The sequence below is a fragment of the Pseudomonas sp. ICBG1301 genome, assembly GCF_016918385.1.
Classification (GTDB): domain Bacteria; phylum Pseudomonadota; class Gammaproteobacteria; order Pseudomonadales; family Pseudomonadaceae; genus Aquipseudomonas; species Aquipseudomonas palleroniana.
Genome location: NZ_JAEKGB010000001.1, coordinates 1 through 460270, shown reverse-complemented (window position 1 = coordinate 460270; position 460270 = coordinate 1). Strand labels below are relative to the sequence as shown.

Below are 460270 nucleotides of genomic sequence, written 5' to 3'. Positions count from 1 at the left end.
TATTGTCGAAATTCAAGACATTGGTGAAGCCGATGTTGCCATCACTGGCGGCATAGAGTTCACAGACATGCTCAACCCCGTAGCGTTGCTTGAACTGCGCCCACACCCCCGGACGCAGGCCATTGCCAACCATCTTGGTCACCCGATTGTCGCGGTCTTGCGCGCTGGGCGGCTGGTCGAGCAGGTAACGGCACAGCTCACCGACATAGCCCAGGGTGGTTGCGTTGAATTTGCGTGCATCGTCCCAGAACTGGCTGGCGCTGAATTTGCGGCGAATGGCGAACCCCGACGCCCCGACGATCGCCGAACCCCAGCACACACACAAGCCGGTGCCGTGATACAGCGGCAAGGTGCAATACAGGACGTCGTCCGTGCCCATGTCCAGGGCAATGCTGCCGAAGCTGACGGCGGTTTTGGTCCAGCGCCCGTGTTTCATGATCCCGGCCTTGGGCAAACCGGTGGTCCCGGAGGTGTAGATATAGAAGCAGGGATCGTTGCAGAAGATGTGCCCGGTGCTGTCGGGGTTGTCCACCGAACAGCCGACGCTGGCGGCCATCAGGTCAACATAACCATCCGGTACCGCGCTCGTGGCTTGATCCGCGACAAACCAGGTCCTGGCCGCTTCGATCGCTACCTGATTACGCACCGCCGTGTGAGCGGCCACCAACTCTGCGCCCACCACGATCGCCACCGGGTTTACCAGGTTCAGGCTGTGCACCAGCGTCGCCTGGGTTTGGGACGTATTGAGCATGGCGCAAACCCCGCCCAGCTTGGCCACGGCCAGCACGGTCAGGAGCAATTCGGGACGGTTTTCGATAAACACGGCAACCACATCCCCCTTGGCGACGCCCTGGGCGCGCAGGTGGTGCGCAATACGGTTGGCGCGCTGGTTGGTTTCGCTGTAACTGAGCACACTGTCGCCGTACAACAGTGCGGCGCCGTGTGGATTGCGCAGCACCGCCTGTTCGAAATGCCAACCGAGCCCGCAAGGCTGTCGGGGGTCAGTGACATTCGCCGCACGCATGCCCCGCACCACCCGTGGCAGGGCTCGAACGATGGCAGGCACCTTACGCAGCATCATGCTCCAGGTGATCATGTCGTCTTGCTGATGGCTCATGGCGGACGTCCTTTTTCTTATTCTTGGTCTGACCCACAACAACGCTGCTCCTGTAGGCAGGAGCCCAAACGTCTTGCAGGAAAATACGCCAGCGATTCTGTGGGTGTACACGCAGGATTTGAAAAGTTTTGTATCCCGGCCAGGCAAGACACAAAAACGGAATTTTGCGGCGAGCCAGCAGTCATTAACCGCAAGCGCAGTACGAAATGTTCGGCCTCGATAACGCAAAATGCAGGATGCACGATGGCCATTCATGCAAATTGCACGAAACCGAAAATCTAGAAATTTTATAACTTATTGATTTATAAAGGCTTTTTAAGCATTTCAATACTGGCACAATCACTGCACCTATCACTCCATGCTTGCCCACTTGAGCCAACGGAGCTGATAGATATGAGCCTGATCCAAGACAAATTCGCCTCTGTATTCTCCCAATACGAAGTCACCACTCAGCCGCGTCCCGATGGCGGTATCCTGTTGACCCTGCGCAACAGCGAAGGCAAACAGGTCAAGCGTTCGATTTCCTATCAGCAACTGCACACCGCCGATCAACTGACTTGGGTGATCAGCGCTATTCGCCGTGACCTGGCCGAACAAGCCAGTGAGCTACCGCAGATTTCGATGCTGCAAAGCCAGAACCGCTTTGCCCTGCCGACTTACCATTCGGCATAAACCCCACGTATACAAAAGGGCCGCGACGCCATCCAGCGTCGCGGCCCTTTTTGCTGTGCGTCAGCATAAGCCCTGGCGGGCGGCTTCGTTCATCGCCTGTACCCGGTTGGTCACGTCCAACTTGCCATAGATGTTGCGCAGGTGGAATTTCACCGTCGCTTCGGAAGTGGCGCGGATCTGGCTGATCTCCCACACCGTCTTGCCCTCCGAGGCCCAGCGCAGGATCTCCAGTTCCGCTGGGGTCAAAGGTTTGCCGGACAAACTCATGCGCTTTCTGATCGCCGTCGGCAGGCTGACCAGCGGGTGACCTGACTTGACGGGGCCACTCATTGCTCTCTCCTTTGGTTTACAGAATCCTTGTCACCCTTCGGATTCCTCCTATTGACAGGCGACATAAACATCGAATCTGGAGAGAGTTACATAACGAATGGAATGAAAGCGCAGAACACAAAATAAACAGTCAAACCTTACAAGCAATTAAGCTTGTTCCCACAGCAATTTCAAACTTACCGGGGTTGAACATTCAAATACTGGTGGTTAGTCATCCAACCCTGGAAAAAGACGTGCAAGGGTGTCACCGGTAAAATCAGGCACTTGCCCTTCAACCGTGTTGAACAAGCGCAGCGTCACACAGTGCGGGTTGTCCCCCATGTCGAACCAATGGGGCAGGCCGGCGGGGATCACCAGCAGGTCATTTTTTTCACAGCGCACGCCGTACACGTAGTCGCCAATGTGCAGGCTGAACAGGCCTTGGCCCGCGATGAAGAAACGCGCTTCATCTTCGCTGTAACGGCGCTCGTCAAGGAACTGGGCGCGCAACTCATCCTTCTGTGGGTGGTCACGGGTCACGCTGGCCACCTCTGCGGCCGCATAGCCCAGGGTGTCGATCTGCGGCTGATAGGCCGCGATCATGGCCGTGTCGCTGGCGCCCTTTTCAATGACGACAGGCTGCCAGCGCTCAAACCGCACGCCGTGTTCAGCCAGGGTCGAGCGGATATCGTCAAAGTGGGTCAACACCTTGTTCGGGGTATCGGGTGTGGCGACGGGGTAGACGGCTACATAACTCATTGCACGGTTCCTTGGTTCGGCTCTTGCAATCGAAGGCCCATGATAACGGCAGCGGCCAGGGCTGCGACGCTGGCAATACTAAAGGTGAAGGTCGGCCCCAACAGGTTCCAGCTGTAACCGGAGTACAGGGCGCCGACCGCCCCGCCCGTGCCGGCCAAGGCTGCGTACAATGCCTGGCCCTGGCCTTGCTGGCGGTCGCCGAAGCTGCGTTGCACAAAGGCAATCGCCGCGGCATGAAAACTGCCGAACGTGGCGGCGTGCATCACTTGCGCCAGCAACAGCACCCAGAAAAACTCAGCCAGTGTCCCCAGCAGCAACCAGCGCAGCGCTGCCAACAGGAAACTGGCCAGCAGCACCCGGCGTACCGAAAAGCGCGCGAGGATGCGGCTCATGGCCAGGAACATCAGTACTTCGGCGACCACCCCCATCGCCCACAGCAGGCCGATCACACCTCGGCTGTAGCCCAAGTGTTCAAGGTGCAGCGTGAGGAAGGTGTAATACGGCCCGTGGCTCATTTGCATCAAGGCCACGCAGAGATAAAACGCCAGCACCCTGGGACTGCGCAATTGCCTGAGAAACCCGTCACCGGCCAGGCGGTTGCCCTGGGCGGCTGGCTGCGCGTTGGGCACCCACAGGCTGGCGCCGATGATGCCGGCCATGATCACCACGACCACTACCGGGTAAATATCCAGGCTCAGCCAGTCGAACAGGCGCCCCATGATGACCACGGTCAAGATGAAGCCGATGGAGCCCCACAGGCGGATCTGACTGTAACGCGAGGTCTGTTTTTGCAGGTGGGCCAGGGTGATCACTTCAAACTGCGGCAGTACCGCGTGCCAGAAGAACGCATGCAGCGCCATCACCATGGCCAGCCAGGCGTAGGTCTTGCTGACGAATATCAGTGAAAAGCTCGCCAGGGTGCACACCGCGCCAAACCGCACGATGGCCAGCCGCCGGCCACTGTAGTCGCCGAGCCAGCCCCACAGGTTCGGCGCCACGCAGCGCATCAACATGGGGATGGCCACCAATTCGCCGATCCGTGCGCTGGGGAACCCCAGGTGATCGAAGTACAACGCCAGGAATGGCGCCGTCGCCCCAAGCAGGGCGAAATAGAACAGGTAGAAGCTGGAGAGGCGCCAGTATGGGAGGACGGGACTCATGCGTAGGGCTGCTTCGCGGCCCAGCGCGAGCAAGCTCGCTCGCCACAGGAAGCTCGCTCAACAGCATTGGACGTCACAGCTGGCCCAGCACCGGGGTACTCACCTGTACATCGGCGTTCTGCCCACGATTGCGCAGCAGGTGGTCCATCAGCACGATGGCCATCATCGCCTCGGCGATCGGTGTGGCGCGGATGCCCACGCACGGGTCATGACGGCCCTTGGTGATCACGTCCACCGGGTTGCCGTGCACGTCGATCGAACGGCCAGGCGTGGTGATGCTCGATGTGGCCTTGAGCGCCAGATGCGCAACAATCGGCTGGCCGGAAGAAATACCGCCGAGGATGCCGCCTGCGTTGTTGCTCAGGAAACCTTGCGGCGTCAGTTCATCACGATGCTCGGTGCCGCGCTGGGATACGCAGGCGAAACCGGCGCCGATTTCCACGCCCTTCACCGCGTTGATGCTCATCAGGGCGTGGGCCAGCTCAGCGTCCAGGCGGTCGAAGATCGGCTCGCCCAGGCCTGGCTTGACGCCCTCGGCGACCACGGTGATCCGGGCGCCGACGGAGTCCTGATCGCGGCGCAACTGGTCCATGTAGGCTTCCAGTTCCGGCACCTTGTCCGGGTCGGGGCTGAAGAAGGCGTTGTCTTCAACGCTGTCCCAGGTCTTGAACGGGATTTCGATCGGGCCCAGTTGGCTCATGTAGCCACGGATGACGATGCCCTGGGTGGCCAGGTATTTCTTGGCGATGGCACCGGCCGCCACGCGCATTGCGGTTTCGCGGGCCGAGCTGCGGCCACCGCCGCGGTAGTCGCGTTCGCCGTATTTGTGATGGTAGGTGTAGTCGGCGTGGGCCGGGCGGAACAGATCCTTGATCGCCGAGTAGTCCTTGGACTTCTGGTCGGTGTTGCGGATCAACAGGCCGATGGCGCAACCGGTGGTGCGGCCTTCGAAGACGCCGGAAAGGATTTCGACTTCGTCGGGCTCTTGACGCTGGGTGGTGTGACGGCTGGTGCCGGGCTTGCGGCGGTCCAGGTCACGCTGCAAGTCCTCCAGGGACAGCTCGAGGCCAGGCGGGCAGCCGTCGACAATGGCGACCAACGCCGGGCCATGGCTTTCGCCCGCGGTGGTGACAGTGAACAGCTTGCCGAAGGTATTGCCGGACATGCAGGGCGCTCCGTGAAATCAGTTGAATCAAGTCAACCGTAATAACTTAAGGCGGCCAGTATACGCAGGCTATCGGACTAGTTCATCCTCGAAACCTTACCGGTAGACATTGGTCCAACCGGCACCTTCCTGATAATGGCGCGATGATGCTACGAGTTTTGCTTTTGACCCTCACCCTGTTTTCCAGCCTTGGCTTCGCCGCCTCCCCTGTCGTGCTGCAACGGCCTATCAGCCTGGACACCGGCAGCGGCGAGTTATTCGGTTCGCTCCTGCTGCCCAAATCCGACAAGCCGGTGCCGGTGGTACTGATCATCGCCGGCTCCGGCCCCACTGACCGCAACGGCAACAGCGCCGACGGCGCACGCAACGACAGCCTCAAGCGCCTGGCCTGGGTGCTGGCCCGCAATAACATTGCCAGCGTGCGCTACGACAAGCGCGGGGTGGCCGCCAGCCTCGCCGCAACCCCGGACGAGCGCAACCTGACCCTCGACGCCTATGTGGCCGACGCCGTGGCCTGGGGCAAGCTGCTCAAGCACGACACCCGCCTGGGCCCGCTGATCGTGCTGGGCCATAGCGAAGGTGCACTGGTAGCCGCCCTCGCCGCGCCGCAACTTGACCCGGCGGGCGTCATTTCCCTCTCCGGCAGCGCCCGGCCGGTAGACCAGGTGATTCGCCAGCAACTGGCCAACCATCTACCTCCGGCCCTGCTGCTGCGCAGTAATGAGATCCTCGATCACCTCAAGGCCGGTCAAGTGGATGCCGATGTGCCTCGCCCGCTGGAAGGTATTTTCCGACCCAGCGTGCAGCCTTACCTGATCAGCCTGTTCCGCGCCGATCCTTCGGCCGCGTTCGCCAGATTGAAGATGCCGGCGCTGATCATCCAGGGCACCCACGACATTCAGGTCGGCGTCGCCGATGCCCAACTGTTGAAAAAAGCCAAGCCGGACGCGCAACTCACGGTAATCGAGGGGATGAACCACGTGATGCGCATCATCCCCAAGGATGTAAAGGAACAACTGGAGTCCTACAACGACCCGCAACTGCCCCTCGCGGCCGAGCTGGGCCAGCGCATCGTGCGCTTTATCGACGGACTTGGGCCCCGTTAAGCGACTATTTGCCTCCAGTCCTGAAGAACGCGGCCGATAAGCCCAGAGTCGACAGTAAAAAGACTGCCGACTCGCAAGGCTTGGACAGGATCGCGCCGCATGACAACCACCGAAGCTACACCAGAACCTACCGCCGACACCCCGGCTGAAAAAACCGAGGCCGTCGAGGCGGCGGCGCTGCCGTGGGCGGACGTACAGGCCGAACATTTCAAGATGCTGCGCCTGGCGCCGCTGACCACGGACCGCGCGACCGGCGCACGGCCCTTGCGCTTTGTGCAGTTCGGTTATGCCGAGCGCCACGACAAACATCGCAGCCTGTTGCGCATGGTCATCCAGTTGCCGGCGCAACGCGTGCGCCGTGAGCAGAACCACCTGGATATCTGGGTCGATCACGATACCCACCGCGTGCACTTCGGCCCGGGCAACAGCCTGGAAATCGAACCGGCCAACCGTGGCCTCGGCCGTTTCCTGGTCGCCCAGGGCGCGGCATGGGCCAAAAAGAAGTGGTCACACTACCGCGTCGACGGCGTGGACCTGGCCAACAAAGACGCCCTGAATGAAGCCACGCGCCTGCGCCGTGATCATTTCCTGCGCATCCAGGGTTTTGACGTGGCCTACGCCGACGTACAGCACCTCAAAGGCAACGTGCAGCCGAGCAAAGTCAGCGAAGTACTCGACAGCTGGAACACCGAGAAGGTGCAGTTCGTGGAGATTCTCGAGGCCGCACAGATGCTGCAACAGGCCGAGCACAACCTGGCCGAGCATGAAGTGAAGTTGCGCAAGGAAGAGGAGAAGGTCACCAAGTTCAAGCGTGAGGACAGCGGGTTGCGCTTCACCATCACTTGCCTGGTTGCGTTTACCGTGTTTCAGGCAGGCTTGCTGATCTGGATTGCCACGCACCGCTGACAGCGGGATGAAATGCAATAAACAGTGGGAGGGGACTTTCCCCCTCCCACATTGATCGGGTTCACACTGACCGGCTTAGACCCTGGCAGCAAACACTGCCTGATGCGCCCGGCACTGTTCTGCCGTGAGCATGAATACGCCGTGGCCACCGCGCTGGAACTCCAGCCAGGCGAAGTCCACTTCCGGGTACAACGCCTCGACGTGCACCTGGCTGTTGCCGACCTCGACGATCAGCAAGCCCTTCTCGGTCAAGTGGTCCGCCGCCTCGGCCAGCATGCGCCGCACCAGGTTCAAGCCATCATCACCGCAAGCCAGGCCCAGCTCCGGCTCGTGCTGGTATTCCTCCGGCATGTCGGCAAAATCTTCAGCATCCACATACGGTGGGTTGGACACGATCAGGTCGAACCGCTGACCCGGCAGGCCGTCAAAACCATCCCCTTGCACGGTGTAGACACGCTCATCGACGCCATGGCGCTCGATGTTCTGGTTGGCGACTTCCAATGCCTCAAAAGACAAGTCGGCCAACACCACCTCGGCCTCCTGGAATTCATAAGCACAAGCAATACCAATGCAGCCGGAGCCCGTACACAGGTCGAGAATGCGCGCCGGTGGCTGGGCTAACCAGGGTTCGAAGCGGTTTTCGATCAGTTCGCCGATCGGCGAGCGCGGGATCAACACGCGCTCGTCGACGATAAACGACAGGCCACAGAACCAAGCCTCTTTCAGCAGGTAAGCCGTGGGTAGACGCTCGTGGATGCGGCGATGCAACAAACGCTGCACATGGGAGATTTCCTCTTCTTCGAGGTTGCAGTCCAGGTAGCTGTCGGCAATTTCCCAGGGCAGGTGCAAGGCGCCGAGCACCAATTGCCGGGCTTCGTCCCAGGCATTGTCGGTGCCATGACCGAAAAACAGATCTTCCCCATGGAAACGGCTGACAGCCCAACGGATATGGTCGCGCAAAGTGCGCAGGCGGGATGTAATCACGGGGCAGACTCCTGGAAAAAACGACTGGCGATTCTAACAGCCTTCGCCTGTCCCTTCGATGTACGAAAACACCTCACCACCCGTCGGATTTCATCCCATTTGCCATCATTGGACTCAACAAGCCACCCTCTTGACATCGCTGCACGTCAACAACGGCGTACCTTACGATGGTAGCGATTCACAGAACCGCTCAGCCAGTGGACAATGTCACAAAAGCCCCCCTCACAGGAGCCCCAGAATGTCCGTTCCAAAGACGATGTTTCAACTCAGCGGTCGTGGTTATGCAGCAGCCAACCTGAATCATGCGACCCTCGTGATCATCGACGCCCAAAAGGAATACCTCAGCGGTCCGCTTGCCCTCTCCGGCATGGATGCAGCCGTCAGTCATATCAAGCAACTGGTGTCATCAGCCCGCAACGCCGGGCGCCCGATCGTGCATGTGCGCCACCTGGGTACAGTCGGCGGCCTCTTTGACCCGCAAGGCGAGCGCGGCGAATTCATTCCGGGCCTGGAACCGCTCGGTGACGAAACCGTTATCGGCAAGCTGTTGCCCAGCGCCTTCCACGGGACCGGCCTGGAAAAACACCTGCAGGACCTCGGCTCCCTGGACTTGATCGTCTGCGGTTTCATGAGCCACTCCAGCGTCAGCACCACCGTGCGCGCCGCCAAGAACCTGGGCTTTCGCTGCACCCTGGTGGAAGACGCCTGCGCCACCCGCGACCTGCCTTACAAAGGTGGCGTCCTGAGTGCCGAGCACGTGCAACAGACCGAAATGGCCATCATGGCCGACAACTTTGCGACCTTGGCGTTGACCAAAGATCTGATCTGATCGACATCTGATGAGCGGCGTGGCGTATTAATCGCCCCGCTCATCCGCAATGCCCTCTCATTTGGCGCATTTACCTCTCTCCCAGGAACAAGTTGTGTATCTTCCGGTCGAAGGGCCGATACCCTGGAGGAAAGGTCGGAATGAAGATATCCGATGGTTTTGATGCTCGTCGCTTGCGCCCCAAGGGCCCGAGCAACTGGCGTCTGCGCCTGGTCGCCGGCTTTGCCGCGCTGGTGGCGATAGTAGGTCTGCTGTTGGCCGGCGCTGGTGGTGCCGGTTTGTCGGGGCACTCACCCGCCCTGGGTGAGCTGAATACCAGCCCTGGCGGTTCGGCCATTTTGTTGGTGGCCGGCCTGTTGGTACTGTGGTTGGGCGTGTGGTTGTGGCGTCGCAGCCGTCGACGGATGCGCCAACCCTTGTCTCTGAACATCGCTGCACACCTGATGAAAAAGCACGACTGATGGCGCTTGGATAGCGTTTCCTGCGCCCTGGCCGCCGCGATTTAGGTAAACTGCCCGCCCTTCGCGGAGGCCGACATGCAAGACGACGATTTTTCCCTGTTCCAAAACGAGCTGCGCGGCGTCAAGCCGATCAAGCACGACCGCGCCGACACCGGCAAACCCAAGGCCGACCGGGCGCAGATTGCCAAGTTGCGCCAGGCCGCGACTGTGCGCACCGATGCCACTACCGTCGACGGTCTGTCTGACCAGTTCGTGATCGATGTCGGCCCCGAAGACGAGTTGATGTGGGCCCGCGACGGCGTGCAGGAAAGCCAGATGCGCAAGCTCAAGGTCGGGCAGATCCCGTTCGAAGGCAGCCTTGACCTGCACGGCATGAACGTCGAAAAAGCCCGCGAAACCCTCTGGGCCTTCCTGGCCGAAGCGACTAAATTCGAAATCCGTTGCGTGCGCGTCACCCACGGCAAGGCGGTGCGGCTCGACGGCAAGCGTCCGATGATCAAGAGCCACGTCAACACCTGGCTGCGCCAGCACCCCCAAGTACTCGGTTTTACCTCATGCCAGGCCCGCCATGGCGGCGCCGGCGCGGTGTATGTGATGCTCAAGCGCACCATGATGGAAGGGCGCGACGAGTAACCGGATACGGCGAAAACCCTGAGTTGTTCGTTTTTCGTAGCGGCCGGATAACGTGAAAGGCCGCACATTTACGAAAATCGAATGTTGAAGCTCAAAAATTGACCAAATAGTATTTCGCTCCAACCGAGCGCTCACCTTATGGATATCGTCCTGCACCCGCTCGGTGCCCAGGCTTGTGCGGACGATTAAACATTGAGGTTTGCCATGCGTCTTTCCAAGCTCGCTCCATCCGCAGCACTGCTGAGTCTGATCTGCCTCCCCATCCATGCCGCTGACTTGACCGCACTGACGGGCGCGCTCTCTTCTGCTCTGGGTGGAGCAAACACCAACAACAACACCAACAACGCCAGTATCGCCTCCTGCCAGCAACAGATCCGCGACCTGCAGGCGAACCTCAACGCGGCGAATGCCAAGGGCGATACGTTGCGCGCCAGCGCGTTTCAAGCCGCGCTGACACAGACAAACAAAACCTGCAGCAATACCGGCTATAACGCCCAAGCCCAAGTGAACACCGACCCACAGCGACAGCAAAACGTGAATAAGGCCGCCGATGCGATCAATGCCATCGGCGGCCTTTTCAAATAAGCCCTGAGTCATCTGAAAAGCCCGCGATTGCGGGCTTTTTTTCAACTGCAAACTGGCTGGTCACGAGCAGCAGGTGCGTCACGCTACCGCACCGAAAAACGGGCATCCGGACGCATGCAGAAGGGGTTTTCGGACCGACAAACCCTGCACGCGGCGCTCGTCGCATTGAAGGGCAATACAACTGCCGCCACACTTACGCTACCATGTGCCCAATGGCAGGTATGAACCAACGCTTGATTGGTAAACATTTTTGGTACAGGCAGAAACCGTACCCTTCTAGAACCCATACGGAATAAAGCTCTGTGACACTGGAACAGAATTACACCGCGATCCTCGGCCAGCTCGGCGAGGACGTTTCCCGCGAGGGCCTGCTCGACACGCCAAAGCGTGCCGCCAAGGCGATGCAGTACCTTTGCCGCGGCTATGAACAGACCCTGGAAGAAGTCACCAACGGTGCCTTGTTCAGCTCTGACAACAGCGAAATGGTGCTGGTCAAGGACATCGAGTTGTACTCGCTGTGCGAACACCACCTGTTGCCGTTTATCGGCAAGGCCCATGTTGCCTACATCCCGAGCGGCAAAGTGCTGGGCCTGTCGAAGGTCGCGCGGATTGTCGACATGTATGCGCGTCGCCTGCAGATCCAGGAAAACCTCAGCCGCCAGATCGCCGATGCCGTGTTGCAAGTCACAGGCGCCCTGGGCGTGGCGGTGGTGATCGAGGCCAAGCACATGTGCATGATGATGCGCGGTGTGGAGAAACAGAATTCATCGATGATCACTTCGGTGATGCTCGGTGAATTCCGCGAAAACGCGGCCACCCGCAGCGAATTCCTCAGCCTGATCAAATAACAGGTTGGGTAAGAAAAAACCGGCATTCATCGCCGGTTTTTTTTCGCCCGCAAAATTCAGGTAAGCTGCGGCCCCTTCTGTATCGGGCAAGAGGTTTCAGTCATGTTCGTCAAAGCACTTCGAGTGGGCCTCGGCCACGTCATCATCGCGGGTGACTTGCTTACCCGTCCGCGCAAAAAGCAGCGCCCTGCCGAACAACAGGCCAAGGTCAACGCCGCCGCCAAGGACCTGACCCTGTATCAGTTCCATGCCTGCCCGTTCTGCGTGAAGACCCGTCGCACCCTGCACCGCCTGAATGTGCCGGTGGCGTTGAAGGACGCGAAGAATAACGAGCACGACCGCCAGACCCTGCTGGAACAAGGGGGCAAGATCAAAGTGCCGTGCCTGCGCATTGAAGAAAACGGCGAGACCACCTGGATGTATGACTCCAAGGTGATCATCGATTACCTGGACAAGCGTTTCGCCGCGATCTGACTGATTGATACCGATCAAATAGTGGGAGAGGGCTTGCCCTAACACCAGTCAGTTAAGGCTTAACGCTGTCACTGTGGGAGGGGGCTTGCTCCCGATAGCGGTGTGTCAGTCACGGTTTCTGAACCTGACACACCGCTATCGGGAGCAAGCCCCCTCCCACAGGTTATCCATCGCCCGCTCTATCGCTTACTTGCCCCCTCCTACAGTCAGCGTGTCGCCAAATCCAGATCCAATAACGCCGAACCCAGGCACTTGCCATGCGCATCCAGCGCCAGCGAACGGGTGACGCCACCGCGCAGAATCCCGGGCAACACGAAGTTCAGCGCCTGCACGTTCGGCAATTCATAACGGCGTACCGGCGCTGCACTCGGCTCCCGCAGACCGGCAAAATACTCGGCCACGCGTTCGGCTGTCAGCTGTTCACATAGCCATGGGTAGTCTTCGGCGCGGTAGGCAATGATCGAGATATTCGACGTATCGCCTTTATCCCCGGTGCGGGAATGGGCCAAGTTATGCAACTTCATGCCTGGATCCTCGGGTTGACCACACTACGCGGCACCATCAACGATGCCACCGCCACTACCTGGCGTACGCTCTTGCTCGCACCGCCGCCGCCTGACGGGCCGTTGGTGTAGAGGGTTTCCACCTCATTGCCGACCCGCACCGCCTCGTCGCGATCTTCGCAACGGGCAGCGACGCGCAGGCGGACTTCCCAGGGTTCGACGCTGCTGCGCGGGCCGTGCAGTGAATCCATGCCGATCAGTTCGGCGCGCACGTCCTGCATCTTCACGCCCGTCCACTCAAGGCGCTTGAGCACGATATCCCGCGCCAACTGCGCCCGTGCGACGGCACCCGGCCCGCCGTAGGACATCTGCCCCTCGCCGATCCAACCGTCGAGGTAACCGACGCTGACCTTCAACTGCTCGGGCCGTGCATGCCCAGCGGCACCCTGGGCGCGAACGCGATCAATCCCCTCCTCCACGAACGACACTCGAGAGAAGTCCGCCGTCACGTCCGGGGTCAAGTACGCCGCCGGGTCATGCACTTCGTAGATCAATTGTTCGGTGCAGGTGGCGCGGCTGACCCGCCCGCCGGAACCTGAGACTTTGGTAATCACCGCCTCCCCCTCGGCATCCACCTCGGCCAAGGGAAACCCCAGACGGGCAAGGTCTGCCACATCCTTGACACCGGGGTCGGCAAAATACCCACCACTGACCTGCCCCGCGCACTCCAGCAAATGCCCCACCAGCGTGCCGCGCCCCAGGCGCTGCCAATCATCCGCCGCCCAGCCGAACTCAAACATCTGCGGCGCCAGAAACAACGAAGGGTCAGCCACCCGCCCGGTAATCACCACGTCGGCATCCGCGTGCAGCGCCTGCAAAATAGCGTCGACCCCCAAGTAGGCATTTGCCGAAATCAGCCGCTTGCCCAAGGAGCCCAGGGTCTGGCCGTTATCCAGCCGTTGTTCGGGCCGCAGGGCCGCCAAGACATCGTCGCCGATTGCAGCCACTACCCTGAGGTTCAACCCCAGCTCATCGGCAATTCGCCGCACTTCAATCACCGCCGCGACCGGGTTGGCTGCGCCCATGTTGGTGATCACCCGCAGGCGACGACGCCCCGCGTGCCGCCCCACAAATGGCAACACACGGCGCATGCGCTCACTCAACAACGGGTCATAACCGCCCTGCGGGTCGCTGATGCGTGCCTGCTGCGCCAGCGCAATGGTGCGTTCAGCCAGGCATTCGAACACCAGGTAGTCCAGGTCACCCTGTTCGGCCAGTTCCACGGCAGGTTCGATACGGTCACCGGAATAGCCGGCGCCGGAACCGATGCGCAAGGTTTTCATCTCAAATCACTCCCAGGAGCAACGCGGTCAGGGTCATCAACACCGACGCGGCAAACAGAAAAGGGATAGTAAAGCGCTGGTGATCGGCCAGTTCGATCTTGCACAAGCCCACCAGCAGGAAGGTCGCCGGGGTCAGCGGGCTGACCGGGAAGCCGGTGGTGTGTACCCCCAGCAACGAAGCCTGGGCCACTTGCAGTGGGTCGACACCCAGCGCCTTGCCGACTTCGGCGATCACTGGCATTACGCCGAAATAGTAGGAATCGGGGTCGAACAGCAGGCTCAACGGCATGGAGATAAAACCCACCACCGCCGGGATCAGCTTGCCGTGGCCCGCAGGAATCTGCGCCACCGCCACCTCGGCCATCGCCTTGAGCATGCCGGTGCCCTGCATGATGCCGGTGAACACGCCGGCGGCGAGCAGGATGCTGGCCATGGTCAGCGCGGTCTTGGCGTGGGCGTCGATGCGCGCACGCTGGGCGTCCACGTTCGGGTAGTTGATGCACAGCGCCACCACGGTGCCGAGCATGAACATCACCACCGGGTCGACCCAGCCGGCAATCATCACCACCATCACCAGCACGGTGAGAATCAGGTTGGCCCAGAACAGCCGCGGGCGGCGCAGCTGGATATCCGCGTCACTGAGCACCCGCTGCGGCACCGCATCCACCGTCGAGCCGGCGCCCAGGCCCAGGCGTTTTTCCTCACGCCGGCCCAGCCACCAGGCACACGCGAAGACAAATACCAGACCGACGACCTGCACCGGAATCAGCGGCTGGAACAGATCCGCCACCGGCACATGCAGCGCGGCTGACGAGCGCAGTACCGGCCCGGTCCACGGCAGGAAGTTGACCCCGGCCGCCATGGCACATACACAGGCCAGGATGCGCTTGTCGATGCCCAGCCGCGTATACAGCGGCAGCATCGCCGGCACCGTGACGAGAAAGGTCACCGCGCCGGAGCCATCCAGATGCACGAGCAGCGCCAGGGTAGCGGTGCCTACAACAATTCGTGTAGGACGCGTCCCTACCGTACGCAGGATGCGATCAATGATGGGGTCGAGCATGCCGGCATCGGTCATGATCCCGAAAAACAGGATGGCAAAGACAAACATGCCCACCACCGGGGCGACGTTCTTGATACCAGTGATGATGAAGGCGCTGGTTTGCAGGCCGAACCCGCCGAGCAGCGCGGCGATGATCGGCAAGGCGATCAGGGCCACCAGCGGTGAGAGGCGTTTGCTCATGACGGCAGCGAGCAGGCACAGGATGGTAATGACACCCAGGGTAGCGAGCATGGGGGACTCCAGAGCGGCCTGGTTGGCCGGTTATTGTTTTCCCTGGAGTATTGGAAGCGGGTTAGTCTTTGTAAATTGGAATATTCACCGACCAGCGTTCGGAAAAACAAAACGAAGCAATCCCAATGAAGAATTCAATCCAACACATCCAGGCTTTCCTTGCCGTGGCCCGCACCGGCAGTTTCACCAAGGCGGCCAACGAGCTGCACCTGTCACCTTCGGCCCTGACCGTGCAGGTGCAACAACTGGAGGACTGGCTCGGCGTCGCCCTGCTCGACCGCAGCCCGCGCCACGTCAGCATCACCGCCGCCGGCCGGGACGCGCGCGGCCCCATGGAAAAACTGCTGCTGGACCTGGACAACATCGTCACCGGCTCGCGCGATCTGGCGGCCCTGCGCCGAGGCGTGGTCACCATCGCCGCCCTGCCTTCGGTGTGTGCCGGTGCCCTGCCGCCGGCGTTGCGGCTGTTTCGCGAGCGTTTTGCCGGGATTGAAGTACGCCTGCAGGACTTGGTGGCCCATCGCATTCACGCGCAGGTGCGTGCAGGTGAAGTGGACTTCGGGATTGGCGTACGCGCAAGGCTCAGCCATGGCCTGGACTTCGTACCGGTGCTCAATGACCGCCTGTGTGCCTTCGTGCCGGTGGATCATCCCCTCACCCGCCATCGCCAACTGACCCTGGAGCAACTGGCGGACCAGCCGATCATCCTGACCGGCCGAGACAGCAGCGTGCGCGAGCAAGTGGATGAGCTATTCGATCAAACACGTTTGACGATGAATGCCGGCATGGAAGCCAACTACATGTCGACAGTGCTGGCACTGGTACGCCAAGGGCTGGGGATCAGCGTACTGCCGGAGTCGGCGGCGGACAGCCTGGAAGGCCTGAGCCGTATCCGTATCGATCATCCCGGGGTGAGCCGGGAGATCGGCTTGATCAGACGTAGCGGCCTGGGCTTGAGCCCGGCTGCGCAACGCTGTTTTGACCTGCTGGGCGAACAACTCGCTCCCTAGCGCCACGCCCGGCAACGCGATGCTGGTGAGTCACTGCCCGCACGCCGCAATCGCGCACCTCAGCCCAGCATCGGCACATGCCTGGGATGGCTGGCAACGCGAGCCAACCAGGCCTGCACCCCCGGATAAGCGCCCAGGTCAAACCCACCTTCATGGGCCACATGGGTGTAGGCATACAAGGCTACGTCGGCAATCGAGAACTGCTCTCCCACCAGATACGGCGTGAGTTGCAGTTGACGCTCCATGACTCTGAGCGCCTTGTAGCCGCCCTTGTGCAGCTTCTGGTATTCCTCCAGGCGCTCTTGCGGCAGGCCCAGGTAAAACTGGATAAACCGCGCCACGGCAATGTACGGCTCATGGCTGTACTGCTCGAAGAACTGCCATTGCAGCACCTGGGTGCGCAGGCGCGGTTCGGAGGGCAGGAACTCGCTGCCATCGGCCAGGAAATTGAGGATCGCATTGGATTCCCACAGGCAGGTGCCGTCTTCCAGTTCCAACACCGGAATCTTGCCATTCGGGTTCTTGGCCAGGAATTCGGCGGTCTGGGTGTCGCCGTTGAGGATGTCGATATCGACCCATTGGTACGCAATGCCCAGCAGATTGAGCATCAACTTGATCTTGTAGCAGTTGCCCGACTTGTAATCGCCATAAACCTTGTACATGGGGCTCCCCTTATGCCGCTTGCGCGTGCTGTGCTTGACGGACCACCGCGGCCAGGCGCTTGAGACCTTCGTCCAGGCGGGCCGGGTCAATATGGCTGAAATTGAGTCGCAACGAGCCCAGATGCTGGTCCGGCTCGGAAAAGAACGGCTCACCGGGCATGAACGCGACGCCCTGCGCCAATGCCTGCGCCAACAAAGTGCGGGTATCGAGGGGTTGTTTCAAGGTCAGCCAGAAGAATAATCCGCCCTGGGGCACTTGCCAGTCGGCCAGTTCGTTGAAATGACGCACCAACGCGGCCTGGAATGCGTCGCGGCGCTCACGGTAAAAACTGCGCAATTGCACCAGGTGCTGCTGGTATTTTTCGGTGCCGATCCATTGCATCGCCTGCCACTGGCCGACGCGATTGGTATGCAGGTCCGCTGACTGCTTGAGCTTGAGCAGGTGTGGGAACAAATCCTGGCTGGCGATCAGATAACCCACGCGCAGGCCGGGCAACAGTGTCTTGGAAACCGTGCCGGTGTAGATCCAGCTGGCTTTTTTCAGGCGCCCGACGATGGGCTGTGCGCTGCCGCCATCAAAGGTCAGTTCGCGGTAGGGCTCGTCTTCGATCAGGGTCACGCCGAACTCATCGAGCAAGGCGGCTACGGCTTCGCGCTTGGCCTCGCTGTAACGCACGGCCGACGGGTTTTGAAAGGTCGGAATCAGGTAGATGAACGCCGGTTGATGGCGTTCAAGGCTGGCACGCAATTGCGCCAGGTTGGGGCCGTCGGCTTCCAGTGGCACGGTGAGGCAGTCGGCGCCGAACAGTTGGAAGATCTGCAGCGCGGCCAGGTAGGTCGGGCCTTCCAGCATAATCGGCGTGCCCTTGTCGATATACAGCTTGGCCGCCAGGTCCAGGGTTTGCTGGGACCCGCTGACCACCAGCACCTGGCTGGCCTGGCACGCCACGCCCAACGCACGGGCCTCGGCCGCCAGCAATTCGCGCAGCGCAGGCTCGCCTTCGCTCATGCCGTATTGGCCCATGTTCAGCGGCATATCGTCCCAATTCAGCGCGGGCAACATCGCTTCGGCAGGCAGGCCACCGGCGAAGGACATCACCTCCGGGCGCTGGGCCGCCGCGAGGATTTCACGGATCAAGGAGCTTTTGAGGCGCGTAACACGTTCAGAGAAGGCCATAAGGTCACCGCTAGCGAAGCCTGTGGGAAATACGTCAAACTGGTTGACCGAAATTACGACGACTTGCACGGATACGTCAATATGCTTGACCTTAAAAACCCCACCGCCCAACAAGCGGCCATGGAAGCGTTCTTCTTCGGCTACCAGGCCTTTACCGCCAAGGCCGACGAGATGCTCGGACGCCGTGGCCTGAGCCGTGTGCATCAGCGCATCGTGTTTTTTATCGCACGCTACCCGGCAATAAGCGTGAAGCAACTGCTGGAATTGCTCGGCGTGAGCAAACAGGCGCTGAACATGCCCCTGCGCCAATTGCAGGAAATGCACCTGGTCAATAGCGTCGCGTCCGAGACCGACAAGCGCAAACGCCTGCTGGAACTGACCGAAGAAGGCCAGCGTTTCGAGCAGTCATTGCGCCGTGAGCAAGTGAAGTTGTTGCAACGCGCCTTCAACGAAGCCGGGGAAGAGGCTGTGACGGGCTGGCTGGCGGTGAATCAGGCGCTGAGTGCGGCGAATTAGCCTTTCATCATCTTTTGTGCAGCTGATCGAAAACATTATTTGCTTTATTTGTATACAAAAGCATAATCCTCTGCGTGCGAGTTCCTGACCTATTGGTCAACAAAACCCGCCAGTACCTCAAAGCGCTGTTGCCCACATTCGTGACCGGCGCGGGAAATAACAATAAAACTCTTGAGGAGTACTCGCTGTGGATAGCCGCAAATCCGAAGCCCCAACGCTGGAAATCGCCCCGCCTGGCAACAGTTGGCTGGAACGCCTGTTCAAACTCAGCTTGCATGGCACCACAGTGAAGACCGAACTGATCGCCGGCCTCACCACCTTCATCACCATGGCGTACATCATCTTCGTCAACCCCAACATCATGGCCGACGCTGGTATCGATCACGGTGCGGCATTCGTCGCCACCTGCATCGCCGCCGCGTTGGGCTGCCTGTTGATGGGCCTGTACGCCAACTGGCCCGTGGGCCTGGCCCCGGGCATGGGCTTGAATGCGTTTTTCACCTACACCGTGGTCGGCACCATGGGCTACCACTGGGAAACCGCGTTGGGTGCCGTGTTTATTTCCGGCGTGCTGTTCATGGGCCTGACATTGTCCCGCGTGCGCGAATGGCTGCTCAACAGCATCCCGGTCAGCCTGCGCCATGCCATGGGCGCGGGCGTGGGCCTGTTCCTCGGGGTGATTGGCTTGAAAACCGCCGGCATCATCGTCGACAGCCCCGCCACGCTGATCAAGCTCGGCTCGCTGCACGAACCGGCACCGCTGCTGGCGGCCGTGTGTTTCCTGCTGATTGCCATCCTCAGCTACCACCGCGTGTTCGGTGCGATCCTGATCAGCATCATCGCCGTGACCCTGGCCGGTTGGGGCCTGGGCCTGGTGCACTACAACGGCATTCTCTCCACGCCGCCGAGCCTGGCACCGACCTGGATGGCCATGGATGTGAAGGGTGTATTCAATGTCAGCATGATCAGCGTGGTATTCGCCTTTCTTTTTGTACACATGTTCGACACCGCAGGTACACTGATGGGCGTCGCGCAGCGCGCCGGGCTGGTCAATGCCGACGGCAAGATCGATAACCTGTCCCGCGCGTTGAAGGCCGACAGTGCTTCCAGCGTGTTCGGTGCCATGGTCGGCGTGCCGCCAGTGACGAGCTACGTGGAAAGCGCTGCCGGTGTCGCCGCCGGCGGCCGCACGGGGTTGACGGCCGTGACCGTGGGCGTGCTGTTTGTGGCGGCGATGTTTTTTGCGCCGCTGGCCGGGATGATTCCGGCCTACGCCACGGCCGGTGCGCTGATCTACGTGGCAATGCTGATGATGGCGAGCATGGCGCATATCCATTGGGATGAAGCCACCGACAGCATCCCAGCGATTGTCACCGCGATCATGATGCCCCTGACTTTTTCGGTCGCCGACGGTATCGCCCTGGGCTTCATCACCTATGTGGCGCTCAAGGCAGGCACCGGCAAGTACCGCGAAATTTCCGTGAGCCTGTGGGTGCTGTGCGCGATCTTTATCGCCAAATTCATATTTCTATAAAAAGGGAGTGACTGATGAACCTGGAAACCTGGCTACTGTTCAGCGGCGCAGCGTTGGTGGTGATCCTGATCCCGGGGCCACTGTCATTGTTGATGATCAGCAACAGTCTCAACTACGGCCTGCGCCGTTCGTATCCAGCGTTTCTCGGTGGGGTGTTTGCCTCGATCTGCCTGTTAAGTGCCTCGGCCCTGGGCCTGGGCGCCCTGTTGCTGGCATCGGAGCAGTTGTTCAGCGCTTTGAAGATCCTCGGCGCGGCCTACCTGTTCTACCTCGCCTGGCAGAGCTGGCAGCAATCTCGCCAGCCAAGCCAGGCGGCCGTGGTGCCGCAGGCGGTAGCGACGCCGCGCTTTCGTGCGCTGTTTGGCCGAGCGTTTGTGCTCGGCGCCAGCAACCCCAAGGACATCCTGTTCTTCGCCGCCTTCCTGCCGCAATTTCTCAGCAGCCAGCAGCCGTTCCTGCCGCAACTGCTGATCATGATCGCCACCTGGACCCTGCTCGACCTGCTGTGCAAACTGGCCTACGGGCTCAGTGCCCATGGCGCTGCGCGTTACTTGCGCAGCGGCAAAGGCCAGAGCTGGTTCAACCGCGTCAGCGCCGGGCTGTTCGGCGGCGCCGGGATGGTGTCGTTGGTCAAGGCGACGGGGCCACTTTGACGAAATAAACGCTGGGTGGGATCTTGCCTGAAACAGGCCATTGAATGCCCGCCACGATCCGCACCAGGCGCCCCTCTTCCAGAGCACGCTTGACTCGCGCGAATATCATCGAGCTCGGATGACGGTTGATGGCTTTATTGAACCAATCATCCGTCAGCCCGCCACGCAATATGATGGACGCTCGCTCAACCCAATGAATGGCGATGTAGTACAGCTTGTTTGAAAGAGGATGGGTGGCGACCAATTCACTCGTGGGCTTTCTGCCATGCCTGACGCTCATCTCCTCTACATCGAAACCCTGCTGTTGCAGCACGCGCCGGACCGCCGGAAGCTGCGCATTGTTTCGTTCGAGTGCCAGCTTACTGCGGGCGGGCCGTAATGCGGGGTCTAACCCAGTCACGCGAAAATCGATACGAGTAAAGCCCGGGGTCTTGTCGTTGTAACCGACAAACAGAGACACCCCGCGCCTTTCGGTGGGCCGCAACATTCTCAGCAAATCATCCGTCTGACCGGGCCTTGCAGGGGCAGCAGGCAACCACTTGTCCAAGGTCGCACGGATATTGAGCAGGTGAGTGGCCGTTGCAGGGCGCCGTGGGCCTGACAACTCAATCATTCTTGCAACCGTGAAGTCTTGGCTTTTACGGGTCAGGGTGGGAAACGCCTCCCCCACGTACTGCGTCAGCGGCTTATCGAACAGCGGCAGATGAAGCTGCCACCCCTGGGCTGAAGTGCGTGAGGCCGGAAGAGGCTGCTCACTCGGCGCCGTGCCGGTCCAACGCTCGATGTCGGCACTGGCCAAGGACACCAGCGGTTCATCCCTTGTAATAAACACGATGCGGTTCAACGGTGCCTGATCGCCTTGGGGAAGCAGCCGGTAATAACCGCTCAAAGGATCCACCAGGCTGGTATTGGCGGGTGCCACTCGCAGGGCGTTGTAGGAAATGCCTGGGCTGGCCAGAGGTACATGAAACACCCCGGGCGCCGGGGAACTCAATTGCTCGGTAACTGGAATCTGCATGCGCCAATCCAGCCAATGGGTCGCCGGGTTGGATGACTGCAGGATGGCGTCCTCCGTCGCGGTGCGTAAAACCGGTGGCCACCAGTCAGGCGGTGCTGACGCGGGCGCACGCCAGGGGTTGAGCACGCCTGAACTCGTCCCGGCCACCGGTTGGGGGGCGTCTGCGCCGAGTAACCGCTCGCTCTGTCGAGGACTGTTCAAGATCAATTCATTCTGGCCGGCGACCCGGGGGTTCTTCAAGCGAAACGCCGGCTCGTTGCCGCGTCGGTAGACCGGATAATGGTGCGTGTCGTCAGCCACAAATGACGCGCCGTCCTTCACGTGGATGCCGAACCGATCCGGCCCCTTCAACGCCACGGCCCCTTTGGGCACGCCCTTGATTTTGAAATGTTCCAAGGCTTTGAGCTGCATCACGGGGGGCGGCGCAAGCCGGGTTGAGCCACCCTGCGCGGACATGCGCAGGCGATGAATACGCCCCAACGCAGCTCTTGCGATGGGGCGAGCGACACGCGATGTGCCCTGCCCTGCCGGCTTCGGGCCGGGCATGACATTCACTAGCAGGTCGACGATCAAAAAACTGCTCATGAAGCCCACATCGACAGCATCGTGCGCATCGCCAAAGCGATGGTAGTGGCGCGCCGCAAGCAGCAGCTCATAAACATCATTGAGCACGCCGAACAAGGGAAAGAAAAACTGCGAGAGAAACGCGACGATCCGGCGAATGCGAGTCTGGCCCTGCTCACCCAGCCGCTGCGCTCGGTACTGTTCCAGCTCTTTGCCGGAACGGCTGGATGCCTGAGCCTGGCGCTGCAGCTCGAGCACGTTGGCTTGATACAGCAAGGCCTGGGCATCGCTGTGGGAGGTGGCGACAATCGCCAGCCAGTCCTGCGGATCACTGGCGATCTGTTCATGGATGATGCTTTCTATCTCACTCAGTTGCGCCGTGGGCTCCAGGTGCTTGATGTTGAATGAGCGAATGAACTCGATCCCCCGCAGGATCCCCTTGACCATGGAAACGCCCGGCAAGGGATAGGGGATATCGAACACCCCAGCAGGCGTAGCGGCCCGAGCCGGATGATGAGTGAGCGCCTCAAACGCCCAGCCGGGTGCGACCTGCCGCGCCAGCAGCCTGACGTTACCAGGCAGTGCGCCGACTCGATTCAGCTGCGCTCGGGCCTGTTCCAGGCTGCCGTACTCAGTGAGTACCCACCCTTGCGGAGCTTCGGGCCAATAGACCACACACTGATCAGTGAGCAGGTCTTGCACCACCACCAGCCCTGCGATGTAGCGATCATGCTGCATGGTGTGCCCCACCAGGTGCACCACATGCAATTGCAGCGCAGGCTGGAGCGTTCGCGTCGCCATGGCGCTGCGCAACAACGCCTGCGCACTCGCCGTCAGCCCCTGCTGAGCCGCCGAGTAGAGATGCTGTGCAGCACCCGCTTGCAACGTGCGATTCAATAACGCGGGAATACGCCCCTCAGTCGCTGTGGGGGCAGCACCAGCAGGCGGATAAAACACTGATTGGATCAACCTGTCGTACTCGCCACCGATATCCAGTGAAGCCACCATGGGGATCAGGTAGGCGGCGTTCAGGCGTTCTTGCCACTGGGGTTGCAGATAGCGGGCGCGGTTGAATCGCCAGTGTGTCCAGGGCGCCAACGGGTCCAGGTTATGCAGCGCCAATTGCAGCAGGCTGAACGTCGTGCGCTCAAGGGTAGCGGTCAATATGGGTTTGCGGTCCCCGACTGAGCAGCGGCTTTCCCACCCGCAAAAGCTGTCCTGCACATCATCGGGCAGATCAATCAACGGTTGCTCGATATCCAGCTGCGCCGGCATGCCATCCTGGCGCAGGCGGTCCGTCAGCGCACGGCGGGCAAACGAGCCGAGGTCAGGCAGGCAGTCTTGCAGGTGACGGGCGAAGGCGAAGGCGCTGCTCAACTGCAAACGCCACAAGCGCCTGAAATGCTTGCGCTGGGCACGGGATGCAGCGGCCAACCAGGCCGGTATTTTCTTCGACTCAGACGCGACCTTGCGCATCAGTTCAACATGGGTATGCGCCTGGTTCAGCGCGCTGTTCGCCGGGACCATCAATTGGCCTTGCAGCTCGAACATCAACAGCGAGCGGCTCAACCCGGCATCCGTCACTTCACTGAAAATACGCGTGATGTCCTCAGTGCTGCTGTGCAAGCGGTCGTAGGTCCCAAGCAGTTTCTTGAGGCCGGTGAGGGCAGGCTTGCCGGGGATGTCGAGGTAACGCACGTTCAGGGTTTCACGCGCAGCGTGGGCGCGCAGGTCGCGGCGCTTATCGTGCTCCACGCAACCCCATAGCACCGAATCGTCACGGCTGCTCAAACTCACCTTGAGGCTCTGAGTCAGGGCATCCAGCCCGGAAAATGCAAGCAGGCCACCGGCTGCACCGAACGCGTACAACACCACAGGTCGCTGGCGGGTCGGGACCCTCACGGCGGCGGCGGTCGTGATGACCCAGACGTTGTGCAGGGGGTAATAGGCATCAGGCTCGTTGCCGATGGCGATGGACATCACCCGGGTCTGACTGCCCGGACGTCGGGAGGCCAGAGGCTGGTCTATGACTTCAATCATCAGCGCCCGATGCGCGCTACCCAGCAACTTGAGCCGGTGCTGCAGCTCAACCTCAGAGCGCAGCGCCTCGGCTTGAGCATTCAGGAACAACGAAACACGCCTGGGCGTGCCTGCCCCGCCGGGCCGCTCGGCCCAAAAAACCAGGTCAAGTGCACGTTGCTGTGCATCCTGCATCAACGCTTTCAACACTTGTGCATGGACTTCGCGCTGGCTCATCAGCGACAGCAACGCCTGATAGGCTGGTGTCTGTGCACTGGGATCATCCGCAGCCAACAGCGTAACCAGGCCTTTTTCGTAGCGTTTGACCTGCCGCTCCACCGACAGCATCGCCAACGTGGGCGCCGTGCTGGCAAACACAATTTCTGCCTGCCGGCGTTGGCGGTCCCAGCGCAGTAATTGATCACGCAGCAGACCCAGCCGAGCGCCGCCGACCTGTTGTTTGCGCGCGCCTTCCACATAGGCAAGAAAAGCCCCGGCCTGCAGCGGTTGGGGCCGAGGCCGAGCGGTTGAAAACACCTGCGCGAGATTGACCTGCATCGCACAGGCCAACTCATTGGCCCATTGCCCACTCAATAACGCCTCGGCCCCTTGCGCCAGGGCGTCGCCGGTCACTGCGTGGCCACGCACGAAGCGGGTTGTCGGGGACAAGTCCGCCGGCGGGCAGGCGCCATTGCGCTGATCCAGAGGTAAACACTGCCACAGTTCGTGAAAGCGCTCGCGACCCAACTCCAGCAAGCCGCATTGAAGGACGTCGAAGCTGGGGTATTCATGAAAATTGCGCCCTCCACCCGGCAGGTAGAGGACATGGGGCGCATCAACGGGCTCGCCTTCACGGTATAGATGCAAGGCACCGGGAATCGCCAGCGCAGGTGAGCCGGGCCACAGCAACCGACCCACTTGCACACTGGCCCAGCTACCGCCGGCACGCTGCCGGGCTTCGGCGCTCGGGGCGTCGATGACCGCCTGGACCATCAGCATTCCCGCGCTCGATAACTCGTCGAGTTGGCGCGCGATGAAGGCGCGATCGGCGAAGAGCTGTGTGTGCAACGCAGCCCAACGTTCCCGCCGCGTCAGCCAGGAACCCTGCACCAGCGTGTCCCAGTAGGCTTTTTGCGCGCCGGCCAAGACCTCGAGCAGCCCCATCGCACACAGTCGTTGCAAGGCTTGCAATGGGGTGTAGGGCAAGCGCCGGCGCGGGCGGCCCTTGATGCTCAACGCGGTAAACGCGTTGACGTTGACCGCCACCGACGGCTGCACCAGCGAGAACAAGGCCCGATCAGTCAAGGTATCGACCTTTTGCGCTGCCCGGGGTGGCTTCGGTTCGGTAAAAATCAGGCTGTCCGGGTCCATCTCGAACGCTTTGCGCAGCTCGGTTCGCAACACATTCAGCACTTTGGGTGAACGACCGAGCAGATGAACCAGCGCTTGGGTCGATTCGCTGCACCGCAGGTCGGCAAGGGCGATCTGATTGATCAGGCGGCTGGGGTGTGGATGGGTGTTGATTCGCCAGCGCAATTGATCGCGGATGCCCTGGAGTGCGGCTTCGGCGGCCACTGCTGAATCATCGGTGTCGAGGAGCGGACCCATGGTGCTTTCTTCTCAATGAGGAAAGCACCCAGCCTAGGCAACGCCGTCGGCCCAAGGGCGCTAGATAATTGATCCCATGCCCCATAAAAAAGCCCGCAGTGTGGGCGGGCGAAAACCAACGAAGAGCTTTGGGGGTGTGAAGCGAGGTGACGCTAGCTACCGCGATAGGTGGAGTAGCTGTAAGGCGAAATCAGTAGCGGCACATGGTAATGCTCCTGTTCGGCGTTGATCCCGAAGCGCAACACCACCACATCCAGGAAAGCCGGCTCCGGCAGTTGCACGCCACGGGCGCGGTAGTAGTCACCGGCGCTGAATTGCAGTTGGTACACGCCGCTGCGGTAGGCATCGCCTTGCAGCAGGGGCGCATCGCAGCGGCCATCGCTGTTGGTGTGTGCGGTGGCGACGCGTTCAAGCTGCGCGCCTTCGACGCGATACAGCTCTATCTTGATCGCGCTGCCGGGGCAGCCGTGTGCGGCATCCAAAACGTGTGTAGTCAAACGTCCCATGGCGTCGGCGCGCCTCCCGTGGTCAGTTAAAGAGTGAGCCGCACTTTTTCAGGGCAGCGAAAAAGCCGGCGATGGCTGATTAAGACACTTTTTAAAAAAATTGTACACAATAAAAATCACAAACCTTTGCATCAGTCCGCGCCTGGTACTCAAACAGGCGATTCATACGTAATCCTTGCTTTTAAACGACCTTTTGTCCATTAGCTGACCAACCAGGCAAGTTTCTTGCTACACCATTCACACAGCGTCCCGCAGAAAAAATGCAGAAATGCGGGCTTACAAAGTGGCTGATAAGTTGTATACAATCACTCATCGCCAACACGACGAACAAGAAGGAAGACTGCAGTGAGCGCTGACTACCCACGCGACCTGATCGGTTACGGCAGTAACCCTCCTCACCCCCATTGGCCGGGCAAGGCGCGCATTGCGCTGTCTTTCGTACTCAACTACGAAGAAGGTGGCGAGCGCAATATCTTGCACGGTGACAAAGAGTCCGAAGCCTTCCTCTCGGAAATGGTCTCGGCCCAGCCGCTGCAGGGCGCACGCAACATGAGCATGGAGTCGCTGTACGAATACGGCAGCCGGGCCGGTGTGTGGCGCATTCTCAAGCTGTTCAAGGCATTCGATATTCCGCTGACTATCTTCGCCGTAGCCATGGCCGCCCAACGCCATCCGGATGTGATCCGCGCCATGGTCGATGCCGGCCATGAGATCTGCAGCCATGGCTATCGCTGGATCGACTACCAGTACATGGACGAGGCCCAGGAACGCGAGCACATGCTCGAAGCTATCCGCATCCTTACCGAATTGACCGGCGAGCGCCCATTGGGGTGGTACACCGGGCGCACCGGCCCCAACACGCGGCGTCTGGTGATGGAGGAAGGCGGTTTCCTCTACGACAGCGACACCTACGACGATGACCTGCCCTACTGGGAACCCAACAACCCCACCGGCAAGCCGCACCTGGTGATCCCCTACACCCTGGACACCAACGACATGCGCTTTACCCAGGTGCAGGGCTTCAACAAGGGCGATGACTTTTTCGAGTACCTCAAAGATGCGTTCGACGTGCTTTACGCCGAAGGCGCCGAGGCCCCGAAGATGCTTTCGATCGGCCTGCATTGCCGCCTGATCGGCCGTCCTGCGCGCCTGGCTTCGTTGAAGCGGTTCATTGAATACGTCAAGGGTCACGAGCACGTCTGGTTCACTCGCCGGGTGGACATTGCGCGTCACTGGCAAGCGACCCATCCCTATGCGGGAGCGGCGAAATGACTGCATTCCAGAGCCTGAAACCCTCGACCCTGGGCCGCGACGAATTCGTCAACGCCTTCGCCGACATCTACGAACATTCGCCATGGGTGGCCGAAAAGGCCTTCGACCTGGGCCAGGATGCGTCGATCGACCAGATCGAGACCCTGCACCAACGCATGAGCGATATCCTGTTGAGCGCCGATCACGCCAGCCAGCTGGCCCTGATCAACGCTCACCCGGACCTGGCCGGCAAAGCCGCCGTCCAGGGCCAACTGACCGCAGCCAGCACTGATGAACAGGCCGGCGCGGGGATTCACCAGTGCACGGCCGAAGAGTTTTCTCGCTTCACCGAGCTGAACGAAGCCTATAAGGCCAAGTTCAAGTTTCCCTTCATCATGGCGGTAAAAGGCAGCAACCGGCACCAGATCCTGGCCGCGTTCGAAACGCGCATTCACAACCCGGTGGACACCGAGTTCAAATGCGCCCTGGCCGAGATCAACAAGATCGCGTTGTTCCGATTACTGACCCTCTAAACGACCATCCCCAGCCACTCAATCCAAGGCAGACAAGAAGAATGAAAGCGCAACCCGTACCTTTCGAAAAGTTCGTCAACCTGGCCGATGCCCGCCTGGGCACCAAGATCCTCTCGGTGACCGATGACTGGTTCGCCGACGCCAACCGCCTGTTCCAGCCGACCCCGGCCGTGTGGAAGGAGGGCGTTTTCGATGACAACGGCAAGTGGATGGACGGCTGGGAATCACGCCGCAAGCGCTTCGAAGGCTACGACAGTGCCGTGATCCGCCTGGGCGTACCGGGCTCGATCAAGGGCGTGGACATCGACACTTCATTCTTCACCGGCAACTACCCGCCGTCGGCGTCCCTGGAAGCCTGCTTCCTGGCCTCGGGCGACCCTGACGAAAACACCCAGTGGGTGGAAGTGCTGTCAGCCGTCGAGCTGCAAGGCAACAGCCACCACCACCATGAAATCAACAACGACCAGGCGTTCAGCCACCTGCGCTTCAACATCTACCCGGACGGCGGCGTGGCCCGTCTGCGTGTGTACGGTGTGCCGTTCCGCGACTGGTCGTCGGTGGGTGACAACGAACAGGTCGACCTGGCTGCCGCACTGAACGGCGGTCGCGCCCTGGCCTGCTCCGATGAACACTTCGGCCGCATGAGCAACATTCTGAACCCGGGCCGTGGCATCAACATGGGCGACGGCTGGGAAACCGCGCGTCGTCGTACACCGGGCAATGACTGGGTGATCGTCGCCCTGGGCCATCCGGGCGAGATCGAGAAGATCATCGTCGACACCCTGCACTTCAAGGGCAACTACCCGGACACCTGCTCGATCCAGGGCGCATTCGTGAAAGGCGGCACCGACAGCCAGATCGAAACCCAGTCGCTGTTCTGGCGCGAACTGCTGCCGGCGCAGAAGCTGGAAATGCATGCCGAACACACCTTCGCCGAACAGATCAAGGCACTCGGGCCGATTACCCACATCCGCCTGAACGTGTTCCCGGATGGCGGTGTGAGTCGCCTGCGTGTCCTCGGCAAAGTCGCCAAGTAACGCCTGAGCGGACGCGGAGCGTCCAGGGCAACGTTCCCACGCAGAGCGTGGGAGCGATCAATAGACAAGATTAAGAAGACAGCCATGCGCACACTGATGATCGAACCCCTGACCAAAGAAGCCTTTGCCCCTTTCGGAGACGTTATCGAAACCGATGGCAGCGATCACTTCATGATCAACAACGGGTCGACCATGCGCTTTCACAAGCTGGCGACGGTAGAAACCGCCACGCCAGAAGACAACGCGATCATCAGCATCTTCCGCGCCGACGCGCTGCCGATGCCGCTGACCGTGTGCATGCTGGAGAGACACCCGCTGGGCAGCCAGGCTTTCATTCCGCTGCTCGGCAACCCCTTTCTGATCGTGGTCGCGCCACTTGGCGATGCACCTGTATCAGGCTTGGTCCGCGCCTTCGTCACCAACGGCAGGCAGGGCATCAATTACCATCGCGGCGTCTGGCACCACCCGGTGCTGACGATCGAAAAGCGGGATGACTTCCTGGTGGTTGATCGCAGTGGCACAGGCAATAACTGCGATGAGCATTTTTTCAAAGAGGATGAGCGTTTGATCCTCGCCCCCCACCAATAAGAGAAGGTCTGATCACCCGACAACAAGGGTGACAGGCGAGAGGTAAAGACTGTGGAAGCACATCTGTTGGAATGGCTGAACCTGAGCGTGCGCTGGGTTCACATGATCACCGGCGTCGCCTGGATCGGCGCATCCTTCTATTTCGTCTGGCTGGAAAACAACCTCAACCGCGTCAACCCCAAGGACGGCCTGGCCGGTGACTTGTGGGCGATCCACGGAGGCGGTATCTACCACCTGGAAAAATACAAACTGGCCCCACCGACCATGCCGGACAACCTGCACTGGTTCAAATGGGAAGCCTATTTCACCTGGATGTCGGGCATCGCGCTGCTGTGCGTGGTGTTCTATTCCAACCCGACCTTGTACCTGCTCGCCCCCGGCAGCAGCCTCAGCGGCCCGGAAGGTGTACTGCTGGGCATCGGTTCGCTGTTCGTCGGCTGGTTCGTCTACTCCTTCCTCTGCGACTCGGCCCTGGGCAAGCGCCCTGCCCTGCTCGGCTTGATCCTGTTCGTGCTGTTGATTGCCGCCGCGTACGGTTTCAGCAAGGTGTTCAGCGGCCGCGGCGCCTACCTGCACGTGGGTGCCGTGATCGGCACCATCATGGTCGGTAACGTGTTCCGCATCATCATGCCCGCCCAGCGCGCATTGGTGGCGGCCATCGCGCAAAACCGCACGCCTGACCCGGCCTTGCCGGCCAAGGGGCTGCTGCGTTCGCGACACAACAACTACTTCACCTTGCCGGTGCTGTTCATCATGATCAGCAACCACTTCCCGAGCACCTACGGCAGCCAATACAACTGGCTGATCCTGGCCGGTATCGCCGTGGCGGCGGTGTTGGTACGGCACTACTTCAACACCCGGCACAACAGCCAGAAGTACGCGTGGACCTTACCGGTCGGTGCGCTGGCGATGATTTGCCTGGCCTACGTGACCGGCCCGAAACCGCTGGCCATCACCCCGGACGTAGCCAAGGCCCCCGCCGCCATCGAGTACCAGCCGTTGCCGGAAACGGCGTTGGGTGGCGGCCTGAAACCTGCTGCGCCGACGGCACCCGCAGCTGAACCGGCGGCTGCACCCGCCCAGGCCACGATTGATTTCGACAAGGTGCACGGGGTGATCCAGGAACGCTGCGCCGTGTGCCATTCGGCCAAGCCCACCAGCCCCCTGTTCAGCACGGCCCCGGCCGGCGTGATGTTCGACACCCCGGCGCAGATCCAGCAGCAGGCGGCGCGCATTCAAGCGCAGGCCGTGGCGAGCCAGATCATGCCGCTGGGCAACATCACCCAGATGACCCAGCAGGAGCGGGATCTGATTGGCACCTGGATCAACCAGGGGGCCCGCACCAACTGATTGGTTCACACAGTTCCAATGTGGGAGGGGGCAAGCCCCCTCCCACAGATTGCGCTCCAAACAACACAACAATAAAAAGATTCGAGGTGTTGCATGTCCCAGTTAGAAACGCAGCCCCCTGCCGCGCCCGCGATGGTGCGCCTGCCCCTCTTGCAACTGCTGCTGGTCGGCCTGCAACACGTCTTGCTCATGTACGGCGGCGCCGTCGCCGTGCCCCTGATCATTGGCCAGGCCGCAGGCCTCAGCCGTGAAGAAATCGCCTTCCTGATCAACGCGGACCTGCTGGTGGCCGGTATCGCCACCCTGGTGCAGTCGTTCGGCATCGGCCCGGTGGGCATTCGTATGCCGGTGATGATGGGCGCCAGTTTCGCGGCGGTCGGCAGCATGGTCGCCATGGCCGGCATGCCCGGGATCGGCTTGCAAGGGATCTTCGGTGCAACCATTGCCGCTGGGTTCTTCGGCATGCTGATCGCACCGTTCATGTCCAAGGTGGTACGCTTTTTCCCGCCGCTGGTGACCGGTACGGTCATTACCGCCATCGGCCTGTCGTTGTTTCCGGTGGCCGTGAACTGGGCCGGTGGCGGCAGCGCCGCCGCCACGTTCGGCTCGCCGATTTACCTGGCGATTGCCGCGCTGGTACTTGCCACCATCCTGCTGATCAACCGCTTCATGCGCGGTTTCTGGGTGAACATCTCAGTGCTGATCGGCATGGCGCTCGGCTATGGCTTGTGCGGCATGCTCGGCATGGTCGACCTCAGCGGCCTGGCGCTGGCACCGTGGGTGCAAGTGGTGACGCCGCTGCATTTCGGCATGCCCAAGTTCGAATTGGCGCCGATCCTGTCGATGTGCCTGGTGGTGGTGATCATCTTCGTCGAGTCCACCGGGATGTTCCTCGCCCTGGGCAAGATCACCGGCCAGGAAGTCACGCCAAAAATGCTGCGCCGTGGTTTGCTGTGTGATGCCGGCGCATCATTCTTTGCCGGCTTCTTCAACACCTTCACGCATTCCTCCTTCGCCCAGAACATCGGCCTGGTACAGATGACCGGCGTGCGCTGCCGCTCGGTGACGATCATGGCCGGGGTCTTTCTGCTGGTGCTGAGCCTGCTGCCCAAAGCGGCCTTTCTGGTGGCATCGATTCCACCGGCAGTGTTGGGCGGTGCAGCGATTGCAATGTTCGGGATGGTGGCGGCGACCGGCATCAAGATCCTGCAGGAAACCGACATCGCCGATCGTCGCAACCAACTGCTAGTGGCGGTGAGCATCGGCATGGGCCTGATCCCGGTGGTGCGCCCGGAGTTCTTCGCCCAGCTGCCGCTGTGGATGAGCCCGATTACCCACAGTGGGATTGCCATGGCCACTCTCAGCGCATTGTCGCTGAACATACTGTTCAACATCCTCGGGGGGGCCGAACGACCCTCTGTCGCCCCTACCCACTGATTCCTTCGTTAACAATAAAAACAATAACGAACAGGGAACCTCCCATGCACGCCATTCACCTGGGGCCGGCCACAAGCCGCGCCCCATTCTCGCCCCACGCGCTCTGTTACGGCGCACTTGAGCCAAGGCCAGAGAGCCAGTATTCTCCGCGCCCGCTCGAATCGACTCAAAAAAAAACAGCGAATGTAAAAGCTGACTGCAAGGCCAACTTATCCGGGCCTAATGTCTGCGGCCAACGTGCACTGAAAACCACTGGACTCGACTGCATCAACTGCAGCCGAAGGCGTTTTATTGGTTTTTTAAACAGCTTGGCGCAGCTCTTGCTAAAAGCATTAAAGCTGACCAAACAGACGATTTTTGCAGCGAACCAAAGGCGCCACACCAGAGCGCCTGCGTAGAACAAAAAACCTAAAACTTTGACTCGGGAGCACCGAATGAAACCTATGTTGAAAGGCCTGATGCTGGCAGGTTCCCTGCTGGCCGGCGGCCAAGCCGTAGCCGGCGATTTGTTGCAGTGGCAGAACAACAGCCTGACCTACCTGTGGGGCAAGAACTTCACCATCAACCCGCAGATCCAGCAAACCGTCACGTTCGAACATGCCGATGCCTGGAAGTACGGCGATAACTTCCTGTTCGTCGACCGCATCTTTTACAACGGCAAGGAAGACGGCAACGTCGGCCCGGACACTTATTACGGCGAGTTCAGCCCACGGCTGTCATTCGGCAAGATCTTCGACAAAGACCTGTCTTTCGGCCCGATCAAAGATGTATTGCTGGCTTTCACTTATGAGTTCGGCGAAGGCGATAACGAGTCATACCTGTTCGGCCCGGGCTTTGACCTGAACATCCCGGGTTTCGACTACTTCCAGTTGAACTTCTACCAGCGCCAGACCGAAGGCAATCGCCCGGGCGACAACATCTGGCAGATCACACCGGTCTGGTCGTACACCATCCCGGTTGGCGACTCGAATGTGCTGATCGATGGTTTCATGGATTGGGTGGTGGATAACGACAAGACCTCCCGTGGCACCTACCACGCCAACCTGCACTTCAACCCACAGATCAAATATGACTTGGGCAAGGCGCTGCACTGGGGTGAAAAGCAGCTGTATGTCGGTATCGAATACGACTACTGGAAGAACAAGTACGGGGTTGAAGACAGCGGCGCATTCAAGACCAACCAGGACACGGCGAGCCTGCTGGTCAAGTATCACTTCTGATTGAGCACTGCACACCCCTGTGGGAGGGGCTTGCCCCCTCCCACACTTAATTTTGTATCAGGCCGAGGAACCGAGTGATTTCCGCGCGCTTGGCCAACGCATCGCGCCGCCCCAGCTCGATCAACTCGCTGCAATAACCCGCCTCGAACAGCAAGTAACTCAATACCCCCGCCCCGCTCGTCCTGGTCGCCCCCGGCCCACGCAGGAACAGGCGCAACGCCGCCGGCAATTCCTGGCGATGCCGCGCCGCGATTTCATCGATCGGCTGGCTGGGTGCAATCACCAACACTTCCACCGGCGCCACTCCGGGGGCGACCTGGCTGAATTGGTTCAAGCGCTCCAGCAGCTCGATATCACTCTCCAGGCTGTCGATGAAGGTGCTGTTGAGCATGTGCCCCCCAATCTGCGCCAGCGTCGGCTGTTGACCGGTGTAGGTGCGTTGCGTGGCAGGCTCATTGCCGCGTGGGTTGCCGCTCACGCCCACCACCAGCACCCGGCTCGCGCCCAGGTGCAAGGCCGGACTGATCGGCGCCGACTGGCGCACTGCGCCATCACCGAAATATTCTTCGTCGAGCTTGACCGGCGCGAACAGCAAGGGGATCGCCGAACTGGCCAACAGGTGCTCCACCGTCAACCGAGCGGGCACACCGATACGCCGATGGCGCAACCAGGCGTCGATGGTACGACCGCCCTGGTAGAACGTCGTCGCCTGCCCGGACTCGTAGCCGAAAGCCGTCACCGCCACGGCATGCAAATGCTGTTTGCGGATGGCCTCGTCAATACCGTGCAGGTGCAGTTTGTCGTTAAGCAGCTCGCGCAGTGGCGTGCTGTTGAGCAGCGCCACCGGCACCTGCGCTCCCAGGCCCAGCAGGCTGTGAATGAAAAAGCGACTGGCCTGGCGGATCACTCCCGGCCAGTCGCTGCGCAACACCAGATGGCTGCGAAAACCCTGCCAGAAGGCGGTAAGGCGTTGGATCGCGGCGGTAAAGTCCGTAGCGCCGCTGGCCAGGCTCACCGCGTTGATCGCCCCGGCGGAGGTGCCGACAATCACCGGAAAAGGGTTCGGCGCTCCCGGCGGCAACAGCTCGGCAATCGCCGCCAACACCCCCACCTGATACGCCGCTCGCGCCCCGCCGCCGGAAAGAATCAAGCCTGTGACCGGTTCAGCTGGGCGCATTGCGTCACTCCATGGGGGAAGTCAGGGTTTACCGACGGCGTTTTTCGTAGAGCTTGGGTTCACCCGGCGGCCGGCTCTTGAAGCGGCGATGCGTCCACAGGTACTGCTCGGGGCATTCGCGTACCGAGGCTTCGACCCACTGGTTGATGCGCAGGCAGTCGATTTCATCGGTTTCGCCGGGGAAGTCCGTCAACGGTGGGTGGATCACCAGGCGATAGCCACTGCCATCGGCCAGGCGCTCCTGGGTGAACGGCACCACCAATGCCTTGCCCAGGCGCGCGAATTTGCTGGTGGCGGTGACGGTGGCGGCCTGGATGCCGAACAGCGGCACGAAGATGCTCTGCTTGGCGCCGTAGTCCTGATCCGGTGCGTACCAGATCGCGCGGCCGGCGCGCAGCAACTTGAGCATGCCGCGCACGTCGTCACGCTCGACGGCCAAGGAGTCGAGGTTGTGCCGCTCGCGCCCCCGCCGCTGGATAAAATCGAACAGCGGGTTCCCGTGCTCGCGGTACATGCCATCAATGGTGTGCTTCTGCCCGAGCAGGGCGGCGCCGATTTCCAGGGTAGTAAAGTGCAGGGCCATCAGGATCACGCCCTTGCCTTCCAGTTGCGCCTGCTTGAGATGCTGCAACCCTTCGACATGGGCCAGCCGTGCCAGGCGCGACTTGGGCCACCACCAGCTCATGGCCATTTCAAAGAAGGCGATACCGGTGGACGCAAAGTTTTCCTTGAGCAGTCGCTGGCGTTCCTTGGCGGACTTTTCCGGGAAGCACAGTTCCAGATTGCGCTCGGCAATACGGCGACGATCGCCGGCCACGCGATACATGCCGGCGCCGAGTAAACGACCAATGGTCAACAACGCCCGATACGGCAACTGAGTGATCAGCCATAGCAGGCCGAGTCCCAGCCATAACAGCCAAAAACGCGGGTGAAAAAATGCAGCTCGAAAACGCGGGCGATCCATTACAGATTCCGGTAAAGACATGGGCCGCGCATTCTACAACGGTTCGACCCGGCTTGCGGCCCGCGGATGTTCTCGTTATAAGTCTCGACACTTTTCGTGACAAGCCGCTTTTGCCGACCATGAGCCAAACCGAACCGCTAGACCAAGATCCCGTGTTCCAGCTGAAAGGCAGCATGCTCGCCATCACCGTACTGGAACTCGCCCGCAACGACCTCGACGCCCTGGACCGCCAACTGGCCGCCAAGGTCGCCCTGGCACCGAACTTTTTCAATAATGCCCCATTGGTACTGGCCCTCGACAAACTGCCGGCCGGCCAGGGTGCCATCGACCTGCCCGGGCTGATGCGCGTGTGCCGCTCCCATGGTTTGCGGACCCTGGCCATTCGTGCCAGCCGTATCGAAGACATTGCCGCAGCCATCGCCATTGAACTGCCAGTACTGCCGCCGTCCGGTGCCCGCGAGCGTCCGCTTGACCCAACCGAAGGCGAAGTGAAGAAAAAACCGGAAAAACCACCTGAGCCGACGATCAAGCCTACTAAGATCATCACCTCACCCGTACGCGGTGGGCAGCAGATTTACGCCCAGGGCGGCGACCTGGTAGTGGTCGCCTCGGTCAGCCCGGGGGCGGAACTTCTGGCCGATGGCAACATCCATGTATACGGCCCAATGCGCGGACGTGCCCTCGCCGGCATCAAGGGTGATACCAAGGCCCGTATTTTTTGCCAGCAGTTGACCGCTGAGCTAGTTTCCATCGCAGGCCAGTACAAGGTTTCAGAAGATTTGCGCCGTGATCCGCTGTGGGGGGCCGGGGTGCAGGTCAGCCTGTCGGGCGACGTGTTGAACATCATCCGGCTTTAACGGATACTGCCGCATTTTCCAAGCATCTCTAGACTCTGATAGCACAGCGAAACCGGCAAGATTTGCGTAGGAATAAGTTAAGACTGGCGCTTCCCCTGCGGAAACAACGGTTTTTTCCTACAAAGGCTGTCCGCCTGCGGCGAGTTTCAAGAGATGTTTTTCAGGGGCTGAAAAGTCCTTTTTCCTTAGGGGTGAAACACCTTGGCCAAGATTCTCGTGGTTACATCCGGCAAGGGTGGTGTGGGTAAGACCACCACCAGCGCCGCTATCGGTACCGGCCTCGCTCTGCGCGGCCATAAAACAGTTATCGTCGACTTCGACGTCGGCCTGCGTAACCTTGACCTGATCATGGGCTGCGAACGCCGCGTGGTGTACGACTTCGTCAACGTCGTCAACGGCGAAGCCAACCTGCAACAGGCCCTGATCAAGGACAAGCGCCTTGAAAACCTGTACGTGCTGGCCGCCAGCCAGACCCGTGACAAAGACGCGCTGACCAAAGAAGGCGTAGGCAAAGTCCTGGCCGAGTTGAAGGAAACCTTCGAATACGTGGTATGCGACTCCCCGGCGGGTATCGAAACCGGTGCTCACCTGGCGATGTACTTTGCCGACGAAGCCATCGTGGTGACCAACCCCGAAGTGTCTTCCGTACGTGACTCGGACCGCATGCTGGGCCTGTTGGCCAGCAAGTCGCAGCGTGCCGAAAAAGGCGAAGACCCGATCAGGGAGCACTTGCTGCTCACCCGCTACAACCCTGAGCGCGTCAGCAATGGCGAAATGCTCGGCGTTGAAGACGTGAAGGAAATCCTCGCAGTGACCCTGCTGGGCGTGATCCCGGAATCCCAGGCCGTGCTGAAGGCTTCCAACCAGGGTGTCCCGGTGATTCTCGACGACCAGAGCGACGCCGGCCAGGCGTACAGCGATGCCGTCGATCGCCTGCTGGGCAAATCCGTGGAACATCGCTTCCTCGATGTCAAGAAGAAGGGATTCTTCGAGCGTATCTTTGGAGGCAACTAAACAATGAAATTTCTCGACTTCTTTCGCGCCAACAAGAAGCCAACGACCGCGTCGGTCGCGAAAGAGCGTCTACAGATCATCGTGGCGCACGAACGCGGCCAACGCAGTACACCGGACTACCTGCCAGCCTTGCAGAAGGAACTGGTCGAGGTGATCCGCAAGTACGTCAATATCGGCAACGATGACGTGCATGTCGCCCTGGAAAATGACGGCAGCTGCTCGATTCTGGAACTCAATATCACCCTGCCCGATCGTTGATCGAAAGGGCGGTCGCCACGGCGGCTCGGTCACCTTGATCCCTGTTGGGGAACGGGGTGGGCGAGCCGCCGTTGGCGTTTGTTACGAGGCTGTTTGATGCCGCTGTCCAATATTCACATCCTGCATCAGGACGACGCCGTCCTGGTGGTGAACAAGCCGACCCTGTTGCTCTCCGTGCCCGGCCGGGCCGATGACAACAAGGACTGCCTGATCACCCGCCTGCAGGAAAACGGCTACCCCGAAGCCCGCATTGTCCATCGCCTGGATTGGGAAACCTCCGGGATCATCCTGCTGGCTCGGGACGCCGACACCCACCGCGAATTGTCTCGTCAGTTTCACGACCGCGAAACCGAAAAAGCCTACACCGCATTGGCTTGGGGCCAGCCTGAGCTGGACAGCGGCAGCATCGACCTGCCCTTGCGCTACGACCCGCCGACCAAACCCCGGCATGTCGTGGACCACGAGTTCGGCAAGCATGCGCTGACGTTCTGGAAGGTGCTGGAGCGCTGCGGCGACTGGTGCCGTGTGGAACTGACGCCAATCACCGGACGCTCGCACCAGCTGCGCGTGCACATGCTGTCGATCGGCCACCCGCTGCTCGGTGACGGCCTATACGCCCATGAACAGGCCCTGGCTGCCTGGCCGCGGTTGTGTCTGCACGCAAGCATGCTCAGCTTCACGCATCCGCAAAGCGGCGAGCGGTTGCGCTTTGAGTGCCCTGCCCCGTTCTAAGCCGGCAATGCGATCAAAATGTGGGAGGGGGCTTGCTCCCGATGGCGGTGTGCCAGTCCATGGATTCAGTGACTGACACTCTGTTATCGGGAGCAAGTCGAATCGTCGCACCGCCCCTCCCACATTTGTTCTGTGCACTTTTCGCCACCAACGGTAAACTCCGCGCATTGCTGTCTGGAGCTATTTATGCGCGAAGCGTTGAATCAAGGCCTGATCGACTTCCTCAAGGCCTCCCCTACTCCTTTTCATGCCACTGCCGCCCTCGCCCAGCGTCTGGAAGCGGCCGGCTATCAGCGTCTCGACGAGCGCGAAACCTGGGCTACCGAAGCCAACGGCCGCTATTACGTCACCCGTAACGATTCCTCGATCATTGCCTTCAAGCTCGGCCGTCATTCGCCGCTGCAGGGCGGGATCCGCCTGGTCGGCGCCCACACCGACAGCCCGTGCCTGCGGGTCAAGCCCCAGCCGGAGCTGCAGCGCCAGGGCTTCTGGCAGCTGGGCGTGGAAGTCTATGGCGGCGCCCTTCTCGCACCGTGGTTCGACCGCGACCTGTCCCTGGCCGGCCGCGTCACCTTCCGCCGTGACGGCAAAGTCGAAAGCCAGCTGATCGACTTCAAGCTGCCCATCGCCATCATTCCCAACCTGGCCATTCACCTGAACCGTGAAGCCAACCAGGGCTGGGCGATCAATGCCCAGACCGAGCTGCCGCCGATCCTCGCGCAATTCGCCGGTGACGAGCGCGTGGACTTCCGCGCCGTGCTCACCGAGCAACTGGCACGGGAACATGGGTTGAATGCCGATGTGGTGCTCGACTACGAGCTGAGTTTCTACGACACGCAAAGTGCAGCGGTGATCGGCCTCAATGGCGACTTCATCGCCGGCGCACGCCTCGACAACCTGCTGTCGTGCTACGCCGGCCTGCAAGCCTTGCTCACCAGTGACAGCGACGAAACCTGCGTGCTGGTGTGCAACGACCACGAAGAAGTCGGTTCCTGCTCCGCGTGCGGCGCCGATGGCCCGATGCTGGAACAGACCTTGCGCCGCCTGTTGCCCGAAGGTGATGAATTCGTACGCACCATTCAGAAATCACTGTTGGTGTCGGCAGACAACGCCCACGGCGTGCACCCGAACTACGCCGAGAAACACGACGCCAACCATGGCCCGAAACTCAACGCCGGCCCGGTAATCAAGGTCAACAGCAACCAGCGCTACGCCACCAACAGCGAAACCGCCGGCTTCTTCCGCCATCTGTGCATGGCCCAGGAAGTCCCGGTGCAAAGCTTTGTGGTGCGCAGCGACATGGGCTGCGGCTCGACCATCGGCCCGATCACCGCCAGCCACCTGGGTGTGCGTACCGTGGACATCGGCCTGCCGACGTTTGCCATGCATTCCATTCGCGAGCTGTGCGGCAGCCACGACCTGGCGCATCTGGTGAAAGTGCTGGGTGCGTTCTATGCGAGCCACGACTTGCCCTGATGCCTGATACTGGGGAAATGTGGGAGGGGGCGCGGTCACTGTGGGAGGGGGCTTGCTCCCGATAGGCCGCGCAGCGGCCTCAAAAATGGGCCTGCTATGCAGGCCATCGGGAGCAAGCCCCCTCCCACATTTTGATTTGGGTGAACCTGACCTGCATCATCTGCACTTTCTGCAATCCGACCTAGACTTGTCAGTATTCCCACTCCGACAAGGCCGTCGCCCCATGATCTCCATGTCCTCTTTCCACGCCATGCTTATCCCGATTCTGATCGGCATGATCATGCTGGCCGTGGGTTTCAACTTTCGTGACAAGCCCCTCGGCGTATTCGGCATGTGGATCGGCATGCTGCTGATCCTGGGTACCGTGGTGTACAAGATCCTCGCCAAACTGGCGGAATGACAAATGCACTCGCATTGGGCATAGCGGCCTCGTACACTCGGTCAATTCGTCGTTTCCAAGGTTGACCGCCTCGTGTTCTCCCGTCTGTTCGCCCTGCCCTGCTCTATCCTGATCGCCCTGCTCACGCTGTTGCCGCTGGCGCCTGCCCAAGCCGTGAGCTTGCCCGGCCTGCTGGGCAGCACCACCAAACCGCAACCCCAGGCCGAAGTGCCCCTGGGGCAGTCGCTGGATGAGGTGATCAAGACCCTGGAAAACGACCAGCAGCGCACTCAGCTGCTGAGCGACCTGAAGAAGCTGCGCGAAGCCACCCAAAAGGCTCAACCCGCCGCCGAACAAGGCGTACTCGGGCTGATCGGCGGCACCCTGGCGGGCCTTGAATCGCAGTTTTCCGGGGCCGACAGCCCGTTGGGGCGCTGGTCCAATGAAGTCGACCAGGCCAAGGATGAACTCAGCGCCCTGATGCTGCCGGCCAGCGAGTGGCTGCCGATCATTTTCGGCTTTGCCGTGATCCTGGCGGTCTGGAGCCTGCTGGCGGCGGCGCTCATCTGGCTCAGCCACCGCGTACGCGAACGTTTCGGCCTGCCGGAAGAACTGCCGCAACACCCGCGCACCTGGGACATGGTGCGTTTCGCCCTGCGCAAGCTGGGCCCCTGGATGATCGCCTTGATCATCACGGTTTACCTCAGCTACGCCCTGCCCTCGTCCCTGGGCAAATCCCTGGCGATGGTGCTGGCCTATGCGCTGGTGGTTGGCACCTGTTTCTCGGCGATCTGTGTGATTGCGTTCTCCGTGCTCGATGGTCCGCACCGCCACCGCGCCCTGTATATCCTGCGTCACCAGGCTTTCCGCCCGCTGTGGTGGATCGGCAGCTTTGCCGCGTTCGGCGAAGCCTTGAGCGACCCACGGCTGGTCCAGGCCCTGGGGCAGCACCTGGCTCATACCGCCGCGACCGTCGCCAATGTGATGGCGGCGCTCTCCACTGGCGTGTTTATCCTGCGTTTCCGTCGCCCCATCGCGCACCTGATTCGCAACCAACCGCTCTCGCGCCGCCTCACCCGCCGCGCCCTCACCGATACCCTGTCCATCATCGGCACCTTCTGGTATTTGCCGGCGCTGCTGCTGGTGGGCATTTCGCTGTTCGCCACGTTCCTGTCGGCGGGCGACACCAGCACGGCGCTGCGCCAGTCACTGTTGTGCACGGTGTTGCTGGTGCTGTGCATGGTGATCAACGGCCTGGTACGCCGCCACGCCCTCAAGCCGCAACGCGGGCACAAGCGTCATGCCTTGTACTCCGAACGCCTGAAAAGCTTCGTCTACACCCTGGCCCACCTGCTGGTGTGGCTGGTGTTCATTGAACTGGGCCTTCGTGTGTGGGGCCTGTCGCTGATCCGCTTTACCGAAGGCGACGGCCATGAGATCAGCGTCAAGCTGTTCGGCCTGGGCGGCACATTGCTGTTTGCCTGGCTGATCTGGATCCTCAGCGACACGGCCATTCACCACGCCCTGACCCGCTCGCGCAAAGGCCTGGCCAACGCCCGCGCGCAAACCATGATGCCGTTGATCCGCAACGTGCTGTTCGTGACCATCTTCATCATCGCCGCTATCGTCGCCTTGGCGAACATGGGCATGAACGTCACGCCACTGTTGGCAGGTGCCGGTGTGATCGGTCTGGCCATCGGTTTTGGTGCTCAGTCGCTGGTGGCGGACTTGATCACCGGCCTGTTCATCATCATCGAAGACTCCCTGGCCATCGATGACTACGTGGACGTCGGCGGCCACCTCGGCACCGTCGAGGGCCTGACTATTCGTACCGTGCGCCTGCGCGACATCGACGGCATCGTGCACACCATCCCGTTCAGTGAAATCAAGAGCATCAAGAACTACTCGCGGGAGTTCGGCTACGCGATTTTCCGGGTGGCGATCCCCTACAACATGGAAATCGACGACGCGATCAAGCTGATGCGCGACGTCGGCCAGAAAATGCGCAACGACCCGCTGCAACGCCGCAATATCTGGTCACCGCTGGAGATTCAAGGGGTAGAAAGCTTCGAATCCGGCAGCGCCATCCTGCGGGCACGCTTCAAAACCGCGCCAATCAAGCAGTGGGAAGTGTCGCGGGCGTTCAACCTGTCGCTCAAGCGTCATCTGGATGAAGCCGGGCTCGATCTGGCGACACCGCGCCTGAGCGTGCAGGTGGTCACGGCCGGCAGCGTGCAGGAGAAAGATCAACAACAATAAAGAGGGAGAGGTCCTTATGCGTTTAACCGGTCTGACACACCCATGGGTTTTCGGCGTGTTGTGCGGGGTCGCCAGCAGCGCGGTGATTGCCGCCAGCGGCGGCCAGGAAAGTGCCCGGGAAGAAATCGCCGCCCAAGCCAAAATGCTCGAACCGGTGTTGCTGGAAACCCGCCGCGATCTCCACGCCCATCCCGAGCTGGGCAATACTGAACAGCGCACCGCCGAACTCGTCGCCAGGCAATTGCGCGACTTGGGCCTTGAGGTCAAGACCGGCGTGGCGCGCACCGGTGTCGTCGGCATCTTGAAAGGCGCCCTGCCCGGCCCGACCGTGGCGTTGCGCGCCGACATGGATGCGTTGCCGGTCAAGGAAGTCGCCGACCTGCCGTTCGCCTCCAAGGCCAAGGGCACTTACCTGGGCAAGGAAGTCGACGTGATGCACGCCTGCGGCCACGACGCCCACACCGCCATCTTGCTGAGCACGGCGAAAATCCTCAGCGGTATGCGCGACCGCCTGCCCGGCACCGTTGTGTTCTATTTCCAACCCGCTGAAGAAGGCCCAAGCGACTTCATCCCCGACGGCAAAAACACCTGGGGCGCGAAGATGATGGTGCAGGAAGGCGTGATGAAGGCCCCCAAGCCGGACGCAGTGTTCGGCCTGCACGTGTGGGCCGGCGTGCCCGCCGGGCAGATCGCTTACCGTCCTGGTCCGACCCTGGCCAGTTCCGATGACCTGCGCATCAAGATCCTCGGCAAACAGACCCACGCCGGCCGCCCGTGGGACGGCATCGACCCGATCACCGTCGGCGCGCAGACCATCGTCGGCCTGCAAACCGTGGTCAGCCGCCGTACCGACATCTCGTCATTCCCGTCGGTGGTCAGCATCGGCACCATCAATGGGGGGACGCGCTATAACATCATTCCCGAATCGGTGGACATGAGCGGCACGATTCGCTCCTACGACTACGGCATTCGCCAGAAGCTGCACGCGGATGTGCGTCAGACGGTGGAGAAAATCGCTGAAAGCGGGGGCGCCAAGGCCGAAGTCACGATCATCGAGAAATACGACCCCACCATCAACAACCCGGCCCTGACCGAAAAGATGCTGCCAAGCCTGCGCTGGGCGGCCAAGGATGATGTGGTGCAAGGCCCGTTGGTGGGCGGTGCCGAAGACTTCTCGTTTTATGCCAAGGAGGCACCGGGGCTGTTTGTGTTCCTGGGAGTGACGCCACGCGATCAGGACATGAGCAAGGCTGCGCCGAACCATAACCCGGGGTTCTTTGTGGATGAATCAGCGTTGGTGGTGGGCGTGAGGACGCTGGCGTCGTTGGCAACAGACTACCTGTACACCCGCTGAAACACCGCTGTGGCAAGGGAGCTTGCTCCCTTGCCACAAAACTGGATCAGCCGGCCAGCGCCGCAGCGTCCATCTTCTGGCGCAGGCTCAGCGGGCGCATGTCGGTCCAGACCTCCTCGATGTAGGCCAGGCACTCTTTCTTCATGCCGCTCTTGCCCACGGTGCGCCAGCCTTCCGGCACGGCCTTGTAGTCGGGCCAGATGGAATACTGCTCTTCATGGTTGACCACAACCTGGAAGAGGATGTCGTCGCGGTCGAATACTGAGGTCATTGCTGTTCTCCATCGCTCAAAGGCTGGCTGCGCACCACGCGCAGCGCTGATATCTGTAGAAACGTACCAGGCGTACGAAAAATTAGACGTCGGCGAGCGCTGCCACCACGGCGCGCCCGAAGATCTCGGCCACACGGTCGATCTCGGCAGCGGTGATCACCAGGGGCGGCAGAAAACGCACCACGCCGCCATGACGGCCACCCAGCTCCAGGATCAGACCGCGCTTGAGGCACTCGCGTTGTACCAGCGGTGCCAATTGACGGTGTACCGGTGGATGGCCCTGGATATCGAGTGTGCCGTCCGGGTCCACCAGCTCCACCCCGAGCATCAGCCCTCGCCCACGAATGTCACCCAATTGCGGCACATCCCGTTGCAGGATGCGCAGGTGTTCAGCCAGGCGTTCGCCCATGGCGGCGGCGTGGCCGGCCAGGTCGTGTTGCTTGAGATGGCGCATCACTGCCGAACCTGCCGCCATCGCCATCTGGTTGCCACGGAAGGTTCCGGCATGGGCGCCCGGCAGCCACGTGTCGAGCCAGTCGCGATACACCACCACCGCCAACGGCAGGCTGCCGCCGATGGCCTTGGACATCACCACCACGTCCGGGATGATGCCGGCGTGCTCGAAGGCGAACATCTTGCCGGTACGGCCGAAGCCGCTCTGGATCTCATCGACGATCAGGGCCACCCCGGCCCGTTCGGTGATGCGCCGCAGGCCGCGCAGCCAGTCGAGATCGGCGGGAATCACCCCGCCTTCACCCTGCACCACTTCGACAATCACCGCGGCCGGCAGCGTTACGCCGGCTTCCGGGTCATTGAGCAGGTTTTCCAGGTAATGCAGGTTGACCCGCACGCCTTGCGCACCGCCCAGGCCGAACGGGCAGCGGTAATCGTAGGGGTACGGCAGAAATTGCACGCCATTGGCCAACAGGGCGCTCAACGGTTTCTTCGGCCCCAGGCTGCCCATCAGGCTCAGTGCGCCCTGGCTCATGCCGTGATAACCGCCCTGGAATGACAACACCGTACTGCGGCCGGTGGCGGTGCGTACCAGTTTCAGCGCGGCTTCCACCGCATCCGTGCCGGTCGGCCCGCAGAACTGGATTTTCGCTTCCCGCGCCAGCGCCGGCGGCAGCAGGCCGAACAGGTCCTGCACGAATTGGTCTTTGACCGGGGTGGTCAGGTCGAGGGTGTGCAGCGGCAGTTCATCGCTGAGTACCTGTTGAATGGCCTCGATCACCACCGGGTGGTTATGGCCCAGTGCCAGGGTGCCGGCACCGGCCAGGCAATCGATGAAACGCCGCCCCTCCACGTCCTCCACATAGATGCCCTTGGCGCGCTTGAGTGCCAGCGGGATACGGCGTGGGTAACTGCGGGCGTTGGATTCCTGTTGGCGTTGGCGGGCCAGCAGTGGCGTTTCCTCGAAGTGGTAGAGGGTTTCGTGCAGTTGGGTGTCTTCGGTGCGAATGGTGGCGACGGACATTTCTCGATCCCTCAATACGCGGGTGGGGTGAGCAGACGGGTGATCCGTGGGTCTACGGATGGCATGTTCTGAAGACGCACCAGCGGCGGGGGGATTTAGGGGAACGCAGTGCTTATCCGTTTTTCGGTAACGCCCGTCCCGACCATCAGATCCCCCGGTACCGCTCATTCAACGCATACAGAACCGCACACGTTTCCCCATCCAGCTCCCCGCAATAATCCCGCGACCGAAAGTGCATCTGAAATGCCCGGGTGCGCTGTTCAAATGCCTGGCGATTCTTCGCCGGCGCATAGCCATAGCGCTGGAAAGCCCGTTCCACCTCGACCTCCGGCGGCAGCCCGAGGCAAAACCGGCGTTGGTACATGGCCCGCGTCGCCTCATCGAACCAGGCGCCGATCCCCGCTTCATACAAGCACCGCCAAGGCAGTTGCGGCCCCGGGTCACGCTTGCGCCAATACGCCACATCCGAATGGCCCAGCACGTCGGCCGGCCCGATCTGTGGGTAGCGCCCCAGAATGTCACCCAACAAGGCAATCAACATATCGACCTGCGCCGCCGGGTATGCCGGAAAAGTAAACACGCCGCCGTCATCGCGCGCCAGGTTGACGATCTCGATGCCAATCGCCCGGCTGTTGAGATTATCCCGCCCTCCCCAGTGGCTTGCACCGGCATGCCAGGCGCGCTTGTCTTCGGGTACCAGGCGAAATACGCGCAACTCGTCATAACCGCTGGCGCGATAGCCGGGCTCATTCGGGTCGGGCAACAAATAGTGCGCGCTGACACCGCCCTGGGTCAGCGTATTCAGGGATGAGCCGAACGGCGCCGCGGTGTAATGCAGCACCACCTGCCGCACGGGCTCGCCGTGACGTTCATTGAAATCCTTGGAAGGGAAACTGCTATCGATGATCAACATAAGGACCGTCCTTTTTCACTACAGGCCGAATCATTCAGCCCGTTCGAGCACAAAAAAATTACCGCCATCCTGAAGCGCTCAGGTTCAGGCAGGCGGTAACTATTTGGCACTTGAAAAAGAACGGCTCAGCGCCGCAATGGCATCCCCAAATCCACGCGCAGGCCGTCCGGCCGGCTGTCGAACTTCAACGAGCAGGAACAACGCTGGACGATGGCCTGCACAATTGCCAGGCCCAGGCCGCAGCCCTCGCTGTTGCCGTTGCGCCAGAAACGTTGCGTCAGGTATTGCAGGTCCTCGCTGGAGATCTGTTTGCCATGGTCACGCACCCGGAAGATCACGTTATCGGTCGCGGTCAGCACGCTCAGCTCCACCCGCGTATCCGCAGGCGTGTGACGCAGGGCGTTGTCCAGCAGGTTGCGCAGCGCCGCGACCGCCAGGCCCACCGGCATTTCAACCGGGGTGGCCGAGAGGTTGTCGGGCAGGATCAGGTCGATACGCCGGTTGTCACCCGCATTGGCGTCCTGGATCGCCAGGCGTGCGACTTCCTCGGCACTGGAGTGCATGCCGTCATCGAACGACAGGTTGCCCTCCACCCGCGCCAACAGCAGCAGTTGCTCCAGGGTACGGTGCAGGCGGTCAGCGCCTTCCTCGGCATGGGCCAGGGACTGGTCGCGGGCCGCGCCTTCGGTCATGCGCGCCACCTGCAGGTGGGTCTTGATCGCCGTGAGCGGGCTGCGCAGCTCATGGGCGGCGTCGCCGGTCAGGCGACGTTCGCGCTCGATGGTCTTGGCGATGCGTTGCAGCAGTTGGTTCTGGGTGTCGAGCAGCGGCTTGAGTTCGCTGGGCAACGGGTGGATCTGCAGCGGTTCAAGGGAGTCGACACTGCGGCGCATCAAGGCATCACGCATGCGATTGAGCGGCACCAGGCTCTGGCCGATGCCCAGCCACAGCAGGCACAGGCAACCCAGCAAGGCCACACCGACCGGCACGGACGCCGCCAGCAGGATCGACAGGTTCAACGCCTCGCGCTCCACCTGGCGGTCGGCGGTGGTGATCAGCAAGTCGCCACGGGACAGGGTGAAACTGCGCCAGCTCACACCGTCGATGACCTGGTCGCGAAAGCCGCTCTGGCGCGACTCCAGCCCTTCATCCGGGGTGGTATGGCTGCGTGCGAGGATCTCGCCCCGCAATGAGCTGACCTGGCAGGCCATGCCGCCCGGTACATTCAGTTGCTCGGTGCGCAAATGCGCACCGCCACTCACACTGGCCAGGCCCGGCATCTGCTCGGTCAGCCCCGCCACCATGCGGGCCGATGCCACCAGGCGTTGGTCGAGGGAGAACATCATCTGGTTGCGCAGATCGTTGAGCATCCAGGCGGCCGCCAAGGCCCAGATCAACACAAAAGCGGCGCCCAGCTTGAATGTCAGGCGCAGGCGCAGGCTCATCACGAAGCGTTGTCTCCCGCCGCCGGGCCGTCATCCGCCGTGCCCAGGCGATAGCCCAGGCCGCGCACGGTCTCGACGATACCGTTACCCAATTTGCGCCGCAGGTGATGGATGTGCACGTTCAACGCGTTGCTTTCCAGTTCATCGTTGAAGCCGTAGACGCTGTCCTTGAGCTGTTCGCTGGAGAGCACGCGGCCCTTGTTGTGCAACAAGGCTTGCAACAGCGCCTGTTCGCGACGGGACAGGTCCACCGGCTGGCCACCCAGGAAGGTCTCGCGACTGCTCGGGTCATAGGCCAGCCGGCCATGTTCGATCAGGTTGACGCTGCGCCCCGCCACACGCCGCAGCAGGGTTTGCAGGCGGGCGGCGAGTTCGCGCAGGTCGAAGGGCTTGAGCAGGTAGTCATCGGCGCCGGCTTGCAGGCCGTCGACGCGGTTGGTCACCGAATCGCGCGCGGTGAGGATCAGCACCGGGATTTCCAGGCCCTGGCTGCGCTGTTGCTGCAACAGCTTGAGGCCGTCTTCATCGGGCAGGCCGAGGTCGAGCACCATGATGTCGAACGTCGCCGCCTTGAGCATCGCCCGCGCCGCCGCGGCCGAAGCGACGCGCTCGACGGTGAAACCCTGGGCGGTCAGGCCGGCCACGATACCGCTGGCGATCAGTTCGTCGTCTTCACAGACCAGTACGTGCATGCTGAACCCTTCATAAAAGATGGGGAGATTAAAGTCTGGGCGGATTAAGCGCAGATTATGCCGTGAAAAGAGGCGCGCTCAGACTTTCCCTACACTCTAGAATAGCGCCGGTTAATCATCGGTTAATCAACGCCACACATTGTGTGCTCACTTGCATCGAACTAAGGCTTGACCATGCGGCATCTGTTTACCTTTTTGCTGGTGTTGTTCGCGGGGTTCGCCCAGGCTGCGCCGGGCAGTAATCCTTTCGAGACCAAACCCGACTTCCTCCCGGTGGGCAAAGCCTTCACGTTTACCTCCGAGCGCCTGGAAAGTGGCGAGACCCAGCTATATTGGCAGATTGCCGACGGTTATTACCTGTACAAGCAGCGCATGAAGTTCGACGGCCTGGCCGACAAGCCCGCGCTGCCGCAGGGTGAAGCCCATAGCGATGAGTTTTTTGGCGAGCAGGAAGTGTATCGCCAGGGCCTGGAAGTGAAGATCCCGGCGGGTGTCACCGGCCAGGTCAAACTCGGTTGGCAGGGCTGTGCCGATGCCGGCCTGTGCTATCCGCCGCAGTCGATCACCGTGGACCTGGGCGGTAACCCTGCCGTTGCCGCCACCACCCAGGCCCAGGACCAGAGCCTGGCCAGCGGCCTGCAACAACGCAGCCTGGGCTGGAGCCTGCTGGTGTTCTTTGGCTTGGGCCTGCTGCTGGCGTTTGCGCCGTGTTCGTTGCCGATGTTGCCGATCCTCGCCGGCCTGGTTGTCGGCAGCGGCGCCAGCCCGCGCCGTGGTTTCGCCCTGGCCAGCAGTTATGTGGTGTGCATGGCCCTGGTGTATGCAGCGCTCGGCGTGTTGGCTGCGCTGCTTGGCGGCAACCTTGCCGCGCTGCTGCAAACCCCGTGGATCCTGGGCAGTTTTGCCGCGCTGTTTGTGATCCTCGCCCTGCCGATGTTCGGTTTCTTCGAGCTGCAACTGCCGGCCTTCCTGCGTGACCGCCTGGACAACGTCAGCCGCCAGCAAAGCGGTGGCAGCCTGGTGGGCGCGGGCATGCTCGGTGCGCTGTCCGGCCTGCTGGTGGGGCCGTGCATGACCGCGCCGCTGGCCGGCGCCCTGCTGTATATCGCCCAGAGCGGCAATGCGCTGCACGGTGGCCTGATTCTGTTCGCCATGGGCATCGGCATCGGCGTGCCGCTGTTGCTGCTGGTGACGGTGGGCAACCGCTTCCTGCCCAAGCCAGGCACCTGGATGAATGTGCTCAAGGGCATCTTCGGCTTCCTGTTCCTGGGCACCGCCGTGCTGATGATCCGCCCGGTCATCAACGAAAGCCTGTGGCTCGGCCTGTGGGGCGCACTGGCGCTGGTCATGGCCTACTGCGGCTGGATATTGGCCCGCGAATACGGGCTGGCCGCCAAGGTATTGGGTGCAGGCTCGCTGGTGCTGGGCCTGTGGGGCGCGGTGCTGGTGGTCGGCGCGGCCGGTGGCAGCGATGACCTGTGGCAACCGCTGAAGGTCTATAGCGGCTCGCGTGCCGCCGCCGCAACGACTGGCCATGATGCGTTCATGACCATTAACGACCCGGCCGTGCTGCAAAGCCAGCTCGACGCCGCCAAGGCTCAAGGCCAATGGGTGCTGGTGGACTACTACGCCGACTGGTGCGTGTCGTGCAAGATCATGGAAAAACAGGTGTTCGGCAAATCCGAAGTCATGGATGCCCTGAAAGACGTACGCCTGCTGCGCCTGGACGTCACTGCCGATAACGCGGCCAGCCGCGCCCTGCTCGGCCGCTACCAGGTGCCGGGGCCACCCAGCTTCGTGTGGATCGGCCCGGACGGTGAAGAACGCCGCGCCCAACGCATCACAGGCGAAGTGGATGCCGCCGGCTTCCTGCAACGTTGGACACACACCCGGGACGCGCTCTGATGCTGACCCTGACCATCGGCACCTTCGCCATTGCCCTGAATCACATCCTGTTGATCAGCGCGCTGATTCTCGCCACTTTGGTGGGTTGGCGCGTGGCCAAGCGTGGCGGGGAAAACCCGGAATCCGTGCTGTTCAGCCTGTTCCTGCTGGGCATGCTGGTGGCACGCGCCAGCTTTGTGCTGATGTACTGGAACGAGTACCGCAACGACTGGTTGCAGATGGTCGACCTGCGCGATGGCGGCTTTCTCGCCTGGCCCGGCGTGATCGCGCTGGTGCTCGGCGCGCTGGCCTACGGTTGGCGTCGCCCGCCCCTGCGTAAACCACTGAGCGCCGGGGTTATCACCGGGCTGGTGTTCTGGGGCATGGGCAGTATGTCCTTGAGCCTCTACGACAAAGGCGCGCAGTTGCCGGACATCACCTTGCGCAATGCCAATGGCGATGTGGTGCAACTGGCTGATTACAAAGGCGGCCCGCTGGTGATCAACCTATGGGCCACCTGGTGCCCACCGTGTCGCCGCGAAATGCCGGTGCTGGAACGCGCCCAACACCAACGGCCCGACGTGACCTTCCTGTTCGTCAACCAGGCCGAAAGCATGCAAAGCGTCAGCACCTTCCTCGCCACCCAGGGCCTGACCCTCGACAACGTGTTGTTTGACGCCAGTGGCCGCCTCGGCCAAGCCGTAGGCTCCATGGCGTTGCCGACCACCCTGTTTTATCAAGCCGATGGGCGGCTGATCAACAGCCACCTGGGCGAGCTGTCCCAGGCCAGCCTGGCCCGCGCCATGGAACCCTTCGACTCAGCCCCTGCCGCCACAAGGAAACCGACATGCCAAGCCTCCGCCACCTGCTGACCCTGCTGCCATTGACCCTGGCCGCCGCCATGGCCCAGGCCGAAGACTGGCCGGCGCCGATCAAACAGATCGAAGCCAAGGGCGCCAAGATCCTCGGCAAGTTCGAAGCCCCCAGCGGGCTCACCGGCTACGCCGCGCAATACCAGAACCGCGGCATGGCGCTGTACCTGACCGCCGACGGCAAAAGCGTGCTCGCCGGCAACCTGTACGACGCCCAAGGCAACGACCTGAGCAGCGCGCCCCTGGAAAAACTCGTATACGCGCCGATGGCCAAGGAAGTCTGGGCCAAGATGGAACACAGCAACTGGATTCAGGACGGCGATAAAAACGCGCCGCGTATTGTCTACCTGTTCAGCGACCCCAACTGCCCCTACTGCAACATGTTCTGGGAACAGGCCCGCCCGTGGGTAAAAGCCGGCAAGGTGCAGCTGCGCCACATCATGGTCGGCATCATCCGCGAAGACAGCCCCGGCAAGTCGGCCGCCCTGTTCGCCGCCCAGGACCCGCAAAAAGCCCTGGCCGAACACGAAGCCGCCGGCAAGGGCAGCAAGTTGCAGGCGCTGGACAAGATCCCGGCGGCGATCGAGGCCAAGCTGGATGCCAATATGAAATTGATGGATGAGTTGGAGTTGTCGGCCACTCCGGCGATTTTTTATCTGGATGACAAGGGTGGGTTGCAGCAACAGCAAGGGGCACCTTCGCCGGAGAAGTTGGTGAAGATCATGGGGCCCAAATAGGCGGCGCCTGGACTGACGCCATCGGGGGCAAGCCCCCTCCCACACTTTGAGTTGTGAATACCTTCAAAATGTGGGAGGGGGCTTGCCCCCGATGGCGTCAGTCCAGGCGATGAAGATTAAAGCCCCTCCAACTCTGCCATCAGATCACTCAACCGATCCACCTTCTCGGCACTGATCTCATTGGCCGCCAACCCGTCGATATACTCAGCCAACTCCGCCACCGTGCTGCACTCGAACATCGCCCGCAGCGGCACATCGCGCTGCAAGGTCTTCTGCACCCGCGAGGCAATCTGCGTGGCCAGCAATGAATGCCCGCCCAGTTCGAAGAAGTTGTCCTGCACCCCCACCCGCTCAACCTTGAGGACCTCGGCCCAAATCCCGGCCAGGGTCGTTTCCAGTGCGTTGCGCGGTGCCAGGTAGTCCTGGCTGTGCAACTGGCCGATGTCCAGCGCCGGCAGGGCCTTGCGGTCGAGTTTACCGTTGGCGTTGAGCGGCAGGCGGTCGAGCCAGAGCCAGTGCAGCGGCACCATGTATTCCGGCAGTTCGGCGCGCAGGCGCTGCTTGATGCGGTCCAAGCGCTCGCTGGGGTTGAGGCTTTCGTCAGCCGCCACCAGATAGCCGACCAGATGCTTGCCGTTGACGCCCTCCTGCACGCCGACGGCCGCGTCGCGCACTTCGGGTTGCTCATGCAGGCGGGCTTCGATTTCACCCAGTTCGATGCGGTAGCCGCGAATTTTCACTTGATGGTCGATACGCCCGACGTACTCCAGCACGCCGTCACTGCGACGGCGCGCCAGGTCGCCGGTGCGGTACAGCCGCTCGCCCGGTGCGCCGAACGGGTTCGGCACAAATACCGGGGCCGTACGCAGCGGATCGCTGACATAACCGCGCCCGACCCCCGTACCCGCCACGCACAACTCACCGACCGCGCCCTGCGGCACCAACTCCAGTGCACCATCCAGCAGGTACAAACGATTGTTGTCGGTCGGCGTGCCTATCGGTAGATAGGTGCCACGGGTCGACGCCAGGTCGACGCGGAAAAACGCTACGTCATCCGAACACTCCGCCGGGCCATAGGCGTTCACCAGCGCAATCTCGGGATAACGCTGCAACCACTGGTGCGCGAGCTCCGGTGGCATCGCTTCGCCGGTCGGCAGCATCCAGCGCAGGCCGTCGAGGCTGATGCGATCCTGGGCGAGCATGCCCTGGATCAGTGACGGCACGCTCTCCAACACCGTGATGCCTTGCGCCTGGACATGCTCCAGCAAACCTTGCGGATCATGGGCCAGCGCGTTCGGCACGATGTCCACCCGTGCGCCAAAAAGCGGCGCGGTGAGGAACTGCCACACGGAAATATCAAAGCTTTGCGAGGCAGTCTGGGCGATCACGTCCGCCTCACTCAGTTGCAGGTACGGCACCTTGCTCAACTGGTTATTGAGCATGCCGCGCTGTTCGACCATCACGCCTTTGGGCAGGCCTGTGGAACCTGAGGTGTAGATCACATACGCGAGGTTGTCCGGGCCGCTGTAGACGCCTGGGTTTTCTCCACGGCCCGGTACGTCCTCCCATACCAGCAACGCGCAATCGGTGCCCTCCAGCAGTTCGATGGCCAGTTCGCGACACGCCTCGGTGCACACCAGCAGCGGTGTGCGGCTCAAGTCGATAATGCTGCGCAGACGCTGGCCCGGCAGCCCGGGGTCCAGCGGCAGGTAACCGGCACCGGCCTTGAAGCTGCCGATGATCATGCCCAGCAGGTCGAGGCTGCGTTCGGCCAGCAACGCCACCGGTTGATCCAGGCCGACACCCGCCGCGATCAGCGCGTGCCCCAAGCCATTGCCGCGACGGTTCAACTCGGCATAGGTCCAGCGCTGCGCCAGGCAACTGGCGACAATGCGTTGGGGATAAGCAGCCACCTGTTCTTCAAACAGTTCGATATAGCTGCGCTCCAGCGGGTAAGCCTGCTCGCTCTGGTTGCAGCCTTCCACCAGGAACTCGCGCTCTTGCGCGCCGATCAGGGGCAACTCGGCCATGTCGCCATGGAAGCCCTGCACCAGCGCCAGCAGCAGGCGCTTGAACTCGCCGAGCATGCCTTGCACGGTGGTTTCATCGAAATAACGCTGGTCATAGGACAGGTGCAAACCGAGGTCATCGCCGGGGTAGCACACAGCGGTCAGCGGGAAGTTGGTGTGGGTGCGACCGGAGTCCGACGTGGCGTTCAGGCTTTGCGCATGATCGAGCACCGAGACTTCCACCGGGGCGTTTTCGAACACGAACAGGCTGTCGAACAGCGGCTGGCCCTTGGGCAGCTCGCTGTATTCCTGGATCGTCACCAGCGGCAAGTACTCGTACTCACGCAGTTGCATGTTGCTGTCGAGCAGGCCGCTCAACCACTGGCGCACGCTGCAAGGCTGGTCGTCCTCGGGCAGTTTCACGCGCAACGCGATGCTGTTGATGAACAGGCCGACGGTGCGTTGCATCTGCGGCATATCCACCGGGCGGCCGGCCACGGTGACGCCGAACAGCACGTCACGCTCGCCGCTCAGGCGCCGCAACACCAAGGCCCATGCCGCCTGGGCGAAGGTATTGACGGTGAGTTGGTGGGCCTGGGCCAGTTCGCGCAATTGCGCGCCGTCGCGAGTCTCCAGGCGGGTGTAGCAATCGCCGACCACCATGCCGCCGCTGTGGCCCGCGTGTTCACGCAGGAAGGGGCGGTCGCTGGGGATCGGCGTGGTGCGTTCGAACCCCTGCAGATTCTGTTGCCACCACTGGCGCGCCTCATTGAGATTCTGGCGTTGCAGCCAGGCAATGTAGTCGCGGTAGCGCGGTGGCGTCGCCAGTTGCGCGTCGCGGTGCTCGCCCAAGGCCGTATAGATCTCGAAGAAGTCATTCATCAACAGCGAACGGCACCAGGCATCGATGAGGATGTGATGGTTGCTCATCATGAACCAGTAGCGCGCCTCACCCACGCGGATCAGGCGCAGGTGGAACGGCGCCTGGTTGAGCAGATCGAAACCGGCTTCGCGTTCGGCCTTGAGCAAGGCTTGCAGGCGCGGCTCCTGTTGCTCTTCGGCATCGTGGCTCCAGTCCAGGTATTCAATCGGTGTGCTGCCCGGCTTGTGGATCACTTGCAGCATGTCTTCGCCGACATTCCAGCAGAACGACGCACGCAAGGCTTCGTGACGGGCGATCACCGCCTGCCAGGCCTGGGCAAAACGCTGCGGGTCCAGCGCGCTGTTGATACGGTAGCGGTCCTGCATGTAGTAGAGACCGGTGCCCGGCTCCAGCAGGGTGTGCAGCAACAGGCCCTCCTGCATCGGCGTCAGCGGGTAGACATCCTCGATGGCGTTGGCCGGCACCGGCAAGCCATCCAGTTGCGCCTGGGTCAGGTGTGCCAGGGGGAAGTCGGACGGCGTGAGGCCGCCGGCATCGTCCTTGAGGCAGTGCGCGATCAGGCTTTGCAATTCGGCCAGGTAGCCTTCGGCCAATTCGCGGATGGTCTGGCGGTCGTGACGCTCGCGGCTGAAGGTCCAGCGCAGCACCAGTTCCCCACCATACACCTGGCTGTCGACGCTCAACAGGTTGGGCAGCGGCGCGTCCGGGTCATGGGCAACACCTGCCGACTCGTCCAGCGGGTGGAACAGTGCATCGGCACCAAAGCTCTGGTCGAACTGGCCGAGGTAGTTGAAGGTGATCTCGGCGCTCGGCAGCGCAGCCATGGCCTGCTTGCACAGGTCGTCCGCCAGGTAGCGCAGCACGCCGTAACCCAGACCTTTGTGCGGCACACCGCGCAGTTGCTCTTTGATGGCCTTGATTGAAGCACCCGGCTCCTCAAGTGGCGTCAGGCGCAACGGATAGGCACTGGTGAACCAACCGACACTGCGGGTCAGGTCGATCTCATCGAACAGGCTTTCGCGGCCGTGGCCCTCCAGCTGGATCAGCGCCGAGGCGTGGCCGCTCCAGCGGCACAGCACGCGGGCCAGGGCGGTCAGCAACAGGTCGTTGACCTGGGTGCGGTAGGCGCTCGGGGCCTGTTGCAGCAATTGAAGCGTGTGCTCGGCATCCAGGCGCACACTGACGGTCTCGGCATCGCGATTACGCAGCGAGCCGTGTGCACGATCCACCGGCAACGCCACCTCCGGGCCTGCCAGCCGGGCCTGCCAGGTGCCCAGTTCTTCACGCAACGATTCGCTGCCGGCATACGCTTGCAGGCGTGCCGCCCAATCCCTTAGCGCACTGGTCTTGGCCGGCAGGCTGACGGACTGGCCATCGCTCAGTTGGCGATAGACCGTTTGCAGGTCTTCAAGCACGACGCGCCACGACACGCCATCCACCACCAGGTGGTGAATCGCGATCAGCAGGCGCTGTTGACCTTGCGGACCATCCACCAGCAAGGCACGCAGCAGCGGCCCATGGGCCAGGTCGAGGCTGCGCTGGGTGTCGGTGAACAGCGCCGTGCATTGGTCCCTATCACGCACGTGCGCCTGCATCAGTACGCCGCCTTCGGGCACCGCCAAGTGCTCGGCGTGCCATTGGGCATCGCGCTCGGTGAAGCTCAGGCGCAGGGCATCGTGGTGTTCCAGTACCGCCAACAGCGCTTGCTCCAGGCGGTGCGGATCGAGCAATTGCTGCGGCGCAAGCAACAACGCCTGGTTCCAGTGCTGGCGATTGGGGATATCGGTATCGAAGAACCAGTGCTGGATCGGCGTGAGCCCGGAACTGCCGGTCAAGACGCCCTGCTCCGCCTTGACCTGCTGCGAACGCGTGGCGATGGCGGCCAGGGTGCGGACCGTCTGATGCTGGAACAGGTCGCGAGGGCTGAAATGAATGCCCGCCTGCCGCGCACGGCTCACCACCTGGATCGACAGGATCGAATCGCCGCCCAGCTCGAAGAAGTTATCGTCCAGCCCGACCTGTTGCACGTTCAATACCGCGCACCAGATCGCCGCCAGGGTTTGCTCCAGCTCGCTGCGCGGCGCGACATACTGTTGGCGGTTGGCCTCCGGGTCCGGTTGCGGCAAGGCCCGACGGTCGAGCTTGCCATTGGCGGTCAACGGCATGCTGTCGAGCACGATCAGGTGCGCGGGCACCATGTAGTCCGGCAATTGCGCCTTGAGGTGAGCCTTGAGCGCGTCACGCAAGCTGGCGTGCTCGGCGTCACTGGCCAGATACGCCACCAGTTGCTTGCCGCTCGGCGAATCCAGCGCCAGCACCACGGCTTCGCGCACGGCCTCGTGCTCCAGCAGGCGGGTTTCGATCTCGCCCAGCTCGATGCGAAAGCCGCGCACCTTGACCTGATGGTCGATACGCCCCAGATACTCCACCTCGCCATCGGCGCGTTGGCGTACCAGGTCACCCGTGCGATACAGGCGGCCACCACGGCCAGCAAACGGATCGGCCACAAACCGCTCCGCCGTCATGCCCGCGCGCTGGTGGTACCCCAGGGCCAGGCCGGCACCGCCGACGTACAACTCGCCCGTCGCACCTTGCGGCACCAGGGCCAGGTCGGCGTCGAGAATGTACGCCAGGCGGTCACCGATGATGCTGCCGATCGGCACACTGCCGGCGCCCGCCTCCAACTGCTGCGGCGCCAGGCTGGCCAGCGGCATCACCACGGTTTCGGTCGGGCCATAGGCGTTGAAGAACACCTGCGGCTGGAACGCCGCCCGAATGCGCTGCAAGTGCTCGCCAGTGAGCGCCTCGCCGCCGGTGATGCACATGCGCACCGGCAAGGTCTGCTGCTGGGTGGCCAGCCATTGCGCCAACTGGCTGCCGTAACTCGGCGTGAAGCCCAGGATGTTGATGCGATGGGTGCGGATCAGCGCGCAGATTTCCTCGGCGTCCCACTGGCCCTGGGCGCGCAACACCACCTGTGCACCGCTGAGCAGCGGCACCAGCAGACGCTCGGTGGCGGCGTCGAAGTTGATCGAATAGAAGTGCAGCTCACAATCATCCGCACGCATCCCGAAACGCTCGATCACCGCCTGGCAATGCATGGCGATTTCACCATGGCACACCACCACGCCTTTGGGCTTGCCGGTGGAGCCGGAGGTGTAGATCAGGTACGCCTGATGCTGTGGCAGGTTGAGCAATGGCGGCTCGGTCGCCGGATAGTTGGCCAGTACCGGCAGGTCCTCTTCCAGGCACCAGCACGCCAGCGTGGCCGGCAACTCGCCAAGGGCTTCGAACATCGCCGCATCACTGAGCAACAGGCCAATGCCGCTGTCTTCGATCATGTAGTGCAAACGGTCGAGCGGGTATTCCGGGTCCAGCGGCACATAGGCGCCGCCGGCCTTGAGAATCGCCAGCAGGCCGATGACCATTTCCAGCGAGCGCGGCAGCGCCAGGCCCACGCGCACCTGCGGGCCGACACCGCGCTCGCGCAGCATCCAGGCCAGGCGATTGGCGCGTTCGTCCAGTTCGCGGTAGCTGAGGGTCACCCCGGCAAAGGTCAACGCGGGCGCATCGCCCCGCTTCGCCGCTTGCTGGCTGAACAGCGTGTGGAGGCACTGGTCGAGACGATGTTCACCCGCCGCAACGCCCAGGCTGTGCTGCAATGCACGTTGCTCAGCAGCGCTGAGCAGCGGCAGTTCGCTGAGGCGTTGTTGCGGATCGCCGATCAAGGCTTCCAGCAGGTTGCGCCAATGCTCGGCCATGCGCGCGATACGCGGCTCGTCGAACAGGTCGGTGCTGTAGGTCAGGCAGCAACCCAGGCGCTGGTCGAGGTCGGTGACTTCCAGGTTCAAGTCAAACTTGGTGGCGCGGGCATCGTTGGCCAGGTACTCGACGGTCATGCCGGCCAGTTGGCGGCTTTGCTGGAACTCCCAGCGCTGCACGTTGCACATCACCTGGAACAACGGGTTGTACGCCGCGCTACGCGTAGGTTGCAGGGCTTCCACCAGATGGTCGAACGGCAGGTCCTGGTGAGACTGGCCCTCGATCACCGTATGGCGAACCTGCTCGAACAACTCGCCGACACGCATCTGCCCGTCGAGTTGGCAACGCAAGACTTGGGTGTTGAGGAACGCACCGATCAGCCCTTCGCTTTCCGGGCGGATACGGTTGGCCACCGGCGCGCCGATGCGCAGGTCGGTCTGGCCGCTGTAGCGGTAAAGCAACACGGCCAGGGTGGCGGTCATGGTCATGAACAGGGTCAGGCCGCGCTCGGCATTGAAGGCACGCACGCGAGCGGCCAACGCATCGCTCAGGTCGAAGCGGTACAACTCGCCCTGGTGGCTTTGCACCGGTGGCCGTGGACGGTCGGCGGGCAGTTCGAGCAAGGGGTGCTCATGGCCCAGTTGCGCCGTCCAGTAATCCAGTTGACGCTGGCGCTCACCGGACTCCAGCCACTGGCGCTGCCAGACGCTGTAGTCCAGGTATTGCACCGGCAACGGCGCCAGCGGCGAATCGCGCTCGTCGATGAAAGCTTCATAGAGCGCGCTGAGTTCACGGGCGAAGATGTCCATGGCCCAGCCTTCGGTGACGATGTGGTGCAGGGTCAGCACCAGGTAGTGTTCCTGCTCACCGGCCTTGACCAGGCAGGCACGCAGCAACGGCCCGGTTTCCAGGTTGAAGGGCGTGTGGGCTTCATGCTCGGCCAGCTGTTGCAGGCGTTGCTGGCAATCGGCTGGAGCGAGTGCCGAGAAATCCCGCCAGTCCATGCGCAGGCCGGTCTGGCGCGAGACCTTCTGATACGCCACGCCATCGACACTCGGGAAGGTGGTGCGCAGGGTTTCATGGCGCATGATCAGGGCTTGCAACGCCGCCTCGAAACGCCCCACATCCAGCACACCGCGCAGGCGCGCCATGCCGCCGACGTTGTAGGCCGGGCTGTCCGGTTCCATCTGCCAGAGGAACCACATGCGTTGCTGGGAATAGGACAACGGCACCGGCACGCTGCGGTCGACCCGGGCGATGGGGGCTTGCTGGTTGCGATGGCCCGCCGCCTGGATCAGCCCGACCTGCTCGGCGAAAGCACCCAACTCGCTGGCTTCGAACAAGGTGCGCAGCGGCAGTTCGACGTCACACGCCTGGCGGGTGCGGGAAATGATTTGCGTGGCCAGCAACGAATGCCCGCCGAGGGCGAAAAAGTCATCGCGCAGGCCGACACGGGGCAGGCCCAGCACCTCGCGCCAGATCGCTGCAATCTGCTGCTGCAACGGGGTCTCGGGCTCGATGTGTTCACGCAGCTGCCACACCGGCTCCGGCAGCGCACGCCGGTCGACTTTACCGCTGGGGCTCAGCGGCAGGGCATCCAGGCGCATCAGCAGCGCAGGCACCATGTATTCCGGCAGCTCGGCGGCCAGGGCGGTTTTCACGGCCTGCTCGTCCAGCCCGGCCGGCGCGGTGTAGTAACCGATCAGCTTGGCCTCACGCACCAGCACCACGGCCTGGGCAATGCCCTCTTGGGCCAGCAGGCGCGCTTCGATTTCTTCAGGCTCCACACGGAAGCCGCGCAGTTTGACCTGTTGATCAAGACGCCCCAGGTATTCCAGCACACCGTCGGCGCTCCAGCGGGCGCGGTCACCGGTGCGATACAGGCGCGTGCCGTGCTGGTCTGCGACAAAACGCTCAGCCGTCAACCCGGCGCGGCCGAGGTAACCCCGCGCCAGGCCGATACCACCGATGCACAACTCACCCGGCACACCCAATGGCACCGGGTTGAATTGCTCGTCCAACACGCGGCAGATCACGTTGCCCAAGGGTCGGCCAATCGGCGAGCGCTCGCCGTCTGCCACATGGCAGTGCCAATGGGTGACGTTGATCGCGGTTTCGGTCGGGCCATAACGGTTGTGCAATTGCACGGCCGCCCATTGCGCCAGCACCCGGTTGCGCAGTTCGGCAGGCAACGCCTCTCCCCCGGAAAACACGCGACGCAGGCTGGTGCATTCACGCGCCAGGGGCTCGTCGATAAACAGCTGCAACAGCGCCGGCACAAAGTGCAGCGTGGTCACGCCGTGCGCTTGCACCAATTTTGCGATGCGCTGCGGGTCGCGATGTTCGCCGGGGCCGGCCAACACCAGCCGGCAACCGGTGATCAACGGCCAGAAGCATTCCCACACCGACACGTCGAAACTGATCGGCGCCTTTTGCATCAGCACGTCGGTTTCATCCAGGCAATAGGTGGCCTGCATCCACTGCAAGCGCTCGGCCAGGGCCGCATGGGTATTGCCCACGCCTTTGGGCTGGCCGGTGGAGCCGGAGGTGTAGATCACATAGGCGAGGTTGTCGCCGTTGAGGTGCAAGCCCGGCGCCTGGCTCGGCCAGCTGTCGAGGTGCAGGCTGTCCATGGCGATCACGCACACGCCGTCGGCCGCCGGGAGTTGCTCGAGCAAGGCGGTCTGGGTCAGCAGCAGTTCGACGCCGCTGTCGTTGAGCATGTAGGCCAGGCGCTCGGCGGGGTAATCCGGGTCCAGCGGCACATAGGCGCCGCCGGCCTTGATGATCGCCAACAGGCCGATCAGCAACTGCGGCGAACGCTCGGCGGCGATGGCCACGCACACATCCGGGCCAACGCCTTTGTCACGCAGGTAATGCGCCAGGCGGTTGGCCTGGTTGTGCAGTTGGGCGAAGCTCAGGCTGCCGTCCTGCCAGACCAGCGCGGTGTTGTCCGAAGCCTGCTGGCTGAACAACTCGGGCAGCCAGCGGGTGGCCGGCGCGCACGGCGCCTCACTCCAGGGAGCCTGCTCGTTGGTCTGCATCAGCGTCAGCTCACCAATGGCCCGCTGCGGCTGCTCGCACACCGCGTGCAGCAGGTTGATGAAGTGCTCGGCCAAGCGCTGGACGGTGCGGCTTTCGAACAGCTCATCGGCATAGTCGAACGACAGGCTCAGGCGCCCGTTGCGGTCTTCTTCGCTATGCAGTTGCAGGTCGAACTTGGCTTCGCGACTGTGCCACGGCAACTCATCGGCCAACATCCCCGGCAAGCGGCGCAAAGCGCCCAGGTCACGTTGCTGATGGTTGAACATCACTTGAAACAGCCCTTGCTCACGGGCTTGCGGGAAGGCTTCGAGCAACTGCTCGAAGGGCAGATCCTGATGGGCCTGGGCCCCCAGCACGGTGTCGCGAGTGGCGGCTAATAGCTGGTCGAACGGCAGGCGCCCCTCCAGCTCGGCGCGCAGCACCAGGGTGTTGATGAAAAAACCGATCAAGCCCTGGGTTTCCTGGCGCGGGCGGTTGGCATTCGGCACACCGATACGGATATCGCGCTGGCCGCTGTAGCGGTGCAGCAGGCTTTGGAACGCCGCCAGCAACAGCATGAACGGCGTCGACTCGTGGGCCTGGGCGGTCTGGCGAATCGCTTCGCTGAGGCCCGCGCTCAGGCGCACGCTATGGCGCGAGGCGCTGTGACGCTGCTGCGCGGAGCGCGGATGGTCGGTGGCCAGGCTCAGGGCCGGGTGCTCCTCGCCCAACTGCGCCCGCCAGTACGCCAGTTGCCGCTGGCCTTCGCCCTCGGCCAACCATTGGCGCTGCCAACTGCCGTAGTCGGCGTATTGCAGGGCCAGCGGCGGTAGCTCAAGGGGTTGGCCCTGAGTGGCGGCGGCATACAAGCGGGAGAATTCGTCGATCAGGATGTTCAGTGACCAACCGTCGGCGATGATGTGGTGCAAGGTCACCAGCAAATGGTGATCTTCATCGTCCAGGCGCACCAGGGTCACCCGCAGCAGCGGGCCTTTCTCCAGGTCGAACGGCGCGCGCGCCTGGTCTTCACGAATCTGTTGGGCACGGGATTCACGCTCGGCAACCGGCAGGTCGCTGAGGTCGATCCGTTGCAGGTCGAACTCGGGGCTTTTGTCGACACGCTGGAACGCCTGGCCGTCACGCTCGTAAAAGCGTGTACGCAGGGCTTCGTGGCGCTGGACCAGTTGCGCAAAACTGCTGCGCACCGCGTCTTCATCCAGCTCGCCACGCAAGCGCAGCCCACCGGGAATGGTGTAGGCGCTGCTGTGGGGGTCCAACTGCCAGGTGATCCACAGGCGGTTTTGCGCCAGGGATTGGGGCAACTCGTCCTGACGTGACAGGGCGTGAATCGCGCCTTGGGCAACGCCACCGTCCTGTTGCAATTGCGCGACGGCGATGGCAAACGCCGACAGGGTCGGCGCTTCGAACAGCAGGCGCAGGCTCAGTTCCAGGCCCAGGGCTTCACGCAAGCGCGCCACCACCTGGGTAGCGGTAATGGAGTTGCCGCCGAGTAGAAAGAAATGATCATCCGCCGCGACCGTGTCGACCTGCAACTGCTCGCACCAGATCGCTGCGATCTGCTGTTGCAACGGCGACTCCAGCGCCGCATCACTGGTCTGGGCTTGCACCTCGGGGAACTGCGCATAGCGGTCGAGGCTGCCATCGGCGTGGCGAAGCGCGCACGCCGCACGCTGCAACTTGCCGCTGGAGGTCTTCGGCAAGGCGCCGGGGTTGAGCAGCAGCACCACGCTCGGGGCTTCCTGGCAGGCTTCGGCCACGGCTTGGCGGATGGCCTTGATCAGCGCCTCGGGCGCCAGGATTTTCTGCACGCTGCGGCTGATTTCAGCGGCGATGCCGATGCCCTCCAGGCCCTGATGCTGCACCGCAAATGCAGCGACCCGGCCCTTGCGTATGCCTTGCACTTCGCGCTCGAGGGTTTGCTCGATGTCCTGGGGATACAGGTTGTGGCCGCGCACGATCAGCAGATCCTTGAGCCGGCCGGTGATGTACACCTCACCGTCGCGAATAAAGCCCAGGTCGCCGGTGCGCAGCCAGGTACGGCCGGCCTGTTGCACAAACGTCTTGGCGGTGGCTTCGGGGTTGCGCCAGTAACCGTGGGCGATGCTCGGCCCGGTGGCCCAAAGTTCGCCGACGTGGTTATCGGCTAACGCCTTGAGCGTGTGCGGGTCAGCGATCTGCACCGCATGTTCCGGTTGGCTGGTGCCGCAACTCATGATCGCACTGCCCTGCCCTGGCTCAGCGCGGTTGGCGGCCAGGGCCTGTTCGTCCATGCGCATGGCCGGGATGCCCTGCCCTCGCGTGCCGCCGGCGACAAACAAGGTCGCCTCGGCCAAGCCGTAAGAAGCAAAGAAATGGTTTGAAGAGAAACCGCACGCCGCGAACTTCTCAGCAAAGCGCTCCAAGGTGTCGAGGCGGATCGGCTCGGAACCCGAGTACGCCACGCGCCAGCGGCTCAAATCCAGGCGCTCCAGGGCTGACTCGCTGACTCGCTCGCTGCACAGTCGATAGGCGAAATCCGGCCCGCCACTGATGGTGCCGCCGTATTCGCTGATCGCTTCCAGCCAGCGCAATGGCCGCGCGAGGAAATAGGCCGGCGCCATCAATACACAGGGCACGCCGCTGAAAATCGGTTGCAGCAGCCCACCGATCAGGCCCATGTCGTGGTACAGCGGCAGCCAGCTGACAATCACGTCATCCGGGTTCAGGTCGATACCAAACCCGCGCCGGATCAGCACTTCGTTGGCCACCAGGTTTCCGTGGCTGACTTGCACGCCCTTGGGCAACGCCGTGGAGCCGGAGGTGTATTGCAGGAAAGCGATGTCGTCAGCCTGCAATTCAGGCTCGATCCAGCCGTCGGCGACCGCGCTATCCAGGTTGTCGACGCTCAACACCGGCGGCGCATTCTCGATCCGGGCCAGGCCGTCGGCGAGGCTGGCGATGGTCAGCAGCAGGCGCGGCTCGGCATCCTTGATGATCGACAGCAAGCGTTCCTGGTGATGCCGGCGCGTGGACTCCGGCGGGTAGGCCGGCACCGCGATCACCCCGGCGTACAGGCAACCGAAGAACGCCGCGACGTAATCCGGGCCGCTGGGGAACAACAGCACCGCACGCTCACCCAGTGCCGCATTGGCTTGCAAGGCGGCGGCGATGGTGCGGGCACGTTGGTCCAGGTCACGGTAACTGAGCACTACGTTGTGCTCGGCGGATTCGGCGAGGAAGCGCAGGGCGACCTGGTCCGGGGTCTGCGCGGCGCGACGTTGAAGGGACTGGACCAGGGTGCGGGGAAGTTCGAAGGCGTCCATCATGGGGTTCCTGCCTGAAATCGGCTTACGGGAAAATCGAAAATTGGAAAGCGTTCAGCCGGCGATCCGCTGCCGCGTCGTGCCAGTGCGCCAACGGCTCAGGTGCTCATCGGCATAACGACGCAGGCAGCGCAGCACGGCGCTTTCGTGCTGCACGAGAAAGAAGTGATGGCCGTCGAACATGTCCAGGGAGAAGCCACTGGCGGCATCGATCTGCCAGTCCAGCAACTGGTCGGCACGCACGCTGTCTTGCTTGCCGCCGAACACATGGATGGGCATGCCCAGCGGCTCGCGCTCGCCATACTGGAAGCTGCCGCACAGCAGGAAATCGGCGCGCAGGATCGGCAGCATCAACTGCATCAATTCAGGGTTGGCCAGGGCTTCTTCGGCGGTGCCCTGTAGCTCACGCAGGCGGGCGAGCAATTGTTCGTCGGTCTTTTCGATAGCGTATTCACTGACATCGCGACGGGCCGGGCCAGCCGTGCCCGAGGCGAACAACGCCAGTGGCGCGGGCACATCGCGCAGGCTTAGCGCATGGGCCAACTCAAAGGCCAGCAGGCCACCGAGGCTATGACCGAACAGCGCGTAGGGGCCATCCAGGTGGCGGCTGATTTCATTGGCAAGCTGGGCCGCCAATGCCTTGATATCACGCTGCAAGGGCTCGTCCATGCGCATGCCGCGCCCCGGCAACTCCAGCGGGCACACTTGCAACCAGTCCGGCAAGGCACGGCGCCAGCGCGTGTAAACCGAGGCGCTGGCGCCCGAATGGGGCAGGCAGAACAGGCGCAGTCGGGCGGGCGTGCTCATGGCTTGAGGACTCCCCACTGAAACACGCTGCTTGCACGGTAAAAACCCATTTCGCCCTCCTGCGGGTGCTGATCCTTGGCCGTTTCGCTAACGGACCTGTCACCCATGAGAACGGACGGAGCCGGTAAATAATTAGTCGCCCGGGACGCGCGAGACACGGTTCACACCTTGCAGAAAGGCATAGGATTAGTTCTTTCTCTCATTTGACAATAATTATCATTAAGCATAATTTGTTGCCCGATGTGTAGGAGGCTTCAGCACGGACGCCCTCCCCTAACCTCTTTTGCGACAAGGTGAATTTCCATGACGGAACCAGTATCCACAGGCAGGTGCGACTCACCGCTTCTCCAGGCATTCGTCGACAATCGACTGATCCTGGTGAAGATTGCGGCCAGAATTACCGGCTGTCGCTCCCGCGCTGAAGACGTCGTGCAAGACGCCTTCTTCCGCTTGCAGTCAGCGCCGACGATCACTTCATCGTTCAAGGCCCAACTGAGTTATCTGTTCCAGATCGTGCGCAACCTGGCGATCGACCACTACCGCAAGCAGGCGCTGGAACTCAAGTATTCGGGACCGGAAGAGGAAGGTCTGAATGTGGTGATTCACGGTGCATCACCGGAAACCTCGCACATTAATTTCAACACCCTGGAAAACATCGCCGACGCCCTGACGGAGTTGCCCCAGCGCACCCGCTATGCGTTCGAGATGTACCGCCTGCACGGCGTGCCGCAAAAGGACATCGCCAAGGAGCTGGGCGTATCGCCGACCCTGGTGAACTTCATGATCCGGGATGCGCTGGTGCATTGCCGCAAGGTGTCGGGCAGCCACAGCGATACGTTTGCGCGGCGGGTGTAGGTTCAGGGCACCGGCATCACATCGATGCGATACGGCTCGAAAATCTTCAGCATCTGGCCGTTATCGCGCAAATGCTTGAGCAACGCGGCGAACGCCTCCCCGGTGATCGGCGCTTTCGGCCGCAGCAAGGCGTAGTGGTGATACACCTGGTCGATACGTTCCGAGACCAGGAATTTCCCCGCCATGTCTGCATTGCGCACCATGAAGTCACTCAGGTACGAACGCGTCACCAGCGCGATATCGGCACGCCCGCGCACGACCATCAGCAGGTTGCTGTCATGGGAATAGGTCAGCGTGGCGTTGAAGTGTTCGGCCAGGTATTTGGGGTCGGCGTTGAAGTTGGCGAAGGCGTAGTGATAACCGCTGAACACCGCGAGGCGCTTGCCGGTCAGGTCGGCGAAATAACGCTGGTCGCGCTCGGGCTCACGCTGGGCGACGAAAATTTCCGCATCCTCCAGGCCCATGTCGACACTGGTGTGAGGAATATCCTGCCAGCCCCATTTGGGGTTTTCGAAGATCGCCATATCGACCCGGCCCTGCTCGAAGTCCCTGAAACGCCGGGGGATCGAGGTCGGCACCAGGACAAACTGGTAGTCGCTTTGCAACGTGTTCAGGGCTTCGACCAATTGCGGCAGTATCCCGGTGTCGGCCCCTTGTTCGGGACGCACGGTGTAGGGCGGAAAATGCGCGGCACCGATCCTCACCAACTGCGCGGCAGAAGCCGGCATCCAGCCTCCGGTGCCCACGGCCCATAAGGTAAGTCCTGCAGCCAGCCGCCATGGCGATAACATCAAGGCACACACCGTTTAAACTCTGATATCAGTAAGCTAGGCGTTTTTCTCAGGCGAGACAACTTTCGTCGCCAAATTAACAGCTTGCGCCTCAATCGGACTTCAGCACCATCAGCAGGGCTTCGTCAGCCAATTGCTCAAGTGTCAGGCTGCCCTGGGCACGAAACCAGGTGGTGGTCCAGGACAAGGCACCGGTCAGGAAGCGCCGCGTAATAAACACATCCCCCTTGATGTACCCGGCGGCCTTCGCCTCCTCCAGCACTTGCAGCCAGATATTTTCGTACACATCGCGCAGCGCCAATACCCGCGCCTGGCCTTCGGCCGACAGCGAGCGCCATTCGTAGACCAGCACCGCCATTGCCTCGCCACTGCCGCCCATGATCGACTGCAATTCGCAGCGGATCAGCGCCAGCACCCGTTCGCGCACGTTGCTCGCCTCCTCGAGGGAAGCACGCATCATCGCGGTGTTGTAGTGGATGGTTTCCTCCATCACCGCACGCAGGATCTCGTCCTTGCTTTTGAAGTGATGAAAGATGCTGCCGGACTGAATGCCCACGGCGCCGGCCAGATCGCGCACCGTGGTGCGTTCAAAGCCCTTGTTGCGAAACAGGTGAGCCGCGGTTTGCAGCAATTTGCCCCGGGCGCTGTCGGGGTCGGTCAATTGGCCGCCATCGACCATGGTGCGCATCACCCGCTGGGCTTTGTGCTCATCCATGCTGCTCTCCTTTATTTCTACTAACGTCTTGGGCGGCAATTTAGGCTGTGACCGCCACCCAAGCAAGCGCTTGGGCAGAACTTGTGCCGGGAGTTTACAAACCAAGCGCTTGCTTGGTAGTCTCGACCCAGCCATTCGAGGAAGGATTTCTCATGAGCAAGACGGTTCGTATCGGCTGCGCCAGCGCTTTCTGGGGCGATACCAGCACGGCTGCCGCCCAGTTGGTGCAGGGCGGCGCGCTGGACTACCTGGTGTTCGACTACCTGGCGGAAGTCACAATGTCGATCCTCGCCGGGGCGCGCTTGAAAGATCCCCAGGCCGGCTACGCCACCGACTTCGTCGAGGTGCTCACGCCACTGTTGGCCGAGATCCAGCGCCAGGGCATCCGCGTGATCAGCAACGCCGGCGGCATCCATCCACAAGCCTGCGCTGCGGCGCTCCAGGCGGCCTGCGATGAAGCCCGGCTGCCGCTGAAAATCGCCGTGCTGCTGGGCGACGACCTGCAACCCCGGCTCAAGCAACTGCACGGCGTCACCGACCTGTTCAACGGCGCGCCGCTGCCGCCGGCCTGCGTGTCCGCCAACGCTTATCTAGGCGCTCCCGGCATCGTCCAGGCGCTGGCGCTGGGTGCCGATATCGTCATCACCGGCCGGGTGGTCGACAGCGCCGTGGTCAGTGCCGCACTGGTGCATGAGTTCGGCTGGTCCTGGCAGGACTATGACCGCCTGGCCCAAGCCGCCCTGGCCGGGCACATTATCGAATGCGGCGCACAGTGCACCGGCGGCAACTTCACCGATTGGCGCGACGTGCCGGACTACGAACACATCGGCTTCCCCATCGTCGAGGTGAGCGCCGACGGCCAGTTCACCGTGAACAAAGTCGAGGGTACGGGCGGGTTGATCAGTGAACTCAGCGTGGCCGAGCAACTGCTGTATGAAATCGGCGACCCGCGTGCGTACCTGTTGCCCGATGTGATCTGCGATTTCAGCCAGGTGCGCTTGCAGCAACAGGGCAAAAACTGCGTACGCCTGCACGGCGCCAAGGGCTTGCCGCCCACTGCGCAGTACAAAGTCAGCGCCACTTACCTGGATGGCTTTCGCTGTACCGCCAGTTGCCTGCTGGCCGGGATCGATGCGGTGGCCAAGGCCGAGCGCGTCAGCCAGGCGATCATCAACAAGACGTCGGAGCTTTTCAGCCAGCGCGGTTGGGGGCCCTACACCGAAGTGAATATCGAACTGCTGGGCAGCGAAGCCACCTACGGCGCCCACGCCCAACGCCACGACAGCCGCGAAGTGGTGGTGAAGCTCGCCGTGCGCCACCCGAACAAGCAGGCATTGCTGCTGTTCGCCCGTGAAATCGCCCAGGCGGCGACCGGCATGGCACCGGGCCTGACCGGCATCGTCGGTGGGCGACCTTCGGTCTACCCGTTGATCCGACTGTTTTCGTTCCTGGTCGACAAAACCGCGTGTGAGCCACTGGTCGAATGCCAAGGCCAACGCCACGCCTGCGCGTTACCGCCCGTGCATGCGCTCGCCACGCCGGCCGCACCGCTTGATCCACCCAAGCCTCAAGGCCGCGCAGATGCCAGCGTACCGCTGGTGAAACTGGCCGTGGCGCGCTCCGGGGACAAGGGCAACCACAGCAACATCGGTGTGATCGCCCGCGACCCCGAGTACCTGCCGTGGATCGCCGAAGCGCTGACCCCGGAAGTGATCGTCGATTGGATGAGCCATGTGCTCGACCCCCTGCATGGCCGCGTCGAGCGCTGGTATTTGCCCGGCAGCCACAGCCTGAATTTCCTGCTGGAAAACGCCCTGGGCGGCGGTGGTATCGCCAGCCTGCGCATCGACCCGCAAGGCAAGGCGTTTGCCCAGCAACTGCTGGAAATCCCCATTGCCGTGCCGCAGCACATTGCCGATCAACTTCGCTAAAGGACCGTTGCCGTGGCCTTCGACTCGATCTTCAAAGCCAACCTGTTCCAAGGGCAAACCCTGATTGTCACGGGAGGCGGCAGCGGTATTGGCCGCTGCACCGCCCATGAACTGGCGGCCCTGGGCGCCCAGGTAATACTCGTGGGGCGCAAACCGGAAAAACTCCAGGCAGTAGCGGCGGAGATAGCCCAGGACGGTGGCAACGCCCACTGGCAGGCTTGCGATATTCGCGATGAAGCGGCGGTCAAAGCACTCGTCAGCCAGCTCATCGGCGAGCACGGGCCGATCCACGGGCTGGTGAATAACGCCGGCGGCCAGTACCCATCGCCACTCGCCTCGATCAATCAGAAAGGTTTTGAAACCGTACTGCGTACCAACCTGGTCGGCGGCTTCCTGATGGCCCGTGAAGTGTTCAACCAATCCATGAGCCAGCACGGCGGCGCCATCGTCAACATGCTCGCCGACATGTGGGGCGGCATGCCCGGCATGGGTCACTCCGGAGCGGCCCGCTCGGGCATGGACAACTTCACCAAGACCGCCGCGTTCGAATGGGGTTACGCCGGTGTGCGGGTCAATGCCGTGGCGCCGGGCTGGATTGCCTCCAGCGGCATGGACACTTACGAAGGCGCCTTCAAGGCGGTGATCCCGACGTTGCGCGAACAGGTGCCGCTCAAGCGCATCGGCACAGAGTCGGAGGTCAGCGCCGCCATTGTGTTCCTGCTCAGCCCCGCCGCGGCCTTCATTAGCGGCAGCACCCTGCGCATCGACGGCGCCGCCAGCCTGGGCAGCCGCGCCTGGCCGCTGCACAAGGCGCAGCCACCCAGCGCGTCGTTCAATGGTTTCCATCGTGCGTCTGTGCCCGATGTGCTCAAGGCGGAGCAATAACACCATGCCGGTGATCGAAACCCGGATCGACATCCATAGCCCGCAATTCGCGCAAAACCGCGAAGCCCTGTTGACCAGCCTTCAACAACTGCACCAACTGCAACAGCAGCTGCTGAGCAAAGCGCAGGAGGCCAGACCCAAGTTCGAGCGGCGCAACCAACTGCTGCCCCGCGAACGCCTCAACCTGCTGTTGGACCCCGGCGCACCGTTTCTTGAACTGGCGAGCCTGGCCGGCTACAAACTCCACGATGACAAGGACGGCAGCGCCGCCGGCGGTGGCTTGATCGCCGGCATCGGCTACGTCAGTGGCGTGCGCATGCTGGTGGTGGCCAATAACAGTGCGATCAAGGGCGGGACCATTTCCCCCACGGGCCTGAAGAAATCCCTGCGCCTGCAACAGATCGCCATGGAGAACAAACTGCCGGTGGTGACCCTGGCGGAAAGTGGCGGCGCGAACCTCAACTATGCCGCCGAGATTTTTGTCGAAGGCGCCCGCAGCTTTGCCAATCAGGCACGCATGTCGGCCATGGGCTTGCCGCAGATCACCGTGGTGCATGGCTCCGCCACGGCGGGTGGGGCCTATCAGCCCGGGCTGTCGGATTACGTGGTGGTCGTGCGCGGCAACGCCAAGCTGTTCCTCGCCGGGCCGCCTCTGCTCAAGGCCGCCACCGGCGAAGTGGCGACCGATGAAGCCTTGGGCGGCGCTGAAATGCATGCGCAAACCGCCGGCACGGCGGAGTACCTGGCGGAAAATGATGCGGACGGCGTGCGTATCGTGCGCGAAATCGTCGCCCTGCTGCCCTGGAATGACCGACTGCCGCCCGCCCCGAAGCGGTCTTACACAGAACCGTTGTACCCCATCGACGAACTGCTGGGGTTGATCCCCGATGACCCGAAAAAGCCCTACGACGTGCGTGAAATCCTCGCGCGCCTGGCGGACGGCTCCGCCTTCCTCGAATTCAAGGGCGAGTTCGACGCCCACACCGTGTGCGGCCACTTGCACATCCAGGGCCGTGCGCTGGGCGTGATCGGCAACAACGGCCCGATCACGCCCAAGGGGGCCAGCAAAGCCGCGCAGTTTATCCAGCTATGCGACCAGAGCCGCACGCCGCTGCTGTTCCTGCACAACACCACCGGTTTCATGGTCGGCACCGAATCGGAGCAGCAAGGCGTGATCAAGCATGGCGCGAAGATGATCCAGGCCGTGGCGACGGCGCGGGTGCCTAAACTCACGATTGTGGTCGGCGGCTCCTACGGTGCCGGCAACTACGCGATGTGCGGTCGCGGCCTGGACCCACGGTTCATCTTCGCCTGGCCCAACAGCCGCACGGCGGTGATGGGCGGCGCGCAGGCCGGCAAGGTGTTGCGCATCGTCACCGAAGCCAAACAACTGAAAGACGGCCTGGTGCCCGACCCCAAGGTGCTGGACATGCTGGAACAGGTCACCGCACAGAAACTCGACAGCCAGTCCACTGCGCTGTATGGCAGTGCCAACCTGTGGGATGACGGGCTGATAGACCCCCGCGATACGCGCACGTTGCTGGGGTTGCTGCTGGATATCTGCCACGAAGCCGAGGTCAGGCAGTTGCAGCCCAACAGTTTTGGCGTGGCGCGTTTCTAACAGGAGAACAACAACAATGATCTTCACCCAGGAACACCAGGAACTGCGCCGCACCGTCCGTGCCTTTGTCGACCGCGAGATCAACCCGTATGTGGATGAATGGGAAAAAGCCGGGCGCTTTCCCATCCACCACATCTTTCGCAAAGCCGGCGAGCTGGGCCTGCTGGGCATTTCCAAGCCTGAGGCATTCGGCGGCATGGGCCTGGACTACAGCTATTCGATTGTCGCCGCCGAAGAATTCGGCACCATTCGTTGCGGCGGTATTCCCATGTCCATTGGCGTGCAAACCGATATGTGCACCCCGGCCCTCGCCCGCTTCGGCTCCGATGAATTGCGCGACGAGTTCCTCCGGCCAGCCATCAGCGGCGAACAAGTGGGCTGTATCGGCGTCTCGGAAACCGGCGCCGGCTCCGATGTGGCCGGGTTGAAAACCCATGCGCGCAAGGACGACGGCGACTATGTGATCAACGGCAGCAAAATGTGGATCACCAACTCCCCCAGCGCCGACTTTATCTGCCTGCTGGCCAACACCTCCGACGACAAACCGCACATCAACAAGTCGCTGATCATGGTGCCGATGAACACGCCCGGCATCCGTGTCAGCCCGCCCCTGGAAAAACTCGGCATGCACAGTTCCGAGACCGCGCAGGTGTTCTTCGATGACGTGCGCGTGCCCCAGCGTAACCGTATCGGCCACGAAGGCGCGGGCTTCATGATGCAGATGCTGCAATTCCAGGAAGAACGCCTGTTTGGCGCGGCCAATATGATCAAGGGCCTGGAGTACTGCATCGACAGCACGATCGACTACTGCAAGGAGCGCCAGACGTTCGGCAAGGCGCTGATCGACAACCAGGTGATCCACTTTCGCCTGGCTGAATTGGCCACCGAAATCGAATGCCTGCGCGCCCTGGTGTACCAGGCCACCGAGCAATACATCAAAGGCCAGGACGTCACGCGCCTGGCCTCCATGGCCAAGCTCAAGGCCGGGCGCCTGGGGCGCGAGGTCAGCGACAGTTGCCTGCAATACTGGGGCGGCATGGGCTACATGTGGGACAACCCGGTGGCCCGCGCCTACCGCGACGTGCGGCTGGTGTCGATCGGCGGCGGGGCCGATGAAATCATGCTGGGCATCCTCTGCAAACTGATGGGCACCTTACCCGGTAAAAAGTCATGAACACCCTGTTGCTCGAAGCACATCACGGCGTGCTGCACATCACCCTCAACCGACCCGAATGCCGCAATGCGATGAGCCTGGAAATGGTCAATGAACTGCGCACGGTGCTGGCAGGGCTGGACAGCCAGATACGGGCGTTGGTGATCACAGGCGTCGGCGGGCATTTCTGTGCCGGCGCGGATGTGAAGGATATGCTCCACGCCGGCGATCAGTTACAGGCATTGAATCGGGCGTTCGGCACGCTGTTGCAGCAAGTTGAAGCGCTGCCGCAGGTGGTGATCGTGGTGTTGCAAGGCGCGGTGCTGGGTGGCGGGTTTGGCTTGGCGTGTGTGAGTGATATCGCGATTGCCGATCATCAGGCGCAGTTCGGCTTGCCGGAGACCCGCCTGGGCCTGCTGCCGGCGCAGATAGCGCCGTTTGTGGTCAAGCGAATCGGGCTGACCCAGGCACGCCGATTGGCGCTGACGGCGGCGCGGTTTGATGGGATGCAAGCTGAGCGGTTGGGCGTGGTGCATTTTGTCGAGACGGATCCGCAGGCCCTGGCGCAGCGCCTGGATGAGGTGTTGGGCGAGGTGCTCAAGTGCGCACCCGGGGCGAATGGACGGACCAAGGCGCTGTTGCTGGCCAGCGTGGATGAGCCGCTCGAGAACGTATTGGATCGGGGGGCACAGTGGTTTGCCGAGGCCGTCAGGGGGGAGGAAGGGATCGAGGGGACACAGGCCTTTGTGCAAAAGCGTCAGCCTGAGTGGTGCAAATGATGCCATCGGGAGCAAGCCCCCTCCCACCGTTGGAATGCACTTCAACAATGTGGAAGGGGCTTGCTCCCGATGAGGCCCGAGCCGCCCCCCCCATCAACCAAGGGACAACTCAATGCCCGCATTCAGCAAAATCCTGATCGCCAACCGCGGTGAGATCGCCTGCCGTATCCAGCGCACCGCCCAAGCCCTGGGCTACCGCACCGTGGCCGTCTACAGCGACGCCGACGCCGAGGCACTGCACGTCCAGATGGCCGACGAAGCCGTCAACATCGGCCCCGCGCCCGTACAACAGTCTTACCTGGACATCCCGGCCATTCTCGATGCCGCCAGGAAAACCGGCGCCGACGCCGTCCACCCCGGCTACGGCTTCCTCTCGGAAAACGCCCGATTCGCCAAAGCCTGCCTGGAGGCCGGCTTGACCTTCATCGGCCCCAGCGTCGAGGCCATCGAACTGATGGGCAGCAAACGCCTGTCCAAACTCGCCATGCTCGACGCCGGTGTGCCCTGTGTTGCGGGCTACCAAGGCGAGCAACAAGACAACGCCACGCTACAACAGCAAGCCAACCGCATCGGCTACCCGCTGATGATCAAAGCCAGCGCCGGCGGCGGCGGGCGTGGCATGCGCCTTGTGCAGGATGCCGACGCCCTGCTGGAGAGTCTGCACACCGCCCGCTCCGAAGCCAAAAACGCGTTTGGCAGCGACGAACTGATCCTCGAACAAGCGTTGATCGACCCGCGCCACGTCGAGATCCAACTGTTCGGCGACCAACACGGCAACCTCATCTACCTGGGCGAGCGCGACTGCTCGATCCAACGCCGTCACCAGAAAGTCATCGAAGAAGCCCCCTGCCCCATCATGACGCCCGCGTTGCGCCAGGCCATGGGCGAAGCCGCCCTCAAGGCTGGGCGCGCGGTGAATTACGTGGGTGCGGGCACCGTGGAGTTCTTGCTCGACCGCGACGGCCGGTTCTACTTCCTCGAAATGAACACCCGCCTGCAGGTGGAACACCCGGTCACTGAACTGATCACAGGCCTGGATCTGGTGGACTGGCAGCTGAAAATCGCCGCCGGCGACCCGCTGCCGCTGGAACAGGCCGATGTGCGCCTGAGCGGCCACGCCATGGAAGTGCGCCTGTATGCCGAAGACCCGGCCCAGGGCTTTGTGCCGCAAACCGGCGAGGTGCTGCGCTGGGAGCCGGCCGCCGGTGCGCGGACTGACCACGGCGTACTGCAAGGCCAGCGCATCAGCCCGTTCTATGACGCGATGCTCGGCAAGATCATCGCCCACGGCACTACCCGTGAAGAGGCCCGACGCAAGCTGCTGCGCGCAGTGCAAGACACCCTGCTGCTGGGCGTGATCACCAACCAACGATTGCTGGCCGACCTGCTCAAGCATCCGGATTTTATCGCAGGCGATTTCAGTACCGGCTTTATCGCCGAGCACTTCAGCGAAGTCCCGCCTCAGGCCGCGACAAAAGAACAACTCGCGCTGGCCGCCGCGCTGTTTTATCAACACAGCGCCAGTGCGCATGCACCGGCTCTGGCGGGCTGGAGCAACAATCCCAGCGCCAGTGCGCCTTGGGCCTGCCGCCTGGAGGTCAACGGTGAAATCCACAACGTCAGTGCCGCCCCCCTGCAACTCAGCTCCGATGGCGGGTATGCCACCCTGGAACTCGACGGTATTCGCCGACGTGTCGCCTACCACCTTGAGGGCACCCGGTTATGGCTGCCGGGTCTCAGCATTACCCACTGCACCCAGCCAGTCGCCGGCCGCCAGACGAGCGCCGGCAGCGGCACGGTCAAAGCGCCGATGGACGGTGCCATTGTCGACATCCGCGTGAGCGCCGGGCAAACCGTCACCAAAGGCCAACTGCTGCTGGTGCTCGAAGCGATGAAAATGGAGCATCCGCTCACCGCCGGCATCGATGGGGTCATCAAAGGCGTGCAGGTGATGACCGGCGATCAGGTGCGCAATCGCCAGGTGCTGCTGGAGATCGAATAGCGGCGGCCTCGGGCCTCGATGAAAAAACAGCGCGGAACTACAAGGTCACGCTACGCTCTATCCCCATCAGGAAACAAAGAGTACGGGAACCTGCGCGATGCCTCATTGGCTGATTATTGACCTTGAAGCCACAACGGATGAAGGCGGCTGGCCCGTGACGGAGATGGAAGTCATCGAGATCGGCGCCAGCCTGGTCAACCGCCAGGGCCGTGAACTGGATCATTTCCAGCGCTTTGTGCGGCCGCTGCGTCGCCCCTTGCTGACGCCCTTCTGCCGCCAACTGACCCATATCACCCAGGCCAATATCGATGCTGCCGCCCCGCTCAGCGAGGTGTGGCCACTGTTCGAGCGCTGGCTGGGCCAGCATCAGACACGCCTGGAAGGCTGGGCCAGCTGGGGCGACTACGATCGTGTGCAACTGGAACTGGAATGGCAGCGCAATGACCTGACCAGCGTCCTGGCGCAAACGACCCACGTCAATCTCAAGCAGCGCTTCGCCAAGGCCCGGCGCCTGGACAAGCCGCTGGGGCTCAATGGCGCCCTGCAATTGGCGGGGATGCAGTTCCATGGCCAGCAACATCGCGCGCTGGAAGATGCACGCAACACCGCGCGCCTGCTGCCGTTGATTTTGCCGGTCTAGGCAGCTCCTCCGGGCTTGGGCATACTGGCCGACCTTTCCAGACCCTTTTCCGAGGATTCACCCATGTTTAAAGTCAATGAGTACTTCGACGGCACCGTCAAGTCGATCGCTTTCGGCACCGCAGAGGGTCCGGCGACTATCGGCGTGATGGCCCCGGGTGAATACGAGTTCGGCACCGCCCAGCGTGAAATCATGCACGTGGTATCCGGCGCACTGACCGTCAAACTGCCGGAAGCCAGCGAGTGGGAAACCTTCGCCGCCGGCAGCCAGTTCAACGTACCGGCCAACAGCAAGTTCCAGCTGAAGGTCGCGGTGGACACCGCTTACCTGTGCGAATACCGCGGCTGAGTTTCAGCCCGACAAAAAAATGCCCGTCTCGCAGGAGACGGGCATTTTTTATTCCAGGATCGTGACCGGCATGCCGACTTCGAGATAGCCGATGCCATCGTTGACCAGGTTCTGGCCGAACATCGCGCCACTTTCCGTCTTGCGATAGCTATCGAGCGTGGCGAAAGGTTCGCGGTCGGCGCTACGCTCGCCGGTGGCGGGGTCGATCGTGGTGAGAATGCAGCGTGAGCACGGTTTGACCACGCGCAACTCGACGTCGCCAATGCGCAGGCGCTTCCAGCCGTCTTCGGCAAAGGCTTCCCCCCCTTCGATCACCAGGTTTGGACGAAAACGCAGCATCTCCATCGGGCGGCCAACGTGCCGCGAAAGATCGTCCAGAGAGCCCTGGCCGATCAGCAACAGCGGGTAGCCGTCGGCAAACGCCACTTGATCGTCGTCGTTGCCGAACCCCGCCTCGGTGGTACGGGCGCGGGCCAGCGGCATCTGCACCAGCCGCGTGGGCTTGCCGATAAACTCACTGACCCAGGCGGCGGCCGCATCCCCGGCATCCGGCACGCGCACGGTGTCGCGCCAGATGGTCACGCCGCGCAACTCGGCGTCACTGCCGGGCAAGGCCACTTCCAGCGACGCAACGCCTGGGGTGCTGAGGGTCAAGCCACCGGCTGCGTTCCACAGCGCCGATAGCTGGCTCATCTTCGCCACCGCCCGTTGCGTCAGGAAACGCCCACTGGCCTCGTCCACCAGCATCCAGCGTCGGTCCCCTTCCAGCCCCAGTTTATCCAGGCCGATCCGCTGCAAGACCTCGGCCTTGCCGGACTTCAAAGGGTAACGGTACAACGCGCTGAGACGAAGCATGAGCCTGCTTTCCTGGAGGATAAAGCGCCACCCTATACGAGCAGGCCCCCAGAATCAAAACCACCTTGTAGTGAGCGGGCTCGCCCCGCGCTGGGGGGCGCAGCCGCCCCAACAGGGACGCCGCGGTGTATCAGAAAAACCGAGGTGCCTGGATTTGGGGCGGCTGCGCCCCCCAGCGCGGGGCAAGCCCGCTCACTACAGATCCAGCGTCAGGCGTTGGCGGACTACGTCCACCAGTTTGTCCGGCTGGAACTTGGACAGGAAGTTGTCGCAGCCGACCTTCTTGACCATCGACTCGTTGAAGCTGCCCGACAGCGAGGTGTGCAGCACCACATAGAGCCCGCGCAAGCGTGGATCGTTGCGGATCTCGGTGGTCAGGCGATAGCCGTCCATCTCGGGCATTTCGGCGTCGGTGAAGATCATCAGCAGTTTGTCGGTCATCACCTGGCCGCTGTCGGCCCAGGTCTTGAGCATATTCAGGGCCTTGAGGCCGTCGCTGGCGATGTGCATCTTCACGCCGAGCTGCCCGAGGGTGTCGCGCAGTTGCGCCAGGGCGACATTGGAGTCATCCACCAGCAGTACTTCGCGGCCACGGGCACGTTCCAGCACCGGGTCTTCGAGTTTTTCCCGGGAGACCTTGGCGTTATACGGCACGATCTCGGCGAGGACTTTTTCCACGTCGATGATTTCCACCAACTGATCATCGACCTTGCTGATGGCGGTCAGGTAATGCTGACGCCCGGCGCTGGTCGGGGGTGGCAAGATGGCTTCCCAGTTCATGTTGACGATACGGTCCACGCCCCCCACCAGGAACGCCTGTACCGAGCGGTTGTACTCGGTGACGATAATGGTGCTGTCGGGCCCCGGCACCAGCGGGCGCATGCCGATGGCCTGGGACAGGTCGATCACCGGCAGGGTCTGGCCACGCAGGTTGACCACGCCACACACGAATGGATGGCGCTGGGGCATCAGGGTCAGCTTGGGCAGTTGCAGGACTTCCTGCACCTTGAACACATTGATCGCGAACAACTGCCGCCCGGCCAGGCGAAACATGAGAATCTCCAGGCGATTCTCACCCACCAGCTGCGTGCGTTGATCTACGGTGTCGAGAATGCCGGCCATTAAAAGCTCCTGATGTGCGCGTTGAATTCACGCTGAGAAATTGTGCAACTCAGTTAAGACTAGTTATCGGCGGCAATCGCCAGACCTTGACCCCAGTAAAATGCCACGTAAATCAGTTGATGTCACACTGACATCATGGTTTACTGAATTGCGCCTTCATCCAGCATTGCCGCAACGTCGCGCGACACCCGAATCGACGTAGGGTTCCATCGTATAAGGGATTCCCCTATACACAATCAGGTCCAACCTGATATTCGCGATATCTAATAGCCATTAATGTGACGCCATTCTCATTGCATGAATGGAGTCAGGCTTTTGTTTGCCACACCAAGCCCACATCCCACGGGTCTTCCAGGCACTCTGTCGGCGGCAACTAAAGTTGTGCAATCGCCCCGGACAGCGAGGGCCACGCGCGGCGTTTGTGGTCAATTCAATAACGTTCCTACTGCAATCTCAGAACCGACCTACAGATTCCAGTCATATTTCAGCAGTAGTTTTACGCCATTCACCCGGTGCGACATCTCATCACCCGACCTTATGTTGCGGAGACTTACATGATGAATAGCGCAAACGAATGGCAAACCACACTTCCCGAGTTCCTGCTGGAAGCCGAAATGCTGCTGGCCAAATCGGAAGAGTGCTTGAGCCACCTGCATTTGATTCGCAACGACAGCGATGCCATCGACTGCATGAAAGCCAGCCTCGCCAAGCTGGCGGAAAAAGCCGAAGGCCTGGCATTGCAGGCGATCAGTGAATTCTCCAGGCATCTGCAATGCCTGATTGCCAACGCCGTGAACCCCATGCAATTGCATGATCAGGCACTGGACGCCCTGCACGACTGCCTGACGCTGCTGGCCTGGCAACTGGAGTTGATCGACACGCGCACCGGCGAACTGGCGCTGGATGAAAGCGAACAAACAACGCTGATTGCGACGGTCACCTTGCAAATCCCACAAAAAGACTTCGGCAATAAGCCACAATCACGTTTGCACCACACGATTTGAGCAATGACCAGGTCGTATTTAATCGGTTAGTTATCTAAAAACGACCTTGGGTTAGTCGGTCGAGGCGATCTTGCGCGGCCGATATATCAATTAGCCATGTATGCAACCCAGTTCATTAATACAACTACTCACTCACTTTGAACTCTGGGATTACCACTCAGGGTATTGGCTTGGTTAATAAGCCAATCGAGCAAGGCGCCAGGCGACCGACGGTAATAGTGGTGGTACTATGCCCCGCTCGAAGTGACTCAACTTCATCATGTCCAAAAACGATTCGGCACCGTATTCCAAACAAAGGCCCGTCACCCCCCATGACCGGCTTTCCCGCAGCGAACCTTCATTGGCTCCATCCGCTATGTACGCCAGCCTCAAGTCACTCATCACAAGGTCCGTGTCCCGCAGCAATGCCCGCCGCCTGGTCCTCGCCTTGTGCCTGTGCTCGTTGCTGGTCAGCCTGTGGGCCTATAGCCACAACGCCCCCCTGCCGGTCTCGATCCTTCTGCTCAACCTCATCACCTTGATCGTGGTGGGCGTGCAGCAATGGCACTCGCGCAAATCCATCAAGTTCCAGCCCCAGGAACTGGCCGACCGCCTGCTGCAAGTCCAGGAAAACGAACGCCACCGGCTCAGCCGCGACCTGCACGATGACATCGGCCAGTTGCTGACCGCCGCCAAACTGCAAAGCGAATGGCTCAAGCGCCGACTGCCGGACGACCTGCAAAGTCAATGCACGGTGCTGTGCAATACCCTGAATGAGACCCTGGCCAAAGTGCGTGACGTCTCGGCGATTCTCAACCCGCGCCAGCTGGCCAGCCTGGGTCTGGAAGCCAGCCTGCGCGCGCACCTGCTCAAGACCCTGGAAAACACCCCGATCCACTGGAGCCTGGAATGCCAGCAACGGTTGACCGGCATCCCCGAAGAAATGGCCGTGGCCGCCTTTCGCATCACCCAGGAAGCGGTGACCAACATGCTCCGCCACGCCCAGGCGCAGAACCTGCGGGTGCGCCTGCAGCGCCTGCCCGAAGGCTTGTCGCTGATGATCTGCGATGACGGCCGTGGCTTTTCACCCTCACCCAACCCGGGCCTGATGGGCCAGCGGGGCATGGCCGGCATGGTCGAACGGATCGACCAACTGGGAGGCTCTTTGTCCGTCAACAGCCAACCCGGCCAGGGCACGCGGATCGACGCACTTTTACCCTGGGCGCCCCGCGCCCTCGAACGGGCCAGCGCCCCTAAGGCTCTTGAGTGACTTGCACACTATTCCTGGTGGATGACCACGCTCTGATCCGGGCCGGCGTGCGCGCGCTGATCCAGGATATCCCCGGCTACACCGTGATTGGCGAAGCCGATGATGGCGCGCAAGTGCTGGAGGCCTTCAGCACCTTGCAGCCGGACATCGTGCTGCTGGACCTGTCGATGAAACGTACCGGTGGCCTGGATGCCTTGCAGCAGCTCAAGGCGGCCTACCCCAAGAGCAAGGTACTGATCCTGTCGATGCACACCGACCCCGAGTTGATCATGCGCGCGCTGGAGTCCGGTGCCCACGGCTACCTGCTCAAGGACACCACGGCCAACGAGCTGGAACACGCCTTGCTGGCCCTGCGCAACAATGAGCGCTACCTGAGCCCCGCCATTGCCCACACCGTGATCAACCAGGCGTTGATCCGCAGCCAGGGGCCGGCCTCTCCCGTCGCCCACAACCACACCCTCACGGCACGCCAGCTGGAGATCCTGCGCTTGATCGTGCGCGGTAAATCCACCCGGGAAATCGCCCAGGGGCTGGGCTTGAGCATCAAGACGGTGGAGGCACATCGCTCGCAGATCATGAAGCGCCTGCAGATCTACGACGTCGCCGGCCTGGTGTTATTCGCCGTTCGCGAGCAGATCATCAGCCTGGACGACTAGGGGCGAGCCCAGCGGCAAGTGCACGCGCAAGGCCTTGGGCAACGCACTGAAACGCAAATCGTCGCCCTGCAGCGGTTCGCCATCCAGGTTGATATACAACCCTTCGGCCACCTTGATTTCGACCCAGGGCAAGCGTGCCCGCACAAACATATTGTCCAGGCCCCAGCCGTCACTCATCAGGGTCAGCAAAGTGCCGACCACTTCCTGGGGCGCCGGCAGAATGCTGATATCCAGCAAGCCATCATCGGCCAACGCGCCCGGGCACAACACATGCCCACCGCCCGCTTGGCGACCGTTGCCGATACCGAGCGCGAGCAGATCACCTTTCCAGTGAAAGCCGGGACCTTCCAGCTCACCATAGGCCGCCTTCAATTCGCTGAATCGGGTCAGACCGGTGAACAGGTAGGCGGCGCCGCCCAGGACCTTTTTCAGGTCTTCCGAGGTATTGGCGGTGACCTGGCTGCCGAAGCCGCCAGTGGCCATGTTGAGGAAGATTTGCCCGCCGGCCTGGCCGAGGTCGATTGCCCGAGGTGGCACGTCCAGCAGTGCCAGTGCCTGTGCAGGCTCCAGCGGCACGCCGGCGGCGCGGGCAAAGTCGTTGGCGGTGCCCAGGGGCATCAGGACCAGGCTGGCGTCGGTCTTGGCCCGGGCCATGGCTTCGGCGACGTCACGCAGCGTACCGTCGCCGCCGCCGGCGATGATGTGGGTGTAGCCGTCAGCCAGGGCTTCATTGACCAGGCGTTGGGCGTCGCCGCCTTCCCATGTGACCCGCACGGCCAACTCATCACCCTGCTCGCGCCGAGCCTGTACGGCCGCGCGCACGTCCTCGTTCAAGGCTTGTTTGCCGTGAAGGATCAATAGAGCTTTGGGGGTGGTCATGAGTGGCTGACTCCAGGGGTTGAGGGTTCCTGAAGGATGTGGACATTCGGTGAGGGGGAAAAAGTCATTGGGTGAGGGAAATTAATTCGTTGGGGCCCGAACAGCGACACTGTACGAGGGGGGCTGCCGATGAGGGTGGGCCAGTGGATGAGTCTGGTGCCTGACCCACTGCAATCGGGAGCAAGCCCCCTCCCACAGGCTTCAGCTCTTGTGAAGCTTGCTCATCAACTGCGCCTCCGCCTGGGTCAACCCACACGACTGCGTCAGCTCATCCACCGTAGCGCCCATGCCGACCAACTTCGCCGCCTGGGCGAACGACAAGCTCGTCGGGTCGCGCTGTTCAATCTGCGCCAGCTTGTCCGGCAATGGCCCGAGGATGGCGCGCAGTTCATGCACCTCATCCCCCACCTTCACCGTCGTTTGCTGGAAGTGATCAACACGCTTGACCAGATCGATGATGCGTCGGTCACGCAAGGCATCGCGCTCAGCCTGCTGCTGGGCCAATTCCCGTTGCTGGCGCAGGTAGCGCAGCAGGAAAGCCAAAGTCCCGGCCCACAACAGGGCCAGGACGATCACCGCCGCCTCGAAGAACAATCAGATGCTCTCCAGTTCCGACCATTCTTCTTCGCTCATCATCTTATCCAGCTCAACCAGAATCAGCAGCTCGTTGTTCTTGTTGCATACGCCCTGGATAAACTTGGCGGATTCTTCATTGCCCACGTTCGGCGCGGTTTCCACTTCCGACTGGCGCAGGTAAACCACTTCCGCCACGCTGTCGACCATGATCCCGACCACTTGCTTGTCGGCTTCGATGATCACGATACGCGTGTTGTCGCTGACTTCGACCGTGTCCAGGCCAAAACGCTGGCGGGTGTCGATCACCGTCACCACGTTGCCGCGCAGGTTGATGATGCCCAGCACATAGCTTGGCGCCCCCGGAACCGGAGCGATCTCGGTGTAGCGCAGCACTTCCTGCACGCGCATCACGTTGATACCGTAGGTTTCGTTGTCCAGTTTGAAGGTAACCCATTGCAGGATTGGATCATCCAAACCTTGTGCGGACGCTGATTTGTTCATGCTTAGAACCCCTTCAATGCCGGCTCAACCGGCGTGTGTGCTTCGCTAACCGCATTCGCATGCGGGCCTTATTGTTCAATCAACTGCGTGGGTGCGGTGCCATCGACTTGACGGCACCGCTGGCGATCAACTCGGCCAGTTCGGCGACGTCGAGCAACGCGCACATATGTTCGATCACGGTGCCTGCCAGCCAGGGTCGTTGGCCACGGTGGCTGCGCCATTTGATTTCGTTCGGGTCCAGGCGCAACGAGCGGCTGACTTGATGCACCGCCAACCCCCATTCGTAGCCCTGCACCGAGATCACGTATTGCAAGCCCTGGCGAAAATCGTCGCGGTAGCGATCGGGCATCACCCAACGGGCGGTATCCAGCACTTTAAGATTACCGGCCTGGCTGGGCAGGATGCCGAGGAACCAATCCGGTTGCCCGAACAACGGTGTCAGTTCCTGGCCGTCCAAAGAATAGATCGAACCCAGGCACACCAACGGCACCGCCAGGGTCAGCCCGGCGACATCGAATAACAGGCATTCGAAGGGCTCGGCGGCCCAGTATGGGCGGCCGTCACCGGTGTCCGGCGGCGGTGTGATGCTAGGTGGCAGGTGCACGTCTGCAACGGGCTCAACCACGACCGGCTCGACCGGCGCCACAACCGGCACTGCCGCCACGACCGGCGCCACCACAGGGGCGACCACGACATGGGCGTCACGCGCCTGCTCTTCCAATACGGCCAGCTGGAATTCATCCAGCATAGTGTCTGCGGCGATGGCCGGTTCAAGTTCCAGCACCGGCTCCGGCAAGGGTTCCTCGGTCGCATCCTGCAGCAAGGCGTCCAGGTAGGACTCCAGTGCCAATTGCGGCCGGGTCTTGAGTTTGACAGGACGGTTCATCAAGCCACCTGCGCTACAAGCTGCTGGGCCAGCAGGTGCTTGAGCAACGCACGATAAGCCAGCACGCCACGGCTTTTGCCATCGAACTGCGAGGGCGTCAGGCCCGCGCGGCTGGCGTCACGCAGGCGCGTGTCGACCGGGATGTAGCCATTCCAGATGGTGTCCGGGTAGGCATCGCGTAATACCCGCAAGGTGCCGAGGGACGCTTGGGTACGGCGGTCGAACAAGGTCGGCACAATGCAGAACGGCAGCGCCTGTTTACGCGAGCGGTTGATCATCGCCAGGGTGCTGACCATGCGCTCCAGGCCTTTGACGGCCAAGTGCTCGGTCTGCACCGGGATCACCAGTTGCTGGCTGGCCGCCAAGGCGTTGACCATCAGCACGCCGAGCAACGGCGGGCTGTCGATAATAGCGTAGTCGAAGTCCTGCCACAGCTGCGCCAGGGTCTTGGCGATCACCAGGCCCAGCCCGCTCTGCCCCGGCGACTGGCGCTCAAGGGTCGCCAGCGCGGTGCTGGAGGGCAGCAGGGAAATGCTTTCGTTACTGGTGGGCAGCAGCAATTGCCCCGGCAAGTCGCTGGGTACGCTGCCCTTGTGCAGGAACAGGTCGTAGCAACTGTGCTCCAGCGCATCCGGGTCGTAGCCGAAATAGCTGGTCATGGAGCCATGGGGGTCGAGGTCGACCACGACCACACGCTTGCCCGCTTCGGCCAGCAAGCCGGCTAAGGCGATGGAGGTGGTGGTCTTGCCGACTCCACCTTTTTGATTGGCAACTGCCCAGACTCTCATTCGGTTGGTTCCTCCCGGTGGGCAAAAGCGCGACCGAGACATTGCATCAGTTATTGAGCCAGTGACGGGGAATTGACGCTCCCCTGCCGAACCGGCGGCTTGACCACAGGCGGTGCAGTTTGTGTGCCAGCCCGCCTCAATGCCGCATCCGGTGTTGCATTAGCCGTTCCCGTACCCGTCAGGCTACGGCGTACATCGAGGTTGCGCGACACCACCAATACCACACGGCGGTTACGTGCGCGGCCTTCGGCGGTCGCATTATTGGCCACCGGCTGGAATTCACCATAGCCCACCGACGCCAGGCGCTCAGGGTTCACACCCTGCATCGCCAGCATGCGCACGATACTGGCGGCGCGGGCCGATGAGAGCTCCCAGTTGGTCGGGTACTGCGCGGTGTTGATGGGGAAATTGTCGGTAAAGCCTTCGACATGGATCGGGTTTTCAAACGGTTTGAGAATCGCCGCCACCTTGTCGATGATGGTGAACGCCTGATCGCTGGGCATGGCATCGGCGCTGGCGAACAGCAGACTGGAATTAAGCTCGATCTCCACCCACAGCTCATTGCCGCGCACGGTCATCTGGTTGGACTTGATCAGGTCACCGAACGCGGCGCTGATATCGTCGGCGATGCTTTTGAGCGGGTCGCTGGTGCCGCCGATACCGGCGGCGACTTCATCGCTGTCGTTGACCAGCGGCTTGGCCGGGGTCACGGTCTTGGGTCGTTCATCACCGATGGGGATCGGCTTGATCGAACGGTCGGTGTCGTTGAACACCCCGATCAGCGCCTGGGAAATGACCTTGTACTTGCCTTCGTTGATCGACGAGATGGAATACATCACCACGAAAAACGCGAACAGCAAGGTGATGAAGTCCGCGTAGGACACCAGCCAGCGCTCATGATTGACGTGTTCTTCAGGCTCGCGACGGCGACGGCTCACAGGCAATCCCTCCCATCAATCCATGAAGCCCTGGAGCTTCAATTCGATGGAGCGCGGGTTCTCGCCCTCGGCAATCGACAGCAAACCTTCCAGCAGCATCTCCCGGTAACGTGACTGACGCATGGCGATCGACTTGAGCTTGCTGGCCACCGGCAACAGCACCAGGTTGGCACTGGCCACGCCATAGATGGTAGCGACAAATGCCACGGCAATGCCGCTGCCCAATTGCGATGGATCGGCCAGGTTGCCCATGACGTGAATCAGGCCCATCACCGCACCGATGATGCCAATGGTCGGCGCGTAGCCGCCCATGCTTTCAAAAACTTTGGCCGCGTTGATGTCACGGCTTTCCTGAGTGTAGAAATCCACTTCGAGGATGCTGCGGATCGCTTCCGGCTCGGCGCCGTCTACCAGCAGCTGCAAGCCTTTGCGTGCGTAGCTGTCGGGCTCGGCATCGGCCACGCCTTCCAGGCCCAGCAGGCCCTCCTTGCGCGCGGTGAGGCTCCAGTTGACCACACGATCGATGCCACCGAGCAGGTCGATACGCGGTGGAAAAATGATCCACACCAGAATCTGCATGGCACGCTTGAACGAGCTCAGGGGCGATTGCAGCAAGGCTGCGCCTACGGTGCCGCCGATCACGATCAACGCCGCCGGGCCGTTGGCCAAGGCGCCGAGGTGGCCGCCTTCGAGGAAGTTGCCGCCGATGATCGCGACAAACGCCAGGGTGATACCGATCAAGCTCAACACATCCATCAGAGGCAGGCCTCCGCCAGATGCTTGCCGATGTCGTCCAGGCTGTAAACGGCGTCGGCCAGGTCGGCCTTGACGATGGCCATGGGCATGCCATAGATCACGCAGCTGGCCTCATCCTGGGCCCAGACCGTGCTGCCCCCCTGCTTGAGCAGGCGTGCGCCTTCACGACCGTCGGCGCCCATGCCGGTGAGCACCACCGCCAGAACTTTGTCGCCGTAGGACTTGGCCGCCGAACCGAAGGTGATATCCACGCACGGCTTGTAGTTCAGGCGTTCATCGCCCGGCAGGATTTTCACCGCGCCACGGCCATCCACCATCATCTGCTTGCCACCCGGCGCCAGCAACGCCAGGCCAGGACGCAGGATGTCGCCGTCTTCGGCTTCCTTGACGCTGATGCGGCACAGCTTGTCCAGGCGTTCGGCGAAGGCTTTGGTAAACGCGGCGGGCATATGCTGCACCAGCACGATCGGCGCCGGGAAGTTGGCCGGCAGTTGGGTCAATACGCGTTGCAGGGCGACCGGGCCGCCGGTTGAGGTACCGATAGCTACTAGCTTGTAGGCTTTGCGCTTGGGCGCGGGCGAATGAGCGCTCGGCGCCGAAGCACGGACGGGAGCCACGGCGGGCCGCGCCACTGGCGCAGGCGCAGGACGCGCGAAGGAGGAACTGGTCGGCGCAGGTGCCGCCACTGGTGCAGGTGCAGGTGCAGGCGTGCTGAACAGGCTGCGGCGGTTGCTGCGGGAAATGCTGTGCACCTTCTCGCACAGCATCTGCTTGACCTTCTCGGGGTTGCGCGAGATGTCTTCGAAATTCTTCGGCAGGAAGTCCACCGCACCCGCGTCCAGCGCATCCAGGGTTACCCGGGCACCTTCATGGGTCAGCGACGAGAACATCAATACCGGAGTCGGGCAGCGTTGCATGATGTGGCGAACTGCCGTGATGCCATCCATCATCGGCATCTCGTAGTCCATGGTGATCACGTCCGGCTTCAACGCAATGGCCTGATCAATCGCCTCTTTACCGTTGGTGGCCGTGCCGACCACCTGAATGGTTGGATCGGCGGAAAGAATTTCCGAGACGCGGCGGCGGAAGAAACCCGAATCGTCCACCACCAGGACCTTGACTGCCATAAACACTCCGTTAGGTGGGGCGGGCACGATTGCCCAACCCCCACCAGAATCAAATACGCCGAGCGGCGTAACGCTTGAGCATGCTCGGAACATCGAGAATCAGCGCGATCCGACCGTCACCGGTGATGGTCGCACCCGACATGCCCGGGGTTCCCTGCAGCATTTTGCCCAAAGGCTTGATGACCACTTCTTCCTGGCCCACCAGTTGATCGACCACAAAGCCGATACGCTGGGTGCCCACGGACAGGATCACCACGTGGCCTTCGCGCTGCTCTTCATGGGCAGCAGACGCAACCAGCCAGCGCTTGAGGTAGAACAGCGGCAGCGCCTTGTCACGCACGATCACCACTTCCTGGCCATCCACCACATTGGTGCGCGACAGGTCGAGGTGGAAGATCTCGTTGACGTTGACCAGCGGGAACGCGAACGCCTGGTTGCCCAGCATCACCATCAGGGTCGGCATGATCGCCAAGGTCAACGGCACCTTGATCACGATCTTTGAGCCCTGGCCCTTGGTCGAGTAGATATTGATCGAGCCGTTGAGCTGGCTGATCTTGGTCTTCACCACGTCCATGCCGACGCCACGACCAGACACGTCGGAAATCTCGGTCTTGGTCGAGAAGCCTGGGGCGAAGATCAGGTTGTAGCACTCGGTGTCGGTCAGGCGGTCGGCGGCATCCTTGTCCATCACACCGCGCTTGACTGCAATGTTGCGCAGGATGGTCGGGTCCATGCCCTTGCCGTCATCGGTGATCGACAACAGGATATGGTCGCCTTCTTGCTCGGCCGCCAGAATCACCTTGCCGCCGCGGGACTTGCCCGAGGCTTCACGTTCTTCAGGGGTTTCGACGCCGTGGTCGACTGCGTTGCGCACCAAGTGGACCAGCGGATCGGCCAGGGCCTCGACCAGGTTTTTGTCGAGGTCGGTTTCTTCCCCCACCAGCTCCAGGTTGATCTCTTTCTTGAGCTGGCGCGCCAGGTCACGAACCAGGCGCGGGAAGCGGCCGAAGACTTTCTTGATCGGCTGCATCCGCGTTTTCATCACAGCGGTCTGCAGGTCGGCGGTGACCACGTCGAGGTTCGACACGGCCTTCTGCATCGACTCGTCGCCACTGCTCAGGCCCAGGCGTACCAGGCGGTTACGCACCAACACCAGTTCGCCGACCATGTTCATGATGTCGTCCAGCCGCGCCGTGTCCACGCGCACCGTGGTTTCAGCTTCGCTGGCCGGCTTTTCGGCCACTGGTGCAGCGGCGGCACGCGCCGGTGCAGCGGCCGGCGCAGCAGCAGGAGCCGGCTTGGCGGCAGCAGGTGCAGCAGCAGGAGCCGGCTTGGCGGCAGCAGGTGCAGCAGCAGGAGCCGGCTTGGCGGCAGCAGGTGCAGCAGCAGGTGCAGGTGCAGGTTTCGCCGCTACCGGGGTAGCGGTCGCAGCCGCCGCCGGGGGTACTTCACTGAACTTGCCCTTGCCGTGCAATTCGTCGAGCAAGGCTTCGAATTCGTGCTCGGAAATCAGCCCGTCGCCGGCTGGCTGCGCACTGGCAGGCGGCGTAACAGGCGGCTTGGCAGCCGTCGGCGCAGCCGCTGTCGCGGCAACTTCCGGCAGGGCTTCGGCCGCGAACGTGCCTTTGCCGTGCAGTTGGTCGAGCAACGCTTCGAATTCGTCGTCGGTAATGTCGGTGCTGGCCGGGGCCGCAGGCGCTTCGGAAGCTGCAGCAGGCGCCACGGCATCGGCGGCGAACTGGCCCTTGCCATGCAACTGGTCGAGCAAGGATTCAAATTCGGCGTCGGTGATGTCTTCGCTGGTCGGCACGGCAGCAGGTGCCGCCGGAGCTTCGGCTTCGGCCTTCGCCGCGCTGAGGGAGTTGAGCAGTTGCTCGAACTCGCTATCGGTCACATCCGGCTCAGGTTCGGCAACCGGTTCCGGTTCCGGGGCGGCTTCCACCGCCGGCGCGGCCGAAGTGTCGGCAGGCTCTGCGTAGCGCGCCAGGGCGGCCAGCAGCTCGGGCGTGGCGGCCGTGATCGGCGCGCGTTCACGGACCTGGCTGAACATGCCATTGACCGCATCCAGGGCTTCGAGAATCACGTCCATCAATTCCGAATCAACGTGACGCTCACCCTTGCGCAGGATGTCGAACACGTTCTCGGCGATGTGGCAGCACTCCACCAGCTCATGGAGCTGGAGGAAGCCGGCGCCCCCTTTTACAGTGTGAAAACCGCGAAAAATTGCATTGAGCAGGTTCGCATCATCCGGGCGGCTTTCCAGCTCGACCAGTTGCTCGGACAGTTGCTCTAAAATTTCGCCGGCCTCTACAAGGAAATCCTGAAGGATCTCTTCATCGGCGCCGAAGCTCATGTGGGTGCTCCTTAGAAGCCTAAACTGGATAACAGGTCATCTACGTCATCCTGACCTGACACAACGTCTTCACGTTTATCGGCATGAATCTGCGGACCTTCACCCTTGGCGAGATGTTTTTGTGGATCTTTTTCCGAAAGGATCGCTGCGCGGTCATGTTCGATACCGGCAAAGCGGTCGACCTGGCCGGCCATCAGCACCAATTTGAGCAGGTTGCTTTCCACTTCGGTGACCAACTGGGTCACACGCTTGATCACTTGACCGGTGAGGTCCTGGTAATCCTGGGCCAGCAAAATGTCGTTGAGGTTGCTGGAAACCGTACGGTTGTCCTGCTCACTGCGCGACAGGAAACCTTCAACCCGACGGGCCAATTCACGAAACTCTTCGGCGCCCACTTCGCGGCGCATGAAGCGGCCCCAGTCAACGCTGAGGGCCTGGGCTTCGTTGGCCATGCCGTTGACCAGCGGCGTGGCGTTTTCCACCAGGTCCATGGTGCGGTTGGCCGCCGCCTCAGTCAGCCTGACCACATAGGACAAGCGTTCGGTGGCATCGGTGATTTGCGAAATTTCTTCGGCCTGGGGCATGTGCGGGTCAATCTGAAAATTGACGATCGCACTGTGCAGCTCACGTGTCAGCTTGCCCACTTCCTGATACAGGCCGCGGTCACGCGTCTGATTGAGCTCATGGATCAACTGCACCGCGTCGCCGAACTGGCCTTTTTCCAGGCTTTCGACCAACTGGTGGGCATGTTTTTTCAGAGTCGACTCAAAGTCTTTCTGTGATGATTCTGTATGCTCCATAGCTCCCCCTGCGATGGCGTTAGCCGTGGATGCGTTCGAAGATTTTTTCGATCTTCTCTTTCAACGCCTGTGCAGTGAATGGCTTGACCACGTAACCGTTGACCCCGGCCTGGGCGGCTTCGATGATCTGTTCACGCTTGGCTTCGGCGGTCACCATCAACACGGGAAGGCTGCGCAATTTTTCGTCGGCGCGCACGTGGCGCAACAAGTCGATACCGGTCATGCCCGGCATGTTCCAGTCTGTTACCAGGAAGTCGATGCTCCCACTGTTGAGGATCGGGATCGCCGTAAGGCCGTCATCCGCCTCGACCGTGTTGGTGAACCCAAGGTCACGCAACAGATTTTTTATGATCCGCCGCATCGTTGAGAAGTCATCAACGATGAGGATTTTCATGTTCTTGTCCAATTCGACCTCCAAGCAGTCTTAAACGCGCCCAGCACCTGGACGCGCCATTTCAATCAACAGGCGTTACACAACAAAGGACTGCCCAGGGCACCACGGCACGACCCCGCAAAAGCCTTCGACTTTCGCGGCGCGTCTACAGTGTCCCCACACTGCCTGTCAGCGCGCGCGCCACTCCCCCAACCGCCCCCGCAAGCGGGCTGCGCACTGGCTATGCAGCTGGCTGACACGCGATTCGCTGACCCCCAGGACCTCACCGATTTCCTTGAGGTTCAGCTCTTCGTCGTAGTACAGCGCCAACACCAGTCGCTCACGCTCCGGCAAATTGGCAATCGCGTCCGCCAACGCCCTCTGGAAACGCTCATCTTCCAAGTCACGCGACGGTTCGAGATGTGCACTCGCGCCGTCCTCGTGCAGCCCTTCGTGTTCGCCGTCCTGCAACAGGTCGTCGAAACTGAACAGGCGGCTGCCCAAGGTATCGTTCAAAATCCCGTAATAATCATCGAGACTCAATTGGAGTTCGGCCGCAACTTCATGATCTTTAGCGTCACGACCGGTTTTTGCTTCAATTGCGCGAATGGCATCACTGACCATTCGCGTGTTGCGGTGTACCGAACGCGGCGCCCAATCCCCTTTACGGACCTCATCGAGCATCGCGCCACGGATACGGATACCCGCATACGTCTCGAAACTCGCACCCTTGCTCGCGTCATATTTGGTCGACACTTCGAGCAAGCCGATCATGCCGGCCTGGATCAGGTCTTCCACCTGCACACTGGCCGGCAGGCGCGCCAGCAAGTGGTAGGCAATGCGCTTGACCAAGGGCGCATAACGCTCGATCAATTCGCCCTGGCTGTCACGTGCCGATTTCTTGTAAAGGTTATAGCCGCTGGCTGTCATAGCACCGGTCCTGCGCTCGTCTGATGCACCAATCGCTCGACGAAAAACTCCAGATGCCCCCGCGGGTTGGCAGGCAACGGCCAGGTATCGACCTTCTGGGCAATAGCCTTGAACGCCAACGCGCATTTGGAACGAGGGAACGCTTCATAGACCGCACGCTGCTTTTGCACGGCCTTGCGCACACACTCGTCATAGGGAACTGCGCCAACGTATTGTAAGGCGACATCGAGAAAACGGTCCGTGACCTTGGTCAACTTGGCGAACAGATTCCGGCCTTCCTGCGGGCTTTGGGCCATGTTGGCCAGCACGCGGAAGCGGTTCATGCCGTAGTCACGGTTAAGCAGTTTGATCAGAGCATAGGCGTCGGTGATCGAGGTGGGTTCGTCGCAGACCACCAGCAATACTTCCTGCGCGGCGCGCACGAAGCTGACCACGGATTCGCCGATCCCGGCGGCGGTGTCGATCACCAGCACATCGAGGTTGTCGCCGATATCGCTGAACGCCTGGATCAGGCCGGCGTGCTGCGCCGGGCTCAGGTGCACCATGCTCTGGGTGCCCGAGGCGGCAGGCACGATACGAATGCCTCCGGGGCCTTGCAGCAACACATCGCGCAGCTCGCAACGGCCCTCGATCACATCGGCGAGGGTGTGTTTGGGTGTCAGCCCCAGCAGAACGTCCACGTTCGCCAGGCCCAGGTCAGCATCCAGCAGCATGACGCGACGGCCAAGTTCTGCCAGGGCCAGGGACAAATTCACCGACACGTTAGTTTTCCCGACGCCACCTTTGCCGCCGGTCACCGCGATCACCTGTACAGGATGCATGCTGCCCATTTTATTTCTTTACCTTGTCTTGCTTAGACGCAGGCTACACGGCTTGGTCGCGTGAATCGCTTGCAGACCATCAATGTAGATACATTTCACAGTGCTCATCCTGCCTCACCCCACCCGTTTTGCCGGGTTGTGGTAAAGGTCGGCGAACATATCAGCCATCGCTTCCTCGCTAGGCTCTTCTTGCATTTGCACGCTGACAGCACGGCTGACCAACTGATGACGACGCGGCAGATGCAAATCATCTGGAATCCGCGGGCCATCGGTCAGGTAGGCAACCGGTAATTCATGACCGATAGCCAGGCTCAACACCTCACCCAAGTTTGCAGTTTCGTCTAGTTTGGTGAGGATGCAACCCGCCAGGCCGCAACGTTTGTAGCTGTGGTACGCAGCGGTAAGAACCTGTTTCTGGCTGGTGGTTGCAAGCACCAGGTAATTTTTCGCCTTGATGCCACGCCCGGCCAGGCTTTCCAGCTGCATGCGCAGCGCCGGATCGCTGGCTTGCAGGCCGGCGGTGTCGATCAACACCACGCGCTTGCGCAACAGCGGGTCAAGGGCATTGGCCAGGGACTGGCCCGGGTCGACGTGGGTCACCGGCACATTGAGGATGCGCCCCAGGGTCTTGAGCTGTTCCTGGGCGCCGATACGATAACTGTCCATGCTCACCAGCGCGATACTCGACGCGCCGTACTTGAGCACATACCGGGCGGCCAGCTTGGCCAGGGTGGTGGTCTTGCCCATGCCGGCCGGGCCGACCATGGCGATCACGCCACCCTCTTCCAGCGGTTCGAGCTCCGGGGTGACGATCATGCGGGCCAAGTGGGCCAGCAACATGCGCCACGCCTGGCGGGGCTCTTCGACCTCGGTGGTCAGCGCCAGCAGGTCGCGGGACAGCGGGCCGGACAGGCCGATACGCTGCAAGCGACGCCACAGGTTGGCCTGGTGCGGCTTGCTGCCTTGCAACTGTGTCCAGGCCAACGAACCCAACTGCACTTCGAGCAGTTCACGCAGGCCATTGAGTTCAGAGCGCATCGAGTCGAACACGCGCTGGTCGACCGCAGCCGTCGGAGCCGGCGCTGCGGGACGTGGCGGTTCAACGAAGGTCGGCTCGACCAGCGGCTCGGCGGCCGTCAGCGGCAGGCCGGCGAACAATTGGCGATTGGTGCTAGCGTCGCTGTCGCCACGCATGCTCAGCTCGGCCTGGGCCGACACAATGCGCGAGGCGGTCTTGCGCAACTCGTCTTCGAGTTCCATGTTCGGCACGCGCGGCGCCAACGCCTGGGGGGTGTAATCCAGGGCAGCCGTCAGCTCGACACCGCCGGCAATGCGACGGTTACCGATAATCGCGGCATCGGCGCCCAGCTCATCACGGACCAGTTTCATGGCCTGACGCATATCGGCGGCGAAAAAACGCTTAACTTGCATAACCCACTACCCTCAGCCGTTGGGCCCTACTGTCGCGACGATAGTCACTTGCTTGTTGTCAGGAATTTCCTGATAAGCCAAAACGTGCAAATTCGGTACTGCCAGGCGTCCGAACCGCGACAACATCGCTCGAACCGGCCCCGCCACCAGCAGAATCACCGGATGGCCCGCCATTTCCTGGCGCTGCGCCGCTTCGATCAACGAACGCTGGAGCTTTTCAGCCATGCTCGGTTCCAGCAGAACGCCCTCTTCCTGGCCTTGTCCGGCCTTCTGGATACTATTGAGCAATATTTGTTCCAACCTGGGCTCCAAGGTGATCACAGGCAGCTCAGACTCAATGCCTACAATGCTTTGCACGATGGCACGGGACAAGCCGACGCGCACGGCGGCCACCAGAGCGGCAGTATCTTGACTCTTGGCGGCATTGTTGGCGATGGCTTCCGCGATGCTGCGAATGTCGCGCACCGGCACTTGCTCGGCGAGCAACGCCTGCAGCACTTTGAGCAACTGCGACAGCGACAGCACCCCCGGCACCAGCTCTTCGGCCAGTTTTGGCGAGGCTTTGGCCAGCAACCCCATCAATTGCTGGACTTCCTCATGGCCGATCAGTTCATGGGAGTGCTTGTACAGAATCTGGTTAAGGTGGGTGGCGACCACCGTGCTGGCGTCCACCACCGTATATCCGAGGGATTGCGCCTGGCTGCGCTGACTGACTTCGACCCACACCGCATCCAGGCCGAAAGCCGGATCTTTGGCGGTAATGCCATTGAGCGTACCGAACACCTGGCCGGGGTTGATCGCCAGTTCGCGGTCCGGGTAGATCTCGGCTTCGGCCAGGATCACACCCATCAGGGTCAGGCGGTAGGCACTGGGGGCCAGGTCGAGGTTGTCGCGGATGTGTACGGTCGGCATCAGGAAGCCCAGGTCCTGGGACAGCTTCTTGCGGACCCCCTTGATGCGTGCAAGCAACTGGCCGCCCTGGTTACGGTCCACCAGAGGGATCAGGCGGTAGCCCACTTCCAGGCCGATCATGTCGATCGGGGTCACGTCGTCCCAGCCAAGCTCCTTGGTTTCCTGGGCGCGGGCCGGCGATGGCAACAGTTCCTGCTGACGGGCGATTTCCTGCTGAGCCAGGACCTTCACCTGGTTCTGCTTGCGCCAGAACAGGTAGGCAGCGCCGGCCGCCATGGCCGCCATGCTGAGGAACGACACATGCGGCATACCCGGCACAATGCCCATGATCGCCATAATCGCTGCCGCCACCGCCAGCGCCTTCGGCGAGGCGAACATCTGGCGGCTGATCTGCTTGCCCATGTCTTCGGAACCCGAAGCACGGGTCACCATGATGGCTGCGGCTGTGGATAACAACAGTGATGGCAATTGCGCCACTAAACCGTCACCAATGGTCAGCAAGGCGTAGACCTTGCCCGCATCACCGAACGTCATGCCGTGCTGGAAGATACCGACCGCCATGCCGCCGATCAGGTTGATGAACAGAATCAGCAAGCCGGCAATGGCGTCACCGCGCACGAATTTGCTGGCACCGTCCATGGAACCGTAAAACTCGGCTTCCTGGGCGACTTCCGCACGCCGCGCCTTGGCCTGGCCCTGGTCGATCAGACCGGCGTTGAGGTCGGCGTCGATAGCCATCTGTTTGCCAGGCATTGCATCGAGGGTAAACCGCGCGCTTACCTCGGAAATTCGTCCGGCACCCTTGGTCACCACCACGAAGTTGATGATCATCAGGATCGCGAACACGACGATACCGACCACGTAGTTACCGCCGATCACCACCTCACCGAAGGCCTGAATCACCTTACCGGCGGCGGCGTGACCGTCCTGGCCGTGCAGCATCACCACCCGGGTAGACGCCACGTTCAGTGCCAGGCGCAACAGCGTGGCAACCAGCAGGATGGTGGGGAAAACCGCGAAGTCCAGGGGCCGCAGGGCGTAGACGCACACCAGCAGCACCACGACCGACAGGGCAATGTTGAAAGTGAAGAACACGTCCAGCAAGAACGGCGGCATCGGCAACATCATCATTGCCAGCATCACCAGCAACAACAATGGCACACCCAGATTGCCCCGCGAGAGGTCAGTCAGGGTGCCACGGGCCGTGCTGAGCATTTGAGAGCGATCCACCGGTATTCCTCGTGTCCCTTGAAGCAAAGTTTTGACGCCGGGAGGCGTCCTGCAGGCCGGGTTGCAAGAAGCCTTCCAACTTTTGCTTCAAGGGACAGATCGCCCTCAGCGAGGGCATGTTGCCGGATTTACGCGGGGCGCACGTCTTCCGCCTGGGGGCCTTTTTGCCCCTGGGTTATTTCAAATTCCACTTTTTCACCTTCGCCAACGGTTTTAAATCCTTCACCTCGAATCGCGGAATAGTGAACAAAAACGTCAGCCCCGCCACCGTCCGGGGTGATAAACCCAAAGCCTTTTTCCGCGTTGAACCATTTCACAGTGCCTGTTGCCATCGCCGTTCTCCTGACTTATCACTCAAGAACTCGCGGGATAACCCTGACGCCGACTGCATAAATACCGTCGGGTCGGTGTATCCCCTGAAACTCCACGTGCTGGCCCACCGCGAGCCGAATGCAGCGCGAACCGATGAGATCCACTTTCACGTCGTCCTCACCTTTCAGGGCAATCAAACCTTTTCCGGAGTGCGGGTCATAAGATTTGACCTTGCCTCTGAGTAGTTTCAAAACCATTCTCCCTGCATCTCGTTTACAGCCTGCGCGCAGTGCTTGAGGCAATAGAACCGCGAGGGGGCTTTGCTGACTACTGTCAAAGTTGACAGGTGGCGGGCATTCACGACGAGTGGTATGAGCCCGCTCTCTCTGTAGGAGCAAGCTTGCTCGCGAAGGACGTCAACGAAGACGCGGGAAAGCTGGAAATACGAGGGGTCTTTGAGTTTTTCGCGAGCAAGCTCGCTCCTACATGATTTGGCGCATTAGCGTGGCTTTCAGGAATCCCGACGCAATTCCGGCGGAATCGGCAAGTCCTTGAGCGGGTCCGGACGCTTGCCCTTGCCCGCTCGGTATTGGCGGATCTGATAGACATACGCCAGTACCTGGGCCACGGCCAGGTACAACCCGGCGGGAATCTCTTGATCGAGATCGGTGGAATAGAAGATCGACCGCGCAAGCGCCGGCGACTCCAGCAGCAGAATGTCGTTGGCCACGGCGATTTCGCGGATTTTCAGGGCCGTGAAGTCGCTGCCCTTGGCCAGCAGCATCGGCGCGCCGCCCTTCTCCGGGTCGTACTTGAGCGCCACGGCGTAGTGAGTCGGGTTGGTGATGACCACATCGGCATCGGGCACCGCCGCCATCATCTTGCGCTGGGACATTTCGCGCTGCAGTTGCCGGATACGCTGTTTGACCTCGGGTCGCCCTTCCTGGTCCTTGTGCTCGTCGCGCACTTCCTGCTTGGTCATCAGCAGCTTCTTGTGGCTTTCCCACAGCTGGATCGGCGCATCCACCGCCGCGATGATGATCAGCCCGCAAGCCATCCACAGCGCACTCCAGCCCACCACTTGTACGCTGTGGATGATGGCTGACTCCAACGGCTCGTGGGCGATGCGCAGCAAGTCGTCGATATCGGACGACAACACCGTCAGCGCCACGAACAGAATCAGGATGAATTTGGCCAGCGCCTTGAGCAACTCAACCAGTGCCTTGCCGGAAAACATACGCTTGAGCCCCGGCCCCGGGTTCATCCGGCTGAACTTGGGCGCCATGCTGCCGGCGGCAAACAACCAGCCCCCCAAGGACACCGGACCGATCAACGCCGCCAGCAGCAGCGTGATCAGCACCGGCTGCACCGCCAGCAGGGCGATCTTGCCCGAGTGCAGCAGGTACAGGCCCATGGCGCCGGGGCTCAGCAACACCTCACGCGGCAAGGCGAAGTTGAGCTTCATCAGCTCCATCAGGTCCAGCGCCAGGCCGCCGCCGTAGATCAACAGGCCACCGGCGCCGGCCAGCATCACGGCGAGTGTATTGAGCTCTTTGGAGCGGGCAATCTCGCCCTTCTCCCGGGATTCCTTCTTACGTTTCTCCGTGGGGTCTTCTGTTTTGTCCTGACCACTCTCGCTCTCGGCCATGGCTCAGCGCGCCCGTGCCAGATCACGTAAGAACTGCAAGGCGTCGGTCGCCAGCGGTTGATACTGATTGAGAATGTCAGCCATGCCGACCCAGAAAATCCCCATGCCCAGCACCAGGGTCAGGGGGAAACCGATCGAGAAGATATTCAACTGCGGCGCCGCACGGGTCATCACCCCAAACGCGATGTTGACCACCAGCAGCGCGGTGATTGCCGGCAGCACCAGCAACAGCGAAGCGCCCAGCACCCAAGTCAGGCGACCGACCAACTCCCAGAAATGGTTGACCACCAACCCCGAGCCCACCGGCAAGGTAGTGAAGCTCTCAGTCATGACCTCGAACACCACCAGATGGCCATTCATCGACAGGAACAGCAACGTCACCAGCATGGTCAGGAACTGCCCGATCACCGCTGCCGACACGCCGTTGGTGGGGTCGACCATGGACGCGAAGCCCATGCCCATCTGGATCGAGATAATTTGCCCGGCGATCACAAACGCCTGGAAGAACAGGGTCAGCGAAAAACCCAGCAATGCACCGATCAGGATCTGCTCGGCAATCAGCAACAACGCGCTGAGGTCCAGGGCATTCACCGGCGGCATCGGCGGCAGCCCGGGGACAATCACCACGGTAATGGCAACGGCGAAATACAGGCGGATACGTCGCGGGACCAAGGTGGTGCCGAACACCGGCATGGTCATCAGCACCGCCGTCACGCGAAACATCGGCAAGATGAAAGACGCCACCCAGGTACTGATCTGGGTGTCGGTCAATGCCAACACGGATTGCATGGGCAGGTCAGCCGATCAACTGCGGAATACTGCCGTACAACTGCAGGATGTATTCCATGAAAGTGCGCACCAGCCACGGGCCGGCGACAATCAGGGTGACCAGCATCACCAGCAGGCGCGGCAGGAAGCTCAAGGTCTGTTCGTTGATCTGGGTCGCGGCCTGGAACATCGCCACCAGCAGGCCGACCAACAGGCTCGGTACCACCAGCACGGCGACCATCATGGTGGTCAGCCACAGCGCTTCACGGAACAGGTCGACCGCAACTTCTGGAGTCATGCGCTATACCCCTCCGAAACTGCCGGCCAAGGTGCCGATAATCAGCGCCCAGCCGTCCACCAGCACAAACAGCATGATCTTGAACGGCAACGAGATGATCAGCGGCGACAGCATCATCATCCCCATGGCCATCAACACACTCGCTACCACCAGGTCGATGATCAGGAACGGGATGAAGATCATGAAGCCGATCTGGAACGCGGTCTTCAATTCGGACGTGACGAACGCCGGCACCAGGATGGTCAACGGGGCCTGATCCGGGGTGGCGATGTCGGTACGCTTGGACAAACGCATGAACAGCTCAAGGTCGCTGGAGCGGGTCTGCGAGAGCATGAAGTCCTTGATCGGCCCCTGGGCCTTGTCGATCGCGTCCTGGGCGGTGAGCTTTTCCGCCAGGTACGGTTGCAGGGCTTGCTGGTTCACCTTGTCGAACACCGGTGCCATGATGAACAGCGTCAGGAACAAGGCCATGCCGGTGAGGATCTGGTTCGACGGCGTCTGCTGCAGGCCCAGGGCCTGGCGCAGGATCGAGAAGACAATGATGATCCGCGTGAAGCTGGTCATCAGCATGACAAACGCCGGGATAAAACTCAGCGCGGTCATGATCAGCAGGATCTGCAGGCTGACCGAATATTCCTGCGCCCCGGCGGCGTTGGTGCCCAGCGTGATTGCCGGGATCGACAACGGGTCGGCGGCCCACGCCAATGGCGCAGCCAGCAACAGCATGAGCGTCAATAAAACGCGCATTACTTCTTATCCTTCTGATCCTTGCCCAGCAACTCCATCAGGCGCTGGGCGAATTCTGGCGTGGAGGCCTCGGTCTTGGCCGCTTCCACCGGCTTCTTGAGCACATGCAGCGCAGCGATGCGGCCCGGTGTGATACCCAGCAGAATCTGCTCCTCGCCGACCTGCACCAGCACCAGGCGATCACGCGGGCCGAGGGCCCGCGAGCCGATCATCTCGATGACCTGACCATTGCCCGGGCCGATGCGCTGCACACGACGCATCAACCAGGCCAGCACGAAAATCAAGCCGACCACCAGCAACAACCCCAGCACCAGCTGGGTCAACTGGCCGCCGATGCCACTGCTGACCACGGGAGCCGCCGCCACTTGCGCGACCGGCTCCGCCGCCAGGGCGCTCAATGGCAGCGCCAGTAACAGTCCCGCCATCGAAGACTTCATATCAGCGCAACTTCTTGATGCGTTCGCTCGGGCTGATCACGTCGGTCAGGCGGATACCGAACTTCTCGTTGACCACCACCACTTCGCCGTGGGCAATCAATGTCCCGTTGACCAGCACGTCCAGCGGCTCACCGGCCAGGCGGTCGAGCTCGATCACCGAACCCTGGTTGAGTTGCAGCAGGTTGCGGATGTTGATTTCGGTACTGCCCACTTCCATGGAAATCGACACCGGGATGTCGAGGATCACGTCCAGGTTCGGCCCGTCGAGGCTCACCGGGTTGTTGTTTTTCGGCATGCTGCCGAATTCTTCCATGGGCAGGCGAGTGCCGGCGGATGAGCTGGCGGCGTCGGCGGCCAGCAGCGCGTCGATATCGTCCTGGCCTACATCGCCGGTCTCTTCCAGGGCTGCCGCCCATTCGTCAGCCAGAGCCTGGTCTTCGGCGGAAGTGTTTTCGTGTTCGGTAGCCATTACATGTCCTCGGCGAAGCAAACATTCATCAATAAATTAGGGCGGGTCAGCGGCGGTTGATCGGTTCGATCACTTGCAACGCCAGGTTGCCCTTGTGGGAACCGAGCTTGACCTTGAACGATGGCACACCATTGGCCCGCATGATCATTTCTTCGGGCAAGTCCACCGGAATGACGTCCCCCGGCTGCATGTGCAAAATGTCGCGCAGACGCAACTGGCGACGGGCGACGGTGGCGTTCAGCGGCACGTCGACATCCAGCAGGTCTTCGCGCAGGGCCTTGACCCAACGCTCGTCCTGATCGTCCAGGTCGGACTGGAAACCGGCGTCGAGCATTTCACGCACCGGCTCGATCATCGAATACGGCATGGTCACGTGCAGGTCGCCGCCACCGCCATCGAGTTCGATGTGGAAAGTGGAGACCACAATGGCCTCGCTGGGGCCAACGATGTTGGCCATGGCCGGGTTCACTTCCGAGTTGATGTACTCGAAATTGACTTCCATGATCGCCTGCCAGGCTTCCTTCAAGTCGATAAAGGCTTGCTCCAGCACCATGCGCACCACACGCAATTCAGTCGGTGTGAATTCACGGCCTTCGATCTTGGCGTGACGGCCGTCGCCACCGAAGAAGTTATCCACCAGCTTGAACACTAATTTAGCGTCAAGGATGAACAACGCGGTGCCGCGCAACGGCTTGATCTTGACCAGGTTGAGGCTGGTGGGCACGTACAGCGAGTGCACGTACTCGCCGAACTTCATCACCTGCACGCCGCCCACCGCCACATCCGCCGAGCGGCGCAGCATGTTGAACATGCTGATACGAGTGTAGCGGGCAAAACGCTCATTGATCATTTCCAGGGTCGGCATGCGTCCACGGACGATGCGATCCTGGCTGGTCAGGTCGTAGCTTTTGATGCTGCCGGGCTCGGCAGCCATGTCGGTCTGTACCAGACCATCGTCGACGCCATGCAACAGCGCATCGATTTCATCCTGGGACAGCAGGTCTTGCACGGCCATGTCGTGATCCTACTGCAATACGAAGTTAGTGAAGAGCGCCTGCTCGACCACGACTTTGCCGAGCTCTTTCTGGGCCACTTCCTGCACACTGGCAGTGACCTTCTGACGCAGCATTTCCTGGCCCACAGGGGTGGCCAGGGTGTCGAAGCTCTGCCCGGAGAACAGCATCACCAGGTTGTTGCGGATCACCGGCATATGCACCTTGAGGGCGTCCAGATCTGCCTGGTTACGCGCCAGCAAGGTTATGCTCACCTGCAGGTAGCGTTGATGACCGTTCTGATTGAAGTTGGCGACAAAGGCCGGAAGCATCGGCTCGAAGATTGCCGGTTGCTTGACGTTAGTGGCGGTTTCGGCGGCGGGGGCCGGTTTGCTGGCACTGCTGTGCATGATGTACCACGTGCCGCCAACAGAGGCGCCAATGGCCAGGAGCAGGCCCAGCACAATCACCAGGATCAGCTTGAGCTTGCCTTTGCCTGCGGGTGGAGTTGCTGCGTCGTCGCTCTTCGCCATGCCAATAATCCGTCACTATTCGGGGATTCATAGATCTACGGAAAGGCAAGAGCAAGTGTTATGCCAGAGTTGTCTGCCATGCAGGCCCAGCACATCAAAGTGGGAGCAAGCCCCTCCCACAGTTGGTTACGAATCAGGCGTAGTAATCAACCGCGCTGGACCCGATCACGCTGGAAATGACGGGCGCCGCTGTTTCAGCCACGTCGATGTGCCCACTACTCTCGCCGCTGTCCCCGCGCCTGCCACTGCCACTCAAGCCGGCCTGGGCCTGAGCCTGAGCTTGTTGCTGCTGCTCCTGGCCACGGGACTGGTCGGAAACGTTGACGTCCACCTGCCCCATGCCCTGCTGGGCAAACATCTCCCGCAAACGTCCGGACTGGCTTTCCAGGGCCTCGCGCACCACTGCATGGCCGCTCATGAACTGGACCTGAGCCTGTTGGTCCGGCGTCATGTTGACCTTGATATCCAGGCGCCCCAGCTCTGCCGGCTGCAATTGGATCTCGGCCGACTTGAGGCCGGCGCTGGACAGGTACATCACGCGATTGACCACTTCTTCGGTCCAGCCGCTCTGGTGCATGGCCAGCGGCGCATTGGCCACCGGCGGCAAGGCGTTAGCCGTTTTCGGCGTGGCGGCCTGGGTCAGCGCAGCCAGGCGGTTTGCGAAGTCATCGACGCGGGTATCGCTGCTGGCCTCTTTCAAATCCTTGAGGCCACTGTCGATCAGCCCGCTGAAGGCTTTGTCACCGCCATCGGTGCTGTCCTTGGTGGCCTGTTGATCGACCATTGTCGCCAGGCCGGCCGCGAAACTCTGCGCAGCGGTCGGTTGGTCCTGGGTCGGCGCCGATGGGGTTTTCTGCGGCGCCTGGCTGCCGGCCGACACGTGCCCGCCCTGCTCCATTGCCAAACGCACGGTCGGCATCGAGTCCAGTGGGTCGGCCGACGGATCGAACGCCGGCTGCGGGGTGTCATCCGTCGCCGCGACGGGTGCGGCAACCACCGGCTGGGCCTTGTCATCCTTGGCCGCGGCAGCAGGGGCCGGGGTTTCCACAGGAACAGGCACAGCTACCACCGGTGTGACGGCGGCAATCACCGCCGGGTCGACCACGGGGTCAACAGGAGGTTGCTGGACCAGGGACGGGTCGGTGGGCTTGGCGTCGTCACTGCCGGCGCTGTCATCGGACTTGGCCGGCGGGTTGGCAGGCAAGAGATTGCCGCTATCGGCAACCGCTGGCTTGCTGGCGGCAGGCTTGTCGTTGCTATCCACCGACGAGGCGCTGCTCACCGAAGGCTTGTCACGGGTGGATTGGGTCGGGGTGTCACCGCTCTTCACCGACGGCTTCGAACCTTGGCTGGCGAACACTTGAGCAAAGCCAGGGCCCTTGTCCTGCGGGGCCGCAGCAGCTGCCACAGGTGTAGCGGCGGGCGCTTGAGGCTTGGCTGCGGGGGCAGCCTGGAGGAGCGAGTTGGGGGCGACTGGCATAGGTAAAGGTCTCCACTGCACAGGGGTCGGGGATGCTGTGCTAGGAGGTAGAGCAAGAGTCGGGCCAGGTTTGTGTCTGTGCCTGCGCAGGACGTCGACTTACGCTTCTTTAACAGCTAAAGCCCAAACCGCTGCTTCTCCGACTCATACATAGGCCGAACCAGAGCAAACTCACGGTCAATCTGATCCACCAGCGCCCCCAGGTCCGCCGTCGCCCCAACCGACTCCACTTCCAGCCGCTGGCACAGCTGCGCCAACCGTACCGCCCCGAGGTTGCCGCTGCTGCCCTTGAAACTATGGGCGATTCGCCCCAGCGCCTTGGCGTCATCGCGCGCCTTGCGCAGGGCTTCGACGCGCTTCTGCGAGTCGTCAAGGAAGGTGTCGAGCAACTTGGGGTACTCGCTCTCCATGACGTCCTGCAAACCCGACAGCACTTCAGGGTCCAGATGAATCTCAGCCACTTGCTCGCTCCTTGATCAAGAATCGGCGGATTATGCCAGAGCCTTCCAGCAAAACTCCACGCAGACACTGCGCCCGCCGTCCGTCCAGCGTACATCGCTGCTCAGCTGGCGCACCAGGCTCAAGCCTCGACCAGACAGACGGTCCAAATCCAGGGGCCGCTTCAGCACCTGATCCACGTCGAAGCCTGGGCCACTGTCTTCGACGCGCAGGATCAGCTTGCCGCCCGTGGCGGTCGGCATCACTTGCATATGTACCCGCACATGACCGCTGTCCAGTTGCGCCAGGCGCTCATTGCGCTGACGGTAGTAGTCGGCGAATCCCTGGGCGTCGCGCTTGAGCTGCGAGTCCAGGCCCAGCACGCCGTGCTCCAACGCGTTGGAATACAGCTCGGCCATCACGCTGTAGAGCGCCCCGCTCTGCTCACGCAGCCCCTGAATCTCCAGCAGCAGCTGCAACAGGTAAGGCAAGGGGTTGTAGCATTTGAGGGCCTGGGCGCGAAATTCGAAGCTCACCGACCAATCCAGGGGGCATGGCTGGTTGCTGTCGGCGTATATGGGCTCGGCCGCACGCAACGGCTGGCCGGGCTGCAAGGTGATTTCCACCATGCTGACATCATCGCGCGCTTCGCCACGAAAGGCCGCCAGGGCCTGTTCAATCTCTTCGAACAGGCGGTCGGGCTCGCGGTTGGCGGCGAATACCTGCTGCAGGCGCTCCGCGCCGAACAGTTGGTCGTTGGCGTCGGCAGTATCCAATACGCCATCGGAGAGCAAAAACACCCGGTCGCCGAGGGCCATGGGCAAGACCTCAACGCGATCATCAAACGCCTCCACCGACAGCACACCCAACGGCAGGTGGCGTGACATCAACGGCGTGCGCCTGCCCGTCGCGACCTCATGCACATAACCTTCCGGCATGCCGCCATTCCACACCTCGACCACGCGCCGCTGTGCGCTCAGGCACAACAGGGTGGCGCAGCAGAACATGTCCACCGGCAGGATGCGTTTGAGCTTGGCATTCATCTCCCGCAGGATCTGCACCAGCTCGTACCCCTTGGCAGTCATGCCGTAGAACACTTCCGCCAGGGGCATGGCACCCACGGCGGCAGGCAGGCCATGCCCGGTAAAATCGCCGAGCAGCACGTGCATGTCGCCAGACGGCGTGTACGCCGCCAGCAACAGGTCGCCATTGAACAGCGCATAGGGTGATTGCAGATAGCGAATGTTCGGCGCGGCGTTGATGCATCCCGAATGGGCGACCTTGTCGAACACCGCCTTGGCCACCCGCTGCTCTTGCAGCAGGTACTCATGATGCCGGGCGATCTGATCGCGCTGCTGAAGAACCGTGGCCTGCAGGCGCCGCAAACGGTCCATGGCATTGATCTTGGCGGCCAGGATCAGTGGGTTGTAGGGTTTGGGCAGAAAATCATCCCCGCCGGCATCCAGGCACTCGGCCAGGTCGGCGCTTTCGCTGAGGGACGTAAGAAAGATCACGGGGACCAGCGCTTCCCCCGCCAATTGCTTGATCCACCGCGCAGCCAGGAAACCGTCCATCACCGGCATCATCGCGTCCATCAACACCAGTTGAGGTCGCTCACGCGCAAACACCTCAACGGCTTCCTCGCCGTTGGCTGCGGTGAGCACGTGATGCCCCTGGCGCCGCAAGATAGTCGCCAGCAGCAGCCGGTCGGTATCGCTGTCCTCGGCGATCAGGACAGTCAGCGGCTCGGACATCGGGGCCAGGACTCTCAATTGATGTCGAACAGCTTGTCGAAGTTAGAGATGGCGAGGATCTTGCGCACGTCGGGACTGCAGTTGATCAGTGTGACCTGCGAGTCGTCACCGCCTGCGTGATCACGCAACAACAGCAGCATGCCCAAGGCCGAACTGTCCAGGTAGGTGGCTTCTTTCAGATCGACGGTGTAGGCGTCGGGGACCTTGTAGAAACGCTCGTAAGCCTCACGAAAATGCTGGTGGCTGCCGAAATCGAATCGGCCCTTGATTGCGATCGTCAACTGCTTCCCATCCAGGGATACTTCTGATGTCACCGACATACGACTGCTTCCTTGTCATTGGCCATGTGTAACAAGGTTTAGCAGGCGAACCCGATCTCGGCAAATGCAGGAGCAGCCCCACACCTAATACTGCGACTGACGGGGCAGACGTTGTGACAGCTCATCCAGCAACTTTTGCTCGCGCTTGTCCTCAATCGCCCGTGCTTCGTCGATATAGCGCTGCACCAGCTTGCGCAGGCCCTCGACCCGGGCAAACGCCTGCTGCCAGCTTTCGCGGGCCTTCTCAAGGTTGTTCTGGTGCCAGGCCAGGCTCTGGCGCTGCTGGGCGACCGCCGTCTCCAGCTGGTTGAGAAAGCCCTGATAGCCCATCAACCACTGGCCGGACACCCCCTGGCTGCCGCGCTCGATCCACTGTTGCTGGTATTCGCCGCGAAAGCGCTCCAGGTCGCCCAGCTTGCTTTCCGCCAGGCGGACCTGGCCTTGAAAATAGCCCAGGCGCTGGGCGGCGGTCTTTTCGGCCTTTTCGGCCATGTCCACCACCGGCGCCAGGCGTGAAGAGCGGGTGCTGGCCATGGCTTAGCCGCCTGGCGCCGGGGCGAAGATCGAGCCGAGGTGCGCTTCGCTTTCACCCATGCTGATTTTGTCGTTGAGCCCCTGGCGCAGGTAGGTCACCAACTGCGGTTGCAGGGCGATCGCCAGGTCGGTCTCGCGATCCCCGCCGGCCACATAGGCGCCGACGCTGATCAGGTCGCGGCTCTGTTGATAGCGCGACCACAACTGCTTGAAATGCTGCGCGCGGGCCATGTGCTCCGGCGTGACCACCGCCGGCATCACCCGGCTGATCGAGGCTTCGATGTCGATGGCCGGGTAGTGCCCCTCCTCCGCCAGGCGCCGCGACAGCACGATGTGGCCGTCGAGCACGCCTCGCGCCGAGTCGGCGATCGGGTCCTGCTGGTCATCGCCTTCGGACAACACGGTATAGAACGCGGTGATCGAACCACCGCCCGCCTCGGCGTTACCGGCACGCTCGACCAGCTTGGGCAGCTTGGCGAACACCGACGGCGGATAACCCTTGGTGGCTGGCGGCTCGCCGATGGCCAGGGCGATTTCCCGCTGGGCCTGGGCGAAACGAGTGAGCGAATCCATCAGCAACAGGACGTTCTTGCCCTTGTCGCGAAAATACTCGGCGATGCGTGTGCAATACATGGCGGCACGCAGACGCATCAAGGGCGCATCATCCGCTGGAGACGCCACGACCACCGAGCGCTTGAGGCCCTCTTCACCCAGGCTGTGCTCGATGAACTCCTTCACCTCGCGGCCCCGCTCGCCGATCAACCCGACCACGATAATGTCGGCCTCGGTAAAGCGCGTCATCATGCCCAGCAGGACCGACTTACCCACCCCCGTACCGGCGAACAGGCCCAGACGCTGGCCGCGGCCGACCGTCAATAAACCGTTGATGCTGCGAATGCCCACGTCCAGCGGCACGCTGATGGGGTTGCGATTGAGCGGGTTGATGGTGGGGCCATCCATCGGCACCCAGTCTTCGGCCTTCATGCCGCCCTTGCCGTCCAGGGCGCGTCCGGCGCCATCGAGCACGCGACCGAGCATGCCCATGCCCATCGGCAAGCGCCCGGTGTCAGCCAGCGGCACCACGCGGGCGCCCGGGGCAATGCCCGCCAGGCTGCCGACCGGCATCAGGAAAATCTTGCTGCCGGAGAACCCCATGACTTCCGCTTCGACTTGCACCGGGTGGTAGCTGTCGTCGTTGATCACCATGCAGCGGCTGCCCATGGCGGCGCGCAGGCCCTCGGCTTCGAGGGTCAGGCCCACCATGCGCAACAGGCGCCCTTCGAGGATCGGCTGACCGGGCAACTCGGTGGCCTCGGCGTAGCTGCCCAGGCGCTTGGCGAAGCTGGTGCGATCAAGGCGCATCAGGGGTGTCCAGGTCTACGCTCAGGTCAGGTTCGGCCGGATGCAGGGCCTGCTCATGGAGTTGATCGAAGAGCTTGGCCATGATCTGGGTGATACGGGTTTCCACCGTCGCGTCGATGCGGCTGTGCTCAGTCTCGACCCGGCAACCGCCAGGCTGCAACGTCGCGTCTTCAACGATGCGCCAGGTTTCTTCATGGCGCTCGCGCAAGGCTTTGACCTGCTCGAAATCCTGCGGGTTGATGTACAGCCGCACATTGCCGACGCCCAACGGCAGCAGCTTGAGGGCTTCGCGCATTACGCTTTCGATATGGCTGGAGTCGAGCACCAGTTCGCGCTGGATCACTTGGCGGGTCATGTGCTCCACCAGGCGGACCATGGCTTTTTCAAGCTGGGAATCCTGCTCGGCGATCGGGTCGAACAGGCTGCTCATCAAGCGCTCCAGGCTGGCGAGCTGGACACTCAGCGCCGCCTCGGCTTCCTGGCGAACTTTGAGAGTGGTACTGCGAAAACCGTCTTTTTCCCCCGCCGCGAAGCCCTCGTTGTAGGCTTCCTGGCGGATGGCCTCCAACTCTTCGAGCGTCAGTGGCTGGACTTCCTCCAGCGGCACTTCTTCCATTTGCACGGGGGGCTCTTCGACCGGCTCAGGCTCGGGTTCCGGTACATGCGGATCGAAACTGGGCAACGACCAGATATCGAACCCGCCGACGTCCCGCGCGCGAATCAGATCGCTGGGCGCCTCATCTTTGCTCGACATGGGACGCGCCTTAGATCATTTCTTCGCCGCCCTTCCCGCCGAGAACGATTTCTCCGGCTTCGGCCATACGGCGGGCAATGGTGAGGACTTCCTTCTGCGCGGTTTCCACGTCGCTGACGCGTACCGGGCCTTTGGCTTCCAGGTCGTCGCGCAACAGTTCGGACGCACGCTTGGACATGTTCTTGAAGATCTTCTCTTTGACGTTGTCGTCGGAGCCCTTGAGCGCCAGCACCAGAACGTCCGAGGACACTTCGCGCAGCAACGCCTGGATGCCACGGTCGTCGACATCGGAGAGGTTGTTGAACACGAACATGAGGTCTTCGATCTGGCCGGACAGGGTGTCGTCGATCTCGCGGATCGAGTCCATCAACTGGCCTTCCATCGAGCTGTCGAGGAAGTTCATGATGTCGGCCGCACGCTTGATACCGCCCAAGGTGGTGCGCGAGGCGTTGGAGTTGCCCGAGAACTGCTTCTCCAGAATCGTGTTGAGTTCTTTCAATGCCGCCGGCTGCACGGTGTTCAGCGACGACACGCGCAGGATGATGTCCAGGCGCACTTTATGGTCGAAGTGGCCGAGGACTTCACCAGCCTGGTCCGGGTCGAGGTAAGCCACGACGATCGCCTGGATCTGCGGGTGTTCGTAGCGGATCACGTCGGCAACGGCACGCGGCTCCATCCATTTCAGGCTGTCGAGGCCGCTGGTGTTGCCGCCGAGCAGGATGCGGTCGATCAGGCCGTTGGCCTTGTCTTCGCCCAGCGCCGAGGTCAGCATCTTGCGGATGTAGCTGTCGGAGCCGACGCCCAGGCTGGTCTGGTCGCCGACGATCTCGACGAACTCGCTCATCACCTGCTCGACTTGCTCGCGGTGCACGTTACGCATCTGCGCCATGGCCACGCCGACGCGCTGAACCTCTTTGGGCCCCATATGGCGCAGCACTTGGGCGGCGTCGGTTTCACCCAGGGACAGCAGCAATACCGCCGCTTTATCGACCCGGGTGAGCTTGGCAACAGCGGCTCGATTATCACTCATCTGCGTTGATCCAATCTTTCACGACCTGGGCCACACGACCCGGATCTTCTGCCACCAGACTTTTGATTGCGTTCAACTGAGCGTCATAGCCTTCGCTCGGGCTTGGCAACAGGATGCTTTGCGGGCCGCCCAGGCTGACGCGGTCGTTGGCCAGTTCGCCATCCAGGCCGCCCATGCCACCCAACTCGACGTCGCTGCCACCGAAGGCCGCCAGTTGTTTCTTGCCGTTGCCGGTAATGTTGTTGAGCACCGGACGCAGCACGCCAAACACCAGCACCAGGATGAACAACACGCCCAGCACTTGCTTGACGATGTCCCAGAACCACGGCTGAGTATAGAACGCAGGATCGGCGATCACCTCTCCCCGTTCGGCGGAGAACGGCATATTGATCACGCTGACGCTGTCACCGCGGCTGGCGTCGAAACCGACAGCGTCCTGCACCAGGCGGGTAAAGCGCGCCAATTCGTCGGCGCTCCAGGGCGCACGGGTCACCGCGCCGTCAGCCGGGTTGACCTTGACCTGATCATCGACCACCACCGACACCGACAGGCGGTTGATTTTGCCCTGTTGCTGCTTGGTGTGGCTGATGGAACGGTCGAGCTCGAAGTTCTTGGTGGACTGGTTACGCTTGTCCGCCGGGTACGGGGCAAGCATCGGCTGGCCGGTGGCCGGGTCCATGATCTGCTGACCATTGGCGTCCAGCAGCGGCTGGCCAGGCTGAATCGCGCCGGCAGTCGCGGCAGCGCCACCGGTGGTTTGCGGTGCCGACGCCGGGGCCGGAGGCTGGTTGCTCAAGGCGCCCGGCACCCCTTGCGGACCATTGCTGGCGGTGCGTTGTTCGCTGGTGGACTGCTCGCTGCGCAGGGCGGGCTGGTCGGGGTTGAACTGTTCGGAGGTCGACTCGACGGCACTGAAGTCCACATCGGCGGACACTTCAGCCTTGTAGCGGTCATTGCCCAGCACCGGTTGCAGGATATTGTGCACACGCTGGGTGAGCATGCTTTCCATGCGGCGGCTGTAGTCGAACTGCTTGCCGGCCTGGGTCAACGCCGAGTTCTCGGCCTGGTCGGACAGCAGGTTGCCCTTCTGGTCCACCACGGTAATTTGCGACTTGCTCAATTCTGGAACGCTGGTGGCCACCAGGTTGATGATCGCCAGGACCTGACCCGGCTCCAGGGAACGACCGGCAAACAGTTCGACCAGTACCGAGGCGCTTGGCTTGCGTTCGTCACGCACGAACACCGAGCTTTTTGGGATCGCCAGGTGCACGCGGGCGCCCTTGACGTTGTTCAGGCTGGAGATGGTACGCGCCAGTTCGCCTTCCAGGCCACGACGGTAGCGAGTGGCTTCCATGAACTGGCTGGTGCCCAGGCCCTGGTCCTTGTCGAGGATCTCAAAGCCGATGTTGGCGTCGGACGGCGTCACGCCGGCGGCAGCCAGCTTCATGCGCGCACGGGCGACGTCGTCAGCCTTGACCAGCAAGGCGCCGGAGTTGGGTTCCACGGTGTAGGCGATGTCGGCGGCGGCGAGGGTTTCCATGATCTGCTTGGAATCCATGCCCGCCAGGCTGCCGTACAGCGGCCGGTAATCGGGTTGCTGCGACCACAACACCACGGCAAAACCAATCGCCACGCTGGCTGCCAGGCCGACCAACAGGCCCACCTGACGCAACATGGTCATTTCGGAAAGGTTTTCCAGGAACGACAGGCCAAACAGCGGCGGCTTGCCGTCTGCCTTGGCGGGTGCGTTGTCCACGACTGCTTCTGCCATGACTTAAATCTCGTCCTTAAACCGGCATCTGCATGATGTCTTGATAAGCCTGAACCAGCTTGTTACGCACTTGGGTCAAGGCCTGGAAGGAAACACTGGCCTTTTGCGAGGCGACCATCACATCGGTGAGGTCCACGCCGCTTTTACCGATTTCAAAGGCGGTGGCCAACTGGTTCGACGCTTGCTGGGTATCACTGACTTTGTTGATTGCCTGACCGAGCATGTCGGCAAAACTGCTTTGGCCCAATTCCGGCGCGGGCGCGACGGATTTCGGTTGAGCCATGGCATCCATTTGCATGGAGCGCATATCCAACATCAACCGATTGAACTCAATACCCTGGCTCATGACCTTCTCTCTCTGACGACCCGCAATTTTTTGACACTACGCAGCGGTTACTACAGGTGGTAGCAACAAGGGTGCCAGATCCGTGGCGACTCGTAAGAAAAGGCGACAAGCCATGTCAGCCCAAGTATTTGTCAGGTAGCGAAAAGATACGCTTCCACATCCATACCGGCGTCACGCATCTGCGCCAGCTTGTAGCGCAAGGTGCGCGGGCTGATGCCCAAGCGCTCGGCGGCCTCTTTGCGACGGCCACGCTCGGTACGCAAGGTGTCGATGATCATCTGGAATTCGCGGCGCCGCAGATCATCCCCCAGGGCACCGCCAGTTTCGGCCTCGGCGACTACCGGCGCGGGCGCCAGGGTGGGCAACGGTGCCGCCGCACTGCCCATGGCCAGGCAGAAGTCTTGCGGCTGGATCAGCCCGCCCTGCTGCAAAATCAGCGCACGCTGGATCGCGTTGTCCAACTCCCGCACATTACCGGGCCATGGATAGCCGATCAGGCAAGCCTGGGCTTCAGCCGACAGCCGCGCCTGGGCGTGCTTCATTTTTTTGACGTGGTTGTTCAGCAGGCGCTCGGCCAGCGGGATGATATCGGCCGGACGCTCACGCAACGGGCGCCAGGCCAGCGGAAAGACCGAGAGCCGATAGAACAAGTCTTCCCGGAACCGCCCCGCCGCCACTTCGCCCGCCAGGTCGCGGTTGGTCGTGGCCACCACGCGGATATCCAGCTGGATCGGCTTGCGCGCACCGACCCGCTCCACCTCACGCTCCTGCAACACCCGCAGCAGTTTGGCTTGCAGGCCCAGAGGCATTTCGGAAATCTCGTCGAGCAAAATAGTGCCGCCATCGGCCTGTTCGAACTTGCCGGCCTGGGCCGCGATGGCGCCGGTGAACGAGCCCTTTTCATGACCGAACAGGGTGGCTTCGAGCATGTTGTCGGGGATGGCCGCGCAGTTGATCGCAATAAAGGGTTGCTTGGCGCGACTGGACTGTTGGTGGATATAACGCGCCAACACCTCCTTGCCGGTGCCGGACTCGCCGGAAATCAACACGGTGGAGTCGCTGCGCGCCACCCGTGCGGCCAGCTCCAGCAATTGAGCACTGGCCGGTTCAAAGGCAATCGGGCCTTCGCTCTCGACGGCAGGCATCACCCCCAGGGCATGCCGGGCAACCAGTTCCATCAAGGCTTTGGGCTCGAAGGGTTTGACCAGGTAATCAGCCGCGCCCTGACGCATGGCGTCCACCGCGCGCTCCACCGCGCCATGAGCAGTCATCAGCAATACCGGCAACTGCGGCTGACGCGCGCGCAGCAGGCCGAGCAACTGATGACCGTCCATGCCCGGCATGTTGACGTCGCTGACCACCAGGCTGAACGCCTCTTGCTCGACCGCCTCCAAGGCCTCCTCGGCAGAACCGACCGCCCGGTAGTCATGGCCCGCCAACAGCAGCGTGTCAGCCAATGCTTCACGCAGGGCGCGATCGTCTTCCACCAATAAAACCCTGATAGCCATAGCTTCGTTACTCCGCGCTTGCCGGGCTGAAAAACAGCGGCAAGGTCATCAATGCACAGGTGCCACGCCCCAATCGGGAGTGCAGCTGCAATTCTCCCTGATGGGCACGTGCCACCGCCTTGACTACGGTCAGGCCGAGGCCGGTACCGTTGGTCTTGGTGGTAAAAAACGGTTCGCCCATCCGTTGCAGCACCACAGGGTCGATGCCGCTGCCGCTGTCGCTGATGCACAACCGCAGGTTTTGCTCGCGACGGTAGAGATGCACCTTGAGCCGCGCATCCGCGCCGCTGGCCTGGATGGCGTTTTCAATCAGGTTGAGCAAGGCCCCCACCAAGGTGTCGCGATTGCACAGCAATTCGCCGAGATGGCTATCGCACTGCCAGCGCACATTGACGCCCTGGATATGGGTGGCGGCCGCCGATTGCAGCGATTGCATCAGCTCTGCCGGCGTGACGCGGTCGGTCAGCGGCAATTCGCCACGGGCAAACACCAGCATGTCGCGCACTTGATGCTCCAACTCGTGCAGGCGCTCCTTGAGGCGCCCGGCAAATCGCTGGTGGGTGGCAGCCGGCAACTGCTCATCAGTCAAATGACTGGCGTAGATCAGCGCCGCCGACAAGGGCGTGCGGATCTGATGCGCCAAAGAAGCGACCATCCTGCCCAGTGACGACAAGCGTTCATGACGGGCCAGCTGGTCTTGCAGGTGACGGGTTTCCGTCAGGTCGTTGAGCAGCACCAACTGTCCGGGCTCGGCGTCCAGGGAGCGGGTGGCAATGGACAGGCGGCGCCCGTCTTTCAGGGAAATTTCGTGGCCGTCATCTTCACGCGGGGCAAAGCAGCGGGTGATGACTTCTCGCCACAACTCGCCTTCCAGCGGCAGGCCGAGCATGTCGCAGGCGGCCGGGTTGGCTTCGCGCACACGCCCTTGGTCGTCGATGACGATCACGCCACCGGGCAACAGGTCGAGGAGGTTTTGCAGACGGTTGGCCAGGCGCTCTTTTTCCGCCAGCTCTTCCATGCGCTGGGCGCTGACCACCGCCAGCTCGCCCTTAAGCTCGGAAACCCGGGCTTCCAGCAGGCTGTAGGAGTCGGTCAGTTGGCTGGACATCTGGCTGAACAGCGAAAACGCCTGCTCAAGGCCCTGCCGGCTCTGCTGCTCTACAGATGGGGCGCCCCCCGCAAGATCGGGGGACGAAGATAGTTGGGCGGCGTGGGGCATCATGCTCTCTCGCTGGCTGACCGTCAGTTAAACGGAACGTTGCGAGGGCTGTAGCAATACCCGTGCCGAAAAAAAACTACCGAAATTTCAGTAACTTAAAAAACAGGCGTCAATCATCCGCCTGTTCGTCACCTTCTTTGCGACTCATACCGTACTTGCGCATCTTCTCCACCAGGGTGGTACGACGAATGCGCAGGCGCTCGGCGGCCCGCGCGACGATGCCATTGGCGTCGTCCAAGGCTTGCTGGATCAAGCCTTGCTCGAGGTTGCCGAGGTAATCCTTCAGGTCCAGGCCTTCCGGCGGCAGCATGGCTGTGGCGCCGAAGTCCGGGGTATGGCCATTGATGGCCACGCGCTCTTCCATGTCGCTGCGCAGGCTGTCCACCAACTGCTCGTCTTCGTCGTCGACGTAGCGGAATTTTTTCGGCAACTCGACCACGCCGATCACACCGTAGGGGTGCATGATCGCCATGCGCTCGACCAGGTTGGCCAGTTCACGCACGTTGCCCGGCCAGCCGTGGCGGCACAGGGACATGATCGCAGCAGAGTTAAAGCGAATCGAACCGCGCTTTTCGTGCTCCATGCGCGAGATCAGTTCGTTCATCAGCAGCGGGATGTCCTCGACGCGCTCACGCAGCGGGGCCATCTCGATCGGGAAAACATTGAGGCGGTAGTACAGGTCTTCGCGGAAGCTGCCCACCTCGATCATGCTTTCGAGGTTCTTGTGGGTGGCCGCGATGATGCGTACATCGACGCTCTGGGTCTTGTTGCTGCCCACGCGCTCGAAGGTGCGCTCCTGCAATACGCGCAGCAATTTGACCTGCATCGGCAGCGGCATATCGCCGATTTCGTCGAGGAACAGAGTGCCGCCATTGGCCAGTTCGAAACGCCCGGCACGGCTGGTGATTGCGCCGGTGAAAGCGCCCTTCTCGTGGCCGAACAATTCGCTTTCAAGCAGCTCCGCCGGGATCGCCCCGCAGTTGACCGGCACGAAGGGCCCGTCGCGGCGCTTGGAATGGTAGTGCAGGTTGCGTGCGACCACTTCCTTGCCGGTGCCGGACTCACCGAGGATCAGCACGCTGGCATCGGTGTCTGCCACTTGCTGCATCATCTGGCGTACGTGCTGGATCGCACGGCTGGTGCCCACCAGGCTGCGGAACAGGTTGGGTTCGCGGTGACGGCCACGCTCACGGGCCTGGTCGTACATCTCGCGATAGACCTGGGCGCGGTGCAGGGAATCGAGCAATTTGCTGTAGCTGGGCGGCATTTCCAGGTTGGAAAGCACACGACGGCGCTGGTCTTCCGGCAGGTCCACGGAAGAAATCTCGCCCATCAGCAACACGGGAAGGAACTCATCCCAGGTTGACAGTGTCTTTAACAAGCCCAAAACAGCGCCAGGAGCGTTTACCGTCCCGATCAGCACACAAATGACTTCACGGCTCGACGACAGCGAGCTGACCACCTGCTGCCAATCATGGCTGCCGCAGGGCAAATTTTCTTCACCAAGAAAATTTAAAATCACCGCTAAATCGCGGCGACGGACGCTATCGTCATCAATCAGCAGAATTTTGGTTTCACGCCACATGCAATAGCAACTTCCCTAGTAAAACTTCCTGCCCCAAAGTCAGGGCAATCTAGACGGCTGTAAGACTTCTTACCTTATAGACGTCTGAAATCTGAAAACAGCACTAGTTAAGTCAAAAATGCTGGCACAGTCAAATATATGACGCACCGTTCGGACCAACCGAGCCCGTTCAGCCGAACAGATGGTAAACCTTCGACGCACTTTCCGCTCGATTGATCTGCGACATCTCTTCGAAAATCGCCTGGCGTTCGCCAGTCGTCACCTCAAGCAACTGCTGATAAACCGCCAGCAGGCTTTCCAGTTTTTCCCGCAAGGCGTCCTCGTCAACCGGCGCATTATTGAGCGCCTCATCGATCACCGCACGGCAACCCAGATCCAGCTCACCAATGGCGTCCCAGTTGCGCTCGGCCAGGGCATCGACCAAAGCGTCGCGGGTCTCGTCAATCCGTTGCAGGGCGTGGCTCATGACATCATCCTCAGGCCCAAGGGCCTACAGTGTTGCAATACCGTCCCAGCCTTCCTTGAGCGTAATCATCAGGCCGGCTACTTCGTCGATCATGGTGACATCGCTCTTGCTGTTGGCTTCCAGCAGGCGCGTAGTCATATAGGCGTACAGATTATCAAGTTGCTGCAACGCGGCCGGATCGTCGGTTTTCTCCGGGTTCAGGCCGTCACGCAAACCGATCAGAATGTCGATCGCCTTGCCCAACAGCAGGCCTTTTTGCGCGATATCACCACGAGCCATGGCGCCTTTGGCCTGAGCCATGCGATCCAACGCGCCTTCCATCAGCATCTGCACCAAGCGATGCGGGCTGGCTTCGGAGATTTGGGCATGGGAATTGACCTTCTGGTATTGGCGAAGGGCTCTCATGGGATTCATGTTTCTACCTCGTGACAGGCAACAGCTAAAAAGAATGGGCTCTGATTATTATGTCGACGGCGTTGCAAAAAACTTTAAGCCGACGGTCTGGCGAAGGGCACGCCCGAACAAGGTGATCACCTTGCCGGGCGACCTCAGTGAGGATCAACTGGTCTTCGGATTATTCAGTGCGTTAAGTGTGGTCATGACACTGGAGCGCTGACTGGTAAGCTGAGCCACCAGGTTGTTCATGGTGGTGTATTTGTCGGTCAGCGTCTTTTTCAGAGCAGCCATACGCGCGGTCAAAGTATCCTGCTGGGTCTGCAGATCCTTGATGTTGCTCGACAACGTCGTCGAACGCGTAGCCAGAATCCCGGTACCACTCAGCGCATAGCTGTCGGTTGCGGTCTTCATGCGCGCAAGCAAACCCTTGTCACCGTTGAAGATACCGCCGATGTCGGTAGGGTTGGTCAGCACTGCCGCGTTGAAGATCTTGTCATCAATACTCAGCTTGCCGGTTTTCTGATCCGTGTTCACACCGAACTGGGCCAGGGATTTCAACGCCCCTGTCCCGCCCATTGCGTTCAGCTCAGTACGGATGGCCGACTGCAAAGTGCGCATGGTGGCATCGCCCGTCAACGCAGAAGACGTTGTGGATCCGTCGGCGTTGGTGGTCACGGCGGTTTCAGTGTTGATTGCCGTCATCAACGCGTTGTAGGTGTCGACAAAGCCCTTGACCGAACTCTTGAGGGTATCGTTGCTTCTTGCCACTGTGATGGTCGAAGCGACGCGTTGAGCCGTTGGATCGGTAACCCCGGTCGGCAACGGCGACACTGCCGTCAACTTGATGCTCACACCACTGATCGCATCGGTCAGAGTATTACTCTTTGACTCCTGAGCCGTACCGTCAATGGTGTACTTCGCGTTCTGTGGAGCGCTACCGACGACAGACGTACCGGCTTCCAGGCCAGAGTTGCCCCCCACTGTAATGTCAGTACCGACGCCAGTATTGGTCGACGTCAGCACCATACGAGAGCCGGTGGAGTCAGTCAGGATGTTGGCACTCAAGCCCGAACTGCTCAGTTGTGCGTTGATCGAGTCCCGCACCTGCTGCAATGTAGCGCCCGGTGGCACGCTGACAGCGTAGTTCTGGCCCGACTGCGAAATCGTCAGCGACGTGGCTGTGGTGCCTTTATTGACGACCGTCTTCGCACCGCCAGCGTAAGTCTGGGTCGCAATCTTCGAGGCCGTCGCCAATTGGTTGACCACCAACTGATAGCTACCCGCAGAGGCCCCCGCACCCAAGGTAACGCTGGAAACAGTGGCATCCGATGTGGTTGCCGTCAGGCCGCCAATACTGGCGTCCTTGGCCATGTTGTCCATGGCACCACGAAAAGCGTCGAGCGCCGCTTGAATTTTGCCGATCGAGGACAACTGGGCAGTCGACGTCTGCGTCTGCTTATTGATCTGCGACTGCTTGGGTGCCTGTTCCGCGTTCACCAATGCCGTCACGATAGCTTGGGTATCGATGTTCGTAACTGGGCCGCTAACCGATATATCACCCATGACTGTTCTCCTGATTCGGGGGCTGGCGCTTTCTTGACGGACGACGCCTCAAGCAACGACAGCAACAAAATTCATGCCAGTTCAGACTTTCGCGTCAAACAGCACGCTACTGGCGTCGTGAAGGCTTTGCGCGAGCTTCAATGCGGCTTCCGAAGGGATCTGTCGGATCACTTCACCGCTGTCGGTCGCAATGACTTTGACCACCACTTGATGGGTAGAGTCGTCGATTGAAAATTCCAGGTTGCGCTGGGCATCCTGAACAAATTTGCGAATATCCGCCACCGCCTGTTTAAGGTCGGACGGCTTCGTGTCCTGCTGGGGTTCGACCGCGGCAACCGCAGGCTTGACCTTGGTTGTCTGCGAGTCGTTGCTCACAGGGGCAGGCGCGCTCTGCGGCGTCGCCGCAGGATAAGACAGGTTCAACTTGACGCTCATGTCCATGTCCAGTCACCTCATCACGCAAAAGACAAAAGGGCACGTAAACGCGCCCTTCCGTCAGTCATCTACCCATGGCTATTACTGAAGCAGCTTCAGTACAGCGGAAGGCAGTTGGTTGGCCTGCGACAGGATCGCAGTGGAAGCCTGTTGCAGGGTTTGTTGCTTGGTCAGCTGAGCGGTTTCAGCAGCGTAGTCAACGTCCTGGATCTGACCGCGAGCGGCAGTGGAGTTGTCGGCGATACTGGTCAGGTTGGCCACGGTATTGTCGAAACGGTTTTGTACAGCACCGAGACCTGCACGCTGGGAGTCGATGTCGGAGATCGCCTGGGTGATCACGTCAATCGCGTTTTGCGCGTTGGTAGAGGTGGTTACGTCAGTGTTGTTGACGGTGGTTTTCGCGGAGTTGGCAGCAGTACCGGCTGCGGCGAACACGCCCGTTACACCAGCGCCGTTCAGGGCGTAGCTGTTGGAGGAGTTCAGCGAAACCTGGCCAGTTGCGATGATCGCGGTAGCGGCCAAGGCAGTAGCAGTACCGAATGTGCCGTTACCACCTTTGGTAGCGACCGAGATACCAGCAGCACCGCCGTCACCAGCGTTGAAGGTCAGGTTCTCACCGGTGTCGGACTTGACCGACAGAGCGTTGGTCGACGAATCGTAGTTAACGCTGATGCCCAGCTTGGCAGCGTTGGACTTCAGTTGGTCAGCCAGGTCGGAAGTGCTGGTCACGCCAGTGAACTGAACTGCGGTACCGCTGCCCACTTGCAGAGTGAAGTTGGCGTTCGGAGGAGTAGCAGCAGCAATGGTAGCCGCGTTCACAGTGAACTGGGCTTCAGTGCTGGCGGTAGCGCTCAGGCCGCCGACAGCGCCGTTCATTTGAGCAGCGATCTGCTTGGCGGAAGCACCGGCAGCGATGGTCACGTTAGCAGTCTGGCCACCACCGGTAACGGTGATAGCACCACCAGCGACGCCGGTTGCGGATGGCGTCAGGGCCTGGGTTTTCAGCTGTTGCGAGCCGATGTTGTTGGCCGCTACGTTACCGATGGTCATGTCGATGGTCTGGTTGGCGTTGGCGCCGACCTGGAACGAAGTGGTACCGAAAGAACCGTCCAGCAGGTTCTTGCCACCGAAGGTGGTGGTGGTTGCAATACGGGTCAATTCAGCAGTCAGAGCCGCGTATTGAGCCTGGTTCGACTTACGGTCTTCAGCGCTTGGCGAGCCGTTGGCGGATTGCAGAGCCAGGGTACGCATGCTTTGCAGGATGTTGGTGGACTGCTGCATCGCGCCTTCAGCGGTCTGGGCAATCGAGCTACCATCGTTGGCGTTCTTGATCGCAACGCCCAGGCCGTTGATCTGGCTGGTCAGACGGTTGGAGATCTGCAGGCCGGCCGCATCGTCTTTGGCGCTGTTGATACGCAGGCCGGAGGACAGGCGCTGCATGGAGGTTTGCAGAGAATTGGAGGCGTTGTTCAGGTTCTTCTGAACAGTCAGCGACGCAAGGTTGGTGTTTACTGTTAATGCCATGACGAAATCCTCGTGGGTGGTGTACTGCGGCTTCCGGCCCTGGCAACCGCCGGGTGTGCCTAGAGAACCTTCGTAATAGTTATCGTCGTGAAGTCAGGTTGCTTGAGGACTTTTTTGATTTTTTTTACTAGCACGATGCCACCCCTTGTAATTCAAGCATTTACGCTAGCTCAATCGCCCGTAATTGCCAGGTTTTCTGACGTCAAATAAAAAACGCCCAGGCTTTTTTCAAGCCTGGGCGTTTTTGTGTGCGGTGCTATCAGGGCATCACGAGCGATAGAGAATCGCCGAACCCCACGACAACCCCACTCCAAAGCCGCTGATGGCCACACGTTTCCAGCTACCGTCCAGCATGTGCTTTTCCAGCAACAGCGGAATACTCGACGACACGGTGTTACCGGTCTCGACCATGTCCTTGATGAACTTCTCAACCGGTGCATCTTCGAAACGCCGGGCCACCGCGTCGACAATCGCCGCACTGCCCTGGTGAATGCAGAAGGCATCGATCTGGTCAGGCGCAAGGTTCGACTCGTCGAGCAACTCGTGCAAATGCGCCGGCACTTTGAGCAAGGCGAAGTTGAACACCTGGCGACCATTCATGAAGAACACGCCGTCGCTGACCTTCAGATGTGGCGCACCGGAGCCATCGGTGCCGAACTTCGACTTGCCCAGTAACCACGGTGCGTCCTCGCCCATCCAGGTGGCGGTGGCAGCATCGCCAAAGAGCATGGTGGTGTTGCGGTCTTCCGGGTCGACGATCTTCGAATACGGGTCGGCGGTGATCAGCAGGCCGTTTTTCAGGCCAGTGGCTTCCATGAAGCCCTTCATCGCATAGATGCCGTAGACGTAGCCGGAGCAGCCCAGGGAGATATCGAACGCGGCCACATGGGTAGGCAGGCCCAATTTGTCCTGGACGATGGCAGCCGTGTGCGGCAAGCCTTCCTCGTCGCCGTTCTGGGTCACGACGATCAGCGCGTCGATGGATTCGCGCTTCAACTGCGGGTTGTTGGCAAACAGAGCGTTGACCGCCTCGACGCACAGGTCGGAGGTTTCCTGCGCAGCATCCTTGCGTGGCAGGAACGCCGAACCGATCTTGCCAATGATGAAATCTTCATCCTTGGCGAATTTGGCGCCCTGGGCGTAGTTATCCACCCCGTCTGCCGGCACGTAACTGGCGATGCTTTTTATGCCAATCATTGTGGCTTCCCAATACTAAATAGCTGGAGAACACCCCAGGGACTGCGCCCGGAGTGCTGACAATAAAGGGGAAAACCCCGTAAAAAACTCGCTGAAAGCCGCCCCGCAAGGACCCTGTGACGACTTATCCTTTTCACACGATACAGTGAAGATGCGCTTAATGACTCACAGGTCACTCAATTTTGTTCGCTTTGTGCAAAACCGCGCAACGTTCCTGACACCCGAAACGACAACGGCCCACCCTGTTGCCAGGGTGGGCCGTTGGTCTGGACGCCGATTACATGCGGCTGAACAGGCTCAACTGGGAGATTTTCACGAAGGCCAGCTGCGAGGCTTGCAACATGGTCTGCTGCAAGGTCAGGTCAATGGCCGCCTGCCCCATGTCCACGTTCGCCAGTGACGACATGGTGGTGGTGTTGGCCAGGCCCAGGCTAGTGTTTTCCTGGCTCTGGATATCCAGGGCATTGTTACGCGCACCGATGGAGCCACGGACCTGGTCGATCTGCGCGGTCGCATTCGCCAGGTTGGCGATGCTGGTATTGACCACGTCCTTGAGCTGATTCATCGCCACCTGGCTGCCATCCGACGGCGTTTCCAGGGCCTTGCGTAACTGGCCCAGGGTATCCAAGGCATTCATGTTCTTGTTACTGGTAGCGCCGACCGAAAACTGGTCGCCGGCACCCGGCGTGCCACTGATGCCGAAGGTCACCCCGGCCGTGGTGACCGAAGTGGCACCGGCGGCGATGGTGCCACTGGCAATCGCCTTGCTGTCAGTGCTGTAAGGCTGGGCGAACACCTGGTAATCGGTACCACTGGTGAACTTGATCACCGCACCCGAGTTGGGAAAGGTGCTGGCATACGCCGCCTGGTCCGTCACACTGCCGCCGGTCAACTGCGCCGTGGACGGGTTGCTGGCCGTGCGCGAGACACTGAACGTATCCGGCTTGCTTTCCAGGGTGAACACCTTGCCCGCTACCAGCGCATCCGAAGCGGCACCGGGCGCGACACTCGCCCCCAGGTTCAGCGAGATGTCGAACTTGACCCCACGCAGGTTGACGCTGGAAGCGCCCTCCTTGGTCGCGTCAAACGTGCCGTTACCGGGGATCTCGGACGTCACGTCGTTACCGTCCTTGTCGGTCACGCTGTATTGAGTGCTGCTGGCGAAGGTCAGCTTATACGGCTGGCCGTCGGCAAAGTTCTTGATGTAATTGGTGCTGGAGGTGACCAGGCCTGCCGAAATCGCCACCTTGCCGTCATTGACCGCCGGCGGCAACAACGTGGTCTGAGTACGACCGGTGTTGGACGAACTTTCGAGCAGGGCCTTGCCGGTATCGCCCATGGCGATCGACAGGTTGCTCGATACCTGCAGGCTCAGCGGCGTCTCATCACCCTGATAGGTGTAGGTGCCGTCGTTGTTGCGTATATAGGGCGGCGTGTCGGTCTTGGACCCGGAGAACATGTAGTTGCCACTGGAGTCCTTGCTGTTGAGCAGGCCCAGCACATGGTCTTCAAGCGCGCCGACCTTACTGGCCAGCGCCTTGCGGTCGTCATCGCTGAGGCGCTGGTTACCAGCCTGCAGCGCCAGCTCACTGGCCGACTGCAACGCAAGGTTGATGCTCTGCAGTACCGTTTCTTCGTTACCGAGCGAGTTCTGCAAGGTGGTGATGTTGCCGTTGAACTGGCCCAGCATGTCCTTTTGCTGCTGCAGCATCAGCAATTGGGCGGCCGCCACCGGATCATCCGAGGCAGTTTGCACCCGAATACCGGAACTGGCCTGGTCCTGAGCCTTCACCACACCCGAATAGTTATCCTGGTACTTGCTGGAGCTGGTGTCGAAATACTGCTGTGTAGAGATACGCATCGTTCCAGACTCCTTTAAAGGGCGTTGATCAGCGTGCTGAAGGTTTCTTGCGCGGCCTTGATGATCTGCGACGACGCGGTGTAGTACTGCTGGAACTTGATCATGTCGCCCGCCTCCTCGTCCAGGTTGACCTGGGACACCGAGTTGCTGGCCGCCTTGTTCGCCGCCAGCAAGGCGCCGGTGGCGGTGGTGTCGGTGTTGGCCTGGGCGGCCTTGGAGCCCACCTGGGACACCAGCCGGCTATTGGCGCTGACCAGGCTCACACCCGCATTGCCATCCACCGCACCCACCGTCGCCTTGGTCTGCAAACCCAACAACTGCTGGGCGTTGCGACCATCGGAGGTGGCGCCGCTGTTGAAAGAAAAGGTCGTGCTGTCGCCATTGGCCGGCGTGCCGGCCACCGTGGTATCGAAGTTGAAGCTCTTGCCCGGAATCAGCGCCCCGGTGGCATCGCGCATGGGCACATTGATGCTGATCTTGTTGCCCTGGCCCGGGATGATGCTGCCGGTACCGATCGGGTTGCCTTGTGCATCGCTGACGGTATATGGCTGGGTACCGTCCGCCGCCGGCTTGCCGAAGACCATCTTCACCGGCATCGAGTTTTCGATCCCGGTGCGCAATTGCGCGGTCGCGGCACCACCGTTGATATCAATGGGCACGGTCAAGGTAGGCGGTGTGAACGTGCCGGCGCCAGTGTTGGTCTTGCTGGCATTACCAGCCAAGGGTGCCGCAAATGCGAGCTTGTTCGGATCCTTGAGTTGGACGCCGATATTACTGGCACCCGTGGCCGTCGGGCTGACTTTGAAACTGTCACCGGCCGCTACGGGACCGGCGCCGTTCAACGCCAGGGTAAAACCATCAATCACCGGCGGCGGCGTGGTCGTGGTGTCGAACGAGCCCATCGCCTTGCCGTCCGAACGCACCACGTTGTACAGGTTGCCGCTGGTGAAGGTGACCTTGTAGTCGAAGGTCGACAGCTTGCTGGTGTCGGTAATCGTCACATTCAGATTGCCGGAGCCTGCACTGTTACCCGCAGCCGCCTGGCTGCGCTGGGCAATGGTGGCCGCAGTGTTGATATCACTGAACAGCGAGGAGCCGAAATCACTGTTCAGGTCCAGGCCCTGCCCCAACTGGGTGTTGACGCTGTCGGCGGTAGCAATGGCGATGCGCCCCAAATCGTTGATGGCCGGCATCAGCACATCACTGCGATAGCGCAACAGGCCGCCGATACTGCCGCCGGAAATCACCGAGCCGATGTCCATCTTCGTATCGCCCATGTTGAGCTGGATGGTGTACTGGCTGTTATCGGTCTTGCTCGGTACCGCTGAAATGGTATTGGCAATATTGCCCTCCACCAGCGACTGCCCGGTGCCGGTGGTGATACTGAACTGGCCGTTCTTCTCGGTAGCAGTGACGCCAATCAGCTCATTGAGCGAACGCACCGCCTCGTTACGCGCATCCAGCAGGTTGGCCGGCGCACTGGTCGATGATCCCTGGGCGGTTGTGATCTGGTTGTTGAGCGAGGCGATCGACGACGTCAGCTTGTTGACCTGATCACTCAGCGTACCCAGTTGGCTGTTGATGCCTTCTTTCTGCTGGGTCAACTGTGTGGAAATCGAGTTGAAGCGGTTGCTCAAGGTCTGCGCGCTGGTCATCAGCAATTGCCGCGCGGAAACATCGCTCGGCGTGGCGGCGGCGGTTTGCAGGGATGAAAAGAATGCGCTGAGCGCGGCGGACATACCCGTGGATTTGTCCGACAGGGTTTTGTCGATCGCCGCGGCCTGGCCCGCGTATGCGGTGGCATCGCTGTTGAGCGCGGTACTGCTCTGGTAGGCGGCTCCCAGAAAATCGTTATAAATGCGGCGCACGTCCGCCAAGGTCGTACCGCTGCCGATGAACACCCCACCGTACTGGTTGTTGGCGCTGGCGTTCTGGGTGGTCTGCTGGCGCGAGTATCCCGGAGTATTGACGTTGGCAATGTTGTTACTCAGGACCGACAACGATCCTTGAGAGGCGTTAAGCCCTGACATCCCGATACTGAGCAAACTCATGATTCAGACCTTATAAATGTGTGGTCGCGCCCGCGGCAGCGTAATTCTGGTAACTGTTCATCGTTTTAGCGATCTGCGAAATCTTGCTGGCGTAGTCCGGGTCGGTTGCATATCCGGCTTTTTGCAACTCGCGTACAAACCGCTCCGGGTTGTCGGCTGATTTCACAACTTCTTTATAGCGATCATTGCTTTGCAGCAATGTCACGAGGTCATGGAAGCTGTCCTGGTAGGAGTTATAGGAACGGAACTGCGCCGTTTCCTTGACCATCGCGCCATTGCGAAACTCGCTGGTGATCGCGCGTGCCTGGCCGCCCTGCCAACTCTGGCCGGCCTTGATACCGAACAGGTTATGGCTGCTGCTGCCGTCTTCGGCGCGCATCACCGATTTACCCCAACCGGTTTCCAGGGCGGCCTGCGCCACCAGGTACTTCGGATCGATACCGATTCGCGCCGCCGCCGCCTTGGCCATCGGCAACATAGTGGCGACGAACTCATCCTGCGAACTGAAGGCTTTCTTCGCCGGCGCCAGTGGCGGCTGGGCGATGGCACGGCCATACACCTGCATGCGCCCGCTCGGTACGGCGAAGCTGTGGGCGGCACTGTTGACCACGTTGTCATCGGCAGCGCTGTTGCGCAGCGGCGCAGTCTTGGCGACGGCGGCGACCTCCGTACTCGGCACGATGCCCGCCAGCAAGCGATCGGTCAGCTTGCTCGGCAAGGCAATACGGCGCTGGTTCATCAGCTCCATATCATTGGCGTGGGCATTGCTGCCTTCCGGCACCGCCACACGGTAAGCCCACAAAGGACGCTGGCCATTGGAACGCCCCAATGGGCCTTCGGCTTGCGTGCCTGCGGCAATTTCAGTCGGCACATCGACTTTCTTGACCGGCGCATCCGCTGCCGGGCCTTGCAAGGTGGCCGCCTGGGCGTCCACCGGTTTGTTCTTCTGCATCTGGCGCATGAGCACGTCGGCCAGGCCGATACCGCCCCCCTCGCGCGACAGCGAGACCGCCAGTTGCTGGTCGTACATTTCCTGATACTGCTTGGCGGCCGGGGTGTTCATCGGGTTGTCCTTGCCCAGGGCGTCGGTGGCCGAGCGCATGGACTTGAGCATCTCGTTCAAGAACAGCGACTCGAACTCCTGCGCGACTTTGCGCATGTTGCCGTCGCTGTTCTTATCACCCACCTTGAGCTGGTTAAGCCGGTTCAGGTCGGAGTAAGCCCCCGAATCCGCCGTGCTGCTGATCCCACTCTTGCGCATATCCATGGCCATGGCCTCAGATCACGATCAGGTCGGCTTGCAAGGCGCCGGCCTGTTTCAGAGCTTCAAGGATTGCCATCAAGTCGCCGGGCGCTGCGCCCACCTGGTTCACCGCACGGACAATCTCGTCCAGGGTGGTGCCGGGGCCGAATTTGAACATCGGCTTGGCTTCTTGCTGGGCATTGACCCGAGAACGGGGCACCACCGCCGTCTGGCCATTGGACAGCGCCCCAGGCTGGCTGACGATCGGGTCTTCGGTGATGGTCACGGTCAGGCTGCCATGGGTCACCGCCGCCGGCGACACCTTGACGTTCTGACCGATCACAATGGTGCCGGTACGCGAGTTGATGATGACTTTGGCCACCGCCTGGCCCGGGTCGACTTCCAGGTTTTCCAGGATCGACAGGTAATCCACGCGCTGGCTCGGGTCCAGCGGCGCGGTCACACGGATCGAACCACCGTCGATGGCCTGGGCCACGCCAGGGCCGAGCATGTCGTTGATCTTGTCGACCACGCGCTTGGCCGTGGTGAAGTCGGAGCGGTTGAGGTTCAGGGTCAGGCTGTTGCCCTGGTTGAAGCCGCTCGGCACGGTACGTTCCACCGTGGCGCCGCCAGGGATGCGCCCGGCCGACGGCACGTTGACGGTGATCTTGGAGCCGTCGCGGCCCTCGGCGTCAAAGCCGCCCACCACCAGGTTGCCCTGGGCGATGGCGTAGACGTTGCCATCGATACCCTTGAGCGGCGTCATCAGCAAAGTGCCGCCGCGCAGGCTTTTCGAGTTACCGATGGACGATACGGTAATGTCGACCACCTGCCCCGGCTTGGAAAACGCCGGCAGGTCGGCACTGATGGACACCGCCGCCACGTTCTTCAATTGCACGTTGCCCGAGCCCGGCGGCACCTTGATGCCGAACTGCGAGAGCATGTTGTTGAAGGTCTGCAGGGTGAACGGCGTCTGGGTGGTCTGGTCACCCGTGCCATTAAGCCCGACCACCAGACCGTAACCGATCAACTGGTTGGAGCGCACGCCGGAGATACTGGCGATGTCTTTCAGGCGCTCGGCCTGGGCGACTGCGCTCAGGGACAGCAACAGTGCTGCCGCCATCAGCTGTTTGAGTTTCACAATGACCACCTAGAAAGGGAACAGCGGGCTAAGGAAGAAACGGTCGAACCAGCCCGGCTGACTCGCATCGGCAAACGAACCCGTGCCCGAGTAGGTAATGCGCGCATCGGCAATCCGCGTCGACGACACGGTGTTGTCGGTGGAAATATCATCGGCCCGCACCATGCCCGCAATACGCACCAGCTCGTCACCGGTGTTGAGGGTCATCCATTTCTCGCCGCGTATGGCGATGATGCCGTTGGGCAATACGTCGGCCACGGTCACAGTGATCGAACCGGTCAAGCTGTTGCCCTGCCCCGCCGCACTCTTGCCGTTGGTGGCGCGGTCACCGGAATAACCGGCGTTCAGGCTCAGGTCACCGCTGCCCAGTGGGTTGTTGGTATTGGGCACACCCCCGAACAACGAGGTCAGGCCGATGCTGGTCTTGCTGGTCTTGCCGACCTGCGAGTTGGCGTTCTTGCTGGCCTGGGTCTTCTCGTTCAGGGTGATGGTGATGATGTCCCCCACCCGGAATGCCTTGCGGTCGCTGTACAGGTTCTGTTCAAAACCGGCCTGGTAGATCGAGCCATTGTTGGCCGCCGCCGGCAACGGTGTACGAGGCAACACCGGCGCGTAGTACGGGTCATTGGGTTTCGGCGTCGGGGCGACACAGCCCGCGAGCACGGCGATCCCACTCAATGCCAGAACAGAAACATAGCGATTCATGACCCTTACCTCACGGTGTTGCAGGCGCCTTCAAGAGCGCCCCATAGACTTGATTACAGATTCTGCGTGACGAACGAGAGCATCTGGTCGGCAGTGGAAATCACTTTGGAGTTCATCTCGTAGGCGCGCTGGGTGGTGATCATGTTGACCATCTCCTCAACCGTGCTGACGTTGGAGGTTTCCAGAGTGCTTTGCAGGGTGGTACCGAAACCGTTCAGGCCCGGGGTACCGATTTGCGGCGCGCCGCTGGAAGCGGTTTCCAGGAACAGGTTGTTACCCATGGCTTGCAAGCCGGCGGGGTTGATGAAGTCCGCGGTTTGCAGGTTGCCGATCACTTGCGACGCCGGGTTACCGGCCACGGTGATGGATACGGTGCCGTCGTTGCCCACGGTGAAGGTCTTGGCGTTGGCAGGAACCACCACGGCCGGCTCCAGCGCGAAACCGTTGGCCGTGACGATCTGGCCGTTGGAATCGAGGTGGAACGTACCATCACGGGTGTACGACGTAGTGCCGTCCGGCTGCAGGATCTGGAAGAACCCACGGCCATTGATGGCCATATCCAGTGGCTGACCGGTTTGTTGCAGGTTACCGGCATTGAAGTTCTTCTGGGTGCCGACGATCTGCACACCGGTACCCAATTGCAGGCCCGACGGCAGCTCGCTGTCCTGGGTCGATTGAGCACCTGGCTGGCGCTTGATCTGGTAGAGCAAGTCCTGGAACTCGGCGCGATCACGCTTGAAACCCGTGGTCGACACGTTGGCCAGGTTGTTGGAAATGGTGGTCAGGTTGGTGTCCTGGGCGGACAGGCCTGTTTTGGCAACCCATAGAGCCGGAAGCATGTTGTTCTCCTTCGTGCGCCTGTTTGTTGGCGCCGCGTTGCAAAATTAGTCGTCAGTCGTCGCCGGCTTCAGCTCATCGATAGAACGCGAGTCATGGCCTGGTCGTCTTCCTTGGCGCTGTTCATCATCTTGATGTGCAGCTCGAATTGTTTGGAAAGCGCCAGCACCGAGGTCATCTCTTCCACCGCATTGACGTTGCTCGCCTGCAGGAAACCCGAGGTCAGCCTGACGTTCGCGTCGGCCTGCGCCGGCTTGCCGTCCTTGGTGTGGATGGTGCCATCGAGGGCCTTGGTCATGTTCTTGAGGTCGGGCTGAACCATCTTGATACGGTCTACTTCCGCCATCACCCGTGGGCCTTCACCCATGGCGCGGATACTGATGGTGCCATCGGCGCCCACTTCGATTTTCTGCTGGGGCGGCACGGCAATCGGGCCACCGTTGCCCATGATCGGCATACCGTTGCCGGCCCGCAGCACGCCCAGCGCATCCACATTCATGCTGGCGCTGCGCACGTAGGCTTCGCCGCCATCCGGGGTTTGCACGGCCATCCAGCCGTCGCCGCTGACGGCCACGTCCAGGTCGCGGCCGGTTTCGATCATGGCGCCCGGGGAAAAGTCGGTGGCAGGCCGCTCGGTCATCGCAAATGCCCGTGCGGGAAAGCTGTCACCGAACACCGGCATCGAACGCGCCTGCTCCAGGTCACGTTGGAAACCATTGGTGGAAATGTTCGCCAGGTTGTTGGCATGGGCCTTCTGCGCCAGTGCATTCTGGCTGGCGCCGGTCATTGCCACATAAAGGTACTTGTCCACGCTCTTTCCTCTTTCTGACGGACGCTTGCCGCCCACCGCTGTACTGACGAGGCTTAAGCAATTTGCGAACCAACTTTTAAAAAGAACCTGAAGTCCAGGCGGGGCGGGGGTTTTCGGGGGTGTCTTTAAAATTCAGGATCAGGGAGTAGTCGGAAAAACGGCGGACTTATGCCGCCTGCGGCAAGCGCCGGTCTTATCGGCGATAGAGATCAAATGTGGGAGCGGGCTTGCTCGCGAATGCGGAGTGTCAGTCAGCACATGTGTAACTGGTCCACCGCATTCGCGAGCAAGCCCGCTCCCACAGTTTTAACCGCGCTGAGTCAGGCAGGTTATTTATCTGTCTTCAGGATTTCGTAATCACGCAGCTTATTGGCGATGGTGGTGTGAGACACCCCCAGACGCTTGCCTAATTGCCGGCTGCTGGGGTGCTCGGCGTACAGGCTTTCCAGCACCGCCTTCTCGAACCGCCCGACGATCTCTTCCAGGCCGCCGTCCAGGGAAAAATCGCCAAGCGGCTGACGCACGCCGTAGTCCGGCAAACGAATGTGCTCGGCCTTGACCGTGCCGCCATCACACAACGACACCGCCTGGAACAACACGTTTTCCAGCTGCCGCACGTTACCCGGCCAATGGTAGTGACTGAGGCGATCCATGGCAGCCGGCGCCAACTTAGGCAATGCACAGCCGATTTGCCGGCTGGCCTGATCGAGGAAGTGCTCGACCAACGGCGCCAAGCCATCAAGGCATTCGCGCAAGGGGGGGATGTGCAGGGACAGCACGTTGAGACGGTGGTAAAGGTCCTGGCGGAACTCGCCGCGCGCGCACAACTCGGACAAGTCCACCTGGGTGGCGCAGATCACGCGCACATCCAGGTACACCTCCTCATCACTGCCTACACGGCGGAAGCAACCGTCCTGCAAAAACCGCAGCAACTTCACCTGCAAGCGCGCACTCATTTCTCCCACCCCGTCGAGAAACAGCGTACCGCCGGCCGTCAACTCCAACAGCCCCAACTTACCTTCGGCCCGTGCGCCTTCAAACGCACCAGGCCCGTAGCCGAACAGCTCGGTCTCGGCCATCGACTCCGGCAGGCCTGCGCAATTAAGCGCCATCAACGGCGACTGCCCACGCGGGCTCGCCAGGTGGCAAGCACGGGCCAGCAGTTCTTTACCGGTGCCGGTTTCCCCTTCTATTAATAGCGGTGCATCCAACGGCGCCATGCGCCGGGCTTCACGCACCACCGCAGCCATGACCTTGGAGCTCTGGAAAATACTGTCGAAGCCGCGCAGTTCCTGCTTGCGCACGTTGTAGATGCGTTCACCAACGCGGTCGGCGCGGTGCAAAGTCAGCACCGCACCGGCCATGGCCTCGCTGTCATCGTGTTCGGACGATTGGAGCGGTGCGATGTCCGCCAGAAACACGTCACCCTTGACCTTGACCCGCAGGCCGTTGATCCGCGACTTGCTGGCGCGCACCAACTCCGGCAGATCGAAGTCTTCGGCATAACGCGACAACGGAATCCCCGGCACCTCGTCCACCCGCACCCCGAGCAACTGCGCGGCGGCACGGTTGGCGGCAACGATGGAACCGCCCATGTCGATCGACAACACCGGAAACTCCAGGGCGCCGAGCAGCGCGTTGAGTTCCATGTGCCGCCGCTCACTGGGCATCAGCCCGACGCGCTTGACCCCGAACACCCCGGCAATCGCCTCGAATTGCGGGCGCAGCGCCTGGAATTGCATGTTCACAAGGTTAGGGCAAAACAGATAGATCGCGTTGCCATGCTCACCGCCGACTTCGCCCTTGGCGACGTTGACGCCGTACTCTACCAGCAGGTTGAGAATGTCCCGCAGGATGCCGATACGGTTCTGGCAGTGCACTTTGATACGCATGAAAGGGCTCGAAAAGTGGGAAGGCGCCGCGTCTTTTTGTCACTGGGCGCAGATAGTCGTCAAGATTATGTGACACCTTGCGCACGTTTCACAGCCCAGCGCAAAGATTAGCCCTACAGCTGTAACGAATACTTTACGAAAACCGGTATATTTTCCTACGCATCACCGCTGGAGGTAGGTGGAATCCAACGCCCAGCGGGTTATCAATAGCTCATCGCAGGACATAACAAGAACGAATGCCTAGCAGGAGAGCCGTATGAAGCAGACGCAATACGTGGCCCGCGAGCCCGATGCGCAAGGTTTTATCCACTACCCGCCGGAAGAACACGCGGTGTGGAACACCCTGATCACGCGCCAGTTGAAAGTGATCGAGGGCCGTGCCTGCCAGGAATACCTGGACGGCATCGACAAGCTCGGTCTACCGCTGGATCGCATCCCGCAACTGGGTGAGATCAACCAAGTGCTGGCCGCAACCACAGGCTGGCAAGTCGCCCGCGTTCCGGCATTGATCCCCTTCCAGACCTTCTTCGAACTGCTCGCCAGCAAGCAGTTTCCAGTGGCGACCTTTATTCGTACCCGTGAAGAACTGGACTACCTGCAAGAGCCGGATATTTTCCACGAGATCTTCGGCCACTGCCCGCTGTTGACCAACCCCTGGTTCGCCGAATTCACCCACACCTACGGCAAGCTCGGCCTGGCGGCCACCAAAGAGCAACGGGTATACCTGGCGCGCCTGTACTGGATGACCATCGAGTTCGGCCTGGTAGACACGCCGCAAGGCCGACGTATCTACGGGGGTGGCATTCTGTCTTCGCCCAAGGAGACGGTGTACAGCCTGTCGGACGAGCCCGAGCATCAAGCCTTCGACCCGCTGGAGGCCATGCGCACCCCCTACCGTATCGACATCCTGCAACCGCTGTATTTCGTACTGCCTGAGCTCAAGCGCCTGTTCGAAGTGGCGCAGGAAGACATCATGGCCATGGTCGAGCGCGGGATGCAGTTGGGCCTGCATGCGCCGAAATTCCCGCCCAAGCCCAAGGCTGCGTGAACCTCATCGATTAAGGCCAGGTGAGTCTGTTCCCTGGCCCCGCGTTGCTTTAGGGTGACGCTACTGACCTTCAAACATTCGAATTCAGGACACCCCCATGACCAACTTGAACCAAGCCCACTGCGAAGCCTGCCGCGCCGACGCCCCGCAAGTCAGCGATGAAGAGCTGCCGGTACTGATCAAGCAGATCCCCGACTGGAACATCGAAGTCCGCGACGGTGTGATGCAGCTGGAAAAGGTTTTCCTGTTCAAGAACTTCAAGTTCGCCCTCGCCTTCACCAATGCCATGGGTGAAATCTCCGAAGCCGAAGGCCATCACCCAGGCTTGCTCACCGAGTGGGGCAAAGTCACCGTGACCTGGTGGAGCCACTCCATCAAGGGCCTGCACCGCAACGACTTCATCATGGCCGCACGCACTGACGAAGTGGCCAAGACTGCCGAGGGCCGCAAGTAATGCACTTCGATGCCATTGGCCGCGTGCCCGGCGACCCGATCCTCGGACTGATGGACCTGTACGCCCAGGACACCCACCCGAACAAGTTCGACCTGGGCGTGGGCGTCTATAAGGACGACCAGGGCCTGACGCCGATCCCTCATTCGGTCAAGCTGGCCGAGCAACGCCTGGTGGACACGCAGACCACCAAGACCTACATCGGCGGGCACGGCAACCCTGCGTTCGGCAGCCTGATCAGCGAGCTGGTGCTGGGCGCCGATTCCCCGCTGATCCGCGAACGCCGCGCCGGCGCCACCCAGACCCCAGGTGGCACCGGTGCCCTGCGCTTGAGCGCCGACTTTATCGCCCACAGCCTGCCCGGTCGCGGCGTATGGCTGAGCAACCCGACCTGGCCGATCCACGAAACGATCTTCGCCAAGGCCGGGATCAAGGTCAGCCATTACCCCTATGTGGGCACTGACAATCGCCTGGATGTGCAGGCGATGCTCGCCACCCTGTCGACTGTGCCCAAGGGCGACGTCGTGCTGCTGCACGCCTGCTGCCATAACCCGACCGGGTTCGACCTGTCCCAGGAGGATTGGCGCCAGGTGCTGCAGATCGTGCGCGAGCGCCACTTGCTGCCACTGATCGACTTCGCCTACCAGGGCTTCGGCGACGGCCTGGAGCAGGACGCCTGGGCAGTGCGGCTGTTTACCGCCGAGCTGCCTGAGGTACTGATCACCAGTTCCTGCTCGAAGAACTTCGGCCTGTATCGCGACCGTGTCGGCGCCTTGATCGTGTGCACGGCAGACGCCGAGAAACTCACGGATGTGCGCAGCCAACTGGCGAATATCGCACGCAACCTATGGTCGACGCCGCCGGATCATGGTGCGGCAGTGGTCGCGACCATCCTGGGTGACGCTGAACTTAAAAAGGTGTGGAGCGACGAAGTCGAAGCCATGCGCTCGCGGATTGCCCATTTGCGCGCGGGCTTGGTCGAGGCATTGGCGCCCCATGGCTTGGCCGAGCGGTTTGCGCATATCGGCGCGCAGCGCGGGATGTTTTCCTATACCGGTTTGAATGCCGAACAGGTGAAACAACTGCGCGAGAAGCACAGCGTGTACATGGTGAGTTCAGGGCGTGCCAGCGTTGCAGGGATTGATGCCAAGCGGCTGACCCTGTTGGCCCTGGCCATCGCCGACGTTTCCAACTGAAGAAACCTGGACTGAAAATGTGGGAGGGGGCTTGCTCCCGATGGCGGTCTTTCAGCAACTGAAGTGCTGACTGACACAGAGCTATCGGGGGCAAGCCCCCTCCCACATTCGGACTGGGTCGAACACTAGCCGGCAACCATCTCGGCTTTGAGCTGCGCCTCTTTCGCCTGCGCATCCGCCAAGCGGTACAACTCGATACTCCCATCCCAGTGCTCGATCAACGCCGTACACGACTCTACCCAGTCCCCGCAGTTGAGGTAGTCCACCTCGCCCACCTTGCGAATTTCGGCATGATGAATATGCCCGCACACCACGCCATGCAGCTCGCGCCGGGTCACTTCGTGGGCAATCGCTTCTTCGAAATCGCTGATAAAACTCACCGCCGTCTTGACCTTATGCTTGAGGTACGCCGACAGCGACCAGTAGCCATAGCCATACCGCGCGCGCCAGTGGTTGAGCCAGCGGTTCAGGGTCAGGGTAAATTCGTAGGCCGAGTCGCCGAGGAACGCCAGCCAGCGGTGGTAACGGGTGATCACGTCAAACTGATCGCCGTGGATCACCAGCAGATGGCGGCCATCAGCGGTGACATGCACCGCTTCATCCACCAGTTGGATATTGCCCAGGATCAGCTTGGAATAGCGGCGCAGGAATTCGTCGTGGTTGCCGGTGACGTAAATCACCTCGGTGCCGCGCTTGGCCATGGTCAGCAGGCGCCGGATCACATTGGTATGGGCCTGGGGCCAATACATGCCGCCGCGCATCTTCCAGCCGTCGATGATGTCGCCGACCAGGTACACCTTATCGGCGTGGTACCCCTTGAGGAACTGCGACAGGTGTTCGGCCTGGCAATCCCGGGTGCCCAGATGCACGTCGGAAATCCATAGGGTACGAACCCGTTGTTTGCGGCTGGGTCTGGCGAACTCGGCACTGGTCATGGGCATCCCTCGACGGTGTTTTCGCGAGCTTGCGCCCTCGCGATTAATAGCCCATGACAGCTTTGCGTCAGTGCGATGACAGCGCCGGGCACCTGCGAAGCGTTGTAGACTGCGCACTTGTTGCTCTGGAGACCGCGATGAGACCGTCCCTCACGCTGCGCCACTACGTCGAAGCCCCCCTCGCCCACAGCCATGGCCATGCGCAATTGGTGTTCGGTCTGTCCGGGCATTTGGACCTGGAGGTGGATGGCCGTGGCAGCCAGGTGCACGAAAGCAGCGTGATGGTGCTGCCCTTCAACGCCCATCATGCCTGCGGCAGTCGCGACGGCAGCCGCTGCCTGGTGCTGGATGTGCCGACTGAGCACTGGCTGCTGCAATCTCTGGGCGAACACGCCGATGCCAGTCGCCGCCTGCTGGATCAGCCGACGCGCCTGGCGCTGGATGCCCGGCAAAACCAGTTGGTGCAATGGCTGGCCCACAGCCCGGTGGACGACCCGTTGATTGTCCAGCAAGGCGCCGTGTTGCTGCTCGCCAGCCTCAATCATCCGCAGGCCCAGCCCTTGCCTGGCCGGCGCCTGCCGTATGCAGCGTTCAATGCGCATATCGAGCGGCACGTCGCGCATCCCCTGCAAGTGGCGGACCTTGCGCGAATTGCCGAGCTGTCGGTGGCGCGCCTGCATGCGCGCTTCATGGCCGAATGCGGGCAGACGCCGATGGACTACATTCGCACCCGCCGCCTGCAGAAGGCGTTGAAGCTGCTGCGCGAGACCGTGCTGCCTATCGGAGAAATCGCTGATTGCGTCGGCTACAGCTCACAAAGTGCGTTTGCCGCCGCGATGCTGCGGGAGTTCGGCGCATCGCCCGGCAGGTTGCGTCGCTCATCCTAGGGAAGAGCCTTGCGATAAAAATCGCGAGCCGCACGACAGACGCCCCCCTGGGCAACCCTCTAGACTGCGTTTCTGTTACCCGTCGGTTCAAAGGATCGCAATGACTCCCCGCTCAGCCCTTGGCGCCCTGCATATTGGCGCATTGATGTTTGGCCTCACCGGTGTTTTCGGCAAACTGGCGGCCGCCTCGCCGGCCATCATCGTGTTTGGCCGTGCCGTGTTTGCCGTGATCGCCCTGGCCCTCTTCGCGCGGCTTGCCAGCAACACGGCCTGGAAAAGCCTGGAGCTGCGCGACTGGCGTCGCTTGCTGGTCAGCGGCGTGCTGCTGGCGGCGCATTGGGTGACCTTTTTCATGGCGGTCAAGGTGGCGGGGGTCGCCGTGGCGACCCTGGGGTTTACCGCATTCCCGGCGTTTACAGTGATCCTCGAAGGGTTGATCTTCCGCGAGCGCATTCGCCCCAGTGAATGGCTGCTGGTCGCGCTGGTCAGCGTTGGCCTGGTGCTGGTGACGCCGGACTTCAACCTCGCCAGCGAAGCCACCGGCGGGTTGCTGTGGGGCATTGCCTCCGGCCTGCTGTTTTCCCTGTTGTCACTGAACAACCGCGCCAGTTCCGGGCGGATTCCTGCGGTACAGGCGGCGCTGTGCCAAAACATGGTGGTAGCCGCCTGCCTGTTGCCCGTGGCCGCGCCAGGGCTGGCGGATGTGCGAGCCATCGACTGGCTCTGGATCGGACTGCTGGGCGTGTTCTGTACCGGCCTGGCCCACAGCCTGTTCGTCGCCAGCCTCGCCGTCATCAAGGCGCGCACCGCCTCGGTGGTATTCGCCATGGAGCCGGTCTACGGCATCACCGTGGCCTGGTTGCTGTTTGCCGAGACCCCAACGCTGCGCATGCTGCTGGGCGGTGCGCTGATCATCGCCGCCATCGTGCTCTCCGGCTTGATGGGCAGCGCCAGCCAGGCCAAGCAGCCCGCGGCTACGGCCTGATCTATACTTCAAACATCCGCAACAGTCGGTAGTCGTTCAACGGATAAAAGACACCTCGACGACAGCCATGGCCGTTTCTGAAGTTGCTGCACGCGAGTGGTCACTCCCTTTACGCGATGCAGGGGTTTCACCATGGAAATGTTCATCAGTTTATTGGTTCAGATCATCAGCGGTGCCATCGGCGGCAACCTGGCCGGCATGACCCACCAGAGCCTCGGCAGTACCGGGCTCAACTCAATGGTTGGCGGCTTGGGCGGGCTGGTACTCGGCCAGTTGCTCTCCTGGCTGCTTGGCGCACCGGCGGGCGACGCGCTGAACGTTGCGGCGCTCGGCAGCAACATCGTCGGGAGTGGCTTCGGCGGCCTGGTGCTGACGTTTATCATCGGTTTCATCAAGAACAAAATGGCTGCCAAATAGCAGCGCCACGCCGGGTCACCGTTCGTAGGTGGCGGTGACCTCGTTATTCAGGATGCCCGATCGTTATGGCCCAGGTCGCGCTGTGGGTCGATCTGGTCGCGTACGCGCTGCTTGAGTACCTTGGCCTCCGGGAAGCCGCCATCCACCTTGCGCTCCCAGATCTGCACGCCCTCACAGGTGATGCGAAAAACGCCGCCGGTGGCCGGCTCCAGCACCACGCGCCCCAGGTCGTCGGCAAAGGTGCTCAACAACTCCTGGGCCAGCCATGCCGCGCGCAACAGCCACTGACACTGGGTGCAATAGGTGATGACGATCTCGGGTTTGCTTGCAGACATAATTTGAGAGGTTCCTGACGTAACGGGCTCGGAAGATCGAGTGGCTATAATACCGACCTTTATCGCCCAGCCTTGAGATTCATGATGCGCCGCCTGCTGTCTTGTCTGTTTCTGTGCTTGCTCCCCCTCCTCGCCAACGCCGTTGAGACGCCCCGCCCCAAGATCGGCCTGGTGTTGTCCGGCGGTGCCGCCCGTGGTCTGGCGCATATCGGCGTGCTCAAGGCACTGGAGGAACAAGGGATCCAGATCGATGCGATTGCCGGCACCAGCATGGGCGCAGTGATTGGTGGGCTTTACGCATCAGGCTATAAAATCGATGAGCTGGAAAAGCTCGCGCTCGATATCGATTGGCAACAGGCACTGTCCGATGCACCCCCACGGGAAGATGTGCCGTTTCGCCGTAAACAGGATGATCGCGACTTCCTGGTCAAGCAGAAGCTCAGTTTTCGCGACGACGGCAGCCTTGGCCTGCCACTGGGCGTGATCCAGGGCCAGAACCTGGCGTTGTTGCTGGAAAGCATGTTTGCCCACACCAGCAACATCCGCAACTTCGACAAACTGCCCATCCCTTTCCGCGCCGTGGCCACCGACATCACCACTGGCGAGAAAGTGGTGTTCAACAAAGGCCACCTGCCTCAGGTGATACGCGCCAGCATGTCGATCCCTGCGGTGTTCGCCCCCGTGGAACTGGACGGCCGGCTGCTGGTGGACGGCGGCATGACCGACAACATCCCGCTGGATGTGGCGCGAGAAATGGGCGTCGACATTGCCATCGTGGTGGACATTGGCACCCCGCTACGCTCACGCAAGCAACTGGCGACGGTGGTAGATGTACTCAACCAATCCATCACCCTGATGACTCGGCGAAACTCCGAAGAGCAACTCAAGGCCCTGCATCCCAAGGATGTACTGATCCAGCCGCCGCTGGCGGCCTACGGGGTGACGGATTTCGGTCGTGCCAGGGACATGATCGATGCCGGCTACCGCGCCACTCGTGCCCTCGACGTCCGCCTGGCCCACCTGCGCCCCGCAGCCCCCGTGGACCCGCAACTGGTGAGTGCCCGCACACCGGGCGAACGCACGCCGATCATCACCGCGATCCAAGTGGAGAACGACTCGAAAATCAGCGATGACGTGATTCGCTACTACATCCGCCAAGCCTTGGGTGAACCGCTGAACCTGGGTCGCCTGCAAGCGGACATGGGCACTTTGTACGGCCTGGACTACTTCGAGCAGGTGCAGTACCGCGTGGTCAAGAAAGGTCACGACAACACCCTGGTGATCAGCGCACGGGGCAAGCGCAGCGGCACCGACTACCTGCGCCTGGGCTTGAACCTGTCGGATGACCTGCGCGGTGACAGTGCCTTCAACCTCGGCGCCAGCTACCGCATGAATGGCATCAACCGGCTTGGCGCCGAATGGCTGACACGGGTACAAATCGGCGATCGCCAAGAGCTGTACAGCGAGTTCTACCAGCCAATGGACACCGGCTCACGCTATTTCATCGCGCCTTATGTCAGGGCCCAGGCGCAGAACGTTGAACTGATTCTGGACAACGACCCCATCTCCGAATATCGCCTGGAGCGTTACGGTTTCGGCCTGAACGTAGGGCGGCAGATCGGCAACAGCGGCGAGATCCGCTTCGGCGTCGGGGAAGCCTGGGGCAAGGCGGATGTGCGCATCGGTGACCGGGACCTGCCGAGCGTAAGTTTCAGTGAAGGCTTCTATGAACTGAAGTACTCGTTCGACTCCCTGGATAACGTGTACTTCCCCCACTCCGGCGAAGACATCGGCCTGGCCATCCGCGAATTCGAGCCCGGCCTGGGCTCGGACCAACGCTACCGCCAATGGGAATTCAAGCTGGACAAAGCCATGAGCCATGGCCCGGACACGCTGATACTGGGTGGGCGTTATGGACGCACCCTGGATAAATCCGATGTAGTGATTTCCAGCTTCCTGCTCGGTGGCGCACGACAACTGTCGGGCTTTCGCGAGGACGCTATCTCGGGCCAGAACATCGCCCTGATGCGGGCAGTGTACTTCCGCCGCCTGACGCCGCGTTCGTACCTGCCGCTGGACTTCCCGCTGTACCTCGGCGCGTCAGTGGAACGCGGGCGGGCGTGGAACAACGACAACCAGTTCGACAGCGGATACATCAACGCCGCGAGCGTTTTCCTCGGGTTTGATACACCGCTGGGGCCGCTGAATTTCAGCTATGGGTTCAATGATGACAAGCAGCAGGCGGTATACCTGAACCTTGGGCAGACCTTCTAGCTGTGTAGTGAGCGGGCTTACACCCTAAGCCAGTCAGTTAAGGCTTAACGCTGTCACTGTGGGAGGGGGCTTGCTCCCGATAGCGGTGGGTCAGTCGATAAACTGCTGACTGGCACACCCTCATCGGGAGCAAGCCCCCTCCCACAAGTTATTCATCGTCCGTTCTATCGCTTAACTGACTGGCATAGAGCAAGCCCGCTCACTACAGCCGGGTCAGGACTTTTCCAGGTTCGCCAGGATGTGCCCATGTACACGCATGCACACGCGCATGTCCTCTTCATCCACGCCCACAAACAGTTCATGGCGCAAGGCCGTGGCGATGGTTTCGATCTGATCGATCAGCGGCCGGGCGCTATCGCACAACAAGATGCGCTTGGCGCGGCGGTCTTCCAGCACCGCCTGGCGCTGGACCAGACCCTGGCTTTCCAGGCTGTCGAGCAGGCGCGCCAGGGTCGGTCCTTCTACCCCGACGCTCTGTGCCAGCTCACGCTGGGTGGGAGCTTCTTCAAAACGGGCCAGGTGCAACAGCACCAGCCAACGCGCCTGGGACAAGCCCAGCCCCGCCAGGCGACGGTCCAGTTCGGCGCGCCAACCTCGGGACATTTGCGCCAACTGCATGCCAAAACGGTGTTGATCGGTTAACGGCATAAAAAACTCATGATTTAGACTGAAAATAAAGTGTGGCTAATTATTAGTCAGCTAAGCATGAGCCATGCCAGTAGGCAAGCCTCGCTATGTACTGATTCGTTACATTGTCGCAATTGGCACACTAAATCTCGAATTCAGACTGCAAAGCGGCACGCACACAGTACAGAACACCGTCCGGTACACGCCCGATAAACAGCGGCGCAATTTCAGCAACCGATGGCAACTCGCCTTCACCGTCCAGGAACGCATCCTGGATTTCACCGAGCAAATCTTCCGGCAAATCAAGGGCCTGCTCCAACGACAATTGCTGCTTGCCAATGGACTCGGCGAGCAAGGTATAGACGTTCTTTTCCGAACACTGCAACTGCCCGGCGATCTGAATCGGGGTCATCCCGGCACGGGCAAGGCTGATCAGCTCATGGCGAATATCGGTGACTTCCTTCGGCGCTTCGGCCTCGCCACCGAGCACTTCCAGGAAAGCCTGGCCATAACGTTCCAGCTTGCGCGCACCGACGCCGCTGACCCTGGCCATTTCGGCCAGGGTGGTGGGTTGCTCACGCAGCATTTCCAGCAACGTGGAGTCGGGGAAAATGACATAAGGCGGCACGCTGTGTTCCTGCGCCAGTTTGCGGCGCAGGGTACGCAAGGCTTCCCATTGCTCGCGCTCCTCGCCACGCACCAGTTGGCTGGCCTGGCTGGTACTGCTCTTGGCGGTGGCCTGCGGCTTGAGGTCGCGGCGGAGCTCCAGGCTCACTTCGCCCTTGAGCAAAGGCCGGCAACTGTCGTTCAAACGCAGGCCGCCGAAACCCTCAATGTCGATATCCACCAGCCCACGCGCAACCATCTGACGAAACAACGAACGCCACTCGCCTTCGGCACGCGCCTTGCCGACACCGTAGACCGAGAGTTTCTCGTGCCCGAAGCTGCGTATCTTTTCGTTGTCCTTACCCAGCAATACATCCACCAGATGGCCCACGCCATAACGCTGGCCGGTACGGTAGATGGCGGACAGACCCTGACGCGCCGGCTCGGTGGCATCCCAGGTCTGCACCCCATCCACGCAATTGTCGCAATGGCCGCACGGCTGCGGCATGTCTTCGTCGAAATAGGCGAGCAGCGTCTGGCGGCGGCAGCGGGTCTCTTCACACAGCGACAGCATGGCGTCGAGCTTGTGCTGCTCCAGGCGCTTGTGGCGCTCATCGCCTTCGGAGTTCTGCAGCATCTGCTTGAGCATCACCACATCTTGCAGACCGTAGGCCATCCAGGCATCCGCCGGCAGGCCATCACGGCCGGCACGACCGGTTTCCTGGTAATACGCCTCGAGGGATTTGGGCAGGTCCATATGAGCCACGAAACGCACGTTGGATTTGTCGATGCCCATGCCGAACGCGATGGTTGCCACCATGATCAGGCCTTCCTCGTTGAGGAAGCGCTTCTGGTGGTAGGCCCGCAAATCGTTGGGCAGGCCGGCGTGGTACGGCAGCGCCGGGTAGCCTTGCTCACACAGGAACGCCGCCACCTCATCGACTTTTTTGCGCGACAGGCAGTAGACAATGCCCGCATCGCTGCGCCGTTCGGACAGGAATGCCAGCAGTTGCTTGCGCGGCTGCTCCTTGGGCACGATGCGGTAGAAAATATTCGGCCGATCGAAACTCGACAGGAAACGCTCGGCGTTCTGCAGGTGCAGACGCTCGACGATTTCTTCGCGGGTACGTTTGTCGGCGGTGGCGGTCAGGGCGATACGCGGCACGTCGGGGAACAGCTCGGCCAATTGGCCCAGCTGCAAATATTCACGGCGAAAATCATGACCCCATTGCGACACGCAGTGAGCTTCATCGATGGCGAACAGGGCAATTTCCAGGCTCTGCAGGAAGGCCAGCATGCGCGGCTGCACCAGCCGCTCGGGAGCCAGGTAGAGCATCTTCACTTCGCCACGCCGGATACGAGCCGCCAGGTCGCGCTGCTGTTCGGCGCTGAGGGTGGAGTTCAAGGACGCGGCGGCGACGCCGAGTTCTTCGAGCGTGGCGACCTGGTCATCCATCAAGGCGATCAACGGCGACACCACCACCGCCAGGCCGTTGCGCAACAAGGCAGGCACCTGGAAGCACAATGATTTGCCGCCACCGGTAGGCATCAGCACCAGGGCGTCGCCGCCACTGGCCACGCGCTCAATGATCGCACCCTGGCGGCCACGAAAACTTTCGTAGCCGAAGATGTCCTTGAGGACGCGTTGAGCCTGCTCGAGCATGTAAAACTCCAAAATAGTGCCGAAATCCCTCTGTACAGGCTGGCCGAGAAAAGACGATTTCACGGAAAATAATCCGTAAGCGAAGTTTTCTCGGAGGGGCGCTTGGCCTGCGGGGCATCACAAAACGCGGCAGTATACCCGAGCGTTATCCGGCAAAGGGGGCGTCTGACGAATAGTCCCGTCGCTCTACCCCGGCAGCCAAACCCGGTAAATGTGGCGTTGCGGCTGGCCTGGGCGCTCAAGAAGGCCTAGAATTCAGCATCGTTTATTCCCAAGGTAGTCCTTCAATGTCCTTCGCTGAGCAACTAACCCGCCTGCAAGCCTTCCTCGACGCCGATGAGCTGCATGACGAGGCGCTGGACTACGTGGCCGCCCACGGTTACCTGACCGCCCTGTCGATCTGCGCCGATGTCGTGCCTGACCGTGAATGGATCGACGCGCTGTTCGCCGAAGAGCCGCACTACAAGGATGCCGCACAACGCGAGGAAATCGAATCCACGCTGATCGCCCTCAAGGCCCACATCAGCCGCCAACTGGCCTCCGACGAAGAGTTCGAGCTGCCATGCGACCTCGACCTGGGCGATGAGCCGGATGACTCCGACCTGCGCGGCTGGTGCATCGGGTTCATGGAAGGCGTGTTCCTGCGCGAAGCCGCATGGTTCGAGACCGCCGAGGAAGAAGTCAGCGAAATGCTGCTGCCGATCATGGTCGGTTCCGGGCTGTTTGAAGAAGAAGCCGAGTTTTCCGATATCGCCGCCGACGCCAACCTGATGGACGACATGATCGTACAGATCCCGGAAGCCCTGACCGCCCTGTACCTGCTGTGCAACGCGCCTGACGAAAAACCGGCGATCCTCAAGCCACGTCACCACTGAGTCATTTGCCCATGCCCCCCATGGGCAATCGCTCGCTGCTCCTGCGCTACGCACTGCTGGCCATCGGCTGGCTCAGCGTAGCGCTGGGAGTGATCGGTATCTTCCTGCCGGTGTTGCCGACCACCCCCTTCCTGCTCCTCGCCGCCGCCTGCTTCGCCCGAAGCTCCCCGCGTTTCTATCAGTGGCTGGTGGAACACCCGCGCCTGGGCCCATGGATTCGTGACTACCTGGACGGCAATGGCATTCCGCTCAAGGGCAAGGTCTACGCCATCGGCTTGATGTGGCTGAGCATCGGTTTTTCCTGCTACCTCGTCCCTTTGCCCTGGGCACGTGGCTTCATGCTGACCAGCGCGGTGCTGGTAACGATCTATATTCTGCGCCAGAAGACCCTGCCACCCCGCGACACCAAGTCGCGCTCAGACCTTGGTCGACACTGACTAACCCCAAACATCATGCGAGACTGTCCAGCCGGGCCTGGAATGCCCGGGTGTTCTCAGTTTCGGAGTTACCATGACGCTGTCCAGCGGGCTGATCGCCGCCGTTGCCCTGGCCTATATGGCCATTATGTTTGCCATCGCTTTTTACGGGGATCGCCGCCACGCGCCTTTGCCGCCGCGCATGCGTGCCTGGGTGTACAGCCTGTCGCTGGCCGTTTACTGCACCAGCTGGACCTTCTTCGGCGCCGTAGGCCAGGCCGCCGAACAATTGTGGGCGTTTTTACCGATTTATCTGGGGCCAGTGATATTGCTGGTGCTGGCACCCTGGGTGCTGCAGAAGATGATTCTGATCAGCAAGCAGGAAAACATCACCTCCATTGCCGACTTTATCGCCGCGCGCTACGGCAAGTCCCAATCCCTGGCCGTGGTTGTCGCGCTGATTTGCCTGGTCGGTGTACTGCCCTACATCGCCCTCCAACTCAAAGGCATTGTACTGGGTGTGAACCTGCTGATCGGCTCCGGCCCTGACACCACAGGCACTCGCGCCCAGGACACGGCCTTGGTCGTATCGTTGGTGCTGGCGCTGTTTACCATTGTGTTTGGTACGCGCAACCTCGATGCCACCGAGCACCACCGTGGCATGGTGCTGGCGATTGCCTTTGAATCCCTGGTCAAGCTCTTCGCGTTTCTCGCGGTTGGCGCGTTTGTAACCTACGGCCTGTACGACGGTTTCGGCGACCTGTTCAGCCAGGCGCTACTCGCCCCGCGCCTGGAGGAGTACTGGAAAGAGACGATCAACTGGCCGTCGATGGTGGTGCAGACCGGCGTAGCCATGATGGCGATTATCTGCCTGCCACGGCAGTTCCATGTGACGGTGGTAGAAAACATCGACCCCCAGGATTTGCGCCTGGCCAAGTGGGTGTTTCCGGCTTACTTGATCCTCGCCGCACTGTTCGTGATTCCCATCGCCCTGGGCGGCAAAATGCTGTTGCCCGGCTCGGTATTGCCAGACTCCTACGTGATCAGCCTGCCCATGGCCGAAGCCCATCCGGCCCTTGCGGTGCTGGCGTTTATCGGCGGTGCATCGGCCGCCACCGGCATGGTGATCGTCGCCAGCATCGCCTTGTCGACGATGGTCTCCAACGACATGCTGCTGCCATGGCTGCTGCGACGTTCCAGCGCCGAACGGCCATTCGAAGTGTTCCGTCATTGGATGCTGTCGGTACGTCGGGTGAGTATTGTGCTGATCCTGTTGCTGGCCTATGTGAGTTATCGCCTGCTCGGCTCCACCGCGAGCCTGGCCACCATCGGCCAGATCGCTTTTGCGGCCGTCACCCAACTGGCCCCGGCGATGCTCGGCGCGCTGTACTGGAAGCAGGCCAACCGTCGGGGCGTGTTTGCCGGGTTGGCAGCGGGCACATTCCTGTGGTTTTACACCTTGGTCCTACCGGTTACCGCGAAGAGCCTGGGGTGGTCGCTCAGCCTTTTCCCAGGGCTGACGTGGATGCATTCCCACCCGCTCGGTTTGTCCGTCACGTCGCTGACCCTGGGCACCGTGTTTTCCCTGGCGGGTAACTTCACCTTGTTCGTGTGGGTCTCGATGCTGTCGCGCACACGTGTCTCCGAGCATTGGCAGGCCGGGCGATTTATTGGTCAGGAAATCCACCAGCGCGCCAGCGCTCGCTCCATGTTGTCGGTGCAAATCAGCGACCTGCTTAGCCTCGCTGCGCGTTTTGTCGGTGAAGAACGCGCCCAGCAAAGTTTTATTCGCTTCGCCTATCGCCAGGGCAAAGGCTTCAACCCTAACCAGAACGCCGACAATGACTGGATCGCTCATACCGAACGCCTGTTGGCGGGTGTGCTCGGCGCCTCTTCGACGCGCGCCGTGGTAAAGGCTGCGATTGAAGGCCGCGAAATGCAGCTGGAAGACGTCGTACGCATCGCTGACGAAGCCTCCGAGGTCTTGCAATTCAACCGGGCATTGCTGCAAGGCGCGATTGAAAATATCACCCAGGGCATCAGCGTGGTCGACCAGTCGCTGAAGCTGGTGGCCTGGAACCGCCGTTACCTGGAGCTGTTCAATTACCCCGAGGGCTTGATCAGCGTCGGCCGGCCCATTGCCGACATCATTCGCTACAACGCCGAACGTGGCCTGTGCGGCCCCGGCGAAGCGGAAGTGCATGTGGCGCGACGCCTGCACTGGATGCGCCAGGGCCGTGCGCATACGTCCGAACGCCTGTTCCCCAATGGTCGGGTGATCGAGCTGATCGGCAACCCGATGCCCGGCGGCGGGTTTGTCATGAGTTTCACCGACATCACTGCATTCCGCGAAGCCGAACAAGCCTTGACCGAAGCCAACGAGGGCCTGGAGCAACGGGTGACCGAACGCACCCATGAGTTATCGCAGCTCAATGTCGCGCTTACGGACGCCAAGGGTGTGGCGGAATCCGCCAGCCAGTCGAAGACCCGCTTCCTGGCTGCGGTGAGCCATGACCTGATGCAGCCGCTGAACGCGGCACGACTGTTCTCCGCCGCCCTCTCCCACCAGCACGAGGGCCTGTCCACCGAAGCCCGGCAATTGGTGCAACACCTGGACAGTTCGCTACGTTCCGCCGAGGACTTGATCAGCGACCTGCTGGATATCTCACGCCTGGAAAACGGCAAGATCAATCCGCAGCGCCAGCCCTTTGTCCTCAACGAACTCTTCGACACCCTGGGCGCTGAATTCAAGGCGCTGGCCCAGGAACAAGGCCTGCGTTTCCGGCTGCGCGGCAGCCGGTTGCGGGTCGACAGCGACATCAAGCTGCTACGGCGGATTCTGCAGAATTTTCTCACCAACGCGTTCCGCTACGCCGACGGCCCAGTGCTGCTGGGCGTACGCAGACGCCAGGGCGAGCTGTGCCTGGAAGTCTGGGACCGCGGCCCCGGCATTCCACAGGACAAGCAAAAGGTGATCTTCGAAGAGTTCAAGCGCCTCGACAGCCATCAGACACGTGCCGAAAAGGGCCTGGGCCTGGGCCTGGCGATTGCCGATGGCTTGTGCCGTGTGTTGGGCCATACCCTGAGTGTGCGGTCGTGGCCGGGCAAGGGCAGCGTATTCAGCGTGCGCGTGCCGCTGGCGCGCACCCAGGCCAGCCCGCAGCTCAAGGCCACGCAAGACAATGGGCAACCGTTAAGCGGCGCGCAGGTCCTGTGTGTGGACAACGAAGAAAGCATCCTGATCGGCATGCGCAGCTTGCTGACACGATGGGGTTGCGAAGTGTGGACCGCCACCGACCAGGCGCAATGCGCGGCCCTTCTGGCGGACGGTGTACGCCCGCAACTGGCGCTGGTGGATTACCACCTGGACCGCGGCGAAACCGGTACCGAACTGATGAGATGGCTGCGCGCGCAAATGGCAGAGCCCATCCCCGGAGTCGTGATCAGCGCCGACGGGCGGCCAGAAACGGTGGCCGAGGTGCATGCAGCAGGCTTGGATTACCTGGCCAAGCCGGTCAAGCCGGCGGCATTGCGGGCGCTGCTGAGCCGGCATCTGCCGCTGTAATCAGGCGGCAGAGGCCGTGCGCTTACTCAGGTAAATGCACCACACCATCGGCATCGGTCATCGCCCTCTCGAGCAAATCCGCCGGCAGGCTTTTACTCGCTCGCGCGCCGAGCAGTTTTAATTGCTCGGTACGGCTGACCAGATTTCCTCGTCCATCCGTCAGCTTGTTTCGTGCCGCACTGTACGCTTTATCCAACTGTTGCAGACGGTTGCCCACTTCATCCAGGTCCTGGATAAACAGCACGAACTTGTCGTAGAGCCAACCGGCACGCTCGGCAATCTCCCGTGCGTTCTGGCTTTGGCGCTCCTGCTTCCAGAGGCTGTCGATCACGCGCAAGGTGGCCAAGAGCGTCGTTGGGCTGACAATTACGATATGACGGTCGAAGGCCTCTTGGAACAGGTTCGGTTCGGCCTGCAATGCGGCGGAAAATGCCGCCTCGATGGGCACGAACAGCAACACGAAATCCAGGCTGTGCAAGCCTTCCAGGCGCTTGTAGTCCTTGTCGGCCAAGCCTTTTACGTGATTGCGCAGGGACAGTACATGCTGCTTCAACGCCGCTTGGCGGATCACCTCGTCATCTGCCGCCACATACTGTTGATAGGCGGTCAGGCTGACCTTGGAATCCACCACCACCTGTTTGTCGCCAGGCAACATGATCAGCACGTCCGGCTGGAAACGCTCGCCATCCGGGCCTTTGAGGCTGACCTGGGTCTGGTATTCGCGGCCCTTCTCCAGCCCTGCATGTTCCAGTACGCGCTCCAGGATCAGTTCGCCCCAGTTGCCCTGGGTTTTCTGGCCCTTGAGGGCACGGGTCAGGTTGGTGGCTTCGTCCGACAGGCGCAGGTTCAGTTGCTGCAGGCGCTCCAGCTCTTTAGCCAGGGAAAAGCGTTCGCGGGCTTCGTTCTGGTAGCTTTCTTCCACGCGCTTTTCAAAGGATTGGATGCGCTCCTTGAGTGGGTCGAGTAATTGGCCAAGGCGTTCCTGGCTGGTTTCGGCAAAGCGCTGTTCACGCTCGTCGAAAATCTTGCCGGCTAGTTCAGCGAATTGCGCGCGCAGTTCATCGCGCGAACCTTGCAGATCCGCGAGGCGTTGTTGATGGCTGTCTTGTTGCTCACGCAGCTCGGCACGCAGCGCCGCCGAAAGTGCGTCGAGACGGCGCAGTTCGGTGTCCTTGGCATTGCGGTCGAGGTTCCAGGCGTGAGCGGCGTCGCGGGCATTATCACGGTCGATCTGCAACAGCTCGACTTCGCGGCGCACGGCGGCCAGCTCCGCTTGCTTGGCGGCATTTGCCTGGCTCAGGTCACTGACCTCATCACGGCTGGCATCCAGCTGGGCGGCAAGTCCTTCCTGGGCCAATTGTGCGTTCGCCAAGCGCTCTTCGAGCAATTCCCAGCCGGCCATGCGCGCCGTCAGCCGCCGCTGAATCTGCCAGCACAGTGCCAATAACGGTACTGCTGCACCAGCAAGACCCAAGGCAATACTGGTCCAGTCAAAAACCATAGCCATTTCTGCCTTCACCGAAATAGAGCAAGGTTAACCAAGCACAGGGCAGGAAGACAGCTCAGTCTTCGACTTGACCCAGTTCGCGTTGAGCACGCCGGTCACCGGCACGAGCCGCCAGGCGCAACAGGTCGTGGCCGATGCGGCGGTCGCGGGCGTTGCCGCATTCACGGCACATCAATTGCCCCAGGCGGCTTTGTGCGGCGACCACGCCTTCACGGGCCGGCTGCTTGAGCAAGCGCCCAGCGAAGTGCTTGATGTTGGTGCTCTGCCCCAGGCGCGGGCTATCGAGCAGCCACAAAGCGACCTTCAAGGAGAAGCGCTTGGGTGCGGTAACAGTTTGAGGGGTATCGGTAACAGTGGGTGATACTGAGCGAAACTTCATAAAGCACTGTGGGACAGAACGGAGGGCGCGCCACTCTACTCTTTTTTTCGTACAGGTAAAGCTGAAAAAAACCTGCCGGCCCGTTCTAGAGCAAGCGCTTGGGACAATCCACAGAAGCTGTGGATAACTCAGTGGACAACCTCTCTTTAACTCTCCCAAAGGCCCATGGAATGGGGGCCGCAGTCAAACTGACGATTTTTTCACCAATAAAAAAAAGCGAGATTTTTCATTGACTTAAATTTCCAATACAGGCTAACGAAGCCCCTTGCGGACGGTTGACAAACCGGTTACACACTCCGCAACTAATGTGCACAAGTCCCCTTCCAATGGTTATATCAAGGGAGCTTTTTGGTCCCACACCGCCTGAAAATGTTACCGACAAGGCAGGGCCAGGGACTTTTCAAATCCGTCCCGCCTCGCCACACTGCCCACCGACAACGCAACCGTGAAAGCATCCATGAAAGGCATTCTGTTATTCGCCGTGCTGTTGCTGGCGGTATGCGCGACCTCTTTGGGAATCAATGCAGTGTTGCCTTCACCCGACGGCGCGCTGTTTGCCGGCGCCATCCTGCTATCGGCCGCCTTTACCGCGACCAGCCTGTGCATCGAACTGGGCGAAGGCAGGATCAGTGACATGCGCGACGTGATGAAGGTGATCGAAGCCGGCCAGTCCCTACGCCTGACAATCGCGGCTTACGGCCTGGGCTGTGCGCTGGCCGCATCCCTGACCGTACTGGTCTATCGTGGCCTGCTCGGTGCCTGATTGAAGTTTTTCAGCTAGCACACTTCCCTTCCTTGTTTCAATCCGTTACTATCCGCGGCGTTAGTACCAAGCTGAAAGTCAATTCTGGTCGAACAAGTCCCCTTAAAAACACGGGATCGACCACCTCGATGGTTTCCAGGTATCACTTGCGACGACACTGCCTTTGAACAAGCAAAGGGTGCCGCCAAGTCTCAATACTCTGACCGAACCAACCTGCAAATTGATCAGGATCTTCACCCCGGGCCCAGAACCTTTGCCCTTGTTGTGTCGCCTGCCCTCCTAAGTACCTACCTGCCAGCCCAAGCGCGCCAAACTTATCAGCGCTTCAACTGGCTGCTTTGTTCCAGTCGGGTTCTTCGCTTGATCAATGGTGATCAGCGTTACTGGAACGTTTTAACGTTGCACGGTTCTTATCCGTGTCATTTGTAGGAACACCAATAATATGCACGCTCAAATCCACACTCAGGATGCCATTCGCACCCTCACTAACGCTTTTGCCCCAATGAACTGCCTGATCATGGCTGCTCGCAAAGGCTGCTTCAGCTTCACTCTGGTCAACGAACACGGCATCGCGCGTCACAGCGAACGCCTGTACCCCGATCAATACTCCAGCGCCGAACCGCTGCAGGCTGTGATCGATCGCACCCGTCAGGCATTGACTGCCTGATCGACCCAGGTCGCTGAAATACAAAAACCCTGTCTGACGGCAGGGTTTTTTATTGCCTGAAATTCGGTAGTTGAGCTTTTGTACTAAGTTCAAATAGATATAAACGTTATAACTAAATGAAGGAAATATTTTAAAAACAGTCCTTTACATCGCAAATATGACACTACACTTCAACTCAGGCGGCATGATCCGCTTCCGACGGGGCCTGAGATCCAATTCACCGCTGCCAAGCCCTCCTCTCTCAGGCCTCGTCATCCACTTTCATGGATTGAGGCTTGTATGGGTATCGCCGCCAGCGAATTGTGTCGTTATGTGATCCGGCCGACGTTGATGTACCTCGGCCGCCATGATCCGACAGCCGAATCTCTGCTGCTGGGCATCGCCGCCAGCCAATCGGAACTGGGTTCCGCCCTGCATGATCGACGCGGCCATGGCCTATACAGCATCACCGAACCTCGGCACCGCGCCCTCTGGGACGACTACCTGGCGCTCGACCCCGAACGTGCCAGCCTCGTGCGTGGGCTGGCCAGCCAACATGCATTCCTGAGCGCCCCGCAGCTGGAGCTGACGGTGAACTTGCGCTACGCCACGGCAATCGCCTGGTTACTGGTGGAACAACACAGCCCTGCCCTACCCCCGCCAGGTGATGTATTGGCGATGGCGCGTATCTGGAAAGAAATATTTCACCCTCAAGGCCGCCTGCGGGATTTCACCCGTGCGTGGCAAACCTGTGTTTCACCCATGAATCAGGTGACTTGTTGATCAGGCGTTTTGCAAGATTCGGCTAAAAACGGCGAATCTGGTCGGATTGTCCTACAAAACCGCTCTATCTCCTGATTTACGGCCTATAGCGCTAACTCAAATTTATTGCTACTTTCCGCAGCGGTGATCACCACGGAGTTCTAATAATGAAAAAAGTAATGCTCAAGACCACACTTAGCCTCGCCGTTACCATGGCATCTTCCCAACTGTTCGCAAGCGGCTTTGCCTTGAACGAGCAAGACGTTGCCGGGATGGGTACGGGTTTCGCAGGCCGCTCTTCTTCTGCGGATAACGCAAGCACTGTCTACGGTAACCCTGCTGGTATGGCTCGCCTGCAAGGTCAGCAAATCACCGGTGGTGTTGCTGCCATCGATGCCTCCACCGATATCAAAGATGCCGGCGGCCGTTCTTTCGGCAGCAACAAAGGCGACATGGTGCCGTTCACAGGCGTCCCATTCGGCTTTTACACTAATAAACTCAATGATCAGTGGGCCATCGGCTTCGGTGTGTATGCACCGTTCGGCCTGGTGACTGATTATGAAAGAGGGTTCCAGGGTCGCTCGTTCGGCAGCTACAGCAAAGTGTCTGTCATCACCCTGCAGCCGACCGTCAGCTACGCCTTCAACGACCGGGTTTCCATCGGCTTTGGCCCGACCATCAACCGGATTTCCGGCAAACTGGAATCCGAGCTGGCCCTGACGCCAAACCCAGCCGTCCCGAACACCAACGTCACGATCAAAGGCGACGATACTGCTGTCGGCTTCAACGTTGGTGTGCTGGTACAAGCCACCGACACCACGCGCGTGGGCCTGACTTACCACTCCAAAGTCAGCTACAAGCTGGAAGGCCACACCGAAGTGAGCGCGCCGACCCCTACCGCTGCGCTGTTGGCCAGCGGTAAATACGACGCCTCGTTGAAAATCGACACGCCCGAGTCCTACGACCTGTCCGTCACCCAGGACATCAACGATGCCTGGAAAGTCTATGCCGGTAGCACCTGGACTCGCTGGAGCCGTCTGAAAGACATCACCGTCAACAACGAAGGCGTCACCCGCGCCGGTGGCCTTGCAGCACCGCAAATCGTGGGCTCTATCTCCGAGCCGCAGAACTGGCATGACACCTGGGCATACGCCGTGGGTACTTCGTACCAGGTTACCAAACAAGTGGTACTGCGTACCGGCCTGACCTTCGACCAGTCGCCAACCAACAACACTGACCGTTCGCCACGTATTCCTACCGGCGACCGTACGATCTTCAGTGTGGGCCTGGGCTATGAAGTCATGCCAAACATGATGGTCGACCTGGCTTATTCCTACCTCAAGGAAGAGCCGGTCAAGGTCAACAAGACCAACGCTCTGGGTTCGTCCTATAGCGCCAAGTACGAAAACAGCGCCAACGGCTTCGGCTTGGGCGTGACGTACAAGTTCTGATTCACGCTGTATAAAAAAGCCCCGCTCTCCCGTAAAGGAGGCGGGGCTTTTTCGTGGCCGAAGATCAGGGTTTGGACGCCAGCGCCTGCTCAACCGCCTTGATCAGATCCGGGTTGTCCGGCTTGGTCAAACTGGAAAAATTGCCGATCACCTTGCCTTGTCGGTCGACTACGTACTTATAGAAATTCCACTTCGGCGCGCTGCTCTGTTGCGCCAGGATCTTGAACAGGTGCACCGCATCCGGGCCTTTGACTGTCTGCGGTTCGGTCATGGTAAAGGTCACGCCGTAGTTCACGTAGCAGACCTTGGCGGTCTCTTCGCCGGTCTTGGCTTCCTGCTTGAAATCGTCGGAGGGCACGCCAATCACTTCCAGCCCTTGGCCCTTATAGCGTTGGTACAAGGCTTCGAGCCCTTTGAATTGCGGGGCGAACCCGCAGAAGCTGGCGGTATTGACGATCACCAGAGGTTTACCAGCAAAGCGCTGGCACAAATCGATGGACTCCTTGGCCCGCAACTTGGGCAATTGCCCCTCAAGCAGCGCCGGGCAATCGGCAGCCATGGCCACACTGCCAACAGCCATCAGGACGGGTATAGCGAGCCAGCGCATCAACATGTCGAAGGTCCTTGTTCAGTTCAGACACCGAACTTAACAGATCGCCATGCCTAACTGCATCAACGCCAAGCCGCCGTTCTGCCAGCCCCACCAGGCCAGCAACAGCAGGAATACACCTGCCGCCACTGCCAAACACCGCGCCGTTACACTCATGCTGTCTCCATCTGCGCTTCTAGCCGAGCCACCGGCCGTTCACGGACCGGCCAGTTCAGGGCCGCAGCGAGCAGGCTCAACAGGATAGCCACCTGCCAGATCAAATCGTAGTTGCCCGTCCGATCATAGACCACGCCGCCCAACCAGCCACCGAGGAACGAACCGAGCTGATGGAACAGGAACACAATCCCGCCGAGCATCGACAGATTTCGCACACCAAATAGCGTCGCTACCGTGCCATTGGTCAGCGGCACGGTCGACAACCACAGGAAGCCCATGGCCATGCCAAACAGGTAAGCCGTGACTTGGGTCACCGGCGCCCACAGGAACAGCACGATGACCACCGCACGCAGCAAATACAACCCAGTGAGCAAGCGCGGCTTGGACATGCGCCCACCGAGCCAACCGGCGGTGTAGGTGCCAAACACGTTGAACAGGCCAATCAGCGCCAGCACCGTGGTGCCTACGGTTGCTGGCAAGTGCTGATCCACCAGATAGGCCGGCAGGTGCACGCCGATAAAGACCACCTGGAACCCACAGACAAAGAAGCCGAAGGCCAGCAGCCAGAAGCCGGAATGGGAGCAGGCTTCACTCAAGGCTTCGCGCATCGTTTGCTGGCCGGCCAGGGTGGGCAGCGGTTTGTCCTTGAGCATCGCGACCAGCGGCAGGATCAACGCCACCATCATGCCCAGCGTCAGCAAGGCGGCCGACCAGCCCAGCCAGCCGATCAAACCCAAGGTGCCCGGCACCATAGCGAATTGGCCAAAGGAACCTGCGGCGCTCGCAATGCCCATGGCCATACTGCGTTTTTCCGGTGGCACGGCGCGTCCCACCACCCCCAGAATCACCGAGAACGAAGTACCCGACAGCCCGATACCGATCAACAACCCCGCACTCAGGGACAACGACCACGCCGAATCGGACATGCCCATCAGCACCAGGCCGACGGCGTATAACACGCCACCGACAAACACCGCCTTCGTCGCGCCAAAACGGTCGGCCAAGGCTCCGGTAAAGGGTTGCGCAATGCCCCAGATCAGGTTTTGCAGGGCGATAGCGAAGGCGAACGTCTCACGCCCCCAGCCGAATTCGGTGCTCATCGGCCCCAGGAACAGGCCGAAGCCATGCCGTACGCCCAGGGACAACGCCAGGATCAGCGCACTCCCCAACAAAACCCAGCCACTGGTGCGCCACATCGTGGTCATTTCTTATTCTCCGCTCGCGGGTATATACCCGCTTGTATTCGAACAAACTCGCTTTCAAGCGAGTTCGTCCAGCAAGGCCAACAAGGTTTCGCGTTTTTGCGCACCCAGTCGATCGATCAGTTTCTGCTGCGCCGCCTCCCAGGCCGGCAAGGCGGCGGCCAGTCGTTCCTCACCCGCCGCAGTCAGCAGCACCAGGCGGTTGCGCAGGTCATCGCCCTCGACCAACTGCACCAGCCCCTCCCCTTCCAGCACACGGAGATTGCGCCCCAAGGTGCTGCGATCCAGCCCCATGGCCTCGGCCAGGCTGGAAATACTCGGCTGGTCGAGACGTTGCAGGTTACACAGCAGAGAATACTGGGCGACGTTGATCCCGAAGCCGTCGAGAGCGCCGTCGTAATGCCTGCTGACGCCACGGGCGGCACGTCGCAGGTTGGTGCATAAACACTGGGAGGCAAGCATAGAGCGTGTATATACCCGGGATTAAGAAAATGCAAGAAAGTGTTACAGCACCAGCGCGATCAGAACGGTCATTTCCAGTAGCTCCAGCAGCGCCCCGGCGGTGTCGCCAGTGGTGCCGCCCAGCCGGTTGACCATCAATTGGCGCAAGCCGAAAAAGCTCAGCGCAGCGATTAAAACGGCTACGCCGCCGCTGAAGCCGCCGATCAGCAGGCAGGCCAAGCCACTCAGGATAAGCACCTGCTGGCCGACGATCCGCGGTAAATGATCCGCCAGCGCCTGCCCCAGACCGCCGGCACGCACATAACGCGTGGTCAGGAACAACGCCAGCATCGAAGCCCGCCCGATCAACGGCGCGAGAATCAGCGCCACGCCATTGCGCTGCTCAATCAAGGCCACCAAGGCGGTGAACTTGAGCAGCAGCACCAGGCCCAGCGTCACCACGGCAATCGGGCCGCTGCGCGGGTCCTTCATGATGGTCAGCGTGCGCTCGCGGTCGCCGAAGCCACCGAGCCAGGCATCTGCGCTGTCGGCCAGGCCGTCCAAGTGCAAGCCGCCACTGAGCAACACCCAGGCCGTCAGCAAAAGCGCGGCGTGCAGTAACAGCGGCGCGCCCATCAGCGCGATATTCAGGCCCCACAACAGCAACCCGAACAGTAAGCCCACCAATGGATAAAACAGCAGCGAACGCCCCAGCTCCTGAGGCTGCGGCATGCCTGGCAAACGAATCGGCAGGCTGCTCAGAAATTGCAGGGCGATCCAGAACGGCAGCATCGTCAGGGTCCTTCCGTCAACACGCCATCGGCCGCCACGTGCAGGCTGAACAATCCAGCGTGGCCGACTTCGACGTTCAGCAACTGTTCCCGAGGCAAACCGCGCGCCTGCGCCAGCAGCAGGCGCATCACACCACCATGGCTGATCAGCAATACGCGCTCGCCGGCATACGCCTGATGCAAGCGTGAGACGGCGCCGAGCACCCGCTTGGAAAAGTCGCTGACCGGCTCGCCCTCAGGCGGCGTGAAGCGGTACGGGTCGGCCCAGAACAGGCCCAGCCCTTCGGCATCGGTTTGCATCAGCGCCGCCGCGCTCTGCCCTTCCCAGGCGCCGAAGTGCAACTCTTGCAGATCCTTTTCCAGACTCACCGGCAGAGTGAGGCGTGCGCCCAGCTCCTGAGCGAACAGCGCGCAACGCTGCAATGGGGAACTGATCAACCGATCCCATGGGCCCCGCTCCACCACGGCGCTGCGCATCTGCTCCCAGCCCTTGGCGGTCAGCGCGTCGTCCAGGCTACCGCGCAGGCCACCGCCCAACTCGGTTTCGCCGTGGCGCAGCAGGTCCAGGTACAAGGTCATGCCGGACGGTCTGCCACAGCCGCTTCGGCGAAGGTCGCCATCTGCCCATGCAGCGCGCAAGCCAGGCGCAACAACGGCACCGCCAGCGCCGCGCCGCTGCCTTCGCCCAGGCGCAGACCCAGCGCCAGCAACGGTTGTGCCGCGAGGCTTTGCAGCACCGGCCGATGGCCCGGCTCCGCTCCCCCATGGCCGAACACCAGCCACTCCCGGCACGCCGGGTTCAGGCGCGTAGCGACCAATGCGGCAACCGTGCAGATAAACCCATCCACCAGCACCGCCACGCCCTCCTGGGCACAGGCCAGATAGGCACCGACCAACGCTGCAATTTCAAACCCGCCGAGGTTGAACAGGGTCTGCAATGCATCGTCACGCTGATCGGCATGCAATGCGAGTGCACGCTCGATGACGGCGACTTTATGGCTGACCCCCTGGGCATTCAGACCGGTGCCCGGGCCTGTCAGGTCACTCACCCGGCAATCGAGCAAGGCGCACGCCAAAGCGCTGGCGGCGGTGGTATTGCCGATGCCCATTTCGCCACCGATAAACAGTTGTGCACCGCCTTCCAAGGCACGCCGGGCGCTGTCACGACCCGCTTGCAGGGCCAGGCGCCCTTGCGCTTGAGTCATCGCCGGGCCGCTGACGAAATTGGCCGTGCCCGCACCAATGTTCAGGTGGCGCACGCCGGGCAAATTCAGCGAGGGCGTCACGGTGCCGAGGTCGATCACTTCCAGCTGCGCATCCAACTGCCGCGCCAGCACGCTGATTGCCGCGCCGCCGGTGACGAAGTTATGCAACATCTGCCCGGTCACTGCCTGCGGGAACGCCGACACGCCTTCGGCTACCACGCCATGGTCACCGGCGAAGATGGCGATCCACACGTGATCCACCGAGGGTTTGAGCTGGCCTTGCAGGCCGGCCAACTGCACCGCCACAGCCTCCAATTGACCGAGGGAACCGGCCGGCTTGGTCAATTGCTGCTGGCGTGCCAGCGCTTGTTCATGCGCAGAGGCATCGACGGCCTTGCAGGGGTTGAGCCACCAGGTGTCAGTCATAACGCAGTACCTTTCAACGTCAGGGGCAAGCCGGCAACCGTCAGGACAACGCGCTGACACCGCTCGGCCAAGGCTTGATGCAGCCAACCGGCTTCATCCACATAGCGGCGAGTCAATTCGCCCAGCGGCACGACACCCAGACCGGTCTCGTTGCTGACAAAAATGATTTCCCCCGGCAAAGACGCCAGGGTTTCCAGCAACTGTTCGCGCTCATGCAGCAAGCGCTCGGCATCTTCGAGCATCAACAGGTTGGTGAGCCACAGCGTCAGGCAATCCACCAGCAGGCAACGCCCGGGCGCGGCGTTTTCGCGCAACACCCGCGCCAGCTCGACAGGCTCCTCGATCAAGTCCCAGTGCACGGGCCGCCGCTGGCGATGCTGGGCGACGCGCTCGCTCATTTCGCCGTCCAGCGGCTGGCTGGTGGCGATATAGATGACGGGCAATCGACTGTCGGTGGCGAGCTTTTCAGCAAGGCGGCTTTTGCCGGAACGGGCACCGCCGATAATCAGTTGGTGCATGCTGCCACTCCACACAAAGTGCGCAATAAATCGGTATCCAGATGCTGCTCCACCAGATCCGCCAGACGCTCGATATCGCGCTCGCGCAGGGCGTGGTAATCCACGGCTTGCACGTCGACCAGACCGGCCCAGCGCAGCAAGGCACTGCACGCGGCGGGCGTCTCGAACAGGCCATGCAGATAGGTGCCGAGAATCTGCCCGTCCGCACTCTGGGCACCGTCATGACGACCATCGTCCAGCAACACGGCCGCTTTCGACAGCGCATCGCCGGACGTCACCCCCGCATGAATTTCATAACCACTGACCTCGGCGTCTTCCAGCAACAAGCGCCCGCGCACGTTGCGCAATTGCTTCTCGGCTGCCAGCGTCGTGCTGAACGCCAACAGCCCCAAGCCCTCGCTGGACCCGGACGGCCCTTCCAGCCCGAGCGGGTCATGCACCTGCTCGCCGAGCATCTGCAGACCGCCGCAAATCCCCAACACCTTGCCGCCGTAGCGCAGATGCCGGGCCACGGCAGTGTCCCACCCATTGGCGCGCAGATACGCCAGGTCGCTACGCACGCTTTTGGAGCCCGGCAGGATGATCAGGTCGGCCGCCGGGATCGGCTGGCCCGGCCCGACAAATTGCAAGTCCACCTGAGGGTGCAGGCGCAGGGGGTCGAAATCCGTATGGTTGCTGATGCGCGGCAATACCGGCACCACCACCTTGAGCACTTGGGCCGCCTTGTCGATCTGGCGCGAATCAATGCCATCCTCGGCTTCCAGGTGCAGGTCCAGCACGTAGGGCAGCACGCCCACGACCGGCTTGCCGGTGCGCGCTTCCAGCCAATCCAGCCCGGGCTGCAACAACGCGATGTCGCCGCGAAAACGGTTGATGACAAAACCCTTGACCCGGGCCTGCTCGGTTGGCGATAGCAGTTCCAGGGTGCCGACCAGATGGGCGAACACACCGCCGCGGTTGATGTCGGCGATCAACAGCACCGGGCAATCCACCGCTTCGGCAAAGCCCATGTTGGCGATGTCATTCGCCCGCAGGTTGATCTCCGCCGGGGAGCCGGCACCTTCCACCATCACCACCGGGTAGGCGGCGTTCAACCGTGCGTGAGAGGCCAGCACCGCTTGCAACGCGATGGCTTTGTAGTCGTGATAGGCCACTGCATTCATGCTGGTCACGGCGCGACCCTGGATGATCACTTGGGAACCGGTGTCGCTATTGGGTTTGAGCAGCACCGGGTTCATGTCCGTGTGCGGTGCCAGGTGGGCAGCCTGGGCCTGCACTGCCTGGGCACGACCGATCTCGCCGCCTTCGGCCGTCACCGCGCTGTTGAGCGCCATGTTCTGCGGCTTGAAGGGTGCCACCGCCACGCCCTGGCGTACCAGCCAGCGGCATAGCGCGGTCACCAGCGTACTTTTCCCGGCATCGGAAGTGGTGCCTTGCACCATCAGCGTACTCATGCTGCTTCCTTGTAGGCCGTCAGGGCTTCATCGAGTCGCAGCCAATCCGCCTCGGTGTCAGGCAGGCCGAAACGCAGGCTGCTGTCGTGGACAAACAGGCGTAACAAGATGCCGCGATGAGCCATGAACGCATGCAGGCGTTCTGCGTGCGGTGTGATCAACCACTGGAACAACGCGCAGCCGCCGTGCGGCTGAAAACCATGACGCTCAAGTAGCTCATACAAACGTCGGCCGGCGTCGATGCACCGTTGACGCTGACGCGCGTGCCCGGCGCTGTCACGCAGGCACACCTGGCCCAGCACGCGTGTCGGCCCGCTGACCGTCCAGGGGCCAAGTTGCTCGGCCAATAACTTGAGCAATTTGCGTTCGGCCAGTACGAAGCCCAGGCGCACACCGGCCAAACCAAAGAACTTGCCGAACGAGCGCAACACAATCAGGCCAACCTGATCGGCCTGCCCCGCCAGGCTCAGTTGCGGGGTAACGTCCATGAACGCTTCGTCCACCACCAGCCAACCGCCGCGCTGGGCCAGGCGTGAATGCCACTCCAGCAGGCGTTGCGGGGCCAGGCTCAGGCCGGTGGGATTGTTCGGATTGACCACCACCAGCACGTCGAGGGCATCCAGGAAAAAGTCGACTTCCTGCTCCTGCACCTCGCGCACCACATACCCGGCGCGGCGCCAGGCTTCGGCGTGCTCGGCATAACACGGCGACAGCACGCCGACCTTACCGGTGCGACGCAGGCGCGGCAGCAATTGGATCGCCGCCTGGGAACCCGCCACCGGCAGGACATGCGTGGTGCCGTAGTACTCACTGGCCGCCGCTTCCAGGCCATCATCGGTTTCCGGCAACCGCGCCCAGGCCCGCAACGGGATCTCCGGGATCGGCCACGGCCAGGGCGCCAGGCCACTGGACAGGTCGAGCCAATCGGCTTCGGCAATTCCGTACTGAATCGCTGCCTTACGCAGCCGACCACCGTGCTCAAGCATAGAATTGCGCCCCCGCGCAGAGAATCAGCAGCCATAACCATACGCCGCGCTGCACCAGTTGCCAGCCACGCTCGATGGAATCGGCATCGGCTGCCGGGCCTTCGCCCAACGGTGGACGCTGATGCAACTCGCCGTGATAAATCGCCGCGCCGCCTAGTTCGACACCCAATGCCCCCGCACCGGCCGCCATCACGGGCCCCGCATTGGGGCTGTCCCAGGTTCGGCCCTGGGTGCGCCAGCATTTCAGCGCCAGGCGGGTGTTGCCCAGCACGGCGTAAGTCAACGCCACCAGGCGTGCAGGAATATAGTTGAGTAGATCATCGATCTTGGCGGCCGCCCAGCCGAAGCGCTCGAAGCGTTCGTTGCGATAGCCCCACATGGCATCCAGGGTGTTGCTCAAACGGTAGAGCACCACGCCCGGCACACCGGCCACCACGAACCAGAACAACGCGGCGAACACCGCGTCACTGCCGTTTTCCAGCACCGACTCGGTGGCGGCGCGGGCGACTGCGGTGGAGTCCAGCTCACTGGTCTGACGGCTCACCAGGTAACTCACACGTGTACGCGCCTGTTCCAGGTCATCACTGCGCAACGCCTGGGCCACCGGCATCACGTGTTCGCCAAGGCTGCGCATGCCCAGTGCACAGTACAACGCGAGAATCTCCAGCACCCAACCGATGTAGGGCGCCCAGGACAACGCCGTGGCCAGCACGGTCAGCGGCACCACTGCGATACACCACGCGGTCACGCCATGGCTGCGCCAGCCACGGCCACCGGTATTGAAGCGCTGCTCGATGCGCCCGGCGAAATTGCCGAACGCCACCAGCGGATGCCAACGCCTGGGCTCGCCCAGCAACGCATCCAGCGCCACCGCGGCGACACACAGCAAGGCCACACTCATTGACTCACTCCCCACACATTTTCATACAGCATGTCACTCAGCGGCCGTGGTTCGGTCCAGCCTTCGAGCTGCAACATAGGCGCCGGGTAGAACTCGGTCACCGGCCCCAGGCACAGCACCGCCAAGGGTTTCGCGCCGGGCGGCAGGCCCAGCAGCTCGGCCAGGGCCTGGGGCTCGAACAGCGAGACCCAGCCCATGCCCAACCCTTCGACGCGGGCCGCCAGCCACAGGTTCTGGATTGCGCAGGACAGCGACGCCATGTCCATTTCCGGCAAGGTGCGCCGCCCGAAAATATGCCGCTCGCGATCATCCATCAACGCTGCCACCAAGACTTCGGCGCAGTCGTGGATGCCTTCGACCTTGAGCTTCATGAATTCGTCGGAGCGCTCACCGAGGGCTTCGGCGGTGCGCACGCGTTCGTCCTCCACCAGTTGTTGAATCTGCCCACGCAGGGAGCGGTCGCTGATGCGGATAAACCGCCAAGGCTGCATCAGCCCGACACTGGGCGCCTGGTGCGCGGCCTGGAGCAAGCGGTGCAACAACTCAGGGGCGACCGTGCCGCCGCTGAAGTGACGCATATCGCGGCGTTCGGCGATAACGCGGTAGACCGCGTCGCGATCGGCCTGGGGGAAAGCGTTGTCACTCATGGTGTGGTTGCGACCTCGACATCGGGCGCAAACAGCGCGGCAACGGCTTGGGGGTTGGACGGAAAGTAGAAGTGTACGTACGAAGCGGTCATCCGCCCCTGACGATAAACAGCTTCGGCGCCGCGCCCACCATTGGGGCTCAAGCCTCGGGCAATCGGCTGCCACTGGGTGCTGGTCAGGGAATGGTGATAGGTGTGGCCGCGCAGCACCCCCTCCGGCAAGTCGACACTTTGCAGGGCCAGGGCGGCGAGTTTCTTTTGCATCACTGCGTCACCCTGCAGCAGGCCGACCAGTTCGACGCGGGTGCCCTCAACGTCCGTGAGCGAGTCCAGCAGGTAGAGCATCCCGCCGCATTCGGCGAGCAAAGGCTTGCCGGCAGCGTGGTGGGCGCGGATGGCGTCGAGCATCGGTGTGTTGTCCGACAGCGCGCGGTGGTGCAGCTCCGGGTAACCACCGGGCAGGTAGAGGCTGTCGGCGTCAGGCAATTCACAATCGTGAATCGGCGAAAAGAAGCGTAGCTCGGCGCCCATCGCCCGCAGCACGTCAAGGCTGGCGCCATAGGTGAAAGCGAACGCTTCGTCGCGGGCCACGGCAATACGTACGCCGGCGAGCAACGGCTCGGCCTCGATCAACTCCGGGGCGGCAAAGCTCACCGGCGGCGGCAGAGCCACCTCGCAGCTGCTGCCCAGGGCCTGGGCGGCAGCATCCAGGCGTACATCCAGGTCATTCAATTCGCTGGCTTGCACCAGCCCCAGGTGACGGCTGGGCAACTCGATCCCGGTTTCCCGGGAGAGTGCGCCGTACCAGCGCAGGCCCTCAGTGAGACTTCCTTCAAGCAGTTGCGCATGGCGCAGGGTTCCCACGCGGTTGGCCAGCACGCCGGCGAACGGCAAGTCCGGCTGGTAACGCGCCAGGCCCAGGGCCAGGGCACCAAAGGTCTGAGCCATGGCGGTGCCGTCGATCACGCCCAGGACAGGCACGCCGAAGTGACGGGCCAGATCGGCGCTGGACGGGGTGCCGTCGAACAGGCCCATCACGCCTTCGATCAGGATCAGGTCGGCCTCCCCCGCAGCTTCCCACAGTAGACGACGACTTTCCTGCTCGCCGACCATCCACATGTCCAACTGATAGACCGGCGCACCGCTGGCACGCTCGTGGATCATCGGGTCGAGAAAGTCCGGCCCGCACTTGAACACGCGTACCTTGCGCCCCAGGTTGCGGTGCAAACGAGCGAGCGCGGCGGTGACGGTGGTTTTGCCCTGGCCGGACGCCGGTGCGGCAATCAACACGGCCGGGCAATGACGGGGCTGATTCAAAGTTCGACGCCCTTCTGTGCCTTGATACCGGCCTGGAACGCGTGCTTGAGCATGCCCATTTCGGTGACGGTATCGCCCATTTCGATCAGTTCAGGCTTGGCACCGCGCCCCGTCACGACCACGTGCTGCATCGGCGGGCGGGCTTGCAGGTCGCTCAGTACCTGATCCAGGTCGAGGTAGCCGTGCTTGAGGGCAATGTTCAACTCATCCAGCACCACCAGGCCAATGCGCGGGTCTTGCAGCATTGCGCGGGAAACCGCCCAGGCAGCCTCGGCAGCGGCGATGTCGCGCTGACGGTCCTGGGTTTCCCAGGTAAAGCCTTCGCCCATCACATGAAAACGCACTTGTTCGGGGAAGCGGCGGAAGAACGATTCCTCACCGGTGCTGTTACGCCCCTTGATGAACTGCACCACACCGCATTGCATGCCGTGGCCCATGGCGCGAGCGAGCATGCCGAACGCCGAACTGCTTTTGCCTTTGCCGTTGCCGGTCAGCACCAGCAGCAATCCGCATTCGTTGGGGGAGTTGGCAATCCGCTCATCGATGACGGCTTTTTTGCGCAACATGCGCGCCAGGTGGCGTTCATCGCGGTCAGGGGAATCAGTCATGGCAGCTCTCCGTTGGGGCTGAACAAAAACGGCGGGCAGAAAAAGACCAAACAGACAGCCAAGCATCGCCCACCGTGATGCTGTTGGATGTTTCAGGCCGGTCTCCGGGCTCATGAGTGGCGCTCTACAAAAGAGCAAGCCGACGTTGCGCCTTCCCATATCGCGAGGCGATACAGTGGCAAAAGGCAGCGTCTTGACTCATTTACCGTTGCGGGGGCAGCGCCGGGATCGCGGCAGCACTGTGTACAAGTGCGCTCACTCACCGGCTTCCCTGTTTCACCCTGTCGACCCCTAGGTCACAGAGCACCTGGAACAAGCCGCGAAGGTTAGTGGGTTGGGGGTGGAGCGTCAATTAAAGCTGGCCGGACAAGCCAAAGCGGCAAGCGGGCATTGCACCCGCTTGTTGCAGCGTTAGGCGGTGTTTATGGATTACGAGCCAGGTTTGCCGGCAGCACGCGCTTGGCACTCAAGTAGGCATTCTGCCAATACGCTTTGGCCAACGTATCCAGCTTCACCGTACCGCCAGTCTGTGGGGCGTGTACAAAACGCCCCTCACCCACATAGATACCGGCATGGCTGACCTGCGAACCGCCACCCGTGGCGAAAAACAGCAGGTCACCGGTTTGCAGGTTTTCCTCACTGACATTCTGCGCACGCATCACGATCAATTCGCGGGTGGTACGCGGCAACGAGATGCCCGCCGCATCACGGTAGACGAAACCGATCAGGCCACTGCAATCAAACCCGGAATCCGGCGTGTTGCCGCCCCAACGATAAGGCGTGCCGACCAGGCCCAGCGCACGGAAGAGCACGTCTTCGGCAGCTGGCGAGAAACTCTGTGTGGAGTAATTGAACACCGGCTTGGGCTTGACGGCCACTGGAGCGGGTGGTGGGCGGCTTGCGCAGGCGCTGAGGAGCGCGGCACAAACAAGCAGAATGAGGCGGGCTGAGGTCGACATGGGCAGAACAATCCTGGTCTGGATGCGGCTTTTCGCTGCCGAACGCTGAAAACCAGAACGCGCAAGCAAAGCTTGCGCGAACGGATTCCAACAATATCCAGGGATTCTAGCGCTTACACATCAAACTTCAAGTATCACTTTAACTTTACTTGCTAGCGGTAACCGTAGTCGGGGCCATGGCGAGTGCGCGCTTGGCTTCGATGAAAGTTTTGCTCCAGTAGCTGTCACCCAGGCTGTCGACGCGAACACCACCGCTGCGACGGCTGCTGGAGTGAATAAACTGGTTATCGCCCAAGTAGATACCGGCGTGGCTGACACGACCACGACCCGCTGTGCTAAAGAAAAGCAGATCACCCGGCTTGAGGTTGTTGCGTGCGACCAACGGTGCATTCACGTTGATCATTTCGCGCGTCGAGCGTGGCAGGTTCATGCCGGCTTCTTCACGAAACAGATAGCCGATGAAGCCGCTGCAATCGAAACCGGCTTCAGAGGTACCGCCGAAACGGTAACGCGTACCGATCAGGGACATGCCGCGTTCAAGAATGCTGTCGGCCAGAACTGGGAGCTGGTAAGGCTTGTTGCCGGCGAAGTCGGCCAGTTCCTTTTCGGTTGCCACTTCTTCTTCATAGACAGTCGAAGACTGGGAAGCAACGAATTTTGCCTGGGACTGCTGTTGGGTTTTGTGCTGCTCAGCCACTTGTTGAGGGTGGGAGGCGCAACCAAACAACAGGGTAACAAGTGCGAGGGGCACGAGGGGTGCGAAGCGATTTAGCATGGGCACGACCGTGGCTGATGTGTAAAGAAGTCGAGACTATGCCTTCTATCACATCGATTTGCAAATTCAATCGTGCTCTATGTGACTTCTTGTTTTGACCATGACATCTAAGCCCTTAACACCCCATACCTGCCTTTTGCGCGGCCAAAGTGGCCAAGACGCAGGTTTTCTGGCGCCTGAAATATGCCGAAAGCACCGAAATGACTGGGCTGGCTACCAGCCAAGGGTTTCTTTGAGGAAGGGGATGGTCAGCTTGCGCTGGGCTTGCAAAGAGGCTTGATCGAGCTGTTCGAGCAAATCGAACAACGCGCTCATGCTGCGGGTGCCACGAGTGAGGATGAAGTGCCCGACTTCGTCGGTGAGGTGCAGGCCGCGACGGGATGCACGCAGCTGCAAGGCCCGCAGCTTGTCTTCGTCGGACAAGGGGCGCATCTGGAAAATCAGCGCAAGGGTCAGGCGTGATTTAAGGTCGGCCAACTTGACCGGCAACTCACGCGGCGATGTAGAGGCGGCAATCAACAAGCGCCGGCCACTGTCGCGCAAGCGGTTGAACAGGTGAAACAACGCCTCTTCCCAGTCCGCCTTGCCGGCGATCACTTGCAGATCATCCAGACACACCAGCTCGTACTGCTCAAGATGGTCGAAGATCCCGATACCACGGTCCATCAACTCAGCCAACGGCAGGTACACCGCCGGCTCCCCCATCTGCTCGAAACGCAGGCACGCGGCCTGCAACAGGTGAGTACGCCCCACGCCGTGCTTGCCCCACAGATAGATCAGGCTTTCAGTCCACCCGGCGTCGGCTTCGCAGAGCCGCTCGACATAGCCGAGTGCAGCGGCATTGGCGCCTGGGTAGTAGTTGATAAAGGTGGCGTCATCACGCAGACGCACCCCTAGGGGCAGCTGAATCGGTTTCATGCTGACTGAACGGCTCCAAACGAACCGTGAGTGGCCTCTGTGTAAAGTTTGCAAAGTTTATACCCGTGACGCCAGGCGCACAATGCAGCAGACAACAAGCAAAATCAAAGGTTTGCGTCAGCCTGGGGCTGTTTGCGCAAATTGTTTGACACCTTGCGGCCCAGAAACAACAAACCCGGCCGAGGCCGGGTTTGTCATGTAGAGGTTACAGCTCAGGATCTTCGACCCCCGTGTACACATCGGAATCCTTGTATAGATCGTGCACATGACGCACCAGCACCATGATCACCGCCGCCACCGGCAGCGCCAGCAAGATGCCAGTGAAGCCGAACAGCTCACCGCCCGCCAGGATCGCAAAGATCACCGCCACCGGATGCAGGCCGATCCGGTCGCCTACCAGCAATGGCGTCAACACCATGCCTTCCAACGCCTGACCCACCATGAACACCGCGACAATCCCCAGCATCGGGTACAAGTCACCGCCAAACTGGAACAGCCCTGCCACCAGCGCCGAACCAATCCCGATCACAAACCCCATGTACGGCACGATAGCCGCCAACCCGGCGATCAAACCGATCAACAGGCCGAGCTCCAGACCAATCGCCATCAAACCTGCCGCGTAGATGATTCCGAGCGCGAGCATCACCAACAACTGACCGCGCACGAACGCGCCAAGCACCTCATGGCACTCGTTCGCCAGGGACACAATGCGTTCCTCACGATCACGCGGCAGCAGGCTGCGGATCTTGGCCATCATGATGTCCCAGTCGCGCAGCAAGTAAAACGCCACCACCGGGATCAGCACCAGGTTGGTCAGCCAACCAATCAGAGCAAGGCTGGAGGCCGTGGCCTGGCTGAGCACCGCACCGACAATATCGGTGGTCTGCCCCATATGTTCACTGATTGCCGCCTTGACCTTGTCGAACTTCCAGAAGCCATCCGCCAGCCCCAACTTGGCCTGGGCCCACGGCATCGCCGTGTGCTGCAACCAGTCGAGCATTTGCGGCGCCAGTTCATACAAGCGAAACAACTGCTTGGCCAGCATCGGCACCAGCACCAGCACCAATGTGGTGATGATCAAGGTAAACAGGACAAACACCGTCACCACACCCCAGGTGCGTGACATGCCGACTTTCTCCAGGCGATCCACCACGGGATCGAACAGGTAAGCGAGCAGCAACGCGACCAGGAACGGCGTCAGGATCGAATGCAGCAGGAATACAAAAACGCATAGCAGGACAATCCCGCCAAGCCACACCCAACGACGCGTATCCGCCATACACCACTCCATCTGTCAGTGACTGCCTTCCTCTATATAGAAGAAGGACGATTATTTACCAATGAAAACGTAGTTGCGCCTGCGGCTCGGGAGTTGCGGGCGCCTGGGAGCCATCTGCCACCGGCTGCTGGGCCGGCGCCTGACCGGCAGGCACTTCCTGCAACTTGGCCAGGCTCAACTGAGTACGCAACTGATCGGCACTGCCATTGACTCGATACACAATACGGCTGCCATCCACGAGCAGCGGCTGGCCCCCAAAGGGCTCCAGAAGATGGCCCAGGGCTGCGTAGCGCTCCAGGTTCATGCCCTGCACTTCCAGCAACTGCTCGGTACTGACACCGGGCTTGACGGCAAACCGTGGCGCCAGCTTTTCGCTGACGGCCAACATGACGGCATCGGCGACCGCTCCGGTATCGGCCCCCTGGGCGGTGCCCTGCTCGCTTTTGTCACCCAGCCACAGGCGCCATTTGGCCTGCCACTGATTGCCATCCTGGCGGGCGTGCACCGCCAGCAATGCATCGGCACCGTAACGCTCGGAGGCTGCGCGCAGTGGCGTGGCATCCGCGCTTTCAAGATTGGGAGCGGTGGCGACCACCTGCTCATCCAGGTCGCCCAGCGGCAGACGCAACGGCAAGCCACGATGCTGCGCGGCCCGGCGCAGGGCCTGGGCAACGGCTTGACCATCGCCGACCAGGCTGCTGCCGTCCGTGGAATCGTTGAGCCACCAGCCGAGAATCGACGGTCGGTTGCTGCCCCAGATTGCCAGGCCCGCCTGTCGCAACGCGCGATCGGTGCTGACCGGGTCGAAATCCACCTGCAGGCTTTCCGGCGGGCCGGCGTCGTAGCCGTACTGGGTAATGATCTGCTGCGGGTCTTTGCGAATCGCCGCCAGGCCCGGGCCATCGGCGGCCTTGGCGTCGCCGGTCAGGCGGATCACCAGGGTCTGCACGGCGCGCTGGGTCGCCTGGTCGCGCTCTTGGGGCGACTGGCTGCTGACAGGTTCAAGTACTTGGTAGAGGCCATTGAGGGTTTCGGCATGACTCGCCAGGCTGACCAACGACAAACAGCCTGCAAAAAAGAATTTACACAAACGCATGGAAGATTCCCGAACGACAAAATTAACGGGTAGAACAGGCCGCCTGAACTCGGCTCGGCAAGGCTGTGACCACACCGACCGACAAAACATTCACAGGAGCCCGGCAAGTTTTCGTACTGTCATAACGATAGCGGGTTAAGGCTATACCTTAATACACACGACGAGAGCGGCGATTAGCATTTTTAACCGCGTTTTTTAACCTTTATAGCCCTGCCCGTCGGCGCGAGGATGGCCGCTGCCCCTCAAGCCTGATAAAATCGCGCGCCTTCGCAGACCGTCAATGGCTGGGCCTTTTACCAAAAGCCCCTGGCCGCTCGGTCGTTACCCCTGAATCCCCCCTAAAGGCCTGGATCATGAGCAAGCAACCCTCCCTGAGCTACAAGGACGCCGGTGTAGACATCGACGCCGGTGAAGCATTGGTCGAACGCATCAAGAGCGTCGCCAAGCGCACTGCGCGCCCTGAAGTCATGGGCGGCCTGGGCGGTTTTGGTGCCCTCTGCGAAATCCCGGCCGGCTACAAGCAGCCTGTGCTGGTCTCCGGCACCGACGGCGTGGGCACCAAGCTGCGCCTGGCACTGAACCTGAACAAGCACGACAGCATCGGCATCGACCTGGTTGCCATGTGCGTCAACGACCTGGTGGTCTGCGGTGCCGAGCCCCTGTTCTTCCTCGACTACTACGCCACCGGCAAGCTGAACGTGGACACCGCTGCGCAAGTGGTCACCGGTATCGGCGCCGGTTGCGAACTGTCGGGTTGCTCCCTGGTCGGCGGCGAAACCGCTGAAATGCCAGGCATGTACGAAGGCGAAGACTACGACCTGGCCGGCTTCTGCGTTGGCGTCGTGGAAAAAGCCGAGATCATCGACGGCTCCAAAGTCGCCGCCGGTGACGCCCTGCTGGCACTGCCATCGTCCGGCCCGCACTCCAACGGTTACTCGCTGATCCGCAAGATCATCGAAGTGTCCGGCGCCGACATCGAAAACACCCAGCTCGACGGCAAGCCATTGACCGATCTGCTGATGGCCCCGACGCGCATCTACGTCAAGCCACTGCTCAAACTGATCAAGGACACCGGCGCCGTCAAGGCCATGGCGCATATCACCGGCGGCGGCCTGCTGGACAACATTCCACGCGTTCTGCCAAAAGGCGCCCAGGCGATCGTCGACGTGGCCAGCTGGCAGCGTCCTGCGGTATTCGACTGGCTGCAAGAAAAAGGCAACGTCGACGAAACCGAGATGCACCGCGTGCTGAACTGCGGCGTCGGCATGGTCATCTGCGTGGCGCAGGACCAGGTTGAAACCGCGCTGAACGTACTGCGCGAAGCCGGCGAGCAGCCTTGGGTCATCGGCCAGATCGCAACCGCCCCGGAAGGCGCGGCTCAGGTTGAACTGAAGAACCTCAAGGCCCATTGATGTCTCAGACCTGTGATGTCGTGGTGCTGCTTTCCGGCACCGGCAGTAACTTGCAGGCCCTGATCGACAGCACGCGCACCGGCGACAGCCCGGTGCGCATCGCTGCGGTGATTTCCAACCGCAGCGACGCCTACGGCCTGCAACGCGCCAGGGACGCGGGCATTGAAACCCGAGACCTGGATCACAAGGCTTTCGACGGCCGCGAAGCCTTCGACAACGCCTTGATCGAACTCATCGACGCCTTCAACCCCAAACTCGTGGTCCTTGCCGGCTTCATGCGCATTCTCAGCGCTGGCTTCGTGCGCCACTATGAAGGGCGCCTGCTCAATATCCACCCTTCCCTGCTGCCCAAGTACAAAGGCATGCACACCCATCAGCGTGCGCTCGACGCCGGCGACACCGAGCATGGCTGCAGCGTGCACTTCGTTACCGAGGAACTCGATGGCGGACCTCTGGTCGTACAGGCAGTGGTTCCGGTAGAGTCGACAGACTCAGCGCAGACGCTTGCGCAACGGGTTCACGCCCAGGAACACAAGATTTACCCGCTGGCAGTTCGCTGGTTTGCCGAGGGTCGGTTGATTCTTGGTGCGCAGGGTGCATTATTGGACGGCCAGTTACTCGCGGCCAGCGGCCACTTGATTCGAACCTAGGAGATTTTATGCGTCGCGCCTTGCTCTTCGCTTTTGCGCTGTTTGCTTTGCCAGCCGTGCAAGCAGCAGATTTACACCCTTTCTCCGCCAGCTACACCGCCGACTGGAAACAGTTGCCCATGAGTGGTTCGGCTGAACGCAGCCTGACCCACAACAGCGATGGCACCTGGACCTTGAACTTCAAGGCGTCCATGATGATCGCCAGCCTCACCGAAACCAGCGTGATCAAGGTTGAGAAGGACGCTCTGCAACCCAAGAGCTACACCTTCGAACGCGGCGGCCTGGGCAAGGCGAAGAAGATCAACCTGGACTTCGACTACTCGACCAACAAAATCACCGGCTTCGAAAACAAAGACCCGGTCAACGTCACCCTCGAAAGCGGCATGCTCGACAAGTCGACCTATCAGTTGGCCTTGCAACGCGATGTGGCTGCCGGCAAAAAAAGCATGAGCTACCGCGTGGCTGAGGGCACCGACACCGACACCTACGACTTCCGCGTGATTGGCCCGGAAAAAGTCCAGACCAAGGCCGGCTCGATTGATGCAATCAAGGTTGAGCGCGTGCGCGATCCGTCGCAGACCAAACGCATCACCCAAATGTGGTTCGCCAAGGACTGGGGCGGCATCCTGGTTGCCCTGCGCCAGGTCGAAACCGACGGCAAGGAATACAACATCATGCTGTTGGACGGCACCGTTGACGGCAAGCCTGTCAAAGGCAACTGACCGAACGACACGACGAAGAGCCTCGCGAATGCGGGGCTTTTTTTCGCCTGTCGATTAGCCAATCGGCGGATGCCAACATGAAACTTCTGTCATAAAACTCCAGTCTCTGCGACGCAATGTCGCTATTTGCGCGGCCTGCAGGACTGTTGCAGTTTCTGCAATTAATTGTTGCGCGCAAAATCAGTTTACTTAGCAAGCTAACAAAACATATAACAAAGGCCTGCGACGACTTGCCGCAGATCAACCAGAGATTGGAGCAAGCAGATGACTGTAAAAGTAACTGAACGCGACGACGAACATATGTCCCACGAAGCGGTAGCTCACGGGATTCACATCTGGGATGTCCATCAGCAAGACGTATTGGTCGGTATGTTTCACAACGAGAGCGATGCCAACAATTATAAAAACGAGCTCGAAATTCTCGAAATGAAACGCCAGGCACAAAGCTCCTGAAACTCTGAAATTCGAGTAGGCCCCCAGCCCACGCAGCTGAGTCCCCTACCGCCCAAAAACCCCGCCCTCGAGCGGGGTTTTTCGTTTTGGTCATCGGCATCGCGCGTAAACGATTCAGTTGTATGCAGCAACAAATAGACAACTGGTAATGATTCTCGATAATATTCGCGCACTTTTCAGCCGCCTCATGACCAAAGGGAGTTCATCATGTCGAATGAATATGCCAGTACACCGGAGCAATCATTGCTTAAACGCTGGGGGGAAGCCCTGGCTACTCCGCAATTTCTGGCTCATCGTATAACTCTCGACACACTGATCAACACCCTCGTACCCGCAGCACAACGCAGCTTTCAACGCCTGATCCAGGCCCTGTTTCGTGAAGGGCTGCTGGACTCCAACGCACTCACCTATGACCCGCAAGGTCACTGCCGGCTACCACTGTCCGATCACGCCCATCTGCATTTCGAGCACTTGCGCCCAGGTCGCATGGCCAGTTGGGAGCTGCGTGGCCCAATCATGCTTTGCCAGGTCAACCTGGCGGAACAGAAGATCCAATTCCCCTCGCAGTTGCTGACGCTGCTTAACGACGCCCTCGAGACGCCTGCCGACCCGCAGGTTCTGAACCGCCTCAATACCGAGATCGACGACAGTTTCGTCAACGACACGCTGTGCCTGGCGTTTCACGAGCAATGGAGCTTCAAGCTGCACGCCGCGATGAGCCCGGCCCATCAGGACAACCTGCTGCGCTACCTCAAGGACGAACCCAGCGTTACCAACCCGACTTCCGTGCTTGAACAGTGGGGCACGCTGGGTCACCCCTGGCACCCCAACTACAAAACCAAACTGGGCCTGGGCACCGATCAAGTGATTGATTTCTCACCCGAGTTCGAAGCGCGTTTCCCGGTCATCCTCTGTGCGTTGCACCGCCAGTACGCCCACGTCGAAACGCTGGCGGGTACCGCGGATTACTGGCAGTGGTGGCAAACCCAGTTTCCCCACGCGGCGCAACAACTGGTGACCGAACTCACCGCCCAGGGCCTTGAAGCCAGCGACTATCTGCCGCTGCCCGCCCACCCTTGGCAAGCTCGCCAGGAGCTTCCCCAGTTATTCGCCAACGAGATAGGTGACCGTCTGCTGGTGCTGACCGATATCGTCGCGTTCACCGCACACCCCACCATGTCATTCCGGACGGTCTTGCCTGAAGGTCGGGCTGACGCCCCCATGGTCAAGCTCCCTGTTTCGCTGCGCCTGACCAGCGTACAGCGCACGGTGTCGCCGCGTTCGGCGCGCATGGGCCCGCGCATCAGCCAGTTGCTGCTGACGATCCTGGCACGCGAGCCCGCGATTCAAAAAGTGCTGAGCATCGTGCCCGAGCGGATCGGTGTGCATTTCAAGCCTCAACCAGCCAATGACGAACATTCCCGCCATCTAGCCGTGCTCTACCGTGACAACCCCCTGAGTCAGCTTCAACCGGGGGAGCTGGCCATTCCGGTAGGCAGCCTGTTTGCCATCGACCAACACGGGCAGCCACTGCTGAGGCAGTGGGTACGCCTGAGCAAAGGCCGGGACGATGCCGACGCCATGCTCGGGTTCTTTCGCGACTACGCCTCAATCGCCGTGCCAGCCCTGCTCGGCATGTACCTGCGATATGGCGTCGCATTCGAGGCCCACCAGCAGAACTCCTTCATGGTCATGGCTGCGGACGGGCAGTTGAGCCGCCTGCTGCTACGTGATTTCGGCGATATCCGCATCGACCGCCAGACCTTGCACGCCCAAGGCCTGGACATCGAGCTGCATGATCCCAAGATGACCCTGTACGACGATGCCGGCTTTGTACGCGACAAACTGTTGCATACCGTCTTCATGTGCCACTTGGGCGAACTGGTGCTGCTCAGTGCACGTTTATTCGATATGCCCCAGGCGCTGCTTTGGAACGAACTGGCGAGCCAGGTCAGCCAGTGCTTTGACCAATTGCGCGACGTCGTCGCCCCTCAACGCTGGGAAACCGAACGCAAAGCGCTGCTGGAGCAGGCATGGCCGGCCAAGTCCTTCATGCGCATGCGTTTGCTGGAGAGCCACGCGGATATCGTCGGTCGCCTGCCGAACCCGCTGAGTGCCGACACACATGCCCACTAACAGCACTGCGCTGCGGCTGCTGGTAGTGATCCAGCTGGTATCGATGGGGGCGATGGAAATGAGTGGCCCCTTCTGGCCCCTGCAGATTCAGAAGTTGCTCGGCGACGCCAATGCCCACTACACCGGACTGCTTTCGTCGCTGGTGTATGCCGGGCCGATGATGGCGGCGATGATCCTGACGCCCCTGTGGGGGCGCCTGGGTGACCGTACCGGCCACAAGCCCATGATCATTCGGGCCCTGCTCGCACTGGCGGCCTGCCAGGCGCTGGCCGCCATCACCTTCGATCCCTGGCTGTTGGTGGCCATCCGCGTGGCGCAGGGCGCGCTGGCCGGCTTTATCGCGGCGGCTCAAGCCTACGCATTGGCCTGCTGTGGCGACAGCGGGCGCGGTCACATCATGGCGCGCCTGCAGTCGGCGACCGCCGTGGGTTCATTGGCCGGTCCTGTATTGGGCGGCTGGCTGATGGATGTCTCGGGGTTCGCCCTGCTCTGCTACAGCGCCACGGCCGTCTGCCTGTCGTGTGCGGTGGTCAGCCTGTTCTTGCCCGGCGATACCCGGCGCGTGCGGTCGAAACACAAGTCCACGCCCACCGCCCTGCCCAAAGGCTGGCTTGGGGCGATGCTGGGGATCATCGTGCTGATCCAGGCCGCCAAGATGATGCCCCAGCCGTTTTATGCCTTGTACGTCGCCGATGTTTTGCACGCACCGGCCTGGTTGATTGGTGCCAGCTATGCCGCCAGCGCATTGACCCTGGCGCTGTCGGCGCCCCTGTGGGGCCGCCTGTTTGACCGGCACCCACCGGCATACACGCTGCGCATCATCGAATGGGTCACATGGGCCTGTGCCTTGACCCTGGCGTGCACCGCAATCGCCAGCGAATGGTTCGGCTTCCTCGCCAGCCGGTTGCTCTGGGGCCTGTGGCAAGGCGCGCTGTTGCCGGTTGCCTACACATTGATCGCCAACACCGTCGCGCCCGCGCAACAAGGTTTTGCCCTGGGCCTGGGTAACAGTGCCGCCAAGGCGGGTGCCCTGTGCGGCGCCTTGCTGGGCGGCGTCGGCATGGGAATGGTCGGCCTGGCCTACAGCTTCTGGCTGGTCGCGCTCACCTACGCGCTGGCCGCCCTGGGTATCCGCGCCATCCGCTCGTACACCCGCACACCCGTGATATCCGTTTTTTCTGTCAATACTTCTAATAATTGAAAGGCATGGTAATGAAAAAATCGCAATGGGCAGCACTGTTGCCTCTGATCGGCTCCATCAGTACACCCGCTTGGGCCGACTCATCCGAAGCTGAGCCCACTAACCTGCAATTACAGGCCACCGTCGTCTCGGCTACGCGCAGTGAAACCAGCATTGCCGCGATCCCAGGCTCGGTGCAGGTGATCGATGAAGCCCAGATCCGCCAGCAAGCGGGCGCAGGGCGACGGGTTGCGGATATCCTCGGGCAATTGGTACCCGGCATTTCGCCGTCCAGCGGCGGCATGAGCAACTTCGGCCAGACCCTGCGCGGGCGTAACACGCTGATCTTGATCGACGGCGTATCCCAGAACGCGACGCGCGACAACTTCCGCCAACTCAACAGCGTGGCACCGGAAAGCATCGAGCGCATCGAAGTGATCTCCGGCGCGAGCAGCGTCTACGGGGCCGGAGCTTCGGGCGGCATCATCAACATCATCACCAAGCGCAACCAAGGTGAAGACCTCGCGTTCAGCAGCAAGATCGGCATGACCGCCGGCAACAATCTAAGCCACAAGGGGTTCGCCTACGAGGCCTTCCAAAGTGCCACGGGGCGCAAGGGCCCGGTGGATTGGTACGTGTCGGCCAACGGCGTACAACGCAACGACCAGTTCGATGGCAACGGCAAGCGCATCCCCCAGGACACGTCCCAGGGCAGCAACATGGACACCGATACCTACGACCTTCAAGGCCGCTTCGGCTACGAGCTGGATGACGACAAGAAGATCAACCTGTCGCTGCAAGACTATAAAGATGAACAGGACACCCGTTACACCAAGGACCCACGCAACACCAACACCGCCGTTGCCGTAAAGGGCCTGGACCTGGACGACCAACCGTTCACCCACAACCAAGCGGTCAACCTCAATTACACCGACAGGGATTTCTACGGCCAGGGCCTGCAAGTCGAAAGTTACTGGCGCCGTGCCGACGCGCTGTTCTTCCCGGACCTGTCGCGGGGCCGCGCCGGTGTTTCCGATAACAACAGCGTGCAGGACGTCTACGGCCTGCGTGCAGCCATCGACACGCAGATGCCCGACATCGGCCCGGCGACCGGCAACCTGGTCTGGGGCGCCGACTATGACCACGAAACCTCACGCCAGCGTGGCGATCAATACCGGGTCAATGGCCTGACCTACACCAAGACCGGCACCACATTCGAACTGGGGCCGGACATCACAACCACCACCAAGGCGATTTTTGGTCAGCTGTCCTACGACATCGACGACTGGACCCTGCGTGGCGGCGTGCGGCGCGAGTGGATCGAAAGCAACGTTGCCGACAGCATCGCCTACGGAGAAATCGTTCAGACCGGCAACCGGGCAACCCTGCCGGGCGGCACCCTGAAATACGACGACACCCTCTACAACCTCGGTGCGGTGTACCACCTGAGCGAAAACCAGGATGTGTTCGTCAACTTCAGCCAGGGCTTTTCCCTGCCGGATATCCAGCGTTTCCTGCGGGACGTCAACAGCCAGTACGACATCCAGAAACTCAATGCCCAAGCGCTCAAGGTCGACAGCTATGAGCTGGGCTGGCGTGGCAACTGGGACAAGTGGCTGGCCAACGTCACGGCGTACGAAAACACCTCGGACGTCACCCAGTTCTATGATGCCAATGACCGCGTATTGCGCCTGATCAACCAGAAAGAACGTGTACGCGGTATCGAAACCAGCCTGACCTACAACGTCACTGATCAGTGGTCCGTCGGCGGCACGTACGCCTATGCAAAAGGCGAGACCCAGCAGAACGGTAAATGGATCGACCTGCCTGCCACGCGTATCTCCCCGGCCAAGACCACCGCCTTTGTCGGCTATAACCACGACGATTACAGCCTGCGCCTGCAAGCCATGCGCCTGGACGACTATGATGCCGCGTTCAAGGACAACAACGGTCGCGATATCCAGGGTTACACCCTGGTCGACCTGCTGGGTTCGGTCAGGCTGCCGGTGGGTCGCCTGGAAGGGGCCATCTATAACCTCAGCAACCGCAATTACCAGAACATGTTCGCCCAGGCCAACGCGCGTGCGCCGTACCCGAATGCCGAGGGTCGTACCTTCAGCGTGAGTTACGCCGTGGATTGGTAATACGCTTGGCTGAAAGCACAAACCCCGCCTTTTGAGCGGGGTTTGTGGTTTCTACAGCCTTACCACATCAGATCATCCGGGATCTGGTAGGCGGCGTACGGGTCATCCTCATCCGGCACCTGGCTTTCAGTCAGGATGTTGAGCTGCACGATACGCTCCGGTGCACGCTCCTGGATCTTCAGCGCCGCTTCACGCGGGATCACCTCATAACCGCCGCCGTGGTGGACGATCGCCAGGGAACCATTGCTCAGCTTGTTGCGCATCAAGGTGTTGACCGACAGGCGCTTGACCTTCTTGTCATCCACGAAGTTGTAGTAATCCTCGGTGGTCAGCTTCGGCAGGCGCGACGTCTCGATCAACTGCTTGACCTGCGCGGTGCGGGCCTTGGCCTCGGCTTTTTCCTGCTGCTGGCGGTTCAATTCCTGGTCGCGCTTGACCTTCTCGGCTTTCGCCTCGGCAGCCAGGCGGGCCTGGGTGTCATCGGCCTCGGCCTGGCCTTTGTGGACCAGGCGCTGCTGCTTCTGTTTCTCTTTGCCGACCTGCTTGGCCTGCTTTTGGTTGACCAGACCTGCTTTGAGCAACTGGTCGCGAAGGGAAAGGCTCATGGTGCTTACTCACTTAGGCAACTGCTCAACCGCAGTTGGACACGTTCTTTTCCTGACGTTTGGCTTCGCCCCACAGGGCGTCCAACTCTTCGAGGGTGCAATCTTCTATGGGACGCTGGGTATCGCGCAATGCCTGTTCGATAAATCGGAAACGTCGTTCAAACTTGGCATTGGCGCTGCGCAGCGCGGTTTCCGGGTCAACCTTGAGATGCCGGGCGAGGTTGACCGCTGCAAACAGCAGGTCACCGACTTCATCCGCAATGGCAGCCGGGTCGTTATCGGCCATGGCTTCGAGCACTTCAGCCAGCTCTTCGCGCACGTTATCCACCACCGGCAAAGCGGCGGGCCAGTCGAAGCCGACCTGGCTGGCGCGCTTTTGCAATTTGGCGGCACGGGACAACGAAGGCAGTGCCGTGGGCACATCGTCCAGCAGGGAAAGCTGCAGCGGTGTATCGGACTTTTCTGCGCGCTCCTCGGCCTTGATCTGCTCCCAACGCTCCTTGACCTGCTCTTCGCTCAACCGCGGAACATCCAGCGGCGCATACAGATCGCCCGTCGGGAACACATGAGGATGGCGACGAATCAATTTGCGCGTGATGCCGTCGATCACGCCGGCAAATTCGAAACGCCCCTCCTCCCGTGCCAACTGGCTGTAATACACCACCTGGAACAACAGGTCGCCCAGCTCACCTTGCAGATGGTCGAAGTCGCCGCGCTCGATGGCGTCGGCGACTTCATAAGCCTCCTCCAGGGTGTGCGGGACGATGGTCGCGTAGGTTTGCCTGATGTCCCACGGGCACCCGTATTGCGGGTCCCGCAGGCGGTTCATCAGGTACAGCAGGTCGTCGAGTGAATACATTGATCTCTATCCGCTGAAGATCAAATGTGGGAGGGGGCTTGCCCCCGATAGCGGTGGGTCAGCCAACATAGATGCCGACTGACCTGTCCTCATCGGGGGCAAGCCCCCTCCCACATTTCAGATGGTGCTGATCCATTCATGGTGTGCGGTTGCGCCGGGTCTCGATGATGTTCGGCAACTGGGAAATACGCCCCAACAACCGCCCCAGCGCATCCAGGCCCGGGATCTCGATCGTCAGGGACATCAACGCAGTGTTGTCCTCCTTGTTCGAACGGGTGTTGACCGCCAACACGTTGATCCGCTCGTTGAGCAGCACCTGGGATACGTCACGCAGCAGGCCGGAACGGTCGTACGCACGAATCACGATGTCCACCGGATAGGTGAGCACCGGTACCGGCCCCCAACTGACCTGGATGATCCGTTCAGGCTCGCGCCCGCCCAATTGCAGCACCGAGGCGCAGTCCTGACGGTGAATGCTGACACCACGGCCCTGGGTGATGTAGCCGACGATGGCGTCCCCCGGCAACGGCTGGCAGCAGCCGGCCATTTGCGTCATCAGGTTGCCCACGCCCTGGATCTGGATATCGCCACGCTTGCCGGGCTTGTAGCCGGCGGCTTTGCGTGGAATGAGTTCCAGCTGTTCGCTGCCGCGTTCCGGCTCGACCAGCTGCTGGGCCAGGTTGACCAGTTGCGCCAGGCGCAGGTCGCCAGCCCCCAGGGCGGCGAACATGTCTTCGGCAATCTTCATGTTGGCCTTTTCGGCCAGCTTGTCGAAGTCCACCTGCGGCAAGCCCAGGCGCGCCAGCTCGCGTTCAAGCAAGGTTTTACCGGCCGCGACGTTCTGGTCGCGCGCCTGCAATTTGAACCAGTGCACGATCTTCGCCCGCGCCCGCGACGTGGTGATGTAGCCCAGGTTCGGGTTCAGCCAGTCGCGGCTCGGCGTACCGTGCTTGCTGGTGATGATCTCGACCTGTTCACCGGTCTGCAGGGTGTAGTTGAGCGGCACGATCCGCCCGTTGATCTTGGCGCCGCGGCAGTTGTGGCCGATTTCAGTGTGTACGCGGTAGGCGAAGTCCAACGGCGTGGCGCCCTTGGGCAAGTCGATGGCATGGCCGTCGGGGGTGAAGATATAGACCCGGTCCGGTTCGATATCCACGCGCAGCTGTTCGGCCAGGCCGCCGATGTCGCCCAGTTCTTCGTGCCACTCCAGCACTTGGCGCAGCCAGGAGATCTTCTCTTCGTACTGGTTGGACCCGGCCTTGACGTCGGTGCCCTTGTAGCGCCAGTGCGCGCACACGCCCAGCTCCGCCTCTTCGTGCATGGCGTGGGTGCGGATCTGCACTTCCAGCACCTTGCCCTCGGGGCCGATCACCGCGGTGTGCAGCGAGCGATAGCCGTTTTCCTTGGGGTTGGCGATGTAGTCGTCGAACTCCTTGGGAATGTGCCGCCACAAGGTGTGGACAATGCCCAGCGCGGTGTAGCAGTCGCGCATTTCCGGCACCAGCACGCGCACGGCGCGCACATCGTAGATCTGGCTGAAGGCCAGGCCCTTGCGTTGCATTTTGCGCCAGATCGAATAGATGTGCTTGGCGCGGCCACTGATATCGGCTTCGACGCCGGTGGCCTGCAACTCCGAACGCAGCTGGTTCATCACGTCGGAGATAAAGCGCTCGCGGTCGAGCCGCCGCTCATGCAGCAGCGTGGCGATCTGCTTGTATTGTTCGGGTTCGAGGTAGCGGAAGGACAAGTCCTCCAGCTCCCACTTGATATGGCCGATACCCAGGCGATGCGCCAGCGGCGCATAGATATCAAAGACTTCACGCGCAACGCGGTTGCGCTTTTCATCATCGGCCGTCTTCACCGCCCGGATCGCGCAGGTACGCTCGGCCAGCTTGATCAGGGCAACGCGCACGTCGTCGACCATCGCCACCAGCATCTTGCGCAGGTTTTCCACCTGGCCCTGGGTGCCCATCACCATCGATTGGCGCGGGCTGAGGCTGGCACTGATGGCGGCCATGCGGGCCACGCCGTCGATGAGCTTGGCGACCAAGGCGCCAAAGCGCTGGCTGACGGTGGCCAGTTGGATATGCCCTTCACGCACGCCGCGATAGAGCACGGCGGCGATCAGCGAATCCTGGTCGAGCTTGAGATCGGCGAGGATCTCGGCGATCTCAAGCCCGGTACGAAAGCTCGAAGTGCCCTCGGCCCACAGGTTCTTGGCCGCATTGTTTTGCTGCTCGGACTCACGAGCGAACTCGCAAGCGGCCTTCAAGGCTTCACGGTCCAGTGCCGGGTCGACACTGACGGCATGATCCAGCCATGCCTCGAGATTGATACTGCCGTCGGTGTTGATCGGCTGGTGTGCTCTCACCTGTACCATCTTGCTTACCTTCCCTACGACGCACCTTCGATGCGTCAAAAATCATCGCCGACCTTGTACTGCACTCTCCCCGGCAGGTCACAGGCCCTGGAGACTACAAGGCCGGTCGGATTAAACGGGCATCCTAGCCCGCTTCAAATAACGCCATGGCCTCGACATGCGCGGTTTGCGGAAACATGTCGAGGATCCCGGCACGCTTTAGCCGGTAGCCTTGCTTGACCAACTCAACGGTGTCCCGCGCCAGCGTGGCCGGGTTGCAGGACACATACACCAGACGCCTGGCCTTGAAGGTCGCAAGCTTGCGCACAACTTCCAGGGCACCGTCACGGGGTGGGTCCAAGAGTACCGCAGAAAAGCCTTGTTTGGCCCATTCTGTGTCAGTCAAAGGCTGGGACAAATCGGCCTGAAAAAACTGTGCGTTATGCAAATTATTGCTGACGGCATTGGCGGCCGCCCGGTCCACCATGGCCTGCACACCTTCCACCGCCACCACTTCACGCACCTGACGCGCCAGTGGCAGGGCGAAGTTGCCAAGCCCGCAAAACAAGTCCAGCACCCGCTCGTCGGGTTGTGGCGCCAGCCATTCCAGGGCCTGGGCGACCATCGCCGCGTTGACGGCGGCGTTGACCTGGACGAAATCGCCAGGCCGGTAAGCCAGCTCCAGATCCCACTGCTCCAATCGAAACCCCAAGACGGCATCGGCTTCGACCGGCTCCGGCTGTCCTTCGCCATGCAGCCACAGTTGGGCTTCATGGAAGGCACAAAATTCTTTCAAGAGCTGCAGGTCCGCTTCCGACAACGGGGCCATATGCCGTAGCAACACGGCGATGGAGGTACCACTGAACAGCTCGACATGCCCCAGGGCCTGCGGTTTGCTCAGCCGGCGCAACAGGTTCGGCAAGCGCTGCATGATCGGCTGCAAGGCCTGTACCAGCACCGGGCAATCATCGATGGCGACGATGTCCTGGCTGGCCACGGCACGAAAACCCACTTCAAGTTTTTTCGCCTTGGCATCCCAGCGCACGGCCACGCGGGCGCGGCGACGGTAGCCAAATTCCGGGCCGCTCAAGGGCGCCGCCCATTCCTGCGGCTCAACACCGGCCACACGCGACAATTGCTCGGCGAGCATGCGCTGTTTCAGGGCAAGTTGTTCGGCATGGGGCAAGTGCTGCACGCTGCAGCCACCACAACGCCCCACGTGGGCACAGGGTGCCGGGCGCCGCAGTTCGCTGGCGGTGAATACGCGCTCGGTGCGCGCCTCGACGATCTTGCCATGAGCGCCCAACACCCGCGCTTCCACGTCCTCACCGGCCAGGGCGCCATTGACGAACCAGGTACGGCCTTCAAAGTACACAATGCCACGGCCGTCATTGGCCAGGCGCTCGATGGTCAGGCGTTGTTTCTTGCCCACCGGAATCTGCGGGGCCCGACTACCGCCCGTCGGTTGGAAGCGCAGGCCTCTTTCGTGCTTGGCCATCAGTTGGGTTCGTCGAAAATGCCGGTCGACAGGTAACGGTCGCCTCGGTCACAGATGATCGCGACGATCACCGCGTTTTCCACTTCCCTGGACAAGCGCAGCATGCCCGCCACCGCGCCACCGGAGGACACGCCGCAGAAGATGCCTTCTTCACGGGCCAGACGGCGGGTGGTGTCTTCGGCTTCACGCTGGGCCATGTCGATGATGCGGTCTACGCGCGTCGCGCTGTAGATCTTCGGCAAGTACTCTTCGGGCCAACGGCGGATACCCGGGATCGACGCGCCCTCCATCGGTTGCAGGCCGACGATCTGGATCGCCGGGTTCTGCTCCTTGAGATAACGCGAGTTGCCCATGATGGTGCCGGTGGTGCCCATGGAGCTGACGAAATGAGTGATGGTGCCCTGGGTCTGGCGCCAGATTTCCGGGCCGGTGCTGGTGTAGTGCGCCTCAGGGTTATCGCCATTGGCGAACTGGTCCAGTACCAGGCCACGACCTTCGGCGGCCATGCGCTCGGCGAGGTCACGCGCGCCTTCCATGCCTTCTTCCTGGGTGACCAGGATCAACTGGGCGCCATAGGCGGTCATCGCCGCCTTGCGTTCGGCGCTGCCGTTGTCGGGCATGATCAGGATCATCTTGTAGCCCTTGATCGCGGCAGCCATGGCCAGGGCGATCCCGGTGTTGCCGGAGGTGGCTTCGATCAGGGTGTCGCCAGGCTTGATCTGCCCGCGCAACTCGGCGCGGGTGATCATCGACAGCGCCGGGCGGTCTTTGACCGAGCCGGCCGGGTTGTTCCCTTCGAGCTTGAGCAACAGGGTATTGCTGGTTTCACCCGCCATGCGTTGCAAGCGGACCAGGGGCGTGTTGCCGACGCAATCGGCGATTGTTGGGTACTGCAAGGTCATGGCGTATTCGCAATCCAGACTGCGGGGGCGAACATCATACCGGGAAAGGTCGGCGGGCCATATCACGCAAAGTGTGGTGTTTATTACTTATTGGAATATGTGGATTAATGGGCGCCTGTACTACCGCTATCGGGAGCAAGCCCCCTCCCACAGATGACCGCATTCCAATGGTGTCACTCGATTCTCTGTGGGAGGGGGCTTGCTCCCGATAGCCGCACCTCGATCTCCGGGCTAACCCGACTGCCCATCACCATGATTTCTCTGAAACACCTCCTCACCCATCGCCGCAATCTGCCCCTCGATCAGCGCTTCAAAGGGTTTGAGCAACGGTTCGAACGATACCGGTGCTTCCAGCACCTGCAGCGCTTGCACAATCGCCTCCAGCGTCGACAGCGCTCCCGGCCCCGGTGCCTTGCGCAGCCGGTAACGCGAAACACCGCCCTCGGCCAGGGTCACCCTCGGCAACGCCGCCAACAACGGATTGAGGTGCAACAGTTTACGCGCCTTGCGCCAGGTGCCATCGGGCACCACCAACAACAAGGGCTGCTCGTCCGGCGCATAGGCCTGCAAAGGCTGGGCATCGTCAGCCGGAAACAACAACCGCGCCTGATAACCGGGCGGGTTCAGTAAAGTCGGCAGATCTGCAAACACCTCGCCGACCACCAACTGCGCATTGTTCAACCCCAACGCCGCCAAGCGTGCGGTATTCAGCGCATGGTTGACCTCACTCGGGTGCTGCAACAGCAACACCCGGGTGCGACTGTCGAGGCAGGGGATCAACGGGCACAGGCAATGGGTGACGGGCCTGAGGCAACGGGAACATTGGGGTCTGGACATGATTTTTCAGGCCTGGTTGAGCTGGGCTTTGAGCAAGTCGCGGAACGTCTGGATCAACGGCTCGCGGCTGCGGCCCCGGCGCATGATCATGGAGAACGGCGCCTGGTAGCCGAAGGTCGCCGGCAGCAACACGCGCAGGTCGCCCTTATCGGCCCACGCCTGGGCATAGTGCTCGGGCAGGTAGCCGATGTAAGCACCGGACAGCACCAGGATCAGCTGCGCCTCCATACTTTCCACCGTGGCGGCGCTGTGCTTGAAGCCATGGCGCGCCAGTTCCGCCTGGCTCCAGTAGCCGCGGCCGACCATGCGCTGCTGGGTAATCACTTGTTCGGGGATGCGCCGCTCGTTGAACAGCGGGTGCCGCGAGCTGCAATACAACCAGTGCTGCTCGCGATACAGCGGCATGTAGATCAACCCGCTCATGCGGTTGGAAAAAGCGCCGATGGCCAGGTCCAGGCGATTGTCCTGCACCCCCAATTGCAATTCGTACGGGCTCATCACCGACAGATGCAAATGCACCGCCGGGTGTTCCAGGCTGTAGGCGCCGATCGCTTCGGCAAACGGCAACGCCTTGTCGCTGACAGTGGAGTCGAGCACGCCCAGCTTGAGGGTGCCGCGCAACTCGCCTTTCAACGCGGCGGCGTATTGCTCGAAACCTTCGAGTTCACCGAGCAGGCGCAGGGTTTCCTGATGGAACAACTCGCCCTTGCTGGTCAGGCTGAACCCGCCCCGCCCGCGATGGCACAGCACCAGGCCCAACGCCGACTCCAGTTGGCTCATATAGGTGCTGATGGCTGACGTCGACAGGTTGAGTTCGTGCTGCGCATTGGCGAAGCCCTGATGGCGCACCACGCTGACGAAGATGCGCAGCAGTTTCAAGTCGGGCAAGGCGTTGGCCATGAGCTCTCCACAATGTTCAGTTGGCTGTAGTGAGCGGGCTTGCCCCGCGCTGGGGGGCGCAGCCGCCCTAAACCCCGACACTTCGGTCTTTCTGACACACCGCGGCGTCCTTTTTGGGGCGGCTTCGCCCCCCAGCGCGGGGCAAGCCCGCTCACTACAACCCAGAGAGTTTAACCGCTGGGGATTAGTTTAGAAAAACCTGAACTAAGTATTTGCCCCTGCCGATTCTTCCCGCCACGGGCTTTTCGCAGAATCGACCGCTAATAAACAAAACAACGATGAGGCACTCCCGTGGACAAGATTTTCCACCAACCACTGGGCGGCAACGAAATGCCGCGCTTCGCCGGCATCGCCACCATGATGCGCCTGCCCCACCTGCAAACGGCCCAGGGCCTGGACGCCGCCTTTATCGGCGTGCCCCTGGATATCGGCACCTCACTGCGTGCCGGCACACGCTTCGGGCCGCGTGAAATCCGCGCCGAATCAGTGATGATCCGCCCCTACAACATGGCCACCGGTGCCGCCCCATTCGACTCGCTGTCGGTGGCCGATATCGGCGACGTGGCGATCAACACGTTCAACCTGCTCGACGCCGTGCGCATCATCGAAGCAGCCTACGACGAGATTCTTGACCACGACGTGATCCCGCTGACCCTGGGCGGTGACCACACCATCACCTTGCCGATCCTGCGCGCGATCCACAAAAAACACGGCAAGGTCGGCCTGGTGCACATCGATGCGCATGCTGACGTCAACGACCACATGTTCGGTGAGAAAATCGCCCACGGCACCACCTTCCGCCGCGCCGTGGAAGAAGGTTTGCTCGATTGCGACCGTGTGGTGCAGATCGGCCTGCGCGCCCAGGGCTACACCGCCGAAGACTTTAACTGGAGCCGCAAACAGGGCTTTCGCGTGGTCCAGGCCGAAGAATGCTGGCACCACTCCCTCGCCCCCTTGATGGCCGAAGTACGTGAAAAAGTCGGCGGTGGCCCGGTGTACCTGAGCTTTGATATCGACGGCATCGACCCGGCCTGGGCGCCCGGTACCGGCACCCCGGAAATCGGCGGGCTGACCACCATCCAGGCGATCGAGATCATCCGCGGCTGCCAGGGCCTGGACCTGATTGGTTGCGACCTGGTGGAAGTTTCGCCACCGTACGACACCACCGGCAACACCTCGCTGCTGGGCGCCAACTTGCTGTACGAGATGCTCTGCGTACTGCCTGGCGTGGCGCATCGCTGATGAGCACGCAAGCCGTGCTGAAAGCTGCCGCCGACCTGGTGTCGGCGTTTGCCCGCAATGACCGCGCCGCTTATTTCGACGCGTTCACGGCCGATGCCACCTTTGTGTTCTACACCCTCCCCGAGCCACTGCTCAGCCGCGACGCCTACCAGGCGTTGTGGGACAGCTGGCGCCAGGACGAGGGGTTTGAGGTGCTGTCCTGCACCTCAAGCAACGCCACCGTCAGCCTGCAGGGTGACGTGGCGATATTGATTCATGACGTGGCCACCGAGCTGCGCATGAACGGGGAGCAATTCAATAGCCAGGAACGCGAAACCATTGTCTTCAGACGGCAACGGTTGCGCGCAGAACAACAAGAGGGCCTGTGGCTGGCCTGTCACGAACATTTATCCGCTATGCCGGAAGGGCTGCCGCCCCATTAGCCAATGTGATCGGAGCTGATCATGAATAATAAAAACAACGATAAAAGTATTCGAAAAATAGAAACCAACGGGGTCGAACAGATCCCGGACCACGAACGTACCGCCAGCCCCAAGGATCTGTTCCGCCTGATCTTCGGCGGTGCCAACACCTTTGCCACCGCCGTGCTGGGCTCATTTCCCGTGCTGTTCGGCCTGTCGTTCCAGGCCGGCGTCTGGGCGATCGTACTGGGCGTGCTGGTGGGCGCGCTGATCCTGGCCCCCATGGGCCTGTTCGGGCCGATCAATGGCACCAACAACGCGGTGTCTTCCGGTGCGCACTTCGGCGTGCACGGGCGGATTGTCGGCTCATTTCTGTCGCTGCTGACCGCGATTGCCTTCTTCTCACTCTCGGTGTGGAGTTCAGGTGATGCCTTGGTCGGTGGTGCGAAACGTCTGATTGGCCTGCCGGAAACCGATCTGACCCTGGGTCTGGCCTATGGCCTGTTCGCCCTCCTGGTGCTCACGGTGTGCATCTACGGCTTTCGCTTCATGCTGTGGGTCAACCGTATCGCCGTATGGGCGGCGAGCCTGTTGTTCCTGCTGGGGATCTTCGCGTTTGCGCCGGCCTTCGACAGCCAGTTCGCCGGCACTGTAGCGCTGGGTCAGCCGGGTTTCTGGGCAGCGTTTATCGGCGCCGCACTGGTGGCCATGAGCAATCCGATTTCCTTCGGGGCGTTCCTGGGTGACTGGTCGCGCTATATCCCGCGTGAAACACCGAAAGGTCGAATCATGCTGGCGGTGGTCCTCGCGCAAATCGCCACTTTGATCCCGTTCCTGTTCGGCCTGGCCACCGCGACCATCGTGGCGATCAAGGCGCCGGACTACATCGCGGCCAACAATTATGTCGGCGGCCTGCTGACGGTGGCGCCGAGCTGGTTCTTCCTGCCGGTGTGCCTGATCGCGGTGATCGGCGGCATGTCCACCGGCACCACCTCGCTGTATGGCACCGGGCTGGACATGTCCAGCGTGTTCCCACGCCTGCTGTCGCGAGTCAAGGCCACATTGCTGATCGGGGTGATGTCGATAGCATTCATCTTTATCGGACGTTTCGCCGCCAACCTGGTGCAAAGCGTCTCGACCTTCGCCGTGCTGATCATCACCTGCACCACGCCGTGGATGGTGATGATGATCATCGGCCTGATCGTACGCCGGGGCTTCTACTGCCCGGACGATCTGCAAGTGTTCACCCGTGGTGAGACCGGCGGTCGCTACTGGTTCAACCATGGCTGGAACTGGCGCGGGCTCGGGGCCTGGATCCCGAGTGCACTGGTGGGCCTGTGCTTCGTCAACCTGCCGGGGCAGTTTGTCGGACCGCTGGGCAACCTGGCGGATGGCATCGACATCAGCCTGCCGGTGACGTTGGGGCTGGCCTCGGTGGTGTACCTGACTTTGCTGCGGCTGTTTCCCGAACCGGCCTCGGTTTATGGACCGGCTGTCGTGGCGAGAGAGCGTGCCCCCTCACCACCGCATGTTCCCTCGCCACAGCAAGCGCCTTCAGCACAATAAAAAATAATCGGAGAACCGCCGTCATGGCTTTGGATTTATTCGTCGTACTCATCTACGCCGCCGGCATGCTCGTGCTCGGCTATTACGGTATGCGCCGCGCCAAGACCCACGAGGACTATCTGGTGGCCGGCCGCAACCTGGGGCCGTCGCTGTACATGGGCACCATGGCGGCCACCGTACTGGGCGGTGCATCCACCGTCGGCACCGTGCGCCTGGGTTATGTGCATGGTATTTCCGGTTTCTGGCTGTGCGCCGCGCTGGGCGCCGGGATCATCGCGCTGAACCTGTTCCTGGCCAAGCCGCTGCTGAAGCTGAAAATCTTCACCGTCACCCAGGTTCTGGAAAAGCGCTACAACCCCATGGCTCGTCAAGCGAGTGCGGTGATCATGCTGGCCTATGCCTTGATGATCGGCGTGACCTCGATCCTGGCCATTGGCACCGTACTGCAAGTGCTGTTCGGCCTGCCGTTCTGGGTCTCGGTGCTGCTGGGCGGTGGCGTGGTGGTGGTGTACTCGACCATCGGCGGCATGTGGTCGCTGACCCTCACCGATATCGTGCAGTTCGTGATCAAGACCGTCGGCCTGATGTTCATCCTGCTTCCCATCTGCCTGTACCGCGTCGGCGGTTGGGATGAGCTGGTCGCCAAACTGCCGGCATCGAACTTCAGCTTCACCGAAATCGGCTGGGACACGATCATCACCTACTTCATGATCTACTTTTTCGGCATCCTGATTGGCCAGGACATCTGGCAGCGAGTGTTCACCGCCCGCGATGAAAAGGTCGCCAAGTACGCAGGCACTTTCGCCGGTTTCTACTGCATCCTCTACGGCCTGGCCTGCGCGCTGATTGGCATGGCGGCGCATGTACTGCTCCCCAACCTGGACAACGTCAACAACGCCTTCGCCGCCATCGTCAAAGCCTCGCTGCCGGATGGCATCCGCGGCCTGGTAATTGCTGCGGCCCTGGCCGCGATGATGTCCACCGCCAGCGCCGGCTTACTGGCGGCCTCCACGGTATTGACCGAAGACCTGCTGCCGCGCTTGCGTGGCGGCAAACCGTCGAGCCTGGCGGTCAACCGCCTGTTCACCATGCTCACCGGCATTGCCGTGCTGGGGATCGCACTGGTGGTCAACGATGTGATCAGCGCGCTCACCCTGGCCTACAACCTGTTGGTAGGTGGCATGCTGATCCCACTGATCGGCGCGATCTTCTGGAAGCGGGCAACCACCTCAGGCGCGATCACCTCCATGACCCTGGGCTTTGTGACGGCGCTGGTATTCATGATCAAGGATGGGTTGGACGCGAATACGCCGATCTACTACAGCCTGGCGATTGGGCTGGTGAGCTTCGTGGTGGTGAGTATGTTGTCGCGCAGCCCCCAGGCATCGGTAGCCCGGGCGGTTTGAGGCGCAACAGGATTTAAAGCGGTTGCTTCAGCGGGTGCGACGTCGGATGTCGCGCCCGTTTTTTTGGGGGCTACTGCCAAGCCTTCTCAAACAGATCGCCGCAGGTCTTGCATCCGAAATACTGTTCCAGCGCGGGGCACTCGATTTCTCCCGTCCCCCCTGCCCTGATGCGCCAAATGCACGCCATTCCCTGGTAGTTCAACCTGCCCTCAAGGTAACAAGGCGCCCAGTCATACTGGTCATGCAGCGTACGGCCATCAATCCGCCTGGCCCGCTGAAAAAAAGATGCTACTTGTCGCTCATCCAAGGCTACGTCAGAAGGTCGACAGCGTTCTGGCTCGTCGGATTGAAAGCGCACAATCGAAACACCCTCGATGCTCTGATGTTGGGATGCACATCCCACGAGCAATACCCAGACACTTAACGGCCAATGCCGGAACCTCATTGCCATACCGCGCTGCTGGCTTCGCCAGGATGTTTATATGAGATCTGCGGATGGGTGTAGACGTCTTCCGCCGTCAGGTTGAAATGGCTATACAGGACAGAGACCAACCACTGAAGAGATTGATTCTGCATCGTAGTAATCGCCTCGTAACGAACCGCATCAAGATGCTTGCCCACTAACTCAATGCCTATTGAATCAGAGTTCATCGGATAACGATCAGGATAACTCTTCGTACGCTCGTATTGATCCAACGCTCTGATCTGCAGGGTCCAGGTTAACGCCTGAATTCTGTTGACTTGAACGGTGTCACAGGTGGATTTGTCGTTTACCAGGCATTTTGACCGAATGAAGCGTCCCACATGAAAACAGCGCTTTCTCAAACTGGCTGTTTGGTAGATCACGCCGTTCTTCTCAATCAGAAAATGAGCGCCACTTCCTTTGGAACGGTATCCGTTGAAGGTGTGCTGTGCAGTCGATGCGTCCGTTTGATGGATGACCAGCGCCTGTACGCTGCGCAAATCGCCATGCTCGATGGACTGAAACCTGCGAGGCACGACCTTATCCGAAACCATCATTCCTTCGTTATCAATACTCGACATCTCAATGCCTTTTCGTCCCTGTGAAGGCAAAAATATAGAAGGCTAAATAAGGAAAAAGGCAGGATTACTAGAGATGAGGAAAGATCCGACGTCAGTACTCGCCTAGTTAATTAAGGTTTAACACATGGAAAGCGGCAGTAAAAAACGGCGGCCGCGTAAGGCATACGGAGCACGGAAGGCGCTCCGAAGAGGAACCACGCCCTCAACGCCCGCATGATCACGGCCACGATCACATGAGCGCCTCAGGGTCTACCTGCGACGGGGACGGCGTTGCTCATCATCCGTACGAATAGGCACCGGTTGCAGCGGAGGCTCGATCAAGCCGAGTGCCACGCCGAGGTCATGGAGCCAGTTCTGAATTTTCTCTTTCATGGTGGTGCCCCCCTTTGAGGGTAATGCGGGTCGGCGCTAATTCTGTCGCCGCTTCCTACAGATAGTAGCGTTAAGTCTTACGTATTGCTTGTACGAAAACACAACGAACTATTACTGAATTCATCTAAATCCTGACGGATCGCTCAAGCGATCGCGCGCGTGTCTTGCAGGATCTCGGCTCTGCCTGCCTGCTGCAGGTCAATCCATGCATTGAGGTTAGCGCCGAGCATCCCCTTTCGCCACATGAGCCAGGTAGTCGCAGTGGCAAAAGGCCCGGTCAGGGGATGAACGGACACACCGTCCTTGCCCGGCAGGCTGTCGAGCATGGATTCAGACATCAATGCCACACCGGAACCGGCAATCACGCAGGCGAGCATGCCTTGATAAGACTCGATCTCGATCGCCCGGCCCATGGCCACACGGTCGTGGGAAAACCAGGTTTCAAGGCGTGCGCGGTAAGCACAACTGCGGCGGAAGGTGAATACCGAGCGGCCCGCCACATCCTGGGGGCCGCGCACGGGTGGGTGATCGGCTTCGCAGATCAACACCAGCCGTTCTTCGCACAAGGGCACACCATCAAGGGTAGCGATGGTGATGGGGCCGTCCACCAGCGCCGCGTCCAGGCGACCGGCGATCAGGCCCTCCAAAAGCTCGCCGCTGGGCGCCGATTGCACCTGCAGGTTCACCATCGGGTAGGCCTTGTGGTAACGCGCCAACAACTTCGGCAAATGAATCGCCGCAGTGCTGTACATACTGCCCAGCACAAAATCGCCGGCCGGTTGCCCGCCTTGCACAGCGCCGTGGGCTTCGTCGTGCAGCGCCAGCAGACGGGTGCTGTAGTCCAGTAACACTTTGCCCGCTGGAGAAAGCTGCAAACGCTGGCGCTCGCGCACGAACAACTCAACACCGAGCTGTTCTTCCATCTGCTTGAGCCGTGTCGACAGGTTCGACGGCACTCGGTGCAAGCGTTCAGCTGCACGGGTGATGGAACCCTCCTCCGCCACGGCCTGGAAAATACGCAATTGACTGAACTCCACGCCTTTCTCCAAAACTGAACAAGTTACTCAATATTATTCATTTTTACAGAAAGTAAACTCGATTTAGCCTGAAGGTCAATCGCTGCCTTGCAGGAAACCTGAACATGTCCCCCCTGATCCGCTTACTCGCCAGCTTTATCGCCTTGATGATGGCCATGGGCATTGGCCGCTTCGCGCTGACCCCGCAGATGCCCCACCTGCTCAGTGAAGGCCAGGTCGACCTGACCGGCGCAGGGCTGATCGCGGCGGCCAATTACCTGGGCTACTTCGTGGGTGCAGTGGATTCGATCTTCGCCCGCAGCCATCACCACGTACGAGGTCGGATGTACGGCGGGCTGTGGCTTTGCGTGCTGCTGACCCTGGCGTCGTATTGGGCGCAGGGGTTCTGGCCGCACCTGTTGCTGCGCTTTGGCACCGGCGTCGCCAGTGCCTGGGCGTTGGTGATGATCACCAGCTTGAGCCAGCCCCTGGCGATTGCCGCCGGGCGAGCACGCCTGGGCGCCTTGGTGTTTGCCGGACCGGGGCTGGGCATTCTGCTGACCGGGTTGCTGGCATTGGGCTCGAACCGTCTGGGGCAAAGCTCGGCAACGCTGTGGTTGGTGTATGGCGTCGTGGCGCTGGTAATGCTGCTGGCGACCCTGCCGTTCCTGCCTCAACCGATCGCGCCAGTTGCCCACGTCCATCACGCGGGTGGCAACGCCAGCATCGCGCATTTGTGCTGGATTTACTTCCTGTATGGCCTGGGCTACATCATTCCGGCGACCTTCCTGTCACAAATGGCCAGCGCGCAATTCAACGGCGCCTGGCAAGCCGATCTGTTCTGGCCATGCTTTGGCCTGGCTGCCGCGATGGGCGTGGTGATCGCCAGCCTGCGCCGCAAAGACCCGCACACCACCCGCCGCTGGCTGATGAGCACGTTATGGCTACAAGCAGCCGGGGTGTTCGCCTGCTTGCTGGGCAATGGCTGGGGCTTGGCGCTGGGCGTATTGCTGTGCGGTGCACCGTTCCTGGCTTGCATGCAGTTGGTGATGGCCCGCTTGCGGGAAGTCGCCCCCCACGGCTACCAGCGCAGCACCGGGCTGTTGACCGCCAGCTTTGCCGTCGGGCAATTGAGCGGCCCGTTGCTGGCGTCGCTGAGCAGTCACTGGAGCGGCGGCCTGCAACCGGCCTTGGTGATTGCCGGCGGCGGCCTGATATTAGCGGGCGTAATACTGATCAACCGGCAACCAGCGGCGTCGGCGAGCGAACCTGCTCGCGCCGGGCAAGCACCAGGAAAAACAGCCCTCCCAGGAAACAGCCGGTAAACCAGGCAAAGTTGGCCATGCCCTGCAGCGCCGGCGTGAAGGTGATTGCAACCCCCACCAGCGTCGCGGGCACCAGGGCTTTGACCGCCGTCCAATTCACCCCGCCGTCGAAGTAGTAGCGCCCGCTCGGGCTGTCATCGAACAGCGCATCCACATCGATCTTCTGCTTTTTGACCAGGTAGAAGTCCACCAGCAGAATCCCGAACAACGGGCCAATGAACGCTGCAAGGATGTCCAGGGTGTAGTGGATCATCAGTGGGTTATTGAACAGGTTCCACGGGGTGATGAAGATCGATGCCACGGCGGCGATCATCCCCCCGGCCCGCCAGCTGATTTTGCTCGGTGCCACATTGGCAAAATCAAACGCCGGCGACACGAAATTGGCCACGATATTGATGCCGATGGTCGCGGTGACGAAAGCAAAGGCTCCCAGCAACACAGCCAGGCTGTTGTCGATGCGCGAGACGGTGGCGATCGGGTCGTGAAGCATTTCGCCAAATACCGGCAGCGTGCCCGAAACGATCACCACGGTGACCAGGGAAAATGCCAGGAAATTCACCGGCAGCCCCCAGAAGTTACCGCGCCGTACGTCGCGCATGCTGCGGCAATAGCGGCTGAAATCACCAAAATTCAGTGTGGGGCCGGAGAAGTACGACACCACCAGCGCCGTCGCCACGATCACCTGACCGAAGGCTTGCCAGCCCGACAGGGATTTTTCCGCCAGGGTGAAACTGATATTCGCCCAGCCGGCCTTCCATACGATCCAACCGGCCAAGGCAAACATCACCGCGTACACCACCGGCCCAGCCCAGTCGATAAAGCGGCGGATCGACTCCATGCCGGCCCAGAACACCGCGGCCTGCAACCCCCATAAACAGAGAAAACCAAACCAGCCCAGATAAGACAACCCTGCAAAATGCGGCTCTGCGTAAACCGCCATCTGTGGGAAAAAGCGCAGCACCACGATGATTAAGGCACTCGACGCCAAGTACGTCTGAATGCCGTACCACGCTACAGCGATCAACCCACGAATCACCGCCGGAATATTCGCCCCGAATACGCCAAACGCCAGTCGACAGATCACCGGATACGGCACGGCGGCCTGCTGGCTCGGCTTGGCCACCAGATTGGCGATCAACTGCACGATGCAGATCCCGGCAAGCAAGGCGATCAACACCTGCCAACTGGCCAGGCCGAGCGCGAACAGGCTGGCGGCGAATACATAGCCGCCCACGCTGTGCACATCACTCATCCAGAAGGCGAAGATGTTGTACCAGGTCCATTTTTGCGGCAAAGGCCCCAGGTCCTGGTTGTACAGGCGCGGGCTGTAGCCTTTGGGGTGTTGTTCGGTCATCGCTGGGCTCCTCGAAATACCGGCCGGCGCTGTCGTCGCAGCGTGCATACGTTAGGCGGCGCGGTTTGTATACGAGGCATTCAGCAGAATACGTGCCAATGGCACACAATCCCTCTGAATCAGCGTTCCACAGGGACTACAAAGGCTTTACAAGCAGGATGGGCGCTCAGCAACGGTGCATTAAAATCCTGTACACAATCAGTGTTGCACCCGATGTGCACACAGGTAGCCGGCAGCACAACAGACCGCCGTCAGAAAGGTGCCCCAGGCCATGTCCATCACCGCCAAACCGGCAGACCAGCCTTGCAGCGTGGCCCAGTTGCTCAAGTCATAAGTGCCGTAGGCCACCAGGCCGAGCAGCGCCCCCAGGCGTGCGGCGCGTTGCCAGCTGGCGCTCGGCAGCACCACTAACACCACACAACCGGCGGCATACAGGAGATAGAACAGCACCGCCGGCAATAGGCGGGGTTGATCGAGCATCAACGAGCCGAGCAGGGACTTGTAGGTAGGGCCCATCAGGACGCCGAGCCAGAGGCCGTCGAGCAGCAGAAAGGCGAGCAAGGTGCCGAGGTAAGCGAAGAGTGTTTTGCGCATCATTTATATAGCCTCTGTAGGCGCCGATGGGCGCCTACAGAAGAGCAAGCCGGGCTCAGCTTAGTTCAATGCGATCGGCATGAATCACAATCTGGCCTTGCTTGTAGAGCGCACCAATGGCCTTCTTGAAGTTGCCCTTGCTGACGCCGAACAAGTTGCTGATCAGCGCCGGGTCGCTTTTGTCGCTGACCGGCAAGGTGCCGTTGTTTTCGCGCAACTTGGCGAGGATCTTCGAGTTGAGGCTGGACGCCGCTTCCTGGCCAACCGGCTGCAGGCTCAGGCTGATGTTGCCATCGGCACGGATCTCTTTGATAAAGCCTTTTTCCTGCTTGCCGGGGCGCAGGAACTTGAACACTTCGTTCTTGTGGATCAGGCCCCAGTGCTTGTTGTTGATGATCGCCTTGAAACCCATGTCGGTGGCTTCGGCCACCAGCAGGTCGACTTCCTGGCCTACCTGGTAGTTGGCCGGCGTTTTGTCCAGGTAACGATCCAGGCGTGCAGTGGCGGTGATGCGTTTGGTGTGCTTGTCGAGGTAGACATGCACCACGCAGTAATCACCGGCACTCAATTGGCGTTTTTCTTCCGAATACGGGAGCAACAGATCCTTAGGTAAGCCCCAGTCAAGGAATACACCAATGCTGTTGACTTCCACCACTTTCAAACTGGCAAATTCGCCCACTTGAACTTTCGGTTTTTCAGTCGTGGCAATAAGTTTGTCATCGCTGTCCAGATAAATGAAAACGTTAAGCCAGTCTTCATCTTCGCTGGGAATATCTTTGGGGATATACCGATTCGGCAAGAGGATTTCACCATCTTGCGCGCCATCCAGGTACAAACCGAAGTTAGTATGTTTAACCACTTGCAAACTGTTGTAGCGCCCGACTAAAGCCATGTCCAATACCCTCATTACGTCGGCGGCATTCTACCCGAGTTGCGCCTACCACGCGCGTGCGCCTGAAAAATCGCGGGCTGGCACGGGCTTCCAGCGGCGACGCCCCGCTCGTCTGATCAAACGCCTGAGTTTTTCCAGGGATGCGAAGCGCCGTATACCCCGTGGTTTCGAGTTAAAACAGTAAGTTAGGCGATTATTTGATAGATAGACTTCGGCTATTTTCCGCCGCGCCAGTTATTCCCAGGGGATATTTGCCAAGCAATTGTCAAGTATTTCCTGTACGATGCCTGGCCAAGTTAATTTTCTACAGGTTAGTGGCCGCCATGCGCGTAAAAGCATCCAACAGCAAAGCAAAGCCAGCTCCCGCCGTTGAAACCAGCGAATCGATCAACAGCCAGATTGCAGCGTTTCTCAAGTCCGGTGGCGAAATCCAGCAAATTGCCAAGGGCGTAAGCGGCCAGACTTTCGGCCCGTCCAAGCAGATCAGCCTGGGCAAGAAATAACACCTGTCTACCCATCTGGTCCCTAAGCGTCTTGCCTTCAAGGCGCTAGGACTGGAGCCCGAAACACCTTCTCCATATTTGTGCCAATCGACGAACGGGGCTCACCGCCTGGCATTCGCCGGTATGCTTGCACACGTCTAGCACGGGCACTTGCCCGATTTTTCCGTTACGGCTCCTCGCTTTTTATGGAGTGAAGCGTGCTCAAACCCTGCATTGTATTGATCAGCATCCTGGTGGCGAGCCCACTGGCCGAGGCGCAGATTTTCCAGCGCGAACTGGGCGACTTCGATCTCAAATTAGGCACCACCCCCAGCCGCAGCATGGCCCAAGGCCTGGTCAAACCCACCTCGCCAGGCAGTGACTCGTTCCACGGTGGCCTGGACCTGAGCCATGACAGCGGCCTGTATTTCGGCCAGTTCTCCCCCAGCATGGGCTTGTCCTCCAGCAAAAACTTCGAAGTCGATTCCTACATGGGCTTCAAACGCCCCTTCGACCAGACCCTGGGCTACGAAGTCGGATTGATCCACTACAGCCATCCCAAGCTCAGCCCGCTCGACAGCCAGGAGTTGTATGGCGGCCTGAACCTGCTGGGCAACCGCTTCGGCGTGTCCTTGAGCAACGACCCGGACCGACAGGACAGCACCCTGTTCGCCGACCTCGGCGGCACGCAGCCCTTCGGCATCGGCGTCAGCATGAAGTACACCACGCATCAGTTGGGCAGCCCGGTCTCAGTGGAGGGAGGCTCGATCAGCAGCTTCAACGATTGGTCGGTACAGTTCTCGCGCGAATGGAAAGGCATCGACCTGGACCTGATCTACAGCGGCTCCAGCCTCAGCGGCAGCGACTGCTCGGCATATTCCGGACACAACTCACAATGCGATGGCCTGTTGACCTTGAAGGCTGCGCGGTCGTTTTATTAATCGGCTGAACTGTCGCGCCCGGCGTGGGTTCACATGCATGAACCCCACTGCGCAAGGACCTGCCCATGCTGCGTCGGCTCAAACTTCTGGTGATACTGCTGAGCCTGAGCCTGAGCCTGATACTGGCCGGCTGCAATCGCGTAGGCCTGGCCTACCGCAATCTCGATGTGATCATCCCCTGGACCCTCAGTGACTACCTGGAAATGAACGCCGGGCAGAAGAGTTGGTTCAACGACACACTCAAGCAACACCTGGCCTGGCACTGCACCACGCAATTGCCCGGCTACCTGGATTGGCTCGACCGCCTGCAACAGATGGTCGACGAAAACAAGGTCAGCGACGCCGCTCTGCAATCGCGTACCCTGGAGGCCAAGCAGGCGATCGCCGAGATTGCCCGGCAAATCACCCCGTCAGCGGTCGAGCTGTTACAAGGCCTGGATGATCAGCAAGTCAAGGACATGCAGGACGCCTTTGCCAAGGACCTGAAAAAACGCCAGGACGAATACCTCAAGCCACCGCTGGAGCGGCAGATCAAGGAGCGCGCCGAGCGTATGAGCAAACGCCTGGACGCCTGGATCGGCCCGTTGAGCACCAGCCAGCAGAACCGCGTGACAGCCTGGTCCATCGCATTGGGCCCGCAGAACCAAGCCTGGATCGACAACCGCGCGCGCTGGCAGGCGCAATTTATCGAGGCCCTGCAACAACGCCGCAACGCCGACTTCCCGCAGAAGATCGAGCAATTGCTGGTGAACCGCGAAAGCCTTTGGACCCCGCAGTACCGCACCGCCTATACACAAACAGAAGCGGCAGCGCGCAGCCTGATCGTCGACCTGATGGCCGAAAGCAGCGTGCAACAACGTCAGAAGCTCACCCAGAAAATCGACAAGGTGCGCGCCGATTTCCAAGCGCTCAAATGCCTGAAGAGCACGCAGCCCTAGGTCGGCGCCAGCGTCCCGAGCCAAGCCACCAACGCCAGGATCGCCAGCACCGCCGCAAATTCCAGGGCGATGCTGCGGCGTAAGGCTGTACACGCGGCGGCGTGGTCGCCCTGCGCCAGCGAACGCTGGAGCAACGGCGCCAGATGGGAACGATTGAGCGCCGCCAGCCCCAGCATCAGGCCGAACAATCCCAACTTGAAACACAACAGGATCGCGTAGACGCCACCCGTGATGCCATCCAGGTTCGGCCCGACCACAAACAGATAGTTCGCCACGCCCGTGGCAATCAGCACCGCGACGAATGCCACACCCACGCGCTCGAAGCCCGCCAAGGTGCGTGCCAATACCTGCACCGCCGGCGCGGACCTGCGCATCAGCAATAAACCGAACGCCGCCAATGCCCCGACCCAGCCCGCCGCCGCCAACAGGTGAGCACTGTCACTGAGCAGATGCCACACCCCAAGCGCGCCCTCATGCATCACGCCATGCCCGGTCCACGCCAGCGTCACCAATGCCAGGCCACCGAACCAAGTGGCCAAGCGGGTGCTGAGCACCAACCAGAACAGCGCAACAATCCGTAGCCACCAGCTCCAGCCCAGTTCGGTCTGCCAGAGCATCATCTGCAGGTGTGGCCACAGTGTCGACCAATCCTCGGCACCGCTCATGGCCTGGGTCATCGACAACAGCGACGCCACCGAAAGCAGCACCCCCAGGCTTGCCAACACCCGCAGCAACCACTTCAGATCCAGCGGCCGGCTATCGGCATACAGGCCAAACAGCCCCAGGCCAAACACCAGCATCAAGTCCAGATAAAGAGCAAAGCGCAGAACAACCGGAAGCAGTTCACTCATGGCTGGACGCTGAACACCACGTTGCCGAGGATCGGGTGGGTGTCGGACGACACGGCACGCCAGTCGACCCTATAGGTACCGGTCACCAGCGTAGAGGCGGGCTTGATCAGCATCACCTTGGGGTCGGCACTGGCCGCGACACTGGCTTTTACCGGCATCGGCGAATTCGGCATACCGGGCATATCGGTCATGGTCAGCTTGGCGCCGGAAAACTGCGTCAGCAGGTTCTCCGAAAAACGCAGCTCGATCACGGCCGGTGGCGCCCCCTTGGCCCCCTCAACCGGGGTCGACGACAACAGTTTCGGATGGGCCGAGGCCGCCAGGCTGGCGATCAGTCCCGCCCACAGCACAGCGCCCGCCAGGGTGGTTTTCAACATTGACATGCAAGGCTCCAGGCCGCTCGTGGCGGCGAGTTATAGAAAGAGTAAAGCGTCAGAACCACAGGCGTACGCCCACCACCCAGCGCACCTGACGGGTGTCTGCGCCTTCATCCCGTGCGTATTGCGCAGTCTGGCCGTAGCTGCGGCTCCAGGTGACACCCACGTAGGGCGCCCATTCGCGGCGGACTTCATAACGCAGCCTCAAGCCCAGCTCACTCTGCGCAAGGCCAGAACCGATGCCGCGCTGCGGATCGTTACGGCCATAGAAATTGAGTTCGGCGGTGGGCTGCAGGATCAGCCGGTTGGTCAGCAGGAGGTCGTAGTCGCCTTCCAATCGGGCTGCGGTACGCCCCGCCTCGCCGACAAACACCGTGGCTTCAGCTTCAAAGTTGTACAGCGCCATGCCCTGTGTACCAAACGCTGCCCAGGTTTGCCCGTCCCCCGGCTTGAAGTCCTGGCGCACACCGCCCACCAGATCCCACCATGGGCTGATGGCATGCCCCCACAGCACCTGGGCTTCGGCGCTTTCAGTACGACCGGCACTGCGCTCGCCTTCACTGCGCAACCACAGGCGGTCGATGTCGCCACCGACCCAACCCTTGATATCCCAGTTCAGCGCACCCTCGCCGTCGCCGTCTTGCCATTCCAACTGGTTGATCAGCAACAGTGAGTTGATCGCACTGTCGTGAACCTTGTGCCCACCGGGAGCGTTGTACACCGCGGCGCGATCAGCGTCGGTCAAGGTCGGGATCGGCGTGCGGCTCTCGCTGAGCGCGGGTATCGCCGGGCTCATGCCTTGAAACTCATCCGCCAGGGCCAGCGGGCTGAACGCCAACCCGATGAACGCCCATAAAACATGCCGGCTTATGCTCGCTTGCTCATTCATGTACGCGCACCTCGCGGAACATGCCCATCTCCATGTGGTACAGCAGATGGCAGTGATAGGCCCATCGCCCCAGCGCATCAGCGGTTACGCGGTAGCTGCGCCGGGAGCCCGGCGGCATGTCGACGGTATGTTTGCGTACCTGGAACTGGCCGTTTTCGTCTTCCAGGTCACTCCACAGGCCATGCAGGTGAATGGGATGGCTCATCATGGTGTCGTTGACCAACACCAATCGGACCCGCTCGCCATAAGTCAATTGCAAAGGCTCGGCATCGGAAAACTTCACCCCATTGAACGACCAGGCGAACTTCTCCATATGCCCGGTGAGGTGCAATTCAAGGGTGCGGCTGGGGTCGCGGCCGTCAGGATCCTCGAAGGTACTGCGCAGGTCAGCGTAAGTCAGAACACGCCGGCCGTCGTTGCGCAGGCCGATGCCGGGGTCATCGAGCTTGGGGACCGGGTTCATGGCTTGCATATCCACCAACGGGTTGTCCTGCTCGCTGGCGGGGTGGGCCTGCATCGGCATCGCACTGTGGTCCATGCCTTCCATACCCGGCATATCCGCCATGGCACCGTGATCCATACCGCCCATGCCCATATCACCCATGGTGATCCAGGGGCGCGGATCCAACTCCGGGACTGAGGCAATCGCCCCAGGCTGACAAGCCAGGGTGCCGCGGGCGTAGCCGCTGCGGTCCATCGATTGGGCAAACAGCGTATAGGCTGGCGCCGTCGGCTCGACCAGCACGTCGAAAGTCTCCGCCACGGCAATGCGGAACTCGTCGACACTCACCGGCTGCACCGGCTGGCCATCAGCGGCAATCACGGTCATCTTCAGCCCCGGGATGCGCACATCGAAATAGCTCATCGCCGAGCCGTTGATAAAACGCAGCCGAATCGTTTCCCCCGCCTGAAACACGCCAGTCCAATTGCGTCCGGGAGGCTGGCCGTTGAGCAGATAGGTGTAGGTCTGGCCACTGACGTCGGCCAGGTCCGTAGGGTTCATCTTCATCTGTGCCCACATCAAGCGATCGTCGACGGTCGCTGACCAGCCCTGCTTGCCCACATCCCGCACAAAATCGCCCACGGTCGGCTTGTGCCGGTTGTAGTAATCCGACTGTTTCTTGAGGGTTTTCATCAGCGCAACGGGGTCTTCATCGGTCCAGTCCGACAGCATCACCACGTAATCGCGCTGGTAGCTGAACGTCTCGGGCACCTTGGGATCGATCACCAGCGGGCCATACACCCCCCTTTGCTCCTGGAACCCGGAATGACTGTGGTACCAGTACGTGCCGTGCTGCCTGACCGTGAACCGATAGACAAACACGCCACCCGGCTCGATGCCCTGGAAGCTCAGGCCCGGCACACCATCCATGTTCGACGGCAGGAGAATGCCGTGCCAGTGGATCGACGTCGGCTCAGCCAGGCGGTTTTTCACGCGCAGGGTCACGGTGTCGCCCTCGCGCCAGCGCAACAGCGGGCCGGGCAGGCTGCCGTTGATCGTCAGCGCGGTGCGGTCGCGGCCTGTGAGGTTGACCGGGGACTGGTCGATAAACAGATCAAATTGCGTGCCCGCGAGCACGCTAGGCTGGCCGGGGCTGGCCAACGCCCAGACCGGGGTGCGCCAGAGCCCGAGGCCGCCCAGCAAGCCGCCGGCGGCCAGGCCTTTGACGAATGTTCGTCGGGTGGTTTTGGAGTGCATGCCAATTCAATTCCATACGTTGAATGGCAGCAGATTAGGCACGCACGGCTGTCAGCCACCTTAGCGGCAGATTACCGATCTGACAGTTTCGCCCGCCCCCCCACAGCGGCGCGGGCGTTGGGCATCAGGCGATCTGGGCCTTGGACGCAACGCTGGCAAAGGTTGCCGGGTCCAGTGCATCAGGCTGCTCGTCGAGTACCTGGCGCGGGTGGTCATTGCCCGGGATCGAACTGTCGATCAACGCCAGCAACTGCGCACCGAGCGCAGTCAGGATGAAGTTCTCGCCATTGCCGCCCTCTTCCTCCGGACGCGACTCAATAAAACCACGCTTGAACAGCAGTGCCTCGTAGTCCGCGGCGGTCTTTTTCAGCGCATCCAGATTGCCGGTAGGCTCACCCGCCGTAGCCTTCTCGGCCGCCTCCTGCTCGGCGTATTTGCGTGGGGCGAAGCTACCTTCGCCGTTCTGTACTTCATGCAGCAGACGTTCGATCAGATCCCAGTTGTAAGTCGTCATCCTGATTCCTCCCGCAGGCCGATGGAAAGTAGCCCGTCAAAAGGTGTGACAGGCCACGTCAGCGGCCGTTCAGCTGAATAGACAGGCGTCATTTCTATGAACTTTCCACGCCCCCGTCACCTCCACTGAACATCACTGCCAAGGAGGTCCGACCATGAATGCCCTGATAAAACTGGCGATTGCCGCCACGCTGCTGTCCGCCCTGCCCGCCTGGGCCTGCACTCCCGAAGAGGCCACCGCCAAGCGCGAACAACTGGCCCGGGAAGTCACCCAGCTGACACAGCAAAACCCGGCCAAGGCCGAGCAAATCAACGCCGAGCTGAAGAAAATGGACGTGGACACCACCGCGGCCGACTTGCCCGACAAGTGCCAACTGATCGATCAACGCCTCAAGGATCTGGAAGAGGCCGCCGCCAAGAGCAAAAACTGAGGCCATAAAAAAACCGGACAATGTCCGGTTTTTTCATTTCACCCCTGCCTTACTCGGCAGCTGGTGCTTCTGGCTTGCGGCGCTTGAGCGGGGCCATGCCGTCCTTGCTGACGAGCGACAGGTTGTCGGTCTTCGGCCGGTTGGCGATCCTGCGCTTGGTCGGCGACTTGGCGCCGGTCTTCTTCTTGTCGCCCTTGGCGTCGGTTTTTTTCTTCTTCACACCGACAGCCTTGCCCGACGCCTTGACCTTCTTCGGACCGGTGTAGGTGCCTTTGACTTCCTTGATGGTACGACGCTCGAACGACTGCTTCAGGTAGCGTTCAATGCTCGACATCAGGTTCCAGTCGCCGTGGCAGATCAGCGAGATCGCCAAGCCATCGTTACCGGCACGCCCGGTACGGCCGATACGGTGCACGTATTCGTCGCCGCTGCGGGGCATGTCGAAGTTGATCACCAGGTCCAGGCCGTCGACATCCAGGCCACGGGCGGCAACGTCGGTGGCCACGAGGATTTTCACGCCGCCGGCCTTGAGACGGTCGATGGCCAGTTTGCGGTCCTTCTGGTCTTTCTCGCCGTGCAGCACGAACGCCTTGTATTCCTGGGCCACCAGGCGGCCATAGATACGGTCGGCGGCAGCACGGGTGTTGGTGAACACGATGGCCTTCTGATAGGTCTCGTTGGCCAGCAGCCAGTTGAGGATCTGCTCTTTGTGCACATTGTGGTCGGCGGTGACGATCTGCTGACGCGTGGTCGCGTTCAGGTCGCTGACGTTGTTGACCTGCAGGTGCTCAGGGTTTTTCAACACCTGGGCGACCATGTCGCGCAGGGTCGAGCCACCGGTGGTGGCGGAGAACAGCATGGTCTGCTGGCGATTGACGCACTCGCCCACCAGGCGCTGCACATCATCGGCAAAGCCCATGTCGAGCATGCGGTCGGCTTCGTCGAGCACCAGCACTTCGACTTCCTTGAGGTCGAGGTTGCCGGCGTTGAGTTGTTCGATCATGCGGCCTGGGGTGCCGATAAGGATGTCCGGCACCTTGCGCAGCATGGCGGCCTGGACCTTGAAGTCTTCGCCGCCGGTAATGATGCCGGACTTGATGAAGGTGAATTGCGAGAAACGTTCCACTTCCTTCAAGGTCTGCTGGGCCAGCTCACGGGTCGGCAGCAGGATCAGGGTCTTGATACTGACGCGAACTTTGGCCGGGCCGATCAGGCGGTTCAGTACCGGCAGGACGAAAGCGGCGGTCTTGCCGCTGCCGGTTTGAGCCGTCACCCGCAGGTCACGCCCTTCGAGCGCGAGCGGGATGGCCGCTGCTTGCACCGGCGTAGGCTCGACAAATTTAAGCTCGGCCACGGCTTTGAGCAGGCGTTCGTGCAGGGCGAATTGGGAAAACACGGGTGCTACCTCGAAGAAATACAAAATATCAGCTGCATAGGGTAACGGTTTCGGGCGCCCAAACCGAGTTTCTTTACGCGAACGGTGCTAATCAGCTGCTTTTTTGTTAGAGCTTTTGTCCATAAAGCCAACATTGTCGCCGTTAAATGCTCTAATCGGCCCCGTCTTGCATTTAGAGGAATCGGTTTTACCCATGGATATCAAACAGCTCTGGCTCAACGTCCAAGGCCTCTGGGGCACCCTCGACGAACATCCGATGCTGCACGCCGGCCTCGGTCTGCTGGTGTTGCTGGTAGCCGCCTTGCTGGTCGGGCGGGTTGCGCGCTACCTCATCCTGCATGCGGTCAAAATGCTCGGGCGCCAGCCGGCACTGCATTGGCTCAACGACTTTCGCCATAACAAAGTCTTCCACCGCCTGGCACAGATGACGCCGTCACTGGTGGTCCAGTTCGGCCTGTACCTGGTGCCGGACCTGAGCAAGACCGCCGCCCTGTTTATCGGCAACGTGGCGCTGGCGTTCACCATCCTGTTCATGACGCTGGCCGTGAGCGCCCTGCTCAACGCCCTGCTGGACATCTACGCCCGTACCGAACATGCGCGCACCCGCTCGATCAAGGGTTATGTGCAATTGGCGAAGATGGTGCTGTTCGTATTTGCCGCGATCATCATCGTCGCCACACTGATCGACCGTTCACCGCTGTTACTGCTGTCCGGGCTTGGCGCCATGTCGGCGGTGATTCTGTTGGTGTACAAGGACACCCTGCTGTCGTTCGTCGCCAGCGTGCAACTGACCAGCAACGACATGCTGAGGGTCGGCGACTGGATCGAAATGCCTCAAGTAGGCGCCGATGGTGATGTGGTGGATATCACCCTGCACACGGTCAAGGTGCAGAATTTCGACAAGACCATCGTCTCGATCCCCACCTGGCGATTGATGTCCGAGTCGTTCAAGAACTGGCGTGGCATGCAGGCCTCCGGTGGCCGTCGCATCAAGCGCAGCCTGTACATCGACGCCAGCGGTGTGCGCTTCCTGCGTGACGATGAAGAAGTGCGCATGACCCAGGTGCATCTGCTCACCGACTACATCAGCCGCAAGCAGGCCGAACTCAAAGCCTGGAACGAAGCCCAGGGGCACAGTGCGCAGCTGTCGGCCAACCGCCGCCGCATGACCAACCTCGGCACCTTCCGTGCCTATGCGCTGGCGTACCTGAAAAGCCATCCGGAGATCCAGCCGAACATGACCTGCATGGTGCGCCAGATGCAAACCACCGCCCAGGGCGTGCCGCTGGAGATCTACTGCTTCACGCGCACCACGGCGTGGGCGGATTACGAGCGCATCCAGGGCGATATCTTCGATTACTTGCTGGCGGTATTGCCGGAGTTCGGCCTGAGCCTGTATCAGCAGCCGAGTGGTAATGATCTACGGGCGGGGGTGTTGCCGGCGGTGTTGGGGGCCAGCCATTTACCAGCCCCTGAGAGTCGCGCCGGCTAAGCCACGCGACGATGGGGGGCCTTGGCGCCCAACCGGCTGATCCACACCGCCCCCAGAATCACCAAGCCGCCCAGCGCCAGACGGCCCAGCGGTTCGTGCTGGTTCCAGATCAGCAGGTTGAGCAGCAGGCCCACCGGCACATGCAGGTTATTCACCACCGCCAGGGTGCCGCCATTGACCAGGCAGGCGCCCTTGTTCCACCAGTACATGCCCAGCGCGGTGCTGATCAAGCCGAGAAATAACAGCACGCCCCACTGCAGCGGCGCTTCGGGCAGGAAGTTGGCCTTGCCGAACAGCAAGAACGCCGGCAATACCACCAGCAGCGCACCCAGGTAGAAATAACCGAAGCGCCGATAATGCGGCTGATCACTCGGGTAGCGAGCCACCAGATGCTTGTACATCACCTGCCCGGCGGCATAGGTGAAATTGGCCAGTTGGAGCAGCAAAAAGCCCATGAAGAAATTCGGCGTGATCTGATCGAAGCGGATCACCGCTGCGCCGCCCACCGCCACCAATGCGGCAATCAGCGCCCAGGGGTTGAAGCGCCGGTTGAGGGCGTCTTCGATCAGGGTCACGTGCAACGGCGTGAGGATGGTGAACAGCAGCACCTCGGGCACCGTAAGCACGCGAAAGCTCAGGTACAGGCACACGTACGTGACGCCGAACTGCAATGCGCCGATGACCAGCATGCTGCGCATGAACGCGGGCTCCACCGAGCGCCAGCGGGTCAGCGGGATGAAGACCAGCCCGGCCAACAGCACGCGCACCAGCACGGCGAAGTAACTGTCGACGTGGCCGGCGAGGTATTCGCCGATCAAGCTGAAGGAAAATGCCTGAATCAGAGTGACAACCAGTAGATAACCCATGCGCGCCTCGTTTCGAATGGGCGGGACATTAAAGGTTTTCGGCGCGGCACGAAACTCGACGCAAAAAAAAGCCCGACCTCGCTATAGCGGCAGTCGGGCAGGAGCACTCAGGAGCAAAAAGTGCAAAGGGAGGTTCGATACGCGTACTTGAAGGGTTGGCGTGGAGCTAGATAAACACCGCGCGATTATCTGACGATTAACGGATCAAGCAACTTGGGCCAGCAACGCCTTGGCGTGGTTGATGCCTTTTTCCTGGAAGTCACCGCTCAGGTTCACCCCTTCAGCGTGAATGAACGTCACGTCGTGAATCCCGATGAAGGCCATGACCTGGCGCAAATACGGTTCCTGGTGATCAGATGTCGCGCCGGTATGAATGCCGCCCCGCGCAGTGAGCACGATGGCACGTTTACCCGTCAGCAAGCCCTGGGGCCCGGTGGCGGTGTACTTGAAGGTCACACCGGCGCGCAACACGTGGTCCAGCCAGGCTTTGAGCGTACTGGGGATGGCGAAGTTGTACATCGGCGCAGCCATCACCAGCACATCGGCGGCGAGCAATTCGTCGGTCAATTCGTTGGAGCGGTCCAGGGACGCCTGTTCAATGGCGCTGCGTTGCTCGACCGGTTTCATCCAGCCGCCCAGCAGATTGGCGTCCAGGTGCGGAACCGGGTTGAGCGCCACGTCTCGCACGCTGATCTGATCCGCCGGATGCGCGGCTTGCCATTGGCTGATGAATTGCTGAGTCAGTTGGCGGGAAATCGAATCCTGCTGGCGGGCACTGCTTTCGATGATCAGAACATTGGACATGGCTATGTAGGCTCCATCTGTACTTGCTGTAAGTCGATGGAGAAAAGATTAAACAACGCCCATTCGATAAAAAAGCGCAAAAAACTGCTATAACCCATCTAGAAATTTGTTAATAAGCGGAGTATTGCTAAGCGCAGGCTCCGCTGTCGCCTCATTTGGGAGCGCAGGCCAGGGCGATACGCATTTTGATAATGGCGCGGTTGAACTTGACCGTCGTGTTGGTGCTTTTACCCGCCGGCACCGTAACCGTACGACGACGTGGAGATTCCGGGCCGTTGGTAAAGGTTACCGAACAGACGGCGTCATTCGTGCCGTAGTTATTCAACTGGATCGAACTGATGTCGCCGTCCACATCGGACGCGGTGTAATCCACGCTCACACCGTCGATCTTCTTAGTCACGTCGATCGGGTAGGCAAACGCGCTCATCGGCAACAGCGCCAGCCACACACAACAGAATTTTCTCATTCGGCAGTCTCCATAAAGGCTGCCAGCTTAGGACAAGAGGAGCTCATCTTGAAAGCGCCCCGCGTTACCCTCGATCAATGGCGCACGCTGCAAGCCGTGGTCGACCATGGCGGCTTCGCCCAGGCGGCTGAAGCGCTGCACCGTTCGCAGTCCTCGGTGAGCTACACCGTGGCGCGTATGCAAGATCAACTCGGGGTGCCATTGCTGCGCATCGACGGGCGCAAGGCAGTGCTTACCGACGCCGGTGAGGTGCTGTTGCGCCGCTCGCGGCAACTGGTGAAAAACGCCAGCCAGCTGGAAGACCTCGCCCACCATATGGAACAAGGCTGGGAAGCGGAAGTGCGCTTGGTGGTCGATGCGGCTTACCCCAATGCGCGCCTGGTGCGCGCCCTCTCCGCCTTTATGCCGCAAAGCCGCGGTTGCCGCGTACGCCTACGCGAAGAGGTGCTGTCGGGTGTTGAAGAACTGCTGATTGAAGGCGTGGCCGACCTGGCGATTTGCGGCTTCAGCATCCCCGGTTACCTGGGCACGGAAATGAGCGATGTGGAGTTTGTGGCCGTGGCCCATCCCGAGCACACGCTGCACCGCATGAACCGCGAACTGAGCTTCCAGGACCTCGAAAGCCAGATGCAGGTGGTGATCCGCGATTCCGGACGGCAGCAGCCGCGGGATGTCGGCTGGCTCGGCGCCGAACAGCGCTGGACCGTCGGCAGCCTGTCCACTGCCGCCACATTCGTCAGCAGCGGCCTGGGCTTCGCCTGGCTGCCCCGACACCTGATCGAACGTGAACTCAGGGACGGCCTGCTCAAGCAGCTACCCTTGGAAAAAGGCGGCAGCCGCAACCCCACGTTCTACCTTTACTCAAACAAGGACAAACCCCTGGGGCCGGCCACGCAGATCCTCGTGGAACTGCTGCGCACCTTTGACACCGCCCCTCTGGATGCGCCTTTCGCCGCCCCACGACAAGCCTGAAACGGAGTTTATGCATGCCCTGGTTCGACCACGAAGGCTGCAGCCTGCACTACGAGGAATATGGTCACGGCGCACCGCTGATCCTGATCCACGGCCTGGGCTCCAGCAGCCAGGACTGGGAATTGCAGGTCCCGGTGCTGGCCAGGCATTACCGCCTGATCGTGGTGGATGTACGCGGTCACGGGCGCTCCGACAAACCCCGTGAGCGCTATAGCATCGCAGGCTTCACCCTTGACCTGATCGCCCTGATCGAACACCTGGACCTGCCACCCGCTCATGTGGTCGGCTTGTCCATGGGCGGTATGATTGCCTTCCAGCTGGCAGTGGACGAACCCGGCCGGGTCAGGAGCCTGTGCATCGTCAACAGCGCACCCGAGGTCAAGGTGCGCAGTGTCGATGACTACTGGCAATGGGCCAAACGCTGGAGCCTGGCGCGCCTGCTCAGCCTCGCGACCATCGGCAAGGCGCTCGGCGACCGGCTGTTTCCCAAACCGCACCAGGCCGACCTGCGCCGCAAGATGGCCGAGCGCTGGGCAAAAAATGACAAACGTGCTTATCTCGCCAGCTTCGACGCGATTGTGGGCTGGGGCGTACAGGAACAACTTTCCAGGATTACCTGTCCAACCCTGGTCATCAGCGCCGACCACGACTACACCCCCGTGGCGCATAAAGAAAACTATGTAAAACTGCTGCCCGATGCGCGTCTGGTGGTGATCGAGGATTCCCGCCATGCCACGCCGTTGGACCAACCCGAAGTCTTTAACGCGACCTTGCTCGATTTTCTGAAGACAGTCGAAACCACTACCCAGGATCACTGACCCATGTTGAAAAAAATCGCCTTCTTTACCGGCTCCGTTCTGTTCGCAGCCAACCTGATGGCCGCCGAACCCGCCAAGGCGCCTCACGTGCTGATCGATACCACCAACGGCCAGATCGAGATCGAACTGGACCCGGTCAAGGCGCCGATCAGCACCAAGAATTTCCTGGCCTACGTCGATAAAGGTTTCTACACCAACACGATTTTCCACCGTGTGATCCCGGGCTTCATGGTCCAGGGCGGCGGGTTCACCGCGCAGATGTCGCAGAAGCCCACCGACGCACCGATCAAGAACGAAGCCAGCAATGGCCTGCATAACGTACGCGGCACCTTGTCCATGGCGCGTACCAATGACCCGAACTCGGCCACCAGCCAATTCTTCATCAACGTGGCCGACAATGCCTTCCTCGACCCGGGTCGTGATGCCGGTTATGCCGTGTTCGCCAAAGTCGTCAAGGGCATGGACGTCGTCGACATCATCGTCAACTCCCAGACCACCACCAAGCAAGGCATGCAGAACGTGCCAATCGATCCTGTCGTGATCAAGTCGGCCAAGCGCATCGACTGAGGCCGGCAGGCCGCTTCGCGCGTGGCCCACAAGGCTGCGCGCACATTTGAAAGGAGAGCCCGCACGGCGGGCGTCAAACTTAATGCTCTATCGTCGCTTTGAACAACTGATCGATATCTTCCGCGACGCACCCAGCGCGGCCCCTCCCGATAAAGTCCTGCCCTTCTACCTCTACTACCTGCGCCAGGTGTGGCCGCATTTCGTCGCCTTGCTGGTGGTGGGCCTGATCGGTGCGCTGATTGAAGTGGCGCTGTTCAGCTACCTGAGCCGCATCATCGACCTGGCCCAAGGCACCCCGCCCGCCGACTTCTTCCAGGTTCACAGCGGCGAGCTGATCTGGATGGCCGTGGTCGCGCTGCTGCTGCGCCCAATTTTCGGCGCCTTGCATGACCTGCTGGTACACCAGACCATCAGCCCGGGCATGACCAGCCTGATCCGCTGGCAGAACCACAGCTACGTGCTCAAGCAGAGCTTGAACTTCTTTCAGAACGACTTCGCGGGGCGCATCGCCCAGCGCATCATGCAAACCGGCAACTCCCTGCGCGACTCCGCCGTGGCGGCGGTGGATGCGATCTGGCACGTAGCGATCTATGCCATCAGCTCCCTGGTGCTGTTTGCCGAGGCTGATTGGCGCCTGATGATCCCGCTCGTGACCTGGATCGTCTGCTACAGCCTGGCACTGCGCTATTTCGTGCCGCGGGTGAAGGAACGTTCGGTGATTTCCTCCGAGGCGCGCTCCAAACTGATGGGCCGTATCGTCGACGGCTACACCAACATCACCACCTTGAAGCTGTTTGCGCACACCCATTTCGAACAGGAATACGCCAAGGAAGCGATCATCGAGCAGACCGAAAAGACCCAGCTGGCCAGCCGCGTGGTGACCAGCATGGACGTGGTGATCACCACCATGAACGGCCTGTTGATCGTCACCACCACCGGCCTGGCCCTGTGGTTGTGGACCCAGTCGTTGATTTCCGTGGGTGCAATTGCGTTGGCGACCGGCCTGGTGATTCGCATCGTCAACATGTCCGGCTGGATCATGTGGGTGGTCAATGGCATTTTCGAAAACATCGGCATGGTGCAGGACGGCCTGAAAACCATCGCCCAACCGCTGGCGGTGACCGACCGCGACAACGCTCCACGCCTGAGCGTGCCCCGTGGTGAAGTGCGCTTTGAGCAGGTGGATTTTCACTACGGCAAAAAGAGCGGGATCATTGGCGGCCTGGACCTGAACATCCAGGCCGGGGAAAAAATCGGCCTGATCGGCCCCTCGGGCGCCGGCAAGTCGACCCTGGTCAACTTGCTGCTGCGCCTTTACGACCTGCAAGGCGGGCGCATCCTGATCGATGGCCAGAACATAGCCGAGGTGGCTCAGGAAACCCTGCGCGAACAGATCGGCATGATCACCCAGGACACCTCGCTGCTGCACCGCTCGATCCGCGACAACCTGCTGTATGGCAAGCCGGATGCTACCGATGAAGAGCTCTGGGCCGCCGTGCACAAGGCGCGTGCCGATGAGTTCATCCCATTGCTGTCGGATGCCGAAGGCCGCACCGGGCTGGACGCGCATGTGGGTGAACGCGGCGTGAAGCTGTCCGGCGGGCAGCGTCAACGCATTGCAATTGCTCGCGTGCTGCTTAAAGACGCGCCGATTCTGATCATGGATGAAGCGACTTCGGCACTGGACTCGGAAGTCGAGGCGGCGATTCAGGAAAGCCTGGAAACCCTGATGCAAGGCAAGACGGTGATTGCGATTGCGCACCGGCTGTCGACTATTGCGCGAATGGACAGGTTGGTGGTGCTGGAGAAAGGCCGGATTGCTGAAAGTGGCAGCCATGCCCAATTGCTGGCCCATGGCGGATTGTATGCACGTTTGTGGCAGCACCAGACAGGGGGTTTTGTAGGCATCGACTGACCCCGACGGGTCATGGCTGCGCCACCAAATCCGAACAATTCTGACAGTTTTCTCTATCGAACGGGTGATGGGCCACAATCCTGCTGTACTACAAGCAGGAACCAGGATGGCCCTGACGTAACACTGCAAGGAGCATCACCTACCCGTTAACTAGATAGAGCAATCTACTAAGGAAGTGTTCATGTCTACTTTGTTGAAACGTTCCGTTACGGAAGGATTGGGCACGTTTTGGCTGGTACTGGGTGGCTGCGGGAGTGCGGTGTTGGCCGCAGCGTTCCCCAACGTCGGGATCGGTCTGCTCGGTGTGGCCCTGGCATTCGGGCTCACGGTGCTGACCATGGCCTTTGCTATCGGTCATATCAGCGGTTGTCACCTCAACCCGGCAGTATCGGTGGGGCTGGTCGTGGGCGGAAGGTTTCCGGCCAGGGAATTACCGTCGTACATCGTGGCCCAAGTCATCGGCGGCATCGTCGCCGCGGCACTGCTGTACTTCATTGCCAGTGGCAAACCGGGTTTTGAACTGGCCGGCGGCCTGGCTTCCAATGGTTATGGCGAGCATTCACCCGGTGGATACTCGATGGCGGCAGGCTTTGTCACCGAACTGGTGATGACGGCGATGTTTGTGCTGATCATCCTCGGCGCCACCGACCGCCGTGCCCCTGCGGGCCTGGCCCCCATAGCCATTGGCCTGGCCTTGACCCTGATCCACCTGATCTCGATCCCCGTCACCAACACCTCGGTCAACCCGGCCCGCAGTACCGGCCCGGCATTGATTGTCGGCGGGTGGGCGATCCAGCAGCTGTGGATGTTCTGGCTCGCGCCGATCCTCGGTGCAATCGTCGGCGGTGTGGTTTATCGCTGGCTGGGCAAAGAAGAGACGGCCTGAAGCAAAGGAGTTCAGCCCTGCCGATAAGGCAGGGCTGCCGTGAATCACATCATCCTTGGTGGGCCTGCATGTACTGACGCAAGAGCTGATTGATTCGCGTCTGATACCCGGTACCCTGGCCTTTAAACCACTCCAGTACATCAGCATCAAGTCGAATCGTGACCGTCTGTTTCACCGGGACACGCAATTCGGCACGCCGGAAAAAGTCGGCGTCGAGCTCCGGAATATCGCTGGTGTCAATTTCGTCATCATTCATCTTGGCCAAGCGCTCCCAATCAGTTTTCGATGTTTGCGTCATAGTATTTGGCCTCCTTCTTGGTTGCTTTTCGGGCGGAGATGATACGGATCACATCACCACACCGTTCGGTGTATACGACTACACCCATTAACAATTTGATCCAGCCAATACTGACCCAACGCTCCTCACCATAATCCGCTCGATCATCGCGCAAGGCCAGCATTGGATGCCTGAAGATATCCGGAACGTCATTAAAATCGATGCCGTGCTTCAATATATTGGCTTTATTCTTGGATTCATCCCACTCAAAAAGCATGGCACGCCCTGTATTTACTTTTGTACATACAGAATAGCGACGTACCAGCGTCTTGGAAGTATTGCCTGACCGATGGTTCAGCCCTGCCGATAAGGCAAAGCTGCCCTCGCCTCTTCGGCATACGCCAGCACTCCCACCCGCTCACGCGCCAGGAAATCCTCAACGGCGTGCTTCAAACCCGGATGGCGCAGGTAGTGCCATGAACGAGTTATCACCGGTTCGAACCCGCGTATCAACTTGTGCTCGCCCTGGGCACCGGCGTCGAAACGCTGCAAGCCGTTGGCGATCGCGTAGTCCATGCTCTGGTAGAAACATGTCTCGAAATGCAGGCGATCGAACTCCGCCAGGCAACCCCAATAGCGACCATAGAAGCTATCGCCACCGATCAAGCTGAAAGCCATGGCCACCGGACGCGCCCCTTGCCTGGCCAACACCACGCGGATCGCCTCGGGCATGCGCTCGGCCAGCAGGCTGAAAAAGGCGCGGGTCAAATAGGGGGATTGGCGGCGCACGGCGTAGGTATTGGCGTAGCAGGCGTAGACAAAGTCCCATTGGGCCTCGCTCAGTTCGTGGCCTTGCAGCCATTCGAAATCGATCCCCTGCCCCGCCACTTGCTCACGCTCTTTTCGCATCTGTTTGCGCTTGCGTGAACTGAGAGCATCGAGGAAGTCCTGAAAGTCGCGATAACCCCGGTTCTGCCAATGGAACTGACAGCCCAGGCGCTGCAACCAGCCCTCTTGCCGGGCCAGTGCGCTGTCGGCCAGTGGGTCGGTGAAGTTGATATGCGCACTGGAAAGCCCTTCAACTTCCAGGTAGCCCGGCAGGCTTTTGAGCAATTCAAAACCGTCCTCGGCATTCGCTGCCAACAACCTTGGCCCGCTCACCGGGCTGAACGGCACCGCCGTCAACAGCTTGGGGTAATAGTCGATACCGGCGCGCTCACAGGCATCCGCCCAGCCATGATCGAACACGTACTCGCCGTAGGAGTGCCACTTGCGGTAAATGGGCAAGGCCGCCATCAATCGATCACCGTCCCAATGCAGCAAGTGCTCAGGCTGCCAACCCGACTGCGCGCCCAGACTGGCGCTGTCCTCCAACGCACTTAGAAATGCATGCCGCACAAAGGGCTGAGCATGCGGCACCAAGGCGTCCCAGGCACTTGGGGCAATTTCGGACAAGCTGTCCAGACGTTGCAGCGGCATCGGCGTCCTCACGGGTGTTGGGCGTAAAAGCCTGGCGAGTATCGCCTATCACAGCGCGGGGCACACCTCGAAACCGCAAGGACAAACCTCGAAACAATTAGTTCCATTCTTAAATAATTTGTCATGCAGATGAAATCACTTCGCCACTACCTCGTCATAAACGATCGCAATACTGACGCCTGTTTTTTAGAGCGCCTGGTTCTATAAGGCGGCTATTTTCCGTCCGTCATCGGTCGGTTGTGTCCTGGATGGTTTGCCATCCCTCCTCACTTTCGGAGATTGATATGCGTCTTGCTTCCACTAAAACTGCGGCGGTCCTGTGCGGCGGCCTGCTGATGGCCCTGAGCATTCCAGCCAGCGCTGCAGTCGACGCTAAATTGCTCGACATGCTCAAGGCCAACGGCCAGATCACTGCAGCGCAGTACACTGAACTGCAAGCGGAATTGGCCAAAGACCAGAAAGAAAAGCAGATCGCACAGCAAGCTCAACAAGAGACCAACGAGCAGATCGCGGCCACCGCGAAAAAAACCAACGACCTCAGCGTTTTCGACCAGAAGCTGGCCTGGGCCGCGCGCACCCAACTCAAGGGTGACGTGCGTTTCCGTCAGGAAACCGTGAAGATCCAAGGCGAATCCAACAACGGCGGCCGTGACAAAGACCGCCAACGTATTCGCGCACGCCTGGGCGCCTACACCGAAATCAACTCGCAAGTGGACACCGGCATCCGAATCGCCACCGGCAGCAACGACGATGCCCGCTCCACCAACCAGGACCAGGACAACTACTTCGACAAGAAGTCGATCTGGCTGGACCTCGGCTACATCGACTACCACCCGGACCAGATCAAGAACTTGCACGTGATCGGCGGCAAGATGCTCCAACCCTGGGTGAACATGGGCGACGTGATCTGGGATAGCGACATCAACCCGGAAGGTCTGGCCCTGACCTACAAGTACCCACTGGGTAGCAGCGCCGAACTGTTCGGCAGCATCGGCAACTACAACCTCAAGGACAACGTTGACGGCGACGGCGTGCAGTTCCGCCACGACCTGCGCCTGACATCCGGCCAGCTGGGCACGCGCTTCTCAGTCACGGACAACCTGAAAATGACCCTGGGCGGCAGCGTTTACGCCTACCAGAACGATAAAGACAGCCGCTGCACCACAACCACCACGCCTTGCGCACTGGCGGTCAACGGCAACTCGCCCGACAACCAGTTCCGCCTGTACGAAGGCTTTGCCCAAGCCGATATCGGCGGCCTGGCCGTGCCTCTGGCGTTTTATGGTCAGTACGTGAAAAACAACGATGCCGTGACCGATCAGGACACCGCCTGGTTGCTGGGTGCCAAGTCCAAAGTGTTCGGTTTCAACCTGGACTACAACTACCGCGATACCCAACGTGATGCGGTCGTTGGCGCTTTCACCGACTCGGACTTCGCCAACGGCACCACCGGTTCGCGCGGTCACAAGTTCAAGGTCAGCTACGACATCGACAAGAACTTCGCCCTCGGCGCTACGTATTTCCTGACCAAGGCCGACTACGCCAGCCGCACCCAGCGTGATGCCAACACCAACACCCTGCAGTTGGATGCTGAAGCCAAGTTCTAGAAAAGCAGCGGTAAGTTTCAAGCTATAAGCTTCAAGGACGAGCGCTTTATCTGCCGCTTCAAGTTTGCCGCTTGAAGCGGCTTCTACAACAGCCTTGCGTGGGTGAGTCGCCCCCTCATCCGTTCGACGCCCCACGCAAGCCTGTCTTTACCCGCCTTTAATGATCTGGCGCCGCTCGGCAGCCAGTCGCTCAGCCAACGCATCGGCATCCTTGACCGGGGCTTGCGGCATGATCTTCAACGTCGCCTGCAACAAGCGCATCTGACGGATAAATCGCCGGCAGTTGGGGCAGAACATCAGGTGATGACGCACCAGCAAACGCTCGCGAAAGGTCAATTGCCCATCGAGGTAGTCACTGGACCGCGCCACTTGTTCTTTACACGTCAACATTCGCCCGTTTCCTCAAAATGCTCCACCGTGGCGAAGACTTTAAGCCGCGCTCGATGCAACAGCACACGGACATTGGAGAGCGAGAGCGTCAGAAGATTACAGATTTCTTCCAATTCCAGGCCCTGGCGTTCACGCAGCACCAGCACGCTACTTTGTAACTCCGACAGACTCAGAATCGTATGCTCCAGGCATTCACGCAGCTCGTCCTCGGTCAGCAAGGCTTCCGGGGTGTCCTGATGCCAGGCGTAGGGGGCGACGGCCCAGTGGCCGTCGTCGGGTACGAAGCGGTCATCCCCGATGGTGCCGTGGGGCGAAGGCAAATCGTCGAGCAAGACTTCACGACGGTTCTGTTTATAACGGCCTTTGGCAGCGTTGGCGGTGATGGTCAGCAACCAGGTCTTGAGGCTGGAGCGCCCTTCGAACTTGGCCAGGTTGCGCACCACCGACAACCAGGCGTCCTGCACCACTTCGTCGGCGTGGCGCTGGCCGACGATGGCATAGGCCACCGCCCGCATCGCGCTCTGGTAGGTGGTGACCATGTCCTTGTAGGCCCGCTGCTCGCCCTTGAGCAGTCGTTCAAGCAGGTGCGCGTCGTCCGCTGCCGCCATTCAAGACCTCGATGTTTATCGCTTGCGCAGGATCACGCTGCCGATGGAATACCCAGCGCCAAACGAGCTGAGCACCGCCACGGAGCCCTTGGGCAGGTCGTCCTGGTAAGTATGGAACGCAATCACCGAACCCGCCGAACTGGTGTTGGCGTAGGTATCGAGAATGACCGGGGCCTCTTCCACCGTGGCTTCGCGGCCCAACAGTTTCTTCACGATCAGGTGGTTCATGCTCAGGTTGGCCTGATGCAGCCAGAAGCGCTTCACGTCGGTGACATTCAACTGGTTCTGCGCCAGGTGGGTGCTGATCAATTCGGCAACCATCGGGCAGACATCGCGGAACACCTTGCGACCTTCCTGCACGAAAAGCTTGTCGGGCGCGCCGATGCCCTCTTCCGCCGCGCGGTTGAGAAAGCCGAAGTTGTTGCGAATATTATTGGAGAACTGGGTCAACAGCTTGGTGCTCACCACCTCGAACTGATGCTCGGAGGTCGCAAGGTCAGCGCGCTCAAGCACGACGGCAGTGGCCGCATCACCAAAAATGAAGTGGCTGTCACGGTCACGGAAGTTCAGATGGCCGGTGCACACTTCCGGGTTGACCATCAGGATCGCCCGCGCCTGGCCCAACTGGATGCTGTTGGCGGCGTTCTGGATGCCGAAGGTGGCCGAGGAACACGCCACGTTCATGTCGAAACCGAAACCTTCGATGCCCAGTGCGCTCTGGACTTCGATGGCGATGGCCGGGTAGGCACGCTGCAGATTGGAACAGGCAACGATCACACCGTCGATGTCGGCGGCAGTCTTGCCTGCTCGCTTGAGAGCCTGTTCGGCGGCGCCGACCGCCATCTGGCAGAGCACCGACCACTCGTCATTGCTGCGCTCGGGCAGGCGCGGGGCCATGCGCTGCGGATCAAGGATGCCCTCCTTGTCCATCACGAAGCGGCTCTTGATGCCCGACGCCTTTTCAATGAACGCCGCGCTGGACTCGGTCAACGCCTGCACTTCACCGCGCTCGATAGCAGCGGCATTGTCGCTGTTGAACTGTTGCACGTAGGCATTGAAAGACTGCACCAGCTCTTCGTTGGAGATGCTGTTGGCCGGGGTGTACAGGCCAGTGCCGCTGATGACGACGTTATGCACGGTCGTTCCTCTAAATCTGTCAGGCAGAAGATATTGGTACCGTCGTACCAAACTGTAAGTAGTCCGATTCCGCGCGGCGGACATCAGACTGGCAACGCTTTATTCCATCGCGCCGCAGCTCTGTGCGACGACCCCGGCATTTATAGCGGCGAAGTTTGCCACAAATGCCGGGATTTGGCGCCACGTCCCAGACAAGCACCGTTTTAATGTGCAAGTGAGCCAGCCCGACCCACGTCAGAATCAGGGCTCCACCTGGCTCCACTGCTTGCTCAGGCGCTTGTCGGAAATTGGCACTTTAGTGCCCAACTGCTGGGCAAACAACGACACCCTGTACTCTTCCAACCACCAACGATAAAGCTCCAGTTGCGGGTCGCGCTTACCTTCCTGGGCGTGTTTTTTCAGGCGGTTTTCGTACTGGGTCCACAAGCCTGCCAACTCGCCGCTCCACACCCGGTCCTTTTGTACCTGGCTCGGCAATTTCTCCAGGCGCAACTCGATGGCCTTGAGAAAACGCGGCAATTCCTTGAACCACTGCGCCGGGATTTCCCGTACAAAACCGGGGTACACCAGCTGGCTCAGTTGCTGCTTGATATCGTTCAACGCCACGGCCTGGGCCAGGTCGATCTTGCCTTTGAAGCGTTTCTGCAAACCGTGCCAGAGCTTGAGCACTTCCAGGGTCAGGCGCGCCAGGCGTTCGGCGTGTTCGGTCCAATGGCCGCGCTTGCGCTCGGCCAAGGCGGCCAAACCCGCGCCATCACGGGGCAGGCTGGCTTCACCTTCCAGCACGCAGGTATCGAGGCTGGCCAGCAGAATGTCTTCCACCAACGCGTCAACGCGCCCCAATTCGCGGTACATCAAACCCAGCTCGGTCAGCCCGGGTAATTTTGCGCGCAGGAATTTCGCCGGCTCCGCCAATTGCTGCATCAGCAGGCGCTGCAAAGCACGGCGGTGCTGGAACTCGGCCTCGGCAGCGGTGGAGAAACGCCCTTCCTTGACGGTGCCATTGTCCTCCACCAGCGCCGGGTAAACGGTCATCGACAGGCCGGCGATGTTTTGCTGGGTTTTCTCGGCCACCGCCGCAAACACCTTGGCCTGCACCGGTTGCTGGCTTTTTGCAGTTTGCGGCACGGCCAAGGCGGCTTGGCTGGCTTGTGCAAAGCGGGCGGTCAACTCCGCCAGATCGCGGCCTTCACCCAGGAACTTGCCCTGGCCATCGACCACTTCGAGGTTCATCTTCAAGTGGTTTTCCACCTGCTGAGCCGCCTCCGCCCAAGCCTCATCGCTGACCCGTGCGCCGGTCATGCGCAGCAATTCGTGCCCCAGCGCCTGGGGCAACGAACCCTGGCCAAATTCGATGCGCTGCAACGCCGCCTTGACGAAGTCCGGCACCGGCACGAAGTTCTTGCGCAGTGCCTTGGGCAAATTACGCACCAGGGCAACGCATTTGGCTTCGATCAGCCCCGGCACCAGCCACTCCAGACGCTCCGGCGGCAGGGCCGGCAGCAGCGGTGCCGGCACGCGCAGGGTCACACCGTCACGCGGATGGTTGGGCTCGAAGTGGTAACTCAACGTCAGGGCCAGGTCGCCCAGGTGCAGGGTATCCGGGTAATGCGCGGCGGTGACTTCACTGGCTTCGCGTGCCAGCACGTCTTCTTCGCGCATGATCAGCAGTTGCGGGTTTTTCTGGCTGTTGACCTTGTACCAGCTGTCGAAGGTCGCGGTCTGGTGGATCTCCGCCGGCAGGCGTGCGTCATAGAAGGCGTAGAGGGTTTCTTCATCGGCCAGGATATCGCGGCGGCGGGCCTTGGCTTCCAGTTCGTCGAGCTGCTCCAGCAACTGCTGGTTGGCCGCCAGGCACTTGGCACGGGACTGGATTTCCCCACGCACCAGGCCTTCGCGGATAAACAGCTCGCGCGACACCACGGGGTCGATCGGCCCGTAATGCACCGGCCGACGTCCGACCACGATCAACCCGAACAGGGTGATCTGCTCAAATGCCACCACCTGGCCACGCTTCTTCTCCCAATGCGGCTCAAAGTGGTTTTTCTTGATCAAATGCCCGGCCAGCGGCTCGATCCAGTCGGCGTCGATCTTCGCCACCATGCGTGCATACAGCTTGGTGGTTTCCACCAGTTCGGCGGTCATCAACCATTGCGGGCGCTTTTTGCCGATACCCGAGGACGGGTGAATCCAGAAACGCCGCTGACGCGCACCGAGGTAGTCGCCGTCTTCGGTCTTCTGGCCAATCTGGCTGAGCAGGCCGGACAGCACCGCCTTGTGCAGCTTCGGGTAGTCCGCCGGATCCTGGTTGATGGCCAGCTGCATGTCGCGGCAGATCAGGCTCAACTGGCGATGGGAATCGCGCCATTCACGCAGGCGCAGGTAATTGAGGAAGTTCTTGCGACACCAGTTGCGCAGCGGGCTGGCGGTCAGCGCCTGGCGCTGCTCTTCAAAGCCGCGCCACAGATTGACCAAGCCGGCGAAGTCGGAATCGGCATCCTTCCACTGTGCGTGCGCCTGGTCGGCCGCCTGTTGGCGCTCCGGTGGGCGTTCGCGCGGGTCCTGGATCGACATTGCGCTGGCGACGATCAGCACTTCCTGCAAGCTGCCAAGCTTGGCGGCTTCAAGCAGCATGCGCCCCATGCGTGGGTCCACCGGCAAACGCGCCAACTGGCGGCCCAACGGCGTGAGCTGGCTATTGCGGTCCACCGCCGAAAGCTCTTGCAGCAGATTGAAACCGTCGCTGATGGCCTTGCCGTCCGGCGGTTCGATAAACGGGAAGTCGGTGATCTCGCCCAGGCGCAGGTGCAGCATCTGCAGGATCACGGCGGCGAGGTTCGTGCGCAGGATTTCCGGGTCGGTAAATTCCGGACGCCCCATAAAGTCTTCTTCACTGTACAAGCGTACGCAAATGCCCGGCTCGACCCGGCCGCAACGGCCTTTACGCTGGTTGGCGCTGGCTTGGGAAATCGCTTCGATCGGCAGGCGCTGTACCTTGGCGCGGTAGCTGTAACGGCTGATGCGCGCAGTGCCGCTGTCGATCACATAACGAATGCCCGGCACCGTCAGCGAGGTTTCCGCAACGTTGGTCGCCAGCACCACGCGCCGCCCTGGGTGCGACTGGAAAATCCGCTGCTGCTCGGCCGGTGACAGGCGCGCATACAACGGCAGGATTTCGGTGTGCTTGAGCTGGGCCTTGCGCAGCATCTCGGCGGCATCGCGAATCTCGCGTTCACCCGGCAGGAACACCAGGACGTCGCCTGGGCTGCGCCGCTCGCTGCGTTCATAGGCGGCGATTTCATCGAGGGTGGCGAGGATCGCCTGGTCGACGGTCAAGTCGTCCTCGACACGGTTGCCCTCCTCGTCCTGTTCCAGGGTCAGCGGGCGATACCAGGTTTCCACCGGGAAGGTACGGCCCGAAACCTCGACAATCGGCGCATCGTCGAAGTGCTTGGAAAAGCGCTCCAGGTCGATGGTCGCCGAGGTGATGATCACCTTGAGGTCGGGGCGGCGCGGCAGCAGGGTTTTCAGGTAGCCGAGCAGGAAGTCGATGTTCAGGCTGCGCTCGTGGGCTTCGTCGACGATGATCGTGTCGTAGCGTTCGAGGTAGCGGTCGTTCTGGGTTTCCGCCAGCAGGATGCCGTCGGTCATCAGTTTGATCAGGGTGTTGGAATCGCTCTGGTCTTCAAAGCGCACCTGATAGCCGACCAATGCCCCCAATGGCGTGCCCAACTCTTCGGCGACGCGGGTGGCCACGCTGCGCGCGGCGATGCGACGCGGCTGGGTATGACCGATCAGGCCGAATTGGCCACGACCGATTTCCAGGCAGATCTTCGGTAGCTGGGTGGTTTTACCCGAGCCGGTTTCACCGGCAATGATCAGCACCTGATGCTTGTTCAGTGCAGCTTTGATCTCATCGCGCTTGGCGGCAATCGGCAGGCTGTCGTCATAGCGAATCACCGGCAGGCTGGCCCGCCGCGCCGTGACCTGGGCACAGGACGCCTGCATCCGCGCCACCCACTGCGCCAGCTTTTCCTCGTCAGGCTTCTTGCGCAATTCAAGCAACTGCCGCCGCAAGCGGTGGCGGTCGGCGAGCATGGCGTGGTCGAGGGTCTTGAGCAGTTGATCGATCGTGGGTGCTTGGTCAGTCATCAGGTGCGTTTGGGTCATCTATTTATGCAGGGGGCGGATTGTCGCAGAAAAGCAGCTGCGAGCGGCAAGCTTCAAGCGGCAAGTCAGGAAAGATCTGCTTTTACTTGCCGCTTGCAGCTTATGGCTGCTCTTTTCTCTTATAAGGGAATACATCAATGACCTTGCCGGCTCGAATCGCTTCCTGCAGCCCCTTCCAGTAATCGGCGTTGTACAGCTCGCCGTGCAACTCATCGAACAGCTTGCGCTGGGCGGTGTCGGCAAACAGGAACGGCGGAAACTCTTCGGGGAAGACATCCAGCGGGCCGATCGAATACCAGGGCTCCGAGGCCATTTCATCCTCGGGGGTACGCGGCGGCGGGATGTGGCGGAAGTTGGCTTCGGTGAGAAAACAGATTTCATCGTAGTCGTAGAACACCACGCGACCGTGGCGGGTGACGCCGAAGTTTTTCAGCAGCATGTCGCCGGGAAAGATATTCGCCGCCGCCAGTTGCTTGATCGCCAGGCCGTAGTCTTCCAGGGCTTCACGCACCTGCGCCGGGTTGGCATTGTCGAGGTAGAGGTTGAGCGGGGTCATGCGTCGCTCGGTCCAGCAGTGGCGGATGAGCACCGTGTCGCCTTCCACTTCGACAGTGCCGGCCGCGACTTCCAGCAGCTCGGCCAGGCAGTCGGGCTCGAACTTGCTCAGGGGGAACCGGAAGTCGGCAAACTCCTGGGTATCGGCCATGCGCCCGACCCGGTCGACGCTTTTGACCAGGCGGTACTTCTCGATCACCGTGGCGCGGTTGACGTTTTTCGAGGGCGAAAAACGGTCCTTGATAATCTTGAACACGGTGTTGAAGCCCGGCAGGGTAAACACACTCATGACCATGCCGCGCACGCCGGGAGCCATGATGAAGCGGTCATCGGTGCTGGCCAGATGGTTGATCAGCGCACGATAGAACTCCGACTTGCCGTGTTTGTAGAAGCCGATCGACGTGTACAGCTCGGCAATATGTTTGCCGGGCAGGATACGCTTGAGAAAGCCGATGAACTCGGCGGGCACCGGCACATCAACCATGAAGTAGGAACGGGTGAACGAGAAGATGATCGAGACTTCGGCCTCGTCGGTGATCAGCGCGTCGATCTGAATACCGCGCCCTTCGCGGTGCAGCAATGGAATCACCAGCGGCCACTGCTCGTCGTGCGTGTAGAGACGCCCGACCAGATAAGCGCCTTTATTGCGGTAGAGCACCGAGGAAAACAGCTCGACGGCCAGGTCCGGGTCTTTGCACACCCAGTCCGGCAGGTTTTCCCGCAGTTGGGCTTCCAGGCGGCGCAGGTCGGCGGGCAGGTCGGCGTAAGGTTCGCTGAAGCTGTAGTCGGCAAAGATCTGCGCCAGCATCTCGGCCACCTTGCCATCCGGCGTGTACAACCGCGTTTGCGCCGCACGCGCCCGGCGCAGGCTCGGCCGCGTGGTGTGAATGAACATACAGCCGTCGCTGATCAGGTCATGGCTGAACAGGCCGCAGAAGATCGAGTTGTACCAGGTCTCCGACAGCTCATCATCGAAGCGCAGGTCGATCAGGCCGATATACGCGCTCTTGACCAAGGGCCACTGATCGACCTCTAGCAGCACCGCTGCCGGGAAACCGGCCCGCAGGCGCGCAGTGACTTCGCCGACTTTCTCTTCATACAGGTTGATACGCGCCGCGGACGCCGCCTGGCCTTGCTGCCATTGAGCCTTTTCGAAACGCTCGCGGGCACCATCGGTGATACGGCGGAAGTGCTCACGGTAATCGTCGAAGCCATCCAGGATCATCCGGGCAATTGCGAGGGCGTGCTGCGACATGCGGAAAACCTCAAGCGGCGTCAGGGAAACCTGAGCTTAGCCAGTGAACCGTGGCAGGAGAAGGATGATTTTTCCAGCCTCGCTGTACATCCTTAGTGGTTTTGTACATTTATTTTCAATTTTTATAACTCGACCAAGCAGTCAATAAATGCACTTGGCGCAGCCGCGCCCTCCGCGCTGTGAGCCAGCAACGGCGGTGCCTGAGGTTTGTGCGCTGCAAAAACAACCCGGCTTCGCAGATGAAAGTCTCGGCAAGGGTGGTGATACAGCGTAAGGGAAACCCTGATTACTACATTGATGGCACTTTGATATACAGCGCCCCCTTCTCCCACCCTAACAAGGTCAGAAGACCGATCCGGGAACAGGTACTAATCACCCAAGGAGCGTTGAGATGTCATTGAGGAATATGCGGATCGGTCTACGTGCCAGTCTGAGTTTTGGGGTGCTGGCCGGTTTGCTGGTGATTGTCGGGATGTTCGGCCTGGGTCAGATGGCCAAGTTGCGACAAAGCGCGCAGGTCATCGAAGCGTCGTGGATGCCCAGTATCGAGAACATTCACGACAGCGCGGCCCTGGTGGCCAGTATTCGCCTGGAGGCCCTGCGCCTGGCGACCACCGACGAATCACGCATCCGCGACAACAGCAAAGCCCTGATCACGCGCCAGCGCGCCGAGCTGCAAACCCTGCTGGACCATCACAAGGCCCTGCTCAGCGACGACGAAGAGCGCGGCATGCTCAAGCAGCTCGAAGACAACGTGAACACTTATCTGGCGCTCGTCGCGCAGATCGTCGCCCTGGTCGACAAGGATCAGCAACAGGATGCCATTGACCTGCTCAACAGCCGCCTCGCACCACAGGGCCTGATCCTCGGCAAGAGCCTGGAGGACATGATCACCTTCAACCAGAACGGCGTGGAAACCGCAGTGAACGCCTCCGCGCAGACCTATTTCAGCGCGCAGTGGATTGTCGGCCTGATCATCCTGTGCGCATTGATCGCCACCTTGCTGCTGGCGTGGCTGCTGACCCGTAGCATCACCGCCCCGCTCGCCCAGGCGCTGACCGTGGCACGCAGCATCGCCGGCGGCAACTTGAGCCAACCGATCAGCGTCAGCGGCAAGGACGAGCCCGCCCAACTGCTGGCGGCCCTGGCCACCATGCAGGCGCAGTTGCAGGGCACTATCCGTGGCATCAGCGAATCGGCGCAACAGCTGGCTTCGGCGGCCGAAGAGATGAGTTCGGTGATGGAACAGAGCACGCGTGGCCTGCAGGCGCAGAACGACGAGATCGAACAGGCCGCCACCGCCGTCACTGAAATGAGCACTGCCGTGGACGAAGTGGCCGGCAATGCGGTGTCCAGCGCCGAGGCCTCCAAGGCGTCGGACGAAGACAGCAAACACGGTCATTACCAGATCAGCGAAACCATCAGCTCGATCCAGAACCTGGTCGACGAAGTGCTCGGTGCCTCGACCAAAGCCGAGGGCCTCGCGGTACAGGCTCAAGACATCAGCAAGGTGCTGGAAGTCATCCGCGGTATCGCCGCGCAGACCAACCTGCTGGCGCTCAATGCCGCCATCGAAGCGGCGCGTGCCGGTGAGGCCGGGCGCGGGTTCGCCGTGGTGGCCGATGAAGTACGCTCCCTGGCGCAACGCACCCAGGACTCCACCGAAGAAATCGAACAGATGATCAACGGCATCCAGCAAGGTACTCAGAACACCGTCGACGCCCTCAACAGCAGCGCCGAACATGCGGGCCAGACCTTGCAGCGAGCCAACAGTGCCGGCAGCGCGCTGGAGAAAATCACCGCCGCCATTTCACAGATCAGCCAGCGCAACCTGGTGATCGCCAGTGCCGCCGAGCAGCAGGCGCTGGTTGCCCGCGATGTGGACCGCAGCCTGGTCAACATTCGCGACCTGTCCACCCAGACCGCCGCCGGTGCCACCCAGACCTCGGCGGCCAGCCATGAGCTGTCTCGCCTGGCTGTGGACCTCAATGGTCTGGTCACGCGGTTTGTCCTGTAATCCGTCACGGGGTCATGCAACACTCGCCGCCTTATTGATGTAGGAGTGTTCCGTGAGACCCCTCGACACCTTGTACCTGTTGGGGCTGGCTGCCATCTGGGGGGCCAGCTTCCTGTTCATGCGCATCATCGCGCCGGAAATCGGCACCGTGCCGACCGCGTTCTTTCGCGTGTCGATCGCCGCCGCCGGCTTGCTGGTAATCCTGACGATCATGCGCGTCAACTGGGACTTCCAGGGCAAGTTCAAAACCGTGCTGCTGCTGGGTGTGATCAACTCGGGGATTCCCGCGACGATGTACTCGGTGGCGGCCCAGGTCTTGCCGGCGGGCTACTCGGCGATCTTCAATGCCACCACGCCGCTGATGGGCGTACTGATCGGCGGGCTGTTCTTCAGCGAACGGCTGACGTCGGCAAAAATCGCCGGTGTCAGCCTGGGTCTGCTGGGCGTGGGCGTGCTGACACGCGCCGGGCCGGTGGCGTTTGACCTGCAATTGTTGATGGGCGCGCTGGCCTGCCTGCTGGCGACGACTTGCTATGGTTTTGCCGGCTTCCTGGCGCGGCGCTGGCTGGATCAGCGTGGCGGGTTGGACAGCCGGCTCGCCGCATTGGGCAGCATGCTGGGGGCTACGCTGTTTCTCCTGCCCCTGTTCGCCTACAGCGCAATCAGCCATCCGCCGGCCAGTTGGGGTGGTTGGCAGGTGTGGTGGTCGCTGCTCGGGTTGGGGTTGGTGTGTACGGCGTTCGCCTACATCCTGTACTTCCGCCTGCTGTCGTCCATTGGGCCGGTGAAGTCGATGACCGTGACCTTCATGATTCCGCCGTTCGGGGTTTTGTGGGGCGCATTGTTGCTGGATGAGCCGCTGTCGATGGCGCATCTGTATGGTGGAATATTGATCGCCGGGGCGTTGTGGCTGGTACTGCGCCCGAAAAAACCTTGAACACCTCTGTAGTGAGCGGGCTTGCCCCGCGCTGGGTGGCGCAGCCGCCCCAAAACCAGGCGCCTGAGTTCTGCCTGGAAGAACGCGGTGACCGGATTAGGGCGGCTTCGCCCCCCAGCGCGGGGCAAGCCCGCTCACTACATGCGTCAGTTTTTACGGAAGACGAAGACCAGGCCGATGATGATCAAGCCCATGCCCGACAGGCTCAACGCTGCGAGCTTGTTGCCGAAGATCAGGTAGTCCATGACCGCCGTCACCGCCGGCACCAGATAGAACAGGCTGGTGACGTTCACCAGGTTGCCCCGGGCGATCAGGCGATACAGCAACAGCGTCGCCAACAACGACACCACCAGCCCCATCCAAAGCACCGGCAGGTAAAAGCCGGCGCTGTGTTCATAGTGGAATGGCTGGAATGGTACAAACACCGCACACAACAACAAGCCCGCCAGATATTGCACCGGCAGCGTGCCCAAAGGGTTGTCGGTGATGCGCTTTTGCATGATCGAGCCAAAGGTCATGCTCGCCAGCGCCAGCAGCCCGAACAGCATCCCCGCCAGGGACATCCCGGACAAGCCGATGCCTTGATAGACCACCATGATCAGCCCCGCCAACCCCAGGCCCAGGCCGAACATCCGGCGCAATGAACGCTGACGTTCCATCAGCACCACGGTGAGGATCGGTTGCACCCCCATGATGGTTGCCATCACCCCCGGGGTGACTTTGAGGTCCAGGGCCAGCAGATAGAAAATCTGGTACGCGCCCAACAACACCAGCCCGGTTGCCACCGCATACCACAGCGGCTTGCCGGGACGCGGCAGTTTCAGTTTGAAGAGCGGTATCAGCAGCACCAGCCCGACCAGGGCGATAGCAAAACGGATCAACAGAAAAGCGAAGGGCGATGAATGGGCCAGGCCCAACTTGGAGAAAATCGCCCCGCTGCTCCACAGCAGCACAAACAGGCTCGTCGAGGCCGCCGCGGCCACGGATTGTTTCGAAAGAACAGACATGTTTACCACCTGTAATCAGGCAAAAAAAGCCGACTCAGCAAAGGCTGAAGTTCAATGGTTTTTTTTCAGGCGGGCAGAGGGGAACAGCGATCAGCTGATCAGCCCGCGATGCCAACACCCGGCGGTGATACGACTGCGTACACCGGCGTGCTGCTGACAGGTGGGGGGTAGTGACCGAACTGCACAAGCTGTTGGTTCCCGCACGGCACGACCACAGCGTTGACCGCTGAATCGACTACCGCTGTGCGTGGGGAAGCTGGCATGTGCTGATCTTTTTGAAGGGATAAAGACGCGACGACTATAACCAGCCGCAAACACATTTTGCAATCACCTGATCGCAACTATTGCGTGGAGGAGTTTTCATGCCTGGCTGGACGTGCGGCCGTTATAATGCCGCCCGGTTTTTTCCAAGGATGTCCCATGATCACTCTGCCCTGGCTGTACCTGGCGCTTCTTTCCATCGGCTACGTACTGGCCCTGACCTACGGGCAACTGGGCCTGCTGGCGGTCGTCTCGGTCGCCCTGCTGCTGATCGCCGGGTACGCCGTACGTCAGCAACGCACCCCTTGGGCGCGCTACCTCGGCCACGGTCTGTTCATAGTGTTGGCCCTGGGCCTGGCCATGCATTGGCTGCCGGGTTTCTACAATGGGCGCGGCATTGCCCCGCAGCGCTTCACCGCCGATGCAGTGCCTTTCTCGATGTACCTGAATCAGGACAAACCCCTGATCGGTTTCTGGCTACTGCTGGCCTGCCCGTGGATCGTGGCACGCCGTTCGCTGCGCCTGTCGATCTGTGTCGCCGCCCTGGCGCTGGTGCTGACAGCGGTTGCCGCGCTGGGTGGAGCGGCGTTGCTGGGCATCGTCAGTTGGGCGCCGAAATGGCCTGAACAGGCCTGGCTGTGGGTACTCAACAACCTGCTGCTGGTGACCCTGGTGGAAGAGGCGCTGTTCCGCGGCTACATCCAGGGCGGCCTGAGCCAACGCTTGAAGCACCTGCCCTATGGCGAAAACCTCGCGCTGCTGCTGGCCTCGCTCCTGTTCGGCCTGGTGCACCTGGGCGCAGGCTGGCAGTGGGTGCTGCTGGCGACCATTGCGGGCGCCGGGTATGGCCTGGCTTATCGCTTTGGTGGCTTGGGCGCCGCAATCGCCACGCATTTTGGCTTGAATCTGCTTCACTTCGGGTTGTTTACCTACCCGATGCTGGCCGGCTGATTGTTACAAAATTAAGTTAAATAAAAGCCTGCCGCGACCGATAACCCCTGAAAGCCTTGCGGATTGAACAATCATGCGTAATAACCAACCCGTTACACAGCGCGAACGTACCTTCCCCGCTCAGCAACGGTTGATCTCCACCACAGATGCCAAAGGGGTCATCACCTACTGCAACGACGCTTTCGTCGAAATCAGTGGGTTCTCCCGCGACGAACTGCTCCGCGCTCCGCACAACCTGGTGCGCCACCCGGATGTGCCGGCTGCGGTGTTCGGGCATATGTGGTCAACGCTCAAACAAGGCTTGCCATGGATGGGCATTGTCAAGAACCGCTGCAAGACCGGCGATCACTACTGGGTTAACGCCTATGTGACGCCCGTCTTCGAGGGCAACCAGGTGGTCGGCTACGAATCGGTGCGCGTCAAACCCACCGCCGAGCAGATCCGCCGGGCCGAAGCGCTCTATCAACGCATCAACCAAGGCAAGTCGGCGATTCCCCAGCGTGACAAGTGGCTGCCGGTGCTACAGGACTGGCTGCCGTTTATCCTGGTGAGCCAGTTGAGCTTCATGATCGGTGCGTCACTCAACTCCCACTGGGGCTTTGCCCTCGCGGCGGGGTTGTCGGTGCCACTCGGCCTGCTGGGCCTGAGCTGGCAACAGCGCGGCCTCAAGCGCCTGATGCGCCTGGCCGAGCAGACCACTTCCGACCCGTTGATCGCGCAGATGTACACCGACAGCCGCGGCTCACAGGCGCGCCTGGAGATGTCGATCCTCAGCCAGGAGGCACGCCTGAAGACTTGCCTTACGCGCTTGCAGGACACGGCCGAACACCTCAACGACCAGGCCGCACAGTCCAACACCCTGGCGCATAACAGCTCCAGCGGCCTGGAACGCCAGCGCGTGGAAACCGAACAGGTAGCGACCGCCGTCAACCAGATGGCGGCGACGACCCAGGAAGTGGCCAGCCACGTACAACGCACCGCCGACGCCACCCAGGAAGCCAATCGCCTGACCGGTCGTGGCCGCGACATCGCCGGGGAAACCCGCGAGGCGATTCAGCGCCTGTCCGTTGCCGTGGGTGAAACCGGCGTGACCGTCACCCAACTGGCCAAGGACAGCGATGAAATCGGCGGCGTGGTCGATGTGATCAAAGGCATCGCCGACCAGACCAACCTGCTGGCACTCAACGCCGCCATCGAAGCGGCCCGCGCCGGCGAAATGGGGCGTGGTTTTGCGGTAGTGGCCGACGAAGTACGCCAGTTGGCGCAACGTACGGCTGAGTCCACCGGGCAGATCCACACGTTGATCGCCAAGTTGCAGCAGACCGCCAGCGCCGCAGTACAAACCATGGACGCCGGGCATCGCCAGGCCGAAGAGGGTGTGGCACGGGTGATGGAAGCGGACCAGGCGTTGGTGGGCATCAGCGAAGCGGTCGCCCATATCACCGACATGACCACCCAGATCGCCGCCGCCACCGAGGAGCAAAGCTCGGTCGCCGAAGAGATCAGCCGCAACATCAGCACCATTGCGCTGTTGGCGGACCAGACCTCGGAACAGGCACTGAACTCGGCGCAATTGAGTGAAGAGCTGACGCATACCGCCAATACCCAGTACTCGCTGGTAGAGCGTTTCAACCGGTAGATCGCGATCGGGGGCGAGCCCCCTCCCACATTGGATCGGGTTCACAGATTGCTATGTGTGAATACAGTCCAGTGGGAGGGGGCTTGCCCCCGATTGGGCCCTATCAGGCACCGAGAAACTCAGCCACCTGCACCGCCGCAGCCTCCAGATGCTGCTCATGGCTGAACCCCGACGCCTTCAACGGCTTCAAATCATGATCACCCGCCACCAGCCACATCACCTCGATGCTCGGCGATAACGCATACCCCTCGACCGCCTCCCGATTACCCAGGGCATCGCGCTCGCCCTGCACAATCAACGTCGCGGTGTTCAACCCGGCCAGGTGCTCGACCCGTGGCTTTTGCGGCTTGCCCACGGCATAGAACGGATACCCCAGGCACACCAGCCCATCGGCAGCCAATTCATCGGCCAACAAACTGGCCATGCGCCCGCCCATGGACTTGCCGCCAATCGCCAGTTTCCCAGCGACATGACGTCGCACCTCGACATACACCTCACGCCACGCCTGCAGCAGTTTCGGTGCCGGGTTCGGTGGGCGCTTGCCGCCGTCCAGCCGGCGCTGGGCCATGTAGGGAAATTCAAAGCGCAACACGTTCACGCCATGTCCGGCAAGGCGTGCAGCCATGTCGTTCATGAACGAGGAGTCCATCGGCGCACCGGCACCGTGGGCCAGGATCAGGGTCACTGGCTCACGCGCGCCCGCCCCTTGCGCGACATCCCACAACCAGCCGCGTTCCTGCACGCAGTGCGCCCATTGATCCCCGTCAATACTGGCCTTGTGCTCTTTGCCCATGCTTGCCTCGCTTTTTAGTCTGCCTATAACTCCAGCCCAAGTGCCGCATTGGCTTGGGTTGAACCGTGGATGGGGAACCATGAACACTACTTTAAGTACCGCCTATAACTACAAGGTGGTCCGCCAATTCGCCATTATGACGGTGGTTTGGGGCATCGTCGGCATGGGGCTCGGGGTTTTTCTCGCCGCCCAATTGGTCTGGCCTGCACTCAACTTCGATTTGCCCTGGACCAGCTTCGGCCGCTTGCGCCCGCTGCACACCAACGCGGTGATCTTCGCCTTCGGTGGCTGCGCGCTGTTCGCCAGCTCTTTTTACTCGGTACAACGCACCTGCCAGACGCAGTTGTTCGCGCCGAAAATCGCCGCATTCTGCTTCTGGGGCTGGCAACTGGTGATTGTGCTGGCGGCCATCAGCCTGCCGTTGGGCTACACCACCTCCAAGGAATACGCCGAGCTGGAATGGCCGATCGCCATTTTGATCGCCATCGTCTGGGTCGCCTACGGCGTGGTGTTCTTCGGCACGGTGATGAAGCGCAAGACCAAGCACATCTACGTCGGCAACTGGTTCTTCGGGGCGTTCATCATCACCGTGGCCATCCTGCACATCGTCAACCATGCCTCGCTGCCGGTGAGCTGGACCAAGTCCTACTCGGCCTACGGCGGTGCAACGGATGCCATGGTGCAATGGTGGTACGGGCATAACGCGGTCGGCTTTTTCCTGACGGCGGGCTTCCTCGGCATGATGTACTACTTCGTGCCCAAACAGGCCGAACGCCCGGTGTATTCCTACCGTTTGTCCATCGTGCACTTCTGGGCGCTGATCACCCTGTACATCTGGGCCGGCCCTCACCACCTGCACTACACCGCGCTGCCGGACTGGGCGCAGTCCCTGGGCATGGTGATGTCCCTGGTGCTGCTGGCACCGAGCTGGGGCGGCATGATCAACGGCATGATGACCCTGTCGGGCGCCTGGCATAAATTGCGCAGCGACCCGATCCTGCGCTTCCTCGTGGTGTCCCTGGCGTTCTACGGCATGTCGACCTTCGAAGGCCCGATGATGGCGATCAAGACCGTCAACGCCCTCTCCCACTACACCGACTGGACCATCGGCCACGTACACGCCGGCGCACTCGGTTGGGTGGCGATGATATCCATCGGCGCGCTGTACCACATGATCCCGAAAGTCTTCGGCCGCGAGCAGATGTACAGCCTCGGCCTGATCAACGCGCACTTCTGGCTGGCCACCATCGGCACCGTGCTCTACATCGCCTCGATGTGGGTCAACGGCATCGCCCAGGGCCTGATGTGGCGTGCAGTCAACGAAGACGGCACCTTGACCTACTCCTTCGTCGAGACCCTGGTGGCCAGCCATCCGGGCTTCATCGTGCGCTTGGTGGGCGGTGCGGTGTTCCTCACCGGCATGTTGCTGATGGCTTACAACACATGGCGCACCGTGCGTTCGGCACAACCTGTCGAAGTCGCCGCTGCTGCGCAGATGGCCTGAGGAGTCCGTGATGAAACACGAAACGATTGAAAAGAACGTCGGCCTGCTGATGCTGTTGATGGTGTTCGCCGTGAGCATCGGCGGCCTGACCCAGATCGTCCCGCTGTTCTTCCAGGACGTGACCAACAAGCCGGTCGAAGGCATGAAGCCCTACACCGCGCTGCAACTGGAAGGCCGCGACATCTACATCCGCGAAGGCTGCGTACAGTGCCACTCGCAGATGATCCGCCCGTTCCGCGCCGAGACCGAGCGTTACGGTCACTACTCGGTAGCCGGCGAGAGCGTGTGGGACCACCCGTTCCTGTGGGGCTCCAAACGCACCGGGCCGGACCTGGCGCGCGTCGGCGCACGCTACTCGGACGATTGGCACCGCGCGCACTTGTACAACCCGCGCAACGTGGTGCCGGAGTCGAAAATGCCGGCCTACCCGTGGCTGGTCACCGCCCCCGTGGACAGCAGCCACACCGAAACCAAGTTGAAAGTGATGCGCACCCTCGGTGTGCCGTACACCGACGACGACATCAGTGGCGCCGTCGCCAGCCTCAAGGGCAAGACCGAGATGGATGCGCTGGTTGCGTACCTGCAAGTACTCGGCACTGCCATCAAGAGCAAGAGGTGAGCCATGGGATTTGAATTCGATGCGGGCACCATCCGCGGCCTCGGCACCCTGGTGGTCGCCATCGCCTTTATCGGCCTGTCGCTGTGGGTGTTCAACAACCGGCGCAATGCGGAATTCGAGCAGGCACGCCTGCTGCCGTTCGCCGATGAACCCTCTCCATCCGACGCTCACGAAGAGCCTGTAACAAGGAGCACTCGGCCATGACTACCTTTTGGAGTACATGGATCTGCGTACTGACCCTCGGCAGCCTGATCGGCCTGACCTGGCTATTGATCGGCACCCGCAAGGGCGAGACCAAGGGCAGTGTCGACCAGACCATGGGCCATGCCTTCGATGGCATCGAGGAATACGACAACCCGCTGCCCCAGTGGTGGTTCATGCTGTTCGCCGGCACCCTGGTGTTCGCCGTCGGCTATCTGATCCTCTACCCGGGCCTGGGCAACTGGAAAGGCGTATTGCCGGGCTATGAAGACGGTTGGACCCAGAACAAGGAATGGGACAAGGAAATGGCCAAGGCCGACGCCAAGTTCGGGCCGATCTTCGCCAAATTCTCAGCCATGCCCGTGGAAGAAGTCGCGAAAGATCCGCAAGCGCTGAAAATGGGCGGCCGCTTGTTCGCCTCCAACTGCGCGGTGTGCCACGGCTCGGATGCCAAGGGCGCCTATGGCTTCCCGAACCTGGCGGACAATATCTGGCGCTGGGGCGGTTCACCTGAAGCGATCAAGGCCACCATCTTGAACGGTCGTCACGCGGCAATGCCAGCCTGGGGTGAAATACTCGGCGAAGACGGGGTAAAAAACGTCGCCGCCTATGTGCGTCATGACCTGGCCAAGCTGCCATTGCCGGCCGGCAGCACTGCCGACCTGGCCGCAGGCCAAGCGGCGTTCAACACCACGTGCGTGGCCTGCCACGGTCCGCAAGGCCACGGCATGGAAGCCATGGGCGCGCCGAACCTGACCGAGCCTGCCGGGTTTATCTACGGCACCAGCCTGGCGCAGCTGCAGCAGACCATCCGCCACGGCCGCCAAGGCCAGATGCCGGCGCAGGACGTGCTGCAAGGTAATGACAAGGTGCACCTGCTCGCCGCCTACGTTTATAGCCTGTCGCATAACGCTGATGGCGCAATGCCAGAAAGCCAGTCGCAATAACCCCTGAACGCCGCTCCACTACGGGGCGGCAACTTACCAGTGGCGAGGGAGCTTGCTCCCTCGCCACAGGGGGACTTTTAACGCGACCAAGTGTCACACCCTTCCAAAGCACAACTTTCCCCTCTCGCCATTCGGGTCTACGCTTGCTTGCACAGCGGACTGATCCTGGCGTACGCACGGCTATTGTTGCGGCCCCCAAATTTTCTTGTCCACTCGATCAGCTTTTGATTTCGGATTTTGTCCTTACACCAAACATGGAAAGGGCGCAGAATCTGGCGTGGAACGCATTGATACAGGTCAGTCATTGCGTTGCAATGACCCATCGCTTTCTACATACTTGCGGCCGATTTTACCTATAAAAAAACCTAAACCGTGGAACCTTAGAATGAGCACAGCAATCAGTCCGACTGCTTATAACTATAAGGTAGTCCGCCAGTTCGCCATCATGACGGTGGTCTGGGGGATCCTTGGCATGGGGCTCGGGGTGTTCATCGCCTCGCAACTGGTCTGGCCGCAATTGAATTTCGGCTTGCCATGGACGACCTTCGGCCGCCTGCGCCCGCTGCACACCAACCTGGTGATTTTCGCCTTCGGCGGATGTGCATTGTTTGCCACCTCCTACTATGTCGTGCAGCGAACCTGCCAGACGCGACTGATCTCCGACGGCCTCGCCGCATTCACCTTCTGGGGCTGGCAAGCCGTGATCCTCGGCGCCATCATCACCCTGCCGCTGGGCTACACCACCACCAAGGAATACGCCGAGCTGGAATGGCCGATCGCCATTTTGCTCGCCATCGTGTGGGTGACCTACGCCGTGGTGTTCTTCGGCACCATCGTCAAGCGCAAGACCAAGCATATCTATGTGGGTAACTGGTTCTACGGCGCGTTCATCCTGGTGACGGCGATGCTGCACATCGTCAACCACGCCTCCTTGCCGGTGAGCTGGTTCAAATCCTACTCGGCCTACGCCGGGGCAACGGATGCGATGATCCAGTGGTGGTATGGCCACAACGCCGTGGGCTTCTTCCTCACCACTGGCTTCCTGGGGATGATGTACTACTTCGTGCCCAAGCAGGCCGAACGGCCGATCTACTCGTATCGCCTGTCCATCGTGCACTTCTGGGCACTGATCACCCTGTACATCTGGGCCGGCCCGCACCACCTGCACTACACCGCGCTGCCGGATTGGGCGCAGTCCCTGGGCATGGCGATGTCGATCATCCTGCTGGCCCCGAGCTGGGGCGGCATGATCAACGGCATGATGACCCTGTCGGGCGCCTGGCATAAATTGCGTACCGACCCGATCCTGCGCTTCCTCGTGGTGTCCCTGGCGTTCTATGGCATGTCGACCTTCGAAGGCCCGATGATGGCGATCAAGACCGTCAACTCGCTGTCGCACTACACCGACTGGACCATTGGCCACGTACACGCCGGCGCCCTCGGTTGGGTGGCGATGATCTCCATCGGCGCGCTGTACCACATGATCCCCAAACTGTTCGGCCGTGCGCAGATGCACAGCGTCGGGCTGATCAACACGCACTTCTGGCTGGCCACCATCGGCACCGTGCTCTACATCGCCTCGATGTGGGTCAACGGCATCACCCAGGGCCTGATGTGGCGTGCGATCAACGATGACGGCACCCTCACCTACTCCTTCGTCGAAGCGCTGCAAGCCAGCCATCCGGGCTACATCGTCCGTGCCCTGGGCGGTGCGTTCTTTGCCGCCGGCATGCTGTTCATGGCCTACAACGTCTGGCGCACCGTGCGTGCCTCGGACCCTGCAGAAGCCGAAGCCGCCGCCAAGATCGCCGTTGTGGGAGCCCACTGATGAAGCATGAAGTAGTCGAGAAGAATATCGGCCTGCTGGCCTTCTTCATGGTCATCGCCGTGAGTATCGGCGGCCTGACCCAGATCGTCCCGCTGTTCTTCCAGGACGTGACCAACAAACCGGTCGAAGGCATGAAGCCGCGCACCGCCCTTGAACTGGAAGGCCGCGACGTCTACATCGCTAACGGCTGTGTCGGCTGCCACTCGCAGATGATCCGCCCGTTCCGCGCCGAAACCGAACGCTACGGCCACTATTCGGTTGCCGGTGAAAGCGTGTGGGACCACCCGTTCCTGTGGGGTTCCAAGCGTACCGGCCCGGACCTGGCCCGTGTCGGCGGGCGTTACTCCGATGACTGGCAGCGTGCGCACTTGTACAACCCGCGCAACGTTGTGCCGGAGTCGAAAATGCCGGCGTATCCGTTCCTCGTGGAAAACAAGCTCGACGGCAAGGACACCGCGAAGAAGATGGAAGTCTTGCGCACCCTGGGCGTGCCCTACACCGATGAAGACATCGCCGGTGCAGCCGCCGCCGTGAAGGGCAAGACCGAAATGGACGCATTGGTGGCCTACCTGCAGGGCCTTGGCACCCTCATCAAAAGCAAACGGTGACCTACATGGATATCGGGATGATTCGAGGCCTGGGCACCGTTGTGGTGATGGTGGCCTTTATCGGCCTGGCGTTGTGGGTATTCAGCCCCAAGCGCAAGTCGGAGTTTGACGACGCGACCATGCTGCCCTTTGCGGATGATCCCGAAGCCATCAAGCACGTCGAGCAAGCTTCTAGGAGTAACAAAGAATGACTACGTTCTGGAGTCTGTACGTCACAGTCCTCAGTCTGGGTACCATCTTCGCCCTGACCTGGCTGCTGCTGTCCACCCGCCGGGGCCAGCGCGCCGAGCAGACCGACGAAACCGTCGGCCACTCGTTCGACGGCATCGAGGAGTACGACAACCCGCTGCCCAAATGGTGGTTCATGCTGTTCGTCGGCACCATCATCTTCGCCCTCGGCTACCTGGCGCTGTATCCCGGCCTCGGCAATTGGAAGGGCTTGCTGCCCGGCTACAACTACCTCGACACCGACAAGCAAACCCCATTCGCCAACGGCCAGACCGGCTGGACCGGTGTGCACGAATGGGAAAAGGAAATGGCCAAGTCAGACGCCAAGTTCGGCCCGATCTTCGCCAAGTTCGCAGCAATGCCGATTGAAGAAGTCGCCAAAGACCCGCAAGCCCTGAAGATGGGAGGTCGCCTGTTCGCCTCCAACTGTTCGGTGTGCCACGGTTCCGACGCCAAGGGCGCCTACGGTTTCCCCAACTTGACCGATGCCGATTGGCGCTGGGGTGGCGAACCGGCCACCATCAAGGAAACCATCATGAAAGGCCGCCACGCAGTGATGCCGGCGTGGGCCGAGGTGATCGGCGAACAAGGCGTGGCCGACGTGGCAGCCTTTGTGGTGACCAACCTCGACGGCCGCAAGTTGCCGGAAGGGGCCAAAGCCGACGCGGCCAACGGCGCGAAACTCTTCGCCGCCAACTGCGTGGCCTGCCACGGTCCCGCCGGTAAAGGCACCCCGGCGATGGGCGCCCCCGACCTGACTCACCCGGGTGCATTCATCTACGGCTCCAGCTTCGCCCAACTGCAGCAGACCATCCGTTACGGCCGCCAGGGCCAGATGCCTGCCCAGGAGCAACTGCAAGGCAATGACAAGGTGCATCTGCTGGCGGCATATGTCTACAGCCTGTCCCATGGGGATAAGCAGACCGAAGAGCAGTAAACCTGACTATCAACAAAGCCCTGCGCAGCGACAGCTACGCAGGGCTTTGTTGTTTGTTCCCCCACAGAATGACCACTCGTAGCCTCGGACTTGCTCCTGCTCGAACCTAAGTAGTAACGTGCCTACATAAAATCTGACGAAGGGGGACACCCCATGACCATCACCACCATTTCCAGCCGGGAATTCAATCAAGACACAAGTGGTGCCAAAAAAGCCGCTCGCCAAGGGCCGGTTTTTATCACCGACCGCGGCAAGCCTGCCCATGTCCTGCTAAGCATTGAGGACTACCAGAAACTGACAGGCCTCGATGCTGACATCGTTGACCTGCTGGTGATGTCGGAAGCGGCCGATATCGAGTTCGAAACCGAACGTGCCGTGATCATTCATCGACCTGTGGACCTCTCTTGATGTACCTGCTCGACACCAACGTAATCTCTGAACTTCGTAAACCCCAGGCTGACGCCAAAGTCGTCGCCTGGGCAAAAAGTGTCATTGCTCCACGCATGTTCATCTCGGCTATCACCCTCAAGGAACTGGAGACCGGCGTCTTGCGCATTGAACGTCGAGACCCGGTGCAAGGGAAGGTGTTACGAACCTGGCTGAAAAAGCACGTAATGCCCGCCTTTGATGCCAGGATCCTGCCTGTCGATGCCACAGTTGCGCTGCGTTGTGCGCAATTGCATGTACCCGACCAGGCTAATGAGAGTGATGCACTGATCGCCGCGACGGCTCTGGTGCATGGGCTGACCGTCGTGACGCGCAATGTCTGCGACTTTCAGTCCAGCGGCGTTCCGTTGCTCAATCCATGGAACGAATGACCCGCCTTGAGGCAAAAACCGTCCATACTTCCCAAGTCAATTGATCCAGATCACATATACCATCAATTGAATTCCCCCAACGCGACCAAAGGTCGCACCCTTAGCGCACCACCGGGGGCGTATCATTAGGCCACTGCCACACCCCTATTTGACCCCGGCCGGCACGTACTGGCCGAGGCAAGTCTCCACCGCCGTGGGATGCAATGATGAGCAACCAGATACCGGTACATGACGTTACCCCGCCTGCCAAAAACGCCAGCAACACGGTCGATCTCTACGCCTCGCGAGAGAAGATCTACACCCGCGCCTTCACCGGCCTGTTCCGTAATTTGCGCATGCTCGGCGGCGCCGGTCTGTTCCTGCTCTATTTCGGCACGGTGTGGCTGAACTGGGGAGGCCACCAGGCGGTGTGGTGGAACCTGCCGGAACGTAAATTCTTCATTTTTGGCGCGACCTTCTGGCCCCAGGATTTCATCCTGCTGTCGGGCCTGTTGATCATTGCCGCATTCGGCCTGTTCTTTATCACGGTGTACGCCGGTCGCGTGTGGTGTGGTTATACCTGCCCGCAAAGCGTGTGGACCTGGATCTTCATGTGGTGCGAAAAGGTCACTGAAGGCGATCGCAACCAGCGCATCAAGCTCGACAAAGCGCCGATGGGCATCAACAAGTTCCTGCGAAAATTGAGCAAGCACAGCCTGTGGCTGTTGATCGGTTTTGTCACCGGCATGACCTTTGTCGGCTACTTCTCGCCGATCCGCGAGCTGGTGTTCGACTTCTTCACCGGCCAGGCCGATGGCTGGTCCTATTTCTGGGTGGGTTTCTTCACCCTCGCCACCTATGGCAACGCCGGCTGGCTACGCGAACAGGTGTGCATCTACATGTGCCCGTACGCACGCTTCCAGAGCGTGATGTTCGACAAAGACACCTTGATAGTCTCCTACGACCCGCGTCGCGGTGAAGTGCGTGGCCCGCGCAAAAAAGGCGTCGACTACAAGGCTCAGGGCCTGGGCGATTGCATCGATTGCACGATGTGCGTGCAGGTCTGCCCGACCGGGATCGACATCCGCGACGGCCTGCAAATCGAATGCATCGGTTGCGCCGCCTGTATCGACGCGTGCGACAACATCATGGACAAGATGGACTACCCACGTGGCCTGATCAGCTACACCACCGAGCACAACCTGTCCGGGCAGAAGACTCACAAGCTGCGCCCACGATTGATCGGCTACGCCCTGGTCCTGCTGGCGATGATCAGCCTGCTGGTCACGGCATTTTTCATGCGCTCGCTGGTGGGCTTCGACGTCAGCAAAGACCGCGTGCTCTACCGCGAAAACGCCGAAGGCCGCATCGAAAACGTCTACAGCCTGAAGATCATGAACAAAGACCAGCGCGACCACACCTACGTGCTCGACGCAGTGGGCCTGCCGGACCTCAAGCTGCAAGGCCGCCGCGAGATCAAAGTCGCCGCCGGGGATATCTTCAGCATGCCGGTGGAACTGTCCAGCGCCCCCGAGCAACTGCCGTCGAGCACCAACGAGGTGAAATTCATCCTCAAGGATGCCGATGACGACAGCGTCCACGTTGAAGCCAAGAGCCGATTCATCGGCCCCCAGGTCCGATAAACAAAAAGCCCGTTAAAAGAGAGCGCCACAATGCCCGCAGCAACTGCCGCAAGCCCTTGGTACAAGCACCTTTGGCCCTGGATCATCATTGGCATCCTGGCCTGCTCGGTGACCTTGACCCTGTCCATGGTGACTATCGCGGTGAAAAACCCCGACAACCTGGTCAACGACAACTATTACGAGGCCGGCAAAGGCATCAACCGCTCCCTGGATCGCGAACAACTGGCGCAGACCCTGCAACTGCGTGCATCGGTGCACCTGGACGAGCTGACTGGCGAAGTCGACCTGCGCCTGACCGGCAACAGCAACCCGAATACGCTGGAGTTGAACCTGATTTCGCCAACCCAACCGCAGAAGGACCGCAAGATCATCCTGACCCGTAGCGACAGCGAACCGGGGCGCTACATCGGCCAGGTCACCGACAAGGTCGACGGCCGACGCTTCGTGGAACTGCTCGGCGTAGAAGGTGACAAGACCTGGCGCCTGTTCGAAGAAGAGCAGGTCAGCCACGACAAGGACCTGCTGCTGGGTGACGAACCGCTGCAAGGTGCTGAAGACCAGTAACCCGACCATGACCAGCCCCGTCCCCTGCTACCACTGCGCCCTGCCCGTCCCGGCGGGCAGCCGGTTTACCGCGCAGATCCTGGGTGAACCCCGTGAGTTGTGTTGCCCAGGCTGCCAGGCGGTGGCCGAAGCCATCGTTGCCGGTGGGCTGGAAAGCTACTACCAGCACCGCAGCGAAGCCTCGGCCAACCCCGAGGCGTTGCCGGTGCAACTCGTCGACGAATTGGCGCTGTACGACCGCGCCGACGTGCAAAAGCCCTTTGTACGCCACGAAGGCGAACTGGCGGAAGCCACCCTGTTGATGGAAGGCATCAGTTGCGCCGCGTGTGGCTGGCTGATCGAAAAACACCTGCGCAGCCTGCCCGCTGTGGCGGAGGCGCGGCTGAACCTTTCCAACCATCGCTTGCAGGTCCGCTGGGCCGACGCTCAATTGCCGTTGAGCCGGTTGCTCGGTGAACTGCGTCATATCGGCTATGCCGCCCACCCCTATCAGGCCGACCGCGCAGCCGAGCAATTGGCCGGCGAGAACCGCCTGGCCCTGCGTCAGCTGGGGGTGGCCGGTTTGTTGTGGTTCCAGGCGATGATGGCAACCATGGCGACCTGGCCTGAATTCAACATCGATCTGAGCCCGGAACTGCATGTGATCCTGCGCTGGGTGGCGATGTTTCTCACAACCCCCATCGTGTTCTACAGCTGCGCGCCGTTTTTCAAGGGCGCCCTGCGTGACTTGCGTACACGTCACCTGACCATGGATGTGTCGGTATCCCTGGCGATTGGCGGCGCGTACCTGGCGGGCATCTGGACCGCGATTACCGGCTCCGGCGAACTGTATTTCGACGCGGTGGGCATGTTCGCGCTGTTCCTGCTGGCCGGCCGCTATCTGGAACGCCGCGCTCGCGAGCGCACCGCCGCCGCCACCGCGCAGTTGGTCAACCTGTTGCCCGCCTCGTGCCTGCGCCTGAACAGCGATGGGCAGAGCGAGCGCATCCTGCTCAGTGAGTTGGTGTTGGGTGATCGGGTATTGGTACATCCGGGCGCCGTCCTGCCGGCCGACGGGGTGATTCTCGAGGGTCAGTCGAGCATCGACGAGTCGCTGCTGACCGGCGAATACCTGCCGCAATCGCGCTTTACCGGTGACACCGTCACCGCCGGTACGCTTAACGTCGAAGGCGCGCTGACCGTCGAGGTGCGCGCCTTGGGCCATGACACCCGCCTGTCGGCCATCGTGCGCCTGCTGGAGCGCGCCCAGGCCGAGAAACCGCGCCTGGCGCAAATCGCCGACCGCGCGGCGCAGTGGTTCCTGTTGTGCTCACTGGTCGCCGCGCTGCTGATCGGCCTGGCGTGGTGGCAACTGGACCCGACGCGGGCGTTCTGGATCGTCCTGGCAATGCTGGTGGCGACCTGCCCTTGTGCGCTGTCGCTGGCCACCCCGACGGCCCTCACCGCCGCCACCGGCACCCTGCACAAACTCGGGCTGCTTTTGACCCGCGGCCATGTACTGGAAGGTTTGAACCAGATCGATACGGTGATTTTCGACAAGACCGGCACCCTGACCGAAGGTCGCCTGGCGTTACGTGCCATACGTCCCGTGGGCGCGTTGAACAGCGATGACTGCCTGAGCCTCGCCGCCGCCCTCGAAAACCGCTCCGAACACCCCATCGCCCGAGCCTTCGGACGCGCGCCGTTGGCCGCTGAAGAGGTCATCAGTGCCCCAGGGCTGGGACTGGAGGGGCGCGTGGGCAAACGCCGCCTGCGCATCGGCCAGGCCGCCTTTGTCTGCGAACTGAGTGGGTGCCCGCTGCCTGAGGCACCGGACGCAGCCGGCCAATGGCTGCTGCTGGGCGACAGCCATGGCGCCCTGGCCTGGTTCGTGCTGGATGACCGCTTGCGCAGCGATGCACCGTCACTGCTGGCTGCGTGCAAGGCCCGTGGCTGGCACACGCTGTTGCTGTCCGGTGACAGCTCGCCAATGGTCGCCAGCGTCGCCGCCGACCTGGGCATCGACGAAGCCCACGGCGGCCTGCGCCCGGATGACAAGCTGCGGGTGCTGCAACGCTTGCACCAGGAAGGCCGCACCGTGCTGATGCTGGGTGATGGCGTCAACGATGTACCGGTGCTGGCCGCCGCCGATATCAGCGTGGCCATGGGGTCGGCCACGGACCTGGCGAAAACCAGCGCCGACGCCGTGCTGCTGTCCAACCGCCTCGATGCCCTGGTGCAAGCCTTTAGCCTGGCGCGGCGTACCCGACGGGTCATCATCGAGAATCTGCTGTGGGCCGGGCTGTACAATGGCCTTATGCTGCCGTTTGCCGCCCTGGGTTGGATCACCCCGATCTGGGCCGCGATCGGCATGTCCCTCAGTTCCTTGACTGTGGTGCTCAATGCGCTGCGCCTGGCTCGCCTGCCGAATGTGCAGCCAGCCGGCGCCCCCTTGGTAACCCGCCCGCTGCCGGTTTGAGGCCTGCGGGCATGGAGTGCAGATGCCAGCTCTATACGTGATGATCCCGGCGGCGCTGCTCTTAGTGGGCGTGGCCATTTACATCTTCTTCTGGGCCGTGGACAGCGGCCAGTACGAAGACCTCGACGGCCCGGCCCACAGCGTGCTGTTCGACGATCAGGACCCGAACCACCTGGCCGCCATCGACGAAGCGAACGGCCCGGAACAACCGCCCAAAGACCCTCCCCATGCTTGAGCTGGCCCCCCTGCTGGTCTCGGCGCTGATCCTCGGTTTGCTCGGTGGCGGCCATTGCCTGGGCATGTGTGGCGGGCTGATGGGTGCGCTGACCCTGGCGATTCCCAAGCACCAACGCGGCCGCAGGTTCCGCCTGCTGCTGGCCTACAACCTGGGGCGCATCCTCAGCTACGCGACGGCCGGGTTGTTGATCGGCCTGGCCGGCTGGGCGCTGACCAACAGCCCCGCCGCGATGTTCATGCGCGTGCTTGCCGGGCTACTGCTGATCAGCATGGGCCTGTACCTGGCCGGCTGGTGGAGCGGCCTGACCCGCATCGAAAGCCTCGGACGCGGCCTGTGGCGCTATATCCAGCCCGTCGCCAGCCGTTTGCTGCCGGTGTCCAGCCTGCCCCGTGCCCTGCTGCTGGGCGCGCTCTGGGGCTGGTTGCCGTGTGGCTTGGTCTACAGCTCCCTGCTGTGGGCGGCGAGCCAGGGCAATGCGCTGGACAGTGCACTGCTGATGCTGGCGTTTGGCTTGGGCACTTGGCCGGTGTTGCTGGCGACCGGCCTGGCAGCCGAACGCGTCACCGCCTGGCTGCGCAAACGCAGCGTGCGTGTGGCCGGTGGCGTATGGGTGATTGTGTTTGGCTTATGGACCCTGCCCGGCCCGCATCAGCACTGGTTGATGGGCCATTAACGGCCATGTGGCATAGCGCCGCTCCCCGTTGATGCAAATCAACATGCCACCTGCGGCTCGCCCCTAGACTCGGCCCACTAGCCTATCCGGGGGACCGCCCGCATGCTCGACGCCATTCGTTGGGACACACATCTGATTCACCGCTACGACTTGGCGGGGCCGCGTTACACGTCCTACCCCACCGCCGTACAATTCGACAGCCAGGTTGGCACCTTCGACCTGCTGCATGCCCTGCGCGAAAGCCGCAAAGCCGCCCGCCCCTTGTCGCTGTATATCCACGTGCCGTTCTGCGCGAACATTTGCTATTACTGCGCTTGCAACAAGGTGATCACCAAGGACCGTGGCCGCGCCCAGGCCTACCTGCAACGCCTGGAGCAGGAAATCCAGTTGGTGGCCTGTCACCTGGACCCGAAACAGCCCGTGGAGCAGCTGCATTTCGGCGGCGGCACCCCGACCTTTCTCAGCCATGACGAACTGCGCCAGGTGATGACCCACCTGCGACAGCACTTCAATTTGCTCGACGATGACTCGGGGGACTACGGCATCGAGATCGACCCTCGCGAAGCCGACTGGGCCACCATGGGCCTGTTGCGTGAACTGGGTTTCAACCGCGTGAGCATTGGCCTGCAGGACCTTGACCCGGAGGTGCAACGAGCGGTCAACCGCCTGCAAAGCCTGGAAGAAACCCGCGCAGTGATCGACGCCGCGCGCACCTTGCAGTTTCGTTCGATCAACATTGATCTGATCTACGGCTTACCCAAGCAAACGCCGTTGAACTTCGCGCGCACCGTGGAAGAAGTGATCAGCCTGCAACCGGATCGCCTGTCGGTGTTCAACTACGCGCACCTGCCCGAGCGCTTTATGCCGCAGCGGCGCATCAACACCGACGACTTGCCGTCGCCTGCGGCAAAACTGCTGATGCTGCAAACCACCATCGAGCAATTGACCCAGGCCGGTTACCGCTACATCGGCATGGACCACTTCGCCCTGCCGGATGATGAATTGGCTGTTGCCCAGGAGGAAGGCAGGTTGCAGCGCAATTTCCAGGGCTACACCACCCACGGCCATTGCGACTTGATCGGGCTGGGGGTATCGGCGATCAGCCAGATCGGCGACTTGTATTGCCAGAACAGCAGCGATTTGAACCAGTACCAGAACGCCCTGGCCGGCGCGCAACTGGCAACCAGCCGTGGCTTGGTCTGCACCACCGACGACCGCTTGCGACGCGAGGTGATTCAGCAGTTGATCTGCAACTTCAGCCTGGACTTCGAGCAGATCGAACTCGCCTTCAACATTGATTTTCGCGGCTATTTCCTTGAGCTGTGGCCACAGCTGGAGACCATGGCGGCAGACGGCCTGATCGAACTGGATGCACATCGCATTCGCGTGCTGCCGGCCGGACGCTTGCTGGTGCGCTCGGTGTGCATGGTGTTCGATGCCTATCTGGAGCACCAGAACAGGCAGCGATTCTCGCGGGTCATCTGAGCCCGGTTAGCGCGAGGCCAGGCTCATGGCTTCCAATTGAGCCGACGGTGGCTGGTCTTTCATGGCCTTGGCCAAAGCGGTCTGGGCCAAGGTCAAGCCAGCCTGTAATGCCGACACGCCAGCCTGCAGGTTGCCCACCTTCACCAGGCGCGCCTCAGGCGTCATGGAATTATCGGCCATGACCGCTGCCATTTCGGCCATTTTTTCGGCAAGCTGCTTTTTGAGTTCACGGATCATTTTCAGCAACTGCTTGACGCTATCGCTCAGGCTGCTGTTGTCGATATCACTATTGTCCGATTGCTCGGCCTTCGATGCGCCCATCGCCTCTCCGGAGATGACCACCTTTACCCCCTCGGTGGTCTTGGGTTCGGCGGTTTCTGGCGCGGTGGGTGCCTTGGAGGCGGCGTCTTTGTCCTTGGAGGCATCGGCGGCCTTCCAGACCGACACTGCAGCCACATTAATCTGTGGGTTCTGGACACTGCTGACGGACATGATCTGAGCTCCTGCTCGTTGAGAGACAACAATGTATCGGCAGCGATACAAAAACCTGTATACCGCTGCCGCTTTTTTGTACACGCTGGCCTCAGCTACCCTCGGTGCGTTACCCTTACGTCTTATGTGTGATTTCCCACAAGGATTTAAGAAATGTCCGAGCCAGTTAAACTGCGCGCTCACAGCCAGGCCCATTGCAAGGATTGCAGCCTGGCTCCCCTGTGCCTGCCACTTTCGTTGAATCTGGAAGACATGGATGCGCTGGACGACATCGTTAAACGCGGTCGCCCGCTGAAAAAGGGCGAGTTTCTGTTTCGCCAGGGCGACAAGTTTGACTCCGTCTATGCAGTACGTTCGGGGGCGTTGAAGACGTTCAGCCTGAGCGACAGCGGCGAAGAACAAATCACCGGTTTCCACCTGCCCAGCGAATTGGTGGGGTTGTCCGGCATGGACACGGAGATTCACCCGGTATCGGCCCAGGCTCTGGAGACGACGTCGGTATGCGAAATCCCCTTCGAGCGTCTGGATGAATTGGCCTTGCAACTGCCGCAACTGCGCCGCCAGTTGATGCGCGTGATGAGCCGCGAGATTCGCGACGATCAACAAATGATGCTGCTGTTGTCGAAAAAAACCGCCGACGAGCGCATCGCTACCTTCCTGGTCAACCTGTCGGCACGCTTCCGCGCCCGTGGCTTCTCGGCCAACCAGTTCCGCCTGAGCATGTCGCGCAATGAAATCGGCAACTACCTGGGCCTGGCGGTGGAAACCGTGTCCCGGGTGTTTACCCGCTTCCAGCAGAACGAGCTGATCGCCGCAGAGGGCAAGGAAGTGCACATCCTTGACCCGATCCAGCTGTGTTCGCTGGCCGGGGGGGCGCTGGAGAGTTGATCCAGCCACCTGCGGCCGCGCCAATCGGCGGGGCCGCAGGTATACTTCGAGTCCGTTTTCCGCTCCCAGGACTCTTCGACGATGACCTTCGATTCGTTCGACATCAAATCCCTGATCCGCCCTGTCATCGACTTCCCCAAGCCTGGGGTGATCTTTCGTGACATCACGCCGCTGTTCCAATCACCCCGCGCCCTGCGCCTGGTGGCCGACAGCTTTGCCCATCGCTATGTAGAAGCCGACTTCACGCATATCGGCGCGATGGATGCGCGGGGCTTTCTGATCGGCTCGATCATCGCCTACCAGTTGAACAAACCGCTGATCCTGTTCCGCAAGCAAGGCAAGCTGCCCGCCGATGTGTTGGCCGAGGGTTACCAGACCGAGTACGGCGAAGCTTTCCTGGAAGTGCACGCCGACAGTCTGTGCGAAGGCGACTCGGTCTTGATGTTCGATGATTTGATCGCCACCGGCGGCACCCTGATCGCTGCCGCCAACCTGGTGCGTCGCATGGGCGCGAAGATCTTCGAAGCCGCGGCGATCATCGACCTGCCGGAGCTGGGCGGCTCACAGCGCCTGGAAGACATGGGCATTCCGACGTTCTGCCTGACCCAGTTCGCATTGACCGAGCGCTGATCAAAGCCCCATCTGCTTGCTGATGATTTCATTCATCACTTCGCGAGTGCCACCCCCGATGGACAGGATGCGGTTGTCGCGGTACAGCCGCTCCACCAGGTTGCCACGCATGTAACCCTGGCCACCGAGGATCTGCACCGCGTCATAAGTGACGCGGTCGGCCGTGTCGGTGGCGAGGTTCTTGGCCATGGAAATCTCCTTGATCACACTCTTGCCGGCGGCCATCTTGGCCGCCTGGCGATAGGTGAATTCGCGGGACACTTCCACGGCGGTGGCCATTTCCGCCAACCGATGCTTGAGCACCTGAAACTTGCCGATGGGCTTGCCGAATGCTTCGCGCTGGGCAGCCCACTCAAGGCTTTGCTCCAGTGCCAGTTGCGCGGTCATATTGGCCATCAACGCCAGGGCCAGGCGTTCGCTCTGGAAGTTGCCCATGATGCAGGCAAACCCCATATTCTCGGCGCCGATCAGGTTGCTCACCGGCACCCGGCAATCGTCGAAGAACAGTTCAGCCGTGTCCGACGCCCACCAGCCCATCTTCTTCAGGGGCTGACCGACCGTGAAGCCTGGGGTGCCTTTTCCAATGAGCAGCAGGCTGATACCGCCAAAGCCCGGCCCGCCGGTACGTACGGCGACGGTGTAGAAGTCGGCGCGGCTGCCACTGGTAATAAAGGTTTTGCTGCCGCTGACGCGGTAATGCTCGCCCTCACGGACCGCACGGGTTCGCAGGTTGGCCACATCAGAACCGCCGCTCGGCTCGGTTACGGCCAGGGCGATGATCTTCTCGCCGGACAACACCTGCGGTACGACACGCTCCCGCAACGCGGGCCTGGCCCATTTGACGACGGGTGGCAAGCCGATATCCAGCGAACCCAAGCCGGCCACTACCCCGCCAGAGCCGCAGCGCATCAACTCTTCACTGGCGGCCACCTTGGCGAACAGGTCACCTTCATGGCTGCCGCCAAGCGCTTCGGGATAACCGATGCCCAGAATCCCCGCAGCACCTGCCTTGCGGTACAACTCGCGGGGAAAGCTTGCGGCCTCCTCCCATTGCTCGATGCCCGGCAACATCTCGCGCTCGACAAAACGGCGCACGCTGTCGCGGACCAAGAGGTGGCTAGGGTCGAAATAGTCCTGATAGGCAGACATCGGCAAACTCCACGCAGAGGTAGAGCGAACTTACCAAGCGCTTGCTTGGTTATCAAGCCGAACGCAAATACTGCCAGCAATGCAAAACCAATGTGGGAGGGGGCTTGCTCCCGATAGCGGTAGTTCAGTCAATCATCTATCGACTGTAAGATCGCCATCGGGAGCAAGCCCCCTCCCACAGATTTTGCTGCGTTGTTCTTTAGAGGGCGATGGGCTTGCGACCGGCAAAGGAGTGCGCCAAGGTGCCGCCATCCACCAGTTCCAACTCGCCACCCAACGGTACGCCATGGGCAATACGCGAGGTGACCAGGCCTTTATTGGTCAGCAGCTGCGCGATGTAGTGCGCCGTGGCCTCACCTTCCACCGTCGGGTTGGTGGCCAGGATCACTTCGGTGAAAGTGCCCTGCTCTTCAATGCGCGCCACCAGTTGCGGAATGCCGATGGCTTCCGGCCCCAGGCCATCCAGGGGAGACAAGTGCCCCTTGAGCACGAAGTAGCGCCCGCGGTAACCGGTCTGCTCCACCGCGTACACGTCCATCGGCCCTTCCACCACACACAACAGCGTGTCGTCACGGCGTGGATCGGCGCATTGCGGGCAGAGTTCTTCCTCGGTGAGGGTGCGGCACTGGCGACAGTGCCCCACACCCGTCATGGCCTGGCTCAGGGCCTGGGCCAACCGGGTACCGCCGCTGCGATCACGCTCCAGCAATTGCAGCGCCATGCGTTGGGCGGTTTTCTGACCCACGCCCGGCAAGGTACGCAAGGCGTCGATCAGTTGGCGAATCAGGGGGCTGAAGCTCATGGGCAATGGGTCCGACAAAACAACGAGACGCGGTTTATACCCGCGCCCCGGATTAGCGTCAAATGGTCAATCCTGCGCGAGGCGCACCACCAACTTGCCGAAGTTGCGCCCTTCCAGCAAACCAATAAAGGCTTCGGGCGCCTGCTCCAGCCCGTCGACCACGTCCTCGCGGAACTTGATCTTGCCGTCGCGCACCCACGGCGCCATCGCACTGAGGAATTCGGGCTGGCGGTCGCCATAGTCGTCGAACACGATAAAGCCCTGGATACGTACGCGCTTGGTGAGCAAGGTCCGTTGCAACGCTGGCAGGCGATCCGGCCCACTCGGCGCCTCATGGGCGTTATAGCCGGCGATCAGGCCGCACAGCGGAATACGTGCCTTGGGGTTGAGCAGCGGCACCACCGCATCGAAAACCTTGCCACCGACGTTTTCAAAGTAGATGTCCACGCCCTTGAAGCACGCCTGGGCCAGTTCATCGGCAAAGTGCTCGCTTTTGTGGTCGATACAGGCATCAAAGCCCAACTCGTCCACCACATAGCGACATTTATCCGCGCCACCGGCAATCCCCACCACACGCAAGCCTTTGAGCTTGGCCACCTGCCCCACCACCGAACCCACCGCGCCGGACGCCGCCGCCACGACCAGGGTCTCGCCAGGCTTGGGCTGGCCGATATCCATCAACCCCATGTAAGCGGTCATGCCCGGCATCCCCAGCACGCCCAACGCCATCGATGGGCTCGCCAGGCCCTTGGGCACCGGTATCAGGTTGCGACCGTCAGAAATGCTGTGGCTCTGCCAGCCGGTAGAGCCGACCACCAGATCGCCCACCTCGAATTTGGGATTACGCGATTGCTCAATACGACTGACGGCGCCACCGGTCATTACCTCGTCGATTTCTACCGGTGCTGCGTAGGACGGTGCGTCGCTCATGCGTCCACGCATGTAAGGATCGAGGGACAGGTACAGCGTCTTCAACAGCACCTGGCCGTCCGCCAAGTCCGGCAGGGTCACGCGTTCCAGACGGAAGTTTTCCGGCGTCGGCGCGCCTTGGGGGCGAGAAACCAGGACAATGCGCTGGTTCAGGACCGGTTCTTGAGGCATGAGGGGGCTCCTTTATCGAGTGCGTCGGTATAGGGTGCAGACCTTGCGCACCCCGCCAGGGTTCGATCGGATCACACAAACAAAAATGCCAGGCACGCGGCCTGGCATTGGAGTCTAGCTAACGCCGCCCGATCAGAACGGCAGCTTCATGCCCGGCGGCAGTTGCATGCCGGCGGTCACGCCGGACATTTTGTCCTGGCTGTTGGCTTCGATCTTGCGCACCGCGTCATTGACGGCGGCGGCGAACAAGGCTTCGAGCATTTCCAGGTCATCTTCGCCGACACCTGGCAATACGCTTGGGTCGATGCTCACGCGCTTGATATCGTGACGACCGGTCATCACCACGCTGACCATATCGCCACCGGCTTTACCGGTGACTTCGGCGTTGGCCAGTTCTTCCTGCATCTTGGCCATCTTTTCCTGCATCTGCTGTGCCTGCTTCATCAGGCCGGCCATGCCACCTTTCATCATGGGAATCACCTCAAAGTACGTGGATCAATTTAGTAGCCCGGTGTCAGGATGCCTGGGGCACCGGGGCTTCGACAGGTTCAATTGTATCTTGGCGAATGACTGCGCCGAACTGTTGCATCATTTGCTGGATAAGCGGATCACCATGGATCGAGTCTTCCGCTTCGCGCTGGCGGTTGATACGCCGACGCGTGGCGGCCTGCGCCGGCGTTTCCTGCTCGGGCTTGATCAACTCGATGCTGATCGTCAGCGTGCGCTCATGGTACTGGTTCAGGGCATCGTTGAGACGACGCTGCTGTGTGGCGTTGAACAGCGCGCTATGGGCCGGGTCCAGGTGCAGCAGCCAGTGATCGCCTTCGATGGAGATCAGCGTGCAGTTGGCGGCGATACTGCCGGTCATGCCGGAAATCGGCAATTTCGGGAACAACTCCAGCCATTGCAACGCCAGGCCGGTGGCCGGTGCCGCAGCGGGCTCGGCTTCGGGCTCCGGGGCCGGCTCGGCAGTGTGTTCGCTGGCCAGGTCATCCAGGTAGCTGTAGGCCGAATCCATATCCGGCTCAATGTAGTCTTCATCCAGCGGCGGTTCGTCGTCGAGGTCCATGCCTGGCGTGGCGGCATCTACCTGGGCCACGGTCGGCTCGGGAACCGGCGCGCTGACCCACTCAGGGGCGTCGGGCACCACGCTGTCCGGGGTCGGCGTGGGCATCGGCGTCAGTTCCGGCTGTTCGCCGGTGGTTTCCAGCACGGGCTCCACGGCCGGCGCCATCTCGGCTTCCACCGGATCATTCCAGGGCAGGTCGACGACCGGCTCGGGCTCGACGACAGGTTCCGGCTCAGGTTCAGCTACCGAAGCGGGCACAGGTTCAGGCTCAGGTTCATGAACCGGCACAACCGGCGCGGGCGCAGCAACCACTGGCGCGACCACCGCCGCGCCAGCCACTGGTTTGGCGGAATCAACTGTGGCCTGGCTGATCCCCACTGGCTTTAGCGGCTGTCTCGGCGCGTCTGCCGAGTCCGCGGGCCGGAAGGCCAGCATCCGCAGCAGGACCATCTCAAAACCGCCACGCGGGTCCGGTGCCAGGGGCAGGTCCCGACGGCCGATCAGGCCCATCTGGTAGTAGAACTGCACATCTTCGGCCGGCAATGCCTGGGCCAGGGCCAGCACGCGGTCGCGGTCGCCATGGCCGTTGTCGACGCCTTCAGGCAGCGCCTGGGCAATGGCGACCCGGTGCAGCACATTGAGGATTTCCGAGAGCACGCCGTTCCAGTCCGGGCCTTGCTCCGACAGGTGGCGCACGGCTTCGAGCAACGCCTTGGCGTCGCCGTCGATCAGCGCGTGCAGCACATCGAAGACCTGGCCGTGGTCGAGGGTGCCGAGCATGGCGCGCACATCGGCGGCCATGACCTTGCCTTCACCAAAGGCGATGGCCTGGTCGGTAAGGCTCATGGCATCGCGCATCGAACCATCGGCAGCACGACCGAGCAGCCACAACGCGTCGTCTTCGAACGGCACGTTCTCGACGCCCAGCACGTGGGTCAAATGCTCGACCACCCGCTCGGGGGTCATGTTTTTCAGGGAGAACTGCAGGCACCGCGACAAAATCGTTGCAGGAAGCTTCTGCGGGTCGGTGGTGGCCAGGATGAACTTGACGTAGGGCGGCGGCTCTTCCAGGGTTTTCAACAGGGCGTTGAAGGAATGGCTGGAAAGCATGTGCACTTCGTCGATCAGGTAGACCTTGAAGCGGCCACGGCTCGGTGCGTACTGCACGTTGTCGAGCAGCTCGCGGGTGTCTTCGACCTTGGTACGGCTCGCAGCGTCGATCTCGATCAGGTCGACGAAACGCCCTTCATCGATTTCCCGGCACACCGAGCAGGTGCCGCAGGGTGTCGAGGTGATGCCGGTTTCACAGTTCAGGCATTTGGCGATGATGCGCGCAATGGTGGTCTTGCCCACCCCACGGGTGCCGGTGAACAGGTAGGCGTGGTGCAGCCGCTGGCTGTCCAAGGCATTGATCAGAGCCTTGAGCACATGGGTCTGGCCGACCATTTCGCGGAACGAGCGCGGACGCCATTTACGTGCAAGAACCTGATAACTCATCGAAAACCGTCGCAACTGGAGAGCAGAGGCCGGTAATGCTAGCGGAGCAAGGGGGAAATTGCATCCGGCACGCTCGCCTAATCTGATTTGGCAGGCCTGGCAGGCCCTGCAACAGGCTCGCCACGCTCCTGACAAGAACTGACAGCACGGTCTTATAGACTCGTTTTCACTTATCCCCCCGTGCTCAAGGAGCCTGCATGAACACCGTCGGTCACTATTTCCTGCTGTACGTCGACAGTCCCGCCACCAGCGCCAACTTTTACAGCCGCTTGCTGGACAAGCCGCCGGTAGAGCTGGGCCCGACGTTCGCCCTATTCATCCTCGACAACGGCGTAAAGTTGGGCCTGTGGTCGCGGCACACCGTAGAGCCGGCCGCCCAGCTCACCGGGGGCGGTGGCGAAGTAGGCTTCTCGCTGCCTGACAAAGCAGCCGTCGATACCCTGCACGAGCATTGGCTGGAACGCGGCGCGACGATCATCCAGTCACCGACCGCCATGGATTTCGGCTACACCTTTGTCGCCCAGGACCTCGATGGCCATCGGCTGCGGGCGTTCTGCCTGAGTGACTGAGCCCCAGCGCCCTTCCAGGCTGATGGCAGCCACGCTGGCCAATACGACCACCCCGCCGAGCATCACCTGCAACGCAATGTGCTCGCCCAGCAGCGTCGCCGCCATCACCATCGCCACTGGCGGGATGAGGTACATCGCCACCGCTGCGCGACTGACGTCGACATGCTTCAACACATAGCCCCAGGCCAGGTACGCCAGGGCGCTGGGGAAAATACCCAGCACCAGCACCGAGAGGTTCTCGGGCAACGGCGCCTGCATCACCGCGGCCGGCAGGCCCGGCAGGTTCACGCCCAGCATCAACGTGCCGAACCACACCATGTAGCACGCCATGGTCAGCGGGCTGTAGTGGTGCGCATAGTGTTTCTGGATAGCGAAATAGACACTCCACGAAACGGCCGCCAGCAAGAGCAGCAAGCCACGCGGATCAATCTCCCCCACCCCCGCATCGCCCCAGATCACCATCAACACGCCGACCAACCCGAGCAACACACAGCCCCAACGCCAGGCACTGACGCGCTCCTTCAAGCAGAACGCTGCGATCAACACACTGAACAAAGGCGCCGACTGAGCCAGCACACTGGACGCCGCCGCCGTCACCCACTGCTGCCCGTTGTTGAGGCTGGTGTGATGCAGGAACACGCCAAAAAAGCCCAGCACCAGCAACCACGGCAGGTCGCGCAGGCGCGGCCGATCAATACCCACTGCCAGCGCAACGCCGCCCATGAAGACCGACGCGATCAGAAACCGCAGCAATGCCAATTGGCCAGGGCTGTAGCTGCGCAGCCCCATATGTATGCCGATCGGCGAGTAGGCCCAGCAAAGGATGACGCTGGCGATGACTAGCGTAAGCTTGAAAGGTGACGGGGTATTCATTGACGGCATCCGCAAACTGAGTAGGAATGCACTCAGTCTTGGCTGGCACGGGACGCAGGACAATTAACCGTTTCTGACTTCTGAAATCACTGGAACTGAGCAATGGAACTGGCCCAACTGAAAATGGTGCAAGCCGTGGCGCAAACCGGCAGCGTGGCCCAGGCCGCCCTGCAACTGCACTGTGTGCCGTCCAACATCACCACGCGCATCAAGCAACTGGAAAGCGAGTTGGGCACGCCGCTGTTCATCCGCGCCGGACGTGGCCTGGCGATCAGCGCCGCCGGTGAAATCTTCCTGGAGTACTGCGAGCGCATCCTGGCGTTGGTGGAAGAATCCAAACGCGCGGTGGACGTCAACGCGATTCCCCGTGGCACCTTGCGCATCGGTGCCGTGGAATCCAGCGCCAGCGGGCGCCTGCCGCCCTTGCTGGCGGAATACCACCGGCGCTATCCCGAGGTCAGCCTGGAACTGGTCACCGGCGCCTGGGCGCAACTGCTGGACGACCTGCAACACCACCGCCTCGATGTGGCGCTGGTGGCCAGCGGCAACAAGCGCGCCAAGCTCGAACACAGCGTGGTCTACAGCGAACGCCTGGTGCTGATCGCCAGCGCCTCCAGCGAACCGATCAGCAGCGCCAAGGACCTGGCCGGACGCACCTTGCTGGTGTGGCCACCCGGCTGCCCCTACCGCGCCGCACTGGAAAACTGGGTCAAACCCCACGACTTCAAGCCGAGCATCGCCAGCTATGCCAGTTGGGGCACCATCATCGGTTGCGTGAGTGCGGGGATTGGCGTGGCGTTGGCGCCGGAGGGCATCCTGGCCCGCTATGAGCAGGCCAATCAGCTGGCGTCGTACCGGTTCGAGGAACTGCAGGCGGTGGACAACCTGCTGTTCTGGCACAAGGACACCCAGCGGCATCTGGCGCGAGATGCCTTCGCCGGGTTACTGCGGGAAACCTTTGGCTGACGCCATTGGGTCTGTGTCAGCTCTTCGGGGCGGCCAGGCGTGCGTACTGGTCCTGGCTGATCCAGCCGGTGAACGAACGATCGTCGGCATTGATGAACTCGACTTGCGCCCAACCATCCTTGAACGCCAGCACGCCGACCACGTCATTCTTGACGATGTAAGGGCGCTTGGCTGCCTTGGCGCTGGGGGTCTTGAGCAGGTAAGCCTTGTCGGCGGACACCTTCACCAGGCCGATCCATTTCGTGTTGGCGGTCTGGGTCAGGTCCAGGCCGGTGGCGATCTCCGGCATCAGCACATTGAGGCAGCCAGGGTGCTGGCGGCCTTCTGCCACGGTCAGGGTCACACCGTCCGACGAAGGTGCCACGCTGCCAGGGTAGGCGTTGTCGAGCCAGGTCGTCAGCGCAGCGGGCTTGCCTTGCAGGTAGAACGCACAGCTGCGGGTCACGCCTTCGCCCATGGCTTCGGAGTAGTAGCCTTCAACCTGGTGTTCAGGCGTTACTGCCAGCATCAGCCCTTCGTACTTGCCTGAATGCAATGCGGGCGAACCGGCAAAGGCCGGTACCACCGCGCACAACGACAACACACCCACCGCTAGAAAACGCATCATCTTATTTTTTCCCTTCCAGTTTCTCGTAGGCTTTTTGCATCAGCACATCGTAGTTGCCGTAGTCCTCGCCGTTATAGTTGCGCGCCATGCCGGTAAAATCCTTGGCCTTCATGGCTTTCATCAACGCCGGGCTCTTGCTGCAAAAACCGAGGAAAGCTTTTAGTTGGTTACCGGCATTCACTTTCAATGCCGCGGCGAATTCAAACACCGTCTTGTAACCGCAAGACGCGTAGTTGAAGCCCATGATCTGAAACATACCCCAGGACGCCGACATCAACGCCGCTTCCTGATCCAGCGCGAAGGCGGTGGCCATGGTTTCCCAAGCCTTGGTCTGGTCCTTGTTATTGGCCTGCCACTGCGGCCCGGCCTTTTTCTTGTAGGGGTAAGACAGCAGCGGGTGCGCCTGGTCGTAGATGTGCTTGGTGTACTTGCGAAACAGGTGCCCTTCGAAGGCGATCACCGGCAACTTGGCCGGACCGAACCCCGAACGGCCGCCGGATTCCACCGTGGCAAAGGCCTTGATGATATTCACCGAAATGCCGCCACCCAACTGCGTGGCGGCGTTCTGGAAGTCGGTATCACTGAGGGTCATGCCCCCGTCGCACGTGGCCTGGAGCATCAACTGGCGGTTACGCCGCTCGGCCTCGACCATCGCGCGCATGCGGTCCAGGTAGACGTTGACCGTGGCCTGCACGGCGTCCCCCTGGTTGTTGCCGAACACATTGAGAAAGCTCGGAATGCGCACGCCCGGAAAGGCTTTGACCGGCACCTTCACCGCTTCTTCGATGAGGCTGTTGAAGGTACGACCGGTGGGGTCGATCACCCCATCGGGGTGGGCATATTTGAGATGACGGAACTGGTACTGGCTGATGCACTGCACCAACTGGCCATCGCACTTGCCGTTTTCGGCCAGCGGAGAACCCATTTTGGGAATGATCAGATTGAATAAATACTGGACGCACTGCACATCGGCGGGCAAGTTGCGGGCTTTACCGGGAGCACCTACCGAAGCACTGATAAGTGGAGGCAAACCTTGCAGGCTTTTCATGACAGACATCCTTGTTAGTTAAAGAAGTGATAGCACTTCAATATCAAGTCCATACCCTTGTCATATTCTGAAACAAGCGGCTGGCGAAAACTAACAAGGCGGTTTTAGGTTGTCCAGAGGCGGATTGGAAAGTTGTGAATCAGCCACACTTAATCCGTCAGCAACCATGGCTCTCGCGAAACTTCTGGCCGCTGTGGTAATCGATCCATTCGACTACATCGTAGGGCAGGTAAAGCTGCGACCTGGCCCGGGAAATCGCTATATAGACCTCGCAGAGTCGCTGGTCGAACGCGTAGGCATCCTTGAACGGGACGTTGGTCAGCAATTCGGGAGTCAGCAGCACGCGTTCGAATTCCATCCCGCCCGCTTCGAGCGCCCGCATCAACAGGCAACGTGTGCCGGGACCGCCGCCAAGACGATTCAAACGCGTGACATCCGCGACATTGAAGCCTTTTTCCAGCTGGCCCTCGACCCAGCGGAACGACTCATCGAACTGGCTGGCCTCACACACCTGCTGCCAGTCGTCCATATCGGCGAAATAAGCGTGCGCGCCTTTTTCGTTGTGTTCGTCGCTGTAGAAGTCCGGTTTGAACAAACCGATGACACTGATCATGAAGCGTTCCAGATCCTGCTGCGCCGCGTTGCTCGGCAAACCGAAGGGGCAGTTGGCCTGGTGCAGCTGGATCGCCCACTTCATGGTGTCCCAATAGGATGCGGTCAACACCACACAGCCTTCCGGCGGCACGAAGCCTAGCGGGTAGTGCTCGATGCCGACGTCGGCATCGCGTGCGCCCTCGAAAGGCGTCTTGCACTTTTGCGAGTGCACGCTGATCAACGGGTTGACCAGACGCTCGACATTGCGCCCCGAACGCACGGAGTAGCTGATGTCGCTTTGCCGGACCTCGCGCTTTCGCCTCACCATCACGCCACTGGCCGATTGGTATTCATCGCCGAGGGTAATCAGCACCTGACGACCACGCTCGATGATCTGCAGCAACGACGCCGGTATGTCCTGGCTTTCATCGATCAGTACATGGGTGTAACGCGGCGGCACCACACAACCGGCGAGGCTGGCGCGCTTGATCAGCAACAAGGTGGCGAAGCCGGTCTGGCTGGCCCATTGCGGGTTGCTTTCCAGGTAGGTCCACACACGGCTTGAATATTCCAGCAGCACCTGTGCATCCATGCCGCTCAGCGCTTGCTTGAAATGCGGGAAGTGCCGGGCCGACAGGCTGTGATGAGCGGTGTGGCAATAGTTTTCCAGCACCTTGAGGCAGACATCCAAGGTCGCCTGGCCGTCATGCCCGCGCCAACCGTAGATATCCAGTGCCTGGGCCACCGCCTGCCGGGTGGGTAACCTGGTCGATGTATTCGCCACGGGCGGTCGTGGGCCGTGCAGCAACGCCTTGGCGAAAGCGGCAAAAGTGGAACCGGCCTTGCTGTCGCGGGGCAGCCCCATGCGCTCGCGCAGCGTTGCCAGTTTTGCCCCCGTGCGCGCCAGTATCAACGTCTGTGCAGGGCGCAGACACTCGATCAGGGCACCCAGCAGATGGCTCTTGCCGACGCCGGCATAACCTTGAACGTGCAGGTCTTCATTGAGATTGGCGCGAAACGTGCGCACCAGCTTGTCCTGGGCCGGGCTGAGCCAACGTTCACGATGCCGGGGCGTAATCATCTGCTGGCTGAACGGATCATTGCCGCGCAGGTGACGGACCTTGTAGTCCATATCCCATTGGCCGCTGGGCAGCAGGTAATCTCGCGCCTGGACTTCTTCAGCCGATAAAAGGCGCAGGTTGATGCTCTTGAGCGCGTTGCAGCCAAAGTACAGTTTGCGCGGGTCGAACAACCGCTGTGCTTCGGACAGCAATGTGGCTGCGCCCTCTGCCTGTGTGTCCACCGCCCAGCCGATCAACTTGGCCAGGATGCGCTCGGCGCCCGTACAGGTCAGGTCTTTTTGCGTGGCCTGGGCCAGGTTCTGGATGACCAGCACCGCCGCCAGCTCCGGGTCCGTCAGGCCGACCAGCGCCTTGGCGCCCTCGGCCCCCAGCAAGGCGGCGCAGGTTTCGTCAGTGACCGGCAGGAACACCGGGCTGGATAAATCAAAATGTTCCGGTTGCATACTTCCTCACAGCGTCGCTGGCGTCAGGCTTCGCCGGGTTCAACCTGAACACCCAGCTCAAAGCGATACTCGCCCAGAGATCCCGCCATGCCTCCGGGATACCGCCCCGCTGCACCGGCTGTATTGATCTGCTGCTGCAGTTCGAAAACCGCCATCTCGAACAACCTGCGCAAATCCTCGGTGCTCTGCGCGGCCACATTCAATTGCAGGGTGTACGCGCCGCTCAGTGCGGGCGGCGTCGGCTCGGCGGCGGGAGTCGCCTGCGCGACCTGGATCATCTCGGCCTGGCTCAGGATTTCAGCGTGCTCGTCATCCATGAGGTCCAGCACCTTGGATAATTCCAGGGTCTGTTCCGGATGCGATTGAATACGGTCCTTGATTTCCAGGCGCCGCATCTGCCACTCGCGCAATTTTTCGCGAGTGAGGTCGTCGACTTTTTCCACGGGTACTGTCTCCAAATGCCAGGCACTGGAGTATGCCGCCATGGACTGCTCGATGGCAGATGGCGTGAAAGCATTTTTTGAATTGAATTTGATGCGGTGCTGCCCGAAGGCATTGGGAGAAAGAGCGTTATGGAGGCAACCCCACCAGCCACACCCCGGCACACAATGTTCCCGCTGTGGCTGCTCCCTTCCGGGCCTGACCAGGTTAACGGGTAATCGTTGCGGGGGGACCGATGGGGTCACCATAACGACGCCTGCCTCTCGGCAAGCCGCGCCATTGTACCGATCTCATCGGAAGTTACAACTGTTGGTTCCCGATTAAAAATATTAAGGGCTTCAAGTACTTGCCCTAGCCACCAGCCCCCTCCCCTATTGGCTGATCATTGTGCCTGCAACACCTCATCCGCCCGGCCGCCCTCCTCCTGAATCACCAGATGGATAAAGTGCAGCTTGGCGATCACCGCCGGCGGCAACACAAAGGGATAGAAATCCGGCTGGCCCATGCTGCGCGACAGCTCGTTGAGCATGCCGGCCAGTTCGATCCAGGCGTTGACGAACGCCAGGAACGCCGGGCCGCCAGGGTGCTCGGAGTCGTAGAGGGTGGTGAGCGGGAATGGCTGGTAATCCAGTTCCATCTCACGCGCGCGCATGCCGAAGCCGAGGGCGGTGTCGACGGCGTCCATCATGTGCAGATAGTGCGCCCAGGTTTCCGCCCAATCTTCCCAGGGGTGCATGGTGGCGTAGGCGCTGACACAGGTGAGCTGCCAGTCCGGGCGCGGCCCGTTCTGATAGTGCTGGTCGAGGGCTTCGACATAACTGGCGCGTTCGTCACCGAACAGTTGGCGAAAAGCAGGCAACCAATGGGAATTGGCAATCAGGCGCTCCCAGTAGTAATGGCCGACTTCATGGCGAAAATGGCCCAGCAGGGTGCGATAAGGCTCGCGCATCTGTACCCGGACTTGTTCGCGGTGGGCATCGTCGGCCTCCTTGATGTCGAGGGTGATCAAGCCGTTGGCGTGGCCGGTCATGGGCGCGTTGCCTTCCAGGTCGATGCCGATGAAATCGAAGGCCAGGCCGGTGTCTTCATCGACGCTTTTGGGCACGACTTGCAGGCCCAGGCTGATCAGTTGCGCCACCAGGCGCCGCTTGGCGGTTTCCACTTTGCGCCAGCGCTCGGGGTTTTCCGCAACCGAAAGATCGGGGATGGTGCGGTTCAGGCTGCAAGCCACGCACAGCGGCGCGGTGCTGTGGGCCGGGATCAACCAGTTGCAGGCGGCGGGGGTATCGAGGTTGGCACAGCGGCGGAAGGCGCCAGCGTCGGGATGGCCATCCTGTAGCCACGTGCCCTCCACGGGGCCGGGGTGTAGCGAGGCCAGGCGACTTTGCCGGGGTTCATAACCCAGCAGCGCCTGGCAGGCCAGGCATTGGCTGTTGCGAAAGAACAATGACTGACCGCAACGGCACTGCCACACCTTGCTATCGCGAGATGTATTGGCCACGAAGGGCGCCGCAATGCGTGAACTGAGTTGCTCGAAGTAGCGGAACATGGCGATCTCTCCCTGGGTGACTGAGACTAGATCATTTGCGGGTTGAGATCGTTCCACTTTCCTACATTGTCGCCTGTAGTGAGCGGGCTTGCCCCGCGCCGGGTGGCGCAGCCGCCCCAACAGGGACGCCGCGGTGTTTCAGGAGGACCGAGGTGCCTGGGTTTGGGGCGGCTGCGCCGCCCAGCGCGGGGCAAGCCCGCTCACTACAAGCCACGTTTTCAGACTGAGATGTTGTGCTTGGCCAGGAAGGCAACGAAGGCTGCCTCATCCAGCACTTTCAAACCCAATTCACTGGCTTTGGCCAATTTCGAACCGGCGCCTGGCCCCGCGACCACGCAGTGGGTTTTCGCCGAAACGGACCCTGCAACCTTGGCGCCAAGGCTTTCGAGCTTGTCCTTGGCCACATCGCGGCTCATCAGCTCCAGAGAGCCCGTCAGCACCCAGGTATGGCCAGCTTCCGGCAAGCCTTCGATGACCTTCTTCTCACTCTCCCAGTGCATGCCGAAATCCTTGAGCTGCTGCTCAATGGCCAGGGCATGCGTGGCGTTGCCTGCGTTATCGAAGAAATCGCGCACCGCCTTGGCTTGCTTCTCGGGCAGTGCCTGGCGCATATCCAGCCAGTCGGCCTTGATCACGCCCTCAAGGGTGCCGAATTTGTCCGCCAGTTTCTGCGCCGCCCCCGGGCCGACGCTCGGCACGTGAAGCTTGTCGAGCAGACCGCCCAAGGTCGTGCTGGCCGCGAATTCAGCGCTCAGCTCGCCCTGATCCTGCAATTGCAGGCCGCACTCCTGCGGTGACAGCAGCGCGCCGATCACGTCCTGGTTGTGGCTGTCTTCAAAGAAACTATGGATTTCATGCGCCACCTCCAGGCCGACATCCGGCAGGTACGTCAACACCTCCGGCAAGGCTTTCTGCACCCGCTCCAGGGACGCCAGGGAGCGCGCCAGTACCTTGGCGGTCTCCTCGCCCACGTCGGGAATGCCCAGGGCGTAGATGAAGCGCGCCAAGGTCGGCGTCTTGCTGTTTTCAATGGCCGTGATCAGCTTCTTGCTGGAGATGTCGGCAAAGCCTTCCAGGTCGATGATCTGCTCGTACTTGAGTTTGTAGAGGTCGGCGGGCGAGCCGATGAGTTTTTCATCCACCAGTTGCTCGATGGTCTTGTCGCCCAGGCCATCGATATCCATGGCACGCCGCGAAACAAAATGAATGATCGCCTGCTTGAGCTGCGCCCCACAGGCCAGGCGGCCGACGCAGCGGTACACCGCGCCTTCGCTGACGGTCTCCTTGCCTTTGCTGCGCTTGACCAACTGCGTGCGCTCCACATGGGAGCCACACACCGGGCAGCTCTCGGGCACCTGCACGGCGCGGGCATTTTCCGGGCGGCGCTCAAGTACCACCGAAACCACCTGCGGGATCACATCCCCGGCACGACGGATAATCACCGTATCGCCGATCATCAGGCCCAGCCGCGCCACCTCATCCATATTGTGCAAGGTCGCATTGGACACGGTCACACCGGCCACCTTCACCGGTTTCAGGCGCGCCACCGGTGTCACCGCACCGGTGCGGCCGACCTGGAATTCCACGTCGAGCAGCTCGGTCAACTCTTCCATGGCCGGGAATTTATGAGCGATGGCCCAGCGCGGTTCGCGGGCGCGGAAGCCCAGTTCACGCTGGGAGGCAATGCTGTTGACCTTGAACACCACACCGTCGATTTCATAGGGCAGGCTGTTACGCCGCTCGCCAATATCGCGGTAGTAATCCAGGCAATCCTGAATGCCCTTGGCCAACTTCAACTCGCGGCTGATCGGCATGCCCCACTTCTGCAGTTGCTGCAGGTTGCCGATATGGGTGTCGCTGATATCGGTGGTCACGCCGTAGCAGCAGAACTCCAGCGGACGGCTGGCGGTGATCTTCGAGTCCAGCTGGCGCAGGCTGCCGGCGGCGGCGTTGCGCGGGTTGGCGAAGGTCTTGCCGCCCACTTCCAGTTGCGATGCGTTGAGACGCTCGAAACCGGCCTTGGACATGAACACTTCGCCGCGCACTTCCAGGGTCGCCGGCCAGCCGCTGCCGTGCAGCTTCAGCGGGATATTGCGCACGGTGCGCACGTTGACGCTGATATCTTCACCAGTGGTGCCATCGCCACGGGTCGCGCCGCGCACCAATTCGCCGTCTTGATAAAGCAGGCTGACCGCCAGGCCATCCAGTTTCGGTTCGCAGCTGTACTCCACCGCCGCGCCGTCCCCAAACAGATCGCCCACCGGCAGATCGAGGCCCTCGGTGACCCGGCGATCGAATTCAAGCATGGTGGATTCATCGAACGCGTTGCCCAGGCTGAGCATCGGGATCTCATGCCTGACCTGGGTGAACGCCGACAACGCCGCACTGCCGACCCGCTGCGTCGGTGAATCACGCGTCACCAGTTCCGGATGCTCGGCCTCCAGGGCCTTGAGCTCATGGAACAAGCGGTCGTACTCGGCGTCCGGAATACTCGGCTCGTCGAGGACGTGGTAGCGGTAGTTGTGCTGATCCAGTTCAGCGCGCAATTCGAGGATACGGGTATGGGCGGCGGTCATGGGTGTTCTCTCATAAAGCAAAAGAGCAGCCGAAGCTGCTCAATATGTTAGTGCACGGATTCTACAGGCAACGCTTAAGATCGGACCTCAGCGCTTCTGTGTCAGGGCGCGACGCTCGAACTCGACGATGCGCTGACGGTAGTGCTCGATGGTCTGGGCCGTCAGGACGCTGCGCTGGTCATCCTTGAGCTCGCCGTTGAGTTCCTGGGACAGCTTGCGCGCCGCAGCCACCATCACGTCGAACGCTTGTTTCGGATGACGCGGGCCTGGCAAACCGAGGAAGAAACTCACCGCCGGAGTGCTGAACAGGTCGATGTCATCCAGATCAAAGGTCCCTGGCTTGACCGCATTGGCCATGGAAAACAGTACTTCGCCATTACCGGCCATGCTTTCGTGACGATGGAAAATATCCATCTCGCCAAAACGCAGGCCGCTTTCCAGGATGTTCTGCAACAGTGCCGGGCCTTTGAAGCCGGCAGCGTCACGACAGATCACGCTGATCACCAAGACTTCTTCAGCGGCCGGCTGATCGTTGACCGACTGGCGCGGCGCAGTGCTTTTGGTCGCAGTCTCATCCGGGAAATCGCCGTCACGGCTGCTGAAGCTCGGGCCATCGTCGACATCGAGGTTCAGGTCGCCCTGATGCGGCTCGGCGACCGCGGCGGCGTTGCGCTTGCCGCGCTTGGAAGATGGCTCGCGGGCTTCACGCACCGGCGCACTCATCGACGGCAGGTCGTGCTCGTCCAGCTGCGGCTCTTTATGGGTATCCAGCACACGGGGCGGCCCCAGCAGCTCGGCGTTGCCGTCATCGTCAGGCAAATTGGACAGATTGCGGTCCAGACGGAACTTGAGCTTGCCCTTGCCACCGCGCATGCGGCGCCAGCCATCAAAAAGAATACCGGCAATGACAATAATGCCGATGACGATCAGCCACTCGCGCAGACCGATTTCCATGTAATCCCGTGCCTCTAATAAAAAATGCTGAAAAATAAGGGGCTTAGCAACGTGCAAACCGCTTTAAAACGTGGCGCCAACTCTATGTTCTGACTGACGTTTTGCCCACGCATACGAAAAATTGACATTAAACTAGCACGACCAAAGATAACTTTACACCGTCTGTCAAAATGCCTTGAACAAATATGTCCATTTGCCACTTTCGCCAGACCGGTAAATCATCCCACGCAGCGCTAAGAATTATCCCTCATGACGAGGTTTAAGATTCCACCATCGCCATCGCTTCTTCCACATCCACGGCCACCAAGCGAGAACACCCGGGTTCGTGCATCGTCACCCCCATCAATTGATCCGCCATTTCCATGGCGATCTTGTTGTGGGTGATATAGATGAACTGCACCGTCTGCGACATCTCTTTAACCAGTCGGGCGTAACGTCCCACGTTAGCGTCATCCAGCGGGGCATCAACCTCATCGAGCATGCAGAACGGCGCCGGATTCAACTTGAAGATGGCAAACACCAGGGCCAATGCCGTCAGGGCCTTTTCGCCACCGGACAACAAATGGATGGTGCTGTTCTTCTTGCCCGGAGGCCGCGCCATGATCGTCACCCCTGTATCGAGTAGATCTTCGCCCGTCAGTTCCAAGTAAGCGCTGCCACCACCGAAAACTTTCGGGAATAAGGCCTGTAAACCGCCATTAATCTGATCAAAGGTATCTTTGAAGCGGTTGCGGGTTTCCTTGTCGATCTTGCGGATCACGTTTTCCAGCGTGTCCAGGGCCTCGACCAGATCGGCATCCTGGGCATCCAGATAACGTTTACGCTCGGACTGCTGCTGATACTCATCGATGGCCGCGAGGTTGATCGCACCGAGCCTTTGAATACGTGCGGCAATGCGCTCGAGCTCTTCTTCGGCGTCTTTTTCGTTGGCCTGGGCGTCCAGGGTGTTGAGCACGCCGTGCAGGTCGTAGCCATCTTCCAATAGTTGATCTTGCAGGGCCTTGCGGCGCACGGTCAGGGCTTGCCATTCCATGCGCTGCTGTTCGAGCTGGCTGCGGATCAGCTGGGATTGCTGCTCGGCCTGGGTCCGACGTTTTTCCGCATCGCGCAGCTCGCGGTCGGCGTCCTCCAGGGCGATCTGGGCGGTCTTGAGTTCTTCGTCAACGCTCATGCGTTTGTCGAGCAACTCTTCGAGCTTGAGCCGCAACTCTTCCAGCGGGGCTTCGCCCTCCTCCAGGTTGAGGCTCAGTTGCTCGCGTTTTTCGGTGAGCCGTTCGGACTGCATCTCCAGGCGCTCAAGGGCCTGGCGCGTGGCATCGTGCTGGGTGCGCAAGGAGCCGAGGCGAACCGCCAGTTGGTGCGCGTGGTCCTTGTGCTGCCGCGCTTCCTGGCGCACGCGGTCGAGGCGTTCGCGCAGGCTGTCGCGCTGGGCCAGCAGCAGTTCGCGCTGCTCGGTGTCGAGTGCCATGCTGTCGAGCGCCTCCTGCAATTGCAGGCGCGCTTCGCCGATCTGCTCGTGCTCCAGGGCACGCTGCTCGCCAATCTCGGCCACTTCTTCATCAAGGCGGGTGCGGCGCAGGGTCAGTTGCTCCGCCTTGGCTTTGCTCGCCGAGAGCTGGGCTTTCAACTCGCCTTGCTGGCGCGCTTCATCCTGCAACAGACGGCGTAAATGCTCGCGGCCGGTCTCCTGTTGGCGCTGGGTGGCGCGCAGGGTTTGCAATTCGGTTTCAAGGCTTTCCAGGGTGGCTTCGCGCTCTTCACGCTCGGCGATCAGGTTGACGATCTCCTGACCACGGGCCAGAACGCCGCTCTGCGCTTCACTGGCGCGGCGCACGCGCAGGAAGTGGCGACCGACCCAGTAACCGTCGCGACTGATCAGGCTTTCGCCGGCCGCCAACTGACCACGCAAGGCAAGGGCCTGCTCCAGGGAGCCCACCGGTTTGACCTGGCCCAGCCAGGGCGCCAGATCAATCGCCGCCTCAACCTTATCCAACAAACTGCCCGGCACACGCACGCCATCGGCTGCCGGGCTGAGCAAACGCAGATCGCCCTGGGCGAAACCGGCCAGGTCGAAGCCGCCGAAATCATCGACCAGTACGGCTTGCAGGTCGGCGCCGAGCACGGTTTCCACCGCCAGCTCCCAACCCGCTTCAACCTTCAAGCCTTCAGCCAGGCGCGGGCGCTCGGCCAGATGTTGCTCGCGCAGCCACTCGGCAGTACCGGTGCCCGGATCCAGCGCGGCTTGCTGCAGGGCTTCAAGGGACGCCAGACGACCGTTGAGCCGCTGTAGATCGCCCTGTGCCTGCTGCTGGGCCTGGGTCGCCTGTTGCAGTTGCTGGCGCAGTTGCTCCAGGCGCTCCACCTGTTGTTCTTCGCTGGCCTCCAGCTCTTCCAGGGTCATTTCGCTTTCAGCCAGTTGCTCGCTGAGCTCCATGATCGCCGCGTCTTCCGGGTCGGCGGCAAGCAAGGCGCGCTCTTCCTGCATCCGGCGCTGGCGCTCGGCCAGGCGCTCCATACTGGCTTCCAGTTGCTGGATGCGTGACTGCTGGACCTCGGCCTGGCGGCGCGGCTCGGCGGACTTCAGGTTGAACGCATCCCACTGTTCCTGCCAGCCATGCATGGTGGTTTCGGACTCTTCCAGGGCCGCGGCGGCTTCTTCGGCGGCGGCGCTGGTGATTTCCTGCTCGGGGGTGAGCATGTCCAGCTCTTCGCCGAGGGTCAGCAGCAAGGTACGGTCATGTCCCAGGTGCGATTCGGTCTCCAGGCGCGCCCGTTCGGCTTCCTTCAGGTCGTCCTGCAATTGGCGCAGACGCTGCTGGCCATGCTGGATGCTCTGCTCGACGCGGGCGATATCACCGCCCACCGAATAAAACCGGCCTTGCACCAGATTGAAGCGCTCGGACAGGTCATGGTGCCCGTCACGCAGGCGTTCGATGCTGGCGTCGGCGTTACGCTGTTCGGCCACCAGGGCTTCGAAGCTGATCTCCTGGGTGCCGATGATCGCTTCGCGCTGGCCGACCTGGTCATTCAACGCCTGCCAACGCAGGGCCGAGAGTTGCGCCTTGAGCTGGCGCTCCTCGCCCTTGTATTCCTGATACTTCTCGGCGGCCTGGGCCTGGCGGTGCAGGCGCTCCAACTGGCGCTCCAGCTCTTCGCGCAGGTCGGTCAGGCGGGCGAGGTTTTCATGGGTGCGGCGGATACGGTTTTCGGTCTCGCGGCGGCGCTCCTTGTACTTGGAGATGCCGGCCGCTTCCTCGATAAAGTTACGCAAGTCTTCAGGCTTGGCTTCGATCAGCTTGGAGATCATGCCCTGTTCGATGATCGAGTAGCTGCGCGGGCCCAGGCCCGTGCCGAGGAAGATATCGGTAATGTCGCGGCGCCGGCATTTGGTGCCGTTGAGGAAGTAACTGTTCTGGCTGTCGCGGGTCACTTTGCGGCGGATGGAGATTTCCGCATAGGCCGCATACTCGCCGATCAGGGTGCCGTCGGAGTTGTCGAACACCAGCTCGATACTGGCCTGGCTCACCGGCTTGCGGCTGGTGGAGCCATTGAAGATGACGTCGGTCATCGACTCGCCGCGCAAGTTCTTCGCGGAGCTCTCGCCCATCACCCAACGGACGGCGTCGATGATGTTCGACTTGCCGCAACCATTGGGCCCGACCACCGCCGCCATATTACTGGGGAAGTTCACCGTGGTCGGGTCGACGAAGGATTTGAACCCCGCCAACTTGATGCACTTGAGCCGCACGCTTAGGCGTCCGCCAACGCAGCGATCACCAGCGAGCTGCTGCGCTGGCAGTAGGCCGACAACACCAGGCGAATCTGTACCAGATCACGCGCCAGCACTGCGGCGAGCAATTGCTCGAACAGCGCCAGGTATTCACTCATGGACGCCTTGCGCTGATCCAGGGCCAGGTAATACGCACGGTTCATCGCCGGTTGCAGGTTTTCGACGGTTTCCTGCAGGTACGGGTTGTTCGCAAACGGGTACGCGGCACGCATCACATTGAAGCTTTCTTCGACGAAGGCGCGGATGTCCCCCCGCGCATAACTGCCCTCCAGGCGTTGCTGGATTTGCAGGAATGGCGCCATGTCGGCCTGGGTCTGCCAGCCTTCGGCGACCGCATTGCCGAGCAGGATGTACATTTCGCCCATCAGCGTGCACAGGCTCTGCACCTTGTGCGCGGTGAGTTCGGTGACGTGTGCGCCACGGCGCGGCAGGATCGCGATGAGATGACGGCGTTCGAGGATCAGCAAGGCTTCGCGCACGGAACCACGGCTGACATTGAGCGCCAGCGTGACTTTCTGTTCCTGGATTCGCTCCCCAGGCTTGAGATCGCCGCGAATGATACGTTCGGCGAGGTGGTGAGCAATTTGCTCGGCGAGACTGTCCGGCGCCTTGAACGTCATGTTTTCCCTTCAGAATCTTCTGTCAATACAAGCGCGGCAGTGTAGCGCATTGGCCCATTGATGGCGCTATGTCCACCAAGGCGAATTTGGCATGAAACACGCAAGCCTCAAAGCCCACAAGCCCCGAAAAACACCGGTCCCAGAAGATTGGACCATAATTGAAAGTGTTGTGACCGAAGTTTCTTGACCTTCTGGTCAGAAAATCATTGACCGAAAAGTCAGACATGACTAGATTCGGCGCAAAGCGGTTAACAACAATAATGAGTCTGCGAGGCCTTCCGTGATCCAGTTTTTACTCAACCAGGAACTCCGTAGCGAGCACGCCCTGGACCCCAACCTGACCGTGCTCAACTATTTGCGTGAGCATTTGGGCAAATCCGGTACTAAGGAAGGCTGCGCCAGTGGCGACTGCGGTGCCTGCACCGTGGTGGTCGGCGAACTGCATACCGATGCTCAAGGTGCCGAGCAGATCCGTTATCGCAGCCTCAACTCATGCCTGACCTTTGTTTCGTCACTGCACGGCAAGCAACTGATCAGCGTAGAAGACCTCAAGCACCAAGGCCAACTGCACAGCGTGCAACAGGCCATGGTCGAGTGCCATGGCTCGCAATGCGGCTTTTGCACCCCAGGTTTTGTGATGTCGTTGTTCGCGCTGCAAAAGAACAGCGATGCGCCCGACAGCCAGAAAGCCCATGAAGCCCTGGCCGGCAACCTGTGCCGGTGCACCGGCTACCGCCCGATCCTGGCCGCCGCCGAGCAGGCGTGCTGCAACAAACCCGCGGATCAGTTCGACAGCCGCCAAGCCGAGACCATCGCCCGCCTCAAAGCCATCGCGCCTACGCAAACCGCTGAACTCAACAGCGGCGACAAACGCTGCCTGGTGCCGCTGACCGTGGCTGACCTGGCCGACCTCTACGACGCGTATCCGCAAGCCCGCCTGCTGGCCGGCGGTACCGACCTGGCGCTGGAAGTCACCCAGTTCCACCGCACCCTGCCGGTGATGATTTATGTCGGCAACATTGAAGAGATGAAGCGTATCGAGTCGTTCGACGATCGCCTGGAAATCGGCGCGGCCACCGCGTTGTCCGATTGTTATAGCGCGCTGCACCATGAGTACCCGGACTTCGGTGAGCTGCTGCACCGCTTCGCGTCCTTGCAGATCCGCAACCAGGGCACCCTGGGCGGCAATATCGGCAATGCCTCGCCAATCGGCGATTCACCCCCGCTGCTGATCGCACTGGGCGCGCAGATCGTGTTGTGCAAGGGTGAAACCCGTCGCACCCTGGCCCTGGAAGATTACTTCATCGACTATCGCGTCACTGCCCGCCAGGACAGCGAATTCATCGAGAAAATCATCGTGCCCAAGGGCCACACGCTGTTTCGTGCCTACAAGGTGTCCAAGCGCCTGGACGATGATATTTCCGCCGTCTGCGCCGCCTTCAATCTCAAGCTCGACAACGGAGTGATCAGCCAGGCCCGCATCGCGTTCGGCGGCATGGCCGCCACGCCCAAGCGGGCGAAAAGCTGCGAAGCGATGTTGGTCGGCGCCACCTGGAATGCCGCCACCGTGGAAAAAGCCTGTGCCGCCCTGGCCGAGGATTTCACCCCGCTCTCGGACTTCCGCGCCAGTAAGGAATACCGCCTGCTCAGCGCCCAGAACCTGCTGCGCAAATACTTCATCGAACTGCAAACGCCGCACATCGAGACTCGGGTGACCGCATATGTCTAACCATCACGCCGTCGTTAAAACCCAGGCCGAACTCGCCGAGCTGTTTGCCCAGGACCTCACCTCCGGAGTTGGCCGCAGCGTCAAGCACGACAGCGCCGCCAAACACGTCAGCGGCGAGGCGCAGTACATCGATGACCGCCTGGAATTCCCCAACCAGTTGCACCTGTACGCGCGCATGTCCGACCGTGCCCACGCCAGGATTCTGAGCATCGACACCGCCCCCTGCTACGCCTTTGACGGTGTGCGTATCGTCATCACTCACGAAGACGTACCGGGCCTCAAAGACATCGGCCCGCTGATGCCCGGCGACCCCCTGCTGGCGATCGATACGGTGCAGTTCGTCGGCCAGGTGGTCCTGGCCGTCGCCGCCCGCGATCTGGAGACCGCCCGCAAGGCGGCGATGGCGGCAGTCATCGAATACGAAGACCTGGAGCCGGTGCTGGACGTGGTCGAAGCGTTTCGCAAACAGCATTTCGTGCTCGACAGCCACACCCATCAACGGGGTGATTCGGCAGGCGCGCTGGCCACTGCGAAAAACCGCCTGCAGGGCACGTTGCATATCGGCGGCCAGGAACACTTCTACCTCGAAACCCAGATCTCATCGGTCATGCCCACCGAAGACGGCGGCATGATCGTCTACTGTTCCACGCAAAACCCCACCGAAGTGCAAAAGCTGGTGGCGGAGGTGTTGGACGTGTCGATGAACAAAATCGTCGTCGACATGCGCCGCATGGGCGGTGGTTTCGGTGGCAAGGAAACCCAGGCCGCCAGCCCGGCGTGCCTGTGCGCGGTGGTCGCGCGCCTGACCGGCCAGCCGACCAAGATGCGCCTGCAGCGTGTGGAAGACATGCTGATGACCGGCAAGCGTCACCCCTTCTACATCGAATACGACGTGGGCTTTGATGACAGTGGCCGCTTGCAGGGGATCAACTTGGAACTGGCGGGGAACTGCGGCTGTTCGCCGGACCTGTCCAACTCGATTGTCGATCGCGCCATGTTCCACGCCGACAACGCCTATTACCTGGGCGATGCCACGGTCAACGGCCACCGCTGCAAGACCAACACCGCCTCCAACACCGCCTATCGCGGCTTCGGCGGCCCGCAAGGCATGGTCGCCATCGAGGAGGTGATGGACGCCATCGCCCGCCACCTGGCGCTGGACCCGCTGGCCGTGCGCAAGGCCAACTACTACGGCAAGACCGAGCGCAACGTCACCCATTACTACCAGACGGTCGAGCACAACATGCTCGAAGAAATGACCGCCGAACTCGAGGCCAGCAGCCAATACGCCGAACGCCGCGAAGCGATCCGGCTGTACAACGCCCACAGCCCGATCCTGAAAAAAGGCCTGGCGCTGACACCGGTGAAATTCGGCATTTCGTTCACCGCCAGCTTTCTCAACCAGGCCGGTGCGCTGATCCACATCTACACCGACGGCAGCATCCACTTGAACCATGGCGGCACCGAGATGGGCCAGGGCTTGAACACCAAGGTCGCGCAAGTGGTGGCCGAAGTGTTCCAAGTGGATATCGGCCGTGTGCAGATCACTGCCACCAACACCGACAAGGTGCCCAATACCTCACCGACGGCGGCTTCCAGCGGTGCCGACCTGAACGGCAAGGCCGCGCAGAACGCGGCCGAAACCATCAAGCAACGCCTGGTGGAATTTGCGGCGCGCAAATACGACGTCAGCGAAGCGGATGTGGCCTTCCACAACGGCCATGTGCGGGTGCGCGATCAGATCCTGACCTTCGAGGCGCTGATCCAGCAGGCGTACTTCGCCCAGGTGTCGCTGTCGAGCACCGGGTTCTACAAGACCCCGAAAATCTTCTACGACCGCAGCCAGGCGCGCGGCCGGCCGTTCTACTACTTCGCATTCGGCGCGGCCTGCTGTGAGGTGATCGTCGACACCCTGACCGGCGAATACAAGATGCTGCGCACCGACATCCTTCACGACGTGGGGGCCTCGTTGAACCCCGCTATCGACATCGGCCAGGTGGAAGGCGGCTTTATCCAGGGCATGGGCTGGCTGACCATGGAGGAGCTGGTGTGGAACAACAAGGGCAAATTGATGACCAACGGCCCGGCGAGCTACAAGATCCCGGCGGTGGCCGACATGCCCCTGGACCTGCGGGTGAAGCTGGTGGAAAACCGCAAGAACCCGGAGGACACGGTGTTCCACTCCAAGGCCGTGGGTGAGCCGCCATTTATGCTCGGGATTGCCTCGTGGTGTGCGATCAAGGATGCCGTGGCGAGCCTGGGTGATTATCGCCATCAGCCGCAGATCGATGCGCCGGCGACACCGGAGCGGGTGTTGTGGGGGTGTGAGCAGATGCGGCAGTTGACCACTGCGAAGACGCAGGAGACTGAACTGGCCTGATCGTTCCCACGCTCTGCGTGGGAATGCCACCCTGGACGCTTGGCGTCCGCTCTTGTGACGCCGAGCGTCACGGTATGCATTCCCACGCAGAGCGTGGGAACGATCTGACTGGAGGTGACTATGAACAACTGGATCAGCGCCCTCGCCGACCTGCAGAACCAGGGTGAACCCTGCGTGCTGGTGACCATCATCGAAGAGCTCGGCTCCACGCCGCGCAATGCCGGCTCCAAGATGGTGATCAGCGCCGCGCAGAGCTTCGACACCATCGGCGGCGGGCACCTGGAATACAAGGCCATGCAGATCGCCCGCGACATGCTCGTGCGGGGTCAGCAGAACACTCATCTGGAACGCTTCAGCCTGGGCGCGAGCCTGGGCCAGTGCTGCGGCGGCGTGACGGTGCTGCTGTTCGAACCCATGGGCCAGGTGCAGGCGCAGATCGCGGTGTTCGGCGCCGGCCATGTCGGCCGTGCGCTGGTGCCGTTGCTGGCGAGCCTGCCGTGCCGGGTGCGCTGGATCGATTCGCGTGATCAGGAGTTTCCGCAGCACATCCCCGAGGGCGTGCGTAAAATCGTCAGCGAAGAGCCGGTGGACGAAATTGCCGACCTGCCGGTGGGTAGTTACTGCATCGTCATGACCCATAACCATGCGCTGGACCTGGAACTGACCGCCGCCCTGCTCAAGCGTAATGACTTTGCGTATTTCGGCCTGATCGGTTCGAAGACCAAACGCGTCAAGTTCGAACACCGCCTGCGTGATCGGGGCTTCGACACCGCACAACTGCAACGCATGCGCTGCCCCATGGGCCTCACCGAGGTCAAGGGCAAGCTGCCGGCAGAGATCGCCATCTCCATCGCCGGTGAAATCATCGCCACCTATAACGCCCATTTCGGCCAGCACACCGCGAGCGCCGAACCCATTGCCAAGCTGCTGCCGGCGTCCCGTCGCAGCCAAGCTTCGACTCCTTTTGCCAAGCATTGAGATGACCATGCCTTTGACTCGCAAAGCCTACCGTGCCGCCCTCCTGCACAGCATCGCCGACCCCGCTGAAGTCGGGATCGAAGCCTCCTATGAGTATTTCGAAGACGGCCTGCTGGTGATCGAAAACGGCAAGATCAGCGCGCTCGGCCATGCCGGGGACCTGCTGCCGACCCTGCCCGCCGATATCGACATCACCCATTACCAGGATGCGCTGATCACTCCCGGCCTGATCGACACTCATATTCACCTGCCGCAAACCGGCATGGTCGGCGCCTATGGCGAGCAGCTGCTGGACTGGCTCAACACCTACACTTTCCCGTGCGAAAGCCAGTTCGCCGACAAGGCGCACGCCGAGGAAGTCGCCGATATTTTCATCAAGGAACTGCTGCGCAACGGCACCACCACCGCATTGGTGTTCGGCAGCGTGCACCCGCAGTCGGTGAATGCGTTCTTTGAAGCAGCGGAAAAGCTCGACCTGCGCATGATCGCCGGCAAAGTGATGATGGACCGCAATGCGCCGGACTACCTCACCGACACCGCCGAATCCGGCTACCAGGAAAGCAAGGCGTTGATCGAACGCTGGCATGGCAAAGGCCGCCTGCACTATGCCGTCACGCCGCGCTTCGCGCCGACCAGCACACCGGAACAATTGGCGCTGGCCGGCCAACTGCTCGGCGAATACCCGGACCTGTACATGCAGACTCACATCAGTGAGAACAAGCAGGAAGTCGAATGGGTGAAAGCGCTGTTCCCGGAGCGCAACGGCTACCTGGACGTGTACGACCACTACAAGCTGCTGGGTGAGCGTTCGGTGTTCGCCCATGGCGTGCATCTGTGCGATGAAGAGTGCGCACGGTTGGCCGAGACCGGCTCGGCGGTGGCGTTCTGCCCGACGTCGAACTTCTTCCTCGGCAGCGGCTTGTTCAACCTGCCGATGGCCGAGAAACACAAGTTGAATGTGGGGCTGGGCACGGACGTCGGCGGCGGCACCAGCTTCTCACTCCTGCAAACCCTGAACGAAGCCTACAAGGTCATGCAACTGCAGGGGGCGCGGTTGAGCCCGTTCAAATCGCTGTACCTGGCGACCCTGGGCGGCGCGCGCGCACTGCGCCTGGAAGACAAGATCGGCACCTTGCAACCGGGTACCGATGCGGACTTCCTGGTACTGGACTACAACGCCACGCCACTGCTGAGCTATCGCCTGAAGCAGGCCAATAACATTGCCGAGACGTTGTTTGTGTTGATGACGCTAGGGGATGACCGCACGGTGTTGCAGACGTATGCAGCTGGTCAATTGGTGCACCAACGCTGACTCAACCAACACCCCACAGCATTGTGGGAGGGGGCTTGCCCCTTCCACAATTGATTGGGTTTACAACTTTATGGACGAGCGCCCCGGCTTCTTGGTCTGCAGCAAATGCGAGAACACCGCATGCAGGTCATCCGATGCGCTCTCTTCATCGAGGTTGAGCTTGCTGTCGATGTGATCCATGTGGTGCATCATCAGGTTCACCGCCAGCGTCGCGTCGCGTGCTTCGATCGCGTCGATCAACTGGGTGTGCTCATCATAGGAACAGTGCGAGCGGTTACCGCTTTCGTACTGGGCGATGATCAATGAGGTCTGGGACACCAGGCTGCGCTGGAAGCTGATCAGCGGCGCATTCTTCGCCGCTTCGGCCAGCTTCAGATGGAATTCACCGGAGAGGCGGATGCCCGCGCCACGGTCGCCACGGGAGAAACTGTCGCGCTCGTCATTGACCATCTGACGCAACTCGGCCAACTGATCGGCGGTAGCATGCTGCACCGCCAACTCGGTGATCGCACGCTCCACCAGACGCCGGGCCAGGAATACCTGGCGTGCCTCTTCCACACTCGGGCTGGCCACCACCGCACCGCGATTGGGCCGCAACAGCACCACGCCTTCATGGGCCAGGCGCGAAAGTGCACGACGAATGATGGTGCGGCTCACGCCGAAGATCTCGCCCAGTGCTTCTTCACTCAATTTGGTTCCGGGCGCCAGGCGTTGTTCGAGGATCGCCTCGAAGATATGCGCGTAGACGATATCGTCCTGGGTTCCGCTGCGACCGGCCTTGCCGGCACGCGGTTGTTTCTTGAGAGGTTGCAACTGTTCGTTCATGGGCACTCGGGTTTGGAGAACGGCGGCGAATTAACGGTGATACGGCAGCTTCAGGGTAATACGGCAACAACGGGTCGCTGGCAAGTATCACCTAAAAACAACGCATATTGTACACAACCCAGTACGCCAACACACTGTACGGCTGTTTGCGGTGTCGGCTGTATTGCAATGCCTTGTCACGTTTGAGTTTAGGCTTGAATCCGCTATTTCTCCGGTAAAAGGAACACCCCCCACATGTCCAACGCCACCCACGCGCCTTTGCGCCCGCTGGCCGACACTTGCGCGTCCGCCGTCGTCGCCGGCTTTATCGCCATGATGACCGGCTACACCAGCTCCCTGGTGCTGATGTTCCAGGCCGGACAAGCCGCCGGTCTGACCAGCGCACAAATTTCTTCGTGGATCTGGGCGATCTCCATCGGCATGGCGGTGTGCAGCATTGGCCTGTCGCTGCGCTACCGCACACCGATCACCATCGCCTGGTCCACACCCGGCGCGGCGCTGTTGATTACAAGCCTGGGTGGCGTGAGTTACGGCGAGGCCATCGGCGCCTTCATCACGTGCGCCGTGCTGGTGACGATCTGCGGGATGACCGGCAGCTTTGAAAAGCTGGTCAAACGCATCCCCGCATCGTTGGCGGCGGCATTGCTGGCCGGGATTCTGTTCAAGATCGGCAGCGAGATTTTTGTCGCCGCACAGCATCGCACCGGCCTGGTACTGGGGATGTTTTTCACTTATCTGATCATCAAGCGCCTGTCACCGCGCTATGCGGTGCTGGCCGCGCTGATCATCGGCACGCTGCTGTCGGGGTTGATGGGCCTGCTGGACTTCAGCGGCTTTCATCTGGAGGTGGCGACACCGGTGTGGACCACGCCGCACTTCTCGCTGGCGGCGACCATCAGCATCGGTATCCCGCTGTTCGTGGTGGCAATGACTTCACAAAATATGCCCGGCGTTGCCGTGTTGCGAGCCGACGGCTACAACGTGCCCGCCTCGCCGCTGATCACTGCCACCGGCCTGGCCTCGCTGGTGCTGGCGCCCTTCGGCTCCCACGGCATCAACCTGGCGGCGATCAGCGCGGCGATCTGCACGGGCCCCCACGCCCATGAAGACCGCAACAAGCGCTATACCGCCGCGGTCTGGTGCGGTGTGTTCTATGGCATAGCGGGGGTATTCGGCGCCACGTTGGCGGCGTTGTTTGCGGCCTTGCCCAAGGAGTTGGTGCTGTCGATTGCCGCCTTGGCGTTGTTTGGCTCGATTATCAATGGCCTGAGCATCGCCATGAATGAACCGAAGGAACGCGAAGCGGCGCTGATCACCTTTATGGTCACCGCGTCAGGCTTTACCTTGTTTTCCATCGGTTCGGCGTTCTGGGGGATTGTGGCAGGGGTATTGACGCTGCTGATTCTGAACTGGCGCACACGCACTTGAGGGCATGGACGGCTTCAAGCACGCCGGCCATGTCTTGCGCGGGACGGTGTCAGTGGCGCAGAAGCTTGCGCAACGGCACACCGTCCTTCAACACCGGTGACTTGATCACGATGTAGCTGAAGTACTTGGAGATGCCGATGTTCTTGTCCAGCAAGCCCTCCACCACTTCCTGATAGTGCTGGATGCTGCGGGTCATGAAGCGCACCAGGTAGTCGTAGCCGCCACTGATCAAGTGGCATTCGAGCACTTCGTCCACCAGGCGGATGTTGGATTCGAACTTGGCGAAATCTTCACGCTTGTGGTCGCTGAGGGTGATTTCGGTGAATACCGTGACCGAATCGGTGATCTTGGCCAGGTTCAAATGCGCTTTGTAGCTGGAGATATACCCGGCTGACTCCAACCGCTTGACCCTTTGCAGGCACGGGCTTGCAGACAACCCCACGGCATCGGCCAGGCTGACGTTGGTCATCCGGCCGTCTTTTTGCAATTCCACCAGAATACTGATGTCGATCCGGTCCAGCTTGACGAGCCCTTCCATTGCGTACCTCTTGACTGCCGTTTGTAAGACAATCTTCTAGCAAGATCAGCGCCGTAACGACAACTGATGCTGAGCCACCAAGTCAGCCATGCTGTTGATGCAATAGTCGGCCGCGCACGGCACGGGCTGTCGAGCCCGCTGACGGCCGATCAGGCAGCGATCCAGTGCCAGGTCGGCGTCCACTGAAGGTTGGGTTACATGCAATACAGGCTGGACCTGCGGGCCTTGCTGGTCAAGCCATTGCTGGGCATCGACCAGTGAGATGAAATCGTCGGTTTCTATACCCAGGCGCTCGCACAACAGCCCACGGTCTTCGAAATTGCGGTCGCCACGCACCAGCAGGCGATAGAACTTGCGCAAGTACAGCATTGCCCCGGGCGCATCTTCGAACAGCGACCAGTTGCCTGCCGAACGAGCAAAGCTCATCCCCTCCTCCCAATTGGCCGCCAGCCCCCAGCGCTCAGCCAGTTGCCGATGGGCGAAACACAACATGCCGCTGACGCCAAGCTCGGCAAAACGTGGGTACAGGCCCGCGATCACCGCGTGGAATTCGGCCAGTACCGCTTCCCGAGGCGGCGGCTTGCCACCCCGGCTGTCGAGCAGCGGCTGCAACGCCGCCAGCACGCCCGAGTCGCGATCCACCAGGACGCCATCACAATCGATCAGCAACGCGCGGTAATCGGTCAGTCCCATGCGGTTCAAGCCTCCAATGATGCAGTGTGGTCGTCCGTGCGCCATAACGGTTCACGGACGGTGCCGCCATCAGGTCCCGAGGCGGGCCCTGGCTCAGTTCAAGACCCGTGCCAAGGCTGCATCGAGAATCTGCACGGCCTCGTCGACCTGCGCCTCGGTCACCACCAGCGGCGCGAGGAAGCGCAGCACGTTGCGGTGCACGCCGCATTTGATCACCAACAAACCACCGGCGCGGGCTTCATCGATCACCCGCTGATTCAGCTCGGCATCCGGGGTGCGCGCCGAATCATCTTTGATCAGCTCGATCGCCAGCATAAAACCGGTGCCGCGCACATCACCAATCCGCGGGTAGCGCGCCTGCAAGCCCAGCAGGCCCTGACGCAGGCGTTCGCCCAGCACTTGGCTGCGCGCCAGCAATTGCTCCTGTTCGAACGCCGTGATCACCGCCAGCGCCGCCGCGCACGCCAAGGCGTTGCCGCCGTAGGTGCCGCCCAGGCCACCGGGCAGCGGTGCATCCATGATGTGGGCCTTGCCCACCACGCCGGACAACGGCAAACCGCCGGCCAGGCTTTTGGCCACGGTCACCAGGTCAGGCTGGATCCCGGCGTGCTGGAAACCAAACCAGGTGCCGGTGCGGCCGAAACCGGTCTGGATCTCATCCAGGATCAGCACAATGCCGTGCTTGTCGGCCAACGCACGCAACGCCTGGAGAAACTCGGCCGGCGCCGAGAGGAAGCCGCCATCGCCCTGCACCGGTTCGATGATGATCGCCGCCACGCGCTCCGGGGCAACCTGGGTGGCCAGCAATTCATCCAGCGCCTGGAGCGCCAGTGCACTGGTCACGCCGCGATAAGCATTGGGATAAGGGGTATGGAAAACCTCCGGCGCAAATGGCCCGAAGTTCTGTTTGTACGGCTGGCTCATGCCGGTGAGCGTGGTCCCCAGCAACGTACGGCCATGGAAACCGCCGCGGAAGGCGATGACCGCCGAACGATTGGTATGGGCGCGAGCGATCTTCACCGCATTCTCCACCGCCTCGGCGCCGGAGGTGAAAAACGCCGCCTTGTAATCGTCCTCCCCACCGACCAGTTCACACAGGCGCTGGGCCAGGTCGAGATAAGGCTGGTACGCCACCACCTGGAAGCAGGCGTGGGAGACTTTCTGCAACTGGGCCTGCACCGCCGCCACCACTTGCGGATGGTTATGGCCGATGTTCAACACGCCGATACCGCCGACGAAGTCCAGATAGCGCTTGCCTTCCACGTCCCACAACTCGGCGCCCTGGGCGCGATCGATCACCAGCGGATGCGCGGTGATCAGGCCGCGAGGTACGAATTGATCGCGCTGGCGGAGCAAATGTGGGGTTTCGTCGACTCTGCTGTTCATGGCATTTCCCATTGTGAGACCGGCAACCTGAGACGGTTGCGATGCCACTCAGAGTACGACCTGGCGGAAACGAACTGCACCGAACTTGCCCCGTGAGAAATTCGGATCAACTGTTTTGCCCCTGTGTTTCAACAGATCCTGCGCCGTGCCTGGAGGATGATGAGGGCTACTTTCAACCCTGCGGAGATGCCCATGGCTCTGCTTTACAAATCCGACCCGGTACGCGGCGAGCGCTGGCAGGCACTGTTTGCCGAGCATGCACCGGACATCGAATGGCGCGCCTGGCCCGACATCGGCGATCCCGCCGAGATCGACTACCTGGCCGCCTGGCTGGCACCCGACGATCTCGAGCAACGGCTGCCCAATCTGAAAGTGCTGTTTGCGGTGTCGGCCGGGGTGGATCAACTCGACCTCGCCCGTTTGCCGGCGCAGCTGCCCGTGGTGCGCTTGCTCGACCCCGGCATCACCCGTGGCATGTGCGAATACGCCAGTTGGGCCGTGCTCAGCCTGCACCGTGACATGCTGCGCTACCGCCAGCAACAGCTGGCGCACTGCTGGCAGGCGCACCTGTTGCAACCGGCGGCGAACCGCCGCGTCGGTGTGATGGGCCTGGGCGCCCAGGCCCAACAGATCCTCGCGACGCTGGCGCCGTTGGGGTTTGCCTTGTCGGGCTGGGCACGCAGCCCTCATCAGTTGCCGGGTGTGGAGTGTTTTGCCGGTGAGGCGCAATTGCCGGCGTTCCTCAACCAGTGCGATATCCTGCTGTGCGTGCTGCCGCTGACCGAGCAGACCCAAGGCATTCTCAATCGGCGCCTGTTCGCCCAACTGCCCAAGGGCGCCGCGTTGATCAACATGGGGCGTGGCGGGCACCTGGTGGAAGAGGATTTGCTGCAAGCCCTGGCCAGCGGGCAACTCAGCGGCGCCGTGCTGGATGTAGTGCAAGAGGAACCGGCACCGGCGGACCACCCGTTCTGGGGCCACCCACAGATCCTGCTCACGCCCCATATTGCCGCGATGACCCAACCGGACAGCGCTTTTGCGGTGCTATTGGAAAATATTCGGCGGCACCAGCGTGGCGAGCCGATGCTGGGTGAGGTGGATCGCAGCAAAGGTTATTGATTGCCCCCCTATCCGTTACCACGGCAACGGGTAGGGGCCTCGGGTGTCGTCAGCGCACCAGCCTTTGGGTAATCGCCGCGCCCACTTCCTGCGTTGACGCCTTGCCGCCCAGGTCTGGCGTGATCACCCCCTCGGCAATCACCGCTTCGATCGCCTGCAGGATGGCGTCATGGGCCGCCCGATAGCGCGCATCGCCATTGCCGAGGAAATCCAGCATCAGCGCCCCCGACCAGATCATCGCAATCGGGTTGGCGATGTTCTGCCCGTAGATATCCGGCGCCGAACCGTGCACCGGTTCGAACAGCGAAGGAAAGCGGCGCTCGGGATCGAGGTTGGCCGACGGCGCAATGCCGATAGTGCCTGCACACGCCGGCCCCAGGTCCGACAAAATGTCGCCAAACAGGTTGGACGCCACGACCACGTCGAAGCGATCCGGCTGCAGCACGAAGCGTGCGCACAGGATGTCGATGTGCTGTTTGTCCCACGTCACCTCTGGGTAGTCAGCCGCCATCAGCGCGGTACGTTCATCCCAGTAAGGCATGCTGATGGAGATGCCATTGGACTTGGTCGCCGCCGTGAGCTTCTTGCGCGGCCGGCTCTGGGCCAGATCGAAAGCGAACTTGAGGATGCGATCGACGCCGCGCCGGGTGAATACCGACTCCTGCAACACGAACTCATGTTCGGTGCCTTCGAACATCTTGCCACCCACCGATGAGTATTCACCCTCGGTGTTTTCACGAATGACCACGAAATCGATATCACCCGGCTCGCGCCCGGCCAGTGGGCATGGCACGCCAGGAAACAGCCGGACCGGGCGGATATTCACGTACTGGTCGAAGTCGCGGCGGAACTTGAGCAGCGAGCCCCACAGCGAAATGTGATCCGCGACCTTGGCCGGCCAGCCCACGGCGCCGAAGTAAATGGCGTCGAAGTCCTTGAGCTGCTCGAACCAGTCGTCGGGCATCATCTGCCCGTGTTGCAGGTAGTAATCACAGTGGGCCCAATCGAACACTTCGATGCTCAGGTTCAGGTCCCAAACCCTGGCGGCCTGCTCCACTACCCGCAGCCCTTCGGGCAACACTTCCTTACCGATGCCGTCGCCGGCAATGGCGGCGATTCTGAATGCCTTGCTCATGGATCCTGCCTCACTCGTTCAACCCGCCAATGTGAAAAGCTTTGACTTCAAGGTACTCGTCCAGCCCGTACTTGCTGCCTTCGCGCCCCAGCCCCGATTGCTTGATGCCGCCGAACGGCGCGACTTCCATCGAGATAATCCCGGTATTGAGGCCCACCATGCCGAACTCGAGGGCCTCCCCAAAGCGCCACGAGCGCGCCAGGTTCTGGGTGAAATAGTAGGCGCCCAGGCCGTACGGAGTGGCGTTGGCCAGGGCCAGTGCCTGTGCCTCGTGGGTAAAGCGCATCAGCGGCGCCACCGGGCCGAACGTTTCTTCGTTGGCCAGCAGCATTCCTGCATGAGCGTCGCCCAGCACCGTGGGTTGCACGAACGGGCTGTCGTCAGTCGGGATTGCGCCGCACAATAACGTCGCGCCCTGGCTCAAGGCATCCTCGATATGCCGCGTCACTTTGGTGACCGCCGCCGGGTTGATCAACGGGCCAATGCTCACGCCCTCCTCCAGGCCGTGGCCGACCTTGAGTTTGTTCACCTCTTGCACCAGGCGCGCGGCGAAGCGCTCGTAAATACCGTCCTGCACCAGGATGCGGTTGGCGCACACACAGGTTTGCCCGGCATTACGAAACTTGCTGAGCATGACCCCCGCGACCGCCTGCTCGAGGTCGGCATCGTCGAACACCACAAACGGCGCATTGCCGCCCAGCTCCAGGCTCAAGCGCTTGATGTGCTCGGCGCTTTGGCGCATCAGCAGGCGGCCGACGGCGGTGGAACCCGTGAAGGAAATCTTGCGCACGCTCGGGTTGCCGGTCAGTTCCGTGCCAATACCGGCAGGCAGCCCGGTGATCACGTTGAACACGCCGGCCGGGATGCCGACGCGCTCGGCCAGTACCGCCAGGGCCAGGGCCGACAACGGGGTGAGGTCCGATGGCTTGACGATGATCGGGCAGCCGGCGGCCAAGGCCGGCGCGCATTTACGGGTGATCATCGCATTGGGGAAATTCCACGGCGTGATAGCGGCACATACGCCCACCGGCTGCTTGAGCGTCAGCAGACGCCGGTCGCCGCTGGGTGCCGGCATGGTTTCGCCGTAGACCCTGCGCGCCTCTTCGGCGAACCACTTGACGAAGCCCGCGCCGTAGCGGATCTCACCCTTGGCTTCATTGAGCGGCTTGCCCTGCTCGCGAGTCATGATCAGCGCCAGGTCATCGAGGTTATCGAGCATGGCCTGGTACCAGCGCTCCAGCAGCGCGGCGCGTTCGGCGGCCGGGCGTGCACGCCAGGCGGGCCAGGCACGCTCGGCGGCTTCGATGGCGCGGCGGGTGTCGACCGCGTCCATGGCCGGTACCCTGGCGAGCACCTGGCCGGTGGCAGGGTCGAGGACGTCCAGAGTGGCGCCGCTGTCGGCGGCGATCCATTGGCCATCGACATAGGCGAGTTCAGTAAGGAGGCTGGGGTCTTGCAGGCGAGTAGTGAGCATGGTCGGGTCCTGGTTCGAGACACGCTCCAGTCTAGGGAGGTGCCACGAACAAGGATGCCGAAAGCGTCGCGTGGGCAGCGTGGCCTGCTGAAATTGCGCCCAGGACGGCAGGCTCTGCTAGGCCTTCAATGAACCGAGCAGGCCGTGCAGGAACACCTCTCCAGCCTCCATCTGGCTGATCTCGATAAACTCATCGGGCTTGTGCGCCTGTTCGATCGAGCCCGGCCCGCACACCACCACCGGAACATCCAGGCGCTGCTTGAACAGGCCGCCCTCGGTGCCGAAAGACACCTTGGCAGTGCCCGTGTCCGGCGCGGCAAACTGTTTGAGAAAGCGCACCGCTTCGACGCTGGGATGGGTATCCAGGCCCGGGTAGACGTTGAGGGTCTCGATCTCGATAGCCGCGACGCTCGACAGTTTCTTCGCCTCCTGCACGATCACTTCGGCCCGCTCGCGCAGTTGCTCCAGGAAGTGCTCGAGGTCGTCGGCCGGCAAGTTGCGCACCTCGAAATCCAGGGTGCACAGGTTCGGCACGATATTCAGCGCCTTGCCCCCGACAATCTGCCCGACATGCACGGTGCTGTAGGGCACGTCGTAATCGGTGTCCTGGGCGCCATGGTGCTGCAACTGCTGCTGGCTCTCACGCAGCGCGGCGATAAAGTCGCAAGCCACATGGATGGCGTTCACCGAACGCGGCGCCAGCGACGAGTGCGCCTCCAGGCCACGGCAATAGGTGCGGTAGGAACCCTTGCCCTTGTGGCCCAGCACAAATTGCATGTTGGTCGGCTCGCCCACCACGCACAGAAACGGCCGTACCGGCGCCAGATGCAGCACATCCAGCAAACGTCGCACGCCGACGCAGCCAATCTCTTCATCATGGGACAGGGCCAGTTGCAACGGGCGACTCAACGGGTGATCGGCCGCCTCGAGCATCGCGTCAATGGCCAGGGCGATAAAGCCCTTCATGTCGCAACTGCCACGCCCATAGATCCGCCCGTCCTGGACGGTGGCGGCGAACGCCGGAAAGGTCCAGGCCTGCCCTGCCGCCGGTACCACGTCGGTGTGCCCGGAGAGCAACACGCCAGGCTGGCCCTCAGGGCCGGTACTGGCGAACAGGTTGGCCTTGCGCCCGCTGGCGTCCTTGACGATCAGCGACTCGATGCCACGGGTCAGCAGCAGGTCACGCACATATTCGATCAAGGCCATGTTCGACTCCGATGAAACGGTGTCGAACGCCAGCAGTTTTTTCAGGATATCCAGTACGCGAGGTTTCATCAGACCTGGCTCCGTTGCAGGGCAAAAAGGGCAAGGCGCCGACTCATGCGCAGGCTCCCGAAGTTTCAATCACCCGGCCTTGCTGGGTCTTGAGCAGTTGGGCAGCGTCATGGTGGCAGAGAATTTCACTGCCATTGTCCAAGACGCGCCGGCTGGGCGGCACGCTGTTGCACAGGCCGTCGACGCGCATCGGGCAGCGATTGAGGAAGCTGCACAGTTGCAGCCCGCCGGCGTTTGCACCCACCGGCGGCAACGTGCCGCTGGTCGCGCCGCACGTTTCCAGCCAGCCCTGGCGCAATTCCGGCACCGAGTGAATCAACAGGTCGGTGTAGGGATGGAACGGTGGCTCGGCAAACGTCTGGCGGCTGCCGGCCTGGACCTTCCGGCCGCTGTACATCACCACAATGTCATCGCACAGCGCGCGCACGGTGGAGATGTCGTGGCTGATAAACAGGTAGGACACACCCAGTTCCTGGCGCAGATCGCGCAACAGTTCCAGGATCGCCGCCCCCACCACGGTATCCAGGGCCGAGGTGACTTCATCGCACAGGATCAGGTCCGGCTCGGCGGCCAGCGCCCGGGCCAGGTTGACCCGCTGCTTCTGCCCACCGGACAACTCGCTGGGGCGCCGGCCGGCCAAGGTGCGTGGCAGGCGCACCAGGTCAAGCAATTGCTCGGTGCGCTCGCGCAACGCCTTGCCCTTGAGGCCGAAGTACATTTTCAACGGCCGGCCGATGATGGCCTCCACGCTGTGCATCGGGTTGAGCGCGGTGTCGGCGTTCTGGAACACCATCTGGATGCGTCGGAACTGTTCCGGCGTGCGCTCGGAAAGGCAGCCTCCGAGCGGCTGGCCGTCGAACCTGAGGCCACCCAGGGCGGGCGGCAACAACCCCGCGACCACCCGCGCCAGGGTCGACTTACCCGAGCCGGATTCGCCGATCACACCGATCGCCTGGCCCCTGCGCACGGTGAGGTCGATGCCTTCGAGCACACGGATCAGCGGCAGGCCCTGCGCATTTTTGTTGCCGTAGCCGGCCGTCAGGCCGCTGATGGTCAGCAGTGGCGTGTCTTCGGCGATGCCGGACGGCGGACGGATCGTCGCGTCCGGCTGCGCGGCCGCCAGCAGGCTGCGCGTGTAGTCATGCGCCGGGGCTTCGAGCAGCGGCGCGGTGGCGCTCTGTTCGAGAATCTGGCCATTGTTGAGCACCACGATACGGTCGGCCATTTGCGCCACGACCGCCAGGTCATGGGACACATACACCGCCGTCGCGCCGCGTTCGCGTACCACGCGCTTGAATGCCCGCAGCACGTCGATCTGCGTGGTCACATCCAGCGCCGTGGTCGGCTCGTCGAGCACCACCAGCAAGGGGTCGCTGATCAGCGCCATCGCCGCCATCACCCGTTGCAACTGCCCGCCGGAGACCTGGTGCGGGTAGCGTTGGCCGATGCGCTCCGGGTTGGGCAAGGCCAGGTCACGGAACAGACCGATCGCCTTGGCCTCCAACTCGACGCGGCTACCCAGCCCGTGGATCAGTGCGCCTTCTACCACCTGGTCGATGAGCTTTTTCGCCGGGTTGAACGCGGCGGCCGCACTCTGCGCGATATACGACACGCGGTTGCCGCGCAGCTTCTGCAACTGGCTTTCGCTCGCGGCCAGCATGTCGTGCTCACCGACACGCACCACCCCGCCGGACAACCGACACCCACGTCGCGCGTAGCCGAGCAGCGACAGGGCAATGGTGGTCTTGCCGGAGCCGGACTCGCCGATCAACGCCAGCACCTGGCCCTGCTCCAGCGCGAAGCTCACGCCTTTGACGATTTCCACTTCGCCGTGCTCGCCACAGGCGACGACACGCAAGTCTTCGACACGAATCAATTCCGTCATTTCAATGGCCTCCCGCACGTCGACTGCGTCGGGAAGACAGATAGTCGATCAACAGATTCACGCCGATGGTCAAGGTGCCAATGGCCAGCGCCGGAATGACGATAGCCAACGCACCCTGGCTGAGGCCGCCGATGTTTTCGCGCACCAGCGAGCCGAGGTCGGCGTCCGGTGGCTGCACGCCCAGGCCCAGGAAGCTCATGCCGGCAAGCAATAGCACGATGTAGCCGAAACGCAGCCCCAGGTCGGTCAATACCGGGTTGAGCATGTTCGGCAGAATCTCCCGGCACGCCACATACAGGCGGCCCTCGCCGCGGGTGCGCGCAACCTGCACGTATTCCAGGGTCTCGATATTCACCGCCATGCTGCGCGCCACGCGGAACGAGCCGGGGATGTAACTGATCACCGCCGTGCAGATCAGCAGCGTCACCGACGAGCCGAATGCCGAGACCATGATCAGTGCGAACATTTTGCTCGGGATGGAAATGAAGGCATCCATGATGCGGCTGAGGATTTCGTCCAGCCACTTGGGCGACACCACCGACACCAGCGCACACAAGGTGCCCAAGGTACTGGCCAGCACCGCCGCTACCAGCGCCAGGCCGACGGTGAAGCGGGCGCCGACCATCACGCGGCTGAGCATGTCGCGGCCCAGGTAGTCGGTGCCGAACGGATGAGCCAGGCTGAAGCCGTCGAAGACGTTATCAGACACCACTTCACCCACCGGGTGCGGCGCCAGCCAGGGGCCGACCAGCGCCAGCAGTAACCAGGCCAGGCACACCACGCCACCCACCAGCCCCAGCCAGGACGGGCCGCTGGATGCTTTGGCCAACGCCAGGGCCGAGGACGCAGGCTTGCCTTTCGCAATGAGCATATTCATTGGTTTCTCAGCCTCGGATTGGACAGGATGGCGCACAGGTCGGCGATCAACACCAGGCCCAGATAGGCCGCGCAGAACAGCATGCTGCACGCCTGCACCAACGCCATGTCGCGGTTGGTCACGGCATCGACCATCAAGCTGGCGATGCCGGGATAGTTGAAGATGGTTTCGACGATCACCACGCCGCCCAGCAGATACGAGAGGCTCAGGGCGATGGCATTGGCAATCGGGCCGATCGCATTGGGCAGCGCATGGCGCAGCACAATACGGATCGGGCCGACGCCTTTGAGACGCGCCATTTCCACATAAGGGCTGTCGAGCTGATCGATCACTGCCGCGCGGGTCATGCGCGCCATTTGCGCGACGATCACGCAGCACAGCGTCATCACCGGCAAGGCATAGGTGCGCATGAACTGCCAGGGGGAGCTGATATCACTCGCATAAGACAGCGACGACAGCCACCCCAGGTTCACCGCAAAAATCAGCACCGCCAGGGTCGCCACCAGAAACTCCGGCACCGCGACCATGGCCAGGGTGATAAAGCTCAGGATGTTGTCGATGCGCCCGCCCCGCGCCATGGCCGAACCGATACCCAGCACCATGGCCACCGGCACCGACACCAAAGCCGTGGCACTCGCCAGCATCAAGGTGTTGGGCGCCCGGCCGCCCATCAATTCGCTGACGGGCATGGCACTGGAGGTCGACATGCCCAAGTCACCGCTGAGCAGGCTGATCAACCAGTGCAGGTAGCGCAGCACACCGGGCTGGTCGAGCCCCAGTTTCAGGCGCAATGCCGCCACCTGTTCCGGGGTGGCGAACTGGCCCAGGGACTGTTGCGCTGCATCCCCCGGCAGTACCGCCGTGATCGCGAACACGACCATGGACACGATCAACAACGTCACGGCCCCGGCGCCGATGCGCCGCCCGATCAACCACAGTGTAGTGCTATTCATCGTCCTGCCCTCGCGGTGCTCAAGCGTCCAGCCAGACTTGCTCGGCAAACATGTAGCCCATGAAACCACCGAGCGGATTGGCCACGTAGCCCTTCACACGCTTGTCCACGCCATCGATGTTGCTGATGAACACGGGCACCCCGATACCGCAATGGTCGTGCACCAGTGCCTGCATGTCGTGGTACATCTGGGTGCGCTTGGTGTCATCGGTTTCGGCACGGGCCAGCAACAGCAACTGGTCGAACTGATCGCTCTGCCAGCCCGACTCGTTCCAGGGCGCCTTGGACTGGAAGAACTGCGAGAACATCACGTCGGCGTTCGGCCGTGGGTTGATGTTGCCGAAACTCAACGGGTGCTTCATCCAGTGGTTGGACCAGTAGCCATCGGTGGGCAGGCGGTTGACGTCAAGCTTGAGCCCGGCCTGTTTGGCCGATTGTTGCAACAACACGGCGATGTCCACCGAACCGGTCGCGGCCGGCGAAGCCACCAGCGGCATGGTGATGCTCTCCATGCCGGCTTTCTTGAGCAGGAACTTGGCCTTTTCCGGGTCGTATACGGTTTGCGGCAGGTCGCTGTTGTAGTAGCGCGCGCCGGGCGAAATCGGGTGGTCGTTGCCGACAACCGCATAGCCGCGGAACACGGCGGACTTGACCTGTTCGCGGTCCAGCAGCAGCTTCATGGCCTGGGTGAATTCCGGGCTTTTGCCGGGCATCTGGTCCTGACGGATGATCAAGTCGGTGTAGTTGCCCGACGGCGCATCGACGACCCGGTGCTTGGGGCTGGCGCTGATGCGCGTGGTCGAACGCGGGTTGACTTCGTTGATCATGTGCACGTCACCCGACAGCAGCGCGTTGATCCGCGATGGCTCATCGGCGATGGCAATGAACTCGATCTCATCGAGGTAAGGCAGGCCCGGCTTCCAGTAGTTCTTGTTACGCACGGCAATCGAACGCACACCGGGCTTGAATTCGCCGACGGTGAACGGCCCGGTGCCAATGCCTTTGTTGAAATCGGTGGTGCCCTCCGGGACGATCAAGAGGTGCGACACCGCGAGGATCGACGGCAGCTCGGCGTTGGGCGCGCTGAGGCGGATCTGCACTTCATTCGGCCCGGTGGCCTTGATCTCGGTGAACTGCTCCACCAGCGCCATGACTTTGGAACCCGTCAACGGGTCCTTATGCCGGCTCAGGGAGAACACCACGTCGGCGGCAGTCAGCGGTTTGCCGTTGTGAAAGGTCACGTCCTTGCGCAGCGTGATGGTCCACAGCGTGGCGTCGACATTGTCGATGCGTTCGGCCAGCTCCAGGTGCGGGGTCATGTGGCTATCGAAGCGCGTCAGGCCGTTGTAGAACATGTATTGGCGCGCGTAGTCGGTAGACAACGCGCCCTTGGCCGGGTCGAGGGTGTCGGCGGTAGACGTGGACATACCGGCCACGCGGATCTTGCCGCCCGGCTTGCCCTTGCCTTCGGCCGGTGCTTCATCGGCCCACAATTTGCCGGCCGTACCGAACAAGCTGCCCGCACCGGCCGCCGCTACACCGGCGAGGCCGAGCATTTGCAGGGCATTGCGCCGCGACATGCCGCGATTGAGGCTTTCGAATACCCGCAGGCTCTCTTCACCGGAGATGAGCGAGGGCGTGGTCTTGTTGTCTGTCATGGCAAGGCTACCTGTCGAAAATTAAAAGGTTCGAGTGCTCACGGTTATCCGGAGCGTTCTGGAAACACACACGACGGTGAGGCAACAGCGGCAACTCAGTGTAAGTAGTCCTGAAAGCGGTAATAGGCGCCCACGAACGGCAGGAACCAGGGTTTGCCGAAATGCCCGGGGATCGCCGGCCACTCGAGTTCACGCCACGGGTTCGCCGCGGCATTGCCGGCCATCACCTCGGCCATCACCTGGCCCATGTGCACCGACATCTGCACCCCATGGCCGCTATAGCCCATGGAATGAAACACGCCGCCATGTTGCCCGGCACGTGGCAGGCGGTCGGAGGTCATGTCCACCAGGCCGCCCCAGCAGTAATCGATCTTCACCTGGGCCAACTGCGGAAACATGTTCAGCATCGCGGCCTGCAGTACCTTGCCGCTCTTGGCATCCGACACGCTGTTGGACATCGCAAAGCGTGCACGCCCGCCGAACAGCAGACGGTTATCCGGGGTCAGGCGAAAGTAATTGCCGATCATGCGGCTGGTCACATAGGCGCGGTGCTGCGGCAATAGCTGATCGATGAGCGCCTGGGGCAACACTTCGGTAACGATGACAAAACTGCCCACCGGTACGATGCGTCGGCGATACCAGCCAAGCCCACCGTGCTGGCAGGCACCGCTGGCCAGCAACACTTGACCGGCGTGCAGCGAGCCGCGCGCGGTGTTGACTTGATAACCACCGGCCTGCGCTTTCCAGTCATTGACCAGCGTGTGCTCATGGATCATCGCGCCGCGTCGCGCCGCCGCCTCGGCCAGGCCCACACCAAAACGCCCGATGTGCATTTGCACGCCATTGCGTTGCAGCAAGCCGCCGTGAAACTGCGCCGAATGGACTTCGGCTCGGGTCTGGCCGGCATCGAGCAACTCGACATCAGCGTCGACTTCACGGCGGATCAACTCGCAGGTGCGCGCCAACCCTTCGTAATGCAGGGGCTTGGCCGCCAGCTTGAGCTTGCCGTTACGCACCATGTCGCAGGCGATCTGCTCCTGGTCCACCAACGACACCACGGTCTGCACTGCGCTTTCATAAGCCTGGTAATAGTCCCGCGCCTTGGCGGCTCCGAGGCTGGCATGCAGCCCGGCATAATCCTGGGCCACCCCGGTGTTGCATTGCCCACCGTTGCGCCCCGAGGCTTCGCCGACCACCCGCCCGGCATCCAGCACCACCACACTGGCGCCGCGCATGGCCAACGCCCTGGCCGCCGACAGGCCGGTAAACCCGCCACCGACCACCGCCACGTCGACCTGCCTGGGCAGGTCACCCAACTGCGCGCCGGTGAAGGCGGGTGCGGTGTCGAGCCAATAGGATTCACTGCCCATGTTTAACCTCGTACGCCGATGACGTTGGTGTTTACAGACCGACCAGGCCCGGCAAGCCACCGATATCGGTGATCTGCTGGTAGCCATAGGCGGCATTGCCTGCGGCTTCATGTCCGCGGGCAACAAACGCCTTGTGCTTGATCTTCATGTCGTGGGCCGACATCAGGTCGTAACGGAAGCTGGACGACACATGCAAGATGTCTTCCGGCCCGCAGCCGAGGTTGTCGAACATGAATTCGAACGCTTGCAAGCGTGGCTTGTAGGCTTGGGCCTGCTGGGCGGTGTACACCTTGTGAAACGGCGCACCGAGCTTTTCGACGTTGGACATGATCTGACTGTCCATGGCGTTGGAGAGAATCACCAGGGGAATCTTGTCGGCGATCTTCGACAGGCCGGCCGGCACGTCCGCATGGGGACCCCAAGTCGGCACGGCGTCGTAATACAGCTGACCTTCTTCACGATAGTCGATGCCCCAGCGCTTGCAGGTACGTGCCAGGGCGGTCTTGAGAATTTCGTCGTACGGCCGCCAGTCGCCCATCACCTGATCCAGGCGGTAGGCGGCAAAATCCTTGACGAACTGATCCATCTGCTCAGGCGCGATGCGGTCCGCGAACAGCTCGCGGGTCAGCGGGCCCATCTGGAAGTTGGTCAGCGTACCGTAGCAGTCAAACGTAATGAATTTGGGACGAAGAAAGCTCATGGGGGGGCGGTCCTGGAGTCAGTGGAAGGTGGCAAGCATTCGCGGCTCTGACGGCGCGTCGGCCTCGTTGCAGCACAGCTTCATTACACCACTGTGAAATCAGCAGATGGCGTCAAAAAAGCGCCCGCCTCAATACAAAGCACCGTTTTTGCCGCCGGCGCCAGCAGAGTTTGCGGCGCGCTCCAGGCTTGGGCGAAGCCCGTATTCATGCGCTTTAATGGGCCTTTTTGGGCACGAAGGCTCAAGGCTGGGGGCGATCAGCGGCAGAATGTGTGGTGGACACCCTTTCTATAAAGAAGCGCTGCGTGCACAGCGCTGGACAGGTCCATCAGCCGTGAGGCATTTGCTGCTGAGCACCCCCTCCGATTTGGTAGTAACTATGGTGGCGTTACCCTCCCGCACGGCAAATCTACCGAATGCTGCGCGCCCTCTTGCCAGCCCGCAAAGCAGGTGGGATACAGGCGTTTCAACGACCCTCAACCCGTGCTCAACGGAGGCCCGCCATGGCTGCCCTGCCACACCCTGATTACCTCTATCGCTCAATGACGGTCGCCGACCTCCCAGCCGCCCATGACCTGTCGGTGCAACTCAAATGGCCACACCGCCTGGAAGATTGGGCGATGTTGCAACGGGTCAGCGATGGTTTTGTGGTACTCGACGGTGAGCGCCTGATCGGCTCGGCGTTCGCCTGCCCCCAGGGTGATTACACAACGATCGGCCTGGTGATCGTCAGCGACGACTATCAGGGCAAGGGCATCGGCCGACGCTTGATGGAAATGGCCCTGAAGGCCTGCCGAACCAGCACGCCACTGCTCAACGCGACCCTGGCCGGTGCACCGCTTTATGCCAGCCAGGGGTTTGTCGAATTTGGCTATGTGCAACAGCATCAAGGTCAGGTGCAGGTTCCCGAACTGACCGCTCTGGCCGCAGGCGAAACCTGCCGCACGCTGAATGCCGATGATCATGCCGCCCTGATCGACCTGGCCAGCGCCGGTAGCGGCCTGGACCGCCGCGAGATCCTGCGCGATCTGCAAGTGGAGCACGCGGTAGGCATCGAACGCGACGGCCAATTGCGCGCGATTGCATTGCTGTGCCCCTTTGGTCGCGGGCGCTGCATCGGCCCGGTAGTCGCCGAGACGCTCGAACAGGCCAAGCACCTGATCGGCACGCTGCTGGCCGAGGTACCGGACGCTTTTGTGCGCATCGATATCCCGGCCGAATGCGGCCTCAACGACTGGCTCGAGCAGGCCGGTTTGAAGTGCGTCGACAAGGTTGCACGCATGGCCAAGGGTGAACCGCCCAAAGCCCGCGCAGGCATACATGCATTTGCCCTGATCACCCAAGCCGTCGGCTGATTTCTCCTGGAGTATTGCCCATGTTCCCCCCCCGTATCCTCATGCTCGCTCGCGCTGACGGCAGCCCTGTCGACACGCCCTTGCGCAACGCGGCCCTGAGCACGCTCGACCCCTTCGGCAACACCCGCCGGCTGGCCTGGCTGAGCGACGACGGCGTGTCTGCCGGCCTGGTCGCGTTCAGCGGCGAAGCGGTGATCGAAGACTTCCCCCACAGCGAAACGCTGGTGGTTCACGCAGGCTCAGTCCTGCTGCACAGCGCCGAGCAGACTTTGGAACTGGGCGTCGGCGACAGCGCGGTCATCGGCCGTGGCACCCGCCTCACCCTGCAGGCGACTCCAGGCACCTGCTGGGCCTTCTGCGCCGTGGACCTTGCCGACGCCCCGTTGCGCCCCGGCCTGACCTGGCTCGATCCGCGTGCCCAGCTCAACCCGTCAGCCGCACCCGACGCACACATCCTGATCGGCCCTGCGCCGCAATGCCGCGCCAACAACCTGTTCGACGACGCCAGCACCGAACTGCGCGTCGGCATCTGGGACTCGACGCCCTATGCCCGCCACGGCCGCCCGCACAAGCTGCACGAATTGATGTACCTGATCGAAGGCAACATGACGCTTCAGGACGCTGAGGGTGTCGATCTGACGGTCAACACCGGAGACACCGTGTTCGTCGCCAAAGGCGCGCCCTGTGCCTGGCGCGGCTCGGTGTATGTGCGCAAGGTTTACGCGGTGAAATAAGTTTGCAACGCCCGTTATCGCTCCAGGGAGCCCGTTGAACATGACTACACACTCTTCGAACCACCCCAGCGTCGATGCCCACGTATTGGCCAGGTTCTACATCAATGGCCAGTGGGTTTCGCCGGCTGTTCCGGCCAGCCTCGGGGTGATCAACCCGGCCACCGAACAGGAGGTGGCGCAGGTGGCGCGCGGCACCGCCGAAGATGTCGATCGCGCCGTTGCAGCGGCGCGTGAGGCGTTTCCCGGTTGGGCGGCTTGCGCCCCTGCGGAGCGCGCCCGCGTACTGGGCAAGATCCATACGCTGATCCTGGAACGCAAGGAAGAGCTGGCCCAGGCACTGTGCCTGGAGATGGGCGCGGCGATAGGTTTCGCACGGGCCATGCAGGTGCCACTGGCGGCCGAACACGTGCGCGTCGCACGTGATCTGCTGGCCGACTATCGCTTCCAGACGCTGGAAGGCAGCACCGCGATCGAGCGCGAACCCATCGGCGTATGCGGGCTCATCACCCCGTGGAACTGGCCGCTGTACCAGATCACCGCCAAGGTTGCCCCGGCGATTGCCGCCGGCTGCACCGTGGTGCTCAAACCCAGCGAGCTGTCGCCGCTGAGCGCGTTGCTGTTCGCCCAGTTGGTGCACGATGCCGGCCTGCCGCCTGGGGTGTTCAACCTGGTCAATGGCAGTGGCCACGAGGTAGGTGCTGCCATGGCGGCGCACGCTGACATCGATATGATTTCCATCACCGGCTCCAACCGCGCCGGCGCGCTGGTGGCGCAAGCGGCCGCGCCGACGGTGAAACGCGTGACCCAGGAGTTGGGCGGTAAATCGCCGAATGTGCTGCTGCCCGACGCGGACTTTGCCAAGGCTGTGCCGCTGGGTGTGATGTCGGCATTTCGCAACGTGGGGCAATCCTGCAGCGCCCCGACGCGGATGATCGTGCCCCGGAGCAGGCTGGCGGAAGTCGAAGCGCTGGCAGCGGCCACCGCCAATGGCATCGTCGTCGGTGACCCGCAGTCGGAGGACACCGTACTCGGCCCGATTGCCAACCAGGCACAGTTCGAGCGTGTCCAGAGCATGATCGAAGCCGGCATCGCCGAAGGCGCGAAACGGGTCTGCGGTGGCCCCGGACGCGTGCCGGGCTTTGACAAAGGCTTCTATGCCCGCCCGACCGTGTTTTCCGAAGTCGCGAGCAGCATGCGCATTGCCCAGGAAGAAATTTTCGGCCCGGTGCTCTGCATCATCGCGTATGACAGCCTCGATGAAGCCGTCGCCATCGCCAATGACACGGTGTACGGGCTGGGCGCGCATGTGCAGGGGCAGGATATCCAGCTTGCGCGTGCCGTGGCGTCGCGCATTCGCGCCGGGCAGGTGCACCTGAACCATCCGGCCTGGGACCCGATGGCGCCCTTTGGCGGTTATAAACGTTCGGGGAATGGCCGGGAGTATGGCGTGCAAGGTTTTGAGGAGTACCTGGAAACCAAGGCCATTGTCGGATTCGGTGCCTGATATCCACCGTAAACAAGAGGGGGCTTGCTCCCGATAGCAGAGAGGTCAACTGACCTACCGCTATCGGGAGCAAGCCCCCCTTTTCAGATATTCACTTCAGATATCCACGATTTCAGAAATCCGCGACTTTGCCCCACGCCGATGATTTGAACCGGTCCGGATGATAAGGCGTAGGATCCACGATAGGCTGCGCGCCACTGACAATGTCCGCGATCAGATGCCCCGCTCCCGGCCCGATTCCAAACCCATGCCCACTGAACCCTGCCGCCAATATCAGCCCGGGCAGGTTGGCCATTTCACCGATGCCGGGGACGCCGTCGGGCGTGCTGTCCACATACCCCGCCCAGGCGGCAGTCACCGTTGAGTCTTTAAGCGCCGGTATCAATTGCGTGCCGCGTTGGTAGGTCAGTTTGACCGCCGAGGCGTCCGGAGTCGGATCCAGAATCCGCATCTTCTCCATCGGCGTCGGCGCATCCAGGCGCCAACGCTTCCAGCCCTCATGGCCCGCCTTCGCGCCCTCGAAGCCACCCACGGCGAGGTTGCGCCAGCGGCGTTGAAACATCGGCAGGAACTGCGGTGCAAAGCTGAGCAACTGCGGGGTGGGGTCGACACGCCCGCGCCCACTGATCGCCAGGGTGTAGCTGCCATCGAAACGGCGCGTCATCGAGGCAAAGGTGGTGTGCAGCGCGCTCGGCAGTTCCAGGCTTGGAGGCGACACGCGAAGCACGGTCTGGCGAATAGTCGCCTGGGGAAAACGAATGCCGTATTGGCGGCAGAACGAAGAGGCCCAGGCGCCTGCGGCGAGCACGGCAAGCCGGGTGCGGATGGTGCCTTTTTCGGTGACCACCGCAGACAGTCGACCGCCTTCGGTTTCCACGCCCCGTACCGCGCAGTCCTGATGCACCGTGCTGCCCAGCGCCATGATCGCGCGGGCGACCGCCGGGGCGGCGCGGGAGGGATCGGCGATGCCGTCGGTGGGTGAGTAGACCCCGCCTTTCCACGGTTTGCCGGTCACCCGCCCGCGGTCAGCGGCTTGCTGTGCCGTCAGCATATAGGTCTCGACGTTGACCGAACGGGCGAACTCGCCCCAACGTGCCCAAGTATCGAGCTCCTTTTCGTCGTTGCTCAGGTAAAGCAGGCCACAACGGTTAAAGCCGGTTTGCTCGCCGGTCTCGGCGGCGAACTGCTCCCACAGCTCCAGGCTCTTGGTAGACATCGGCAGCTCGCGCGCATCGCGATTTTGCTGACGGCACCAGCCCCAGTTACGGCTCGATTGCTCGGCGCCTATGCGGCCCTTTTCAACCAGGGCGACCTTCATGCCGCGCTTGGCCAGGTAATAAGCAGTAAAGGAACCGATGATTCCACCGCCAATCACCACGACATCAGCATCCGTCGGCAAGTCGGGAGAAGTTTCTACAGCAATCAAGGGAGCTGGCATAAGTGGGTATCCGTCAAGGGTCAGTCATGGCATCGCGGCAGCATGGATTTATTACACCACCATGAAGCCATGCATAAACGGTTAAAAAGACCCGCCGAGTGGTACAAACCACTGTTTATCAAGCCTACCCCGGCAGACTTTACCGCCCCGGCAAACATCGGTTTTCTGCCCGGCGGCAGACGGTGATAGCACGCAAATGGGGCAGTCAGGCCTATTAACTGGTAGAGTGCGCACCGATATTTATTAAGAGGAATGTTTTCATGGCCACTAACCGCTCCCAGCGTCTGCGCAAAAAACTGTGTGTGGACGAGTTCCAGGAATTGGGGTTCGAGCTGAACCTGGAATTCAAGGAAAATCTGGCTGACGATAAAATCGATGCATTTCTCGACGCGTTCCTGAAAGAAGCCATGGAAGCCAACGGCCTGGGCTACGTCGGCGGTGACGACTACGGTCTGGTCTGCCTGCAGAAGCGTGGCTCGGTCAGCGAAGAGCAGCGTGCCAAGGTTGAAGCCTGGCTCAAGTCCCGCGATGAACTGACCAAAGCCGAAGTCAGCCCATTGCTGGACGTGTGGTACCCGGAAAAGCCGATCAACCCTGTTGCTTGATCGCCATCAGGGCCATCCTTCGTGATGGCCCTGTTTGTTTAAGCCTCACCCCTCGCTACAAGCCGCACGCCGCAGGGCTGCCCTTCCAAAGCCTTCAATCCTTGATATCCAAAGCGCTCACCAGCCGAATTCGCCGGCAGAGCGGTCCCGTGCCTGAAAAAAACGCCAATTACCCGCTATCGTTCAGCTACAACGGCATGCACCTTGGGGCATAATGCCGACACTTTCATGACCATTGAGGGATTTTTCTTATTTACCCCTCACCTTTTCACCCTCCTCAGCAGCAGGGTTTTATTCCTTATGATCAAATCTTTACGTTCAGTGCTCATTGCCGGTTTTTTCCTCCCACTGGCCTTTTCCGTCTCCGCTGCCCCCGTCAATAACACCCTGCCCCCGAATGTTCAGCAGGCCCTCCAGAAAGCCAAAATCCAGAACACCTCGCTGTCTCTGGTGATGCTGCCGTTGAACGGTCCAGGCACGCCGACCATTTTCAACGCTGACGTCTCGGTGAACCCGGCCTCGACCATGAAGCTGATCACCACCTATGCGGCCCTGGAAATGCTCGGCCCCAATCATCAGTGGAAGACCGAGTTCTACACCGACGGCACCCTCAACGGTGGCGTGTTGCGTGGCAACCTGTATCTCAAGGGGGGTGGCGACCCCAAGCTGAACATGGAAAAACTCTGGCTGCTGATGCGCGATCTGCGTGCCAACGGCGTACAGCAAGTGACCGGCGACCTGGTGCTGGACCGCAGTTTCTTCAACCAGCCACAACTGCCGGAATTCAATGACGACGGCAACGACGAAAACAAACCGTTCCTGGTCAAGCCCGATGCCTTGCTGGTCAACCTCAAGGCGCTGCGTTTTGTCACCCGCAATGATTCAGGCCGGGTGATCGTGTCGGTCGAACCACCGATCGCGAGCATCCGCATCGACAATCAGGTCAAGGCGAACAACGCCAAGCAATGCACCGGCGACGTACGCTACAACCCCACGACTGCGGCCGATGGCAGCGTGACCGTTACGGTCAGTGGCCAGTTGGGTGATGGCTGCAGTTCGCAGACTTACCTGTCGCTGTTGGACCACGCCACCTACACTGCCGGTGCCGTACGTGCGATCTGGCAGGAGTTGGGCGGCACGATCCAAGGCCGCGATATCCAGGCACCGGTGCCCAAGGATGCGAAGGTGCTGGCCCGTGCGTTCTCGCCGGACCTGGCGGAAATCATCCGCGACATCAACAAATACAGTAACAACACCATGGCCCAGCAGTTGTTCCTGAGCCTGGGTGCACAGTTTCGCAACGATGCCGATGGCGACGATGCCAAGGCGGCGCAACGCGTAGTACGCCAATGGCTGGCGAAGAAAGGCATCACCGCCCCTCACCTGGTGATGGAAAACGGCTCCGGCCTGTCCCGCGCCGAACGGGTCAGTGCCCGCGAAATGGCGGCCATGCTGCAAGCCGCCTGGAAAAGCCCTTACGCGGCCGAATACATCAGCTCACTGCCGATTGCCGGTACCGACGGCACCATGCGTAAACGCCTGAAGACCACGGCTTTGCGCGGCGAAGCCCATGTCAAAACCGGCACCTTGAACACCGTGCGCGCTATCGCCGGGTTCAGCCGCGACAACAATGGCAATACCTGGGTCGTGGTGGCCATTCTCAACGACTCGAAGCCGTGGGGCGCTTCGTCGGTGCTGGATCAGGTATTGCTGGACCTGTATCGCCAGCCGAAACTGAGCGCTGCAGCGCCGGTGCTCTGACCCGGCAGGAGACTCGCGAACTCGGGCGGTCAGTCACCCCAGGTTTTGACTGACTCACCGGATTCGCGAGTCAATCGACTCGGCGCACCGCCCCTGCCACACATTTCCACCCGGTCCCTGCCCGCCTGCTTGGCCACATACACCGCCGAGTCCGCACGCAGCAACAACCCATCAACCCCTTCGTCGACCCGCCAGTTGGCCACACCAAAGCTGGCGGTCACGATGCCCACCGTCTCCATCGGCGCACTGCGCAGCGACTCCCACAGCGCCATCGCAAGGCTGTAGGCCTGGTCGCCATCGGTATTGGGGCACAACACCACGAACTCTTCGCCACCCACGCGGCAGAACACATCGCTGCGACGCAGACGCTGAAGAACACGTTTGCACAGTTCCTGCAGAACCCCGTCGCCCACGCCATGCCCATACTGATCATTGATCCGCTTGAAATGGTCGATATCGAACATGATCAATGACAATGCGCCGCAGGTCCGGTTAAGCCGGATCATCTCCGCCTTGACGCGATCCTGGAAATAGCGCCGGTTATGGATACCCGTCAGCGCGTCGGTAATCGACAGCGTGCGCAGCTCTTCCTCGACCCGCTTCAGATCGGAAATATCCGACACATAGCCATGCCACAACGTACCGCCTCCCGGTAACTCTTCCGGCGTGGCCTCGCCGCGAATCCAGCGCAGGCCCCGGTGCGGCAGTTGCACCCGATACTCTTCGCGCCAATGGCTCAACTGCAATGCCGACAGACGAATCGAGTTGCGCACCCGCTCCACGTCCAACGGATGGATACGCTCGAGAACGCTGCTCGCATCCTGCTGCAACACGCCCGGTTCGATTTCATAGATATCGCGCATGCCGTCACTGGCATAGATGAAGCGCCAGCGGTCCTGAGGCTCCACGGTGAACTGGAAGATTCCACCGGGCACATGGGCGCTGAGTTTTTTCAGCAAACGGTCGCGTGCCGCCAGGGCCTCGTAGGCACGTTTTTGCTCAGTGACATCGCGGTAGATCGCCAGGTGCCCGATCCACAGACCGTGCTCATCGAGCAACACCGTCGGCAGCATATTGGCCGTCAAGTGGCTGCCGTCCTCGCGCCTCAAGGTCCACTCACGGGCTTCATGCTGGCTGTCCGGGCTTTCCACCAGCATCGCCTGGCAGGGTGCGATACGCTTGCCCAACGCCGCGCTCAAGTGCACGGCCCGGGCTTCCAGTTCCGAAGGCAGGTGCAGGCTGTCCAGGCTCAGTTGCCCCAACACCTGTTCGGCCTTGAACCCCAGCATTTGCTCGGCACCAGCATTGAAGGTGTTGATCACGCCACGCAAGTCGGTGGCGATGATCGCGACCTGGGTCGCCGCATTCAGCACACTGCGCAATTGGCCATGGGCGCCGCGCAATTCTTGCTCGCGCAGGCGCAACTGCACGGTGCGCTGCTCCACCAGTTTCAAGGCGCGCTGGCGTTGGCTGACCAGTACGTAAAGCAAGGCACTGAGCAAGAGACTGAGCAGCACGCCCATGGTCAGGATCATGCTCATCGAAGAGTGGTTGGCCTGGTCGAATACCTTACTGGCACGCAGGCTCAGGATGTAGACATGGTCGCCCAGGGTGATCCGGCGCGCAGCGGCCAGGCCGCTGTCGCCCACCGAATTACTGGAGGCATACAGCACACGCTCCTGATCGTCGGAGGTGTCGACGATCTGCATCACCAGGTTGTCGCGTGTCGACTTGGGCAGCCCCTCGGCCACCAGCTGACGCATGCTGATCACCGCCATCACAAACCCGTAGGGCTCGGCGTCCGGGGTTTTGCTCACCGGCGACACCAACAACACGCCGGCTGCGTAGGCGGGCTCCACCCCGACCAGTTGCATCGGCTGGGACACTGCCGGTTTGCGACTTTTTTGCGCACGCTCAAGGACCGATCGGCGCAGGGGCTGGGCCAGCAGGTCAAACCCCAGGGGTGAGCCCAGCAGGCTCTGGGTCTGGCTGTACAGCACCGGGACGTACTCATCGCGCTCGGGTGCCGCGGCCAAATTGCCCGCCGCATTGAGTTCACGGATCACAAAAGGGCTGCCGCGCTGTCGGGAGATCTCTTGCTCAAACGGAGCGCGTTGCTCGCGAAATATCCGGGGCGCCCACGCATAGGCGCGGGTATGCAACAGCAAGGGCTGGGCGAAGCCGTCGAACTCTTCGCGAGAGACATCAGCGGAGTTGATGAAGAAACGCCGCAGGCTGCCCAGGCGTTGCTCCTGGTCCTCGAAACGTTCCTGAATGCGTGTAGAACGTTCATTGACCAGCAACTGGAAACGCTGGCGCACCTGTTGCTGATAAAGGTCGGCAGCCGCCCACGCGACAACCGCCGTCAGCGCGCAGCCTGCCAGTAATACCACCAATGCCACCAGCCAAGCCGACGCCTGCTCACTGATAAAGCCTAGGATTTTCGGGCGGGCAGCGGGTAAAGGCATAGGCAACACTCACAACGCCAGCGTGCGGGGGTGTCACTTTGGCTAGGGATTAAGTTATAGCCATCGGTCCGGAATTTGACCAGCGTAAAAAAGCCGCAAACCTGGAAAATTCAGGTTTGCGGCTTTCAGGTGCACTGCGCTGCGGCAATCAGCGCGCGGTGATTTTCCAGGCCCGGTGGATCTTCGCGTTACGTGCGAAATCCGGGTCGATGGTCTTGTCGCTGATTTCCTCGACCGCATAGCGTTCGCTGAGGTTGTCCTCCAACTGGAACTTGCGGAAGTTGTTGGAGAAGTACAGCACGCCGCCCGGTGCCAGGCGGGCCATGGCCAGGTCAAGCAGCTGCACGTGGTCACGCTGCACGTCGAAGATGCCTTCCATGCGCTTGGAGTTGGAAAAGGTCGGCGGGTCGATGAAGATCAGGTCGAACTCATCGCGGCTGGCTTCCAGCCAGGCCATCACATCACCCTGCTCCAGGCGGTTCTTGTCGGAGAAACCGTTGAGGGAGAAGTTGCGACGCGCCCAGTCCAGGTAGGTCTTGGACAGGTCGACGCTGGTGGTACTGCGCGCGCCGCCCTTGGCCGCGTGCACACTGGCGGTGGCGGTGTAGCAATACAGGTTGAGGAAGCGCTTGCCGGCGGCCTCTTTCTGGATGCGCAGGCGCATCGGACGGTGGTCGAGGAACAGACCGGTGTCCAGGTAATCCGTGAGGTTGACCAGCAACTTCACGCCGCCTTCGCTGACTTCGGTGAACTTGCCCTGGGCGCTCTGACGCTCGTACTGCTTGGTGCCGCTCTGACGCTCGCGACGCTTGACCACGACGCGGCTCTTGTCGATGTTCAGCGCCTGGGGAATGGCCGCCAGCGCATCGAACATGCGCGCGGAGGCTTTTTCCGGGTCGATGGATTTCGGCGCGGCGTATTCCTGCACGTGCACCCAGTCGTGGTACAGGTCGATGGCCATGGAGTATTCCGGCATATCGGCGTCGTACACGCGGTAGCAATCCACGCCTTCGCGCTTTGCCCACTTGCCCAGCAGCTTGAGGTTTTTCTGCAGGCGGTTGGCGAACATCTGCCCGCCTTCACTCAAGCGTGCCTGCTCGACCACAGGAGCCGGGGCCGGCTTGATCGGGTTACCGTTCTTATTGTACTGGCGCTCTTGCGGCTCGGCCGGGGCTTGATCGTAGGCGGCTTGCTCACGTTCGGCCTGACGCTGCTCGGGCGTGCGGCGCTCGCCCGTGACGAATTGATCCGGGTTGACCTTGATCAGCAGCAATTTGCACGGCAAGGCACCGTTCCAGAACGAATACTGCTTGTGGCTGCGGATCCCCATGCGCTTGCCCAGGTCCGGCGCGCCGGTAAACACCGCCGCTTCCCAACCCATGCAGGCCTGGCGCAGGCGCTCGCCAAGGTTCTGGTAGAGGTACAACAGGCTGGCTTCATCACCCAGACGCTCACCGTAGGGTGGGTTGCAGATCACCAGGCCTTTCTGGTTCTGGTCCGGGCGCGGCTCGAAGGTGCCGACTTCGCCCTGGTACACCTTGATCCAATGGCTGAGGCCTGCGCGTTCGATGTTATTGCGTGCCGGCTGGATAAGACGCGGATCAGCCTCGTAGCCCCGAATCCACAGCGGGGTTTTGTTCATGCCGACGGCGGCACGTTCAGCGGCCTCGGCATGCAGTTTCTTCCACAACGCCGGGACGTGACCCAGCCAGGTGGTGAAGCCCCACAGTTCACGATTGAGGTTGGGCGCCATGTCGGCAGCGATCATCGCGCCTTCCACCAGGAAGGTGCCCACACCGCACATCGGGTCGGTCAGCGCGCCGCCCTCGGCGGCAATGCGCGGCCAGCCGGCACGGATCAGGATCGCGGCCGCCAGGTTTTCCTTCAACGGTGCGGCGCCCTGCTGCAGGCGGTAACCGCGCTGGTGCAGGCTGTGGCCGGACAGGTCGAGGGACAGGATCGCCTCGCCACGGTCCAGGCGCAGGTGAATACGCAGGTCCGGGTTGATCTTGTCGATGGACGGGCGTTCGCCGGCCGGAGTGCGCAGTTTGTCGACGATCGCATCCTTGACCTTCAGCGCCCCGAAGTGGGTGTTGTCGATACCGGAACCATGGCCACTGAATTCCACCGCCAGGGTGCCATCCGGGACCATGTGGTCAGCCCAATCGATATCCAGCACGCCGTGGTAGAGGTCTTCGGCGTCCTTCATCGGGAAGCGCTTGAGTACCAGCAGCACACGATTGGCCAGGCGCGACCAGAGACACAGGCGGTAGGCGGTTTCCATATCGGCCATGCCGCGCACGGCCGAGGTGTGCTCGCGGGCGTCCTCAAGGCCAAGCCCGACGGCTTCCTCGATCAGCAGGCCTTCAAGGCCCTTGGGGCAGGTGAGGAAGAGTTCAAAACGGTCCGACATGGGCATTCCAGGCTTTTCAGCAATCAGTGAACGGGCGACGCATCGCCGGCTCGGTTTTCAATCAAGCACTTTTCTCGAAGAGTGCTCGCGTGGCACGAATGTGCCGTTCCACCCCGGCTGCCGGGCTTTTGGGCCTTGAATTGACGGGGCAGATAAACAATTGGCTGTAACAGAAAGTAATATTCCGACCCTTCGTCGAATAATAACCGACTGCAACGGGCGGACATTCTCACTAAAGGATTAAACCTATCCGCTTCACAAGGCACATCATAGCTGGCTTTGCCCGATAAATGGGGCGAAAAGCCATCCCAGCTTATGGCTATAGCATCGTTATCGTTACGTGCTTATGACAAAACGATCATTGAATCCATGTGACCTATTGGTTAGAACTCAACACAGGTTGGCGCCGTAACGACGCCGACACATTGGCTCGCCACGCCGGCAGCGAGCCCACCAACGGCAGAAAAACTCTGCCCGGCCTCGGATGAGGCTGAAGGATATCAAGACAGTCAACAAGTGAGGGAAACACCCTATGAGAAGACTTAAGCGTGATCCGTTGGAAAGAGCATTTTTACGCGGATATCAATATGGCGTTCATGGAAAATCCCGTGAGCTTTGCCCTTTTACTCTACCGTCGGTACGCCAAGCCTGGATCAACGGCTGGCGAGAAGGACGCGGCGACAACTGGGACGGTATGACTGGCACTGCGGGCATCCACAGACTCAACGAACTTCACGCCGTCGGCTAATCAGGGCACTTAACTCCGACACGACACTTTTGAAGCTGTAATGAATTAACCACGCACGCCCCATTCGGGCGGCGGGCTTCGGCCCAGGGGCTCCTTATGGAGCCCTTTTTATTGCTGCTCTTGTAGTGAGCGGGCTTGCCCGCGCTGCGGTGTGTCAGGTAAGTTTGGGCCGCCTGACACACCGCCGCGCAGGGCAAGCCCTAATGCCAGTCAGTTAAGCAATAGAACGGACGATGAATAACTTGTGGGAGGGGGCTTGCTCCCGATGAGGGTGTGCCAGCCAGCAGTTTATCGACTGACCCACCGCTATCGGGAGCAAGCCCCCTCCCACAGTGACAGCGTTAAGCCTTAACTGACTGGCATTAGGGCGAGCCCGCTCACGACAAAGAGCGCGGTGAGCTCAGCGCGACGCAAGCCCGCTCGCCGCGATCGCATCCACCGCCTCGCGAATCAGTGCCGGCCCTTTGTAGATGAAACCGGAGTACAACTGCACCAGACTGGCGCCGGCCGCGATCTTCTCGGCAGCATGCTTGCCTTCGGTGATACCGCCCACGGCAATGATCGGCAAACGCCCGGCCAGCTCAGCCGCCAGCACCTTGACGATATGCGTGCTCTTGTCCCGTACCGGCGCACCCGACAGGCCACCCGCCTCATCCCCATGCGCCAGACCTTCAACACCGACGCGGCTGAGGGTCGTGTTGGTCGCGATCACCGCGTCCATGCCCGAATCCATCAGGGCCTGAGCCACCAGCACGGTTTCTTCATCACTCATGTCCGGGGCAATCTTGATTGCCAAAGGCACGCGCTTGCCATGACGCACCGCCAGGTCTTCCTGGCGCTGGCGCAAGGCTTCGAGCAATTGCTTGAGGGAGTCACCGAACTGCAGGCTGCGCAGGCCCGGGGTATTCGGCGAACTGACGTTGACGGTGACATAGCTGGCATGGGCGTAGACCTTGTCCAGGCAGATCAGGTAGTCATCCACCGCACGCTCCACGGGCGTGTCGAAGTTCTTGCCGATATTGATCCCCAGGACGCCCTTGTACTTCGCCGCCTGCACCCGCGACAGCAGGTGATCGACCCCCAGGTTATTGAAGCCCATGCGGTTGATGATCGCCTCGGCTTCCGGCAGGCGGAAGATGCGTGGCTTGGGGTTACCCGGCTGCGGGCGCGGGGTCACGGTGCCGATTTCGACAAAGCCGAAACCCAACTGCGCGAAACCGTCGATGGCCGCGCCGTTCTTGTCCAGGCCCGCAGCCAAGCCGACCGGGTTAGGGAACTCGAGCCCCATCACCGACACCGGCACTTTCGCCGCAGCCTTGCATACCAGGCCATTGAGACCCAGGCGGCCACCGGCACCGATCAAGTCCAGGGACAGATCATGGGAGGTTTCCGGGGAAAGTTTGAACAACAGCTGGCGGGCCAGGGTATACATGGGCGGGCTAGACTCGGATGGCGGCGAAAGGTGGCGGCGATTATAGCCGGGGTCATAGGCCGCATGCGAGGCGTGCGGCCCAATCGTCAGTAGCGATTGGCGACCAACGCCTCATAGCGCGCCCAGATCTTCTGCGCGTATTGCAGGCGCAATGCATCGCGCTTGGGCCCTGCCCCCGCGCCCACGTTGTAGGAGCCGACGGCCGTCCAGTTGTAGCCGAAGCGTTGGATAAACTCGGCGAGTATCGAGGCGCCGACCTCGACAGACAGGCAAGGCTCATTCAGCAGCCGCTCTTCGGTGATGCCCAGCTTGCGCAAGCGCGGCAAATGAATGCTGTTGATCTGCATCAAGCCGATATCACGCGTGCCATTACGGTTGGCGTAGTTCATCGCCCCGGCACGATAACCCGACTCGACGGCAGCAATGGCCTGCAGCAACTCCGGTTCGAGGTCATAGCGACCGGCAACCTCCTCCCAGCAATAAGCCAACGCCGTCTGGCTGCCCATCAACAGGCTCAACAACACGGCTTGGCCCCACCGCTTATACATGGCTCAACTGCCCACAGCCCGGACACACGTGAGTCAACCGCCCACGCTCAGACCCTTCAACCTGCACCGGACAGGTAAAACGATAGCCTCGGCCGTAGATCGTCTTGATAAACGCCTTGTCGCCGCGCAAATGCTTGCGCAAGGCATAGATGCAGCGCGTCAGTGACTCCTCAGCCACTTCCCCCCGGGGCCACACCCGCTCCAGCAAACGGTCCTTGGTCACCAGCGTGCCGGCCGAGGCCAGCAGCAATCGCAGCACCTGCCCCTCCTTGGGAGGCAACTGAATATCCGCCTCCCCGCCAGTCAACCGGCCATCAGGGTGCAGGGTCCAGTGAGCAAAGACGAGGGTCTGCGTCGCGTGCTCAATCATCACGGGCATGCGTACCTCTGCATCCGACTACTGACATTCCAATCCTTATTTCCTGTACCGGCTCGCCGCCAACCTCACGACTATAAAAACCTGTCTTACAGCCCGCGTTAGGAAAAAACCCATTCGAACGGCGCTTTTTGGCCACTACCGGTAAGACAATTCGCTGCCGAGCGAATAAACCACGCAGGTTCACGGAGGCTGCTCGCGCCCGGGTCGGACAAACGCACGCTGCACGCGCTCATACTGCGCCGCAGTCAGGGGCGGCGGCCCGGACGCCGGCGTGGGCTCTTCTTGAGCCATGCCCACTCGCCAGACCGAAATCTCATTCGGCCGCTTGGGGACATCCAGTTCGGCAACCAGCTTTTCGATCAGCCGCACCTGGGCAGGCGTGCCCTTGATCAACAGGCTGTTGGTATCCGGGTAGGCGGTCAGGGCAAGGCTCCCGTCGGCCAGTAATCTTTTCTGTTCGCTGGACAACAGCGACAGAATCATTGATGCCATCCCCGGCGAACGCACCGGGTTGGCGCCGGCCCCGTATTGGCGATCCTCCACATGCGTGTTGAACACCTGCACCACTGCCAATGAGAACTTACCCAGGCGCACATCTCGGCGTGGCCGGTCCATCAATTGGGCCAGCCGCAAGACTTGCTCGACATAGTTCGGCGGCCCCGACACATAAAACGTGCGCGCCCCGTTCTCACGCAGGGGATAGCGCGACTCATCCAACCCCGTACGCCGCATTGCCCGACGCATCGCGTCGACAGCAATATGGCGCAGCCCTACCGCCAGGCTTCTCGCCTCTGCGGCAGCGTAGACGTACAGCCCTTGCCCATCGCTATGCCAGATCAAGTCTTCCTGCCGGGCCAGCGCCTCCAGGGCCTGTTGCGGCGCGCTGAAATCGAACGTCCCGCTCACCCGTCTGCCAGCCGCTTCCCGGCTGGTCACGACAGGCATGCCCAGTGCCACCGACAGCTCGCCCAACAGCGCGTGGAGGCTTTCATCCCTGGCCTGATAAGCCTCGGCCCAGGCCGCGAAACTGCCCAGCAACAGCACCGCGCACAACAGCCCGTTGCGCAACCGGAGGCGGAGCCTCGTTGCAGGGGAATCAGCATGCACCTTGGGTTTTCCTCGGCAGTGCGACGTTAAGAGGTGGCCATACTGAAAGGCAGGCAGCGCTCAATCTTGATGAAAAACTGACGGCAGCCCGTGGCATGTGCCTTGCTATGCACTCTGTATCTGAGCGCGCACCAACGACGGAGCGGGCTTACGGACAAAGGCGTCGTTACCCTGCAATGGCCTGCGCGGCCATCTGTAGGAACGGCGCTTTTTTGTGAGAGAAAAAGGTAGGTGTTGATGAAGAGTTCAGATCCGCTGGCCTGGGTCAACGGCAGCGACGCTCCGGAAAAAAGCAGCCTCGACCTGGGCTTCATGGCCTTGACCGATTGCGCCTCCCTGGTGGTCGCGGCCACTCAGGGGTTTGCCCAGCCGTATGGGCTCACACTCAACCTCAAGCGCCAGGCATCCTGGGCCACTCTGCGCGACAAACTGGTCAGCGGCGAGCTGGACGCCGCCCATAGCCTGTACGGGCTGATCTATGCGGTACACCTGGGCATCGGCGGCGTAACGCCTACCGAGATGGCCGTGCTGATGGGGCTCAACCAGAACGGTCAGAGCATCAACCTGTCCCACGGTTTGCAGCAGCAAGGCGTGGTCACTCCTGAGGCATTGGAACGCCACGTGCACCAAAGCCGAACAAAATTGACCTTCGCCCAGACCTTTCCCACAGGCACCCACGCCATGTGGCTGTATTACTGGCTGGCGAGCCAGGGCATTCATCCCCTTAAGGATGTCGACAGCGTGGTCGTACCGCCGCCGCAGATGGTCGCGCACCTGCAAGCCGGGCGAATCGATGGTTTTTGTGTCGGCGAACCCTGGTGCGCCAGCGCGGTACAACAGCGCCAGGGCTTTACGCTGGCTACGACCCAGGCGATCTGGCCGGACCACCCGGAAAAAGTGCTCGGCTGCACCCAGGCCTTCGTCGACCAGTACCCCAACACGGCGCGTGTGCTGGTGATGGCCATCCTGGAAGCCAGCCGCTTCATCGAAAACAGCCAGGAAAACCGGCGCTCCACCGCACAGCTGCTCAGCGCCCGCGACTACCTCGACGCACCGCTCGATTGCATAGAGCCGCGCCTGCTCGGTGTGTATGACGATGGCCTGGGCAACCGTTGGCAAGATCCCCACGGGTTGCGCTTTTTCGCCGAGGGCGAGGTGAACCTGCCGTACCTGTCCGACGGCATGTGGTTCATGACCCAATTCCGCCGCTGGGGCCTGCTGCGGGACGACCCCGACTACCTCGGCACGGCGCGTCAGGTGCAGCAACTGAAGCTGTATCGCCAAGCCGCCCAAGCGGTGGGCGTGCACGCGAACAACGAAGACATGCGCAGCAGCCAGTTGATCGACGGCAAGGTCTGGGACGGCTCCGATCCCGCCGCTTACGCTCGCAGCTTCCGCCTGCACGCCATGGCCGAACCTGCGAACCGCCAGGCTCTGCGCTGACAGGAGGTGCCCGATGTTGCGAATCCTGTTGATCAACGACACCCCGAGCAAGGTCGGCCGGCTCAAGGCCGCACTGACCGAGGCCGGTTTCGAGGTAATCGATGAGTCCGGCCTGACCATCGACCTGCCCGCTCGCGTCGAAACGGTGCGCCCGGATGTGATCCTGATCGATACCGAGTCGCCCGGCCGCGATGTGATGGAGCAAGTGGTGTTGTTAAGCCGCGATCAGCCACGGCCGATCGTGATGTTCACCGACGAGCATGATCCGAGTGTGATGCGCCAGGCGATCAAGTCCGGCGTCAGCGCCTATATCGTCGAAGGTATCCAGGCCCAGCGCCTGCAACCGATCCTCGACGTGGCCATGGCGCGCTTTGAGAGCGACCAGGCCCTGCGCGCCCAGCTCCAGGCGCGTGACCAGCAGTTGGCCGAGCGCAAGCGCATCGAACTGGCCAAGGGCATGCTGATGAAAATGAAGCACTGTAATGAAGAAGAGGCCTACACCCTGATGCGCCGCCAAGCCATGAGCCGCCAGCAAAAACTGATTCAGGTGGCGGAACAGATCATCGCCATGAGCGAGTTGCTTGGCTGAACTGGCGCAGCTCTTGCTAAGCATTCATCACCGGTAACCAACGGCGGTTGCCCCTCCACGACAAAGACGTCGCCCACCCGGTTTGCCCTCGCAAACCCGGTGGCGGCGTTTTTTCGTTTTGGCCCCAGCGCATGGGGCGGATGGGGCGGCCACGGTCGGCAGCTCCATCACTCGGCCTTCTTACAGACTCCCAACCGTTGAGGTGCGTGATGAAATCAAGCTTCTGGAAATCCGGGCACACCCCGACCCTGTTCGCCGCGTTCCTGTATTTCGACCTGAGTTTCATGGTGTGGTACCTGCTCGGCCCGCTGGCGGTGCAAATCGCCGCCGACCTGCACCTGACCACCCAACAACGCGGCCTGGTGGTGGCCACGCCGATCCTGGCGGGCGCGGTGCTGCGCTTTGTCATGGGCATGCTGGCCGACAGGCTGTCGCCCAAGACTGCCGGGCTGATTGGCCAGGTGATTGTGATCAGTGCCTTGTTCGGTGCCTGGAAACTGGGGATCCACAGCTACGAACAAGCCTTGTTGCTGGGCGTATTCCTGGGCATGGCCGGTGCGTCGTTTGCAGTGGCGCTGCCCTTGGCGTCCCAATGGTACCCTGCGGAACACCAGGGCAAGGCCATGGGCATCGCCGGCGCAGGTAACTCCGGCACGGTGTTCGCCGCCTTGCTGGCACCGGTCCTCGCGGCGGCGTTCGGCTGGAGCAACGTGTTCGGCTTTGCGCTGATTCCGTTGGTGCTGACCCTGATCGTCTTCGCCTGGCTCGCCCGCAACGCCCCTGAACGCCCGAACCCCAAAGCCATGGCCGACTACTTCAAGGCGCTGGGTGATCGTGACAGTTGGTGGTTCATGTTCTTTTACAGCGTGACCTTCGGCGGCTTTATCGGCCTGGCCAGCGCCCTGCCCGGCTACTTCAACGACCAGTACGGCCTGAGCCCGGTGACCGCCGGCTACTACACCGCCGCCTGTGTCTTCGGCGGCAGCCTGATGCGTCCGCTGGGCGGTGCCCTGGCTGACCGTTTCGGCGGGATTCGCACCCTGCTCGGCATGTACAGCGTGGCCGCGATCTGCATCGCTGCGGTGGGCTTCAACCTGCCCAGTTCCTACGCTGCATTGGCGCTTTTCGTGTGCACCATGCTCGGCCTCGGTGCCGGTAACGGTGCGGTGTTCCAATTGGTGCCCCAGCGCTTTCGCCGTGAGATCGGCGTGATGACCGGCCTGATCGGCATGGCCGGCGGCATCGGTGGTTTCGCCCTGGCGGCGGGCATGGGTGCGATCAAGCAAAGCACCGGCAGTTATCAGATGGCGCTGTGGTTGTTCGCCAGCCTTGGCGTATTGGCCTGGTTCGGCCTGTACGGCGTCAAACGGCGCTGGAGAACCACCTGGGGCTCGGCTGCCGTGACCGCCGCGCGCGTCTGATGAGCCTGCAACTGAGCGTCGCCCAGGCCAGCGCCATCGGCCCGCGGGCGGAAAACCAGGACGCGCTGCGGGTGGTCACGCCCGTGGCGGAGTTGGCCGCGAGCAAAGGCTTTTTATGCGCCATAGCCGATGGCGTCAGCCAATGTGCCGACGGCGGCCTGGCCGCACGCTCGACCTTGCAGGCTCTGGCCCTGGACTATTACGCCACGCCGCAAACCTGGGGCGTGGCCCAGGCGCTCGAACGGTTACTGCTCGCCCAGAATCGCTGGCTGCAAGCCAACGGCGGCGGCCAGCCGTTGCTGACCACCCTCAGCGCCCTGGTGTTTCGTGGGCAACGTTTCACCCTGGCCCATGTGGGAGACTGCCGGGTGTATCGCTGGCTCGACGACCAATTGTTGCGCATCAGCGAAGATCACGTGTGGGAACAGCCGGGCATGCAGCATGTGCTCAAGCGTGCCCTCGGCCTGGATCAACACCTGGTGCTGGATTTTCTCGACGGCGAACTGCGTGCAGGCGAATGCTTCCTGCTGCTCAGCGATGGCGTCTGGGCCACCCTGGGCGACCACAGCATCCGTGCCATCCTGCGTGAGCAAAGCGATCTCGATACGGCGGTCAACACCCTGGTCAACGCCGCGCACCTGGCCGGCAGCCTGGACAATGCCAGCGCCCTGCTGGTGCGTGTCGACCAACTCGGCGGCGCCACCCTCGGCGATGCGTTGGTGCAGTTGCAGCAATGGCCGTTGCCGCCGCTGCTGAAAGCCGGGCAACGGTTTGAAGGCTGGCAGGTTGAAGGGGTGCTGGCACAAAGTCGACAGTCCTTGCTGTACCGGGTGCACGACGCCCAGCAGCAGCCGTGGTTACTGAAAACCCTGCCGCTGGACTGCGACGATGACAGCGACGCGGGCCAGGCTCTGCTGTCGGAAGAATGGTTTTTGCGCCGAGTGGCCGGACGCGCCTTTCCTGAAGTTCACGCGGCCGGCGACCGTCAGCATTTGTACTATGTAATGCGTGAATATCCGGGGCAGACCCTGGCCGAGCTGTTCCGGCGCCAGGGCCCTCTGCCCCTGGCCCAATGGCAATCCATTGCCGAGCGTTTGCTGCGCGCGGTGGGCCTGTTGCATCGGCGGCAGATTCTGCACCGCGACATCAAACCGGAAAACCTGTTGCTGGGCGACGATGGTGAGCTGCGTGTGCTGGATTTCGGCCTGGCCTACTGCCCGGGGCTCTCGGAAGACCGCGCCCACCTGCTGCCCGGCACGCCAAGCTTTATCGCGCCCGAGGCGTTTAACGGCGAACGCCCTACCGCCCAGCAGGATTTGTATAGCGTTGGCGTCAGCCTGTATTACCTGCTGACGGGGCACTACCCCTACGGCGAGATCGAAGCCTTCCAACGCCCCCGATTCACCCAGGCCATCAGCGCCAGCCGCTATCGCCCTGACCTGCCGGACTGGCTGCCGCTCAGCCTGGAGCGAGCCGTGGCGGCCTCACCCACACAACGTTATGAAACCGCCGAAGAATGGTTGCTGGTGCTGGAACAGGCCGAGCGCCGTGAGTTGAGCGTGCGGCCACGCCCGCTGCTGGAGCGTGAACCGCTGAAAGTCTGGCAAACCCTGGCGATGCTCTCGTTGCTGATCAATCTGGTGCTGGGCTACTGGCTGCTGCACCACTAGAGGGCGATTCGTCCTCGCCGATCGACAGTAAACCCAATAAAACCGGGGTAGGCCAACTTGGCACAGCCACTGCATTAACTGATTCAAGAACACACATATAGCCCGCCCTTCAACGTTGAAGGGCGAGCTTCCCGAGAGAACGGGACCGGACAAAGGCGTCCTCGCTAGATCACTGGCGGGGGCGCCTTTTTTGTTTGCGCACGATTTGTCGAGCCATTGCGGAGAACGACATGAAAAAACTCAAATTGGTCATGATCGGCAACGGCATGGCCGGGGTTCGCACCCTGGAAGAATTACTCAAGCTGAGCAGCGAGCTGTACGACATCACCGTGTTCGGCGCCGAGCCACACCCCAATTACAACCGCATTCTGCTATCGCCGGTGCTCGCCGGTGAACAGACCTTCGAAGAGATCGTACTCAACGACCTGAGCTGGTACCTGGACAACGACATCAAGCTGCTGCTCAACCGCAAAGTGGTGCAGATCGATCGCGTCAAACGCATCGTCATCGCCGAGGACGGCACCGAGGCCGAGTACGATCGCCTGCTGATCGCCACCGGTTCCACGCCATTTATCCTGCCGATTCCCGGCAACACCTTGCAGGGCGTGATCGGCTATCGCGACATTGCCGACACCCAAGCCATGATCGACACCGCCAAGACCCACAAGCACGCGGTGGTCATCGGCGGCGGCCTGCTCGGCCTGGAAGCCGCCAACGGCCTGATGCTGCGCGGCATGCAGGTGACCGTGGTGCATATCGGCGAATGGCTGCTGGAGCGGCAACTGGACAAGACCAGCGGCCAGTTGCTGCAAACCGAACTGGAAAGCCGTGGCCTGGTGTTTCGCCTGTGCGAACAGACCCAGGCCCTGCACGACGCCGGCAATGGGCGGGTCGGCTCAGTGCAGTTCAAGAACGGCGACATCATCCCGGCCGACCTGGTGGTGATGGCGGCCGGCATCCGCCCCAACACCGAACTCGCGGAAAAATCCGGCATCCCCTGCAACCGTGGGATTCTGGTCAACGATACCCTGCAAACCTATGACCCGCGCATCTACGCCATCGGCGAATGCGCCAACCATCGGGGTACCGCTTACGGCCTGGTCGCGCCGCTGTTCGAACAGGCCAAGGTCTGCGCCAATCACCTGGCCCAACTCGGCTTTGCCACTTACAAAGGCTCGGTAACGTCGACCAAGTTGAAAGTCACCGGTATCGACCTGTTCTCCGCCGGCGACTTCATGGGCGGCGAAGGCACCGAGACCATCACCCTCTCCGACCCGATTGGCGGCGTGTACAAAAAACTGGTGATCAAGGACGACATCCTGGTCGGCGCCTGCCTGTACGGCGACACCGCCGACGGGGGTTGGTATTTCCGGCAGATCCGTGAGAACCACGCCATCGGCGAGATCCGCGATCACCTGATGTTTGGCGAAAACGCGCTGGGAGACGTCGGCCATCAAGGCCAGGACAAGGCCATGAACATGGCCGACAACGCCGAGGTCTGCGGCTGCAACGGCGTGTGCAAGGGCACCATCGTCAAGGCGATTCAGGAACACGGGCTGTTCAGCGTCGACGACGTCAAAAAACACACCAAGGCCGCCAGCTCCTGCGGCTCCTGCGCCGGGCTGGTGGAACAGATCCTGATCAACACCGTGGGCGGCGCCGCCGACGTCAAACCCAAAAGCGAAAAAGCCATCTGCGGTTGCAGCGACCTCAACCACGGACAGATCCGCCAGGCCATCCGCGACCAGCACCTGCTGACCATCGCCGGCACGATGAGCTACCTGAACTGGCGCACGCCCAACGGTTGCGCCACCTGCCGGCCGGCGTTGAACTACTACCTGATCTCGACCTGGCCCGGCGAGGCCAAGGACGATCCGCAATCGCGCCTGATCAACGAACGTGCCCACGCCAACATCCAGAAAGATGGCACCTACTCCGTCATCCCCCGGATGTGGGGCGGCGTGACCAATCCGTCGGAGCTGCGCCGTATCGCCGACGTGGCCGACAAGTACAACGTGCCGATGGTCAAGGTCACCGGCGGCCAACGCATCGACTTGCTCGGCATCAAGAAACAGGACCTGCCTGGCGTGTGGAAAGACCTCGACATGCCGTCGGGCCACGCCTATGGCAAATCCATCCGCACCGTGAAGACCTGTGTCGGCAGCGAGTTCTGCCGCTTCGGCACGCAGAATTCCACACAGCTGGGCATCGAGTTGGAGCACGACCTGTTCAATATGTGGTCGCCGCACAAGGTCAAGTTGGCGGTCTCCGGTTGCCCACGCAATTGCTCGGAAGCAGGCATCAAGGACGTCGGCATCATCGGTGTCGACTCCGGGTGGGAGATGTATATCGGCGGCAATGGCGGGATCAAGACAGAAGTCGCGGAGTTCTTCGTCAAGCTGAAAACCGCCGAAGAAGTGCGCGAGTACAACGGCGCGTTCCTGCAGTTGTATCGCGAAGAAGCCTTCTACCTGGAGCGCACCGTGCACTACCTGCAACGGGTCGGCATGGAGCACATCAAAAAAGCCGTACTGGAAGACCCGGCCCGACGCCGAGCGTTGAATGAGCGCCTGCAATTTTCGCTGTCGTTCGAACAGGACCCGTGGAAGGAGCGCCTGGAGCAGCCCCAATTGAAAAAGGAGTTCGAGGTCATCCCCGTCAAACAGCTGGAGGTGTCGGCATGAACTGGCTGGATATCTGCGCCCTCGATGAAATCAACGCCCTGGGCTCGCGCATCATCCAGGGGCCTAAAGGCGATATTGCGATTTTCCGTACCAGTGACGATGAAGTCTTCGCCCTCGACGACCGTTGCCCGCACAAGGGCGGGCCGCTGTCCCAGGGCTTGATCTACGGCAAACGCGTGGCCTGCCCGTTGCACAACTGGCAGATCGACCTAGCGTCCGGCGAAGCCCAGGCGCCGGATATCGGCTGCGCCCACCATCACCTCGCCCGCGTGGAAAACGGCCGGGTGATGCTGGCCCTGCGGGACGCAGGTTGATGAACCGCCAGGTTACCGCGTCTACCTGCTGTTATTGCGGGGTGGGTTGCGGCGTGTTGATCGAGCATGACGGCGTACAGATCCTCGGCGTGCAAGGCGACCCGAGCCACCCGGCCAACTTTGGCAAGTTATGCAGCAAGGGCGCCAGCCTGCACCTGACCGGTGACCTGGCTGCCCGCGCCTTGTACCCCGAACTGCGCCTGGGCAAAAACCTGGCCCGTGCGCGCACCGATTGGGACACGGCCCTGGAACACGCCGCCAACGTATTCGCCGACACGATCGCCGAACACGGGCCGGACAGCGTGGCGTTCTACATTTCCGGGCAATTGTTGACCGAGGATTACTACAGCTTCAACAAACTGGCACGGGCGCTGGTGGGCACCCACAACATCGATAGCAACTCGCGGCTGTGCATGTCTTCGGCAGTGGTCGGCTACAAGCGCAGCCTGGGTGCCGACGCCCCGCCGTGCAGCTATGAGGACCTGGAAAACAGCGACTGCGTCATGATCGTCGGCAGCAATATGGCCTACGCGCATCCGGTGCTGTTCCGACGCTTGGAAGAAGCCAAGGCGCGGCGCCCACAGATGAAAGTGCTGGTGATCGACCCACGGCGCACAGACACCTGCGACCTGGCTGACCTGCACCTGGCGATTTTACCGGGTACGGATGTGGCGTTATTCCATGGGATCTTGCATCTGTTGCTGTGGGAAGACTGGATCGACCGCGACTTTATCCAGGCCCATACCGAGGGGTTGGCACCGCTGAAGCGGCTGGTGCATGACTACACACCGCAGATGGTCACGCAGTTGTGCGGGATCAGCGTTGAACAACTGCGCCTGTGTGCGCAATGGGTGGGCACCTCCAGCAGTTTCCTGTCGTTGTGGTGCATGGGGCTGAATCAATCCACCGCCGGCAGTGCGAAAAACAGCGCCTTGATCAACCTGCACCTGGCCACCGGGACCATTGGCCGGCCGGGCTGCGGCCCGTTTTCCCTGACCGGCCAACCCAACGCCATGGGTGGCCGCGAGACCGGCAGCCTGGCGAATCTGTTGCCGGGCCATCGTGAAGCGGCCAACCCGCAGCATCGGGCCGAAGTCGCCGCGTATTGGGGGGTTGATTCATTGCCGCAGCCAAACGGGCTGACCGCGATCGAACTGTTCGAGCAGATCCAGGCCGGCAAGATCAAGGCGCTGTGGGTTGCCTGTACCAACCCCGCACAATCGCTGCCGGACCAGAACCGCGTACGCGCAGCCTTGGCCGCTTGCCCGTTCGTGGTTCTGCAGGAAGCTTTTCGCACCACGGAAACGGCCGCTTATGCCGACCTACTGCTGCCTGCCGCCAGTTGGGGAGAAAAGGAAGGCACCGTGACCAACTCCGAGCGACGTATTTCCCACGTCCGCCAAGCCATCGTCCCACCGGGAGAAGCACGGCCCGATTGGGCCATTACGCTGGATTTCGCACAGCGCCTGGAAAAGCGCTTGCGGCCGGGCTTGGCCAGCCTGTTTGCGTTCGAACAACCGGCGCAGATCTTTGATGAATACAAAGGGCTGACGCGCCATCGTGACCTTGACCTGTCGGGTGTCAGCCATGCCCTGCTCGACCGGATCGGGCCGCAGCAGTGGCCGTTTCCGACGGGCGCGCATGCCGGAACAACGCGCCTGTACAGCGATGGAGTGTTCCCAACCGATAGCGGGCGCGCGCAGTTTGTCGCTGATCCTTACCGCGCGGCCAAGGAGCAACGCGACGCCCGCTTCCCGCTGACCCTGATCACCGGCCGCCTGCGCGACCAGTGGCACGGCATGAGCCGCACCGGCACGGCGGCCCAGTTGTTTGGGCATGTCAGCGAAGCGTTGTTGGGCCTGCATCCGGATGAGTTGCGCCGCCATCGCTTGAAGGATGGTGATCTGGTCAGCCTGAAAAGCCGCCGCGGCAGTGTGATCGTCGCGGTCAGCAGCGATGACAGCGTGCGCCCAGGCCAGGCGTTCCTGCCCATGCATTGGGGCGACCGCTTTCTCAAGGGTGGCGTCAACACCCTTACGCAGCCGGCGTTTGATCCGTTATCGAAACAACCGGAACTCAAGCACAGTGGCGTGCGCCTGGAGGCCGTACAACTGCCGTGGCAGTTGTTCGCGCTGATCGAAGGCAATGTGCAACAACACTTTGAGGCGCTGCGCCCGCTGTGCGAGGACTTTGCCTACGTCAGTTTGACTCTGGTCGGACGTGAACGCCCGGCATTGCTGGTGCGCGCCGCGCATGGCGAGGCGCCCGACTTGCCACTGCTGACCCGTATCGACGCACTCCTCGGCCTCAATGACGGCCCTGTCATGGCTTATGACGACCCACGCCGCTCGATCGGCAAGCGCGTGAAGATCGAGCAAGGCCGCATCACCGCCCTGCGCCTGGCAGGGGAAACCCTGGCGCGGCACTGGTTGCAAAGCCTGTGGCTGGAAGGTCGCGCCGATGATCAATTGCGGCGCTGGCTGCTGGCCCCATTAAGTGCACCGCCGGGGAATGCGGCGGCCAGCCTCAAGACCCTGTGCAACTGCAAGAACGTCAGTGAAAGCGCGGTGTGTGCCGGCATCGCCCGTGGCCTGGATCTGGAAGGGCTCAAACAAGCGCTGGGCTGCGGCACCCAATGTGGTTCCTGTGTACCGGAAATCAAACGTCTTTTGGCCGGCAACCCGCAGCCATTCGCCATTAATGTGTGAGGAGAAGAACATGAACGCAAAAGTCTGGCTGGTGGGCGCAGGGCCTGGCGATCCGGAACTGTTGACCCTCAAGGCGGTGCGAGCCTTGCGTGAGGCGGATGTGGTGCTGATCGATGATCTGGTCAACCCACAGGTGCTGGAGCATTGCCTGGATGCGCGGGTGATTACCGTCGGCAAGCGCGGCGGCTGCCGTTCGACGCCACAGGATTTTATTCATCGCCTGATGCTGCGTTATACGCGCCAGGGAAAATGCGTGGTGCGGCTCAAAGGCGGCGATCCGTGCATTTTTGGCCGGGGCGGTGAAGAAGCGGTGTGGTTGCGCGAGCGCGGTGTCGATGTGGAGCTAGTCAACGGGATCACGGCAGGGCTGGCGGGTGCGACGAATTGCGATATCCCGTTGACCTTGCGCGGTGTGAGCCGTGGCGTAACGCTGGTCACGGCGCATACCCAGGACGACAGCAGCCTTAACTGGCGGGCACTGGCCGAGGGCGGGACGACGTTGGTGGTGTACATGGGGGTGGCGAAGCTGGAGGAGATTCGTCAGCAATTGCTCAACGGCGGCATGGCCGTCGATATGCCCGTGGCGATGATCGAAAATGCCTCCCTGCCCCAGCAGCGCGAATGCCGCAGCACGCTGGCGCGCATGCATTGGGACGCACAGGCATTTGCCTTGAAGAGCCCGGCGATTCTGGTGATCGGCAGCGTTGCCGCGGCTGCGCAGGCGGCGTGCATTGCCGTGCCAGCCAGCGCCTGAGGCATATATTGCAGGCGAAAAAAAACCCGGCCTGAGCCGGGTTTTTTCTACTGCTCAGTAATTACTGAGCAGCTTGAGCTTCTACCGAGGCTTCTACGCGACGGTTGATAGCACGACCAGCTTCAGTTGCGTTGTCAGCAACTGGGCGGGATTTGCCGTAACCAACCGAGCTTACACGGTTAGGAGCAATACCGTCTTTGACCAGAACTTGCTTAACAGCGTCAGCACGACGCTGGGACAGCTTCTGGTTGTAAGCGTCTGGACCTACGGAGTCAGTGTGACCTTCAACCACGGTGGTGGTGTTAGGGTACTGCTTCATGAAGTCAGCCAGGTTTTTCACGTCAGCGTAGCTGTTAGGCTTAACAACGGACTTGTCGAAGTCGAACTTAACGTCCAGCTCAACACGAACAACCTGAGCAACTGGAGCTTCTGGCTCTGGAGTTGGCTCTGGAGCTGGTGCTGGGGTAGGAGCTGGAGCGACTGCGCCAGCGTTACCGCCGAAGTTCACGCCCAAGCCGACCAGTGCGGAGTAGTCCCACTTGCCGTTGTCCAGTGCGTAGTCAGCTTCAACACCGGCACGAGCGTACAGGTTGTTGGTGAAGTAGTACTTCACGCCAGCGCCAGCGATAGCCAGGGTGGACTGGTCGCGACCGCTGTGGCCGTCAGCTTTGACGTTGGTACGGCTCTGGTGACCGAAACCGCCTTCTACGTATGGACGCAGGCTGTCTACGCCAGCTTGACCGAAGTGATACTGGGCAACCAGGCTGCCGGTATCGCCTTTGATCTTCTGGTTACCAGTACCGTCGTTCGAACGGGTGTGGTTGGTAGTGTCGTAGGACAGGTTCAAGGACAGGTCGTCGGTCAGGAAGTAACCGATGCGAGCGCCAGGGTTGAAGCCGTCTTCGATGTGCTTAACGCTATCGTTGTACTGCTTCTTGTAGAACAGCTCGCCTTCAACTGCGCCTTGGCCTTGTGCCAGTGCGCCGAAAGAAGAAGCGGCAATAAGAGTACCAATGGCCAAGCCCAAGGTGTTTTTCAGTTTCATCCGTTAAATCCCCATCTGGTGATTGTAAAGCAGTCCCACAAACCGGGGGACAACTCGGCGACAAGTCTAACAGAACTTGCCTACACGTAAGAGATATTTGCCACGCACTAAGTTTCAGTCTCGCCCGCAAATTTCTCACGTAATTTATCAAGAGCACGCTTGTAACGCATTTTTGTAGCACTCAAACCCATATGCATGATGTCAGCGATTTCCTGAAACTCCAGCTCTGCGACAAATCGTAGCACCAGAATTTCACGGTCAATCGGGTTCACATGCACCAACCAGCGATCAAGTCCGCCCTTCTCCTCGGGTGCCGGCGCCTTCTCTTCAGACGCCTCCTCAAGGGGGTCAAGACTCAAAGCGTCCATCAACCGACGCTTTCGCCGCTCCTTACGATACTGCGTGATGCACTCGTTGTACGTGATGCTGTAGAGCCATGTCTTGAACTTCGATTTGCCCTCGAAGTTCTTCAGGCCATACAGCACCTTGAGCATCACTTCCTGACAGACATCATCCGCATCTCTATCGTTCCCTAAATACCTTGAACAAACGTTGAACAGAGTGCGTTGATACCTGCGCATCAATTCTTCGTACGCACGTGTTACGTGAAACAGCTCCGTGTGCGAGCGCGCGACCAACTCCTCATCAGAGAGCTCACGGGGGTCGTAGCGCGTAGACAGCGTTTGGGCTTTATTCAAAACAAGTCGTGCCGACAGTCAGGTCAATGTCCGCCACAATCCGGTCAGCCGGGTTTGCGGCGGCGTACATTAGCAGGATTTGCCGTATTAGCGGCTATTGACCTGCTGTTCCAGGAGAATCCGATTGGACAGCGACACCAGGTCGCCGTCATCGGTCAGCACCGTCGTCTTGACCGTGCCGATCTCCTCGATTTGCCCTTCAACCTCGCCAACACGCACGTGTTGCCCAACCTGATACAGCTCACGCACATAGATTCCCGCAAGAATCTGCCCGGCAATTTCCCGGCTTCCCAACCCCATTGCCAGCGCAACGGCCAGACCAACGGTAATCAAAACAATCACAATCACATGGTTGAGCAGGTCAGTCTTGACCTCCAACTGGCTGATCGCGACGGAAATACTGATGATGATCACCAGCCCCTGGGCGATTCGCCCGAGGCCCGCCGCGTAGTCCAGGCCCACACCTTCAGCCGCTCCACGCACCAGCCCATTGGCCAGTTGTGCCAGCAAAACGCCTACCAGCAGCACCAGCGCGCCGCCAAAAACCTTCGGCAAATACAGCGCCAGCATGTCGAGCGTAGCTGAAACTCGCTCAAGTCCAAGGGATTGCGCCGCAGAAACCAGGAAAATCAGCAAAACAAACCAATAAACGATCTTGCCGATCAACGTGGAGATCGGCACTTGCAGCCCTGCGCGCCCCAGCAGTTTGGTCAGGCCGGTGCCTGCCATCAAGCGGTCGAGCCCCAATTTGGCGAGCAATTTGGACAGCAGGGTGTCGAGCAGCTTCGCCACGACAAAGCCCAGCAACACCAGAACCAGGGCACCAAACAGGTTGGGAATGAAATTCGCCACCTTGGTCCATAGTGCGGTCATCGCGGTGACCAGGCTCTGGGTCCAGAGATCAAGTTCCATATTCAATCAGCCTTATCAGCAGTGCGAGCAAGAGGTTCACGGCGGGAAACCGGCGACACATGGGCCGAACCATTGTTCAGGGCCATCATCAGCGCCGGCAACCAGCGACCCAACAGACCGAACAGGTCGCCCGCCCCTACCTGGCGGTTGGCGGTTTTCAAAACGCGGCCCAGGCAGGCATCGTCATCACGGTTGGATGGCGATGCATTGAGCATGTCACGCAAAGACTGTTCGAACGGATCGTGCATATAGACCTCTCGCAAGTGTTTTAAAAGACGAGGGTTAAATTCTTGGGGTCACATAAGACCCTTGCTGCGTTCAGGTCATATTCAGGTCAAACCCAGCGTAATCGTCGAAAAAGCCACCATTGCCCCAGTGCAACGGCCACCATCATCAAGCAGGCAATCAAGAATCCGTAGGGGTTTCCCGCAAAGGGTATTCCACCCACATTGATTCCCAGCAGGCCGGTCAAAAAACTCATCGGCAGAAAGATTCCGGTGATGATCCCGAAGCGATACATGGTGCGGTTCATACGCACGCTCAAACGCCGGTCCTCGGTCTCAAGCACAAGCCCCACGCGCTCCCGAGCCAATTCGAGCTCTTCCAGGTAACGGGTCAGGCTGTTGTGTAATTCGTTCCAGTAGTCGGCGTCGTCATCACAAAACCACGGCAATTTGATGCGCGTCAGTTGCGCAAAAATATCCCGTTGTGGCGCCAGAAAACGCTTCAGCCCGGCTGCGCGTCGGCGAATCTGCAAGACGCTGCCATGCTCCGGAGTATACCGTTCGTCGGCATCGAGTTTTTCTTCCTCGGAATCGACGATTTCAGACAGATCCGTGACCAGATCCTGCACTTTATTGGTCAGATACTGCGCCATATAAAGGATGAGCTCGGACGCTGTTTTCGGCCCATTGCCCTCCGCCAATTGCACCAGCAACTCATCGGTGGCGCGCAACGGCCGCAGACGCAGGGAAATGACCCGGTCGGCCGCCGCAAAAATACGCACCGAGACCATATCTTCAGGCTCGGCACCTGGATTGAGGTTGACCCCACGCAGGAACAGCAGCAATTCGGCATCCGGCAACGGCAACAGGCGCGGACGAGTGTTCTCCTCCAGCAGCAGGTCACAGGCAAACTCGCTCAGACCACTGGATTTACGCAACCAGGTCTGGGTCTGGGGGTGACTGCGATCCCAATGCAGCCACAGGCTTTCCTGGGGCTGCAAGTGCAAATCATCGAGCTCAGTCCGGGCAATCGAACGCGCACCGCCTTTACCGTCCAGCACCAGGGCATGTACCAAACCCCACTGCGCGTTTTCTTCCTCGAACATCCTGACCCCTATGGCTACTGCGGTTTATTCAGGCATTTTCAGCGGGCTGGGCGACACAATCACGCCGTTGTTGTCGGCGTAGATGTACTCACCCGGGCGGAATGTCACACCCGCAAAGGTCACCACCACGTTCAGGTCGCCGATGCCGCGCTTGTCGGTCTTCATCGGATGCGACGCCAGCGCCTGCACCCCCAGGTCAGTCTGGGCGATAACGTCGACGTCACGGATGCAACCGTAGATCACCAGCCCTTCCCAACCGTTTTTCGCGGCTTTCTCGGCGATCATGTCGCCCAGCAACGCCCGGCGCAGCGAGCCGCCACCATCGACCACCAGCACCTTGCCGGCGCCTGGCTGGTCGGCCTGTTCCTTGACCAGGGAGTTGTCTTCGAAGCATTTGATGGTGACGATTTCGCCGCCAAAGGAGTCTCGCCCGCCGAAGTTGCTGAACATCGGCTCAACCACCTGCACCAGTTCCGGGTAGGCGTCGCACAGGTCGGGGGTCACGTAATGGTTCATCGAGAAACTCCTGTCATCAAAGTAGAGGTTCAACATCCCATGGTGTACATCAGGAAAACGCGCCACGACAGGCTTTCTTTAAAGACTGCGCGGTTGACGGCGGCCATGATCAGACCCGCTTGACCGCAACGCAATACCCGTTGCGCGACTGAATATGACCAGAAGCGTTTAACGCGTCATATCTTAGCCGCAACCACTCACAAGTGAAACGCCCTTGGCAGAGCGCTTCGTCAAACCGCTGCGTCCACTTCGGACTGTGCGCCGGACAAAGGTGTCAGCGGGTCTCTCAACCAGCGTGCCACCAATGGCCAGACCTCGGCCTGCGCAGGCTTGCTGACCAGCATCTGCACATGCCCGAAATCATCGCTAAACCCTTGCTGACGCCCCAGGCAGAGGTACTGGCGATGTTCAGAGCCGACCTGCTCGAACAGCTTGCGGCAGGCCCAGTCCGGGTCTTGCCGATCACCCGCAGCGCTCACTGCCAGCAATGGCACATCAACCTCGGCCAAGCCTTTCCACCAGTCGCGCTCGGCATCGCCAAAGCGCCCGAACAGGCCATGCCAGCGCATGGTTTCAAGCATGATACCGATAGGCTCGTCTTCCGGGCCGCGCTTGAGCCTTGGGCCGGACAACTGGCCCAGGCGCTTCAAGATCAAGCGCGCGCCCCACTCCACCGCAGGGATTTTCAGCGGCCAGTAGGTGCGGCTGACCTGGCAACCAAACAATGCCACGGAAGCCGCTGCAGGTGCGCCCAAGTGCTGGCCACCCAGGGCCGCCGCCAGAGTCGTAGCGCCCAGGGAATGCCCGATCCAGTGGGGAATCTGCCCACTCTGCTCACGCACGAACGCGCCAATGGCCGGCACGTCGTAGCGCGCGTAATCGGCGACACGGTTTTTGGCGTAGTCGTGATTGCGCTTGGACAGGCCATGGCCACGCATTTCCGGGATCCATACATCAAACCCCTGGCGTGCCAGATAGGCACCCAGGCCGATACCTTTGGGCGAGTACCAGAAGCGCCGATTGGAAAAACTGCCGTGCAGCAAAATAATCGGCGTGCCCCGGTTTTCCGGGACATCAGCCAGGCCCAAGCGGGTCACGGCCAGCTCGACAGTACCGTCCGGGCTGTTGCCGGGTTTGAGGCGATACACATCTTCACTCAGGTCGCCGCGACGTTCAGCGCTGATCAGGGCGACGGGAAACAGGTTGCTGCTGCTTTGCATAATGCTCTTGCACAAAAAAGGGCGGCGTCCGCAAGGATTCCCGCCCTGTACAGATAAGAATGCCGGTCACCCGCAACGAGTGACCGGCACTTTTGACGCGTCGACCTTAGGCGGACGCTTGGCCTTCAGCCAGGAAGAACCAGGTTTCCAGTACGGAGTCGGGGTTCAGCGAGACACTTTCGATGCCCTGTTCCATCAGCCACTTGGCCAGGTCCGGGTGGTCGGAAGGCCCCTGGCCGCAGATACCGATGTACTTGCCGGCCTTGTTGCAGGCCTGGATAGCGTTGGCCAGCAGCTTCTTGACTGCCGGGTTACGCTCATCGAACAGGTGGGCGATGATCCCGGAGTCACGGTCCAGGCCCAGTGTCAGCTGGGTCAGGTCGTTGGAGCCGATGGAGAAACCATCGAAGAACTCCAGGAACTCTTCGGCCAGGATGGCGTTGGACGGCAGCTCGCACATCATGATCACGCGCAGGCCGTTTTCGCCACGGGACAGACCGTTTTCAGCCAGCAAGTCGACGACCTGGCTCGCCTCGCCCAGGGTGCGCACGAACGGCACCATGATCTCGACGTTGGTCAGGCCCATCTCGTTGCGCACGCGCTTGAGGGCACGGCATTCGAGTTCGAAACAGTCACGGAAGGTTTCGCTGATGTAACGCGAGGCGCCACGGAAGCCCAGCATCGGGTTTTCTTCTTCCGGCTCGTAGAGCTTGCCGCCGATCAGGTTGGCATATTCGTTGGACTTGAAGTCCGACAGGCGCACGATGACCTTTTTCGGGTAGAACGCCGCCGCCAGGGTGCTGATGCCTTCCACCAGCTTCTCGACGTAGAAGCCCACCGGATCGTTGTAGCCGGCGATGCGCTTGTCGACGCTTTCCTTGATCTCCAACGGCAGGCCGTCGTAGTTCAGCAGCGCCTTGGGGTGCACGCCGATCATGCGGTTGATGATGAACTCCAAGCGGGCCAAGCCCACGCCGGCGTTCGGCAGTTGTGCAAAATCGAAGGCACGATCGGGGTTGCCGACGTTCATCATGATCTTGAACGGCAGGTCGGGCATGGCGTCGATGGAGTTTTGCTTGATGTCGAAGCCCAGCTCGCCTTCAAAGATAAAGCCGGTGTCGCCTTCGGCGCAGGACACGGTCACGCCCTGGCCGTCCTTGAGCAACTGGGTGGCGTTGCCACAACCCACCACAGCAGGGATCCCCAGCTCACGGGCGATGATCGCCGCGTGGCAGGTACGCCCGCCACGGTTGGTCACGATGGCGCTGGCGCGCTTCATTACCGGTTCCCAGTCCGGGTCGGTCATGTCGGAAACCAGCACGTCGCCTGGCTGGACTTTGTCCATTTCGGACACGTCCTTGATGATGCGTACCTTGCCTGCGCCGATGCGCTGGCCAATCGCACGGCCTTCAACCAGCACAGTGCCGGTTTCCTTGAGCAGGTAGCGCTCCATGACATTGGCCGACGTGCGGCTTTTCACGGTTTCCGGACGGGCTTGCACGATGTACAGCTTGCCGTCGTCACCGTCCTTGGCCCATTCGATGTCCATCGGGCACTTGTAGTGCTTTTCGATGATCATCGCTTGCTTGGCCAGTTCGCTGACCTCCTGGTCGGTCAGGCAGAAGCGCGCACGCTCGGCCTTGTCGACTTCAACGGTTTTCACCGAACGACCGGCCTTGGCCTCGTCGCCGTAGATCATCTTGATGGCCTTGCTGCCCAGGTTACGGCGCAGGATGGCCGGGCGGCCTGCTTCGAGGGTGCCCTTGTGTACGTAGAACTCGTCCGGGTTGACCGCACCCTGTACGACGGTTTCACCCAGGCCGTAGGCGCCGGTGATGAACACCACGTCACGGAAGCCCGATTCGGTGTCCAGGGTGAACATCACGCCGGCGGTACCGGTTTCCGAACGCACCATGCGCTGCACGCCAGCAGACAAGGCCACCAGTTTGTGGTCGAAACCCTGGTGTACACGGTAGGAAATCGCGCGATCGTTGAACAATGACGCAAACACTTCCTTGGCGGCCCGAATGACGTTTTCCACGCCGCGGATATTCAGGAAGGTTTCCTGCTGGCCGGCGAACGAGGCGTCGGGCAAGTCTTCGGCGGTAGCCGAGGAACGCACGGCGACCGCCATGTCCGGGTTGCCGGCCGACAGGGCGGCGAAGGCGGCACGAATTTCTTCGTTAAGTTTCTCGGGGAACTCGGCTTCCATGATCCACTGGCGGATCTGGGCACCGGTCTTGGCCAGCGCATTGACGTCATCAACGTCCAGGGCATCCAGCGCGGCGTGGATCTGAGCGTTGAGGCCGCTCAGTTCGAGGAAATCGCGGTAAGCCTGGGCCGTGGTGGCGAAACCACCGGGCACCGACACACCAGCGCCTGCAAGATTACTGATCATCTCGCCGAGGGATGCGTTCTTGCCCCCCACGTGCTCTACATCATGGACGCCGAGCTTATCGAGGGAAACTACGTACTCTACCAAGGTGATCTCTCCACTAACTGTGTTGGAAAAGCTCAGGACGCTGGCGGCTCATAGAGGAGCAAACGCCTGCGCTTGTGGCCTGGACCTGGAAAATAAGTGAGAATGCGGCCCACTGCGGGACAGCAAAATCGCGCCTATCATATCCAAGATTCGCCATCAGCTTAAGGCCCAGGGCTCAAATGAAACGATCTGCTTTCTTTATTTCCGACGGCACGGGCATCACCGCCGAGACATTGGGTCAGAGCCTGCTCGCGCAGTTCGAAAACGTTACCTTCGCCAAATTCACGCGGCCCTATATCGACAGCGTGGATAAAGCGCGGGCCATGGTACAACAAATCAATCTGGCGGCTGAAAAAGACGGTTTCCGTCCGATCATTTTCGACACCATCGTGAATCAGGATATTCGTGAGATCCTGGCGACTTCGAATGGTTTCATGATCGATATTTTCTCGACCTTCCTGGCCCCTCTGGAACAAGAGCTGAGTGAACATTCCTCATACTCCGTGGGCAAATCCCACTCCATTGGGCACAACTCCAACTATATGGAGCGTATCGAGGCGGTGAACTTCGCCCTCGACAACGACGACGGCGCCCGCACTCACTACTACGACAAGGCCGACCTGATCCTGGTGGGCGTGTCGCGCTGCGGCAAAACGCCTACCTGTCTGTACATGGCCATGCAATTCGGTATCCGCGCCGCCAACTACCCGCTGACCGAGGACGACATGGAACACCTGACGCTCCCGGCAGCCTTGCGTGCGCACTCACACAAGCTGTTCGGCCTGACCATCGACCCGGACCGTCTCACCGCCATTCGTAACGAGCGCAAGCCTAACAGCCGCTACTCCAGCTATGCCCAGTGTGAGTTCGAAGTGCGCGAAGTGGAAAATCTGTTCCGTCGGGAGAACATTGCGCACATCAATTCCACGCATTTCTCAGTGGAAGAGATTTCGGCAAAGATTCTGGTAGAAAAAGGCGTAGAACGGCGCTTCAAATAACCCCGCTGATGCTCGTAGTGAGCGGGCTTGCCCTAATGCCAGTCAGTTAAGCGATAAAGCGGGCGATGAATAAATTGTGGGAGGGGGCTTGCTCCCGATGGACTGCGTAGCAGGCCCATTTTTGAGGCCGCTGCGCGGCCTATCGGGAGCAAGCCCCCTCCCACAGTGACCGCGTTAATCCTTAACTGACTGGCATTAGGGCTTGCCCCGCTCACTACAATTAATGCCTACAGGTGAAAACGACCGCCGCCCTGGCCCAATGCGGTGGCCAACGCGTCAAACCCCTCTCGCAACAACTGATCATCCCCTGACGTATTGCAGATGCTCGCCCGAATGAACTGCGGCACTGCGGTTTGCCCCACCGCAAATGCCTCGGCCGTGGCGATCAGGTAGTTGTTCTGCTTGAGCTCCGCTTCGATTTCCGATGCACGCCACGGCTCCGGCACCTCGATCCAGAAGTGTGGGCTGTTGGGGTGGGTGCGATATTGCAGGCCAGCCAACAAACCTTGCACCAGCGCCTTGCGGCGGCTGATCTCATTGATCTGCTGGCGCAGCAGGTATTCCGCCGTGCCGTTTTCAATCCACTGGGTGGCCAGTTCCAGGGTCACCGGCGTGGCCATCCAGCAGGTAGAACGCAGCGCCGCCGAGACACGGCTGACCAGGGCCGGCGGCGCATGCACATAACCCACACGCAGCCCGGCAGACACAGCCTTGCTCAGACTGCTGATCAGAATCGTACGCTCAGGGGCGAAATAGCTGAGGGGCGGCGGCCGGTCTTCCACCAGCACACCGTGGGCTTCATCTTCAAGAATCAGCAGATTGTGTTCACGGCACACTTTGGCCAACGCTTCCCGACGCGCCACCGAGAGCACCGCAGTGGTGGGGTTCTGGATGGTCGGCGTGCAGTACAGCGCCGAAACCCGGTGATTACGACAGACTTCGTCCAGCGCGCTCGGCAGCACGCCCTCCTCGTCCATTTCCAGGCCGATGAGGCGGATGCCCAGCATGCGCGCGGCGGTAATGAGCCCCGGGTAAGTCAGCTGTTCGGTGACCACTGTATCGCCGGCCCGTAACAGCGCCATCATCGAGCACAGCAAGCCATGCTGGCCGCCATTGACGCAAATGACCTGCTCGGGAATCGGGTGGAAATCGCGCTGCACCAGCCATTGCGCGCCGGCCTCGCGATAGCGTGGCAGGCCGGCGTCCGGCGTGTAGGCACTGATGTCCTGGAGGAACTTGGCGTTGGTCGACAGGGTTTGGAAGCTCTGGGCCAGGAACACCGTCTCCTGCCCGGGGATGTGCATGTTGCGGCTCATGTCGAAGTACTGGCGCGGCTCCTCGCTGAAGTTGCGAAAACCTTCATCGCGCTGGCGCTCCATCCCACGCTTGCGCACGAAAGTGCCGTCACCGACCCGCGCCACAACCAACCCCAGGCGTTCCAGTTCGCCGTAGGCCCGGCTGATGGTGCCGATCGTCACACCCAGGTTGTCGGAAAGCACCCGATGGGGCGGCAGTTTTCTTCCCGGTTCAATCAAGCCTTCGAGGATGCCCCGTTCCATGACATCGGACAGGCGCTTGTACTTTACGCCCTGCCCGTTGGACAACCCCTCACGCATAATTGACACCATGTCAATATTTGTTTTGACAGCCATCTTTCGCCCTAATAGTGTGCTTTTACGGGTTCAATCGCCGAATTTTACAACTCATTACAAGCTCAATATAGAGTTCAATTCCGGCTCAGGGAAGCAATAAACGATGCCAATGTCCGCCGTTCTCGAAAACACCGCCAAGACCAAAACCCAAAAACAGTGGCTGGCCGGGTTGATCACCAGTGTGATGTTCCTGATCGTGTGCCTGAGCTGGGGCACCACGTGGCTGGGCATCAAGATCGCCGTGGAGAGCGTGCCACCGCTGACGTCCGCCGGCCTGCGCTTTCTGATCGCTTTCCCGTTGTTCCTGTGCTTTGCGCTGGTACGTCGCGAACCGATCCTGTTTCCCCGGGAGAGCCGCTGGTTCTTCGTGTTTGTGACCCTGTCCTATTTCAGCGTTCCTTATTACTTGCTCAACTACGGCGAGATGCACGTCTCGTCCGGCCTCACCGCTCTGCTGTTCAGTTGCATGCCGGTGTTTATCCTGATTTTCTCCGGGCTGTTCCTGCGCGAGCGCATCTACTTCTCCCAGGTGGTCGGTATCGGCATCGGCTTCGCCAGCCTGTACATGATCATCAAGAGCCAGGGCCTGCATCTGGACCACGCTGAATTCCTCGGCGTGCTGGCGATCCTGAGCGCGGCGATCATGCATGCGCTGTGCTATGTCATCACCAAGCAAAAAGGCAGTGCCATCAGCGTGATCACCTATAACACCCTACCCATCGGCATCGCCGGGCTGATGTTGTTCGTCGCCGGCCTGTGGTTTGAGACGCCCACGTTTGACCAGATCACCCTGCGTTCCTGGGGAGCCCTGTTCTACCTGGGGCTGGTCGCGTCGGTGGGCGGGTTCATCGTGTACTTCATGCTGCTCAAGCGTTTGAGCCCGATCATCCTGTCGTTCGTGTTCATTATCTTTCCGGTGTTCGCGGTGATCATCGGCGCGTGGTACGAGGGCGTGGCGATTTCCCGGGACCTGATGCTGTACTCGGCCATCCTGCTGGCCGGCTTTGCAATCACCAAGTTGCCGATTGAAAAACTCCTGGCCAAGAAACCTTGAACGTCCCCCCGGCCCCTCAACATCAGCCACGCGAGAGAAACATGGACGTCCTGCGCCCAACCGCCCTGGAACAGATCTACGCCCACGCCAGCCGCAGCTACCCCGAAGAATGCTGTGGTTTTGTCTTCGCCGACGGCAGTGTGTACCTGGGCAGCAATATCCAGAACGAGCTGCACCGCAAGAACCCAGAGATGTACCCACGCAGCGCGGCCAACGGCTACACCTTTTCCGTGGCCGACACCCTGCTGATGAACAAGGCGTTTCGCAGTGATAACCCGGTGGTGGTGATCTACCACTCCCACCCGGATGTCGGCGCCTATTTCAGTGACGAAGACCAGGACAAGGCGCTGTTCCTGGGCGAGCCGATCTACCCCGTCAGCTATCTGGTGGTGGACGTTCGCCAGGGCCAGGCCCTGGGATCAAAGCTGTTTGCCTGGGATGGCAAGCATTTCGCCCTTAACCCTTTCAACGACCTGCACACGGAGTTGTCCATGAACGCTGTCTCTTTCCCCGACATTCTGGTTCGCGTGGCCAAGCTGCCGGAATCGACCCTTGAGGGCGCCGGATCGACATTGCGCGAAGTCATTGAAAACCTTTGCAGCCACTACCCGCAGTTACGCGCGCATCTGTTTCATGAAAAAAACAATCAGCTCAAGGAGCACTTCCTGTTCACCGCCGAAGAAGAACTGATCGGTGCCGATGAGCCCCTACCGGAACAGGCCAGGATCGAAGTGCTGTTGGCCACCTCCGGCGGCATGGATGTCGATGCCCTGAGCAACGAAGAAGTGCAGCGCTACGTGCGCCACATCACCCTGCCCGGCGTCGGCCGCGAGGGTCAGCTGAAATTGAAAAACGCCAAGGTGCTGATCGTCGGCACCGGCGGCCTGGGCTCGCCCATCAGCCTGTACCTGGCGGCAGCCGGCGTCGGCACCCTGGGGCTGGTCGACTTCGATGTGGTGGAAAGCAGCAACCTGCAACGCCAGATCGTCCACGGCAACAGCACGCTGGGCATGCCCAAGGTCGAGTCCGCCCGGCAACGCTTGCTGGACCTCAATCGCCACATCCAGGTCAACGCCCACGACACCGCCCTGAATGCCGACAACGCCCTCGAGTTGGTGGGCGCCTACGACCTGGTGATCGACGGCACCGACAATTTCGACACGCGCTACCTGATCAACGATGCCTGCGTGCAGTTGGGCAAACCCTTGGTGTACGGCGCCATCTACCGTTTCGACGGGCAAATCAGCGTGCTCAACTATCAAGGCGGGCCGTGCTACCGCTGCCTGTTTCCCTCGGCCCCTCCCGCGGAGCTGGCGCCCAATTGCAGCGCCGGCGGTGTGATCGGCGTATTGCCGGGGGTGGTGGGGATGATCCAGGCCACCGAGGCGATCAAGTTGTTGATCGGTATCGGTGAGCCCTTGTCCGGCCGCTTGATGCGCTTCGACGCACTGGCGATGAAGTTCAGCGAAATCCGCTTCAAACGTCGCGCCGACTGCCCCTGCTGTTCGGACCTGCGCCACAGCGAAAGCGTCGCGCCGGCCGTCTGCGCCGACGCCATGCCGAGTCGCCCCTCCCTGGCCGAAGAACGCTACATCAAGCCACGCGTACTCAAACAAGTGCTCGACCACCACCGCAGCGCCGACGTCCTGCTGGATGTTCGCGATGCCAGTGAACTGGAGGTGTGCAAACTGCCGGGCGTGGTGCACATCCCCCTGGCCGAACTGGATGGGCAGCTCGACAGCCTAAGCCGCGACAACACCCACTACCTGATCTGCTACGCCGGCACCCGTGCCGAGCAAGCGGCAAGCACCTTGCTGGCGGCAGGTTTTGCCAATACCAAGGTCCTGCAGGGCGGCATGAAACACTGGGTACGCGACGTCGAACCTGACATGCCGTTGTATTGATCCGGGGATCGACTGATGTTGCATAACTCCATTCTCGACGTCATCGGCCAGACGCCTATCGTGCGCCTGGCGCAGTTTTCCGAAGACCTCGGCATCGAGGTCTACGCCAAGCTCGAATCCCTCAACCCGGGCGGCAGCCACAAGGCGCGCATCGCCCTGGGCATGATCCTCGACGCCGAACGCCGGGGCGTGCTGATCCGCGACTCCGGGCAAACCATCATCGAGCCCAGCGGCGGCAATACCGGTATTGGCCTGGTGATGGCCGGCAATGTGCTGGGCTACAAAGTCGTGCTGGTGATCCCCGACAACTACAGCCCCGAAAAGCAAAAGCTGCTGCGCTTGTACGGGGCCAAAGTGGTGCTGTCGGACAGCCGCCTGGGTAACAACTCCCACGGCGAAAAATGCATGGAGCTGCAGTTGGAAAACCCCAACTACGTGATGCTCAACCAGCAACGCAACGGCGCCAACCCGCAAACCCACCGCGACACCACCGCGCCGGAAATCCTCCGCGCCTTCGGTGAACAGCGCGTGGATTACTTCGTCAGCGGCATCGGCACCGGCGGCCATATCACCGGTATCGGCGAAACCCTCAAGGCGGCCTGGCCGCATATCCGTGTCATGGGGGTGGAACCTGAAGAATGCGACCTGCTCAAGGACCGCCACGCGCCGCACGGTATCCAGGGCCTGTCGATCGGGCTGATCCCGAGCATTCTCAACCTGGAGGTACTGGACGGCATGCTCAAGGTGTCGCACCAGGCCTGCGTCGACATGATCAAACGCATCATGCGCACCGATGCCATCAGCCTGGGTTTGTCGTCGGCCGCCAACATGGTCGCCATCGCCCAACTCGCTCCTGAATTACCACCCGAAACGGTGGTGTTGACCATGGTCTACGACAATGCTGACAGCTACCTGCCCAGTTTCGAATAACCGGTTACCCAACCAACCAGAATGCGGGGGGACCTCCATGGGGGGCTTTATCGACATGCAACAGTTGCACGATGAGTTGCTCACCCATCTCATCAAGACCCTGACGCCTGCGCAGATGAAGCAACTGGAACCGCATCTGGCACCCTTGATCCAGAATGCCGCCCAATCGGTTGCCGAAGACCTGATCGCCTACGCCTATCGCGACCCGGCTTCGCGTGGGCGCGGCGAGTTGATCCTGGAGTCCTATGCCTCGTTCAAGGCGGTGCTGTTCTACCGGCTCGCGCATTTGGTATGGCACTTCCCCGACAACCCCAACGGCGTGTTTTCACGCATAGCCCTCAAGCTCAGCAACCAGGGCAAGATCCTCTCCGGTGCCGAGATTCATCCGGCGGCGCGTATCGGTCGGCGCTTTGTGCTGGACCACGGCTACGGCACGGTGATCGGCGAAACCTGCGAGATCGGCAATGACTGCTACATCCTTTGCGGCGTCACGCTGGGCGCTCGGGGTATCGCCAACAACCCGGATGGCAAACGCCACCCACGCCTGGGCAACAACGTCGAAGTCGGCTCCGGCGCCCGGGTGCTGGGCTATGTCTTGATCGGCGACAACGTGTTTATCAGCCCCTCGTGCGTGATCACCCAGGACGTTCCCGCAGGCACCCGGGTCAGGGTGGTCAACCAGGTGCAACTGCAAAAAAACGTCGAAACGGACCACACCCACTATCTCGGCGCCTTCGCGCTGGATGAACGCCTGCACGTGGTCGGCGAGGTCAACGCCAGCCATAACGTGACGGTGCTGGATGCCGACTTTCATCCGTTGCGGGGCGTGATGCTGGAGCCCACGGTAAAAGAGCGCCACCACCTGCAATTTCGCCTGCGCCGCACCGACATCGGCGAACAACTGCCGCGCCTGCCACTGAACCTGAAAATCTGCGGGTCGGAATTTGAAATCACCCTGCTCTCCCCCCCTGGCTTGAGCGCAATGGTGCGTCACCTGTTGCAAGCCAGCCCATTGATCGTTGGAGGATGAACATGTCTGTACACACCATGGAAACCCTGGCGCTGTTCGACAGCGCGCCCTACCAGAACGCCTTCAGCGCCCGGGTGATTGCCGTCAGCGAACAGGGCATCGCCCTGGAGCACACGCTGTTCTACCCCACGGGCGGCGGGCAGCCGGGCGACACTGGGCACCTCACCCTGGCCGACGGCACGCGGGTCGACGTGGTGGGCACCGTGCGCGACCCGGTGCTGCGCTCGATTATCTGGCACCAGGTGGAGCACTGCCCCGAGCAATTGACTGCCGGCGTGCAGGTAGACGCCAGCCTCGATTGGGAACGGCGCTACCAGCACATGAAGATGCACACCTGCCTGCATCTGTTGTGCTCGCTCATCGATGCGCCCGTGACCGGCTGCAGTATCAGCGCCGACAAAGGCCGCCTGGATTTCGACCTGCCGGAAATGACCCTCGACAAAGACAGCCTCACCCGCGACCTCAACGCGCTGATCGAGGCAGCCCACCCGGTGAAAACCCTGTCGATGCCCGCCTCGGAATACTCGACCTTGCTTCAGATCACCCGCACCCAGGCGGTAGCCCCCCCAGTGATCCAGGGTTCGGTGCGGGTCATCGAGATTGCCGGCATCGACATCCAGCCCTGCGGCGGCACCCATGTGATCAACACCGAGGAAATCGGCAAGGTGTTCTGCGAGAAAATCGAGAAGAAGAGCAAGCACAACCGCCGGGTCATCCTGCGGTTTGAATAAGGCCCAACTGATAGTTCGTACAGGAAACTGACAGCAAATTTACGCGTTTGTAACATTCAGAAACGTACAATTCCCCCAGCAGCGCATCTTCCCCAGGTGCGCCGTCCTGACTCATGGAGAGAGAGCCCCCAGCCTTCTCCGTGGGTGCTTGTAGAGAAGCTAAGCTCAAACCCACCACGCCCTTCTGAACCTGAACGCTGCAGGAACGTCTGCCTATGAGCAACTGCATATGAACAAAGTGTTCCGTCATTACATTCCGGCGTCCTCTCTGCGCCTGCTGCCCAACCGCTGGGACCTGGTCGCCCTGCCGTTGGTGATCGGTTTTCTGCTGTTTTTCTCCATCACCGCCCGGGAGACCTGGGCTCCCATCGCCACCCTGCAAAGCGAAGTCATCTCCCTGGACCCGGCCAACCTGCCGGAATACGCGATGCGCACCACACTGCGCATGCTCGCGGCGATGGTGGCCGCGCTGATTTTCACCCTGCTGTACGGCACCCTGGCCGCCAAAAGCCGGCGCGCCGAGAAACTGCTGGTGCCGGTGCTCGATATTCTGCAATCGGTGCCAGTACTCGGTTACATCTCGTTTACCGTGACGTTCTTCCTGTTGCTGTTTCCCGGGCGCGTGCTCGGCGCGGAGTTCGCCGCCATCTTTGCGATCTTCACCAGCCAGGCCTGGAACATGACGTTCAGCTTCTATCAGTCGCTGCGCATGTTGCCCCATGACCTGGTGGAAGTGTCCACCAGCCTGCGCCTCTCCGGCTGGCAGAAATTCTGGAAGCTCGACGTTCCTTTCGCCATGCCGGGGCTGGTGTGGAACATGATGATGAGCATGTCCGGCGGCTGGTTTTTCGTGGTGGCTTCCGAAGCCATCACCGTCGGCGACAAAACCATCACCCTGCCGGGCGTAGGTTCATACCTGGCCCTGGCCATCGCCCAGAAAGACCTGCACGCCGTGGGTTATGTGATCCTGGCGATGATCGCGGTGATCCTGATCTACGACCAGTTCCTGTTCCGCCCGCTGGTAGCCTGGGCCGACAAATTCCGCATGGAAACCACCGCCTCCCAAGGTAGCGCGCCGCAATCCTGGGTGCTGAACCTGATCCAGCGCACCCGCGTCGTGCAACGCATACTGCGCCCGATCACCCGTACCTTCAGCCGCCTGGGCAACAAGCGTTTCAGCCTGGCGGGGAGTGCATTCAAGGCATTGCCGACCGAGACGCCTGCCGCGTCGAAGCTCATCGACTGGGCCTGGGGCACACTGATCGCGCTGATGGCCGCGTATGCGCTGTACCACATCGTGCAGTACGTCGGCACCGAAGTGACCCTCGCCGAAGTCGGCCACGTGGTGGTGCTGGGCCTGATTACCTTGCTGCGGGTGGCCGGGCTGATCCTGATTGCCTCGTTGATCTGGGTGCCCCTGGGCGTGATGATCGGCCTGCGTCCGAGCCTGGCGGAGAAAATCCAACCGCTGGCACAGTTCCTTGCGGCGTTTCCGGCGAACCTGCTGTTCCCGGTGTTCGTGATCGTGATCCTGCATTTCCATCTCAACCCGGACATCTGGCTGAGCCCGCTGATCGTGTTGGGCACCCAGTGGTACATCCTGTTCAACGTGATTGCCGGCGCCAGCGCCTTCCCCAATGACTTCAAGGAAGCCGCCGCCAACTTCCGCATTCGCGGCTGGCTGTGGTGGCGCAAGGTGATGCTGCCGGGGATTTTCCCGTACTACGTCACCGGCGCGATTACCGCCTCGGGCGGTGCCTGGAACGCCAGCATCGTGTCCGAGTACGTGTCCTGGGGCCAGGACAATGTGGTCGCCCACGGGCTGGGTGCCTATATCGCACAAACCACAGCCGCCGGGGACTTCCCCAAGATCGCCCTGGGCGTGGTGGTGATGTCGATCTTCGTGGTGGCGTTCAACCGCGCGGTCTGGCGACCGATGTACGCCATTGCCGAAAACAAACTTCGTCTGAATTAATGGGATTCGCTGTGATGAATACCTATACCGAACACACTGCCGACACCCCAGAAATTTACTCGCTGAAGAACGTGAACCGGGTCTTCGGCAAAGGCAAGGAAGAGCTGCAAGTGCTCAGCGGCGTAGACCTGAGCCTGCACGAAGGCGAGATCGTGGGCATGCTCGGCCGCTCCGGCTCAGGTAAATCGACGCTGCTGCGCATTATTGCCGGCCTGATCCAACCGTCGTCGGGGGACGTGAAATACCACGGCAAACCGCTGACCGGCCCGGCCGAAGGCGTCGCCATGGTATTCCAGACGTTTGCGCTGTTTCCCTGGCTGACTGTCCTGGAAAACGTGGAAGCCGGCCTGCAAGCCCTGCAAGTCGAGCGCAAGGAAGCCCGCAAGCGCGCCTTGGCCGCCATCGACCTGATCGGCCTGGACGGTTTCGAAAACGCTTACCCCCGTGAATTGTCCGGCGGCATGCGCCAACGCGTAGGTTTTGCGCGTGGCCTGGTGGTCAACCCGACCCTGTTGCTGATGGACGAACCGTTCTCGGCCCTCGATGTGCTCACCGCCGAAACCCTGCGCACCGACTTGCTGGATTTGTGGAGCGGCAAGCAACTGCCGATCAAGTCGATCCTGATCGTGACCCACAACATCGAGGAAGCGGTGCTGATGTGCGACCGCATCCTGGTGCTGTCGTCCAACCCCGGGCGCGTGGTCGCCGAGATCAAGGTGCCGTTTGCGCACCCGCGTAACCGGCTGGACCCGACTTTCCGGCAAATGGTCGACGACATCTATGCCCTGATGACCGACCGACGCAGCGCCGATGCGAGCGTCGGCAAGCCCGAACTGAAGATGAGCAGCCTGCTGCCGGAAGTGTCCACCAACCTCATGGCCGGCCTGATCGAAACCCTGGCCGCCGAGCCCTACAACGGCCACGCCGGCCTGCCCAACGTGGCCGAACGGGGCCTGTTGGAAGTCGACGACCTGTTCCCGGTCGCGGAGATGCTGGAGCACCTGGGCTTTGCCGAACTCAAGGGCGCCGACATCACCCTCACCGACGCCGGCAAGCTGTTCGCCGACTACGGCACCCAGGAACGCAAGACCCTGTTCGCCGAACATTTGATCCAGCACGTACCGCTGGCCGCACGCATTCATCAGGTATTGCTTGAACGCAGCGGGCACCGCGCCCCTCGGGTGCGCTTCGAGCAAGAGCTGGAGGATTCGATGACCGAAGCGTTCGTGGAAAAAACCCTGGAAACCGTGGTGGCGTGGGGACGCTATGCGGAGATTTTCTCCTACGACGACCACACCGAGACGTTCAGCCTGGAGGATGTCGAGGGCAGCATGTAAACCGAGAACACCACGCTAAAAGTGTTAAAGGGTGGGATGTAGAACACATCATCTGTAGTGAGCGGGCTTGCCCCGCGCTGGGGGGCGCAGCCGCCCCAAAGCCAGGCACCTCGGTCCTTCTGAAATACCGCGGCGTCTTTGTTGGGGCGGCTGCGCCACCCAGCGCGGGGCAAGCCCGCTCACTACAGAGTTTGGGCTTGTTCCTCCTACACTGGATTGATGTCGGGCTTTAGAAGGCGTCGCCGGGGATGCGCACGTAGCCTTCCATCAACACCCGTGCACTGCGGCTCATGATGGCTTTCTTGACGACCCACTCACCCTCTACCTGGCTGGCCTCGGCGCCCACGCGCAACGTGCCGGACGGATGCCCGAAGCGCACCGCATTGCGCGCCATGCCGCCGGCCGCCAAGTTGACCAAGGTGCCGGGAATCGCCGCCGCCGTGCCAATCGCCACCGCCGCCGTGCCCATCATCGCGTGATGCAACTTGCCCATGGACAGCGCGCGCACCAGCAGGTCCACATCGGCAGCCTTGATTGCCTTGCCGCTGGATGACACGTAATCCGCAGGCTTGGCCACAAACGCAACCTTCGGCGTGTGCTGGCGTTGAGCGGCCTGCTCCAGGTTCTCGATCAGGCCCATGCGCAGCGCGCCGTAGGCCCGCACGGTCTCGAACATCGCCAGGGCTTTCGGGTCGCTGTTGATCGCGCCTTGCAGCTCGGTGCCGGTGTAGCCAAGATCTTCGGCGTTGATGAAGATCGTCGGGATACCGGCATTGATCAACGTCGCCTTGAAGGTGCCGACACCTGGCACCTCCAGGTCGTCGACGAGGTTGCCGGTGGGGAACATCGAACCGCCGCCGCCCTCTTCTTCCGCCGCCGGGTCCATGAACTCCAGCTGGACTTCGGCAGCCGGGAAGGTCACGCCGTCCAGTTCAAAGTCACCGGTCTCCTGCACGGCGCCGTCGGTGATCGGCACATGGGCGATGATGGTCTTGCCGATATTGGCCTGCCACACCCGCACCACGGCCACGCCGTTGTGCGGTATGCGGGCCGGGTCGACCAGCCCGGCGCTGATGGCGAACGAACCCACCGCTGCCGACAGGTTGCCGCAATTACCGCTCCAGTCGACAAAGGGTTTGTCGATGGAGACCTGGCCGAACAGGTAGTCCACGTCGTGATCGGCGCGGGTACTTTTCGACAGGATGACCGTCTTGCTGGTGCTCGATGTGGCGCCGCCCATGCCATCGATCTGTTTGTCGTACGGGTCGGGGCTGCCGATCACCCGTAGCAGCAAGGCGTCGCGCGCGGCGCCCGGCACCTGCGCCGCTTCGGGCAGGTCCTCGAGGCTGAAAAACACCCCCTTGCTGGTGCCGCCACGCATGTAAGTGGCGGGGATCCTGATTTGCGCTGCGTGTGCCATGGTTATCCTCTTCAGGCGGTGGCCGCCGATTCCAGGAAGTCCTGGGCGAAGCGCTGCAACACGCCGCCCGCCTCGTAGATCGATACTTCTTCGGCAGTGTCCAGGCGGCAAGTCACCGGCACTTCGACACGTTCGCCATTTTTGCGATGGATCACCAGCGTCAGTTGCGCACGCGGGGTGCGTGCACCGACCACGTCATAGGTTTCGCTGCCATCGATGTTCAACGTGTGACGGTCAGTGCCCGGCAGGAACTCCAACGGCAGCACGCCCATGCCCACCAGGTTGGTGCGGTGGATGCGCTCGAAACCCTCGGCGACAATCGCTTCCACACCGGCCAGGCGCACGCCTTTGGCCGCCCAGTCGCGGGAGGAACCCTGGCCGTAGTCGGCCCCGGCAATGATGATCAGCGGTTGCTTGCGCTCCATGTAGGTTTCGATGGCCTCCCACATCCGCGAGACCTTGCCTTCCGGCTCGATGCGCGCCAGGGAGCCCTGCTTGACCTTGCCATTTTCAACCACCATTTCGTTGAACAGTTTCGGGTTGGCGAAGGTGGCACGCTGTGCGGTCAGGTGGTCGCCGCGATGCGTCGCATAAGAGTTGAAGTCGACTTCCGGCAGGCCCATTTTCGCCAGGTATTCGCCCGCGGCGCTGTCGAGCATGATCGCATTGGAGGGTGACAGGTGGTCGGTGGTGATGTTGTCCGGCAGCACCGCCAGCGGGCGCATGCCCTTGAGCGGCCGCGCACCGGCCAACGCGCCTTCCCAGTACGGCGGGCGGCGGATATAGGTGCTTTGCGGGCGCCAGTCGTACAGCGGCGCGACTTTCGGCCCGGTGTCTTCGTGGATGGCGAACATCGGGATATAGACCTGGCGGAACTGCTCCGGCTTGACCGAAGCCTTGACGACCGCGTCGATCTCTTCGTCGCTCGGCCAGATGTCTTGCAGGCGGATTTCCTTGCCCGAGGCATCCAGGCCCAGCACGTCCTTCTCGATATCGAAACGGATGGTGCCGGCAATCGCATAGGCCACCACCAACGGCGGCGAGGCGAGGAAGGCTTGCTTGGCGTACGGGTGAATACGCCCGTCGAAGTTGCGGTTACCCGAGAGCACGGCCGTGGCGTACAGGTCGCGATCGATGATTTCCTGCTGGATCACCGGGTCAAGGGCGCCGGACATGCCATTGCAGGTGGTGCAGGCAAACGCCACCACGCCGAAGCCGAGCTTTTCCAGTTCATGGCCCAGGCCGGCCTCTTCCAGGTACATGGCCACGGTTTTCGAACCCGGCGCCAACGAAGATTTGACCCAGGGTTTGCGCGTCAGCCCCAGCTTGTTGGCGTTGCGCGCCAGCAGGCCGGCAGCGATCACGTTGCGCGGGTTGCTGGTGTTGGTGCAACTGGTAATGGCCGCAATGATCACCGCGCCGTCGGGCATTTGGCCGGGAACCTCGTCCCACTCGCCGCTGATGCCTTTGGATGCCAGGTCCCGGGTCGCCACGCGCGCATGCGGGTTGCTCGGCCCCGCCATGTTGCGCACGACGCTGGACAGGTCAAAGGTCAAGCCACGCTCGTATTGCGCGCTCTTCAGGTCATCGGCCCACAGGCCGGTGTGGCGGGCGTATTGCTCCACCAGGGTGACTTGTTCGTCTTCGCGGCCGGTGAGCTTCAGATAGGCGATGGTCTGTTGGTCGATGTAGAACATCGCCGCCGTGGCGCCGTATTCCGGGGCCATGTTGGAGATGGTCGCGCGGTCGCCCAGGGTCAGCGCCGAAGCCCCTTCACCGAAGAACTCAAGCCACGCCCCCACGACCTTTTGTTTACGCAGAAACTCGGTCAGCGCCAGCACCATGTCGGTGGCGGTGATGCCCGGTTGCAGCTTGCCGGTCAGTTCGACGCCGACGCTTTCCGGCAGGCGCATCCATGAGGCGCGGCCCAGCATCACACTTTCGGCTTCAAGGCCGCCGACGCCGATGGCGATCACGCCCAGTGCGTCGACGTGCGGCGTGTGGCTGTCAGTGCCGACGCAAGTGTCCGGGAACGCCACGCCGTCGCGCACCTGGATCACCGGAGACATTTTCTCCAGGTTGATCTGGTGCATGATGCCGTTGCCTGGCGGGATCACATCGACGTTCTTGAACGCCTTCTTGGTCCACTCGATAAAGTGGAAACGGTCTTCGTTGCGACGGTCTTCGATGGTGCGGTTTTTTTCGAATGCCTGCGGATCATAACCACCGGCTTCGACGGCCAGGGAGTGGTCGACGATCAGTTGGGTCGGCACCACCGGGTTCACCTGAGCCGGATCGCCGCCTTGCTGGGCGATGGCATCGCGCAGGCCGGCAAGGTCGACCAGGGCGGTCTGGCCGAGGATGTCGTGGCACACCACGCGCGCGGGGAACCAGGGAAAATCGAGGTCGCGCCGGCGTTCGATCAACTGGCCCAGGGACGCGTTGAGGGTGGCCGGGTCGCAGCGGCGCACCAGGTTCTCGGCGAGTACGCGGGAGGTATAAGGCAAGGTGGCGTAGGCGCCAGGCTTGATTGCATCGACTGCCGCACGAGCGTCGAAGTAATCCAGGCGACTGCCGGGTAGCGGTTTGCGAAATTCAGTGTTCATCGTCAGGACTCGGTCACGGTGGCTACAAAAGGAGAACCGGCGTGCATCCGGAATTGGAATGAGATCCAAATGTGGGAGCGGGCTTGCTCGCGAAGGCGGACTGCCAGTCGATACATCTGTAGCTGACCGCTATCGGGAGCAAGCCCCCTCCCACATTTGATCCGGTTACCCATTCAGGACCGCCAATCTCCCATTCAGCGACGTTCGATTGGCACGAACTTGCGCTGTTCGACGCCTATGTATTCGGCGCTTGGACGGATGATGCGGTTGTTGGCACGCTGCTCGAACACATGCGCGGCCCAGCCGGTCAGGCGCGAGCAGACGAAGATCGGGGTGAACAGCTTGGTCGGGATCCCCATGAAGTGGTAGGCCGAGGCATGGTAGAAGTCGGCGTTGGGAAACAGCTTCTTCTGCTCCCACATGGTCTTGTCGATGGCTTCGGACACCGGGAACAACACGGTGTCGCCCACTTCGTCAGCCAGCTTTTTCGACCAGCCCTTGATCACTTCATTACGCGGGTCGCTGTCTTTGTAGATCGCGTGGCCGAAGCCCATGATCTTGTCCTTGCGCGCCAACATGCCGAGGGTGCCTTCGACGGCCTCCTGCGCGGACGAAAAACGCTCGATCATTTCCATCGCCGCTTCGTTGGCCCCCCCGTGCAGCGGGCCGCGCAACGAACCGATGGCCGCCGTGACGCAGGAATACAGGTCGGACAGAGTCGACGCACATACGCGGGCAGTGAAGGTCGACGCGTTGAATTCATGCTCTGCGTACAGGATCAGCGACACGTTCATCACTTTGACGTGCAGGTCGCTGGGCTTCTTGCCGTGCAGCAGATGCAGGAAGTGACCACCGATGGTCGGCTCATCCGTCACGCAGTGGATGCGTTGGCCGTCGTGGCTGAAGCGATACCAGTAGCACATGATCGCCGGGAAAGCGGCGAGCAGGCGGTCAGTGACGTCGCGCTGCACGCTGAAATCCTTCTCCGGCTCGATATTGCCCAGGAACGAGCAACCGGTGCGCATCACGTCCATCGGATGGGCATCGGCGGGGATGCGCTCCAGCACTTCCTTGAGGGCTTGCGGCAGGTCGCGCAGCTTGCTCAACTTGGCGCTGTAGGCGGCCAATTCGGCTTTGCTCGGCAATTCGCCGTACAGCAGCAGGTAGGCGACTTCTTCAAACTGCGCCTCGGCGGCCAGCTCGCGCACATCGTAGCCGCGATAGGTCAGGCCGGCACCGGCCTGGCCCACGGTGGACAGTGCGGTCTGCCCGGCGACCTGGCCACGCAGGCCGGCGCCACTCAGTACTTTTGCTTCAGCCATGTTCGTTCTCCAATCTTGAATTTATTAGGGAGGCATGCCGCTTTACTTTTTCGCGGCAAACAACGCGTCGAGCTTCTGCTCGAAGGTGTGGTAGTCGATGCGATCGTAAAGCTCCATGCGGGTTTGCATGGTGTCGATCACGTTCTGTTGGGTACCGTCGCGACGGATCGCGGTGTAGACGTTTTCGGCGGCCTTGTTCATGGCGCGGAAGGCCGAGAGCGGGTACAGCACGATGGAAACATCGGCAGATTTCAACTGTTCGGTGGTGTACAGCGGCGTCGCGCCGAACTCGGTAATGTTAGCCAGGATCGGGGCCTTCACACGGGAGGCGAACAGCTTGTACATCTCCAGCTCAGTGATGGCTTCCGGGAACACCATGTCGGCACCGGCCTCGATGCAGGCGGCGGCACGCTCCAGGGCGGACTCCAGACCTTCCACCGCCAGCGCGTCGGTGCGCGCCATGATCACGAAGCTGTCGTCGGTGCGCGCGTCCACGGCGGCCTTGATGCGGTCGACCATTTCCTGCTGGGACACGATTTCTTTATTCGGACGATGGCCGCAGCGCTTGGCGCCAACCTGGTCTTCGATATGGATGGCCGCCGCGCCGAACTTGATCATCGACTTGACGGTGCGCGCCACGTTGAACGCCGAGGACCCGAAACCGGTGTCCACGTCCACCAGCAGCGGCAAGTCGCACACATCGGTGATGCGGCGCACGTCGGTCAGCACGTCATCCAGGCCGGTAATCCCCAAGTCCGGTACGCCCAGGGATCCGGCAGCCACCCCGCCACCCGACAGGTAGATCGCCTTGAAGCCGGCGCGCTTGGCCAGCAGGGCGTGGTTGGCGTTGATCGCGCCGACCACCTGCAAAGGCTGTTCGCTGGCGACCGCGTCACGGAAACGCTGGCCTGGAGTGCTGTTGTTAGTGGAACTCATGACTCACCTCGTTAGGGGGTAGTGTCTGGAAAGTGACGGGCGATGTTGCGTTTGGAGGCACCGATATGACGGCGCATCAACAACTCCGCCAGTTCACCGTCACGATCGGCGATCGCGTCAAGAATGCGGTGATGCTCGGCAAAAGCCTGGCGTGGACGATTGGGCGTCGCGGAGAACTGGATGCGGTACATGCGCACCAACTGGTACAGCTCGCCGCAGAGCATTTGGGTCAGGGTGCGGTTGCCGGCGCCCTGGATGATCCGGTAATGAAAGTCGAAGTCGCCTTCCTGCTGGTAATAACCGAGGCCGGCCTGGAAGGCTTCGTCGCGTTCATGGGTGTGCAGTACCTGGCGCAACTCCTCGATTTCGGCGTCGGTCATGCGCTCGGCGGCCAGGCGACAGGCCATGCCTTCGAGGGACTCGCGGATTTCGTAGAGTTCGATCAGCTCGGCATGGCTCAGGGACACCACCCGGGCACCGACATGCGGCACACGCACCAGCAGGCGCTGGCCTTCCAGGCGGTGGATCGCCTCACGCAGCGGGCCACGACTGATGCCGTAGGTGCGCGCCAGTTCCGGTTCGGAGATCTTACTGCCGGGGGCGATCTCACCCTTGACGATGGCGGCCTGGATACGCCGGAAGACGTTCTCGGACATGGTCTGGGAATCGTCTTGCGCCATCACTGGGCTTTCCAGTTGATCCAGCATATTGTCGACACCTTTAAAAGCAATGCCGCAAAAACTAGCTAATCAGCCCCTGATAGTCAAAGAATAAATACATATTGTCGACAATCGTCTAATAGCCCCTGTCGCACCTTCCAGGGGCATGGCCGCCTGCCAGCGCTGGCGTCGCAAAAGCATCATGTTAGAATGCCCGCCGCTTTCGCCTGACATCTCCTGATGAAACGGCGCACGAGGGAGTTTGCGCAGCAATGCCAGTCGCCTTGAATTGAACATCGCATGGCACCGCCTCAGGATTTATGAGACTCAAGCCCTTCCTTCTATTGATTTGCCTGATTTGCGTATCGGGTCTTGGCGCAGGCGCCGAGAAGACCGTGTATGGCCTGAATGAATACGCCAAGCTGACCGGGATCGACCTGGAAGTGGCGGCCAAACTCGACACCGGCGCCAAGACCGCTTCGCTCAGCGCCCGCGATATCAAGCGCTTCAAGCGCAATGGCGAGTCCTGGGTGCGCTTTTACCTGGCTATCGACACCGCCCATTCCCACCCCATCGAACTGCCCCTGGCCCGCGTCAGCAAGATCAAGCGCCGCGCCGGTGACTACTCACCCGATGAGGACAAGCACTACACCGCCCGCCCGGTGATAGCCCTGGATGTCTGCATGGGCACCACGATACGCAGCATCGAAGTGAACTTGACTGACCGCAGCGCATTCCAATATCCGCTGCTGATCGGCTCCGAAGCGTTGAAACGCTTTGATGCGCTGGTCGACCCCAGTCTCAAATACGCAGCGGGCAAACCTGCCTGCGCCGCCGACGCTTATACCGCCGAGTAAACCGAATGCGCTCTCTGACCCTGCACCTGAAAATCCTGATCACCATTCTGGTGGTGCTGGGTATTTCGGTCACCGCCTACCAGATTTTCGTGTTGGGTATCCCGGTGACCGAGGACGCCACTGACGACTTGTGGAACATCGACGCCAAGGTCGAGTTCGTCGCCAACCCCAAGGACCCGGTCAAAATCTCGATGTTCGTGCCGCCGCTGAGCCGCGACTTCGTCAGCCTCAATGAAAGCTTCATCTCGAACAACTATGGGGTGAGCGTCAACCGTACCGACGGCAACCGCAAGGTGACCTGGTCGGCACGCCGGGCCAAGGGCAAGCAAACCCTGTACTACCGCCTCGTGCTGACCAAGCGCTACAGCGGCGAAAAGCTCAAGGTCAAGGGCCCGACCTTCCGCGACAGCATCGCCGTGGAAGGCCCGGAAAAGATCGCCGCCGAAGCCTTGCTCGCGCCGATCCGCCAGCACTCGGCCGACGTCGAGACGTTTATCGGCGAGGCCATCAAGCGCACCAACAACCTCAACGACGATAATGTGAAGCTGCTGCTGGCCGGCGACCCGTCGACACCGCACAAGGCCAAGATCGTCGAGCTGCTGCTGTCGATTGCCCACGTGCCGATCGAAAAGGTGCACACCCTGCGCCTGGTGGCCGACCAACCGCAGACCCCGGAGCTGTGGCTGCGCAGTTTCAATGGCAATGACTGGCTGTACTTCAACCCGGAAACCGGCGAACAGGGCCTGCCGGCCGACCGCCTGCTGTGGTGGACCGGCGATGAAAACCTGATCACGGTAGAGGGTGGCAAGAAAGCCGCCGTGACCTTCAGCCTGAACAACAGCGAAATGAACGCCATTCGCCTGGCCAAGCTGACCGATGAGAACACCGACGCCAACTTCCTCGAATACTCGCTGTACGGGCTGCCGCTGCAAACCCAGCAGACCTTCATGATCATGGTGATGATCCCGATCGGCGTGCTGGTGATCCTGATCCTGCGCAACCTGATCGGCCTGCAGACCCTGGGCACCTTTACCCCGGTGCTGATCGCCCTGGCGTTCCGCGAGACGCAGCTGGGCTTCGGTATTGTGTTATTCACCATCATCACGGCGCTGGGCCTGTCGCTCAGGTCGTACCTGGAACACTTGAAACTGCAGATGCTGCCCAGGCTGTCGGTGGTGCTGACCTTCGTGGTGGTGCTGATCGCGGCCATCAGCCTGTTCAGTCACAAGCTGGGGCTGGAACGCGGGCTGTCGGTGGCGCTGTTCCCGATGGTGATTCTGACCATGACCATCGAACGCCTGTCGATCACCTGGGAAGAGCGCGGCGCCACCCATGCATTGAAAGTGGCGATCGGCACACTGTTCGCCGCAACCCTGGCGCACCTGATCATGAGCGTGCCGGAACTGATCTACTTCGTGTTCACCTTCCCGGCGATCCTGTTGATTCTGGTGGGTTTCATGCTGGCCATGGGGCGCTATCGCGGCTACCGCCTGACCGAACTGGTGCGTTTCAAGGCCTTCCTCAAGGCTGATTCATAATGTTCGGCTTCTGGAAAACCTGGAAGGCCCTGGAGGCGCGGGGGATCATGGGCATCAACCGGCGTAACGCCGACTATGTGCTCAAGTACAACAAGCGCAGCCTGTATCCGATTGTGGATGACAAGATCATCACCAAGGAGCGCGCCATCGCCGCCGGCATCCATGTGCCGGAAATGTACGGGATCATTTCCACCGAAAAGGAAATCGACAAGCTCGATGAGATCCTCGATGGGCGCAGCGACTTCGTGATCAAGCCGGCCCAGGGCGCCGGCGGTGATGGCATCCTGGTGGTCGCCGACCGCTTTGAAGGGCGCTATCGCACGGTATCCGGCAGGTTGCTGACCCATGAGGAAATCGAACATCAGATTTCCAGCATCCTCACCGGCCTGTATTCCCTGGGTGGCCACCGCGATCGCGCCTTGATCGAATACCGCGTGGTGCCCGACCAGATCTTCAAAAGCATCAGCTACGAAGGCGTGCCGGATATCCGCATCATCGTGCTGATGGGCTACCCGGTCATGGCCATGCTGCGCTTGCCCACTCGCCAGTCGAGCGGCAAGGCCAACCTGCACCAGGGCGCGATCGGCGTCGGCGTCGACCTGGCGACCGGCGTGACCCTGCGCGGTACCTGGCTGAACAACATCATCACCAAACACCCCGATACCACCAATGCCGTGGACGGTGTGCAACTGCCCTACTGGGACGGTTTCATGACACTCGCCGCCAGCTGCTATGAGTTGTGCGGGCTGGGTTATATCGGCGTGGACATGGTGCTGGACCAGGAAAAAGGCCCGCTGATCCTTGAGCTCAATGCCCGGCCAGGGCTGAATATCCAGATCGCCAACGACTGCGGCCTGACCCTGCGCACCCATGCGGTAGAGGCGCGGCTGGAAGCGTTGAAGTCGGCCGGCGTGACGGAAACCCCGCAGGAGCGGGTGAAAATCGTGCAGGAAATGTTTGGGCATATCCCACCGGTTGAAGGCTAAATGCTGACTTGTTCCGTACACCCACTGCCCTACCGGGCCAACCCCGCCGAGTATTTTGCGGCGATTCGCCACGCGCCTGGGGCCGTGCTGCTGGACAGCGGCCGACCTGCGGCCGAGCGTGGGCGCTATGACCTGCTCAGCGCTTGGCCGCAAGCGACGCTGACGGTATTACCTGACGAAAGTGGTGACGGTTTCCTGCAGCGTTTGCGGGAAAACCTTGCGCAACTGGGTCGGGCGGATCTGCCTGCCGGTTATGAACTGCCCTTTACCGGCGGGCTGATCGGCTACCTGAGCTATGACTTTGGTCGGCACCTGGAGCCAATGCCGCACCTTGCGGCGGATGACTTGCACCTGCCGGATGCGCGCATCGGCCTGTATGCCTGGGCGTTGATCAGCGATCATCAGGCACAAACCAGCCAGCTTGTATTCCATCCGGCATTGGCCGACAGCGAGCAACAGCGCTTGATCACGCTGTTCGGCCAACCGGTGGCCGAGCCAGGGGCGCCCTTCACGCTGCTGGGGCCCATGGCGCCCGACCTCAGCGCCGAGGCGTACCGGCAGGCCATCGTGCGCATCCAGGATTACATCCAGGCCGGCGACTGCTATCAGGTCAACTTCACCCAGCGCTTCCGGGCCTCCTGCGCTGGCGACCCGTGGATCGCTTACTGTGCGCTGCGCCAAGCCTGCCCGACGCCCTTCTCCGGTTTCCAGAGCCTGCCGGACGATGGCGCGGTACTGAGCCTGTCGCCCGAACGTTTTGTGCACATCAGCGAACGCCGGGTCGAAACCCGCCCGATCAAAGGCACACGCCCCCGCGGCTTGACGCCCGAAGACGACGCCGCCAACGCCGCCGAGTTGCTGGCCAGCCCCAAGGACCGTGCCGAAAACCTGATGATCGTCGACCTGTTGCGCAACGACCTCGGCCGCACCTGCCGCATCGGCTCGGTGAAAGTACCGGAGTTGTTCAGCCTGGAAAGTTACCCCAACGTGCACCACTTGGTGAGCAGCGTCACAGGGGTGCTGGCCGACGACAAAGACGCCCTCGACCTGATCGCCGGCAGCTTCCCCGGCGGCTCCATCACCGGCGCCCCGAAGATCCGCGCCATGCAGATCATCGACGAACTGGAGCCGACGCGGCGCGGTTTGTACTGCGGTTCGCTGATGTACCTGGACGTGCGTGGCGAGATGGACAGCTCCATCGCCATCCGCAGCCTGCTGGTCAAGGATGGGCAGGTGTGCTGCTGGGGCGGCGGCGGGATTGTCGCTGATTCAGAGTGGGAGGCGGAGTATCAGGAATCGCTGACGAAGGTGCGGGTGTTGCTGCAAACGTTGGAAAACCTGTAGCGTCCCTGCCAACCCAGCGTCTCGAAAGAAAGGATCCCGGCGAGAAAAAATCTGAATCAGAACACCCGTGGACCGGGTGCGAGTTGCAGGTTAGCGTCCAGCTCTGACCGTCCAACCGCCGTCTGTGAAGGATCACATGAAGCGATTAAACACTCGCCAGAAATCATTTCCGAGATTGCATCCCAACCTGACCCCACCTATCATCTCCCAAATTGGGAGGTATCAGCGATGCGGATAATCGCTCTATCAACCTTACGGATATTCTGGGAAAGCCACCCAGCGCAGATCGACGCCAAAACGCCACTGGTCGAACTGTTTCGTCATATGGAGAAGGCCATTTACCCGACACCCCAAGCACTCAAAGCAGAGCTCAGAACAGCGAGCATTCTCAAAGGTGGCAGGGTTGTTTTCAACGTGGGTGGCAACAAGTATCGAGTGATCATGGCGATCGATTATCAGCGTCAGCTGGGGTTCATACGTTTCGTAGGAACCCACGCGCAGTACGACCAGATCAACGCGGAGACCGTGTGATGAACATCAAACCTATTCATTCTCAGGAAGACCTGACCGCTGCGCTTACGCGTATTGAACAACTGTGGGGAGCTGAAAAAGGCTCACTGGCGGGAGACGAGCTGGAAATCCTCGCAATACTCGTCGAAAAATACGAGGCGGAGCATTATCCAATGCCGCCTTCCAACCCAGTGGAGGCCATCAGGTTTCGCATGGAACAACTTGGCATGACCGCCCGCGACCTGGAACCCTTTATCGGCACCAGTGGACGGGTGTCTGAGGTGCTGAACCACAAGCGTAAGCTCAGCCTGTCAATGATCAAACGCCTGCATGAAGGCTTGCGCATTCCCTATGAGAGTTTGCTGGCAGACGCCTGATCGAGGGTGTCGTTACAGGCTCAACGCCCGATTCGACGCCTTGATAAATTCTTTCTTCAAATCCTCAAACGTATGCACCGCCGGGAACTGCGGGAACTCACGAATCACGTTTTGCGGCGCATGGAATAGAATCCCACGGTCCGCTTCGCCCAACATGCTGGTGTCGTTGTAGGAGTCACCTGCGGCAATCACGCGGTAGTACAAGCTTTTGAAGGCCAGTACCGACTGGCGCTTGGGGTCTTTCTGGCGCAGTTGGTAGCTCACCACCCGGTCATTTTCATCAGTGATCAGGCGGTGGCACAGCAAGGTCGGGAATCCCAGTTGGCGCATCAGCGGCTGGGAGAATTCGTAGAAGGTGTCTGACAGGATCACCACCTGGAAACGCTCACGCAGCCAGTTCACGAACTCGATGGCGCCGTCCAGAGGTTTGAGCGTGGCGATCACTGCCTGGATGTCGGCGAGCTTGAGCCCGTGTTCGTCGAGGATCCGCAGGCGTTGCTGCATCAGCACATCGTAGTCGGGAATGTCGCGGGTGGTGGCCCGCAGGGACTCAATACCGGTTTTTTCGGCGAAGGCGATCCAGATTTCCGGAACCAGCACCCCTTCCAGGTCAAGACAGGCAATTTCCACAAGACACTCCCGTTGGTTGTTATAAGTTGAGCGAGTACAAGGACTGCCGAACTCTAGCGACTCAAGCCCGTCGCCGCAACGCAGGGTGGATTTGATACCATCACTCCCCTATAGAGCGCTCAGCGCCACTGACCTGTAGGAACCGTCCTGATGAACCAAGCCTTCGACGTCGCCGAACTCGCCGCGACTTATGCCAACAAATCCGCCCAGGATATTCTCAAGCTGGCATTCAGCCAGTTCGGCGATGACCTGTGGATTTCCTTCAGCGGTGCCGAGGATGTGGTGCTGGTCGATATGGCTTGGAAGCTGAACAAGAACGTCAAGGTCTTCAGCCTCGACACGGGCCGCCTGCACCCGGAGACCTACCGGTTCATCGAGCAGGTGCGCGAGTTCTACAAGATCGACATCGAATTGATTTCGCCCGACCAGAGCAAGCTGGAACCTTTCGTCAAGGAAAAGGGCCTGTTCAGCTTCTACAAGGACGGCCATGGCGAATGCTGCGGCGTGCGCAAGATCGAGCCGCTGCGCCGTAAACTCGCCGGCGTGAGCGCCTGGGCCACCGGCCAGCGTCGCGACCAGAGCCCCGGCACCCGCAGCCAGGTGGCGGCGCTGGAAATCGATAGCGCGTTTTCCACACCGGAGCGCACCCTGTACAAGTTCAACCCGCTGGCGCAGATGACCAGCGAGGAGGTCTGGGGTTACATCCGCATGCTGGAGCTGCCGTACAACAGCCTGCATGAGCGCGGTTTCATCAGCATCGGCTGCGAGCCCTGCACCCGCCCCGTACTGCCTAACCAGCACGAGCGCGAGGGCCGCTGGTGGTGGGAGGAGGCAACCCAGAAGGAATGCGGGCTGCATGCGGGGAATATCATCAGCAAGGCATGAAGCTGAGGCTGTAAAAAAGACTGTGGGAGGGGGCTTGCTCCCGATAGCGGTGGTTCAGCCAGATTGCTGGTTACTGACACACCGCTATCGGGAGCAAGCCCCCTCCCACATTTGTTTTGTGCCATTCATGAAAATGTACACACAGATGTAACGATCGGTGCCATTTATGTGTGCATCTTTTTCGTCACAGCACCAAAACGTAACACCCGCGCCCTTGCATTATTTTGCTCGGAATCAGCTTCGTGCGGCCTTCAAAAATAAATACCTGTTCAAATGGTCAATTTATATCCATTCAAATTCAGATAGTTATCAAAAATACATATAAAAACGAAATTAGACAGCCGTTTAATAGATCGAAAACTGGCACGCATGTGGCTTAAGGTGAAATAGGTTTTGTATACAATAAATACAAATCATACATACACTTTGCCATCCGCGGCTCGCTCGCAGATGCGCTGGAGCCTGCCGGAATGCGTACAAGTCTTTCGAATAACATCGCACTGGATCTGCCCTCCTCCGCCCTGAAACCCGAGGCTACAAGCCCTGGCCCCCTGGTGCTCAGCCCGCGCCTGCACAACCAAGACCTGGCACCCACCAAGCGCGAAGGCCGACGCTGGGGGCGCTACAGCATTTTTGCGCTGTGGACCAACGATGTGCACAACATCGCCAACTATTCATTTGCCATCGGCCTGTATGCGCTGGGGCTCGGCGGCTGGCAGATCCTGTTATCCCTGGGTATCGGCGCGGCGCTGGTGTACTTCTTCATGAACTTGTCGGGGTTTATGGGGCAGAAGACCGGTGTGCCGTTTCCGGTGATCAGCCGTATCAGCTTCGGTATTCATGGCGCACAGATTCCCGCGTTGATTCGCGCGGTCATTGCAATTGCCTGGTTTGGTATCCAGACCTACCTGGCGTCGGTGGTTTTCCGCGTGTTGCTATCGGCGATTCATCCAGGCTTTGCCGACTATGACCACAACTCGATCCTCGGCCTGTCCACCCTGGGCTGGGTGTGTTTCGTGACGATCTGGTTCGTGCAGTTGGCGATCCTGGCGTATGGCATGGAAATGGTGCGTCGCTACGAAGCCTTCGCCGGGCCGGTGATCCTGGTGACCGTTGCCTCATTGGCCGGTTGGATGTATTTCCAGACCGCAGGTGATATCGCCTGGTCGATCCGCGAGCCGCTGAGCGGCGGCGAGATGTGGCGCAATATCTTTGCCGGCGGCGCGTTGTGGCTGTCCATCTATGGCACGCTGATCCTTAATTTCTGCGACTTCGCCCGCTCTTCACCGTGCCGCAAGACCATCCTGGTGGGCAACTTCTGGGGCTTGCCGGTGAACATCCTGGTATTCGCGGCGATCACCGTGCTGCTGTGCGGCGGCCAATTCCAACTCAATGGCCGCGTGATCGAAAGCCCTACCGAAATCATCGCCGCCATCCCCAATACCTTCTTCCTGGTGCTGGGCTGCCTGGCTTTCCTGATCGTCACAGTGGCGGTGAACATCATGGCCAACTTCGTGGCACCGGCCTTCGTGCTGAGCAACCTGGCGCCCAAGTACCTGAACTTCCGTCGCGCCGGGTTGATCAGCGCCACCGTGGCGGTGCTGATCCTGCCGTGGAACCTCTACAACAGCCCGCTGGTGATCGTGTATTTCCTTTCCGGCCTGGGTGCGCTGCTGGGGCCGTTGTACGGGGTGATCATGGTCGATTACTGGCTGATCCGTAAAAGCCGGGTGGATGTGCTGCAGCTGTACAGCGAAGATCCCAACGGTGCTTATTACTACAGCCACGGGGTCAATTTGCGCGCAGTGGCGGCGTTTGTGCCTGCGGCGGTGATCGCGATTCTGCTGGCGCTGTTGCCTGGTTTTGCCGGTGTCGCGCCGTTTTCCTGGTTGTTTGGCGCCGGTATTGCAGGGTTGCTGTACCGGCTGATCGCCAAGCGCCAAGCGTTCTACGCCGATGTCAGCGGCGAAAGCATTGCAGTCGATAACGTCAGTCACTAATCAAGGACACTCCATGCGTATCCTCGTCGTCAACGTCAACACCACCGAATCCATCACCGACACCATCGCCCAACAGGCGCGGGCCGTGGCTTCGCCCGGCACCGAGATCGTCGGGCTCACCCCCTACTTCGGCGCAGAATCGGTAGAAGGCAATTTTGAAAGTTACCTGGCGGCCATTGCCGTGATGGATCGGGTGATGGCCTACGACCAGCCATTCGATGCGGTGATTCAGGCCGGTTACGGCGAGCACGGCCGTGAAGGCTTGCAGGAGTTGCTGAATGTGCCGGTGGTGGACATCACCGAAGCGGCCGCCAGCACTGCGATGTTCCTGGGCCACGCCTATTCAGTGGTGACCACCCTGGACCGCACCGTGCCGCTGATCGAAGACCGCCTGAAACTCGCAGGCTTGTACCAGCGTTGTGCCTCGGTGCGGGCCAGTGGCATGGCGGTATTGGAGCTGGAAGAAAACCCGTTGGCCGCGATGGAGGCCATCGTGCGCCAATCGGAACTGGCCATCCATGAGGACAAGGCCGAAGTAATCTGCCTGGGTTGCGGCGGCATGGCCGGGCTGGACGAACAGATTCGCCGGCGCACGGGCGTACCGGTGGTGGATGGCGTGACAGCGGCGGTGACCATTGCCGAGTCGCTGGTACGACTGGGTTTGTCGACGTCGAAGATCCGGACCTATGCAACGCCACGACCGAAGAACGTGATTGGCTGGCCGGGCCGGTCCTGATACCCGTCAGTGGAGGCTTAACGCTGTCACTGTGGGAGGGGGCTTGTTCCCTCCCACATTCAGACTGCGCTGAACCTTTGCCCCAGCCCCTGCTCGGCAAACTGCTCGATGATGAAATCCACAAATGCCCGGGTCTTGCCGGGCAGCAGTTTGTGTTCGGCGTAATACAGTGAAATGTTGCCGTCGTCGACGTACCAGTCAGGCAGTACCCGCACCACCTCACCGCTGTCGAGGAACGGCACCGCCATCGGCATGCTCACCAGCGCAATGCCTAAACCCTGGGCACTGGCGCAGCACGCCGCCTCGGAGTCGCTCATGGTCATGCCGGGCTTGAGCACCAGCGGGCGGTGCTCGCGCTCCCGACTGGTGAGTTGCCAAGAGCGTACGCGGCCAGTCTGCGGCGAACGGATCAAGATGCCGCTGCAACTCGCCAGATCTTCGGGATGCAAAACGGGCGGGCACTGTGCGAGGTAGGCCGGCGCCGCCACCAGCACCCGATGGGCCGGCGTGAGCTTGCGTGCAACCACCCCTTGGGGCAATTCGAATCCACCGCCGATCGCCGCGTCAAAACCCTGGCCGATCAGATCGACTTGGCGGTTATCAAAATGCCAGTCCGGCCTGATATCCGGAAAGCGCTGCATGAACTTGCCCAGCAACGGCACCACGTACCGATTACCGAACACCGTGCCCATGCTGACCTTGAGCGTGCCCACCGGGCGCCCCTGCGCACTGGCCAGGTTGGCCACGGCATTTTGAATGGTGGTGAGGCTGGCGCCGACTTCTTCGAGAAACAGCTGGCCGGCTTCGGTCAAGGTCAGGCGCCGGGTGCTGCGCTGGAACAAGCGCACACCCAGGCGCGCTTCCAGCTTGGCAACACTTTTGCCCACCGCCGCCGGGGTTAGGCTCAGGTGCCGGGCGGCTTCGGCAAAACTGCCGCCTTCAGCGCTGCGCATAAAGCATTCGATACCGCCAAAGCTCTCCATATCGCCCCACTCTAAACTTTTGGTTTACACAGACTATAGCAATCACGGTCTACCGGGCGCGATGGTCCAGGCCGATACTCGCTTCCAACCACAAGGCATTCCGCCTTGAACAGCTCGGAGATCGACATGACCACACAGAACCTCAGCGGCAAAGTTGCCTTGATCCAAGGCGGTTCCCGCGGCATCGGCGCCGCCATCGTCAAGCGCCTCGCCGCGCAAGGTGCAGCCGTCGCCTTTACCTACGTCAGCTCGGCCGACAAGGCGCAAGCATTGCAGAACAGCGTGATCAGCGAAGGCGGCAAAGCCTTGGCGATTCATGCCGACAGCGCCGATGCCACGGCGATACGCCAGGCGGTCGACACCACCGTCGCAGCGTTCGGCGGCCTGGACATCCTGGTGAACAACGCCGGTGTGCTGGCCATCGGGCCGCTGGAAGAGTTCAAGCTGGAAGATTTCGACCAGACCCTGGCGATCAACGTGCGCAGCGTGTTTATCGCCACTCAGGCAGCCGCCAAACACATGAAAGACGGTGGACGCGTGATCAACATCGGCAGCACCAACGCCGAGCGCATGCCGTTTGGCGGTGGCGGGCCCTATGCCATGAGCAAATCCGCGCTGGTGGGGCTGACCAAAGGGCTGGCACGGGACCTGGGGCCGCGTGGCATCACCGTCAACAACGTGCAGCCTGGGCCGGTGGACACCGACATGAACCCGGCGAACAGTGATTTTGCAGATAGTTTGATTGGGTTGATGGCGGTGGGTCGGTATGGGCATGTTGAAGAGATTGCCAGCTTCGTCGCTTATCTTGCGGGGCCGGAAGCCGGCTATATCACAGGCGCCAGCCTGACTATCGATGGTGGTTTCAGCGCTTAAACCACTGTGGGAGGGGGGCTTGCTCCCGATGGCGATGTGTCAGTCACTGTATCTGGTGACTGAACCACCGCCATCGGGAGCAAGCCCCCTCCCACACGGTTTGATCGTGTTTGTTCAGGACATCGGCGGCAAGCCATAGGCGGCGAGATCGAAGTCTGCAAGTTTGCGAATGATCTGGTCAGCATGCTGGTACTTGCTGTCAGCCATGGCTTCATCCGGCACGGCGATGGCGGTCATATGTGCGGCTTTCGCGGCGGTAACGCCGAACGGCGAATCTTCGAAGACCAGGCAATCCTCGGGCGCGACGCCCAGGCGGCGGGCGGCGGTGAGGAAGATGTCGGGGGCCGGTTTGGCGGCGCCGACTTCCGGGTCATCGGCCGTGACGATGGTGTCGAACAGAGCAAACCACTCGCGGTGCAGCGTGGTCTTGTGGCCAAACGAATTGCGCGACGAACTGGTGCCCACGGCAATCGGAATATGGTGTGCTTTCAAATGCCGCACCAGCGCTTCGGCACCGGGCATGCCCAAAGCCTTGGGGAAACGCTCGCTCATCAGCGGTTCGCGGATGGTCAGGAACTGCGCCGGTGTGATCGGCAGGTCCAGCGCCTTGACCACATAATCGGCCAGGTCCTGGGCACCGCGGCCAATGATGTGCTGCTTGATACCCCAGTCATAGGTTCGGCCGTAGCGTTCGGCGATGATCTGCGTCACTTCGGTGTAGATGCCCTCAGTGTCCAGCAACAATCCGTCCATATCGAATATCACGGCCTTGATCGGACCGACAGCGCTACGCGGTGCATTCATCACAACAGAACCTGGAGGAAGGACTAAAAGGATTCAGCACAATAACGGCCACGCTTGTCGGCAGGCAACCCTTTGCCATGACCGCCCGCACTGCAAAGGCGCAGGGAACGGCAGTGGAGCTGTTCAACCTCGCGGTGTAGATGCGCTTGATCAGGCGGGCTCAGACAGGCAGCCCAAACCGTCCAATGTGGCCTCCACCGCCTGGTCCAGCGGCGTATGAGGTTCCCTGCCCAACACCGCGACCAGGCGTTCATTGCCCATGCGCAACGGGGTGCGCCAGAGGTAACGCATCTCCTGCATCTCACGGAACGTGACGACAAAGGGCGCCGCCACCTTCAACAGCCACCAAGGGAACCGGCCTACGCGAGGTTGCTGACCCGTCCTGCGCAACACCACACGCTGGATGGCCTCGCTCATCTGTGTGCCATCGGCATCGACGAAACCCGCCATGTGAAAACGGGCGAACGCGTCAAGGGTGGCACGGCGCTCAAGCAACTCGACCATCGTGCGCGCCACGTCCGGCAAATAGGCCCACTGATGCAGCACGCCACGCGCGCCCGGATAACTCACTTTGGCGACCGGTTTTCCAGGCTTGATCAGCCCCATGGAAAACCAGTTATTGGACGCACGGGCGCCGAAAAAATCCCCGGCGCGTACGATCAAGACCCGCGCGCCCCGGCGGGAGGCGTCGAGCAAGCGCTGCTCCAGTTGCACACGGATCGCCCCTTTGCGCGTCTGCGGGTGCTGGGGCGCATCCTCATGCGGCAGCGCAAACGCATCCGGCCCGAAGTTATACACCGTGCCCGGCAACACGATGGTCGCGCCCTCGGCAATCGCCGCGGCGATGGTATTGTCGATCATCGGCAGTACCAGCCCGGCCCAATTGCGGTAGCCCGGCGGGTTGACCGCATGGAAGATCACCTCGCAACCACGCGCTGCCGCCAGTACTTGCTGCCGATCGAGTGCGTCGCCCTTGAGCCAGGTGAGGTCAGGGTTTCGCCGGCGCGCTTTGTCGACATCCCGGGTCAACGCAAGCACGTCCCAACCCGCCGCTGCCAGTTGCTGCGCGACCTCGCCACCAATGCCACCGGTTGCACCCAATACCAGAACCTTGCTCATCACACTCTCCCACGTTGGTTGGTGAGCGCATTCTGTTCCGGACCCGGCTATAGAGGAATTGCCTAAGACCCACCAGTCGCTATACATTTATGCATGGCATCGAATATTGGTTGGGAGCTTTACCGGTCGTTCCTGGGTGTACTCAAGGAAGGATCGTTGTCGGGGGCCGCGCGGCTGCTCGGCATCACCCAGCCTACGGTGGGCCGGCATATCGCTGCGCTGGAAACGGCGTTGGACGTGGTGCTGTTCACACGTTCACCGACAGGGCTGCTGCCGACGGCGGTGGCGCATACCTTGCGCGCCCACGCTGAAACCATGGAACGCACCGCCGCCGCCCTCGAGCGCGCCGCCTCCTCCCACGGTGACGAGGTGCGCGGTGTGGTGCGGGTTTCCGCGAGTGAAGTCGTCGGCGTGGAATTGCTGCCACCGATCATCACTCAATTACGCCGTGAGCATCCGCACCTGCGGGTCGAACTGGTGCTGACCAACCGCCTCAGCGATCTTTTGCAACTGGAAGCCGACATCGCCGTGCGCATGGTCCGGCCCAGCCAGGAACAACTGCTGGCGCGGCGCGTAGGCCTGATCGAAGTCGGCCTGCACGCCCGTGATGATTACCTGCAACAACGGGGCGTGCCCCTGCACATGCAAGACTTGGCCAACCATTCGGTGATCGGCTTCGACCAGGAAAACGCCTTCATCCGCAGCCTGGCCATCAAGGGCTTCGAACGCAGCGCCTTCGCCCTCTGCAGCGACAGCGACCTGGCACAACTGGCACTGATCCGCGCCGGTGCCGGCATCGGTGGCTGCCAAGTGCAACTGGCCAAGCGCGACCCACGCCTGCAGCGAGTGCTGCCGCAGTTTTTCGCGCTCAAACTGGACACCTGGGTGACCATGCACGAGGACCTGCGCAACAGCCCACGCTGTCGGGTGATGTTTGATGCATTGGTGGCCGGTTTGCAGCGTTACGTACAGCTTTGAGACAGCTTCACTGGTAAAGAATCAGGCTTCCCAGATTCCGTGTGCAGAAGCCCCCATGTCCGAAGCCTTCGAAGTCCCCAGCCCCCACGAAAAACACATCGAACACACCACCGAACATGCCCACGGCCGCGGTGACAATTTCGCCAGCCGCATTGCCGTGATGACCGCGCTGATGGCCACCCTCGGCGCCATGCTCAGCTACCAGGCCGGCTCCACCGAAAGCGAAGCGGCGATGGACAAGAACAACGCCGCCATCATCAAGACCGAAGCCGCCAACCAGTGGAATTACTACCAGGCCAAATCCAGCCGGCAAAACCTGGCCGAACTGGCCGCGCACATCCCCGGCGTCGATGCGGCGCACTACAACGACGAAGTGCAGCGCTACAAAAGCCAGAAGGAAGAAGTGCGCAAACAAGCCGAAAAACTGGAGGCCACCTCCCGAGAGTGGGATCAGAAATCCGAAGAGGCACTGCACCAGCATCACCGCTGGGCTCAGGCGATGACGGCGATTCAGATCGCGATTTCGTTGGCGGCGATTACCTTGCTCACGCGGCGTGAATGGCTTAAGCGCATGTCCTATGCGGCGGCGGGTGTGGCGGTGGTGCTGGGCAGCCTGGCGTGGTTGCATATCTGACGCCAAGCACGTCCCGGTGCGCGGGTATCCGCGCCTGTCAGCCTGGGCGTAAGTGCGGGTATGAAAGTGAAACCTTTGGCTGGCGGATTTCAATCTGCCAGCTGAGCGATTAGAGTGTCGCGCCCCGGGAAATTGGATCCCGGGCTTGAGTTCATGGAGTTATTCAGTGAAGTACGTCAGTAAAGTGGTTGCAGCAGCAGTTCTGGGTTTTACCCTTGCAGGTTGCACCGGTACCGCGATCAAATCCCCGCATTACGACAGCAGCCAATACACCGTTTTGGGTCACAGTGAAGCCAGCGCCACCGGCATCATGCTGTTCGGCTTGATCCCGATCGGCCAGAACAGCCGTTTCGTGCGCGCGCAGGACGCGGCCATCAAGGCCAAAGGCGGCGATGCACTGATCAACACCCAAGTGCAAGAAAACTGGTTCTGGGCCTGGGTGCTCAGCGGTTACACCACCAAGATCTCGGGTGATGTGGTCAAGCTGAAAACTGCGCAATAAATGATCGTGAAATAGTCAAAATCGCCAGGGCTCAGGTCCGTGCGCGACGTATCATGGGCCATACCTTCGAGGATGGCCCATGAACCTCAGTATCCTTTACGCCCTCGCGGCCGCCGCCTTGTTCGGCGCCAGTACCCCACTTGCCAAAAGCCTGGGCCTTGGCCTCTCGCCCATACTCCTCGCCGGCCTGCTCTACCTTGGCAGCGGTATCGGTCTGGCCGGTGTGCGCTGCATACGTGATCGCGGCTGGAAGTCTAGCGGATTGGCCCCCTCGGAATGGCCCTGGCTGCTCGGCGCCATCGTCTTCGGCGGCATCCTCGGGCCTGTCGCCCTGATGTTCGGCCTGACCCGCACCGCCGGGGCCACGGCTTCATTGATGCTCAACCTCGAGTCGGTACTGACTGCGGTTATCGCCTGGCTGGTGTTCAGGGAAAACGCCGACCGCCGTATCGTGCTCGGTATGCTCGCCATTGTGCTGGGCGGCGTAGTGCTGTCCTGGTCCGACGGCGGCGCTACCAGCCAGGACTGGACGGGACCGTTTGCCGTTGCGCTGGCCTGCCTGTGCTGGGGGATCGACAACAACCTGACGCGCAAGGTATCCGCGTCTGACGCCCTGTTTATTGCAGGCGCCAAGGGCTTGATTGCCGGGTGGGTGAATTGCAGCTTGGCGCTTTATCTCGGCGCGCAGCTCCCGAGCGCCGTACAAATTGCCCCCGTGTTGCTGGTCGGGTTTCTTGGCTATGGCATCAGCCTGGTCCTGTTCGTACTGGCACTCCGCGGGCTGGGCAGTGCCCGCACCGGCGCCTACTTTTCGACAGCGCCCTTCCTCGGGGCTGCGGTTGCCTTATGGGTGATGGACGAGTCGGTCACCGCCGCGTTCTGGATCGCGTCGGCGTTGATGGCTATCGGCGTGTGGCTGCACCTGACAGAGCGGCATGCCCACGAGCATCTGCATGAAGCAACGGAACACGGGCATCGCCACGTGCATGATGAGCATCACCAGCATGAGCATGACTTTGAATGGGACCCGGCGGTGCCGCATAGCCACGTGCATGTGCACAGTGCGATGAAGCATAGCCATGCGCATTTTCCGGACGTGCATCATCGGCATAGGCATTGAGGAGTGGCGTTTTCAGGGAATGTATCAAGGCCCCTCAGCGCGGCCCTAAAAGCAGCGTTCGTTCAAGCGTGGTCGCCGTTGTGAGCTTTACGCTCGTACTCCCAGCCTTTGCACGCCAATCCTACAGGCTTGGGAATCAGGGCAGAGTCCACTATCGACTTCGCGCCGTAACCCAGGTCCTTGAGAATCTCGCACTCTGCTGCGAAATAAGCAGTGATGCCGTCGTGCTCAGTGACTTTGCCCTGCTCTGCTCAATTCCACTACGCGATGGGTGCGATCTGCTGGATGTCATTGGGCGTCGGCTGGACATGCCGTGTACGTGATCTAGAACGGGAAATTTCCAAGCCCAGAAAGCACAAAACCCCTGGTTTCTTTCGAAACCAGGGGTTTTGTTTACATCGAATTTGGCGGTGAAGGAGAGATTCGAACTCTCGATACAATTTCTTGTATACACACTTTCCAGGCGTGCTCCTTAAGCCACTCGGACACTTCACCGTATCTCGTCAAACCAGTTCAGTCTGTCGAGGCGCGCTAATGTAGTCGAAAGCCTTTCCGATGGCAAAGGTTTTTTTCAGAATTTTCATGCGGTTAGACGGTTATGTCATAACCCGCCTGGTCAGGGACGGTGATTCTGCCATTCTTGGGCATGGGCAACGTGAGCCTGGGACGCTCGGTGCGCCCTGCTCCGGGCCGTCTAAGCTTGGGTGTGGCGTAAAAGCCTGACTGGGTGGTCAGTCACGGCGCTTTACCGGGGCGGGCGTGGTGGGTAACGTTTGCGTATGCATTTCTATCCGTAGCTTCTCTATAACAAGTCTTACAAGGAACCGCGTCATGAGTGAGTTGATTGCCTACCACCTCGAAGACGGTATCGCGACCCTGACCTTGAGCAACGGCAAGGTGAATGCCATTTCTCCGGCGGTGGTCAGTGAGTTCAATGCGGCGCTGGATCAGGCCGAGAAAGACCGGGCCGTGGTGGTGATCACCGGGACGCCGGGGATACTGTCGGGTGGTTATGACTTGAAGGTGATGACCGCCGGCCCCAAAGAGGCGATCAGCCTGGTGACGTCGGGCTCGACGTTGGCGCGTCGTCTGTTGTCCCACCCGTTTCCGGTGATCGTCGCTTGCCCTGGGCATGCGGTGGCCAAGGGCGCGTTCCTGTTGTTGTCGGCCGATTATCGGATTGGTGTGGAAGGCCCGTTCAGCATCGGCCTGAATGAAGTGGCGATCGGCATGACCATGCACCACGCCGGTATCGAATTGGCGCGGGATCGCCTGCGTAAGTCGGCGTTCCAGCGTTCGGTGATCAACGCCGAGATGTTCGACCCGCAGGGCGCCTTGCATGCCGGCTTCCTGGATAAGGTCGTCGCCCCCGAAGAGTTGCACGCAGCGGCCCTGGAAGCGGCGCGTCAGTTGAAGAAGATCAATATGAACGCCCACAAGCACACAAAGCTGAAAGTGCGCAAAGCACTGCTGGAGGCGTTGGATGACGCAATCATTCAGGATCAGGGGCATGTCCTGAGCTAAGTCCTCACAACTGCAGCATCAGAGCCCGACCTTGAGTCGGGCTTTTTCTTACAGATAAATCAGAATCATCTATAGGCGCTCTAGTCGGGCGATGTCGGCGCATATTGAAACATGTGCTTAAACATCGCCTATCTCCCACGTCTGCAGGGGCAATTGCCGAACCCAGTGCACACCCGTACACTGCGCCACCCTTGTACCGATGGACCGTGTCGATGCTTTTTCTGCTACGTATGCTGTTGATGGGCCTGCACTTTATCGTCGCCGGTGTGCTGGGCGTAGTGTTGGGCCTTTGCCGTCCGTTCAACCCGGACAACAGCCGCCTGTGCGCCCGCCTCTATGCGCTGCCGGCCATGTGGCTCTTGGGGCTGAACGTGAAAGCGCAGGTCGACTCGCTGCGCAACAAGCCCGGCACCTGCGTGATCATCGCCAACCACCAGTCCAACTATGACCTGTTTGTGTTCGGCACCGTGGTGCCTCACCGCACGGTGTGCATCGCCAAGAAGAGCCTGAAATGGGTGCCGCTGTTCGGCCAGTTGTTCTGGCTGGCAGGCAATGTGCTGATCGACCGAGGCAATGCCTACAAGGCACGCCGGGCAATGCTTACCACCACCCATACGTTGCAACATGAGAACACCTCGATCTGGGTGTTCCCGGAGGGCACACGCAACCTGGGCAAAGGCCTGTTGCCGTTCAAGAAAGGCGCATTCCATATGGCGATTGCGGCCGGAGTGCCGATCGTGCAGGTGTGCGTCAGCAACTACATCACCCATATGCAGCTCAATCGCTGGAACAGTGGGGATGTGCTCATACGGTCGTTGCCGCCGATTCCTACGGTTGGGCTGACTTCGGATGACATCCCCCGGTTGATGCAAAGTTGTCAGGTGCAGATGGATGAATGCATCGCGCAGATGGATCGTGAGTTGCGGGCTGCTTGAACACCGCCCGGGGGTGCTTCGCCCCCTAGCGCGAGCAAGCTCGCTCGCCACAAAAAGCTTGTCGCAATGACAGCTACGACGGAACGTCATTCAGGCTAAGCTGCCCAACATCTGTCATCCCAATAAGAAGCGATCAGCACCATGGGTAGAGTTGTTGCGGCTGCCGTCTACAGCGCCGGCAAGAAAGTCACCGATATCACCCTCGACGAAGGCGCCGCCTGGGCCGCCAAACCTGACCACTTTGTATGGATCGGCCTGGAAGCACCCAACGCTCAAGAGCTGGCCAACCTGCAACGCCAGTTCAACCTGCATGAACTGGCCATCGAAGATGCCCTGGAAAAGCACAGCCGCCCGAAGCTGGAAACCTTCGGCGATGCACTGTTTATCGTCACCTACTCACCGGTGCGCGAGAACGGCAAGCTGGTGTTTATCGAAACCCACATCTTCGCCGGCAATGGCTACATCATCACTGCACGCAATGGCCACTCGGCATCCTACGGGCTTGTGCGCCAGCGCTGTGAGGCGCGGCCACTGTTGCTGGAGCATGGGGAAGATTTCGTACTCTATGCGCTGCTGGATTTCGTCACCGAGAATTACCAACCGGTGAGCGAGGCGATCCATGCCGAGATCGATGAACTGGAACGCAACGTATTGTGCAGCTCGCTGAATGAGCGTGATATCCAGAACTTGCACGGCTTGCGCCGCGATGTGCTGCGGCTCAAGCGCTACGTCGCGCCGATGGTGGAGATCAGCCAGGAGCTGCAGAAGCTGAGCTTCCCGTTCATCGACAAGAACATGCGCCCGTATTTCCGCGATGTGCAGATCCATGTGACACGGCAAATGGAAGACCTCACCACCCTGCGCGATATCGCCAGCCAGACCATCGAGATCGGTGTGTTGCTGGAGGCTTCGCGTCAAAGCGTGGTGCAGCGCAAGTTCGCCGCATGGGCGGCGATCCTCGCCTTCCCCACAGCGGTGGCGGGGATCTACGGGATGAACTTCCAGAATATGCCCGAGCTGCAATGGCACTACGGCTATTTTGCAGTGCTCGGGTTTATCGCGGTGGGCTGTACCGGTTTGTGGGCCAGCTTCAAGCGTTCGGGCTGGCTTTAACGCTTGGCCTCGGATTTGTGGGCCACGAAACGCATCATCCATTCCGCCACGGTGACGCCGTGGTGGTCGCGCTCCAGGCTGGCGACGCCATGGTTGTAGACCTTCTCGCCCAAGGTCGTCTGAAGGATCTCCAACAGCTCGCGGGAATAGTCATGGACAAATTCCGGATGGCCTTGGAAGCACAGCACCTGATCGCCAATGTGGTACGCCGCAAACGGGCAAAACGCGCTGGAAGCAATCACCGTGGCGTTTTTCGGCAGCGTAGTGACCTGGTCCTGATGGCTGATCAATAGCGTCAGTTCTTCCACTTCAGGGCTCATCCACGGCGCCTTGGCATCGAGCTTGTAATCGTGGATGCCCATGCCCCAGCCCTGGCCCGCGCGCTCGGTCTTGCCGCCCAGCAGCAGTGCCAGCAATTGGTGGCCGAAGCAGATCCCCAGCAGTTTGTCGCCGCGCTCGTAACGCTCGAGCAGATAAGTCTTGAGAGTCTGGATCCAAGGGTCGGTGCCAAAGGAATCAGCCTTGCTGCCAGTGACCAGGTAGGCATCAAACACTTCGTCTTCCGGCGGGTATTCGCCCTGCACAACGTTGTAGACAACGAATTCGGCGGCAATCGGCTGCTTGGAGAACAGGCGCTTGAACATCTGCCCGTACCCTTGGTATTGATCGATCAAGCCTGGACGCAGGATATCGGTTTCCAGGATACAGACGCGTAGCGACATAAAAAATACCTGACACGGTGATGGGAATAATGCACACCCCAGAGCCTGCCCTGAAACACCCTCCAAGGCAAGCCCTTGTGGGAGGGGGCTTGCTCCCGATAGCGGTGGCACAGTTACTGACTCGTCAGCTGATACATCGCCATCGGGAGCAAGTCACCTCCCACATTCAGATCACCGAAATATTTCGCCTTGTGCAGCCTTTTCCAGCAACAACGCCGGAGGAGAGAACCTTTCCCCATATTGCTCCGCCAGGTAGCGCGCCCGGGCGATGAAGTCGTTCAACCCATACTGGTTGATAAACTGCAACGCACCGCCACTCCACGCGGCAAAGCCAATGCCGAAGATCGAGCCCACATTGGCATCCGCCGTGGACATCAACACCCCCTCCTCCACACACCGCACGGTTTCGATGGCCTGGATAAACAGCAGGCGGTCACGTACATCCTGTGGCGAAATCTGTTTACCCGGCTGTTCGAAACGGGCTTTCAGTTCCGGCCACAGGTGTTTTTGCCCGCCTGCCGGATAGTCATAGAACCCACCACCCGCTGCCTTGCCGGCGCGTTTGTACTCATTCACCAGCAGGTCGATCACCCGCGTTGCCGGATGCGTCGGCATCTCCTTACCTTCGGCCTGCAGATCCTTGGCCGTTTGCTGTCGGATATGGCTCATCAAGCTGAGCGATACCTCATCGGACACCGCCAACGGCCCCACCGGCATGCCGGCCTTGCGCGCTTCGGTCTCGATCATCGGTGCGGCCATGCCTTCACCGAGCATAGCGATGCCTTCATTGGTGAAGGTGCCGAACACCCGCGAGGTGAAGAAGCCACGACTGTCGTTGACCACAATCGGGGTTTTCTTGATCTGCAGTACGAAATCAAAACCTCGGGCCAGGGTTTCGTCGCGGGTGTGCGTGCCCTTGATGATTTCCACCAACGGCATCTTGTCCACCGGGCTGAAGAAATGCAGGCCCAGGAACTTGCCTGGATCGGGCACGGCGTTGGCCAGGCCGCTGATGGGCAAGGTGGAGGTATTGGAGGCGATCACCGCTTCGGCGCCGACCACGCTTTGGGCGGCGGCCGAAACCTGGGCCTTGAGCTCGCGGTTTTCAAATACGGCCTCGATGATCAGGTCGCAACCGGCCAGATCGGCATCAGAGGCCGTAGGATGAATGCGCGCCAGGGTGGTATCGCGCTGCTCGGCGGTCAATTGCCCACGCCCCACCTTCTTGTCCAATAGCGCGGCCGAGTGCGCCTTGCCTTTCTCGGCGGCGGCGAGGTTGATGTCCTTGAGCACCACGTCAATGCCCGCGCTGGCACTGACATAAGCGATCCCCGCGCCCATCATCCCGGCACCGAGCACGCCGACTTTGCGTGTCACGTAAGGGGCAAAGCCTTGGGGGCGCGAGCCGCCGGCGTTGATTTCGTTGAGCTGGAACCAGAAGGTACCGATCATGTTCTTCGCCACCTGGCCGGTGACCAGTTCGGTGAAGTAACGGGTTTCGATCAGGTGGGCCGTGTCGAAATCCACCTGCGCACCTTCCACGGCGGCGCAGAGGATTTTTTCCGGAGCCGGAAAGCAGCCGTTGGTTTTGCTGCGCAACATCGACGGTGCAATCGCCAGCATCTGTGCAACCTTGGAGTTCGACGGCGTACCGCCGGGGATTTGATACGCCTTGTTGTCCCAAGGCTGCCTGGCCTCGGGGTTGGCGAAAATCCAGGCGCGAGACTTGGCCAGCAGTTCATCACGGCTCAAGGCCAGCTCATTGATCAAGCCGGCTTGCAGCGCCTGTTGCGGCCGCAGTTTTTTACCTTCCAACAAATACGGCAGGGCCTTTTCCAGCCCCAGCAGGCGCACCATGCGCACGACCCCACCACCGCCCGGCAACAGGCCCAAGGTGACTTCCGGCAAGCCGAGCTGGGTGGATTTATCGTCCAGTGCGACGCGGTAATGGCAGGCCAGGCAAATCTCCCAGCCACCGCCCAGGGCCGCGCCATTGATCGCGGCCACGACCGGTTTGCCGAGGGTTTCCAGGCGGCGCAACTGGGCCTTGAGCACGCGCACACCGTCGTAGAAATCCTTGGCGTGGTGCTTGTCGACCTGGATCAGCTCATTGAGGTCGCCACCGGCAAAAAACGTCTTCTTGGCCGAGGTGATGATCACACCGGCAAGGCTGTCCTTTTCCGCTTCCAGGCGCGTGACCGTGGCCGCCATGGCCTCGCGGTACGCGGCGTTCATGGTGTTGGCACTCTGGCCGGGCATGTCGAGGGTCAGTACCACAATCTGGTCCTGGCCTTTTTCGTAACGAATAGCGTCGCTCATGACGGGTTCCTTCGGCTCAGAGACGTTCGATGATGGTCGCGATGCCCATGCCACCGCCGACACACAGGGTGGCCAGGCCGTAGCGCTGGCGGCGTACTTCCAGCTCGTCGAGCAAGGTGCCGAGGATCGCGCAGCCCGTGGCGCCCAACGGATGGCCCATGGCGATGGAGCCGCCGTTGACATTGACCCGAGCGGGGTCGATGCGCATGTCCTTGATGAACTTGAGCACTACAGAGGCGAAAGCTTCGTTGACCTCGAACAGATCAATGTCTTCTACGCGCAGCCCGGCCTTGGCCAGGGCCTTGCGTGTGGCCGGGGCCGGGCCGGTAAGCATGATGGTCGGGTCGGTACTGGTGACGGCAGTGGCGACGATACGCGCCCGAGGTTGCAGCCCCAGTTCGCGGCCTTTGGCCTCGGAGCCGATCAACATCAAGGCGGCCCCATCGACGATACCCGAGCTGTTGCCCGGCGTGTGCACATGGTGGATGCGCTCCACATGGCTATAGACCCGCAGCGCAGTGGCATCGAAGCCCATTTGCCCGATCATTTCGAAGCTGGGTTTGAGTTTGCCCAGGCCATCTAAGGTGGAGTCGCCGCGGATGAACTCGTCATGGTCCAGCAGCACGATGCCATTCTGGTCCTGCACTGAAATCAACGATTTGCTGAAGGAGCCGTCTGCACGCGCCCTCGCCGCTTTCTGCTGGGACTGCAGGGCGAAGGTATCGACGTCCTCGCGACTGAAGCCTTCCAGGGTTGCGATCAAATCTGCGCCGATGCCCTGGGGCGTGAAATGACTGTGCATATTGGTTTGCGGATCGAGTACCCAGGCTCCCCCATCGCTGCCCATCGGCACCCGCGACATGGACTCGACGCCACCGACCACCACCAGGTCTTCGAAGCCTGAGCGCACTTTCATCGCGCCCAGGTTCACCGCTTCCAGGCCCGAGGCGCAGAAGCGGTTGATCTGCACGCCGGCCACGCTGATGTCCCAGTCCGCCACCAGCGCGGCAGTCTTGGCGATGTCGGCGCCCTGGTCGCCCACCGGGGTGACGCAGCCGAGGACGATATCATCCACCTGGTGCGTATCAAGATCGGCGCGTTGCGCCAGCGCCGTAAGCAAGCCGGCCACCAGGTTTACCGGCTTGACGCTGTGCAGGGCACCCTCGGCTTTGCCTTTGCCCCGGGGCGTGCGTATCGCATCAAAGATCAAAGCTTGTTGGGTCATGACGTCCTCGAACCGCTGTGCGTGTGTGCCTACCTTAGGCCCGATTGACACGGTTTCAATGACGGATGCGCTCATTGCTTTTGACCCCCTCGCTCGGACGAACGGTAGGTACCTAAGGGAAACCGCTGATTAATCGTTTTAGCGGTCTAGCCCTAGGGCTGGCGCGAAGATGGCGATTAGCCTCATGCCGTTTTAAGCTCAAATACTGCTTAGCTGATATGAAATGGATCTAAGCCGCGCAGAACAGGGGCTCTAAGGTTGAATCTGTAAGAGGCTGCTGCCGGGTTTTGCTGGAGCAGTTGTAAGAAAAGCGACACGTCATATCGGCATAGTGAAATTTTCCGGCACGCATTTGACGCTCAGGAATAACAACAAAAGGCAGTCAGCCATGTTCAAACATTCGAAAGTACGTCAGGCGGGACTCATTCTTTTCGCCACCACACTGATTCTGATCTTGCCCAATCTCACCAAGATTATCGGGTGACGGTTCAACCCTCGCATTCAGTGCACACGCAGCATCACGACTGCAGTTTTTGGCGGCACCTGCCGGGACATTGCGTATAGCGGTCCTGTGCAGGCGCTGCCGTTTTGCGTGCGATTTTCCGCTATTGTTGGGTGTCTTTGCCCATCACATCGAGCCCATATCGTGAAAACGATCGTCGCCCTATTCATTGCATTACTGACCCTGCCCGTCTCTGCAGCGCAATTGACCATCGAACTGGACCACACCAGCAAGACTTGGCAGACCGCCGACTTGCTCAAGCGGCCGGATGTACAGACGGTGCAGATCGTCGATGACGTTTCCTACAAACGCAATATGACCTATCGCGCAGTGCCACTAGCAGCCCTCCTACCGGGACTGAAAGCGGAAAACCATCTGCAAGCCGTCGCCCTCGATGGCTTCGCCGCCGAACTTGCCGCCGCGCCGCTTCTGCAAAACCACGGCGCCCGCGCCTGGCTCGCCATTGAGGACCCCGCCCACCCTTGGCCGGCGCTGGCGCAAGATAAACCGAGTGCCGGGCCGTTTTATCTGGTGTGGACCGATCCGCAAGCCGGCTCTATCAGCCCTGAGCAGTGGCCATTCCAGATCTCCGGGATCAAGCAATTGAAGACCGTCGCCGAACGCTTTCCCGCCTTGCTGCCCGATCCGCAGCTGGCGGCGAATGACCCCGTGAACCAAGGCTTTGCGTTGTTCCAGAAAAACTGCCTGGCCTGTCACCGGCTCAATGGCGCCGGCGACGCCCAAGTGGGGCCGGATCTGAATATTCCCTACAACCCCACCGAATATTTCAGCGGGGATTTCCTCAAGCGCTATATCCGCGATCCCCAGAGCCTGCGGCATTGGCCACAGGCGAAGATGCCGGCTTTTGCAGCCAGTATATTGCCCGATACTGAGCTGGATTTGCTGGTGGGGTATTTGAGACATATGGCGGGGCGTAAACAACACCCCTGAACTTCGCGACAATGCCTATGTGGGAGGGGGCTTGCTCCCGATAGCGGTGGGTCAGCTAACAATAACTGACTGGCAACCGCCTATCGGGAGCAAGCCCCCTCCCACATTGCATTATTGCTGCTGGACAGCGATCACCGGGGCCGGCGCCATGCATAACACCTTGGCATGCATCTGTTCATGCCCGCCGCCCCGACGCATGCCACGTACCGGGCAGGCATCCAGGTAATCCAGGCCCACGGCCAGTTTCAAATGCCGCTCCGGCCGCGCCAGTTGGTTGGTCACGTCAAAGCTGTACCAGGCGTCATCCAGCCAGGCTTCAGCCCAGGCGTGGCTGGCCAGGTGCGTGCTGTCTTCGGTGTACAGATACCCCGACACATATCGCGCCGCAATCCCCAGGCTGCGTGCGCAGGCCAGGAACGCGTGGGTATGGTCCTGGCATACGCCTGCCCGTCCGGCGAAAGCCTCGGCGGCACTGGTGTCGACTGCGGTTGCACCCGGCGTGTAGACCATCGACTGGTTGAGCGCGTACATCAGGTCGATCAACGCGCTGCGGTCGCGACGTTGCCGGCAGTGCTGCTCGGCAAAGCTGCGCAACGCTTCGTCGGGTTCGGTCAGGCGCGTGCTGCGCAGGAACGGGAAAGCCGACTGGCTCTCGTGTTCAGCCTCGCGTAACTCATCGATATCCACCTGGCCACGGGCACCGATGATGACCGCGTCGTGGGGTTCGTCCAGCGTCAGCACATGCAGGATATTGCCGAACGGATCGACCTGTGCGCGCACCGGGCGTGGCAGGTCTAGCTGCCAACTGATGACGTGCTGGCGCTCGCTGTCATGGGGCGTGAGGCGCAGGTACTGGATACTGGCGCGCACCGGGTCTTCATAGTGGTAGGTGGTTTCGTGGCTGAGGGAGAGTCTCATGCGGCCTCCAGGTAGGAGCTGTAGATGGCGTCGCCCAACTGGCGGACCAAAGGGATAAAGTCGGTCAGCCAGGCGTGTAGGCCTTCCTCAAGGATTTCATCGATGGCGGTAAAGCGCAGGCGTGCGTCCATTTCGGCGGCCAGGCGCTGGGCCGGTCGCCCGTTGAGGCCGGGCAGGCTGGCGAGGATCTGGTCGATCTCTTCGCTGCAGGCGCGCAGCGAGCGTGGGACATCAGCGCGTAACAGCAACAACTCGGCCACTTGCCGGGCGCCGGGCGCGTCGCGATAGATTTCGGTGTAGGCCTCGAACGACGATAACGCACGCAGCAAGGCGCTCCACTGGTAGTAGGCGTGGGCTGTGCCGTCGCTGACGGCGGCGGCCTGGTCGCCGGCCATTTCATAACGTGCGTCCAGCAGGCGCAGGGTGTTGTCGGCACGCTCGATGAAGGTGCCCAGGCGGATAAAGCGAAAGGCGTCGTTACGCATGATGGTGCCGTAAGTGGCGCCCCGGAACAGGTGCGAACGCTCCTTGACCCACTCGCAAAACCGGCTCATGCCGTAATGGCTCAAGCCTTGCTGGGCGATGTCGCGAATATCCAGCCAGGTGGCGTTGATGTTTTCCCACATGTCGGCGGTAATTCGCCCACGCACCGCATGGGCGCTGGCCCGCGCGGCGCCGAGACAACTGTAGATGCTGGCCGGGTTGGCCGCGTCCAGCGCAAAAAAGTGCAGCAGGTGTTCGGCATGCAGTTCGCCGTGGCGTTCACGGTAATCCTCCAGGGTGCCGGTGATCAGCAACGGCATGGCCAGTTCATGCAGACCGTCACCGTGCCCGTCTTGAGGCATCAGCGACAGCGAATAGCTGACGTCGAGCATGCGTGCGAGGTTTTCCGCACGTTCCAGATAGCGCGACATCCAGTACAAATCCGAGGCAGTTCTACTCAACATGGCATCAGTCCTCGACCACCCAGGTGTCTTTGGTGCCGCCACCCTGGGACGAGTTGACCACCAGCGAACCTTCACGCAGCGCCACACGGGTCAAGCCGCCGGGCACCACGCGGGTTTCCTTGCCGGATAACACGAAGGGACGCAGGTCGATATGGCGCGGTGCGATACCGTTTTCGACAAAGGTCGGGCACGTGGATAAACACAGCGTTGGTTGGGCGATATAGGCGTGGGGCTTGGCTTTGATGCGGGCGCGAAAGGCTTCGATTTCCGCCGCGGTAGACGCCGGGCCGACCAGCATGCCGTAGCCGCCGGAGCCTTGGGTTTCCTTCACCACCAAGTCCGGCAGGTTGGCCAGCACGTGGGATAGTTCGTCAGGCTTACGACACTGGTACGTCGGAACATTCTTCAGGATGGGTTCTTCATCCAGATAAAAACGGATCATCTCGGTGACGAAGGGGTACACCGACTTGTCATCCGCCACCCCCGTACCGATGGCATTGGCCAGTACCACGTTGCCCGAACGATAGGCGGCGAGCAGGCCGGGCACACCCAGCATGGACTCGGGGTTGAACGCCAACGGGTCGAGGAATGCGTCGTCGAGGCGGCGGTAGATCACATCCACCGCCTTGGGGCCGTCGGTGGTGCGCATGAACACGCGATCATCGCGCACAAACAGGTCGGCCCCCTCCACCAGTTCCACGCCCATCTCGCGGGCCAGGAACGCATGTTCGAAGAATGCGCTGTTGAAACGCCCTGGCGTCAACACCACCACGCTCGGGTTATCCAGCGGGCTTGAGCTTTTGAGGGTATCGAGCAGCAGGTTCGGATAATGATCGATCGGAGCAATGCGCTGGGCCGCGAACAGTTCGGGGAACAGGCGCATCATCATCTTGCGATCTTCGAGCATGTAGCTGACACCGCTCGGCGTACGCAGGTTGTCTTCCAGCACGTAGTAGGTACCGTCGCCATCGCGTACAAGGTCGACGCCGGAGATGTGGGAATACAGATCGCGGTGCAGGTTCAACCCCTGCATCGCCAGTTGGTATTGCTCGTTGGCCAATACCTGTTCAGCGGGAATGATCCCGGCCTTGATGATGCGTTGGTCGTGATACAGGTCGGCGAGGAACATGTTCAACGCCTTGACTCGCTGAATGCAGCCACGCTCGACCGTGCGCCACTCGCTGGCCGGTATGCTGCGCGGGATTGTATCGAAGGGAATCAGGCGCTCGGTGCCCTGCTCGTCCCCATACAGGGTGAACGTGATCCCGGCGCGGTGAAACAGCAAATCGGCCTCCCGCCGGCGCTGGGCCAACAGCTCGGCGGGCGTTTCAGCCAACCAGCGGGCGAATTCGCGGTAATGGGGACGGACCTGCCCTGCCCCATCGTACATCTCGTCGTAATAAGTGCGGATCATGCCGTACTCCTTGTCCCCCGGACGCAAGAACCTTCGCAAGGCCCGTGCCATCGGCATAAACACTTATAAATCAGTGAGTTGGATAAGCAGCGGAATCTAACCGCACCGTCCTGGTGCGCAGAATGCCCGCCGCCTTGCGTCACGCTTCATCCCAATGCGGGCTTTGGCTATCAACAGCATAGCCAGAGTTGATTTCATTGCCCGGCTGCCCCCAGGGATAATCGCCCCATCTGCTGAACTGCCTTCAGCGCTCCGCTCTTCCCTTTAGGCCACCCTTGTCGGGTGGCTTTTTTTTGAGGCTGAGAAAGTACCGCGCAAGTTCCACACATTTTCAGACGGCACAAACAAAATCGGCCGACCCGAAGGTCAGCCGATACGCTGAGACTCTATGCAACTACATGGGTAATCCACGCACCTCCTGCTTCACGCCCCATCCCTCGATGATCCCGCCCAGCGGCTCGACCACCGCTTCAAAGTCTTGTTCGAAGTCTCCTATGCCGTCGTAGGTTGCGGACATGATTTTGCTCAGTTCCAAGTACCACGCGCCATCGTCGCGCGCGCTGACCTGGGCATTCAGCGATTCCCCACGAAATCGACCCGCAGCCCGGCGCGCCCGTTCCTCATCCGGGAAAATGGCGTAGAACTCGATGGGGTGAAAACGCGAGAAGTCAAAGCCGCCTTCTTTCATGCGGCGCAGAACATGGGTGCTGATATCTTCTTGATAGGCTGTGCTCATGAAACGTCCTCCTCAAACCGATGGATAGACTTTCCGTGCTTCCCGAAGCCTGCGCCCTACTGGCGCAGGTACTACGGCAATAACAACACCGCTGGAAAACAAGCATGTAGCTGACAAGACCAGACCTTAGCGATTCATTCGCTGATCTCGTTTGCAGAGTAGCGCGAAGCTATCACCTCTACCAGAGGGGGTTGAATGAGTTACAGGGATTGTTCAGGCAGCCGGTGAGATGTCGAGGATCTGGATGCTGTTCTGGTCTTTGAGGATCTTGACCGTAGGCTCAGGCTGGCGTCCTTCAAGGTCATTGAGGTCGAGTTCGGCGGCTACCGGCACCAGCTTGCTGCGGATCATGTGCGCCGCCTCTTCGAGGCTGGGCTTTTGCGTGCAATCGAACTGCTCCACGGACTTCACGCCGTGGTCATCAACAAAGGTAATCTGCCACTTTTGCATCGGTGCTTCCTCGATAAAACCCAAGTGTGGGCTCACATCCATCTGGACCTTGAGGGCTTGGCAAATGTTCCACTCAAGGTCGCAGGCACCGATCGGCTGTGCTTATTTTTCAGCGTGTTCTTTCAAGGCTTTCAAGGTCTTGAACGGGGCGTCCACCACGAACTTGTTGGCCAGCCACGACGGCACACTGCCGCCAGGCTCGGTGTGCACCTGGTAGGTCACTTCGGTCTGGTTGTCGCCTTTGGGAACGAGCTTCCAGAAGCCATCGACCTGGGCGACTCGAACGTAGCCTTTTTCTTCAGGCTTGTAGGTTGGCACACCTTCCAGTTTACGCGTCAGCGTGCCGTCGGCCGCCTTGGTCGTCGTGATATGCAGGTAGGAATCGCGGTCAGTCACCGGGAACGGGGCCTTGAATTGGGTGTAGGTCCAGCTTTCGTCACCTTTCTTATCGACCAGCTTCTGCGATTTGCACTCATGGATCCATGAGCAGGCGCCCGCCACGTCTTCCTGCAGAGCCTGGATCTTGGCGACTGGGGCCTTGATCACGGTGACACCGCGATAAGCCTTGTACTTGGAGCCGGCAATTTCGCTCAAGGACACTTTGATACCGTCTTCGTCCTTGGCAACCTGCCAGTCTTCCGCCTGGGCAGTGGCAGCGAACAACACTGTAAAACCGCACAACACAGCCATTCGTTTCAGTGAACCCATTGTTGTATTCCTTATTGTTGAAGTTCCAATAGTAAAGCCCATCAAGCCGCCGTCATCTGCTCCCACCAGCCAATCAGCCGGATCGCATCGGCCTGGTCGTTGCCGCAGACTTCGATATCCGCCTTGAAATCACTGCACACCGCCGGGCGCTCCGGGCGGCCGAACAGCAGGCATAGCTGTTCGACCGACAAGTGCACACAGCGTTCTCCCGCAGGTTTGCCGTTGGGCATTCCCGGCAGCGGTGAACTGATGGAGGGGGCGATGCAGCAAGCGCCACAGCCTTCACGGCATTTCATGACCAACAGGTCCTCGACGGCTCAATAGGGGTGGCCGGGCTAGAGTACGCCCTAAAACAGCCGTTTTAAAATGGTCCAACAGGGGTTTTTCGCGCAAAACAAAAGTGACTGACCAGTCTGCGACAGATGGTCGAGGGCAAGCGTCACGTCCGAGGGAAAAGTTTACTGCTTGAATTCGAAATCCAGCGCTGCGCCTTCCACTTCACGCCGCTCTTCGTTGCGCAATTGCAGCTTCATCTCGTTGCTGAGCAAGCGGCCATTGATCTGGAACGCACTGTTATCGGTTGGCTTTTCGCCAAACATCGGTGGCAACAATGGCACGCTCTTGGGCTTGGGCATGGTGCCGATCGGCTGCAAGTGCCGCACCATGTCCGTAGGTAAAGACAGGTCCAACTGTGCCGGTGGCAACTTGGTCTGGGCCACTTCGTGGGCCGACTTGGATTTGCTGGCAATCGGTGCACGCTTCTTTACTGGCGCGGCTTTCTTTTTAACGGGGGTCGCTTTTTTCGCTGGCGTCTTCTGTTGAGTCTGGGCGGCGGGCTTGGTTTCAGTCACGGGCGACGCGGCCAGCACGGCGCCAGCGTTACACAGGACAAACAGGCCAATCATCCAGACAGCGCGAAAAATAGAGGTCATATCGCCAACAGCATTAACGGCAGAAAGCCATATGCTCGCTTGTTGTGCATGGCATGACAAGCGCGGTGATCAGCCATGCAGGCGAACTGTCCCCTTTCTACGCCTCAAAAGCCTGCCGCCGTTTCCTGGCACAACTGGCTGGCAAGCATGCCCAGAGTCATCAGTGCCCGCTCCGCCTCGCGGTTCCACGGCGTCCCACAGTTGAGGCGAATACAGTGGTTGAACTGTTCCGTATTACTGAAAATCACCCCAGGTGCAATGCTGATGCCCTGTTGCAAGGCACGCACGTGCAGTTCCTGGGTATTGACCCGCCCCGGCAAACTGACCCACAGGATAAAGCCGCCGGTTGGGCGGGTCATTTGCGTGCCTTCCGGGAAATACTGCTGCACGGCCAGCTGGAACGCGCTGAGATTCTTACGGTATTCCTGGCGGATGTAGCGCAGATGCCGGTCGTAACCACCGTTCTCCAGGTAAGCGGCAACGCCCATCTGGGTGACGCTGCAGGCGGAATGGGTGCTGAACATCTGCAAGCGCTGGATTTCCTGCTGGTACTTGCCGGCGATCATCCAGCCGATTCGCACACCGGGCGATAATGTCTTGGAAAAACTTGAGCAGTAGATCACTCGATCCAGGCGGTCATAGGCTTTGAGGGCCTTGGTGCGACCGACCTCGAACATCAGTTCGCCGTAGATATCGTCTTCGACAATCTGGATATCGAAATCCGAGGCCAGGCGCAGTAACTGCTTCTGCCGCTCTTCCGGCATGGTCGCGCCCAAGGGGTTGCTCAGGCGGGTGGTCAATACCAGGGCCTTGATCGACCATTGGTTCGCCGCCAGTTGCAGGGCTTCCAGGCTCATGCCGGTGGCGGGGTCGCTGGGGATCTCGATGACCTTGAGGCCCAGCAGATCGGCCAGTTGCAGCAACCCATAATAAGTGGGCGATTCAGCCGCGATCAGGTCGCCGGGCCGCGTGAGCACACGCAATGACATCTGCAAGGCATCCACACAGCCGTGGGTGATCACCACTTCGGAGGGATCCACCACTACGCCGGCGTCGCGCATGCGAATCGCCACCTGGCGGCGCAGCGGTTCGAAACCGGGGCTGAACATGTAGCTGAACGCCCGCGGGCTCTGGAAGCGCGTGACCTTGGCCAACTGCTGGTGCAGTGCGCGTACCGGCAGGTAGTCGACGCTCGGCACCGCAGCGCCCAACGGAAATACACCTTCGCGGCGCGACTCGACCAATACCTGCTGAATGATGCTGCTGCGGGTGACCAACCCTGGGCGCTCAACCCGTGCGATGTCCGGCGTGGGCGCCGTCAGCGCAGGTGTCTGGTGCACGTAGTAGCCCGACTGCGGCCGCGCGCGGATCAGCCCCTGGTCTTCCAGGTTGGCGTAAGCCTGCAACACGGTGGCATGGCTGACGTTGAGCTGGGAGCTCATCTTGCGCACCGACGGCACGCGCTCTCCCGGTTGATAAACACCGCGCCGGATGTCCTCAGCCAGTTGCTGGGCAATACGTTGGTAAAGCAACAGATTGGTCATGACGCAGCACTCGATTTCACGGGTATTTTATTTTTGTGTGAAACATACCGGCACAGTTTAGAAGTGTACGGGGACAGTTGCCACAATAGTCGAGCGCAGGCGGGAGTGACAGCAAAAACTGTAGGGGGGTGTCGCGTGTAGGAGCGAGCAAGCTCGCTCCTACAGTTTCATTGGAGGCGAGTTCTCAGCGAGCGGCGCCCAGTTGGCCCTTTTCGTCCGAAAATACAATTTCCACCCGGCGGTTCAGTGCGCGGCCACGCTCGGAGGCATTGGCTTCCACCGGGTACTGGTCGCCATAACCCTCGACCTCGATACGGTTGTCATCGATACCCAGGTCAATCAACAGGTCTGCCACCGATTGAGCACGGTCGCGGGACAGTTTCAGGTTCTCCTGCTCGCCCCCGGTGTTGTCGGTGTAGCCCTCGACGCGCACCCGACGCTTGGGGTTCAGTTGCAGGAACTGCACAATTTTCAGCACTGTGCGGCTGGCCGAGTTCTGCAGTTCAGCTTCGCCGGTATCAAACAGCACATCCCCCAGGGTCATCACCAGGCCCCGGTCGGTCTGGGTGGTGAGGCTGGCGATCTGTGCTTCAACCCACTTGCCCTGCTGCTGCACGCTGGCCAGTTTATTTTCCCGCAGGGCCAATTGCAGGCGCTGGCGTTCCAGTTCGAGCTTGGTGCCGCGCTCGGCGTTGAGCCCCTGCTCGGTATGCTCACGGGCGATCGCGCTGTAGCGCTGGCTCAGGTAGGCGTAGTGCACCACGTCGGCACCGCTGCCCCAATAACTGGACAGGCGGTCGGCGCGGGCCAGCGACTCACCGGCACGAATCACGTCTTTAGGCGCGAAACGCAGCACATTGGCATCTTCCTTGACCTTCTGGAAGTCACTGCCGGCCTGCTGCAACGCCTGCTCGCTGTTAGGCTGGCTGGCACAACCACCCAAGGCGGCACTGCCCAGCAACAGAGCACAACTCAAACCACGGATGATCGGGCTCATTGGGCTTCTCCCAACTGCAATTGCTTGCGCAGGCGAGTGATGCGGGTGTTGAGCACGTTCAGTTGCTCCTGGCTTTTGCGAGTCAGAATCCGCGCTTCGGCAAGGCGCGCGTCCAGCTCGGCCTGTTCGGCCTGCATGCGTGCATCCTTATAGGATTGGCTGGCCATATCAGCCTTGGCCTTGGCGAACTTGTCTTCTGCCAGTTTCAGGTCAGGTGATTCATCGGTATTGGCACCCACGGCGCTGGCTTGTTCCAAGGCTTGCTGGGTGAGGCGAATCTGTTCATTCGGCGCAGGATCAGCGGCACATCCCGCCAAAGCGACAACGGCGAGGGCCGCGAAAAAAGGTCGAAGAGTCACGGTAAATCCTTACTTTGCTGAGGTGCCGACGGGTTGCTGCAGTTGCGCTTTCCAGCGCTCAAGATTGCGCTGCAGCGCGGTGTGCGCGACGTCGGACGTGGGCAATTCTGTCATCTTTTTGGCCAGCTGTCCGCGCAGCCACGGATCATTGCAGGCCGAGTTGTGGGAAACCGCCAAGTACAATCCGGGCTGGTCGACCGGGGTTTCGCGCGCAACCAGATCGTTGCTCATGCCCAGACTCTGGGCCATGGCCATCCCGGAATAGCGCCCGGCAATGACGTAGTCCACTTCCCCGAGCAGCAATTTCTGGAAGGCCGGCGTCAGGCTGGGCAAGCGTTGCAGGGTCAACTGCTGGCCCGCGAACGTTTCCAGGCCTGCACTCAGGCGGGCACGTTCCGACACCGCGCCTTTATGGCCGTGCAGGTCGGCGGCCGTGGTGTAGACCAGGGGCGAGTCCTTGCGGGTCCAGACCAGGTAATCGATCTGCACCAACGCCGGGTGGATGTAATCAAGGGTTTCCAACTCGCCCAGGTTCAGCGGCGCATCGGCAAGCAGGTCCATGCGCCCGCTGCGCACCTCATCCAGGGCCAGGGAGCGTTTGCCGCCGTAGAGCAGGTCGATTTTCAGGCCAAGGTCCTTGCCGACTTGTTGCAGCACGTCGGCGGTGGCGCCGATCAGGTGCGTCGGGTCCTGGGGATCGCGCCACAACAAGGGCGGTGCGTCCGGGCTGCCGGTAATCACCAGGCGCTCACACTTGCCGGCGGCCAGCGCCACGCTTGGCAGCAGCGTGAGGCCCAGCAGTACCACCCAGGGGCGCAGTTCCATGGCGAAGCTCTCCGAATAGTCAAAAAAAAGCCCGGTCACAAGGACCGGGCTCTTTATAAGTGAAGCCGCTGGATTAGACCAGCTTCTCCAGCTCAGGCACTGCTTCGAACAAGTCCGCCACCAGGCCGTAATCAGCCACCTGGAAGATCGGGGCTTCTTCGTCCTTGTTGATCGCAACGATCACTTTGGAGTCTTTCATACCCGCCAAGTGCTGGATCGCACCGGAGATACCGACGGCGATGTACAGCTGCGGCGCAACGATCTTGCCGGTCTGGCCGACCTGCATGTCGTTGGGTACGAAACCTGCGTCGACGGCAGCGCGGGAAGCGCCGACCGCCGCGCCCAGCTTGTCGGCCAGCGCGTACAGGTGCTTGAAGTTGTCACCGTTCTGCATGCCACGGCCGCCGGAAACGACGATCTTGGCAGCGGTCAGCTCAGGACGGTCCGACTTGGCCAGCTCTTCGCCAACAAAGCTGGAAGTACCGGCGTCGTGGGCAGCGGCAACGGCTTCAATGGCAGCCGAGCCCCCTTCTGCGGCAACCGGGTCGAAACCGGTGGCACGCACGGTGATGACCTTGACCGAGGCGTTGGACTGTACGGTCGCGATAGCGTTACCGGCGTAGATCGGGCGCTTGAAAGTGTCAGCGCTTTCTACCGAGATGATCTCGGAGATCTGGTCAACGTCCAGCTGCGCGGCAACGCGTGGCAGGATGTTTTTGCCGTTGGAGGTCGCGGCAGCCAGGATGTGGCTGTAGCCCTTGCCCAGTTCTGCAACCAGCGGAGCAACGTTTTCCGGCAGCTGATGCGCGTAGGCGGCATTGTCAGCGTTCAGGACTTTGCTCACGCCCGCGATTTTCGCGGCGGCTTCAGCTACGGCACCAGCGCCCTGGCCTGCGACCAGTACGTGGATATCACCACCGATTTTCGCAGCGGCAGCCACGGTGTTCAGAGTGGCCGGGGCCAGCACTTTGTTGTCGTGTTCAGCGATTACCAAGATAGTCATGATTAGATTACCTTCGCTTCGTTTTTCAGTTTCTCGACCAGTTCAGCCACCGACTTGACCTTGATGCCCGCGCTGCGTGCAGCCGGTGCTTCGACTTTGACAGTCTTGTTGGTGGAGGCGGTGGAAACGCCCAAAGCATCCGGAGTCAGCGTTTCAAGCGGCTTCTTCTTGGCTTTCATGATGTTTGGCAGCGACGCGTAGCGCGGCTCGTTCAAACGCAGGTCGGTGGTGACGATGGCCGGCAGTTTCAGGGAAACCGTCTGTGCACCGCCGTCGATTTCACGGGTGACCGCTACGCTGTCGCCGCTCACTTCGACTTTGGAGGCGAAGGTGCCCTGGCCGTAACCGGTCAGTGCAGCCAGCATCTGGCCAGTCTGGTTGTTGTCGCTGTCGATGGCCTGTTTGCCAAGGATCACCAGCTGAGGCTGTTCCTTGTCGACAACGGCTTTGAGCAACTTGGCAACGGCCAGGGAAGTCAGCTCTTCAGCGGACTCGACCAGGATGGCGCGGTCGGCGCCCAGTGCCAGGGCGGTACGCAACTGCTCTTGAGCAGTGGTCGGGCCGATGGAAACCACCACGATTTCAGTCGCCACGCCTTTCTCTTTCAGGCGCACGGCTTCTTCCACGGCGATTTCGCAGAAAGGGTTCATCGACATTTTGACGTTAGCGAGGTCGACGCCGGAATTGTCCGCCTTGACGCGAACTTTCACGTTGTAATCGACAACGCGTTTGACAGCTACAAGAACCTTCATGGATTCCTCGTTACTCTCCGGTGAAAAGAAAGTCGCCTAGGCGAACCTGGCGGTTGATGCTCATCGGCACACAAGGGCACCTCCAAAGACGGCAGAGATGGCACGACAATGGGATAGCGATGACCGTTCGTCAGTGGTGACCGGGAGGTCATTCTTTATCGCAGCGTGTAAACTGCGCGCCATCGCTGAGGCACGCTTCACCTTTCCTGCCTTTGGACGTGCTCTTGAAACCTGCAGTCTGCCTACGGTAAGCGCAAAACCGACCGTATATTGACCGGAACGCCTATTCTGGTCAATACGCCAAAATAGCCTGTCATAAGCCGCGTTGCTTTGATTTACCTAGCTTCCAAGCAATTCAAACAAACGTTTGTATTGGACGCTGACAGTGGTCTATATATAATGCGCCACCTAGAGAGCAAGGTGGGTCAGGCCTAGGCGCCAGACGTCACCGAAACCTCCACCCATTAGAAAAAAAAGCCTGTTGAGCCTTGAGTAGGAGATAGCCTGTGGAACGCGAATACATGGAATTCGACGTGGTCATCGTCGGCGCCGGCCCGGCGGGCCTGTCTGCCGCCTGCCGACTGAAGCAGAAGGCCACCGAAGCCGGTAAAGAAATCAGCGTCTGCGTGGTCGAGAAAGGCTCCGAAGTCGGCGCCCACATCCTCTCCGGTGCCGTGTTCGAACCACGTGCCCTGAACGAACTGTTCCCGGACTGGAAGGAACTCGGTGCCCCGCTCAACACCCCCGTGGTGCGCGATGACATCTATGTACTGCGCAGCCCCGAAACCTCCACCAAGGTGCCCGACTTCTTTGTGCCCAAGACCATGCACAACGAAGGCAACTACATCATCTCCCTGGGCAACCTGTGCCGATGGCTGGCCCAGCAGGCCGAGAACCTGGGCGTTGAAGTCTACCCAGGCTTCGCCGCCCAGGAAGCGCTGTTCGACGAAAATGGCGTGGTCCGCGGGATCATCACCGGCGACCTCGGCGTCGACCGCGAAGGCCATCCGAAAGAAGGCGTCTACACCCCAGGCATGGAACTGCGCGGCAAGTACACGCTGTTCGCCGAGGGTTGCCGTGGCCACATCGGCAAGCAACTGATCAAGCGCTTCAACCTGGACAGCGATGCCGACGCGCAGCACTACGGCATCGGCCTGAAGGAAATCTGGGAAATCGACCCAGCCAAGCATCAACCTGGCCTGGTGGTGCACACCGCCGGTTGGCCGCTGGACATCATGAGCGCCGAAAACACTGGCGGCTCGTTCCTCTATCACCTGGAGAACAACCAGGTGGTTGTCGGCCTTATTGTCGACCTGTCCTACAGCAACACCTTCCTGTCGCCCTTCGATGAATTCCAGCGCCTCAAGCACCACCCGGTGCTGGCCCAGTACCTCGAAGGCGGCAAGCGCATCAGCTACGGCGCCCGTGCCATCTGCAAAGGCGGCCTGAACTCGCTGCCGAAGATGGTCTTCAAAGGTGGCGCGCTGATCGGTTGCGACCTCGGTACCCTGAACTTCGCCAAGATCAAAGGCAGCCACACCGCGATGAAGTCCGGCATGCTCGCCGCCGACGCCGTGGCCGACCGTCTGTTCGCCGAATCCGAAGGCGGCGATGAACTGACCGCTTACGTCGACAGCTTCAAGTCCAGCTGGCTCTACGAAGAACTGTTCGCCAGCCGCAATTTCGGCCCGGCGATGCACAAGTTCGGCCCGATCCTCGGTGCCGGCTTCAACTGGTTCGACCAGAATATACTCGGCGGCAAAATGCCGTTCACCCTGCACGACACCAAGCCGGACTACGCCTGCCTCAAGCTCGCCAAGGACAGCAAGAAAATCGACTACCCGAAACCCGACGGCAAGCTGAGCTTCGACAAGCTGAGCTCGGTGTTCATCTCCGGTACCAACCACGAAGAAGAGCAACCGTGCCACTTGAAGCTCAAGGACCCGAGCATCCCGATCGGCACCAACCTGCCGCTCTACGATGAACCGGCGCAACGCTACTGCCCGGCGGGCGTGTATGAAGTGATCACCCAGGAAGACGGCGAGAAGCGCTTCCAGATCAACGCCCAGAACTGCGTGCACTGCAAGACCTGTGACATCAAGGACCCTTCGCAGAACATCACATGGGTAACGCCGGAAGGCGCGGGTGGGCCGACTTACCCGAATATGTAAGCCAGCCGCATAAGAAAGCCAACGCCCTTCGGCGTTGGCTTTTTTTATCAGCGCAACAAAGTATCAGCGCAACAGATACACCGGAAAACATTCACACAAATGCATCACCCGGCGCCGAGTCTTATCCAGCAGCGCCGCGTTATTGGGCTGCTCCAGCAAGTCAGCGATAAGGTTCGCCACTTCGGCGCACTCCGCTTCGCCAAAGCCACGAGTGGTCAGCGCCGGCGTGCCGATGCGAATGCCGCTGGTGACCGCCGGTTTCTGCGGGTCATCAGGGATCGCATTCTTGTTCAGTGTGATGTGGGCGCTCTCCAGCAACGCCTCGGCATCTTTGCCGGTGATGTTCATCGAGCGCAGATCGAGCAGGAACATATGGCAATCGGTGCCACCGGACACCACGCGCAAACCACGGCGCGTGAGAATGCCGGCCATGGTGCGGGCGTTGTCGATCACCCGTTGCTGGTAGTGCCTGAACCCATCGCTTAACGCCTCATTGAACGCCACGGCTTTGGCGGCGATGACATGCATCAGCGGCCCGCCCTGATAAACGGGAAAAATGGTCTTGTCGAGCAGCGCAGCGTATTGCGCCTTGGCCAGGATCAAGCCGCCGCGCGGACCACGCAAGGTCTTGTGGGTGGTGGAGGTGATGAAATCGGCGATACCGACCGGCGATGGGTACACCCCCGCCGCGATCAACCCGGCGTAGTGCGCCATATCCACCATCAAGTAGGCGCCGACTTCGTCGCAGATCTTGCGAAAACGCTGGAAATCGATGGTTCGCGAATAGGCAGAAGCCCCGGCGATGATCAACTTCGGTTTGTGTTCTCGGGCCAGCGCTTCCATCTCGGCGTAGTCGAGAGTCTCGGTTTCACGCTCCAGGCCGTAGGAAAACGCCCGGTAGAACTTGCCCGAAAAATTCACCGAGGCGCCGTGCGTCAAGTGACCGCCATGGGCCAGGGACATCCCCAGGATAGCGTCACCCGGTTCAAGCACCGCCAGAAACACGGCCTGGTTCGCCTGGGACCCGGAGTGCGGCTGGACGTTGACGTACTCGCAATTGAACAGTTTGCGGGCGCGCTCTATGGCCAGGTTTTCGATCTCGTCGACAACACCGCATCCGCCGTAATAACGCCTACCCGGGTAGCCCTCGGCATATTTATTGGTGAGCACCGAGCCCTGGGCCTGGAGCACTTCGTCGCTGACGTAGTTTTCTGACGCAATCAGTTCCAGGTGGGTTTCCTGACGGTTGCGCTCACGCTCGATCAGGCGGGCTACGGCGGGGTCAAAATTTTGCAGGCTCATGCTGTGATTCCTCAGGTGAACTCGTCGGCCAGTGCCGCAGGCACAGGATGCGACTGCGCCCGTGACGGGGTTTTGGCCGAGTCGGATAGAAAAATGGAGGTGTCTTTCAAGCCGCTGCCGGTGATCAGGATCACGGCAGTTTGCGCAGTGCCGGGATTCTCCTCTGAATATTTGAGCAGCCCGGCGAACGCGCTGGCGGCGCCCGCTTCGGGAAACACCCCGGTACTGGCGGCTAGCCGGGAAGCGGCGGCGACAATGCTCGGGTCACTGACGCAAATGAACTCACCCTCGCTGGCGGTTACCGCACGCAGGGCTTTGAGACGGTCGCGCGGCAGGGCTACGTTGATGCTGCTGGCCAGGCTGGTGGGGGCAATGCGTTCTACCTGCTGCATGGGCTGGCCACTGCGCCAGGCGCGGTACATGAAATTGCTGCGCTCGGCCTGCACGCCGATCAGGCGTGGAATACGCTCAATCCAGCCCAACTGCAGCAAGTCGAAAAACCCCTTGTAGACCGAGCCGAGAATGCAGCCATTACCCACCGGCACGAACACCAGGTCCGGGACTTGCCAGTTGAGCTGTTCGCACAGCTCGAACGCTACGGTTTTCTTGCCTTCGCTCATGTACGAATTGATTCCGGTGGTGCGGTTGTACCAGCCGTGGGTTTCGCAGGCGTCAAGGCATTGTTCGAAGGCTTCGTCGTATTGGCCGTCCACCAGCACAATCTCGGCGCCGTAGCCTTGCATCTGCGCGAGCTTTTCCCGGGGTGCAGTCTTGGGCAGGTAAATCACATTGCGCAGGCCCAGGCTGGCGCTCATTCCGGCCAGGGCCGAAGCGGCGTTGCCGGTGCTTGCCACCGCGATGGTGCGTGCGCCGGATTGCATGGCGTGGGCCACAGCCAGGGCACTGGCGCGATCCTTCAGCGACCCGGTGGGCTGGCGGGATTCATCCTTGATAAAGACTTTGATCCGCGCCCCCTTGCCGAGCAGCTCCGGGCGCGAATACAGCGGCGTGTTCCCCACCAGTAACGGCGGAATGAATTGCGTCGAACTCAACGGCATCAACCGGTCATAGCGCCACATGCCACGGGCATGATCGTGGGCCAGACGGCCCCTGGACCATTCGCGTTTGAGCGTCGGGTAGTCGTAAAGCGCATCGAGCGCCCCTTCAGTCTTGCAATGAGGGCAGTAGTAGCTGACCTCATGCGGCTGGTAGCTGCGATCACACACCAGGCACTGCAACACATACTCTCTACACGAATGATTCATAGCCCCCTCCTGAAAGTATGACGTGCGGGTGGTTCCCGCCGAAGCCGGCCCCTTTGGGCCGGCGGGCACTTCACGGACGCAAGGTGTTTCAGACCACCATGATCGCGTCGATGGCAACCAGGGTGTTGCGTGCCAGGGCACTGGCGCCGGCGGTCGTACGGGCTGGGTAGGGTTTGGTGAAGTACTCCTCCATCACCCGGTTGAGCGTCGGAAATTCGCTCAGGTCAGTGATGAACGCCGTGACCTTGACCACATTCGCCAAGGTGCCACCCGCCGCTTCGGCCATTTGCTGCAAGTTGTCCAGGGTCTGGCGCAACTGGCCTTCGAAGTCCTTGGCCAGCACCTCATTGTTCAACGCCGAGACCGGGGTCTGCGCCGAGAGGTAAATGGTTTGCCCTTGACTGACCTTGATACCCTGGGAATACGTCCCCAGTGGCAGCGGCGCCTTGTCAGTGAAAATCACGTTGTCTTCGCCCAGGAAAGGCTTGGCGACAGGCTGGAGCTGAGCATTTGTCTGCATGGTGACGTTCCTTGTTAAGCGGGTTGGGGTTAGTGCAAATCGGCAACCTGTGTGACGGCCAGGCCTGAAAAATCCTCGTCACGGCAGCGAGACGGGGAAAAATGCTGGTAGTTGAGTTTCAGCGCCGCGAGGTCCGCCGGCATGGCGATGCCCAGCGCTGCGTGGCTGCACAACCGGGCAATGGCCGGCGCAGCCTGAATGCCGTAGCCACCCAGGGCGGCCAGCCAGATAAAGCTTTCTTGCTGCGGGTCTTGGCCGAGTACCGGGGAACGGTCAGCGACAAAAGTGCGCAGGCCCGCCCACTTGTTGATGATCGAGCGTGGACGCAAACGCGTTGTGCTTTGCAGGCGGTCCATCGTGATGGCCAGATCCAGTTCTTCCGGCAACGCATCGCAAGGCAGCGAGGGGCTTTCATCACAGGGCGAAACGATCAGACGCCCGGCTTCGGGCTTGATGAAAATATCTTCGTCAATGGTGCCCAGGTAAGGCGTGTGGTGTACGTCGCAGTGCGGGTCAATGGCCAGCACCGTGCGACGCAGCGGCCGCACACCGACCTTTTCCATACCGCAGCGCTCGGCGAGTTCATCGGCCCAGGCGCCGGCGGCGTTGACCACGACGGCCGCTTCCAACCGTTGGCCGTCAGCGGTATGCAGGGCCCAATGACCGTTACGATGTTCGCCGCGCACCATCTCGGCCTCACGCTTGATCACACCGCCGCGAGCCCGAAAGCCACCGAGGTAGGCGCCGTGAATGCCATGCACATCCAGATCGAAAGCGCTGGGTTCGTAGATACCGGCGCTCCAGACGCCTTCGGCCAGGTACGGCGCCAGCTCCAGCACCTGCTTATCGTCAAGGAGCCTGGCGCTCGGAACCTGCTCGAGCACGGCACGCAAACGCGCCGTCAGTGCCTCCACTCGCGTGGCCTGCGCCACGATCAACGCGCCGCGTGGCGACCATAACGGGTGTTCGGCCAGGCCTTCGGGCGGGCTCTCGAAAAAACGCCGGGAAGCACAGGTCAGCGAGCGGATCTGCTGGTTGCCATAGCTTTCCATGGAAATGGCCGCCGAGCGGCCGGTGGTGTGATAGGCCAACTGCTGTTCGCGCTCGAGCAGGCAGACACTGCCATGGGCCGCCAGCTCATACGCCGCAGACACACCGGCGATGCCACCGCCCACCACAATAAAGTCATAACAGGCGCTCATGGTCGGCTGCCCTCGGCCAATGCGGCAGCTTTGCTTTCCCGGGTGTACGTCAACACGAAGTGCGCCACCAAGCCAAAAATCAGGCCCCAGAACGCTGCGGCCAGACCGAGGAAACTCATGCCCGACGCCGTCACCAGGAAGGTAATCAATGCCGCCTCCCGTTGTTTCTCGTCCGCCATGGCACCGGTGAGCCCGGCACTGATTGCACCGAACAGCGCGAGGCCAGCCAGCGACGCAATCAACTCTTTGGGCAGTGCGGAAAACACGGAAGCCAGGGTCGCACCAAAGGTCCCCATCAGGATGTAGAACACCCCGCATGCGATCCCCGCGATGTAGCGTTTATCGCGGTTTTCATGGGCTTCGCGGCCGGTGCAGATGGCGGCGGTAATCGCCGCGAGATTGAAGCCGTGGGAGCCGAACGGTGCCATCAGGACCGAACCGATGGCCGTGACCGAGATGATCGAACGCGCCGGGGTGTTGTAGCCCGAAGTGCGCAACACGGCCATGCCCGGCACGTATTGGCCGGTCAGTGTCACCAGCGCCAGCGGCAGGCCGATATTGATGATCGCGTGCCAGTTCCACTCCGGCGCAATAAACACCGGATGTGCCACGGCGATGGTGATTGCACCGCTGTTGAGCTCGCCAAACGAGGCGGCTACGGCACACCCGATAATCAACACCGACAGAATGGCGTAGCGCGGCGAAAAGCGTTTGAACATCAAGTAGGCCGCGATCATCGACAGCACCAGCGCCGGCTGCAGCCTGATCGAGGTAAACAGTTCAGCGCCAAAGCGAAACAGAATGCCCGCCAGCATGGCGGCAGCGATCGCTTTGGGCAGGCGACTCATCAGCTTGTCGAACGCGCCGGACAAACCGACGAGCGCAATGATCACCGACGCCACCACGTACGCACCAATAGCCTGCGGCAGGGTCACAGTGGGCAGCATCGACACCAGCAGCGCCGCCCCCGGTGTTGACCATGCAGTAATGACCGGTACCCGCAGGCGCCAGCTCAGGAACAGACCGGTGATGCCGCTACCGATGGAAATCGCCCAGATCCATGAAGACACCACGTCATTGGGCAGGTGCGCTTCCTTGGCCGCCTGAAACACGATGATCAAGGGGCCGGCATACGAAATGATCACGGCGATGAAGCCCGCAATGACGGCTGACAGGGATAGATCCTTTCTGAGTGTGTCCATGATGTCTCGACTTGGCGCGGCGGAGTCGCGCAGTGATCAGTGGATTGATTGAGTCGATTGATTCGATTCGAGACGAGTGTATTTGAATGAATTGAATTGATTCAATAGGCAGCGAGGTTGTTACGAGATGTTTTTTTGCCAGCGGTCTTGATTTTCGCCCTATAAACAAAGTAATCAATTGATTTAATTAATTATTTTTCTTTTAAAAAATATCATCATCGCTTAATTCTCTTCGACTCAATCACTACATCAATCGACTCAATTGTCAGATTAGCTCGATTTATCAGTTGTCTAACTTCCATGTGATATGCTCGGATATTCATCATTTCTACGATGGGCAGTGATCATTCATGTGGGTTCCCCAGCTAAGCGAGTTCAACCAGCCGATGTATTTGTCGATTGCCGATGCGTTGGCGCGCGATATCAATAACGGCGTGTTGAGCGAGGGTGACCGTCTTCCGACCTTGCGGGAGCTGGCCACGACGCTGAATGTCACACCGGGCACCATCAGCCGGGCCTATAGCGAAGCCCATCGGCGTAAGCTGGTGCAGGGGGAAGTGGGGCGCGGCACGTATGTGCTCAATCAAAAACAGCTGGAGCTGCCCGCCAGTAACAGCGCCGCAACACTGAACCTGGGTCAGTCCGAACTGCTCGATCTTTCGATCATCAAGCCCTCCAGCGAAACTCTGGAATACTGGCTGCGCGACGCACTTGTAGGTTTGGCCAAGAGCACCGATTTCGCCCGAGCCCTGGATTACGCGCCAGACGGTGGGCACCCGGCACACCGTGAGGCGGGGGCGCAGTGGCTGCGACATTCGTTGCCCGACGCACAATGGCAGCAGGTGATCATCACCGCCGGCGCCCAGCACGGCTTGATGGTCGCAATGAGTGCCCTGACCAACGCCGGCGACTTGGTGCTGTGCGAAGAACTCTGCTATCCCGGCATCATTTCCCTGGCGCACGGCCTTGAACGCCGCCTGCGTGGCGTGCCGATGGACGATGAAGGGATCATTCCCGAGGCGTTGCGCGAGCTGTGCCAGCGCGAAAAACCCGCCATGCTGGTGTGCGTGGCGACCTGTCAGAACCCGACGGCGGCGATCATGTCGCAACGACGCCGGGCACAAATCGCGGCGCTGGCGGAGGAGTTCGACTTCATCATTCTCGACGATGACATCTATGGTTTCCTCGCCACCGACCCGTCAATCAAACCCCTGTCGGCGTTTGCCCCGGATCGCTCGGTGTACCTCACCAGCCTGTCGAAGTCGGTGATGCCCGCGCTGCGCATCGGCTATCTCTATAGCCCGCCAAAACTACTTTCACGCCTCACGTCGATGGTGCGCAGCAGCGTATGGATGCCATCGCCGCTGACCGCGCAACTGGCCAGCAATGTCATCACCGAAGGCCTGGACAAAAAACTGATGCGCATCCAGCGCAACGAAGCCGCCGGCAGGCAGGCCATTGCCCAGGAGATCTTCGCCAACTTCGAACTCAAGACCCAGCCGTACTCCTACCATGTCTGGCTGACACTGCCGGAGCCTTGGACCAGCGACGAATTCACCATGCTGGCGCGCGCCAATGGCGTGCTGGTACTCAGTGGTACGCAGTTCCAGGCCGAACGTTCCGGGGTCACGCGCAGCGTGCGACTGGTGCTGATGTCACCCACCAGCCAGGACGAATTGCGCTTTGCCCTGACCAAATTGGCCAGCCTGATCGAGTCCGACCCGCGACGTTATTACTAGGCCGCTCGCTCTTCGCCCGGATTGCGCAAAAAGTAGCGTTTGTATTCCCGGCTGAACTGCGACGTGCTCTGGTACCCCACACTGTGCGCCGCCTGCGCCACGCCCATGCCCTCCACCAACAGTAACTGCTGGGCCTTGAGCAAACGCAGACGCTTCAGATACTGCACCGGCGACAACAAGGTGCAGCGCTTGAAGTGCTCATGAAACGTCGACGCACTCATGTGCGCATAGCCCGCCAGGGTCTCGATATTCAGCGGCTCGGCGTAATGGGCATGCAGGTGATTGAGCGAGGTGGCAATCCGTGAAAACTGCCCCTGCTGCTCCACCAGTGCGCGCAGTACATCGGCCTGCGGCCCGCGCAACGCAGTGAACAATAACTCGCGCACCCGCGCCGGCCCCAAGATCCGGCTTTCCAGCGGATCGTGCAGGCACTCCAGCAGCCGCTCGACACACCCGCGCATGGCATCATCCAACACCACCGAACTCATCGACTCCAGCGTCTGCGCCGTCGGCGGCGGCCCGGCCTGAATGCCCATGGCCATGACCAACTCGCCCAGCACGACGCGGTCAATGCCCACCGTCACACCCAGCAGCGGCGCATCCGCAGCCATGGCGAACGTCTCGCACTCGAACGGCACCGGCATCGCCTGGATCAAGTAGTGCCCGGCGCCGTACTCCAACGTGCGCGGCCCAAGGTAGGCGACCTTGCTGCCTTGGGCGACGAACATCAGGCTCGGTTCATAGATCTGCGGCCCACGCGCCACATCACAACTGGCGCGCAGAAGCTGCACGCCAGGCAAATGAGTGGGCGAAAAACCGTCGCGGGGCGCCAGCCCCTCAATCAAGGCAACCAACGTCGCGTTGGCATCGAGATGGCGAGTCAACAACATGGCAAAAAACTTCGTGAACAAGGGATGAGAACATCATCGCAGGTCTGGCGGCCAATGAATCCAAACCGGGGGCACTCCCGGACGAATAGGCATGAGACTCGGAGCATTTGCCATGTTCGCTCCCAGGGTCGGCGCGCAGAATGCGCCACCTCCCTGTTCATTCCTTTTGCGAGGTTCACCATGTACACCGCCATCGGTTATGCCGCCCAGTCGGCCACCACTCCCCTCGCCCCCATGTCGTTCCAGCGCCGCAGCCCGCGCGCCGATGACGTGGCCATCGAGATTCTCTACTGCGGCGTCTGCCACTCCGACATCCACCAGGCCCGCAACGAATGGGGCATCGCCGTGTACCCGCTGATGCCGGGCCACGAGATCGTCGGCAAGGTCACCGCCATCGGCGCCAACGTCACCGCGCATAAAGTCGGCGACCTGGTCGGCGTGGGCTGCATGGTCGACTCGTGCCGCCACTGCGAGGCGTGCAAATCCGACCTGGAGCAATACTGCCTGGAAGGTCCGACCATGACCTATGCCACCCCGGACCGCGTAGACGGCAGCAACACCATGGGCGGCTACTCGGACAGCATCGTGGTCAGCGAGCACTTTGTGGTGAAGATCCCGGCCACGCTCGACCTGGCCAGCGCCGCGCCGATCCTCTGCGCCGGCATCACCACCTACTCGCCGCTCAAGCATTACGGCGTGAAGGCCGGCGATAAAGTCGGCGTGCTCGGCATGGGTGGCCTGGGCCATATGGGCATCAAGTTCGCCAAGGCCATGGGCGCTGAAGTGACCCTGTTTACCCGCTCGGCGAGCAAGGCCGAAGAAGGCCGCCGCCAGGGCGCCGATCACGTGATCGTGTCCACCGATGCCGAGCAGATGAAAGCCGCCGCCGGCAGCTTCGACTTCCTGCTCGACACCATCCCCGTGCAGCACGACCTGAACCCCTACCTCGACGTACTGCGCTTTGACGGCGTGCACATCCTGGTCGGCCTGATCGAGCCGGTAGACCCGCCGGTGAATGCGGCCAAGCTGGTACTGGGGCGCAAGGTGCTGGCCGGTTCGTTGATCGGCGGCATTGCCGAAACCCAGGAAGTGCTGGATTTCTGCGCAGAGCACAACATCACGTGCGATATCGAAATGCTCGACATCCGCCAGATCAACGAGGCTTACACCCGCATGATCGCCGGTGATGTGAAGTACCGCTTTGTCATCGACATGGCGACCCTGAAAGCCTGATCAGGCTTTCGCGCCCAACTCCGCCGACAGCCGGGCTGCGACCTGTTTGACCACAGGGATCAGCTCGGCCATTTTTTCCAGCGGCATATAGGGCACGGTACTGGCGATGCTGATGCCGGCGACGATTCGCCGGCTGGCGTCGCGCACCGGGGCCGCCACACAACGGATCGACGGTTCGTTGTCTTCCAGATCGAACGCATACCCCCCCACCACATATTCCCGCATGCGCTGCTCGAACTGCGCCCAGGACTGCTCCGGGTGTTGTGGCCATGCCTGGCTTTTACCACTGGCCGGCAAGCTGACTTCGTACAGGCGCAGCCACTCTTCTACGCTGTCATCCAATAGCAGCGCCTTGCCGATACCGGTACGCGCCAACGGCATGCGATGGCCGACCCGCGAGCGCATTTCCGGGCCATTGCGGCCGGGGTTCTTATGCAGGTAGAGCACGTCGTCGTATTCACGAATCGCCAGGTGGATGGTGTCTCCGGTCAGGGCCGACAGCTCGTCCAGATACGGCACGGCCAGGGTCACCAACGGCAACTCTTCGCGGGCCTGGAACCCCAGTTCAATCAACTTCGGCCCCAGCAGATAACCGACTTGCGGCACCACGCGCAGGTAACGCTCCTCCACCAGGCAACTGGCCAGGCGGTGGGTGGTACTGCGGGTGGTGCCAATGCGCTTGGCGATTTCCTTCAAGTCGCGCGCACCGGCCGCCACCGCCTGCACCACGCCCAGGCCACGCAGCAGGGTCTGGGTGCCGGTGGGGGCGGCGTCTTTGACGGGGGTGTGGGCGTTTTCCTGCATATCGGGCCTATGTGGTGGTACGAAAACGAGCGGCATTATGGCAAATACCGGGCGTCAATACAGTGCAGATCCCATGTGGCAGATCCAGTGAAGGGGTCAGCGTTGTTTCAGGCGGTCAATGATCACCGCCAGCAACAGGATCGAACCGCGGATCACGTATTGGTAGAACGTGTCGATGTTTTTCAGGTTCATCGCATTCTCGATGATCGCCAGAATCAACACCCCGGCAATCACATGCCGGATCATGCCGATACCGCCACTCAACGACACCCCGCCCAGCACGCAGGCGGAGATCACCGTCAGCTCGAACCCCTGGCCGATCATCGGTTGGCCCGAGGTCATGCGCGAGGCCAGGATCACCCCGGCCAGGGCGCCGATCAGACCGTGCACGGCAAAGATGATGATCTTGGTCCGATCGACGTTCACCCCGGCCAGCAACGCCGCTTCCTGGTTGCCACCGATGGCCATGGTGTTACGCCCGTAAGTGGTGTAGTTGAGCAGCCAGCCGAAGAACACAAAACACACCACGGTGATGATGATCGGCACCGGCACGCCCATCAGTTGGCCGTTGCCGAACACGAAGAAGCCTTCTTCCATCACCCCCACCGCCTTGCCGTTGGAGAAGATGTAGGCCAGGCCGCGCACGATCTGCATGGTCGCCAGCGTCGTGATCAACGCGTTGATGCGCAACTTGGCAATGACGATGCCATTGATCAACCCGACGATCAGCCCCATCAACAAGGCCGCGCCGATGCCCAGCATCACGCTGTCGGTATCGCGCATGACGATGGCCGCGACCACTCCGGCGCAGGCGATCACTGAACCCACCGACAAGTCGAAGTGCCCCGACGCCAGGCAGAACAGCATGGTGCACGCCGCAATGCCCACGGTGGAGATCGCCAGGCCCAGGCCACGCATATTCAGGGGCGAGAGGAAGTTGTCGATAAACAGCGCACTGAGCACAAAGATGCCGAGCGCCGCCAACAGCATCACCCAGTCATCGAGGAACTTGCGCTGGTTGAAGCCCGGCCAGAAGCCTTTTGCAGTTTTTACTTCGGACATCATTCACCTCGCATTCTTCAAGCCCGCGAGCGCGGGAGAGCCAGTTGCAACAGCCGTGCTTCATCCGCCTGCTCGCGGGGCAATGCGCCGGTCAGGGCGCCTTCGCTCATCACCAGGATGCGGTCGCTGATGCCCATCACTTCCATCAAGTCGCTGGACACCACGATCACCGCAATACCGCTCGCCGCCAGGTTATGGATGATCTGGTAAATCTCCGACTTGGCACCGATATCGATGCCGCGCGTGGGCTCATCCAGCAGCAGCACTTTCATCGGCATCGACAGCCAGCGGCCCAGGATCGCCTTCTGCTGGTTGCCGCCGGAGAGGTACAGGATTTTCTGCTCGGCATTCGGCGTCTTGACCTTCATCGCCTTGATCTGTTGGTCGGCGTTGCCTTTTTCCCAACCCTCGCGCAGCAACCAGCCAAACCTCGAATGCGCACCACGGGCACTGATGTTGATGTTCTCGGCCACACTGGACAGCGGGATGATCCCTTCTTTCTTGCGGTCTTCCGGGCACAGCAACACCCCGGCGGCAATCGCGTCGCGAGGTGAATGCAATTGCAGTGTTTCCCCGCACAGCGCCAGGCGCCCGGCGCTACTGCGGGTCAAACCGCTGAGCAAGCGCAGCAGCTCGGTGCGCCCTGCCCCGACCAGCCCGAACAGGCCGAGGATCTCGCCCTGATGCACCTGGAAACTGACCGGCTCACGCAAGCCGGGGCCAAGCAGCTCATCGACCTTGAGCGCCACCTGGCCCTGCTCACGCGGGCGATAATCGTAGATGTCCTGGATGTCCCGCCCGACCATGCAGGTCACCAACTGGTCATGGGTCAGCGCCCGCATGTCATCAAACGTGCGCACGAAGCGGCCGTCCTTGAACACCGTCACCGCGTCGCAAATACGGAAGACCTCTTCCATGCGGTGCGACACGTACAGCACCACTTTGCCCTCATCACGCAGGCGCGTGATGATCGCCATCAAGCGGTCAATCTCCCGCGCCGACAGGCTGCTGGTCGGCTCGTCAAAGGCAATCACATGAGCCCCACGGGACAATGCCTTGGCGATTTCCACCAGTTGGCGCTGGCCCAGGGATAACCGCCCCAGTTTCTCGTCCGGGTCGATCTCATCGGCCAGGCCCTTGAGGCACGCCAGCGCCTGCTTGCGCAGCTGGCTTCGATTGACCACGCCAAAGCGCGTCGGCAAGTGCCCGAGGAACAGGTTCTCGGCCACGCTCATTTCCGGCACCAGGTGCAACTCCTGGTGGATCACCGCCACACCACTGGCAATGCTGTCGGCGGCGCATTTGAAGGTCATGGTCTGCTCGCCGATCTGCACCGTGCCGCTGCTTGGGATGTAGGCGCCGCCAAGGATCTTCAACAGGGTCGACTTGCCTGCGCCGTTCTCGCCCATCAGCGCGTGGACCGTGTGCGGCCGTGCTTCAAAGCTGATCTGCGCCAGAGCCTTGACCCCGGGAAACTCCTTGCCGATGCCATTGAAGCGCAAGGCCGCGCCGGTCATTTCCACAGACCGATCTTGGTCAGTTCCTGCTGGAAGTTGGCGCGGGTGATCAGCGTCACTTCATTCATGGCCGTGTACTTTGCCGGTTCTTTACCCGTCGTGACCCACTCGTACATCGCCAGCGCCGTGTTGTAGCCCTCGATATGCGGGCTGGGCAACATTGAACCGTAGAAGCCGCTGTCGGGCTTTTTCAGCTCGCCGATGGCGTCGGTGCCGTTGATGCCGATACCGATCACGTTGGCGGCGGCAAACCCTGCGCTTTCGGTGGCGCGCACGCCGCCGAGCACGGTGTTGTCGTTCATGCCCCCGATGATCAGGTTCTTCGCGCCGCTGGGCAACTTGACCAGGGCCGAGTTGGTGGCGTCCATGCTGCCGGGAACATCGAGCGTCTTGAGCGCGGCGGTGAGGATATGGTCCTTGGGAATGCCCGCCTCTTCCAGGGATTTGATCGAACCGTCAGTGCGTTTCTTGCCGGTATCGAGTTCGTTATAGGTGTTGATGACCGCGTACGTCTCCTTCCAGTCCCAGCCGCGTTTTTTCGCTTCGGCGGCCATTGCGGCGCCCTGCTTCTGGCCCACTTCAAAGGCGGCCATGCCCAGGTACGGCACGTCTTCCATGAAGTTGCCCTTGGCGTCGACAAAACGATCATCCACGGCCATCACTTTCAAGCCATTGACCTTGGCCTTGCTGACGATAGCCGGGCCAAGCGACACATCCGGCGGGCAGATCACAAAGCCCTTGGCGCCATTGGCGGCCAGGCTGTCGATGGCCGAGAGGGTTTTCTCGCCGTCCGGCACGGCGATCTTGATCACGGTAAAACCGTGCTCCTTGCCGGCCTTCTCGGCAAACGCCCATTCGGTCTGGAACCAGGGTTCTTCGGCCTGCTTGACCAAAAAGCCGATCTTCACTTCTTCGGCCGATACAAAGCCGCTGAAAGCGACGGCGAGCGCCAGCGTGCCGAGTGTTTTCTTAAGCATGAACCACCTCCTTCTTATTCTTGGGAAACGCTTTAGTCGTGGTACATCACAGAACGCCCGCCATCGATCATCAGGCAGGTTGCATTGATAAAGGGCGCTTCGTCAGTCGCCAGGAACAGCGCGGTCATCGCCACCTCGATGGGCTGGCCGATGCGCTTGGGCGGGTGCAGGTCGAAGGCGCGTTGGCGTTCGGCCTGGGGGTCGGGGAAACCGTTCCAGTAATCGACGTTGAGTTGGGTTTCGATATAGCCCGGGGCAATGGCATTGACGCGGATGCCCTTGGGCGCATATTCGATGCCCAGCGCCCGGGTCAGGCCGAGCAGGCCGTGCTTGGCCACAGGATAAGGAAAGCAACCGGGAATAATGTGGCTGGAATGGGTGGAGGCGATATTGATGATGTTGCCGATGCCCTGCTCGATCATGTGCGGCAACACGGCGCGACAACCGAACCAGGCACCGTCGAGGTCGATGGCGAAGCAGCGGCGCCAGTCCTCGTCGGTCATCTGCAGTGGGTCACGGAACACATTGACCCCGGCGCAGTTGACCAGCACATCGACGCGACCGAAACGCTCGATGGCCACATTGACCAGTGCCTGCCATTGCTCTTTGGAAGTGATATCGACCGGCTGCGCGACGATTTGCGCGCCACGCTCACGCCAGTGGGCGGCGACTTGCTCGACCTTTTCGGCCTGCACATCGGCAATGACCAGGCGCGCCTGCTGGGCCTGGAAGCAGGCCACGATCGCCTCGCCAATGCCTTGGGCGGCCCCGGTGACGATCACCACTTTGTTGTTCAGGCGCTCGCCATAGGTAGGCTCGGGCACCGCAGGCAATGACAACGGTTGGGACTGCATCGCTTCACCTGTTTTATTTTTGGTAGTGAGTGCTGATGCAGGCGACTATAAACCCATCTTTCGAGACATCTCAATATATAAATTTACATCCCACATATTGAGAAAATCCAAAAATAATGTGGGAGGAGGCAAGCCCTAATGCCAGTCAGTTAAGGCTTAACGCTGTCACTGTGGGAGGGGGCTTGCTCCCGATAGCGGTGTGTCAGTCACGGTTTCTGAACCTGACACACCGCTATCGGGAGCAAGTCGAATCGTCGCACCGCCCCTCCCACAATTTATCCATCGCTCGCTTTATCGCTTAACTGACAGGCATTAGGGCAAGCCCCCTCTCACATTCGGTCGGGTCAGCCCTGGGCGAAGTCGCGCAGAGCGTCGCCTTCCATGCGGTAGCGCACCCATTCTTCCTGCGGTTGGGCGCCGATGGATTTATAGAAGGCGATGGCCGGTTCGTTCCAGTCCAACACGCTCCACTCGAAACGCCCACAACCGTTGTCGCAGGCGATCTTCGCCAAGTGGCGCAACAACTTCTTGCCGGCTCCACCACCGCGCTGTTCGGGATTGATGTACAGGTCTTCGAGGTACAGGCAGTTGCTGCCAAGCCAGGTGGAGTAGCTGAAGAAGAACACCGCAAAGCCGATCGGCAAGCCGTCGCGCAGGCACATCAAGCCATGGGCCGTGGCGCCCTCGCTGAACAGGCTGCGCTCGATATCCGCGACGCTGGCGATGACTTCATGCCGGGCCTTTTCGTATTCGGCAAGCTCGGTGATAAACGTCAGGATCTGCGCAGCATCGCTGGGCACGGCGGGGCGAATCTCGATGGTCATGGGCAGGCCTTGGACAATTTCAAAGCACACATACTAAGGGGCTTTGATGACTGATTGCAGGGCAATTGGCGGCCTGCCACACAAAATTTTACAGGTGCCCCGCTACCGCTCGTCGTCAACAAGGCACGATCCACAAACCGGGGCGGACCAATAAGAGGTAAGGACATTAACTCTATGGAGACATCCCATGAAGCATTCCAAGTTTGCCGCCCTTGCCCTCACCGGCCTGCTGTCTGCTACTGCGCTGAGCGCGTTTGCCGCGACCTCCTCCACGGGGCCGACCAACCCGGCCACCAGCGAATCGCAAAAATCCATGGGCACCGGCATGGACACCAACGGCGGCGCGATCATCGATAACGGCGCCGGTGCCGACCCACGTACCCAGGGCAACGATACCCAGCGCCAGGCGCCGCCTGCCGTGGGCAATGGCAAGATGGGCCCGGGTGTGAATGCCGAACCCAAAGTGAACAAAGGCGATGACAGCAATATCCCTGGCGCACCGAAACAGCCTGCGCCTTGATCCCGCGAGCATGACGAACACCCGATCATTCCCCAGTGAAGAGGTACACATGAACGTCGATAGAAACCTTGAGAAAGAAGTCCTCACCCGCCTGCTGCACGCTCACCCGAACGGCTTGGGCAAGGAGGTGCTGGATAACTACCGCGGCGAAAAGGAGGTGGCCAGTGTCCTGGCCTTCCTGCAGGAGCGCGGGTTTATCAAGGATGGGCATGTGACCACCGACGATGCCGGTGAATATTCGTTGAACCTGCCGATCAAGCTGACCGCTTCTGGCGTTGATGAAGCGCGCAAGCTCGACGGTAACAGCCCGCAGTAATTCATTTGTCTGGTCTGGCCCCGCTGCCGGGGCCAGGAGGAGTATCGCAATGCCTCTTGGAAGCAAAGCCAAATACACCGCCGCACAAAAGCGTAAAGCCGCGCGTATCGAGGAGAGTTATGAGCACAAGGGCCTGTCCAAGGAAGAGGCTGAAGCCCGCGCCTGGGCCACTGTGAACAAGCAGTCCGGCGGTGGCGAAAAGGCGGGCGGTTCGGGCCGGCGCAAGCCCTCGACCCAGAAAGCCGAGGACCGGCATGAGTCGGCCAAGCGCGCCGCCGCCTCGCGTCAGGGACACCCGCGCGGCAGCCGTGCTTCGCTGGAAACCCAGACCAAGGAGAGCTTGTTGAAGGAAGCGCGGGCCAAGGATATTCCTGGTCGGTCGAGCATGCGCAAGGATCAATTGATCGAAGCGCTGCGTAAAGCGGGCTGAGCGCAGTTCCAAAGCCGTTCCAGATAAGGGAGGGGCATGCCCCCTCCCCCATTTATTGCGCGACTAATGCGTCGACTTCAGCGGTGCCGGGAGACGTCGCCGGCCCCCAGCGCGTTACCGCCAATGCCGCGGCGGCATTCGCCCGTCGTGCTGCCGAAACAGGATTCAAGCCATTGGCCAAGCCGGCAATCAACACGCCTGCATGCGCATCCCCGGCGCCGTTACTGTCCACGGCCTGCACTTTGAAACCGGGCACCTGCTCCACTGCTCCCGAGCGCCCGACCCAGCATCCATTCGGCCCATCGCGTACCACCAGCAATGCTCCGACAGGCAGGAGTCGGCTCAGCTGTGGCAATGCGCCTGCAATCTGCGGCGCACCGGTAAATGCCAGGGCTTCGGGACCATTGCTGGTCCAGATATCGATACGCGGCAACAGTGCGCGCATCGGGGCCGAGTCTCGCGTGGTTACCAGCGGGCCAGGGTCAAACACCACCGTGATCGCCCGGGGCAGCGCCAGCAACCAGTCCACCAGCGGCTGCGCCTTGCCCTCCAGCAATAAGCTGTAACCGCTGACGTACACGTAGTCGTCCAGCTGCGGTCGAACCCTGGCCAAGTCCTCCGCGCTCAATTCGCCCTCGACGCCGATATGGGAGATGAAGGTGCGCTCGGTGGTGGCTTCGGTCAGGCACACGCACAAACCAGTGTCCTTGCCCGCACTGGCCGCAAGGGCCATCTCAATGCCCTCGGCCTGCATCGCCGTACGGGCCAAATCACCAAAACGTCCGTCACCGTGTCGGCCCAGATAGACCGCCGCCAGCCCATTACGTCGAGCGGCGGCCATGACATTGAAGCCACCACCGGTTTCAAAGCTGGCCGATTGCGCCAAGACATCGCCGCCCGTGGCCGGCAAGGTATCCAACGCCATGACCAGATCGACGATGACCTGGCCGGTGTGCAGCAATCTAGACATTGTGGTTCTCGACAAGTAACGCGGGGCGACGGTCGGCCGCGCCGCCCAGTACCGCATAGATTCCGCCGGCCACCAGGAAGGTGACGATCCAGCCCAGGCCGTTATGGCCCAGCCAGGAGTCGGACAACGGCCCGGCGAACCAGATGTTTTCGGCGGTGGTACCGATAGTGGTGAAGCTGAAGCCCAGCACAATCGCCACGGCCCAGGCGCCGAACGCACGCCACTCCACGCCACCGCGATACCAGTAGGCACTGCTTGGGCTCACATCCAGCAAGTCTTTGGCGCTGTAGTAGTGACGGTGGATCAAGTCCACCACGAAAATCCCGACCCACGCGGTAATCGGCACCGCCAGCAGCGAGATGAAGGTGATGAACGGGCCATAGAAACTGTCGGCGATCAGCATGAAGTAAATCGAGCCGGCGAAGATCGCCACGATGTCGACGATCACCGCATGCACGCGCTTGACCTTGAGGCCGAGGGTCAAGGTGGTGAGCCCGGCCGAGTACACCGAGAGGTTGTTCGACAGTAGCAGCCCACCAAAGGCGGTGATCAGGTAGGGCACGGCCATCCAGGTCGGCAACATGTCGCGGATCGCAATGATCGGGTCGGTGGCCGACGCCAGGTCGTGATTACCCACCGACAACAGCCCCCCGAGGGTGATCAACAGCACCAGCGGAATGCCCGCGCCAAACGCGGCGGACGCCACCAGGCGCGCGGCCTTGACGCTGCGATGCTGGTAGCGCGACATGTCGGCACCGGCGTTGGCCCAACCGATCCCGGTACCGGCGGCCATGGTGCCGACGCCGATGATCATCGCGCTCAGCGGTGCCGGCGTGGCATTGAATACCGCGCTCCAGTCGATGGTGGCGCAGAGGAAGCCACCCACCAGAATGTTCAAGGCGCCAAACACGTAGGTGGCCCACTTCTGGATCACCAGCAACGTCGCATGCCCGAGGCCGGAAACCGACAAGGTCAGCAACACGAAAATCGCGATGAAGATCAAGGTCAGCACGGGTGCGCTTTTCGCTTCGACCGGCGAATGGAACAGGATCGAACACAACGACAGCAACACAAAGGCCGCCGTGGTGGTGTTGACGGTTTCCCAGCCCAGGCGCGACATCAGCGACACCACCGTAGGGCCGATATTGCCGCGCACGCCGAAGATGGCGCGGGACAAGGTCAGGCTGGGCGCCCGGCCACGACGCCCGGCGATCGAGATAATGCCCACGACCGCAAAGGAGCCGGCAGCGCCGAGGATGGCGACAATGATCGCCTGCCAGATGGACAAGCCACGGAACGCCACCAGGGTCGCCCCAAGCGGCAAGCCGAGGATGCTGATATTGGCCGCGAACCAGACCCAGAACAGTTGCAGCGGATGGCCGTTGCATTCGCTCTCAGGGACGGGCTCGATGCCGCGTGTTTCCAGTTGCCCGGCGCTCTGGCCGGAAGAAATGCTGCTCATGGGGAGCTCCTGGTGCCGGTATTGTTATGGTTGTTTTATTCATGTGGGAGCAAGCCCCCTCCCACAGGTTTGCCTGCGGCGCCTAGCGCAGTGCGAGCAAGGCTGTGACCAACGGCTGTAGATCCAGACGATTGACGGCCTTGACCTGTTCGATCATCGCCTCAGGCCAACACTGCAACCCCAGGCACGCGCCGAGCATGGCGCCGAGCATCGCGGCGATGGTGTCGGTGTCGCCGCCGAGGCTGGCGGCCAGGCACAGCGCTTCGAATGCGCTCATATCACCCACCGCCACTTGCTGGGCCAGGGCGAACGACACCACTACCGATTCCTGGGACGCCACGGAGGTGCCGATCAACTCATAAAGCAGGTCGGCGAACAGCGCCTTGTCGCCGCTGCCCACGCTCAAGGTGCGCGCCCAACTGATCCGCGTGGAAATGCGTCCGCCAGCCACCCAATAGCCATGGTCCTGCGCTTGTTGGGCGATCTGGACGCCGATGTTCAAGGCTTCACCCAAGTCCACTCCGTTGATGCCGGCCGACACCACCGCCGCCACCGCCGCCGCACTGGAGATGCCCAGCGTGGTGTTATGGGTGACCTGGCACGCCTGGATCACCGCCTGGATAAACTGCGCCGGGTCGCGGATGTCGGCGGCAATGCCCACCGGCGTAATACGCATGGCCGCACCATTGGTGGTGCCGTAGCGTCCGGACTCTTGCGGCGTGTGGCCGGCGAGGATCATCTCGATCGCGCGCTTGGTCGACGGGCCGAGCAAATCCTGGGAGCCCTTGGCGCGCATGGCTGCTTCCCAGTCGATCAGGCGTTGGGCGAGCACCTGGGGGTCGATCTTGCCCTGGCCTTCGACCAGTAACTCACCGACCAGGATCGCTTGCTCGGTGTCATCCGTAATCGAACCGGCCGGCATGTTCGGGGCGATAGGCTGGTCGGCGTGAGCGTCTTGCAGAGCGGTGATGGCACCAAATTGCATGCGCACTTGCTCTCGACTCAGGGACTGGGTGGGCATCCCCAAGGCATCGCCCAGGGCCAAGCCGTAGAAAGCGCCAAGCGCGCGGTCTTGCGGGCTCATTTCGACGCTCCAAACTGCAGGTGCAGACGAAAATGCAGAGGGTCCAGCCAGCTTTCGACATATTCCATGAAACGCTCGCGACGGTCGTAGGTAGTGCGTGCGGCTTTGAGAAACACGCAGCCGGCGGGTCGCCCGAGCAACTCGGCATCGTCGTCACTCAAGGCTTCGGCGCCGATCCATTGGTCGCCGTTGGCGCCTATGTAGCCAAAGGCTGCCAAGGTGATGGTCAGTGAGTTATCGATCAAGCCGACGCTGGGCAAGCTTTCCAAACCACCGCAAGCGGGCATCAGCGAGCGCTCCAGGGACACCGCGACACCATCGGGGGTGCGGCGCAGGCGATCGAGCGCAATGAACTGGTCGCTGCCGAAACGGCTGAGCAGGTCAGGACGGGTTACGGCTTCCAGACGCAAGATATCGGTGGTCACCTGCGCGCCCGTATCGGCCAAGGCCTGGGCCCACCCGCTGCGTTGGTCGAGCGCCATGCCGTCAAAGGTGACGATGGAGCCGACACCGCTCTGAGTGGCGATGTAGTTGCGCCGCTTGAGTTCGGCCAGTGCTTCGCGCAGGGTGCCGCGGCTGACCGCGAACTCTTCGGCCAACTGGTGCTCGCCGGGGAGCAGGAAACCGTCGGCCATCACTCCAGCCTCGATCCGGCGGATGAGTTCGTCGACGACGCGTTTTTTCTTATCAAATCGAACATGTTTAATCATGTACAAATTGATAGCCGAAAGCGCCGGTTTCCCGCAAGCAAATTATTTCAGGGAGCTGAAAAAACGCGCCTCAGGGTTCCAGGCCAATAGGGAAAAACGCCCCGCCGCTCCAGACACCCAGCCAGTTCTGACCGTTGATCGGGCGACTCACCGCCAGCTCGACCAATTGATAGAACGCGTTGCGATGCACGAGTGCCTCCAGGTTGGTACGCACCCGCAGATAGGGGGCCGGTTCCTGGGTGACCGGATCGATCACCACCCGCAACGGGTGGTCGAGGCCGGCGTCGATCTGCTCGTCGACATTGGTCGTAAAGCGCAGCACCTGGTCTTCGCCCTGCCCTTGCACCTCCAGGGTCAACGCGACAAACGGCGCATCATCGACGCGGATGCCGACCTTTTCCACGGGCGTGACCAGAAAATACTCGTCACCGTCACGGCGGATGATATTGGAGAACAACTTGACCATCGGCTTACGCCCAATCGGCGTGCCCTGATAAAACCAGGTGCCATCGCGGGCGATGCGCATGTCGATGTGGCCGCAGAAATCCGGATTCCACAGGTGCACTGGCGCCGGTCCCTTACCCTTGGGCAGTTGGGCCAACAGATCATTGGCCTTGGCGGAATCGGTCATCGGGTTCTCCTGCTCTTACTGATTGCTCATGCCCAGCAAGCCTCGGGCGTACTGCGCCAGCGGGCGGGCAATCAGATCTTCTGGCTTGTTGTCGTGGAACGTCAGTAAACCGCCACGACTGCGAATGCGTGCAGTATCAATCAAATACTGGGTGCTGGTCTCGATCAACATGATCTGGATCACCCCGCTATCCAGGCCCAGTCGGTCCAGGGCCTGCTGATCGGTCCACTCATCGGCGTTGCCGATACGGTCATCGGCTGCCGCAAAGCGGCAATACAACAGGTAATGCGCCCCTGCGGCGCGCGCTTCAGCCATGGCTTGTTCGAGCCCTTCGGGCTTGCGGGCGCGGCGTACCATGGGGAAATACTCGACGAAGCCATTGAAGGCTTCCTCGGCCACCACGTTGGGGCGCGGGTAGGCGCTGCCCGGCGGTACAAAGGCGCCCTGGGCGATAAACACAAAGGAGTCCGGCTGTATACGAACCGAGGCCGTACGGCGTGTATCACTGTGGTCCAGCAACCCGGCGTCGCTCATCTGATAACGGGTGCCTTCGGCCATATCGCTGACGGTCATGCAACCACTCAGCGTCAACGACGCCAGCAACAAAACCAGACTACGCATCCTAATCCTCCAGAAGCCGGTGACGGAAAACCGGCGAATGGGGGTCAGATGCAGGTTTTGCGCCATTTGGTAGCAACACATGACAAATGTGGGAGGGGGCTTGCTCCCGATGGACTGCGTAGCAGGCCCATTTTTGAGGCCGCTGCGCGGCCTATCGGGAGCAAGTCGAATCGTCGCACCGCCCCTCCCACATCGGGTGTTGGGTTGCCCTGGGGGTGGGTTAGCCGCCAATGATCTTCATGATTGTCGCGCCGCCGGAGAAGGCGACTTCCTGCTTGTCGCCCAGGGCTTTCATCAACAAGCCTTGCAGGGCCGGCAAAGCCTGGTGGCGCGGCTTGTCCAGCAGGTCACCGATGTAATGCCGGTTACTCGACGACAGGCAACCATGCAACCAACCGGTAGAGGACAGCCGCAGTCGCGAACACGTGCGGCAAAACGGTACGCTTTCATTGGCGATCACACCGAAGAAGCCTTTGCCCGGCACCTCATAGCGCACCGCCGTAGCATCCACGGGGGCATCGGCCTGCAGATAGTCGTGATGTTCGCCGATCAGGCTGAGCAGTTGCTGCAGGCTGACAAATTGCTGCAGGAACGCGTTGGAGTCCTTGGCCAGGTGGCCCATGCGCATCAGCTCGATAAAGCGCAGCTCGTAGCCACGCTCCAGGCAGTAGTCGAGCAGCGGCATGACCTGGTCCAGGTTCTGCCCGCGCAGTGGCACCATGTTGACCTTGATCTTGATCCCGGCCGCACGGGCCTGGTCCATACCGGCGAGCACGCTGGCCAGGTCGCCGCCACGGGCAATGCCGCGGAAGGCGTCGGCGTCCAGGGTATCGAGGGAGACGTTGATGCGCCGGATACCGGCATCCAGCAACAGCGGCAGTTTGCGCGCAAGCAACTGGCCATTGGTGGTCAGGCTGATGTCACTCAGGCCCATCTGCCCTACCGCGCCCATGAAGGCTTCCAGCTTGGGGCTGACCAACGGCTCGCCGCCGGTGATACGCAGGCGGTCGATGCCCGCCGCTTCGATCAGGTAGGCCACGCCACGCGCCATCGCCTCAGCCGAGAGTTCATCCTGGGCAGCCACCAATCGCTTGCCATTGGGCACGCAATAGGTACACGCATAATTGCAGGCTGAAGTCAGGCTGATCCGCAAATTGCGAAACCGCCTGCCTTGACGATCAACGATCATGGATCACTCCGGCAGAGGATAATGTGGGCGTGCTAGAAGCTGACTCAATAATCAGCTTTTAGCAAGATCCCTGCCTGAGTATATTCCCGGGATACCGCGCCAGGCAGAAAATCATCAGGGTGCGGGCGGCAGGTCCGTCGAGTGTTTGCGCTTGTTGCCCATGCGCACACCGATGTCCATCAAGAACTGGAAAAAGCCTTCCTGATCTTCCAGCACATTACTCCAGAACGGCGAGTGATACAGCGCCACGGCGCCGTGCACCAACGCCCAGGCGGCGCAGTAGTGGAAATAGGGCGGCACATCTTCAAGCTTGCCTTCGCTGATGCGGCCCTTGATCAGCAAGGTCAGGCGTTCGAAGTTCGAGGCACGGATCTTGTGCAGCTCCTCGACCATTTCCGGCACCTGATGCCCCTTGACCACCTTTTCTTCCAGGCGGTCGAACAGGCGATAACGCTGCGGGTCGCGCATGCGGAACTCGAAGTAGGCGCGGGACAGGGCTTCCTTGTCCTTGTCCACGTCGGCCGAGTGCAACAGCTCGTTCAAGTCGCGCTCGTAGTCGAGCATCAGGCGCAGGTAAATCTCGGCCTTGGACTTGAAGTGCTTGTAGATGGTGCCTTTGCCGATACCCACGGCATCCGCAATCATCTCGACGGTGACGCTGTCTTCACCTTGTTCGAGGAACAGCTTGAGTGCGGTGTCGAGAATTTCCTGCTCGCGGCGGCGAAACTCACGGACCTTACGGGGTTCTTTTTGCATGAGGAAAAGGTCTGCAGAGTGAATAGGTGAAGGGTTGCGCAGGGCCAGGGATACCTGGCGATACGATTTACCCGGTTCGAGGGATTATCCCGACTGAACGGTCGTTGGGCAACGCCTATGTGAACCCGCTCCGCACTAAACTTTCAGCACGCCAACGTTTTTACCGATATCAGTCAGAAATAATACGCAACACCTGCACCTGCCCATCAACCCAATGAGAACTCAAGGGAAGCGCGTGTATTCCAAATCTGTTTAAAAAACGATCAGATCCGACTGGACTGAATAGGATAGTGATCAATACTTCAACTGTCGGCGTGGCATCTCCCCCAAGTGGCGCGTCGACCCGGGTACCGACGGACTGCGTACCCTTGTTTACTCCTAATGGTCTTAGCCCGGATTCACCCCCCAGAACCCGGGTTTTTTTTGCCTGCCGTTTAAGCCTCTTACACAGCGACGTGAGCCAACGGAAACAGGCGCCGGAAATTCTCGGTAGTCTGTTCGGCAAAACGCTCGTAGGACTCGCCGCGCAGCATCGCCAGATAATCCGCCACGTCGCGCACATACTCCGGCAGGTTCGGTTTGCCCCGATGGGGAATCGGCGCCAGGTACGGCGAATCGGTCTCCACCAGCAAGCGGTCGGCCGGCACTTGGCGCGCCACGTCACGCAAAGCGTCAGCATTGCGGAAGGTGACGATGCCTGACAGGGAGATGTAGAAACCCAGGTCCAGAGCGGCCTTGGCCATGTCCCAGTCTTCAGTGAAGCAATGCAGCACACCCGCCTGGGGCAGTGCGGCTTCGCGCAGCAAGGCCAGGGTGTCGGCGCGGGCGCCACGGGTATGGACAATCACCGGCTTGGCGGTTTGCCGGGCGGCTTGCAGGTGCAGGCGGAACGACGCTTGCTGCAATTCGGCCGCTTCAGGCTCGTAGTGGTAATCCAGCCCGGTCTCGCCGATGGCCACCACGCGCGGGTGGTTGAGTTCACTCAGCAACCAATCGAGGGCCGGCGCTTCGCCGGGCTTGAGGTCCAGCGGGTGGATACCCACCGAGCAATCCACATCGGCGTAACGCTCGGCCAGGGCCTTGACGTCGGCGGCGTTATCGGCGCTGACGCCAATACACAGGAAGTGCCCAACCCCGCGCTGGCGCGCCGCTTCAAGGGCAGCGTCAAGGGAGCCGCCGTGCTGGGCAAGGTCGAGTCGATCAAGATGGCAATGGGAATCTACGAGCATAGGAAGTTACAACTTGAGTCACGATAAGTGTCTGGCCAACGATACACCCGTCAGCCACGGAAATTAACGACGTCCGAGCAGACCGGCCCATTGCACCAGCAGTGCTTCGAGCAACAGCACACGGTTGAGGTTGGCCTTGCCGAGGATCTTCTGGCGCTGAGCGAGAATCCAGTCCTGGATATTCAGTACCTTGTCCTGCGCACTTTTCTGCGCGAGGTACTGCACCACTTTGCGCATATCGGGCAGTCCCAGGCCGCTTTCATCCTGGGTCAACTGGTAGCGCAGGATCAGGCTCGACCAGTTGCAGAACCAGTCGAACAGCAGCAGCAGGGGAACATCCTTCCAGGCGCTTTCAGCCAGCTGGGTGGCCGAGAGTTCCTGCTTGAGCAGTTTCTTCACCCCATCGACCACCAGCGCCCGCTGCTCACGCACGCCCTGGGCCTGCAGCTTGACGGCGGCCAAAGGGGAACCGGCGGCCAGGGTCAACAGCTCGACCCGCTCATCCGCGGAACAGTCCGGCAGTGCCTGCGCCAGCCACTCAAGGCTCATCGCCTCACTCGGCAATGGGCATGCCTGCTGCACGCAACGACTGCGAATGGTCGGCAACAAACGGCTGGACTGATGGCTGACCAACAGCAGTACCGTATCGCCGGACGGTTCTTCCAGGCTCTTGAGCAAGGCGTTGGCGGCGTTGATGTTCATGGCCTCCACCGGCTCGATCAAAACCACCTTGCGCCCGCCCATCTGTGCGGTCTGCACCACGAAGCTGACGAGGTCGCGCACCTGGTCGACCTTGATCGCCTTGTCGGCCTCCTCGGGTTCCAGCAGGTAGTTATCCGGGTGGCTGCCTGCCTTGAGCAACAGGCAGGACTTGCATACGCCGCAGGCGTCCAGGTTGACCGGTTGCTGGCACAACAGGCTCGCCATCAAGCGCTCGGCCAGATCACGCTTGCCGATACCTGCCGGCCCGTGCAGCAGGTAGGCGTGGGCGTGCTGGGCACGACCGGCCAATTGCTGCCAGAGGCTATCCTGCCAGGGGTAGGCTTCAGCCACGGGTGCGCTCCAGCAATGCAGGCAACAGCGCATCGATGGCGTGTTGCACTTGAGTCAGGGGCTGCGCCGCGTCCAGCAAATAGTAACGCGCAGGCTCGGCGGCGGCGCGCTTGAGGAACGCCGTGCGCACGGCATCAAAAAAGGTGCGGCCTTCCAGTTCGAAACGGTCCAGGCGACCACGGGCGCTGGCCCGCGCCAGGCCGACTTCAACCGGCAGGTCGAACACCAGGGTCAGGTCAGGGCGCAAATCGCCTTGCACGAACGTTTCCAACTTGGCGATGCGCTCCACCGACAAACCCCGGCCGCCGCCCTGATAGGCATAGGTGGAGTCGGTGAAACGGTCGCAGATCACCACGGCACCGCGTGCCAGCGCCGGGCGAATCACTTCGGCCAGGTGCTGGGCACGGGCGGCGAATACCAGCAGTAGCTCGGTGTCCGGGTTCATCTGTTCTTCACCCGGCGCCAATAACACTTCACGAATACGTTCGGCCAGCGGCGTGCCCCCTGGCTCACGGGTCAGCACAACCTCGATGCCCTCTGCGCGCAGCCGTTCGGCCAGGTAATCGCGATTGGTGCTTTTGCCGGCACCTTCCGGGCCTTCCAGGGTAATAAACAAGCCAGTCACAGGCAGTCCTTAGTCAGAGTCATTGCAGGCTTTGCGGCGCGGCGGTGTCCGGCGCGGGCTCAGTGGGCGCATCGGCCGGTGGCGTTGTGTCTTGCGGCGGCTTGACCACCGGCGCCGGGCTGGAGCGATAGTCGGCACGGCGCTTGAGTTGAAACTCACGCACGGCCGCATTATGCGCATCCAGGTCATCGGAAAAAATATGGCTGCCATCGCCACGCGCAACAAAATACAGGCTGCTACCCGGCACCGGGTTCAACGCCGCGTGGATGGCCTCGCGGCCGACCATGGCGATCGGCGTCGGCGGCAGGCCGGCGACCATGTAGGTGTTGTACGGGTTGGCCTCCTTGAGATGCGCCCGCGTCAGCTTGCCGGTGTAGCGTTCGCCCAGGCCGTAGATCACCGTCGGGTCGGTCTGCAGCAGCATGCCCATCTTCATGCGCCGCACGAACACCCCGGCAATCTGCCCCCGCTCCTCCGGCACCCCGGTCTCTTTCTCCACCAGCGAGGCCATGATCAGCGCTTGATAGGGATCGGTGTAAGGTGCATCGGCAGCCCGCTTGCTCCACTCCTGAGCGAGTACATCGTCCAGGCGGTTGTAGGCTTTTTTCAGGAATTCGACATCGGTCATGCCGCGCACGAAGCGATAGGTGTCCGGGAAGAAGCGCCCTTCTGGAAACACGTCCGGGTGGCCGAGTTTTTCCATCACTTCCTTGTCGCTCAGGCCGGACAGGGTCTGCACAATTTTTTCGTGCTTGGCCAACGCTGCGCGCACCTGGCGGAAATTCCAGCCTTCGACCAGCGTCAGGCTGTATTGCACCACTTCGCCACGCTGCCATAGACCGATCAAGCCTTCAGCAGTCAAGCCAGGGGTCATGCGGTATTCGCCGCTGTGCAGTGGCTGGCCGTCAAGGTTGAAACGCCAGTACAGGCGCAGCCAGAAGGCACCGTCAAGCACACCCTCGGCCTCCAGGCGATTGAAGGTGCCCGTCGGGGTTGCCCCGGCCGGTACATCCAGCAATTGCTCCTGGCTCAGCTTCAGGGGTTGTTTCAGGGCAGAATCGAGCTTCCAGGCCGAAAAGCCCAGCACAATGCCTGCCGAGACCAAGCCTATCAGCAGCAATAAAAGCAGTTTTCGTATCAACTCAAATATCCAATAGTGCGCGAACAATGCCCTGCAGTTTACGGGTGAGCGGCCCAACCGACCAGCTCATCGCAGCGCAGCCACGCACCGGCCAAATGCCATAAACGCTGTTGCACACAAACACTTCGTCAGCCTGCCGCAACTGCTCCAGGCTGATGTCGGCCACGCTAACCGGGAGGCCCAGTACCTGCGCCTGGGCCAAAACCTCAGCGCGCATGACCCCGGCAACCCCGCAACGATTCAGATCAGCGGTCAGCAACCCGCCGTCGCATACCAGGAACAGGTTGCTGAACACGCCTTCGATCACGCGACCGGACATATCCAGCATCAAACCTTCGGCATGCTCGGCGTCCTGCCACTCGGCGCGAGCGATCACCTGCTCCAGGCGATTGAGGTGCTTGAGCCCTGCCAGTAATGGCTGTTCGGCCAAGCGGGTGGCGCACGGAAACAGGCGGACACCTTCAAGTCCATGGGCCGGGGGATAGGATGCGGGCGGACTGCCCTGCAAGATACGGCGCACGGGAGCGCCAGGGTTGATGCCGTAACCGCGCTGGCTGTCGCCGCGGGTAAGGATCAACTTGAGAACGCCGTCGCCGAGGGCGGCGGCATACGCCAGCACTTCGCTGCGGATCAGTGACTGATCCGCAACCAGCGCCAACCGCCTGCACCCCTCATCCAGGCGTTGCAGGTGGCGGTCGAGCAACACAGGCTGCCCGGCCCTGACGGCGATGGTCTCGAACACCCCGTCGCCATACGCCAGGCCGCGATCTTTCAGAGGCACGCTGCCCGCTGGCTGACCGTCGACCCAGCTGTGCATCACTCGGCGAACCGGCGGAACACCAGGGAACCGTTGGTGCCACCAAAACCGAACGAGTTGGAGATTGCCACGTCGATCGGCATGGGCTGCGCTTCGTGGGGCACGAAGTTCAGGTCGCAACCTTCGTCCGGCTCATCGAGGTTGATGGTCGGCGGTGCGACCTGATCCTTGATGGCCATTACGCTGAAGATCGCCTCAACCGCGCCCGCCGCACCCAACAGGTGGCCGGTCATGGACTTGGTCGAGCTGACTGCCAGCTTGTAGGCGTGTTCGCCAAACACCGACTTGATCGCCTCGGCTTCCGCCAGGTCACCCGTCGGAGTCGAAGTGCCATGGGCATTGATGTACTGCACCTGGTTGGCATTGACCTTCGCGTCACGCAGGGCATTGGCGATGCAGCGGGCAGCACCGGCACCGTCGGACGGTGGCGAGGTCATGTGGTAGGCGTCACCGCTCATGCCGAAGCCGATCAGCTCGGCATAGATGGTGGCACCGCGCGCCTTGGCGTGCTCCAGCTCTTCCAGTACCAGGGCACCGGCGCCGTCGGACAGTACGAAACCGTCACGGCCTTTGTCCCACGGACGGCTGGCACGGGTCGGCTCGTCATTGCGGGTCGACAGTGCGCGAGACGCGCCAAAGCCGCCCATGCCCAGACCGCAGGCCGCCATTTCGGCGCCGCCGGCGATCATCACGTCGGCTTCGTCATAGGCGATGTTGCGCGCCGCCATGCCGATGCAGTGCGTGCCGGTGGTGCACGCCGTGGCGATGGCGTAGTTAGGCCCCTGTGCCCCCAGATGGATGGACAGGAAACCGGAAATCATATTGATGATCGAGCCCGGCACGAAGAACGGTGAAATTCGACGGGGGCCGGAATCGTGCAATGTGCGGCTGGTTTCTTCGATATTGGTCAAACCGCCAATACCTGACCCCATGGCCACGCCGATGCGGTCACGGTTGGCGTCGGTGACTTCCAGGCCGGCGTTACGCACTGCCTGAAAACCGGCTGCCAGGCCGTATTGAATGAACAGGTCGAGCTTGCGGGATTCCTTGACCGAGAGGTACTCCTCGACATTGAAACCCTTTACCGAGCCGCCAAAACGGGTGGAATAGGCAGAAAGGTCCGTGTGTTCGATCAGACCAATACCACTGCGGCCAGCCAGAATGCCCTGCCAACTGCTCGGCACATCCGTGCCCAGTGGCGACAACATACCCATACCGGTGACTACGACGCGTCTACGCGACACAGCACTCTCCTTTTTCTAATGACGACACTTTTGCTTCATCGCTTACTTTTCATCAGAGCTAAAGAAAAAACCGCACGCCGTTACAGCAGTGCGGTTTTTCCCTGACAGCAAGCGACGACTACAAACTATTACGCCTGGTGGGCAGTAACGTAGTCGATAGCAGCTTGAACAGTAGTGATTTTTTCAGCTTCTTCGTCCGGGATTTCGGTCTCGAATTCCTCTTCCAGAGCCATCACCAGCTCAACGGTGTCAAGGGAATCGGCACCCAGGTCTTCTACGAAGGAAGCAGTGTTGACCACTTCTTCTTCCTTAACGCCCAGTTGCTCGGCGACGATTTTCTTGACGCGCTCTTCGATGGTGCTCATACCTTGTTTAACTCCTAATGGACAAATTCAGGCAGCTGGCCAGTGGGTAAGTGTATAGAAAGCCATTTCAGCTTTTCAACTGAAAGCTTCACCCTGTACCCAGTCGGCCACCTGCCTATAAATTAAGTTGCAGCTTTATAACGGATTTTAGACAGCTCGTATGACATTTTTTTGAAGCGATCCGTCACAATTTAACTCATGTACATCCCGCCGTTCACCGGGATTGTAGCCCCAGTCACGTATGCCGCACCGTCGGATGCCAGGAAAGAGACCACATTCGCGATCTCTTGAGCCTGGCCCAGACGGCCCAGCGGAATCTGCGTCAGCAAGGCTTCACGCTGCGCCTCAGGCAGTTCACGGGTCATATCGGTGTCGATGAACCCAGGGGCCACCGAGTTGACCGTAATCGACCGCGAACCGACCTCACGCGCCAGTGCACGGCTGAAACCTTCCAGGCCGGCCTTGGCGGAGGCATAGTTTACTTGGCCTGCGTTGCCCATGGCACCCACTACGGAGCCAATATTGATAATTCGGCCCCAACGCGCCTTGGTCATGCCGCGCAAAACGCCCTTGGACAAGCGAAACAGACTGTTCAAGTTGGTGTCGACCACGTCGTACCACTCGTCGTCTTTCATACGCATCATCAGGTTGTCGCGGGTGATGCCGGCGTTGTTTACCAGGATCGACGGAGCGCCGAACTGTGCAGTGATTTCAGCCAGTACGGCAGCCACGGACTCATCGCTGGTCACGTTCAGCTCAAGGCCAGTGCCCTGAACGCCGTTTTCCTTCAGGGTCGCGGCGATACGCTCGGCGCCCGAAGCGGAAGTGGCGGTGCCGATCACGACCGCGCCCTGACGGCCCAATTCCAGGGCGATCGCCTGGCCAATGCCACGGCTTGCGCCGGTGACCAGTGCAACTTTACCTTGCAGACTCATGCAGGCTTCTCCTAAGTGTGGGGATCAGGCCAGTGCCGCGCGCGCGGCAGCGAAGGCATCCGGGGTATTCAGGTTGGCAGTCGACACGCCGTCGGCACAGCGCTTGTTGAGGCCGGCCAGGACTTTGCCCGGGCCACACTCGACCAACTCGGTGGCGCCGTTGGCAGCCAGAGCCTGGACCGATTCAACCCAACGCACAGGCTTATAGAGCTGCTCCAGCAGGTCGCGCTTGAGGGTGCCGAGGTCGGCAGCCACGGCGGCGCTGACGTTCTGTACCAACGGAATCTGCGGCGCCTGCCAGTCGATCGCATTGATGGACTCGGCAAAACGCTCGGCGGCCGGGCGCATCAGCTCGCAGTGGGACGGCACGCTCACCGGCAAGGGTAGCGCACGCTTGGCGCCACGGGCCTTGCAACCTTCGATGGCGCGCTCAACGGCAGCCTTGGCGCCGGCGATCACCACTTGGCCCGGGGAGTTGAAGTTGACCGCACTGACCACTTCGCCCTGGGCGGCTTCGGCGCAAGCCTCGATCACCACAGCATCGTCCAGGCCCAGGATCGCGGCCATGCCGCCCTGCCCGGCCGGAACGGCTTCTTGCATCAACTGCCCCCGACGCTCGACCAACTTGACCGCTTCGGCCAGGGTCAAGCTGCCCGCGGCAACCAATGCACTGTATTCACCCAGGCTGTGGCCGGCAACGAATGCCGGGCGCGCGCCACCTTCTGCCAACCACAAGCGCCACAGGGCGATCGAAGCGGTCAGGATGGCCGGCTGGGTTTTGTCGGTTTGATTGAGTTGCTCTTCCGGCCCTTGCTGGGTCAGTGCCCACAGGTCATAACCCAGGGCATCGGAAGCTTCCTTGAAGGTTTCCAGAACCAGCGGATATTGCGCGCCCAGCTCGGCCAACATGCCGAGGGACTGCGAACCCTGCCCTGGAAAGACGAATGCGAGGGATGTAGACATGTAACAAGCCCCTAATGATCTGGTCGTCAAAAAATGGTCGCTCCTACGGTGGGAGCGAACGAAACTGACAGATTGGATGGTCAATTGAACTGGCCGGTCACATTTAAGCATTCCCGGACCGATTCGCCTAAGACAACAAATCCTCAAGACGGCCGTGCAAACGCTGCGGCAGGTTTTCCTGGATTTCGATCACGGCACGCGCAATCGCACTTTGAAAGCCTTCCACCCCCGCCGAGCCATGGCTTTTCACCACGATGCCCTGCAAACCGAGAAAGCTGGCGCCATTGTGCCGTGCCGGGGCCAGATCAGCCTGCAAGCGGCGCATCAACGGCAATGCCAGGGCGCCGACCACACGCGACGCCAGGTTTCGCCTGAACAACGCTTCAATACGCGTGGCGATCATGGTCGCCAGGCCTTCGCTGGATTTGAGCAGAATATTGCCAACAAACCCATCGCACACCACCACATCCGCTTCGCCCCGGTACAAACCATCACCTTCGACAAAGCCGATGTAATTCAAGCCCCGCGCGCCCTGTAACAACGTAGCCGCCAATTTGACCTGCTGGTTGCCCTTGATGTCTTCGGTACCGATGTTCAGCAGGGCCACCCGCGGCCGGGCCACGCCCAGCGCTTCGGCAGCCACCGCGCCCATCACGGCGAACTGGAACAGGTGCTCGGCGCTGCAATCGACGTTCGCGCCCAGGTCCAGCAACTGGCAATAGCCCTTCTGCGTCGGAATTGCCGCCACCATCGCCGGCCGATCAATACCGGGCAGCGTCTTGAGCACATAGCGCGACAACGCCATCAAGGCCCCGGTGTTCCCCGCACTGACACAGGCTTGCACCTTGCCATCGCGTAACAGCTCCAGGGCCACCCGCATCGAGGAATCAGGTTTGCCACGCAAGGCGGTCGCAGGCTTTTCATCCATGCCGATGGTTTCGCTGGCCGGCGTAATCGTCAGGCGCGCGCGATCCACTGCCGGATGGCCAGCAATCAGTTCTTCAAGTAAGGAGGGTTGACCGACGAGGGTCAGGTGCAGCGAGGGCGTAGCAGACAGGCTGGCAATGCAAGCCTGAACAATGCTGCGGGGACCGAAGTCCCCGCCCATTGCGTCAATCGCGATGACTTGAGCAGACAAGTGATTACTCGTCAGCGCCCTTGTCGATCACTTTACGGCCACGGTATACACCTTCTGGCGATACGTGGTGACGCAGGTGAACTTCACCGGTGGTCTTTTCTACGGACAGGGTGCTTGCCTCGAGAGCGTCGTGCGAACGGCGCATGTCACGGGCGGAGCGGGATTTTTTGTTCTGCTGAACAGCCATAATTGATTAACTCCTAAACGTTTGGGTCACGCTTTAACTGCGCCAATACACTGAACGGGTTGGACCGCGTTACCTCGTCCTCGCTCGGTTCGGGCTCGTCATCGAGGCCCGCCGGCTGCTGGCATTCTTCCGGATGATGAGCAGGCACAATGGGCAAGGCGAGCAAAAGCTCCTCCTCGATCAGTGCATGCAGATCCAAAGGATCTTCGCCCAGTTCCAGCACGTCATAACCTTTCGGCAACGACTGGGTATTCGCACCCTCCTTCACCACGGCATAACTGCACTCGCTGTGGATCGGCAGGGTGACCAGCTCAAGACAACGCTGGCAAACCATTTTGACTTCGGTGTCGATAAAACTGTGGATTACCACAGCCTTACGCTCATCTCGTTCAAAAACGAATTTGGCCTGCACCGTACCGACAGTGTCGGAAAGCGGGTCGCAGAGTCTCTCCAAATCGGCCAACGGCAATTCACCTTGAAGGGAAGTGCCACGATCTGCCAATTTGCGCGGGTCAACGTGAGGTGGAATCGGGTCATTCAACATAGGCGCAGCATTATAGGGATGCACCCAGCCATGTCAAAGGAAATTCAGCCCTGTGCGTCAGCCGGTCGCCCCGCTAGAATCGGTGACTGCCTTGAGGAGACGTCCATGCTGCCTTTATTACTCGCATCCAGCTCGGTTTATCGCCGGGAATTGCTGAGCCGACTGCACCTGCCGTTCATCTGCAGCTCGCCGGATATCGACGAAACCCCTCACGCAAATGAGTCCGCCATGGCGCTGGTCAAGCGCCTGGCCGAAGACAAGGCCCGCGCCCTCGCCACTACCCACACAGGGCACCTGATCATCGGTTCGGACCAGGTAGCCGCGCTTGACGGCCAGATCATCGGCAAACCGCACACCTTCGAGAAGGCTCGCGAACAGTTGCTAGCGGCCAGCGGCAAGCGCGTCAGCTTCCTCACCGGCCTGGCGCTGCTCAACAGCCAAACCGGGCAGTGCCAGGTGGATTGCGTGCCGTTTACCGTGCACATGCGTGTCCTGGACGCTGAGCGCATCGAACGCTACCTGCGGATCGAGCAGCCGTATGACTGCGCAGGCAGCTTCAAAGCCGAGGGTTTGGGCGTGAGTTTGTTTCAGAGCACAGAAGGGCCGGATGCGACAAGCTTAGTGGGCCTGCCGCTGATCCGACTGGTGGATATGCTGCTGGCCGAAGGCGTACAGATCCCCTGACAACACTACAAAACCTTTGTGGGAGGGGGCTTGCTCCCGATTGCAGTGGGTCAGCTACAAATAAAGTGACTGATACACCGCTATCGGGAGCAAGCCCCCTCCCACATTTTAAGCTGCATACACCTGGAGGTATCAGCGCAAAGTCGGGCCCTGGAAGCCCATATACAAGGCCAGCTTCTCCGCCACACTGGCACCGAGCTTCTTGGAGAACCGATCGAACGGCGATTCTTCAACCGTGAAATCTACCAACTCCTTCTCGCCCACCACATCCCGCGCCACCGAACTGGCACTGCCCAACCCATCGATCAAGCCCAGCGGCAATGCCTGCTCGCCAGACCATACCAACCCGGAGAACAGCTCCGGATGGTCTTTATCCTTCAGGCGATCACCACGCCCCTGCTTCACACTGGCAATGAACTGACGATGGGTAGTGTCGAGCACGCCCTGCCAGAACTGGGTTTCATCGGCTTTTTGCGGCTGAAACGGGTCCAGAAACGCCTTGTGCTCACCCGAGGTATAGGTGCGACGCTCCACCCCCAGCTTCTCCATGGTGCCGACAAAGCCGTAACCGGCAGCCGTCACACCAATGGAGCCGACCAGACTGGCCTTATCGGCGTAGATCTGATCAGCGGCGCTGGCGATGTAATAAGCACCCGAGGCACCCAGGTCGGCGATCACTGCGTACAGCTTGGTATCCGGATGCAGCGTACGCAGGCGGCGAATCTCGTCATACACGTAGCCTGATTGCACAGGGCTGCCACCTGGGCTGTTGATGCGCAGGATCACGGCCTTGACCTTGGGATCTTCGAACGCAGCGCGCAGGCTGCTGACAATGTTGTCGGCGCTGGCCGACTCCTTGTCGGCTATCACCCCACGCACTTCGATCAGCGCAGTGTAGTGACTGCCACGGGTAGCGCTCTTTTCCACGTCCATCAAAGGACTGAACAGCGCCAGCATGGCGAGCAGGTAAACAAAGGTCAGCAATTTGAAGAAAATACCCCAACGCCTTGAACGACGCTGCTCCTGGACACTGGCCAGCAGCGTCTTCTCCAACAGCTTCCAGCTTTTATCGTCGCTGCTTTCGGCCTTTTCGGGCGCTTTCCACTCGTCACTCATGCCATCAACCCCAGCAAAGACTTATCGGGCCCGACGGAGCCAGGCCTGCAATTCAGAAAAATGATCAATCATCAGCCTCGGCTCGTAGGGCTGCAAGGCCTCGGCCGACTGGGCACCATAGCTGACGGCCACACTGTCCATCCCGGCATTGCGCGCCATCATCAAGTCGAAGGAAGCATCCCCCACCATCAACGCCTGGCGCGGCGCTACACCACAGTGAGCCAGGATCTGCTCCAGCATCAGAGGGTGAGGCTTGCTGGCAGTTTCATCCGCAGCGCGGGTGATATCGAAATAATCCTCAAAGCCATGGGCCTTGAGCACACGATCGAGCCCGCGCCGGGCCTTGCCGGTCGCCACGGCGAGGTGATAGCCCTCGGCGCGAAAGGCCTCGAGGGATTGCCGCACGCCATCAAATAGCGGCGAAGGCTGCGCCTCCAAGGCAATATAATGATCGGCATAGTGCTGGCGAAACGCGATCAGCTCTTGATCGTCGATCTCCGGATACAACGTGCGTATCGCTTCAGGCAAGCCCAGGCCGATGATGCCCTTGACCGCCAGGTCGCTGCACAGCGCGAAGCCGGAGCGGGTCGAGGCCATGTGCATGGACTCGACAATGCGGCCAATGGAGTCAGCCAGCGTGCCATCCCAATCGAAGATCAGCAACTTGTAGTCAGGGTGCGGCACTCAAACGCTCCACGGTCTGGGCCCACATCTCGTCGACCGGCGCCTGCAGCTTCAGCTCGCCACCGTCCGGCAGCGGCACGGTCAGCATGTAGGCGTGCAAGAACAGGCGCTTGCCGCCCAGGTCGCGGATTTCCTTGGAGAAATCTTCGTCCCCGTACTTGGTATCACCTGCAATACAGTGGCCCGCGTGCAAGGTATGCACGCGAATCTGGTGGGTACGCCCGGTCACCGGCTTGGCCTCGACCATAGTGGCGAAGTCGCCGAAACGGCGTAGCACCTTGAACAGAGTCAACGCCTCCTTGCCCTCCTCGTCCACTTCGACCATCCGTTCGCCGGAGCGCAGATTGCTCTTCTGCAACGGCGCCCGGACGCTCTTGAGGGAACTGGTCCAGTGGCCGCGCACCAGCGCCATATAGCGCTTGTCCACACCGTCACCCCGCAGGGCGGTGTGCAAGTGACGCAACATGCTGCGTTTCTTGGCGATCATCAGCAGGCCGGAGGTGTCACGGTCCAGGCGGTGAACCAGTTCCAGCTCCTTGGCATCCGGGCGCAACTGACGAAAGGCTTCGATGACCCCGAAATTCAGGCCACTGCCACCGTGGACCGCAATGCCACACGGCTTGTTGATCACGATCAGCTTGTTGTCTTCGAAGACAATCGAGGCTTCCAGGCGCTGCAACAAACCCTGGGCCAACGGCACAGGTTCGTCACGCTCCGGCACGCGAACCGGCGGCACACGGACGATATCGCCCGCCTGCAGCTTGTACTCGGGCTTGATCCGGCCCTTGTTCACGCGCACTTCACCTTTTCGCAAGATGCGGTAAATCAAGGTCTTGGGCACGCCTTTGAGCCTGGCCAGGAGAAAATTGTCGATGCGTTGGCCGGCATATTCCGGCGAGACCTCAAGCAGCTGGACGCTGGGGGTCTGGGGGGCGGTAGTCGTCATGGCGGCGATGATAACAATTTTTTATGGAATTGAAGCACTTAATCATTACTGCTATAGTCGCGAACGCCGCCAAAAGCGGCCTGGCCAGAGGACTTGCGGCAAACTGCCAGCCCTGACCATCGCAATTCATCAGGACGCGAGGCCGTCCTACGGGGCTTTCGCCACGTTGGAAGACTCGGGATTGTAACAAGCGCAGGTGACATGAGGCCTGAAGCGAGTGCAGAAAGCAGAGTGAATACTCGCGTTTTGCGCCGATATTTACGGCCAGTTCACAAAGTGCAGTCAGTCTTGAGCCAGACCATGGCGAATGCTTCGGAAATAACGCCTGTTAAGAGCTGAGTGAGAGCGCAATCGCCCACACCCAGTCCTGTTTAGCCATGAGCGTGAACTCCCCATTGGAGAACACGGTAAATGCCAACCCGCTGCGGATTCTGCGCGCGGCAGCACCCGAATTATCAGGGATACGTGTAGGGTGGAGATGCACAACCGTCGGACCGTGTAGCACTAGGCTTATATTTAGACGCTTCATCTCGTCCACAGTCGCCGGTTGATTCCTCCTCCTGACCTTAGCTTTTGTTGAAGTGGTGCCTTTGTCACCACCGCTAACAAGCAGGACGCGTCCGTCGCGATACCGGCCCAATTGGCTGGTGTTTGCTGGACACTGGAGTGGCCAACCACTCTTGACGCACCTGACACCGACCGTGAGAAGTCGTGTGTGCCGAACGCCGTTTCCGGCAGCCCGGAAACCGACGGTACAACATGAAAAGAATGCTGATTAACGCAACTCAACCCGAAGAGTTGCGTGTTGCACTGGTAGATGGCCAACGCCTCTACGACCTGGACATCGAATCCGGTGCACGCGAGCAAAAGAAGGCCAACATCTATAAAGGCCGTATTACTCGCATCGAACCAAGCCTTGAGGCTGCCTTTGTCGACTTCGGCTCCGAGCGCCACGGCTTCCTGCCCCTCAAAGAAATCTCCCGCGAATACTTCAAGAAAGCTCCTGAAGGCCGCGTGAACATCAAGGACGTCCTGAGCGAAGGCCAGGAAGTCATCGTCCAGGTCGAGAAAGAAGAACGTGGCAACAAGGGCGCCGCCCTGACCACCTTCATCAGCCTGGCCGGCCGTTACCTGGTCCTGATGCCGAACAACCCACGTGCCGGCGGCATTTCCCGTCGCATCGAAGGCGAAGAGCGCAACGAACTGCGTGAAGCGCTGAACGGCCTGATCGCCCCGGCCGACATGGGCCTGATCGTGCGCACTGCCGGCCTGGGCCGCAGCAGCGAAGAAATGCAGTGGGACCTCGACTACCTGCTGCAACTGTGGACCGCCATCAAAGAAGCGTCCCTGGATCGTTCCGCGCCGTTCCTGATCTACCAGGAAAGCAACGTGATCATCCGCGCCATCCGCGATTACCTGCGCCAGGACATCGGCGAAGTGCTGATCGACAGCGTTGAAGCCCAGGACGAAGCCCTGACCTTCATCCGCCAGGTGATGCCGCAGTACGCCAGCAAGATCAAGCTGTACGAAGACAGCGTGCCGCTGTTCAACCGTTTCCAGATCGAAAGCCAGATCGAGACCGCCTTCCAGCGCGTGGTCGAACTGCCTTCCGGCGGCTCCATTGTGATCGACCCGACCGAAGCCCTGGTGTCCATCGACATCAACTCGGCGCGTGCCACGAAAGGTAGCGACATCGAAGAAACCGCCCTGCAGACCAACCTGGAAGCGGCTGAAGAAATCGCCCGCCAGTTGCGCCTGCGTGATATCGGCGGCCTGATCGTGATCGACTTCATCGACATGACCCCCGCCAAGAACCAGCGCGCCGTGGAAGAGAAAGTCCGCGAATGCCTGGAAGCTGACCGCGCCCGCGTACAGGTCGGCCGCATCTCGCGCTTCGGCCTGCTGGAAATGTCCCGTCAGCGCCTGCGTCCGTCCCTGGGCGAAAGCAGCGGCATCGTCTGCCCGCGCTGCAACGGCACCGGCATCATCCGTGACGTTGAATCGCTGTCCCTGGCGATCCTGCGCCTGATCGAAGAAGAAGCCCTGAAAGACCGCACCGCCGAAGTCCGCGCCCAGGTGCCGATCCCGGTCGCCGCATTCCTGCTCAACGAAAAACGCAACTCGATCACCAAGATCGAACTGCGTACCCGTGCCCGTATCGTGATCCTGCCGAACGATCACCTGGAAACGCCGCACTTCGAAGTGCAGCGCCTGCGTGACGACAGCCCGGAAGCCCACAACAACCAGTCCAGCTACGAAATCGCGGCTGCCGCTGCCGAAGTGGAAGAAGTCCAGCCGGCTGCCGCGACGCGCACCCTGGTTCGCCAGGAAGCTGCCGTGAAGACTGCGCCGGCGCGTGCCAATGCACCGGTCCCGACTGAAGCGGCCGCCCCAGCTGCCGCTCCGGCCGCCCTGCCTGAGCCGAGCCTGTTCAAAGGCCTGGTGAAATCGCTGGTCAGCCTGTTCGCCACCAAGGAAGAGCCTGCTGCTCCGGTTGTGGTTGAAAAACCGGCCACCGAACGTCCGGCGCGCAACGAAGAACGTCGCAACGGCCGCCAGCAGAGCCGTAACCGCAACGGTCGTCGCGATGAAGAGCGCAAGCCACGCGAAGAACGTGCGCCGCGTGAAGAACGCGCGCCACGTGAAGAGCGTGCACCTCGCGAAGCCCGTGAAGAAACCCCGACCGTAGCCCGCGAAGAACGCGCACCGCGTGAAGAGCGTGCACCGCGCACGCCACGTGCACCGCGTGAAGATCGCAAGCCACGTGGCGAGCGTGAAGAACGCGTGCGTGAACTGCGCGAACCGCTGGATGCAGCGCCAGCCGCTGCCGCTACCGTTGCCGGTGCTGCGGTCGTCGCCGAAGAGCGCCCGGCTCGCCAGCCACGTGAAGAGCGTGCGCCTCGTGAGGAGCGCCAACCACGCCCACCGCGTGAAGAGCGTCAACCACGTGCCGAACAAGCCGCTGCCGCCAGCGAAGAAGAAGTCCTGAACGGAGAAGAGCAACTGCAGGAAGACGGCCAGGACAACGCCGAAGGCGATCGTCCACGTCGCCGCTCCCGTGGCCAGCGTCGTCGCAGCAACCGTCGTGAGCGTCAACGCGATGCCAATGGCAATGTGATCGAAGGCTCGGAAGAAGCCGGCGAGAACGCCGAAGCCGCTACCAGCGAGCCGACGGGCGCCGAACTGGCTGCCGGCCTTGCCGTGACTGCCGCCGTGGCCAGCTCGGTCATCAGCGCACCTGCTGAAGCCCAGGCTCACGAACAGGCTGAACGCGCAACTGCTGCTGTTGAAGAAACTGCGGTTGTTGAAGCACCTGCTGCCCAGACCCCAGTGGTTGAAGCGCCGGTTGCTGAAGCACCTGTCGTTGAAACCCCAGTCGTAGAAGCACCAGTAGTCGAAGCCACTACCCCAATCGAAGCTCCGGTTGTTCCGGAAGTGGAAGTTGCCCAGGCTCCTGAAGCCCAGCCAGAAGTTGAAGTGGCGGCTGTTGAGCCTGCACCTGCACCTGCGGCCGAGCCTCAGCCTGAGCCAGTGGTCGAGGCTGCTATTGAAGCTCCGGTTGTCGAAGCGGCTCCAGAAGTACGAGAAGTTCGCGAAGAACAGACCGCCTTCCAATGGACTGCCGAGCCAGCTGCTCCGGTTGAAACGCCAACGCCTACCCCTGCGGTAGAAGAAGTGTCGGAACCAGTTGCCGAAGTCGTGGCTGCCGAGCCAGCCCCAGTGGTTCAGCCTGCTCCGGTCGTAGAACCTGCAGCAGTGGTTGAGGCGCCGGTAGCTGCCGAAGTGGCTGCCCCTGTGGTTGAAGCCGCACCGGTCAGCGCCCTGACCGAAAACGGCCGTGCACCGAACGACCCACGTGAAGTGCGCCGTCGCCGCAAGGAAGCTGAAGCCGCCGCAGCAGCTGCTGCCGCAGCACAGGAAGCAGAACACGAGAGCAAACCTCTCGCCTGATTCCAGCCGCCACAAGAAAGCCCCGCCTGAGTGATCAGGCGGGGCTTTTTTATGTGGTCTGAAAATGCCGCTGATTCCATGTGGGAGGGAGCAAGTCCCCTCCCACACTCAGATCGGCTTGAAGTTCAAGGACTGCGGAATATCGACATCCCAGAGCACACCCGGGTCTTCAACCGCCACTTCGCTGACCAACGCGTGCGCAAACAATGATCGTCCTCCACGATCACCGGTCAATGCCATCAGCTCAAGCCCAAATGCCTGGTCAAACGCTACAGGATGCCCATACCGCCCATCCTGCACCGGCACACGGATACCGCCCGCCTCCAGCCCGTCGATCACCCGCTCAATGCTCGAGGACCGAATAAACGGCATATCTCCCAGCACCACCAGCCAGCCATCCGCCGCACCGCTGGCCGCGACCGCCGCGGCAATGCTGTCGCCCATGCCCGCTGATTCCAGCAACACGACTTTGCAACCCTGCGCCTCGGCCAACCGAATGACCTCCAGGCGCTCCGGCGAGGTCACTACCCAACGCTCAACGAGCGTCGCCGGCAGGTTCACCAGCACCTGCTCGAGTACCGGCCGCGTCACGCCATCCAATCCGCTGCAGTCGGCCAGCAGCTTGTCCTGGTCGGTACCGGCTTCGGCACGGAAACGACTGCCCTGCCCTGCCGCCAGCACAATCGCCGTCACCGTCACTCGGCGGCCACCGGCAGCGGCTTTTTCTGCATCGGCGCAACACCATTCTTGATTGCGACGACTTCAGCCATCAGCGACAAGGCAATTTCAGCAGGCGTGTGGCTACCGATGTGCAAGCCGATCGGCCCATGCAAGCGCGCAATCGCCTCGGCCGTCAGCCCGAGCGCCGCCAGGGTTTCCCGGCGCTTCTGGGTATTGACCCGCGAGCCCAGCGCGCCGACGTAGAAGGCATCGGAATTCAATGCCGTCAGCAACGCCATATCATCCAGGCGGGGGTCGTGGGTCAGGCAGACGATTGCTGTGCGCTCGTCGGTCTGAATGTTCAGTACCGCCTCATCCGGCATGCCCGGCACAAACCGACCATGCTGTTCTTCCCAGCCGTAGATGAACTCTTCACGCGGGTCGCAGACCAACACTTCGAAATCCAGCAAGCGCGCCATTTGCGCCACGTAGCGCGACAACTGCCCGGCACCGATCAACAGCAGGCGCCAGCGCGGGCCATAGATGGCGCGCAGGCGTTCCCCGTCAAATGTCACCACATCCGTTTTGCTTGCGCTGCCGAGGGTCACAGTACCTGTGGCCAGGTCCAGCTCCCGGGCGACAATCTGATGGTCCTCACAACGCGCCAGCAGCTGTGCAACCCATTGCCAGTCGCCTACCCGTTCTTCGGTCAGGCGCAACGTGCCACCGCACGGCAGGCCGAAGCGCGCCGCCTCATCGCGGGTCACCCCGTATGTCACTAACTGCACGGGCGGGCCATCTTCCGCCAGGCGACCATCTTGCAGGCGCGCAATCAGATCATCCTCAATGCAACCGCCGGACACCGAGCCGATCACGACGCCGTCGCCCCGCAATGCCAACATCGCCCCGGGCGGACGCGGTGCACTGCCCCAGGTCTGGACCACGCTGTACAACACCACCCGCTGCCCGGCGCGACGCCATTCGAGCACACTGCGCAGGACATTCAGATCCACGCTATCCATCCAACCTCCTGCCGACCTTACAACGATTACTCACCCAATCACTGTAAAGCAAAAGCCTCCAGAGTGGCCGGCCACAAACGCAAACGCCCCGAAACAGTCGGGGCGTTTGTGGAGGGCTTCGGCGTCAGTTCACGCCAGCAGCGAGTTACTTGATGACAGGAGCAGGGCCTTCGGCCACACCCAGGTCATCTTCCGGACGGGTATCGGAGATACCGGTACCACCGGACGCCAGCTCGCTCTGCAGCTTGTCGGTGTCCAGCTCCTTGACCCACTTGGCGACAACGATAGTGGCAACGGCGTTACCGACCAGGTTGGTCAGGGCGCGCGCTTCGGACATGAAGCGGTCGATACCCAGGATCAGTGCCAGGCCGGCAACCGGCAGGTGGCCGACGGCCGACAGGGTGGCGGCCAGTACGATAAAGCCCGAACCGGTCACGCCCGCGGCGCCTTTGGAGGACAGCAACAGCACCAGCAGCAGGGTGATCTGGTGGGTGATATCCATGTGGGTGTCAGTCGCCTGGGCGATGAACACGGCAGCCATGGTCAGGTAGATCGAAGTACCGTCGAGGTTGAAGGAGTAGCCGGTCGGGATCACCAGGCCGACTACGGATTTCTTCGCGCCCAGGCGCTCCATCTTGATCAGCATGCGTGGCAGCGCGGATTCGGAAGAGGAAGTGCCCAGTACGATCAGCAGTTCTTCACGGATGTAGCGCACCAGCTTCAACACGCTGAAACCGTGGGCGCGGCAGATGGCACCCAACACCACCACCACGAACAGGACGCAGGTGATGTAGAAGCAGATCATCAGCTGACCCAGTTGCACCAGGGAACCTACACCGTAGGCACCGATGGTGAACGCCATGGCACCCAGGGCACCAATTGGCGCGAGCTTCATGATCATGTTGATGATGTTGAACATGACGTGGGCGAAGCGATCGATGAAGTCCAGCACCGGCTTGCCGTAGGCACCCAGGCGATGCAGGGCAAAACCGAAGATCACCGAGAACATCAGCACTTGCAGGATGTCACCGTTGGCAAAGGCGCCCACGATGGTGTTCGGAATCACATTGAGGATAAAGCCGACCACGCTCTGGTCTGCACCGGCAGTCACGTAGGCCGCGACTTTCGAGGCGTCCAGGGTAGCCACGTCGATGTGCATGCCGGCGCCCGGTTGCACAACGTTGACCACGACCAAGCCGATCAGCAGGGCGATGGTGGAAACGATTTCGAAGTACAGCAGCGCGTAGCCGCCGGTTTTGCCGACCGATTTCATGCTTTGCATGCCAGCGATACCGCTGACAACGGTGCAGAAGATGATCGGGGCGATGACCATTTTGATCAGCTTGATAAAGCCGTCACCCAGTGGCTTGAGCGCCACTCCGGTCTGCGGGTAGAAATGACCGAGCAAAATACCGATAACGATTGCAACGATCACCTGGAAATACAGGGATTTGTACAGTGGCTGACGAGTCGTCATTGCAAAGTTCCTCAATCGTCCCGTGTAGCAAATATCCGCCATTGCCCACGACACTTGAATTGCGAACCCTCCTGCACTGGAGGGATTTGTTGTTTGCGAGGCTGGTAGAACCAGGCCTGCGCTGCCATCTCCTATCGCAAACGCCGTGCCACTTTCTGCAAATCCGCTGAAGGCCTTTAGACATCAGGCCTGGGCGCGCTCAACCTTCCTTCACGCGCCCCGAACAAGTGGCGGGTTTCCGCCATGCGGCCAAATCCCGTCCTACAATTTGGCGGATATCCGCCTTGTCGCCTCACCCGGTGATGGCTAACATCCGCCACTCCATGGACGAGGCCCTCACATGCGTGAACGCACCATCGCCAGTCACTACGCCCGAGCGGCCCTGGTCGGTGCCCGTCGGGCGGGCTATGACTACTCGGCCCTGCTGCAACAGGTGGGCATTACCCCTGAGTTGCTGACCGAGCCCCGCGCCCGCATTGCGCCGGAACAATTTACCCGGCTGTTGCAGATGCTCTGGCTGGAGCTCGACGACGAGTACCTGGGGTTCGCTGAAGGTTCGAGTAAACGCGGCACCTTCGCCATGATGTGCCACGCGCTGATTCACTGCCGCACCCTGGAGAAGGCTCTGGAACGCGGTTTATTATTTTATAGCTTATTCCCACAGGGTCCGCGCTGGCATCTGACAAGAGAAGGCGACATGGCTCGTCTGAGCCTGGATGACTCGCAGCTGTGGGACCCGGATCACTTCCTGAGCGAATGCCTGCTGGTGATCTGGCATCGCCTGGGCAGTTGGTTGATCGGCCAGCGAATCCGGTTGCATCAGGCAACGTTCCACTACCCGATGCCGGCCCATGCCGGCGAGTATGATTTGCTCTTCCCCTGCCCTCAGGTATTCAACGCACCGAGCAGCAGCCTGGTATTCCCCTGCCGCTATTTGAGCCTTCCCTTGCTGCAGGACGAACGCACGCTCAAGCATTTTCTGCAGCGCTCGCCGGCAGACTTGCTGTCACGACCGGACGAAGGCGACAGCTTGAGCAGCAAGTTACGCCGCTTGTTAAGCCGTGACCGCACGCCTTGGCCGGACCTGGAGGCCGTGGCGCAGCACCTGCACATCAGCCCGCAGACCCTGCGCCGACACCTGCGCGAGGAAGGCACCAGTTTCCAGGCACTCAAAGATGAATTGCGGCGAGACATCGCCATTTATCACTTGGGGCGGGCCAATCTGTCGCTGCAGGAAATCGCCGAGCAGTTGGGGTTCTCCGAACCGTCGGCGTTTCATCGGGCGTTCAAGAAGTGGACGGGGCTCACGCCAGGCGCCTACCGGGCGCAGGAAAATTAAGGTGGCGCCAGTACTGACGCCATCGGGAGCAAGCCCCCTCCTACCCTTGAATGTGTTCACAAATCAAAATGTGGGAGGGGGCTTGCCCCCGATGAGGCCAGTTCGGCCACCAAAAAATCACACAGCCGGGAAGTGAATCTTGAACGCCGCGCCACCCAGCGCCGAATCACCCAAAGTCAGGCGTGCGCCGTAACTTTCGATAATGTCCTTGACCACCGCCAGCCCAATGCCCTGCCCCGGATGCTGACGGTCCAGCCGTTCGCCCCGTTGCAGAATCCGTGCGCGCTGATCCGGTGGCACACCGGGGCCATCGTCCTCGATACACAGCTCAGTGCCGGCAAGATTTTCTACCAGGCTGATACGCACTTCGCTCAGGCACAGGCGATAGGCGTTTTCCAGCAGGTTACCGAGCATTTCGAGCAGGGCGCCTTTCTCTATGGGCACATAACCCTCCTCCGGCAAGTCGAAGGACACGGTAACGCGCTTGTCGCGGTACACCTTGCCCAGTGTGTCGCAGAGGCTTTGCAGCACCGGCGCAAGATGCACCTGGTGGCGCACCAGGCCACTTTTGCGCAGGCTGGCACGTTGCAGCTGGTAGCCGATCTGCTGGCTCATACGTTCAATCTGCGATTGTAGAACCATGGCCTGGCCACGTTCTTCGGGACGCTGCGCCATGTCTTCACTCACGCCCTGCAATACCGCCAGCGGGGTTTTCAGGCTATGGGCGAGGTCGTCGAGGGAATCGCGGTAGCGGGTACGCTGCTCACGCTCGCTGTGCAGCAACCGATTGAGGGAGCCGGTGAGGCGCAACAGTTCGCGTGGGTGTTCTTCGGTGAGGCTTTCGCGCGTGCCACTTTCAATCTGGTCCAGCTCCTGGCTCAGGCGTCTCAGGGCTTGCAGCCCCCACGTCAAGCCCAGCCAGAGCAAGGTCAACAGCACCAGCAAGGCCGCGCCGAAGCCCAGGTAGAGGTTTTCCCGCAGCCCCTCAAGGGTCAGTTGATATTCGCGTACCGGTTGCAACGCGACGATGCTGAACGCGGCACTTTTGCCTCCCAGCAGCTTGACCTCGACGTCATACACGAAGAACTCCTGGCCACCGGCTTCGCGGATACGCGCAAATTCGTTGCCACGCCCATCGTAACGCGGCCGGTAGTTGATGTTTTCTTCCTGGGTTGCCCGCGACCGCCACACCAGATGGCCTTCGCGGTCATAGATATAGCCCAGCAGCCGGCTGTCGGTGAGGTTGAAACGCTCATCAGGCAACTGCGCGGGCATCAGCAAGCGGTTGTTTTCGACGCGTGCCGCAGAAATCAGGGTGGTCACATCCGACGCCAGGCGCTGCTCGATGGAATCCTGCAACGCCAAGCTGAAAGCGCCTTGCATGGCGGGCAACAAGCCCAACATAAACAGCACGGCCAGGGTCGCGGCCGCCAGCATCAAGCGCACACGTAGCGAGCGAATCAACGGCAGCGCTCATTGAACAGGTAACCCAAGCCGCGCACGGTATCGATCGGCTTGAACCCCGCCGGGCCTTCCAGCTTGCGACGCAGGCGGCCCACCAACACTTCGATAACGTTCGGATCACGCTCGTCATCATCGGGATAGAGCTGCTCCATCAGGCGATCCTTGGCGACCACCTGCTGATGGTGGCGCATCAAGTACTCGAGAATACGGTACTCATAAGCGGTCAACGCCAGGGGTTGCTCATCCAGGGAAGCTTGTTTGCGGTTGAGGTCCAGCAACAGCGGCCCCGCCACGATCGTGGACTGGGTGAAACCACTGGAGCGGCGCAACAGGGCATTCATGCGCGCCTCCAGTTCTTCGAACTGGAATGGCTTGACCACGTAGTCGTCGGCACCGGCGGCCAGGCCTTCGACCTTGTCCTGCCAGTTGCCCCGGGCCGTGAGGATCAGGATCGGGAAACTCTTGGCCTGGGTGCGCAATTGGCGGATCAGGTCCAGGCCGCCCATGCCGGGCAGGCCGAGGTCGATGATGGCCAGATCGTGATTGAACTGGCCAGTCTGGTACAAGGCTTCTTCGGCATTGGCCACGGCTTCGACCACATGCCCACTGTCGGTCAGGCGGGTCAACAGGTGATGACGCAACAGCGCCTCATCTTCCACCACCAGCAATTTCATAAGGCTCTCCAAGGCGATTCAACTGTCCGACAGAGGGATATCATAGCGGCCCTGCAGGTCTTGCGGGCGCAGTTTAATGCCATTGTATTGGCCCGTCAGGTGTTCGTAGCCGGTGCGGTAACCCGGCTGCGGGGCAGTCTGCCCCAGCGACTGGCCCCACGGCGCAGCCTGGCTGCCTGCGTCGTCGAAACTGACACGGTGGATCAGGTTGCCGGACTTCTTGGTTTTCTCGCCGCCGAACGCGGCAAAGGAGCCGTCCGCAGCCTGCACTCCGGCAGTGGCGCTGAGCATGGTTAAGGCCAACAGCAGCTGTTTGATCGCAGTCATGGGGTTACCTCTACGCGTTTGGCTATGGGTGCCAGACTACGCAGGCGCCCCTGAACTCCCCCTGAACGGGCTCTGAACCGCACCTGAACCGTTGCGGGCTATCCACTGGCGTGCCAACTGAAGCAAAATACCGCCCATGACGCCCCTACCCGCTTGCTGCACCCCGCTCGATGCACATTGGCCCCTACCCGAACCCTTGCCGGATACGGTGTTTCTCAGCACCCGCTTCGACCCCACCTTATTAAAAGCCGGCGACTTCCAGCGCAGTGCCGTGCCGCCACCGGCCAGCATCCAGCGCTCGGTGGCCAAGCGCCAGGCCGAGTTCCTTGCCGGCCGGCTGTGCGCGCGTACGGCGTTGCAACAACTGGATCAGCTCGATTGCGTCCCGGCCATCGGCGAAGACCGTGCGCCGGTGTGGCCAGGGCATATCAGCGGCTCCATCACCCACAGCACCGGACATGCCGCCGCCATCGTCGGGTACAAGGCGCAATGGCGTGGGCTGGGGATGGACCTGGAGAACCTGCTGAGCCTGGAGCGGGCCGAGCGCCTGGCCGGGGAAATTCTCACCGCCGATGAACTGCAACGCATGGCCGCCCTGCCGCGTGAGCAGATCGCCCGGTTGGTGACGCTGACGTTCTCGCTCAAGGAAAGCCTGTTCAAGGCGCTCTACCCGATTGTGCAGCAGCGTTTCTACTTTGAGCATGCCGAGGTGCTGGAGTGGTCCGACGCAGGCCATGTGCGCTTGCGCCTGCTGACGGACCTGTCGGCCGAGTGGTGCCATGGCAAGGTATTGGAGGGGCAGTATGCGGTGGATGGGGATCAGTTATTGAGCCTGGTGGCTATCGGCGCTTGATAGGGCGCTATCGGGAGCAAGCCCCCTCCCACAGGAGTCGCGGTTTCAGGATTTCTCCTGATCCCTGGGCCAACTCAGACTGAAGCATGCCCCGCCCAGGTTGTTGCTCTTGCTGATCAAGGCGCGCCCGCCGTGCCAATAGATGATCCGCCGTACGATCGATAGACCCAGGCCGTGCCCGCCCGAGGCCCGGGTGCGACTGTCATCCAGCCGCAGAAAGGGTGTGAAGATCCGCTCCCATGCACTTTCCGGCACGCCCGGGCCGTCATCTTCCACATCGATACGGCAGCGCACCTGCCCCACCTGATAGCTGATCAACACTCGGCCCTGGGCATGGCGCATGGCATTGCTCACCAGGTTCTGCAAAGCCCGATGCAGGTAACGCGGTTCGGCGTCGACCCAGGCGTCGTCCCAATGCGCCGAGGACAGGCAGGCCCCCCGACTCACGCTGATCTGCGGGCGCAGTGGCGACAATTCGCCGATGACCTGATCGAGCAACGCGCTGAGGTCGATCCGCTGGAAACTCAGTTGCGGCGCACCTTGCTCCAGGCGTGCATAGGTGAGCATTTCGTCCACCAGGCCATCGAGGTCCTGGATATCACTGTCCATTCCGTCCATGTACTTGCGCCGCGCCTCGGGGGTGGCGGCGTCACCGATCATCTCCAGGCCAAAGCGCAGGCGCGCCACCGGGGTACGTAGTTCGTGGGACACCGCGCGCACCAGTTCGCGCTGGATCGCCAGCAACTGCTGCAGATGCTCGGCCATGCCATTGAAGGCTGCCGCCAGACGCCCGACCGAGTCCGCCCCGCGGGCCGGCACACGCACCTCCAGGCTGCCTTTGGCAATACGCGTGGCCGCCGCTTCCAGCCCGCGCAGGCGCTGCTCGAGCTGGCGCACCAGGAAATACACGATCAAGCCGATCAGGGTCAGGCTGACCAACGCGATCAGGATCAGCCACTGCGCCGGGTAAGGGTTCATTTGATACAGCGGGCCGAGTTCCAGGACCCATGGCGTACCGACCATACCGGCGAACACGCGAATCGAATCACCGCCTTTACCCAGCGCCATCACCGTATCGCCTTCCGACACACGACGGCGCTGATCCTCATCCATATCAGCCTGATCGAGGGTCATCAGGTGCATTTCGAAGCCAAAGCCCTTGGCTTCCTTTAGGTCGGCCAAACGCTGCGGCTGCTCCGCCACCGGGTAACGCACCAGTTCATCGGCCAACAGGTAGATCGTTGCACGCGCCAGCTGCTCGCTGATCTGCTGCACTTCGCCGGTCAGCACCAACGACTCTTTCTCACTGACCAAACGCAGTACCCGCGCGGCATGCGGCCCGGTCTGCTGCACCAGGACCTGGCCGCGTTGCAGGCGATTGCGCTGGGCAAGGTCCAGCTGCGCATCGCTGAGGCTGCGCAGTTCCAGGGGGATGCCCAACAAACGCTCCCACACCGCCAGGGCACGCTGACGCTCGATGGCGCTCATGGGTTGCAGGTTGTCCCCCATCAACGCGAAGGTGCCGTGGGCCAGGCGCTCGCGGTATTGCCCGCTGCGCACCTCGTTGAGCAGGTGCAGCGCCAGCACGCTCAGCAGCGCCACCAGAATCAGCGCCGCACACATGCCGCCGTAGATGCGCAGGAAGATCGAGTTCACAGCGGCATATCGGCAGCGGCTTCGGGGACGAACAGGTAGCCTTTGCTGCGGATGGTCTTGATCAGCCGTGGGTGGATCGGGTCGTCGCCTATTTTCGGGCGAATACGCGAGATACGCACATCAATGGAGCGGTCCTGGCCGTCGTAGCCGATGCCGCGCAGGGCAATGAAGATTTCTTCGCGGGACAAGATACGCCCGGCATTCGCCACCAGCAGCCATAAAAGGTCGAACTCGGCACTGGTCAGTTCGATGCCGCCGTCATGCAGCCAGGCTTCGCGCAGGGCGTTGTCCACGACCAAGGGACCAAACTGCAAGCGACGCTGGTTCTCCACAACGCCGGCTTCCGTCGGCTCGCTGCGCCGCAGCAGGGCTTGAATGCGCGCCAGCAGCAAGCGTGGGCGCACGGGTTTGCACACATAGTCATCCGCCCCCAAGTCCAGTCCCTGCACCTGATCCATGTCATCGGTACGGGCGGTCAGCATCAGGATCACCCCGTCGTAGCGCGCACGCACCTTGCGACAGATACTCAAGCCGTCTTCGCCGGGCAGCATCAAGTCGAGGATCACCAGGTCCGGCTGTTCGTCGATAATACGCGCCGCAGCCCGGGCGCCATCGCCCTCCACCGACACCCGCAGGCCGTTGCTCTGCAGGTAATCACGGGTCAACTCGGCCAATCGCTCGTCGTCCTCGACAATCAGTATTTGCCAGGCCTCTTGCTCCACGGGTGATCCTCGTCGCGATAGAGAGTCGTTATGACAATGCGGCCGGATAGGGGAGCAAGCGTGTCTATCTCTCACATGCTTCTCCCACATGCTGATCTTCGCCGGCCACACCTTATTTGTAATGTTTAGAGGGCATAACAGAGGCCGATTGTAGCCACGGGCCTGCCCTTGCGCACAAGCCCGGAAATCCACTCGGTGATCGCATTTTTTTGTGATAGGGTTCGCGCCCTTCGAAAAAGGCTCGGTTGTTTTGCACCCGAAACATTTAATGACAAACGGTGCAATCCAGCAGTAACGCGGCCTACGCGGGCATTCGACCTTTCTTACACATTTTACTCACAACCTTATCCACAGGTTACTCCGTTGCTAACCCCTCAAAAACGCATTATCTTGTACCTCGAGGACAAACGAGACCCTACATGTAGGGTTTTCGAGCAAAGTGCCTAACCACACAAGTGGCTCGAAACTCAAGCGCTTTATTTGTTAGCGCGACGTGGAACCAACAGATTTTCAGTAGACCAAACCGCTCACGCGGATGGCATCTGTTCTCCATCCCCGACATGGAAAACGGTACGGGTGTTGCAGGAAAAAGCCTGGCACTCGCAATCAAATATAGAACGTGGAGACAACCCCCCATGCAAACCGACACAACTCGCGAGAACCCGCAAGGCTCCGTGCCGCAGGCCGCTGATTCAAACCTGGATCTGTCCGCCACTGCACCCGGCCAACTGCGTGTGATCAAGCGTAACGGCACTGTCGTTCCTTACACCGATGACAAAATCACCGTCGCCATCACCAAAGCGTTTCTTGCAGTTGAAGGCGGCACCGCTGCTGCCTCGTCGCGCATCCACGATACCGTTGCCCGCCTGACCGAACAGGTCACCGCGACTTTCAAACGTCGCATGCCTTCGGGCGGCACCATCCACATCGAAGAAATCCAGGACCAGGTCGAGCTGGCCCTGATGCGTGCCGGCGAGCAGAAAGTCGCTCGCGACTACGTGATCTACCGTGACTCGCGCGCCAAGGAACGTGCCGTGCGCTCCCCCGCTGAAGAAGCTGCGGTGCAAGCTCACCCGTCGATCCGCATCACCCTGGCCGACGGTTCGTTTGCACCGTTGGACCTGGGCCGCCTGAACACCATCATCACCGAAGCCTGTGAAGGCCTGGAAGAAGTCGACGGCGACCTGATCCAGCGCGAAACCCTGAAGAACCTGTACGACGGCGTGGCCCTGACCGACGTCAACACCGCCCTGGTGATGACCGCCCGTACCCTGGTCGAGCGTGAGCCGAACTACTCGTTTGTGACCGCGCGCCTGCTGATGGACACCCTGCGCGCCGAAGGCCTGGGCTTCCTGGGCGTGGCCGACAGTGCCACCCACCACGAGATGGCCGACCTGTACGCCAAGGCCCTGCCGGCCTACATCGCCAAGGGTATCGAATTCGAATTGCTGAACCCGGTCCTGGCCTCCTTCGACCTGGAAAAACTCGGCAAGGCGATCAATCACGAGCGTGACCAGCAGTTCACCTACTTGGGCCTGCAAACCCTGTACGACCGTTACTTCATCCACAAGGACGGTGTGCGCTTCGAACTGCCGCAAGTGTTCTTCATGCGCGTGGCCATGGGCCTGGCGATCGAAGAGAAGCACAAAGAAGACCGTGCGATCGAGTTCTACAACCTGCTGTCGTCGTTCGACTATATGTCGTCGACACCGACCCTGTTCAACGCCGGTACCCTGCGTCCACAGCTGTCCAGCTGCTACCTGACCACCGTGCCGGATGACCTGTCGGGCATCTACCACGCGATCCACGACAACGCCATGCTGTCCAAATTCGCTGGCGGCCTGGGTAACGACTGGACGCCGGTGCGCGCACTGGGTTCGTACATCAAGGGCACCAACGGCAAGTCCCAGGGCGTCGTACCGTTCCTGAAAGTCGTGAACGACACCGCCGTCGCGGTCAACCAGGGTGGCAAGCGCAAAGGCGCTGTGTGTGCCTACCTGGAAACCTGGCACATGGACATTGAAGAGTTCATCGAGCTGCGCAAGAACACCGGTGATGACCGTCGTCGTACCCACGACATGAACACGGCCAACTGGATCCCTGACCTGTTCATGAAGCGCGTCTTCGATGACGGCAAATGGACCCTGTTCTCGCCATCCGAAGTACCGGACCTGCACGACCTGACCGGCAAAGCCTTCGAAGAGCGCTACGAGTACTACGAAGCCCTCACCGAGTACCCAGGCAAGGTCAAGCTGTTCAAGACCATCCAGGCCAAAGACCTGTGGCGCAAAATGCTGTCGATGCTGTTCGAAACCGGCCACCCATGGCTGACGTTCAAGGACCCATGCAACCTGCGCAGCCCGCAGCAGCACGTCGGCGTGGTCCACAGTTCGAACCTGTGCACCGAGATCACCTTGAACACCAACAAGGACGAGATCGCCGTTTGCAACCTGGGCTCGATCAACCTGCCGAACCACATCGTCAACGGCAAGCTGGATACCGCCAAGCTGGAACGTACCGTCAACACTGCCGTTCGCATGCTCGATAACGTTATCGACATCAACTACTACTCGGTACCACAGGCGCAGAACTCCAACTTCAAGCACCGTCCAGTGGGCCTGGGCATCATGGGCTTCCAGGACGCGCTGTACCTGCAGCACATTCCGTACGGTTCGGATGCCGCGGTCGAGTTCGCCGACAAGTCCATGGAAGCGGTCAGCTACTACGCGATCCAGGCGTCCTGCGACCTGGCCGACGAGCGCGGTGCCTACGAGACGTTCCAGGGTTCGCTGTGGTCCAAGGGCATCCTGCCGCTGGACTCGCAACAGATCCTGATCGAAGCCCGTGGCCAGAAGTACATCGACGTTGACCTGAAAGAAACCCTGGACTGGGCACCGGTACGTGCTCGTGTACAGAAAGGCATTCGTAACTCCAACATCATGGCCATCGCACCGACCGCCACCATCGCCAACATCACCGGCGTGTCGCAGTCGATCGAACCGACCTACCAGAACCTGTATGTGAAATCGAACCTGTCGGGCGAATTCACCGTGATCAACCCGTACTTGGTTCGCGACCTCAAGGCCCGCGGCCTGTGGGACTCGGTCATGATCAACGACCTGAAGTACTACGACGGCTCCGTGCAGCAGATCGAGCGCATCCCGCAAGAACTCAAAGAGCTCTACGCGACGGCCTTCGAAGTGGACACCAAGTGGATCGTTGACGCCGCCAGCCGTCGTCAGAAGTGGATCGACCAGGCGCAGTCGCTGAACCTGTACATCGCCGGTGCATCGGGCAAGAAGCTGGACGTGACCTACCGCATGGCTTGGTACCGTGGCCTGAAAACCACTTACTACCTCCGTGCCCTGGCCGCGACCAGCACCGAGAAGTCGACCATCAACACCGGTAAGCTGAACGCTGTTTCCAGCGGTAACCACGGTGATGATTCGGTTCTCGCAGCGCCAGCCGGCCCGGCCCCCGTGCCAAAGGCCTGCGCGATCGACGAGCCGGATTGCGAAGCTTGCCAATAAGCTGAACCGGTCCCGGGCTTGAACAGCCGGGATTGAAAACCCCCAGATAGACCCTGGCTGCAATGGGGTTTATCGGGGGTTTTCTTTTCGGGGGTTTTCTTTAGTCAAACAGGCCGCTTAGAACAAGACGGTCGCCAGCCCCGACCTGGGTGCTCCACCTCGCTCACCCCATAGCTCGACCCGGCCATTGATCACGGCCATCGAGTGACCGTTGTACTCCACCGTGCCCACCTTGCTGCTTCTCAAGTCCGAGTCAGTTGCCGGCCGGTAACGTCCTTTGAGCCCCAAACGATCCAAACCTTCCCGGCTGTCTTCCCCGTTGTTCAAGCTGTTCAATGCAGCCCGGTAACTACGTCCGGCAGTGCCATCGTTGTTTTCCATTTGAGCCCGCTTTGCGCTCACGGCATACATGAAGTTTGCGTCGGTCATCATTTGCGGGTCATCCCCCCTGAAGCGTGCCTCCCGCGCTGCAAGCTGCAACTCGCCCTTGGACAAATGCAGTTTGAAACCATCGCGCATGGTCACGTCATAACCGTCGCCATTTTCCTTGACCTCTTTGTACACATCGGTGGGCTTCTGGCCGTACTGCATCATCGCCGCCTTTATCGCGGAAACCGTGATGCAATTGCCGTCCGGCCCCTGACTGAACCCACTCCAGATGTTGTCCGGTTTCTTCCCCGGATTACTGTAGTCCGGCTTGTAGTTGAAATGTTTCGCCCCTTCGGTAATGGGCTTGTTGCTCATGGATTCACTGGGGCCGAAATCGCTTCTAGGCACGCCAGGACCACGACCACCACTGCCTGGCGACACCGGTGGTGGGCTGGGCGAGGCATCATCCGCATCCGGAAACCATTCCTTCAACAGTCGCTTGAGAAACTCACGAAACGGCGCGGAAGCCTCTGTGATCAGTTCGTCAATCAGCGCCTTGAATTTCTCGTCGCCCAGCTTCTCGCGCAGGGCATTGAGTTTGTCGCGCACGTCCCGGGCCGTCTGGGACTTGGAACCTTGCTCGGCGTCAAACAGCTCGTTGAGCAGCTTCTTGATCGCACCCGCTTCATCAACAGGCGCGACAGGTGCCGACGGCGCTGGCACTACACCCAGCGTGGAACCCACGCGCCCATATTCGAACCCCACTACACCTGAATTCCACATTCCCAAGCCTCTCCATTGAGTCACAGGCCTACTCAGTGGCGATTCAGGACTCAGGCGTTCCACAGCATTCCTTTACTCCTCAGCGGGTGTTTTCCCACGCAAAAAAAAGCCCCTCATACGAGGGGCCTTCAGACTGCATGCCAACCCAGATGCATCAGGTCATCTGGATAATGGTTTGCATGATCGTGCTCTGGGTGGAGATGGTCTTGGCGTTCGCCTGATAGTTGCTCTGGGCCTTGATCAGGTCCACCAGCTCGTTGGTCAGGTTGACGTTGGAGCTCTCCAGGGATTTGGACACGATCGAACCCAGGGTACCGGCTTGTGGGTTGTCATAACCCGGCTGGCCCGAGGCGAAGGTCTCTTTCCAGGTGGTGCCGCCGGCCGGCTGCAGGCCTTGCTCGTTGTTGAAGCTGGCCAAAGAGAGCTGGCCGATCGCCTTGCTCTGCTGGTTGCTGAATGTTGCGAACAGCACGCCGCTACCATCAATGTTCAAGCCGGTAATCTGGCCGGTGGCGTAACCATCGGTGACCGGTGGGTTACGGTAGGTGGCCGAGTTGTACTGGGTGATGTTAGCCATGTTGATGGCAATGCCGGTCGGGTTGGCCGTCGCACCGTTTGGCGTCCACACACCATTGGTCACGGTACCTGGGGTCCAGTTGGAAATGGTCAGCGTAGTGCTGGACGCGCCACCGGTAACGATCCCGGTGAGTTTGCCGGCGCCGTCAAAGCTCAAGGTCGAAGCAACCGGCGGTGTGGAGCCCGTGCCCGTCGGCGCCGTACCATCCGGGTTACGGCCATCGATCAGGGAATAGGATTTCCAGGTATTGCCACCGGTCTTGACCAGGTACTGCACCATCGAATGGGCGTTGCCCTGATTATCATACAAGGTGGTGTTGTATTGGGTCGTGAAGGTTTCGGACTTGGTGGGATCGAACGGTGTGGCCGTCTGGTCGATCACCGGCGACGATGAGTTCAGGTTGCTTTGGGAGTCCACTTTGGTGGAGGCCTTGGGCGGCAGGTTCGACAGGTTCAATTGCAAGTCGGTCAGGGCGCCCTTGATAATGTTGCCATTGGCATCCGCCGCGTAGCCCTGCAAGCGCGAAGTACCTGTGTTGTTGACGATGAAACCGTCTTTATCCGAGTGGAAGGAACCGTTACGGGTGTACTCCAGCGACCCGTCACTGCCCTTTTGGACGAAGAAGCCACCGCCCTGGATCGCCATATCCAACAGGCCGCCGCTGCCGACGACATCACCCTGGGTGAATTGCTGGGACACGGCTGCCAGGCTCACACCGCTGCCGACACTGTTCTGGCCAGTACCCAGCTTGGAGGCCGCGTAAATGTCCGCGAATTCTGCACGCGACGTTTTGAAGCCGGTGGTCGCAACGTTGGCGATGTTGTTACCGGTCACGTCCAGCTGTTTGTTGGCCGCATAGAGGCCGCTAAGGCCGATATTAAAAGACATGTTTCTCTCCCTCTGCCGTATTTAGCCGGCTCTATGTACCGATAGTCTGAATTTGCGACAGCTTGACGCTGCCCATGCCACCTGCAAGGTTGAGCAGCATCTCGCCGCCGGTCTTGCTCAATGTCACGCTGGTCACCGTGGCGGGCAGCGAAGTCAACAGGGCAGCAGAGTCGCCCTTGTCATTCTTGTAGGTGGCGTTAAAGGTGTAGGTGCCCGTTGGAGCGACTTCACCCTTGTCGTTCTTGCCGTCCCAGATAAAGCTGCTATTACCGGCACTCTGGGCGCCCATATCGATGGTGCGCACCACGTTCCCATCCTTGTCGGTGATCTTGACGGAGACGTTACCCGTCGCTGCCGTCACCGCCACCGAGCCGGTCATGCTCTTGCTGGTATCGACCAACGCTTTGTCGGTCTGGGTGATGATCGAGCGCCCGACCAACGACGAGGCTTGCAGCGCCTGCGACGAGCTGAAGTTGCTGGAGATCGCATTCACCGAGTCATTCAGGGTGTTGATGCCTTCCAGGCTGCTGAACTGGGCCAGTTGCGCCACGAACGCGCCGTTATCCTGGGGCGACAGCGGGTTCTGGTTTTTCAGTTGGGTCACCAGCAGTTGCATGAACGCATCCTTGCCCAGTGCCTGGTTACCCGTGGCGGCCTTGGCAGCGTTATTGAGACTGCTGTTGTCTGTCGCCGTCTTGACCTTGGTATTGAACAGGTCCTGAACCGGCGTGTTGGCTGGATTAGTGGTATCAACAATGGCCATTATTTGGCGCCCCTTATCACTGACCCAGGGTCAGGACCTTCTGCATCATGGTTTTGGCGGTGTTCATCATTTCCGCATTGGTCTGGAACGAGCGGCTGGCGGAGATCATGTCAGCCATTTCCTCGACCACGTTGACGTTGGGGTAGTACACGTAGCCCTTTTCGTTCGCAGCAGGGTGGTTGGGCTCGTAGCGGGCCTCAAGGTTGCTCTGGTCTTCGACCACACCCAACACCTGCACGCCGGAGCCTGCGGCATCCTGATTCTGGAACAGCGAATCGCTGCCGTTGCCCTGGCCACCTTGGAACATGGTGGCGAACACCGGGTGACGGGCGCGGTAGGTCTGGTCGATGCTCGAAGACACGGTCTCGGCGTTGGCGATGTTACTGGCGACGGTGTTCAAACGCGTGGTCTGCGCGCTCATGCCACTGCCGGCAATATTGAAAACACTGGACAGGGACATGGCTTACTCTCCACGCAGGGCTGACATCAGCCCTTTGAATTTACTGTTGAGCAGGGTGAAGCTGGCCTGAAAGTTCACCGAGTTCTCGGCATAGGCCGATTGCTCCAGCTGGGCGTCGACGGTGTTTTGGTCGATCGACGGTTGCATCGGCGTGCGATACAACAACGCCTCGTCACCACTGCTCAGGCCTTGTGCTTCGATATGCCGGCTATTGGTCATATTCAAGGCAAAGGTGCCGTTCTTGGTCTTGTCCTGCTGCGCCGCGAGCACAGCGGAGAAATCCAGATCCCGAGCCTTGTAGTTCGGGGTGTCGGCGTTGGTAATGTTGTTGGCCAGGACTTCGGCACGCTGGGCGCGGAAGCCTAGGGCTTGTTCGTGAATACCGAGCGCTTTATCGAAGCTGATGCTCATGGCGGAAACCTTTAGGCTGACCTGCTTTTCGTATCTGGGTTATAGCAAGGCTCATGCCAATTCTTCGAAGGCCCGTATTTCAAGGGTTTGCTGGATGCTGTTAAGCGGCAATGCCAGAAAAGCGGCAATGGACTTCCGCGTGAAGCCAGTAAAGCGGCAATGCAAGTTGCCGCTTTGAGGCGAAAAAAATGGGAGGCCTGTGTGGGGCCTCCCATTTTTTGTTCAAGGGTGCATCACTTCGCCTGGTAGATGATCCCAGGGCTGCATTGCACCATCTGGTAATGATCCGGCAAACCGTTCAACGCTTCTGAAGCCCCCAGGAACAGGTAGCCGCCACGCTTGAGGGTGCCGTGGATGCGCAACAGGATGTCTTTCTTCACTTCGGCCGAGAAATAGATCAGCACGTTGCGGCAAAACACCATGTCAAACTTGCCCAGACTGGCATAGCTGTCGAGCAGGTTGAACGAGCGAAACTCCACGCGATTCTTGATCGGCGCCTTGACCGCCCATCGCCCTGCCCCTTTAGGCTCAAAGTAACGCTGCAGGCGCTCCTGGGAAAGCCCACGCCCCAGAGCAAGGCTGTCGTATTCGCCGGTCTTGCAATTGGTCAGCATGGTGCCGGACAAGTCGGTGGCAACAATTTGTGCCCCCGCCTTCAACTGGCCCATGTTGGTTCGCTCAAACTCATCGATAGACATCGAGATCGAATACGGTTCCTGCCCCGAAGAGCAAGCCGCCGACCAGATGCGCAGGCGCTGGCCCGGGCTGGCCTTGATGGCCTCCGGCAGCACTTTGCTCTTGAGCACCTCAAAGGGGTAGGTGTCGCGAAACCATAGGGTCTCGTTGGTGGTCATCGCATCGACCACCATTTCCTTGAGCCCACTGCGCGGCTGTCCCTGGATGCGCTGAACCAACTCGCCCAGCGACTTGATACCCTGCTGCTCCATCAGCTTGTTGAGACGGCTGGATACCAGGTACTGCTTGTTTTCACCGAGCAATATGCCACAGGCCTTTTCCAGGAAGACCCGGAACTGTTCGAAATCCAAATTACCCGTAGACAATGATACCGCCTCTTAAATCGTGTGATCGCCAGGGAAATCCCCTAGCCGTGATCTGCAGCCTTGATCCGGTCGACTACCCGGGATGCCAGGTCATCAGGGCGGAATTTGGCCAGGAAGTCATCAGCGCCGACCTTCTTGACCATTGCCTGATTGAATACACCCGACAATGAAGTATGCAGGATGATATGCAATTTTTGCATGCGTGGGTCGCTGCGTATTTCGGCCGTGAGGGTATAACCATCCATTTCCGGCATCTCGATGTCGGAAATCATCATCAAGAACTCCTCTTCCGGCTTCTTGCCCTCATCGACCAGGTTACGCAGGTAATCCAGCGCCTGGCGACCATCATTAAGAGCCACCACGTCCACGCCAACGGTTTGCAGGCAACGCGTGACCTGCTTGCGAGCGACCGAGGAGTCATCCACGGTCAGTACGCGCAGGGATACCGCCTTGTGCGCGGTTTCCGCGTCGACCACGCCTACCGAGATAGACTCCGAGGTCGGCGCCACTTCGGCGAGGATCTTCTCCACGTCGATGATTTCCACCAACTGGTTATCAACCCGCGTCACCGCCGTGAGGTAGTGATCGCGCCCAGTGCCCTTGGGTGGCGGATGGATCTCTTCCCAGTTCATGTTGACGATACGTTCCACCGAGCGCACCAGGAAACCCTGGGTCTTGGTGTTGTACTCCGTGATGATCACGAACGGGCTTCCGCGGTCCTGCAAACCGGCGGAACCTGTGGCCAGTGCCAGGTCAAGAATCGGGATGGTCGCACCACGGATGTTGGCTACACCACACACCACAGGGCTGGATTTGGGCATGATCGTCAATTTGGGACACTGCAACACTTCCCGAACTTTAAACACGTTGATGCCATATAGCTGGCTGCCGTCCAGGCGAAAAAGCAACAACTCCAGGCGATTCTGCCCTACCAGCTGTGTACGCTGGTTTACTGAATCCATTACACCTGCCATGCCTGCACTCCTACGCTAAAACCTTGGGCCATACCTACAAGGCGGCGCGCGCCCTAACACGAAACGGCACGAGCTTTGCTATTTATTGGCCATGGACATTAAAACGACAGTTTCCCGACACCCCCGCCCTCGCTACCGCAGACTGCTCTGCGCCACGATGGTTTTGCTTGCCTTGACGGCAGGCGCTACGGCCCGTGCCGACAACGTCACATTGCCTGATCTACTTATCGGCGTCACTCAGGGCTTTCTTGAGTTCACTGTAGAAGATTATCTGACAACCACACAAACGCCGGGACGCTACGAGATCCAAGTCAACCAGTTAGACCCTCGCCTGCGCATGCCAATGTGCGACAAGGAATTGACTGCCACCTTGGAAAGCCCTGCCCAGCCTATTGGTCGCGTCACGGTCAAAGTCCGTTGTGAAGGCGCTTCGCCCTGGACGGTGTTCGTGCCCGCTCAAGTCAAATTGTTCCGCGATGTCGTGGTGGTGACGCGCCCGCTGAAGCGCACCGGCATCATCGGTTTCGAAGATGTTGCCCTGCGCGAACGTGATATCAGCCAGATCAACCAGGGCTATCTCACATCGGTGGACCAAGCCATCGGGCAGAAATTGACCCGACCAATGGTTACCGATCAAGTCATCACGCTGGTCCATCTGGAACAGGCCGAGGTGATTCGCAAGGGGGATCAGGTGGTGATTTCCGCCAGTAGCGGCGCATTGACAGTAAAAATGCCGGGGGAGGCATTGTCCAACGGCGGTATGAGCGAACAGATTCGCGTCAAGAATCTCAACTCCAACCGTGTGATCAAGGCGCAGGTGACCGCACCGGGACAAGTCGAGGTGGCGTTATAGAGTTCACTGGCATAGGACGCTGGCTTTTCCTACACTGTGGGCTGAACATCCGCGCATTCAGGTTTATTCTCAATCGCGCCTAAAGTTTATCCGGGTATGGCCGAAAACATGGCAAGCGTCCAAATACCCAGAGGTTTTTTAACATGGTCATTGATTTCAGTCGTTTGAATAACGCCCCGGCTTTGCCCGGTTCTACGCGCACCGGTGGTGCCAAGGACAGTGTAGAAGCCAAGTCCCAGCCTACGCCTACCAAGGCAGAACCGGCCGGTGTCAGCCAGAGCGGGGAATCGGTACACCTGAGCAATGAGGCTCAACAGTTGCAGAAGGTCACTGACTCGCTGCGCGATCAACCGGTTGTCAATAAAGCCCGTGTGGCCGAGTTGAAACAGGCTATCGCCGATGGCAGCTATAAAGTCGACAGCAACCGTGTAGCCAGCAAGCTGCTTAACTTCGAAGCCGAGCGCTAGGCAAAGGCCTGCGCTGGGCTTTTGGACGCTTAAAACCCAAGGCCAGCCATGCACCACGACGAACATTTGCTCCAACTGATCATTGATGATCTGGCGCCGACGCAACATTTGCTCGAGTTGCTCAAAGAAGAATCCCTGGCCCTGTATGGCCGGGATATGCGTTTGCTGGAAGAAATCCTGGCACGCAAACAGTCGCTGATTGTGCTGCTTGAACAACACGGCAAGAAGCGCAGCGAAATTCTCATCAGCCTGGGCCTGCCGGCTGATCACGACGGCCTTGCCCAACTGGCCAGCCATTCCTCGGTCGGTGATCAACTACTGACCCAGAGTAGCGCGCTCAATCAATTGCTCGCCCAGTGCCAGGAAGCCAACCTGCTCAACGGTCAGTCGATCCAGCTTCAGCAAGCCACGACCGCCAACCAGTTGCGCATACTCCACGGCGGAGAACCTCCGGCCCTCTACAACGCCCAAGGCTCGACCTCGCGCCTGGTCAAACCAAGCACCCGCAGCCAAGCCTGACGCCGGTTCACCGCGCGCCTATCCAAGGCACGCTACATACTGGCAAAATGCCCCCTCTTGCGTGTAGTCGTATTTTGTCTGGAGATGGAAGAACCGTGTTCAACGCCCTTAATGCGGAAGATGCCCCGCAGCCACCAAAGGTCCTCACCACGCCTCTGGAAATCGCCAGTACTTTGCGAATGCTGCAGGAAAGCCATGATCCACTGATCATCACTTTCCACGAGCGCAGCCAGCGCTTTCAAAGCTATCTGGTAGACGTTGACCGGGACAGCAAGACGCTGGCCTTGGACGAAATGATTCCCCGCGATGGCGAACGCTACCTCGAGAACGGCGAGTCCTTCCGCATTGAAGGCTTTCATGAGGGTGTGCGGGTGGCCTGGGAAAGCAACGGTACGCTGGCCATCAGCGAGAAAGGTGGTCACCGCATTTACACCGGCAGCATACCTGGCGAAGTGGTCTACCATCAGCGACGCAATGCCTTCCGTGCTGCGTTGAAGCTGGCACAGCTGGTGAACATCGAGCTGGGCGGCGAAAAGCTCAAGGCCCCCATCAGTGGCAAGCTACTGGATATTTCCGCTACCGGCTGCAAGCTGCGCTTTGAAGGCGACATATCCGAGCGCCTGCAACTGGGTCAGGTGTATGACCGCTTTATCGCTGCCCTGCCCTTTGGCAGCATGAGCACGTCCGTCGAACTGCGTTATCTGCACTTCGAAGACAAGATCAATACCACTTTCGCCGGCGTGCGCTTTCATAACATGAGCGGCCTGGTGCAGCGCCAGGTAGAACGGTTTGTGTATCAGCTGCAGCGTGAAGCGCGACGCTTCGACAAGGATGACGATTTTTAAGGCGTGAAACTCGCGTCAAAAAACGGGCAGATCCTGATGGGATCTGCCCGTTTTTATATTCAGGGGCGTGCCTTGCTCAGGTCATGAGGATGATTATCCGGGTCTGGATGCTCAGGTGGAGTATCCAGTGCATCCCCCTCGGTCGGTGCTTGCGGATTAGCGTCGGCCCCAGGCTCAGCTACGGTGGTTTGCATCTGCTCCTGCACCACCGCCTCATCGACACGAGGATCGAGCGCAGCCACCAAGGGTGAACTGGACATGCTGTCGGGCATCGCTACGTGGTGCAGCGGAGCATCATCAACCTGATGCAGGTTAGTCACGGCTTTCGGACGGATACGCCAGACCAGAATCAGCGCGCACAGGCTGAAAAACGCGTACAGCATATGGCTGCCAAACAACTTCATCACCACGCCCGCCAACAGCGGCCCGACACTGGCGCCGATGCCGTAGGTCACCAGCAGCATAGCAGTCAGCGATACCCGACGGTCCCCTTCGACATGGTCATTGGAAAACGCCACGGCCAGCGGGTAAAGACAGAACTGCACCAACGAACACAGGAAACCCGCGACAAACAGCACCTCCAATGGCACCTGGGTCAGGATCGCCAGGGGCAGAGCTGCCACTGCCAGGCACAAAGCGAAACAGCGAATCAATAATGCGCGGTCATAACGATCAGACAACCAACCCAACGGCCACTGCACCACCAAACCTGCAAAAATGCAGCACCCCATGAACACACCGACCTGTTCAGTCGTCAACCCCTGCTGGGACGCGTACAGCGGGGCCAAACCGTAAAAGGAGCCCACAATCAGCCCGGCCCCCAGCACCGTACTCAACGACTGCGGCACACGCTTGATAAAGAATCGCGGTTCCATCGGTGCCGGATGTAGCGGCGCAGGGTGAATGCGTCGAGTCATGGCCACCGGCACCAGGCACAAGGCAAAACAGACCGCTACCAACATCAACAGCTCCAGGCCAAGCTGAGGATGCAACACGAGAATCAACTGGCCTAATACCAGGCCCAGATAGGAGGCGATCATATAGCCACTGAACACTAAGCCGCGCTGCTTGGCGTCTGCCTGCTCGTTCAGCCAACTTTCGATAACCATGTACTGACACATCATCCCCAGGCCTACGATCATCCGCAGCACGATCCAGGCCGGCAACCAGTTGACCAGCCCGTGACCCAGTACGGCGGCCCCGACAATTCCGGCACAAGTGGCATACGCACGGATGTGTCCGACGCGGGCGATCAGGCGATGCCCGATCTTGCCACCCAGCACCAGGCCAAAATAGTTGGCCGCCATCAATGCCCCCACCCACAAGCTGTCAACATGGTCTGCTGCCAGGCGTAATGCCAGGTAAGTACTGAGCAGGCCGGAGCCGATCAGCATCATCAAGGAAGCGAAATAAAGGGCTCGAAAAGATTTCCAGATCTGGCGCATCGGCGTTCCGAGCGGCTCCTTGTAGTGAGTGACAGGGTTATCGGCATGATAGTCCTGGGTGACTGTGTCCGGACAGGCGATATGAGCTGTTTCCGGGGATTATTTTGCTAAACACTCAGACGCCGCATCGCAGTCTGAAAGGTACACAACGATAGCGATATATACGCGGCGCACTATCTGATCGCAGCCCAGCCGCCAAAACCTGGTGAGGTATTTGGGCTCTGTGGGTACAGCCGTAGAAGCGGCCAGACTCGATACAGGTTGAATGTGGACAACTGCCGGAAGTTTTCGATCGCCCAAAACAAAACCCCATCTGCTTTCGCAAATGGGGTTTCGGAATTTAATCTTGACGATGACCTACTCTCACATGGGGAAACCCCACACTACCATCGGCGATGCATCGTTTCACTGCTGAGTTCGGGATG

General features: G+C 61.1%; 421 protein-coding genes, 1 tRNA gene, 1 rRNA gene, 1 other RNA gene, 1 pseudogene and 1 riboswitch (1 of these 426 cut by a window edge). Of the genes and pseudogenes, 166 read left to right on the top strand and 259 right to left on the bottom strand.

Features of this window, described 5'->3' with window-relative positions; all coding sequences use genetic code 11:
- Nucleotides 1-1117: the 5' portion of a long-chain-acyl-CoA synthetase gene (locus tag JBE38_RS02110; protein ID WP_205343448.1), read on the bottom strand. The gene continues 710 nt to the left of window position 1, outside the view; only the first 1117 of its 1827 coding nucleotides appear in the window; it begins with the start codon at nt 1115-1117; its stop codon lies off the left edge, out of view.
- 393 nt (nt 1118-1510) lie between these two features.
- Between JBE38_RS02110 and JBE38_RS02105 the strand changes: the two genes are divergently transcribed.
- Entirely contained in the window at nt 1511-1789 is a 279-nt protein-coding gene (locus tag JBE38_RS02105; RefSeq protein WP_060755947.1) for a DUF3509 domain-containing protein, read from the top strand.
- A 60-nt stretch (nt 1790-1849) separates the two neighbouring features.
- Here the strand turns inward: JBE38_RS02105 and JBE38_RS02100 are convergent, their stop codons facing one another.
- The 4 genes from JBE38_RS02100 to aroC form a co-directional block, all read right to left on the bottom strand.
- Nucleotides 1850-2119: a response regulator transcription factor gene (locus JBE38_RS02100; protein ID WP_060755948.1), complete on the bottom strand. Its 270-nt coding sequence runs from the start codon at nt 2117-2119 to the stop codon at nt 1850-1852.
- Nucleotides 2120-2326: 207 nt separating this feature from the next.
- Nucleotides 2327-2857: a 1,2-dihydroxy-3-keto-5-methylthiopentene dioxygenase gene (locus JBE38_RS02095; RefSeq protein WP_205343447.1), complete on the bottom strand. Its 531-nt coding sequence runs from the start codon at nt 2855-2857 to the stop codon at nt 2327-2329.
- Nucleotides 2854-4017, bottom strand: coding sequence for an MFS transporter (locus JBE38_RS02090; protein ID WP_205343446.1), 1164 nt, complete (start codon nt 4015-4017; stop codon nt 2854-2856). The genes JBE38_RS02095 and JBE38_RS02090 overlap by 4 nt, the downstream gene beginning before the upstream one ends.
- Nucleotides 4018-4090: 73 nt before the next feature.
- The gene (aroC, locus tag JBE38_RS02085) at nt 4091-5182 is read right to left on the bottom strand and encodes a chorismate synthase (protein ID WP_060755951.1); all 1092 of its coding nucleotides are present in this window, start codon (nt 5180-5182) and stop codon (nt 4091-4093) included.
- Between the two features lie 143 nt (nt 5183-5325).
- On the opposite strand from aroC, the gene JBE38_RS02080 reads away from it, so the two are divergent.
- Both JBE38_RS02080 and JBE38_RS02075 read left to right on the top strand, forming a co-directional pair.
- Complete coding sequence (locus JBE38_RS02080) at nt 5326-6288, top strand: alpha/beta hydrolase (protein WP_090369623.1); 963 nt, start codon at nt 5326-5328, stop codon at nt 6286-6288.
- A 99-nt stretch (nt 6289-6387) separates the two neighbouring features.
- A complete protein-coding gene (locus tag JBE38_RS02075; protein WP_090369621.1) occupies nt 6388-7194 on the top strand; it encodes a hypothetical protein in 807 nt (268 codons plus the stop codon).
- Between the two features lie 75 nt (nt 7195-7269).
- Here JBE38_RS02075 and prmB read toward each other — a convergent pair whose 3' ends face one another.
- Nucleotides 7270-8178 carry a 50S ribosomal protein L3 N(5)-glutamine methyltransferase gene (gene prmB / locus JBE38_RS02070; protein WP_205343445.1) on the bottom strand — a complete coding sequence of 303 codons (909 nt, stop codon included), beginning with the start codon at nt 8176-8178 and terminating at the stop codon, nt 7270-7272.
- 238 nt (nt 8179-8416) lie between these two features.
- Between prmB and JBE38_RS02065 the strand changes: the two genes are divergently transcribed.
- The 6 genes from JBE38_RS02065 to JBE38_RS02040 all read left to right on the top strand — a co-directional run bounded on the left by JBE38_RS02065 (nt 8417) and on the right by JBE38_RS02040 (nt 12008).
- Nucleotides 8417-9007: a cysteine hydrolase family protein gene (locus JBE38_RS02065; RefSeq protein ID WP_060755955.1), complete on the top strand. Its 591-nt coding sequence runs from the start codon at nt 8417-8419 to the stop codon at nt 9005-9007.
- 140 nt (nt 9008-9147) lie between these two features.
- Nucleotides 9148-9468 carry a hypothetical protein gene (locus JBE38_RS02060; RefSeq protein ID WP_126870808.1) on the top strand — a complete coding sequence of 107 codons (321 nt, stop codon included), beginning with the start codon at nt 9148-9150 and terminating at the stop codon, nt 9466-9468.
- Nucleotides 9469-9543: 75 nt separating this feature from the next.
- Nucleotides 9544-10101, top strand: coding sequence for a Smr/MutS family protein (locus tag JBE38_RS02055; RefSeq protein ID WP_205343444.1), 558 nt, complete (start codon nt 9544-9546; stop codon nt 10099-10101).
- 204 nt (nt 10102-10305) lie between these two features.
- Nucleotides 10306-10686, top strand: coding sequence for a DUF1090 family protein (locus tag JBE38_RS02050; RefSeq protein ID WP_060755958.1), 381 nt, complete (start codon nt 10306-10308; stop codon nt 10684-10686).
- Nucleotides 10687-10988: 302 nt separating this feature from the next.
- Nucleotides 10989-11534, top strand: a complete 546-nt coding sequence (gene folE, locus JBE38_RS02045; RefSeq protein ID WP_003175229.1) for a GTP cyclohydrolase I FolE — start codon at nt 10989-10991, stop codon at nt 11532-11534.
- 102 nt (nt 11535-11636) lie between these two features.
- Nucleotides 11637-12008: a glutathione S-transferase N-terminal domain-containing protein gene (locus JBE38_RS02040; RefSeq protein WP_060755959.1), complete on the top strand. Its 372-nt coding sequence runs from the start codon at nt 11637-11639 to the stop codon at nt 12006-12008.
- A 206-nt stretch (nt 12009-12214) separates the two neighbouring features.
- Here the strand turns inward: JBE38_RS02040 and JBE38_RS02035 are convergent, their stop codons facing one another.
- Genes JBE38_RS02035 through JBE38_RS02025 form a run of 3 tightly spaced genes read right to left on the bottom strand, consistent with a single transcriptional unit; the run spans nt 12215 to nt 15148 of the window.
- On the bottom strand, nt 12215-12532 hold the full coding sequence (locus tag JBE38_RS02035; RefSeq protein ID WP_205343443.1) for an AtuA-related protein: 318 nt from the start codon (nt 12530-12532) through the stop codon (nt 12215-12217).
- Nucleotides 12529-13854 (bottom strand): acyclic terpene utilization AtuA family protein, encoded by a 1326-nt coding sequence (locus tag JBE38_RS02030; RefSeq protein ID WP_205343442.1) that lies wholly within the window; start codon nt 13852-13854, stop codon nt 12529-12531. The genes JBE38_RS02035 and JBE38_RS02030 overlap by 4 nt, the downstream gene beginning before the upstream one ends.
- 1 nt (nt 13855) lies before the next feature.
- Nucleotides 13856-15148: a CitMHS family transporter gene (locus tag JBE38_RS02025; RefSeq protein WP_060755962.1), complete on the bottom strand. Its 1293-nt coding sequence runs from the start codon at nt 15146-15148 to the stop codon at nt 13856-13858.
- A gap of 125 nt (nt 15149-15273) precedes the next feature.
- Here JBE38_RS02025 and JBE38_RS02020 point away from each other — a divergent pair, with 125 nt between their 5' ends.
- Nucleotides 15274-16158 carry a LysR family transcriptional regulator gene (locus JBE38_RS02020; RefSeq protein WP_090369611.1) on the top strand — a complete coding sequence of 295 codons (885 nt, stop codon included), beginning with the start codon at nt 15274-15276 and terminating at the stop codon, nt 16156-16158.
- 59 nt (nt 16159-16217) lie between these two features.
- Here the strand turns inward: JBE38_RS02020 and JBE38_RS02015 are convergent, their stop codons facing one another.
- Together JBE38_RS02015 and JBE38_RS02010 are read right to left on the bottom strand one after the other, a co-directional pair.
- Nucleotides 16218-16820: a glutathione S-transferase family protein gene (locus JBE38_RS02015; protein ID WP_205343441.1), complete on the bottom strand. Its 603-nt coding sequence runs from the start codon at nt 16818-16820 to the stop codon at nt 16218-16220.
- 10 nt (nt 16821-16830) lie between these two features.
- Nucleotides 16831-17997 carry an aminotransferase-like domain-containing protein gene (locus JBE38_RS02010; protein WP_205343440.1) on the bottom strand — a complete coding sequence of 389 codons (1167 nt, stop codon included), beginning with the start codon at nt 17995-17997 and terminating at the stop codon, nt 16831-16833.
- A gap of 81 nt (nt 17998-18078) precedes the next feature.
- Between JBE38_RS02010 and JBE38_RS02005 the strand changes: the two genes are divergently transcribed.
- The 3 genes from JBE38_RS02005 to JBE38_RS01995 all read left to right on the top strand — a co-directional run bounded on the left by JBE38_RS02005 (nt 18079) and on the right by JBE38_RS01995 (nt 20700).
- A complete protein-coding gene (locus JBE38_RS02005; protein WP_126855259.1) occupies nt 18079-18513 on the top strand; it encodes a MarR family winged helix-turn-helix transcriptional regulator in 435 nt (144 codons plus the stop codon).
- A gap of 187 nt (nt 18514-18700) precedes the next feature.
- On the top strand, nt 18701-20047 hold the full coding sequence (locus JBE38_RS02000; protein WP_060755967.1) for an NCS2 family permease: 1347 nt from the start codon (nt 18701-18703) through the stop codon (nt 20045-20047).
- 14 nt (nt 20048-20061) lie between these two features.
- Nucleotides 20062-20700, top strand: a complete 639-nt coding sequence (locus JBE38_RS01995; RefSeq protein WP_205343439.1) for a LysE family translocator — start codon at nt 20062-20064, stop codon at nt 20698-20700.
- Here JBE38_RS01995 and JBE38_RS01990 read toward each other — a convergent pair.
- Both JBE38_RS01990 and uraH read right to left on the bottom strand, forming a co-directional pair.
- A complete protein-coding gene (locus tag JBE38_RS01990; RefSeq protein ID WP_205343438.1) occupies nt 20678-25909 on the bottom strand; it encodes a dermonecrotic toxin domain-containing protein in 5232 nt (1743 codons plus the stop codon). The genes JBE38_RS01995 and JBE38_RS01990 overlap by 23 nt on opposite strands.
- Nucleotides 25910-26061: 152 nt before the next feature.
- Nucleotides 26062-26415, bottom strand: a complete 354-nt coding sequence (gene uraH, locus JBE38_RS01985) for a hydroxyisourate hydrolase (RefSeq protein WP_060755970.1) — start codon at nt 26413-26415, stop codon at nt 26062-26064.
- Between the two features lie 345 nt (nt 26416-26760).
- On the opposite strand from uraH, the gene puuE reads away from it, so the two are divergent.
- The 7 genes from puuE (at nt 26761) to JBE38_RS01950 (ending at nt 33831) form a co-directional block, all read left to right on the top strand.
- Entirely contained in the window at nt 26761-27687 is a 927-nt protein-coding gene (gene puuE, locus JBE38_RS01980; protein WP_060755971.1) for an allantoinase PuuE, read from the top strand.
- Nucleotides 27684-28199, top strand: a complete 516-nt coding sequence (gene uraD / locus JBE38_RS01975) for a 2-oxo-4-hydroxy-4-carboxy-5-ureidoimidazoline decarboxylase (protein WP_060755972.1) — start codon at nt 27684-27686, stop codon at nt 28197-28199. The genes puuE and uraD overlap by 4 nt, the downstream gene beginning before the upstream one ends.
- Nucleotides 28200-28240: 41 nt before the next feature.
- Nucleotides 28241-29236 (top strand): allantoicase, encoded by a 996-nt coding sequence (alc, locus tag JBE38_RS01970; protein WP_205343437.1) that lies wholly within the window; start codon nt 28241-28243, stop codon nt 29234-29236.
- An 84-nt stretch (nt 29237-29320) separates the two neighbouring features.
- On the top strand, nt 29321-29824 hold the full coding sequence (locus tag JBE38_RS01965; protein ID WP_090369593.1) for an ureidoglycolate lyase: 504 nt from the start codon (nt 29321-29323) through the stop codon (nt 29822-29824).
- A gap of 51 nt (nt 29825-29875) precedes the next feature.
- The gene (locus tag JBE38_RS01960; protein ID WP_205343436.1) at nt 29876-31174 is read left to right on the top strand and encodes a urate hydroxylase PuuD; all 1299 of its coding nucleotides are present in this window, start codon (nt 29876-29878) and stop codon (nt 31172-31174) included.
- A gap of 93 nt (nt 31175-31267) precedes the next feature.
- Nucleotides 31268-32611, top strand: coding sequence for a nucleobase:cation symporter-2 family protein (locus tag JBE38_RS01955; protein WP_205343435.1), 1344 nt, complete (start codon nt 31268-31270; stop codon nt 32609-32611).
- 434 nt (nt 32612-33045) lie between these two features.
- Entirely contained in the window at nt 33046-33831 is a 786-nt protein-coding gene (locus JBE38_RS01950) for an outer membrane protein OmpK (protein ID WP_090369585.1), read from the top strand.
- Nucleotides 33832-33877: 46 nt separating this feature from the next.
- Here the strand turns inward: JBE38_RS01950 and JBE38_RS01945 are convergent, their stop codons facing one another.
- A complete protein-coding gene (locus JBE38_RS01945) occupies nt 33878-35008 on the bottom strand; it encodes a patatin-like phospholipase family protein (RefSeq protein ID WP_205343434.1) in 1131 nt (376 codons plus the stop codon).
- 28 nt (nt 35009-35036) lie between these two features.
- Nucleotides 35037-35972, bottom strand: coding sequence for a lipid A biosynthesis lauroyl acyltransferase (locus JBE38_RS01940; protein WP_060755979.1), 936 nt, complete (start codon nt 35970-35972; stop codon nt 35037-35039).
- Between the two features lie 119 nt (nt 35973-36091).
- On the opposite strand from JBE38_RS01940, the gene minC reads away from it, so the two are divergent.
- The 8 genes from minC to JBE38_RS01900 all read left to right on the top strand — a co-directional run bounded on the left by minC (nt 36092) and on the right by JBE38_RS01900 (nt 44301).
- Nucleotides 36092-36829, top strand: coding sequence for a septum site-determining protein MinC (gene minC, locus JBE38_RS01935; RefSeq protein ID WP_060755980.1), 738 nt, complete (start codon nt 36092-36094; stop codon nt 36827-36829).
- A 201-nt stretch (nt 36830-37030) separates the two neighbouring features.
- Nucleotides 37031-37843 (top strand): septum site-determining protein MinD, encoded by an 813-nt coding sequence (gene minD / locus JBE38_RS01930; protein WP_060755981.1) that lies wholly within the window; start codon nt 37031-37033, stop codon nt 37841-37843.
- 3 nt (nt 37844-37846) lie between these two features.
- On the top strand, nt 37847-38101 hold the full coding sequence (minE, locus tag JBE38_RS01925; RefSeq protein WP_010208824.1) for a cell division topological specificity factor MinE: 255 nt from the start codon (nt 37847-37849) through the stop codon (nt 38099-38101).
- Between the two features lie 96 nt (nt 38102-38197).
- Complete coding sequence (locus JBE38_RS01920; protein ID WP_005789965.1) at nt 38198-38833, top strand: RluA family pseudouridine synthase; 636 nt, start codon at nt 38198-38200, stop codon at nt 38831-38833.
- Nucleotides 38834-39019: 186 nt separating this feature from the next.
- Nucleotides 39020-40309: a M18 family aminopeptidase gene (locus tag JBE38_RS01915; protein ID WP_060755982.1), complete on the top strand. Its 1290-nt coding sequence runs from the start codon at nt 39020-39022 to the stop codon at nt 40307-40309.
- Nucleotides 40310-40541: 232 nt separating this feature from the next.
- A complete protein-coding gene (locus JBE38_RS01910) occupies nt 40542-40709 on the top strand; it encodes a hypothetical protein (RefSeq protein WP_162492707.1) in 168 nt (55 codons plus the stop codon).
- 72 nt (nt 40710-40781) lie between these two features.
- Nucleotides 40782-42947 (top strand): mechanosensitive ion channel family protein, encoded by a 2166-nt coding sequence (locus JBE38_RS01905; protein ID WP_104994398.1) that lies wholly within the window; start codon nt 40782-40784, stop codon nt 42945-42947.
- Nucleotides 42948-42963: 16 nt separating this feature from the next.
- Nucleotides 42964-44301: an amidohydrolase gene (locus JBE38_RS01900; protein ID WP_205343433.1), complete on the top strand. Its 1338-nt coding sequence runs from the start codon at nt 42964-42966 to the stop codon at nt 44299-44301.
- Nucleotides 44302-44347: 46 nt separating this feature from the next.
- On the opposite strand, the gene JBE38_RS01895 is transcribed toward JBE38_RS01900, so the two are convergent.
- The 5 genes from JBE38_RS01895 to JBE38_RS01875 all read right to left on the bottom strand — a co-directional run bounded on the left by JBE38_RS01895 (nt 44348) and on the right by JBE38_RS01875 (nt 49099).
- On the bottom strand, nt 44348-44572 hold the full coding sequence (locus JBE38_RS01895; protein WP_205343432.1) for an MbtH family protein: 225 nt from the start codon (nt 44570-44572) through the stop codon (nt 44348-44350).
- Nucleotides 44573-44654: 82 nt separating this feature from the next.
- The gene (locus JBE38_RS01890; RefSeq protein ID WP_205343431.1) at nt 44655-46049 is read right to left on the bottom strand and encodes an aspartate aminotransferase family protein; all 1395 of its coding nucleotides are present in this window, start codon (nt 46047-46049) and stop codon (nt 44655-44657) included.
- Between the two features lie 145 nt (nt 46050-46194).
- Complete coding sequence (locus tag JBE38_RS01885; protein ID WP_205343430.1) at nt 46195-46962, bottom strand: N-acetylmuramoyl-L-alanine amidase; 768 nt, start codon at nt 46960-46962, stop codon at nt 46195-46197.
- Between the two features lie 125 nt (nt 46963-47087).
- On the bottom strand, nt 47088-48407 hold the full coding sequence (locus tag JBE38_RS01880) for an ATP-binding protein (RefSeq protein WP_060755986.1): 1320 nt from the start codon (nt 48405-48407) through the stop codon (nt 47088-47090).
- Entirely contained in the window at nt 48407-49099 is a 693-nt protein-coding gene (locus JBE38_RS01875) for a response regulator (protein ID WP_060755987.1), read from the bottom strand. Before JBE38_RS01875 ends, JBE38_RS01880 begins: the two co-directional genes overlap by 1 nt.
- A 174-nt stretch (nt 49100-49273) precedes the next feature.
- On the opposite strand from JBE38_RS01875, the gene dsbD reads away from it, so the two are divergent.
- From dsbD to dsbG, 3 genes are read left to right on the top strand one after another with little or no spacing between them, the layout of a single operon-like run.
- A complete protein-coding gene (gene dsbD, locus JBE38_RS01870) occupies nt 49274-51004 on the top strand; it encodes a protein-disulfide reductase DsbD (RefSeq protein ID WP_205343429.1) in 1731 nt (576 codons plus the stop codon).
- Nucleotides 51004-51855 (top strand): TlpA disulfide reductase family protein, encoded by an 852-nt coding sequence (locus JBE38_RS01865; RefSeq protein WP_060755989.1) that lies wholly within the window; start codon nt 51004-51006, stop codon nt 51853-51855. Before dsbD ends, JBE38_RS01865 begins: the two co-directional genes overlap by 1 nt.
- Entirely contained in the window at nt 51831-52592 is a 762-nt protein-coding gene (dsbG, locus tag JBE38_RS01860; RefSeq protein WP_205343428.1) for a thiol:disulfide interchange protein DsbG, read from the top strand. Before JBE38_RS01865 ends, dsbG begins: the two co-directional genes overlap by 25 nt.
- A 116-nt stretch (nt 52593-52708) precedes the next feature.
- Here dsbG and JBE38_RS01855 read toward each other — a convergent pair whose 3' ends face one another.
- Nucleotides 52709-65596, bottom strand: a complete 12888-nt coding sequence (locus JBE38_RS01855; RefSeq protein ID WP_205343427.1) for a non-ribosomal peptide synthetase — start codon at nt 65594-65596, stop codon at nt 52709-52711.
- 51 nt (nt 65597-65647) lie between these two features.
- Complete coding sequence (locus JBE38_RS01850; protein ID WP_205343426.1) at nt 65648-66400, bottom strand: thioesterase II family protein; 753 nt, start codon at nt 66398-66400, stop codon at nt 65648-65650.
- A 303-nt stretch (nt 66401-66703) separates the two neighbouring features.
- Between JBE38_RS01850 and JBE38_RS01845 the strand changes: the two genes are divergently transcribed.
- Nucleotides 66704-67255, top strand: coding sequence for an RNA polymerase factor sigma-70 (locus JBE38_RS01845; protein WP_060755994.1), 552 nt, complete (start codon nt 66704-66706; stop codon nt 67253-67255).
- A gap of 2 nt (nt 67256-67257) precedes the next feature.
- Here the strand turns inward: JBE38_RS01845 and JBE38_RS01840 are convergent, their stop codons facing one another.
- Nucleotides 67258-68046 (bottom strand): substrate-binding periplasmic protein, encoded by a 789-nt coding sequence (locus JBE38_RS01840; protein ID WP_205343425.1) that lies wholly within the window; start codon nt 68044-68046, stop codon nt 67258-67260.
- A gap of 91 nt (nt 68047-68137) precedes the next feature.
- Nucleotides 68138-68761 carry a TetR/AcrR family transcriptional regulator gene (locus JBE38_RS01835; protein ID WP_060755996.1) on the bottom strand — a complete coding sequence of 208 codons (624 nt, stop codon included), beginning with the start codon at nt 68759-68761 and terminating at the stop codon, nt 68138-68140.
- 152 nt (nt 68762-68913) lie between these two features.
- Here JBE38_RS01835 and JBE38_RS01830 point away from each other — a divergent pair, with 152 nt between their 5' ends.
- From JBE38_RS01830 to ppnP, 8 genes are all read left to right on the top strand, one after another.
- Nucleotides 68914-70692, top strand: a complete 1779-nt coding sequence (locus JBE38_RS01830) for an acyclic terpene utilization AtuA family protein (RefSeq protein ID WP_205343424.1) — start codon at nt 68914-68916, stop codon at nt 70690-70692.
- A gap of 12 nt (nt 70693-70704) precedes the next feature.
- Complete coding sequence (locus JBE38_RS01825) at nt 70705-71577, top strand: SDR family oxidoreductase (RefSeq protein ID WP_205343423.1); 873 nt, start codon at nt 70705-70707, stop codon at nt 71575-71577.
- Nucleotides 71578-71581: 4 nt separating this feature from the next.
- Nucleotides 71582-73198 (top strand): acyl-CoA carboxylase subunit beta, encoded by a 1617-nt coding sequence (locus JBE38_RS01820; protein ID WP_205343422.1) that lies wholly within the window; start codon nt 71582-71584, stop codon nt 73196-73198.
- Nucleotides 73199-73214: 16 nt separating this feature from the next.
- Nucleotides 73215-74372 carry a citronellyl-CoA dehydrogenase gene (atuD, locus tag JBE38_RS01815; protein WP_090369552.1) on the top strand — a complete coding sequence of 386 codons (1158 nt, stop codon included), beginning with the start codon at nt 73215-73217 and terminating at the stop codon, nt 74370-74372.
- A complete protein-coding gene (locus tag JBE38_RS01810; RefSeq protein WP_104994412.1) occupies nt 74369-75130 on the top strand; it encodes an enoyl-CoA hydratase/isomerase family protein in 762 nt (253 codons plus the stop codon). The genes atuD and JBE38_RS01810 overlap by 4 nt, the downstream gene beginning before the upstream one ends.
- Before the next feature lie 112 nt (nt 75131-75242).
- Complete coding sequence (locus JBE38_RS01805) at nt 75243-77132, top strand: acetyl-CoA carboxylase biotin carboxylase subunit (protein ID WP_205343421.1); 1890 nt, start codon at nt 75243-75245, stop codon at nt 77130-77132.
- A gap of 97 nt (nt 77133-77229) precedes the next feature.
- Nucleotides 77230-77772: an exonuclease domain-containing protein gene (locus tag JBE38_RS01800; RefSeq protein ID WP_060756003.1), complete on the top strand. Its 543-nt coding sequence runs from the start codon at nt 77230-77232 to the stop codon at nt 77770-77772.
- A gap of 63 nt (nt 77773-77835) precedes the next feature.
- Complete coding sequence (gene ppnP / locus JBE38_RS01795; protein WP_060756004.1) at nt 77836-78120, top strand: pyrimidine/purine nucleoside phosphorylase; 285 nt, start codon at nt 77836-77838, stop codon at nt 78118-78120.
- Nucleotides 78121-78168: 48 nt separating this feature from the next.
- Here ppnP and JBE38_RS01790 read toward each other — a convergent pair whose 3' ends face one another.
- Nucleotides 78169-78975, bottom strand: a complete 807-nt coding sequence (locus tag JBE38_RS01790; RefSeq protein ID WP_205343420.1) for an MOSC domain-containing protein — start codon at nt 78973-78975, stop codon at nt 78169-78171.
- Between the two features lie 195 nt (nt 78976-79170).
- Entirely contained in the window at nt 79171-80097 is a 927-nt protein-coding gene (locus tag JBE38_RS01785) for a chemotaxis protein CheV (protein ID WP_060756006.1), read from the bottom strand.
- Between the two features lie 554 nt (nt 80098-80651).
- Here JBE38_RS01785 and JBE38_RS01780 point away from each other — a divergent pair.
- The 3 genes from JBE38_RS01780 to JBE38_RS01770 all read left to right on the top strand — a co-directional run bounded on the left by JBE38_RS01780 (nt 80652) and on the right by JBE38_RS01770 (nt 83006).
- A complete protein-coding gene (locus tag JBE38_RS01780) occupies nt 80652-81101 on the top strand; it encodes a hypothetical protein (protein ID WP_205343419.1) in 450 nt (149 codons plus the stop codon).
- Between the two features lie 355 nt (nt 81102-81456).
- Nucleotides 81457-82350 (top strand): sensor histidine kinase, encoded by an 894-nt coding sequence (locus JBE38_RS01775; protein ID WP_205343634.1) that lies wholly within the window; start codon nt 81457-81459, stop codon nt 82348-82350.
- A complete protein-coding gene (locus tag JBE38_RS01770; protein WP_205343418.1) occupies nt 82347-83006 on the top strand; it encodes a response regulator in 660 nt (219 codons plus the stop codon). The genes JBE38_RS01775 and JBE38_RS01770 overlap by 4 nt, the downstream gene beginning before the upstream one ends.
- On the opposite strand, the gene yegS is transcribed toward JBE38_RS01770, so the two are convergent.
- The 52 genes from yegS to JBE38_RS01510 all read right to left on the bottom strand — a co-directional run bounded on the left by yegS (nt 82965) and on the right by JBE38_RS01510 (nt 134734).
- The gene (gene yegS / locus JBE38_RS01765) at nt 82965-83885 is read right to left on the bottom strand and encodes a lipid kinase YegS (RefSeq protein WP_104994416.1); all 921 of its coding nucleotides are present in this window, start codon (nt 83883-83885) and stop codon (nt 82965-82967) included. The genes JBE38_RS01770 and yegS overlap by 42 nt on opposite strands.
- A gap of 201 nt (nt 83886-84086) precedes the next feature.
- Nucleotides 84087-84479 (bottom strand): DUF2802 domain-containing protein, encoded by a 393-nt coding sequence (locus JBE38_RS01760; RefSeq protein ID WP_060756010.1) that lies wholly within the window; start codon nt 84477-84479, stop codon nt 84087-84089.
- Complete coding sequence (locus JBE38_RS01755; RefSeq protein ID WP_005790025.1) at nt 84480-84962, bottom strand: chemotaxis protein CheW; 483 nt, start codon at nt 84960-84962, stop codon at nt 84480-84482. It abuts the gene before it with no gap.
- Between the two features lie 79 nt (nt 84963-85041).
- Nucleotides 85042-85848, bottom strand: coding sequence for a CheW domain-containing protein (locus tag JBE38_RS01750; RefSeq protein WP_205343417.1), 807 nt, complete (start codon nt 85846-85848; stop codon nt 85042-85044).
- Nucleotides 85848-86636 carry a ParA family protein gene (locus JBE38_RS01745; RefSeq protein WP_060756013.1) on the bottom strand — a complete coding sequence of 263 codons (789 nt, stop codon included), beginning with the start codon at nt 86634-86636 and terminating at the stop codon, nt 85848-85850. The genes JBE38_RS01750 and JBE38_RS01745 overlap by 1 nt, the downstream gene beginning before the upstream one ends.
- Nucleotides 86637-86686: 50 nt before the next feature.
- Nucleotides 86687-87574, bottom strand: a complete 888-nt coding sequence (gene motD, locus JBE38_RS01740) for a flagellar motor protein MotD (RefSeq protein ID WP_060756014.1) — start codon at nt 87572-87574, stop codon at nt 86687-86689.
- Between the two features lie 15 nt (nt 87575-87589).
- Nucleotides 87590-88330 carry a flagellar motor protein gene (locus JBE38_RS01735; protein ID WP_060756015.1) on the bottom strand — a complete coding sequence of 247 codons (741 nt, stop codon included), beginning with the start codon at nt 88328-88330 and terminating at the stop codon, nt 87590-87592.
- On the bottom strand, nt 88330-89457 hold the full coding sequence (locus JBE38_RS01730; protein ID WP_060756016.1) for a protein-glutamate methylesterase/protein-glutamine glutaminase: 1128 nt from the start codon (nt 89455-89457) through the stop codon (nt 88330-88332). Before JBE38_RS01730 ends, JBE38_RS01735 begins: the two co-directional genes overlap by 1 nt.
- A gap of 49 nt (nt 89458-89506) precedes the next feature.
- Nucleotides 89507-91810, bottom strand: a complete 2304-nt coding sequence (locus JBE38_RS01725; RefSeq protein WP_205343416.1) for a chemotaxis protein CheA — start codon at nt 91808-91810, stop codon at nt 89507-89509.
- Nucleotides 91811-91821: 11 nt separating this feature from the next.
- Nucleotides 91822-92610 carry a protein phosphatase CheZ gene (locus JBE38_RS01720; RefSeq protein WP_060756018.1) on the bottom strand — a complete coding sequence of 263 codons (789 nt, stop codon included), beginning with the start codon at nt 92608-92610 and terminating at the stop codon, nt 91822-91824.
- Between the two features lie 19 nt (nt 92611-92629).
- The gene (locus JBE38_RS01715) at nt 92630-93004 is read right to left on the bottom strand and encodes a chemotaxis response regulator CheY (RefSeq protein ID WP_160385018.1); all 375 of its coding nucleotides are present in this window, start codon (nt 93002-93004) and stop codon (nt 92630-92632) included.
- A gap of 168 nt (nt 93005-93172) precedes the next feature.
- Complete coding sequence (gene fliA, locus JBE38_RS01710; RefSeq protein WP_060756019.1) at nt 93173-93913, bottom strand: RNA polymerase sigma factor FliA; 741 nt, start codon at nt 93911-93913, stop codon at nt 93173-93175.
- Nucleotides 93910-94743 carry a flagellar synthesis regulator FleN gene (gene fleN, locus JBE38_RS01705; RefSeq protein WP_003192912.1) on the bottom strand — a complete coding sequence of 278 codons (834 nt, stop codon included), beginning with the start codon at nt 94741-94743 and terminating at the stop codon, nt 93910-93912. Before fleN ends, fliA begins: the two co-directional genes overlap by 4 nt.
- Before the next feature lie 105 nt (nt 94744-94848).
- Nucleotides 94849-96165 (bottom strand): flagellar biosynthesis protein FlhF, encoded by a 1317-nt coding sequence (flhF, locus tag JBE38_RS01700; protein ID WP_090369534.1) that lies wholly within the window; start codon nt 96163-96165, stop codon nt 94849-94851.
- A 12-nt stretch (nt 96166-96177) separates the two neighbouring features.
- A complete protein-coding gene (gene flhA, locus JBE38_RS01695) occupies nt 96178-98292 on the bottom strand; it encodes a flagellar biosynthesis protein FlhA (protein WP_218580543.1) in 2115 nt (704 codons plus the stop codon).
- Nucleotides 98293-98435: 143 nt separating this feature from the next.
- Nucleotides 98436-98639, bottom strand: a complete 204-nt coding sequence (locus tag JBE38_RS01690; RefSeq protein ID WP_205343415.1) for a cold-shock protein — start codon at nt 98637-98639, stop codon at nt 98436-98438.
- 18 nt (nt 98640-98657) lie between these two features.
- A complete protein-coding gene (locus tag JBE38_RS01685; RefSeq protein ID WP_372241678.1) occupies nt 98658-98870 on the bottom strand; it encodes a cold-shock protein in 213 nt (70 codons plus the stop codon).
- Between the two features lie 260 nt (nt 98871-99130).
- A complete protein-coding gene (gene flhB / locus JBE38_RS01680) occupies nt 99131-100267 on the bottom strand; it encodes a flagellar biosynthesis protein FlhB (protein ID WP_060756024.1) in 1137 nt (378 codons plus the stop codon).
- A 3-nt stretch (nt 100268-100270) separates the two neighbouring features.
- A complete protein-coding gene (gene fliR / locus JBE38_RS01675) occupies nt 100271-101056 on the bottom strand; it encodes a flagellar biosynthetic protein FliR (protein WP_060756025.1) in 786 nt (261 codons plus the stop codon).
- Nucleotides 101057-101063: 7 nt separating this feature from the next.
- Nucleotides 101064-101333: a flagellar biosynthesis protein FliQ gene (gene fliQ / locus JBE38_RS01670; protein ID WP_060756026.1), complete on the bottom strand. Its 270-nt coding sequence runs from the start codon at nt 101331-101333 to the stop codon at nt 101064-101066.
- A 3-nt stretch (nt 101334-101336) separates the two neighbouring features.
- On the bottom strand, nt 101337-102080 hold the full coding sequence (gene fliP, locus JBE38_RS01665; protein WP_060756027.1) for a flagellar type III secretion system pore protein FliP: 744 nt from the start codon (nt 102078-102080) through the stop codon (nt 101337-101339).
- Nucleotides 102080-102517 (bottom strand): flagellar biosynthetic protein FliO, encoded by a 438-nt coding sequence (gene fliO, locus JBE38_RS01660; RefSeq protein ID WP_205343414.1) that lies wholly within the window; start codon nt 102515-102517, stop codon nt 102080-102082. The genes fliP and fliO overlap by 1 nt, the downstream gene beginning before the upstream one ends.
- Before the next feature lies 1 nt (nt 102518).
- On the bottom strand, nt 102519-102986 hold the full coding sequence (gene fliN / locus JBE38_RS01655; RefSeq protein WP_104994424.1) for a flagellar motor switch protein FliN: 468 nt from the start codon (nt 102984-102986) through the stop codon (nt 102519-102521).
- Between the two features lie 46 nt (nt 102987-103032).
- Nucleotides 103033-104001, bottom strand: coding sequence for a flagellar motor switch protein FliM (fliM, locus tag JBE38_RS01650; RefSeq protein ID WP_090369530.1), 969 nt, complete (start codon nt 103999-104001; stop codon nt 103033-103035).
- 9 nt (nt 104002-104010) lie between these two features.
- Nucleotides 104011-104511, bottom strand: a complete 501-nt coding sequence (gene fliL, locus JBE38_RS01645; protein WP_060756031.1) for a flagellar basal body-associated protein FliL — start codon at nt 104509-104511, stop codon at nt 104011-104013.
- A 133-nt stretch (nt 104512-104644) separates the two neighbouring features.
- A complete protein-coding gene (locus JBE38_RS01640; protein WP_205343413.1) occupies nt 104645-105991 on the bottom strand; it encodes a flagellar hook-length control protein FliK in 1347 nt (448 codons plus the stop codon).
- Nucleotides 105992-106107: 116 nt separating this feature from the next.
- Nucleotides 106108-106452 (bottom strand): Hpt domain-containing protein, encoded by a 345-nt coding sequence (locus JBE38_RS01635; protein WP_060756033.1) that lies wholly within the window; start codon nt 106450-106452, stop codon nt 106108-106110.
- Nucleotides 106453-106482: 30 nt separating this feature from the next.
- The gene (locus tag JBE38_RS01630) at nt 106483-108201 is read right to left on the bottom strand and encodes an ATP-binding SpoIIE family protein phosphatase (RefSeq protein WP_090369526.1); all 1719 of its coding nucleotides are present in this window, start codon (nt 108199-108201) and stop codon (nt 106483-106485) included.
- The gene (locus tag JBE38_RS01625) at nt 108198-108503 is read right to left on the bottom strand and encodes an STAS domain-containing protein (protein WP_060756035.1); all 306 of its coding nucleotides are present in this window, start codon (nt 108501-108503) and stop codon (nt 108198-108200) included. The genes JBE38_RS01630 and JBE38_RS01625 overlap by 4 nt, the downstream gene beginning before the upstream one ends.
- Before the next feature lie 84 nt (nt 108504-108587).
- The gene (fliJ, locus tag JBE38_RS01620) at nt 108588-109037 is read right to left on the bottom strand and encodes a flagellar export protein FliJ (RefSeq protein WP_060756036.1); all 450 of its coding nucleotides are present in this window, start codon (nt 109035-109037) and stop codon (nt 108588-108590) included.
- 3 nt (nt 109038-109040) lie between these two features.
- The gene (gene fliI, locus JBE38_RS01615) at nt 109041-110399 is read right to left on the bottom strand and encodes a flagellar protein export ATPase FliI (RefSeq protein ID WP_060756037.1); all 1359 of its coding nucleotides are present in this window, start codon (nt 110397-110399) and stop codon (nt 109041-109043) included.
- Entirely contained in the window at nt 110389-111153 is a 765-nt protein-coding gene (gene fliH / locus JBE38_RS01610; protein WP_090369524.1) for a flagellar assembly protein FliH, read from the bottom strand. The genes fliI and fliH overlap by 11 nt, the downstream gene beginning before the upstream one ends.
- A 10-nt stretch (nt 111154-111163) precedes the next feature.
- Complete coding sequence (gene fliG / locus JBE38_RS01605) at nt 111164-112183, bottom strand: flagellar motor switch protein FliG (RefSeq protein WP_060756039.1); 1020 nt, start codon at nt 112181-112183, stop codon at nt 111164-111166.
- Complete coding sequence (gene fliF / locus JBE38_RS01600) at nt 112176-113954, bottom strand: flagellar basal-body MS-ring/collar protein FliF (RefSeq protein WP_205343411.1); 1779 nt, start codon at nt 113952-113954, stop codon at nt 112176-112178. Before fliF ends, fliG begins: the two co-directional genes overlap by 8 nt.
- A 16-nt stretch (nt 113955-113970) precedes the next feature.
- On the bottom strand, nt 113971-114300 hold the full coding sequence (fliE, locus tag JBE38_RS01595) for a flagellar hook-basal body complex protein FliE (protein WP_016972029.1): 330 nt from the start codon (nt 114298-114300) through the stop codon (nt 113971-113973).
- Between the two features lie 131 nt (nt 114301-114431).
- Nucleotides 114432-115808: a sigma-54-dependent transcriptional regulator gene (locus JBE38_RS01590; RefSeq protein WP_205343410.1), complete on the bottom strand. Its 1377-nt coding sequence runs from the start codon at nt 115806-115808 to the stop codon at nt 114432-114434.
- Nucleotides 115809-115815: 7 nt separating this feature from the next.
- Nucleotides 115816-117027 carry a sensor histidine kinase gene (locus JBE38_RS01585; protein WP_205343633.1) on the bottom strand — a complete coding sequence of 404 codons (1212 nt, stop codon included), beginning with the start codon at nt 117025-117027 and terminating at the stop codon, nt 115816-115818.
- A 109-nt stretch (nt 117028-117136) separates the two neighbouring features.
- Complete coding sequence (locus JBE38_RS01580; protein ID WP_205343409.1) at nt 117137-118612, bottom strand: sigma-54 dependent transcriptional regulator; 1476 nt, start codon at nt 118610-118612, stop codon at nt 117137-117139.
- 169 nt (nt 118613-118781) lie between these two features.
- Nucleotides 118782-119078 (bottom strand): flagellar protein FliT, encoded by a 297-nt coding sequence (locus JBE38_RS01575; RefSeq protein WP_090369516.1) that lies wholly within the window; start codon nt 119076-119078, stop codon nt 118782-118784.
- Between the two features lie 24 nt (nt 119079-119102).
- On the bottom strand, nt 119103-119492 hold the full coding sequence (gene fliS, locus JBE38_RS01570) for a flagellar export chaperone FliS (protein ID WP_205343408.1): 390 nt from the start codon (nt 119490-119492) through the stop codon (nt 119103-119105).
- Nucleotides 119493-119636: 144 nt separating this feature from the next.
- Entirely contained in the window at nt 119637-121037 is a 1401-nt protein-coding gene (gene fliD, locus JBE38_RS01565; protein ID WP_090369514.1) for a flagellar filament capping protein FliD, read from the bottom strand.
- Between the two features lie 81 nt (nt 121038-121118).
- Nucleotides 121119-121478 (bottom strand): flagellar protein FlaG, encoded by a 360-nt coding sequence (locus JBE38_RS01560; protein WP_205343407.1) that lies wholly within the window; start codon nt 121476-121478, stop codon nt 121119-121121.
- A gap of 75 nt (nt 121479-121553) precedes the next feature.
- Nucleotides 121554-122996: a flagellin N-terminal helical domain-containing protein gene (locus tag JBE38_RS01555; protein ID WP_205343406.1), complete on the bottom strand. Its 1443-nt coding sequence runs from the start codon at nt 122994-122996 to the stop codon at nt 121554-121556.
- A gap of 267 nt (nt 122997-123263) precedes the next feature.
- The gene (locus JBE38_RS01550; RefSeq protein ID WP_090369511.1) at nt 123264-124193 is read right to left on the bottom strand and encodes a ketoacyl-ACP synthase III; all 930 of its coding nucleotides are present in this window, start codon (nt 124191-124193) and stop codon (nt 123264-123266) included.
- Between the two features lie 277 nt (nt 124194-124470).
- Nucleotides 124471-126054: a flagellar hook-associated protein 3 gene (locus JBE38_RS01545; protein WP_090369509.1), complete on the bottom strand. Its 1584-nt coding sequence runs from the start codon at nt 126052-126054 to the stop codon at nt 124471-124473.
- A gap of 14 nt (nt 126055-126068) precedes the next feature.
- On the bottom strand, nt 126069-128105 hold the full coding sequence (gene flgK / locus JBE38_RS01540; RefSeq protein ID WP_205343405.1) for a flagellar hook-associated protein FlgK: 2037 nt from the start codon (nt 128103-128105) through the stop codon (nt 126069-126071).
- A 10-nt stretch (nt 128106-128115) separates the two neighbouring features.
- Nucleotides 128116-129378 (bottom strand): flagellar assembly peptidoglycan hydrolase FlgJ, encoded by a 1263-nt coding sequence (gene flgJ, locus JBE38_RS01535; protein ID WP_104994435.1) that lies wholly within the window; start codon nt 129376-129378, stop codon nt 128116-128118.
- Nucleotides 129379-129382: 4 nt separating this feature from the next.
- Entirely contained in the window at nt 129383-130492 is a 1110-nt protein-coding gene (locus JBE38_RS01530; RefSeq protein ID WP_162492708.1) for a flagellar basal body P-ring protein FlgI, read from the bottom strand.
- 6 nt (nt 130493-130498) lie between these two features.
- Nucleotides 130499-131194 carry a flagellar basal body L-ring protein FlgH gene (flgH, locus tag JBE38_RS01525; protein WP_060756053.1) on the bottom strand — a complete coding sequence of 232 codons (696 nt, stop codon included), beginning with the start codon at nt 131192-131194 and terminating at the stop codon, nt 130499-130501.
- 53 nt (nt 131195-131247) lie between these two features.
- Entirely contained in the window at nt 131248-132033 is a 786-nt protein-coding gene (flgG, locus tag JBE38_RS01520; RefSeq protein WP_060756054.1) for a flagellar basal-body rod protein FlgG, read from the bottom strand.
- A gap of 68 nt (nt 132034-132101) precedes the next feature.
- Nucleotides 132102-132842 (bottom strand): flagellar basal body rod protein FlgF, encoded by a 741-nt coding sequence (locus JBE38_RS01515; RefSeq protein ID WP_060756055.1) that lies wholly within the window; start codon nt 132840-132842, stop codon nt 132102-132104.
- A gap of 329 nt (nt 132843-133171) precedes the next feature.
- Nucleotides 133172-134734, bottom strand: a complete 1563-nt coding sequence (locus JBE38_RS01510) for a sigma-54-dependent transcriptional regulator (RefSeq protein WP_060756056.1) — start codon at nt 134732-134734, stop codon at nt 133172-133174.
- Between the two features lie 256 nt (nt 134735-134990).
- Between JBE38_RS01510 and phhA the strand changes: the two genes are divergently transcribed.
- The 3 genes from phhA to JBE38_RS01495 all read left to right on the top strand — a co-directional run bounded on the left by phhA (nt 134991) and on the right by JBE38_RS01495 (nt 137429).
- Complete coding sequence (gene phhA, locus JBE38_RS01505; RefSeq protein ID WP_060756057.1) at nt 134991-135782, top strand: phenylalanine 4-monooxygenase; 792 nt, start codon at nt 134991-134993, stop codon at nt 135780-135782.
- 97 nt (nt 135783-135879) lie between these two features.
- Nucleotides 135880-136236, top strand: coding sequence for a 4a-hydroxytetrahydrobiopterin dehydratase (locus tag JBE38_RS01500; protein WP_060756058.1), 357 nt, complete (start codon nt 135880-135882; stop codon nt 136234-136236).
- Entirely contained in the window at nt 136236-137429 is a 1194-nt protein-coding gene (locus JBE38_RS01495) for an amino acid aminotransferase (RefSeq protein WP_205343404.1), read from the top strand. The genes JBE38_RS01500 and JBE38_RS01495 overlap by 1 nt, the downstream gene beginning before the upstream one ends.
- Before the next feature lie 125 nt (nt 137430-137554).
- Here the strand turns inward: JBE38_RS01495 and JBE38_RS01490 are convergent, their stop codons facing one another.
- Nucleotides 137555-138364 (bottom strand): UDP-2,3-diacylglucosamine diphosphatase, encoded by an 810-nt coding sequence (locus JBE38_RS01490; RefSeq protein ID WP_060756060.1) that lies wholly within the window; start codon nt 138362-138364, stop codon nt 137555-137557.
- A 137-nt stretch (nt 138365-138501) separates the two neighbouring features.
- On the opposite strand from JBE38_RS01490, the gene JBE38_RS01485 reads away from it, so the two are divergent.
- The 3 genes from JBE38_RS01485 (at nt 138502) to JBE38_RS01475 (ending at nt 140653) form a co-directional block, all read left to right on the top strand.
- Complete coding sequence (locus JBE38_RS01485) at nt 138502-139251, top strand: helix-turn-helix transcriptional regulator (RefSeq protein ID WP_205343403.1); 750 nt, start codon at nt 138502-138504, stop codon at nt 139249-139251.
- Between the two features lie 100 nt (nt 139252-139351).
- A complete protein-coding gene (locus JBE38_RS01480) occupies nt 139352-140236 on the top strand; it encodes a DMT family transporter (protein WP_060756062.1) in 885 nt (294 codons plus the stop codon).
- A 132-nt stretch (nt 140237-140368) separates the two neighbouring features.
- Entirely contained in the window at nt 140369-140653 is a 285-nt protein-coding gene (locus tag JBE38_RS01475; protein ID WP_060756063.1) for a hypothetical protein, read from the top strand.
- A gap of 47 nt (nt 140654-140700) precedes the next feature.
- Here JBE38_RS01475 and JBE38_RS01470 read toward each other — a convergent pair whose 3' ends face one another.
- Nucleotides 140701-140988 (bottom strand): SelT/SelW/SelH family protein, encoded by a 288-nt coding sequence (locus tag JBE38_RS01470; protein WP_060756064.1) that lies wholly within the window; start codon nt 140986-140988, stop codon nt 140701-140703.
- Nucleotides 140989-141072: 84 nt separating this feature from the next.
- Here JBE38_RS01470 and JBE38_RS01465 point away from each other — a divergent pair, with 84 nt between their 5' ends.
- On the top strand, nt 141073-143262 hold the full coding sequence (locus JBE38_RS01465) for a patatin-like phospholipase family protein (protein WP_060756065.1): 2190 nt from the start codon (nt 141073-141075) through the stop codon (nt 143260-143262).
- Nucleotides 143263-143475: 213 nt separating this feature from the next.
- On the opposite strand, the gene JBE38_RS01460 is transcribed toward JBE38_RS01465, so the two are convergent.
- Complete coding sequence (locus tag JBE38_RS01460; RefSeq protein WP_060756066.1) at nt 143476-143910, bottom strand: MarR family transcriptional regulator; 435 nt, start codon at nt 143908-143910, stop codon at nt 143476-143478.
- A 121-nt stretch (nt 143911-144031) separates the two neighbouring features.
- Nucleotides 144032-146158, bottom strand: a complete 2127-nt coding sequence (gene recQ / locus JBE38_RS01455; RefSeq protein WP_205343402.1) for a DNA helicase RecQ — start codon at nt 146156-146158, stop codon at nt 144032-144034.
- Nucleotides 146159-146445: 287 nt separating this feature from the next.
- Here recQ and JBE38_RS01450 point away from each other — a divergent pair, with 287 nt between their 5' ends.
- The 3 genes from JBE38_RS01450 to JBE38_RS01440 all read left to right on the top strand — a co-directional run bounded on the left by JBE38_RS01450 (nt 146446) and on the right by JBE38_RS01440 (nt 151014).
- Nucleotides 146446-147033, top strand: a complete 588-nt coding sequence (locus tag JBE38_RS01450; RefSeq protein WP_090369491.1) for a UPF0149 family protein — start codon at nt 146446-146448, stop codon at nt 147031-147033.
- Nucleotides 147034-147044: 11 nt separating this feature from the next.
- Entirely contained in the window at nt 147045-147470 is a 426-nt protein-coding gene (locus JBE38_RS01445; RefSeq protein ID WP_174554033.1) for a YbaN family protein, read from the top strand.
- Between the two features lie 73 nt (nt 147471-147543).
- On the top strand, nt 147544-151014 hold the full coding sequence (locus tag JBE38_RS01440; protein ID WP_205343401.1) for a hybrid sensor histidine kinase/response regulator: 3471 nt from the start codon (nt 147544-147546) through the stop codon (nt 151012-151014).
- Nucleotides 151015-151036: 22 nt separating this feature from the next.
- Here JBE38_RS01440 and rmuC read toward each other — a convergent pair whose 3' ends face one another.
- Both rmuC and JBE38_RS01430 read right to left on the bottom strand, forming a co-directional pair.
- Nucleotides 151037-152515, bottom strand: a complete 1479-nt coding sequence (gene rmuC / locus JBE38_RS01435) for a DNA recombination protein RmuC (RefSeq protein WP_104994443.1) — start codon at nt 152513-152515, stop codon at nt 151037-151039.
- 61 nt (nt 152516-152576) lie between these two features.
- Entirely contained in the window at nt 152577-152900 is a 324-nt protein-coding gene (locus tag JBE38_RS01430) for a hypothetical protein (RefSeq protein WP_060756072.1), read from the bottom strand.
- 457 nt (nt 152901-153357) lie between these two features.
- Here JBE38_RS01430 and JBE38_RS01425 point away from each other — a divergent pair, with 457 nt between their 5' ends.
- The 4 genes from JBE38_RS01425 to JBE38_RS01410 all read left to right on the top strand — a co-directional run bounded on the left by JBE38_RS01425 (nt 153358) and on the right by JBE38_RS01410 (nt 156522).
- Nucleotides 153358-153663 (top strand): hypothetical protein, encoded by a 306-nt coding sequence (locus tag JBE38_RS01425; RefSeq protein WP_104994444.1) that lies wholly within the window; start codon nt 153358-153360, stop codon nt 153661-153663.
- 442 nt (nt 153664-154105) lie between these two features.
- On the top strand, nt 154106-154330 hold the full coding sequence (locus tag JBE38_RS01420) for a hypothetical protein (protein ID WP_126844866.1): 225 nt from the start codon (nt 154106-154108) through the stop codon (nt 154328-154330).
- Nucleotides 154331-154609: 279 nt separating this feature from the next.
- The gene (locus tag JBE38_RS01415; RefSeq protein ID WP_060756075.1) at nt 154610-155092 is read left to right on the top strand and encodes a hypothetical protein; all 483 of its coding nucleotides are present in this window, start codon (nt 154610-154612) and stop codon (nt 155090-155092) included.
- 146 nt (nt 155093-155238) lie between these two features.
- Nucleotides 155239-156522 (top strand): OmpP1/FadL family transporter, encoded by a 1284-nt coding sequence (locus tag JBE38_RS01410; protein WP_060756076.1) that lies wholly within the window; start codon nt 155239-155241, stop codon nt 156520-156522.
- Between the two features lie 64 nt (nt 156523-156586).
- Here JBE38_RS01410 and JBE38_RS01405 read toward each other — a convergent pair whose 3' ends face one another.
- The 18 genes from JBE38_RS01405 to JBE38_RS01320 form a co-directional block, all read right to left on the bottom strand.
- Nucleotides 156587-157135 carry a glutathione peroxidase gene (locus JBE38_RS01405; RefSeq protein ID WP_090369483.1) on the bottom strand — a complete coding sequence of 183 codons (549 nt, stop codon included), beginning with the start codon at nt 157133-157135 and terminating at the stop codon, nt 156587-156589.
- 149 nt (nt 157136-157284) lie between these two features.
- A complete protein-coding gene (locus tag JBE38_RS01400) occupies nt 157285-158493 on the bottom strand; it encodes an MFS transporter (protein WP_090369481.1) in 1209 nt (402 codons plus the stop codon).
- Nucleotides 158494-158547: 54 nt separating this feature from the next.
- Complete coding sequence (locus tag JBE38_RS01395) at nt 158548-158952, bottom strand: MarR family winged helix-turn-helix transcriptional regulator (RefSeq protein ID WP_060756079.1); 405 nt, start codon at nt 158950-158952, stop codon at nt 158548-158550.
- Between the two features lie 42 nt (nt 158953-158994).
- Nucleotides 158995-159723 carry an adenosylcobinamide-GDP ribazoletransferase gene (locus JBE38_RS01390; RefSeq protein WP_205343400.1) on the bottom strand — a complete coding sequence of 243 codons (729 nt, stop codon included), beginning with the start codon at nt 159721-159723 and terminating at the stop codon, nt 158995-158997.
- A gap of 2 nt (nt 159724-159725) precedes the next feature.
- Nucleotides 159726-160301 (bottom strand): alpha-ribazole phosphatase family protein, encoded by a 576-nt coding sequence (cobC, locus tag JBE38_RS01385; RefSeq protein ID WP_126870991.1) that lies wholly within the window; start codon nt 160299-160301, stop codon nt 159726-159728.
- Nucleotides 160298-161353 carry a nicotinate-nucleotide--dimethylbenzimidazole phosphoribosyltransferase gene (cobT, locus tag JBE38_RS01380; protein ID WP_161549113.1) on the bottom strand — a complete coding sequence of 352 codons (1056 nt, stop codon included), beginning with the start codon at nt 161351-161353 and terminating at the stop codon, nt 160298-160300. Before cobT ends, cobC begins: the two co-directional genes overlap by 4 nt.
- Nucleotides 161350-161871 (bottom strand): bifunctional adenosylcobinamide kinase/adenosylcobinamide-phosphate guanylyltransferase, encoded by a 522-nt coding sequence (gene cobU / locus JBE38_RS01375; RefSeq protein WP_090369472.1) that lies wholly within the window; start codon nt 161869-161871, stop codon nt 161350-161352. Before cobU ends, cobT begins: the two co-directional genes overlap by 4 nt.
- Nucleotides 161859-163325 (bottom strand): cobyric acid synthase, encoded by a 1467-nt coding sequence (locus JBE38_RS01370; RefSeq protein ID WP_205343399.1) that lies wholly within the window; start codon nt 163323-163325, stop codon nt 161859-161861. The genes cobU and JBE38_RS01370 overlap by 13 nt, the downstream gene beginning before the upstream one ends.
- Nucleotides 163322-164311, bottom strand: a complete 990-nt coding sequence (cobD, locus tag JBE38_RS01365; RefSeq protein ID WP_205343398.1) for a threonine-phosphate decarboxylase CobD — start codon at nt 164309-164311, stop codon at nt 163322-163324. The genes JBE38_RS01370 and cobD overlap by 4 nt, the downstream gene beginning before the upstream one ends.
- The gene (gene cbiB / locus JBE38_RS01360) at nt 164304-165212 is read right to left on the bottom strand and encodes an adenosylcobinamide-phosphate synthase CbiB (protein ID WP_205343397.1); all 909 of its coding nucleotides are present in this window, start codon (nt 165210-165212) and stop codon (nt 164304-164306) included. The genes cobD and cbiB overlap by 8 nt, the downstream gene beginning before the upstream one ends.
- Nucleotides 165209-165859, bottom strand: a complete 651-nt coding sequence (bluB, locus tag JBE38_RS01355; protein WP_060756087.1) for a 5,6-dimethylbenzimidazole synthase — start codon at nt 165857-165859, stop codon at nt 165209-165211. Before bluB ends, cbiB begins: the two co-directional genes overlap by 4 nt.
- Nucleotides 165856-167175 (bottom strand): cobyrinate a,c-diamide synthase, encoded by a 1320-nt coding sequence (locus tag JBE38_RS01350; protein WP_205343396.1) that lies wholly within the window; start codon nt 167173-167175, stop codon nt 165856-165858. Before JBE38_RS01350 ends, bluB begins: the two co-directional genes overlap by 4 nt.
- On the bottom strand, nt 167172-167783 hold the full coding sequence (gene cobO, locus JBE38_RS01345) for a cob(I)yrinic acid a,c-diamide adenosyltransferase (RefSeq protein WP_205343395.1): 612 nt from the start codon (nt 167781-167783) through the stop codon (nt 167172-167174). The genes JBE38_RS01350 and cobO overlap by 4 nt, the downstream gene beginning before the upstream one ends.
- Nucleotides 167784-167861: 78 nt before the next feature.
- Nucleotides 167862-168109, bottom strand: a riboswitch (cobalamin riboswitch).
- A 96-nt stretch (nt 168110-168205) separates the two neighbouring features.
- The gene (locus tag JBE38_RS01340) at nt 168206-168742 is read right to left on the bottom strand and encodes a C40 family peptidase (RefSeq protein WP_060756090.1); all 537 of its coding nucleotides are present in this window, start codon (nt 168740-168742) and stop codon (nt 168206-168208) included.
- Nucleotides 168743-168887: 145 nt separating this feature from the next.
- Entirely contained in the window at nt 168888-169517 is a 630-nt protein-coding gene (locus tag JBE38_RS01335; protein ID WP_090369459.1) for a C40 family peptidase, read from the bottom strand.
- 213 nt (nt 169518-169730) lie between these two features.
- Entirely contained in the window at nt 169731-170435 is a 705-nt protein-coding gene (gene hda / locus JBE38_RS01330) for a DnaA regulatory inactivator Hda (protein WP_090369457.1), read from the bottom strand.
- Between the two features lie 205 nt (nt 170436-170640).
- The gene (locus JBE38_RS01325; protein WP_060756092.1) at nt 170641-171714 is read right to left on the bottom strand and encodes an AI-2E family transporter; all 1074 of its coding nucleotides are present in this window, start codon (nt 171712-171714) and stop codon (nt 170641-170643) included.
- A 55-nt stretch (nt 171715-171769) separates the two neighbouring features.
- Nucleotides 171770-172810, bottom strand: coding sequence for a DUF2066 domain-containing protein (locus JBE38_RS01320; protein WP_060756093.1), 1041 nt, complete (start codon nt 172808-172810; stop codon nt 171770-171772).
- A 353-nt stretch (nt 172811-173163) separates the two neighbouring features.
- Between JBE38_RS01320 and purM the strand changes: the two genes are divergently transcribed.
- From purM to JBE38_RS01285, 7 genes are all read left to right on the top strand, one after another.
- The gene (gene purM, locus JBE38_RS01315) at nt 173164-174222 is read left to right on the top strand and encodes a phosphoribosylformylglycinamidine cyclo-ligase (protein WP_060756094.1); all 1059 of its coding nucleotides are present in this window, start codon (nt 173164-173166) and stop codon (nt 174220-174222) included.
- A complete protein-coding gene (purN, locus tag JBE38_RS01310) occupies nt 174222-174872 on the top strand; it encodes a phosphoribosylglycinamide formyltransferase (protein WP_090369453.1) in 651 nt (216 codons plus the stop codon). The genes purM and purN overlap by 1 nt, the downstream gene beginning before the upstream one ends.
- 8 nt (nt 174873-174880) lie before the next feature.
- Complete coding sequence (locus tag JBE38_RS01305) at nt 174881-175594, top strand: DUF3108 domain-containing protein (RefSeq protein WP_060756096.1); 714 nt, start codon at nt 174881-174883, stop codon at nt 175592-175594.
- 264 nt (nt 175595-175858) lie between these two features.
- A complete protein-coding gene (locus JBE38_RS01300) occupies nt 175859-176047 on the top strand; it encodes a hypothetical protein (RefSeq protein WP_060756097.1) in 189 nt (62 codons plus the stop codon).
- A gap of 207 nt (nt 176048-176254) precedes the next feature.
- Nucleotides 176255-178183, top strand: a complete 1929-nt coding sequence (locus tag JBE38_RS01295; protein ID WP_205343394.1) for an IucA/IucC family protein — start codon at nt 176255-176257, stop codon at nt 178181-178183.
- Nucleotides 178173-179384, top strand: coding sequence for an MFS transporter (locus tag JBE38_RS01290; protein ID WP_205343393.1), 1212 nt, complete (start codon nt 178173-178175; stop codon nt 179382-179384). The genes JBE38_RS01295 and JBE38_RS01290 overlap by 11 nt, the downstream gene beginning before the upstream one ends.
- Before the next feature lie 11 nt (nt 179385-179395).
- Nucleotides 179396-181507, top strand: coding sequence for a TonB-dependent receptor (locus JBE38_RS01285; RefSeq protein WP_205343392.1), 2112 nt, complete (start codon nt 179396-179398; stop codon nt 181505-181507).
- 59 nt (nt 181508-181566) lie between these two features.
- Here the strand turns inward: JBE38_RS01285 and JBE38_RS01280 are convergent, their stop codons facing one another.
- From JBE38_RS01280 to JBE38_RS01250, 7 genes are all read right to left on the bottom strand, one after another.
- Entirely contained in the window at nt 181567-182112 is a 546-nt protein-coding gene (locus JBE38_RS01280) for a DUF2058 domain-containing protein (RefSeq protein WP_060756101.1), read from the bottom strand.
- A gap of 25 nt (nt 182113-182137) precedes the next feature.
- Nucleotides 182138-182971 (bottom strand): nucleoside triphosphate pyrophosphohydrolase, encoded by an 834-nt coding sequence (gene mazG, locus JBE38_RS01275; RefSeq protein WP_205343391.1) that lies wholly within the window; start codon nt 182969-182971, stop codon nt 182138-182140.
- Nucleotides 182972-183107: 136 nt separating this feature from the next.
- Nucleotides 183108-185351, bottom strand: a complete 2244-nt coding sequence (gene relA / locus JBE38_RS01270; protein ID WP_205343390.1) for a GTP diphosphokinase — start codon at nt 185349-185351, stop codon at nt 183108-183110.
- Between the two features lie 124 nt (nt 185352-185475).
- On the bottom strand, nt 185476-186828 hold the full coding sequence (gene rlmD, locus JBE38_RS01265) for a 23S rRNA (uracil(1939)-C(5))-methyltransferase RlmD (protein WP_090369441.1): 1353 nt from the start codon (nt 186826-186828) through the stop codon (nt 185476-185478).
- Nucleotides 186828-187730, bottom strand: a complete 903-nt coding sequence (cysM, locus tag JBE38_RS01260; protein WP_060756105.1) for a cysteine synthase CysM — start codon at nt 187728-187730, stop codon at nt 186828-186830. The genes rlmD and cysM overlap by 1 nt, the downstream gene beginning before the upstream one ends.
- 231 nt (nt 187731-187961) lie before the next feature.
- On the bottom strand, nt 187962-188567 hold the full coding sequence (locus JBE38_RS01255) for a tRNA-uridine aminocarboxypropyltransferase (protein WP_205343389.1): 606 nt from the start codon (nt 188565-188567) through the stop codon (nt 187962-187964).
- A gap of 6 nt (nt 188568-188573) precedes the next feature.
- The gene (locus JBE38_RS01250; RefSeq protein ID WP_090369439.1) at nt 188574-189467 is read right to left on the bottom strand and encodes a LysR family transcriptional regulator; all 894 of its coding nucleotides are present in this window, start codon (nt 189465-189467) and stop codon (nt 188574-188576) included.
- Between the two features lie 291 nt (nt 189468-189758).
- Here JBE38_RS01250 and speB point away from each other — a divergent pair, with 291 nt between their 5' ends.
- From speB to JBE38_RS01230, 4 genes are read left to right on the top strand one after another with little or no spacing between them, the layout of a single operon-like run.
- A complete protein-coding gene (gene speB, locus JBE38_RS01245; RefSeq protein WP_090369437.1) occupies nt 189759-190709 on the top strand; it encodes an agmatinase in 951 nt (316 codons plus the stop codon).
- Nucleotides 190709-191131 carry a YybH family protein gene (locus JBE38_RS01240; RefSeq protein ID WP_090369435.1) on the top strand — a complete coding sequence of 141 codons (423 nt, stop codon included), beginning with the start codon at nt 190709-190711 and terminating at the stop codon, nt 191129-191131. Before speB ends, JBE38_RS01240 begins: the two co-directional genes overlap by 1 nt.
- A 21-nt stretch (nt 191132-191152) precedes the next feature.
- Nucleotides 191153-192676, top strand: coding sequence for a purine-cytosine permease family protein (locus tag JBE38_RS01235; RefSeq protein WP_090369433.1), 1524 nt, complete (start codon nt 191153-191155; stop codon nt 192674-192676).
- Between the two features lie 23 nt (nt 192677-192699).
- Nucleotides 192700-194082 (top strand): sodium:solute symporter, encoded by a 1383-nt coding sequence (locus JBE38_RS01230; protein ID WP_060756111.1) that lies wholly within the window; start codon nt 192700-192702, stop codon nt 194080-194082.
- 441 nt (nt 194083-194523) lie between these two features.
- On the opposite strand, the gene JBE38_RS01225 is transcribed toward JBE38_RS01230, so the two are convergent.
- The 3 genes from JBE38_RS01225 to ptrR all read right to left on the bottom strand — a co-directional run bounded on the left by JBE38_RS01225 (nt 194524) and on the right by ptrR (nt 196535).
- On the bottom strand, nt 194524-195126 hold the full coding sequence (locus tag JBE38_RS01225; protein ID WP_205343388.1) for a peptidoglycan recognition protein family protein: 603 nt from the start codon (nt 195124-195126) through the stop codon (nt 194524-194526).
- A 249-nt stretch (nt 195127-195375) separates the two neighbouring features.
- Nucleotides 195376-195498 (bottom strand): PA1414 family protein, encoded by a 123-nt coding sequence (locus JBE38_RS27790; protein ID WP_003193089.1) that lies wholly within the window; start codon nt 195496-195498, stop codon nt 195376-195378.
- A 143-nt stretch (nt 195499-195641) separates the two neighbouring features.
- Nucleotides 195642-196535: a putrescine utilization regulator PtrR gene (gene ptrR, locus JBE38_RS01220; protein WP_060756112.1), complete on the bottom strand. Its 894-nt coding sequence runs from the start codon at nt 196533-196535 to the stop codon at nt 195642-195644.
- A 104-nt stretch (nt 196536-196639) separates the two neighbouring features.
- Here ptrR and JBE38_RS01215 point away from each other — a divergent pair, with 104 nt between their 5' ends.
- Entirely contained in the window at nt 196640-197839 is a 1200-nt protein-coding gene (locus JBE38_RS01215; protein WP_205343387.1) for an MFS transporter, read from the top strand.
- Here JBE38_RS01215 and JBE38_RS01210 read toward each other — a convergent pair.
- The 3 genes from JBE38_RS01210 to JBE38_RS01200 all read right to left on the bottom strand — a co-directional run bounded on the left by JBE38_RS01210 (nt 197751) and on the right by JBE38_RS01200 (nt 200679).
- Nucleotides 197751-199193, bottom strand: coding sequence for an NCS1 family nucleobase:cation symporter-1 (locus tag JBE38_RS01210; protein WP_205343386.1), 1443 nt, complete (start codon nt 199191-199193; stop codon nt 197751-197753). The two genes, JBE38_RS01215 and JBE38_RS01210, sit on opposite strands and share 89 nt — an antisense overlap.
- A 198-nt stretch (nt 199194-199391) precedes the next feature.
- Entirely contained in the window at nt 199392-199790 is a 399-nt protein-coding gene (locus JBE38_RS01205) for a DUF2177 family protein (protein ID WP_060756115.1), read from the bottom strand.
- Nucleotides 199791-199842: 52 nt separating this feature from the next.
- Nucleotides 199843-200679 carry a CvfB family protein gene (locus tag JBE38_RS01200; protein WP_060756116.1) on the bottom strand — a complete coding sequence of 279 codons (837 nt, stop codon included), beginning with the start codon at nt 200677-200679 and terminating at the stop codon, nt 199843-199845.
- Nucleotides 200680-201002: 323 nt separating this feature from the next.
- Between JBE38_RS01200 and JBE38_RS01195 the strand changes: the two genes are divergently transcribed.
- From JBE38_RS01195 to JBE38_RS01185, 3 genes are all read left to right on the top strand, one after another.
- The gene (locus JBE38_RS01195) at nt 201003-201182 is read left to right on the top strand and encodes a hypothetical protein (protein WP_003193095.1); all 180 of its coding nucleotides are present in this window, start codon (nt 201003-201005) and stop codon (nt 201180-201182) included.
- A gap of 197 nt (nt 201183-201379) precedes the next feature.
- Nucleotides 201380-202102: a TorF family putative porin gene (locus JBE38_RS01190; protein WP_126870729.1), complete on the top strand. Its 723-nt coding sequence runs from the start codon at nt 201380-201382 to the stop codon at nt 202100-202102.
- A 65-nt stretch (nt 202103-202167) separates the two neighbouring features.
- Complete coding sequence (locus JBE38_RS01185; RefSeq protein ID WP_205343385.1) at nt 202168-203040, top strand: DUF6279 family lipoprotein; 873 nt, start codon at nt 202168-202170, stop codon at nt 203038-203040.
- Here the strand turns inward: JBE38_RS01185 and copD are convergent.
- The 5 genes from copD to JBE38_RS01160 all read right to left on the bottom strand — a co-directional run bounded on the left by copD (nt 203037) and on the right by JBE38_RS01160 (nt 207370).
- Nucleotides 203037-203891 carry a copper homeostasis membrane protein CopD gene (gene copD, locus JBE38_RS01180; protein WP_205343384.1) on the bottom strand — a complete coding sequence of 285 codons (855 nt, stop codon included), beginning with the start codon at nt 203889-203891 and terminating at the stop codon, nt 203037-203039. The genes JBE38_RS01185 and copD overlap by 4 nt on opposite strands.
- Entirely contained in the window at nt 203888-204274 is a 387-nt protein-coding gene (copC, locus tag JBE38_RS01175) for a copper homeostasis periplasmic binding protein CopC (protein WP_205343383.1), read from the bottom strand. Before copC ends, copD begins: the two co-directional genes overlap by 4 nt.
- Before the next feature lie 49 nt (nt 204275-204323).
- Entirely contained in the window at nt 204324-205157 is an 834-nt protein-coding gene (locus JBE38_RS01170) for a copper resistance protein B (RefSeq protein ID WP_205343382.1), read from the bottom strand.
- Entirely contained in the window at nt 205150-206856 is a 1707-nt protein-coding gene (locus JBE38_RS01165) for a copper resistance system multicopper oxidase (protein ID WP_205343381.1), read from the bottom strand. The genes JBE38_RS01170 and JBE38_RS01165 overlap by 8 nt, the downstream gene beginning before the upstream one ends.
- Nucleotides 206857-206980: 124 nt before the next feature.
- A complete protein-coding gene (locus JBE38_RS01160; RefSeq protein WP_205343380.1) occupies nt 206981-207370 on the bottom strand; it encodes a transcriptional regulator in 390 nt (129 codons plus the stop codon).
- A gap of 154 nt (nt 207371-207524) precedes the next feature.
- On the opposite strand from JBE38_RS01160, the gene JBE38_RS01155 reads away from it, so the two are divergent.
- Nucleotides 207525-207800 (top strand): hypothetical protein, encoded by a 276-nt coding sequence (locus JBE38_RS01155; protein ID WP_060756123.1) that lies wholly within the window; start codon nt 207525-207527, stop codon nt 207798-207800.
- A gap of 49 nt (nt 207801-207849) precedes the next feature.
- On the opposite strand, the gene JBE38_RS01150 is transcribed toward JBE38_RS01155, so the two are convergent.
- Nucleotides 207850-209196, bottom strand: a complete 1347-nt coding sequence (locus JBE38_RS01150; protein WP_104996174.1) for a DEAD/DEAH box helicase — start codon at nt 209194-209196, stop codon at nt 207850-207852.
- A 193-nt stretch (nt 209197-209389) separates the two neighbouring features.
- On the opposite strand from JBE38_RS01150, the gene JBE38_RS01145 reads away from it, so the two are divergent.
- On the top strand, nt 209390-210688 hold the full coding sequence (locus tag JBE38_RS01145) for a mechanosensitive ion channel family protein (protein WP_060756125.1): 1299 nt from the start codon (nt 209390-209392) through the stop codon (nt 210686-210688).
- Here the strand turns inward: JBE38_RS01145 and JBE38_RS01140 are convergent.
- From JBE38_RS01140 to JBE38_RS01130, 3 genes are all read right to left on the bottom strand, one after another.
- A complete protein-coding gene (locus tag JBE38_RS01140; RefSeq protein ID WP_205343379.1) occupies nt 210685-211554 on the bottom strand; it encodes a carboxylate/amino acid/amine transporter in 870 nt (289 codons plus the stop codon). The two genes, JBE38_RS01145 and JBE38_RS01140, sit on opposite strands and share 4 nt — an antisense overlap.
- Before the next feature lie 204 nt (nt 211555-211758).
- Nucleotides 211759-212358, bottom strand: a complete 600-nt coding sequence (locus JBE38_RS01135) for an FMN-dependent NADH-azoreductase (protein WP_060756127.1) — start codon at nt 212356-212358, stop codon at nt 211759-211761.
- Nucleotides 212359-212509: 151 nt separating this feature from the next.
- Nucleotides 212510-212824 (bottom strand): hypothetical protein, encoded by a 315-nt coding sequence (locus JBE38_RS01130; protein WP_060756128.1) that lies wholly within the window; start codon nt 212822-212824, stop codon nt 212510-212512.
- A 48-nt stretch (nt 212825-212872) separates the two neighbouring features.
- On the opposite strand from JBE38_RS01130, the gene JBE38_RS01125 reads away from it, so the two are divergent.
- The 5 genes from JBE38_RS01125 to aqpZ all read left to right on the top strand — a co-directional run bounded on the left by JBE38_RS01125 (nt 212873) and on the right by aqpZ (nt 217982).
- Nucleotides 212873-213796 (top strand): LysR family transcriptional regulator, encoded by a 924-nt coding sequence (locus JBE38_RS01125; protein ID WP_060756129.1) that lies wholly within the window; start codon nt 212873-212875, stop codon nt 213794-213796.
- Nucleotides 213797-213810: 14 nt separating this feature from the next.
- Nucleotides 213811-214614, top strand: coding sequence for an alpha/beta fold hydrolase (locus JBE38_RS01120; protein ID WP_205343378.1), 804 nt, complete (start codon nt 213811-213813; stop codon nt 214612-214614).
- A gap of 3 nt (nt 214615-214617) precedes the next feature.
- Nucleotides 214618-215181, top strand: a complete 564-nt coding sequence (locus JBE38_RS01115) for a peptidylprolyl isomerase (protein ID WP_060756131.1) — start codon at nt 214618-214620, stop codon at nt 215179-215181.
- An 82-nt stretch (nt 215182-215263) separates the two neighbouring features.
- The gene (locus tag JBE38_RS01110) at nt 215264-217096 is read left to right on the top strand and encodes an ABC transporter ATP-binding protein (protein WP_198762214.1); all 1833 of its coding nucleotides are present in this window, start codon (nt 215264-215266) and stop codon (nt 217094-217096) included.
- A gap of 181 nt (nt 217097-217277) precedes the next feature.
- Complete coding sequence (gene aqpZ / locus JBE38_RS01105) at nt 217278-217982, top strand: aquaporin Z (RefSeq protein ID WP_205343377.1); 705 nt, start codon at nt 217278-217280, stop codon at nt 217980-217982.
- A gap of 49 nt (nt 217983-218031) precedes the next feature.
- Here the strand turns inward: aqpZ and JBE38_RS01100 are convergent, their stop codons facing one another.
- The 3 genes from JBE38_RS01100 to JBE38_RS01090 form a co-directional block, all read right to left on the bottom strand.
- Nucleotides 218032-218280: a BrnA antitoxin family protein gene (locus JBE38_RS01100; RefSeq protein WP_060756134.1), complete on the bottom strand. Its 249-nt coding sequence runs from the start codon at nt 218278-218280 to the stop codon at nt 218032-218034.
- Nucleotides 218258-218536: a BrnT family toxin gene (locus JBE38_RS01095; RefSeq protein WP_060756135.1), complete on the bottom strand. Its 279-nt coding sequence runs from the start codon at nt 218534-218536 to the stop codon at nt 218258-218260. Before JBE38_RS01095 ends, JBE38_RS01100 begins: the two co-directional genes overlap by 23 nt.
- A 77-nt stretch (nt 218537-218613) precedes the next feature.
- Nucleotides 218614-219738: a GNAT family N-acetyltransferase gene (locus tag JBE38_RS01090; protein WP_205343376.1), complete on the bottom strand. Its 1125-nt coding sequence runs from the start codon at nt 219736-219738 to the stop codon at nt 218614-218616.
- 284 nt (nt 219739-220022) lie between these two features.
- On the opposite strand from JBE38_RS01090, the gene JBE38_RS01085 reads away from it, so the two are divergent.
- Entirely contained in the window at nt 220023-221345 is a 1323-nt protein-coding gene (locus JBE38_RS01085; RefSeq protein WP_060756137.1) for a putative porin, read from the top strand.
- A gap of 147 nt (nt 221346-221492) precedes the next feature.
- Here JBE38_RS01085 and JBE38_RS01080 read toward each other — a convergent pair whose 3' ends face one another.
- The 5 genes from JBE38_RS01080 to aceK form a co-directional block, all read right to left on the bottom strand.
- Entirely contained in the window at nt 221493-221735 is a 243-nt protein-coding gene (locus JBE38_RS01080) for an anti-sigma factor family protein (RefSeq protein WP_060756138.1), read from the bottom strand.
- Nucleotides 221729-222343, bottom strand: a complete 615-nt coding sequence (locus JBE38_RS01075) for an RNA polymerase sigma factor (protein ID WP_060756139.1) — start codon at nt 222341-222343, stop codon at nt 221729-221731. The genes JBE38_RS01080 and JBE38_RS01075 overlap by 7 nt, the downstream gene beginning before the upstream one ends.
- Before the next feature lie 15 nt (nt 222344-222358).
- Nucleotides 222359-223480 (bottom strand): beta-ketoacyl-ACP synthase III, encoded by a 1122-nt coding sequence (locus JBE38_RS01070; RefSeq protein WP_060756140.1) that lies wholly within the window; start codon nt 223478-223480, stop codon nt 222359-222361.
- Nucleotides 223481-223720: 240 nt separating this feature from the next.
- Complete coding sequence (hrpA, locus tag JBE38_RS01065; RefSeq protein WP_205343375.1) at nt 223721-227632, bottom strand: ATP-dependent RNA helicase HrpA; 3912 nt, start codon at nt 227630-227632, stop codon at nt 223721-223723.
- 118 nt (nt 227633-227750) lie between these two features.
- Nucleotides 227751-229460, bottom strand: coding sequence for a bifunctional isocitrate dehydrogenase kinase/phosphatase (gene aceK / locus JBE38_RS01060; protein ID WP_205343374.1), 1710 nt, complete (start codon nt 229458-229460; stop codon nt 227751-227753).
- 391 nt (nt 229461-229851) lie between these two features.
- Between aceK and JBE38_RS01055 the strand changes: the two genes are divergently transcribed.
- Together JBE38_RS01055 and JBE38_RS01050 are read left to right on the top strand one after the other, a co-directional pair.
- Nucleotides 229852-231477, top strand: coding sequence for a methyl-accepting chemotaxis protein (locus JBE38_RS01055; RefSeq protein WP_205343373.1), 1626 nt, complete (start codon nt 229852-229854; stop codon nt 231475-231477).
- 52 nt (nt 231478-231529) lie between these two features.
- A complete protein-coding gene (locus tag JBE38_RS01050; protein ID WP_205343372.1) occupies nt 231530-232414 on the top strand; it encodes an EamA family transporter in 885 nt (294 codons plus the stop codon).
- Nucleotides 232415-232560: 146 nt separating this feature from the next.
- Here JBE38_RS01050 and JBE38_RS01045 read toward each other — a convergent pair whose 3' ends face one another.
- Nucleotides 232561-233421, bottom strand: a complete 861-nt coding sequence (locus JBE38_RS01045; RefSeq protein WP_198762219.1) for a DMT family transporter — start codon at nt 233419-233421, stop codon at nt 232561-232563.
- A gap of 420 nt (nt 233422-233841) precedes the next feature.
- Here JBE38_RS01045 and JBE38_RS01040 point away from each other — a divergent pair, with 420 nt between their 5' ends.
- Together JBE38_RS01040 and JBE38_RS01035 are read left to right on the top strand one after the other, a co-directional pair.
- Nucleotides 233842-234633 carry a CPBP family intramembrane glutamic endopeptidase gene (locus JBE38_RS01040; RefSeq protein ID WP_060756145.1) on the top strand — a complete coding sequence of 264 codons (792 nt, stop codon included), beginning with the start codon at nt 233842-233844 and terminating at the stop codon, nt 234631-234633.
- Between the two features lie 73 nt (nt 234634-234706).
- Nucleotides 234707-236272, top strand: coding sequence for a methyl-accepting chemotaxis protein (locus tag JBE38_RS01035; RefSeq protein WP_060756146.1), 1566 nt, complete (start codon nt 234707-234709; stop codon nt 236270-236272).
- A gap of 103 nt (nt 236273-236375) precedes the next feature.
- Here the strand turns inward: JBE38_RS01035 and JBE38_RS01030 are convergent, their stop codons facing one another.
- Nucleotides 236376-237065, bottom strand: coding sequence for an alpha/beta family hydrolase (locus tag JBE38_RS01030; RefSeq protein ID WP_104994481.1), 690 nt, complete (start codon nt 237063-237065; stop codon nt 236376-236378).
- Nucleotides 237066-237144: 79 nt separating this feature from the next.
- On the opposite strand from JBE38_RS01030, the gene ccoN (JBE38_RS01025) reads away from it, so the two are divergent.
- The 16 genes from ccoN (JBE38_RS01025) to hemN all read left to right on the top strand — a co-directional run bounded on the left by ccoN (JBE38_RS01025) (nt 237145) and on the right by hemN (nt 251795).
- Complete coding sequence (gene ccoN / locus JBE38_RS01025; protein WP_090369385.1) at nt 237145-238569, top strand: cytochrome-c oxidase, cbb3-type subunit I; 1425 nt, start codon at nt 237145-237147, stop codon at nt 238567-238569.
- A 10-nt stretch (nt 238570-238579) separates the two neighbouring features.
- Entirely contained in the window at nt 238580-239188 is a 609-nt protein-coding gene (ccoO, locus tag JBE38_RS01020) for a cytochrome-c oxidase, cbb3-type subunit II (RefSeq protein WP_060756149.1), read from the top strand.
- A 3-nt stretch (nt 239189-239191) separates the two neighbouring features.
- On the top strand, nt 239192-239392 hold the full coding sequence (locus JBE38_RS01015; RefSeq protein WP_205343371.1) for a cbb3-type cytochrome oxidase subunit 3: 201 nt from the start codon (nt 239192-239194) through the stop codon (nt 239390-239392).
- Nucleotides 239389-240336, top strand: a complete 948-nt coding sequence (gene ccoP / locus JBE38_RS01010; protein ID WP_090369383.1) for a cytochrome-c oxidase, cbb3-type subunit III — start codon at nt 239389-239391, stop codon at nt 240334-240336. The genes JBE38_RS01015 and ccoP (JBE38_RS01010) overlap by 4 nt, the downstream gene beginning before the upstream one ends.
- Nucleotides 240337-240721: 385 nt before the next feature.
- Nucleotides 240722-242164 carry a cytochrome-c oxidase, cbb3-type subunit I gene (gene ccoN, locus JBE38_RS01005; RefSeq protein ID WP_060756152.1) on the top strand — a complete coding sequence of 481 codons (1443 nt, stop codon included), beginning with the start codon at nt 240722-240724 and terminating at the stop codon, nt 242162-242164.
- The gene (gene ccoO, locus JBE38_RS01000) at nt 242164-242772 is read left to right on the top strand and encodes a cytochrome-c oxidase, cbb3-type subunit II (RefSeq protein ID WP_025854274.1); all 609 of its coding nucleotides are present in this window, start codon (nt 242164-242166) and stop codon (nt 242770-242772) included. The genes ccoN (JBE38_RS01005) and ccoO (JBE38_RS01000) overlap by 1 nt, the downstream gene beginning before the upstream one ends.
- A gap of 5 nt (nt 242773-242777) precedes the next feature.
- The gene (locus JBE38_RS00995) at nt 242778-242963 is read left to right on the top strand and encodes a CcoQ/FixQ family Cbb3-type cytochrome c oxidase assembly chaperone (RefSeq protein ID WP_016775513.1); all 186 of its coding nucleotides are present in this window, start codon (nt 242778-242780) and stop codon (nt 242961-242963) included.
- Complete coding sequence (gene ccoP, locus JBE38_RS00990; protein WP_060756153.1) at nt 242960-243937, top strand: cytochrome-c oxidase, cbb3-type subunit III; 978 nt, start codon at nt 242960-242962, stop codon at nt 243935-243937. The genes JBE38_RS00995 and ccoP (JBE38_RS00990) overlap by 4 nt, the downstream gene beginning before the upstream one ends.
- A gap of 153 nt (nt 243938-244090) precedes the next feature.
- Nucleotides 244091-244345 (top strand): type II toxin-antitoxin system Phd/YefM family antitoxin, encoded by a 255-nt coding sequence (locus tag JBE38_RS00985; RefSeq protein WP_060756154.1) that lies wholly within the window; start codon nt 244091-244093, stop codon nt 244343-244345.
- Nucleotides 244345-244755 carry a type II toxin-antitoxin system VapC family toxin gene (locus tag JBE38_RS00980; protein ID WP_205343370.1) on the top strand — a complete coding sequence of 137 codons (411 nt, stop codon included), beginning with the start codon at nt 244345-244347 and terminating at the stop codon, nt 244753-244755. The genes JBE38_RS00985 and JBE38_RS00980 overlap by 1 nt, the downstream gene beginning before the upstream one ends.
- 206 nt (nt 244756-244961) lie before the next feature.
- The gene (gene ccoG, locus JBE38_RS00975; RefSeq protein ID WP_205343369.1) at nt 244962-246377 is read left to right on the top strand and encodes a cytochrome c oxidase accessory protein CcoG; all 1416 of its coding nucleotides are present in this window, start codon (nt 244962-244964) and stop codon (nt 246375-246377) included.
- A gap of 30 nt (nt 246378-246407) precedes the next feature.
- Nucleotides 246408-246941 carry a FixH family protein gene (locus JBE38_RS00970; protein ID WP_060756157.1) on the top strand — a complete coding sequence of 178 codons (534 nt, stop codon included), beginning with the start codon at nt 246408-246410 and terminating at the stop codon, nt 246939-246941.
- Nucleotides 246942-246948: 7 nt separating this feature from the next.
- Nucleotides 246949-249399, top strand: coding sequence for a heavy metal translocating P-type ATPase (locus tag JBE38_RS00965; RefSeq protein WP_205343368.1), 2451 nt, complete (start codon nt 246949-246951; stop codon nt 249397-249399).
- A 22-nt stretch (nt 249400-249421) separates the two neighbouring features.
- Nucleotides 249422-249634 carry a cbb3-type cytochrome oxidase assembly protein CcoS gene (gene ccoS / locus JBE38_RS00960; RefSeq protein ID WP_005790284.1) on the top strand — a complete coding sequence of 71 codons (213 nt, stop codon included), beginning with the start codon at nt 249422-249424 and terminating at the stop codon, nt 249632-249634.
- Complete coding sequence (locus JBE38_RS00955) at nt 249627-250310, top strand: sulfite exporter TauE/SafE family protein (protein ID WP_205343367.1); 684 nt, start codon at nt 249627-249629, stop codon at nt 250308-250310. Before ccoS ends, JBE38_RS00955 begins: the two co-directional genes overlap by 8 nt.
- Before the next feature lie 102 nt (nt 250311-250412).
- Complete coding sequence (gene hemN / locus JBE38_RS00950) at nt 250413-251795, top strand: oxygen-independent coproporphyrinogen III oxidase (RefSeq protein ID WP_205343366.1); 1383 nt, start codon at nt 250413-250415, stop codon at nt 251793-251795.
- A 6-nt stretch (nt 251796-251801) separates the two neighbouring features.
- Here hemN and JBE38_RS00945 read toward each other — a convergent pair whose 3' ends face one another.
- A complete protein-coding gene (locus JBE38_RS00945; RefSeq protein ID WP_060756160.1) occupies nt 251802-252287 on the bottom strand; it encodes a hypothetical protein in 486 nt (161 codons plus the stop codon).
- A 153-nt stretch (nt 252288-252440) separates the two neighbouring features.
- On the opposite strand from JBE38_RS00945, the gene fnr reads away from it, so the two are divergent.
- Nucleotides 252441-253175, top strand: coding sequence for a fumarate/nitrate reduction transcriptional regulator Fnr (gene fnr / locus JBE38_RS00940; RefSeq protein WP_060756161.1), 735 nt, complete (start codon nt 252441-252443; stop codon nt 253173-253175).
- Between the two features lie 81 nt (nt 253176-253256).
- Nucleotides 253257-253805: an adenine phosphoribosyltransferase gene (locus JBE38_RS00935; protein WP_090369375.1), complete on the top strand. Its 549-nt coding sequence runs from the start codon at nt 253257-253259 to the stop codon at nt 253803-253805.
- Here the strand turns inward: JBE38_RS00935 and JBE38_RS00930 are convergent, their stop codons facing one another.
- From JBE38_RS00930 to dnaX, 5 genes are all read right to left on the bottom strand, one after another.
- Nucleotides 253806-254954, bottom strand: a complete 1149-nt coding sequence (locus JBE38_RS00930) for an acyl-CoA dehydrogenase family protein (protein ID WP_205343365.1) — start codon at nt 254952-254954, stop codon at nt 253806-253808.
- 199 nt (nt 254955-255153) lie between these two features.
- On the bottom strand, nt 255154-255756 hold the full coding sequence (gene recR / locus JBE38_RS00925) for a recombination mediator RecR (RefSeq protein ID WP_060756164.1): 603 nt from the start codon (nt 255754-255756) through the stop codon (nt 255154-255156).
- 66 nt (nt 255757-255822) lie between these two features.
- Nucleotides 255823-256857, bottom strand: a complete 1035-nt coding sequence (locus tag JBE38_RS00920; RefSeq protein ID WP_060756165.1) for an NADP-dependent oxidoreductase — start codon at nt 256855-256857, stop codon at nt 255823-255825.
- Nucleotides 256858-256989: 132 nt separating this feature from the next.
- Complete coding sequence (locus tag JBE38_RS00915) at nt 256990-257328, bottom strand: YbaB/EbfC family nucleoid-associated protein (RefSeq protein WP_003193199.1); 339 nt, start codon at nt 257326-257328, stop codon at nt 256990-256992.
- A 43-nt stretch (nt 257329-257371) separates the two neighbouring features.
- Complete coding sequence (gene dnaX, locus JBE38_RS00910) at nt 257372-259423, bottom strand: DNA polymerase III subunit gamma/tau (RefSeq protein ID WP_205343364.1); 2052 nt, start codon at nt 259421-259423, stop codon at nt 257372-257374.
- 197 nt (nt 259424-259620) lie between these two features.
- On the opposite strand from dnaX, the gene JBE38_RS00905 reads away from it, so the two are divergent.
- Nucleotides 259621-259992 carry a VOC family protein gene (locus JBE38_RS00905; protein ID WP_161549071.1) on the top strand — a complete coding sequence of 124 codons (372 nt, stop codon included), beginning with the start codon at nt 259621-259623 and terminating at the stop codon, nt 259990-259992.
- On the opposite strand, the gene JBE38_RS00900 is transcribed toward JBE38_RS00905, so the two are convergent.
- Nucleotides 259906-260865: a DMT family transporter gene (locus JBE38_RS00900; RefSeq protein WP_205343363.1), complete on the bottom strand. Its 960-nt coding sequence runs from the start codon at nt 260863-260865 to the stop codon at nt 259906-259908. The two genes, JBE38_RS00905 and JBE38_RS00900, sit on opposite strands and share 87 nt — an antisense overlap.
- Nucleotides 260866-260967: 102 nt before the next feature.
- On the opposite strand from JBE38_RS00900, the gene JBE38_RS00895 reads away from it, so the two are divergent.
- Entirely contained in the window at nt 260968-261831 is an 864-nt protein-coding gene (locus JBE38_RS00895; protein ID WP_205343362.1) for a LysR family transcriptional regulator, read from the top strand.
- Nucleotides 261832-261847: 16 nt separating this feature from the next.
- On the opposite strand, the gene JBE38_RS00890 is transcribed toward JBE38_RS00895, so the two are convergent.
- The 10 genes from JBE38_RS00890 to JBE38_RS00845 all read right to left on the bottom strand — a co-directional run bounded on the left by JBE38_RS00890 (nt 261848) and on the right by JBE38_RS00845 (nt 275535).
- Nucleotides 261848-262438 carry a hypothetical protein gene (locus JBE38_RS00890; RefSeq protein ID WP_060756170.1) on the bottom strand — a complete coding sequence of 197 codons (591 nt, stop codon included), beginning with the start codon at nt 262436-262438 and terminating at the stop codon, nt 261848-261850.
- A gap of 1 nt (nt 262439) precedes the next feature.
- Entirely contained in the window at nt 262440-263486 is a 1047-nt protein-coding gene (locus JBE38_RS00885) for an N-acetylmuramidase family protein (RefSeq protein WP_090369361.1), read from the bottom strand.
- Between the two features lie 157 nt (nt 263487-263643).
- Nucleotides 263644-265605 (bottom strand): AAA family ATPase, encoded by a 1962-nt coding sequence (locus JBE38_RS00880; RefSeq protein WP_205343361.1) that lies wholly within the window; start codon nt 265603-265605, stop codon nt 263644-263646.
- A gap of 23 nt (nt 265606-265628) precedes the next feature.
- Entirely contained in the window at nt 265629-266090 is a 462-nt protein-coding gene (locus JBE38_RS00875) for a hypothetical protein (RefSeq protein ID WP_235594045.1), read from the bottom strand.
- Nucleotides 266091-266187: 97 nt separating this feature from the next.
- An RNA gene (ffs, locus tag JBE38_RS00870) (signal recognition particle sRNA small type) lies at nt 266188-266284 on the bottom strand.
- Between the two features lie 144 nt (nt 266285-266428).
- Nucleotides 266429-267595, bottom strand: a complete 1167-nt coding sequence (locus JBE38_RS00865) for a zinc-binding metallopeptidase family protein (RefSeq protein ID WP_205343360.1) — start codon at nt 267593-267595, stop codon at nt 266429-266431.
- A gap of 218 nt (nt 267596-267813) precedes the next feature.
- Nucleotides 267814-270171, bottom strand: a complete 2358-nt coding sequence (gene ligA, locus JBE38_RS00860) for an NAD-dependent DNA ligase LigA (protein ID WP_205343359.1) — start codon at nt 270169-270171, stop codon at nt 267814-267816.
- Between the two features lie 87 nt (nt 270172-270258).
- Entirely contained in the window at nt 270259-271125 is an 867-nt protein-coding gene (gene zipA, locus JBE38_RS00855) for a cell division protein ZipA (protein WP_198762730.1), read from the bottom strand.
- A gap of 259 nt (nt 271126-271384) precedes the next feature.
- Entirely contained in the window at nt 271385-274873 is a 3489-nt protein-coding gene (gene smc, locus JBE38_RS00850) for a chromosome segregation protein SMC (RefSeq protein ID WP_205343358.1), read from the bottom strand.
- A gap of 2 nt (nt 274874-274875) precedes the next feature.
- Nucleotides 274876-275535 (bottom strand): GntR family transcriptional regulator, encoded by a 660-nt coding sequence (locus JBE38_RS00845; RefSeq protein WP_060756177.1) that lies wholly within the window; start codon nt 275533-275535, stop codon nt 274876-274878.
- Between the two features lie 280 nt (nt 275536-275815).
- Here JBE38_RS00845 and xdhA point away from each other — a divergent pair, with 280 nt between their 5' ends.
- From xdhA to guaD, 4 genes are all read left to right on the top strand, one after another.
- The gene (gene xdhA, locus JBE38_RS00840) at nt 275816-277264 is read left to right on the top strand and encodes a xanthine dehydrogenase small subunit (protein ID WP_090369348.1); all 1449 of its coding nucleotides are present in this window, start codon (nt 275816-275818) and stop codon (nt 277262-277264) included.
- Nucleotides 277257-279644, top strand: coding sequence for a xanthine dehydrogenase molybdopterin binding subunit (gene xdhB, locus JBE38_RS00835; RefSeq protein WP_205343357.1), 2388 nt, complete (start codon nt 277257-277259; stop codon nt 279642-279644). The genes xdhA and xdhB overlap by 8 nt, the downstream gene beginning before the upstream one ends.
- Before the next feature lie 120 nt (nt 279645-279764).
- Nucleotides 279765-280622, top strand: a complete 858-nt coding sequence (gene xdhC, locus JBE38_RS00830) for a xanthine dehydrogenase accessory protein XdhC (RefSeq protein ID WP_205343356.1) — start codon at nt 279765-279767, stop codon at nt 280620-280622.
- Between the two features lie 7 nt (nt 280623-280629).
- On the top strand, nt 280630-281934 hold the full coding sequence (guaD, locus tag JBE38_RS00825; RefSeq protein WP_060756206.1) for a guanine deaminase: 1305 nt from the start codon (nt 280630-280632) through the stop codon (nt 281932-281934).
- Between the two features lie 60 nt (nt 281935-281994).
- Here the strand turns inward: guaD and JBE38_RS00820 are convergent, their stop codons facing one another.
- Nucleotides 281995-282759 (bottom strand): GntR family transcriptional regulator, encoded by a 765-nt coding sequence (locus JBE38_RS00820; RefSeq protein ID WP_060756181.1) that lies wholly within the window; start codon nt 282757-282759, stop codon nt 281995-281997.
- 234 nt (nt 282760-282993) lie between these two features.
- On the opposite strand from JBE38_RS00820, the gene JBE38_RS00815 reads away from it, so the two are divergent.
- Nucleotides 282994-284187 (top strand): benzoate/H(+) symporter BenE family transporter, encoded by a 1194-nt coding sequence (locus JBE38_RS00815; RefSeq protein WP_090369341.1) that lies wholly within the window; start codon nt 282994-282996, stop codon nt 284185-284187.
- Nucleotides 284188-284236: 49 nt separating this feature from the next.
- Here the strand turns inward: JBE38_RS00815 and JBE38_RS00810 are convergent, their stop codons facing one another.
- From JBE38_RS00810 to gabT, 3 genes are all read right to left on the bottom strand, one after another.
- The gene (locus JBE38_RS00810) at nt 284237-284725 is read right to left on the bottom strand and encodes an Lrp/AsnC family transcriptional regulator (RefSeq protein ID WP_003230384.1); all 489 of its coding nucleotides are present in this window, start codon (nt 284723-284725) and stop codon (nt 284237-284239) included.
- Nucleotides 284726-284770: 45 nt separating this feature from the next.
- Complete coding sequence (locus JBE38_RS00805; RefSeq protein ID WP_205343355.1) at nt 284771-285418, bottom strand: 2-haloalkanoic acid dehalogenase; 648 nt, start codon at nt 285416-285418, stop codon at nt 284771-284773.
- 93 nt (nt 285419-285511) lie between these two features.
- A complete protein-coding gene (gabT, locus tag JBE38_RS00800) occupies nt 285512-286804 on the bottom strand; it encodes a 4-aminobutyrate--2-oxoglutarate transaminase (protein WP_205343354.1) in 1293 nt (430 codons plus the stop codon).
- A 192-nt stretch (nt 286805-286996) separates the two neighbouring features.
- On the opposite strand from gabT, the gene JBE38_RS00795 reads away from it, so the two are divergent.
- Nucleotides 286997-287923, top strand: a complete 927-nt coding sequence (locus JBE38_RS00795; protein WP_205343353.1) for a 2-hydroxyacid dehydrogenase — start codon at nt 286997-286999, stop codon at nt 287921-287923.
- 49 nt (nt 287924-287972) lie between these two features.
- Here JBE38_RS00795 and JBE38_RS00790 read toward each other — a convergent pair whose 3' ends face one another.
- From JBE38_RS00790 to JBE38_RS00750, 9 genes are all read right to left on the bottom strand, one after another.
- On the bottom strand, nt 287973-289058 hold the full coding sequence (locus JBE38_RS00790; RefSeq protein ID WP_090369331.1) for a tartrate dehydrogenase: 1086 nt from the start codon (nt 289056-289058) through the stop codon (nt 287973-287975).
- A gap of 10 nt (nt 289059-289068) precedes the next feature.
- Nucleotides 289069-290532 carry an NAD-dependent succinate-semialdehyde dehydrogenase gene (locus tag JBE38_RS00785; RefSeq protein ID WP_060756187.1) on the bottom strand — a complete coding sequence of 488 codons (1464 nt, stop codon included), beginning with the start codon at nt 290530-290532 and terminating at the stop codon, nt 289069-289071.
- 117 nt (nt 290533-290649) lie between these two features.
- Entirely contained in the window at nt 290650-291807 is a 1158-nt protein-coding gene (gene argE, locus JBE38_RS00780; protein ID WP_104994502.1) for an acetylornithine deacetylase, read from the bottom strand.
- Between the two features lie 43 nt (nt 291808-291850).
- Complete coding sequence (locus JBE38_RS00775; protein ID WP_205343352.1) at nt 291851-293692, bottom strand: ABC transporter ATP-binding protein; 1842 nt, start codon at nt 293690-293692, stop codon at nt 291851-291853.
- Nucleotide 293693: 1 nt separating this feature from the next.
- On the bottom strand, nt 293694-294569 hold the full coding sequence (locus JBE38_RS00770) for an ABC transporter permease (protein ID WP_161549054.1): 876 nt from the start codon (nt 294567-294569) through the stop codon (nt 293694-293696).
- Nucleotides 294566-295522: an ABC transporter permease gene (locus tag JBE38_RS00765; protein WP_205343351.1), complete on the bottom strand. Its 957-nt coding sequence runs from the start codon at nt 295520-295522 to the stop codon at nt 294566-294568. Before JBE38_RS00765 ends, JBE38_RS00770 begins: the two co-directional genes overlap by 4 nt.
- Nucleotides 295523-295541: 19 nt before the next feature.
- A complete protein-coding gene (locus tag JBE38_RS00760; RefSeq protein WP_205343350.1) occupies nt 295542-297179 on the bottom strand; it encodes an ABC transporter substrate-binding protein in 1638 nt (545 codons plus the stop codon).
- Between the two features lie 95 nt (nt 297180-297274).
- On the bottom strand, nt 297275-298549 hold the full coding sequence (locus JBE38_RS00755) for an NAD(P)/FAD-dependent oxidoreductase (RefSeq protein WP_090369318.1): 1275 nt from the start codon (nt 298547-298549) through the stop codon (nt 297275-297277).
- Nucleotides 298550-298580: 31 nt separating this feature from the next.
- Entirely contained in the window at nt 298581-299249 is a 669-nt protein-coding gene (locus JBE38_RS00750) for a haloacid dehalogenase type II (RefSeq protein WP_060756194.1), read from the bottom strand.
- Between the two features lie 503 nt (nt 299250-299752).
- On the opposite strand from JBE38_RS00750, the gene JBE38_RS00745 reads away from it, so the two are divergent.
- The 3 genes from JBE38_RS00745 to JBE38_RS00735 are packed head-to-tail and all read left to right on the top strand — an operon-like array spanning nt 299753 to nt 302842.
- Complete coding sequence (locus tag JBE38_RS00745) at nt 299753-300604, top strand: GNAT family N-acetyltransferase (RefSeq protein ID WP_205343349.1); 852 nt, start codon at nt 299753-299755, stop codon at nt 300602-300604.
- Nucleotides 300605-300624: 20 nt separating this feature from the next.
- A complete protein-coding gene (locus tag JBE38_RS00740) occupies nt 300625-301338 on the top strand; it encodes a cupin domain-containing protein (RefSeq protein ID WP_161549052.1) in 714 nt (237 codons plus the stop codon).
- A 40-nt stretch (nt 301339-301378) separates the two neighbouring features.
- Nucleotides 301379-302842: an aldehyde dehydrogenase family protein gene (locus tag JBE38_RS00735; RefSeq protein WP_205343348.1), complete on the top strand. Its 1464-nt coding sequence runs from the start codon at nt 301379-301381 to the stop codon at nt 302840-302842.
- Between the two features lie 112 nt (nt 302843-302954).
- On the opposite strand, the gene JBE38_RS00730 is transcribed toward JBE38_RS00735, so the two are convergent.
- A complete protein-coding gene (locus tag JBE38_RS00730; RefSeq protein WP_205343347.1) occupies nt 302955-304280 on the bottom strand; it encodes an NAD(P)/FAD-dependent oxidoreductase in 1326 nt (441 codons plus the stop codon).
- 260 nt (nt 304281-304540) lie between these two features.
- Here JBE38_RS00730 and JBE38_RS00725 point away from each other — a divergent pair, with 260 nt between their 5' ends.
- Together JBE38_RS00725 and dacB are read left to right on the top strand one after the other, a co-directional pair.
- Entirely contained in the window at nt 304541-304885 is a 345-nt protein-coding gene (locus JBE38_RS00725) for a YggL family protein (protein WP_060756208.1), read from the top strand.
- Between the two features lie 300 nt (nt 304886-305185).
- The gene (dacB, locus tag JBE38_RS00720; protein ID WP_060756209.1) at nt 305186-306646 is read left to right on the top strand and encodes a D-alanyl-D-alanine carboxypeptidase/D-alanyl-D-alanine endopeptidase; all 1461 of its coding nucleotides are present in this window, start codon (nt 305186-305188) and stop codon (nt 306644-306646) included.
- Nucleotides 306647-306675: 29 nt separating this feature from the next.
- Here dacB and JBE38_RS00715 read toward each other — a convergent pair whose 3' ends face one another.
- Nucleotides 306676-309114: a sensor domain-containing diguanylate cyclase gene (locus tag JBE38_RS00715; protein ID WP_205343346.1), complete on the bottom strand. Its 2439-nt coding sequence runs from the start codon at nt 309112-309114 to the stop codon at nt 306676-306678.
- 148 nt (nt 309115-309262) lie between these two features.
- Nucleotides 309263-311527: a bifunctional 23S rRNA (guanine(2069)-N(7))-methyltransferase RlmK/23S rRNA (guanine(2445)-N(2))-methyltransferase RlmL gene (gene rlmKL, locus JBE38_RS00710; protein WP_205343345.1), complete on the bottom strand. Its 2265-nt coding sequence runs from the start codon at nt 311525-311527 to the stop codon at nt 309263-309265.
- A 532-nt stretch (nt 311528-312059) separates the two neighbouring features.
- On the opposite strand from rlmKL, the gene rmf reads away from it, so the two are divergent.
- Entirely contained in the window at nt 312060-312275 is a 216-nt protein-coding gene (rmf, locus tag JBE38_RS00705) for a ribosome modulation factor (protein WP_002553055.1), read from the top strand.
- 400 nt (nt 312276-312675) lie between these two features.
- Here the strand turns inward: rmf and JBE38_RS00700 are convergent, their stop codons facing one another.
- From JBE38_RS00700 to JBE38_RS00685, 4 genes are all read right to left on the bottom strand, one after another.
- Nucleotides 312676-313707, bottom strand: a complete 1032-nt coding sequence (locus JBE38_RS00700) for a quinone-dependent dihydroorotate dehydrogenase (protein WP_060756211.1) — start codon at nt 313705-313707, stop codon at nt 312676-312678.
- A gap of 86 nt (nt 313708-313793) precedes the next feature.
- A complete protein-coding gene (locus JBE38_RS00695) occupies nt 313794-314255 on the bottom strand; it encodes a transglycosylase SLT domain-containing protein (RefSeq protein ID WP_162843523.1) in 462 nt (153 codons plus the stop codon).
- A complete protein-coding gene (locus JBE38_RS00690; protein WP_090369303.1) occupies nt 314248-314634 on the bottom strand; it encodes a winged helix-turn-helix domain-containing protein in 387 nt (128 codons plus the stop codon). Before JBE38_RS00690 ends, JBE38_RS00695 begins: the two co-directional genes overlap by 8 nt.
- A gap of 180 nt (nt 314635-314814) precedes the next feature.
- Complete coding sequence (locus tag JBE38_RS00685; protein ID WP_240202380.1) at nt 314815-315702, bottom strand: secretin N-terminal domain-containing protein; 888 nt, start codon at nt 315700-315702, stop codon at nt 314815-314817.
- A 276-nt stretch (nt 315703-315978) separates the two neighbouring features.
- On the opposite strand from JBE38_RS00685, the gene JBE38_RS00680 reads away from it, so the two are divergent.
- The 8 genes from JBE38_RS00680 to cobA all read left to right on the top strand — a co-directional run bounded on the left by JBE38_RS00680 (nt 315979) and on the right by cobA (nt 327324).
- Entirely contained in the window at nt 315979-317184 is a 1206-nt protein-coding gene (locus tag JBE38_RS00680; RefSeq protein ID WP_205343343.1) for a CmpA/NrtA family ABC transporter substrate-binding protein, read from the top strand.
- A gap of 13 nt (nt 317185-317197) precedes the next feature.
- On the top strand, nt 317198-317773 hold the full coding sequence (locus JBE38_RS00675) for an ANTAR domain-containing response regulator (RefSeq protein ID WP_060756216.1): 576 nt from the start codon (nt 317198-317200) through the stop codon (nt 317771-317773).
- A gap of 209 nt (nt 317774-317982) precedes the next feature.
- The gene (locus tag JBE38_RS00670) at nt 317983-319194 is read left to right on the top strand and encodes a nitrate/nitrite transporter (RefSeq protein ID WP_205343342.1); all 1212 of its coding nucleotides are present in this window, start codon (nt 317983-317985) and stop codon (nt 319192-319194) included.
- Nucleotides 319194-320864, top strand: a complete 1671-nt coding sequence (locus JBE38_RS00665; protein WP_205343341.1) for a bifunctional protein-serine/threonine kinase/phosphatase — start codon at nt 319194-319196, stop codon at nt 320862-320864. Before JBE38_RS00670 ends, JBE38_RS00665 begins: the two co-directional genes overlap by 1 nt.
- 230 nt (nt 320865-321094) lie before the next feature.
- The gene (gene nirB, locus JBE38_RS00660; RefSeq protein WP_205343340.1) at nt 321095-323548 is read left to right on the top strand and encodes a nitrite reductase large subunit NirB; all 2454 of its coding nucleotides are present in this window, start codon (nt 321095-321097) and stop codon (nt 323546-323548) included.
- On the top strand, nt 323545-323862 hold the full coding sequence (gene nirD, locus JBE38_RS00655) for a nitrite reductase small subunit NirD (protein ID WP_090369293.1): 318 nt from the start codon (nt 323545-323547) through the stop codon (nt 323860-323862). Before nirB ends, nirD begins: the two co-directional genes overlap by 4 nt.
- Nucleotides 323862-326570, top strand: a complete 2709-nt coding sequence (locus tag JBE38_RS00650) for a nitrate reductase (protein ID WP_205343339.1) — start codon at nt 323862-323864, stop codon at nt 326568-326570. Before nirD ends, JBE38_RS00650 begins: the two co-directional genes overlap by 1 nt.
- A gap of 10 nt (nt 326571-326580) precedes the next feature.
- Nucleotides 326581-327324: a uroporphyrinogen-III C-methyltransferase gene (gene cobA / locus JBE38_RS00645; RefSeq protein ID WP_205343338.1), complete on the top strand. Its 744-nt coding sequence runs from the start codon at nt 326581-326583 to the stop codon at nt 327322-327324.
- Between the two features lie 61 nt (nt 327325-327385).
- Here cobA and JBE38_RS00640 read toward each other — a convergent pair whose 3' ends face one another.
- The 8 genes from JBE38_RS00640 to ppsA all read right to left on the bottom strand — a co-directional run bounded on the left by JBE38_RS00640 (nt 327386) and on the right by ppsA (nt 335527).
- Nucleotides 327386-328369 (bottom strand): OmpA family protein, encoded by a 984-nt coding sequence (locus tag JBE38_RS00640; protein ID WP_090369289.1) that lies wholly within the window; start codon nt 328367-328369, stop codon nt 327386-327388.
- 107 nt (nt 328370-328476) lie between these two features.
- A complete protein-coding gene (gene sigX / locus JBE38_RS00635; RefSeq protein ID WP_003193286.1) occupies nt 328477-329067 on the bottom strand; it encodes an RNA polymerase sigma factor SigX in 591 nt (196 codons plus the stop codon).
- A gap of 87 nt (nt 329068-329154) precedes the next feature.
- Nucleotides 329155-329979 carry a mechanosensitive ion channel family protein gene (locus tag JBE38_RS00630; protein ID WP_017527459.1) on the bottom strand — a complete coding sequence of 275 codons (825 nt, stop codon included), beginning with the start codon at nt 329977-329979 and terminating at the stop codon, nt 329155-329157.
- 2 nt (nt 329980-329981) lie between these two features.
- Nucleotides 329982-330227: a hypothetical protein gene (locus JBE38_RS00625; RefSeq protein WP_060756224.1), complete on the bottom strand. Its 246-nt coding sequence runs from the start codon at nt 330225-330227 to the stop codon at nt 329982-329984.
- Nucleotides 330228-330313: 86 nt separating this feature from the next.
- The gene (locus tag JBE38_RS00620; RefSeq protein WP_090369287.1) at nt 330314-331309 is read right to left on the bottom strand and encodes a zinc transporter ZntB; all 996 of its coding nucleotides are present in this window, start codon (nt 331307-331309) and stop codon (nt 330314-330316) included.
- 24 nt (nt 331310-331333) lie between these two features.
- Nucleotides 331334-331825: a ribonuclease E activity regulator RraA gene (rraA, locus tag JBE38_RS00615; protein ID WP_017527456.1), complete on the bottom strand. Its 492-nt coding sequence runs from the start codon at nt 331823-331825 to the stop codon at nt 331334-331336.
- 230 nt (nt 331826-332055) lie between these two features.
- On the bottom strand, nt 332056-333045 hold the full coding sequence (locus JBE38_RS00610) for an alpha/beta fold hydrolase (protein ID WP_205343337.1): 990 nt from the start codon (nt 333043-333045) through the stop codon (nt 332056-332058).
- Between the two features lie 106 nt (nt 333046-333151).
- Entirely contained in the window at nt 333152-335527 is a 2376-nt protein-coding gene (ppsA, locus tag JBE38_RS00605; protein ID WP_060756227.1) for a phosphoenolpyruvate synthase, read from the bottom strand.
- Between the two features lie 179 nt (nt 335528-335706).
- Between ppsA and ppsR the strand changes: the two genes are divergently transcribed.
- Nucleotides 335707-336525, top strand: coding sequence for a posphoenolpyruvate synthetase regulatory kinase/phosphorylase PpsR (gene ppsR, locus JBE38_RS00600; RefSeq protein ID WP_003175525.1), 819 nt, complete (start codon nt 335707-335709; stop codon nt 336523-336525).
- Between the two features lie 227 nt (nt 336526-336752).
- Here ppsR and JBE38_RS00595 read toward each other — a convergent pair whose 3' ends face one another.
- Nucleotides 336753-338177, bottom strand: coding sequence for an aminotransferase-like domain-containing protein (locus tag JBE38_RS00595; protein WP_205343336.1), 1425 nt, complete (start codon nt 338175-338177; stop codon nt 336753-336755).
- Between the two features lie 160 nt (nt 338178-338337).
- On the opposite strand from JBE38_RS00595, the gene JBE38_RS00590 reads away from it, so the two are divergent.
- The 7 genes from JBE38_RS00590 (at nt 338338) to JBE38_RS00560 (ending at nt 347138) form a co-directional block, all read left to right on the top strand.
- Nucleotides 338338-339231 (top strand): DMT family transporter, encoded by an 894-nt coding sequence (locus tag JBE38_RS00590; protein WP_161549611.1) that lies wholly within the window; start codon nt 338338-338340, stop codon nt 339229-339231.
- 41 nt (nt 339232-339272) lie between these two features.
- Nucleotides 339273-341135 carry a molybdopterin-synthase adenylyltransferase MoeB gene (gene moeB / locus JBE38_RS00585; RefSeq protein WP_205343335.1) on the top strand — a complete coding sequence of 621 codons (1863 nt, stop codon included), beginning with the start codon at nt 339273-339275 and terminating at the stop codon, nt 341133-341135.
- 15 nt (nt 341136-341150) lie between these two features.
- Nucleotides 341151-342065, top strand: coding sequence for a PLP-dependent cysteine synthase family protein (locus JBE38_RS00580; protein WP_060756231.1), 915 nt, complete (start codon nt 341151-341153; stop codon nt 342063-342065).
- A 37-nt stretch (nt 342066-342102) separates the two neighbouring features.
- Nucleotides 342103-343095: a serine O-acetyltransferase gene (locus JBE38_RS00575; protein WP_090369277.1), complete on the top strand. Its 993-nt coding sequence runs from the start codon at nt 342103-342105 to the stop codon at nt 343093-343095.
- Nucleotides 343096-343097: 2 nt separating this feature from the next.
- Nucleotides 343098-343826 carry an alanyl-tRNA editing protein gene (locus JBE38_RS00570; RefSeq protein ID WP_198762763.1) on the top strand — a complete coding sequence of 243 codons (729 nt, stop codon included), beginning with the start codon at nt 343098-343100 and terminating at the stop codon, nt 343824-343826.
- Between the two features lie 229 nt (nt 343827-344055).
- On the top strand, nt 344056-345801 hold the full coding sequence (locus JBE38_RS00565) for an ABC transporter permease (protein WP_060756234.1): 1746 nt from the start codon (nt 344056-344058) through the stop codon (nt 345799-345801).
- 14 nt (nt 345802-345815) lie between these two features.
- Nucleotides 345816-347138, top strand: a complete 1323-nt coding sequence (locus JBE38_RS00560) for an ABC transporter ATP-binding protein (RefSeq protein WP_060756235.1) — start codon at nt 345816-345818, stop codon at nt 347136-347138.
- 229 nt (nt 347139-347367) lie between these two features.
- On the opposite strand, the gene prpF is transcribed toward JBE38_RS00560, so the two are convergent.
- The 5 genes from prpF to JBE38_RS00535 form a co-directional block, all read right to left on the bottom strand.
- The gene (gene prpF, locus JBE38_RS00555; protein ID WP_205343334.1) at nt 347368-348558 is read right to left on the bottom strand and encodes a 2-methylaconitate cis-trans isomerase PrpF; all 1191 of its coding nucleotides are present in this window, start codon (nt 348556-348558) and stop codon (nt 347368-347370) included.
- An 11-nt stretch (nt 348559-348569) separates the two neighbouring features.
- The gene (acnD, locus tag JBE38_RS00550; RefSeq protein ID WP_205343333.1) at nt 348570-351164 is read right to left on the bottom strand and encodes a Fe/S-dependent 2-methylisocitrate dehydratase AcnD; all 2595 of its coding nucleotides are present in this window, start codon (nt 351162-351164) and stop codon (nt 348570-348572) included.
- A gap of 194 nt (nt 351165-351358) precedes the next feature.
- Nucleotides 351359-352486, bottom strand: a complete 1128-nt coding sequence (prpC, locus tag JBE38_RS00545) for a bifunctional 2-methylcitrate synthase/citrate synthase (RefSeq protein ID WP_060756238.1) — start codon at nt 352484-352486, stop codon at nt 351359-351361.
- A gap of 42 nt (nt 352487-352528) precedes the next feature.
- Nucleotides 352529-353422 (bottom strand): methylisocitrate lyase, encoded by an 894-nt coding sequence (gene prpB, locus JBE38_RS00540; protein ID WP_060756239.1) that lies wholly within the window; start codon nt 353420-353422, stop codon nt 352529-352531.
- An 11-nt stretch (nt 353423-353433) separates the two neighbouring features.
- Nucleotides 353434-354129 carry a GntR family transcriptional regulator gene (locus JBE38_RS00535; RefSeq protein WP_060756240.1) on the bottom strand — a complete coding sequence of 232 codons (696 nt, stop codon included), beginning with the start codon at nt 354127-354129 and terminating at the stop codon, nt 353434-353436.
- 272 nt (nt 354130-354401) lie between these two features.
- On the opposite strand from JBE38_RS00535, the gene rloA reads away from it, so the two are divergent.
- From rloA to JBE38_RS00505, 6 genes are all read left to right on the top strand, one after another.
- Nucleotides 354402-354938 carry a retropepsin-like aspartic peptidase RloA gene (rloA, locus tag JBE38_RS00530; RefSeq protein ID WP_205343332.1) on the top strand — a complete coding sequence of 179 codons (537 nt, stop codon included), beginning with the start codon at nt 354402-354404 and terminating at the stop codon, nt 354936-354938.
- A 5-nt stretch (nt 354939-354943) separates the two neighbouring features.
- The gene (rloB, locus tag JBE38_RS00525) at nt 354944-356476 is read left to right on the top strand and encodes an osmotic stress tolerance membrane protein RloB (protein ID WP_060756242.1); all 1533 of its coding nucleotides are present in this window, start codon (nt 354944-354946) and stop codon (nt 356474-356476) included.
- The gene (locus tag JBE38_RS00520) at nt 356476-357462 is read left to right on the top strand and encodes an alpha-L-glutamate ligase-like protein (RefSeq protein ID WP_060756243.1); all 987 of its coding nucleotides are present in this window, start codon (nt 356476-356478) and stop codon (nt 357460-357462) included. Before rloB ends, JBE38_RS00520 begins: the two co-directional genes overlap by 1 nt.
- The gene (gene pabB / locus JBE38_RS00515; RefSeq protein ID WP_205343331.1) at nt 357463-358806 is read left to right on the top strand and encodes an aminodeoxychorismate synthase component I; all 1344 of its coding nucleotides are present in this window, start codon (nt 357463-357465) and stop codon (nt 358804-358806) included.
- A 228-nt stretch (nt 358807-359034) separates the two neighbouring features.
- Nucleotides 359035-359337 carry a type II toxin-antitoxin system HigB family toxin gene (locus JBE38_RS00510; protein WP_090369264.1) on the top strand — a complete coding sequence of 101 codons (303 nt, stop codon included), beginning with the start codon at nt 359035-359037 and terminating at the stop codon, nt 359335-359337.
- On the top strand, nt 359337-359693 hold the full coding sequence (locus JBE38_RS00505; protein WP_090369262.1) for a helix-turn-helix domain-containing protein: 357 nt from the start codon (nt 359337-359339) through the stop codon (nt 359691-359693). Before JBE38_RS00510 ends, JBE38_RS00505 begins: the two co-directional genes overlap by 1 nt.
- 12 nt (nt 359694-359705) lie before the next feature.
- Here JBE38_RS00505 and thrH read toward each other — a convergent pair whose 3' ends face one another.
- On the bottom strand, nt 359706-360323 hold the full coding sequence (thrH, locus tag JBE38_RS00500) for a bifunctional phosphoserine phosphatase/homoserine phosphotransferase ThrH (protein WP_090369259.1): 618 nt from the start codon (nt 360321-360323) through the stop codon (nt 359706-359708).
- Nucleotides 360324-360473: 150 nt separating this feature from the next.
- Between thrH and JBE38_RS00495 the strand changes: the two genes are divergently transcribed.
- The 3 genes from JBE38_RS00495 (at nt 360474) to JBE38_RS00485 (ending at nt 363944) form a co-directional block, all read left to right on the top strand.
- Nucleotides 360474-361208, top strand: coding sequence for a phosphoadenylyl-sulfate reductase (locus tag JBE38_RS00495; RefSeq protein WP_090369257.1), 735 nt, complete (start codon nt 360474-360476; stop codon nt 361206-361208).
- A 470-nt stretch (nt 361209-361678) separates the two neighbouring features.
- Nucleotides 361679-363208 (top strand): NCS1 family nucleobase:cation symporter-1, encoded by a 1530-nt coding sequence (locus tag JBE38_RS00490; protein WP_205343330.1) that lies wholly within the window; start codon nt 361679-361681, stop codon nt 363206-363208.
- Nucleotides 363209-363221: 13 nt separating this feature from the next.
- Nucleotides 363222-363944: an aspartate/glutamate racemase family protein gene (locus tag JBE38_RS00485; protein WP_205343329.1), complete on the top strand. Its 723-nt coding sequence runs from the start codon at nt 363222-363224 to the stop codon at nt 363942-363944.
- 59 nt (nt 363945-364003) lie between these two features.
- Here JBE38_RS00485 and JBE38_RS00480 read toward each other — a convergent pair whose 3' ends face one another.
- Complete coding sequence (locus tag JBE38_RS00480; protein ID WP_205343328.1) at nt 364004-364927, bottom strand: LysR family transcriptional regulator; 924 nt, start codon at nt 364925-364927, stop codon at nt 364004-364006.
- Nucleotides 364928-365053: 126 nt separating this feature from the next.
- On the opposite strand from JBE38_RS00480, the gene JBE38_RS00475 reads away from it, so the two are divergent.
- Nucleotides 365054-365800, top strand: a complete 747-nt coding sequence (locus JBE38_RS00475) for a 3-oxoacyl-ACP reductase family protein (RefSeq protein ID WP_090372328.1) — start codon at nt 365054-365056, stop codon at nt 365798-365800.
- 114 nt (nt 365801-365914) lie between these two features.
- Here JBE38_RS00475 and JBE38_RS00470 read toward each other — a convergent pair whose 3' ends face one another.
- Together JBE38_RS00470 and JBE38_RS00465 are read right to left on the bottom strand one after the other, a co-directional pair.
- Nucleotides 365915-366604: an HAD-IA family hydrolase gene (locus JBE38_RS00470; protein ID WP_104994527.1), complete on the bottom strand. Its 690-nt coding sequence runs from the start codon at nt 366602-366604 to the stop codon at nt 365915-365917.
- Nucleotides 366605-366754: 150 nt separating this feature from the next.
- Nucleotides 366755-367723 carry an NAD-dependent epimerase/dehydratase family protein gene (locus JBE38_RS00465; protein ID WP_205343327.1) on the bottom strand — a complete coding sequence of 323 codons (969 nt, stop codon included), beginning with the start codon at nt 367721-367723 and terminating at the stop codon, nt 366755-366757.
- A gap of 93 nt (nt 367724-367816) precedes the next feature.
- Between JBE38_RS00465 and JBE38_RS00460 the strand changes: the two genes are divergently transcribed.
- From JBE38_RS00460 to JBE38_RS27605, 5 genes and pseudogenes are all read left to right on the top strand, one after another.
- Nucleotides 367817-368701 carry a LysR family transcriptional regulator gene (locus JBE38_RS00460; protein WP_090369247.1) on the top strand — a complete coding sequence of 295 codons (885 nt, stop codon included), beginning with the start codon at nt 367817-367819 and terminating at the stop codon, nt 368699-368701.
- A gap of 55 nt (nt 368702-368756) precedes the next feature.
- Nucleotides 368757-369335, top strand: a complete 579-nt coding sequence (locus JBE38_RS00455; protein WP_060756253.1) for a DUF4337 domain-containing protein — start codon at nt 368757-368759, stop codon at nt 369333-369335.
- A 166-nt stretch (nt 369336-369501) separates the two neighbouring features.
- A complete protein-coding gene (locus tag JBE38_RS00450) occupies nt 369502-369837 on the top strand; it encodes a hypothetical protein (protein ID WP_060756254.1) in 336 nt (111 codons plus the stop codon).
- A 79-nt stretch (nt 369838-369916) separates the two neighbouring features.
- Complete coding sequence (locus JBE38_RS00445) at nt 369917-370957, top strand: DMT family transporter (RefSeq protein WP_205343326.1); 1041 nt, start codon at nt 369917-369919, stop codon at nt 370955-370957.
- A gap of 152 nt (nt 370958-371109) precedes the next feature.
- Nucleotides 371110-371280 (top strand): annotated as a pseudogene (locus tag JBE38_RS27605) (short-chain dehydrogenase); the annotation flags it as partial.
- An 82-nt stretch (nt 371281-371362) separates the two neighbouring features.
- Here JBE38_RS27605 and JBE38_RS00440 read toward each other — a convergent pair.
- Nucleotides 371363-371452: transfer RNA gene (locus tag JBE38_RS00440), tRNA-Ser, on the bottom strand.
- A 336-nt stretch (nt 371453-371788) separates the two neighbouring features.
- Here JBE38_RS00440 and JBE38_RS00435 point away from each other — a divergent pair.
- The 3 genes from JBE38_RS00435 (at nt 371789) to JBE38_RS00425 (ending at nt 374529) form a co-directional block, all read left to right on the top strand.
- On the top strand, nt 371789-372481 hold the full coding sequence (locus JBE38_RS00435) for a crotonase/enoyl-CoA hydratase family protein (protein ID WP_090369162.1): 693 nt from the start codon (nt 371789-371791) through the stop codon (nt 372479-372481).
- A 212-nt stretch (nt 372482-372693) separates the two neighbouring features.
- Nucleotides 372694-373416: a 1-acylglycerol-3-phosphate O-acyltransferase gene (locus JBE38_RS00430; protein ID WP_090369161.1), complete on the top strand. Its 723-nt coding sequence runs from the start codon at nt 372694-372696 to the stop codon at nt 373414-373416.
- 141 nt (nt 373417-373557) lie between these two features.
- The gene (locus JBE38_RS00425) at nt 373558-374529 is read left to right on the top strand and encodes a magnesium and cobalt transport protein CorA (RefSeq protein ID WP_060756258.1); all 972 of its coding nucleotides are present in this window, start codon (nt 373558-373560) and stop codon (nt 374527-374529) included.
- Here JBE38_RS00425 and JBE38_RS00420 read toward each other — a convergent pair.
- The 3 genes from JBE38_RS00420 to JBE38_RS00410 all read right to left on the bottom strand — a co-directional run bounded on the left by JBE38_RS00420 (nt 374526) and on the right by JBE38_RS00410 (nt 378795).
- Complete coding sequence (locus JBE38_RS00420; RefSeq protein ID WP_090369159.1) at nt 374526-375251, bottom strand: amidotransferase; 726 nt, start codon at nt 375249-375251, stop codon at nt 374526-374528. The two genes, JBE38_RS00425 and JBE38_RS00420, sit on opposite strands and share 4 nt — an antisense overlap.
- A 171-nt stretch (nt 375252-375422) precedes the next feature.
- Nucleotides 375423-377570, bottom strand: a complete 2148-nt coding sequence (locus JBE38_RS00415; protein ID WP_205343325.1) for a 3-hydroxyacyl-CoA dehydrogenase NAD-binding domain-containing protein — start codon at nt 377568-377570, stop codon at nt 375423-375425.
- A gap of 16 nt (nt 377571-377586) precedes the next feature.
- Complete coding sequence (locus tag JBE38_RS00410) at nt 377587-378795, bottom strand: acetyl-CoA C-acetyltransferase (protein ID WP_205343324.1); 1209 nt, start codon at nt 378793-378795, stop codon at nt 377587-377589.
- A gap of 646 nt (nt 378796-379441) precedes the next feature.
- Between JBE38_RS00410 and JBE38_RS00405 the strand changes: the two genes are divergently transcribed.
- Entirely contained in the window at nt 379442-380248 is an 807-nt protein-coding gene (locus tag JBE38_RS00405; RefSeq protein ID WP_205343323.1) for a c-type cytochrome, read from the top strand.
- A gap of 111 nt (nt 380249-380359) precedes the next feature.
- Here JBE38_RS00405 and JBE38_RS00400 read toward each other — a convergent pair whose 3' ends face one another.
- The 14 genes from JBE38_RS00400 to JBE38_RS00335 form a co-directional block, all read right to left on the bottom strand.
- A complete protein-coding gene (locus tag JBE38_RS00400; protein ID WP_205343322.1) occupies nt 380360-381166 on the bottom strand; it encodes a transglutaminase family protein in 807 nt (268 codons plus the stop codon).
- Nucleotides 381163-382113, bottom strand: a complete 951-nt coding sequence (locus JBE38_RS00395; protein ID WP_060756264.1) for an alpha-E domain-containing protein — start codon at nt 382111-382113, stop codon at nt 381163-381165. Before JBE38_RS00395 ends, JBE38_RS00400 begins: the two co-directional genes overlap by 4 nt.
- Nucleotides 382114-382117: 4 nt before the next feature.
- Nucleotides 382118-383527, bottom strand: coding sequence for a circularly permuted type 2 ATP-grasp protein (locus JBE38_RS00390; RefSeq protein ID WP_060756265.1), 1410 nt, complete (start codon nt 383525-383527; stop codon nt 382118-382120).
- A gap of 394 nt (nt 383528-383921) precedes the next feature.
- The gene (locus tag JBE38_RS00385; protein ID WP_060756266.1) at nt 383922-384263 is read right to left on the bottom strand and encodes a ribonuclease E inhibitor RraB; all 342 of its coding nucleotides are present in this window, start codon (nt 384261-384263) and stop codon (nt 383922-383924) included.
- A gap of 213 nt (nt 384264-384476) precedes the next feature.
- Nucleotides 384477-384713, bottom strand: a complete 237-nt coding sequence (locus JBE38_RS00380; protein WP_060756338.1) for a hypothetical protein — start codon at nt 384711-384713, stop codon at nt 384477-384479.
- Nucleotides 384714-384815: 102 nt separating this feature from the next.
- Nucleotides 384816-385421 carry an START domain-containing protein gene (locus JBE38_RS00375; RefSeq protein ID WP_060756267.1) on the bottom strand — a complete coding sequence of 202 codons (606 nt, stop codon included), beginning with the start codon at nt 385419-385421 and terminating at the stop codon, nt 384816-384818.
- Nucleotides 385422-385462: 41 nt separating this feature from the next.
- Nucleotides 385463-385717, bottom strand: a complete 255-nt coding sequence (locus JBE38_RS00370) for a YkgJ family cysteine cluster protein (protein ID WP_060756268.1) — start codon at nt 385715-385717, stop codon at nt 385463-385465.
- Between the two features lie 162 nt (nt 385718-385879).
- A complete protein-coding gene (locus JBE38_RS00365) occupies nt 385880-386353 on the bottom strand; it encodes a translation initiation factor 2 (protein ID WP_126870679.1) in 474 nt (157 codons plus the stop codon).
- 104 nt (nt 386354-386457) lie between these two features.
- Entirely contained in the window at nt 386458-387897 is a 1440-nt protein-coding gene (locus tag JBE38_RS00360) for an aminotransferase-like domain-containing protein (RefSeq protein WP_060756270.1), read from the bottom strand.
- 184 nt (nt 387898-388081) lie between these two features.
- Complete coding sequence (locus tag JBE38_RS00355) at nt 388082-388894, bottom strand: OmpA family protein (RefSeq protein ID WP_205343321.1); 813 nt, start codon at nt 388892-388894, stop codon at nt 388082-388084.
- Nucleotides 388891-389253 (bottom strand): DUF4398 domain-containing protein, encoded by a 363-nt coding sequence (locus tag JBE38_RS00350; protein WP_060756272.1) that lies wholly within the window; start codon nt 389251-389253, stop codon nt 388891-388893. The genes JBE38_RS00355 and JBE38_RS00350 overlap by 4 nt, the downstream gene beginning before the upstream one ends.
- 9 nt (nt 389254-389262) lie before the next feature.
- Nucleotides 389263-390078 carry a substrate-binding periplasmic protein gene (locus JBE38_RS00345; protein ID WP_205343320.1) on the bottom strand — a complete coding sequence of 272 codons (816 nt, stop codon included), beginning with the start codon at nt 390076-390078 and terminating at the stop codon, nt 389263-389265.
- Between the two features lie 73 nt (nt 390079-390151).
- On the bottom strand, nt 390152-391081 hold the full coding sequence (locus JBE38_RS00340; protein ID WP_090369147.1) for an electron transfer flavoprotein subunit alpha/FixB family protein: 930 nt from the start codon (nt 391079-391081) through the stop codon (nt 390152-390154).
- Between the two features lie 2 nt (nt 391082-391083).
- On the bottom strand, nt 391084-391833 hold the full coding sequence (locus tag JBE38_RS00335) for an electron transfer flavoprotein subunit beta/FixA family protein (protein WP_014719538.1): 750 nt from the start codon (nt 391831-391833) through the stop codon (nt 391084-391086).
- Nucleotides 391834-392339: 506 nt separating this feature from the next.
- Here JBE38_RS00335 and JBE38_RS00330 point away from each other — a divergent pair.
- Nucleotides 392340-394004 carry an electron transfer flavoprotein-ubiquinone oxidoreductase gene (locus JBE38_RS00330; protein WP_060756274.1) on the top strand — a complete coding sequence of 555 codons (1665 nt, stop codon included), beginning with the start codon at nt 392340-392342 and terminating at the stop codon, nt 394002-394004.
- 63 nt (nt 394005-394067) lie between these two features.
- Here the strand turns inward: JBE38_RS00330 and glyA are convergent, their stop codons facing one another.
- The 5 genes from glyA to JBE38_RS00305 form a co-directional block, all read right to left on the bottom strand.
- Nucleotides 394068-395306, bottom strand: coding sequence for a serine hydroxymethyltransferase (gene glyA, locus JBE38_RS00325; RefSeq protein ID WP_090369146.1), 1239 nt, complete (start codon nt 395304-395306; stop codon nt 394068-394070).
- Nucleotides 395307-395317: 11 nt separating this feature from the next.
- Nucleotides 395318-396571 (bottom strand): threonine synthase, encoded by a 1254-nt coding sequence (thrC, locus tag JBE38_RS00320; protein WP_205343319.1) that lies wholly within the window; start codon nt 396569-396571, stop codon nt 395318-395320.
- A gap of 88 nt (nt 396572-396659) precedes the next feature.
- Nucleotides 396660-397091, bottom strand: a complete 432-nt coding sequence (locus JBE38_RS00315; protein WP_090369141.1) for a Rid family detoxifying hydrolase — start codon at nt 397089-397091, stop codon at nt 396660-396662.
- A 29-nt stretch (nt 397092-397120) separates the two neighbouring features.
- Entirely contained in the window at nt 397121-398293 is a 1173-nt protein-coding gene (locus JBE38_RS00310; protein ID WP_205343318.1) for an NAD(P)/FAD-dependent oxidoreductase, read from the bottom strand.
- Nucleotides 398290-399495 carry a benzoate/H(+) symporter BenE family transporter gene (locus tag JBE38_RS00305; protein ID WP_161549538.1) on the bottom strand — a complete coding sequence of 402 codons (1206 nt, stop codon included), beginning with the start codon at nt 399493-399495 and terminating at the stop codon, nt 398290-398292. Before JBE38_RS00305 ends, JBE38_RS00310 begins: the two co-directional genes overlap by 4 nt.
- Before the next feature lie 350 nt (nt 399496-399845).
- Between JBE38_RS00305 and JBE38_RS00300 the strand changes: the two genes are divergently transcribed.
- Nucleotides 399846-401234: an aminotransferase-like domain-containing protein gene (locus tag JBE38_RS00300; RefSeq protein WP_090369135.1), complete on the top strand. Its 1389-nt coding sequence runs from the start codon at nt 399846-399848 to the stop codon at nt 401232-401234.
- Here the strand turns inward: JBE38_RS00300 and JBE38_RS00295 are convergent.
- Entirely contained in the window at nt 401231-402124 is an 894-nt protein-coding gene (locus JBE38_RS00295) for an AraC family transcriptional regulator (RefSeq protein WP_060756281.1), read from the bottom strand. The two genes, JBE38_RS00300 and JBE38_RS00295, sit on opposite strands and share 4 nt — an antisense overlap.
- Before the next feature lie 180 nt (nt 402125-402304).
- Between JBE38_RS00295 and JBE38_RS00290 the strand changes: the two genes are divergently transcribed.
- Complete coding sequence (locus JBE38_RS00290) at nt 402305-403357, top strand: NAD(P)-dependent alcohol dehydrogenase (protein WP_090369133.1); 1053 nt, start codon at nt 402305-402307, stop codon at nt 403355-403357.
- On the opposite strand, the gene JBE38_RS00285 is transcribed toward JBE38_RS00290, so the two are convergent.
- From JBE38_RS00285 to JBE38_RS00260, 6 genes are all read right to left on the bottom strand, one after another.
- A complete protein-coding gene (locus JBE38_RS00285) occupies nt 403358-404161 on the bottom strand; it encodes an IclR family transcriptional regulator (RefSeq protein ID WP_205343317.1) in 804 nt (267 codons plus the stop codon).
- Nucleotides 404162-404257: 96 nt separating this feature from the next.
- A complete protein-coding gene (gene araH / locus JBE38_RS00280; protein WP_205343316.1) occupies nt 404258-405223 on the bottom strand; it encodes an L-arabinose ABC transporter permease AraH in 966 nt (321 codons plus the stop codon).
- A 17-nt stretch (nt 405224-405240) separates the two neighbouring features.
- On the bottom strand, nt 405241-406740 hold the full coding sequence (araG, locus tag JBE38_RS00275; protein WP_205343632.1) for an L-arabinose ABC transporter ATP-binding protein AraG: 1500 nt from the start codon (nt 406738-406740) through the stop codon (nt 405241-405243).
- The gene (locus JBE38_RS00270) at nt 406737-407717 is read right to left on the bottom strand and encodes a substrate-binding domain-containing protein (protein ID WP_205343315.1); all 981 of its coding nucleotides are present in this window, start codon (nt 407715-407717) and stop codon (nt 406737-406739) included. Before JBE38_RS00270 ends, araG begins: the two co-directional genes overlap by 4 nt.
- A 32-nt stretch (nt 407718-407749) precedes the next feature.
- Nucleotides 407750-408571: an SDR family oxidoreductase gene (locus JBE38_RS00265; protein ID WP_161549535.1), complete on the bottom strand. Its 822-nt coding sequence runs from the start codon at nt 408569-408571 to the stop codon at nt 407750-407752.
- A gap of 344 nt (nt 408572-408915) precedes the next feature.
- The gene (locus JBE38_RS00260) at nt 408916-409395 is read right to left on the bottom strand and encodes a GNAT family N-acetyltransferase (protein ID WP_060756287.1); all 480 of its coding nucleotides are present in this window, start codon (nt 409393-409395) and stop codon (nt 408916-408918) included.
- Between the two features lie 187 nt (nt 409396-409582).
- Between JBE38_RS00260 and JBE38_RS00255 the strand changes: the two genes are divergently transcribed.
- Genes JBE38_RS00255 through JBE38_RS00245 form a run of 3 tightly spaced genes read left to right on the top strand, consistent with a single transcriptional unit; the run spans nt 409583 to nt 410661 of the window.
- Nucleotides 409583-409915: a hypothetical protein gene (locus JBE38_RS00255; RefSeq protein ID WP_060756288.1), complete on the top strand. Its 333-nt coding sequence runs from the start codon at nt 409583-409585 to the stop codon at nt 409913-409915.
- A gap of 49 nt (nt 409916-409964) precedes the next feature.
- Nucleotides 409965-410231 carry a hypothetical protein gene (locus tag JBE38_RS00250; RefSeq protein ID WP_060756289.1) on the top strand — a complete coding sequence of 89 codons (267 nt, stop codon included), beginning with the start codon at nt 409965-409967 and terminating at the stop codon, nt 410229-410231.
- A gap of 49 nt (nt 410232-410280) precedes the next feature.
- On the top strand, nt 410281-410661 hold the full coding sequence (locus JBE38_RS00245) for a Rho termination factor N-terminal domain-containing protein (protein ID WP_198763456.1): 381 nt from the start codon (nt 410281-410283) through the stop codon (nt 410659-410661).
- 52 nt (nt 410662-410713) lie between these two features.
- On the opposite strand, the gene JBE38_RS00240 is transcribed toward JBE38_RS00245, so the two are convergent.
- The 20 genes from JBE38_RS00240 to JBE38_RS00145 all read right to left on the bottom strand — a co-directional run bounded on the left by JBE38_RS00240 (nt 410714) and on the right by JBE38_RS00145 (nt 428325).
- Nucleotides 410714-411631 (bottom strand): PfkB family carbohydrate kinase, encoded by a 918-nt coding sequence (locus JBE38_RS00240; protein WP_205343314.1) that lies wholly within the window; start codon nt 411629-411631, stop codon nt 410714-410716.
- On the bottom strand, nt 411624-413093 hold the full coding sequence (locus JBE38_RS00235; RefSeq protein WP_205343313.1) for a purine-cytosine permease family protein: 1470 nt from the start codon (nt 413091-413093) through the stop codon (nt 411624-411626). Before JBE38_RS00235 ends, JBE38_RS00240 begins: the two co-directional genes overlap by 8 nt.
- Nucleotides 413094-413175: 82 nt before the next feature.
- Nucleotides 413176-414177, bottom strand: a complete 1002-nt coding sequence (locus JBE38_RS00230) for an ADP-ribosylglycohydrolase family protein (protein ID WP_205343312.1) — start codon at nt 414175-414177, stop codon at nt 413176-413178.
- Complete coding sequence (locus JBE38_RS00225) at nt 414174-414887, bottom strand: GntR family transcriptional regulator (RefSeq protein ID WP_090369118.1); 714 nt, start codon at nt 414885-414887, stop codon at nt 414174-414176. The genes JBE38_RS00230 and JBE38_RS00225 overlap by 4 nt, the downstream gene beginning before the upstream one ends.
- Nucleotides 414888-414957: 70 nt before the next feature.
- On the bottom strand, nt 414958-415518 hold the full coding sequence (locus JBE38_RS00220) for a DUF1285 domain-containing protein (RefSeq protein ID WP_126870971.1): 561 nt from the start codon (nt 415516-415518) through the stop codon (nt 414958-414960).
- Between the two features lie 15 nt (nt 415519-415533).
- On the bottom strand, nt 415534-416139 hold the full coding sequence (locus tag JBE38_RS00215; protein WP_060756296.1) for a DUF4823 domain-containing protein: 606 nt from the start codon (nt 416137-416139) through the stop codon (nt 415534-415536).
- Nucleotides 416140-416359: 220 nt separating this feature from the next.
- Complete coding sequence (locus JBE38_RS00210) at nt 416360-417328, bottom strand: GTP 3',8-cyclase MoaA (protein ID WP_090369113.1); 969 nt, start codon at nt 417326-417328, stop codon at nt 416360-416362.
- A gap of 114 nt (nt 417329-417442) precedes the next feature.
- Nucleotides 417443-418084 carry a TetR/AcrR family transcriptional regulator gene (locus JBE38_RS00205; RefSeq protein ID WP_090369111.1) on the bottom strand — a complete coding sequence of 214 codons (642 nt, stop codon included), beginning with the start codon at nt 418082-418084 and terminating at the stop codon, nt 417443-417445.
- A 443-nt stretch (nt 418085-418527) separates the two neighbouring features.
- Nucleotides 418528-419313 (bottom strand): TatD family hydrolase, encoded by a 786-nt coding sequence (locus JBE38_RS00200; protein WP_161549528.1) that lies wholly within the window; start codon nt 419311-419313, stop codon nt 418528-418530.
- 63 nt (nt 419314-419376) lie between these two features.
- A complete protein-coding gene (locus JBE38_RS00195; RefSeq protein WP_205343311.1) occupies nt 419377-420366 on the bottom strand; it encodes a DNA polymerase III subunit delta' in 990 nt (329 codons plus the stop codon).
- Nucleotides 420359-420991: a dTMP kinase gene (gene tmk / locus JBE38_RS00190; RefSeq protein WP_090369108.1), complete on the bottom strand. Its 633-nt coding sequence runs from the start codon at nt 420989-420991 to the stop codon at nt 420359-420361. Before tmk ends, JBE38_RS00195 begins: the two co-directional genes overlap by 8 nt.
- A 19-nt stretch (nt 420992-421010) precedes the next feature.
- Nucleotides 421011-422132 (bottom strand): endolytic transglycosylase MltG, encoded by a 1122-nt coding sequence (mltG, locus tag JBE38_RS00185; RefSeq protein ID WP_060756302.1) that lies wholly within the window; start codon nt 422130-422132, stop codon nt 421011-421013.
- A 1-nt stretch (nt 422133) separates the two neighbouring features.
- Nucleotides 422134-422949, bottom strand: a complete 816-nt coding sequence (pabC, locus tag JBE38_RS00180; RefSeq protein WP_205343310.1) for an aminodeoxychorismate lyase — start codon at nt 422947-422949, stop codon at nt 422134-422136.
- Nucleotides 422949-424193: a beta-ketoacyl-ACP synthase II gene (gene fabF, locus JBE38_RS00175; protein WP_060756304.1), complete on the bottom strand. Its 1245-nt coding sequence runs from the start codon at nt 424191-424193 to the stop codon at nt 422949-422951. The genes pabC and fabF overlap by 1 nt, the downstream gene beginning before the upstream one ends.
- 128 nt (nt 424194-424321) lie before the next feature.
- A complete protein-coding gene (acpP, locus tag JBE38_RS00170; protein ID WP_007987170.1) occupies nt 424322-424558 on the bottom strand; it encodes an acyl carrier protein in 237 nt (78 codons plus the stop codon).
- Nucleotides 424559-424749: 191 nt separating this feature from the next.
- Nucleotides 424750-425493 carry a 3-oxoacyl-ACP reductase FabG gene (gene fabG / locus JBE38_RS00165; RefSeq protein WP_060756305.1) on the bottom strand — a complete coding sequence of 248 codons (744 nt, stop codon included), beginning with the start codon at nt 425491-425493 and terminating at the stop codon, nt 424750-424752.
- Between the two features lie 24 nt (nt 425494-425517).
- Complete coding sequence (gene fabD, locus JBE38_RS00160; RefSeq protein WP_060756306.1) at nt 425518-426456, bottom strand: ACP S-malonyltransferase; 939 nt, start codon at nt 426454-426456, stop codon at nt 425518-425520.
- A gap of 127 nt (nt 426457-426583) precedes the next feature.
- Nucleotides 426584-427594 carry a phosphate acyltransferase PlsX gene (gene plsX, locus JBE38_RS00155; RefSeq protein WP_205343309.1) on the bottom strand — a complete coding sequence of 337 codons (1011 nt, stop codon included), beginning with the start codon at nt 427592-427594 and terminating at the stop codon, nt 426584-426586.
- 4 nt (nt 427595-427598) lie between these two features.
- Nucleotides 427599-427781, bottom strand: a complete 183-nt coding sequence (gene rpmF / locus JBE38_RS00150; RefSeq protein ID WP_003179396.1) for a 50S ribosomal protein L32 — start codon at nt 427779-427781, stop codon at nt 427599-427601.
- A 13-nt stretch (nt 427782-427794) separates the two neighbouring features.
- A complete protein-coding gene (locus JBE38_RS00145) occupies nt 427795-428325 on the bottom strand; it encodes a YceD family protein (RefSeq protein ID WP_090369098.1) in 531 nt (176 codons plus the stop codon).
- A 105-nt stretch (nt 428326-428430) separates the two neighbouring features.
- On the opposite strand from JBE38_RS00145, the gene JBE38_RS00140 reads away from it, so the two are divergent.
- The gene (locus tag JBE38_RS00140; protein ID WP_090369096.1) at nt 428431-429009 is read left to right on the top strand and encodes a Maf family protein; all 579 of its coding nucleotides are present in this window, start codon (nt 428431-428433) and stop codon (nt 429007-429009) included.
- Between the two features lie 132 nt (nt 429010-429141).
- Here the strand turns inward: JBE38_RS00140 and JBE38_RS00135 are convergent, their stop codons facing one another.
- The 3 genes from JBE38_RS00135 to rluC are packed head-to-tail and all read right to left on the bottom strand — an operon-like array spanning nt 429142 to nt 431755.
- Nucleotides 429142-430125: a S49 family peptidase gene (locus JBE38_RS00135; RefSeq protein ID WP_060756310.1), complete on the bottom strand. Its 984-nt coding sequence runs from the start codon at nt 430123-430125 to the stop codon at nt 429142-429144.
- 21 nt (nt 430126-430146) lie between these two features.
- Complete coding sequence (locus tag JBE38_RS00130) at nt 430147-430809, bottom strand: HAD-IA family hydrolase (RefSeq protein ID WP_205343308.1); 663 nt, start codon at nt 430807-430809, stop codon at nt 430147-430149.
- Nucleotides 430796-431755 carry a 23S rRNA pseudouridine(955/2504/2580) synthase RluC gene (gene rluC, locus JBE38_RS00125; RefSeq protein WP_205343307.1) on the bottom strand — a complete coding sequence of 320 codons (960 nt, stop codon included), beginning with the start codon at nt 431753-431755 and terminating at the stop codon, nt 430796-430798. Before rluC ends, JBE38_RS00130 begins: the two co-directional genes overlap by 14 nt.
- A gap of 768 nt (nt 431756-432523) precedes the next feature.
- On the opposite strand from rluC, the gene rne reads away from it, so the two are divergent.
- A complete protein-coding gene (gene rne / locus JBE38_RS00120) occupies nt 432524-435706 on the top strand; it encodes a ribonuclease E (RefSeq protein WP_205343306.1) in 3183 nt (1060 codons plus the stop codon).
- Between the two features lie 108 nt (nt 435707-435814).
- Here the strand turns inward: rne and JBE38_RS00115 are convergent, their stop codons facing one another.
- From JBE38_RS00115 to JBE38_RS00105, 3 genes are all read right to left on the bottom strand, one after another.
- Nucleotides 435815-436405: an NTP transferase domain-containing protein gene (locus JBE38_RS00115; RefSeq protein ID WP_205343305.1), complete on the bottom strand. Its 591-nt coding sequence runs from the start codon at nt 436403-436405 to the stop codon at nt 435815-435817.
- Nucleotides 436402-437388, bottom strand: a complete 987-nt coding sequence (locus JBE38_RS00110; RefSeq protein WP_205343304.1) for an XdhC family protein — start codon at nt 437386-437388, stop codon at nt 436402-436404. The genes JBE38_RS00115 and JBE38_RS00110 overlap by 4 nt, the downstream gene beginning before the upstream one ends.
- Before the next feature lie 145 nt (nt 437389-437533).
- The gene (locus tag JBE38_RS00105) at nt 437534-438865 is read right to left on the bottom strand and encodes a dicarboxylate/amino acid:cation symporter (RefSeq protein WP_060756317.1); all 1332 of its coding nucleotides are present in this window, start codon (nt 438863-438865) and stop codon (nt 437534-437536) included.
- Between the two features lie 340 nt (nt 438866-439205).
- On the opposite strand from JBE38_RS00105, the gene JBE38_RS00100 reads away from it, so the two are divergent.
- Nucleotides 439206-440204 carry an AraC family transcriptional regulator gene (locus JBE38_RS00100; protein WP_205343303.1) on the top strand — a complete coding sequence of 333 codons (999 nt, stop codon included), beginning with the start codon at nt 439206-439208 and terminating at the stop codon, nt 440202-440204.
- Nucleotides 440205-440321: 117 nt separating this feature from the next.
- On the opposite strand, the gene JBE38_RS00095 is transcribed toward JBE38_RS00100, so the two are convergent.
- The 3 genes from JBE38_RS00095 to JBE38_RS00085 are packed head-to-tail and all read right to left on the bottom strand — an operon-like array spanning nt 440322 to nt 442669.
- Nucleotides 440322-441668, bottom strand: a complete 1347-nt coding sequence (locus JBE38_RS00095) for an ATP-binding protein (protein ID WP_205343302.1) — start codon at nt 441666-441668, stop codon at nt 440322-440324.
- A complete protein-coding gene (locus tag JBE38_RS00090; protein WP_060756320.1) occupies nt 441665-442342 on the bottom strand; it encodes a response regulator transcription factor in 678 nt (225 codons plus the stop codon). The genes JBE38_RS00095 and JBE38_RS00090 overlap by 4 nt, the downstream gene beginning before the upstream one ends.
- Nucleotides 442343-442360: 18 nt before the next feature.
- Entirely contained in the window at nt 442361-442669 is a 309-nt protein-coding gene (locus JBE38_RS00085) for a hypothetical protein (RefSeq protein WP_060756321.1), read from the bottom strand.
- A gap of 136 nt (nt 442670-442805) precedes the next feature.
- Here JBE38_RS00085 and JBE38_RS00080 point away from each other — a divergent pair, with 136 nt between their 5' ends.
- Nucleotides 442806-443522: a 4'-phosphopantetheinyl transferase family protein gene (locus JBE38_RS00080; RefSeq protein WP_205343301.1), complete on the top strand. Its 717-nt coding sequence runs from the start codon at nt 442806-442808 to the stop codon at nt 443520-443522.
- A gap of 45 nt (nt 443523-443567) precedes the next feature.
- On the opposite strand, the gene JBE38_RS00075 is transcribed toward JBE38_RS00080, so the two are convergent.
- Together JBE38_RS00075 and JBE38_RS00070 are read right to left on the bottom strand one after the other, a co-directional pair.
- Nucleotides 443568-445178 carry an ATP-binding protein gene (locus tag JBE38_RS00075; RefSeq protein ID WP_060756323.1) on the bottom strand — a complete coding sequence of 537 codons (1611 nt, stop codon included), beginning with the start codon at nt 445176-445178 and terminating at the stop codon, nt 443568-443570.
- The gene (locus tag JBE38_RS00070) at nt 445175-445900 is read right to left on the bottom strand and encodes a response regulator (protein ID WP_090369081.1); all 726 of its coding nucleotides are present in this window, start codon (nt 445898-445900) and stop codon (nt 445175-445177) included. Before JBE38_RS00070 ends, JBE38_RS00075 begins: the two co-directional genes overlap by 4 nt.
- Before the next feature lie 635 nt (nt 445901-446535).
- Between JBE38_RS00070 and JBE38_RS00065 the strand changes: the two genes are divergently transcribed.
- Nucleotides 446536-449430: a ribonucleoside-diphosphate reductase subunit alpha gene (locus JBE38_RS00065; RefSeq protein WP_090369079.1), complete on the top strand. Its 2895-nt coding sequence runs from the start codon at nt 446536-446538 to the stop codon at nt 449428-449430.
- A gap of 117 nt (nt 449431-449547) precedes the next feature.
- Here the strand turns inward: JBE38_RS00065 and JBE38_RS00060 are convergent, their stop codons facing one another.
- The 7 genes from JBE38_RS00060 to JBE38_RS00030 all read right to left on the bottom strand — a co-directional run bounded on the left by JBE38_RS00060 (nt 449548) and on the right by JBE38_RS00030 (nt 455716).
- Nucleotides 449548-450582: a hypothetical protein gene (locus JBE38_RS00060; RefSeq protein WP_240202378.1), complete on the bottom strand. Its 1035-nt coding sequence runs from the start codon at nt 450580-450582 to the stop codon at nt 449548-449550.
- Nucleotides 450583-450736: 154 nt separating this feature from the next.
- Complete coding sequence (flgE, locus tag JBE38_RS00055; RefSeq protein WP_090369077.1) at nt 450737-452047, bottom strand: flagellar hook protein FlgE; 1311 nt, start codon at nt 452045-452047, stop codon at nt 450737-450739.
- A 31-nt stretch (nt 452048-452078) separates the two neighbouring features.
- A complete protein-coding gene (gene flgD, locus JBE38_RS00050) occupies nt 452079-452810 on the bottom strand; it encodes a flagellar hook assembly protein FlgD (protein ID WP_060756327.1) in 732 nt (243 codons plus the stop codon).
- Between the two features lie 16 nt (nt 452811-452826).
- Nucleotides 452827-453270 (bottom strand): flagellar basal body rod protein FlgC, encoded by a 444-nt coding sequence (gene flgC / locus JBE38_RS00045; RefSeq protein ID WP_060756328.1) that lies wholly within the window; start codon nt 453268-453270, stop codon nt 452827-452829.
- Nucleotides 453271-453273: 3 nt separating this feature from the next.
- Entirely contained in the window at nt 453274-453681 is a 408-nt protein-coding gene (flgB, locus tag JBE38_RS00040; protein ID WP_060756329.1) for a flagellar basal body rod protein FlgB, read from the bottom strand.
- A 233-nt stretch (nt 453682-453914) separates the two neighbouring features.
- A complete protein-coding gene (gene cheR / locus JBE38_RS00035; RefSeq protein WP_060756330.1) occupies nt 453915-454742 on the bottom strand; it encodes a protein-glutamate O-methyltransferase CheR in 828 nt (275 codons plus the stop codon).
- Nucleotides 454743-454783: 41 nt separating this feature from the next.
- On the bottom strand, nt 454784-455716 hold the full coding sequence (locus JBE38_RS00030) for a chemotaxis protein CheV (RefSeq protein ID WP_161549523.1): 933 nt from the start codon (nt 455714-455716) through the stop codon (nt 454784-454786).
- 91 nt (nt 455717-455807) lie between these two features.
- Here JBE38_RS00030 and flgA point away from each other — a divergent pair, with 91 nt between their 5' ends.
- The 4 genes from flgA (at nt 455808) to JBE38_RS00010 (ending at nt 458400) form a co-directional block, all read left to right on the top strand.
- On the top strand, nt 455808-456569 hold the full coding sequence (gene flgA, locus JBE38_RS00025) for a flagellar basal body P-ring formation chaperone FlgA (protein WP_205343300.1): 762 nt from the start codon (nt 455808-455810) through the stop codon (nt 456567-456569).
- A 143-nt stretch (nt 456570-456712) separates the two neighbouring features.
- Nucleotides 456713-457036 carry a flagellar biosynthesis anti-sigma factor FlgM gene (flgM, locus tag JBE38_RS00020; RefSeq protein WP_060756333.1) on the top strand — a complete coding sequence of 108 codons (324 nt, stop codon included), beginning with the start codon at nt 456713-456715 and terminating at the stop codon, nt 457034-457036.
- Nucleotides 457037-457084: 48 nt separating this feature from the next.
- Nucleotides 457085-457555 carry a flagellar protein FlgN gene (locus JBE38_RS00015; RefSeq protein ID WP_060756334.1) on the top strand — a complete coding sequence of 157 codons (471 nt, stop codon included), beginning with the start codon at nt 457085-457087 and terminating at the stop codon, nt 457553-457555.
- 95 nt (nt 457556-457650) lie between these two features.
- Nucleotides 457651-458400, top strand: coding sequence for a flagellar brake protein (locus tag JBE38_RS00010; RefSeq protein WP_205343299.1), 750 nt, complete (start codon nt 457651-457653; stop codon nt 458398-458400).
- A gap of 59 nt (nt 458401-458459) precedes the next feature.
- Here the strand turns inward: JBE38_RS00010 and JBE38_RS00005 are convergent, their stop codons facing one another.
- Nucleotides 458460-459845 (bottom strand): MFS transporter, encoded by a 1386-nt coding sequence (locus JBE38_RS00005; protein ID WP_060756336.1) that lies wholly within the window; start codon nt 459843-459845, stop codon nt 458460-458462.
- A gap of 344 nt (nt 459846-460189) precedes the next feature.
- Nucleotides 460190-460270: ribosomal RNA gene (gene rrf / locus JBE38_RS27900) — 5S ribosomal RNA — on the bottom strand; the annotation flags it as partial.

What these genes read in the sequence shown, in the direction of transcription:
- JBE38_RS01855 (WP_205343427.1), bottom strand. Translation starts at nt 65,596, where the DNA reads ATGATGGACGCCTTCGAACTTCCCCGCACCCTGGTCCAGTCCCTTCAA.
- JBE38_RS00695 (WP_162843523.1), bottom strand. Translation starts at nt 314,255, where the DNA reads ATGTATAAGCGGTGGGGCCAAGCCGTGTTGTTGAGCCTGTTGATGGGC.
- JBE38_RS01555 (WP_205343406.1), bottom strand. Translation starts at nt 122,996, where the DNA reads ATGGCATTAACAGTAAACACCAACCTTGCGTCGCTGACTGTTCAGAAG.
- guaD (WP_060756206.1), top strand. Translation starts at nt 280,630, where the DNA reads ATGCCTTTGACTCGCAAAGCCTACCGTGCCGCCCTCCTGCACAGCATC.
- rpmF (WP_003179396.1), bottom strand. Translation starts at nt 427,781, where the DNA reads ATGGCTGTTCAGCAGAACAAAAAATCCCGCTCCGCCCGTGACATGCGC.
- JBE38_RS01335 (WP_090369459.1), bottom strand. Translation starts at nt 169,517, where the DNA reads ATGCTAAATCGCTTCGCACCCCTCGTGCCCCTCGCACTTGTTACCCTG.
- JBE38_RS00535 (WP_060756240.1), bottom strand. Translation starts at nt 354,129, where the DNA reads ATGCTGGATCAACTGGAAAGCCCAGTGATGGCGCAAGACGATTCCCAG.
- xdhC (WP_205343356.1), top strand. Translation starts at nt 279,765, where the DNA reads ATGAACAACTGGATCAGCGCCCTCGCCGACCTGCAGAACCAGGGTGAA.
- JBE38_RS00355 (WP_205343321.1), bottom strand. Translation starts at nt 388,894, where the DNA reads ATGAGCCCGATCATCCGTGGTTTGAGTTGTGCTCTGTTGCTGGGCAGT.
- rlmKL (WP_205343345.1), bottom strand. Translation starts at nt 311,527, where the DNA reads ATGTCGGACCGTTTTGAACTCTTCCTCACCTGCCCCAAGGGCCTTGAA.
- JBE38_RS01495 (WP_205343404.1), top strand. Translation starts at nt 136,236, where the DNA reads ATGCACTTCGATGCCATTGGCCGCGTGCCCGGCGACCCGATCCTCGGA.
- rraA (WP_017527456.1), bottom strand. Translation starts at nt 331,825, where the DNA reads ATGAACCATTACGTGACCCCCGACCTGTGCGACGCCTACCCGGAACTG.
- JBE38_RS01165 (WP_205343381.1), bottom strand. Translation starts at nt 206,856, where the DNA reads ATGCACTCCAAAACCACCCGACGAACATTCGTCAAAGGCCTGGCCGCC.
- JBE38_RS01835 (WP_060755996.1), bottom strand. Translation starts at nt 68,761, where the DNA reads ATGGATGAGCACAAAGCCCAGCGGGTGATGCGCACCATGGTCGATGGC.
- fliM (WP_090369530.1), bottom strand. Translation starts at nt 104,001, where the DNA reads ATGGCCGTGCAAGACCTGCTGTCCCAGGATGAAATCGATGCGCTGTTG.
- JBE38_RS00480 (WP_205343328.1), bottom strand. Translation starts at nt 364,927, where the DNA reads ATGGAGAGCTTTGGCGGTATCGAATGCTTTATGCGCAGCGCTGAAGGC.
- JBE38_RS01035 (WP_060756146.1), top strand. Translation starts at nt 234,707, where the DNA reads ATGCGTAATAACCAACCCGTTACACAGCGCGAACGTACCTTCCCCGCT.
- JBE38_RS01195 (WP_003193095.1), top strand. Translation starts at nt 201,003, where the DNA reads ATGCGCGTAAAAGCATCCAACAGCAAAGCAAAGCCAGCTCCCGCCGTT.
- flgA (WP_205343300.1), top strand. Translation starts at nt 455,808, where the DNA reads ATGGACATTAAAACGACAGTTTCCCGACACCCCCGCCCTCGCTACCGC.
- JBE38_RS00995 (WP_016775513.1), top strand. Translation starts at nt 242,778, where the DNA reads ATGGATATCGGGATGATTCGAGGCCTGGGCACCGTTGTGGTGATGGTG.
- JBE38_RS00700 (WP_060756211.1), bottom strand. Translation starts at nt 313,707, where the DNA reads ATGTATACCCTGGCCCGCCAGCTGTTGTTCAAACTTTCCCCGGAAACC.
- JBE38_RS00810 (WP_003230384.1), bottom strand. Translation starts at nt 284,725, where the DNA reads ATGGAAGGGCTCGTCAAGCTGGACCGGATCGACATCAGTATTCTGGTG.
- flgE (WP_090369077.1), bottom strand. Translation starts at nt 452,047, where the DNA reads ATGTCTTTTAATATCGGCCTTAGCGGCCTCTATGCGGCCAACAAACAG.
- JBE38_RS02050 (WP_060755958.1), top strand. Translation starts at nt 10,306, where the DNA reads ATGCGTCTTTCCAAGCTCGCTCCATCCGCAGCACTGCTGAGTCTGATC.
- JBE38_RS01300 (WP_060756097.1), top strand. Translation starts at nt 175,859, where the DNA reads ATGACTGTAAAAGTAACTGAACGCGACGACGAACATATGTCCCACGAA.
- fliP (WP_060756027.1), bottom strand. Translation starts at nt 102,080, where the DNA reads ATGCGCGTTTTATTGACGCTCATGCTGTTGCTGGCTGCGCCATTGGCG.
- JBE38_RS00030 (WP_161549523.1), bottom strand. Translation starts at nt 455,716, where the DNA reads ATGGCAGGTGTAATGGATTCAGTAAACCAGCGTACACAGCTGGTAGGG.
- araG (WP_205343632.1), bottom strand. Translation starts at nt 406,740, where the DNA reads ATGACCGGCGCGGCCTTGCGCTTCAATGGCATCGGCAAGGAGTTTCCC.
- JBE38_RS00335 (WP_014719538.1), bottom strand. Translation starts at nt 391,833, where the DNA reads ATGAAGGTTCTTGTAGCTGTCAAACGCGTTGTCGATTACAACGTGAAA.
- JBE38_RS00465 (WP_205343327.1), bottom strand. Translation starts at nt 367,723, where the DNA reads ATGAGCAAGGTTCTGGTATTGGGTGCAACCGGTGGCATTGGTGGCGAG.
- ccoN (WP_090369385.1), top strand. Translation starts at nt 237,145, where the DNA reads ATGAACACTACTTTAAGTACCGCCTATAACTACAAGGTGGTCCGCCAA.
- acnD (WP_205343333.1), bottom strand. Translation starts at nt 351,164, where the DNA reads ATGAACACTGAATTTCGCAAACCGCTACCCGGCAGTCGCCTGGATTAC.
- JBE38_RS00385 (WP_060756266.1), bottom strand. Translation starts at nt 384,263, where the DNA reads ATGAGCACAGCCTATCAAGAAGATATCAGCACCCATGTTCTGCGCCGC.
- JBE38_RS01725 (WP_205343416.1), bottom strand. Translation starts at nt 91,810, where the DNA reads ATGAGCTTCGGCGCCGATGAAGAGATCCTTCAGGATTTCCTTGTAGAG.
- moeB (WP_205343335.1), top strand. Translation starts at nt 339,273, where the DNA reads ATGGACGTCCTGCGCCCAACCGCCCTGGAACAGATCTACGCCCACGCC.
- flgB (WP_060756329.1), bottom strand. Translation starts at nt 453,681, where the DNA reads ATGAGCATCAGCTTCGATAAAGCGCTCGGTATTCACGAACAAGCCCTA.
- fliA (WP_060756019.1), bottom strand. Translation starts at nt 93,913, where the DNA reads ATGACAGCCAGCGGCTATAACCTTTACAAGAAATCGGCACGTGACAGC.
- relA (WP_205343390.1), bottom strand. Translation starts at nt 185,351, where the DNA reads ATGGTACAGGTGAGAGCACACCAGCCGATCAACACCGACGGCAGTATC.
- fabD (WP_060756306.1), bottom strand. Translation starts at nt 426,456, where the DNA reads ATGTCTACATCCCTCGCATTCGTCTTTCCAGGGCAGGGTTCGCAGTCC.
- JBE38_RS01320 (WP_060756093.1), bottom strand. Translation starts at nt 172,810, where the DNA reads ATGCGTTTGTGTAAATTCTTTTTTGCAGGCTGTTTGTCGTTGGTCAGC.
- fliR (WP_060756025.1), bottom strand. Translation starts at nt 101,056, where the DNA reads ATGCAATCCGTGTTGGCATTGACCGACACCCAGATCAGTACCTGGGTG.
- cysM (WP_060756105.1), bottom strand. Translation starts at nt 187,730, where the DNA reads ATGACCTTGCAGTACCCAACAATCGCCGATTGCGTCGGCAACACGCCC.
- JBE38_RS01990 (WP_205343438.1), bottom strand. Translation starts at nt 25,909, where the DNA reads ATGGGTCCGCTCCTCGACACCGATGATTCAGCAGTGGCCGCCGAAGCC.
- JBE38_RS01295 (WP_205343394.1), top strand. Translation starts at nt 176,255, where the DNA reads ATGTCGAATGAATATGCCAGTACACCGGAGCAATCATTGCTTAAACGC.
- JBE38_RS01485 (WP_205343403.1), top strand. Translation starts at nt 138,502, where the DNA reads ATGAGACCGTCCCTCACGCTGCGCCACTACGTCGAAGCCCCCCTCGCC.
- JBE38_RS02035 (WP_205343443.1), bottom strand. Translation starts at nt 12,532, where the DNA reads ATGAAGTTGCATAACTTGGCCCATTCCCGCACCGGGGATAAAGGCGAT.
- gabT (WP_205343354.1), bottom strand. Translation starts at nt 286,804, where the DNA reads ATGAACAGCAGAGTCGACGAAACCCCACATTTGCTCCGCCAGCGCGAT.
- JBE38_RS01080 (WP_060756138.1), bottom strand. Translation starts at nt 221,735, where the DNA reads ATGTTGACGTGTAAAGAACAAGTGGCGCGGTCCAGTGACTACCTCGAT.
- JBE38_RS00920 (WP_060756165.1), bottom strand. Translation starts at nt 256,857, where the DNA reads ATGCCTCAAGAACCGGTCCTGAACCAGCGCATTGTCCTGGTTTCTCGC.
- JBE38_RS00845 (WP_060756177.1), bottom strand. Translation starts at nt 275,535, where the DNA reads ATGACGTTCAAGGCGCCGGACAGTCTCGCCGAGCAAATTGCTCACCAC.
- JBE38_RS01875 (WP_060755987.1), bottom strand. Translation starts at nt 49,099, where the DNA reads ATGCACGTACTGGTCTGTGAAGACGACGAACTGATCGCCAGCGGTATC.
- JBE38_RS00755 (WP_090369318.1), bottom strand. Translation starts at nt 298,549, where the DNA reads ATGGGCAGTGAATCCTATTGGCTCGACACCGCACCCGCCTTCACCGGC.
- JBE38_RS01285 (WP_205343392.1), top strand. Translation starts at nt 179,396, where the DNA reads ATGAAAAAATCGCAATGGGCAGCACTGTTGCCTCTGATCGGCTCCATC.
- JBE38_RS01475 (WP_060756063.1), top strand. Translation starts at nt 140,369, where the DNA reads ATGGAAATGTTCATCAGTTTATTGGTTCAGATCATCAGCGGTGCCATC.
- JBE38_RS01550 (WP_090369511.1), bottom strand. Translation starts at nt 124,193, where the DNA reads ATGATTGGCATAAAAAGCATCGCCAGTTACGTGCCGGCAGACGGGGTG.
- JBE38_RS01410 (WP_060756076.1), top strand. Translation starts at nt 155,239, where the DNA reads ATGAAAAAAGTAATGCTCAAGACCACACTTAGCCTCGCCGTTACCATG.
- uraD (WP_060755972.1), top strand. Translation starts at nt 27,684, where the DNA reads ATGACTGCATTCCAGAGCCTGAAACCCTCGACCCTGGGCCGCGACGAA.
- JBE38_RS00205 (WP_090369111.1), bottom strand. Translation starts at nt 418,084, where the DNA reads ATGCAAAAAGAACCCCGTAAGGTCCGTGAGTTTCGCCGCCGCGAGCAG.
- JBE38_RS00865 (WP_205343360.1), bottom strand. Translation starts at nt 267,595, where the DNA reads ATGTTCCGCTACTTCGAGCAACTCAGTTCACGCATTGCGGCGCCCTTC.
- JBE38_RS01140 (WP_205343379.1), bottom strand. Translation starts at nt 211,554, where the DNA reads ATGGGTTATCTACTGGTTGTCACTCTGATTCAGGCATTTTCCTTCAGC.
- JBE38_RS00310 (WP_205343318.1), bottom strand. Translation starts at nt 398,293, where the DNA reads ATGAGCGCCTGTTATGACTTTATTGTGGTGGGCGGTGGCATCGCCGGT.
- JBE38_RS01510 (WP_060756056.1), bottom strand. Translation starts at nt 134,734, where the DNA reads ATGCGTATCAAAGTGCACTGCCAGAACCGTATCGGCATCCTGCGGGAC.
- JBE38_RS01255 (WP_205343389.1), bottom strand. Translation starts at nt 188,567, where the DNA reads ATGTCCAGACCCCAATGTTCCCGTTGCCTCAGGCCCGTCACCCATTGC.
- JBE38_RS01845 (WP_060755994.1), top strand. Translation starts at nt 66,704, where the DNA reads ATGACGGAACCAGTATCCACAGGCAGGTGCGACTCACCGCTTCTCCAG.
- JBE38_RS01950 (WP_090369585.1), top strand. Translation starts at nt 33,046, where the DNA reads ATGAAACCTATGTTGAAAGGCCTGATGCTGGCAGGTTCCCTGCTGGCC.
- JBE38_RS01500 (WP_060756058.1), top strand. Translation starts at nt 135,880, where the DNA reads ATGACCAACTTGAACCAAGCCCACTGCGAAGCCTGCCGCGCCGACGCC.
- JBE38_RS00650 (WP_205343339.1), top strand. Translation starts at nt 323,862, where the DNA reads ATGAACCGCCAGGTTACCGCGTCTACCTGCTGTTATTGCGGGGTGGGT.
- ccoP (WP_060756153.1), top strand. Translation starts at nt 242,960, where the DNA reads ATGACTACGTTCTGGAGTCTGTACGTCACAGTCCTCAGTCTGGGTACC.
- JBE38_RS01145 (WP_060756125.1), top strand. Translation starts at nt 209,390, where the DNA reads ATGGATATCAAACAGCTCTGGCTCAACGTCCAAGGCCTCTGGGGCACC.
- JBE38_RS01240 (WP_090369435.1), top strand. Translation starts at nt 190,709, where the DNA reads ATGAGCACGCAAGCCGTGCTGAAAGCTGCCGCCGACCTGGTGTCGGCG.
- JBE38_RS00200 (WP_161549528.1), bottom strand. Translation starts at nt 419,313, where the DNA reads ATGCTCGTAGATTCCCATTGCCATCTTGATCGACTCGACCTTGCCCAG.
- JBE38_RS00875 (WP_235594045.1), bottom strand. Translation starts at nt 266,090, where the DNA reads ATGGCGGCATACTCCAGTGCCTGGCATTTGGAGACAGTACCCGTGGAA.
- fliI (WP_060756037.1), bottom strand. Translation starts at nt 110,399, where the DNA reads ATGCGCCTTGATCGCACCAGCTTCGCCAAGCGCCTGGGCAGCTACGCC.
- JBE38_RS01370 (WP_205343399.1), bottom strand. Translation starts at nt 163,325, where the DNA reads ATGAGTACGCTGATGGTGCAAGGCACCACTTCCGATGCCGGGAAAAGT.
- flhA (WP_218580543.1), bottom strand. Translation starts at nt 98,292, where the DNA reads ATGCTCAGCACGGCCCGTGGCACCCTGACTGACCTCTCGCGGGGCAAT.
- phhA (WP_060756057.1), top strand. Translation starts at nt 134,991, where the DNA reads ATGAAGCAGACGCAATACGTGGCCCGCGAGCCCGATGCGCAAGGTTTT.
- rluC (WP_205343307.1), bottom strand. Translation starts at nt 431,755, where the DNA reads ATGACGACTACCGCCCCCCAGACCCCCAGCGTCCAGCTGCTTGAGGTC.
- JBE38_RS01420 (WP_126844866.1), top strand. Translation starts at nt 154,106, where the DNA reads ATGCACGCTCAAATCCACACTCAGGATGCCATTCGCACCCTCACTAAC.
- JBE38_RS01290 (WP_205343393.1), top strand. Translation starts at nt 178,173, where the DNA reads ATGCCCACTAACAGCACTGCGCTGCGGCTGCTGGTAGTGATCCAGCTG.
- JBE38_RS00475 (WP_090372328.1), top strand. Translation starts at nt 365,054, where the DNA reads ATGACCACACAGAACCTCAGCGGCAAAGTTGCCTTGATCCAAGGCGGT.
- JBE38_RS02065 (WP_060755955.1), top strand. Translation starts at nt 8,417, where the DNA reads ATGTCCGTTCCAAAGACGATGTTTCAACTCAGCGGTCGTGGTTATGCA.
- JBE38_RS02025 (WP_060755962.1), bottom strand. Translation starts at nt 15,148, where the DNA reads ATGCTCGCTACCCTGGGTGTCATTACCATCCTGTGCCTGCTCGCTGCC.
- JBE38_RS00595 (WP_205343336.1), bottom strand. Translation starts at nt 338,177, where the DNA reads ATGGCTGTCAAAACAAATATTGACATGGTGTCAATTATGCGTGAGGGG.
- JBE38_RS01545 (WP_090369509.1), bottom strand. Translation starts at nt 126,054, where the DNA reads ATGCGTATCTCTACACAGCAGTATTTCGACACCAGCTCCAGCAAGTAC.
- aceK (WP_205343374.1), bottom strand. Translation starts at nt 229,460, where the DNA reads ATGTCGCAGCACGCCCTCGCAATTGCCCGGATGATCCTGGATGGCTTC.
- JBE38_RS01850 (WP_205343426.1), bottom strand. Translation starts at nt 66,400, where the DNA reads ATGAGCACGCCCGCCCGACTGCGCCTGTTCTGCCTGCCCCATTCGGGC.
- JBE38_RS01445 (WP_174554033.1), top strand. Translation starts at nt 147,045, where the DNA reads ATGCCCCCCATGGGCAATCGCTCGCTGCTCCTGCGCTACGCACTGCTG.
- JBE38_RS01200 (WP_060756116.1), bottom strand. Translation starts at nt 200,679, where the DNA reads ATGGCTTTAGTCGGGCGCTACAACAGTTTGCAAGTGGTTAAACATACT.
- nirD (WP_090369293.1), top strand. Translation starts at nt 323,545, where the DNA reads ATGAACTGGCTGGATATCTGCGCCCTCGATGAAATCAACGCCCTGGGC.
- JBE38_RS00340 (WP_090369147.1), bottom strand. Translation starts at nt 391,081, where the DNA reads ATGACTATCTTGGTAATCGCTGAACACGACAACAAAGTGCTGGCCCCG.
- JBE38_RS00775 (WP_205343352.1), bottom strand. Translation starts at nt 293,692, where the DNA reads ATGACGGAATTGATTCGTGTCGAAGACTTGCGTGTCGTCGCCTGTGGC.
- JBE38_RS00675 (WP_060756216.1), top strand. Translation starts at nt 317,198, where the DNA reads ATGTTGCGAATCCTGTTGATCAACGACACCCCGAGCAAGGTCGGCCGG.
- JBE38_RS01185 (WP_205343385.1), top strand. Translation starts at nt 202,168, where the DNA reads ATGCTGCGTCGGCTCAAACTTCTGGTGATACTGCTGAGCCTGAGCCTG.
- JBE38_RS00300 (WP_090369135.1), top strand. Translation starts at nt 399,846, where the DNA reads ATGTGGGTTCCCCAGCTAAGCGAGTTCAACCAGCCGATGTATTTGTCG.
- flgJ (WP_104994435.1), bottom strand. Translation starts at nt 129,378, where the DNA reads ATGGCCATGGATATGCGCAAGAGTGGGATCAGCAGCACGGCGGATTCG.
- JBE38_RS00100 (WP_205343303.1), top strand. Translation starts at nt 439,206, where the DNA reads ATGCGTGAACGCACCATCGCCAGTCACTACGCCCGAGCGGCCCTGGTC.
- flgG (WP_060756054.1), bottom strand. Translation starts at nt 132,033, where the DNA reads ATGCTTCCGGCTCTATGGGTTGCCAAAACAGGCCTGTCCGCCCAGGAC.
- JBE38_RS01690 (WP_205343415.1), bottom strand. Translation starts at nt 98,639, where the DNA reads ATGGCAACAGGCACTGTGAAATGGTTCAACGCGGAAAAAGGCTTTGGG.
- JBE38_RS01225 (WP_205343388.1), bottom strand. Translation starts at nt 195,126, where the DNA reads ATGTCGAGTATTGATAACGAAGGAATGATGGTTTCGGATAAGGTCGTG.
- JBE38_RS01790 (WP_205343420.1), bottom strand. Translation starts at nt 78,975, where the DNA reads ATGCTTCGTCTCAGCGCGTTGTACCGTTACCCTTTGAAGTCCGGCAAG.
- JBE38_RS00680 (WP_205343343.1), top strand. Translation starts at nt 315,979, where the DNA reads ATGAAGAGTTCAGATCCGCTGGCCTGGGTCAACGGCAGCGACGCTCCG.
- JBE38_RS00495 (WP_090369257.1), top strand. Translation starts at nt 360,474, where the DNA reads ATGAACCAAGCCTTCGACGTCGCCGAACTCGCCGCGACTTATGCCAAC.
- purN (WP_090369453.1), top strand. Translation starts at nt 174,222, where the DNA reads ATGTCTCAGACCTGTGATGTCGTGGTGCTGCTTTCCGGCACCGGCAGT.
- JBE38_RS02020 (WP_090369611.1), top strand. Translation starts at nt 15,274, where the DNA reads ATGAAGAATTCAATCCAACACATCCAGGCTTTCCTTGCCGTGGCCCGC.
- JBE38_RS00085 (WP_060756321.1), bottom strand. Translation starts at nt 442,669, where the DNA reads ATGACTGCGATCAAACAGCTGCTGTTGGCCTTAACCATGCTCAGCGCC.
- aroC (WP_060755951.1), bottom strand. Translation starts at nt 5,182, where the DNA reads ATGTCCGGCAATACCTTCGGCAAGCTGTTCACTGTCACCACCGCGGGC.
- prpF (WP_205343334.1), bottom strand. Translation starts at nt 348,558, where the DNA reads ATGGCACACGCAGCGCAAATCAGGATCCCCGCCACTTACATGCGTGGC.
- ccoO (WP_060756149.1), top strand. Translation starts at nt 238,580, where the DNA reads ATGAAACACGAAACGATTGAAAAGAACGTCGGCCTGCTGATGCTGTTG.
- JBE38_RS00885 (WP_090369361.1), bottom strand. Translation starts at nt 263,486, where the DNA reads ATGAAAAGCCTGCAAGGTTTGCCTCCACTTATCAGTGCTTCGGTAGGT.
- JBE38_RS00580 (WP_060756231.1), top strand. Translation starts at nt 341,151, where the DNA reads ATGTTGCATAACTCCATTCTCGACGTCATCGGCCAGACGCCTATCGTG.
- JBE38_RS00505 (WP_090369262.1), top strand. Translation starts at nt 359,337, where the DNA reads ATGAACATCAAACCTATTCATTCTCAGGAAGACCTGACCGCTGCGCTT.
- aqpZ (WP_205343377.1), top strand. Translation starts at nt 217,278, where the DNA reads ATGTCTACTTTGTTGAAACGTTCCGTTACGGAAGGATTGGGCACGTTT.
- JBE38_RS02005 (WP_126855259.1), top strand. Translation starts at nt 18,079, where the DNA reads ATGCTTGACCTTAAAAACCCCACCGCCCAACAAGCGGCCATGGAAGCG.
- JBE38_RS01210 (WP_205343386.1), bottom strand. Translation starts at nt 199,193, where the DNA reads ATGACCGAACAACACCCCAAAGGCTACAGCCCGCGCCTGTACAACCAG.
- JBE38_RS02075 (WP_090369621.1), top strand. Translation starts at nt 6,388, where the DNA reads ATGACAACCACCGAAGCTACACCAGAACCTACCGCCGACACCCCGGCT.
- JBE38_RS01400 (WP_090369481.1), bottom strand. Translation starts at nt 158,493, where the DNA reads ATGACCACGATGTGGCGCACCAGTGGCTGGGTTTTGTTGGGGAGTGCG.
- JBE38_RS00640 (WP_090369289.1), bottom strand. Translation starts at nt 328,369, where the DNA reads ATGAAACTGAAAAACACCTTGGGCTTGGCCATTGGTACTCTTATTGCC.
- rne (WP_205343306.1), top strand. Translation starts at nt 432,524, where the DNA reads ATGCTGATTAACGCAACTCAACCCGAAGAGTTGCGTGTTGCACTGGTA.
- JBE38_RS00785 (WP_060756187.1), bottom strand. Translation starts at nt 290,532, where the DNA reads ATGCTCACTACTCGCCTGCAAGACCCCAGCCTCCTTACTGAACTCGCC.
- JBE38_RS00295 (WP_060756281.1), bottom strand. Translation starts at nt 402,124, where the DNA reads ATGTTGTTGACTCGCCATCTCGATGCCAACGCGACGTTGGTTGCCTTG.
- JBE38_RS00735 (WP_205343348.1), top strand. Translation starts at nt 301,379, where the DNA reads ATGACTACACACTCTTCGAACCACCCCAGCGTCGATGCCCACGTATTG.
- JBE38_RS00490 (WP_205343330.1), top strand. Translation starts at nt 361,679, where the DNA reads ATGCGTACAAGTCTTTCGAATAACATCGCACTGGATCTGCCCTCCTCC.
- JBE38_RS01920 (WP_005789965.1), top strand. Translation starts at nt 38,198, where the DNA reads ATGCCGCTGTCCAATATTCACATCCTGCATCAGGACGACGCCGTCCTG.
- JBE38_RS01250 (WP_090369439.1), bottom strand. Translation starts at nt 189,467, where the DNA reads ATGGCCAACGCCTTGCCCGACTTGAAACTGCTGCGCATCTTCGTCAGC.
- JBE38_RS00375 (WP_060756267.1), bottom strand. Translation starts at nt 385,421, where the DNA reads ATGGGTTCACTGAAACGAATGGCTGTGTTGTGCGGTTTTACAGTGTTG.
- cobT (WP_161549113.1), bottom strand. Translation starts at nt 161,353, where the DNA reads ATGACTGACACCTGGTGGCTCAACCCCTGCAAGGCCGTCGATGCCTCT.
- JBE38_RS00210 (WP_090369113.1), bottom strand. Translation starts at nt 417,328, where the DNA reads ATGATCGTTGATCGTCAAGGCAGGCGGTTTCGCAATTTGCGGATCAGC.
- JBE38_RS01965 (WP_090369593.1), top strand. Translation starts at nt 29,321, where the DNA reads ATGCGCACACTGATGATCGAACCCCTGACCAAAGAAGCCTTTGCCCCT.
- argE (WP_104994502.1), bottom strand. Translation starts at nt 291,807, where the DNA reads ATGAAACCTCGCGTACTGGATATCCTGAAAAAACTGCTGGCGTTCGAC.
- JBE38_RS01590 (WP_205343410.1), bottom strand. Translation starts at nt 115,808, where the DNA reads ATGGCTATCAGGGTTTTATTGGTGGAAGACGATCGCGCCCTGCGTGAA.
- JBE38_RS01775 (WP_205343634.1), top strand. Translation starts at nt 81,457, where the DNA reads ATGTACGCCAGCCTCAAGTCACTCATCACAAGGTCCGTGTCCCGCAGC.
- JBE38_RS00770 (WP_161549054.1), bottom strand. Translation starts at nt 294,569, where the DNA reads ATGAATATGCTCATTGCGAAAGGCAAGCCTGCGTCCTCGGCCCTGGCG.
- purM (WP_060756094.1), top strand. Translation starts at nt 173,164, where the DNA reads ATGAGCAAGCAACCCTCCCTGAGCTACAAGGACGCCGGTGTAGACATC.
- xdhB (WP_205343357.1), top strand. Translation starts at nt 277,257, where the DNA reads ATGTCTAACCATCACGCCGTCGTTAAAACCCAGGCCGAACTCGCCGAG.
- fliD (WP_090369514.1), bottom strand. Translation starts at nt 121,037, where the DNA reads ATGGGTGATATATCGGTTAGCGGCCCAGTTACGAACATCGATACCCAA.
- JBE38_RS00955 (WP_205343367.1), top strand. Translation starts at nt 249,627, where the DNA reads ATGCTTGAGCTGGCCCCCCTGCTGGTCTCGGCGCTGATCCTCGGTTTG.
- JBE38_RS01895 (WP_205343432.1), bottom strand. Translation starts at nt 44,572, where the DNA reads ATGACCTCAGTATTCGACCGCGACGACATCCTCTTCCAGGTTGTGGTC.
- JBE38_RS01755 (WP_005790025.1), bottom strand. Translation starts at nt 84,962, where the DNA reads ATGAACAAATCAGCGTCCGCACAAGGTTTGGATGATCCAATCCTGCAA.
- flgH (WP_060756053.1), bottom strand. Translation starts at nt 131,194, where the DNA reads ATGAATCGCTATGTTTCTGTTCTGGCATTGAGTGGGATCGCCGTGCTC.
- JBE38_RS01575 (WP_090369516.1), bottom strand. Translation starts at nt 119,078, where the DNA reads ATGAGCCACGCCCTGCAACGGATTGACGAGACCCGCGACGCTTTGGTC.
- JBE38_RS00620 (WP_090369287.1), bottom strand. Translation starts at nt 331,309, where the DNA reads ATGTTCGAGGAAGAAAACGCGCAGTGGGGTTTGGTACATGCCCTGGTG.
- JBE38_RS00220 (WP_126870971.1), bottom strand. Translation starts at nt 415,518, where the DNA reads ATGACCGATTCCGCCAAGGCCAATGATCTGTTGGCCCAACTGCCCAAG.
- JBE38_RS01215 (WP_205343387.1), top strand. Translation starts at nt 196,640, where the DNA reads ATGTCCCCCCTGATCCGCTTACTCGCCAGCTTTATCGCCTTGATGATG.
- JBE38_RS01440 (WP_205343401.1), top strand. Translation starts at nt 147,544, where the DNA reads ATGACGCTGTCCAGCGGGCTGATCGCCGCCGTTGCCCTGGCCTATATG.
- ccoP (WP_090369383.1), top strand. Translation starts at nt 239,389, where the DNA reads ATGACTACCTTTTGGAGTACATGGATCTGCGTACTGACCCTCGGCAGC.
- JBE38_RS01945 (WP_205343434.1), bottom strand. Translation starts at nt 35,008, where the DNA reads ATGCGCCCAGCTGAACCGGTCACAGGCTTGATTCTTTCCGGCGGCGGG.
- pabB (WP_205343331.1), top strand. Translation starts at nt 357,463, where the DNA reads ATGCTGACTTGTTCCGTACACCCACTGCCCTACCGGGCCAACCCCGCC.
- JBE38_RS01625 (WP_060756035.1), bottom strand. Translation starts at nt 108,503, where the DNA reads ATGTCGGTGACATCAGAAGTATCCCTGGATGGGAAGCAGTTGACGATC.
- JBE38_RS00305 (WP_161549538.1), bottom strand. Translation starts at nt 399,495, where the DNA reads ATGGACACACTCAGAAAGGATCTATCCCTGTCAGCCGTCATTGCGGGC.
- JBE38_RS00460 (WP_090369247.1), top strand. Translation starts at nt 367,817, where the DNA reads ATGGCATCGAATATTGGTTGGGAGCTTTACCGGTCGTTCCTGGGTGTA.
- JBE38_RS01405 (WP_090369483.1), bottom strand. Translation starts at nt 157,135, where the DNA reads ATGTTGATGCGCTGGCTCGCTATACCCGTCCTGATGGCTGTTGGCAGT.
- nirB (WP_205343340.1), top strand. Translation starts at nt 321,095, where the DNA reads ATGAAAAAACTCAAATTGGTCATGATCGGCAACGGCATGGCCGGGGTT.
- JBE38_RS00410 (WP_205343324.1), bottom strand. Translation starts at nt 378,795, where the DNA reads ATGACCCAACAAGCTTTGATCTTTGATGCGATACGCACGCCCCGGGGC.
- JBE38_RS01840 (WP_205343425.1), bottom strand. Translation starts at nt 68,046, where the DNA reads ATGTTATCGCCATGGCGGCTGGCTGCAGGACTTACCTTATGGGCCGTG.
- ppsR (WP_003175525.1), top strand. Translation starts at nt 335,707, where the DNA reads ATGAAACGATCTGCTTTCTTTATTTCCGACGGCACGGGCATCACCGCC.
- JBE38_RS00435 (WP_090369162.1), top strand. Translation starts at nt 371,789, where the DNA reads ATGAGTGAGTTGATTGCCTACCACCTCGAAGACGGTATCGCGACCCTG.
- dnaX (WP_205343364.1), bottom strand. Translation starts at nt 259,423, where the DNA reads ATGAGTTATCAGGTTCTTGCACGTAAATGGCGTCCGCGCTCGTTCCGC.
- ccoS (WP_005790284.1), top strand. Translation starts at nt 249,422, where the DNA reads ATGCCAGCTCTATACGTGATGATCCCGGCGGCGCTGCTCTTAGTGGGC.
- JBE38_RS01490 (WP_060756060.1), bottom strand. Translation starts at nt 138,364, where the DNA reads ATGACCAGTGCCGAGTTCGCCAGACCCAGCCGCAAACAACGGGTTCGT.
- flgD (WP_060756327.1), bottom strand. Translation starts at nt 452,810, where the DNA reads ATGGCCATTGTTGATACCACTAATCCAGCCAACACGCCGGTTCAGGAC.
- hda (WP_090369457.1), bottom strand. Translation starts at nt 170,435, where the DNA reads ATGAAACCGATTCAGCTGCCCCTAGGGGTGCGTCTGCGTGATGACGCC.
- araH (WP_205343316.1), bottom strand. Translation starts at nt 405,223, where the DNA reads ATGTCCGAAGTAAAAACTGCAAAAGGCTTCTGGCCGGGCTTCAACCAG.
- JBE38_RS00390 (WP_060756265.1), bottom strand. Translation starts at nt 383,527, where the DNA reads ATGATCCGCACTTATTACGACGAGATGTACGATGGGGCAGGGCAGGTC.
- JBE38_RS00795 (WP_205343353.1), top strand. Translation starts at nt 286,997, where the DNA reads ATGGCTCTGCTTTACAAATCCGACCCGGTACGCGGCGAGCGCTGGCAG.
- JBE38_RS01730 (WP_060756016.1), bottom strand. Translation starts at nt 89,457, where the DNA reads ATGGCAGTCAAGGTCCTGGTGGTGGACGATTCGGGTTTCTTCCGCCGC.
- mazG (WP_205343391.1), bottom strand. Translation starts at nt 182,971, where the DNA reads ATGTATTCACTCGACGACCTGCTGTACCTGATGAACCGCCTGCGGGAC.
- JBE38_RS01910 (WP_162492707.1), top strand. Translation starts at nt 40,542, where the DNA reads ATGTCCTCTTTCCACGCCATGCTTATCCCGATTCTGATCGGCATGATC.
- JBE38_RS01390 (WP_205343400.1), bottom strand. Translation starts at nt 159,723, where the DNA reads ATGCTGCCGTTCTGGATCGCCCTGCAATTTCTGAGCAGCCTGCCGATT.
- prpB (WP_060756239.1), bottom strand. Translation starts at nt 353,422, where the DNA reads ATGAGTTCCACTAACAACAGCACTCCAGGCCAGCGTTTCCGTGACGCG.
- JBE38_RS00365 (WP_126870679.1), bottom strand. Translation starts at nt 386,353, where the DNA reads ATGACCTCTATTTTTCGCGCTGTCTGGATGATTGGCCTGTTTGTCCTG.
- JBE38_RS01430 (WP_060756072.1), bottom strand. Translation starts at nt 152,900, where the DNA reads ATGAAGTTTCGCTCAGTATCACCCACTGTTACCGATACCCCTCAAACT.
- JBE38_RS01450 (WP_090369491.1), top strand. Translation starts at nt 146,446, where the DNA reads ATGTCCTTCGCTGAGCAACTAACCCGCCTGCAAGCCTTCCTCGACGCC.
- JBE38_RS00315 (WP_090369141.1), bottom strand. Translation starts at nt 397,091, where the DNA reads ATGCAGACAAATGCTCAGCTCCAGCCTGTCGCCAAGCCTTTCCTGGGC.
- JBE38_RS01640 (WP_205343413.1), bottom strand. Translation starts at nt 105,991, where the DNA reads ATGCCAGTCGCCCCCAACTCGCTCCTCCAGGCTGCCCCCGCAGCCAAG.
- fabG (WP_060756305.1), bottom strand. Translation starts at nt 425,493, where the DNA reads ATGAGTCTGCAAGGTAAAGTTGCACTGGTCACCGGCGCAAGCCGTGGC.
- JBE38_RS00110 (WP_205343304.1), bottom strand. Translation starts at nt 437,388, where the DNA reads ATGGATAGCGTGGATCTGAATGTCCTGCGCAGTGTGCTCGAATGGCGT.
- recR (WP_060756164.1), bottom strand. Translation starts at nt 255,756, where the DNA reads ATGAGCTTCAGCCCCCTGATTCGCCAACTGATCGACGCCTTGCGTACC.
- hrpA (WP_205343375.1), bottom strand. Translation starts at nt 227,632, where the DNA reads ATGACTGACCAAGCACCCACGATCGATCAACTGCTCAAGACCCTCGAC.
- JBE38_RS01890 (WP_205343431.1), bottom strand. Translation starts at nt 46,049, where the DNA reads ATGTCCGTCGCCACCATTCGCACCGAAGACACCCAACTGCACGAAACC.
- fliJ (WP_060756036.1), bottom strand. Translation starts at nt 109,037, where the DNA reads ATGGCCAGCACCCGCTCTTCACGCCTGGCGCCGGTGGTGGACATGGCC.
- JBE38_RS01585 (WP_205343633.1), bottom strand. Translation starts at nt 117,027, where the DNA reads ATGCCCCACGCCGCCCAACTATCTTCGTCCCCCGATCTTGCGGGGGGC.
- JBE38_RS02090 (WP_205343446.1), bottom strand. Translation starts at nt 4,017, where the DNA reads ATGAGTCCCGTCCTCCCATACTGGCGCCTCTCCAGCTTCTACCTGTTC.
- JBE38_RS00060 (WP_240202378.1), bottom strand. Translation starts at nt 450,582, where the DNA reads ATGTGGAATTCAGGTGTAGTGGGGTTCGAATATGGGCGCGTGGGTTCC.
- JBE38_RS01325 (WP_060756092.1), bottom strand. Translation starts at nt 171,714, where the DNA reads ATGGCGGATACGCGTCGTTGGGTGTGGCTTGGCGGGATTGTCCTGCTA.
- JBE38_RS01425 (WP_104994444.1), top strand. Translation starts at nt 153,358, where the DNA reads ATGAAAGGCATTCTGTTATTCGCCGTGCTGTTGCTGGCGGTATGCGCG.
- JBE38_RS01130 (WP_060756128.1), bottom strand. Translation starts at nt 212,824, where the DNA reads ATGAGAAAATTCTGTTGTGTGTGGCTGGCGCTGTTGCCGATGAGCGCG.
- thrC (WP_205343319.1), bottom strand. Translation starts at nt 396,571, where the DNA reads ATGAATCATTCGTGTAGAGAGTATGTGTTGCAGTGCCTGGTGTGTGAT.
- JBE38_RS01395 (WP_060756079.1), bottom strand. Translation starts at nt 158,952, where the DNA reads ATGCTTGCCTCCCAGTGTTTATGCACCAACCTGCGACGTGCCGCCCGT.
- JBE38_RS00370 (WP_060756268.1), bottom strand. Translation starts at nt 385,717, where the DNA reads ATGAAATGCCGTGAAGGCTGTGGCGCTTGCTGCATCGCCCCCTCCATC.
- JBE38_RS00900 (WP_205343363.1), bottom strand. Translation starts at nt 260,865, where the DNA reads ATGAATACCCCGTCACCTTTCAAGCTTACGCTAGTCATCGCCAGCGTC.
- JBE38_RS01805 (WP_205343421.1), top strand. Translation starts at nt 75,243, where the DNA reads ATGCCCGCATTCAGCAAAATCCTGATCGCCAACCGCGGTGAGATCGCC.
- JBE38_RS00815 (WP_090369341.1), top strand. Translation starts at nt 282,994, where the DNA reads ATGTCCAACGCCACCCACGCGCCTTTGCGCCCGCTGGCCGACACTTGC.
- JBE38_RS00140 (WP_090369096.1), top strand. Translation starts at nt 428,431, where the DNA reads ATGCTGCCTTTATTACTCGCATCCAGCTCGGTTTATCGCCGGGAATTG.
- JBE38_RS00915 (WP_003193199.1), bottom strand. Translation starts at nt 257,328, where the DNA reads ATGATGAAAGGTGGCATGGCCGGCCTGATGAAGCAGGCACAGCAGATG.
- JBE38_RS00760 (WP_205343350.1), bottom strand. Translation starts at nt 297,179, where the DNA reads ATGACAGACAACAAGACCACGCCCTCGCTCATCTCCGGTGAAGAGAGC.
- JBE38_RS00395 (WP_060756264.1), bottom strand. Translation starts at nt 382,113, where the DNA reads ATGTTGAGTAGAACTGCCTCGGATTTGTACTGGATGTCGCGCTATCTG.
- JBE38_RS00415 (WP_205343325.1), bottom strand. Translation starts at nt 377,570, where the DNA reads ATGAGCGACGCTATTCGTTACGAAAAAGGCCAGGACCAGATTGTGGTA.
- fliH (WP_090369524.1), bottom strand. Translation starts at nt 111,153, where the DNA reads ATGTCGAGCAAAGATGAGGCGCCCAGCGATCTGATTCGCGCGCGGGAC.
- JBE38_RS00290 (WP_090369133.1), top strand. Translation starts at nt 402,305, where the DNA reads ATGTACACCGCCATCGGTTATGCCGCCCAGTCGGCCACCACTCCCCTC.
- JBE38_RS02105 (WP_060755947.1), top strand. Translation starts at nt 1,511, where the DNA reads ATGAGCCTGATCCAAGACAAATTCGCCTCTGTATTCTCCCAATACGAA.
- JBE38_RS00520 (WP_060756243.1), top strand. Translation starts at nt 356,476, where the DNA reads ATGTTCGGCTTCTGGAAAACCTGGAAGGCCCTGGAGGCGCGGGGGATC.
- JBE38_RS00235 (WP_205343313.1), bottom strand. Translation starts at nt 413,093, where the DNA reads ATGAGCAGCATTTCTTCCGGCCAGAGCGCCGGGCAACTGGAAACACGC.
- minC (WP_060755980.1), top strand. Translation starts at nt 36,092, where the DNA reads ATGAGCCAAACCGAACCGCTAGACCAAGATCCCGTGTTCCAGCTGAAA.
- JBE38_RS01820 (WP_205343422.1), top strand. Translation starts at nt 71,582, where the DNA reads ATGCCGGTGATCGAAACCCGGATCGACATCCATAGCCCGCAATTCGCG.
- recQ (WP_205343402.1), bottom strand. Translation starts at nt 146,158, where the DNA reads ATGCTCGAGCAGGCTCAACGCGTCCTCAAGGACATCTTCGGCTACGAA.
- fliG (WP_060756039.1), bottom strand. Translation starts at nt 112,183, where the DNA reads ATGAGTGATAATCGAGCCGCTGTTGCCAAGCTCACCCGGGTCGATAAA.
- JBE38_RS01560 (WP_205343407.1), bottom strand. Translation starts at nt 121,478, where the DNA reads ATGGACATGAGCGTCAAGTTGAACCTGTCTTATCCTGCGGCGACGCCG.
- JBE38_RS01155 (WP_060756123.1), top strand. Translation starts at nt 207,525, where the DNA reads ATGAATGCCCTGATAAAACTGGCGATTGCCGCCACGCTGCTGTCCGCC.
- JBE38_RS02015 (WP_205343441.1), bottom strand. Translation starts at nt 16,820, where the DNA reads ATGTACAAGGTTTATGGCGATTACAAGTCGGGCAACTGCTACAAGATC.
- JBE38_RS01470 (WP_060756064.1), bottom strand. Translation starts at nt 140,988, where the DNA reads ATGTCTGCAAGCAAACCCGAGATCGTCATCACCTATTGCACCCAGTGT.
- JBE38_RS00445 (WP_205343326.1), top strand. Translation starts at nt 369,917, where the DNA reads ATGAACCTCAGTATCCTTTACGCCCTCGCGGCCGCCGCCTTGTTCGGC.
- rloB (WP_060756242.1), top strand. Translation starts at nt 354,944, where the DNA reads ATGCGCTCTCTGACCCTGCACCTGAAAATCCTGATCACCATTCTGGTG.
- JBE38_RS00345 (WP_205343320.1), bottom strand. Translation starts at nt 390,078, where the DNA reads ATGGAACTGCGCCCCTGGGTGGTACTGCTGGGCCTCACGCTGCTGCCA.
- JBE38_RS02010 (WP_205343440.1), bottom strand. Translation starts at nt 17,997, where the DNA reads ATGGCCTTCTCTGAACGTGTTACGCGCCTCAAAAGCTCCTTGATCCGT.
- JBE38_RS02040 (WP_060755959.1), top strand. Translation starts at nt 11,637, where the DNA reads ATGTTCGTCAAAGCACTTCGAGTGGGCCTCGGCCACGTCATCATCGCG.
- JBE38_RS01075 (WP_060756139.1), bottom strand. Translation starts at nt 222,343, where the DNA reads ATGGCGGCAGCGGACGACGCGCACCTGCTTGAACGACTGCTCAAGGGC.
- ccoG (WP_205343369.1), top strand. Translation starts at nt 244,962, where the DNA reads ATGAGCAACCAGATACCGGTACATGACGTTACCCCGCCTGCCAAAAAC.
- JBE38_RS00965 (WP_205343368.1), top strand. Translation starts at nt 246,949, where the DNA reads ATGACCAGCCCCGTCCCCTGCTACCACTGCGCCCTGCCCGTCCCGGCG.
- JBE38_RS00750 (WP_060756194.1), bottom strand. Translation starts at nt 299,249, where the DNA reads ATGAGCTTTCTTCGTCCCAAATTCATTACGTTTGACTGCTACGGTACG.
- copD (WP_205343384.1), bottom strand. Translation starts at nt 203,891, where the DNA reads ATGAGTGAACTGCTTCCGGTTGTTCTGCGCTTTGCTCTTTATCTGGAC.
- JBE38_RS00090 (WP_060756320.1), bottom strand. Translation starts at nt 442,342, where the DNA reads ATGAAATTGCTGGTGGTGGAAGATGAGGCGCTGTTGCGTCATCACCTG.
- JBE38_RS01090 (WP_205343376.1), bottom strand. Translation starts at nt 219,738, where the DNA reads ATGCCGCTGCAACGTCTGGACAGCTTGTCCGAAATTGCCCCAAGTGCC.
- JBE38_RS01135 (WP_060756127.1), bottom strand. Translation starts at nt 212,358, where the DNA reads ATGTCCAATGTTCTGATCATCGAAAGCAGTGCCCGCCAGCAGGATTCG.
- JBE38_RS00230 (WP_205343312.1), bottom strand. Translation starts at nt 414,177, where the DNA reads ATGAGCCCGCAAGACCGCGCGCTTGGCGCTTTCTACGGCTTGGCCCTG.
- ppnP (WP_060756004.1), top strand. Translation starts at nt 77,836, where the DNA reads ATGTTTAAAGTCAATGAGTACTTCGACGGCACCGTCAAGTCGATCGCT.
- JBE38_RS01750 (WP_205343417.1), bottom strand. Translation starts at nt 85,848, where the DNA reads ATGAACCGTCCTGTCAAACTCAAGACCCGGCCGCAATTGGCACTGGAG.
- JBE38_RS00265 (WP_161549535.1), bottom strand. Translation starts at nt 408,571, where the DNA reads ATGCAGTCCCAACCGTTGTCATTGCCTGCGGTGCCCGAGCCTACCTAT.
- fliO (WP_205343414.1), bottom strand. Translation starts at nt 102,517, where the DNA reads ATGAAGTCTTCGATGGCGGGACTGTTACTGGCGCTGCCATTGAGCGCC.
- fleN (WP_003192912.1), bottom strand. Translation starts at nt 94,743, where the DNA reads ATGGGCAGCATGCATCCTGTACAGGTGATCGCGGTGACCGGCGGCAAA.
- rlmD (WP_090369441.1), bottom strand. Translation starts at nt 186,828, where the DNA reads ATGGCCAAGCACGAAAGAGGCCTGCGCTTCCAACCGACGGGCGGTAGT.
- JBE38_RS00790 (WP_090369331.1), bottom strand. Translation starts at nt 289,058, where the DNA reads ATGAGCAAGGCATTCAGAATCGCCGCCATTGCCGGCGACGGCATCGGT.
- fliQ (WP_060756026.1), bottom strand. Translation starts at nt 101,333, where the DNA reads ATGACTCCAGAAGTTGCGGTCGACCTGTTCCGTGAAGCGCTGTGGCTG.
- copC (WP_205343383.1), bottom strand. Translation starts at nt 204,274, where the DNA reads ATGTCAATGTTGAAAACCACCCTGGCGGGCGCTGTGCTGTGGGCGGGA.
- JBE38_RS01735 (WP_060756015.1), bottom strand. Translation starts at nt 88,330, where the DNA reads ATGGATGTGTTGAGCTTGATCGGTATCACCCTGGCGTTTGTCGCGATC.
- JBE38_RS00890 (WP_060756170.1), bottom strand. Translation starts at nt 262,438, where the DNA reads ATGATGCGTTTTCTAGCGGTGGGTGTGTTGTCGTTGTGCGCGGTGGTA.
- rmf (WP_002553055.1), top strand. Translation starts at nt 312,060, where the DNA reads ATGAGAAGACTTAAGCGTGATCCGTTGGAAAGAGCATTTTTACGCGGA.
- JBE38_RS01305 (WP_060756096.1), top strand. Translation starts at nt 174,881, where the DNA reads ATGCGTCGCGCCTTGCTCTTCGCTTTTGCGCTGTTTGCTTTGCCAGCC.
- JBE38_RS01160 (WP_205343380.1), bottom strand. Translation starts at nt 207,370, where the DNA reads ATGACGACTTACAACTGGGATCTGATCGAACGTCTGCTGCATGAAGTA.
- JBE38_RS01095 (WP_060756135.1), bottom strand. Translation starts at nt 218,536, where the DNA reads ATGCTTTTTGAGTGGGATGAATCCAAGAATAAAGCCAATATATTGAAG.
- JBE38_RS00935 (WP_090369375.1), top strand. Translation starts at nt 253,257, where the DNA reads ATGACCTTCGATTCGTTCGACATCAAATCCCTGATCCGCCCTGTCATC.
- JBE38_RS01580 (WP_205343409.1), bottom strand. Translation starts at nt 118,612, where the DNA reads ATGTGGCGTGAAACCAAAATTCTGCTGATTGATGACGATAGCGTCCGT.
- JBE38_RS00225 (WP_090369118.1), bottom strand. Translation starts at nt 414,887, where the DNA reads ATGATTAAACATGTTCGATTTGATAAGAAAAAACGCGTCGTCGACGAA.
- JBE38_RS02100 (WP_060755948.1), bottom strand. Translation starts at nt 2,119, where the DNA reads ATGAGTGGCCCCGTCAAGTCAGGTCACCCGCTGGTCAGCCTGCCGACG.
- JBE38_RS01045 (WP_198762219.1), bottom strand. Translation starts at nt 233,421, where the DNA reads ATGTCTGTTCTTTCGAAACAATCCGTGGCCGCGGCGGCCTCGACGAGC.
- JBE38_RS01900 (WP_205343433.1), top strand. Translation starts at nt 42,964, where the DNA reads ATGCGTTTAACCGGTCTGACACACCCATGGGTTTTCGGCGTGTTGTGC.
- JBE38_RS00575 (WP_090369277.1), top strand. Translation starts at nt 342,103, where the DNA reads ATGGGGGGCTTTATCGACATGCAACAGTTGCACGATGAGTTGCTCACC.
- JBE38_RS00945 (WP_060756160.1), bottom strand. Translation starts at nt 252,287, where the DNA reads ATGTCCGTCAGCAGTGTCCAGAACCCACAGATTAATGTGGCTGCAGTG.
- JBE38_RS01015 (WP_205343371.1), top strand. Translation starts at nt 239,192, where the DNA reads ATGGGATTTGAATTCGATGCGGGCACCATCCGCGGCCTCGGCACCCTG.
- JBE38_RS00240 (WP_205343314.1), bottom strand. Translation starts at nt 411,631, where the DNA reads ATGTCTAGATTGCTGCACACCGGCCAGGTCATCGTCGATCTGGTCATG.
- fliS (WP_205343408.1), bottom strand. Translation starts at nt 119,492, where the DNA reads ATGAATCCCATGAGAGCCCTTCGCCAATACCAGAAGGTCAATTCCCAT.
- JBE38_RS00820 (WP_060756181.1), bottom strand. Translation starts at nt 282,759, where the DNA reads ATGAACGAACAGTTGCAACCTCTCAAGAAACAACCGCGTGCCGGCAAG.
- flgK (WP_205343405.1), bottom strand. Translation starts at nt 128,105, where the DNA reads ATGAGTTTGCTCAGTATCGGGATGTCAGGGCTTAACGCCTCTCAAGGA.
- JBE38_RS01340 (WP_060756090.1), bottom strand. Translation starts at nt 168,742, where the DNA reads ATGTCGACCTCAGCCCGCCTCATTCTGCTTGTTTGTGCCGCGCTCCTC.
- minE (WP_010208824.1), top strand. Translation starts at nt 37,847, where the DNA reads ATGAAATTTCTCGACTTCTTTCGCGCCAACAAGAAGCCAACGACCGCG.
- JBE38_RS00420 (WP_090369159.1), bottom strand. Translation starts at nt 375,251, where the DNA reads ATGTCGCTACGCGTCTGTATCCTGGAAACCGATATCCTGCGTCCAGGC.
- JBE38_RS00470 (WP_104994527.1), bottom strand. Translation starts at nt 366,604, where the DNA reads ATGAATGCACCGCGTAGCGCTGTCGGTCCGATCAAGGCCGTGATATTC.
- JBE38_RS02055 (WP_205343444.1), top strand. Translation starts at nt 9,544, where the DNA reads ATGCAAGACGACGATTTTTCCCTGTTCCAAAACGAGCTGCGCGGCGTC.
- ligA (WP_205343359.1), bottom strand. Translation starts at nt 270,171, where the DNA reads ATGACCGCCGCCCATACCCGTATCCTCGAATTGCGCGCTGAACTGGAT.
- pabC (WP_205343310.1), bottom strand. Translation starts at nt 422,949, where the DNA reads ATGCACAGCTGGGTCGACGGTCAGCCAGCGGGCAGCGTGCCTCTGAAA.
- dsbG (WP_205343428.1), top strand. Translation starts at nt 51,831, where the DNA reads ATGCCAAGCCTCCGCCACCTGCTGACCCTGCTGCCATTGACCCTGGCC.
- JBE38_RS00105 (WP_060756317.1), bottom strand. Translation starts at nt 438,865, where the DNA reads ATGACGACTCGTCAGCCACTGTACAAATCCCTGTATTTCCAGGTGATC.
- JBE38_RS00360 (WP_060756270.1), bottom strand. Translation starts at nt 387,897, where the DNA reads ATGACCAATCTGTTGCTTTACCAACGTATTGCCCAGCAACTGGCTGAG.
- ccoN (WP_060756152.1), top strand. Translation starts at nt 240,722, where the DNA reads ATGAGCACAGCAATCAGTCCGACTGCTTATAACTATAAGGTAGTCCGC.
- JBE38_RS00730 (WP_205343347.1), bottom strand. Translation starts at nt 304,280, where the DNA reads ATGCCAGCTCCCTTGATTGCTGTAGAAACTTCTCCCGACTTGCCGACG.
- JBE38_RS00670 (WP_205343342.1), top strand. Translation starts at nt 317,983, where the DNA reads ATGAAATCAAGCTTCTGGAAATCCGGGCACACCCCGACCCTGTTCGCC.
- JBE38_RS00725 (WP_060756208.1), top strand. Translation starts at nt 304,541, where the DNA reads ATGGCCACTAACCGCTCCCAGCGTCTGCGCAAAAAACTGTGTGTGGAC.
- rmuC (WP_104994443.1), bottom strand. Translation starts at nt 152,515, where the DNA reads ATGGTTTTTGACTGGACCAGTATTGCCTTGGGTCTTGCTGGTGCAGCA.
- JBE38_RS01460 (WP_060756066.1), bottom strand. Translation starts at nt 143,910, where the DNA reads ATGCCGTTAACCGATCAACACCGTTTTGGCATGCAGTTGGCGCAAATG.
- JBE38_RS00665 (WP_205343341.1), top strand. Translation starts at nt 319,194, where the DNA reads ATGAGCCTGCAACTGAGCGTCGCCCAGGCCAGCGCCATCGGCCCGCGG.
- JBE38_RS01915 (WP_060755982.1), top strand. Translation starts at nt 39,020, where the DNA reads ATGCGCGAAGCGTTGAATCAAGGCCTGATCGACTTCCTCAAGGCCTCC.
- JBE38_RS01880 (WP_060755986.1), bottom strand. Translation starts at nt 48,407, where the DNA reads ATGAGCCTGCGCCTGCGCCTGACATTCAAGCTGGGCGCCGCTTTTGTG.
- fliF (WP_205343411.1), bottom strand. Translation starts at nt 113,954, where the DNA reads ATGGCAGAAGCAGTCGTGGACAACGCACCCGCCAAGGCAGACGGCAAG.
- hemN (WP_205343366.1), top strand. Translation starts at nt 250,413, where the DNA reads ATGCTCGACGCCATTCGTTGGGACACACATCTGATTCACCGCTACGAC.
- JBE38_RS00610 (WP_205343337.1), bottom strand. Translation starts at nt 333,045, where the DNA reads ATGCAAAGCAGCAGCAACCTGTTTCCCGTCGCCCTGATCAGCGCTGAA.
- JBE38_RS00570 (WP_198762763.1), top strand. Translation starts at nt 343,098, where the DNA reads ATGTCTGTACACACCATGGAAACCCTGGCGCTGTTCGACAGCGCGCCC.
- JBE38_RS00880 (WP_205343361.1), bottom strand. Translation starts at nt 265,605, where the DNA reads ATGCAACCGGAACATTTTGATTTATCCAGCCCGGTGTTCCTGCCGGTC.
- JBE38_RS00625 (WP_060756224.1), bottom strand. Translation starts at nt 330,227, where the DNA reads ATGCACGATCCGTTCGAACAGTCTTTGCGTGACATGCTCAATGCATCG.
- JBE38_RS02030 (WP_205343442.1), bottom strand. Translation starts at nt 13,854, where the DNA reads ATGAAAACCTTGCGCATCGGTTCCGGCGCCGGCTATTCCGGTGACCGT.
- prpC (WP_060756238.1), bottom strand. Translation starts at nt 352,486, where the DNA reads ATGGCTGAAGCAAAAGTACTGAGTGGCGCCGGCCTGCGTGGCCAGGTC.
- JBE38_RS01745 (WP_060756013.1), bottom strand. Translation starts at nt 86,636, where the DNA reads ATGAGAGTCTGGGCAGTTGCCAATCAAAAAGGTGGAGTCGGCAAGACC.
- zipA (WP_198762730.1), bottom strand. Translation starts at nt 271,125, where the DNA reads ATGGAAATCGGTCTGCGCGAGTGGCTGATCGTCATCGGCATTATTGTC.
- JBE38_RS01170 (WP_205343382.1), bottom strand. Translation starts at nt 205,157, where the DNA reads ATGAATGAGCAAGCGAGCATAAGCCGGCATGTTTTATGGGCGTTCATC.
- JBE38_RS02060 (WP_126870808.1), top strand. Translation starts at nt 9,148, where the DNA reads ATGAAGATATCCGATGGTTTTGATGCTCGTCGCTTGCGCCCCAAGGGC.
- cobA (WP_205343338.1), top strand. Translation starts at nt 326,581, where the DNA reads ATGAACGCAAAAGTCTGGCTGGTGGGCGCAGGGCCTGGCGATCCGGAA.
- fnr (WP_060756161.1), top strand. Translation starts at nt 252,441, where the DNA reads ATGTCCGAGCCAGTTAAACTGCGCGCTCACAGCCAGGCCCATTGCAAG.
- flgM (WP_060756333.1), top strand. Translation starts at nt 456,713, where the DNA reads ATGGTCATTGATTTCAGTCGTTTGAATAACGCCCCGGCTTTGCCCGGT.
- JBE38_RS00380 (WP_060756338.1), bottom strand. Translation starts at nt 384,713, where the DNA reads ATGCAAAAGTGGCAGATTACCTTTGTTGATGACCACGGCGTGAAGTCC.
- dacB (WP_060756209.1), top strand. Translation starts at nt 305,186, where the DNA reads ATGATCAAATCTTTACGTTCAGTGCTCATTGCCGGTTTTTTCCTCCCA.
- JBE38_RS01120 (WP_205343378.1), top strand. Translation starts at nt 213,811, where the DNA reads ATGCCCTGGTTCGACCACGAAGGCTGCAGCCTGCACTACGAGGAATAT.
- JBE38_RS01055 (WP_205343373.1), top strand. Translation starts at nt 229,852, where the DNA reads ATGTCATTGAGGAATATGCGGATCGGTCTACGTGCCAGTCTGAGTTTT.
- JBE38_RS01780 (WP_205343419.1), top strand. Translation starts at nt 80,652, where the DNA reads ATGATGAATAGCGCAAACGAATGGCAAACCACACTTCCCGAGTTCCTG.
- JBE38_RS00270 (WP_205343315.1), bottom strand. Translation starts at nt 407,717, where the DNA reads ATGCTTAAGAAAACACTCGGCACGCTGGCGCTCGCCGTCGCTTTCAGC.
- dsbD (WP_205343429.1), top strand. Translation starts at nt 49,274, where the DNA reads ATGCGGCATCTGTTTACCTTTTTGCTGGTGTTGTTCGCGGGGTTCGCC.
- JBE38_RS00745 (WP_205343349.1), top strand. Translation starts at nt 299,753, where the DNA reads ATGGCTGCCCTGCCACACCCTGATTACCTCTATCGCTCAATGACGGTC.
- JBE38_RS00715 (WP_205343346.1), bottom strand. Translation starts at nt 309,114, where the DNA reads ATGCCTTTACCCGCTGCCCGCCCGAAAATCCTAGGCTTTATCAGTGAG.
- yegS (WP_104994416.1), bottom strand. Translation starts at nt 83,885, where the DNA reads ATGACCACCCCCAAAGCTCTATTGATCCTTCACGGCAAACAAGCCTTG.
- acpP (WP_007987170.1), bottom strand. Translation starts at nt 424,558, where the DNA reads ATGAGCACCATCGAAGAGCGCGTCAAGAAAATCGTCGCCGAGCAACTG.
- JBE38_RS01115 (WP_060756131.1), top strand. Translation starts at nt 214,618, where the DNA reads ATGTTGAAAAAAATCGCCTTCTTTACCGGCTCCGTTCTGTTCGCAGCC.
- JBE38_RS00425 (WP_060756258.1), top strand. Translation starts at nt 373,558, where the DNA reads ATGGGTAGAGTTGTTGCGGCTGCCGTCTACAGCGCCGGCAAGAAAGTC.
- JBE38_RS01885 (WP_205343430.1), bottom strand. Translation starts at nt 46,962, where the DNA reads ATGTTGATCATCGATAGCAGTTTCCCTTCCAAGGATTTCAATGAACGT.
- flhB (WP_060756024.1), bottom strand. Translation starts at nt 100,267, where the DNA reads ATGGCCGAGAGCGAGAGTGGTCAGGACAAAACAGAAGACCCCACGGAG.
- uraH (WP_060755970.1), bottom strand. Translation starts at nt 26,415, where the DNA reads ATGGGACGTTTGACTACACACGTTTTGGATGCCGCACACGGCTGCCCC.
- JBE38_RS02080 (WP_090369623.1), top strand. Translation starts at nt 5,326, where the DNA reads ATGATGCTACGAGTTTTGCTTTTGACCCTCACCCTGTTTTCCAGCCTT.
- JBE38_RS00805 (WP_205343355.1), bottom strand. Translation starts at nt 285,418, where the DNA reads ATGGGACTGACCGATTACCGCGCGTTGCTGATCGATTGTGATGGCGTC.
- flgC (WP_060756328.1), bottom strand. Translation starts at nt 453,270, where the DNA reads ATGTCCCTGTCCAGTGTTTTCAATATTGCCGGCAGTGGCATGAGCGCG.
- JBE38_RS01955 (WP_205343435.1), top strand. Translation starts at nt 31,268, where the DNA reads ATGTCCCAGTTAGAAACGCAGCCCCCTGCCGCGCCCGCGATGGTGCGC.
- JBE38_RS01715 (WP_160385018.1), bottom strand. Translation starts at nt 93,004, where the DNA reads ATGAAAATCCTCATCGTTGATGACTTCTCAACGATGCGGCGGATCATA.
- JBE38_RS00905 (WP_161549071.1), top strand. Translation starts at nt 259,621, where the DNA reads ATGAACACCGTCGGTCACTATTTCCTGCTGTACGTCGACAGTCCCGCC.
- JBE38_RS00895 (WP_205343362.1), top strand. Translation starts at nt 260,968, where the DNA reads ATGGAACTGGCCCAACTGAAAATGGTGCAAGCCGTGGCGCAAACCGGC.
- JBE38_RS00690 (WP_090369303.1), bottom strand. Translation starts at nt 314,634, where the DNA reads ATGCCCGTGATGATTGAGCACGCGACGCAGACCCTCGTCTTTGCTCAC.
- JBE38_RS00430 (WP_090369161.1), top strand. Translation starts at nt 372,694, where the DNA reads ATGCTTTTTCTGCTACGTATGCTGTTGATGGGCCTGCACTTTATCGTC.
- JBE38_RS00250 (WP_060756289.1), top strand. Translation starts at nt 409,965, where the DNA reads ATGAACGTCGATAGAAACCTTGAGAAAGAAGTCCTCACCCGCCTGCTG.
- JBE38_RS01230 (WP_060756111.1), top strand. Translation starts at nt 192,700, where the DNA reads ATGGCTTTGGATTTATTCGTCGTACTCATCTACGCCGCCGGCATGCTC.
- rloA (WP_205343332.1), top strand. Translation starts at nt 354,402, where the DNA reads ATGAGACTCAAGCCCTTCCTTCTATTGATTTGCCTGATTTGCGTATCG.
- JBE38_RS00145 (WP_090369098.1), bottom strand. Translation starts at nt 428,325, where the DNA reads ATGTTGAATGACCCGATTCCACCTCACGTTGACCCGCGCAAATTGGCA.
- JBE38_RS00285 (WP_205343317.1), bottom strand. Translation starts at nt 404,161, where the DNA reads ATGCAGGAAAACGCCCACACCCCCGTCAAAGACGCCGCCCCCACCGGC.
- JBE38_RS00400 (WP_205343322.1), bottom strand. Translation starts at nt 381,166, where the DNA reads ATGAGACTCTCCCTCAGCCACGAAACCACCTACCACTATGAAGACCCG.
- JBE38_RS00510 (WP_090369264.1), top strand. Translation starts at nt 359,035, where the DNA reads ATGCGGATAATCGCTCTATCAACCTTACGGATATTCTGGGAAAGCCAC.
- JBE38_RS01810 (WP_104994412.1), top strand. Translation starts at nt 74,369, where the DNA reads ATGAACACCCTGTTGCTCGAAGCACATCACGGCGTGCTGCACATCACC.
- JBE38_RS00980 (WP_205343370.1), top strand. Translation starts at nt 244,345, where the DNA reads ATGTACCTGCTCGACACCAACGTAATCTCTGAACTTCGTAAACCCCAG.
- JBE38_RS01940 (WP_060755979.1), bottom strand. Translation starts at nt 35,972, where the DNA reads ATGGATCGCCCGCGTTTTCGAGCTGCATTTTTTCACCCGCGTTTTTGG.
- JBE38_RS01480 (WP_060756062.1), top strand. Translation starts at nt 139,352, where the DNA reads ATGACTCCCCGCTCAGCCCTTGGCGCCCTGCATATTGGCGCATTGATG.
- flhF (WP_090369534.1), bottom strand. Translation starts at nt 96,165, where the DNA reads ATGCAAGTTAAGCGTTTTTTCGCCGCCGATATGCGTCAGGCCATGAAA.
- JBE38_RS01800 (WP_060756003.1), top strand. Translation starts at nt 77,230, where the DNA reads ATGCCTCATTGGCTGATTATTGACCTTGAAGCCACAACGGATGAAGGC.
- alc (WP_205343437.1), top strand. Translation starts at nt 28,241, where the DNA reads ATGAAAGCGCAACCCGTACCTTTCGAAAAGTTCGTCAACCTGGCCGAT.
- fliE (WP_016972029.1), bottom strand. Translation starts at nt 114,300, where the DNA reads ATGAGCCAGGGTATTGAGTTCAATCGGTTGATGTTGGATATGCGCTCC.
- JBE38_RS00740 (WP_161549052.1), top strand. Translation starts at nt 300,625, where the DNA reads ATGTTCCCCCCCCGTATCCTCATGCTCGCTCGCGCTGACGGCAGCCCT.
- JBE38_RS00565 (WP_060756234.1), top strand. Translation starts at nt 344,056, where the DNA reads ATGAACAAAGTGTTCCGTCATTACATTCCGGCGTCCTCTCTGCGCCTG.
- JBE38_RS00455 (WP_060756253.1), top strand. Translation starts at nt 368,757, where the DNA reads ATGTCCGAAGCCTTCGAAGTCCCCAGCCCCCACGAAAAACACATCGAA.
- JBE38_RS00135 (WP_060756310.1), bottom strand. Translation starts at nt 430,125, where the DNA reads ATGAGTGACGAGTGGAAAGCGCCCGAAAAGGCCGAAAGCAGCGACGAT.
- JBE38_RS01110 (WP_198762214.1), top strand. Translation starts at nt 215,264, where the DNA reads ATGCTCTATCGTCGCTTTGAACAACTGATCGATATCTTCCGCGACGCA.
- JBE38_RS00630 (WP_017527459.1), bottom strand. Translation starts at nt 329,979, where the DNA reads ATGGAACTTGATCTCTGGACCCAGAGCCTGGTCACCGCGATGACCGCA.
- JBE38_RS01100 (WP_060756134.1), bottom strand. Translation starts at nt 218,280, where the DNA reads ATGACGCAAACATCGAAAACTGATTGGGAGCGCTTGGCCAAGATGAAT.
- JBE38_RS01040 (WP_060756145.1), top strand. Translation starts at nt 233,842, where the DNA reads ATGATCACTCTGCCCTGGCTGTACCTGGCGCTTCTTTCCATCGGCTAC.
- cobD (WP_205343398.1), bottom strand. Translation starts at nt 164,311, where the DNA reads ATGCTTGAGCACGGTGGTCGGCTGCGTAAGGCAGCGATTCAGTACGGA.
- JBE38_RS01205 (WP_060756115.1), bottom strand. Translation starts at nt 199,790, where the DNA reads ATGATGCGCAAAACACTCTTCGCTTACCTCGGCACCTTGCTCGCCTTT.
- glyA (WP_090369146.1), bottom strand. Translation starts at nt 395,306, where the DNA reads ATGAGCCTGCAAAATTTTGACCCCGCCGTAGCCCGCCTGATCGAGCGT.
- JBE38_RS01720 (WP_060756018.1), bottom strand. Translation starts at nt 92,610, where the DNA reads ATGGAGCATACAGAATCATCACAGAAAGACTTTGAGTCGACTCTGAAA.
- JBE38_RS00260 (WP_060756287.1), bottom strand. Translation starts at nt 409,395, where the DNA reads ATGACCATCGAGATTCGCCCCGCCGTGCCCAGCGATGCTGCGCAGATC.
- JBE38_RS00015 (WP_060756334.1), top strand. Translation starts at nt 457,085, where the DNA reads ATGCACCACGACGAACATTTGCTCCAACTGATCATTGATGATCTGGCG.
- cobC (WP_126870991.1), bottom strand. Translation starts at nt 160,301, where the DNA reads ATGACCTTGTACCTGGACCTGCTGCGCCACGGCGAAACCGAGTTGGGC.
- JBE38_RS01030 (WP_104994481.1), bottom strand. Translation starts at nt 237,065, where the DNA reads ATGGGCAAAGAGCACAAGGCCAGTATTGACGGGGATCAATGGGCGCAC.
- JBE38_RS01235 (WP_090369433.1), top strand. Translation starts at nt 191,153, where the DNA reads ATGAATAATAAAAACAACGATAAAAGTATTCGAAAAATAGAAACCAAC.
- JBE38_RS00065 (WP_090369079.1), top strand. Translation starts at nt 446,536, where the DNA reads ATGCAAACCGACACAACTCGCGAGAACCCGCAAGGCTCCGTGCCGCAG.
- JBE38_RS01830 (WP_205343424.1), top strand. Translation starts at nt 68,914, where the DNA reads ATGAGCAAGACGGTTCGTATCGGCTGCGCCAGCGCTTTCTGGGGCGAT.
- JBE38_RS02095 (WP_205343447.1), bottom strand. Translation starts at nt 2,857, where the DNA reads ATGAGTTATGTAGCCGTCTACCCCGTCGCCACACCCGATACCCCGAAC.
- JBE38_RS00560 (WP_060756235.1), top strand. Translation starts at nt 345,816, where the DNA reads ATGAATACCTATACCGAACACACTGCCGACACCCCAGAAATTTACTCG.
- cobO (WP_205343395.1), bottom strand. Translation starts at nt 167,783, where the DNA reads ATGACTGATTCCCCTGACCGCGATGAACGCCACCTGGCGCGCATGTTG.
- JBE38_RS00255 (WP_060756288.1), top strand. Translation starts at nt 409,583, where the DNA reads ATGAAGCATTCCAAGTTTGCCGCCCTTGCCCTCACCGGCCTGCTGTCT.
- bluB (WP_060756087.1), bottom strand. Translation starts at nt 165,859, where the DNA reads ATGAGTGACAACGCTTTCCCCCAGGCCGATCGCGACGCGGTCTACCGC.
- fliL (WP_060756031.1), bottom strand. Translation starts at nt 104,511, where the DNA reads ATGGCGAAGAGCGACGACGCAGCAACTCCACCCGCAGGCAAAGGCAAG.
- JBE38_RS01995 (WP_205343439.1), top strand. Translation starts at nt 20,062, where the DNA reads ATGAACCTGGAAACCTGGCTACTGTTCAGCGGCGCAGCGTTGGTGGTG.
- JBE38_RS01415 (WP_060756075.1), top strand. Translation starts at nt 154,610, where the DNA reads ATGGGTATCGCCGCCAGCGAATTGTGTCGTTATGTGATCCGGCCGACG.
- JBE38_RS00985 (WP_060756154.1), top strand. Translation starts at nt 244,091, where the DNA reads ATGACCATCACCACCATTTCCAGCCGGGAATTCAATCAAGACACAAGT.
- ccoO (WP_025854274.1), top strand. Translation starts at nt 242,164, where the DNA reads ATGAAGCATGAAGTAGTCGAGAAGAATATCGGCCTGCTGGCCTTCTTC.
- JBE38_RS01085 (WP_060756137.1), top strand. Translation starts at nt 220,023, where the DNA reads ATGCGTCTTGCTTCCACTAAAACTGCGGCGGTCCTGTGCGGCGGCCTG.
- cobU (WP_090369472.1), bottom strand. Translation starts at nt 161,871, where the DNA reads ATGCACCAACTGATTATCGGCGGTGCCCGTTCCGGCAAAAGCCGCCTT.
- JBE38_RS00215 (WP_060756296.1), bottom strand. Translation starts at nt 416,139, where the DNA reads ATGCGTAGTCTGGTTTTGTTGCTGGCGTCGTTGACGCTGAGTGGTTGC.
- JBE38_RS00080 (WP_205343301.1), top strand. Translation starts at nt 442,806, where the DNA reads ATGACGCCCCTACCCGCTTGCTGCACCCCGCTCGATGCACATTGGCCC.
- atuD (WP_090369552.1), top strand. Translation starts at nt 73,215, where the DNA reads ATGATCTTCACCCAGGAACACCAGGAACTGCGCCGCACCGTCCGTGCC.
- JBE38_RS00930 (WP_205343365.1), bottom strand. Translation starts at nt 254,954, where the DNA reads ATGTCTGCCTATCAGGACTATTTCGACCCTAGCCACCTCTTGGTCCGC.
- JBE38_RS00970 (WP_060756157.1), top strand. Translation starts at nt 246,408, where the DNA reads ATGCCCGCAGCAACTGCCGCAAGCCCTTGGTACAAGCACCTTTGGCCC.
- JBE38_RS27790 (WP_003193089.1), bottom strand. Translation starts at nt 195,498, where the DNA reads ATGAAAGAGAAAATTCAGAACTGGCTCCATGACCTCGGCGTGGCACTC.
- JBE38_RS01465 (WP_060756065.1), top strand. Translation starts at nt 141,073, where the DNA reads ATGCGCCGCCTGCTGTCTTGTCTGTTTCTGTGCTTGCTCCCCCTCCTC.
- JBE38_RS00245 (WP_198763456.1), top strand. Translation starts at nt 410,281, where the DNA reads ATGCCTCTTGGAAGCAAAGCCAAATACACCGCCGCACAAAAGCGTAAA.
- JBE38_RS00005 (WP_060756336.1), bottom strand. Translation starts at nt 459,845, where the DNA reads ATGCGCCAGATCTGGAAATCTTTTCGAGCCCTTTATTTCGCTTCCTTG.
- cbiB (WP_205343397.1), bottom strand. Translation starts at nt 165,212, where the DNA reads ATGAGTGTGGCCTTGCTGTGTGTCGCCGCGGTGGCGCTGGATGCGTTG.
- JBE38_RS00765 (WP_205343351.1), bottom strand. Translation starts at nt 295,522, where the DNA reads ATGAATAGCACTACACTGTGGTTGATCGGGCGGCGCATCGGCGCCGGG.
- JBE38_RS01280 (WP_060756101.1), bottom strand. Translation starts at nt 182,112, where the DNA reads ATGAGCCTTTCCCTTCGCGACCAGTTGCTCAAAGCAGGTCTGGTCAAC.
- JBE38_RS01865 (WP_060755989.1), top strand. Translation starts at nt 51,004, where the DNA reads ATGCTGACCCTGACCATCGGCACCTTCGCCATTGCCCTGAATCACATC.
- JBE38_RS01785 (WP_060756006.1), bottom strand. Translation starts at nt 80,097, where the DNA reads ATGGCCGGCATTCTCGACACCGTAGATCAACGCACGCAGCTGGTGGGT.
- fliN (WP_104994424.1), bottom strand. Translation starts at nt 102,986, where the DNA reads ATGGCTACCGAACACGAAAACACTTCCGCCGAAGACCAGGCTCTGGCT.
- JBE38_RS00485 (WP_205343329.1), top strand. Translation starts at nt 363,222, where the DNA reads ATGCGTATCCTCGTCGTCAACGTCAACACCACCGAATCCATCACCGAC.